Genomic DNA, 407,919 nt, shown 5'->3' with positions numbered 1-407,919 from the left:
GCACCCCTTCATCGTTCGACTTGCATGTGTTAAGCACGCCGCCAGCGTTCATCCTGAGCCAGGATCAAACTCTCCATCAGAAAATTCAAAACCCGGCAAACACCAACCACCACGGGGTGATGATCAGCATCCACCAAACAAAACATTTGGTATCAAAAAAACATGACACACTATTGAGTTCTCAAACAACAGACTGCTTTCGGAGCTCGGAACCGTTTCATCAGTTCGTCGCCGCCGAAGCAACTTTTCAAGCTTACCACCCCGAATTCTTCGGCGCAAATGCCCGAACTTCAATCAATTTCTTGGTGAAATTCTTGCTCTCTGCGGCGTGTCCGGTTGAATCATCTGGAGGTTTCCTCCCCGATCAACCGCTCCCTGCGGTGCGGGAATAAACTCTACCACCGTTCCGCCCAGGCGCCAACTCCGCATCGGCACGGTGCTTCCGGACATGCTGAAGGCCTGGGAACCCGCGGGTTCCCAGGCCTTCAGCGCACCTCCCGGAGAGCTCTGCCTCGGCAGGCTCAGGACAGGATGCTCAAGACAGCCGGGTGAAGTAGACGGCCCCGAGCGGAGGCAGAGTGACCCGTGCCGAAGCCGGCTGACCGTCCCAGGCGCCGTCGTCCGCCACCACCGTGCCACCGTTGGTGACCCCGGACCCGGCGAAGTCATGGGAGTCGGTATTGAGGACCTCCACCCACTCCCCCGCGGACGGGAAACCCAGCTGGTAGTCGTGGTGCGGCCCACCGGCGAAGTTCACCACACACACGAGCGGCTCGCCCTCCGCGCTCCACCGCACGAAGCTGAGGACGTTGTGGTCCGCGTCGCCGCCGTTGATCCACTGGTACCCGGAAGCGGTGTTGTCCTGCTCCCAGAGCGCCGGCGTCTCCCGGTAGATCGCGTTCAGCTGCTGAACGAGCAGCTGAACGCCGCGGTGATCCGGTCCTTCCGCGAGCCACCAGTCCAGGCCGTGCTGCTCGCTCCACTCGGCTTCCTGGCCGAACTCGGTGCCCATGAAGATCAGCTGCTTGCCCGGGTGGGCCCACTGGTACGCCAGGAAAGCCCGCAGGTTGGCCAGCTGCTGCCATCGGTCACCGGGCATCTTGCGCAGCATGGAGCCCTTGCCGTGCACCACCTCGTCATGGCTGATGGGCAGGAGGAAGTTCTCCGTGAAGGCGTAGACCAGGGAGAAGGTGATGGTGTTGTGGTGCCAGCGGCGGTTCACCGGATCCTCCGCCACATAGGCCAGCGAGTCGTGCATCCAGCCCATGTTCCACTTCAGCCCGAAGCCGAGGCCTCCCTCTGCCGTCGGGGCCGTCACTCCGGGGAACGCCGTGGACTCTTCGGCGATGGTTACAGCCCCAGGATTGCGCTTGTACACCGTCGCGTTGGTCTCCTGAAGGAACGCGATGGCGTCCAGGTTCTCGCGGCCGCCGTACTGGTTCGGAACCCACTGGCCCTCCTCACGCGAGTAGTCCAGGTACAGCATCGAGGCCACGGCATCCACACGCAGCGCGTCGATGTGGAACTCCTCCAGCCAGTACAGGGCGTTGGCCACCAGGAAGTTCCGGACCTCCTTGCGGCCGAAGTTGAAGATGTAGGTGCCCCAGTCAGGATGCTCACCGAGACGCGGGTCGGCGTGCTCGTACAGCGGTTCGCCGTCGAATCGGGCCAGTGCCCACTCGTCCTTGGGGAAATGCGCCGGGACCCAGTCCATGATCACGCCGATGCCGGCCTGGTGGAGGGCGTCCACCAGGAAGCGGAACTCGTCCGGGTGCCCGAACCGGGAGGTCGGTGCGTAGTAGGACGTGACCTGGTAGCCCCAGGACCCACCGAAGGGGTGCTCCGCGACCGGCATGAACTCCACATGCGTGAACCCGAGCCATTGGACGTACTCCACCAACTCGCGGGCCAGCTCCCGGTACCCGAGGCCCAGCCGCCAGGAGCCCAGGTGCACCTCATACACGCTCATGGGCGAATTGTGCGGATCGTGCGCGGCCCGCGCCTTCATCCACTCCCGGTCCTTGAACTCATACGCGCGCTCCACCACCACGGAGGCTGTCATCGGCGGGACCTCGGTGCCGAAGGCGAGCGGGTCTGCCTTCTCCACCCAGTGCCCGTGCCGGGTCCGCAGGGCGAACTTGTAGCGGGTGCCGGGGCCGATGCCGGGGATGAACAGTTCCCAGACGCCACTGGATCCCAGCGAGCGCATGGAGTGCTGGCGGCCGTCCCAGGAGTTGAAGTCGCCGATCACGCGGACCGCCTGGGCGTTGGGTGCCCACACCGAGAAGGAGACGCCCGTGATGTCACCCATGGAGGAGCTGTAGTGCTGTACGTGGGCGCCCAGCACCGTCCAGAGCGCCTCATGCCGGCCCTCCTGGATCAGGTGCAGATCCAGCTCACCCAGTGTGGGGAGGTAACGGTACGCCTCATCCACCACCACGGGCTCGGCGTCCTCGTACCGGACCTCCAGGCGGTAGTCGGGCACATGCTTCCCATCCGGGGACGCGTAGGTTCCCACCCACACACCGAAGTCCTCGTGCCGCAGGGGGATCCGCGCGTCGTCGGCGAGGACGACGGCGACCTCCTCCGCCAGGTGCTTGACCGTGCGGAAGGTGACCACCCCGTTCTCCCCCAGATGGGCGCCCAGCACCGAGTGCGGTGCATGGTGCTCACCATGCGCCACCTGGCCCAGGGTCGCCTGGTCGACGGACATGGGGGCCGGGGAGGCCGCCTCAGGGGTGGGGTTCATGGGTTCCCTTTCACTTCAGGGCCAGAGAGTTCCTCCAGCGCGGAACGCGCCGCGAGTGCCGGGATCTCCAGCCACTCGGGACGGTTGTTCTGCTCATACCGGACCTCGTACAGGGCCTTGTCCAGCCACAATGCCATGAAAAGGGGCGAACGCTGGTCGATCCTCCCCGGCACAACACTTGAATACCCCTCGAGGAAGGCCTCGGAGCAATCCGCCACCCACCCGCCGGGGACCACCGCATCAGGCGCTTGGCGATGCGCCGCGCCCGCCGCGTAGTCGAACGAGCGGAGCAGGCCCACCACGTCCCGCAACGGGAGGTCCGGGAGCGAACGCTCCACGGCCGGGCGCAGCGGTTCGCCTTCGAAGTCCAGGAAGATCCACCGGTCACCGGCGCCGGCCGGGGAGTCCACGGAGAGGATCTGGCCCAGGTGGAGGTCGCCATGGATGCGCTGCGGGTGCGTCGGGACGGTGGTGAGGGACGCCAGGAGGCGTTCGATCTGTACGTCGTAGGGTCCGACGACGGCGCGTGCCTGGGCCCAGCTCTCACGGATCCTCTCCGCAAGGCGGTCCAGGACGCCCTGGGCGTCCCCGGCACTCGCTGCGGGCAATCCCTCGGCCAGGCGCCGGTGGATCCGTGCGGTCCCCTGCCCGATGGCGTGGGCCTGCCGCGCGAAGGAGGAGCCCTCCGCGGCGGAGAGGACCGCCGCCGCCCAGGCGTCCCGGCCTCCCGGCAGGAACTCATGGGTGACGGCGAGGTCGGTGCGGACCGTCCCTCTGTCCTCCCCCCACTCCGCCTGGAGCCAGCCCACGGTCGACGGGACGTCCTGAGTGCCCAGGCGGGTCAGCGCCTCGCCGAGCTCCACCTCCGGATTGCGGCCCGGGAACAGGGTGCGGAAGAACTTGAGGATGGTTCCGCCGGGACCCGGGTTCGCGATCACCGATGAGTTCGACTGCTCCCCCCGGATGGACTCGAGGGACAGCGGCCTGGTCAGTGTCTCCAGGAACGTCCGCCCGCCGGCGGCCGTCCGCCCGACGACGCCGGATCCCCGCCCGGTCCTGAGGATCCCGTCGCCGGCCATGAGAGACAGCACGGCCTCCACGAACTCCCGCCGCTTGGGCCCGTCGAAGACGTCCCATTCCTCGCCGGCCATATCACCCGGGATGGTTCCGATGAACCCGGCATGGAGGGGACCCGCGGGATCGGTGCCCCCGGTATGCGGCGAGAACAGGAGCGGCACCTGGAGGACGACGGGCTCGACAGCGCCACCGGAGGCCAGGCGGAACAAGCGGAACTCGCCGTGGAGGCCCTGTCCGAGGTCGCACGGCGTGACGGACACCGGAACCAGGCGGGTGTCCCGTCCCTTGGCGGGGAACCAGCGCTGCTGTGGCAGCCACCCCTCCAGGAGTTCCGTGAGGGCTTCGGTGCGGGAGATCATCAGCCGTCCTTGGACACGATCGGCATGGCCGTGGTCTGGGTCCCCGGGGCCGCCGCCCGGAAGCGGAGCCAGAAGTACCCGTTGCCGCTGAGCGTCAGCGACAGCGACCCGTCGGGAGCGACGCTGGGGAAGGCCTGGCCCCCGAAGACGTCCCGGAGGCCGCGGCCGGCGAACTCGGGCAGGTCCAGCGTCACCGCCAGCGGGCTCTGCGACAGGTTGAAGACACACAGCAGTGTCTCCGGTTCAGCGCCCTCGGCGTTTCCCGGGGCGAGCTCTCGGCGGTACGCCAGGACCGATTCATGGCTTGCCGGCACATGCCGGAAGGAGCCCATCCCGAAGGCCGGATGCGATTTACGGACCGCCAGGATCTGCCGGGTCCACCGCAGGAGCGAACCGGAGTGGGCGGCCTCGGCCTCCACATTGGCCATGTTGTAGTGGTAGACGAGGGACTGGATCACCGGCAGGTACAGCTTGCCGGGGTCAGACGTGGAGAAGCCGGCGTTGCGGTCCGGGTTCCACTGCATGGGCGTGCGGACGGCGTCGCGGTCCTGGAGCCAGATGTTGTCACCCATGCCGATCTCATCGCCGTAGTAGAGGAACGGCGAGCCGGGCAGGCTGAGCAGCAGGGCGTTGATGAGCTCGATCTCGGCGCGGGAATTGTCCAGAAGAGGCGCCAGACGCCGGCGGATGCCCACATTGGCGCGCATCCGGGGGTCCGGGGCATACCAGCCGAGCATGGCGGCGCGCTCCTCCGAGGTGACCATCTCCAGCGTCAGCTCATCGTGGTTGCGGAGAAAGGTCCCCCACTGGGTCCCCTGCGGGATCTCCGGGGTGTCCTGCACCGACTCGATGATCGGGGCGGCCAGCTGGTCCCGGAGCGCGTAGTAGAGCTTCGGCATGATCGGGAAGTGGAAGCACATGTGACACTCCGGCGCTTCCTGGGTACCGAAGTACTCCACCACCTCGTGCGGCGGCTGGTTGGCCTCCGCGATGACGATCCGGCCTGGGTACTCCCGGTCGATCATGGCGCGCAGCCCCCGCAGGAATTCGTGAGTCCCGGGGAGATTCTCGCAGTCCGTGTCCTCTTCCTCGAAAAGGTACGGAATGGCGTCGGCACGGAATCCGTCCACGCCATGATCCAGCCAGAAACGCACCACGTCGAATATCGCATCCACCACGGCCGGATTTTCGAAATTCAAATCGGGCTGGTGGGAGAAGAAACGGTGCCAGAAGAATTGGCGGCGGATCGAATCGAACGTCCAGTTCGATTCCTCCGTGTCCACGAAGATAATGCGTGCGTCCTGGTATTTCTGGTCCGTATCACTCCAGACGTAGAAATCACCGTAGGGGCCGTCCGGATTCCGCCGGGACTCCTGGAACCAGTGGTGCTGATCCGAAGTGTGGTTCAGCGGCAGATCGATGATGACCCGCATGCCCCGCGCGTGCGCCTCCGCCACCAGCCGCTGGAAGTCGTTGATGGTGCCGTACTCGTCCAGCACGCTCTTGTAATCCGCGACGTCGTAACCGCCGTCGCGCAAGGGGGACTGGAAGAAGGGTGGCAGCCACAGGCAGTCGATGCCCAGCCACTGCAGGTAGTCCAGCCGGTCGATCAGTCCGTTGAGGTCCCCCGAGCCGTCCCCGTTCGAGTCAGAGAACGCCCGGACGAGAACCTCGTAGAACACAGCCTTGCGGAACCAGTTCGGGTCATGGGTGAGCCCCGGCGCGTTGAAGTCGAAACGGTCGCGGCCGGTGATCCCGGACTGAGCAGACGGAAGGCTGAAGGTCATCAGGCTCCTCGGCGGATATGAAGGACATGGGCCGGTTCAACGTGCGGATCCAGGCGTACGTAGTTGTGCTCACCCCACTCCCAGCTCTGCCCGCTGATGAGGTCATCCACACGGAATCCGTGGGATGCCGTCAAGTCTCGAGCATCCAACGCCAGCGCGCCCAGGTCAAGGGACACCGTGCACTCTCGTGTCCCATGGGGGTCCACGTTCACGATGACGATCAAGGTGTCCTTGGAGCCGTCCGGCAGCACCTTGTGCTTGGAGAAGACCACCGTGGAGTCGTCCGTGGAGTGGTGCACCGTCAGGTTCTGCAGGTCCCCCAGCGCCGGGTGGGCGCGGCGGATGTGGTTCAGCCGGGTCAGGTACGGCGCCAGGGTCCGGCCGGAGGCCTCGGCACCGGCCCAGTCGCGGTCCTTGTACTCGTACTTCTCGTTGTCGATGTACTCTTCGGCGCCCGGACGGGCCACGTGCTCGAACAGCTCGTAGCCGGCGTAGACCCCCCACAGCGGGCTGCCCATGGCGGCCAGGACCGCGCGGATCTTGAACGCCGCCGGGCCCCCGTACTGCAGGTACCGGGTGAGGATGTCCGGGGTGTTCACGAAGAAGTTGGGCCGGAAGAACGCCGCGGAATCGCGCGAGATCTCGGTGAAGTACTCCTCCACCTCCTGCTTGGTGTTGCGCCAGGTGAAGTAGCTGTAAGACTGCTGGAACCCGGCGCGGCCCAGGGCATGCATCATGGCGGGACGCGTGAACGCCTCGGCCAGGAACACCACATCCGGGTGCTTCTTGTTGACGCGGCCGATCAGCCACTCCCAGAACCAGACGGGCTTGGTGTGCGGGTTGTCCACCCGGAAGATCTTCACTCCGTGGTTGATCCACAGCTGTACGACGCGCAGGATCTCCTTGGACAGGCCCGCCGGATCGTTATCGAAGTTCAGGGGGTAGATGTCCTGGTACTTCTTGGGCGGGTTCTCCGCATAGGCGATGGAACCGTCCACCCGCTGGGTGAACCACTCCGGGTTGCTCTGCACCCAGGGGTGGTCGGGGCTGGCCTGGAGTGCCAGGTCCAGGGCCACCTCCAGGCCGAGCTCCTGAGCCCGGGCCACGAAGGCGTCGAAGTCTTCGAAAGTGCCCAGGTCCGGGTGGATGGCGTCGTGACCGCCCTCGGGTCCGCCGATGGCCCAGGGGGAACCGGGGTCACCCGGGCCCGCCACGAGCGTGTTGTTCGGGCCCTTGCGGTGGGCACGGCCGATCGGGTGGATGGGCGGCATGTACAGCACGTCGAAGCCCATCTCAGCCACGGCCTCGAGGCGCTCAGCGGCCGTGCGGAAGGTGCCGGAGGTCCAGACGCCCGTGGCCGGGTCGCACCGGGCACCCTCGGACCGGGGGAAGAACTCGTACCAGGCGCCCTGGCCGGCAGCACTGCGCTCCACCAGAATGGGGTGGTCCTCCGTCTCGGTGACCAGCTCGCGGATCGGCGCGCGTTCGACGGCGGCCCCGACCTCGGCGGAGAAGCCGGCGCCAAGGCGCTGCTCCACGCTCAGCCGCTGATCGGCGAGCGCCTCGGCGGCACGGCGGAACGTGCGACGGTCCGCGGCGGTGCGCTTGACGTCGTCGTCGGCGGCCTGAGCGAGCAGTGCGGCTCCCTCGGCGAGCATCAGCTCGACATCGATGCCCGCGCCGATCTTGATCTCGGCGTTGTGGTGCCAGGTGCCGTAGCGGTCATGCCAGGCCTGGACCGCGAAGCTCCACAGGCCCGTGGCGCTGGGGGTGAACACGCCTTCCCAGCGGTCGGTCCCCAGACCGCGTTCGCCCTCCGGCGGGGCGAGACGGACAGTCTGGACGATCTTGCCTTTGGGGTTCTTCAGCACGGCTGTCACCCCGAGCTGGTCGTGGCCCTCACGGAAGACGGTGGCTCCGACCACGATCCCCTGCCCGGGGACCGCTTTGGCGGGGAATCGTCCGCCTTCCACCGATGGCTGCACCTCGGTGATCGGAAAACGGCCGAAACGCAGGCCGCTCGGAATCCCATGGGGATCGGGAAGTACGGGGGTGGTCTTGGTCCGGCTGCTGCTTCGTTTCGTGCTGCTCACAGGCACGACGGTAACGTGAATGGCAGCCGATTGCTAAGACGCGCGTCAAAGAGACAAAGGCTTACGCGTCATTTACCAAAATGACACTTTGCTCTGTTCCGATGGATGCCCGACTCGGTTAGTGTGGCCCAGGTGAAGGCTATCCGCAGATTTACCGTCCGTACCGTCCTGCCCGAACCGATCGCGGCTTTGGCCCCTCTGGCCACCAATCTCCGCTGGTCCTGGCACCTGCCGACGAGGGAACTCTTCGCAAGTCTGAACCCCGAACTGTGGGACAGGAGCCGCCATGACCCGGTGGCACTGCTGGGTGCCATTTCGGCCGAGGAATTCGACGCACTGGCCAAGGACGAGGACGTGGTGGCACGGATCCAGTCCGCCGCCGATGATCTGGAGAGGTACCTCACCGAGCCGCGCTGGTACCAGACCCTCACACAGGGGGCGCCGGAACGCATCGCCTACTTCTCCCCCGAGTTCGGCATCACCGAGGTGCTCCCGCAGTATTCGGGCGGCCTGGGCATCCTGGCCGGCGATCACCTGAAGTCGGCCTCCGATCTGGGGGTCCCCCTCATCGGCGTCGGCCTGCTCTACCAGGCCGGTTACTTCAAGCAGTCTCTCTCCCGCGACGCGTGGCAGCAGGAGACCTACCCGGTGCTGGACCCGGACAATCTGCCCCTGACCCTCCTCCGCGAGGAGGACGGCACCGCCGTCAGCGTCCGGCTGCCCCTTCCGAACGGGCGCCAGCTGCTGGCGCAGGTGTGGCGTGCCGACGTCGGGCGCGTCCCATTGCTGCTGCTGGATTCCAACGTCCCCGGCAACGACGACGCCGCGCGCGGCATCACGGACCGGCTCTACGGCGGTGGCGGTGACCACCGCCTGCAGCAGGAGCTGCTGCTCGGCATGGGCGGTGTGAAGGCGCTGCGCAGCTACGCCCGGATCACCGGCACCTCCGCCCCCGAGGTGTTCCACACGAACGAAGGCCACGCGGGCTTCCTCGGCATCGAACGCATCCAGGAACTCATGGCCGGTAAGGGCCTGAGCTGGGACGAGGCACTGGCTGCGGGCCGCGCCTCCACCGTGTTCACCACGCACACCCCGGTGCCGGCCGGCATCGACCGCTTCGAGCTGACCCAGATCGAGCACTTCTTCCGGGCCGGGCTGGCCCCGGGCGTCCCGGTGGAGAACGTCCTGGACCTGGGCCGGGAGAGCTACGAGGGCGGCGACCCGGGCAAGTTCAACATGGCCGTCATGGGCCTGCGCCTGGCCCAGCGCGCCAACGGCGTGGCGAAGCTGCACGGCGTGGTGTCCCGCGAGATGTTCGCCGGGCTGTGGCCGGGCTTCGAGAAGTCCGAAGTGCCCATCGCCTCCGTCACCAACGGCGTGCACGTGCCCACCTGGGTGGACCCGAGCATCGGCACCCTGGCCCGGGACGCCTTCGGCCCGGAGGCCGAGTCCCTGGGCCGCTGGGACCTCGCCTACAACGTCCCGGATGAGACCATCTGGGGCCTGCGCCGGGAGCTGCGCGGCAAGCTGGTGGCCGATGTCCGCCGCCGTCTGCGCGCCTCCTGGAAGAAGCGCGGCGCCGCAGACGCCGAGCTCGGCTGGACCGACGGCGTGCTGGACCCCGATGTGCTGACGATCGGTTTCGCCCGGCGCGTCCCCACGTACAAGCGCCTGACGCTCATGCTGCGCGATCCCGCACGTTTGAAGAAGATCCTGCTGGACCCGAAGCACCCGGTGCAGCTGGTCATCGCCGGCAAGTCTCACCCCGCGGACGACGCGGGCAAGAAGATGATCCAGGACCTGGTCCACTTCACCGACGACCCCGAGGTGCGCCACCGGATCGTGTTCCTGCCGAACTACGACATCGCCATGGCCCGGACCCTGTTCCCCGGCTGCGACGTCTGGCTGAACAACCCACTGCGGCCCCTTGAGGCGTGCGGCACCTCCGGCATGAAGGCTGCGATCAACGGCTCGCTCAACCTGTCCGTCCTGGACGGCTGGTGGGATGAGATGTACGACGGCGAGAACGGCTGGGCGATCCCCACGGCGAACAACGGCGCCTCCTCCGAGGAGCGGGACGACATCGAGGCCGCGGCCCTGTACGAACTGATCGAGAACCGGGTGGCGCCACGCTTCTACGGTTCCGTCGTGTCCGAGGACGCCGGCGCCGCCGGCCCGTCCCAGGCCGGCGACGGCGAGCTCCCGACAGCGTGGATCTCCATGATCAAGCACACGCTGGCTCATCTGGGACCGGCCGTCTCCGCGGAGCGCATGGTCAAGGACTACGTCAACCAGCTCTACACCCCGGCCGCGGTGGCAGGGCGCACCGCCGTGGAGGACGGCTACGCCGTGGCGAAGGACCTGGCCGCCTACACGGCCCGCGTGCGCTCCGCCTGGTCCGCCGTCACGGTGGAGCACGTGGACAGCAGCGGAGTGAGCGAGTCTCCGCAGATCGGCGACACGCTTCACGTGAGCGCCTACCTGTCCCTGGGCGGCCTGGAGCCGGAGGAGGTCCAGGTGGCGGCCGCGTTCGGCAAGGCCGGCAATGACGACGACATTCAGAACCCCCGCAGTGTGGACCTGGCGCCCTCCGAGGACCTCGGCAACGGCCGCTGGCTCTTCCGCGGCCCGATCCCCGTGGACCGCTCCGGTGCCTTCGGGTACACCGTCCGGGTGTTCCCGAAGCACGAGGCCCTGGCGAACCAGGCCGAGCTCGGGCTGGTGGTCAACGCGTAAACCGACGACGCGCCGAAGGGCCTCTCCGATCGGAGGGGCCCTTTTCGCGTCATCGGTACAATTCCGTATGCGAATCGCGGCGATCTCCGATGTCCACGGCAACGTCTTCGCCCTGCGGGCGGTGCTCCAAGCGGTCTCCCGGGACCGTGCCGACCTGGTGGTGAACCTGGGCGATCACCTTTCCGGCGGTGTCGCCCCGGCCGCCACCGCCGATCTCCTGATGGCCACCCCCATGGTCTCCGTCCGGGGGAACCACGAACGCCAGGTTCTGGAGACCCCTCCCGCACTCATGAGCGCCTCCGACCGTCTGGCCCACGCCGAACTGACCGGACGGCACCGGGCCTGGCTGGCTGCGCTGCCCCTTACCGCCCGTCCTGTGGAGGGCGTGCTGGCATTCCACGGGACGCCGGAGGACGACCTGGAATACCTGCTGGAGACGGTGACTCCGGATGGTGTCCGGCCGGCCACCGAGGATGAGGTCACCTCACGCCTCTCCGGGCATCTGGATCACGCACTCCTGCTCTGCGGGCACACCCATCTTCAGCGCGCCGTCCGGCTGAGCGGCGGCGCGCTCGTGGTCAATCCGGGAAGCGTGGGATGGCCGGCCTATGACGACGACCGCCCCTATCCTCACCTCATCGAAGCCGGTACCCCGCACGCCCGGTACGCGGTGGCCGATGACGCGTCCGGTCGCTGGGAGGTGGAACTCCGGGCCGTCGGGTACCCCTGGGAGGAGGCGGCCGCCCTGGCACGCGCCAACGGCCGGCCCGATGTGGAGCACGCCCTGCTGACCGGGACGAACCTCAGCGCTCTCTGACCGGGGCGCCTGATTCACGGCAGGACGGCCTCACCGCAGGACGACGACGGCGAGGTGCGGCGAAGCCGCTTCGGTGTCCCTGAGGATGGTGGTCACCGCATCCGCGGTCGGCCCGTCCAGGGTTTCCGCCTGCACCCAGACGAGGGTGGTGGGCCCTGTCAGTCGCTCAGACCAGTCCCACAGACAGTCGTTGAGGGCATCCAGATTGCGGCCGAAATGCGCCGGGAAGGACAGCGCGGCCGCGAAGGCGCCCAGCACGCCCGCCCGGTCCGCGGCGGCCGGGACGACGGCGGGTTCCCGGCCCTGGGAGAGCACCGCATGCGCGAGTTCAGCACCCGGGTGAGTACCGCCGTCGTACGTCCTCACCGGCCCTCCAGGATGAAGCGGAAGGTGGCGTAGTGGTCCGCCGTGTAGTACTTCTCGTGGCCGGAGCCCACAATGATGCGCCGGGCGCCCCGGTCATTCGACCCGGGTGTCGGCACGGTGTACTCCTGGTAGTAGCCGCCGTTCTTCTTCGGCAGCGCCCCCTCGAAGTTGCCGAAGTTGATCCCGTCCCGGCTGTACGGGTAGGGCCCGCCCTTGGCGATCAGCGCCAGCGTAGTCTGTGCCTCCGCAGGCAGCGCGGACTCCTTGACCGTCGCCAGCGAACTCGGGTTGGAGGGCGCCTGCCCCGCCCGGCCGGTGGGCGAGGCGGCCGCCACCGGGGAACCGCCGCCGTGGGCTGCCGGCCGGGAGCCGTTCCCCAGCCACAGGAAGCCGGCAAGCAGGGCCACCCCGAGCAGGCCGGCAAGGGTCATCAGGGTCTTCCGGTTCATCGGTGTCCTCAGAGTCGGTAGATGTTCATGGAGAAGGCGTCCACCAGGTCCGTGGTCCCCTCGGCCAGGCGGGTTCCCCGGCGCTCGTCCTGGACCAGGGACGTCGAGTGCCGCAGCTCGAACTTGTGCACGTCCCCCGTGGTGACACCCAGCTCGGTCAGGCGCGGCATGACGATCTCCTGGTCGGAGCCGCCGCCATTGATGACCACCAGGCCGTCGATCTTGCCCTTCCGCGAGCCCAGGAGCAGTTGCACCAGGCGCTGTCCGGGGTTGTTCCAGTCCTCCGGGGACATGAACTCGCCGTCCTGATTGAACCAGTGCAGGTACGAGTGCTCATCGCGTTGCGGGTAGTCGTACGGCTGGGCGGCCATGAACTCGCGGCGGATCCGGATGGCCCGCTGAGTGGCCCGGAGCATCTGGCGGCTCTCCTGGGTGGACCTCCAGTCCACCCAGGTCAGAGAGTTGTCCTGGTTGTAGGCGTTGTTGTTGCCCTGCTGGGTGCGGCCGAGCTCGTCCCCGGCCACGATCATCGGCACGCCGAGGGAGACCATGAGCGTGGTCATGAGGTTCCGGCTGGTCAGTGCACGCGCCGCCACGAGGGACTCCACCTCGGTGCGGCCCTCGTAGCCGTGGTTGTAGCTGAGGTTGCTGTCATTGCCGTCGCGGTTGTTCTCGCCGTTGGCCTCGTTGTGCTTGCGGTCATAGGACACCAGGTCCCGCAGCGTGAAGCCGTCATGGGCCGTGACGAAGTTCAGCGAGGCCAGGCGGTTACGGCCGGACCCTGCGAAGAGCGAGGCGGAGCCGGAGACCACGTCCGCCAGCGCCGAGACGCTGCGGCCCTGCCGGCCCGCCTCGATCGCGGCGCGCTCGCTGAGCCAGAAGGAGCGAACGGTGTCCCGGAAACGGTCGTTCCAGTCGACCCAGCCGTACGGGAAGCGACCGGTCTGCCAGGAATCCCCCTGCCCCACGTCCCAGGGCTCGGAGATGAGTTTGACCTCGTGGAACACGGGATCCGCGGAGAGCGCCACCAGGAACGGGTGCTTGGGGTCGAAGGCGTTGTTCGCGTCCCGGCACAGCGTGGTGGCCAGGTCGAAGCGGAAGCCGTCCACGTGGTACTCCTGCACCCAGTGGCGCAGCGAGTCCAGGACCAGCTGGACCACCCGGGGCTCGCCGAAGTTCAGGGAGTTCCCGCAGCCGGTGGTGTCGTAGTAGTTCCCGTGGCCGTCGTGGCGGTAGTAGACGTCATCCCCCAGGCCGCGGAAGCTGAGGGCCGGCTGGTCCTGGCCGCCTTCGGCGGTGTGGTTGTAGACCACGTCGAGGATGACCTCCAGGCCCGCCTCATGGAGCAGCTTCACCATGCCCTTGAACTCGTCCTGAACGGCCCCGGGCCCGGCGGCCTGGGCCGCCTGCGTGGCATAGGACGGGTGCGGCGCGAAGAAGGCCGCCGTGTTGTAACCCCAGTAGTTGGGCAGGCCCAGATTCTCCAGGTGCGCCTCATCCAGATGGAAGTGCACCGGCAGCAGCTCCACGGCCGTGATCCCGAGCGTCTTCAGGTAATCGATCATCACCGGGTGCGCCAGACCCGCGTAGGTGCCCTGCAGATCCTCCGGGATGTCCGGGTGCAGCTTGGTCAGTCCCTTGACGTGGGCCTCGTACACCACCGTGTCCCGCCAGGGCGTGTTGGGCCGGCGGTCCGCACCCCAGTCGAAGTCCTGGTGCATCCGCATCGACACGAGCGATCCGTCCACCAGATCCACACCCCGCCCGTAGGGATCCAGCAGCAGGCCGGGAGGCGCGCTGCGGACGGGCGCCCCGTCGTCGTGCTTGCGGCGCATGAGCTGAGCGCTGATGAGCCGCCCGGCCGTCTCCGGCCCCGTGAACCCGTAGCGGGTGCCCAGGGGGAACCGCGGCACGAGGCCGTGATGGACCCCGCCGCTCACCTCGGTGAGCCGTGTGCGGTGCCAGTGCCCGTCCGCACCCAGATGGTGGACGTCCACGGCGGAAAGGCCTGGGGCGAACACGGCCACATTGACCGTGTCCGGGGCGTGGCGCTCGACGTGACGGGCGGGAGTGACGCCCAGTGGGAACGGCCGGGAGGCCGTCACCAGGAATTCCAGGGGCCGGGTGATCGGTTCGCTGGTCATGAGGTTCAGGTCTCGGAGCGGCGGCGGGACACTTCGTACAGGGAGATGGCCACGGCCATGCCCGCGTTGAGGGACTCCATGGCGGAGTCGATCGGAATGGAGACGATCTGGTCGCAGTGCTCGCGGACCAGACGGCTCAGGCCCTTGCCTTCGGAGCCCACCACCAGGCAGATCGGTTCGGTGGCCAGATCCAGGCCGGGCAGGGATACGTCCCCATCGCCGTCCAGGCCGAGCACGAAGATGCCCATCTCCTGGAACGCCTTCAGGGTGTTGTTCAGGTTCCCGGCACGGGCCACGGGCACGCGGGTGGCGGCACCAGCACTGGTCTTCCAGGCGGCGGCGGTCACACCGGCGGCGCGGCGCTCAGGCACGACGACGCCGTGACCGCTGAACGCGGACACCGAACGGATGATGGCGCCCAGGTTGCGCGGGTCGGTGATGCCGTCCAGCGCCACGAACAGGGGCGGGGCGGCGATATGGCCCTTCTTCCAGGCCTCGACGGTCTCCATGGCCAGGTCGATCGGGTCCGCGTAGTCGTACGGCGGGATCTGCAGCGCCAGGCCCTGGTGGACGGCATCCTCGGTGAGACGGTCCAGTTCGGGCTTGCTGGCCTCCAGGATCGGCACACCGCGCTCGGCGGCGAGCTTCAGGACCTCCTTGACACGGTCATCCACGTCGATTCGGATGGCCACGTACAGGGTCTTGGCCGGGATACCGGCGCGCAGCGCCTCCACCACGGAGTTGCGGCCCGTGACCAGCTCCTCCATGGCGCGGCCCTTGGGGCCGCTGCCGCGGCGGGCGTCGCGGCCCGCGGAGGTCTTCCGCTTGGCGGCGGAACGCTCGGCGAGGACCTTGTTCTTGTACGCCTTGTGGTACTCGCGGTCTTCCGCCTTGGGGGTGGGCCCCTTGCCCTCCAGCGCCTTACGGCCATGGCCACCAGTGCCTACGCTGGTGCCCTTCTTGTGCTTACGGACAGCTCCGGAACGGCCGATATTGGCCATGTTTCACCCCTGCGGTAGTTTGCGGACCACCACCATTTTACGGTCTGACGCGTGTCAGGCGTTCTTCAGGCTCCAGGTGGCCCCCTGAGGGCCGTCCTCGACCACGACTCCGGCCGCCGCGAGAGCGTCGCGGATGGCGTCCGAGGCGGCCCAGTTCTTCTCGGCGCGGGCTTGTGCGCGCGCCTCAAGCTGGCTCTGCACGAGGCTGTCCAGGGCCGCGGTGGACGGGCCGTCGACGGCGGCCGATGACGCCACGTCGTCGAGCCCCAGGACGCGGGTCATGGCCGTGACGGAGGCCAGTGCCCGGTGGGCGGTCTCCAGATCGCCGGCGGCGAGGGCCGCGTTTCCGCTGCGCACCGTCTCGTGCAGGACGGCGAGGGCGGCGGGCACGTTGAGGTCATCGTCCATGGCGGCGGCGAAGCCGTCCGGGACCCCACCGTAGTCGAACCAGCCGATGGCGCCGTTCTGCGGGGCGGCACCATTCAGCTCCGCCGTGGCCCGCAGGGCGCGGCCGATGAATCCGTCGATCCGTTCCACGGCCGAGGCGGCCTCGGAGAGGGAGCCGGGGTTGTAGTCCAGCACGGAGCGGTACTGTGCCTGTCCGAGGTAGTAGCGCACCACCCGCGGACTCGCCTGGGCGAGCATCTCCTCCGGGCTGACGGTGTTGCCCACGGACTTGGACATCTTCTCGCCTTGGTAGGTGACCATGCCGTTGTGCATCCAGAAGTTCGCGAAGCCGTCACCGGCCGCGGTGGACTGGGCCAGCTCGTTCTCGTGGTGCGGGAAGCGCAGGTCCAGGCCACCGCCGTGGATGTCGAAGCGCGGGCCCAGGTACTTGGTGACCATGGCGGAGCACTCCAGGTGCCAGCCCGGGCGGCCCCGGCCCCACGGGGAGTCCCAGGCGGCGGTCTCCGGGTCGCCGTCCTTGTGACCCTTCCAGAGGGCGAAGTCGCGAGGGTCCCGCTTGCCGCGCGGGTCGGCGTCCGCGGCGGCCTGCATGTCGTCGATGTTCTGACGGGTCAGCGCGCCGTACTGCGGCCAGGAGCGGACGTCGAAGTAGACGTCCCCGGAGCCGTCCGGCGCCGGGTAGGCGTGACCGCGGTCGATGAGCCGCTGGATCAGGGCGTGCATCTCCGGCACGTGGCCGGTGGCGCGGGGCTCATACGTGGGCGAAGAGACGCCCAGGGTCTCGTAGGCGCGGCGGAAGGCCTGCTCGTAGCGGTACGCCAGCGCCCACCACTGCTCCCGGGGGAAGCGGTCCCCGTCCGGGATGAAGCCCTCTTCGAAGGACTCGGCGGACTTGGCCAGGATCTTGTCGTCGATGTCAGTGACGTTGCGGACCACGGTCACGTCATAGCCGCGGTGGCGGAGCCAGCGGGTCAGCTGGTCGAAGGCGATGGCGGAACGCACATGTCCAACGTGGGGAAGCCCCTGGACGGTGGCCCCGCAGTAGTACACACTCGCCTTCCCTGCTTCGAGGGGCTGGAACTCGCGGACCTGGGCCGTGGCCGTGTCATAGAAGCGCAATGTCACGGGCCCAGCCTATGCCGTCGGCCGGGGTGGGGGCTATTTTCCCCCGAGCGGATACACGAGCGCGGTCGCGACGGCCGTCAGGCCCTCCCCGCGGCCCAGGAACCCCAGACCGTCCGTGGTGGTGGCGGAGACGCTCACAGGGGCACCGGCCGCATCGCTCAGCACCTTCTCCGCCTCCAGCCGGCGGGGCGAGAACTTGGGCCGGTTGCCCAGCAGCTGCACCGCCACGTTGCCGATGCCGAATCCGGCCTCCCGGACGATCCGCGCGGCCTCGGTCAGAAGCCGCAGCCCGGACGCTCCCGCGTATTCTGGGCGGTCCGTGCCGAAATGCGTGCCGAGGTCACCGAGCCCGGCGGCGGAAAAGAGGGCGTCCGCGGCGGCGTGCGCGACGACGTCGGCGTCGGAGTGCCCGGCCAACCCCCTCTCGCCCGGCCACAGGAGCCCGGCGAGCCACAGCGGCCGCAGCGCGTCCTCAGGGGCGTAGGCATGGGCGTCGACGCCGATGCCGGTGCGGGGGATGATCATGCCTCCCCCATCCAGCGGCCGGCCAGGGGGCCTTCCAGCAGGCCCTCGGCGAGGATCAGGTCCACGGGCGTGGTGATCTTCAGCGAGTACGTGGACCCGGCGACCACGTGCACCGGGACACCGCGGGATTCCAGCAGCATGGCGTCGTCCGTGATGGCCTCGGCCTGCTTGTCGTCCAGGTACTGGGCATCGTCGTGGGCGGCTTTCAGCGCCGCATAGCTGAAGCCCTGGGGCGTCTGGACCGCACGGAGTGACTCCCGGGCGATGTTGCCGGTGACCAGCTCCGGGGAGATGTCGGCGTCCGCGCCGTGGCTCGTGTGGACCTGCTTGATGGTGTCCACCACCGGGATCGCGGGGATGACGGCGCGCGCACCGGCGACCAGGGCGTCGGCGACCCGCTGGAAGACCTGGACGGGCACCAGGGGGCGGGCGGCGTCGTGCACCAGGACGCGCTCCACACCGTCCAGGGCGGACAGCGCCCGGGCGACCGAGTCGGCGCGCGTGGCACCGCCTTCGACCACGCTCAGCTCCCATTCGGCGTCCCGGTGCTCCGCGAGGAACACCTCCACCACCTCGTGCAGCGTTCCGGGCCCGGGCTTCTCACCGTGCGGCAGCGCCACCACGATGCGGTCCGCCACACTGGCCGCCACCACGCCGGCCAGGGCGTGCCGGAGGATGGGCTCCTCGCCGAGGAGAACCTGGGCCTTGGGGATGCCGAAGCCGAGACGCTGGCCGGAACCTGCGGCGAGGACCACGACGCCGGTGCGGGAGTCTGAAGTCATACACTCCACCCTAGTCCCCACTGCCTGCGCAGTAGTGCTCGCATTCCCCGCCCGGAGGCGGCATCCTCCGCTCAGGCAGCGGAGGAACGTGCCGGGCCCGGGAACGCGAAAGCCCGGACGGCATGCACCGTCCAGGCTTTCGTGAAACGTGACTCAGGAAGCGGTGACCTCGGAGCCGAGGACCTCGTCCAGGACGTTGGCCGCGTGCTCCTCATCCGTCTTCTCGGCAAGAGCGAGCTCGGAGATCAGGATCTGACGGGCCTTGGAGAGCATGCGCTTCTCACCTGCGGACAGGCCGCGGTCCTGGTCACGACGCCACAGATCGCGGACCACCTCGGCGACCTTGATGACATCGCCCGAGGCCAGCTTCTCCAGGTTCGCCTTGTAACGGCGCGACCAGTTGGTGGGCTCTTCCGTGAATTCGGCGCGCAGAACGTCGAAGACGTGCTCCAGGCCTTCCTTGCCCACGACGTCGCGAACGCCGACCAGGTCGACATTCTCGGCCGGGACCTCGATGGTGAGGTCGCCCTGCGCCACGCGGAGCTTCAGGTACATCTTCTCAACGCCCTTGATGGTGCGCATCTTGATCTCTTCGATCTTCGCAGCACCGTGGTGAGGGTAAACAACCGTCTCGCCGACTTCAAAAACCATGTGGATTATCCCCTTTCCCGACCTCCAGTTTATCACGGCGGAGGGGGCGGCCTTGCCGGAGCATGGGCCTGCATCCCTTGAAATATCAAGGATCCAGGCCCGCGCACCGGGCTGTCATGTGACTTGACGGACAGTCCGAAAGATGCATTGCAGACCGTCCGTGACGGTCGCCTCGGCCCCGGTGCCCGGGATGGCGTCTTTTATCGATAAACTGTCAGCAAAGAGCTCTCATTCTTCGTGCAAGGAGTTACGTAAAGTGCGTTCCACTGGCCTCAAGACCATCAAGCCCGGCAAGCGCGCGCTGGCCGCAGCCGCGATGGGCGTCGGACTCCTCGCCGCCACCACCGCCTGCTCCGCGACCTCCCCGCAGCAGACCACGCACCAGTACGCCGCCTCCGATGGTGTGAACGCGCAGTTCGCGGACCTCAAGATCCGCAACGCCATGGTGGTCAGCGATGGCGAGAAGAACCCGGGACGCCTGCTCGGCACCATCTTCAACGGCAGTGCCAGCGACGTCGTCGTCACGGTGAACGGCGCCGAGGGCTCCCAGACCCAGGTCCGCGTCAAGGCCAACAACGAGGTCTCCCTCGATGCCGGCGATCCCGCGGTCCTCAGCACCACGGGCGCCAAGCCCGGTGCCCTGGTGGACCTCAAGTTCAGCGGCGAAGGCCAGAACCTGACCGTCCAGGTCCCCGTGCTGGACGGCACCATCAAGGAGTACCGCCCGTTCCTGCCGACCCCGTCCCCGACGGCGACGCACGCCACGGCCACCCCGATGCCGACCGCCACCGAATCGGCCAAGTAGCACCAGGCTCACTGCGGCCGGCCGCGAGGCGGCCCACGACGACGGCGCGTGCCCCCGACGGAGGATGACCTCCCACCGGGGCGGGCGCCGTCGTCGTTTTAAGCATCACCCGCGATGTGAGCAAACACACAGCGCGGGAATGCTCCCGGACGGCATCCGGGATGCGGGAATGGGCAAGAATGGAGATGCGGCATCGCCGCGAATCCCACCCCCTTTCCCGAGGGACCCCCTTCCCTTTTTCAGAGTCTTCAGCAGAGGCGATCATGACGATCCTGAACTTTGTCCAGCCGCGCTCCGTGGTGCGTGCGCTGGACCGTCTGGACACCCCGGCCCGGTACTTCGGGGCCTACATCCTGGCGCTGGCCGCGCTGGCCGCGCTCATGACGGCCTTCGGCGCGCTCGGCGGCCTCGCCCTCAATCTCGGGGTCACGGCCGTCTTCCTGCTGCTGAGTGCCGAGCTGCTGCTGACTGTGGCCTTCCTGGCCATCGCCCTGGGCGGCCCGTTCTACTGGACCGTCCGGCACCGCGCCACGCGCCGCTGACAACTCCACGTTCCTGACAACGCGAGAGGCGGCCTCCCTGAGGGAGGCCGCCTCTCGCGTCATCCGTGCGGATCTGGTTGTCCGTGCGGATCAGGGCTCGAACTTGTAGCCCAGGCCGCGCACGGTCACCAGGTACCGTGGCGCGGACGGGTCCGGCTCGATCTTGCCGCGCAGGCGCTTGACGTGAACGTCAAGGGTCTTTGTGTCCCCCACGTAATCGGAGCCCCACACGCGGTCGATCAGCTGTCCGCGGGTCAGCACGCGGCCGGAGTTCCTCAGGAGCATCTCCAGCAGTTCGAACTCCTTCAGCGGCAGTGACACCTGCTCTCCGCCCACGCTGACCACATGCCGCTCGATGTCCATCCGCACCGGACCGGCCTGCACCGTGGTGGTGATGAGCTCCTCGGGCTCGCCCTGACGGCGCAGCACGGCCCGCACGCGGGCCACCAGCTCGCGGGAGGAGTACGGCTTGGTGACGTAATCGTCCGCGCCGAGCTCCAGGCCCACGACCTTGTCGATCTCGGAGTCCTTGGCCGTCAGCATGATGACGGGGACCGAGGAGCGCTGGCGGAGCTGCCGGCAGACCTCCGTGCCGGACTGCCCGGGCAACTGGAGGTCCAGCAGCACCAGATCGGCGCCGTTGCGGTCGAACTCGGTGATGGCGTCAAGGCCGTTGTCCACCACCTCCACCTCGAAGCCCTCCTTGCCGAGCAGATAGGACAGCGGGTCGCTGAAGGACTCTTCATCCTCCACGATCAGAATGCGGCTCACGCCTGAACTCCTTCTTCATGAACTTGGCCTGCGGCCAGACCGGAACGGGCATGCGCCGGCGCCGGCCCTTGCGGTTCCGTGGTGTCCACGGAATCCCGCCCTTCCAGCTCCGGCAGGCGCACGGTGAACGTGGACCCCTGTCCGGGCTGAGACCACACGGAGACTTCGCCTCCGTGATTGGTCACGACGTGTTTGACGATGCTGAGCCCCAGGCCGGTACCACCGGTGGCCCGGGAGCGGGCCGCATCGACCCGGTAGAAGCGCTCGAAGACCCGCTCCTGATCCTCCGGGGAGATCCCGTCGCCCTGATCCGTCACGGACACCGCGATGAGGCCCTCCCGGGAACGGATGCCGATGCCCACACGGGTGTTCTCCGGCGAGTACCGGACGGCGTTGTCAATGAGGTTGCGGAACGCCGTGGTCAGCAGATCCGGGTCGCCGTACACCTGGGCGTCCGTGCCGGCCCCGCCGACCACGATCTTGATGTTCTTGCTCTCCGCCGTCAGCTTGGACCGGTCCACGGCATCGGCGATCACGTGGCTCAGATCCACGGCCGTGCCCCGCTGGGCGATGTTGGCGCCCTGGAGACGGGAGAGTTCGATGATGTCCTGCACCAGGTCCGCCAGGCGGGAGGCCTCCTTGTGCATGCGCTGGGCGAAGCGGCGCACGGCCACTTCATCGTCGGAGGAGTCCTCCAGCGCCTCGGCCAGCAGGGAGATGGCCCCCACCGGGGTCTTCAGCTCGTGGGAGACGTTGGCGACGAAGTCGTTGCGGATCTCCTCGGTCCTGGTGATCTCCGTGCGATCGTCGGCCAGGAGCAGGACGTACTCATCCCCCAGCACCGCTGCCCGCACCTGCACCACGATGGAACCGGCGCCCAGCGGTCCGCGCGGGAGCTCGAACTCCTCTTCCAGCACGACGCCGTCGCGCCGCACCCGGGCGGTCATCCCCAGCAGCTGCTGGTGCACCACCGTGTGACCGCGCACCAGTCCGTAGGCATAGGCGGCAGGACTCGCCCGCACGACGCCGTCGATGTCGTCCACGATCACGAAGGCCCGGCCCAGCACGCTGAGCACCTCAGCCGCACCTTCGGGCAGCTGGGCCTCGTCGAGTTCGCCTTCCACCAGGGTCCGCTGCTGTTCACTCACCCGGAAGGCGAGCACGCCGAACACGCCCAGGCACAGGCCGATGAGCCCGGCGATGACGCCGACGAGCAGAGGATCCACCCACCCAGCTTACGGTCCAGAGCAAGGCTCTTTGCCCGGAATGATGGGCATGGACCACCGGTTCAACTAACGTTCACTTTCACGATGCAAAGTATTCATGGCCCACTGTCAGCGTAAGTAGCTGGACCGTCAGCGCGCCCGTCCACCCGTGACGGGCCGGACCGACCGGGCACGCAGCCCCAAGAAAGGACGCCACCGTGCGCAAGGTTTTCCAGGACGAGCTCGCCCAGGTCGGTGAGGAACTCGTCGAGATCTCGACGTTGGTGGCCACCGCCATCGAGAACGCCACCACCGCCTTCTTCACCGCAGACGTGGACCTGGCCCAGGATGTGATCGCCGCGGACGCCCGCATCGACTTCCTCCAGAACGCCCTCGACGAGCGCGCCATCGACATCCTGGCCCTGCAGGGCCCCGTCGCCACCGACCTCCGTATGATCGTCAGCTCCCTGCGTATGAGCGCCTCACTGGAGCGCATGGGTGACCTGGCACGGCACATCGCCCAGCTGGCCCGTCTCCGCTTCCCGGCCCAGGTCATCCCGGAGTCCCTGACCGAGACATTCGAGCGCTTCGCGGAACTGGACATCCAGATCGCCCGCAAGGTCGCCGAGCTTCTCGACACCCGCGACCTGAACCTGGCCCGCGACATCGTCAAGCTCAACCTGGAGGTCGACGAACTGCACGCCGGCGTGTTCAAGGCCGTAGCCGCGGCCGACTGGACCGAATCCGCCGCCACCTCCGTGGATGTGGCCCTGGCCAGCCGGTACTTCGAGCGCTTCGCCGACCACGGCGTCTCCGTGGCCCGTAAGGTCAGCTACCTGGTCAACGGCGAGTGGCAGCCGGAGGTCATCGGCGGCGCCTGAGATTCAGCCGACGACGGCGGTGACGCACCCCGGGTGGGTGGCGTCGCCGTCGTCGTTAAGCGCCGAGAGTACAGATGATGCCGCTTCCCGTGCTGGGAAGCGGCATCATCTGTACTCTCGCGTGGGGGGTGGGCTTTATTTCTTGCCCTGGTTGGCCACGGCCTTGATGGACTCTGCGGCGGCCTCGGGGTCGAGGTAACGGCCGCCCGGGTTCACGGGCTGGAAGTCCTCGTCCAGTTCGTAGACCAGCGGGATGCCGGTGGGGATGTTCAGGGCGGCGATGTCATCATCCGAAATGCCGTCCAGGTGCTTGACCAGGGCGCGCAGGGAGTTGCCGTGGGCGGTGACCAGCACGGTCTTGCCGGCCTTGAGGTCCTCCTTGATATCCGACTCCCAGTACGGCAGGAGGCGGACCAGGACATCCTTCAGGCACTCGGTGCGCGGGACCGCGTCGCCGAGGTCGGCATAACGCGGGTCACCCACCTGGGAGAACTCGGAATCGTCGGCGAGGGCGGGCGGCGGGGTGTCGTAGCTGCGGCGCCACTCCATGAACTGCTCCTCGCCGAACTCGGCGAGGGTCTGGGCCTTGTCCTTGCCCTGCAGTGCGCCGTAGTGGCGCTCGTTGAGGCGCCAATCGCGCTTGACGTCGATCCAGCCGCGGTCCGCCGTGGCCAGCGCCAGGTTGGCGGTGTTGATGGCCCGCTTCAAGCGGGAGGTGTAGAGGACATCCGGCAGGACGCCGTTCTCCACCAGCAACTCACCGCCGCGGGCGGCCTCGGCCCGGCCCTGATCGTTGAGGTCCACATCCACCCAGCCGGTGAAGAGGTTCTTGGCATTCCATTCGCTGTGGCCATGGCGCAGCAGGATCAAGGTGTACGTCATGGTGTGATTCTAGCGAGATCGTGGGACCGGCCGCCCAGTGAGTCTTAAACGTCACAGCCACCCTAAACTTGTCCGGTGGTTCAGAAATCCGAGCGCCTGCAGCTCCCCGGCCGTGGTTCAGGCCGGGCGGTCCGGCCGGTGGGCAATGTGACGCGCGGGACCACCAACCCCAATCGCATGCGCAGGGTGGACCGCTGGGTTACGGGGTCGCAGGCCTGGCGGTTCCGCCATCTGCCGGAGCCGCTGGCCGTGGACCTGGGGTACGGCGCCAGTCCCAGGACCGCCATCGAGCTGTTCGAACGCCTCCGCACGGTCAATCCGGGCTTCCGCCTGACCGGCTTGGAGATCGAGCCGGGAAGGGTGGCGCGGGCGCGTGAGGAGGCCCGGCCGGGCCTGGACTTCCGGCTGGGCGGCTTCGAGCTGCCGGTCTCCCACGCGCCGGTCCTGGTGCGTGCCTTCAATGTGCTCCGTCAGTACGACGAGGCGGACGTCCCGGGGATCTGGGCCACCCTGACGTCCCGGCTGGCCGCGGACGGCCTCCTGGTGGAAGGCACCTGCGATGAGCTCGGGCGGACCGCCGCCTGGGTGGCGCTCGACGGCGGCGGGCCGCTCAGTCTCCACCTCTCGGTGAACTTCGGGGCACTGGAGCAACCGTCACAGCTGGCGGAGCGGCTCCCCAAAGCGCTGATCCACCGCAATGTGCCCGGAGAGCGCATCCACGCGTTCCTGGCGGCCGCCGATCAGGCCTGGCTGGCGGCCGCGCCGCTGGCGAGCTTCGGCGTGCGGCAGCGGTGGATGGCCATGTGCCGGGCCCTGCGCTCCAGCGGCTGGCCTGTCCTCGACGGACCGCGGCGGTATCGGCTGGGCGAGCTGTCCGTGGCCTGGGACGCCGTGGCCCCGGACGGCGTGGCCCGCCGGGATCACCAGCTGTTGTAGCCGCCCCGGCGGAGTTCCCGGATGGCAGGGCGGACGTCCGCCAGGTACACGCAGGACGCGGTCACGGCCACGATGGCGAACAGTCCCATGGGGCTGACGCCACCGGCCAGCGACAGTACGCCCACAAGTGCGGCCCCGCCGGTGAGTGCCAGCCAGAAGCCCTTGCTGCGCTTCATGGTGGCCTCATAGTCGCCATGGTTGCGGCTCAGCGCATCGATGAAGGCCCAGGCCTCCAGGCCCAGGGCCACCACTCCCAGGACGAAATAGATGGCGGTGACGGCGTAATAGATGATCAGTTGTCCCACAGCACTCAGCCTAGTATCCGGGCGCTAGCCGCGTGGCAGCGCGTCCAGCGAGCGCTCAAGGTCGGCCCAGAGGTCCTCCGCATTCTCGATGCCGACACTCAGCCTCACCAGATTGTCCGGGACGCTGTGCGGCTCCGCGAGGTGGCGTCGTCGTCGTTCGATGAGGGACTCGACGCCGCCCAGCGAGGTGGCCGGCAGCCACAGCCCGAGCCCTGTGACCAGCGCGTCCGCGTTCTCCGCCCCGCTCCGCCCGCCGCCGGCGGCGACCTCGATGCAGAGAATGGAGCCGAAGCCCTTCAGCTGAGCTCGCGCGCGGTCGTGGCCGGGGTCCGAGGGCAGTCCGGGGAAGCGGACGCGCTCGACGGCGGGGTGCGCCTCCAGCCGTTCCGCCAGCAGCTGGGCGGTGACCTGGGACCGTTCAATCCGCACTGCGAGGGTCCGGATGCCGCGGAGCGCGAGCCAGGCCTCCCAGGGACCGGCGATGGATCCGTGGATGGTGCGGTGGTGCAGCAGCGTGGAGCGGAGCTCGGCAGTCCGTGGCACGAGAGCCCCCAGGACCACGTCCGAGTGGCCGGCCAGGTACTTCGTGACGGAATGGAGTACCAGATCCGCCCCGAGCGTCAGGGGCTGCTGCACCAAGGGGGTGCAGAAGGTGTTGTCCACCACCGTGAGGATCCCGGCCTCCCGGGCGGCCGCGAGCAGCACGGGCAGGTCCGCGACGCCGAGCATCGGGTTCGTGGGGCTCTCCAGCCAGAGGAGATCCGCGCTGACGCCTTCCCTCCGGAGCGCGGAGAGGACCTGCTCCGTGTCCGTGATGTCCACCAGACGCAGGCTGAGCAGGCCCTTCGCGGCAAGCTCGGCGGCTTGCTGGACGGTGCCGGCGTAGGAGTGCTCGGGCATGACCACGATGCCGCCGAGCGGCACCAGGGAGAGAGCGGCACTGACGGCGGCCAGACCGGAGGCGAAAAGCAGTGCGGGTTCGGTCCCGCCTTCGAGCTCGCCGAGCACTTCTTCGAAGGGCTCCCAGCTGGGGTTCGCGTACCGACCGTACCCCCGGTCCCCCGGGCCGAGCGGCCCGGTGCCAACGAAGGTGGAGGAGAGTACCACCGGCGGGTTCACGGCGCCGTCCCTCTCACGGGCGGGACGGCCGCCCGCCACGACGACGGAATCCGGGTTGAGGGGAAGGGAATGCTCCATGGCTTCACTTTAGGACTCGGCCGCCCCCGCCGGGCAACGGACAGCCGGCATGTGGGCCCAGCCGTCCACAAGGGTGTCGTCTCCCAGGCAAGGCCTAGCCTCTCCCGCTAGGCTTGGGTCCGTGACCAACAGCGCAGAAGGCCCCGGACTGTTCATCGCCTTCGAAGGCGGGGACGGCGCGGGGAAGTCCACGCAGAGCCGTCTGCTGGCTGAGGCCCTGCGGTCCCGCGGGATCACCGTGGTTCAGACGCGCGAGCCCGGAGGGACCGAGATCGGTGAGAAGCTGCGGTCCCTGGTCCTGGATCACGGGCAGGGCGAGATCGATGCCCGCACGGAAGCGCTCATGTACGCCGCCGCCCGTGCCGCCCACGTGGAGCAGCTCATCCGGCCGGCGCTGGCCCGCGGCGAGGCCGTCATCACGGACCGCTACATCGATTCCTCCATCGCCTACCAGGGCATCGGCCGCGGCCTCGGCATCGGGGAGATCCGGGACCTGAACGTCTGGGCGACGAACGCTCTGTGGCCGCACTTCACGGTCATCCTGGACGTGGATCCCGCCGCCGGCCGCGCACGCCGCGCCCCGGGTGGCGAAGACCGCCTGGAGTCCGAGCCCGATTCCTTCCACGCCCAGGTGCGTCAGGCGTTCCTGGACACGGCCGCCACCGCTCCGGAGCGCCACCTGGTGATCGATGGCCTGCAGGATGTGGACACGATCGCGGCACTCATCCTGGCCCGCGTGGACGAAGTCCTGTCCGAGCACGCCGGCAGCCCCTCGCCGGGGATGGACGCATGAGCGTCTTCGACGAACTCCGCGGGCAGGACGCCGTCGCGGCCCAGCTGCGGCGTGCCGCGGCCGGGGAGGGCATGACGCATGCCTGGCTGTTCACCGGCCCGCCCGGTTCCGGACGCTCCAACGCGGCCAAGGCCTTCGCCGCGGCCCTGAACTGCGAGCAGCCCGATCCGGCCCTGCGCGGCTGCGGCGAGTGCCACGCCTGCCGCACGATCGTGGGCGAGACCCATCCGGACGTGCAGCATGTCCGCACGGACAAGGTGACCATCGCCATCGACGAGGCCCGCGAGCTCGTGGCCACGGCCGGCAACCACCCGTCGTCGGGACGATGGCGGATCATCATCGTGGAGGACGCCGACCGCATGGCGGAGCGCACCACGAACGTCCTGCTGAAGGCCATCGAGGAACCCACGGCCCGGACCGTGTGGATGCTCTGCGCCCCCTCTCCGGCGGACGTCCTGGTGACCATCCGCTCCCGCTGCCGCAGCGTCGCGCTGCGACTGCCGTCCGCTGAGGACGTGGCCGAGCTGCTCGTGCGGCGCGACGGCGTCGAGCCCGCGCTCGCAGCGAGCGCGGCGAGGCTGGCGCAGAGCCATGTGGGGATCGCCCGTCGCCTGGCCCGGGACGCCGGTGCCCGGGAACGGCGTCTGGAGACCGTCCGCTTCCCCCTGGGACTGAAGGGGATCACCTCGGCCGTGCTCATGGCGGAACGGCTCATGAGCATCGCCGGGGATGAGGCGGACAGTTCCAACACGGAGCGCGACGCCGCCGAACGGCAGGCGCTCCTGAGCTCCCTGGGCCTGGAGGACGGCGCACCCATCCCCCCGGCCCTGCGTGGCCAGCTCAAACGCCTGGAGGAGGACCAGAAACGGCGTGCGAAGCGCTCCATCACGGACTCCCTGGACCGCACCCTGACGGATCTCATCTCGTTCTACCGGGACGTGCTCCTGCTGCAGGTGGGCACGGGCGAGTCCCTGGTGAATGAGGAGCTGCGGTCCGAGCTGGAGGGCTTCGCCGCGGCGGGGACCCCTGAGACGACGCTGGCCAGGATCGATGCGATCAATCTGACGCGGCGCCGGCTGGTGACCAGCAATGTGGCTCCGCTTCTGGCCCTCGAAGGCATGGCGGCAGGTCTGGTGTGATGAGCGGACGAGGAGGACTCAGACTCATGGGCATGGCCCGGAAGGCAGCACAGCGGATGACATGGACGGCGGACGGCACGACGGCGCCGGGAACGGCCGGGCGGCCCGGGAGCCGGCGGCCCGCCACCCGGGGGGGCCGGGCCGGGAAACTGGTCGCCGCCGTCGCGGCATCCGCGGCGCTCGCGCTGAGCCTCAGCGGTTGCGTCACCGTCACCCTCCCCGGCGGCAAACCCGCCGCGACATCCGGGAGCCAGGAGGGCCTGAGTACGGGCACACCCGAAGAGCTGAAGGACTACTACGGCCAGAAGGTCGCCTGGGCTTCCTGCGAACACGGCGCCGAATGCGCCTCCATCAAGGTTCCCGTGGACTACTCCAACCCTCAGGGTGGGAGCATCGAGATCGCGGTGATCAAGATCGCCGCCACCGGCAAGTCAGAGGGCTCACTCTTCATCAACCCGGGCGGCCCGGGCGGTTCCGGCTATGACTTCGTCAACGACTCCGCACAGTGGATCCTCAGCGACGAGCTGCGCAAGAACTACGACCTGGTCGGGTTCGATCCACGCGGCGTGAAGCGGTCAGCCCCCGTCACCTGCCTGACGGACCGCGAACGGGACGCTCAGCGGGCCGTGTACTACGACCCGTTCACGCCGGACGGCCTGGCGAAGTCCATCGACGAGCAGCGCCAGACCAACCAGGCGTGCGAGGCGAACACCGGACCGGTCCTGGCCCATGCGGACACCGAGAGCGCCGCCCGGGACATGGACATCCTGCGGGCCGCGCTGCGCAACGAGAAACTCGACTACCTGGGGTACTCCTACGGGACGTTCCTCGGATCCACCTACGCGACCCTCTTCCCGGACCGGGTGGGCCGCATGGTCTTGGACGGCGCCTTGGACTCGACCCTCACACAGTCCCAGCTCACGATCGGTCAGGCGAAGGCCTTCGAGCGCAGCCTGCACGTGTTCGTGGAGTGGTGCCAGCGCAATTCCGGGTGCCCCCTGAGCGGCAACGCGGACGAAGGGGTCCAGCGGATTCAGAAGCTCATGAACCAGTACGCCACGGACCCGCCCCAGGCCAATGACGGACGCGTGGTGACCGTGGCGAGCTTCGTGTCCGGGCTCATCGTCCCGCTCTACAGCACGGCGAGCTGGCCCAATCTCCGGCAGGCGCTGGCTGCGGCGCTGGTGGGCGACCCCTCCCCCATGATGCAGCTGGCCGACTTCGGGGCGGACCGGGACTCCTCCGGAAGCTACACCTCCAACAGCGCCTTCGCGTTCAACGCCATCAACTGCCTGGACTACTCCGTGGACTCCGCTCCGGAAGCCATGCGCAACGAAGCCGCCGAACTGGTCAGGGTGTCCCCCACCCTCGGCAAGTACATGGCCTACGGCGGGATCGCCTGCGACGGTCTGAAGACCACGGCCGTCCGCAAGGTGGCACCGGCGAACTACAGCGGCAAGGCGCCGGTGGTGGTCATCGGGACCACGGGAGACCCCGCCACGCCGTACGAGTGGGCCCAGAACCTGCGCAAGCAGCTCGGCAACGCGTCCCTCTTGACCTGGGAAGGCGAGGGCCACACGGCCTATGGCCGGGCGGGGAACTGCATCACCAACGCCGTCGACGACTACTTCGTGAAGGGCACGACGCCGGCCGACGGCCTGCGCTGCACGTAACGCCGTACGGTGCCGGGCACGGTCCGGACTGTCAGTTGAGCGCTGCGGGCGTCTGCACGCGTTCGCGCAGCAAGGTGGGGATGTCCCGGATGGACGGCACGACGGCGTCCGCCCCCGCCGCGCGGAGGGCGAACTCGGAGTGGGCGCCCGTCAGCACTCCGGCGACCAGCCCGGCGCCTGCACGAAGCCCGGACTGGATGTCCGCCGTCGTGTCCCCCACCACCAGGACTTCCCGCACGTCGCCCAGGTCCAGGGCGAGGACTGCCGTGAGGATCATGTCCGGCCAAGGCCGTCCGCGGCCCGCGTCTTCCGGGCAGAGGCTGAGGTCCGCCAGGCCCATCCAGCCGAGCGACTCCAGAATGGTGTTCTGCGTGTGGCGGCCGAATCCCGTGACCAGACAGAGTTTCAGGCCGGCGTCCCGGAGCCACTGCATGGCGGACTGCGCTCCCGGGATGGCCTGGACGCCGCCGCGGTCCACCAGTTCGTCATAGGCCTGCTCGAAGACGGCGTTCGCCTGCCGGGCCTGCCCGGGCCGGCCCTCGTACAGCTGCTGGAACACACTGAGTTTGGACAGTCCCATGGCATTGTGGGCGTAGTCCATCATCGAGGCGAGGCGGGCGCTGCCCGGCTCCTCCCCCGCGGCGCAGAAAGCGCGCCGGAGGGCCTCTTCGATCAGTCCCCCGTCGGTGACCGTGGTTCCGGACATGTCCACCACGGCCAGACGCAGCCGCGCCGGCCGTCCTGGGACCGGGAGGGTGTCCCGTCCGCCGCCCACCGGATTCACCGTCATGGTCCGTGCTCCTTGCTCGCGTGAGGGTGACGGCGCACCGTTGCGCCGCCGTCGTTCCCCTCAGCGTGACCGGTCCGGTCAACGGCCGGCTGAACCGTGCGGGACCGCAACATGAACAGGCGCAGGATGTTCCCCGGGACGCCGTTTTGACCCGCACCCCGGCGGCCTCTAGACTGTTCTTCTGTGCGGTCCGGCCAGCAGGCAGGGTTTCGCACGTGCTTCCTTAGCTCAGTCGGTAGAGCGTTTCACTCGTAATGAAAAGGTCATCAGTTCGATTCTGATAGGAAGCTCAGATGAAGAAGGCCCCCGGGAATCCCGGGGGCCTTCCGCGTCTCCGGTGTGGCTCAGGCGAAGTCGGAAACCGCGGGGTCCGGTCCGATGCGGCCCTCGGCGCCACGGTCGAGCCCGTTGAGCGCCACCACGTCGTTGTCATCCAGCGTGACGTTCAGCGCGGCGTAGTTCTCCGCGATGCGGCCGGGGGTGACGGACTTGGGGATCACGACGTTGCCGATGGCCAGATGCCAGGCGATCACCACCTGCGCGGGCGAGGCGCCGTGCTTCTCCGCGATGCGCAGCACCTCCGGGTCGCTCAGCAGCTCACCGCCCTGGCCGAGCGGGGACCAGGCCTGGGTGAGGATGCCGCGCTCCGCGTCGTAGCGGCGCAGCTCCGCCTGGTTGAAATACGGGTGCAGTTCGATCTGATGGATGGCCGGGGTGACGCCCGTGGCGGCGATCAGCTCGTCAATGGCCTCACCCGTGAAGTTGCAGACGCCGATGGACGTGACCCGGCCGCGCTTCTGGAGCTCCACGAGGGCCTTCCAGGTGTCCACGTAGGTGCCCTGCTTCGGCTGCAGCCAGTGGATGAGGTACAGGTCCAGCTTCTCCAGGCCGAGACGGTCCATGGATTCCTCGAAGGCGGCAAGGGTCTGCTCGTAGCCCTGGTCCGCGTTCCACACCTTGGTGGTGATGAACAGCTCTTCCGGGCCCAGTCCGGAGGCCTCGATGGCCCGGCCCACGCCAGACTCGTTGCCGTAGATCCTGGCGGTGTCGATGTGGCGGTAGCCGGCCTTGAACGCCTCGCCCACGGCGGCCTCGGCCGCGTCATCGGCCACCCGCCAGACACCGAAGCCGAGCTGAGGGATGGAATTGCCGTCGTTGAAAGACAAAAGGGGATTCACAGTCATGAAGCCATCCTTTCAAGCCCGGCCGCCTCCCACCAGGACCCGTCACACGGATTCACTGACGGCGAAGCCGGGAATAACCGTCAGCGCAGCTGCTCTTCGGCCTCCGCCACCAGAGAGACGACGACGGCGGCACGCCGGCGGACGCTGTCCACGTCAGTGCTGCCGAGCCGGGCCAGGGTGGCCGCCTGGGCGGCGGTCGCCAGGTCGTTGCCGGCACGCGACAGGATCCTGTGCAGGGGCGCCAGCTCTGGAGGGATGTCCAGCCCCTCGCTCGGGGCGATCCGTTGGGCGGTCACGCAGACGGCGCGGATCCGTGGCAGCAGGGCCGCGAGTTCGTCTGCCACCGGCACCAGCTGTCCATACAGCGCATCCCCGGAGACGCCTTCAAGCACTTGATGGAAGCGGTCCAGGCCACGACGGAAGCGGTCATGGGCTCGCCGCCAGAGCCCCTGGCCGAGTTCGGTGTCGTCCTTGCGTGCCTGGCGGAGATCGGAGAACAGACCCACGGTCAGAGGTACTGGCCCGGGCCGGAATCCGGTCCGTCATGCGCACCGGGCTGCTGCTCCTGCCGACGGAGGCCGGTCTGCGCCCGCTGCGGCTCACCGTTGGCACCGATGACCACCCCGGGGGCGATCATGGTACCGGGTGGAAGCTGATGGAACTGCGCCGCCATCTGTTCCCGGGCCGCCTGCTGCGCGGCGATCGCCGTCTGGATGCCGTGGAACAGTCCTTCGAGCCAGCCGACCAGCTGGGCCTGGGCGATGCGCAGTTCCGCGTCCGAGGGGGAGGAGTTCTCCGGGAAGGGCAGTGACAGCCGCTCAAGCTCCTCCACGAGCTCGGGGGCCAGGCCTTCCTCAAGTTCCTTGATGGAGCGATCATGGATCTCCGCCAGACGGCCGCGGGCCGCGTCGTCCAGCGGAGAGGCCTTCACCTCCTCCAGGAGCTGCCGGACCATGGTCCCGATCCGCATGACCTTAGCGGGCTCGTCGACGAGTTCCAGGAGACCGCGCGGCCGCGGCTCGGGACGAGTGTTCTCCCGGCGTTCGTCCTGGTCATCCACCGGAGTTCCTTCCACGGCGGGGCTGTGCTGGGGCTGCGGTTCCTCGGTCATGGCCCCATACTCTCACGCCTCAGCGGCATCGGCTCTGGGGATTTTTCTCCTGCCGGTCGGCACGGTCACGCCCCTGAGGAGGATCGTCGCCCGCGCCTCGCCCGGCCACCCGGCGGACGTCAGCTTCACATGGTCAACAGAATTTTTCCCACATGTTGACCGGTTTCGAAATAACGGTGCGCCTCGGCCACATCCTGGAGCGGGAAGCTGCGGGCGACCAACGGCCGGATGGAACCGTCCGTGATCAGCGGCCATACGACCTCGCGGACGGCGTCCATGATGGCGGTCTTCTCCTCGTCCGGGCGGGCGCGGAGGGTGGTTCCGATGACGGCGGCCCGCTTGGACAGCAGCTTCCCGAGATCCAGTTCCCCCCGGGCCCCGCCCTGGAGCCCGATGACCACCAGGCGGCCATGGGTGTTCAAGGCGTCGAGGTTCTTTCCCAGGTATTTCGCACCGACCACGTCCAGGATGACGTCGGCTCCGCGCCCGCCGGTGGCCTCGCGGAGCGCCTCCGGGAAGTCCTCGGCCTGGTAGTCGATGGCGATGTCCGCGCCGAGGAAACCGCGCGCGGTGGCGACCTTCTCCGGGCCTCCGGCCGTGGTGGCGACGGTGGAACCCAGGGCCTTGGCGAGCTGGATGGCGAAGGTGCCGATCCCTCCCGTGGCACCGTGCACCAAGAGGGTCTCCTCGCGCCGGAGACCGGCCGTCATGTAGAGGTTCGAGTAGATGGTGGCGGCCACCTCCGGCAGCCCGGCGGCCGTGACCAGGTCCACGCCGTCCGGCACCCGGAGGACGTGCCCGGCGGGAACCACCACCTTCTCGGCGTAGCCACCACCCGCCAGGAGGGCGACCACCTTGTCCCCCACGGAGAAGGGACGCGTCACGCCCGGGCCGAAGCCGGCGATGCGGCCGGACACCTCGAGCCCGGGGATCTCCGAGGCTCCCGCGGGCGGAGGGTAGTGGCCGCGGCGCTGCTGCACATCGGCGCGGTTGAGTCCTGCGGCGACGACGTCGATCAGCAGCTCACCGGGTCCCGGGACGGGGTCCGGCACCTGGCTCAGCTGCAGGACTTCCGGCTCTCCCGGCGCGGTGATCTGGACGGCTCGCATGGTCTCCCTTTCCTCAGGACTCTCACTTGGCCCCCGTCTATTGTGCACGGCGCGCGGGAAGGGCAGGTTTGGAGGCCGCCTCGGCGCTGTGAAACACTTTGACACAGGGAAGGTTGTCCGAGCGGCCGAAGGAGCTGGTCTTGAAAACCAGTAGGCGGTAACCCCGTCTCATGGGTTCAAATCCCATACCTTCCGCGTTACAAGGCCCCGGAGCCGATGCACATCGCCTCCGGGGCCTTCCCGTCTTCCGGGCCAGTTCACGCAATCCCCAGGCGGGGACCGTTGAATAATGTCAGACCCCCGGCATAGCGTCAGGAGTGTCAGCACCGGACCGCTCTCCCTACTCCTGCCGGTGCGGCCCGCCCTCATCCCGGGCGGAACCTTTTCTCAGAAAGAGAGAACACCATGCCCACCCCTAGCTTTGTCCCCGGCGACCCCTGCTGGGCTGATCTGATGACCGATGACGTCGAGGGTGCCAAGAAGTTCTACGGCGAACTCCTGGGCTGGACCTTCGAAGGCTCGGACGAGGAACTGTACGGCGGCTATGTGACCGCATCCAAGGACGGCAAGCAGGTGGCCGGCATCATGGCCAAGATGCCGGACCAAGCCGAGATGCCCAACACCTGGAGCATCTACCTGCGCAGCACCGACGCCGAGGCCACGGCTGCCGCCGTCGCTGACGCCGGCGGTCAGGTGTTCGTGCCCCCGATGACCGTCCCGGAGATGGGCGTCATGGCCATGGCTTCCGACCCCTCCGGCGCTGTGGTCGGAATCTGGGAGCCGCTGGGCCACGCCGGCTACCAGTTGGTCAATGAAACCGGCTCGGTCGGCTGGCACGAGCTCAACAGCCGCGGCTACGAGGCCGCGGTGGAGTTCTACCGGAAGGCCTTCGGCTGGGAGACCTCCACCATGGCGGACACCCCGGAGTTCCGGTACACCACTCTGGGCGAAGGCGAGGCCGCCCGTGCCGGGATCTTCGACGCGAACACCTTCCTGCCGGAGGGCGTCCCGTCCCACTGGCAGATCTTCCTGGTGGTGGACAACGCCGATGAGGCCGTGAAGAAGATCGCCGAACTGGGCGGTCAGGTCATCGCTGAGCCGTGGGACGACCCTCACGGACGCCATGCCCGCGTCACGGATGCCCAGGGCGCGCCGTTCATGCTGCACCAGTCTTTGCGCTGATCTCCGCGCGGACACCGCGTCCACACCGGCCGTGCCGCCGTCATCCACAAGGTGACGGCGGCACGGTCTTTTTCCGGCCGGATTTCTGAAAGAACAGTTTCTTTTCCCGTCAACCTCGAGTTAACTCTGTCTTGGTGGACTGGATCCTGAATCCTCGTGCGCCGCGGCCGGCCGGCCGTGGCGCACGAACTCTGCCCGGACGTCGCCTGCCAGTGGGGCTGGCTTGCGAGATCCCGAACCGGACTCCACACCAGAACAACTGAACAGAGACAACGACAGAAAGCACCCCCATGAATCACTCGCTTGCGAAAGCAACTTTGGGGAGTGCCCTGACAGCCGCCTTGTTGGCGGCACCCGTGGCGACCACGCCGGCCTTTGCGCTGGCCAGCACCGTCACCGCTCAGGGCACCTCCGCCGTCGTCATCGACGAGGCATACCTCAGTGGAGGCAGCGCCGGCGCCGCCTTCAAGAACAAGTTCGTGGAGCTCTACAACTCCTCGGACTCCGCAGTCTCCCTGGACGGCTGGTCCCTCCAGTACCGGCCGGCCACTGGAACCGGTGCGCCCGGCTCGGTGACCGCGTTGAAGGGCAGCATCCCTGCCAAGCGGACGTTCCTGGTCAAGGGCGGCACCAACAGTGCCGCCTCCACGGCACCGGAGCTTCCCACGCCGGACCTGGACGCCCCGGGCTTCAACCCGTCCGGGACCTCGGGAACCATCGTTCTGGCCAGGCAAGCCACCGCCGTGACGCTCGGGACCGACAGCCAGGTGGAGCCCGCCGGCGTGGCGGACCTGCTCGGCTACGGCACCAGCAACACCTACGAGACGAAAGCCGCCACCGCGCCGTCGTCGAACACCGACGTCAAGGCCCTCACGCGGAGCGGCCACGCGGACAGCAACGACAACTCCGCCGATTTCAGTCTCAGTGCTCAGATCACCCCGCAGCCGTCGGCCGGCTCCGGCACCCCGGACCCGGAGCCCACTCCCGATCCCACGCCGTCCCCCGGCAGCGGCGTGAGCATCGCCGACATCCAGGGCACCGGTGATGCCAGCCCCCTGGCCGGCCAGACCGTGACCACCAAGGGCAAAGTCACCGCCCGGTACGCCACCGGCGGACTCAACGGCTATTACATCCAGACCCCGGGCACCGGCGGAGACCTCACCGAGCAGAACCACAAGGCGTCCGACGCCGTATTCGTCTATTCGCCCGGCACCGTCGGCTCCGTGGCGATCGGTGACTACGTCCAGGTGACCGGCTCGGTCAGCGAGTACTTCGGCCAGACCCAGCTCAACGTGACGGCAGCGTCCGGGCTGACCAAGCTCGGCGAAGCCGCGCCCGAGGTGAAGCCCACCCATTTCGCCCTGCCGGCCTCGGAGGCTTTCCGTGAGTCCCTCGAAGGCATGCTCGTCGCGCCCGAGGGTGACTTCACGCTCTCCGACAACTTCTCCCTGAACCAGTACGGCGAGCTCAGCCTGTTCGCGGGGAAGACCGTTGCAGTGCAGCCGAACGCCGTCGCACCCTACGGCACCCCGGAGAACCAGGCCGTGGCTGCGGACAACGAGGCCCGCACCATCAAACTCGACGATGGCGCCACCACCAACTTCCTCTCCAACGCCACCACCAAAGCCCAGCCGCTGCCCTACCTCACCGCGCAGAACACGGTCCGGGTGGGCGCACCGGTGACCTTCAGGACCAACGTGATCCTCGGCTATGGCAACAGCTCCTGGCGTTTCGAGCCGCTCGAGCAGCTCACCCCGTCCAACGCGGACACCGTGGAGCCGGTCACCATCGGCAACACCCGTGCCGATGTGCCGAACGCCGTGGGCGGCGAGCTGAAGCTCGCCTCCTTCAACGTGCTGAACTTCTTCCCCACCACGGGTGACCAGCTCAGCGGCTGCACCTACTACACCGACCGCGCAGGCGCACCCGTCACCGTCAAGGGCGGCTGCGACGCCCGCGGTGCGGCGAACCAGGCCAACTACCAGCGCCAGCTCGCCAAGACCGTCGCCGCCATCAACGGATCCGGCGCCGACGTCGTGACGCTGATGGAGATGGAGAACTCCGCCAAGTTCGGCAAGAACCGGGATGACGCCCTCTCCAAGCTGGTGGACGCCCTGAACGCCGCGGCGCCAGGCGTCTGGGACTACGTCCGCAGCCCCTCCACCCTGCCGCCGCTGGCGGACGAGGATGTCATCCGCACCGCCTTCATCTACAAGAAGGCCGTCGCCGAGCCCGTGGGTGAATCCATCATCCACAACGACACCGTCGCCTTCGCAAGCGCCCGCAAGCCGCTGGCGCAGGTCTTCAAGCCGGTGGGCGGGACCTCCGCGCAGGAGTTCATCGCGATCGCCAACCACTTCAAGTCCAAGAGCTCCGCGGCCACCCCGGACGACACGGACAAGGGTCAGGGCGCCTCCAACCTCGCCCGCATCGCCGAGTCCAAGTCCCTCCTGGGCTTCGTGGACTCCCTGGAGAAGGCCAAGGGCACGGACAAGGTGTTCCTGATCGGTGACTTCAACGCCTACTCCAAGGAAGACCCGCTGAACATCCTCACCGACGCCGGCTTCGTCGACCAGGACGGCAAGGCCAAGAACGCCGACGGCAGCCAGAAGCACTCCTACCTGTTCAGCGGCCTGGCCGGTTCCCTGGACCACATCTTCGCGTCCCCCGCGGCCGAGACCATGGTCAATGGCGCGGACATCTGGAACATCAACTCCGTGGAGCCGATCTCCCGCGAATACAGCCGCTGGAACTACAACGTCACCGACTTCTACGAGGCGAACCAGTTCCGCAACAGTGACCACGACCCCGTGATCGTGGGCATCAACACCAAGCCTAAGGAGACGTCCACCACGCTGAACTTCCTGGGCGTGAACGACTTCCACGGCCGCATCGACTCCAACACGGTCAACGTCGCCGGAACACTGGAGAAGCTGCGTGCCGCGGCCGCTCCGGGCGCCACGGCGTTCGTCTCCGCCGGTGACAACATCGGGGCATCCCTCTTCGCCTCCTCCGTGGCGAAGGACCAGCCCACCATCGATGTGCTGAACGCACTCGGCCTGACCGCCTCCGCGGTGGGCAACCACGAGTTCGACGGCGGCTGGGCCGATCTGCGCGACCGCGTCGCCGCCGGCGGAGCCAACGCGAAGTTCCCGTACCTGGGTGCGAACGTCTACAAGAAGGGCACGCAGGAGCCGGTTCTTCCGGAGTACACGGTCCTGGACCTCAACGGTGTGAAGGTGGCCGTGATCGGCGCCGTCACGCAGGAGGTACCCACCCTGGTGACCCCGGCCGGCATCGCGGACCTGGACTTCGGTAATCCCGTGGACGCCGTCAACTGCGTGGCTGCGAAGATCAAGGCCGGCAAGCTGGCCGACGTGATCGTGGCCGAGTACCACGAGGGCGCCGGCGCGGGCACCCCGGACGGCGCCACCCTCCAGCAGGAGCTGGCCGCCGGCGGCGCGTTCGCCAAGATCGTCAATCAGACCAGCTCCGACGTCAACGCCATTTTCACCGGTCACACCCACAAGGAGTACGCCTGGGACGCCCCGGTGCCCGGTCAGGACGGCAAGACCCGCCCCGTGGTCCAGACCGGCAGCTACGGTGAGAACATCGGCCAGATCGAGCTGACCGTGGACCTGAACACTAAGCAGGTCTCCGCCTACTCGGCCCGCAACGTGGCCCGCACGAAGGACGCCGCGGCCGGTCTCATCGCCGCGTATCCGCGGGTCAAGGAGGTCGACGGGATCGTGAGGAAGGCACTCGCGGACGCCGCCGTCGTCGGCGGTCAGGCCATCGGCACGGTGACCCGTGACGTGACCACCGCCTTCACCAAGGATCCGGCCACCGGCAACCCGGTCCGCGATGACCGGGCCAGCGAATCCACGCTGGGCAACCTGGTGGCCGACTCCCTCGTGGCGTCGCTGAAGGATCCCACCCTGGGCGGTGCCGAGATCGGCGTGGTCAACCCCGGCGGGCTTCGCAATGAGCTGTACTACGGCACGGACGGCACCATCACCTATGCTCAGGCCAACGCGGTGCTGCCGTTCGTGAACAACCTGTGGACCACGTCCTTGACGGGCGCCCAGCTCAAGACGATGCTGGAGCAGCAGTGGCAGAGCAACGCGGACGGCACCATCCCCAGCCGCCCGTATCTGCAGCTCGGCCTGTCCAAGAACGTCAACTACACGTACGACGCCGCCCGGGCCGCCGGTGACCGCGTGACCTCCATCCTGGTCAACGGACAGCCGGTCGACCCCGCCAAGTCCTACCGGATCGGCACGTTCAGCTTCCTGGCCACCGGTGGTGACAACTTCCGGATCTTCAAGGACGGCACGAACACCCGCGACTCCGGCCTGGTGGACCGTGACGCCTGGATGGCCTACCTGAAGGGCAGCTCGCCGGTGTCCCCGGACTTCGCCCGCCGCAGCGTGGCCGTGAGCAGCTCCATCCCGGCGTCCGTGAAGCCCGGCGATGCGCTGAACGCCACCGTGTCCAAGCTGGACCTCACCTCTCTGGGAAGCCCGGTGAACACGTCTCTTACGGCGACCTTCACGGACGCCTCGGGCAAGGTCACCACGCTGGGCACGACGCCGGTCACCTCTGGCACGGCGAACGTGAGCCTCACGGTTCCGGCCGGGGCGGCCGCGGGTGCGGGCACGCTGGTGCTCAAGGCCACCGAGTCCGGCACCACCGTGACCCTGACGGTGATCGTGGAGAAGGTGGCGAACCCGAATTGCACGAAGCCGGAATACCCGAAGAACTTCTGGGCTCCGGGGCAGATGAAGAAGTACGAGCGGGCGCTCAAGGAATATGAGGCCTGCCTGAAGGGCTGATCACCGCGGTGTGACGCTCCGACCCACGCAAATGTTGGTGACCCACGGAAATTTCCGTGGGTCACCAACATTTAAGGGGGTGGAACGACGCCGGACTCCGGCGCACGGCGGGCCGGCGGCTCAGAGCGCGTCCAGGACCGCCCTGGCGATCTCATCGGCGTCGCGCAGGGTGCGCTGCCCGCTGCGGAACAGCTCCCGGCGTTCACCGCCCTCCTCGGTGAACGCCTCGGCCGCGATCGCCACGCCCCACTGCGTGGCGGAGAGCTGGAGGCTCAGGACGTGCAGGTCCTCCTGGACCACGCCATTGGCGGCCACGGCCCGGTACGGGTGCGGAGCCACGTCCAGGCCGGAGGTCTCCGTGGGACCGCCCTCGGGACGCATCATCAGCCGGGTCCGGACCAGGCCGTCCTCCAGAAGCTGGCGCAGCAAGGGGGACGCCGCCGCGGACACCCGGTTGGCGGGCGCCAGGGCCTCGATCATGGTCCGGGCCCGCACCTCTCCCCCGTCCACCCACGGCGACGCCGCGCGGAACAGTCCCTCGGCACGGTCCACCCCGAAGCGCGGCTCGGGCCCGAGGAAGCGCACCACGCCCGCCCGGGCCAGTGCCGCAAGCTGCTCGATCCTCAGTGCCGGCGGCCCGCTGGCCAGGCCTTCCACCAGGGATTCGAAGCGGCCCCGGAGCTCCGTGACCCACGATTCGTCGGTGATCCCACCATCGGCCACAGCGTCCTTGAGCAACGAACGCCCCGCATGCAGTGCCAGCACGGCGGCCTTCACCGGGTCAGACTCACCCGCCGAGGAGCGCCGGACGTCCGTGTCCAGCGTGGCCAGCACGGCGTCGTCGAGCTCCTGGGGCGAGCCGAAGCGCTGCCCGGAGAACGGCGCCGCGAGCGCACGGAGGTTCAGGCGCAGGGCCGCCGGGACCCTCTGCTCCAGCAGCGCGTTCACCGGTCCCAGCCAGTCTTCCGGCGCGTGGGCGTGCGGCCGCAGGAGTTCGGCCAAGGCGTCCAGGAACTCGGCGGCGTCCCGCACGGCATTGGGGTCCTGGAGCACCAGGGTCTCGTAGTAGGCCCAGAGGACGTCGCGCTGCAGCAGCGGCTGGAGGTCGTGGCCGAAACCGGGCTGCACGCCGTAGCGGCGGAAGCGGGCGACGGCCGTCTCGGTGAGGTACCGCAGCCTCCTGGTGCGGGCGTAGTAGCTGCCGATCCGCGCCTTGGCGTGGTACGGGCCGCCGCGGCGGCTGGCGGCGTGGATGACCGGCTCCCGGCCGCTGGGCACATAGCGCAGGCCGCCGCCGTCGTCCGTGTCGAAGCGGCCACCGCGGCCTTCCGTCAGCTGCCCCATGACATCGAAGAAGTTCAGGCCCATGCCGCGGATCAGCACCGGCTCGGCCTCCGGGACATGTGCCCAGTCCACATCGGCCGGGCAGGCGGGCGGGAAGTAGCTCAGGCCGAGTTCGCGGGCTGCCCCGTGCAGTTCACGCTGTTCCGGGTTCAGCAGGGCCGGGACGTGGCCGAGCGCCAGGACCACGCGGTCCGCCGGAAGCGTGCCGTCCCGCAGCTCCACTTCGAAGCCCGTGCCCTCGCGGCGGCGGACGGCGACCGCCTCCGTGCGGTGCAGGTGGACGGTGAGGCCTTCCAGCAGGGGGTCGGTCGCGATGCGGTGCACGACGGCGGCCACCGTGTCCTCGAGGTAGCGGCCGTAGATCGCGCGGCTGGGGAAGGCGTCCACGGCCAGAGCGGCCAGCTCGGCCCGCTCGCCGTCGCCGAGGTGGGACTGATCGCCGGCCACGGCGGCCTCACGCCACTGGTTGAAAGTGCCGCCCGCCACCGGCGGCGCCAGGTCCGGGTCTTCGGGGATCAGGGTGGGGAAGAAACTCTGCGTGTTCATGAGGAACAGCCGGGACTGGCCGGGCTGCCAGACGTGCCCCGAACCGGGTGGATACGGGTCCACCAGGTGCAGTTCCAGGCGGGCTCCGGAGAGCTCTCCGGCGTCGCGGCGGGCGCGCCAATTGGCCGCCAGACGCTCCAGGACACTGCTCCCGCGCGGTCCGGCCCCGATCACCGCCACACGCTGCGCCGCATCCCCTGCCATGGATCTAAGGGTAGTGGGTCGCACCGGCCCAGGGCGGTGGAGGGTTCCGTCCGGCCTGCCGCTTCCCTAGGATGGCCGGGACCATCCGGAACAGAAGGGCCCGCACCCACCATGAGCAGCAGCAACGCCGTGATCTCCGCTGGAACCACCTACTCATCCGATCCGGAGGACCTGCAGGCCGTGACGGATCTCCTCCACCGCTTCTTCTCCGCCTTCGTCTCCGGTCCGGGAGCGGTGACCGGCGGCGAGGTGCTCCGGGAGGTCTTGCTGCCCGGCGCGGTGATCGTGTCCACCTGCGGGGCCCCGGAGCCTCGGGTTCACAGCGTGGAAGAGTTCATCCGGCCGCGAGTGGAGCTGCTGAGCGGTGGGAGGCTCCAGGACTTCCGCGAATGGCCGACGGAGTGGCGGATCGAGCTGTTCGGCGATGTCGCCCAGATCTGGTGCGGGTACGCGAAGTCATGGTCCGAAGCCGGAGAACCCCACACCGGCCGCGGCATGAAGAGCTCGCAGCTGGTCCGCACGGCCGCCGGCTGGCGCTTCAGCGCGATCGCCTGGGACGACGAGCGTCCCGGCGTGCCGATGAGCTGAGCCCGGGGCTCTTCGCCCCAGCGTCTGTCGCCCTGACTAGGCTTAGCTCATGACGGCGCACAACACTGTGGACGAGAACATCTGGCTGGAGGACATTCACGGGGAGGAGCCGCTCGCCTGGGTGCGTGAGCAGAACGCCCGCACCGAGGACGTGCTGGACGACGACGAGTTCCAGGCCCTGCAGGGGCGCCTTCTGGAGGTCCTCGACTCCACGGACCGTATCCCCATGGTCGGCAAGCGAGGCACGTGGTACTACAACTTCTGGCGGGACTCGGCACACCCCAAAGGCCTGTGGCGCCGGACCTCCTGGGAGAGCTATCTGACGGCCGCGCCGGAGTGGGACGTGCTCCTGGACGTGGATGAGCTGGCGGCCGCCGAGGGCCGCGAGTGGGTGTGGCACGGCGCCACCTTCCTGCGCCCCGGGCCGGGCGGCGAGTGGCGGCACGCCATGATCGGCCTCTCCCCCGACGGCGGGGACGCGGCCTCCTACCGCGAGTTCGACCTCCAGACCCGCGAATTCGTCCCGGACGGTTTCGCCCTTCCCACGGCGAAGGGGCATGTGAGCTGGGAGGACGCGGACACGCTGCTGGTGAGCACGACGGCGGAGGGCCGGCCGGCCACGCAGTCCTCCTACCCGCGCACGGGCGTCCGCTGGCGGCGCGGAACGCCGTTGTCCGAGGCGGAGCAGCTGTTCGAGGTGCCGGAGGAGCACATGCTGGCCTCCGTGTCCTATGACCCCACGCCCGGTTTCGAACGCCTGGCGGCCGTGGACTACGTGGACTTCTTCAACGATGAGGTCTTCCTGTGGTGGAACGGTGCCTGGACGGCTCTCGAGAAGCCCGGAACCGTCAACGCCTCCTGGCACCATGAATGGCTGCTGTTCCGGCCGCGCGACCCGTGGACCGTGGAGGGTGTGGAGTACCCCGCCGGTTCACTGCTGACCGGCCGGCTGGACGACTGGCTGGGGGGTTCCCGCGACCTCACGGTCCTGTTCGCCCCGGACGCCCGGACGGCCCTTCAGTCCTACAGCTGGACCCGCAACCACCTGCTGCTGAACCTGCTGGTGGACGTGTCCTCGCAGATCCATGTGCTCACGCCGGGCGTCTCGGCGGACGGGTCCCCGGACTGGTCGTCCGAGGAGCTGGACGCCTGCCCGCCCCTGCACGACGTCAACGCCTACGCGGTGGACGACGAGGATGACGACGCCGCGGACGACTACTGGCTGGTGGCCACCGGCTTCCTCACGCCCACCACGGTCACGCGCGGCACCCTCGGCGGGGACCACACGGAGGTCAAGCGCGCGCCGTCGTTCTTCACCGAAGACGACTACCGCGTGGAGCAGCACTTTGCGACGTCGGCGGACGGCACCCGGGTGCCGTATTTCCAGGTCTCCCGCAGGGACCTTGTGCTGGACAGCGGGAATGTCACGCTCCTGAGCGGCTACGGCGGCTTCGAAGTGTCCCGGACCCCGGCGTACAGCGGGACCGTGGGCCGGGCCTGGCTGGAGCGCGGCGGCGTGTACGTGGTGGCGAACATCCGCGGCGGCGGCGAGTACGGCCCGTCCTGGCACACGGCCGCGCTGCAGGAGAAGCGGCACCGGGCGTACGAGGATTTCGCCGCCGTGGCCAAGGACCTCGTGGCGCGCGATGTGACCAGCCCGAAGCTGCTCGGCTGCGCGGGAGGCTCCAATGGCGGGCTCCTGGTGGGCAATATGCTCACTCAGTACCCGGAGCTGTTCGGCGCCGTGTCCTGCGGGGTGCCGTTGCTGGACATGCGCCGCTACACGCGGCTCTCGGCCGGTGCGTCCTGGATCGCGGAGTACGGCGACCCGGACGACCCGGAACAGTGGGAGTTCATCCGCACCTTCTCCCCGTACCACCTGCTCAAGGACGGGGTGGACTACCCGCACTCCTTCATCTGGTCCAGCACCTCGGACGACCGGGTGGGGCCGGTCCAGGCCCGCAAGATGGCGGCCCGCATGCAGGCGATGGGTGTGCCGAACGTCTGGTACCACGAGACGATCGAGGGCGGTCACGCGGGCGCCTCGGACAACCGTCAGGCGGCCGGGCTGCAGGCGCGGAACCACCATTTTCTGTGGAAGGCGCTGACGGGTCAGCTCCCGGGATGACGGAAGGCCCCGCCGTTTTGCGTTGCGGCGGGGCCTTCGGTACTCTTGCATGGCTAGCAAATAGCGAGGAGACGTGCCAGAGCGGCCGAATGGACTTCACTGCTAATGAAGGGTCGGGGTTAAACTCGACCGGGGGTTCAAATCCCCCCGTCTCCGCCAAACGAACCCCGGGTTTTCCCGGGGTTTTTGGTTTAACGACGGACACCCGTTTCTGGATCAGGAGGCGGGCGCCCGCAGTTCTCTCAGACGAAGCGCACGACGACGGCGCGCACCCCCAGCGCCGCCCCCTCGCCTTCGCCATCCGCCCCCTCAGCCGGCCGCAGCTCGGCGGCCAGGACACCGTCGTCGCCCTGCCGCCACCCGGCGAGCACAGCGTCCCCGAGCACCTCGACGGACGCGACCGTGCGGGACAGCGGGACACTGAGCCGCTCTGCGTCGCCGGACAGGTCCAGCAGGTTCAGGCGTCCGGGCTCCCCTTCGCGTGCGGGGGCCTCGGTCAGCCACCAGGTGGCGCCTGCGCCTTCCCGGGCGCCACCTTCCCACGTCTCGGCGAGGCCGTTGCCTGGCACCAGGCCTTCCGATACGGCTCGGGTGCCGTACAGAGCCTCCCCGAACACCCCGATCCAGGTGCCGATGGCCTCCAGGGCCGCGCGGATGGACGGCGGGACGGCTCCGGTGGGATCCGGACCGACGCCCAGGAGGAGGTTGCCTCCACGGGCCACGACCTTGACCAGCATCTCCACGACCTCGCGCGGATCCTTGGCCTGCTCGTCCGGGCTGAGGGAGGTCCAGTGCTCGGACAGGGTCACGCAGGATTCCCAGGGGTACTCGGGACGGTGGTCCGGGATCTGCTGCTCCGGGGTGCGGTAGTCCTCATTCGGGCCGTGGACCTCCCGGTCCACCACCAGGATGCCGGGCTGGAGTTCCCGGGCCCGGGCCGCCAGACGGTCGATGTCGATGGGCTCGAACGGCGCGAAGACCCAGCCGGCGTCGAGCCAGAGCACATTGAGTGGCCCGTAACCGCTGAGGAGTTCCTCGATCTGGGCGTGGGTGAAGTCCACGAAGGTCTGCCAGCGCTCCGGCTCGGCCGCGGCGTCGTAATTGTGGAAGCGGTCCACCGTGGTCCCGGCCGGGGACCAGTAGCCGGGGTGGTTCCAGTCGGCCTTGGAGAAGTAGACGCCGGTCTCCAGCCCCTCCGCCCGGAAGGAGTCGAAGGTCTCCTTGAGCACATCCCGGCCCAGGGGGACGTCCGGAGCGGTGACCTTGAAATCGGAGTGCTTCGTGTCAAAGAGGTTGAAGCCGTCGTGGTGCTTGGAGGTGAAGACGAGGTACCTCGCACCGGCCTTCCGGGACAGTTCCGCCCACTCCTCCGGGCGGTAGTCCTGCCCGGTGAACGACGTCCGGGCCGCCTTGTAATGGGCCTCCCAGGCATCGTCATCGCCGGAGAAATCCGCGGGCAGGAGCATCATCTCCTCATCGCGGGAGCGGCACAGGGTCCAGCTGTCGCCCAGCCCCTGGGCGGTGTAGATCCCCCAGTGCATGATGATGCCGAACTTGTGGTCCTGCCAGTCCTGAAGGCGGGCCCGGCTGAGCGGGTCGGAGGGCAGGCTGTAGCCGGGATCGTGGGCGTCCACGACGGCGCCGGCGGCCAGGCTCGGTTTGAAGGTCTGCGGGGCGGATTCATCCGGGAAGGACTCCGGGGAAACGTGCTCAGTCACGCTCATCATCCTTCACCCTCGCATCGGTTCCGTCACGGCCCTGGACCGGAATGAACGCGCCCGCACGCGGACTGGCCGTGGTCATCTGAATGCCCGCGGCAGATCGGTCACCCCGCCACGGCGAGCACGAACGGCAGGACCGCTCCCGCGCCGGCCTGGCGCAGCGCCCGGCCGGCCACCACCAGGGTCCACCTGGTGTCCACGGAGTCGTCCACCAGGAACAGGGATGCGCCCGGGTTCTGCTCCAGGAACTCCCGCACCGCGGCAGACGGGGCGAAGCGGTCCCAGACCTCAGCCAGCCGGTAGGCGCTGTTGCCGCGCCGGCCGGGCGCGTCGTGGAAGTGTGCCAGGTCCATGGAGCCCAGGTACGGCATGCGGCCGATCCCCGCCAGGCCCTGTGCCAGGGAATCCACCAGCTGCGGACGGCGGGCCGAGGGGATGGAGACCACGGCGGAGGGCCGGCTCTCCCCGTTCCACGGCTCCGCGCCGGGCACCGGTGGGCGTCCCCAGTCCTTCAGGACCGTCACGCAGGCCTGCAGCATGGCGTCCCGGACCGGCGCGTCGGGTGTGCCGTCCGCGAGCGCCTCCCGGAGCGGGCCGCCCCAGCCGAGATCGCTCAGCCGCGCCAGCGCACGGCCCTCCGCGACAGCCTCGTCCGCGGGGATCTTTCCCTTGACCGGAACACCCAGACGGTCCATGCCCGTGGGCCAGAGGGAACGGGTCTCCACGGACACGCCGGCCTTGTCAAGCTCGGCCGATGCTGCGTGCAGCGCCTCGGAGCTCACCCCGCTGGGATACCAGGACCCGGCGCAGTTGTCGCAGCGGCCGCAGGAATGGGCGTCCGGGTCATCCAGCACCGAGGTCACGAACTCCATGCGGCAGCCGGCCGTTTCCTGGTAGATGACCATGAGGTCCTGTTCCTGTACCCGCGCCTCCGCGATGCGCGCGTACCGCTCGGCGTCGTAGTCCCAGCCCTGCCCGGTGGCCCGCCAGCCTCCCTGGACGCGCTCCACGGCCCCGTCCACGGCCAGGACCTTGAGCAGCAGCTCCAGGCGGGAGCGCCCCAGGTCAACGCGGGGTTCCAGCGCCGGACTGGAAAGCGGCTTCGACGCGGTCTCCAGAGCGTCCAGGACGGCCATGGCCTTGTCTCTCTCAGGCATGGATGCCGTGGCGAAGTACTTCCAGATGTCGCGGTCCTCCGCGCCCGGGAGCAGCAGGACGTCCGCGTTCGCACCGCCACGGCCGGCACGGCCCACCTGCTGGTAGTACGCCACCGGTGAGCTCGGGGCGCCCAGGTGCACCACGAAGCCCAGGTCCGGCTTGTCGAATCCCATGCCGAGGGCCGAGGTGGCCACGAGCGCCTTGACCTGGTTGTCCTTCAGCCGCTGTTCCGCGAGCTCCCGCTCCGCGGTGTCCGTCTTGCCGCTGTAGGAGAGGACGTCATAGCCCCGCTCCGTCAGCATCCTGGCGGTCTCCTCCGCGGCGGACACGGTCAGTGTGTAGATGATGCCGCTGCCGGGCAGGTCTTTCAGATGCTCCGCCAGCCACGCCAGCCGGGTGGTGTTGTCCGGGAGCTTGAGAACGCCGAGGCGGAGGGAGTCCCGGCCCAGGGAGCCGCGGATGGTCAGCACGTCCGTGCCGAGCTGCTCCTCGATGTCGTGCACCACCCGGGAGTTGGCAGTCGCCGTGGTCGCGAGCACCGGAACGGTGTCCGGCAGCTGCCGGATGAGGTCCGCGATCCGGCGGTAGTCCGGCCGGAAGTCATGCCCCCAGTCGGAGATGCAGTGTGCCTCATCCACCACCAGCAGGCCGGTCCTGCGGATCAGCTCCGGCAGCTCCCGCTCCCGGAACACGGGGTTGACCAGCCGTTCCGGGGACACCAGAAGGACATCCACCTCATCGGCGGCCAGCTTGGCGGAGACGTCCTCCCAGTCGAGCTGGTTGGCGGAATTGATGGCCACCGCGCGCACCCCGGCACGGGCGGCTGCCTCCACCTGGTCCCGCATGAGGGCCAGGAGCGGCGAGACGATGAGCGTGGGACCCGCCCCACGGCGCCGCAAGAGCAGGGACGCCACGAAGTACACGGCGGACTTGCCCCAGCCGGTCCGCTGCACCACCAGGGCCCGGCGCCCGTGGTCCACGAGCGCCTCGATGGCCTCGAACTGCCCCTCGTGGAACTCCGCCTCCGGGCGGCCCACCAGTTCCCTGAGGACCTGTACGGCCTCCTGATGGCTCCGGGTCCTGGTCTCTGCGGGGTTGGTCTGCGTCATGACTCCAGTATTCCTCCCACCCCTGACACGATTACGCCCACGGCCTCGCATTGTGGACAAGCAGAGGGTCGCGTTGCCCACACCTTCCCCGCCCGCGACGGACAATCCGACGCCGACTCCGTAAACTGTCCAGGTGACTGAACAGCAGCAGACCGTCGACCTTTCCGCGTCCTTCAAGGCCTACGACGTCCGTGGCCTGGTGGGTGAGACCATCACGGCAGACATCGTGGAGGCCGTGGGCGCCGCCTTCGTCGACGTCCTGGGCCTGGCCGGCCAGACGATCCTGGTGGGCGGCGACATGCGCCCCTCCTCCCCCGAATTCGCCCAGCGCTTCGCCCAGGGTGCGGCCGCCCGCGGCGCCAGTGCCGAGCTGCTCGGCCTGATCTCCACCGATGAGCTCTACTTCGCTTGCGGCGCCCTGAACGCCGCCGGTGCCACCTTCACCGCCAGCCACAACCCCGCCCAGTACAACGGCATCAAGATGGCCAAGGCCGGCGCCGTGCCGATCTCCTCGGAGACCGGGCTGAAGGAGATCCAGCAGCGCGCCGAGCAGTACCTCGCCGCGGGCACCATCCCGTCCGTCGAGGCCACCGGCGCCATCTCCGAGCGCGACGTCCTCAAGGACTACTCGGAGTACCTCCGTAAGCTCGTGGACCTCTCCGGCATCCGCCCGCTGAAGGTCGTGGTGGACGCCGGCAACGGCATGGCCGGCCTGACCACCCCCGCGGTCCTCGGGTCCGAGCTCCTGACGGGCCTCCCGCTGGACATCACCCCGCTCTACTTCGAGTTGGACGGCACCTTCCCGAATCACCCGGCCAACCCGCTGGAGCCGGAGAACCTGCGCGACCTGCAGAAGGCCGTCGTCGAACACGGCGCGGACCTGGGCCTGGCGTTCGACGGCGACGCCGACCGCTGCTTCGTGGTGGACGAGAAGGGCGAGCCGGTCTCCCCGTCGGCCGTCACGGGCATGGTGGCCCGCCGCGAGATCGCCCGCGCCAAGGCGCTCGGCGAGGAGCAGCCGGTCATCATCCACAATCTGCTCACCTCCCACGCGGTGCCCGAACTGATCGCGCACGACGGCGGCCGCGCCGTCCGCACGCGCGTCGGCCACTCCTTCATCAAGGCCGTCATGGCCGAGGAGGGTGCCGTCTTCGGCGGCGAGCACTCCGCGCACTTCTACTTCCGCGACTTCTTCAACGCGGACACCGGCATGCTGGCCGCGATGCACGTGCTGGCCGCCCTGGGCGAGCAGGACGCACCGCTCTCCGAGCTGGCCGCAGAGTACGAGCCGTACGTGTCCTCGGGTGAGATCAACTCCGAGATCGAGGACAAGGCCGGCGCCGTGGCCCGGGTCCGCGAGGACTTCGCCGGCGAGGGCGTCACCGAGGACACGATGGACGGCAGCACCTTCAGCGCGGCCGACGGCTCCTGGTGGTTCAACCTCCGTCCGTCCAACACCGAGCCGTTCCTGCGCCTGAACGCCGAGGCGAAGGACCAGGCCACCATGGCCGCCGTCCGGGACCGCGTCCTGGCACTCGTCCGCCGGTAGCCTGTGCGGATCACGGCCTTCGCGGACGCGAGCCTGCGCGTCCTGATGCTCCTGAACGGGGTGGACAGTACGGGACCACTGTCCACCCGGAGCATCGCCGAAGGCATCGGCGTCCCGTTCAATCATGTGGGCAAGGTGGTCCAGCGGCTGCGTGAGATGGATCTTCTGGACGCCACCCGCGGCCGCGCAGGCGGCCTCGAGATCAGCCCCGCGGGCCGTGAAGCCACCGTGGGCCGCGTGCTCCGCGCCCTGGACCAGGACGAGGAGCCGGCGGCCTGCCACACGCCCAACGGGGACTGCCCCCTGGCCGGTGACTGCCGCCTGAGATCGGCTCTGTTCCGGGCCCGGGAGGCCTTCTACGCGGCCCTCGATGGGATCAGGATCGCGGATCTGCCGACCCCACGTCAGATGGGTCCGGTCCTGGTGCAGCTCGGCTTCGGCCCGCCCGCCACGGCCGGCAACTGACACCCGTCGGCCACCCCTGAAGCGGCGCCACAAGTGGCACGCCGTGCCACTATTTCCGGAGTACCGGACAGTGCCCGGTCACACACGAGCTCCCCCGCCCTGCCGGTGCGATTGGCTTATGCCAGGGATCACACCGCTTCACGCTCAAAGGAGAACGTGCCCATGACGGCATCCAACACCACACTCCGACGAGGCCTCTCGGCCCGCCACATCCGGTTCATCGCCCTCGGCTCAGCCATCGGCACGGGTCTGTTCTACGGCTCTTCAGACGCCATTCAGTCCGCCGGCCCGGCAGTCCTCCTCGCCTACGTGGCCGGCGGCGCCGTGGTCTTCATGGTCATGCGCGCCCTCGGTGAAATGGCCGTCCGCCACCCCGTGGCAGGTTCCTTCGGCCAGTACGCCTCCCGCTACCTGGGCCCCTTCTCCGGCTTCCTGACGGGCTGGACCTACGTCTTCGAGATGTTCGTCGTGGCTCTCGCCGACGTCACGGCTTTCGGCGTCTACATGGGCTTCTGGTTCCCGAATGTGGAGCGCTGGGTCTGGATCCTCGCCGCAGTGTTCATCATCGCGGGCGTCAACCTGGTGAGTGTGAAGGTCTTCGGAGAACTCGAATTCTGGTTCTCCATCATCAAGATCACGGCCATCATCGCCATGATCGTGGGCGGCATCGCCATCATCATGTTCGGCCTGAGCAACCAGACCCCCCACGCTGCGGGCCTGAGCAACCTGACCGACCACGGCGGCTTCGCCCCCAACGGGCTCTGGGGCCTGCTGACCTCCTTCACCGTGGTCATGTTCGCCTTCGGCGGCACCGAGGTCATCGGCATCACGGCCGGTGAAGCGCAGGATCCCAAGAAGGTCATCCCCAAGGCCATCAACTCGGTCCCGGTCCGGATCCTCTTCTTCTACATCCTGACGCTCGGCATCATCATGACGCTGCAGCCGTGGGACAAGATCAATGGCGAAGCGAGCCCGTTCGTCTCCATCTTCAGCTCGCTGGGCCTGACCGGCGCCGCCCACGTGCTGAACGCCGTCGTCATCACCTCCGCCCTGTCCGCGATCAACGCGGACATCTTCGGCGCCGGCCGCATGCTGCACGGCCTGGCCCAGCAGGGCCAGGCGCCCAAGGCCTTCATGAAGACGAGCAAGAGCGGCGTGCCGTTCATGACAGTCCTCACCATGGTGGCCTCCCTCCTGATGGGCGTGCTCCTGAACGTCTGGTTCCATGACCAGATCTTCTTCCTGATCGCCGCCTTGGCCACCTTCGCCACCGTGGTGGTCTGGCTGGTCATCCTGATCTCCCACGTCCGGATGAAGGCGGAGATCAAGCGGGACAATCTGCTCCCCTCGGAGTTCCCGGTGCCGCTGTGGCCGCTGGGCAGCTACATCGCCATCGCCTTCATCCTCTTCGTGATCGTCATGATCGGTGTCCTGCCGGATTCCCAGCCGGCCCTGGTGATCGGCGCGCTCTGGATCGTCATCCTGACCGCCGTGTACTTCCTCTTCGTCAAGGGCAAGGGCCGGACGCGGATCGAGCTGGTCGATGAGACCGGCGCCATCCCCGTGGTGAAGACCGGAGAACCCGCCGAGACCGCCACGGCGAGCATCACCGGCTGACACGGCCCGCGCCGTCGCGCCCCAGCCCTCCCGCCCCTTCGGAGCGGGAGGGCTTCCGCGTTCCCGGCCACACGTCGTCGGGCATCCTCCAAGTTGCCTTTTTCTACGAGTCGTAGAAAACTGGAATTAATCACGTATTTGGAATACATGATTAACCGTCAGTGAAGGAGAACCATGCTCTCAGCATCAGCCCGCCCGGTCATCGAAGCCACGCTCCCCCTGGTGGGCAGCCGGATCGGCAGCATCACCCCGCTGTTCTACAGCAAGCTCTTCGCGGCCCACCCGGAGCTGCTGAACGGCACCTTCAGCCGCGCCAATCAGCGCAACGGCGCACAGCAGCAGGCCCTGGCCGGCTCCATCGCCACCTTCGCGACCCATCTGGTGGAGCACCCGGACACCCTGCCGGAGACCATGCTGAGCCGCATCGCCCACAAGCACGCCTCCCTGGGCATCACGGAGGAGCAGTACCAGGTGGTGTACCAATTCCTCTTCGAAGCGATCGCGGAGGACCTGGCGGAGGTCATCACCCCGGAGATCGCCCAGGCGTGGACCGAGGTCTACTGGCTCATGGCCCATGCCCTCATCAAGCTGGAGAAGGGCCTCTATGAGCGCCGCCTCAATGACGTGATGTGGAGCCCGTGGACCCTGGCAGAGCGCACCCAGCTGGGCCCGGACACCGTCCGCCTCACTTTCACTCCCGCCGACGCCACGGCCGTGACACCCGGCGAGCCCGGCGGTTACCTGAGCGTGCGCACCGCCGTGGCGGACGGCCTGCTGCAGGCCCGTCAGTACACACTCTCCGGCGACGCCGCCTCCGTCACTCACCGCACCATCACGGTCAAGCGGGACGCGGACGGCGAGGTCTCCCCACAGCTCCACGACGCTCTCGCCGTCGGCGACACCGTGGAACTGTCCAACCCCTACGGCGACATCGTCCTCGAGGAGACGGACCGCCCTCTGGTCCTCGCCACGGCCGGCATCGGCTCCACCCCCAGCGCCTCCATCCTGCACGCACTGGCGGACTCCGGCTCGGAGCGCGAGGTCCTGGTCCTGCACGCGGACCAGTCCCCGGAATCCTGGTCCCTCCGCGAGCAGATGCTCGCCGATCTGGCCCGGCTGCCGAAAGCCAGCCTGCAGCTCTGGTACGAGAACCCCGGGGACGACGCCGCGGCTCTCCCAGGCTTCATGGACCTCTCCGCCGTGCGGATCCCCCAGGACGCCAGCGTCCTGCTCTGCGGCCCGACGCCGTTCATGAAGGCCGCCCGCTCCGCCGCGATCGAACAGGGCGTGTCCGCCGAACGCGTGCACTACGAGATCTTCGGCCCGGACGTCTGGCTCGCCTCCGCCTGACACTCGCCGAATGAGGACCTCCGCGGATGAGGGCGCGGGGTGATGAGCTCTTCACCCCGCGCCCCATCCGTGGTGCCATGGAGGCATGACGTTCACCACAGCACACATGTCCGTGTCCCTGGACGGCTTTGCCGCCGGTCCGGAGCAGAGCCTGCAGAATCCCATCGGCCGCGGCGGGATGCTCCTGCACCGGTGGCACATCGGGCCGGAGGCAGAGCGCCACGAGGTCGACGCCGACTGGACTGCCCGTCTGCTGCGCCCCCGCGGCGCCTATGTCATGGGCCGGAACATGTACGGCCCGGTCCGCGGTTCCTGGGACACCATGCCGGACTGGCGCGGCTGGTGGGGCGAGGAACCGCCGTACCACGCACCCGTCTTTGTACTGACACATCACGAGCACGAGCCGATCACCATGGAGGGCGGAACCATCTTCCACTTCGTGACGGAGGGATTCGCCAAGGCGCTCGAACTGGCACGCGAGGCCGGGGACGGGGACGTCGACATCGCCGGTGGCGCCTCGGCAGTGCGGCAGGCGCTGGAGGCGGGCGAGCTGGACGAGCTGACGCTGGACATCGCCCCAGTGGTCCTCGGCGGCGGAGAGTCGGTCTTCCCGGCCGACTCCTCCGGCTACCAGCTGGAGATCGTGGAGACCGCGGGCTCACCGCTGGCGACCCATGTGCGGTACCGCGTGGTGCGCTGACGCCCCCGGTGATGGACGACGACGGCGGGTGGCGCGCAGTCGTCGCCGCCCGCTCAAGCGGTGGGTTCAGGCCGTGGTGAGTTCCTCGGCGCGAAGCGACGACTCGTCGTAGGCGTCCCGGGCGGCGAGGATGCGCGCCGCGTGCGCCTCGGCCCAGATGCGGACGGCATCCAGGGGCTCCAGGAGGCTCTCGCCGAGGGCGGTGAGGGCGTACTCGACACGGACCGGCACCTCGGCGAAGACCTCACGAGTCACCAGGCCGTCGCGCTCCAGCGCACGGAGGGACTGTGTGAGGACCTTGGGGCTGACCCCGTCCACGGTCTGGCGGATCTCGCCGAAACGGCGCGCGCCGCCCTTAAGCGCCTGGAAGATGAGCGGGGTCCACTTGTCGCCGATCCTCTGCAGGACCACCCTGGATGGGCAGTTGTGGTCCATCACGTTGAAGGGCATGCTTTCCATCCGGTAACTATATGACGTTGAAGTACTTGCTTTCAAATAGATACTGTTGATTCATCAGGCACAACCCCGCAACTGATTCGAGGAATCCTATGAAGATCGCCGTCTACGGAGCCACCGGCATGGTCGGAAGCCGTCTCGTCGCCGAAGCACTGTCCCGCGGGCACCAGGTCACCGCCGTCTCCCGCAAGGGCACCGCGGTCGAAAGCACCACCGCCGTCGCCGCCGAACTGACGGACACCGCGACGTTCAGCCGCCTCGCCGGCGAGCACGACGCCGTCGTCATCTCCGTCCCGACTCCGCGCAACGGCGACTCGCACGAGCCGCTCCTGCAGGCACACCGCGACGTGATCGCGTCCCAGCCCCAGGCCCGCATCTTCGTGGTGGGCGGCGCCGGCTCGCTCGTGGCCGACCCGACCACCCTGCTCCTCGAAGCGCCGGGTTACCCTCAGGCCTATCTGGCAGAGGCACTGAGCTGCCTGGCCATCCTGGACCTCTACCGCGCGGCGCCCGAAGGCGTGGACTGGACCGTCCAGTCCCCCGCACCGGAGATCGCTCCCGGCGAGCGCACCGGGAAGTACACCGTGGAAGGCGACACCATCGCCGGCCCGTACATCTCCGCCGAGGACTTCGCCGTGGCAGCGCTGGACGAGCTGGAGACCCCGAAGTTCCGCCGGGCACGCTTCAACGCCGCCAACTGATCCGGATCCCTCCAGCCCTTCACGCTGAGCCCGCTGTGGAACGTCTGACCTCGCTACAGTCTGTAGCGAGGTCAGACCCTTTACAGCGAGCTCAGCGTGAGGAGTGGGCGTCGGTGAACCCGTTCAGGGAGTCCCCGGGGATGCCGTAGACGCGGTGACCGCGTCCCGGCGGGCAGAGCCCCCGGCGACCGACTCCTCGCTCACCTCCGGTTGTGGCCCGCGGGACAGCCCGGAGGCCGCCGTCGTGCCCGCCGTCCTGGACAGTGCGCCGCCCAGCTGCGTGACGGCCACCCCGCTGAGCAGCACCGCCCCGCCCGCCAGGTCCCAGACGCCGGGCACCTCGCCGAAGGCCAGCCAGCCCGCAGTCATCCCGACCACCGGGATCAGCAGCGCGAACGGCGTGACCCGCCAGGCCGGGTAGGCGTGCAGCAGGCCGTTCCACAGCGTGAAGGCCAGGAGAGTGGAGACGAGCACCGTGAAGAGCGTGCTGCCCCAGGCCAGCGGGGTCATGGCCGCCACGGCTCGGAACGGGTCTTCGGGGCCGTTCTGGACCATGTCCAGGATCAGCAGAGGCAGCGGAACCGTGGCGGCGGACCAGACCACCAGACCGAACGGGTTCACTCCCTTCGCGGCCCGGGACACCACATTGCCGATCCCCCAGCAGAGCCCACCGGCAAGGGTGAGCAGCACCGGCACGAACGCCGCGAAGGACGCACGGCTCAGCACCACCACCAGAAGGCCTGCGGCACCCACCAGAACCCCGGCCAGCTGGACCCTTCCCGGCCTCTCCCGCAGGAACACGGCAGCCAGCAGGATCGTGAACAGCACCTGGCTCTGCAGGATCAGCGGCGCCAGGCCGGTGGGGAGGCCCAGGGACATGGCGAGATAGCTGAAGCCGAGGTGGCCCGCGTTCATGAACAGCCCCACTCCCAGGAGCACGCGCCAGGAGACCGCCGGACGCGGGACGAAAAGCATGAGCGGGAAGGCCACCAGGGCGAAGCGCAGGGCCGTCAGGACCAGGGGCGGCACATCGTGGAGGCCGAGCCGGATGGCGACGAAATTGCTGCCCCAGATCACGGCGACAAGGACGGCGGCGAGGACATGACGGCTTTTCACCCTCTCAGCCTGCCCGGGAAAACCATGTAGCTCCAGCAATGATTCGTACCAGATATTCGGTAGCATCAGTTCATGATTGATCTGCAGGCCCTTCAGGCCCTCGTCGCGGTTCAGCGGACGGGAAGCGTGGCCGCCGCGGCCGCTGAGCTGGGGTTCACACCGTCCGCCGTCTCGCAGCAGATCAAGAAGCTGGAACGGCAGTCGCGGACCGCGCTGCTCGAACGGAACGGCCGCGGCGTCCTCGTGACCGAACGCGGCCGCGCCTTGGTGGAGCACGGCGGCCGGATCCTCTCCGAGCTCGAGGAGATGGAGTCGGTGCTCAGCGCCGGTGAAGAGCCGAATGGGACGTTCACGGTGGCGAGCTTCTCCACGGCCGCGCGCGGCCTGCTGGTCCACGTGGCCTGCCGGCTGGCCGAGGAGGCGCCGGACATGCGGCTGGAGGTGGTGGCAGTGGATCCGGCGGAGGCCGTGGGCAAGGTGGCCCACGGGGACGTGGACCTCGCCGTGATCCACGACTGGAACTCCGTGGCACTCGAAGTTCCGGGGAACGTCGCCCTGGAGCCGCTCTGCGAGGACATCGCGGACATCATCGTGCCCGCCACGCACCGGCTTGCCGGCCTCGACGCCATTCCCCGCGCGGAGCTTCTGCCCGAGACCTGGTGTTCTCAGCCTCGCGGCGCCATCTGCCACGAGGCACTGCTCCGGCTGCTCGCCGAGGAGGGGGCGACGCCGCGGATCGCGTTCATCGATCCCGACTTCGCCACGCACATAGAGTTCGTGGCCCAGGGACTGGCCCTTGCCTTCGTGCCGAGGCTGGGCAGGGGCCCCATCCCGGACGGCGTGGTGGCCCGGCCGCTGGCCGGCGGACAGGCGCATCGCTCCGTGTCCGCCGCGTACCGCCGCACCATGTCCGCGAGCCCCGGCGTGAAACTTCTGGTGCGGCTCCTCCAGGAGGCGGCGGAGGCCGCAGGGCGTTGAACACGACGGCTTGTGCACGACGGCGTGGCGCGGCACCCGCCGGGCTCATCAGCCGTTCTCAAGGCCAGGCCACTCCGGGCCGATGGACGGCATGAAATAGCCCTCCTCGGGCACCGGGTCACCCACCGGCCCGCCGCCGGCAGCCGGACCGCGTCCGCTCAGGACGGAGGAGGGCTCCGTGACGACGTCGAAGAGCCACGCGGCCGCCGGAGCCACACGCGGGCGGTCCCGGTCGACGGGCATGACGGGATCACGATCCGTCAGGCCTTCTTCACGCGCCACGTCAGCTCGCCTTCCGTCAGCTCATTCGCCCTACCGGGTTCCGGGTATCACTCTCCACGATAGGCGGCCTCGACACCGGCCGCCCGCGCAGAGCGCTCACTGTCCCCTTAAACGGCGCCGCGTGGCCGCCCCGCCGGTTTCCCGGAAGGCGACCACGCGTCGTCGTTCTGCTGCGCGGAAGAATGTGAAGGCCGCCGCGCAGAGGCTCTGAGATCAGGCCAGGCGGTCCTTCAGTCCGTCCAGCTCGGCACGGAGGCCGGCCGGCAGGGCCTCACCGAAGTTGGCGTACCACTCCTCGATGCTGACGGCCTCGGTCTGCCATTCCTCGGAGCGGAAGGCCAGGGCGGCGTCCAGTTCCTCGGCGCTGACGTCCAGGCCGTCGGTGTCCAGGGACTCCGCGGTGGGGACGAAGCCGATGGGGGTCTCCACGGCGTCCGCCTTGCCTTCGATGCGCTCGATGGCCCACTTCAGGACGCGGGAATTCTCACCGAAACCGGGCCAGGCGAAGCCACCCTCCGGAGTCCGGCGGAACCAGTTCACCAGGAAGATCTTGGGGAGCTTCTCCGGGTTGGCCTTGGCGGACAGCGAGATCCAGTGCTTGAGGTAGTCACCGGCGTTGTAGCCGATGAACGGCAGCATGGCCATGGGGTCGCGGCGCACCACGCCGACGGCGCCGGCCGCGGCGGCGGTGGTCTCCGAGGACAGGGTGGAGCCCATGAAGATGCCGTTGGTCCAGTCGCGGGCCTCGGTGACCAGCGGGATGGTGGTCTTGCGGCGGCCGCCGAACAGGATGGCGTCCACCTGGACGCCCTCCGGCGCGAAGTACTCCGGGGCCAGCATGTCGATCTGGTCGATCGGCGTGCAGAAGCGGGAGTTCGGGTGCGCGGCGGGACGGCCGGACTCGGGGGTCCACTCATTGCCCTGCCAGTCGGTCAGGTGCGCCGGAGTCTCCTCCGTCATGCCTTCCCACCAGACACCGCCATCGTCCGTCAGGGCGACGTTGGTGAAGATGCTGTTGCCCTTGGCAATGGCGCGCATGGCGTTCGGGTTGGTGCCCCAGCCGGTGCCGGGGGCCACGCCGAAGAGGCCGGCCTCCGGGTTCACGGCCCGGAGCTCGCCCTCCTTGCCGAAGCGCATCCAGTTGATGTCGTCGCCCAGCGTCTCGACCTTCCAGCCCTTGACCGTGGGATCCAGGAGGGCCAGGTTGGTCTTGCCACAGGCGGACGGGAAGGCCGCGGCCACGTGGTAGACCTTGGACTCGGGGCTGGTCAGCTTCAGGATGAGCATGTGCTCGGCGAGCCAGCCCTCGTCGCGCGCCATGACGGACGCGATGCGCAGGGAGAAGCACTTCTTGCCCAGGAGGGCGTTTCCGCCGTAGCCGGAGCCGTAGGAGACGATGGAGCGCTCCTCCGGGAAGTGGACGATCCACTTGTCCGGGTTGCACGGCCAGGCGACGTCCTGCTGACCGGGAGCCAGCGGGGCGCCCACGGAGTGCAGAGCCGGGACGAAGAAGGCGTTCGTGGCGGTGAGCTTGTCCAGCACCTCGGTGCCGATGCGGGCCATGATGCGCATAGAGGCCACCACGTAGGCGGAGTCGGTGATCTCGACGCCGAACTTGGGGTCCTCGGCGTCAAGGTGACCCATGACGAAGGGGATGACGTACATGGTGCGGCCACGCATGGAGCCGGCGAAGAGGGAGTTGAGCTTCCCCTTCATCTCGGCGGGGGCCATCCAGTTGTTGGTGAAGCCGGCATCGGCCTCCTTCTCAGAGCAGATGAAGGTCTGCTCCTCCACGCGGGCCACGTCGGCCGGGTCGGAGAAGGCGGCGAAGGAGTTCGGGAAGGTCTCCGGGTTGAGGCGGACCAGGGTGCCGGCCTCAACCAGTTCGGTGGTCAGGCGTGCGTACTCGTCAACGGATCCGTTCACCCAGTAGATGGAGTCCGGCTGGGTGAGCTCTGCCACTTCCTCAACCCAGGCCAGCAGCTTCTGGTGGGTGGTGGGGGCGTCGGCCGTCAGACGGGACGTCGTCAGATTTCCCATAGTGAGTCCTTTTCGATGGGGTTCCTGGGCGGGTCTCTCAATCGTAGGTACGGACCACTGCAAAGATTCCCAGCAATATTTGACTCCTTGACCGGTTTCCTGGTGTTTTTCCTGGCAGTACCGGCATTTCACCCTCGGTTTTGTGATTAAGGTCACGTAGACCGGTATAGGTGCCGGACGTCACCAACCGTCGATTTGGACGTCACTGGAAGTTCGCGTAAAGTTTATTGAGGTTCGAACGGGATCGACTCCCGGAAGATGCCAAGCGCCCATAGCTCAGCTGGATAGAGCGTCTGTCTACGGAACAGAAGGTCAGGGGTTCGAATCCCTTTGGGCGCACAGAGTTTCAGTTGAACAGCAAAGTGCCCCGGTCCACAGGACCGGGGCACTTTGCTGTCCTTCCCGGCATCGGGAAGGGCTTGGAACCGGCCAGGAACGCCATTGTGCATCCGGCGGACTTTTCGGGTAAGGTTTACCGAGGTTCGAACGGGATCGACTCCCGGAAGATGCCATGCGCCCATAGCTCAGCTGGATAGAGCGTCTGTCTACGGAACAGAAGGTCAGGGGTTCGAATCCCTTTGGGCGCACAGAGATTGAACGATACGGAAAAGGCCCGGTCCATTGGACCGGGCCTTTCAGTTTCCCCGGCGCGGGGCCGCCAGGCCACGCGTTCAGTCCTCCCGGAACGCCCTTGCCAAGGGCACGATCGCCAGCACCAGGACCAGCGGCAGCGCGAAGCCGTAGCGCAGCGAGTCCGCCCCCACCAGGCCTGTCAGCACCGAACCGAACAGCGCGCCCACGTAGTTGAACTGATTGAAGCGCGCGATCACCGAGTCCACCCGGGCCCGCCGCACGCCGTCGTCCGCCGCTCCCCCGGCTGCTGCCGCGATGGCGCCGGCCGCGGAGAAGGACAGCGGCGCGATGATCCCCGCCCCGAAGCCCAGCAGGGCGAAGCCGACGACGGCGAGCTCCGCCGTCGTCGCCAGGACCACCACCGCCAGGGCGGCAGCGGAGAGGACGGCCGCCGCTCGCAGCAGCGGCACCGCCCCGAAACGCGCGACGGCGCGGTCCCCGGCCAGGCGGGCGAGCAGGGACGCGACGAGGTACGGGAGCGTCGCCACCGCGACATTGCCGACTCCGGTCCCGAAGAGGGTGTGGAGGTAGGCCGGACCCCAGGTGGACGCCGCGGTGTCCACCATGTAGAAGAGCACCAGCACCAGGCCCACCAGAAGCAGCCGCTTCCAGGGGATGGACACGGCGTGCTCCCCGCCCTCCACGGCCTGGCCCCGGTCACGCCGGAGGAACGGCAGGGCCATGAGCAGCAGTGCCACCGCCCCGAACGGTGCCACGGAGGCCGCCATCGGCACGTCCCCGAACGCGAGCGCCGCGAGCGTGGCCGCGATGCCGCCGGCCGTCCACGCCGCATGGAAGCCGGGAAGCAACGTGCGCCCCAGGCGGTGCTCAAGCGCCACGCCCTGCATGTTCATGGCGGCGTCCACGGTCCCGAGTCCCACGCCGTACACGGCCAGCGCGGCGCAGAAGACGGCAAGGCCCGGTGCAAGCCCGGCACCCACCACGCCGAAGCCGATCAGGCCGAGTCCCAGGGCGAGCGCCCGGGCCGAATCCGCCCGCCGGGCCACGGCACCGGCCAGGAACGATCCGGCGCCGGCCAGGATCACCATGGCGAGCAGCAGGAGGGACAGCGTGGCCGGGTCCAGGCCGAATTGACCCTGGATCTGCGGCAGGTGGGTGGTCATGGTGATGAACAGAAAGCCCTGCAGGAAGAACGCCGCAGCGCTGGCCACCCGGTGCCGGGTCAGCCGGGGACCGGACACCGGGCCACGACCGGGAGGTGCCTGGAGCCGGGTCTGTGAGGTGTGGCGGCCTCCGGGGCCGGTCTGCTGCGTCATCGCTCGCTCCTGCCGTTGCACTGCCGGGTGTCAGGCGCCGAAGATGCGGCGCGTGTGGTCGTTGGAGAAAAGACCGTGGGGGTCCAGTCTCCGCCTGGCGTCCTGGAACTCCTCCCAACGGGGGTACAGGCCGGCCAACCGGTCCGCGGAGAGTGTGTGCCTCTTCCCCCAATGGGGCCGCCCTCCGTAGGCGAGAGCCACGTCCTGGACGGCGCCGAAGAACTCCTGCCAGGGCATCCCCCGGTACATGTGTGCCGCGATATAACAGCTGTCCCGCCCATAGGCCGGGCTGAGGAAGGACTGCTCATCCGCCGCGACGAAGCGGACTTCGAACGGGAAGTTCACGTCCAGGCCGCGGGCCGTGACCACGCGGCGCATCTCCTTGAGTGCCTCCGCGCCCGCTTCCCGGGGCAGGGCCCATTCCGTCTCCGTGAACCGCACGCTTCTGCGGGTCACGAGCACCTCATGGCTCCTGCCGGTCCGGACCGTGGGGCTCACCAGGTCCGTGGCCAGGCGGTTGAGACGCGGGATGAGGCTCCTGCGGGCGCGGCCCAGGCGGCAGACCAGGTCCAGTGCCGTGTTCTCCAGGAGTTCCTCTTCCAGGTAGGCCTTGACCTTGCCTGCGACGGCGGCGGGTCCGGTCACGGTGTCCTGCCCCGCCGCCCGGCCCACGGGGACGTTCTCCACCCTGTTGGTGCGCTTGGCGATCACGGTGTCACTGTGCGGGAAGGAGAAGAACTCGAAGTGCCGGTTCGCATCCACCTCGGAGTCCAGTCGTTCCAGGACGTCCGCCAGCGGTGCGGGCTCCTGTTCGCAGCGCAGGGTGTACGCGGGCAGGATCTTGAGCGTGTATGCGGTGACCACGCCCAGGGAACCCACAGCCAGGCGGGCCGCCTCCAGCACGCCGGCTCCCGCTTCGGACGCCTGGACCACGTCACCGTCCGCGGTGACCAGCTCCACGTCCTCCACGAAGGTCGCCAGATTCCCCAGGGTCCGCCCGGTCCCGTGGGTGCCCGTGGAGATGGCACCCGCCACGGACTGGCTGTCGATGTCCCCCAGGTTCGCCAGGGCCAGTCCGCGGGCATCCAGGAGCTGGTTGAGCTCGTGCAGCCGTGTCCCGGCCGCCACCCGGACCGTGCCGGCCGTGGCGTCCACGCCCAGAAGACCCGTCAGCGAGTCCAGGGACATCAGGGTTCCGGACGTCAGCACGTTGTCGCCGAAGGAGTGCCCGGCACCCACCACACGGATCCCGCTGCCTTGACCGGCGGCGTTCCGGACCGCCTCCTGAACCGCTTCCACGGCGGAGGGCCGGACGACAGCCGCCGGGGTGCAGGCCTGATCTCCGGCCCAGTTCTTCCACATGACCTCCATGCTCACGCCCCTGTGAGCCGCGGCACAAACAGCGGATCAGCCGGGATTCACAACCGCCGGGTGCTCAATAGCCCGGATGAGGTCCCGTTCGGCGTCCCGCACCTCCCGGGCGACCTCCACGAACAGGCCCACGGCCTCACTCGCGGCGTCCGCCCGCCAGGCCAGCGCCACCTCACTGCCGGGGTGCGGCTCCACCGGCACGTAGACCAGTCCCGGCCGGGACAGGTACCGGGCGGAGGCCGCCGCGGTGAGCGCCGTGGCCACGCCGCTGGCCACCAGCTCCGTCTCCTCGGTGGGTGACGAGGTCTCCACCGTGCGGGCGGGATGCTCCGGGGTACGGAAGGCGGAGAGGGTCCAGAAAGCCCGCCACGCGGCGTCGTGCCCTCCTCCCACCGTGAGCGGCTCGTCCAGCAGCTCCGCCGGCGAGATCATGCTGCGCCCCGCCAGAGGGTGAGCCGCGGACAGGCACGCCACCACGGGCTCCACGAAGAGCGGCAGGCGTTTCAGGCCGTCCAAGGACAGGGGCGGTCGGAGGATGGCCAGGTCGCTGCTGCCGTCCGCCAGGCCGCAGCTCGGGTCGCTCAGCGAGGCCTCTTGCAGGTGCAGTTCGATCTCGGGATGGCGGCGGGAGAACTCGGCCAGCAGCGGACGGGTCAGCTCCAGCGCGGCCCCCACCACGAAACCCAGGCGCAGGGTCCGCTGGGCGGCGCGGCTCGCCTGGCGGACCCGGCGCAGCCCGTCATCCCATTCGGCCAGCACGGCCCGGGCCACCGCAAGGAAGCGCTCGCCGTCCTCGGTGAGTTCCACCTTCCGGGTGGTGCGGTTCAGCAGGACCAGACCCAGCTCCGACTCCAGCTCCCGGATCTGCTTGGAAAGTGCCTGCTGGGCCACGAACAGGCGGGCCGCGGCGCGGCTGAAGTGCAGTTCCTCCGCCACGGCCACGAAATACCGGAGGCGGCGGGTGTTGACGTCCATCACCTGCCCATTCTGCGGGGCGGGCCCTCCATTGACAACGATTCGATGTCAGTGGCGTCCGCCCCGTTGTTTCCCCTGCTCCGGTGGCCCGTGTCACAGTCGCAGTATGCACGCCGGCACCGACACCGATTTCAGCCTGGCCCTCACCGGCCGCGACGGCTTCACCGCCACGGGAGGTTTCGGCGCCCTGGAGCGGGCCACGGCGCATCTCGACGCGCCGTTCGCCGTCTTGAGCCTGCCCGCGCTCCGGCACAACGCCGCGGATCTGCAGCGCCGGGCCGACGGCAAGCCCATCCGGGTGGCCAGCAAGTCCATCCGCTCACGGGGGATGCTCCGTGCGGTCCTGTCGTTGCCCGGCTTCCAGGGCATCCTGGCGTACGCCCTCCCGGAGGCCCTCTGGCTGTCCGAGGAGTTCGACGACGTGGTGGTCGCCTACCCGAGCATGGACCGGACGGCCCTCGCGCGGCTCGCCGCCGACGCTCGCGCCCGCGAGCGCGTCACCCTCATGGTCGACTCGGCCGATCACCTCGACCGCCTGGTTCCCTTCGCGTCCGCGACGGCGCCCCTGCGGGTCTGCGTCGACCTGGACGCCTCGCTCCGCCTGGGGCCCTCGGTCCACCTGGGCATGCGGCGCTCCCCCGTCCACTCACCCGAGGAGGCCGTGGCGCTGGCCCGGGACATCGTGCGCTGCCCAGGCCTGAGTCTCGTGGGGGTGATGTCCTACGAAGGGCAGATCGCGGGGCTCGGGGACGACGCCGGATCGTTCGCCCACCGCGCCCAGATCCGGGCCCTGCGAGCGCTGTCCGGCAAGGAACTGGCGGACCGGCGCGCCGACGCCGTCGCGGCCGTCCGCCGGGCCCTCGAGGAGGCCGGGGCGCCTGCCCTGGAATTCGTGAACGGCGGCGGCACCGGGAGCTTCGAAACCACCGCCCGCGAGGCCGCCGTCACGGAACTGGCCGCCGGCTCGGGGCTCTACGCCCCCACACTGTTCGACGGCTACCGCGCGTTCAAACCCCAGCCCGCAGCCGTCTTCGCCCTCCCCGTGGTGCGCCGCCCGGCCCCCGGCCTGGTGACGGTCCTGGGCGGCGGCTGGATAGCCTCCGGCCCAGCCGGACAGGACCGCGTTCCCGTACCGGTCTGGCCGACGGGCCTTCGGCTGCTGGGCACGGAGGGCGCGGGCGAAGTCCAGACGCCCCTGTCCGGCCCGGCGGCGGATACGCTCTCCCTGGGCGATCGCGTCTGGTTCCGGCACGCCAAGGCCGGCGAACTCTGTGAACATGTGAACACCCTGCACCTGGTGGACGGCGAGCGGCTCGTGGCGTCCATCCCCACGTACCGCGGCGACGGAAAGGCCTTCCTCGGATGAACACCTTCGACTCCCTCAACCCCGCCACCTCCGCCGTGGTGGGCACCTTTGAGACGAGCGACGACGCCGCGGTGGCGGCCGCCGTCGTCCGCGCCCGGGAGGCGGCCCTCTGGTGGGAAGGGCTCGGCTTCGAGGGCCGGCGCACCCGGCTGCTGGCGTTCAAGCACGGGATCGTGGCGGGCATGGACGAGCTGGCGCGGCTCATGCAGCGGGAGACGGGCAAGCCCGTGGACGACTCCCGGCTGGAAGTCATGGCCGCCGTGGAGCACGTGGACTGGGCCGCCAGGAACGCCCATGCCACGCTGCGCAAGCGGTCCGTGAAACCCGGCCTGCTGGGCGCCAACCTCGCCGCGAGTGTGGAGTACCGGCCGCTGGGCGTGGTGGGTGTGATCGGGCCCTGGAACTACCCCGTGTTCACCCCCATGGGGTCGATCGCCTACGCCCTGGCCGCGGGCAACGCCGTGGTCTTCAAACCGAGCGAGTACAGCACGGCCGTGGGTCTGTGGCTGGTGGACGCCTTCGCCCGTGCAGTTCCTGAGCTGCCGGTCCTGTAGGCCGTGACGGGTCTGGGTCCTACCGGCGCCGCGCTGTGCCGGTCGGGCGTGAACAAGCTGGCATTCACCGGCTCGACGGCCACCGGCAAGAGGGTCATGGCAGCCTGCGCCGAGACCCTCACCCCCGTGGTGATCGAGGCCGGCGGGAAGGATGCGGCGATCGTGGCCGCGGACGCGGATGTGCGGGCGGCGGCCCGGGATGTGGCCTTCGGGGCCTGGGGCAATGCGGGCCAGACGTGCATCGGCATGGAGCGCGCCTACGTGGAGGCGCCCGTCTTCGACAGCTTCGTGGAGGAATTGAGCCGGATCGCCGGCGCTGTGACGGTCGGCGGGGACGATTCCGACCGCATGGGGCCGCTGACCATGCCCAGTCAGCCGGACATCGTCCTGCGGCACATCCGCGCGGCGATCGCGGACGGCGGCAGCGCCGTCGTCGGCGGCGAAGAGTCCGTGGCTCCGCCTTTCGTCAAACCGGTCATCCTGCTGGACGTCCCGGAGGACAGCGCCGCGGTGCGGGAGGAGACGTTCGGGCCTACGCTGACCGTCACGCGGGTGCAGTCGCTGGACGAGGCCGTGGAGAAGACCAACGCGGGCATCTACGGCCTGGGCAGCGCCGTGTACAGCGGGAACCCGGCCACCGCGGAGTCCGTGGCCCGGCGTGTGCGGGCGGGGATGACGTCCATCAACAGCGTCATGTCCTTCGCACTGGTCCCCGCGCTGCCGTTCGGCGGGACGGGGGACTCCGGGTTCGGGCGCATCCACGGCTCGGACGGCCTGCGGGAGTTCGCCCGGCCGCACAGCATGGCCCGCCAGCGCTTCCCGCTGCCCGTGCCGCTCCTGTCCTTTCAGCGGAAGACGTGGCACGTGAACGTGCTCGCCAAGGCGGTGAAGCTGCTGCACGGGAAGAAGCGGTAGCCGGCCCGCGGCTCAGCCGCCGAAAGACTGCCGGCTCTACGAGCCGACCGGGAACGCCGACATCGCTGCGGCAACGGCGTCCTCTGGGCTCCGCCCCGCCTCCACCTCGCAGCAGATCATCGCCACCCTGCGGCCGATCAAGTCATCGGAGATGGCGTCGTGCGCGGCGGTTTCGTCCTCCCCGTACTCGAGCAGCGTGTTCTCCACGGGACTGAGGACCTGGCCGGGGCCGCCCGTCCTCACGAGGGCGATTGATGCGCGGCCCGGGATGGGGCAGAACCCCGGGCCACGCGGTCTGTGGGGTCGGCAGAGCCCTCCGGCGTCTTGGAGTCCTTGTCCTGTGCCTCCTGCGGGCCCGGTGCCGGCTCGGATGTCTGGTCGGCCGGATGGATGTCCGGCCAGGAGAGCTGCAGCATGTGTCTCCTTCCGGCGCGCAGGCGCGCCTTTCGCCCAGGGACGGTGGACCCGTCGCCTCCATGCCGAATGTAAGGCGTGGGAAGCGGGCCTGTCCTTCGCCGGCCCGCCTTGACCTGAACTGCGGCGGGCACTGAGCAGGAATGAGGCATCCGATGGCGTTCCGCGGCCCGGGCGGGAATCCTGGACGGATCAGCCGCGGCAGGGAAGACTATTTGAACTGACCGGTCAGTTCAGCTAATCTGAGAGCGAACTTCCACGAAAGGCCTCCCCCATGCTCGACGCCCGTGCGCTGCAGGTCAACGGCCGCAGGACCGACCTGCTGCCTCCCACCTCCTTGCGCGTCTCCCCCGGCGAACTCCTCCTGGTCCGCGGCGAGAACCAGGACGACCGCACCGCGCTGGCCCTGACCCTCAGCGGCCGCATGAAGCCGTCTTCCGGACAGCTGTCCTGGAACGGCAGCACCCGCCTGAAGGCGGTCCGCAAGGCTTCGGCGCTGGTGGACTCCCCCAGGATCAACGAGCCCGAACAGCACCTGTCCGTCACGGACCTGGTCACCGAGGACCTCGCCATGGTGCCCCGCCGCTACCGTGGCGCCCTGCTGGCACGCCCCTGGCTCAAGCTCAATGCCTTCGAGGACGTGGAGAAGCTCTGGGTGGACCAGCTCACGGCCGAACGCCGCGTGGAGCTCCTGACACAGCTGGCCCTCGCCGACCCGTCCGTGGACCTCCTGGTCCTGGATTCGCCCGACCGGCACAGCGCGGACCCGGCGGCCTGGCTGAGGCGCTGCGAAGAGCTGGCGTACGACGCCGGGCGGCCGCTCGCCGTCGTCGCGACCGTCGCGGCGCTGCCGGAAGGCTGGGAGGGGCCGTCCGCGGTGATCGGCAACAGTGCGCCGGTCGAGGAAGAGGCAGTTGACGACCAGGAGCCCGCGGCGGAGGATCCCGCCGCCGCTCTGGATACCGAGGCCCTGGATACCGAGGGCCTGGAAACCATGGAGGTGGAGAAGTGACCGTTCTGCGTCTGGCGCGTTCCGAACTCAAGCGCATGACCGGCGGGGTCCTGCCGAAGCTCACCATCGTGGCGCTCTCCCTGGTCCCCCTGCTGTACGGCGCCATCTACCTCTACGCCAACTGGGATCCGTACAACAACCTCAGCGGCATCAAGGCGGCCCTGGTGGTGGAGGACACCGGCGCCACGCCGAGCAAGCCGGACGGCAGCAAGGGCGAGGAACTGCAGGCGGGCACCAAGGTGGCCGACTCCCTGGTGGACGCCCACCTCTTCGACTGGCAGCGCGTGGCCACCTCTCAGGAGGCCGACGACGGCGTCCGCACCGGCAAGTACGCCTTCGCCCTGAAGATCCCGGCGGACTTCTCCAAGAACCTGGTCTCCCCCTCCACCTTCGACTCAGCCCACCAGGCCATGCTCAACGTCACCACCAATGACGCGAACAACTACCTGCTCAGCACCATCGTGGACAAGCTCACCACCGCGGTGCACTCGACCGTCGCCCAGGAGGTGGGCCAGCAGACGGCCGATCAGCTGCTCACCGGCTTCGGCGTGATCCATCAGAACATGGTCAAGGCGGCCGACGGCGCCAAGAACCTTGCCGACGGCCTGTCGCAGCTGCAGTCCGGCGCCACGGAGCTGCATCAGGGGACGGGGACGCTCGTCACCGGCGCCCAGCAGCTGGTGGATGGCCAGGGACGGCTGGTGGACGGGGCGAACCAGCTCTCCTCCGGCGCGTCCACCCTGTCCAGCGGGCTCTCCCAGCTGAACCAGGGCGCGGCTCAGCTGCCCTCGAGCACCAAGCAGCTCGCCGACGGCGCGGCCCAGGTGGCCGCCGGCAACGCGCAGCTCAACTCGAAGGTCCAGGGAGCCGTGCAGCAACTGCAGGGTGCGGAGACCAAGCTGGACGCGGACATCAAGAGCACCGTGAGCGATCTGGTGGCGAAGGGTGCCATCACCCAGGCCCAGGCGGACACCCTGCTGGCCGATCTGCAGAAGGTCCAGAGTTCCAATCCGGTCACGGACGCGAAGGCCAAGATCTCCGCGGCGGCCGCGGACGTGCAGAAGCTCTCCGACGGTTCGGCCGCCGTGGCGGCAGGCGCCCGGAAGCTCTCCGACGCGGCACCGGCGCTGGCCGGCGGCATCAGCCAGGCGAACGACGGCGCGGCGCAGCTCGCGCAGGGCGCGGGGACTCTCGCGGCCGGCGAGCAGAGCGCGTACGACGGCGCGGTGCAGCTCTCCGACGGCGCCTCCAAGCTCGACGCCGGCGCGGCGAAACTGCAGGACGGCACGGCCACCGCGGCGTCGGGCGCCAAAGAACTGGCCACCAAGCTGGCTGAGGGCTCCGGCCAGATCCCCAACCCGGACGCGACCCAGCGGGACAGCGTCTCCAAGGTCATGTCGGACCCGGTGGCCGTGGACAAGCTCGCCCAGACGAAGGCCACCACCTACGGCGCCGGCCTGGCCCCGTTCTTCCTGAGCCTCTCGCTCTGGATCGGCGCCTTCATGCTGGTGCAGGCGATGCGGCCCCTGACACAGCGAGCTCTGGCGTCCAATGCGCCATCGTGGAAGATCGGCATCGCCGGCTGGCTGCCGTTCTTCGTGGTGTCCGCCGTGCAGACCACCCTACTGTGGGCGGTGGTGACGCTGGGCCTGAAACTCGAATCGGCCAATCCGGCGTTGACGTTCGTGTTCCTGCTCTTCGCGGCCATGGCCTTCACGGCGCTCATCCAGGGCATCTGCGCCCTGCTGGGCACGCCGGGTAAGTTCGTGGTGCTGATCCTGCTGGTCCTGCAGCTGGTGTCCTCGGGCGGCACGTTCCCATGGCAGACCACGCCCCAGCCGTTCCACGTGGTGCATGACATCCTGCCGCTCGGCTACGTGGTCACGGGCATGCGTCACCTGATCTACGGCGGCGACCTGTCCATGGTGGCGCCCATCATGCTGGGCCTGGTGGGTTACGCGGTGCTCGGCATGGGCATGTCCACCCTGGCGGTGCACAAGCACAAGCTCTGGACGCTCAAGAGCTTCAAGCCGGAGATCTCGGTATGAGTGCCTCGGCGGACGGCGCCTCCCGGCGTCGTCCCCAGCGCACCGAAGCCTCACGCCAGAAGATCTTCGAGGCGTCCATGCTGCTGATCGGCGAGCGCGGGGCGTCCGAGGTGACGGTGGATGAGATCGCCGCGGAGGCGGGCGTTTCGAAAGGCACCGTGTACTACAACTTCGGCAGCAAGTCGGAGCTGATCGCCCAGCTGCTGCGCCACGGCGTGGACATCCTGCTGGCCCGGTTCGCGGCGCTCCCCGCCGAGGAGGACCCCGTCCGTGCGATGGAGGCCGTGGTGGCGGAGGCCATCGCGTTCCTGGACGAATACCCGTCCTTCGGCCGGCTCTGGATGAACGAGAACTGGAAGGCCGAGAACGAGTGGCAGGACCTCATGCGTGAGCTCCGGGCCGAGCTGCTGGACGTCATCGCCGCGGCGCTGGACCGGATCGCCCGCAAGCACGCCGTCAACCAGGAGGTCTCCCGCTCCGGGCTGGAAGCGGCGATCTTCGGGGCGTGCTTCATCGTGGGGCTGGACCGGAAGAACCTCCATCCCGAGCGGACCCAGGCCGCCAGTGTCGAGGCGATCATGACCTTCGTGAAGGGGTACCTGGCCCGGTGACGCCGCAGGCCACGGCCGGGTGAATCCCTGTCGGGGGCGCCTGGGAGAATGACACCATGAGGCTTCTCACCACCCGGATCATGCTCGGCGCCATCGTGGCGTGCGGGCTGCTGCTGGTCCAGGACGCACTGGCGATGGAGACGCTGGGGCTGGTGCTGCTGCTGTTCTCCGCGGCCGTGGCGGTGGTCTGTTCCGTGGCTTCGGTGGCCATTCTGCGGCGCAATAAGACGCTGCTCGCCGCGGGAATTCTGACCACCTTGGCGGTCATCTTCATCCTGGCGTTCATCCGCGTATGGGGGCTAGGGTCCGGTGAGGGGTACGACGTCGGGCACAGCCGTGGGCTCGGCGCCGGCAGCGATGTGTTCCTCTTCCTGGGTCTCGGCTTCGGCGGGCCAGCGGTTCTCACGCTGTTCCTGGGGAGCGTGTGGCCGGTGAAGGATGCGAATCCCCGGCGCGGAGCACGGGGAAAACACGGTACCCGGTCCACAGGATCAAGCGTCAGGCGCGGGGCACCTCGAAAGCCGTCAGCGTCGCGTCCTGCCCGTCCAGCTCGGCCCAGGGCTTCGCAGTCTTCAGTACGGTGATCCCGCTGGTCCGGTACCGTTCCGCCATATCCAGGTAGGCGGCCTGCTCCGAGTCGCGGTCCGCCAGGAGCAGCGCCAGATCCTGGGCCCCGGGCAGATGGCTGATGATCATCAGGCTGGTCACGGTCTCCGGCACGTGGTTGATCACAGTGAGCATCCGAGTGGCGGAAGCCGCGTAGAGCCCGGACTCCAGCTTGGGGGTGGGCGCCTTCTCCCCCAGTTCCTCGCACACCCAGGTGCAGGTCTGCCGGGTGCGGAGCGCCGTGGAACACAGGATGAAGTCCGGCACGTTCCCGGACTCCCGGAGCCAGGCGCCCGCCGCGGCGGCGTCCCGATGCCCGCGGGGCTCCAGAGGGCGGTCATGATCCGGCACCCCGAGAGGCCAATCGGACTTGGCGTGCCTCATGATGATCAGGCGCTTCATGTGGTGCTGGCTCATGGGACCACAGTAGCCGGGCTCATCGACGGAGCCACTCCTTCCGCAGGGGCACTTCCCCTCACCTAAGCCGGAGCACTCGGCCTGGCACCGGAAACAGCGAAAGGCGGGATTCCCCGATAGCGCCGTTGTTGCGTGCAGGCCCGCCGCCCAAAATCTTCCGTGAGGAAGAAGTCCAGGAGGCGGCGGGCCGGAGCGCAGGCGCCGAGGGGAATCCCGCCTTTCGCGAGATGAACGGACAACGTCAGATGGAGTACTCCGGCGCCGCCCAGACGATGACCTCGGGGTGCTCGTAGAAGCGGTACCCCTGGCCACGGACCGTGCGGACCGTGTTGGCCAGGCGGCCGAGCTTGGAGCGCAGGCGGCGGATGTGCACGTCGATGGTGCGCTCGTTGGGGACCTCTTCGGCGTTACGCCACAGGTTCTCCAGCAGCTCCTCACGGTCCACGGTCCGGGTGCCGTTCTCCACGAGGTAGTTCAGGAGCTCGAACTCCTTGAACGTGAGGTTCAGGGTCTCGCCGTCCAGGTGCACTTCGCGGCGGGCCAGGTCGATGAGGACACCGCTGGGGCGCTGCTCCGGCACGACGGCGGGGCGGGGCGCCTCCACACGCTGGCGGTTCGCCACGGTGGGATCACCGAAGGTGCTGCGGACCACGTCCAGGGCGCTGCCCGTGGCGTTGGCCGGGGCTACCGCGACGGCGGCGTAGCTCTCCGCACCCTGGACCAGAGACTGGGCGTAGGCACGGATCTCCTGGGCCAGCTTGGCGATGGACTGACCGGATGCCGCAGCGGTCTCCTCGTCGATGCCGACGTAGAGGACGAAGCCACGGGCCACGGTGGGGGCGCCGGCCGGACGGGCGGGCGCCCCGTTGGCGCCACGGGCCACGACAGGGGTGGGGGCGGTGGGAGGGTTGCTCTCCGACGGGATAGACGGCACCGCACGCAGCTGGCCATAGGGGCGCTGCTGGTATCCGGGGGCCTGGGGCTGTGCCGCGGCGTTGTACTGGCCGTTGTATCCGGCCGGGTACTGCTGGGGTGCGGCGGGGCGGTTGGCGAACTCGGGGCGCACGGCGGGAGCCTTGTTGGCGTTCCGCAGTGAGATGTGGACGTACCCGGATGCAACTGACATGTTGTTCAAACCTTTGAAAGTGAATTTGCCGTCATCGCGGCTCGAATGCTGAGTCCCTGCAATGAATTAACGAGTTGTGCCCGGAAGGGGCGGAAGGACGGTTGCCTGACGCTGAGGGTGTGAGGTTCAGGCGCACATTCGACAACAGCCGACCATCCGGCCAGCGGGTGCGCTGGGATGGGTCTCTGCGGCTGCAGGTGCTGTTGAGTTGGTATTCACGTATTCGAGTGTGCAACGTAACAAACCGAACTTGCAAGTAACAAAGCCCCCATGGGTCCACATAGTGAGACAAAACTGTCCATAGTGATGAACGTCACCATTCGGACTGCAGGCCTGGAATTGACGCTTCGGACCACCCGAGCCGGAACGCCCGGCGCATTTAGTGAACTTTTAGAGAATTCTGGTTGAGGACGTCGAATATTCTTCAGATGTGAAGTGGAACTCATGCAGATCCGCGTGACCGCATCCCGGACAAGTCAGGCGACCGGTTTTGAATCAGAAAAACAGTCGGACGTCCGACCCGTTATCTAAATGTGACATTGAGAGAGGGTGTCCGTAGACTGGTTGTGGGGTTGAGCATCAACCATTCCCGATTTCCAGTGCCACAAGCCTGGGGGCTCCCCCTTCCGGACCATGAAGGGGTTTGAGCATGACCGCGAATAGACTGCGGCCCGTCACTGACGTGCCGACGCGCCGTGAGCGCAAAGCCACCGACGCCGTTCCGTCGTCCGCAGGACGCTCCACTTCCCGTTCTCCCAAGGCCCGCAAGCGCGGTGGCCGCTCGATCCTCGGCCAGCTGCCCGGCATCCTCCCCCGCACCCGGGGCGCCCGCGCCGCCGTCGTCGCCTCCACCCTGACGGTCGCCCTGGCCGCCGGCCTCGCGGCGCAGTCCTCGCTGGCCGCACAGTCCTCGGCGCCTGAGGCGCTTCCCGCGCAACAGCAGGGCCCGCAGGTCTCCGTAGGCCAGACCGAGTTCCGCAAGACCGGCGTGGGACAGAAGTTCGACTTCTCCGCCCTGGCGTCGCTGTCCTCGCAGAGCGCCACCGCCGGCGCAGAAGCCAACGCCGCCGCTCACGAAGCGGCCGATGCGGCCACGGCCCTGAAGCAGACCGCCGACGAGATCAAGGCCGAAGCCGCGCCGCCCACCCAGGTGAACGATCCCGCCGGCGCCCAGGCATTCGCTGCCACCCAGCTGGGCAACTTCGGCTGGAGCGCCAGCGAGATGCCCTGCCTGGTGACTCTGTGGAACCGCGAGTCCGATTGGCAGACCACGGCCCAGAATTCCAGCTCCGGTGCCTACGGCATCGTCCAGGCCCTGCCGGGCACCAAGATGGCCAGCGTGGCGGCTGACTGGCAGACCAACTACAAGACCCAGATCAAGTGGGGCCTGCAGTACATCCAGCAGCGCTACGGCTCCCCCTGCGGCGCCCTCGGCTTCCACTACGCCAATAACTGGTACTGAGCCCAGTTTCTCCGCGGAATCACGCGGAGCGCCCGACGCTTTCCCTACGATCTCCCTACATCAGGCGGCGAGGACGTCCGCCAGGAGCCCTGCCGCAGCGGCCCTGGTCTTGTCCTCAGCCGACGGCCACAAGTGGCTGTAGACGTCCAAGGTGATCGACGGCGTCGCGTGCCCGAGGGCCCGCTGCACGGTCACTACGTCGCAGCCGGCGGCGATCGGCCCGGAGGCGTAGTAGTGGCGCAAATCGTGCAGCGTGAACTCCCCCAGGCCTGTCGCGTCCCGGATCTTCCGCCACTCCGCCCCTGCGCCGTGACGTGAGAGCACGTGGCCCCCGTAGCCGAAGAGCCACTTCTCATCGCCGAAGACCCCCACCTCCTCCACATGCTTGGCCAGGAGCTTCACCAGGCCCTTGGGGATGTAGATGACCCGCTCGGATCCATGCTTGGGCGGAACGTCCTTGAGCGTCTTGACGGTCTCGCCCTGAATCTGCCTCGCCACCGTGATAGTCCGGGCCTTGAAGTCGATGTCTGCAAGCTGCAGGCCGGCGGCCTCGCCGAGGCGTAGACCCGCGAAAGCGCACACGCTGACGAACCCCGCGAACCATGCCGGCGCAGCGTCAAGTGCGCCTTTCACCTGGGCCGGGCTCGGGATCGTCATCGCTGCGGCCTTCCGGCGCACCCGCGGGAGCTTCACCCCGTCGCACGGGTTGGCGTGGATGAGCCGGTCAGTCACTGCAGCTTTGAAGCAGGACTTGATCGTCCCGTGTCGGGTGGAGATCGTAGACGGTTCCAGCCGCTCCGTGAGCTCTTTCACCCACGCCTGGACATCGCTGGTGCGGATCTTGTTGACGGGGCGATCCTGGAACGGCACCGACGCGAGAGCCTGGTCGGCGTTCGTCCTGGTGTTATCCGCCCACACCTGCGAGCCCGTCCACCGCTCAAACCACGCCTTGAATGCCATGGAGCCGGCCGCATCATCGAGATAGTGGCCCGTGGTGACCTTCGCGGCTGTGAGCTCCCTCAGCGCCTTGTCGGCGTCCCGTTTCAGGGCGTGCGTGGACTCTCGCGACTTTCCGCCGTCGTCGCGCCACTGCAACCGCCAACGCCCCGACTTCTTGTGTACCTGGCAAGCTGTAGACCCGCCCGTCTCTGGGCACGGAGGAACCTGCCGAGGACACCGCCACGTAATCGACGCCACTACTCCCCCATCACCGGTAGGTCACGACTCCCTGGAAGACTCCGCAGCGGCTTTCCAGGCCCGACGTGCGTTTGCGTTCTTCACGATCTCGCCGTAGACCTGGCGCGCACTGACGTCGTCCTCGTCATCCAGGTCCATGGTCGCCTCGACGAGAGCGACGACACGCGCCTCACGCTCAGAGAGCAACTCCTCCGGAGCCTCAACGATGAGCGTCTCGACTCGCTCCATGGCGGAGTCGATCATGGCGCGAGCTGGCTTAAGTGCTGCGATCGCCGACTCAAGCTCGTCGAGCGCTAGGTCAAACGAGGTATCACTGCTGAGTAGGTCATCCAGAGTCTTGGAGAACAGGCCTGCGAGGGCAACTGCCTCAACCACCTTCAGGGGACGCTCACCCTTCTCCACGGCCCAGACGGTGGCTTGCGACCACTTGTAACCGAGCGCGCGCATCTGACTCGCGACGTCCTGCTGAGAACGCTCGCCCCTCAGGGTTGCCAGGTTCTTCCCGATCTGCTTATCGTCTGCGCCCATATCTCAAGACTACCCACCAAATACTAAAAATTGCAGTGGACCTTCACTAGCGGAGCGTGTACTCTCATAGCTAGTCGATGTTGACTAGAAACACTAGTACCGAAGGAGGTTCGGATGACTGCGACCCAGCCAGTGAAGCTGCTCACGATGGAGGAATGGTGTGCGCTTGCACGCATCCCGCTCAATACGGGCCGCTACTACCGGGCGATGGGAAAAGGCCCGCGCGGTGTCCGTTTCGGGCGCCGGGTCATGTTCCGGGAAGACGAATGCGTCGCGTGGATCAACGCCGCGTTCGAGGAGGCCGGCAATGGCTGATGAGTCGGGCCTGACGCTCAGGCCGTACCGCGTGGCGGAGTTCGCGAAGATCGCGGGGATGCCGGAAGCGCGGATCTACCTCGCCATCAAGGAAGGCCAGCTCAAGGCCCTGACCGTCGGCAGAAACCTGTACCTGCCTCGCGAGAAGTCGCTGCAGTGGCTTCGAGGCGAGGCATGAGCCCCAACGAAGTCCGGCCGTGCAGTTGCAGCTGCACGGCCGGAGAAGAAGCAAGTACCAACCAGCAAGGAAAGGCAATCGCTATGAACACCAAGGTAGCACCGACCGCAGACAAGGTTTCTCCTCTGACCCGTGAGGCGGTTCAGCACATGCAGAAGACGTTCAAGCCGAAGACGGACGCGGCGCTCAGGCAGTACCGGCACGCCGCGAACCTGTCGGTTAAACACGAATCCCTCTACACCGGGGCGCGGGTGGTCAACAAGAGGACGCTCGCCACTGGCACCGTCACCGGGCTCGATCCCGCCACCTGGACCGCGACGGTCGAATGGGACGAGCTCACCGTGTCCAACACCATCCCCATCGCTGAAATCATCCTTCTCCGCGTCTCCTTCAAGTGTGGCCAGGGCGTCACCCGGACCACCGACGGAAAGTCCGGCGTCGTCGTCGCCTGGACTGCGGACATGGTCCACTGTGCCGGCCTCGGCGAGGTCCTCGTCCTGTTCGACGGCGACAGCAGGCCCAGCGTCGTCGACACATCCCAGCTCGTCTGCGAGGAAGACACCATCGTGCCCGTCAACCTGTGGGCCGGGGTGACGGTGTACCACCAGGGCGATCTCCGGTACCAGCAGGAGACTGCCCAGGCAAAGGAGATCCGCAAGGCCCTCCGCCCCATGGGACTCCAGCTCCAGAAGAACTCGGGCAAGATGCCCTGGCACACCGGCTATGAGACGTACCGGATCGTGCACACCGCAACCGGGGAAGTCCTCCATCAGCAGGTGCACTTGGACGATGTCCTCGAGGTGATCTCGTGACCGCCACGGCGGTGGGGGCGCCTTTGGGTCCGCGGCGGCGCGGGCCGAAGCCCGGACCCACGCCCCGGTTCCAGCAGCGCCTCGAGGACCTTCAGGAACTCCTCGCCACGGGGGAATGGCCGCAGAGAGCCGCGATCCGCGCAGGCTGGCCGACCCCGTCAGCAGCGTTTCGGAATCTGGACCGAAACGGATACCACGCGGAGGCCCGCCTCGTCGAAGACCCGCGCTTCGAAGCCCATGGCAACCACGTCAGGGCCGGGACGCTGCACCTCGGAAGGAACACCCGCCGTGGAACGCCCTGAACCGGCCTGGATGGCGCGTTTCGAAGGGGTCCGGTACGTGCAGTTCGTCGGGATGTTCGGGAACGCTGATGAGCCTGTGGCCCGCGTCTACCGGGTCACCCGCAACGGGGTCTGGGTCACCCGCGCCGAGACGAAGCAGCGCGAACTCTGGCACCCCGACGACATCCAACCCCTCGACGGGAGAAACACTCCTTGACCTACCGACCAGACCCCGCGCCGCACGAGGTAGCGGGGTCAGTCATTCCCAGAACCGGAAGGAGGTAGGTGAGTGGGAGCTTCGAACGTGGCCCAGGTGTTCGTGTACTGGACCCACCTCGGCCACCGTGACGCCCGCGCCTTGGCGTTCATGGCAAACATGGCCCTCGACTCCGGGAACCCGCCTGTCTACTTCGGCGGCTGGGAAGGAATTGCACGGGCAATCGGGCTGCAGCCGGATCCTGGTGATCCAAATGAGAGTGCGCGAAAGCAGATCGTGAAGGCCCTCAAGGCTCTCACTGATGCCGGGGCTGTGGTGTCTACGGGAGCGGCACGCCGCGGGGTGCGAGCGGAGTATGCACTGGCTCTGGACCCGGCCGTCGGATGGGTTTGCACTGGCGTCCGCCGAGACCCTACCGACGGAGTCCTCAAGGGCATTTGGGAGCGCACTTCCAGGGACCTGCCTGCTGCATTGCGACACCATTCCGGTCCCGCTACCTGGCACCCTTCCGGTGTCGCAGCCAGACACCATTCCGGTCCCGAACCTGACACCAAAACGGTCCCGCCTAGGAGAACTCAGGAACCACATAAGGAATACGGGAGGAAAACATCACCTGAGGTGACTACCTCACGTGGGCCTGTGGATAACTCCGAAGACCAGATGACCGAATACGAGAACCGGAACCGGCAGATGCGGGCGCTCCGCGAGCAACACCCCGAAGCCTTCCCCGGAGAGGGGGTCGCATGACCGACAACCAAGACACCCCTCCACCCACCAAGGAACCGTTCAACCTCGACCGGGAACTCTGCCTCCTCGCCACGTACTACCGGAACCGCCGCGGCCACGCACCCACCTGGCTCACCGATCAAATCGCAGGCCACCCCGCACCACACGGCCTCTACTGCCGAATCTGCGAACCCACCCCACCACCACAACCCCGACGGAGGCGCCGATGAACCTCGAAGAACAAGAGCGCGAAGCCCGCCAACTCGCTGACGAGCTCACACCCCTCGAAATCGCACGCCACGCCATCCGCGAACGCCAACGCGCCGAGCAGCTCCGCGCCGAAAACCGAGCCCTCCGCGCCCACCTCCGATACCACGAATCACAAGCACGGCAACCCCAGCCAGACACCACCACCGACACCCCAGGATGCGAACGATGACCCCCAAACCCGAACCCATCACCGCCCGCCAATGCGAACGCCTCGCCAAATCCCTCGTCAAACGAGGACTCGCCAGCCCCGTAATCCTCACCCAACCCCTCCGAAACACGGGAGGGTCCAAGTGACCAGCGGAAGTGGGAACGGCAACGTTGCCTCTCGCGCGCACACACAATATGGGCCCACGCCTCAAGACCGGCCCGACACCGTGACCGTGACCGGTCATTCCTCCCGCGCGCGTGCGAACGATAGGCCCACGCCTGGCGGGGAGCCTGACCGGCCCGCGAACGCGCACGTTCGCGTCTCGCGCACGCGCGCACATGATGGGTCCGCGCCTCGTAGCGGTACCCCGACTGAGGATGAGCAGGCGGCCCTGGCTGCTGGTGTCGGTGCGCTGCTGGTCGAGTTGCGGCGGGAGGTGCGCCTGTCTCAGGAGGAGGCTGCGGCCCGGGCCGGGATGTCGGTGTCCTACCTGCGGCGTCTCGAGCACGGCCGGCGGCGCCCGTCCGGGGAGATGCTGGCTGTCTTGGCCGTGGTGTTCACCCGCCGACCCAGCGACCCTACACAGGCTCTGGTGAAGCTCTTGGGGGCCGCGGGGCCGTCCATCGGCAAGGGGAGCGTGAAGAGGCTGTCCCGGACCGCGCAGGCCCACCTGAGGGATCTGGTGGCCCGTGAGCGGCTCGTCCACGGGAAGAGAGCACGGGAACTGGGGAGACCGTCGCCGATTCCTGACGACGTGCGGGAACGCCTCTATCCGCAGCGGGCACCGATCGCGGATATGCGAGAGCTCACGGACCCGGCGCTCCGGGCGGCCACGGATCGGCAGATGTCGGACCTTCTGCAGCTCCACGCCGCACGTTACGAGGACCGGGAAAACCCCGATGGCGTCTGATCGGGTATTTCAGCCGCCACGCCCGTGACATGGGCGAACAACCACACGATGTGCGGTGTAAGCACCGCAGGAAGGACGACACATGGACATCACTGACAAGTCCACACCCTGGCGTGCGAACGTCATCGATCCTGAACTCCACAGCCTGCCGCCTGAGGCCGAAGGGCACGCTCTGATCATCGCCGTGTTCGAGGGCCAGCACGTGACGGTGGCCGTCGCCCCTGACGTCGCCCTCATGGCGCTTGAGGCAATCGAGGATGACCCCTCGGAGCCATTGAAGTTCGGTGCCGAACTCGCGGGCTGGGTGACGCTCGGCTGGCCGGAGGAGTGGGTCACCTGGCGCAGGCAGTGGGCGCCCGTCTACCCGACCGTGAAGGAGCACGGATGAGCTATGACCGCATCCCGGCCAGGATCCAGCTCCGCACAGCCGCAGAGGTCCGCGAAGAGCTGCAGCTGCCCGACGGGGTCCCCGTCCGCGGGCAGGGCCGTGCCTGGGTCATGGGCGCCGCGGAGTCTTGGGAAGTGTTCCTCGACCTCGACCGGGCCACAGCACTCGTGAACCACTACCGCCGCACAGGCCAGCCGGCGGAGTTCCGGCTCGCAGACGACGGCCGCAACGTCACGTACCGGGAGGTCACCGGCACACCGCCCGGGTGGAAGGACCAGGACGACGCCGAAGCTTGGCTGCTGCCGTGGGACGAAGAGGGGGCTGAATGATCCGTACCGACAGTCTGGGCCGCGTGTCCGGCGACCCACAGGATTGGTGGGCTATCACCGCACTCGTGCAGCGTGCGGTCAGGGAGCAAGCACGCCGGGACGGGGGCGGCTTCTCACGCGTCGCTCTCGACCTGCTGAACGCCGCAGGGGAAGCGGCCCGGGCACAGCAGGTTCCGTTCCCGGAACCACTGCCGGCACCTGAGCGCACCATGGGATTGACGGTCCAGGAAGCAGCCGCCAGGCGTGGCTGCTCCGAATCCATGATCCGTCGAATGGCCCGCAACGGCCAACTTCCAGCCATCAGGGCGGGCCACCAATGGATCATCCCCGAAGATGCGGTAGCACCGCCCCCAGAGCCCTGAGAAAGGGGCCACCATGAGCGACACCGTCTACTACAAGCACCCGGGCGGCACCGTCGGTTCCTGCACCCGTGACCACTGGAACGAGCGCCTCACCGAATGGGAGGACGGCACCCAGTACCCCAAGCACGGCTACGCCGAGATCACCGAGGACGAAGCCCGCGAACTCAACCCGCAACTCTTCGGTGCCCGCGACCCCGACGTTGACCGGCAGATGACCATCGAGGAGCAGACCCGGGCGCTCGATCGGGAACGCAACGAACAGCGCCTCCACGAGCTCAGTGCCCAGAACATGGCTGCACGGCAGGCGGGTAACTGATGGCCGGCCGGAAGCCCGTCCTGAGCCCTCCGGGGACGCCGCAGGAGATCCTGGCCGAGGCCCAGGCGACCGCGCACAGCACGGCCGCGTTCGCGAAGGACGTGGAACGTCGGATCCGCAACGCTGACGAGTCCGTGACCCAGGCTGATCTGGATGAGGCCCGGTCCCGTGCGGAATGGGCTGAGATCCAGCTCGACGCTGCCAAGGTTCGGGCTGAGCGGCTGCGGGTGGAGCTCGCGCACAAGGCCTACGAGGATCAGGTCGCGGCGTTCTACGGGACCGCGACGGGTGACGAATCGGCCCAGATCGAGGAACATCTCGCCACCGCCCGCACTGCCATCACGGACGCGCTGGCCCTCGTCGGTGACCGCAACGCCGCCGTGTACGCCCTGGCCCGGTACGTCAGCGAACACCTCGACGAACTGCCCAAGGGGCACGTCACCACGGCCCGCATCGACGGTGCGAACCATGCCCCCGCCCAGGCGTGGGTGGAGAGGGGCGACGGCAGCAAGTCCTGGTTCACCACGAGCGACCAGATCCTCGCTAAGCTCCTGCGGCCCCTGAAGGAGCAACTGCTCACCCACCGCGGCGGCCGGCACATCGACTGGTTGGAGGCTCTGTGAGTGACCAGACGTTCAGCCGGTCTCAGCTCCGAGACCCGGACTTCTACGCGGCGAATGCGCCGGCGATCCTCGACGCCGCCCGGGCCGGCCGAATCGTTGACGACATCCTCGCAGCGCAGGCCGAGGGCCGCATCGTCCCGGACCAGATGACCGTTACCGACGAGCTGCAGCCCACCCCGTCGCTGGATGACATGCTGGAGAACCTCAAGCAGCGGGATCGGCAGATGTACGAGCTGGTCAACTTCGTGCTCTACGCCAAGGGCCGTGGTTCCGGGACGGACGGACACGGATGAGCTTCGCACCCCTCGAGGACATCCTCGGCCCGATCGTCCTGACCATGCGCGGCCAGGAATTCACGCTCCCGACCATGACAGCCGAGGAATCCGCGGCGCTCCGGGAACGCATCGTCACAGGCATGACCGAGGCCGAACTTACTGCCGCGTTCCTGGGCGAGGTGGGGGAGGAGATGTTCCGCCACGGCATCTCCCTCGAGGCGATCACCAAGGTTGCGCTCGTCGCGTTCGTGGACTGGTTCTACGGTCGCGAGGCCTCCGAGAAGGCGTGGGCCGACCCAGAACTGTTCACAGCGGTCCTGGACAAGCACCTGAACCCCACACCGGCCGCGGCCGTGGAGGGCTCTGATGGGTGAGAACCTCTCAGGCCACCTGGACGACATCCTGAACCGGATCCGGGCGAAAGCTCCTGAGGCGTCGTTCAAGGCCATGGAGCATCTGCGGCAGGTCGCCGTGGACCGGACCCCGATCGAGACCGGCAACCTCCGCGACAGCGCCGAAACGATCCCCGCACCCATGGGTGCATCCGTCTACTTTCCAGGCCCCTACGCCCGATACCAGCACTATGAGCTGGACCTGAAGCATGAAGAGGGCGAAGCGCTCTACCTCCTGAACTCCGTGGTGTCCGAGTCGGACACCGTTGTCGGGATCCTGGCGCAGGAGCTGGGCGAGTGCTTCGACTAACCACTGTCAGGGCGTGCGCACATCGTGCGCACGCCGAGTGTTTCAGCAGGTCACAGGCCGGCCAGCTGATCCTTGATCCGCTCACAACCGGCGTCCGAGGAGGCCACCATGACCACTGAAGGCCCCACCACCGCGGGCAGCATCGACGCGCGCCTCAGCCTCGACATCGACGAGTACGAACGCAAGGCCAAAGAGGCGAAGGCAACCGCGAAGGAACTCGGCAAAGACATTCGGATCCGGGTGGATGCCGAGACAGGGAAGGCCGCTGCGGAGCTGTCCGCACTGGAAACGGCCGAGAAGCGTCTCGCCACGGCCCAGGAAGCCCGAAGCCTCGCGGAGCGTCGGCACACGCTGGTCGCGAATGATGCGGACGCCGTCCGGAAGAAGGCGTCAGCGACTGAAGCCCAGGTCGAGAAGGCCGTGTTGGCCGCTGACCGCGCCTATCAGCAGTACCTCAAGACGGAAGACCAGGTGACCGCGGCGGAGCAGAAGGTCGCCGCCGCGAAGGACGCCGTCCGCAAGGCGCAGGACGCCGAGTCTGAGAGCACTAAGAAGAGCACCGACCTGAAGAAGGCCCAGTATTCGGCGATTCAGGGCATCGTCGCCGCGTCGCCGGCCCTCGTCGGTGTCCTGGGCACGGCAGCGGCCGCGGCCGTCGGGTACACGGCAGCTCTCGGTGCGATGGGTGGTGCCGGGGTCCTGGCCGTGCTGGGTATCCGGAACGAGATGCAGGCCGGGACCGCTGTCGGTGCCCGCTACTCCGCCGGACTGGCGGTCATGAAGTCGGATCTCGACCAGCTGTCTCATACGGGCGCCGTGGAGATGCTGAAGTACTTCGACTCCAGCGTCTCGATCCTGAACGCCCACATGCCGTACCTGAACCGGCTCACCGGGGACATGTCGCATGAGCTTGGCCAGGCCGGGTCCATCACCCTCTCTGCGCTCCTCACTGGGCTGGAACGCCTCGACCCCCTCACCCGTGCCGGCGCGTACTCCATCAAGGACCTCGCCACCTGGCTCAACCACGTGTCCCGGAGCGAAGGTTTCCAGGAGTTCGTGACCTACGCCGTCACGAACCTGCCCCACGTGGCCCACGACTTCGGCGAGCTCGTCACCCTCGCCGGCCGGATCATCGCCGCCCTTTCCCCGATGGGTCCCGTCGTCCTGGACAGCATCGGCGCCCTGGCACACATCCTGAACGGCTTCCCCCTGCCGGTCCTCGCCGGGATCGTGGTCGCTTCGACCAGTCTCTCGACCGGGCTGACCCTGGCCCGGGCCGCCGTCGCGGCGTTCGGTGTCGCGTCTGGTATGGCCGCGAGCGAGGTGACGGTCCTGGGGATCTCCTCGAACCTCGCCGTCCCGATCATCGGTGCCCTGCTGGCCGCGGTCACAGCCCTCGCGGCAGGGATCGTCGTCGCATCCGCGAACACCAAGGACGCAACCCTGAACCAGGCGAACTACCGGGCCGAGCTCGAACGAACGAACGGTGCCGTGGACGAGGGCGTGCGGAAGAGCGTCGCCACAGCTGTCGCCCAGTCCGGGTTGAAGGACAAAGCCGCAGCCCTGGGCCTGACGTACCGGGACCTCACCGACTACGTCCTGAAAGTGCCCGGGGCCATAGACAAGGTCAACAAGGCCCTCGACGGATCCCTCGGCCCGATGCGTGGCACCACGACCGGGGCCGTCGGCTACCACCGGGCCCTGAACGACATCCAGAAGGGCGCCGTGGACGTTGGCCGGTGGGTGGACTCCAACACGAAGTCGTTCTCAGACCAGGTCCAGGCGATCAAGGACGGCAACGAGGCCGCAGAGCAAAGCTCCACGGCCTTGACCGGGCAGCAGATCAAGCAGCGTGACCTGGCAACGGCCCTGGGGACCACGACGACGGCCCTGGACGCAGCCCAGGAAGCCCAGGCGAAGACGAAGCAGCAGACCGACCTGGCGACCGCGGCGATGCAGTACCAGAACGACGCTGCCGGCCTGCTGAAACAGGCCCTCGACGCGCTGAACGGCGATGCACTGTCAGCCGCCCAGGCCCAGAACAGCCTGGATTCTCAGCTGACGAACATGGGCACTCACTACAACACGACCGGCAAGCACATCGTCTTCACCACCACCAGCATCCACGACATGTCCGCCGCGTCGGTGGCGCTGCGCGGGCAACTCAACGGGCAGGTCCAGGCCGCTGAGAACGTTATCGTCGCGAACGCGAAAATCTCCGGGACCACGGACAACATGGTCTCGGATTACCAGGAGCTGCGGAAGAAGATCCTCGACAATGCGGAGGCGCACGGGATCGACCGGAAGGCCGTCGAGTCCTACATCGACGAGATCTACAAGATCCCCAAGGACGTCCCGAAGACGAAACTCGCAGTGGATGCAGCCGAGGCCCTCGCGAACCTGGCCAGTTTCCAAGCTCACCTGGCCGCGATCCAGGACCGCGTCGTTCACATCTCCACCGTCACCGACGGCAACCCCGTCGGCACCGGATCATCGATCGGAGGACGGGCCAATGGGTCCCTGGCCGGGGGTGAGGCCACAGGCGGCCTGGTTCCCCAGCATTGGGCGACCGGCGGCACTGTCATGGCTCCGGAGTACCGTGCGACCGGTGGTGGATTCCCGGGCAGCCCGAGAGGGACGGACACGGTCCCGACGTGGCTGACGCCCAGCGAGTTCGTCGTCCGGCAACCGGCCGCATCGGCGATGCGGGGTCGGTTCCCGGGAGTGTTGGAGTACATCAATCAGCACGGCGCACTACCCCAGATGGGAGGTGGCGCGCCAGGTGTGGCGACGATCGATCCGAACAGCATCGCGCGGCTGGAAGCCGCGATCCGGGCAATCCAGGTAGCGATCAGCCTCGATGGCCGGGTCATTGCCCGGGCTGTGGACAGGGCGAACCGTGATGCCAGTGCTGGAGGTGCCGTGTGGCCGTGACTCGGTGCTGGCCCTGGACATCAGCGCAGTGCAGGAGCATTCTTATGCACTCAAGCGGCGTGGATTGGAAGGTGGCGGCATGGCGCAAAGGAAACCACTAGAACGTGACCTGTCCATCAAGGAAGTGGCGGAGATGACTGGCCAGTCTGCGGACACGATCGGTGACCTGGTCCGTATCGGAAGGTTCCCGAACGCATACAAGGCCGGCCGTGGATCCCGGAACTCCCCGATCAGGATCCCTGAGAAGGACGTCGACCGGTACCGGCAGACCCAACCCCGCGCCGCCGGCTAGGCGTCGGGGTTGTGTTCGCGGAGGCGGCGCAGAAGTTCCGCTTCTCGTGCCGCTGCTGCGGCCCTGTGGCGGGCTAATTCCGCCTCCAGGGCTGTCCGTGCGTCCGTGTCCCGGGCAGTGCCCACACGGGCGGCAGCGCGGCGTCTGGCGACACCGTCAAGCCCGCCGCGCTCCTTGAAGTTCCACCACCACACGATCACGGCAGTGTAGACCAGGAGCTCGAGGATCATCAGCGTCCACGCCAACCACGGTGCTGTCTCACCGAACACATTCCAAGGAAGAGCCAGCGGGAAGATGATCAGGGCGCCGAGGAATACCCGACCGATCAGGCCTTGCTTCTGCCGCGTCGTCAACAACCCCATCACAACCCCCTGAGACATCTCCTGCCACGGATCGTACGCCCAGGTGCAGACATCTGTGCCAGGCTCGAGTGCGTGGTTTCGGGGCGGTGGCTGGCGTACCTTTGGGCTATGGAAAACCTCTCAGCCGCGTGCAAGGCCTGCGGCAATGGCGACAACCTTCAAGTCGTTCCTCGCGAAGAGTGGCCTGACGACTCAGTTGCGACCGGTGCCGCGCTCGCCGTCCTCCGATGCTCTGTCCACGGGACCTGGGTGAGCGTCATTTCGGTCCCGTCCGACGCAGCCTAGGAACAACTGAGGCGCCCCACCCAAGGGTAGGGCGCCTCTTTCAGGTCTTGGGTATCTCGCCATCGAAGTGTTTGATGGCCTCCTCCATCGAATGATCATCCTTCGGGAACAGATAGTTCGCCATGACAAAGACGATGCCGATGATTTGAGCTACGACCGACGCGAACCAGCTGATCATGACGGCTCCGTCTGTCTTCCCCCAGTGGGAAATCATGTAGAGGAGCATGATGAGCGCAGACATTCCTACGGTGAACCCGCATAGCCGGACTGCCCATTTCATCATCTCGGATCGCTTTTTTGCTCGATCCTTGAGGTCTTTAATGTGCTGCCTGCGAAGCTTTCCTCGGTACGGGTCTTTCTCGAGGAACGCTCCGTTCTCCAGCTTTGAAGGTGTAGCTGGGGTGGGTGGCGTGCTGGACACCGTGGTGTCGCCCCGGGCATCCACCACGGTTGGCCCGGAATCTGCAACGCTTATCCCATCCGGCGAAGCACTTGGGCTGACGCGTGCATCAGCGTAAGGGTCGCTTAGGGGTTCCTCCGCGGCGGTTTCTGGGCTGCTCACAGGCCGAGCGTCTGCTTCCTGACTCGGACCGCCGGCGTGGACACCTGGAAGTGATCTGCGAGCTGGCTGTCCGACATGCCAAAGTCGATTGCTGCAGCAAAGGAGCTTTCGGGCATGAGCAACGAGCCAGCGAATTCGTTGGCGTAGAACTCGTTGACGTTTGACGTGCCGTCACGCCTGTCCACAAACTCAACCGCTCCGTCACCGTCTCGCCACATATGGTCGGCGTAGTGCCCAAGCTCGTGAGCGATGGTGAACCGGCTACGGCGAGGTCCGTCGTCGATATCCACGTAGATGCTGGCCTGTCCACTCGAATCCCGCTGGATCATCCCGGAGACGTTGCTGCCAAGCTGAGCGCTGTAGCACTGTATGCCCATGGCCCGGGCAATGGCGACTGGATCTACTGGTAGGCGGCGGTCGCCAAACTCTTCAAGGACTTCGGCGGCGTCGCGACGCGCCCTGGTGCGTGCTTCCGAGTACGTGTTCATTGCCCCCTCAATTCCTATCGAGTTTTCCACAGGCTGTGTATAATGCCCGTTGACAACCATGTTAGCGCATCGAGCGATGCACGAGCTCGGCCAGGCATCCACATGTGCATCACGTAGCAACAGGCCGTCGTGATTTGTTCCATGAAGGGTCTGGAACGGCCTCACGTTCCGCGCCTTCGATGGGCCTGCTGTGCGCACAGTGTGAGCACCAACCACACGAAACGTGCCGGAACAGGCCGGCCAGGGGCCCCGCTCTCCCTATATTTTCCCTACAGCAGGACCGCAAACCACCACTTTCAGCCGCCACTGATCAACGCTGAGAACCGCAGAATCTAGCGGTTTTCAGCACCAGTCAACACCCCTCAAAAATGCCGCTGCACTACGCCAATAACTGGTACTGAGCCGCACCGCCTCAGGCATGGCAAGGGCCCCGGACGGATCATCGTCCGGGGCCCTTCCCCCAATATTCGCTGGAGCGGTCAGTTACCGTTGCCGGAGGATCCGTTCGACGAGGACCCGCTCGACGCCCCTCCGCCGCCGGCCTGCAGGATCGTCTGCGCCACGAGCCCGTCCTTGGTGGCCGTGACCTGGACCGTCTGTCCGGTGGCCAGGCTGCTCTGGGAACGCGTGACAGTCTGCGAGTTGATCGTGTAGCTCTGCTCGAAACCGTCGCTGCTCTTCACCGTCACCCTGGTGCTGGAGACCGCCGTGATCTGGCCGCGCTGCTCCACCATGGTCACGTACGTGCCGTTCTGGGAGACCACGAACTCGCCGTGCAGTGCGGAGCCCAGGCCTCCAAGGCCGCCCGGTCCACGGGTCCCGCCCTGCTGGCCCGAGCCGCCGCCCGGCGTGCCCTGCCCCTGGCCGAAGCCGGGGTACTGACCGGTCCCGTTCCCTTGCCGGAGCTGCCGGCCCTGCGTCGTGTGGCCGGCCGTCGCATGGCCGATCGCGAAACCGCCACCGCCGCCCGCCAGCAGAAGCACCACCCCGGCGCCGGCCAGGATGGCGACCTTCCCTCCGGTCGGCATGCCGGCCCAGCCCTTGCCCTTGGGCGCGGCGGGACGCTGTGCCGGGCGCGGGACTCCGCCGGCCGGTGGCTGCTGCTGCGGGTAACCGCCCGGGGCACCCTGGCTCTGGTAAGAACCCTGGCCCGGGTAGGAGCCCTGCCCCTGGTAGGACGGGAGTGGCTGCGTCGCGGCCGGGGGAACGGGCGGCTGGGGCTGGGTACCCGGGGCGGGAGTCCCTTGGGCCGGAACGCCGGGGCCGGGAACGCCGGGGTTCTGCGGTCCAGGATTCTGTGCGCGGGGGTCTTCGGCGGGTTGCTGGTTGCTGTTCATGGTCTTTCCTTGGATGGCACGGATTGCTCTGCGACCACTGTCCGCCACCCGCCTATGCCGACGCTGTGCGCCCACCGTGAATCAGGCCGGGCCACGCGGCGGGAGACGACGACGGCGCGCGGCCGCCGCCGTCGTCGTACCCTCACAGCGCGCTCACAGCGAACGCCTAGTCAGAAACGAAGAGCAGGGTGGAGAGTGGAGATATGTCGCTCCCACCTTCACTCCAGTCCCTGCCCCGCCTGAGCCGCCCGGATGGCTCGCCCATCCGCGCCCTGGTGCTGGATGACGAACCCATGCTGCGCGAACTCGTCGCCATGGGCCTCAAGCTGAGCGGCTGGGAGGTGGAGTATGCCGAGGACGGCCCCTCCGCGGTGCGGGTCGCCCGCGAGTTCCAGCCGGACGTGCTGGTCCTGGACATCATGGTGCCCGTGTTCGACGGTGTGGAGGCCCTGCAGAAGATCCGCGCCTTCCTGCCCGGCGTGCCCGCGCTCTTCCTCACGGCCAAGGACAGCGTGGAGAACCGCATCGAGGGCCTGGCCTCCGGCGGCGACGACTACGTCACCAAACCCTTCAGCCTTGAGGAGCTGACACTCCGCCTGCACCGCCTGGTCCAGCGCTCCGGAGCCACCTCCAAGGCCGCCGCCGAGCTGGTGGTGGGCGACCTGGTGCTCAACGCCGAGTCCCGTGAGGTCCGGCGCGCCGGCGAGGACATCCAGCTCACCGCCACCCAGTTCGACCTCCTGCAGTACCTCATGGAGAACCCGCGGCGCGTGCTGAGCAAGAACCAGATCCTGGACAACGTGTGGCACTACGACTTCGGCGGTCAGGCCAACATCGTGGAGCTCTACATCTCCTACCTGCGCAAGAAGATCGACGCGGGCCGTTCGCCCATGATCCACACCGTCCGCGGGGTCGGCTACGTCATCCGACCAGGTGCGGAATGACCGCTCAGGCCCACACCGGCCGGCATTGGACCCACCTGAAATCCTGGCCGCTGCGCACCAAGCTGGTGCTGGTCACCATGGCCCTGCTCACCGTCATCGCGGCGGTGCTGGGCGGGGTGGTCTATGCCACCATGAACAGCGTCCTCACCAGAGACCTCGACGCACAGCTGCGGCAAGCGAACCACCGGGCCGCCGCCGCGCTGGGGAATCTCGGCGGGCCGGGCGGACCGGGCGGCCAGGGAACCAGCCCGGATTACCGGGGACAGTCGCTCGGCACGCTGACAGTGGTGGTGACCAACGGCGGGACGCTGACCCTGGCCGCAGTCCTCAACCAGGACGGCCAGTACTCCACGCTCCCCACGAGTGATCTGAGCAAGCTAGCCCTTCTCTCCACCACCCCGGACGCATACCGTCCCGGGGCCGTTCCGGTCACCCGGCAGCTGAGCGTGGGCGACTACCGCCTGCTGGCCTCCGCCACCCCCAACGGTGTGGTGGTCACCGGGCTGCCGTTGGCCGGCAACAACTCCGCCCTGGGCGCCCTGGTCCTCAGCACACTCCTGGTGGCCGGCAGCGCGCTGGTGATCTGCGCCGTCGTCGGCACCTGGCTGATCCGCCGCACTCTGCGCCCGCTGGCGCAGCTGAGCGCCGTGGCCGGGCACGTGGCGGACGCCAAGCTGGACGTCGGCGAGGTGGCGTTGACCGTGCGCGTGCCGTCCGAGGCCACGGACCCGGACACGGAGGTGGGCAGCGTGGGCCACGCGTTCAACCGCATGCTGGACAATGTGGGCGGCGCCCTGGCGGTGCGCCATGCCTCGGAGATGAAGGCCCGGCAGTTCGTCGCGGACGCCTCTCATGAACTGCGCACCCCGCTCACCGCCATCCAGGGCTACAGCGAGATGATCTCCCTGACCGAGGAGCTCAGCGAGCAGGGCAAGGAGTCCCTTTCCCGGGTCCGGAGTCAGGCCCAGCGCATGACCGGCCTGGTGGAGGACCTGCTGACGCTGGCCCGCATGGACGAATCACAGCAGGTTCAGGGCCGGTCCGTGGATCTGGTGCAGCTGGCCGTGGATGAGGTCATGGAGAAGCGCGCCCAGGACCAGGGCCACGACTGGCGCCTCTCCGTGCCGGCGGGAACCGTGGACGCCTGGGTCGATCCGGCCCGGCTGCGGCAGGTGCTGGTCAATCTGCTGACCAACGCGCAGAAGCACACCCCGGGGGGCACCAAGGTGGAGGTGGCCGTGGAGGTCACCGAGGACGGACGGCCGGTCCTCCGCGTGAGCGACGACGGCCCGGGCATCCCGGACGAGCTGCAGCCGGAGGTCTTCTCCCGGTTCACCCGTGCGGACAAGGCGCGCACGGGCGGGTCCACGGGACTGGGACTGTCGATCGTCCAGGCGATCGTGCAGGCGCACGGCGGCCAGGTGTCCCTGGACTCGAGGCCCGGGAAGACCGTGTTCTCGGTGGAGCTCCCGCCGGCCGGGTCCAGTGCCTAACGGATCTCCTGCGCCACGCCGTACAGTCGGTCGCCGGCGTCGCCCAGGCCGGGGACGATGTAGGCCTTCTCATTCAGGTGGTCGTCGATCGAGGCGAGCACCACGGTGACCTTCGCGTCGGCGAGTTCCTCCTCCAGCTTGGCCAGGCCCTCCGGGGCGGCCAGGAGGCAGATGCAGGTGACCTCATCCGCGCCGCGGCGGAACAGGAACTTGATGGCTTCACGCAGCGTGCCGCCGGTGGCGAGCATGGGGTCCAGGACGAACACCTGGCGGCCCGTGAGGTCCTCCGGGAGGCGCTCGGCGTAGGTGATGATGTCCAGCGTGTGCTCATCCCGGGCCATGCCCAGGAAGCCGACCTCCGCAGTGGGGACCAGCTTGGTCATGCCCTCCAGCATGCCGAGGCCGGCACGGAGGATCGGGACCACCAGGGGCGTCGGCTTGGTGAACGCGGTGCCGACGGTGGTGGCCACCGGGGTCTCGATGGTGACGGGCTGCGTGCGCACCTCGCGGGTGGCCTCGTAAGCCAACAGGGTCACGAGTTCCTCGGTGAGCTGGCGGAAGACGGGCGACGGCGTCGTCTTGTCCCGCAGCACGGTGAGCTTATGGGCGACGAGCGGGTGATCCACGACGATGGTGCGCATGCGCCCAAATTTATCAGCACGGATACGCTTGAACCCATGATTCCCCGCGACGCCGAGCACGAGCGCTGGATGGACCTGGCGCTCGATGAGGCGCGGGCCGCGCTGCTCACCCAGGACGTGCCCATTGGGGCCGTCCTCCTGGGGCCCGACGGCGCGGTGCTCGCCACCGGGCGCAATGAGCGGGAGGCGCTGGGAGACCCCACCGCTCACGCCGAGGTGGTGGCCATCCGCGCCGGCGCCTCCGCACTGCGCGAGCGGGCCGCCGCCGTCGGGCACTCCCCGGACGGCTGGCGCCTGGAGGACTGCACCCTGGTGGTGACCCTGGAACCGTGCGCCATGTGCGCGGGGGCGATCGTGCTCAGCCGGATCCCCCGCGTGGTGTTCGGCGCCTGGGACGAGAAGGCCGGCGCCGCGGGGTCCGTGTTCGACATCCTCCGCGAGCGCCGTCTCAATCACTGGGTGGAGGTGTACGCCGGCGTCCGCGAGGCGGAATGCGGCGGCCTGCTGAGAGACTTCTTCGCCGCGCATCGCGGCTGACACCACGGCGGACGACGAAGCGCCCGGCACTCCCTGGAGTCCGGGCGCTTCGTCGTCCCCGGCCGCCCTTCCACCTCGGGAATATTCGTTTGCCTAAGCAACTTATTAGGTATATAGTTTCCATAAGCAATCAAAAGGAGGATCGGATGGCCGTCGAACAGGACACCGCCAGGGACCTCATCCGCGGGATCGTGGACCTGCAGCGATCGCTGCGCTGCCTCTCCCATGACTCCACGGCTCCCGGTACCAGCGCCGCGCTGCTCGGGGTGCTCCACATGGTCACCGAACACGGTGGGCGTGCGGTGGACATCGCGCAGAAGCTGGGGATCAGCTCCCCCGTGCTGAGCCGGCACCTGGCCGAACTGGAGGAGCGTGGCTTCATCCGCCGTGACCGCGACCCGCAGGACCGCAGGGCCCAGCTTCTGGAGGTGACTCCCGCCGGGCAGGAACAGCTGGCCCACGCCGAGGAGCTCCGGGCGCAGACCCTGGTGAGTCTCCTGGGTGAGTGGAGCGAAGAGCAGGCCCAGGACTGCCGCTCCCACCTCGCCGGCCTCGCCTCCGCCCTGCGCACTCACAAGCGCGCGACCACTCAGCCCACCACCCTTGCAGGAGTCTGACCGCATGAATCCCCCCGCCGAGGCTCAGCCCATGAGCCACCGGCAGATCATGGAGGCCTTCACCGGCCTTCTGGCTGCCTTCTTCACGGCGATCGTGTCCAGCACGATCGTCTCGAACGCCCTCCCCACCATCATCTCGGACCTCAAGGGCACCCAGACGGACTTCGCCTGGGTGATCACGGCCTCCATGCTGGCCAGCGCCGTCACCACGCCCATCTGGGGCAAGCTCGCCGACCTCTTCGACAAGAAGCTCCTGGTCCAGCTGTCCATCGTGATTTTCGTGGCCGGTTCCGTGGTGGCCGGCCTCTCCCCGAACATCGGCATGCTGCTGACCGCCCGCGTCATCCAAGGCATCGGTATGGGCGGTCTGATCGCCCTGTCCCAGGCCATCATGGGCGTCATGATCGCCCCGCGTGAGCGCGGCAAGTACTCCGGCTACCTCGGCGCCGTGCTGGCTGTCGGCACCGCCGGCGGCCCGCTGCTCGGCGGCCTGATCGTGGACCACTGGGGCTGGCGCTGGACCTTCTACGTCTGTGTGCCGCTGGCCATCATCGCGCTCATCCTGCTGCAGATGACCCTGAAGCTCCCGCAGATCCGTCGCAAGGCCCGCATCGACTGGCTCGGCACCATCCTGCTCAGCGCCGCCGTCTCCACTCTCCTCATCTGGGTCTCCTTCGCCGGCAACCCGGACTACTACGACTGGTGGTCCTGGCAGACCGCCGCGATGGTGGGCGGCGCCGTGGTGGGCCTGATCCTCTTCATCGTGGTCGAGACCAAGGTGGCCGAGCCGATCATCCCGCTGAAGATCATCTCCAACCGCACCACCGCCCTGAGCATCATCGCCTCCGTGGCGATCGGTGTGGCCATGTACGGCTCTTCCTCCTTCCTGGGCCAGTACTTCCAGGTGGCCCGTGGCTCCACGCCCACCGAGGCCGGTCTGCTCACCCTGCCGATGATCTTCGCCAACCTGGTCGGTTCCACCGTGGCAGGCCAGCTCATCAGCCGCTTCGGCAAGTGGAAGGCCTACCTGGTGGCCGGCACCGTGTTCACCGCGGCCGGCATGCTCCTGCTCGGCACCATCGACCATCAGACGGATTTCGTCACCACCGCCATCTACATGGCCGTCCTGGGCCTGGGCCTCGGCATGACCATGCAGAACCTGGTCCTGGCGGTGCAGAACACCGTGGCTCCCCGGGACATCGGATCCGCGAGTGCCTCCGTGGCATTCTTCCGGACTGTGGGCGGTGCCATCGGCGTGTCCGTCCTGGGCGCCGTGCTGGGCAACCGTTCGGCCGATCTGATCAAGCAGGGCTTCATCGATCACCACATCCCGGTCCCGGAAGGCTCCGGCGCCTCCAGCACCAGCCTGGACATCAAGGACATGCCCGGCCCGATCGCGAACATCGTCAAGGCCGCCTTCGGTGACGCCTCGGCCCAGATCTTCTGGATCGCCGGCATCGTGGCCGTCGTCGCGGTCCTGGCCGTGCTCTTCATCAAGGAGGTGCCGCTGCGCAAGACAGTGGAGATGGTGGCTTCCAAGACCGCATCGGGCGCCGAGGGCGCTGCGGCCTCTCCGGAAGGCGCGACGGCGGCCCTCACCGACGGCGAGCCGCTCGCCGAGGCGACGCCGGCCGGCGTCGTGGACGGTTTCGATCCGGTGGCGCCGTCGATGGATCCGGTGGAGCTACGGGCACGGCGTGCCGCCGCGGCGGCACGGGCTGCCGGCGATCCGCTGCAGCGCGGCCTCGATTCCGAGCTCCGGCTCCTCCTGGCTGAGCGAGACGAGGAACCGAGCGAGGCGCTGGAATCCGGCCCGGACCTGGGGGAGACGCTGGCCGCGGTGCAGCAGACGCAACTGATCCTGGCCCGTCAGCAGGACCAGATCTCGCGCTTGGCGGAACGGGTCAATGCCCAGCTCCTGGCGCAGATCAAGGTGTCCGAGCAGCAGGCGGCGTCGGCCGCCGAGCTGACCCGGCTTCAGGCCGAGCTCGACGCCGAACGGCAGCTTCAGAAGGAGGCCGCGCTCTACCTGGCCACCCGCGGCCGGCACAGTGCGGGCTGATCAAGCCCTGTCACGGAAGGACCCCGGCACCTTGGTGCCGGGGTCCTTCCGTCTTCCACTACACCGCGCCGGTGGTGCCCAGCAGGGCACCGATGGCGAAGGTGGCGGCGAGCGCGATCGCCCCACCCAGGACGTTCCGCAGGGTGCCCCGCCGCTTGGAGCTGCCGCCGATCCGGGCGCTCTCGGTCCCAGTGAGGGCCAGGGCCGCGATCACGGCCAGGAACGTGGCCAGGATCTTCGTCTGCCCGGGCACCAGAAGGATGACCGCGAACGGCAGGATTCCACCACAGAGGAAGGCCACCGCGGAGGCGACGGCAGCATGCCAGGGGCTCACGACGTCGTCCGGGTCGATGCCGATCTCCGCCTCGAGGTGGGCGCGAAGAGCGTCGTGCGCGGTGAGTTCGACGGCCACCTGGCGGGCCGTGGCGGGCGAGATGCCGCGGGCCTCGTAGAGGGAGGTGAGCTCGTCGAGCTCCTCCTCTGGCATGGTGGCCAGTTCCTCGCGCTCCTTGGCGATCAGAGCGTGTTCACTGTCCCGCTGGCTGCTGACCGAGACGTACTCTCCGACGGCCATCGAGAAGGCGCCGCCCACCAGCGCGGCCGTGCCGGCGGCGAGGACGGGGGCCACGCCCGCGCCCGTGCCCGCGACGCCGACCACCACCGCGGCCACGGAGATGATGCCGTCATTCGCGCCGAGCACCCCGGCCCGGAGCCAGTTGAGCCGCTGCGAGAGGCCGAGTGCGTGGGGTTCGGTTCCGTCATGTGCGTTGGTGGAATCGCTCATGGGATCAGTGAAGCAGAGTTCCCGTCAGGCACCGAGACCCGCCAGCCCGTTCAGGTGATCGATCCGCTTGCGGCGGCCCTTGGGTGAGTCCAGGCTGTTGCTGCGGAAGTCACCGAGGTCCTGGGCGATCCACTCCCCTACGCGGACGATCTCCTCCCGGGCGGCCCGTTCCTGGGGTTCCTCCAGGTCCGGGAACAGCCAGGCGGCGATCTTCCCAGCGTCCGGGTCGTAGTGCCACAGCCCGATGATCTGGCCCCGGTCCACCACGATGTGATCCTCGAGGTCCGCGGAGAGGGCCGATCCACCGTTCAGCACGTCATCCGCGACCACCGGGTCCGCGATCAGTTCGGCGGCGTTCCGGCGGAGCAGCACGAGTGCGTCGCTGCTGGCCAGCAGCCTGAGTTGAGGCGTGCCGCCCGGGCGGAAAGAGCCCAGCCGCTCGACGTCGGACGGCAGCATCCAGCGCTGGGCGCCCTCCGCCGTCGTACATTCAACAGCGCCGACGGCGGCGATCGCCTTTTTGCTCTGGGCGACCGTAAAGCCGGTGAACCACTGGATCTCCTTGATGCCCGCGCCTCCCGTCCAGGACAGGTACAGCCGCAGGAGTTCGGCACGGGCCTGCTCATCGTCCAGTCCGCTGGGCGGCAGATCCCAGGTGGTGTAGCCGAAGCGCTGCTGATCCAGGCGGCCGCTCGGGGGCACACGGCGGATGCGGCCGTCGCGCTGCAGCAGTCCCAGGGCGGTGGGGAGGGTGGTGGAGACGCCCTTCTTCCGGCCCTCCTCCCCCATGCTGCGCACCTTGTCCCCCAGGACGTCGCGCAGACCGGCCGGGTCCAGGGGGCCGTCGCAGCCGTCCAGGACCGTCACGACGTCCTCGGCGAGGGCGTCCACCTCGGCCGGATCGACGCCGAGCTTCTCCAGGACGCGGACCTCGGCCTGGCCGCTCTCACGGCCTGCCTGAAGGACAAAAGCGAAGTGGTCGCGGCCCAGCACGTACGCGCACCCGCGGGCGGAGGGGAGTTCGTGGATGCGAAGTTCAGCCAGTGCCCGGTCTGCGGCTTCCCGGCCCAGACCGGCGCGGCTGAAGAGCGTGAGGTACGGATTCCCACCGCCGACCGACCGGGCCCAGCCGTACCGGGAGTAGACGTCCTCCGCGGCAAGCCCCTCTGCCGACCCGTCCAGCCCCTGACAATGCCAGGACCAGGCGGCCAGGAGCTCCGGAGTGAGATCGTCGGGCGAGGGAACGTCGCTGGTCATGCCTTCATTCTTCCGCTCCCGGCCCTGATGTCCAGGCCCGTCCGGCCACATGTGCACGACGGCGGAGGGCTGTGCGAGCGGGCGGCAGGCCTCGCGTTTGGGCGGGACTGTCCGGCTACGGTAAAGTGGTCAACCGTTGGTGACGTGTCCGAGCGGCCGAAGGTGCAACACTCGAAATGTTGTTTGGTGTAACAGCCAACGTGGGTTCAAATCCCACCGTCACCGCCAAGTGAAAGGGCCCCTGCTTCCGTGGAAGCAGGGGCCCTTTCGCATACTCACGCCCCATATCCCTGCGTCCGCAGGGCCGCGATCTTGGCCTGGGTCCATCGGACAGCCAGCCCAACCTTGGGGTGGTCCATTTCCTCGGCGGCCTCCCCGATCACCGCCTCGGCCGCGTCGAGGACCCGGTCCAGGGTGGCCGCCGCCGGCCGGGCGCGAATCCCCCAGGACTTGGCCTCGTCCAGGACATGGGCCCGTGTCACATCTTCGAGTTCCTCCTCACCGCCCACCCTCAGCGCCAGGCGAGTGTCGCCACCGGCCTGGACCGTCGGGACGATGTCATAGGCGGGCGAGAGCTTGATGCTGCCTCCTTCCAGCACCAGGGAGAGGTTTCTGGCATGCATATCGCCATCTCCGAGAATGACAGAGAATACGACGCGCTCAAGGAGAGCTTCGAGTTCCCTGCGGTCCGCTTTGCTCCTGAGCACCCGCGCGACGTCGGCCAGAAATGGGCCGTCATGCGCCGACTGCTGGTACTTCTCCCTGATGCGGAGCGCCTGACAGAAGTCCTCCTGGTGGATCCGGACCGCCCCACTGTCTGCGACTCGTCTGTCGAAACGTTCAACGACCAGTACGTCTCGCCGGCCTACGCTGATCACCTCGGTATTCGGAGCCGAGAGCACCAAGTCTCCCTTGACGCTCGCTCGCCGCACCACGGTCATGGCGAAGTGCTCCAGCCAGGAGATCCCCGGCCAGCGTTCCCCCCGGCCCGAGGGCAAGTACGGGGCCGGCTTCAGGATGTGCGTTGAAGGGGTCATCCCGATCGGCGTGCCGAATCCCTGACCGCCACGCACGGCGACCAGTTTGCCCTGGAGCCCACCAAGGCTGACCCGGACCCCCCTGTCCAGGTCGACCCCGAACGGCGCTACGGGGAGGCCATCGAGAGCGTCTTGAAGCTCCTCGTCGTTCAGCCAGCGGACGCCGCGCGCCCTTTCCTCGTCGACGCCTTCAGCGACGAAAGAAACCGCCCCCGCACAGTCAAGCCCGTAGACCGCCAGGAGGGCGAAGGTGTCATCCTCAGGAACACGCGCCAGGTCCGCGAGAGCTTTCCGGACTCCGTCCTCTGGGAGGCATCCCTCGAGAAAATAGCAGCATTCGAACCACGGGAAAGACTCCCGGCGAACGGGAAGGGCCGTGGACAACAGGCTTGCCCCCGGTCCGTATTTCTCGACGGCCGCAGACGTATACGTGAGACTGGCGCCCCACCCCGGACCCGCGCTGACCAGGTCGGCCACATGCTCACCATTGAGCAGAACCTTCAAGCGGTCGGTCATGCGTGCTCTTCTCCGGGCGACGGCATCAGGTCAGGAAACGCAGCACGCACGTCATTGGACGCTCGGGAACCTCGCGGCACCGCAATGATGTCCAGGCCGAGATCGAATGCCACGTCGAAGAGAGTGTGCAGCGTGACCGACCGCCCCGATTCCAACCGGCTGAGCTGAGAACGGGAGATCCCCAGGCGGTCAGCGACGTGAGTCTGAGTCAGCTCCAGTTCCTGGCGCCGGCTCCTGATCTGGGCTCCGAGGCGCTCGATTGCTTCCATGACACCTCCACGTGTATTGATTTCGATACCAGAGAAGCCATTTTAGCGCGCCGTATCGATTTTCATACAAGGTTGCACAAGGCGGCGTCATGACTCGATTTCAAGACAGGGCGCGCCACGGCCGTACATGAGACATTCGACAGCCGCCTCCCCACGATCGGCGAGCATTCCCGATCGGCCGGGCAAGCCCCCGCTTGCACGCCCGCGCTGGGCGGCGGCCTCCGTGGCGAAGCAGATCTCCGGCGTCGTGCGCGAGTAGTAGCGCTGGCCCGGCAGGTGGTAGATGCGGCTCGGGGCGTTCCCCTTGATGGACGCCCAGGACGGGCAGTTCCACGTGACGTCAGGGCGGCGCCGACGGCACGCCGCCATTTCATGAAACGCAGGATTTCCCCAAGTGATCTGGCCGGCGAACCGGCCTGTAAGTGATGCACCGGCATCATATCCTCCGAAGCGGACACCTCATCTTCACGGCGCACGGTGCCGACGACCATGAATTCAGAATGATTTCCCAAGACATATTGATCTCTCTCGGAGAATTCTGATACTCTCAATTCGTCCACCACACCAGCGGCATTCGACAGGAGGAAGCGCCGTGAACATCATGAACAGCGCCATCACCATCGAACTCGATGCCCTGCAGGGTGACTTCGAACAAGAGTCCCAGCGCGGTAAGCGCAGGCAACGCCGGAATCGACTGCGGTAGACAGAGTCTGCCCGCAAGCCGTTCCAGCGTGATCGCCGGGGCGGCTTTTTTCGTACCCGGACCGCCCGCCCAGGCGGACGAGAATCAAGTTCCACTCCGAGCCCTGATCACAAGATCAGCACCTGGAATTCATTTTGTTGATTCCGCACTCCCCCATGCCTTTTTCCGCACCCGATGCGGCCGATTTTTGATATCTTCATTTCCCATTCAATGATTCACCGGAATTCCGGCTGAATTGATTCACCCTGCCTGGAAACACCGTCCGGGCAGGCCTGGGAGACCACGTCAGCGGTGACGGGGCGTCACCGCCCCGGGGGTTCGATTCCCCCGGTCTCCACGGGCCGCAGGATGCGATCGGACTGGATACTTCTGGCAGGGAGGCGCGCGGGTTCGAGCCCCGCCCGGATCCTCACCGCCCCGCGGCGAGGCCCCGGAAACCTCACCAGTCCACTCTCCTTCTCCTCGCGGCCGCCCGGGGCCTCAAGGTCCCTTCGTTGAGATGCGAATGGTCCGGCTACTTCGGAACTGGCAGGCGGGTTCGACTCCCGCCCGCGCGCCCCGCGCCCGGAAGTTCACGGATGAACTCCAGTCATCGCCGGCTCTGGCCGGTTCTCTCAACCCGGGAAACGATGCCACCGGGGCATCCGTCCTCTCCGGACGGCAGGGTTCGACCCCCTGTTTCCCACGGGTCGCCGGGATGCGACAGGGCAGGCTACTCCACTCTCACTGGCGAGGTTGTGGGTTCGAGTCCCACCGGGCCACCGGCCCGTAGCTCAATCGGCAGAGCACGTTGTGCCTGACCGCTTCCCTTCTCCCGGCGGCCTTCCCTCCCCACAAAAGACACCCCGATCACCTCTGAAAGGAGGCCACTGATGGCACGTCACAACACCACTACGCTCCGCACCACGGGGCTCGGCCCGGTCACCTCCACTGGACTCTCCGGCGCCACCTACGAAGGCGCCCCCGGTTACGGACGCCACCCGAAGAGCGAACTCTTCCTGGCAGCGGTCTCCTCCCTCAACGAGGACACCTTCTACGAGTCGTCCACCGATCTCATGGCCCGCATCCGCCCCTTGATCGCCGCCGTGGCGGTCCAGGACGGTCCCTGGGTGCTGGGCTTCGTCGCCTGGCTGCGCGTCACGGCGAAGCTGCGCTCCATCCCCCTGGCCATCGCGGCCGAGGCCGTACACGCGCGGCTGGACGCCGGCGTCGTCGGGCTGAACCGCGCCCTTGTCTCCGCGGCGATTCTGCGCGCCGATGAGCCTGCCGAGTTCCTCGCCTACTGGCGCGGCACCTTCGGCCGGACCACCCCCGCTCCCGTCAAGCGAGGCCTTTCGGACGCCCTGGAGCGGACTCTCTCCGAGCGTTCCTGGCTGAAGTGGCGCGGCAAGGGCGAGCGCGGCGGGATGAGCCTGGCCGATGTGGTGAACATCGTCCATCCGCATCCGGCCGATGAGCACCGGGCCGCGCTCTTCGGCGCGATCCTGGCTCACTCCTATGGGCGTCCGGTCGAGTCCCTGGGCCTGCTGCCGGTCGTTGCGGCGCGGCAGGAGTTCCTCGGACTGGACGCCGGTGCTCAGCGGAGCTTCGCCCTGGGTCCGGATGCCCCGGTCCGTCTGGCCGCGGCCGGTCTGGGTCACGAGGCGCTGGCCGGTGCGCTCGGGCGTCTGGACTCCGCCGTCTGGGAGTCCCTGATCCCCGGCATGGGGTATCAGGCGCTTCTGATGAACCTGCGCCGTATCCACGAGGCGGGTGTCTCGCGGAAGACGGTGAAGGCCATCAAGAGCCGGCTCTCCGACCCGGCCGAGGTGGCACGCTCGCGGATGTACCCGATCCGTTTCCTTTCCGCGTTCCGCAACGCTCCCCTGGAGTACGCGGGCGCACTGGAGAACGCCGCGAACCTGACCCTGGGGAATATCCCGGAACTTCCGGGACGGACCCTGGTACTGGTGGACCGTTCGGGGTCGATGTGGTCGCGCCTGTCGGCGCGGGGCGAGCTGCTCCGCGTGGACGCCGCGAACATGTTCGGCGCCGCACTGGCACTGAAGGCCGAACGCGCCGACCTGGTGGCCTTCGGCACGGACTCGCGGAAGATCCCGTTCCGTCGCGGCACGTCACTGCTGCGCCTCGCCGACCAGAGCGAGTCCCTGGGCGGCACGGAGACGCGGAAGGCCGTGGAGCGGCACTATCGCGGGCACAACCGTGTCATCGTGATCACCGATGAGCAGGCCGGTTGGCAGGGCACGACGGACGTGTTCTCCGGGACCGTCCCGGAGAATGTGCCGGCCTTCACGTGGAACCTGGCGGGATACCGCCACGGCCACGCTCCGGAAGGGCCCAACCGGTACACCTTCGGCGGCCTCTCGGACGCCGGCTTCGATCTGATCCCGCTCCTGGAGCGGGGGCTGTCGGCCGGTTGGCCCTGGGACGCCTGAGCGTCTGAACCACGACGGCGGTGGGCCGGGAATCATTCCCGGCCCACCGCCGTCGTCGTCTCACCTGCTCAGTCGAAGCTGAGCTTGGGCGGCGCCTTGCGGAAGCCCTTGGTGCGCACGGCCAGGAAGATGACGCCCACGGCCATCCAGCAGATGCCCACCGTGAAGGAGGTGGCCGCCAGCGAGGTCCACAGCCAGATGGTCAGCCCGAAACCGACGAGCGGCAGCACCAGGTAGTTGAACCAGGCGCCCGCGCCACGCTTCTTCTGGTCCCAGATGAAGTGCTTCACCACGGACAGGTTGACCATGGAGAACGCGAAGAGGGCTCCGAAGCTGATCATGGTCGCGGCGATGTCCAGCGTCAGCACCAGGGCCAGCAGGGACACCACCGACACCGTCACGGCCGCGACGACGGGCGTGCCGAAGCGCGGGTGGAGCTTGCCGAACGGGCGGGGCAGCAGGCCGTCGCGGCCCATGGCGTAGATGATGCGGCTGACGCTGACCTGGCTGGTCATGGCCGAGCCGATGCAGCCGGCCACGAACACCGCGATGAAGATGGCGCTGAGCACGGGGCCGCCCACGCGTTCGATCAGCTCGATGCCGGAGGTGTCCAGCGACTGGAAGGCATGCCAGTCCGGGAACACCAGCCCGCCGGCCCAGGCCACGGCGATGAAGATGACGCCGCCCAGGATGGTGGTGATGACGATGGCGCGGGGGATGTTCCGCTGCGCGTCCCGGGCATCCTCGGAGAGCGTGGACACCGCATCGAAGCCCAGGAAGGACAAGGCCAGCACGGCCGCGCCGGCGAAGATGGGGCTCACGCCGCCGGAGCCGAACTCGAACGGCGCCATGACATTCGGTGCCGGATGGCCGGTGACGTAGTTGGCGGCCAGGGCGATGAACACCACGATGATCACCACGGCCATCGCCACGATCACGCCGCTGAACTTGCCCACGAACTTCACACCCATCGCGATGAACGCCAGCACCAGCACGATGCTGACCAGCGCGAAGACCCACGCCGGGATGGCAGGGAACGCGGAGTTCATGTAGAGGCCCACCAGCAGGAAGTTGATCATCGGCAGGAACAGGTAATCCAGCATGAGCGTCCAGCCGGTGACGAAGCCGAGGTGCCCGCCGAACGTCTGCGTGGTGTAGGAATACGCGCTGCCCGCGGCCGGGATGACGCCGGAGATGCGGGCATAGCTCAGGGCCGTGAAGAACATGGTGACCAGGGCCACCACATAGGCGGCGGCCAGGTGGCCGTCCGTGATCTGGGTGACCGTGCCGAAGGTGGTGAAGACGGTGACGGGGGCCATGTAGCTCAGGCCGAACATGACCAGGGCGGACAGGCCCAGGACACGGCGGAGTTGGCGGGGCCGGGTGTCGGCGCCGAGCGCCTGGGTTCCCGGTTCCGTGGGGGTGGGGGTCATGGGGAGGATCTTTCGTTCGGTGGCGCTCAGCGCGTGGTGGGGAGAAGGGCGGCATGGGTGCGCCGCCCGGCGAGCCAGGTGCCGAGCACCCGGAGGTCCTGCAGTTCCTGGGTGGGGACCGCGCGTGGGTCGTGGGAGAGCTGCACCAGATCTGCACTCATGCCGGGCCGCAGCGCGCCCCACTCACCCTCCGCGAACGCCTGATAGGCGACGCCGGCGGTGTAGGCGGTCAGGGCGGCGTCGACGTCGATGCGCTCGGCGGGCAGCCATCCGCCGGCGGGCAGGTGGTCGGGCGTCTGGCGGGTCACCGCCGTCGCGAGTCCGGGCACCGGTTCGTGGCACGTGACCGGCCAGTCGCTGCCGAAGGAGACGTGCACGCCCCGCTCGATGAGGCTTCCGATGGGGTACTGGAGTTCGGAGCGCGGGCCGCCCAGGCGCGGGACGGTCAGGAGGTTCATGACGTCGTCCTCACGGGCCCAGAGCGGCTCGAAGTTGGCCACCACGCCGAGCTCCGCGAAGCGCGGGACGTCCAGCGGGTCGATCACCTGCAGATGCGCCAGCACCGGGCGGCGGTCCCGGGGACCGTTGCGGCGGCCGGTCTCCTCGACACCGTCCAGTGCCATGCGGATGGCGCCGTCGCCGATCGCGTGGATATGGGCCTGGAAACCGAGGGCATCGACGGCGGCGAGCGCGTCGTTCAGTTCGTTCTGCTCCCAATTGGGCAGGCCCTTGTCCTCCGGGGCATCGGTGTAGGGGCTGAGCATGCATGCGGTGTGGCTTTCGATGATGCCGTCCGCGAAGAACTTGACGGTGTTGGCGGTGAGGAGGTCGCCGCCGAGCGCGTTCACCTGTTCCCGTACGGTGGTGAAGGTCGCCAGGCTGTCCTGCCAGCGGCCGGGCTCGGCCAGGAAGGCCAGGTTGAGACGGGTGTTCAGGCGTCCCTGACGGGCGGCCTCGAGGTACACGTCCACATGCTCCAGCATCACCCAGGCATCCTGCGCCCAGGTGAGGCCAGAGGCCGCCATCGTCCGGGTGGCGTCTTCCAGCGCGGAGATCCTCCGTTCAAGGGAGTATCCCGGTGCGGCGTTCTCCACCAGTTCCAGAGCGCCGTACTCCTGGAGGGTGCCCAGGGGCGTGCCGTCGGCCCGGCGGATGATCCGCCCACGGTCCGGGTCCGGCGTGTCCGCGTCGATCCCCGCGGCCCGCAGGGCGGCCGAGTTCACCCAGACCGTGTGATAGTCCCACGCCTTGAGCATCACGGGGCGGTCCGGCACCACGGCGTCCAGCCAGGCGGCGTCGAACAGGCCTCCCTCGGCGAGGGTGGCGTCATAGCTGGCGCCGACGATCCACTCCTGCTCCGGGTGGGCCGCCGCGTAACGGGCGACCTCCGCGACGATCTCCTCGACGGAGGCGCAACGGCGGATCTGCGGGCCGAGGCCTTCCATGCCGCCGAACAGCGGATGGGCATGGCCGTCCGCGAACGACGGGCCCAGGAAGGCGCCCTGCAGGTCCACCGCCTCCTCGGCGCGTTCCAGCAATGCCTCCGCGTCCTCGCCGATCGCAACGATACGGCCGTCCTGCACGGCGAGGGCAGCGGCCGGGGCGGTTCCCGGGACACCAGTGGAGATCGTGCCACCGTGGAAGACTGTCAGGACCATCTCAACTCCATATATTTAATGCCATTAAATAAATCTGGATCACAGTATCCTGTGACGTGCACAACACGCAAGAAGGGTCAGCCATGAATGCAGCCGTACCGCGCAAGGCCGGGCGGCCGACGAGGAGCGTCCTGGACCGCGGACTCATCATCCGAACGGCCTTCGACGTGCTCAAACGCACCGGGCCGGACGACTTCACCATGGCCGCCCTGGCGCAGGAACTGGGGGTGAAGACACCGGCGCTCTACCACCACGTGGGCAACAAGAACCAGGTCCTGAGCTCCATGCGCGAACTCATCACCGCCTCCGTGGACAGCTCCGGCTTCAGCCGCCTCTCCTGGCCGGACGCCACCCGCCTCTGGGCGCGCTCCTACCGCACGGCGTTCGCCGCACACCCGCACGTCATCGCCCTCTTCGCCACCACCCCGGTCACAGGCGCCAATCCGACGCTGACCATGTACGAGGCCGTCACCAGGGGCTTCCTGGCCGAGGGCTGGCCAGAAGAGCTGGCCGTGAGTGCCATCGTGTCCCTGGAGAACTTCATTCTGGGCTCCGCCCTGGACGCCGTGGCGCCCGCGGACATCTTCGACCCCGGCGATTTCACACCCGAAGTCCCGTCCTTCGCCCGCGCCCTCGATGCTCGCCGGGACTTCCTGGGCACCCCCGGTCCTTCGGCCTACGCCGGCACCGCGGCCGATCAGGCCTTCGAACTGGGCCTGGACGCACTGTTGCACGGGCTGCAGCACCGGCTGGCCCGGATCCTGGAGGACCGCAAGCGCCCGGCCACCCCGTAGACTGGGACGGTTGACGCGGCGCCCCGTGCCCGTCCACCCGTGTCCGCACTGCCAGGAGGGGATCGTGCTGCTTCAGCGCCCAGGCCTCTCCTCGGCATTCCGCCGGGCACCCTTCCATCCGCTTCGAGCAGTCCTCCTGGCCCTCGCCATGGTCGCCCTGGCGATCGGGGCCCACTCATTCGCCGGCGGCTCGCTGCCCGCACCACCGATCCTGGCGGCCCTTCTGGCACTGGTCCTCCTCGCCTCCGTCCTGGTCACCCGGTTCCGTCTCCGGCTCCCGGCGATGACGGCCGTCCTGGGCCTCGGGCAGCTCGGCCTGCACGAGGCGTTCGGCGCTCTCAGCGCCACACCGGTGGAGATCCCCGGCGCGGGCCTGCACCAGCACGACGGCGGCGCAGCCTTGGTGGGCACGCTTCAGCATCTTTCGAGCGGCATGGCCGCGCATGACGCAGCCGGGCACAGCGGCGCGATGCTCCTGGCACACGCCGTCGCCACCGCGCTGATGGCGCTCCTGCTGGCCCAGGGCGAGGCGGCCTTGTGGGCCCTCGCCGCCTGGCTTCGCCCCCTCTTCCGGATGCTCCTGGTCCTGGTCCCCGCCCACTTCCGGGCGCCCGAGGCTCCCCATCAGCTCCCGCTGCCACGGCTTCCGTGGCGCACCCTCCGCCGGGACAGGCTCCGTGGGCCGCCGTGCGCCGTCGTCGTTCCCTGACGACCGTACGCATTCCACTCCCGGCATATGCGCCGGACTTCATATACTTCCGCGCGCCCTGAGCGCGCTTTGAAAGGCCACCATGTCACGCATCCTCAAGTCCACCCTGTCCGTCGCCGGCGCTGGAGCGCTTCTCCTGGTGGGAGCCGCGGCCGCGAGCGCCCACGTCGAGGTCAGCCCCGACGTCACCTCGGCGAAGCAGTACGCCCTGCTCACCTTCAGCGTGCCGCACGGCTGCGCGGGACAGCCGACCACGAAGATGACCATCACCCTCCCCCAGGAACTGGACGACGCCACGCCGACCGTCAACCCGAACTGGACCATCTCCAAGGTCACGGAGAAGCTCCCGGCACCGAAGAAGCTGGAGACCGGCAACTCCATCACCGAGCGCACCAAGGCGATCGTGTACACGGCCAAGACGCCGCTGGACCCGCACCAGCGGGACACCATGGTCCTCTCCGTCCAGGTTCCGGACACGGCCGGCAAGACCCTGTACTTCCCCACGCTGCAGGAGTGCACCACGGGATCGACCAATTGGGACCAGATTCCGGCCCCCGGCGCGGACGAGGAGTCCGTCAAGAGCCCCGCCCCGTCCTTCACGGTCACCCAGGCCGTGGCCGCCTCTGAGCACGGCGCAGCCACTCCGGAAGCCGCCGCCCCGGCGTCATCCACCGCGGACAGCGGAGACGCGGCCCGCTCCTGGGTGGGCCTGGGAGCCGGTGTGGCCGGCCTGGTGCTGGGCGGCGTCGCGCTGATGCGGGTCCGCCGCTCCGCCGGCTGAGCTCGCTGCACACCGTCTGACCTCGCTGTCTCCGGCAGCGAGGTCAGACCCGCAGTAGCGAGCTCAGCCTATGGTCACGACTCGGACACCACTGGATCCAAGCGCTCTCCAGATGCCCGGCCCGGGCTTAGTCTTGGTGCCATGAGCACACGGAGGAAGTTCCTGACATCGCGAACCGTCCCTTTGGGCACCGCCGCCGCGGTGCTCCTGCTGGGTGTGGCCGCCTGCGGTTCACCCGCGCCGTCGGCCACCACCTCCCCCAGCCCGACGCCGAGCGAGTCCTCCGCGACGCCATCGGTCACCCCGAGCGCCTCGGAGACCATGTCCCCTCCGGCCACCACGGCCACCCCCGCTCCCCCGACGGCGTGCTCGACGGCGTCGCTGTCGGCCTCGCTGGACACCAGCGGCGGCGGTGCGGCCGGCAGTGTCTACGGCACGCTGCGCCTGAAGAACACCGGGGCGGCGGACTGTGTCCTCAACGGATTCGCCACGGTCGAGCTCGCCGCGACGGCGGGCGGTCCGGCGATCGGCGCGCAGTCCCAGACCCAGGGCGCCGCCGGACCCGCCATCACCCTGGCACCCGGCGCCTCCGCGGGGGCGATCCTGCGCTACAGCCAGGCCGGGCTCCACCCCGACTGCACGCCCGTCGCCGCGACCCTGTACCGCGTCTACGCGCCGGGGAACTCGAATGCGCTGACCATCCCGGTCAGCGAGGACGGCTGCTCGAATGCCGCCGTGAACCTCCTGACCATCCAGGCTTTCGTGGCCGGAGCCTGAGCGAAGTCTCCGCCGCGAATTCCTGTCAGGGCCGTGCGGCAAGATGGTCCCATGGTGAATGAACCGCTCACGGGCCAGGCCGACGTCCTGCAGCGCTTCGGCCGCGCCACCCGCCAGTGGTTCTCCGGCGCGTTCGCCGCGCCCACCCGGGTACAGGAGGAGGCCTGGCATGCCATCTCCCAGGGCAGCCATGCCCTGGTGGTCGCACCCACGGGCTCCGGCAAGACGCTGGCGGCCTTCCTCTGGGCCCTGGACAAGCTGACGCACCGGCCCGGCAGCGACGACGGGACTCTGGACATCCCGGAGCTGCCGGCACCCGCGTCCACAGCGAAGGACAGGCCGCGGACCCGGGTCCTCTACATCTCACCACTGAAGGCCCTGGGTGTGGACGTGGAACGCAACCTCCGCGCCCCGCTCATCGGCATCACGCAGACGGCCAAGGGGCTCGGCTTGCCGGCACCCACGGTGAGTGTGGGCGTCCGCTCGGGCGACACCCCGGCCAACGAGCGCCGAAGGCTCCTGACCCACCCGCCGGACATCCTCATCACCACGCCCGAATCGCTGTTCCTCATGCTCACCTCGAGCGCCCGGGACACCCTCAAGAGCATCGACACCGTGATCCTGGACGAAGTCCACGCCGTGGCCGGGACCAAGCGCGGCGCCCACCTGGCCGTCTCCCTGGAACGGCTGGACGCCCTGCTGGAGAAGCCGGCCCAGCGGATCGGGCTCTCCGCCACGGTGGAACCCCGCGAGCTCGTGGCGCAGTTCCTGGGCGGGGAATCCCCCGTCACCATCGTGGCCCCGCCCGCTTCCAAGACCTGGGAACTGACGGTGACGGTTCCAGTGGAGGACATGTCAGACCTCCCCGCGGCCGCCGCCGCCCACGATCTCGGCCCTGCCTCGGGCCTCCAGCCGCAGGCCTCCATCTGGCCGCATGTGGAGGAGAAGATCGTGGACCACGTCCTGGCCCGGCGCTCCACCATCGTCTTCGCGAACTCGCGGCGTCTGGCAGAGCGCCTCACGGCGCGGCTGAACGAGATCTACGCGGAGCGGCAGTTGGCGGACGTCTGGGCGGAAACGAACGACGACGACGTCCCGGACAGCGCGGACATGCACCTTCCGCGGCCTGCCGCCGAAGCCGTGGCGGGCGTCGTCGGGCGCTTGCAGGGCGGTGCCCCCGCCTCCACCGCGACGCCCGCTCACATGATGGCGCAGGCCGGTCAGAGCTCCGGCGCCGAGCCGGTCCTGGCCCGCGCCCACCACGGCTCCGTGTCCAAGGAGCAGCGGGCACAGATCGAGGACGACCTGAAGTCCGGCCGCCTGCGCTGCGTGGTGGCGACGTCCAGCCTGGAACTCGGCATCGACATGGGAGCCGTGGACCTGGTGATCCAGGTGGAATCCCCGCCGTCCGTGGCAAGCGCCCTGCAGCGCGTGGGGCGTGCCGGGCACCAGGTGGGCGAGGTCAGCCAGGGCGTGCTGTTCCCCAAGCACCGGGCGGACCTGGTCCACACGGCCGTCACGGTGGAGCGGATGACCGCGGGCCGGATCGAGAAGCTCAGCGTCCCGCAGAATCCCTTGGACATCCTGGCCCAGCAAACCGTGGCCGCGTCCGCACTGGGCCCGGTGGACGTGGAGGAGTGGTTCACTGTGGTGCGACGCTCCGCACCCTTCGCAAGCCTCCCCCGCTCAGCCTTCAACGCCACGCTGGACCTGCTGGCCGGCCGCTACCCGAGCGATGAGTTCTCCGAGCTGCGACCCCGGATCGTCTGGGACCGGAACGCCGGGACCTTCGAGGGCCGGCCCGGGGCACAACGCCTGGCTGTGGTCTCCGGCGGCACCATCCCGGACCGGGGCCTCTTCGGCGTCTACCTGGTGGGTGAGGAGGACTCCAAGTCCAGCAAACGCGTGGGCGAGCTGGATGAGGAGATGGTCTACGAATCCCGGGTGGGCGACGTGTTCGCGCTCGGCGCCACAAGCTGGCGGATCGAGGACATCACCTTCGACCGGGTCCTGGTCACCCCGGCCTTCGGGCAGCCGGGCAAGCTGCCGTTCTGGAAAGGCGACTCCCTGGGCCGGCCACTGGAGCTCGGCCAGGCGCTGGGCGAATTCGTCCGGGAGGTCTCCGGCGCGGACCAGGCCGCGGCCGTGGCACGCTGCGAAGGCATCGGCCTGGACCCCTTCGCCGCCGGGAATCTGGTGGCGTACCTGAAGGAGCAGCAGCAGTCCACCACGGTGGTCCCAAACGACAAAGCCCTGCTGGTGGAGCGCTTCCATGACGAGCTGGGTGACTGGCGCGTGGTCCTGCACAGCCCCTTCGGCATGCCCGTGCATTCGCCCTGGGCCCTGGCCGTGGGCCGCCGGCTCCAGGAGCGCTACGGCCTGGACGGTTCCGTCATGGCCGCAGACGACGGGATCGTGCTGCGCGTCCCCCTCATGGAGGACGAACCGCCAGGGGCCGAGCTGTTCCTCTTCGAACCGGATGAGCTGGAGCGGATCGTCACGGAGGAGGTGGGCGGCAGCGCCCTGTTCGCCTCCCGCTTCCGGGAGTGCGCCGCGCGCGCCCTGCTGCTCCCCCGGCAAACGCCCGGGAAGCGGCAGCCGCTCTGGCAGCAGCGGCAGCGGGCCGCTCAGCTGCTGGACGTGGCCAAGAAGTATCCACAGTTCCCCATTGTGCTGGAGACCGTGCGGGAGTGCCTGCAGGACGTCTACGATCTTCCGGCGCTCCAAGACGTGGCCGGGCGGATCCAGCGCCGCGAGATCCAGGTCTCCGAGACCACCACCAAGCAGCCGTCGCCGTTCGCCCGGAGCCTCCTGTTCGGCTATGCCGCACAGTTCCTCTACGAAGGCGACTCGCCCCTGGCCGAACGCCGCGCCGCCGCACTGTCTCTGGACGCCAGCCTGCTCAATGAGCTGCTGGGCCGGGTGGAACTGCGCGAACTCCTGGACCCGGAGGTCGTGGAGCAGACCGAGCTGGAGCTGCAACGCCTGGCCCCGGACCGGCGGCTCCGGGGCGTGGAAGGCGCCGCGGACCTGCTGCGCCTCCTGGGGCCGCTCACAGTGAAGGAGATCGCGGCACGACTGGAGGACCCGGACAACGCTCCGGCCCACGCCACGGAGCTGGTGGACGTGGGCAGGGCGCTTCGGCTGAATCTTCAGGGTACGGAGCGGTATGCCGCGGTGGAGGATGCCGCCCGTCTGCGGGACGGCCTGGGTGTGCCCCTGCCCATGGGCGTCCCGCTCGCCTTCCTGGAGCCCGTCGCCGATCCGCTCGGTGACCTGGTGGCACGCTACGCACGCACCCACGCCCCGTTCACGACGGCGGAGGTGTCGTCCCGCCTGGGGCTCGGCACCGCCGTCGTCCTCTCCGTCCTGAAACGGCGGGCCGCGGACGGCCGCGTGGTGGAGGGCGAGTTCCGGCCGCATCCGACCGAAGTCGCCTCCGCGGACACACCGGTCACCGGCCTGGTGAGCGGTCAGGAGTGGTGCGACGCCGAGGTGCTGCGCCGGCTGCGACGCCGCTCGCTCGCGGCACTCCGGGCCGAGGTCGAACCGGTGGACCCGTCCGCGTTCGGCCGTTTCCTGCCGGTGTGGCAGAACGTCGGCACGTCCCGCAGCCCGGCGCAGCTCAAGGGCCTGGACGGCGTGCTGACGGTGGTGGACCAGCTGGCCGGGGTTCCCGTGCCGGCCTCGGCCTGGGAGACGCTGGTGCTGCCGTCCCGGGTCGGCGACTACTCCCCCGCCCTGCTGGACGAACTCCTGTCCACGGGCGAAATGCTGTGGACGGGCACCGGCTCCCTGCCGGGCAACGACGGCTGGCTCAGCCTGCACCTGACCGAGTCCGCGGCGCTCACGGTCGCACCGCCGGAAGACTTCGCTCCGACTGCCGCCCAGGAACGCATCCTGGAACTGCTGGCGGCCGGGGGCGCGTACTTCTTCCGGCCGCTCAAGGAGAGCGCAGGGGGCATGGATTCCGTCCTCACGGACGATGAGATGGTGGCGGAACTGTGGGGCCTGGTCTGGGCGGGCCGGGTCACGGGAGACACCTTCGCACCCATCCGTTCGCTGCTGAGCGGCGGCGGGACGGCCCACAAGCAGGCGCCGCGCCCGTCGCGGGCGCGGTCGATGCGGCGGCCGAGGCTGGGTGGCTCCGGTTACGGCGGGTCCGGCTACGGCGGATTCCCTGGCGCGGGCCTCTCCGGCAGCACGGACCCCGCGTTCTCCGCCGTCCCACCCCTCGGCGCGGGCCGCTGGTCCGCCGTCATGACGCCTTCCCTGGACCCCACTGTCCGGGCCCACGCCCTGGCCGAGCTCCTTTTGGACCGTTACGGCGTCCTGACCCGCGGTTCCGTCATGGCGGAGCAGGTGCCGGGAGGCTTCGCCCTGCTGTACAAGGTCCTCAGCAAGCTGGAGGAGGGCGGGAAGACCCGGCGCGGCTACTTCATCGAGAAGCTCGGCGCCGCGCAGTTCTCCGTCCCGGCGACTGTGGACAGGCTGCGCTCCTTCGCGGAGGACGGTTCGATCCTGACGCCGGAGGAGCGGGTGCACAGCACGGTGACCCTCGCCGCGACGGATCCCGCCAACCCGTACGGCGCAGCTCTCGGGTGGCCTGCGCTGGACGGCGCGGCCGGCGGGCACCGGCCCGGCCGCAAGGCAGGGGCGTTGGTGGTCCTGGTGGACGGGCGCCTGGTCCTGTATGTGGAGCGGGGCGGCAAGACTCTGCTGGCCTTCACCGACGATCCGGCCCTCCTGGCTGAGGCCGCCGTGTCCCTGGTGACCACTGTCAGAAAGGGCGCCGTGGACCGGCTGGCCATGGAGAAGGTCAACGGTGGGGAACTCCTGAACACGCCGCTCGCTGCCGCCCTCCTGGACGCGGGGGCGTACTCGACACCGAGGGGGGTGCGCATCCGTGCCTGAAGGCGATTCCCTCTGGCAGCAGGCCTCCCTCCTGCACGGTTTCCTGGCGGGAAAGCCCCTGACCGGTTCCGACTTCCGGGTGCCCCGCTTCGCAACGTTGGACCTGCGCGGCTGGAGGACGCTGGAGGTCAGAGCCCGCGGCAAGCATCTGCTGCACCGGCTCGGGGCACCGGCAGGCACGGCCCGTGAAGGGCTCACCATCCATTCCCATCTGAAGATGGAAGGCCAGTGGCAGCTGTACCGCCCGGGTGAACGCTGGCATCGGCCCGGTCACACGGCACGCTGCGTGCTCACGGTGGCGGAAGGAAGTGCGGTCGGGTTCTCCCTCGGCGTCTTGGAGGTCGTCCGGACCCGGGAGGAGGACGCGGTGGTGGGTCACCTGGGGCCCGATCTGCTCGGCGAGGACTGGGACCCTGCGACGGCGGAGGCGAACCTCCGGTCCGATCCGGCCCGGCCACTCGGGCTGGCGTTGCTGGATCAGCGGATCATGGCGGGCGTGGGGAACATCTACCGCAACGAGCTGTGCTTCCTGGCCGGCCTGCACCCGGCGGCGCCCGTGGCCGCACCGGGTGCCCCGCCCGCCCGCCTGGACGCGGCCGGCGTCGTCCGCGAGGCGCACCGTCTCCTGGACCTGAATCGGGACAACCCCCGGCGGCAGACCACCCCACCCGCGCCGCCGGGCCGTCCGGCCGCGGGCGGGCGATGGCCGGAGTTCTTCGTCTACGGGCGGGCCCGCCAGCCCTGCCTGCGCTGCCGCACGCCCATCCGGCAGGAGTCCCTCGGCGAGGAGAACTCGGGGAAGGAGCGCGTGGTCTACTTCTGCACGCGCTGCCAGCCGATACCGTGACATGTGAGCAACCACAACACTGGAGGTACATCCATGGCCACTGCCGTCCACGAAGTCCAGGCCGTCGTCGTCAAGGCGAAGGGCGAGCCCGCAACCCTCGAGACCATCCTGGTTCCGGACCCCGGGCCCGGTGAGGCCCTGGTGGACGTCCTGAGCTGCGGCGTCTGCCACACGGACCTGCACTACAAGCTCGGCGGCATCGGCGACGACTACCCCTATCTCCTGGGTCACGAGTCCACGGCCGTGGTGTCCGCCGTCGGGCCGGACGTGACGGACCTCAAGGTCGGCGACCGCGTGATCCTCAACTGGCGTGCCGTGTGCGGCAACTGCCGGGCCTGTGCCAAGGGCCAGCCGCAATACTGCTTCGCCACGCACAACGCCACGCAGAAGATGACCCTGAAGGACGGTACCCCGCTGTCCCCGGCCCTCGGCATCGGTTCGTTCGCGGAGAAGACCCTGGTGGCCGCCGGACAGTGCACCGTGATCGACGACGACGTGGACCCCGCCGCCGTCGGTCTCCTCGGCTGCGGCATCATGGCGGGCATCGGCGCCGCCATGAACACCGGTGAGGTCAAGCGCGGCGAGTCCGTGGCCGTGATCGGCTGCGGCGGTGTGGGCAATGCCGCGATCGCCGGCGCGAAGCTCGCGGGCGCCACGACGATCATCGCCGTCGACCGGGATCCCGCCAAGGTGGAGCTCGCCAAGACGCTGGGCGCCACCCACGGCGTGGTGTCCGGTCCCGAAGACGTCGTGGAGGCCATCCGTGCCCTGACAGGAGGCTTCGGCGCCGACGTCGTGATCGACGCCGTGGGCCGCCCGGAGACCTACAAGCAGGCCTTCTACGCCCGTGACCTGGCCGGACGCGTGGTCCTGGTCGGTGTGCCCACGCCGGAGATGACCCTGGAGCTGCCGCTGCTGGACGTGTTCGGTCGTGGTGGTTCCCTGAAGTCCTCCTGGTACGGCGACTGCCTGCCGAGCCGCGACTTCCCCATGCTCGTGGACCAGTACCGCCTGGGCCGCTTGCCGCTGGACGCCTTCGTGACGGAGCGCATCGGCCTGGGCGACGTGGAGGCCGCATTCGAGAAGATGCACCGCGGCGAGGTCCTGCGTTCGGTGGTGGAGCTGTGACCGCCCGCATCGAACAGCTGGTCACCTCCGGCACCTTCTCGCTGGACGGCGGCACCTGGGACGTGGACAACAACGTCTGGATCGTGGGCGACGACGCCGAGGTGCTGATCATCGACCCGGCGCACGACGCCGCGCGGATCGCCGAGGCCGTGGGCGGCCGTGCGGTACGCGGCGTACTGCTCACCCACGGGCATGACGACCACATCCGTCACGCCCGCGAGTTCGCGTCCCTGGTGAACGCCCCGGTCCACCTGAACCCGGCGGACCAGATGCTCTGGGAGGCTGTCTACCCGGGAACCACGCCGGACGCGGAGATCACGGACGGGCAGGTCTTCGAGGTGGCGGGCACGGAGCTGGTGGCGCTGCACACCCCGGGCCACTCCCCCGGTTCAATCAGTTTCCACGCCGCGGAGCTGGGCACCGTGTTCACCGGGGACACGCTGTTCTCCGGCGGACCCGGCGCCACGGGCCGTTCCTACAGCGACTTCCCCACCATCATCGGCTCCATCCGGGAGCGTCTGCTGACCTTGCCGGCGGAGACCGTGGTCAACACCGGCCACGGCGATTCCACCACCGTGGGAGCCGAGGCGCCGCAGCTGCAGGACTGGATCAGCCGGGGCCACTGAGGCGCCGGGTCTGATGGGTGGCCGGCGGATTTCCGCAGGCCACCCATCATTGCGGGCGGAATTCTTCAAGACGGAACGCCGTGGACGCCCTGGAGACCGAGCCTTCCGGCAGTTCCATCAGATAGCATGCAAGGCGCCGGGTGTTCTCTGAGACCGGCACGCAATTTCCGCGGAACGAAAGAGCTCCCACGTGCTGCCCAGCTATCTCCCGTCCCCCACGATCAGCGCCTTCATGCTGGGTCCGCTGTCGATCCACTTCTATGCGCTGTGCATCCTCAGCGGCATCGTCCTGGCCGTCTGGCTGACCGACCGCCGCTGGGTCAAGCGCGGGGTGGAGAGCGGCAAGGTGCTGGATGTGGCGCTGTGGGCCGTGCCGTTCGGCATCGTGGGCGGGCGCATCTACCACGTCATCACGGACCCGGAGCTGTACTTCCTGCCCGGCAAGGACCCGTGGAAGGCCTTCGCCATCTGGGACGGCGGACTGGGTATCTGGGGCGCGGTGGCCCTCGGCGGCCTCGGTGCGTGGATCGGCTGCCGCCGCATCGGGGTGAGCCTGGGCTCGTTCGCGGACGCTGTGGCCCCCGGGCTGCTCTTCGCCCAGGCCATGGGCCGCGTGGGCAACTGGTTCAACAACGAGCTTTACGGCGACCCCACCACGCTCCCCTGGGGCCTGACCATCCACAACATGGACCCGGCCACCGGCCGCGCCGTCCTGGACGCGAACGGCCAGGCAGTCATCCTCGGCTACTTCCAGCCGACCTTCCTCTACGAGGCCCTCTGGTGCACCATCGGCGGCATCCTGATCCTGCTGCTGGGCCGCCGCTTCCGCCTGGCCCGCGGCGTGGAGTTCTCGCTCTACGTCATGATCTACACGGCCGGCCGCTTCGTCGTCGAGCTCATGCGCTCCGACTACGCCAACCTGATCCTGGGCCTGCGCGTGAACACCTGGGTGTCCATGCTCTGCTTCCTGGGCGGCCTGGCCGGCCTGATCATCTCGCTGAAGCGCAATAAGCACGAGCCGCTGCCCGCCGTCGTCGATGCGGAAGCGAAGGACGCGGACGACGACGGCGCGGCCGACGCTGAGACGGAACCTGCCGTCGAGACGGAGGATGCCGGCGACGCCAAGGAACCGGAATAGCCTCCACACCGACTGCTCCGTAGGTGTCGTTCTGAGCCCCCAGAACGACACCTACGGAGCAGTCGTTGGTTTAAGCGTCAGCCTTCGCCACCTCGTTCACGGGTGCATTCTTCAGTTTCGTGATCCCCTTGATCGCGAACAACGGCATGATCCACTGGACCAGCGGCCCGATGCACAGCGCGTACGCCACGGTGCCGACCCCGAGCACACCACCCAGGGCCCAGCCGATGGCGGCCACGGTCACCTCGATGAGCGTGCGGCACAGCCGCAGTGACCAGCCGGTGCGGCGGGACAGGCCCGTCATGAGACCGTCGCGGGCTCCCGGGCCGAAGTTCGGGCTGATGTAGCAGGCGGTGGCCGCGGCGTTCAGCACCAGTGCCGCCAGCAGGAACACGATCTGCCACACGAGTCCGTCGGCACGCGGGACCACCGGCAGGGACAGATCCACGAACAGACCCACCACGATCGCATTGGCGAGCGTCCCCCAGCCCGGCTTCTGCCGCAGCGGGATCCAGACCAGCAGCAGCAGGAAACTCAGCACGATGATCACCACGCCCGGGGTCACCCCCGTCAGCCGGGCCACTCCCTGATGCAGGATGTCCCACGGGGAGGTGCCCAGCCCGGCACGGATGAAGACGGCGATGGAGAAGCCGTACAGGGCCAGACCGACGGCGAGCTGAGTGATTCTGCGGAACATCATGGCTCCACCATCCCAGAAAAGTGGCTATGAAAAACATAGCCACTTTGAAATACTGGCATCATGACACAGGCCACGTCCGGCACCGCCTTCAGCCGCCTCCTCGGTCAGTGGCGCCTCGGCGCCGCCCCCGCCTACCGCGAGCTGGCCGACGTCGTCCGCCTGCTGATCCTGGACGGCCGCCTGCCACTGGACACCCCGCTGCCGAGCGAGCGCACGCTGGCGCTGACGCTAGGCGTCAGCCGAACCACCGTGACCGGCGCGTACAACGAACTCCGCCAGGACGGGTTCCTCTCCGCGGGCCAGGGCACCCGGGCGCGCAGCTGCATCCCCAGCCGCGCCGGCGTCCCGGACCCGCTGGCCCCACGTCAGGACTACGCCCCGGGGCTGCGCGTGCCGGAGGACGTGGTGGACTTCGCGTACGCGGCTTTGCCGGCAAATGGCGAAGCGGTGCACCGCGCCTACACCGCCGCCCTGAGCGAGCTGCCCGCACTCCTTCCCGGCTTCGGCTACGACTCCTACGGCCTGCCCGAGCTGCGAGAGGCCATCGCCGCTCGCTTCACCGCAGAGGGCCTGCCGACCACGATGGACCAGGTCATGGTGACGGCGGGCGCCCAGCAGGCGATGGTCCTGGCCCTGGCCACCTTCGCCCAGCCCGGACGGAAAGTGGTCCTGGAGCACCCCAGTTACCCGCACGCCTTCGACGCGGTCACGGCCCGCGGCTGCACGCCCGTCCCGCTAGCGTTCCCCCGGGCCGGAGGCTGGGATCCGGAGGCGTTCGAGGCGACGCTCGCGCGGCACCGTCCGGCCATGGCGTATCTGATTCCGGACTTCCAGAACCCCACCGGCCTGCTCATGCCGGAAGGCCAGCGACGCCGGATGGCCCGGGCGGCGGCAGCGGCCGGGACGGTGCTGATCGCCGATGAGACGCTCCGAGCCCTCGACTTCGACGCCGCGGCGCCGGCCCATCTGGGGTCGTTCTCGCCCAGTGTGATCACCATCGGCTCACTCAGCAAGACCCATTGGGGAGGGCTGCGGATCGGCTGGGCCCGGTCCTCCGCGGACAACATCCGGCGGATGACGCAAACTCGGACGTCCTTGGATCTGGGCGGGCCGGTGGCGGAACAGCTCGCGGGCCGGTACATCGTCCAGCACGATCTGGCTGGGCTTCCGGAGCGCCTGGTGGAGCTGAAGGAGCAGCGGGACGCACTGGCCTCGATGCTCCGGCAGCACCTGCCGGAATGGCACTTCCATACGCCGGGCGGCGGGCTGTCACTGTGGTGCACGCTGCCGCGGGGATCCGAAGGAACGAGCGCCCTCAGCAGCTCGGCCCTCACCATCCTGGCCGCCCAGCGCGGCGTGCGCGTGGCCGCCGGCCCACGCTTCGGCGTCGGCGGCGCGTTCGACGGCCACCTGCGCCTCCCCTTCACCCAGCCCGTGGACCGGCTGGAGCGCGGCATCCTGGCACTGAAGGACGCCCAGGCGCAACTGCTCGCCACGCCGGGCCTGCGCAGCCGGCTCCCGGCGCCGCCCGCCGTCGCGATCGCCTGAGTCGCATCGACTGCTGAGATATCGTCCGTTAGAGCGCTCTAACGGACGATATCTCAGCAACCGATGAGTGGTCGATGGATTTCAGGCGTACAGACCCTCGAAGTACGCGCTCCACGCCGCGGCGGTGGCGTCGGAGTCGCCGGAGCCGGAGAAGTCGTGCACCGTCAGGCCCACCACGGAGCCGAAGGCGTCGCGGCCGAAGAAACGATACATCGTGTCCGCGGTGCGGATGCCGAAGAACCACTGGTTGGAGAAGTCCAGCTCACCCTCCAGAACCCCCACCCCGGCGACGTCCACGGAGACCCGCTCCCCCGCCGTCGTGCTCTCGATCCCGAACGCCCGCTTGAGGGCGTCGAAGGAACCGGCCACACCGGAGGACTCCGGGCCCTGGACGTCGGTGAAGACCACGGGCTTGCCGTCGAAGTGGATGAGGTACTGGCCGAGATTGTGCTGGTAGAAGGCGGTGTGCTTGGAGGCGCCGTCGTACTGGCCCTCCCAGTCGTCCGTGAAGATGCCGCTGTGGACGTAGTGCAGGCGCGAACGGCCGCCCGGCAGCGCCTCGATGGTGTTCTCCAGCTGGTTGAACCAGCCGTCCGGGCCGTCCATCCGGGAGATCACGTGGGTGGGGTACTCCTTGACGGGGTACTCGGCGGGCCACTGATCCGTGGGGAACATCCACGCCTGCGTGGCGTTGTTGATGGCCTCCCAGACGCGCTCAGGCGTGGCTTCCAGCTCGCCGATGGATTCGATGCGGAATTCGCGGTTCTCACTCATGGTCCTGGTCCTTGTCTGCGGGTTCTGCGGTGTTTTTCAGTTCAGGGTGGAGCGCGACCACCAGGCGGTGGCGGCGCGCGCCCGGCGTGCCGGCGTCGTGATACTTCTCCACGAGAGAGTCGACGACGGCGGAGAGCTCTTGCGCGAACGCCGCACGGTCGCGGGCGCTGGCGAAGCTGAGTTCGGCGTCGATGGCGAAGGTCGCCAGGGGCTTGCGGGCGGCGACTGCCCCCACGATGAGCTTCCCGACCTCGGTGACGAGCCGCCCGGCGAGGGCGAGCAGCCAGAAGGCGGAGAAGCGGTCCGAGTACTTCTCGGGCTTGGGCGCCATGGACGCCAGCGCGAGGGGCGAGATGAGGTAGGAGGCGGCACTGGACTGCATGACCCGCTCGGTCATGTTCCCCTTGCGGCGCTCCTCCACCAGCTGCACCAGCCCGGCGGATTCCAGGGCCTTGAGGTGGTAGTTGATCTTCTGGCGCGGCGCCCCGATCCTGCCGGCCACCGTGGAGGCCGAGGCCGGCTCCACGAGGGATTCGAGGATCTGCGAGCGCATCGGGTCCAGCGAAACCTCGGCGATGCGAGGGTCTTCGATGACTTCGATGTCCTTCATGGCTCCATCGTGTCACCGACAATATTTATTGTCAAGGAAGTTTTTTCTTCCTTGCGCATCGATTGTCCCCACCGGCTCCCCCAGCTCGTTCCTCGCTCGGGGCCCCTCGCCGGCGTGGGCCCTCCATAGATGTCGTTTTGGGCGCTCAGAACGACATCTACGGAGCAGTCGATGAGGGGCCGGGTGGCTGCAGTGCCTCGGCGACCTCCACCAGGAGACCTTCCGGGCCCTTGATGTACGCCAGGAGGTAGACGTCCTGGTAGTTGACCAGTTCGCGGACCAGACCGTAGCCGGCCGCCTCGGCACGGGAGACGACGCTCCGCACGTCGTCGACCTGGAAACAGACGTGGCTGAAGCCGTACGCGTTGACGGGGAGGCCGGCCGGGTTTCCTTCCGCGGGCGGGGCGATGAACCTGGTGAGTTCGAGCTTCCCGGCACCGCCGCCGGGCGGCCGGACCATGGCCATCTCCACCTGGGTGCCGTCCAAGCCGTTGACACGGTCAGCCCACGGTCCGCCGACTTCGGCACGGCCCTCCACCTCGAAGCCGAGCGCCTCGAAGAAGGCGATCACCTGCTCCAGATCCTGCACGGTCACGCCGATGTGGTCGAGCTTGAAAGTGGTCATGCGGCCAGCTTACGCGCGGGTCAGCAGCGGAGGAACAGGTCAGATGCGCGCCGGATTTCATGCTCGAGCGGTGGGCGTGGTCTTCTGGACGGTGTCCCCAGACAGGAGAGCCATGCCCCTTCATCCAGTACCAGACGCCATGATCTTCGACTGTGACGGCGTGCTGGTCGACTCGGAGACCATCGTGAACACGGTGCTGCGCGATGAGGTCGAACGCCTCGGCTGGAGCATGTCGCTGGAGGAATGCATCGGGACGTTCATGGGCTCGTCCCTGGCCGGCGTTCTGGAGCTGGTGCACCGGCGTACCGGGACAGCCGTCAGCGGGGACTGGGTCCAGACCTTCACAGAGCGCAGGGACGCGGCGCTCGAGGAATCATTGGCGCCGATCCCCGGCGCGGCCCGGGTGGTCGAGTTCGCGCGCCATCACTTCGGCGGGCGCATCGCCTGTGCATCCAACTCGGATCCGGCGAAGATCAGGCTCCAGCTGAACAAGACCGGCCTCCTTGATCCTTTTGACGGCAAAATCTTCAGTGCCTTCAACGCCGGAGCGCCCAAACCGGATCCAGCGGTGTTTCTCGCTGCGGCTGCAGCAATGAATCCGCCAAGCACTGCGGCGTTGATCCTCGAGGACTCTCCGAGCGGCGTGCAGGCGGGCAAGGCCGCCGGAGCAACCGTGATCGGTCTCCTGACGTCCTCGGATGAGCCCGACCTGAAAGCGGCGGGCGCGGACCTGATCGCGGAATCGCTAGGCGACGTCCCGGAACTCATCCGTTCGCTGTCCGCGACCCGCTGACCCAGGCGTCAGGACGCCCGCACTGCGCAGCGCCCGGACCGCACCCGCCACGATCAGGCCCTGCCCCAGCGTGTACGTCACCATGACGGCAGGGCCGGTCCAGTCCGGCATCGCCTCGGCCAGGAACAGGCGGAACGCCAGGATCGAGTCACTGCAGAGGAAGAATGCGCCGCCCCAGGCGACGACGGCGCCGCAGCGCGCCGACGTGGCGGCCGTCCCTGCGAGCACCACGCCGTAAGCCCCGACGGCGGCGAGCAGTGAACCGGTGTGCGGCCCGAGAACCAGGATCATCGCCACCCACCAGGCGGCGTAGGCGACCGTCCAGAGCGGCAGCCGGCGTACTTTCAGGCGCAGCAAGAACAACGCGATGTACGCCAGGTGCGCGATGCCGAAGAAACCGAGCATGAGCGGAAGTTCCGGTGCGAACGGGAAGAACAGGCCCGCCTCATCCCCCAGCCAGGAGAAAGCCAGCGCAACGAGAAGCAGCGCGGGCAGCGGCGGCCGTGCGGCCGCCGTCGTCGTCGGCCCTGTCGGACGCTTGAGCGAAAGCAGCACCGGCAGCGCCAGCAGCGGCATGAGCAGCGCCTTGGTGGGCACCGCCCACGGGCTGTGCAGGGCGTTCGCGGCGACATGGATCACCGAAGCGAGGACGTAGGGGGCGAAGGACCACGCGATCCCGGGGCGGCGCTGCATCCCACTAAACTAACCCGGTGATGCAATCCCCCCTGCCCGTCCGCGACGGCGTCAACGCGACCCGCCTGCGCCTGCCACACGACGGGCCCTGGGAGACTGCGCTGGACTACATGCTGCACCGCTGGGGGCATGTGGATCCGCAGGGGATCCTGGACCGCTTCGACGCGGGCGAGATCGTGGGCGAGGGCGGGGCGCCGCTGACCCGTGCCACTCCCCTGAGCGAGCATGTGTTCATCTGGTACTACCGCACGCTTCCCGCGGAGGAGCGGCTGCCGGTGGAGCTGTCCATCCTGCACCAGGACGAGAATCTGCTGGTGGTGGACAAGCCGCATTTCCTGCCGACCACGCCGGGCGGGACCTACATCCAGGAGTCGGCGCTGGTCAGGCTGCGGAAGCTGCTGGACCTGCCGGACCTGATCCCGATGCACCGGCTGGACCGGATGACCGCAGGCGTCCTGTTGCTCTCCACCAATCCGGCGACGCGCGGCAAGTACCAGGTGCTGTTCGAGAAGCGGAAGGTGCAGAAGGAGTACGAATGCGTCGCGGCGGCCGTGCCCGCGCCCGGCTTCCCGCAGCCGGAGTTCCCGTCGCTGGTCCGCAATCGGATGACGAAGTCCCGTGACTACCTGCTGGCGCAGGTGGTGGACGGGGAGCCGAACACGGAGACGCGCATCGAGCGGCTGAAAACGTTCAACGACGACGGCCGGCGCGCGCTGTACCGCTTGGAGCCGCACACCGGGAAGACGCATCAGTTGCGCGTGCACATGGCGTCGCTGGGGCTCGGCATCCTGCACGATCCGTTCTACCCGGTCCTCCTGGACAAAGCTCCGGACGACTACACCAAGCCGCTTCAGCTGCTGGCCCGCGGCATCCGCTTCACAGACCCGCTCTCCGGCAAGCCCGTGGAATACCGGAGTGAGCTGACGCTGTCCGAGGCGCACTGAGGCGGGGACCGGGCCACTCCTCGCCAGTAAGCTGGGCGCCATGACCGGCCAACGTTTTGCGAAACCCTCGCGCCCGTCGCGTCCCAGTTCTCCAGACGGCAGCGTCTCGATCACCGTGCCAACCGCCGCCGTCGTGATCGTCGCACTGGCGATCGCCTGGTTGCTGTTGACCGTGCTCGATCTGCAGGAGAACGACGGGGCCGCACCCACCACCGCTCTCTTCGGGATCCCGGCGGCGGTTTCCGCCCTCGTGATCCAGTTCTACCTTGCGGCCGCCGCAGCGATCCGCCCGGAAAAGCCGATGCACTCTCTCGAGGCGATGCCAGGCGCGCAACGGGTCCGGCGTTCCTTCCTCTGGTGGGTTCTCGGAGTCCTGCCGGCCGGAATCCTGGCCGGGTTCGGGGTGGCGATGCTCCGCGAGCCGGACTACTTCTTCGGCGACGGACCGTGGATGCTGCTGTGGATTCCGGTATTCGTCGCACTGGCGATGCTCCTGGGTGCGGTGGTCTGGTTCTTCCTCGTCTTCCCACTTGCTCTTCTCGTGAAGGCCGTCGGGCTGACTTCTCGCGGCGAAGGTTCTCCGGACTTGTTCGTCTGGCCGATCGTGCTGCTCTTGCTCGGCGTCATCGCCGTGGTCGGTGGACTGTCCACCCAATTCGGCGGGGTCGGGCGGGCGGCCTACGGCCCGATCATTGCGGCGGTCCTCGGGGTCCCCGGGAACTACCGCGTGCTCTGGGAGCCCGGCCTGTGGATCGTCCGCGCGATCCTTGCAGTCATCCTTCTGTGGTTCGGGGGCAGGGCTCTGGCGAACCGCCGCCGGACTTCCACCCGCGGTTAAACCCCAAAGGCGCGGAAGGGTCACCCCTTCCGCGCCTTTGGATCAGTCAGCAACCGCTATGCGGACACAGCGCCCTTCGAGCGTCCGTCCAGGGCCAGGTAGGCCACCAGACCGACCACCAGACCCACCACGGCGTCCGAGAGGAACGGCGCGGCGAAGTGCACCACCAGGGCTGCGGCGGCACCGATGGCCCAGGCGATGAAGGCCACGCCCCGGAACGTCTGCTCCGGGCGGTTGGCGTTCTTCTTGGCCAGGATGATCTGGTCCGCGATGAGCACGGCGCCCAGCGGCGGAACCAGGACACCGAGGAAGGCCAGCCAGTTCACGAAGTAGTGCCAGGCACCGATCAGGGCCACGATCACGCCCACCACACCCAGGATCAGGGTGAGCTTGCGCATGGTGGACTTGGTCAGGTGGGACCAGCCGAGGGCACCGTTGTAGAGGCAGTGCGTGCAGACGGAGCCCAGGTTGATGACCACGAAGACCAGCACCAGGATCTGCAGGATCGGGTTGCCCGGCCCGGTGAGGATCGGGGTGAAGTCACCGCCGCTGGTGGTGGGGCTGGCGATCGCGCCGGCGGCCACCAGGAGGGCGCCGCTGAGCTGGGCCACCAGGGACGCGAACGGGAACGCGGTGGCCGTGGCGATCACGGCCTCCTTGCCGTTCTTGGACCAGCGGGTGAAGTCGGCCGTCATGGTGCCGGAGTCGGCGAAGGTCGCCATGATGGAGGTGACCGCCACGCCGAAGGTCATCCCACCGGCGCCCTGGAAGCTGGTCAGCTTACTGAAGTCGTGCTCCTGGGAGGCCAGGATCATGGCAGTGGCCGCGGCGATGATGAACAGCGGAGCTGCCACGGCGCCCAGCCAGGAGAGGGCCTTGATGCCCAGGTAGGTGATCCCGATGAACAGGACACCCGCGATCGCGGCGATCAGGGTCTCATTCCAGCCGAAGGCCGCGTTCAGGCTGGCGCCGGTGGCGCCGGTGTTGAACGCGAACCAACCGACCACCACGGTGGCCAGCAGACCGGAGGCGAAGGCATAGCCCTTGCTGCCGAAGGTCTCCGTGGCCTGCAGAGCGAAGCTCTTGCCCGTGCTGCCGGCCCGGTGGCTGAGCAGGCTGACGTACACGAACATGATGACGTTGGCCACCAGGATGGCGGCCACGCCCGGCCAGAAGCCGAGCATGGCGACCACCAGGCCGCCAGGCACCGCATTGGTCAGGATCATGGGGAATCCGAACCACACGGAGGAGACCGTGAACAGTGACTTCCGGTGGCTCTGAGGCACCGGGGAGTGCTCGAACTCGGACTCGAGTTCGGAGCTCGCGGTCTTTTCGGCCGCGTCGGGGGATGTGGTCATGAACTTTCCTGAAGGGAAGCCGTCAGCCGAAGCATTCGACGGGAGGGGGTGGGGGTGCCTGCGCCGCCCGTGCCGGTACCGGCATCCTGGTGCGCAACGGCGGTGGTGATGATCGGAACGATACCGCTCTCCAGGACCTCGTGGGCACCGATGCCCCAGGGATGCCTTGGAAGCGGCGGGGCTCCGTGATGGCGGAGCCCCCGGTGTCCGGACCGGAGTCAGCCGGCTTGTAGCCGGTGGACAGGGCGCCGACGGCCTTCTGGGCCGCGGTGGGGGCGATCGGGGAATCCTCGATTCCGTGCGCTGCATCCGGAACGGCCTTGTTCATCGCAGGGCTGGTCATCTCAGGGCTGGTCATCGCAGGGCCCATTCCGCGCGCAGTCCGGCCAGCAGACCGGACAGGATGTCCGTCCCCGACGTCCGGCCGATCCCCAGGACCTGGACGAGCAGAGGACGGAGGTGCTCAAGCGGGTCCACGTCACCGGGCACGACGGCGGTCAGCCCCGCCAGCAGGTCGAGCAGGCTCTGGCGCGCACGGCCCTCGGCCGCCTCACGCAGCGTGGCTTCGGACACGTCGGTGGTGCGCTCAGGGTACGCGTCAAGGACTGCGAGCAGACGGCCGCCGACGCCGGACAGCCGGCTGCCCGGCCGCGCCGCCACGAGGGCGACGCCGCACAAGTGGTCGTCACCGGACGGGGTCAGCCCCGCACCGAGACCGACCAGTCCCAGGATAGCCCGGTCGAGAAGTTCCGGATCTAAAAAATCCGCTCGACCGGTTTTGGAATACCAAATGAGCGCTTCAGACAGGGAGGCAGAGGCTTCGCCGAGCCTTGCCTGAACGGCGGCTTCAAACGAGTTCGCGCCCACCGCGGCGAGCATGCCTCCCGGCACTCCATGCCTGGCGATCCAGTCCTGGAGCGCCTCCAGCAGCTCCGGCGGCCCGGCGTCGTCGGCAGCGGGGAGCGGGGACGGCTCCCAGGGCTCCGCCCCCCTCCAGCCCTCCAGCAGGACAGCACCGTCCGCCAGCACCACGGATGACGGCGTCACGCGCACGCTCTCACCCGCGACGACGGGGAAGCCGGCCCAATCAGGAAGGTCCGCGCGAAGCGTCCACGGGGCATCGTCGAGCCCTCCGGACGCGAAGGTCACCAGGCGCCCGTCCGGCGTGAGGAAGTTGATCACATGGGTGAAGACCGAATGAACGCTCAGTCCGCCGGAACGGGCGGCGAGGGCCTGGAGGATGCGGCGCAGGCGAGTGTCCGAGCTCAGCGCCCGTGCGGCGCGCGTGGCAGTCCGGCTCGCCATCGAACCTCCTCGCCGATCGCTTGGTTGACTCAGCGAACCATTGTCGCATATCACAAAATGGTATACCTTTAGGTCCACAAGAACCATCCTTCCGAACAAAGGAATCTCCATGCGCGTAGTGGTGGCCCTGGGCGGCAACGCCCTGGCTCGTCGAGGCGAACCGATGACCGCGGACCGGCTCCGCGCCAACGTCCGCGGGGCCTGCCAGGCCCTCGCATCCCTGGCCCGTGAGCACGAACTGGTCATCACCCACGGCAACGGCCCGCAGGTGGGTCTCCTCGCCCTGCAGAACCTGGCCTACCAGGACGTGGCAGCCTACCCGCTGGACATCCTGGGCGCCGAGACCCAGGGCATGATCGGCTACGTCATCCAGCAGGAGCTCAGCAACGCCCTTGCCGGTGAGCGCGAGGTCGCCGCCATCGTCACCACCACCGTGGTCTCCGAAGACGATCCCGCCTTCCACTGGCCCACCAAGCCGATCGGGCCGCAGTACTCCGCCGCCGACGCCGCCGGTGCCGCCGCCGAATACCGCTGGACCATCGCCAAGGACGGCAACGCGTTCCGCCGCGTGGTCCCCTCCCCCGTCCCGGTCCACATTCAGCAGGCCCCGCTGGTCAAGCTGCTCCTGGAGAACGACCGCCTGGTGGTGTGCGTGGGCGGTGGCGGCGTGCCCGTCAAGGTCGACTCCAAGGGCCGTCAGACCGGCATGCAGGCCGTGGTGGACAAGGACCTGGCAAGCGCCGCCCTGGCCGCCGACCTGGAGGCCGACACCCTGCTCCTGCTCACCGACGGTGACTTCGTCAGCGAGAACTGGGGTACCCCGGAGCAGCGCGACATCCTCTCCGCCACGCCCGAGGCGATCGGCGAACTGGAGTTCGACGCCGGGTCCATGGGACCCAAGGTCGACGCCGCCATCCGCATCGCCAAGGCCGGCGGCCGCGCCCTGATCGGCCCGCTGGACCGCCTGGATGACCTGCTGGCCCGCAAGGTCGGCACCGAGATCCGCAACGACGTGCCCGGCGGCATCGTCTTCGTGGATCGGAGCAAGAAGGCCTGATCCTTCTTCCGTCAGCAGCAGGGCCCGGGGCTTCGTCCCGGGCCCTCTCGCTTTCCCACCCCGTGCCGTACCGTTTTCCCATGGACTTCGGCGATCTCACCACGTGGAGCACGGCGCTCTACTGGTGGATCGTGCCCCTGGTCATGGCGGACACCGTGTTCCCGCCCACGCCGTCCGAGATGCTGGTGGTGACCTCCGGCTCCCTGGCCGCGGAGGGGCACGCGTCCCTTCCGCTGGCACTCGGCCTGGCCGCCCTCGGCTCCTTCCTGGGCGACATGGCCGTCTTCCTGCTGTTCAAACGGCGTCTGGCGCACCTCATGGACCGCTGGCGCTTCACGGCCCGCCTCCACGCCGGGATCCACCGGGCCCTGGAACGGGCCGGCCGCACCCCCACGTACGGCGCCATCATCGGGCTGAGGTTCCTGCCGGGCGGCCGCCTGGCGCTGACCGCAGGCTCCGGCATCGCGGAGATCAGCACCCGCAGCTTCGCGGCCTGCTCCGCCGCGGGCAGCCTCCTCTGGGCGTCCTGGATGGTGGGCCTCGGCTACGTGACCGGTCAGACCACCCATCTGCCGTTCTGGGTCAGTTCCCTCCTGGGCCTGGCAGCCGGCCTGCTGGTGGGAACCGTCCTCGGCCTGATCGTGACGCGGCGCCGTCGCCGCTCCCCGTGAGCCCACTGGCCGGGCACGGCTCAGCCGGTGTTCCGCAGACCGGCGGCCACACCGTTGATGGTGATGAGCATGGCGCGCTGCAGGGTCTCCGCGATCTCGGATTCCCCGGCTCCGGCCTGCACCTTCGCCTCCTCACGGACACGGCGCAGCAGCTCCACCTGCAGATAGCTGATGGGGTCCAGGTACTGGTCCCTCACACGCAGTGAACGCTGCAAGGTGGGCTGGGCGTCCAGGAGCTCGCTCTCCCCCGTCAGCCGTTCCACCTCACGGACCGTGAGGGCGTGCTCCGCCCGGATTGCCTCGAAAAGGTGGTGGAGCTCCCGCGGCACCAAGGTGTTCACGTAGTGGCCTGCGATCTCCATATCCGTCTTGGCCAGGGTCATCTCCACATTGGACAGCACCGACTCGAAGAAGTTCCACTGCGAGGCCATCTCCTGCAGTTCGGCCGTCAGGCCTGCCTCCCGGGCGGCCTTCAGGCCGGAGCCCACGCCGAACCAGCCGGGCACGATCTGCCGGGACTGCGTCCAGCCGAACACCCACGGGATGGCGCGCAGGCCGCCCAGCCCGGCCCCGGAGTCCGGGCGCTTGGACGGACGGGAACCGATGTTCAGCTGGCCCAGCTGCTCCACCGGAGTGGACGCCAGGAAGTACGCGGGCAGGTCCGGGTCATCGATCAGCGAACGGTACCGGGCGAACGCGGCGTCGGAGATGACCTCCATGACCGTGCTGTAGCGGTCCCGTTCCTCCTGGGTGGTGCGCGGGGCACGGTGCAGGGCTGACCCCTGCATCACGGCGGCCAGGGAGAGCTCCAGGTTCTCGCGTGCCAGCTCCGGCAGCGAGTACTTGTCGCTGATCACCTCACCCTGCTCGGTGAACTTGATCTCGCCCTCCAGGACACCGTTGGGCTGGGCCAGGATGGCGTCGTAGGTAGGTCCGCCGCCGCGGCCCACGGAACCTCCTCGGCCGTGGAAGAGCCGCAGCCGGACGCCGTGCTTGAGCGCCACATCGCGCAGTTTGCGCTGGGTCTTGTGGATCTCCCACTGGCTGGTCATGACGCCGGATTCCTTGTTGGAGTCCGAGTAGCCCAGCATGATCTCCTGCACGTCCCCGCGCAGCCGGACCAGTTCCCGGTAGGACGGCTCGGACAGCAGCTGGTCCACGATCTCGGCGGAGGCGCGCAGTTCGTCCACGGTCTCCAGGAGCGGTGCGAAGCCGATCTTGGCGTAGCGGACGTCCCCGTGGAGCTTCACCAGCCCGGCCTCGCGGGCCAGCACGGCCGGGGCCAGGACGTCGTCCGCACCGCGGGTCATGGACACGATATAGGTCTCGATGACGTCCGGGCCGTAGCTCTTGAGCGCCTGACGGATCACCCGGAAGACGTTGTAGATGCTGTCGGAGAAGCCGTCCAGCACGATCGGGTGGCCCGAGAGCGGCCGCCGCGAAGCCAGCTCGGCCGACAGCAGCTCCCAGCGCTCGGCGCGGGACAGCTCCGCGTACGGGCGCCCCACCTCGCCGATGCGGTCGAACAGCTGCCCGACGGCGTCGTGGTGGTGATCCGCGTGCTCGCGGATGTCCAGCGTGGCCATCTGCAGCCCGATCGAGGCGACGGCGCGCTGCACGCGGGCCAGGGCGCCGTCGGCCGCCAACGACGCCGAGTGGGCGCGCAGGGAGTCCTCCACCAATCGCAGGTCGGCCAGGACGGCCTCGGTGCCGACGTAGTCGCGGCCGGGCTCGTGCGGGCTGCCCGCCGCGATGCGGCGGCCCGTGTTCAGCAGCCGGGCCTTGATGCAGGTCAGCTTCAGGCGGTAGGGCTCCTGGGCGTTCAGCTCCAGGACGCGCTTGTCCAGGCCCGGCAGGCGGCGGAGGTCCTCTTCCAGGGAGGCGCGCAGCTCCGGGCTGGCGCCGGCCAGGGCCGTGGAGTTGGACAGCACGGAGATCAGCTCATCCAGGAGGGAGATCACGATCCGGATGGCGTGCTGGTTCTGGATCTGCAGGATCTCCCGCGTGACATCCGCCGTGACGTTCGGGTTGCCGTCCCGGTCGCCGCCGATCCAGGAGCCGAAGCGGATGGGTGCCTTCTCCTGGGGCAGGGACACGCCGTGCTCGGCCAGCAGCTCACCGAGCTCGGACATGACCTCCGGCATGGCGCCGGTGAGGATGTCGCCCAGGTAGTAGATGGCGTTGCGGGCCTCATCGATGGGGGTCGGGCGGACCTGGCGGAGCTCGTCGGTCTGCCACATCTGGTCGATGATCTCGGCCAGGCGGCGGTCCTGACGGCTGCGCGCCGCCGTGCCGTCCTGCGTCGACTCGGCCAGGACGTCGGAGATGGCCCGCAGCTTGTCCAGCACGGAGCGGCGGCTCGCCTCCGTGGGGTGCGCGGTGAAGACGGGTCGGACGTCCAGCTCGTTCACCAGCCCCTGAAGGGCCTCGGTCCCGGCGTGCTCGGCGATCTCGGCGACGGCCTGCGCCAGCCAGCCGTCCTTCTCCGCCCGCGAGCGCAGCCCGCGCACGCGGTGCACCTGCTCCGCGGCGTTGACCAGGTGGAAGTAGAACGCGAAGGCGCGCACCAGGCGCGTGGCCTCCTCGAGCGGCAGGGAGGCGAGCAGCTCGCGGACCTGCTGCGCGACGTCGTGCGCGGCCCAGGGCCCGGTGGCCTCGCCGACGCCGCGGGCGGCCTCCTTGGACTCCTTGGTCAGCAGGCGCACCTGCTCCACGAGTTTGAGGAGGCCGGGACCGTGCTGGCGGACCAGGGACTGGCCCAGGAGGGTGGAGACGCGGCGGACATCGGCCCGCAGTTCCGGGGCGATGTCCTCGCCGGGATCGGTGTCGGGATGGTTCAACGGCATGGGGCGGTTCCTTCGGAAGGGAGGTGACGGCCAGTACACGTCGCTGGATACTGTGAGCCGGACGGAGCCGGCTGCTGTGCATGGGATCTTATCCGGAACCGGCAGGGCGAGGGAACAATGTTCCGCCAGGTGAATACCGTGAAGACATCCGCATTCAGCCCGCCCAGGCCTGCTGGAGCACGGCCCACCGGGCGTCCGTCATCATGCTCGCCGGGGTCACCGACACCGATTTCACGCCCAGCGCGTCCACCCGGCCCAGCTCGTGCCGGAACTCCTCCAGACCGATCCCCGGATGACCCGAGAACCACAGACCCAGCGACACCGAGACCCGGCCCGGGTACCGCTCCACGAAGTCCCGGTCCACCTGCTCGATGCCCGGCACACTGCCCGCCAGCATCCCCGGGTAGTACCAGAGGTTCAGCCCGTCGGTCACCCGCAACAGGGCCACCGCGTCCTGACCGGCATCGGGCCGGCCCGCCACCCCGGCCGTCAACGGATAGTTCACATCCATTGACGCCGGCACACCCGCCGCACGCGTCGCCGCAGACACCCTCGCCATCACCTGCTCCACCGCGGCGGAACGCCACGCACCGATCGACGGGTCATTCACATCGATCGTGCCGTCCGCCGTCCTCGGCCAGTCGCTCCGCCCGGTCACGGCCAGGTAGTCGGCCTTGTCGTCCGCGCCATACGTCTCCGTGAAGAACATCAGCTCCGTGATGTTCACAAAGTCGGGGTGAAAGCGGCGGGCCACCGCGCCGGCGAGGTCCACCAGTTCGTCGCCCAGCTCCCCATGGCTCCAAGCGGTCACGCTGCCGAACAGTGTGGAGGCTTTGCCGTCCACGTTCCGCCCGGCCAGCTGCGGGTTCTGCGTGAACAGCCGCCCGATGAGTGCGTCGATGCTCAGGGTGACCTGCCGGCGGTGGCCCTGAGCATCACAGGAGAGGGCGTCGAGCGCCTCCTGCACCAGGTCCCGTCCGTCCACGAACACCTGATCCACGGAGCGGTCCGGGTGGCCCGGCCAGCTGAACGCGAGCCAGTCGAGCCGTCCGATGGCGATCTGAACAGCGTTCGCATCCACGGCGTTCAGGTGCTGTTCGAGCGCCTGGAGGTGGCCCGGCTGGGTGCTGACCAGGTCCTCGAAGCCGATGTTCACGGCGCGGGTCGCCGGTCGCACGGCCGGGACCGCCGCCGGCGTCGCGGTCGCCTGCGACGGGACGCAAGCGACCGGCGTGTAGGCGGCGGAGGCCGCGGAGGACTTCGGAGTGGGCGGAGTGCTCGACGGCGCGCTGGGACCCAGGCCGTCGACGTCGCCGTTGCCGATCCCCCACACCATCGTCCCGCCGAGCAGCAGCGCCAGCACTCCCAGCGCGGCGAGCCCGGCCGGCCAGTGGCGGCGCGTCGCCCGGCGGCTCACGTCCCCGCCTCCCCCACCGAACGCACCCCGGTGCGCTGCAGCTTGTTCCAACGTGCCGGAGCTCCGGAGAGCTCCTTCACCACCGCGGTGACCATCACCAGCGCCATGAAGAGCGAATACAGGGGCCACAGGGGCGCCGTCCAGAGATGACGCAGATCCCGCCACGCCCTGTTCAGCCCGATCGAGTAGACGGTGACGGCCACGGAGAACAGCAGGCCCGCCCACCCCAGGAACCCCAGGATCCCGGTGGGCAGGAGCACGATCCCACCGGACGCCAGAAGCCCCAGCAGGATGATCACCGCCAATTGCAGCAGCGGCACCACCACCATGGCGAAGAGGTTGAAGAGCAGGAACACCCCGATGGGTCCGTACCGCAGGGAGCCGAGCATCCCCGGGTGGCGGCGCACCGTCTGCAGCAGCCCTCGCGACCAGCGGACCCGCTGCTTCCAGAGCCCGGCCAGGGTGGAGGGCGACTCCGCGTAGACCAGGGCCCTCGGCTGGAAACGCACACGGTACCCGGCCTCGTACACGCGCCAGGTCAGCTCCAGATCCTCCCCCACCGTGTCCTCGCGGAAACCACCGAGCCGCCGGACCAGGCCGGCCCGGTACGCGCCCACATTGCCGGAGACGATCGGCAGGCAGCGGACCAGCGAGAGCGCCCGGCGCACCATCCCGGTCCCGGTATGGCTGAGCACGGCGAGCATCCTGGTCTGGACCCGGTCCAGGTTCACGGGCCGGTCATCCCCGCAGACGGCCCCCACCTCCGGGGACCCGAAACCGGCCAGCATCCACGCGACCGTGTCCGGCGCGAACAGCCCGTCCGCGTCGACGAACAGGAAGAACTCCCCGTGCGCGGCCCGGATTCCCGCGTTCAGCGCGGCGCCCTTGCCGGCGTTGGCTTGGGTGAGGACGGTGATCCGCTCGTCACGGGCCGCGAGCGCCCCCATGAGCGCCAGAGTGCCGTCCGAGGAGCCGTCGTCCACCAGGATCACCTCCAGGCGGCGGTGGGTGCTGCGCAAAATGGAGAGCACGCAGGCCTCCAGAACCACCTCCTCGTTGTAGCCGGGCACGACGACGGACACCAGCGCGCCGTCGTACAGTCCGGCCTGGACGCGGCCGGAGGCCCGCCATTCGAAGGCGGCGGCCAGCGGCAGGTAGGCGAGCTTGACCGCGCCGGCGGCGAGGATCAGCAGTCCGCTCCACTGCACCATCAGCACCAGGGACACGTCCAGGCCTCGCATCATGCCGCCCTCGCGTGGCCGCTCTAGAGGTCCCCGAGCGTGGAAGTCAGGAGCCGGACGGCTTCGAAGCCTTCGGCGAATTCACGTTTGGCCTGGGAACCGCGGAAGCTCAGCTGTCCCCTCACCCGCTCGGCCGTCATGTACGCCTTGGCGCCCTGGTCCTTGTGGAGGGAGACGGCCTTGACCTTGACGTCCACGTAGCCGGCGACGTCGACGTACACGGTGGGGCAGAAACCCTGCGTGGCCGAGGGGCTCTCGAAGCACAGGATCGAGGAGTGCTGCCGGGCGGCCCGCATGGTGGCCAGGTGCACGGCCAGATGGTCCTGGTGGTAGTCGTGCTCGGAATGGGTCAGCACCAGGTCCGGCTGGAACTCGGCGATGTGCCGTTCGATCAGGGCCACCATCTCGCATTCGAAGCTGGAGAGCCGGGTGTCGGCGAAGTCCTGGACACACACCTCACGGCTGCCCAGGAACGCCGAGCCGAGCATCGCCTCGCCGGCCCGGAGGTCCGCGTGACCCCCTACGGCGCCCCTGCTCATGACGAGCGTCCGGACCTCGTGCCCTTCGTCGACGAGCTTGGCCAGGGTGGCCCCGCAGGCCAGTTCCAGGTCATCCGGATGAGCACCGATCGCCAGGATTCTGCGGGGTGCGGTCACGGTCCGGCGGGACCGCTGGAAGACCGGGGCCACCATGCTGAGACCCGCGATCCCGGCCCCGCTGAGAAGCACCCCGCCGTCCAGGGCCTCGGAGGGCGGCGGCATCACGAGCGCCGCGACGGAGAGGGTGATCAGGCACCCCGCACAAGCGATGAGCGCGAGCCGGAGCACGGCGGCGTGACGGTATTCCCGCACGATCCATCGCGCGCTCCGGGGAACCAGGGCGGCGGTCACCGCGATGGCCCCGAACATCAGCGCCGCAGTCAGGAGCACAACGGACATGCTCCGTCCCCCCTTTCGGACCAGGCGCCCTCGCACAAGGCGCCCGCATTCACGGTCCAGAGCCGTCTCCTTCGCAGGAGAACGGCGAGAGATCCGGTTTCCTAGGCCGGATGGTCGCGGCGCTCATGGCACCGCCACCGATTCATCCATGATTTGGAGGAATCGACATACAACTACTTCAATGATAGGCACCGATTCGACAAAAGGGACCTGCCCGGAGGGAATTTCCCTCCGGGCAGGTCCCCCGGGCATGAGGCCCCGCTAGCCGACCCAGGCGGTGCGGAGAGCCTTCCACTCGGCATCGGTCATCATGCTGGCCGGCGTCACCGACACCGACCCCTGGACCAGGCGGTCCACCCGGCCCAGCTCACTCACGAACTGCTCCTGGCTGATCCCCGGATGCCCCGAGAACCACAGGCCCAGCGACACTGAGACGCGTCCCGGGTACTGCTCCACCAAGTCCCGGTCCACCTGCTCGATGCTCGGCACACTGCCCGCCAGCATCCCCGGGTAGTACCAAAGGTTCAGCCCGTCCGTGACCTTGAGCAGCCCCACCGCGTCCTGGCCTGCATCGGGCCTGCCCGCCACCCCGGCCGTCAACGGATAGTTGATGTCCATCGTCGCCTGCACGCCCACCGGACGGGTGGCCACGGCCACCCGCGACATCACGTGCTCCACGGCGGCGGACCGCCACACACCGATGGACGGATCATTCACATCGATCGCGCCGTCCCCCGTCCGAGGCCAGTCCTTCCGTCCCGTCACGGCCAGGTAATCCGCCTTGTCATCGGCGCCGTAGCTCTCGGAAAAGAACATCAACTCCGTCACATTGACGGCGTCCGGGTGATACCGGCCGGCCAGGAAGCCTGACAACTGGGCCATCTCGGTGCCGAGCGGACCCTTGCTCCAGGCCGTGACGCTGCCGAACAGCGTGGACGGCTTGCCGTCCACACTCTGCCCGGCCAGCTGCGGATCCTGCGTGAAGCGGCGTCCCAGGAGGGCGTCGACGCTCAGGGTCACGTGGCGGCGCTGTCCATGGGCATCGCAGCCGAACGCGTCCAGCGCCTCCTGGACCAGGTCACGGCCATCCACCGCCACGGCGTCGATCGACGACAGTTCCTCATGTCCGGGCCAGATGAAGGAAAGCCAGTCCAGGCGCCCCACAGCGATCTGGACCGCGTTGGCGTCGACGTCGTCGAGGTGCTTCGCAAGGGCCTGGAGGTGGCCGGGCTGGGTGTTGGTGAGGTCCTCGAAGCCGATGTTGACGGACCGCAGCGCAGGACGCTGCGACACCGTCACGACGGGCGGCTTCCGGCCGCCCGCGTCACAGCTCTTCGGGACGTAGGGCTTGGCCTTGGGCGCAGGCTTGCTGGTGGCGGTCGCCACGGCCTCCGGGGTCGTGGCGCCGGTCCGGGGGGCCTGACCGTTGACGGCGCCGTTCGCCACGCCCCAGAGGAACGTGCCGCCGCCCAGGACCGCCAGCGCCAGGAGCGTGACGAGCCCCCGCAGCCAGCCCCGGCGGCCAGGTTCCGCCCTGGGACCCTTGTCCGACCTGCGGGCCTTCATGCGCCGCCTCCTGTTCCGAGATCGACAGAGACCACTCCGGTCCTCTGGAGTTTGTTCCAATTGGACGGCGCACGGACGGCTTCCTTGAACACGGCCGTCACCAGGACGGCGGCCATCATGACCGAATACAAGGGCCACAGGGGCACGGTCCACAGATGACGCAGGTCCCGCCAGGCACCGTTGAGCGCGATCGCGTAGACGGTCACCACGACCGCGAAGCCGAGGCCCACCCAGCCGATGACCCCCATGGCGTCAGCGGGCACCAGTGTGTAGCCACGCGCGGCCAGGTAGACCACCCCCAGCAGCACCACGAGCTGAAGGACCGGGACCACCACCATGGAGAAGAGATTGAAGATCAGGAACACGCCGAAGGGCCCGTGGGACAGCGAGCCGAACATGCCGGCGTGCATCCGGACGGTCTGCAGCAGACCGCGGGACCAGCGGACGCGCTGCTTCCACAGTCCGCGCAGCGTGGAAGGCGACTCGGCGTACACGAGCGCCTTCGGCTGGAACCGCACCTGATAGCCGGCGCGATGCACGCGCCAGGTGAGCTCGAGGTCCTCCCCGATGGTGTCCTCCCGGAAGCCACCGATACTCCGGACCACGTCCGAGCGGAAGGCTCCCGAGTTCCCGGACACGATCGGCAGGCACTGCACCAGGGACAGCGCGCGCCGCACCAGACCGGTTCCCGTGTGGCTGAGCACCGCGAGCATCCGGGTCTGGACGCGGTTGAGGTTGACCGGACGGTCATCGCCGCAGACGGCACCGACCTGTGGATCGTCGAAGGCATCCACCATCCAGGACACGGTGTCCGGCGCGAACAGCCCGTCGGCGTCGACGAACAGCATGATCTTGCCCTTGGCGGCCTTGATTCCGGCGTTGAGCGCAGAGCCCTTCCCGCCGTTCTCCTTCGAGATGAACGTGACCAGGCGGTTGTGCTCAGCCAGGGACGCCATCAACGCGGCGGTGTCATCGGTGGAGCCGTCATCCACCAGGATGATCTCCAGACGTGGGTAGTCACTGGCCAGGATGGAGCGCACACACGCTTCGATGACCACACCTTCGTTGTAGCCGGGCACCACGATCGAGACCAGGGGGCGCCCCGTGCCGGGCCGGTGACGGGGCCGCACGGTGCCGCCCGCATGGAAGTTCCGGCCCCCGTGGTTCCGGCGAGCGGCCCTGCGGTTGCGCCGCGCCACGCGCCAGGAACGGCCTTCGAAGATCAGGGCCAGCGGAATGTACAGGAACTTCACCGCGGCCGCCGCGATGACCAGCAGACCGGCGCCCTGGACCACCATGACGGCCAGGGCGTCGGGACTCATCGATCCGCTCCCGGTCCCGGCCGCCTCACAGAGCTCACAGGTCACCGACCGCGGAACCGAGAAGGCGGACCGCCTCGAATCCCTCGGCCGCGGGCTTCTTCACCTGGGCTCCACGGAACGCCATCTGCCCGCGGACCCGTTCGGAGGTCATGTACGGCTTGCCCGCCTGATCGCGGTGAAGCGCCACGGCCTCCACCTTGACGTCCACATAGCCGTCCACGTCGATGTAGAAGCTCGGGGTGAAGTCCTTGGTGACGGACGGGCTCTCGAAGCACAGGATGGCCGAGTGCTGACGTGCGGCCCGCATGGTGGCCAGGTGCACCGCCAGGTGGTCCTGGTGGTAGTCGTTGACGGAATGGGTCAGCACCACATCAGGCTTGAAGTCCCGGATCTCACGTTCGATCGCGTTGACCATGTCCTGGCTGGCGTCAGCCAGGCGCGTGTCCTCGAAGTCGAACACGGTGGTGTCACGGCTGCCGAGGAAGGACGAGCCGCGCTGCGCCTCGAGGATCCTGACCTGGTCGTCACCGCCCACCGTGCCCCGGCTCATCACCAGGGTCTTCACCTGGTGACCGCCGTCGGCCAGCTTCGCCAACGTGGCCCCGCAGGCCAGCTCCAGGTCATCCGGGTGCGCCCCGATCGCCAGGACCCGGCGCGGGGTGGCGAAGGGATGCTTGTTGCGCTGGAAGATCGATGCGGCCACGCCGAGGCCGCCGAGCAGCCCGCCGTCCATGACCACCAGATCGGACAGCACATGCGGATGCCCGGGCAGGATCAGCGCCGCGGCGGAGAGCGCTGCCATGGAGACCGCTCCCGCCAGAAGTACCGTCCTGAGCGTCAGGGCGTGACGGAACTGGCGGATGATCCACCGGGTTCCCTTTGGTGTGAGTGCCAAAACCGCCGCGACGATGCCGAAGACCAATGCTGCGGCCAGGAGCATAGTAGACATGCCCCATTACCCCCCTCCTGGACCAGCCCCGTCGCACACGGGGCTTCTGTTCAAGGTCCGATGATGCCGCTCCACTGGGACAGGAACGGCCGGTGAACCCGGTTTCCTAGGCCGGGCAGCCCTGAACCACTCAGCATCAGGACGATTAGTCCATCGATGTGAGAACAGTTTCAGGGTTACTTCCATGATAGATGATCAGACAACTACCGTTCGGTAATATTCCCTCGCCGGGTCCGGGGAACCGGACCCGGCTCAGACGAGCGGGCTGTCCACCGCAGGCCCGATGCTCGTCAGAACGGCTTCCAGGAGACCCGGGGCCGAGGCGCTGTTCGCCCCGAATCTCGCGTTGACCTCCAGGACCACCGGGGTCCCGTCCTCCAGGCGGCGCACGTCCATGTCCACCGGGCCGCTGAGCCCCAGGGCGGCGACCACCGCACCGGCAAGATCCGCCACGTCCGGGGCATCCACCGGCCTCACCGACACGGCATTGCCCACCCGGCCTTCCTTCAGTTCCGTCTTCTCCAGGACCGCGATGAAGGCGGGCTCACCGGGCTCCGCGGCGAAGACCACGGGAGCGTACTCCACGCCCGGCGCGAACGTCTGAAGGATCCAGGACTCGTCCAGGGAGTCCCAGAACGCCACGGCGTCCTCCTCGCCCGCACGGGCGGCCTCCAGGACATGAACCCCCCGGCCGCCGCGGGATACGCGGGGCTTGGCCACAAGCTCATGGCCCAGGCTCGCGTGGGCCTCCTGTGCCGAGGCGAACCCGTCCGGCAGCCCGTAGCCCGGGACGGGGACACCCGCCGCCGCGAGGGCCTGCATGGTCAGGTACTTGTCGTTCGCGGTGTGAACGGCGTCCGCCGGGCCCACCAGGACGGGAATCCCCAGGATGTCCGCGGAGGCCGCCACCGCCACGAGTTCGTCGCTCACCGTGGGGATCAGAAGCTCGCAGCCCCACTCGGCCGCCAGAGTCTTCAGGATCCCCAGGTAGCCGGGATCACCCGCCCCGGGAACCTGCGCGAAGTGATCGCCGAAAGCGGCCGCGGCGGGATCCATGTCCACGCCTCCCACCCAATGCCCTTGAGCCCTCAGCTGGCGGGCCAGCGACGATCCCGCCGGCCCTCCGATCCCGGTCACCAGTACCCGCACCACGTATGTCCTTCCTCATCAGAGGCGGGGAATCCGTCCCCGCCCCGCGTCTTCCCCCCCGGCCGTCATCGGCCGGAATCCTGCTCATCCCCTCCGAGCGAAGGTCCTGCCGAAGAGCCTCAGGGCGCTCGCCGGCGCGTTCGCCGGCGCCGTCGCGCTCGCCGTCGTCGCCGTCGTCGAGGCCCTCCCGGAGGGATGGCCCTCCTCAGTGCGGCTCCACGGATCAGGCGGGGCAAAGCCGGGGTCCTCGGGGAACGGCGTGCGCAGCCAGCCCGGGCTCCCGGCATCCCGCAGCTCTTCGACGCCCGGTGGCCGGGCGCCCTCCATCGCGGCCGGGAATCTCTCCGAGTCCACGCAGTGGAACCCGAGATGGGCGTGGACGTCCACCACCTCGGTGCCCCGGCCCGCGCCGGAGCTGAGAACCACCACCGCGGCCCCGGTCACACCGAGGGCGTCCACCACGGCCTCCACCAGGGACGCGACCTCCGGCGGGCACGGGCCCGGAATCCGGCGTGCGGCCGAACCATGGAGTCCGTCCTGCGGCACCCCGCCGTGGAACCGCAGGAGCCCACCGTCCACACCCGGCCCCCGCTGGACCACGGACTGCAGTCCCGCAGCGGGCCTGTCCGCCTGGAGCAGCCAGCGATGGTCCAGGCCCCGCCAACGGCTCGCGGCAAGCGCATCGTCGTCGTCGAAGTGCAGATCAGGCAATTCCTGAACGCGCCGTTCGGCGCGTGGGCGGGCCACGAAAGGCCCATCCAGCGCCTGTGCCGCTTCCCCGGGGGAGGCGAATTCCGTGGGGAGTGCGAACCCGGTGACCGGCAGCCCGTGTTCGTCCAGGGCGTTGAGCCTGAGGTACCGGTCCCGCAGCATGAGGGCGGTGCCCCGGCTGGGCCGCTGCGCGGACTTCCCGGGATGTGACGCCCAGTCCCACATGGCCAGATCCTGGCACGGGACCAGGCGCGTGAGAACGCACGGCGGATTGCAGTCCTGGCAGATGTTGTGTGCCATCGGCTCCCACGGGGACGTGCCGGACGGCCTCCGATCGCTGAAGTCCATGCCTCACCACGTTTCTCGCTCTGCGGGCGTCCCACCGTGGGCCGCCGCAAAGTCAGTGGCGGCCACACATCCATCCTGACGCGGTTTCCGGTGTGAAGCGTCTGACAGTTCCGTGGATCAGTTGACAGGGGAAGGTGAGCCCGTCGGCGTCGGACTCCCGGTCAGCCAGCACTCAGGGTGAGCCCACCACGGCTGGCACCATCCGGGCGGGGTGGTGCTCGGGGACGGGGTGAACGTCGGCGCCGGCGTCGTGGTGGCTGTCACCGTCGGGGTGGGTGTCCCGCTCGGGGTCTCCGTCGGCGTCCCGCCCGGGCCGGCCGTCACGGTGTGCCCCGGAGTGGCGGTGCCCGGCGACGACGGGGCGATGACGGGCGTCGCCGGGGCCGGAGGGCTGATCACACGATCCCACAGCGTCGGCAGGGCCGGCGCCAGCAGCGGAGGCTGCACCAGTACCACCGGAATGCCCGACGGCGAGGCGGACGGTGTGCTGGACGGCGCCGCGCCCGGGGTGGCCGACGCCGCGGTCACCCGCACGGTGGGCGTCTGCGCCACGGCCTGTTCTTCAGGTGCCGTGCTGGCGGGCGCCGCGGTGGGCGGCGTCTGCTGCTGCCAGCTTGCGGCGATGGCGGGCACGATCACCAGGCCGACGGCGACGACGGCGGCCGTCACCGCCGCCGCGATGCCCAGCGTGCTGGTCCCCGCCGTCGTGCCGGCAGCCGCCGCACTCGCACTCGCGCCTGCGCTTGCTCCTGCTCCCGCCCCACTCGCCGCACCGGCACCGGCAACACCAGCAGCACCCGCCACCAGGCCATGCACACCCGTGAGGGATGCCGCCACGGCGCCCTGACCGGCCGGGCTGAGCCACCAGGCGACCGGCCCCACCCCGATGATCAGCGGCAGCAGCGCCGCCTTCATGGTGGAGCCGATGTCGCCCAGCTCCACCAGGATGGCGGTACACTTCGGGCACTCGTCCAGGTGCACACGGACCTTCCGCTCCGCGCCGCGGGACAGGCTGTGCCGGGCATACGCCCCGAGCTTGTCGCGGTAGGGACGGCAGCGCTCCGGGACGTCGTCGGACACGTGCGCCTGCAGGTATTCCCGGCGCAGGGCGTCCCGTGCCCGGACCGCGAGCGCGGAGACGGCGTTCGCGGAGAGTCCCATGACCGGGGCGACGGCGGCGGGCTTCTGCCCCTCCACGTCCAGGTACCAGAGCACCTCCTGCCAGCGCTCCGGAAGGGAGCGGAAGGCCCGGGCGGCGGCCTGATTCTCGAACTCGTTCAGAGCGGGGTCTTCGAAGGCCTCCACCCCGTCCAGGATCCAGTCGTCGGACGTGGGCAAGGCACGCCCGGCACTCCTGTTGCGCGCGTAGGCGGTGCGGCGCACCACCTGGAGAAGGTAGGCGCGGAAGAAGGTGTCCGGACCGTCACCGGCCCGGAGTTTGTCCAGGACAGCGTGGAATGCGTCCGCCACCACGTCATCGGCGTCGTCGAAGCTGTCCACGCTCTGCCGCGCGATGGCGAACGCCAAAGGGGCATGGCGGGAGTAGAGGACGCCGAACGCGTCCTGATCGCCTTCACGGACGAGCCCGCACAGCTCGCCGTCGCTCATCAAAGTGTCGTCAGACACCCCTGTCCCCCTCAGGTCCGAATATCGTGCCGGGAAGCCTCCCATTCCCGGCCCGGTGACGTTTCTCACCTCTTTGAGGATCCCACGTCATGAAATGCCATGTCGGCACACTCAATTTTACGTGAAGGACGCTGCGAGGGAACCCGGGAGAGCCAAGGGCGCCGCCGTGCCCTGGGGCGGCCTGGCGGATTCCTGGCAGGCCGCCAGTCTCGCGGCCGGCTGGCGTCACCCGGCGGACTGGTGCCTTGCGCCCATCGAAGCTGCGGTGCGGGAGTTCAGCCACAACGGTTCCCTGTCCGCCGCCACAGCCGCCGAGCTGGGGCAGGCGAGGGCGGAGGCCGGCGTCGGCCTCCGGGAAGCCCTGGCGGACCTGGACGCCCTCTACGGAACGGCGTGCCGCAGGGCCGATCTGGACGCCGTCGCGGCACTCGCCGAGGCCTGGGCCATGGCCGGCCAGGAGCAGCCCGGCCTCGGATGCCTGGACACCGCCACCGGGCTTCACTCGATGACCCATTTCGAACACCGGCTCCGCGAGATCCTCGCCTCGCCCGAGCAGTGCGAGGCAGGCTTCCTGCAGGCCAGATTCAGCTATCGCGTGAGGAGTTCCGCCACGGAGGCGCGCTTGAGCTGGGCCCTCCTGGCCGATCTCGGAAGCTGCATCACGGCCACCCTGGGCGCGGACGTCTGCGCGGCGCACACCGGAGGCATGGTGGCGGCGCTGCTGCCGGACCTCCCGGGGTCGCGGCAGCGGCTGGAGGCGTGCCGTGATGCGCTGGAGTCCCTCCGCTCCGGGACCCTGAATCCGGTCCTTCTCACGGTTTCAGCCGTGGCCGCGGAAAAAAGCTGAAAAAGCCGCGTCACGATTCCGGAATGCGGACACCTATTCATCGGGAGTCTCCGGGGCACGCCCCCATCGCTCCGGAGCCGGCGCCGTGGCCTGCCACGGCGCCGCCCACTTTCGCGTCCGGGTCCACGCCGGGCGCGAACGCGTGCGGGAATGGCGACGCCGAGGCCATGGTTGGGGAACAGTGAGTTCTCGACCAATAGGAGGAGCCATGGTCTCTGCCCCCGTTCCCGCACGCGACCCCCAGCTGGCGCGCTGGCAGCGCTTCCGCAGCAATCGCGACGCCGCCTTGGCATCCCCGCACGGCTGGCTGACCCTGACTTCCCTGCAGTGGCTCCCGGACTCCCCGGCCGCCCTCGACGGCGTGCCGGGCCTGTGGTGGACGGACGGCGAGCGCGCCTTCGTCGAGGCGGCCGCGGAGGACGGTCTCAGCCTCGCGTCCGGCGACGGAGTGTCAGGTGACGGAGTGTCCGACGGCGGACGGCCGGCACCCGCCGTCGGCCGCCTGAACGCCCGGCTGGCCGATGAGGAGTCACTCATGTGGGTGCAGTACGGCGGGGAGGACGGCCGGCAGGTCCTGGTGGAGCTCGCCGTGCGCGGCGGGCGGTACGCCGTCCGCACCCGCGACGACGGCTCCCCCGTGTTCACCGGATTCTCCGGGGTGCCGGTGTTCGACTACCGGCCGGAACTGGTGGTGACTGCCCGGTATGAGCCCTTCGCCGAGCCGCGTCCCGTGCCCATCCGCACCGCGAACCCCCTGGTGGACGGCACACACGTCTCCAGCGGCGAGTTGGTGTTCACTCTGCCCGGCGCAGACACGGAGTACCGTCTGCAGGCCGAGGAGGAGAAGCTGGGCGCCCTGGTGATCACCTTCCATGACGCCAGCAACGGCGTGAGCACGGACGAGTGGCGGAAGCTGGAAACCGCCCGCCCACGCCCTGACGGTACCGTGATCCTGGACTTCAACCGCGCCATCAACTATCCGAGCGCCTTCACCGACTTCGGCACCTGCCCCGCACCGGTTCCGGGCAACGCCCTTCCGGTGGCGGTGGAGGCCGGGGAGCGGATCCCTCGCTGATCGTCCTACGGCTCAGGCTTCTTCGGGCCGCCCGCTCAATGGATGGCGGACACCCCGGTGACGCGGCGGCCCACGATGAGGGTGTTGACCTCGTAGCTGCCCTCATAGGTGTAGATGGCCTCCGCGTCGGCGAACACCTTGGCCGCCCCGTACCCGGTGACGATCCCGTTGCCGCCCAGCACGGCACGTGCGTGCCCCACCGATTCGCGCATGGCCGCGGAGATGTGCGCCTTCGCCAGCGCCACCTGCGCCATGTCCGCGGCGCCGGTCTCCTCCAGCTGTGCGATCCGGGTCATCATGGTGGCCCCGGAGACGGCATTGCCCAGGATCTTCACCAGCCGGTCCTGCACCAGCTGGAAGGACGCGATCGGCTTGCCGAACTGCTCGCGCTCCACGGCGTAGCCCCGGGCCACATCGAACGCCGCGAGCTGCTGCCCCACGGCCTGCCACGCCACCAGGGCGCGGGAGCCTCGCAGCAGCTCATTGGTGTCCGCGAAGCTGGAGATGCCGGCGAAGCGGTCCTCCTCGGCCACGCGGACGTCGATCAATTCGATATCCGCGTTCTGCACCGTGCGCAGGGCCGTCTTCCCCTCGATCCGAGTGCGTTTGAGGCCCGGCAGATGCCCGTCCACGATGAAACCGCGGACCGCACCCCGGGCACCGGGTGTCTCATCCCTGGCCCAGAGGAGCATGTGGTCGCAGAACGTCCCGTTGCCGATCCAGCGCTTGGAGCCGTTGAGGACCCATTCATCGCCATGGCGGACCGCCGTGGTCTCCAGGCCGCGCGCCACATCCGATCCGTGCTGCGGTTCGGTCAGCGCGAAGGCGCCCGTGGTGCGGAGGGAGGCCGCGTCGTCGAGCAGACGGGCGCGCTGCTCCGCAGAGCCGAAGCGGTGCAGCGACTCCACGAAGAGGTCGTGATGGACCATGAAGAAGGTGGCGATGGAGACGTCCGCCCGGCTCAGTTCGGCGATGAGCAGGCCCATGAACAGGTGGCTGTAGCCCCTCCGCGTAGGGGTACCGATCTCCAGCGCCGCGAGCTTCGGCAGCAGGTGGAACGGGAACTCCGCCCGGTCCCACCATTCGGCGGCGTACGGCCGGACCTCCGCCGCCAGGAAGTCGCGCACTTCGGCGAGCTTGGCACGTTCGCGGGCGCTGAGCAGGTCCTCGACGCCGTAGAAATCGGCGGAAGGCAGGTCTCGTTCCGTCATCGCGGGTCAGCCTTTCTGGCGTCGCGGGAGGGTCCCTCCGCGACCGCACGGTGATGTTCTGGGCCTGGCGCGTCCGGCCGGTGGGCCGGGCGACACATCAGGTGTTAACTACATCACATTCCGCGTGAGGCATGAAACGGGCCGGGCTCGGCCGGTGACGTAATCTATGAGCCAGCGGTGTCAGGAAAGGATGTCAGGAGCCGATGGGGGAAATCAGGGCCAGGCGGATCAGCCCTGCGTTTCGGCGTGCACTCCTTGACCCGGTCCTGAAGGACATGACCCCCCTCGCCGGCGCCGCCGGACGCGCCACGGGGTCGCTGGTCGAATCCGTCCGGCGCGCCGCTCTCACGGCGGCCGCGGGATGGCAGCTGGTCATGGCCCTCGCCACCTTCGCCTCCCTGGGCTTGGCGGGCTGGCCCCTCATGGCAGCCCAGCTGTGTCTCGGCGCGGCGTCGCTCCTGGCCGCATGGCGATCAGTCCCCGCCCCCGCCATTCCGATCGGCATGACCCTTGTTGCTCTCTGGGGATTCCTCGCCGGCGGTGACATCGATTCCACGGTGGTGTTCGCCTCCTGCTGGGAGATGAACTTCGCCGGCTGCGTCGCAGGGCTCCTGCTCCTGCGGCGGAGCACGGTCCCCCTGATCATCCTCATGGCGCTGGCCAGTTGCACCACGATGCTTCTCGCCCGCCCCGGCTGGGGCTTCCAGTTCCCCATCGCCGTGGTCGTCACCCAGACCTCCATCATCGTGGCGGTCCGGGTCGGCCTGGCATGGCTGCTCAGGCTTGCCAACGACGCCGACGCCGAGGCCGCCGTAGTCGAGGACGCCAAGAGGCGCACCGAGATCGCCCGGCGCAAAAGCGTCCAGCTGGCCGAGGAGACACGGGTCCTGCACGACACCGCGATCAACACCCTCGGCGCCATCGCCAACGGCGGCGCCGGCGTCGCGGACCAGCAACAGGTCCGCGATCAGTGTGCGCGTGACGTCCTTCTGTTGAGCGGCCTGCACGGCGAACGCCCCTTCGTGGAACACGCCGGACTCCGCGGGATGTTCGAACAGCAGCGGCTGCCGGTGGCCCGGACCGGGCTCGAGGATGAAGCACTCGAGCATCTGGAAAAGATGCTCACCGCCTCGGTGACCGGCGCCGTCGTCGGGTGCGTCCGCGAGGCCGTGACCAACGCGGCCAAGCACTCCGGCGCCGATCTGGTCCGGATCGACGCCACCGAGTCGGACGGCCGGCTGGTGATCACCGTGCAGGACTCCGGGAGCGGTTTCGCCGGGCCCGCACCGGGCGGCCGCGGCATCGAGTCCTCCATCGTCCGCAGGGCCGCCGACAACGGCTTCCAGGCAGGGGTGGCGAGCAGTCCCGGTGCCGGAACGACCGTCACGCTCACCGTCGCACTCCAGCCCGAAAGCGCCGAATGGTTCCGCCGTCCGGTCGGCTTCCTGCACCACAAGACCGGCGAGCTGTGGGGTCTCGGGGTCACGGCGGTGAGTGTGATCCTGACCCTGGGAGGCGGGACGGACCACTACCTGGCCCTGTACCCGATGATCGGCGTCATGGCGCTCGCCTGGTTCGCCTCACGATCCCCGCGGCTGCGCCGGACAGGCCTCCTGCTCCACGCTCTCCTGATCGCTGCCACGTGCGCGGTCTTCTTCCTCTCGGCCGCGGCGACCGCCTTCGGCCAGGACGGGGTGGTGCACTGGCAGGCTCTCGCACCCACCGGGCCCTTCATCCTTCTGCTGTCGCTGCGTACCGGACGGAACGGGCCGCTGTGGGGCGCCGTGGCCTGGGCCGTCCTGGTCACCGCCATGGCGGTGACCATCTACCCGTCGTCGGGGGCCGGCGGTCAGATCCTGATCATCGCCGCCTGCGTCGGCCTCGGCTTCTCCGCGGTGTGGGCGCGGTTCCAGCACTTGGTCGAGGAGCTGAGCGAGGAGGCCTCACGGTCTCAGCACCTGGCCTTCGTGGCGAACCTCCGGACGGAGCTCGCCACGGCCGCACGGCTCGGCTACCAGCGCTGGCTGGGCGCGGGGCTCGAGTCCGCTGTCCAGCTGCTGCAGGAGATCGCCGACGGCGGCCGGCCGGCGCACGAGCCCTCCACCCGGGAGCGCTGCGGCACGGAGGAGCTGTACCTGCGGCAGCTCGTCCAGATCAGCCCCGAGCTGGTGCATCTGAGCCGCGCGCTCATGCCCACCCTCAAGAACGCCAGGGACCACGGCGTCGAGCTGGCGCTCAGACTCGGCGGCACCGACGTCGCCGATGAGGAGGCGGCCGGCGCGGTGGCCCGTGAGGTGTACCGGGGAATCTCCGGGACCCCACCGGGAGGAGCCCTGACGGCGTCGCTCTTCCCCATGGGCGACTCGCTGCAGCTGACCCTGATCGGGCCGGGTGTGGCGCCTCCCGAGGATCCGGCCGGGCCGTCCCGCTACGAACAGCTGGGAGCCGTGAACCTTCTGGAGCTGAGGTATCCGCAGAGCCCGGTGATGGCAGGATGAACATGACGTGGATCAATGAGGAGGACGGCAGAGTGAACGGTGGGCTGAAGGCCCGGTGGCGGGTCGCCATCGTGGAGGATCACCTGCTCCAGCGCAACCGCACCGAAGAGCTCGTCACCCGCGGGGAGGACTTCGACATCGTCTTCAGCGGGTCCTCGGCACCGGAGTTCGTGACGTGGGTGCGCGCGGCACCGCCCGGGCAGTGGCCGCATCTGCTCCTGCTCGATCTGATGGTGGACCGGGCGCCCAGCGTGGACGTGGAGCTGGTCAAGGCGCTGCTGAAGACCGGTCTGCGGATCGTGGTCATCTCCGCGCTGGCGTCCCCTCCGCTCACCCGCAGCATCATCCGCGCGGGGGTGACCGGCGTCGTCGGCAAACGCGACTCGGAGGAGGATATCGTCAAGGCCATCCGCGCCGTGCTCCGCGGGGAGGACTGGATGACGTCCGAGGTGGCATCCCTGATCGCCGGAGACCCCGACCGACCGGCCCTCAGCATCCAGGAGGAGCGTGCCCTGGTCCTCTACGCATCCGGCCTGACCCTGGAACAGGTCGCCACCGCCATGAACGTGGGACGGGAGACCGCCAAGCAGTACCTGGACCGGGTCAAGAAGAAGTACGCGTCCGCGGGGTTCATGGTGCGTTCCAAGCTCGACTTCGGCCGCATCGCCTGGTCTGACGGGTATCTCGATGCGACTCCCCGCCGTGCTCCCTAGGAACGACGCCTAGGCGGCCCGGGCGCCACGCCTGACGTCATGGAAACTCACGCTGTGAAACTCGGACAGCGCACGGCTCAGGGAGGCCACCGAACCGAAGCCGCTCTCCTCCGCCAGCGTCCTCGCCGATGCCCCAGGGTCGGCCTGCAGCCGCTCCACCGCCTTGTCCGCCCTGACTTTCCTGACCTCTCCGGCGATCTTCAGGCCTTGAGCGGTGAAGGCGCGGCCGAGGGTGCTGCGTGAGACGCCCAGACGCAGCGCGATCCAGTCGGGCGTCAGCCGGGGGTTGGCGAACTCCCGTTCGATGATGTCCCGTGCCCGCTCCAGAACGCTGCCGCCCTGCGTGGACCGGCCGGCCGTGGCGACCATGGCGTGGGCCACCGCCCGCATCAGGGAGCGGATCACCTCGGTGTCCTCGTCCAGACCGGTGGCGTCGCCGTCGACGATGCCCCGCAGACAGGCGTAGCACGCGCGGAAGAGCGGCGACTGCGGCGACACCGGACGCATCGATTCGGCCCGCAAGGCCACGGGGAGCACCTCCGTGGCGTCGAAGGAGAACAGGACACCTTCGGCGGACTGTGGCGCTGCGAGTTCCACCGGCCCGCTGCCCGGCATGATCACGCTGATGCCGCCCTCGGGGGCCTCGTAGCGTTCGTTCTCACCGCTGAGCTCCACCCGGCCCCGGGACACGAACAGGAAGACGTAGCGGCGCCTGAGATCCTGATCTTCACGGATCCAGCGCAGGGACAGCGGACTGCTGACGAAGTGCGCCACCAGGAATTCGTCGAATCCCAGCGCGCTGACGCCCAGGCGGCGGCGGTCCCCGGAAGCCACCTGGACCCCGCCCTGGTGCAGGAATTCCGCCATCGCATCCGGCGGCGTCGGAGCACCCATATTGAGTCTGTACCTCTGGTGCCCGTTCGGAGCATGCCCGTTCAGTACACCCCGCGCTGCGATGGCCTCCTGCGCCTCCACCGAACCACTCCCCCCATGGAACTGTTTGAACGTCTGCGACCCCGGCCCGGATACCCCTCCTAATATGCAGATATCCGGGCCAAGGCACTGGAAATTTTTCCGTACTGAGGGCCCGCGATCAGAATTTCCGGAGCAATTGACCCCTGTTCGGGGGACCGCGACGGCGAGCGTCCGGAGACCCCCTACGCTGGGCTCATGGACTCCCGTTTCCGGGCCGCCCAGGCCGCGGCTTCCGTCATCGCCCGCCACGGCCGGCGACTGGCGGGCCTTCCCGGCACGCACCTGGGGCGGGTCGTGGCGCCCGGACGGGCGTTCAGCGAACTCGGCACCTGGCACTACTGGTGGCAGGCCCATTATGTTGACGCCCTGCTGGACGCCGCACGGCGAGAGCGAGCACCTCACGGCCCGCACGCCCGGCTGGCCCGGCGCGTGATCCGGACGATCCGGCTGCACAATGCCTTCCGATACGTGAACTCCTACACGGACGACATGGCCTGGCTGGGGCTGGCGGCACAGCGTCTCGAAGCCCTGGATCCGGGGGTCCGCCTGGGGCCCCTCCATCGCGTCATCGCACGGGAGCTGGAGGCCGCCAGCACACCGGAGCTCGGCGGCGGGAGTTGGTGGAGCCGGGACCGGGACTTCAAGAACACCCCAGCCACGGCGCCCGTCTCGCTCTACTTCGCACGCGCCGGCCGCACCGCCCGGGCCCGGGGCCTGGTGGACTGGCTTGTGGCTAACCTCCTGGACGCGGAATCCGGGCTGTTCCTGGACGGCATCCACCTGAACCGCGACGGCGGCACCACCGTGGCCCGGGAGATCTACAGCTACAACCAGGGGCCGGTGCTCGGCACCCTGCTGGCTCTCGGCACACGGGAGGATCTGGCCCGCGCCGAAGCGCTCGTCCATGCGGTCGCGGAGCACCTCACCCGTCCGGATGGCACCCTGATCACCCACGGCCCGGGCGACGGCGGCCTCTTCACCGGGATCCTGGCGCGCTACCTCGCGCTGGCCGCACTGGATGAGCGCTTGACGACGGCGGTGCGGGGCACCGCGCGCTCCCTGGTCACCGCGACGGCAGGCGCCTTCTGGGCGGGCCGCGAACGCGTGGCTGACGCTTGGGTCTTCCCCGGCGCGTCCGACGTCGAACTCTCCTCCCAGCTGCAGGCGTGGATGTCGCTCGAGGCGGCCGCACGGCTCAACGAAAGCAATTAGTTAACGCTTTCATGACGCATTTCATGTGATTTAGATCACACTTAAGGCGAAAACGCGCCGCGATAAGGGATGCCTAACCTACAGTCGATCCGTGACCTCCTCCCGGGAGGTGCTCCCAGCCACATTCATGAAGGACAACCCATGCTCAAGCGCAAGTCCACCCTGGCAGGCATCGCCCTGCTGGCCGGCGCCGCCCTCGGTCTGACCGCGTGCGGCGGATCCCCCTCCGCCTCGTCCTCCTCGGCCGGTGCCGGGGCCTCCGGAGACGGCATCACGGTGTACAACGCACAGCATGAAGCCCTGACCAAGTCGTGGGCCGACGAGTTCACCAAGGAGACCGGCATCAAGGTCACCCTCCGCAACGGCGAGGACCCCGAGCTGGCCAATCAGATCATCCAGGAAGGCGCCGCCTCCCCGGCGGACGTCTTCCTGACGGAGAACTCCCCGTCCATGACGCAGGTGGAGAACGCCGGCCTCTTCGCGGACATCGACAAGGACACCCAGGACCAGGTCCCGGCCGCCTACCGCCCCTCCACCAACAAGTGGACCGGCATCGCCGCCCGCTCCACCGTCCTGGTCTACAACAAGGACAAGGTCAAGGAGAGCGAGCTCCCCAAGTCCCTCATGGACCTCTCGCAGGACCAGTACAAGGGCAAGTGGGCCGCTTCCCCGTCGGGCGCCGACTTCCAGGCGATCGTCTCCGCCATGCTGGAGCTCAAGGGCGAGCAGGCCACGAGTGACTGGCTGAAGGCCATGAAGAACAACTCCAAGGCCTACAAGGGCAACAGCACCGCCATGAAGGCGGTCAACGCCGGCGAGGTCGACATGGCCGTGATCTACCACTACTACTACTTCGGCGACCAGGCCAAGACCGGTGAGAACTCCAAGAACATCGGCATGCACTACTTCAAGAACCAGGATCCGGGTGCGTTCGTCTCCGTCTCCGGCGGCGGCGTCCTGAAGTCCTCCAAGCACGCGGCCGAGGCCCAGCAGTTCCTGAAGTTCATCACGGGCAAGAAGGGCCAGGAGGTCCTGGAGAACGGCAGCTCCTACGAGTACCCGATCGCGTCCGAGGTCCCGGCGAACGCCAAGCTGACGCCGCTGAAGGATCTCCAGGCTCCCACCGTGGACGCCGCGAAGCTCAACTCGCCGAAGGTCATCGATCTGATGACCCAGGCAGGACTGCTCTAAGCACTTGTCCACCACACTGGATCGCGACGCCCAGCGCGTCCGGGCCGGCCGGGGTTCCCACCCCGGCCGGCCTTCCGGCGTTCCCGGATTGACCATCATCGCCACCCTGGTGGCCCTGATCTCCCTCATGCCCCTGGGGTATGTGGCGTACATGACCGTGGCCACCGGCTGGGACACGGCCGTGGCGCTGATCTTCCGCCCGCGCGTGATGGAGCTGCTCTCCAACACCTTCTGGCTGGTGGTCTGCACCGTCCCGGCCTGCCTCGTCCTGGGGGTCGCCGCCGCCTGGCTGGTGGAGCGCACCGGGCTGCGGGGCCGGCGGCTCTGGGGCGCCTTGCTGGCGGCGCCGCTCGCCGTCCCGGCCTTCGTCAACAGCTATGCCTGGGTCTCCGCCATCCCGTCGATGGCGGGCTTGAGCTCGGGTGTGCTGATCGCCACGCTGTCCTACTTCCCCCTGGTCTACATCCCTGCGGCGGCCACCCTGGCGCGCCTGGACCCGGCCATCGAGCAGTCCGCCGCATCCCTGGGCCTGGGCCCGTGGGCGGTGTTCTTCCGGGTGGTGCTGCCCCAGCTGCGCATCGCCCTGACGGGTGGCGGCCTGCTGGTGTCGCTGCACCTGCTGGCGGAGTACGGCGCCTTCGCCATGATCCGTTTCGACACCTTCACCACGGCGATCATGGAGCAGTTCCGGTCCACCTTCAACGGCCAGGCGGGCAATATGCTCGCCTCCGTCCTGGTCCTCGGCTGTCTCCTCCTGCTTCTGGCGGAGGTCCGCAGCCGCGGTAACGCCCGGTATGCCCGCATCGGCTCCGGAGTCCAGTCCTCGCCCTCGATCCTGCCGTTGCGCTGGTATCAGCTGCCCTCGCAGTTGTTCCTCCTGGCTCTGACGGCCCTGGCGCTCTTCTTCCCCCTGTGGTTCGTGATCCGATGGATGGTGGTGGGCGGACCCGCCATCTGGAACCTGTCGGAGTATCTCCCGGCTCTGACCCAGACCCTGGGCTACGGTCTGGCCGGGGCGGCGGTCACCACGGCGGCTGCCTTCCCGCTCGCCTTCCTGGCGGTCCGGAAGCCCAGCTGGTTCAGCAAGACCCTGGAACTGGCCAACTACGTCACCAGCTCCATGCCGGGAATCGTGGTGGGCCTGGCGTTCGTGACGGTCGCCATCCGGCTGACCCCTGCTCTGTACCAGACCAACACGGTCCTGGTCATCGCGTACGCCCTGCTGTTCATGCCCCGGGCCCTGGTGAACCTCCGGGCCGGCCTGGCACAGGCGCCGAAGCAACTGGATGAGGCCGCCCAGGCGCTGGGCGTCTCCCCGTTCCGGGCGTTCCTGCGGGTCACCCTGCCGCTCAGCGCCCCCGCGGTGGCCAGCGGCGCGGCCCTGGTGTTCCTGGCCATCACGAACGAGCTGACGGCCACGCTCCTGCTCTCCCCCAACGGAACCAACACCCTGGCCACGTATTTCTGGTCCTACAGCACGTCCATCGATTACGCCTCGGCAGCCCCCTACGCGTTCACGCTCATCCTGCTCTCGGCGCCCATGACCTACCTCCTCCTGCAGCAGTCCAAGAAAGCAGTCGGCCAGTGACCGGACCCTCCCCCTCCCGCCTCCCCGCCCCCGCGGTCTCGCCCGCCATCGACCCCTCCACGGACAGTCACCTGTTCCTGGAGGCGGTGACCAAGAACTTCGGTTCCCAGGCGGTGCTCAAGGGCATCGACCTGAGCGTGACACGCGGCGGCACCACCGCCATCGTCGGCCCGTCCGGGTCCGGCAAGACCACGCTTCTGCGCATCATCGCCGGCTTTGAGGCACCCACCACGGGCCGCGTCTCGCTCAGCGGCGAGGCCGTGGCGGGCCCGGACGGATGGGTCCCCGCGCACAAGAGGTCCATCGGCTACGTGGCGCAGGACGGCGCCCTGTTCCCGCATCTGACCGTGGGGCAGAACATCGCGTTCTCCCTGGGGCACATCCCCCGTGCCCGGCGCAAGGAGCGGGTGGCGGAACTCATGACCATGGTGCGGCTGGACCCGGACTACGCCAAACGCCGCCCTCACCAGCTCTCCGGCGGCCAGCAGCAGCGCGTGGCGCTGGCGCGGGCCCTGGCGCACGAGCCGCAGCTCATGCTGCTGGACGAACCGTTCTCCGCGCTCGACGCCGGCCTGCGCGTGGCCACGCGCCGCGCCATCGCGGAGGTGCTCAAGGAGGCGGGCGTCACCACCATCCTGGTCACCCACGATCAGGCGGAGGCGCTGTCCTTCGCGGATCAGGTGGCCATCATGCGGGACGGGAATCTGGCCCAGGTGGGCAACCCGTTCGTGGTCTACACACGCCCCGCGGACCGGGCCACCGCCGAGTTCCTGGGCGACGCGGTCATCCTGGACGCCTGGATGGAGGGCTCCCTGGCCACCTGTGCACTGGGGGCCATCCCGGTCCGGCGCCCCCCGGTCCAAGGCGAGGTGGTCATCATGCTGCGCCCGGAGCAGATCCGGATCGCGGAGGACGGACCCATCCGCGGAACCGTGCTGGACACCGTCTACTTCGGCCCGGAGACCACCGTGCGGCTGCTGCTGCCGGACGCCGGGGAGACCATCAGCGTCCGCCACTGGAACGCCGCGATCGCCCGTCCCGGCACCGAGCTCCGGCTCCGCGTGGTGGGCGAGGCGGTCGCGTTCCCCAAGGGCTAGCGCCGGGACAGCCACACATCCACCGCCATCACCCCGGCCAGGACCACCAGGGACAGGCCTGCGGAGGCCAGCACATCCGTGAGCCAGTGGTAGCCCAGGTAGATGCGGCTGTAGCCGACCACGGCGGCGAATAGCGCTGCGAGCCCGAAAGCGACGACGGCGGTGCGCGCCGGCGTCGTCGTCCTCCGCCGTGAGTGGGCCACCAGCAGCCACGCGAGGGTGAGCGCGAAGACGGCCGAGCCGAGCGTGTGCCCGGAGGGGAACGAGGGGCTCGGCTCCAGGCCGAGCACCATGAAGGCCGGGTCCGGGCGGGCGCGGCTCAGCTCGTGCTTGATCAGGCTGGAGGCCGTGACGGCCACGGCCATGGCGCCCATGAGCAGCAGGGGCCGGCGCCACTCGCGGCGCAGGAGGATCCAGCCGAAGCCCACCACGCCGGTGATCACGCTCATCCACGTCGGCCCGGTGAGGGTGGTGACCAGGGAGAGCACCGCCGTCGCCCAGGCGTGCGGATGGATACCGCCCAGTCATGCACGGGCTGATCGGCCGCGCCCGCACCCCAGTGGCCCAGGTAGCTGAACAGCATGAGCAGGAACCACGCCGCACCCAGGACCGCGAGCGCCGGCGCGAGCCACCGCACGGTCCGCGGGGATACAGCCAGGGGTGGGGTCATCGTCCCAGCGTAGTCACCTCAGTCGCGCGGTCATCTCAGTCTCGGAGGCGCCGAGCTGACCGCCCGGGCGGCGTTCCCGGCCTGCCGGGTCTGAGACGGGGTCTCCCCCACCACGCGGCGGTAGCTGCGGGCGAAGTGCGCCTGATCGGAGAATCCCAAGCGCAACGCGAGGTCCGCGAGCCGGACGTCCGGATCCGCGTACAGGATCGTGGCGGCCTCCTGCAGGCGGCGGCAGTCCAGCAGCCACTTGGGGCTCACGCCGACGTGGTCCCGCACCAGGCGGTCCAGGGTCCGCAGCGGCAGACCCGCGCGGTCCGCGAGCTCGTCCACGCGGGTGAGCGAGCCGTCGTCCTCGGCCAGGCGGCAGACATCATTGCAGAGCCGCATGCGGTCATCCATCCGCTCCGCCACAGGCGCCAGCCACACGCGGACGATGGCTGCCAGCGCGTCCTGCGCGCCGGCGTCGTGCACCAGCTCCGACACCTCGGAGACGGGCGCTTCCGGAAGCGGACGGCGCGCGCCGATCAGCGCCTTCGGCTCCTCGTCCGTGAACAGCCGGGTGGCGGCGGGGCGCAGGAGCGCGCCGAGCACCCAGGACTCCCCGCTCAGCTCCTGAACAGCGACGGCGGTGCCCAGTCCGGCGAGCAGGGCGCCCTGGGGCATGATCACCAGATTTGCCGCCGGATAGCTGAGCACGCGCTGCGGACGCACGACGCCGGGCGGCAGGCTCCAGCGCCCGAACCACAGGTGCCGGACCACTTCGGCGAGCGGTTCGCCGGGCCGCGCGAGCGCGAAGCGCTCCATCCGGACACCAGGCACTCCGGGGTTCAGATGCCCCTTGGAGACCACATCCGCCATGCCGCTCCTGGAAGTGTTAGTTGTCACAAGCAACTAGCTTGCCTTAATTGTTGCGGGGCCTGTAATCTTGCGGTGTCTGCAATCTTGCATTGATTGCAATTCTGCACAGTCTGCAAATATTCTGCACCGTCTGCAGATATCTCGCCTCTGTCCGCGGGCAGCCCCCCAAACCATCTTCCACGGAAAGACCTCCCATGAGCACCAGCACCACCAGCACGGCGACGGCCGGCGCCCGTAACCCGGGGTCCGGCAGTCCCGTCATGACGCACCGGCAGATCCTGCTGGTCATTTACGCCCTGATGGCCGGCATGTTCCTCTCCTCCCTGGACCAGACGATCGTCGGTACGGCCATCCGCACCATCGGCGACGATCTGCACGGCCTGGACCAGCAGGCGTGGGTCACCACGGCCTACCTGATCACGTCGACCATCGCGACGCCGATCTACGGCAAGCTCTCCGACATCTTCGGGCGCCGTCCGCTCTACCTCTTCGGTCTGGGCGTCTTCCTGGTCGGATCGCTGCTGTCCTCCTTCTCCACGTCGATGATCATGCTGGCCGCCTTCCGTGGTTTCCAGGGCATCGGCGCCGGCGCTCTGATGTCCATCCCGCTGGCCATCATGGGCGACATCCTGGCCCCGCGTGAACGCGCCAAGTACCAGGGCTACTTCCTGGCGGTCTTCGCCGTCTCCTCCGTGGTGGGCCCGCTGATCGGCGGCGTGTTCGCCGATGCGCACGAGATCCTCTGGGTCACCGGCTGGCGCTGGGTGTTCCTGATCAACGTGCCGATCGGCCTGGTGGCCCTGGCCATGGTGCTCTCCTTCCTGCACCTGCCCAAGTTCCACGACCATGGCAAGGTCCGCATCGACTGGTGGGGCGCCACGGCCGTGGTGGTCACGCTCGTCCCGCTGCTGCTGGTGGCCGAGCAGGGCCGCGAATGGGGCTGGGGCTCCTTCGGCTCCATCTCCTGCTTCGTGATCGGCGCCGTCGGCCTGGTGGCGTTCATCATCATCGAATCGATCATGGGCAAGGACGCGATCATCCCGCTGCGGCTGTTCAAGTCCGGCACCTTCTCCATGGCCACCATCCTGGGCTTCCTGGTGGGCTTCGCGATGTTCGGCGCCATGCTGACCCTGCCGCTGTACCTGCAGCTCGTCACCGGCCTGTCCCCCACCGAGTCCGGCTTCGCCACGCTGCCCATGGTGGCCGGCCTGATGACGGCGTCGATCGTCTCCGGCCAGCTGATCGCGAAGACCGGCAAGTACCGCATCTTCCCGATCACCGGCACCTTCTCCACCGCCTGCGGCTACGTGGTGCTGACCTTCATGACCATCGACAAGCCGCTCTGGTTCCTCATGATCGGCATGTTCCTGATCGGCCTCGGCCTCGGCCAGCTGATGCAGACGCTGACCCTGGCCTCGCAGAACTCCGTGGAACCCCGGGACATGGGTGTGGCCACCAGCTCCGCCACCTTCTTCCGCCAGATCGGCGGCACCATGGGCACGGCCGTCCTCCTCTCCGTCCTGTTCGCCGTGATGCCCACCAACATCACCACGGCCATGCAGAACCAGGGTGATCTGCACAGCTCCCTGGATGCGGCCCTGACGCCGTCGGTGGCGGACAACCCGTCCAATGCCGGTGTCATGAACCAGATCTGGAACCCGATCGTCAATCCCATCAAGGATGAGATCCAGAAGGGCCTGGACCAGGGCACCGCCGCCGCCAAGAAGGCCGCGGATGACGCCGTGACCCAGCAGGTCACCGCCGCCGTCCAGGCCAAGGTGACCGCCGGCCAGATCCCCGCGTCCATGGCGCAGGGCATCATCGACGAGCAGGTGGCGGCCGCAAAGCCCACCGCGGAGCAGAAGGCCCTGGAGATGGCCTCGCAGAAGGCCAACGCCTCCGTGGTGAACGGCAAGCTGGCCATCGACTACTCCAATGAGGCCCAGCGCACGGCCGTGGTGGACAAGCTCGTGCCCACCATGATCGAGAAGCTCAAGGAGCCGAAGGACCAGAGCTCCAGCCAGAGCAGCGCCTCGACGTCGGACACCGCCTACCTCAAGGGTGCCGACGCCCGCCTGACCCGCCAGTTCATGAACGGGTTCAACAACTCGGCCGTGAGCATCTACTGGGTGGGTCTCGGTGTGATCGTCCTGGCGTTCCTCCTCAGCTGGTTCTTCAAGGTGCCGCCGCTGCGTCAGCGCTCCGCACTGCAGGAGCAGGCCGACAAGAGCAACGCCGCGGCTGAGAGTGCCGAGCAGACGGAACAGGCCGAGCAGGCCTGAGCGCACAAGGACTGACCGCCGTCGGCTCCCGCAGAGATCCCACAGAGATCCCGCGGGAGCCGGCGGCGGCCGGTCCGGAGGAATCATCCATGAAGACAGACCCTGAAACGGCCCCCATCGCCTCCCTGCGGGAGCGCAAGAAGCAGCAGACCCGCGCGGCGATCCACAATGCCGCCCAGGACCTGGTCCTGGAGGAGGGCCTCGCCCAGGTGACCATCGCGGACATCTGCGCCCGCGCCGGAATCTCGGAACGCACGTTCTTCAACTACTTCCCGTCCAAGGCGGCCGCCTCCCTGGGTCTGCCGGACGATCCGCTGTCCGAGGCCCGGACCCGGGCGTTCCTGGAGAGCGACGGCGCCATCATCGACGACCTCTGCGTCCTGATCGGCAGCCTGTCCAGTGGCCCGGACAGTGTCCCCAAGCTCAAGCAGCTGGTGGTCAACGAGCCCGAGCTCATGGCCGCCGTGCACCACTGGACGTCCGGCTTGCGCGCGGAGATCGTCGGGCTGGCCGAGCAGAAGACGACGCCGTTACGGGCCCGGGCGGCCACCTCCCTGGTGTTCGCGGCCCTCTTCCTGCATTCGGACAGCAGCCACGCGGGCATCGAGGACCGGCCGTCCGCGGACGATCTGCGGGCCATGGTCAAGGTCCTTGCCGAGGTGGCACGGGGACGCTGAGCATCCCATCCACGGGCACTGGCCGATTTCTTCAAGACCGGCCCTGCCCCCTCGAAGCAGAGTGGTGCCATGAGTGAGAACACTGCACAGAGCCAGAACACAGCGCCGAGTGAGAACACCGCACCCCGTACCGCGGCCACCGGTCGGCACACCACGGACGGCATGCCGCACGGCCGCACGTCCATCACCCCGCACGTCGTGGTCTCCCCGGCCACCAAGGCACTGGAGTTCTACCGCGACGTGTTCGGCGCCGTCGTCGTCTCTGAGACGCGCATGGGTGAGCTGATCGGCGAGGCCGAGCTCCGCTTCACCTCCGGCGGCATCACCATCGGCGACCCCATGCCGGAGTTCGGGCTCGTGGCGCCGCAGGCGGGCGGCACCAGCATGTCCCTGGCCCTCTACGTGGCCGATGTGGACGCGGTGGTGGCCCTCGCGGAGGCCGCCGGGGCCACCATCCGGGAGGCGCCCGCCGACTTCGTCTCCGGTGACCGCTACGCGTCCATCCTGGATCCGTTCGGCGTCCGCTGGGCCGTGATGACGCGGGTGGAGGACCTGTCCACGGAGGAGAGCGCGCGCCGCGTGCACGAGTGGGCGGCGGGTTTCTCCGGCTGAGCCTCCCGGGCGCGGCCGCCGCGACGGTCATAATGGGTTCATGAGCGTGCGCACCCCGGACCCCTACCCCGGCTGGCTGAACGATGAGGACCTCTACGAGGCCCGGAACCGTCTCCCCATGGTCTATGTGGAGGCGGTTCCCGTGCGTCTGGACCCTCTCGGCCTGGTGATCGAGGTGGGGACGTTGCTGCAGGGCGACGCGGAGGGCAATATGGTGCGTTCCCTGGTCTCCGGCCGTGTGCTGTACCGGGAGACCATCCGCGCGGCACTGCTGCGCCACCTGGAGAAGGACCTGGGCAATTTCGCACTGCCGTTCCTGCCGCCCAGCCCGGTCCCGTTCACCGTGGCCGAATACTTCCCGTCACCGTCGCAGACCGGGTACACGGACGAGCGGCAGCATGCCGTCTCCCTGGTCTACCTGGTGCCGGTGACGGGCGAATGCAGCCCGCGCCAGGACGCGCTGGAGCTGACCTGGATGTCGCCGCGGGAGGTGCTCAGCGAGGCGGTGCAGCAGGAGTTCGACGGCGGCCGCGGGCAGCTGGTGCGCCAGGCGCTGGCGTTCGCCGGGGTGGCGTCCTTCTGAGAGCTGGGAGTTCACGGTCAGCTCTCCTTTGTAGACTGTGCTCCGAGCTGCACCCGACCCGGGAGGTAACCGGTCCATGGAACGAAGCGAAGAGCTGCAGGTGGAACTCGCCGCAGGCCTGATCACGAAGGGGGTCCGGCTGGTCCTGCCCGACGGCGGGCTGAGCCCTGTGGTGACCGCGGTGATCACCGAGGATGACGATCTGGGCAACCCGCTGCTGAACCGTCTTGAATTCGACGACGGCGGCCCCGGCCTCCGCGTGGCGCTCACGGCGACCGTGCGCGCGGTCGGCTCGGGGGTGGTCGGCTCGGGGTCGGTTCACCCGACAGAGCCGGACGGCGCACCTTCCGACCGCCCGGCCCTTGTGACCGGGGGGCTGCTGTCCCTGCCGTCGCCGGGTGCTGCGGCTATTCCCGCGCCAGAGACCCTCGCCGCAGACCCGGCCGGCGCAACGCCCTCCGACGCGACCCACACTCCAGCGCCGTCCACTCCCACGCCGCACACCGCCGCGGAATCCCCGTCGGAGGATCCCGCCGTCGCGGCCGCCCGCGAACTGATCCCGCCGCTGGAGGACACCCCGGAACAGCTCATCGAGGACATCTCGGTGCGGTACCCGGGACGCGGCGGGCTGCAGAACCTGGCGGACCGGCTGGTCAAGGGCATCAATGTGAAGTCGGGCAGCTGCCTGGCGGATCTGCGTGCGTTCGCGCAGGACCTCTTCCTGGAGTACCAGGACTCCGCGGCCAGCCTCAACGTGGCGGACCTGCTGAACGTTCTGCAGTTCGACGGCAACCCGGCCCGGTGGACCCACACGGAGGCCAGCCTGGCGCTGTCCAGCTTCGTGGCTGACGAACTCGGTGAGCATGAACGCGCCGAGGCGTACCGCCTGCTGCTCCGGGCACCGGAGGAACAGGAGCTGGACCCCTTCCGGTCCCGGCTGGAAGCCAAGATCCGGCAGCGGCGGCTCAACGAGCCCAATCTGTACGACAAAGAAGTCTTCCGTGCCATCGACAGCGGCAACCACGAGGCGGAGCGGGAGTGGCGTGTGCTCCGCCTCGAGTCGCTGCTGCATCTGAAGGCCCATGGCGGGTCCCAGACCCTGGCGCCAGAGGAAGTGGACCGGCGGATCAGGATGGAACTGGACCTGGTCCGGGGCTAGCTATCCTTCTGGCTGTCCCTCTGATCGGCGATGACGGATCCATCGGTCCTGGTGATGGGGGCCTTCTTGTTGTCAGGCGTGGTGAAGCCCTTGGTGGAGCAGTGGTACGGATCGGTCCGCTGAGGCTTCGGGTTGATGAACATCGGAGTGACGAGCCAGGTGCCGCCCTCGTTGTCCAGGGCCCGGCACATCAGCTCGGTGTTGTTCCGGTTGATGACCAGCCGGGCCGCGGTGGCGTCACCGACGAAGGTGACGTCCGTGCCGGAGTCGCCGGCGGCGAGGATCTGCCGCTTCTCCGCGGAGAGCTGCTCGAAGGCCGCCGCTCCCTGCACGCCGAAGATCTCCTGGTTGGCCCAGCAGCGCTTGCCGTCGATGTAGGTCATGACCGAGTCGTCGCCGTCGGCGACTCCGCCGCAGCCCTTGAGGTGAGTGGTCTGGAGGCCGTTCTCGTAGACGCTGCGGACACCCACCACGTGCCCGGTGTCGACGCCGGCCTCACCGGACCACGCCTTGACGATGGGCTCGGGGGAGGCTGACACCACCCAGGGGACCACGCCGTGGGCCTTGAGCGTGGCGATCAGGTCCTTGATCTGCGGGTAGACACGGATGTAGCCGTCCATGTCCTGCGATCCGACCTTCTGCTTGGCGCCCACAGGGGCGGACAGGTTCTCCTGCTTCATGGCGGTGGCGAAGGCACCGAGTTCCTCTTCGCTGTACCCCGCGGACAGTGCGGTCCCCCAGGCATAGGCTCCCGTGATGCGCCGGGCGTTGAAGCCCTGGAAGGCTTCGTCGCCGGCACGGGTCTTCTCATCCAGGATGGCCAGGATCTCATCCGCGCAGCCGGTGTTGTGGGCGGTGTCCAGCGGCTTCCCGGCCGGCGTCGAGGTGCCGCAGGCCTTGCTCAGCGCGCTCGCGGCCGCGTCCGTGAGGTAGCGGCTGGTGGTCTTCCAGTCCTTGTTCTCCGGCTGCAGGATCTTGTTGTTGCGGAGCATCCAGAAGTTGGTGCCGTAGCCGATGTCGTTCTTCACCACCGTGTTGTCCCAGTCGAAGATGGCGACAGGGGCGACGGTGCCCTTGAAGGTTCCGGTGCAGGTGCTGTGCGCGTCGATGGCGGTCTGAAGCTTCTCCCTCACGCCGGACGGCCAGGTGAGCGTCGAATCCAGCTGGCGGCACGACGTCGATGTCGAGCCGGCCTTGGGTGCCTGAGCCGGGTCAGACGCCCCGCAGGAAGTGATGGCGAGGAGTCCTGCCAGCGCCGCGGTTGCGGCGGTGAAACGGGCGGTGCGAGTCATACGAAAGTTCCCTTCTTTTCGATAGGAAGGGACCGTAGCAACGGCGCAGCGCTGTTGTATATAGTGCAACATGGCGCGCATTGTGCAATTCTCCGGGCCGTGGGCCGGCGCGGAACTTCATTGCCGCTCCCGGTTCACGTCATGATGGGAGGGATCATGAACAACATCGCTTCTCTCGCATCCGTCCCTGCGTCCGGCCTGGACTTCACCGCCATCGATTTTGAGACGGCCAACTCGGACCGAGGGTCCGTGTGCGCGGTCGGGCTGGCCAAGGTCATCGGCGGAGCGGTGGTGGACACGACGTCCTGGCTCATCGCCCCTCCGGAACCGGTGCGTTGGTTCGATTCGTTCAACACAGCGATCCATGGCATCCGGGCCGTCGACGTCGCCACGGCACCGGGGTGGGAAGAGTCGGCGGAGCAGATCGCCTCCTACGTCGGAGGCGATCATCTGGTGGCCCACAATGCGGCTTTCGACGCTTCAGTCATCCGGAAGGCGGGCGAACATACCGGTCATCCGTTCCCGGGACGGGAGGTGTACTGTTCCTTCCGGCTGGCACAGCGACTGCTGGACCTGCCGAAGTACAAGCTGCCGATCGTGGCCGCCGAACTGGGTGTCTCCGGTTTCCGGCACCACGATGCCGGGGACGACGCCCGGGTGTGCGCGGAGATCGTGATCGCGCTGGCGGGTCGCCATGGCGCCACCGCGGTCGAGGGCCTGTGGGAGCGCCCGACGTCGGCGGTGGGCGACATGTACCCGCTGCCGCGCAAGACACGGCAGCCTCGGGTGACCGGGGAAGCCTGAAAAGGCGAGCCCCGGGTCCGTGACGAAGAGCCCGGGACATCGGCGAATCTCAGAAGGGCGGCGGGTCGGAATCGCAGTCTGCGGATCCCGAGTGGCTGGGCGCAGGGGTGACTTCCACCCGAAACCGAGTGGTTGCCGGTATCGGTGGATGGTCGAGGTGTGTGCGGCCGGTTGGGCTGCTCCATTCGAGGACGCCGGTGGCAGCGCCGGTGCCGGTCCGGCTGGTCCTCATCCTGGCACCGGAGTTGGGTCCGGGTGGCGGTCCTGCTTGTTTCACGGTCCAGCGGGTGTGGTGTTTCAGGACGTGGTGGCGTCGGCAGAGTCCGGCGAGGTTGCTCAGGGTGGTGGGGCCGCCGTGGGCGGCGTCCCGGGTGTGGTCCAGGTCCAGTTCCGCGGCGGGGAGGTTGCAGCCGGGGAAACGGCAGCGGGAGTCCCGGGCGTGCAGGAGCCGTTTGAGGTCTTCACCGGGCCGGTACCGGTCCACGGCCAACACCACCCCCGTGATCGGGTCGGTCAGGACCCGGTTCCACGCCGACACACCACCGGCCAGGAGGCGTGCGGTGTGCGGGTCGATGGGGTGGCGGCCGTTCAGCTCCGCCGCGACCGGCTCATGAGTCTCGTCACCGATCAGGGTCAGCACCGGGACGGTGACCTCGACCCGGGCGCTGATCCCGGCCAGGAGCCCGTCCGAGGCGTCGTGACCGCTCGGGGCACCATGCAAGAGCAGGTCCGCGAGGAGGTCGGCACGGAGCTGATCCCGCGTCCGGGTTTCCTGGGGCCCGTCCCCTGAGGCGATCGAAGGCTCGCTCGCCCCCGTGGCACTGGCCGATCGGGTATCCGGGGACTGTTCACAACCCTTGGCCAGGCTGGTCAGCCGTCCGAACACCCCGTGGGCGAGGGTGGCGGGCAGCACGGCCCCGAGTTCGGCCATCCCGTCCGGGAGTGGGTTCAGCCAGACCCGCCGTTCCTGGCAGGCTCGGTCGTGGCGGACTGCCAGGGGTTCGGGTTCGGCTTTTTCGGCTTCCCGGGCCCGTGCCGTGGGGTTCTCGATCACGGTCCCGGCGTCCCGGATGACCCGCACATGCGCCGCACTGATCCGCCCCTCCGTGAAGGCCTGAAGGGTGGCCGGGAAGCGTTCCACGAGCTCCACGGCGGCACCCATCTGGTGCTGGATGGACCGGTCGCTGGTGCGGGTCGCGGTGGCGATCTCCGCCGCGACCGAACGCTCCGCCAACTCCACCGCCCGCGCCTCCCACAAGCCCTCATCAGCCGGCACACCCGGCCCAGCCGCGTCGTCGTCGATCAGTCCGTGGGAGAGTTCCACAGCCATGGCCAGCAGCAGCTCCCGGCCCGCCTGCAACTGCGCGATCCCCCGGTCCGCCGCCACGATCGCAGACGTCAGGGAGTCAAGCGCACCCAGAACCCCGGGCACCTGCCCGGCCCCCGGAACCCCTTCGGTGCTGCTCTCCGCCTCCATGACCCCACTCTTCCAGAGGGGTCCGACATTAATTCCTGCCCCGCACATTTGGCAGAATGACAGGGTGCCTTCCACAAGTGAAACCCTGACCGAGCCCGCCGCAACGCTGGGCGATCCCGCCCGCCAGGAGGAGTTCGGCTTCACGGTCGGCACCCGCCTCGAGGACACGGAACCCGGCAAGCACGGCCGCACCGGCGTCATCCGCACCCCGCACGGTGACATCCAGACGCCGGCGTTCATCGCCGTCGGGACCAAGGCAACCGTCAAGGCCGTGCTGCCCGAGTCCATGAAGGAGCTCGGCGCCCAGGCCTTGCTCTCCAACGCCTACCACCTCTACCTCCAGCCCGGCCCGGAGATCCTGGACGCCGCGGGCGGACTGGGCCGCTTCATGAACTGGCAGGGCCCCACCTTCACCGATTCCGGCGGATTCCAGGTCATGAGCCTGGGATCCGGCTTCAAGAAGGTCATCAACATGGACGTGGTGGACAACTCCGGCCCGGATGACGCCGTGGCACCCGGCAAGGAGCGCCTGGCCCATGTGGACGAGGACGGCGTGTGGTTCAAGAGCCACCTCAACGGGGACAAGCACCGCTTCACCCCGGAGATCTCCATGCAGGTGCAGCACCGGATCGGCGCGGACATCATGTTCGCCTTCGACGAGCTGACCACCCTGCAGAACTCCCGCGCCTATCAGGAGGAATCCCTGGAGCGCACCCGCCGATGGGCCGAGCGCTGCGTCACCGAGCACTTCCGGCTCACCGACGAGCGCGTCGGCAAGCCGTACCAGGCGCTGTTCGGCGTCATCCAGGGCGCTCACTACGAGGACCTCCGCCGCAAGGCGTGCCAGGACCTCGGCGCCATGAACTTCGACGGCTTCGGCCTGGGCGGCGCGCTGGAGAAGGAGAACCTGGGGACGATCATCGGCTGGTGCGCGGAGGAGCTTCCGGAGGACAAGCCGCGGCACCTGCTGGGCATCTCCGAGCCGGATGACATCTTCACGGCCATCGAGAACGGCGCGGACACCTTCGACTGCGTCTCCCCCACCCGCGTGGCCCGCAACTCCGCGTTCTACACGCCGGACGGCCGATTCAACCTCTCCGGCCGCAAGTACAAGACGGACTTCGGCCCGCTCTTCGACGGCTGTGACTGCTACGCCTGCGCCAACTACACGCGCGCGTACATCCACCACCTGTTCAAGGCCAAGGAGATGGTGGCCGCCACGCTGGTCTCCATCCACAACGAGCGCTTCATCGTCAAGCTCGTGGACGACGCCCGCCTGGCCATGGAGGCCGGCGACTTCGCGGCGTACAAGGAAGAGGCGCTGGGCCGCTACTACTCGGCCTGAACGCGCGGCGCCCTCCAACTGGTCGGGACCATCTGTCGTTCTAACGGCGCCAAAGCAACAGATACTCCCGACCAGTTGGGAGAGCACGGATACGACGACGGCGCGCGGCCACTCTGGTGCCGATAGACCGGGGGGAGGTCTGCGCACCTGAGCGCCACACGCCGTCGTCGTCTGAACGCCGTCTGGGGGGTGACTGCGTCAGTCGAGGTCTTCCGGCCGGTCCTTCGGCAGGAAGAAGATGTACACCACCAGGGACAGGGCGATGGTGATGGTCACGTAGGTGAAGAGCCATTCCTTGTGCCCGGCGGAGGAGAGCCACTCCCCGATCAGCGGGGTGGTGCCGCCGAACAGCGAGTTCGCCACCGCATACCCCAGCCCCACGCCGAGCGCACGGACCGAGGACGGGAACAGTTCGGCCTTCATGATCGCGTTGACCGAGGTGTAGTTCACCACGATCAGCAGCGCCGCCACCATGAGCAGGAAGGCCGGGAACGGGTCCCGCACGGTGGCCAGCGTGGACATGATGGGCCAGGTGAACACCGTGCCCAGGACGCCGAAGACGATCAGCAGGGTCCGGCGGCCGATCCGGTCGGACAGCAGCCCGAACAGCGGCTGGATCAGCATGAACAGCAGCAGCGCCCAGAAGTTGATCACGGAGGTCTGCGCCTTCGGGATGTGGGAGACGTTGTTCATGTAGCTGAGGATGTACGTCGTGTACAGGTAGAACGCACAGGTGCCGCCCATGGTGAAGAACACCACCACCAGGAACTGCTTCCAGTGCTTGGTGAACAGGAGCTTCAGGGTGCCGGGCTGGGCATCGCCGGGGGCCTGCGTGGCGGCGCGCTGTTCGCTGGTGATGGTCTCGTCCATGGTGCGCCGCAGCCAGAGCACCACTAGGGACGCCACGGCCCCGATCACGAATGGGATGCGCCAGCCCCAGGCCTTCAGCTCAGCCTCGCCCAGGGTCTGCTGCAGGATCACGAGGGTCAGCAGGGCCAGGACCTGCCCGCCCACCAAGGTCACGTACTGGAAGCTGGAGAAGAATCCGCGCTTGCCGCTGACCGCCGCCTCACTCATGTAGGTGGCGCTGGTACCGTACTCGCCGCCCACTGAGAAGCCCTGGAGGAGCCGCGAGGCGTACATCAGGACGGTGGCCCAGACGCCGATCTGCGCGGCGGTGGGCAGCGCAGCGACCATCAGGGACCCCAGGCCCATGAGGCTGACAGACAGAGTGAGCGCGGCGCGGCGGCCCTTCCGGTCTGCGTAGCGGCCGAAGAACCAGGAGCCCACCGGCCGCATGAGGAAGGTCAGGGCGAAGGTCAGGTAGGCGTCGATCTGCGCCTGGACGGGGTCCTTGCCGTTGAAGAACGAGCTCGCGAAGTAGGAGGAGAAGGCGGCGTAGACGTAGAGGTCGTACCACTCGATCAGGTTGCCCGCCGAGCCCTTCAGGATGTTCGCGACGGCGCGGCCCATGGTGGGCTGCTTCGCCGGGGCGGTGACGCGCGTTCCGGACATTCCTCCACCTCTTCCCCGCGGCGCACCGATGTGCCACAGCCGCGGGCCACGCTACCGGCGCACCTCCCGCGGCGGAGAGGTATTGGTCATATTGTTCACGCGGACGCTGACGGCGCGGACTGACGGAACGACGACGGCGGTGGGCCACCTGGGAAGGTGACCCACCGCCGTCGCGCGCTTGCTGAGCGGTCAGCCTGCGTTGACGTACAGCGTCAGTGCGTCCTTGGCGAAGCTGCTGTCCTTGACCGTGATCGCGGTCTTGCCCGGGGCGATGTCGAACACCACGTAGCCCTTGACCTCCTGGCCTTCCGGCACGGCGCCGTCCTTCAGGACCGAATCGTCGAGGTGCTGCGCGAACGTCGTGTGCCCGGCGCTGTCCTTGGCCTGGAAACCGAGGGTGGGCTGGGGATCGGTGGCGCCCGCGACGCTCTTCCAGGTCACGTCCATGATCAGGTAGCCGCCGTTGAACGCGTCCACGGAATCGATCGACTTCACGAACTTCATGCCATTGATGGTCAGCTCGGCCTTCTTGCCGTCGCCCATGTCCAGCGGGATCGGACTGCCCTGCTTCACCGTGGTGGAGGACCCACCGTCAGCCTGGCTGCCCGTGCCGGTGGAGGCGCCATCCGTGGCGCCGTCCGTGGAGGTGGTGTCGATGGGCTTCTGGATCCCGGCCGCCGTCTGGAGCGCGATCGACGAAGCCGTGGCACCGGCCACAATTCCGCCGACACCGCCGAGGATCACCCACACGATGGACACGATCAGCGCCACGGCCTTGTGCTGCTGGTAGCCGCGGAGCGCGAAGCCCTGCTTGTCACGCTGCTTGCCGAGAAGGACCAGAATCAGGTCGATCAGGGACCAGATGCCGAAGCCGCCGGCGGTCACCAGCTTGACGATGCCGGTCCCGATCTTGCCGAGGTAGAAGCGGTCGATGCCGAGGCTGCCGAGCAGGAGGGCGAGGATCCACGTGACCACGAACGACTTGGAGCCCTCGGCCTCAGGGGCCGACGGCGCGAACTGGGTGGGGGCTCCGTACTGGGTGGGGGCTCCGTACTGCGTCGGGGCTCCGTACGGCGGAGTCGCGGCCTGCGGTGCGCCGTACGGAGCAGGCGGGACAGGGGGAACCGGCGGGACCGAGGTGCTGCCGGGCTCGCCGGCGGGAGGATACGGGTTGCTCATGAGGGGCCTTTCGGGGAGCGGGCGATGCGGCGGGCCCGGATATGTGCCACGGGCTTACTTCCACCGAATGGATCATACCGGGCGGCCGGTATTCACAGCACCCGCTCCCCGGGGCTCAGGCGCCGTAGCTCGGTTCGCGACGCTTGATCGCGCGGATGACCAGGGCCGTGACCGGAATCAATGCGTACTCCACCAGGGTCTTGTAGAGGAAGCCCACCAGTACGTAGTTGATGAAGGTGGGTGCGTCCGTGATGCCGATGACCGGCGCGGCGATGGAGCAGAAGATGAGCGTGTCCACGAACTCGCCCACGCCGGAAGAGCCCATCAGGCGCGCCCACAGGGTCTTCTCCCCGGAGCGCGCCTTCATCCTCACCAGGATCCAGGAGTTGATGGTCTGGCCGGCCAGGAAGGCCACCAGGGAGGCCAGGACGATCTGCGGGACCGGGCCGAGCGCGCCTTCCAGTGCGGCCTGCTTGGCACGGCCGTAGTCGTCGTCGAAGCCCGGCAGAGCGATGATCACCCAGTAGCTCAGGGAGGCGAAGACCGAGATGACGAAGGTGGTGATGATGGCCTTGCGGGCCACCTTGAAGCCGTAGACCTCGGAGATCACATCGCCCAGGACGTAGGCGAGCGGGAAGAGGAAGAAGCCGCCATCGGTGACGATCGGGCCGAAGACCACGCCCTTGGACGCGCCGATATTGGACAGGATGACGATCACCGCCATGATCGCGAGCAGGATGCCGAAGAAGGGGCTGCCGATGGATGCGTACCGGGCCTTGCCCGTGGCCACAGTGGCCTGCGCGTTCGCGCTCATGGGGATCTCATTCCAATAGTGGTTCGCCAGGGCCGTGAAGCCCCGCTGTATTAGCACTAGCTCGGCGACCGTCTCGGTTTCGCCGCCCACCATTGTTTCACGGTCATCCCCATGGGCACCCCTGCCCATGGCGGCGGAGACGGCCCCGGGATACGGTGAGGCCAGCACTCACCACCACCTCGCACCCCTGACGGAGACACCATGGCCGCCCTGCAGCCTGAAATATCCATCGAAATGAACATCCTGAGCTGGGCCCTCGCCGTGTCGAAGGCCGGCGGGCCCTCGGAAGCCCCCGCCGGACTGCCCGCGGACTCCCTCCCAGCACTGGAGCAGGAGCTCCGCGCACTGGGCCTGACCGACGACGACGGCGCGCTCACCGAGGACTGGCGGGACACCATCCGCCGCGCCTCCGAAGCTCCGGTCACCGCGAGCGTCGTGACGCGCACGGGCGGCGTCTCCTCGCACTGCGACATCGGCTTGTTCGAGGGGCGCGGCCTGGCCCGCACCACCGCCCGGAGCGTCCATGCGGAAGCCGGCGGGGAGATCGCCGTGGACGGCATCGCCGAGCGGATGACCGTGGCCCTGTTCCCGCAGGACGCGCTGTGGGAGGTGGTGTCCCGCTCCATGCCGGAGCTGCCCGAGCTGACGTCCACCGCGATGCCGGCCCTCGGCACCGAGGAACGCATCGCGGTCTCTCCCGCGATGGCGGCGGAGCTGGATGCCACGGGCCGCGCCACGGTTCAGACCGCCGTCAGCACGGCAAGCTCGCAGAGTTCCCACCTCTGGATCCTCACCGACCGCCTGGCCGAGGTGAAGACGGTGCCCCACGCGGACGGCGTGACCAGCGCGGAAGGTGAGCCGGCCGGCGTCGTGCTCCTCCCCCGCGAGCCTGGCGCGATCGCCCGGGAGCTGGTATGGGATGTGCTGGGAGCGTGGGACTTCCTCCGCGGCGCCGCCACGGCGGGGGTGGGCGCATGAGCATCTATGGGATGGACGTCGAGCAGGGCAAGGCCCTGGGGAAGAAGCTGGACCAGGGTGCGGACACACTCATGCAGCTGAGCAAGGAACTCAGCTCGCTGCTGTCCTCGAGCCCGTGGGACGGCCCGGACGCGCAAGGATTCAAGCGGGACTGGAACGGTCACCGGCAGACCCTGCTTTCGGCGTCGAACGCCCTGCACCAGGCGTCGCGGACCATGAAAGAACAGGTCCGGCAACAGGAGCAAGCCAGCCAATCCGGCGGCGGGACTTCCGGCGGTTCCGGCGGTCATCACGGAGGCTTGCCCGGCTGGCTCACCGGCGCCGGTGGCTGGCTCCTGAACGACGAACGCTCTCCGCTGCACAACCTCCTGGGCGCCGGCCGGGAGGAGCTGGATGCGCTCGGGAACTTCGGGCGCATGGGCCTCGACGCGCTGATCCACGGTGAACCGCCCTCGATCACCCAGCTGGTGGCCGGTGGATTGAATCTGCTCGGATCGTCGATCAATCTGGGCGTCACCGGCCTGACGGACGGTCTGGTCAATCCGCACATCTTCGATGACGGGACACCGGCCGCCGGCGATCCGCATCACGTCGGTGTGGCCGGGATGCACAATTCGGTCAAGGGATACGACGACACCCCTGTGCCGAACAGCCTGTCGAACATCATGAGCGGGGTATCCGCCGCCTACCAGGACAGCGGGCGCCCAGGCACTCCGGACAACGCCGTCCGCATCACCGCCGTGGACAAGCATGACGGGAACGGGCCCGCCTACATCGTCAGCATTCCGGGCACACAGACGTGGAACCCGTTGAGCGGTTCCACCCCCATGGACCTCACGGGCAACCTGGTCACGGCGTCGGGTGGCATGTCCACCATGAGCCAGGCCGTCGAGCGGGCGATGGAGAAGGCCGGGATCCCCGCCGACGCACCGGTGATGCTCGTGGGCCATTCCCAGGGCGGCATGACGGCCGCTGCGCTGGCCTCGGATTCCGAATTCCGGGACCGCTTCAATGTCACCAACGTGATGACCTACGGATCGCCGGTGGATTCGACTCACATCCCGGACGGCATTCACACGCTGGAGATCCAGCATGCCACCGACGTCGTTCCGAGGCTGGACCTTGGCAACGCGAAGCCGGGACCTGGACCCTTCGGGATCATGCCGTGGGCACGGGACAATAATGGAACCGTGGTGACCCTGCCCGATCCCCCAGGAGTCGGGGCCCTGGACGCGGCGGGAAACCATGATTTCAACAACTACGCGCGATCGGTGGCGGATCACATGAACGTGGCGCCGCTCGCGAACTACCAGAATGACGCGTCCATGCAGCGGTTCATCACGAATGATCCGAATCAGGTGACGGCAACGACCTCCGACGTCGGACGAAAGATGTGAACTGCTCATGCGCACACTGAAAGTGGTCCTGCTGATGGGAATTCTCGCCGCCCTCCTGAGTGCCTGTACGGGAAACAGCAAGAACGACGACGCCTCCTACGCTGAGAAATACAAGGGCGCCGTCACGTCCATCACACATGTCCAAAGCGTCGACAGCAGCTACAAATCGAACGCCGGGATGGGACGCACCGGAGACGTGTTCATCACGGCGGACACCGATGACCGGACTGCAATGCTCGCGCTGCTCAAAAAGGCGTTCCCCGCGATCGTGAACGCCGCCGCGGGCGATCCGGAGGCCCGGCTTGAAATCAGGGTCACGTCCTCCACGGGCGATTACTCGGTATCCCCGCTCGACCTGGGGTACTCCTCCAGCCTGCAAACCCTCAGCAGCTACCGCGACTTCCTCACGGCGCACCCGGAGCTGAACAGCGCCGGGTGACCGGCCGGCGTCGAGCGGTGGCAGGATGGTGGCATGACCACCACCGTTTCCCCTGCCATCGCCCTGACCATCGCCGGCTCCGAAGCCACCGGCGGCGCGGGCGCACAGGCCGATCTGAAAACGTTCCAGGAGCTGGGCGTGTTCGGGATCGTGAACCTGACCTGCATCGTCTCCTTCGACCCGAAGAACAGCTGGAACCACCGCTTCGTGCCGGTGGACCAGCAGGTGATCGCGGATCAGCTGGAGGCGACGACGGCGGCGTACGGGCCGGCGTCGGGCGCTGACAGTGTGCTGGACACCGTGAAGATCGGCATGCTGGGCAGCCCGGCCACCATCTCCACCGTGGAGGGCGCGCTGAAGGACGGCGGATTCCGCAACATCGTGCTTGACCCCGTGCTGATCTGCAAGGGCCAGGAGCCGGGCCACGCCCTGGACACGGACCAGGCACTCAAGGCTCAGATTCTGCCGCTGGCGACGTTCGTGACGCCGAACCACTTCGAGTCCGAGTCGCTCTCCGGCATGAGCATCTCCACGGTCGAAGACCTGGTGGCCGCCGCGAAGAAGATTCACGAGCTCAGCGGAGCGGCCGTGCTGGCGAAGGGCGGCGTGCGCCTGGCCGGCGAGGACGCCGTGGACGTGTTCTACGACGGCGAGACGCTGGAGATTCTCTCCACCCCGAAGGTGGGCGAGGTGGCCGTCTCCGGCGCCGGCTGCTCACTCGCCGCCGCGGTGACCGCCGAACTGGCGAAGGGCGCCACGCCCTTGGAGGCGGCGCGTGCCGCGAAGGCGTTCGTGACCCGCGGGATCGAGAACCGCGTGGCGTCCGGCGCCCCGTTCACGGCGCTCTGGCAGGGTGGGGCTTCCTAAAACCCCTCGCGAGAGTGCAAAAGTTGCCGCTGACCGTGCTGGTCAGCGGCAACTTTTGTCTTCTCGCGGGGGCCTTCTGGGCTATCCGCGCGTGGCGACGTCCCGCAGTGCCGACAGGCCCGACTCGAAGTCCTTGCCCACCATCTTGTCCATGCTGAACAGCTTGGCGAATGCTTTTGAGAACAGGGTCTTGTTCTCGCCGCTCATGGTCCAGGTGACCTTAGTGCCGTCGCGTTCGGGGACGAAGGTGAAGAGGGTGTGGTTGTTGTTCTTGAAGGGCTTGAGGAAGTGCAGGTCGATGTCGATGGAGCCGGCACCGTCCTCGGAGCCTTCCGGCGCCGTGGCGGCCTCGATGGTCATGTGGCCGGTGCCGGCCTTCTTACCGGCCCATTCGTAGTGCGCTCCGGGGCCGGACTCCGGGCCGCTGTAGCTCTTGGACATGTCCGCGTCCAGCTTCTCCCACGGGGACCAGGCGGACCACTGGTGGAAGTCGTTGACGTGGGCGAACACGTCCTGAGGAGCTGCGGGGATGAAGGCGCTGCGGGTGACGGCGAAGGTGCTCATGCACCCAGCCTAGAGCCGCGCAGCGCCGCCGTCACCGCCGTCGTCGGACATTTCACGCGACCGGCTGCCGACCGGTGAAGGCGATCAGCCGCTCGAGGCTGCCCGCCGTCTCCGAGACGTTCAGTTCGCCGGCGAAGCTGCCGCCCTGGCGGACGCCGTCGGTAATGGTGCGGCGGGCCAGGGTCTCGACGTTGGCGCTCAGCTCCTCGGCGACCTGCAGCGGCAGGCCGCACGCCGTGGCGTAGTCCCAGGCGTGGACCAGGAACTCGATGTTGAGGATCTGCCCGGCGACGACGGCGGGGATGCCGCCTGCGATGTCCACGGTGCCGTCGGTGCCGCGGTGGGTGAAGGCTTCGACGGCGGTCTGGGACAGGCCGGCGATGCGGTCCTCGAGGCCGGCGTCCTTGCGGTCCACCGGTGTGCCGCCGACGGCCGTGCCGATGGAGATGAGCGAGCCGGCGAGGTGGTCGGTCAGCTGGGCGACGGTGTATTCGCTGCAGGGGGTGGGCTTGTCCAGGTCGTCCGGGGTGACGCGGCGCAGCACGTCGAGGAGGACGGCCAGGGAGGCCTCGGCGGAGTTGAGCAGGCTCATGTCCTGCGGGAAGGCGGACCAGGGGTCGGCGCCGGCGCCCAGCTCGCTGCCGGCTGCGGCCGCGAGGCGCTCCATGAAGTGGTCCCAGCCCTCGGTGTGGCCGGGGACCTGCTCCGGGGTGAGGCCGTCGTGCTCGAAGAGCACATCGGTGCCCTCGCCGGCCGGAGTGAACGTGACGGTGACGGTGGAGGAATCCGGGGCCAGGCCCATGGCGTCGCCCTCCCAGCCGAAGCCGAAGACGACGCGCTTGCCGGGCTCGATCTCGCGGAAGGTGCCGACGGCGTGGTGGCCGGGGGTGACGGTCCAGCGGTATTCGCCGCCGAGGCGGAGGTCCACGCGGGCCACCACGGTCTGCCAGCGGCGGAGCCGTTCCGGCTCGGTGACCAGGGCGAACGCCTCGTCCGGGGTGACGGGCAGGTGGAGGGACTTGGTGTAGTTCATGGCGTGTCCTTGGGTTGGGGGTCTTTGCTGTCGGCGAGGCGTTGAGCGTCCCGGGCCAGAAGGTCCAGTTCGTCGTTCCAGAACTGCCCCACGAGGGCGCGGAGCGTGGCCATTCCGGAGGGGTCCAGGCGGTAGTAGCGGCTCCTGCCGTCCTTGCGTGCGGCGACGAGGCGCACGCTTTCCAGGAGCAGCAGGTGCTGGGAGATGGCGGAGCGGGTGACGCTGAAGTGCTCCGTGAGTTCGGTGACGGTCTGCTCGCCGGCGACAAGGAGGTGCAGGAGCCTGCGACGTGTGGGCTCCGCTGCGACTTCCAGTGCATCCGGCATGGTTAATACGTTAGCGACGGCTAACGTGTTAAGTCAAGGGGTCCGGAAACCCCAGATTGTACGGGGGTACCATACAGTTATGGAATCCGTCGACTTCCTGTGGCTTGAACGGCAGGCCGTCCAGTTGGGCGAGACGAGCGAGCGACTCCGTCAGGCCCAGCTCCGGGCTGCCCGGATGCGCCAGGAAGCGATGTTCTCGCTGCATGTCCTGGGTCTGTCAGTCCGGGGCATCGCGGCAAGGCTGGGTGTCAGCGCAGCCGTTGTCCAGGCCTCCCTGAAAGCAGCCCGTGATCGGAGACCGCGGCTCCGGGACCGTCACGAGCGGGTCCCGTACGAGTTGCACATCGCACTTCTGCAGAAACTCGACCAGGACGAAGCCGCGGTCAGGGAAATCGGGCGGGGTGGGGTGGAGAACCTGCGGAGCAGGGTGCGGGGATCACTCGCCGAGGGCTGGGTGGACCAGTGGGTGGCGCTTCTCGATGGACCTCTGGCCGAGCTCGAAGAGGCCATGCTGGAGGACTCGGAAGTCGGCATGGAGCTCAGACAGCTGAGCCCTTTCGCCGGAGCATTGTCCGAGCAGGAGCGGATCATCGCCCTTAAGAAGGCCGCAGCCCTTGCGACGTGAGGACTTGGAGCACGCCATCCGGGCGGCCACTGAGATCATCCGCCAAGACCGTGTGATCGTGATCGGGAGCCAGGCGATCCTGGGTTCCTTTGATGAAAGCCAGTTGCCGGCGGAAGCCACCATGTCCAATGAGGTGGACATCGCCCCACTCGACGATGATGAAGCGGAGCGAGAACGTCCTCCCACCGCCCGTATGCAAAGGGTCGAGACAATCAACCGAAATTATCCATGCACACACCTCAAAACATTAATCTCTCGCATCTAAACGATCAGATTTCTCCTTGAGGTGATCAACCAGCGAAATAGAGTCCAGGTAAAGATAGAAAAGCCAAGTCCACCACGCCTCGTGATCATACTCGCGGCGCTCGCCAGGCTTATTGTGTCGGATCCAGAACTTGTTTGCAATTTCGAATAACGCTCGCTCGTCCTCACTAAACAGATACTCCTTGACGTCAGGGCGAATATTCTCGAGCACATCAGCTAGGTCCCGAACTGCATCTCGGCGCTGAGTCGAACTGGAGGCCCGAGAGCGAAACTTATGGATTGCGGAACGCACATGGTCTTGGTTCGACTCACCAAGGTTCCGTGCATCCTCCAGCAGCAAAGGCTCAAGACCTTCAGGAGCCAGGCGCATGATCTGGCCCCCCGCAGTCAATTCGAACCCATCCTCCACGCGAGACAGGATTTCATTGACACGCCCTCTGTATTCCGACCTGCCTTGCTCAGCGTCGAATTTGCGATAGTGCCATCCACAGTCATTGAAGGTATGCAAGTACCCGCCGATCCGGTCGCCCTTACTGACATGGTCGTAAAGAAACTCGATGACGTCGAATAACTGGTCGTCAGACCAACTAGCAATTCGACTCTCGTTAAACGGCCAGACATCGTCGTACCCCAAAACAATTGAAATCCGATCTGATGCTCTTGGACCGAGGGTTCCTTGGACGAATCCCTCGTCTACGCAATCGTAGCCGAATGCTTGTTGAAAGAGGTCCATAGCCTCTAGTTCACTCCACAATGAAGCGAACAGGCGGCGAGTCTGCTCGGCGTTCAGGACAGAATGTCTCGGACTCCGTCCCATGCGCTCCGACCAATACGGCCGTGGATTTGTCGCCATAGTGCTAATCCTCTTCCCTGATGTACGTCACCCCGAAGGCGCGCACCTGGCGGAACTCTTGCCGGCTGCTGCCGAAGTCAAGCCAGCCGCCGTCGGACTTCTGGAAGATGTCGAGGCCACGCCCGAGGTTGATGCGCCAGCCAGTGTCGGTTCGGATCCATCGGTCATGACCACCCGGGTCCTTGGCGACGTCAAGCTTGATGCCTTGCTGGACAGCTCCCTGGACGATCGCAGTCAACATCTGCAGTTGCTTCTTCTCGTGATCTGGGTCGTCATCCAGCACAGTGAACAGCTTGAACGTGATCTCCTCAGCCGGGTCCTTCATTGCCGCGATCAAGGCAAGCAACTCCACCAGGTTTCGGCCCTGGTGCGCCAAGCGGATGTACGGATCGTGCAGTTCAATCTCCGTTGCTCCCGCAAGGTAGGGCAACAGCAGCGTTTCAAAGGAGATCCCTCGCTGGTTCTCGACGAAGTCGCGGTGCCCCTGGAATAGTTCTGCGTGCCTCGCCCTTTCAGCGACCGCCGGTGTCGGAGAAGGCGACTCACCCACACCGTCGACGCCAGACTCGTCGCCGGAGCCCGGGACCGCGCTCCAGGCTCGCCGGTAGAGCTGCGGGTATTGCCTCTCTTCGAGAGTCGCGACTTCATGCCAAACGCCCGCCTTATCGGAGTACCGGAAGTACACGGCAGTGTCACGCATGGTGGCGTCGATCCGCAGGATCGAGTCCTTGACGCGCTTGCGCCCTTCGATGGCGAACTCCAGCAGCGCTCGGATCTCCCCTTCAGCCGCTTCACCTGTTGGGTGCACCAGCTTCATCAGTCCGGAGAAAGTCTTGCGAATGCCGTCCTGGTCGCGGGTTGAGATCGAGTTGTCCAGAGTGAAGTAGCCCTTGTACTTGTCCGAGAAGTCCTCGGTTCGCTTCGCGCGCAGGATCTCGGCGAGGTAGTCGACCACGAATCCGTAGCCGGAGGAGAACATCTCAGACCGGATCGGCGCCACCTCCCAGCCCGGAATGTAGTGGTGGATGCGGTCGAGCCAAGCCGGGTCGCGATATGCCTCCGGCAGCTCATCAAAAAGGTCAGAGTTCTTGAGCATGTACGGCACGGTATGTGTGGTGTTGCCGATGAAAGCCATCGAGGCCTCGGCTCCATAGATGCTCGTGCCACGCGAAAACGACTTGTTCGCCAGGTAGTTCTTCATCACGTTGACGAGGTTCTGATCAGCGCGCCGGTTAGCGGCGAACTCGTCGAACGCAACGCAATCCCAGTAGCCGACCAGGCCGATGCGGCCACTCGCGTTGTTGACGAACAGCTTCGCGACGGTCACCTCGCCGCCGGAGATCAGGATTCCATTCGGGGAGAACTCACTGAACGTATGCGACTTGCCGGTACCCTTCGGCCCCAGTTCGACGACGTTGAAGTTGCGCTCAACGAAGGGGATCAGACGGGTCAGAGCGATGAGCTTGCCACGGTCGTTGAACTGCTCCGGGTTGAGACCGATCGACTGCACGAGCAGGTCGATCCATTCCTCGGTGGTGAACGACTTGCGGGCTTCGTAAAAGTGCTCGATGTCGACGCCGGCTACCTGGATGGGCTTCAAACTGCCGAGAATCCACGGCACGGCGCGCGGGTCGTCAGTATGGAAGTACTCGATGTCACAGATGCACCAAACGCCGCCGACAAGAAGCTTAGGGTTCCGGTTGACCGTGGCATCGTCAATGACGACGCCTTTGATCTGGAGGTTCTCGAAGTCCGCCTCGTGAACGTCGTCCTTCTCATTGAGCGTCACCGTGACCTTGTCGATCACACGATGGCGTCCTTTACGGCGGATCTCCGATTTCACGAACTTGTGCTCGTTGCGGTTGACGTAGTGGGTCGCCAGGATCTTCCGCACACTGTCGATGCCGGCCTGGATCGTCGCCTCGTGGTCTGATGCGGCATATTGGCCCAGGAGATACTCCAGTACGTATGACGGCACCACTGCATTCCCGCGGACCGCTTTCACCAAGTCCTTGCGAACGACCGCGCCGGCGAAGTGCCCATGGATCTTCTCGTCCAGAACGGACTTCACCGGGACCGTGCCGGCCACCTCGTCACCGGCCAGGGCATCCATCATGCCGAGAGCGTCTTCGAGATTCGTCATGCCTCTCCTAGAAGTCGAAATCCGTCGTGAACGAGCGCTTGATGGTGTAGGTGCCCTTCGAGAACGACTTCCACTGTGTGGTGTTCGGGATGGGTTCTTCGAGCCTGAGTTCGACCGGACGATTGTTGAAGTCGTCGGCATCCTGCGAGAGATAGAGGGTCGCCGACTGGTAGCGCTGGCGCTGGTCCTCAGATGGGCTGTCGAAGGTGAGGATCGGCTGATCGGAGATCAGCGAGTCACCCACGTACAGGCCGAGGCGGACCCGGCGCGCTTGGATCTTGTCCGTTACCGCCTCGCGCTGGAGCAGCTTGACGGCGAGTTGGCCGGTGGTGATCTTGTCCGTCTCCGGCATCAGGTCGACATTGACCGGGCGAGTGTCGCTCTTGCGCTTCTTGTTGACCGTCACCACGGGGACCACGATCTCCTGGAGGGAAGCTCCGCCGTGGACGTAGCGTGTCCCGGCACCGGATTGCGGGATGCGATGGATCGACTTCGGGATCTGAATGTCGATGTCACCGATCAGACCCGCCTGAGCCGACGTGAAAGTCATGAACGACGGAGACAGCTTCAGCCCCCTGCCCAGCACGAAACGGCGGTTCGTCTTGGTAACGGCGTCGCCCTGCGGCGATTCCGAGACATAGTAGGACGTCTCCAGTGGAATGTCCTGATAGAGGAAGCCGTGATCGGCAGTGATCACGATGTTCGTCGCGTTGGCGTTCGTCCACTTCTTGACGAGCAGGAGCAACTCGCGGAGGGTCTCTTCTGCCGCCTCAAACACAGTTCGCTCCGTTGCTGCCTTGTCGCCGGCAGCGTCGATGCGGTCGTGGTAGACGTAGAAGATCTGGTGCTGCTTGTAGAGCCCTCGCAACTCGTCGCCCGGCATGGCCAGAACGTCGGCGGCGGCGATCGCGTGGCCGTTGACCGCCTGCAGGATCTTGTCCCGGTTCGCCGTGCCGTTCGTCGGCTTCCCATCGGCGAACACCGGCAGCGCGTCCGGATCGAGCTCCAAGGTCGCCTGCGGAAGCAGCGACGCCATCCCAAGCTGGGTATAACTCGGCAGAGACCCGAGAACCGCCGACAACGAAGCCTCGAAACGGTCCTCACTGCGGATCATCGACGCCAGTTCGTCAGCGACCTCGTAGCGCATGCCGTCAGAGATGATGACGACGACCTTGGTGCGTCCATCCTTGACCACGGGAGCGACGTGCCGGTCGAAGAACCTGGCCTGCGGTGCGAGAATTGCAGACTTCCACTCGCCCGTGGGCTCAAGCGCCTGCTGCCAGCGACCGCCGAAGTCGTAGAGATACTTGTTGGCGTACTGCTTGTCGACCTCGGCCTTGAGCGCTTCGAGGGGTTTCTGAAAGTCGGCGGTCTGGTAGGCGTAGGTGAACCAACGGTACTGCTGGTCGATGCGGAACCAGTCAGACTGGTACTTCTCAAGTGCAAGATCAGCCGAGGCGATCGCGTTCGGCAGCTCTGCAATGGAAGCCAGCAAGTCCGAGGCGCTCTGGATGGCTTCGTAGAGCTTGGCGTACTTCGCCTGCCACAGGCTCTCCTGTCGCTGGCGCACGACCTCGGCGACCTCGCGCGGCGTCACCGACTGCGAAGCGACGGCGGCAGCGAGGTCGACGATCACCTTGCGGTCGATCTCCTCGAAGATCGTGACCTTGGCGAGGTCGCGATAGTCGCGATGTTCGATCTTGGACTTGACGTCCAGTGCCTCGGCTGCGCGCGAGGCGAGCTTCGTCATCATGGCCTGGCTGCGGACGTCGTAGCGCAGGCTGTTGAAGTCACTGCGGATGTTGCGGAACTCGTCCGGGGTGGCGGAGACGAAGTCCTCGATCGCCCGGCTGAACATCCACAGGACGAAGTCGTCCATCGTCGGGGTCTTGCTCGGGTACCTGTAGATGCTCGCAAGCCCCTCCCAGAAGAACCCGTCGAGTCCGAACGCGGCCAGGTCGTCAAACTTGGCCGACTTGTCCGCAGCATTCTCGGCGAGCAGCTCCCGCGTGATGTCGGTCAGCTTGTTCCCGGAAGCCTTGACGAGGACCTGGCACATCTTGGCCCGGAGACGGATGGCGTCGTCGCCCTCGGTCAGGAGTTTTTCCAGCGCTTGCTTTCGGCTGTTCGCGGTGAAGAACTTCTGATGCTGCTCGATGACCGGCGCGAAGGCCGGGTCGTTAAGGCCGAGCTCCTGCTGGAGCATGGACGTCTTGTCCGCCGTGAAGACGCCATAGGCGAGTTCCAGGTCAAGCAGCCAGTTCCCGGTGCCGCGTGCGACTTCGCCCGAGCGGTAGACAAGGTGCTTGGTGACGTGGTCGGCGAGAAGGGTGCACTTCACGCCGAATTCGTTGTCCTGCACGCGGACGACAGTAACGCCGTCAAGATCGAGCGCGTCGAGCTCAGCGTCGTACTCGCCGGCGGTGTCATGCCAGAACACAACGCGCTTAGAAGCGAGCCGACTCAGTAGGGCGTCTCGGACGGAGTTCAGGTCAGTCACCGGAGGCCTCCAAGCCGGTGATCTTCTTCAGCGCCGTACTGAACTTCGGGTAATTCGCCTTGACCCCGTCGTCGAGGTCGATGACGACATTCTCAGACGCCTTCGGGTAGAGCGTGTCGTGCTCGTACTCGTTCAGCTCCACGAGGATTTTGCGGAAGCGATCAGCGTCCTTCGCGTTTCCAGCGCGCTCCGCCTGCTGGAGGGCCGCCTCCAGCTTGGTCACGTACTCCCGCAGATAAGTCAGGACCGTCGAGACGGTCGAGGGCGTGTAGCGGTGCATGTAGATCAGGGCATTGAACGATCCCTTGGGACTGGAGAAGAGCCAGTAGATAGGCCGCTTCTTGTACCGCTGGACGTGGTCTTCGTAGAACTTCGACCTCCCAGACCGGGTGATGAAGTAGTCCCGTAGGCTCTTCACGCCGAGCGATTCGGTGACGAACTTAAGGTTCTCCTCGAAGTGCTGATCGCCGAAGGCCGTCCGGAGGAACCGCCGGAAGAACCCCACAACGTCGTCCTCGAACCAGTCGCCGTCGACGATTGGGATGACGTTGTCCGAGTCCGGCGCGAACGTTGGGTTTGGCACCTTCGCGAGGTAGTCCTGCAACGTTGCACCCTGGTCCGCGAGAATTAGCCCGGGTTCATCGAGGCTGTAGCGACCGAACATGCAGCCGACCGCGTACGACGCGAGGTCACGACAAAGGTCACCGAACGCACTCGGCCAACCCTGCTGAACGAGGTCCGCTGCATAGAGCGTCACAGGCCGCTTGGTCGACGTGGCGATCACGCCACCTGCGAGGTCAGCGAAATATTGGTCGAGACCTTGCTCGAGTGCGGCCATGCGAGACGTCAGAGTTGCCTGTCTATGCATCACCTCATCGGCGAGCCCACTCAGCTGCGCCGTAGATGGTGAAGCACCGAGGCGGGGGGCGAAGTTAGGCACAATCTCGTCGGCTGACCAGTCTTCGCTCGAGATTGCGACACACTCGGCGATGTCCTCATCAACGTCGGGTCGATCGAGGAGACCTTCTGGCACAGGTATGCGTCCAACGGGACCCTGCGAGAAGTCCAGGGTCGGCGACAACGTGGCGATAATGTGATTCACCGGACTGGAGTTGAGATAGCCAAGCAATCGACGGCGGGCGTCGTCTCCGTCGACAAGCAGGAGAGAGCCCTTACTGTCGAAGATCGCCCCACCCGTTACCTCTCTCATTGCGAACTCGCCGGCAATAGTTGACCATGTCATGCCTGGACGGAAATAAGCCTCTGTGTTCCTCAATACCGATCGCTGGCGCCCATCAGCTGTGAAGAAGTTTCTGATGGCATAGCCATCGTTGGCCCAGAAGATGACGTGGAGGTCATTACCAGTCCACCGACGCGGTGGTCCTCCCTTCAGATAGGGCACCCAAGGCGACCCGACGGAAACGTCCGCACTGCTCGTGGCGGTTCGGGAGATGCGATTGTTCGAAACCTCCCACCAGAGCCGGAGAAAGCGATCGTTGTCACCTGTCGCCAGGCCCTGCCGTGGCAGTGCGTGTCGTGACAATGGGTCCGCCGAAGCAAGCAGATCGAGTACAGGTTGCCCCAGGCTGAAGGCAATCGGGGCGCCGCCAATCTGAAGGAAAGACTGCTGCCGAACGGTGAATGTCTGGTAGGTCGGATCGAGGAAGAGCTTCTCCAGGAGGTCGCGGGAGCGCACGTCCAGCGCCCTCTCGTAGAGCTTGCGGTAGACGGCCGTCTGCTCAGGATTCGGCGTCCCATGTATCGCGACGAATGCTGCTGACGCCCAGTCGGAACCGAACACGCCTCGCCCAAATTGCACCAGAGTGGCTGTGATGTTCTCTCGCAAGAACTCGTCACGCCAACCCGCGAATGATGACTGGAACATCCATCCGTGCGGTGAAATAATTCCCCAGGCCCCGCCCGGACGCACGAGCGATGAAGCGCGCTGCATAAACATTCCGTAGAAGTCAGCCTTGGTGCGCGGATACTTGGTCTCTGCGTACCGCGAAAGCAGACTCCCCATGTTGCTCTTGCCCATGTAAGGCGGGTTCGCTACGACCACCGCGTACCGCGGAGCAAGGAATGTAGCTTGTTCAATGGTTCGCTCTGCCCACTCGATCGCGTCGGCTCTGTAGACATCTCCCCCGTGGTCGATAGTCCCAAGGTGACGCGCAAGCCGGTCGATCAGATCCTTATCAGGTTGGATCAGCGAGCCTAACGTGTCCGCTTCGGTGAACTGGGTCCAGAACTCCTCTTCCGCGCAGCGGTCCCCACCCTTTGTCACGAGGTACTCAAGCTCCTCGGAGCTGAACGAGATCGGTTCGAGTACGCAGATGTTCGGCTCGACTGGATTTCTGAGGAAGAGCTTGCGCTTGGCGACTGCTTTCATCGTCAGGGCGAAGGCAGCGAGCGCACCGGCGCGCGGGTCGATCTCGGTGCCGTAGAGGTTGTGGGTGAGGATCAGGCCGGGGATCTCCGATGGCGCGTACCCCTCTTCTTCGTATATTGCGTAGAGGAGGTCGAAGGCGTACGTGAGCATGTGTCCCGAGCCACAGGCCGGGTCGATAACTGTGAGTTCCTCGGGCCCGCGGATCTTGAGGAAGTCGGTTTCTTCGTCCGCCGACGCGATGTAGTAATCCATCTGGCTCGCCAGGCTCGACGACGGACGGTTGAGCATCCAGAGTCGCCCGAGAGAGTTCTCCACGAGGTAGCGAACGATCCAGTGCGGGGTGAACAGCTGGGTAGCTGCGGGGATCTCGTCGGCACCGGCCTTCTTGTTCTTCTTGAACCCAGCGAAGACCTCGTTCTTCCGCTCCGAGATGTAGAACTGGTACAGCCAGCCGATGACTTCGACGTCCTGGCAGACGGCTTCGGTAAGCACCGCGACGGAGCGATTGAGCACAGAGTCGTCGGCCAGCAGATTGGCAGGGATGAGCAGCTCGGTGTAATCGCCCTCGCGCTCGAACATGAACGGCATGGCGGCATTCCAGAAACGGCAGTAGTCCGCCAGGAGCAACGCATACGCCTCGGCCTGGGCATCGACTCCGGGGCGCGGCTGACGGGTGCCGTTGAGCAACCCGATGATGGTCGCGGCGTCCTTCTCCTTGACCACCTGCTGATCGATCTGCCCACGCTTGGCGGCCGCAAGCACCTCAGGCTGGCCGACTTGATCGGCCGCCGGCGACACCACACTGATCCCGGTGTAGCTGTTGGCGTCCATGAACCGCAGCGCGATGATGCGGTTGAACCACGTGTAGGCGACCTTATCCGCGACGTGCGCCTTCCCCTTGTCACCACCACCGGCACCTGCGATGGCGCGCTCCAGCGCTGACACGGCATTGGGCTGCTCCACGCGCTCGGGAGAGCCTTGAGCGAGGACGGCGGTGATCCGTGCAGACACTTCACGGATCAATTCAGTACGCGCCGAAGTGGCAAACGACTTGAGCGGTGCGGTTTCCATCAGAGCGTGATTCGCTTTCCGTCGTTGAGGGTGCCGACGAGTGCGGCGCGCAGCGCGTCCAGATAGTGATTCATATCGGTCTCGTCTTCGATGAATGCGGGTCCGCCAGGAACATCAATGGTGCTGAGCGAGACGGAAGGCTTCACCGGTTCCGAGGGGTTGGCCGACTCTGCGAGCTCATCGACAAGCTCCGGATAGATCGTGGAGACAAAGTGGGCGCCGGTCTGATCGATCACCGCGATGAGCCGCTCACCGTCAAGGCTCGCGTACACCATGTCCACCCTGCCGGTCACCGACTTCTGTGCCTCTGCCGTTGCTTTGATATAGATCGAGTCCTTCAGAAGGCTCGCCAGCTTGTTCTCAATCCCGCTTCGCACCGCGGAGCGGCTCTCGCTGACCTTGCTCTCGATCAGGCCGCGGAGCGTGTCCACCGCCACCTTGAGCTGGTTCATCTTGTTGCCGCGGAACGCGTTCGGGTCCGCAAGGAGCGCCTCCACTGTGCCGGTGCTTCCGGCCGGGAGATAGCTGAGGTTTCCGCTGTTGGCCTTCAGGAGGGCATCCGCCTCATCGAAGATCTTGGCCTGCTGGCCGTTGAGGAAGGACTTGATCGGATCGATCAGCTCCTCCTTGGCCTCGATCAGTTCATCGGCCCCGTCGAAGTCGCTGAGGTACCAGTCGATAGGCTTGCCGACGAGTTGATCCAGCTGGGTGACGACGCCTGAGAGCTGGCCGACGAACGGATATCGGCTGCTGCTGACGAGCGCGTTGAGCTCATCGCGCTTGGCGGCGAGCTTCTCCTTGCCGAATTGGGCCAGCTCGGTTGAGTCGCTCGGTACGGCACCGTCGTCGAAGAAGTCCGTACAAAACTTCTTGAATGCTGCAACCTTCGTGGCGTCGTATGCCTTCTGCGGCGCGACGACGGTGTACTGGTGCTTAGCCGTGTTGCGGATGAGGGCGGCCGCTTCGGTGCGCGCCACCTGGTTGGAACCGACGGTGAGGGCGATCTTGCCGTTGCCGACCAGCCAGCCCAGCACAACCTCAATGGAGCCAAGGCCCCAGCCGTAGGGTTTGGACTCGAAGCGGTCGACGATCTTCTCGATCGTCACGTGCTCGCCGAGCCCCGTCTGAGTGAGGATCCAGGACTCCATCTCCTGGCCGGGCGAGCTGAGAGCGCTCAGTTCGCCCGCGTTGAACAGGCCCTGGTCGTTCTGGACCGCAGCAGCGACCTGCTGCTCTGCGTAGGCTTTCCCGTCCAGCAAGCTGAGGCTCGTGTAAGTCCGGTTGACGAGTTCTTGGAACCCTTCGGAGACCCGGGTTACCGCGTCCTGGGAGCTGGACGTGATCTCTGCAGCATTGATGATCATTTGCGCCTTGCCGACAGCTTGACGGAGGCGCTCGATGAGCTCCTTTTCGCGCTCGGTGTTGAGCATCTGCTTCGACTGCAGAATTGTCTGCATCGAGGGCGTAACACCCGAGTTAGTGTGCTGCTTGGTGTACTTCTCGGTCTTGAGAAGCAGCCGCAGGTCCGCCAGCAGCCGCTTGTCACGGCCGAGAAAGACGCGCAGTTCGTCCTTGCCCATGCTCTGAGCGGCGATCTCAGTGTCGGTGTAGTTCGTCTCTGGCGTGATGAAGTGAATGGTCAGCTCGCGCTGGTTGCCGTGGACGATGTCGTCGAGCTTGTAGCCGAAGTGGAAGTCCTGACCGTTCTTCGCGTACTTGAGCTTGTTCGTCTTGAGGATGTCGGATGAGAGGTATTTGAACAGCTTGCTGGAGACTTCGGAAGAGTCGACGTCGACTGACTTGATCTCCTTCTCAACTTCCTGCTCCTCGTTGGTGAGGTACTCATAGATGTTGCCGTTGCGCTGCACGTACGACTGCGTTTCCAGCAGGTTGAGCGCCTCCTGCACCTGCTTGCCCAGCGCGTTGAGGTCGAGACCGAAGCGGTCGTAAACGAGCACAGTGAGGTTACGGGGCGTGGCCTTGAAGGTGTCGACGTATTTGACCAGGAACAGGGCCTTCAGCAGGCGGTTGGCAAGGATCGTGATGTCCGATCCCGGGTCAGGAAGGTGCTTCTCAGCCTGAAGGATGGCACTCTGGGCCGCGGACTTCAGCGCCGCGCTGATCCCGGCGAACATCTGGTCGAAGGTGGCGAGATAACCGACCTGCTCAGCGCCGATGCGCTTGGCGACCTCCTGAACCACGCCGAGCATCGACCGTTCCCCGACGGAGCTGTTCTTGCCCTCAAACATGTTGTGGGCGGAGAGGCCCTCGATCGCGGCCTGGAACATCGGGATCTGGTACGTCACGAACGGATACGTGCTGATGAAGCGGCCGCCGTCGACGTAGTTGCGGTAGGTCTTGGCACCGTCCACGAAGTCGAAAATGGTCTTGAAGTTCGCACTCTCCTGGGCGTGGATCGCCATCAGCTCGGCAGCCCCTGCATCGTTCTTTTCCAGGAGGCGCTTGCTGATGACCTCCTCAACATCCTGGCTTGTGAGCTTTACCTTCGCGCTGAACCGGGCCTGGATCTTGGAGAAGTCATTGCCTTGCTGCTTGGTCTGGTCCCCGATGACCTTGTCCATATCCTCCTGTGAGGTGACGAAGACCCACGACCGGCCCTTGCACTTCGTGTTGAGGGACTCGGCGATCGTCTGAAGGTTGAGCATCAGCTTGACGTCGTCGGCGATGAACTGACCGACCTCGTCGACGAAGAAGTTGAGGCGGAACCCCGGCTCCTGCTTGTCGATCCACGCCTTCACGGAAGTGGCGAAGTCCTCGATCGAGACCGCGTACGACTTCTGGTACTGAGCGATGATCCCGGGGTTCGATTCGCCGTTGACGTCGGCGAACGCCTTGTCGATGTTGTGGCTTTCAAGCGCGGTCTGTTCGCGTCCCTGCGCCCAGTTGATGCCTGCATGCTTCTCGAAAGCGATCTTGAAGGCCTCATACTGGCCACGTTCGTCGAGATGTTCCTCGAAGCGCGCCACGGCTCCGTCGTTGCCGAAGTAGCCGCGGCTCTCATCGAAGACCTTCACGAAGACCTTGAGGAGTGCGTCCGTCTGGTCCTTTGAGATCAGGGTCGCTTTCTGATCGATGTTGAAGAGCAGGCTCTTCGCCGGGATGGCGGCGGCCTTCTTGAGCGATGCGATGAGCATGGCGTCGTCGGTCTTGGCCAGGAAGCTTTCGCTCACGTCCGAGCGCGGAAAGGCCTGTCCGTCGACGTCGCCCAGCAAGTGAGCGAGCATCTTGAGGAGGTGCGATTTACCGGAGCCGAAGAAGCCAGAGATCCAGACGCCGTTGGCGTTGGTGTAGTTGGTGTACTCCTCCAGCAGCGGGGCGACACCCTTGGCAGCGTCGTTCGTGAAGACATACTCCTCGACCTCGATGCCAAGGTGATCGACATCGTCGGCCTTGACGACGCCCTCGATCGATCGGGTGACGTCTTTGAGAAAGATCTCGCTGAGTTTCATCGGGTCATGCCTCCTGGTCGAGGATTCGCTTCGCGCGGTAGAAGGAGTCGTCCTTGAGCAGCCCGAACAGGACAAGGGCGGATCCCTGCGTCGCCGAGACTTCATAACGTCCCGGGAAGAACATCAGCATCGGCTTGTCGGAGACGACGGTCTGAAGGTTGTTGAGGACGGTGTGCGAACGTACGAACGGGAACACCTCGCCGATGCCGGTGAGGAACAGGATCTGGAACGACTCCGCCTCGATCCGCGCCTTGATGGCCGGCGCGAGATGCGTTTGGGGGTCCAGCATGTTCTGGAGCAACTTGAGAAAGTCTGGTTTGTCCATCGCCGGCTCGGCCGCCAGTACGCGGTCCCAGACGTTGCGTTGCTTGAGGAGGTCGACGCACAGCTCGTAGAGATTGATCTCGAAGACCTTGATGCCCAGCTCGGTGTCGAGCTTGGTCTTGATGCGCTTCTTCGCCTGAGCGACATCGAGCGCCCACGCCGGGTCGTAGTCGTAGATGAAGTGGGCGACCTCGTTGCCCAAGCCCTCCATCTTCAGAAAGCGCTCACTGCTGAGCACCCTGAACAGGTGCTCTTCCTGCTGAGTCAGCGTCGTCTTCGGCTGCACAGTTCTCACGCCACTCTCGTTGGGAAGAATCGGATGTCACTCGGCGTGCGCTGATCCAGGCATGCTGCGACGCGGGAAGAGAGAAGTGCAGACTCGATGTGGCCCTGCTTGGTCAGCAGACCCGCCTCGACCAGCATCTTGAAGAGCACCTGACGGAGCTTCTGATACGACGAGGCGGTGACGCCGTCCAGTTCGTCGTGCCACATGGCCTTGGCACGATAGAACGAGTCGTAATCCTCGTAAGAGACCGTCCCAGCGAGGGTGAGGAACCGCTCTCGGAGCACCTCCTCGGCGAACTCGCCGATGAAGGTGTACTTCCGGCAGGCGGCCGTCCACATCAGGTGACCACGTTCGGTCGACGTGCCGCCGGCGACGATCTCAAGCTCGTCATCGGACAACAGCTGCAGGCGCGGCACGAGCTCGCCGAGCGTTCGGGTGTTGGACCTGGCGACACGAGTGCCAAAGAGGTTCTCTGTCTGGGCGAGTGCGCGCGTGACCTTCCAGTCACGCTCGCGCAAGTAAACCGGTGCCAGGACGGCCGCCTCGTTGGCGAGCAAGGTGCCGCTGGTGAACGACAATGCATAACGCGACGGTGGCGAGCTGCTCACCATCCCCGACCCTCATCTACATGCAGCCCCGGCGCGGCCGCTGTCCTCATGGACGCGAGCGAACCGCCGTCGGACATGTCTGACTCCCCAAAGTGACACAAACAAGAAAAGGAGCCGGATCACAGCGTGACCAAGCTCGCAGACAATGACGTATATATACGTCATTGCTCACTCATCTTTCCACTCAGATGGGTAGGTGTCCAGCCACGCGAAGATCTCCCCGGAAGCCGCCAAGGCTCTCGGGCGACGCTTGCAGGCGCTGCGAGCGGATTTCGGGTGGACTCAGGCAGAGGTGGCCGACTTCGCGGGCATGTCCCGCCAGCAGTACAGGACGCTGGAACTCGGGTATCGGGATAACGACGCAGCCCGCATCACGCCCAACCCGACGGTCGCGAGCCTCCTGGCACTGGCACGGGTCTTCAAAGTGGACGCCAAGGACCTCATCAGCGTCATGCAGTCCGAAGACTCTTGAATCCCGCCCCATTCCCCGAGCCTAAAAGCGCCCGCCGACAGTAATTGCCGCGAGGACGGGGGCCATGGGGACCTCTCCCCACCGACATATCTCCACTCACTTGATAATCTTTCCCTCGGCGGCAGCCACCGCCAGTCACCGCCACATCACCCAGGGGGAACCATGTCATCTCGCACACTCATCACCCGCGCCCTCACCGGCGCCGCCGCCACCGCGCTCCTCGCCGGCGCCGCGATCGCCCCGGCCCAGGCCGCACCGGCCTCGCCCACCGCCGTCGAGCCCGCCGTTCCGGCCAACTGCTCCGTCGTCGCGCAGGGCTACACCGCCCAGGGCATCCCGACCACCTACATGTACTCCAACAACGCAGCCACCGCCGAGTCCATCAAGGGCCTCAAGCTCCCCAGCCAGCCGCAGGCCTCCGCCTACATCGGCGCCGCCGGCGACCCGGCCTTCTGGACCAACAGCTTCTACTCCGTGGCACCCGGCGGATCGCTCGGCCTGATCAAGAACACTGCGAACAAGGGTTCCAACGGCAAGTGGAGCTACGCCGTCACGTCCACCCCGCTCGCCACCGGTTGGGGTTCCGTGCGCGGCCTGGTCTTCGCGTACCCGAACCTCTACGCCCTGACCGCCGACGGCCTCACCCGCTACGACGCCCAGAACTACTCCGCCGCTCCGAAGAACCCCGTCGCCGTCGCCGCGAGCGGCTGGGCCGGCGTCCGCAACCTCAGCTACAGCCGCCAGACCGTCATCGGCCAGACCAGCACCGGTACGCCCCGCTACGCCGACGTCCTCATGGCCACCGACGCCGCCGGCGCCCTGCTCGAATTCACCATCCCGCAGGACACCCCCACGGCCTGGACCAAGAACGTCCTCAAGCCCTCCGGCTTCGCCAACGTCACCACCCTCAAGGCCGGCTACTGCGACACCACCGATCCGGCCCGCCCGGTGCCGGTCCTGGCGATCGACTCCTCCGGCAACGCCCGCGTCTACTATGACCGTAACTCCACCGACGGCTCGGCCGCCGACTGGACCGGCGGCACCGTCGTGGTCGCCAAGGGCTGGACCGCCCGCGCATTCAGCAACTGACGCCCGCGCACCGCGCCTGAACAACGCACAGAACGACGGCGGTCGGCGCCTTCCCCACGGAAGGCGCCGACCGTCGTCGTCGTACAGTCAGCCCTGCTCGGCTCAGAGCTGCCCAGCGCCCCCGCAGACCCTGCAACCAACGCGAAACAGTGGGTTTCCGCTGAAACAGTGGGTTTAAACCACTGTCTCAGCGGAAACCCACTGTTTCAGCGGAGGGGCCCGGATTCAACGCGGGAGCACGGAGGCCCTGATCAGCCCCGCACGCCGTCCACCAACTGCGGCACGCCCAGCGGGTTCTCATCACGCAGCGCCTCGGGCAGCAGGTGCTGCGGGAAGCCCTGGTACGCCACGGGCCGCAGGAACCTCTCGATCGCCGCGGTCCCCACCGACGTGGAGCCGGGGGATGTCGTGGCCGGGTACGGCCCGCCGTGCTGCTGCGCATAGGTCACCGACACGCCCGTGGACCAGCCGTTCCACAGCACCCGGCCCGCCTTGCGTGCCAGCACCTCCACCAGCTCCGCCACCTGGCACGACTCGGTGCCCTGGATGGTCGCGGTCAGCTGACCCTCAAAGCTCTCCGCGAGGGCCACCAGCTGTGCCTCGTCGGTGTATGTCACCACGACGGCGGTGGGCCCGAAGCACTCGGCCTGCAACGCGTGCGGATCAGCCAGCATGTCCTCCGCCGTGGTCAGCAGCAGCGTGGGCGACGGCGGGTCGGACAGCGGGTCCGGGCCCTGTGCCAGGACGCTCAGCTTCGGGTGCTGTTCCAGCTCCTGGAGCACCTCCGTGTACCCGGACTGGATCCGGCTGTTCAGCAGCGGCGCCGCACCCGGCAGAACGGCTGCGCGGAGCTGCTCCACCAGACCGGACGCCGCCGGGACGAACAGCGTCCCGGGTTTGGTGCAGAACTGGCCGCTGCCCATGGTGAAGGATCCGATGAAGCCCTCCACGATGCCGGCACCGCGCTCGGCGGCCGCCGCCTCGGTCACGAACACCGGGTTGTTGCTGCCCAGCTCGCCATAGAACGGAATGGGCGTGGGGCGGGAGGAGGCGATGTCGAACAGCGCGCGGCCGCCCGGGATGGAGCCCGTGAAGGCACCGGCTGCGATGCGCGGGTCGCGCAGGGCCGTGGCGCCGGCCGCCGTCCCGAACAGCAGCCCGAACACCCCCTCCGGAGCACCGGCCGCGGCCAGGGAGGAAGCCACCACATTGGCCGTCAGCCGGGACAGTTCCGGGTGCCCGGAGTGGGCCTTGACCAGCACCGGGCAGCCGGCCGCGAGCGCGGACGCGGTGTCGCCGCCGGCCACGGAGAACGCGAACGGGAAGTTGCTCGCGGAGAACACCAGCACGGGGCCCAGTGCGGTGCGCACCCGGCGCAGATCGGGACGGGGCGCGCCCATCGGCCACTCGGCGTCTGCGTGGTCGATCCGCGCGTCCAGGAAGCTCCCGTCCCGCAGCTCCTGCGCGAACAGCCGCAGCTGGAACGTGGTGCGCTTCAGCTCACCGGTGAGCCGGCCCTCGGCCAGCCGGGTCTCCGCCTGCGCCACGGGGATCAGCTCCCCAGCCGCGGCGTCGAGCCCGTCGGCCACGGCCTCCAGCAGGGCGGCACGCTCGGCGGGACGCAGGGCGGCCAGGGGCGCGGCCGCGGACTGGACACCGGCCAGCAGCTGCTCCAGCTCGGTCTCGGTGGTGGGCTCGGTGGTCAGGATCGAGACACTCATGGGTAGTCCTTTCGGGACGGGGGGAAGTCAGTCGTTAAGGGAGGCGAGTTCGGAGATCGGCACCGGCACCGCCAGGGGCCGCTTGGCGGCCGAGGCCAGGGATGCGGCCGCGGCGGGTTCGCCGGGCCCGGCGCCCAGGCAGGAGCCGGCGAAACCGCACACCCTCCCCTGGCACCAGCCCATGCCGACCCGGGTGAAGGACTTGAGGCTGCGGGAATCCTCGGCGCCGAGCGTGGACCGAGCCTGGGTCACTTCGGACACCGGCACCTCCTCGCAGCGGCACACCAGGGTCTCCGGCGTGAGCCACTCCTGCCACGCGTGCGGCACGGGGTGCGCCTGGTGCATCGCCTGTGCGAAACGGCGGTGCCGGTCACGGCGCGCCGCCTCCTTCGCAGGCAGGACATCGGCGGGAAGCACGACGGCGGACGCGTCGGCTGCCGCTGTCCCCGCGGCTTTTCCTTCCAGCACCGCGAGCACGGCACCGCCGACACCGGTCACCTCACCGGCCAGGAACAGGCCCGGCACGGAGGACTCCTGCCGTTCGTCCACCACGGCCACCAGGGAGCCGTCGGCGTCCAGGCGGGTCTGAACCCCGAACGACAGCGGAAGCTCCATCTGCGGCGTGAAGCCCCAGCCGAAGCCGATCACGTCCACGTCCTCATAGCGGCCGCCGGTCCCGGGGATGGCCCGGCCGTCGGCGTCGGCCTTCGCCCAGCTCACGGTCTGCACACGATCGGTCCCGCTCACCGCGGTCACGATGCTGCGGGTCTTGTACGGGATCCGGTGCCGGGCGAAAATGCCCGCATACTCGGCACCTTCCAGCGCCTTGCCCGGCACGGAGGCCGCGGCCTTCCAGTGCGGGAACCACTTGGACAGAGAGGACGACTCGAGCACGGCGAGCACCTCTCCCCCGGCCTCGGCGATGTTCGCGGCCACGGGCAGCAGGAACGGTCCCGTCCCCGCCACCACGAACCGCTTGCCGGGCAGCGCTCCGTTGGCCTTGATGAACGCCTGGATGCCGCCGGCCGCCATGACACCGGGCAGGTCCCAGCCGGGCACCGGCAGCTGGCGGTCGTAGCCGCCCGGGCACAGCACCAGCCGCGCGGCGTGCACGGTGGGCGTGACGCCCTCGCCGCCCACCACGGTGCGCGTGGTGCGCAGTGTGAATCCGTCGACGTCGTTCTTCGAAGCCATCCAGACCTGCAGGCCGGGCAGGTGGTGCACCCGGCCCGCGGCGATCCCGGCGCGGAAGCGGCGGCGCAGGTCCAGGAACGTGTTCCAGTCGTGGTGACCGTGCCCGTCCGGGTCCGCGTCGCCCGTCTCCGGGCGGTGGCGCCAGAACTGGCCGCCGGTCTGGGTCCCGGCGTCGACGACGGCGACCACGGCACCGGCCTCCGCTGCCGCGACGGCCGCGGCCAGGCCGGCCGGCCCTGCGCCGACGACGGCCACGTCCACAGTGAGGTCACTCATCGGGTCTCCTCCGTCTCGTCTCCTGCGAGAGTTCCGCGCACGTCCATGCCCTCGCAAAGCTCCACCAGGCAGGCCCGCTGATTGGCCACGCCGTCCACCGTCACGAGGCAGTCGAAGCAGACGCCGATCCCGCAGAACAGGCCGCGCGGTCGGCCTTCCTTGCGCGTGCCGCGCCAGGCCGTCACGCCGTTGGTGACCAGGGCTGCGCCCACGGTCTGGCCGGGCTCGGCGGCGAGTTCGCGCCCGTCGAAGGTGAAACGGACGTCGCGGTCCACCGAGCTCATCGGGAGGCCTCCATCGGGGTCGGGTCGAGGGCGCCGAACCGCGCCGGGGCGAAGGGGGTCAGATCCACATCGGTGGCCTGGCCGGTGAGGGCCTGGGACAGGAGCTTGCCGGTGCCGACGGACAGGCCGATCCCGGCACCCTCGTGCCCGGCGGCGTGCCAAAGACCCGGCGCGCGGTCGTCGTGGCCGATCACCGGGAGGTGGTCCGGGCAGTACGGCCGGAAGCCGTGATAGTGCCGGATGGCCCGCACGGAGGACAGGAAGGGGAACAGGCCGGTGGCGTTCTGGGCCAGGCGACGCAGGGCCTCGGTGCTGACGGTCCTGTCGAAGCCGACACGTTCACGCGTGGAGCCGATCAGAATGGTCCCGCCGGGCGTCCCCTCCACCACCGGGGAGGCCTGCAGGCCGGCGTCGGAGCTGCCCACATTGTCGATGTACTCGGCCGCGTAGACCTTGTGATGCACCATGGGCGGGAGAGGTTCGGTGACCATCACGAAGCCGCGGCGCGGCATGACGGGGACGTTGACGCCCGCGAGCGCCCCGATCTCCCCCGCCCAGGTGCCCGTGCAGTTGACCACGTTCCCGGCGGCGAAATCGCCCCGCGAGGTGCGCACCCCGGTGACCCGGTCGCCGTCGCGCATCATGCCGGTGACCGTGACGCCCGCGTGGAACACGGCACCTGCCTCCGTGGCGAGCCGCACCAGCTGCGCGGCCACCAGCATGGGCTGGACCTGCGAATCCTCCGGGTAGTAGGCGCCGCCCAGGGCGGCCGGGTTGATGTGCGGTTCGGCCTTGCGCAGGGCGGCCGGGTCCAGCTCCTCGACGGCGACGCCGAAGCCGCGCTGCACGCTCATCACGCGGTTCAGGGATTCGAGGCTGCTGGGCTGGGAGGCGACGATGATGCCGCCCTTCGCCTCGAACTCCCAGAGATGCCGGTGTTCGGCGAGTTCGCCCTTCCAGACGGAGAGGGAATAGCGGGTCAGCTCCAGTTCCGGGCCGAGCTCCTTGTCAGAGACCAGGATGTTGCCCTCACAGGCCGAGGACGTCCCGCTCGCGGGGAGACCCTGGTCCACGAGGGTCACCGACAGGCCGGCCCGGGCGGCGAAGTACGCCGTGGCGGCGCCGATGACGCCCGCACCGATCACCAGGACGTCGCTGGCCCTGCTCATGTGCTCTCCTAGGGGGTGGATTCCTGATCGCCGGTGGCCCAGAGGCCGCGGGCGTGGCCCAGGTGACGCCGCATGAGCGCTTCCGCGCCCGCCGCGTCCCCGGCCTGGATGAGGTCCAGGAGCTCGTCGTGCTCCTTCGCCGAATGGGACAGTTTGTGGTTGTCGCTGAGGGTCTTCAGGCCGTACATGCGGGTCCGCATGCGCAGCCGGGTGGCCAAGTCCACCAGCTGCCCGTTGCCGTAGAAGCTCAGCAGCTCGCTGTGGAAGGTGCGGTCATTGACCAGGTACGCGGTCAGATCGCCTTCCTCGGCGGCGCTGACGATGTCCGCGGCCAGCTTCCGCAGGCGCGGGAACGCGCTCTCCGGGACCCTGCCCGGGAGCTTCCCGACGGCGGGGGCCTCGATCATGAGACGGATCTCCGTGATCTCGTCCAGCTCCTCCTCGCTCACCCCGAGCACCCGGAAACCCTTGTTCTTCACGGTCTCCACCAGGCCCTCCCGGGCCAGGTCCATCATGGCCTCGCGGACCGGGGTGGCGGACACCCCGAACACGGCGCCCAGCGCCGGGGCCGAGTACAGCGTCCCTTCCTCCAGACTGCCGGCGATGATGGCAGCGCGGAGGGACTCCGTCACGGTTTCCCGGAGGCTCTGCTGCGGGGCGATCGGGGCGAGGGGAAGATCAGACACGGGGTTCACGGCTGTCACTCCTGTGAGGGTCATGGGATGGTTCCCCCTTCATACACCATCGCGGCGGTGACCAGGTCCTCCCAGGCCATGCCGACGCCCGCGTACAGACACGGCTTCCCGGGGGTCCGTTCGATCCCGTCCACCACCAGGTCCCGCAGATTGGCCGGCCGGATCTCCTGCCACTCCGCAGCGCTGCGCGCAGGGATCAGATCGCCGGCCTCACGGAGCGCCGAGGCGCGGCCTTCCACCACCACATCGCTGCGGTGGACCAGCGCCGCGTCCACCTCGCGGGCGTCCAGCCCGTGCTGGCCGATGGCCGCCACCACCGCGCCGGGTGCGACGACGGCGCCGTCGAACAGCGGCGTCGTCGAGGTCGTCGCACAGATGATCACCTCCGCCGTGGCGACGTCGTCGGCCGTGCGCGCCTCGGCCGCGATCCCCTCGGCGGCCAGCGTCTCCAGGAGAGCGCGGACGCGCTCCTGGCTCCGGCCCACCACGCCCAGCCGGGCGCCCGGGATCAGGGCGTCCGCCGCGCGCAGCACGTTGAGCGCCTGCACGCCCGCACCGAACACCAGGACCTCCGGGTTCTCCGGCGCGCCGCCCGGGGCGGCGGACAGGATCCGGGTGACGGCCAGCAGCGTGACCGCCGGGGTCCGGATCGCCGTGAGTTCCGTACCGTCCATGAGGGCGACGGGCGCCAGCGTGTCCGAGCTGTAGAGCACGTACACGCCCTGGATCTTCTCCAGACCGCGCGCAGGATTGTTCGGCGCCACGGTCAGGGCCTTGACGCCGCTGTACCGGGCACCGGAGGCCGGCATGAGCAAGAACTCCCCGTCCGGTGCGGGGCTGAAGACCCGCGGGCCGTCCAGCTCCGGGTCCACCTCGGTCCGCAAGGCGGCGGCGAGGGCGTCCACCGTGGTGCGCCAGGGCGCCCGGGCACGGACCTGGGCGGCGTCGAAGTACGGCAGGGTCACAGGAGGAACCCCTCCTGGAACGGATCGCTCGGATCCAGGAAGTACTGGGCCGTTCCGGTGATCCAGGCCCGTCCGGTCACCGTGGGGACCACCGCGGGACGGCCGGCCACCTCGGTCTCCTCCACCAGGCGGCCGATGAACTGGGAGCCGATGTAGGACTCGTTGACGAAGTCCGTGTTCAGCGCGAGTTCGCCGCGGGCGTGCAGCTGTGCCATCCGGGCGCTCGTGCCGGTGCCGCAGGGCGAGCGGTCGAACCAGCCGGGGTGGATGGCCATGGCGTGGCGGGAGTGTTCGGCCGTGGAACCGGGCGCCTGCAGGTAGACGTGGTGGCAGGCGCGGATGTCCGGGCGTTCCGGGTGGACCGGCTCGTCCGTGGTGTTGATCGCGTCCATGATCGCCAGGCCGGCCTTCAGCAGATCGTCCTTGCGCTCCCGCTCGAACGGCAGGCCCAGATCCTCCAGCTTCACCACCGCGTAGAAGTTCCCGCCGAACGCCAGGTCATAGGGGACCGTGCCATGGCCGGGCACCTCCACGGAGGCGTCCAGCCGGTCCACGAAAGACGGCACATTGCGGATGGTCACCGACTCGGCGTGGCCGTCCGTGACCGCCACCTCCGCGATCACCAGCCCGGCCGGGGTGTCCAGCCGCACCGTGGTCACGGGCTCCACCACCTCCACCATGCCCGTCTCCACCAGCACCGTGGCGACGCCGATGGTGCCGTGGCCGCACATCGGCAGCAGCCCGGAGACCTCGATGTACAGGACGCCGTAGTCCGCGTCCGGCCGGGTGGACGGCTGCAGGATCGCACCGCTCATCGAGGCGTGGCCGCGGGGTTCGTACATCAGGAGCGTGCGGATCCAGTCGCTGTTCTCCATGAACCAGAGGCGCTTCTCCGCCATGGTGGCGCCGGGGATCGTCCCCACACCGCCCGTGATCACCCGTGTGGGCATGCCCTCGGTGTGCGAGTCCACGGCGTGGAAGACGCGCTTGGTCCTCATCGTTGCTCCTTGGTTGTGGGTGGGTTTCGTTGAGCTTCGGGCTTCGGGGCCGCGGATTCCGGTCCTTCGACGTCGCTTAGACACGCCCTGCGATGATTCTCGGTCGTGGGACGACCTTCGAATCCTCTCCGGGCGCGATGCGCGACTTTCCGAAGGACCGGGATCCGCTCGGTCGGCTGCCGACGCTCGCTTGGGTGCCACACGCTGGGGCAGCGATGGCACCGGATCGCTCGGATTTATTTGTAACCCTTGGCCAGGACGGCTTCGGTGTCGCGGGTGATGGCGGCGACGATCTCAGGGGCGAGCGGGCCGCGCGGGGGGCGGCAGGTGCCGCCGCGACGGCCGGCGATGTCCTGGGAGAGCTTGATGGCCTGGACGAACTCGGTCTTGCTGTCCCAGCGCATCAGCGGGTGCAGCTCGCGGTAGAGGTCCCGGGCGCGGACCAGGTCCTCGGCGCTGTCGGAGATGGCCAGGCGGTAGAGCTCCATCGAGATCTCCGGGATGGCGTTCGGGTAGCCGGAGACCCAGCCGACGGCGCCGGCGATGCCGAGTTCCAGAACGGTGTCGTCGGCGCCCATGATGATGTCCAGCTCCGGGGCGAGCTCCGTGATCTCGTAGGGACGGCGGACGTCGCCGGTGAACTCCTTGACGCCCACGATCAGGCCTTCGCCGTGGAGGCGGGCCAGCAGGCGCGGGGTCAGGTCGACCTTGGTGTCGATCGGGTTGTTGTAGGCCACGATCGGCAGGCCCGCCTTCGCCACCAGGCGGTAGTGCTCCACCACCTCGTCCTCGTTGGCGCGGTAGGTGTTCGGCGGCAGCGCCAGAACGGACTGGGCGCCGGCCTGGGCAGCCTGTTCGGCCCAGCGCAGCGACTGCAGGCCGCCGTAGGCGCCGACGCCGGCCATCACGGTGAAGCCTTCGGGGGCGGCCTCGATCGCCGTGGTGATGACGCGGGCGCGTTCCTCATCGCTGAGGGTCTGGTACTCGCCCAGCGAGCCGTTGGGAGCCACGCCGTCGCAGCCGGCGGCGGCGAGGAAGGCGACGTGCTCGGCGTAGGAGTCGAAGTCCACGCTCAGGTCGTCGTTGAACGGGAGGGTGGTGGCCACGTGGACCCCGCGCCACGGCTTACGGGTTTCGGTCATTTCCGGTTCCTTTCAATGAGGCGGCTCTGCGCCGGACGGCGGCCGCGCTGTGAGTCACCTCACAGGTTTGATATTACCATGTGACATTGCACTATGCCACGATGAAGAGTGCCGGGGCAGAGCGCCCCGGCACTCGGGACGATCAGCTGGCGGGCACCACGTACTGGGTGTCGGCGACCTTGCCGAGACCGGCGGTGAGGCCGGCATCGGTGAGGAGCTTGGTGATGGTGCCGTCCTTGCGCTGCGATTCGATACCGTCACTGAGCGCCTTCTTCAGCCCGTCATTGCCCTTGGTGAGCGGGAATGCGGCCTCCGGCGAGTGGGTGATGGCGCCGACGCGCGGGTCCGGCTTGTCGTTCGCGAGGGAGACGGTGACGCCCTTGGCGTCCTTGAACTGCAGCACCTGCACGCCGTACGCGTCGACGTCGGCGTCCAGACGGCCGGCGTCGAAGTCCGCCTTGAGCTCCACGCTGGACGGGTAGGTGACCAGCTTGTCGCCCAGGATCTTCTTCAGATCCTCCACCCAGAGGTAGCCGTCGATCGTGCCGACCTTCTTCATGCCCTCCAGATCGGCGACCGTCTTGGCGCCGGTCTTGGAGGCGAGGCCCATGCCGTCCAGGTAGGTGGAGGCGGAGAAGTCCACGGCCTTCAGGCGCTTGGCCGTGGCGTCGATGGTGCCGACCGCCAGGTCGATGTTGCCGCCCGAGATGGACTGCACGGCGTCAGCATAGGTGGCCTGCTGGTACACCGGGGTCAGGCACTCGTCCTTGGCGATCTTGTTCACGATCGAGATGTCGATGCCGGTGGGCTTGCCGCTGTTGTAGCTGCTGAACGGCGGGATGTCGATGACGCCGACGGTCAGCTTGCCCTGGGCGACGGTGGTGACGCCCTGATGCTTGGGGGTGCAGTCGCCCGAGGCCGCGTTGGAGCTGGAGCTGCTGCACGCCGTGAGGCCGGCACCGGCCAGCAGGACGACGGCGGCCAGCACACCGGAGCGCTTGAGGGTCTGGATTTTCATGGGGGTCCTCTCGGAAGGGGTTGTGAGGAGGGGTTGTCAGGCGTGGCGCGACATGCGCTTTTCGAAGTAGACGGTGATCCACGTGGCCGGGATGGAGATCACGGCGTAACAGATCCCGGCCAGGGTGAAGATCTGGAGGTAGTTGAAGTCCTCACTGCCGATGTTGTAGGCGGACTTCATGAGTTCCGGGACGGCGATGGCGTAGGCCAGGGACGTGCCCTGGAACATCTGGATGGCCACGCCCATCAGGCCCGGGATGGCGGAGCGCATGCCCTGCGGCATGATGACCCGGAAGAAGGTGTCCCGGCCGGACAGGCCCAGCACGTACGCGGCCTCGGTCTGGCCGCGCGCCACCGACTGGAGCCCGGCGCGGATGATTTCGCTGGAGTACGCGGCGGCGTTCCACACCAGGGCGATGCACGCGGCCTGGATGCTCTCGAACGCGATGCCGAACTTCGGCAGGCCGTAGTAGACCAGGTAGAGGATCACCAGGGCGGGGGCGCCGCGGCCGATCTCCACGATGGCCAGGCCGAGCGTGCGGATCACCAGGTTCCGGTGCTGGACCATGACGCTCAGGAGCAGGCCCAGGGGGTAGCCGGCCACGATCGCCACGGCCGCGATGAAGAGGCTCACACCGAGCCCGGAGAGCATCTGGGGCAGGTAGCCCGCCCATTGCTGAAGCCAGTTCATGCGAAGATCGCCTTCCTCATCCGGGCGTCGAGACGGCGGGACAGGAACGCCACCGGCAGGCTCAGGACGATGTAGATGACACCCACGATCACGTAGGGCAGGATGCCCTCCACCGTGGGGTGCTGCCGGGCGAAGGACTGCGACTGGAACACCATCTCGGAGACGATGATGGTGGACGCGATGGAGGAGTCCTTCAGCAGGCCCACCAGGTAGGTGGCGATGGACGGGGACACGATCCGGAAGGCCTGCGGGATGACCACACCGAAGAAGGTGGTGCCGCCGCTCAGGCCGAGCGCTTTGGACGCCTCCAGCTGGCCGCGCGGCACGGCCTGGATGCCGCCGCGGTAGATCTCGGCGAGATAGGCTATGGACACCACGCCCAGGCCCACGATCGCGGCGTTGACCGGGGAGAACTTGAACGTCCCCACGTGGATGCCGAATTTCAGGAGGAACAGCCAGACGATGATCGGCACGCCTCGGATCAGGTCCACCACCAGGCGGGCCGCCCAGCGCAGGGGTGCGATCGGGGAGGTCAGGGCCAGGGAGAGCGGGACGGCACCCACGATGCCGATGGCGAACGCCGCGAGGGTCAGCCACAGCGTCATCGGCAGGCCCTGCACGACGGCGAGGAGCGCGTCCATCTCAGCGCTCCAGGACGGCGCGGAGGAAGCGCCGGGTGCGGGCCTCCTGCGGGTCACTCATGATGGCCCGCGGGTCGCCCTGCTCGATGATCTTGCAGTCGGCCATCACCACGAGGGTGTCGGAGACGTCGCGGGCGAACTGCATCTCATGCGTCACCACCACCATGGTCATGCCGTCCGCGGCGAGCTCGCGCATGACGGCCAGGACCTCCAGGCCCACCTCGGGGTCCAGGGCGGAGGTCGGCTCGTCGAAGAGCATGATGGACGGGTCCAGGGCCAGGGCCCGGGCGATCGCGATGCGCTGCTGCTGGCCACCGGAGCAGCGGCCGGGGTGCTGATGCGCCTTGTCCTTGAGGCCCACGCGCTCCAGGAGCTGCATGGCACGCTCATCGGCTTCGTCCTTGCTGCGTCCCAGGACGCGCTGCTGGGGGAAGCTGATGTTCTTCAGGGCGGTCATGTGCGGGAAGAGATTGAAGGACTGGAACACCATGCCGACGGCGCTGCGCAGGCGGGCCAGGTCCTTCGGGGCGATGTTCTTCCCGGGCTCGATGGTGTGGCCGGCCACGCGGATGGTGCCGCCGTCCGGCTGTTCCAGCAGATTGATGCACCGCAGAAAGGTGCTCTTGCCGGCGCCGGAAGGGCCGATCAGCGCGGTCACGGTGCCGGGTTCGACGTCCAGGGAGACATCGTCCAGCACCACGTGGTCTCCGTAGTGCTTCCTGATGTTCTCCAGCTGAATGCCGAGCCGGGGCACCCGGTGCGCTTCGGTGGGGGTTGATTTCGCCATGCCCGTCTTCCCTGTCATGGCCGGGGAACCGGCCTCTCAACAGTGTTGTGATGTGTATCACGTGCCATGTGCAATGTTACATAGCAATGAGGGGAGGTCAAGAGTTTCCGTGGGACGGCTTCGAGAAAGACGCCGGATGACGGGGCCGCGGTGGCAGGCACACCCATACCCGGAGACAGCGCGAGGCCGCTAGTTTCGGCCGAAAACGCTAGTTGAATAAGCGTTCTCGGCCGAAACTAGCGGCCTCGGCACCGGGAGAGGACCGTCAGTGCCCGGGGACCTCCGCGGGGATGCCGTGCTCCTCAACACCGGCGGCGCGGCGGGCCTTGAGCTTCCGGTGCACCAGCGGCCAGAAGACGGCCAGGACGGCCACGGAGACCAGGGACGTCCACACCTGGACCTGCATGTCCGGACCGGAGAGGAGCATGATCACCACGATGCCCAGCACGGCCGCGATCACCAGGATCCCGAGCCAGGGGTGCAGCCACATGCGCAGCTTGAGCGCCGCGGTCTCCTCCGGGGACATGCGGGCGCGGGTCCGCATCTGGGTCAGGGCGATGAACGCGTAGACGAACAGGGCCACCAGACCGGCGGAGTTCATGATGAAGTCGAAGATGCCGGAGTCCGGGGCGGCGAAGTTCACGAGCACAGCGGCGTATCCGCCCAGCGTGGAGGCGATGACGGCGGCCACCGGGATGCCGCTCGCGGACTTACTGGCGATGATCTTCGGGGCGTAGCCCTGCTCGGCGATCGAGGAGAACATGCGGGCCGCGGAGTACAGACCGGAGTTCAGCACCGAGCAGACCGCGGTGAGGATGACGGCGCTCATGACGATGTCGGCGCCGGGCAGGCCGTAGAGGCTGAACAGGTAGGCGAAGGGCGCCTTCTCCTTGGGGCTAGGCAGCTGATTCCACGGCACGATGGTCACGATAAGCAGCACGGCGCCCACGAAGAAGATCAGGATCCGCCAGATGACGGTGCTGGTGGCCTGACGGACGCCCTTGGCCGGATCCTCGGACTCAGAGGCGGCCATGACGGCGATCTCGGTGCCGAAGTAGGAGAAGATCACGATCGCGACCCCGCCGATCACGGCGCCGAAGCCCTGCGGCATGAAACCGCCGTGCTCCCAGAGGTTCGGGATGGCGAAGTGCGCGTCGGGCCACAGGCCGAAGGCGAAAAGCACGCCCACCACCAGGAACACCACGATGGCGGCCACCTTGACACTCGCCAGCCAGAACTCGGTCTCACCGAAGGAGCGCAGGGACACCAGATTGGAGCCGGTGAAGACGAGCAGCAGGAGCACGGAGAACACCCAGGCGGGCACGCCGTCCATCCAGCCGTGCAGGATGGAGCCGCCCACCACGGCCTCATAGGCGATCACGCCCACCCAGAAGTACCAGTAGAGCCAGCCGACGAAGTAGGCGGCCCAGTCCCCAAGGCCCACACGCGCATACTCCATGAAGGAGCCGACGGCGGGCCGCGCGGCAGCCATCTCGCCGAGCATTCGCATGGCCAGGAAGACCAGGAGCCCACCGATGAGATAAGAGATGACGGCGGCCGGCCCCACTGCGTGGATGACGTTGCCGGAGCCGACGAACAGGCTGGAGCCGATGATGCCGCCGAGCGTGATCATGGTGACGTGTCTGGAACGGAGTTTCTTCGCTCCTCCGTGCAGGCTGTCCTCGGACATGGTGAACCTCTCTCTTCCAGGATGCGGAACGCCCCCAGGGGCATGCGGCATCCTATGTCGAAGAGCTGTCACACGGCATTCCGAGAGCCGGCTCCCGGGTCCCGTCCGGCACTGCCCAGAGCGGCCGCCCGGCCGGTCCTCATCCGAGGGTCACCAGGGTGCGCGGCACGGACTCGACCAGCACGGACGCGCCGGCCGGCACTTCCAGCACCTCGCCGTCGATCTGCAACGGGATCGCGTGAGGGCTCGTGAAGCCGTACCGTGCCACGCTTGCCTCCGGCTCCAGCCCGATCGTCACCGCGCGGAGGGTCATGAGTCCGATCCGCCACTTCGCAGCATGCGGCAGGAGCAGCACCTCGAACAATCCGTCGTCCGGCGACGGGCCGGCGCTGATCCTCCCGTACTTGGCCACTCCCGTGACGTTCGCCAGGATCAGGCTGTCCAGGACGGCCGTGGCACCGTCCGTCCTGGTGATCTCGATGGGAGCGAGGCTCCGCAGGACCCGCGCCACGGAGACGAGCTCGCTGTAGCGGCCCTTGACCCCGCGTTCGATGCCGATCGCCATGCGAGGCGTCAGGCCGAAACCCACATAGGAGTGCGCCCAGCGCGACCAGCCGTCGCTCCCCTCGCCCACCTGGAGCCGCAGGAGGTCGATGTGCCGCAGGTGACCGCGCTCGATGGCACGCAGCAGCGGTTCGGTGCGGGTACTGCGCCGGTGGTCGTTCGCGTTGCCGGCGCCCAGCACGGCGCACACGGCGCGCCCGCCGCCCTCCATGGCGCCGTTGACCACGTCGTGGTAGCCGCCGTCGCCGCTCACGGAGATCAGGAGCGGGCGCCCGTCGCCCGGCAGCTCCGCTTCGCTCCGTGCCAGAACCCGGCCGTGACCTGGACCGGCGGTGGGCGCCAGGCGCACCGGGGTCCCGGGGAGACGCTCGCGCAGGACCGCATGAAGCCGTGCGGCGGCGGCTGCGGGCGTACCTCCCGGTGCGGGATTGAAGATCAGCACGATCCTGTCGAATGCACGCTCTGGCACGGGACCTCCCGGATCAGGCCGCAGGCGGAGCCTGGGAGGACCTGCGTGCCTTCCGGGCGCCGGCGCGCAGCTGCACGATCCGGGCCAGCCCGGCGGCCGCGACCAGGACGCCTCCTCCCACCGCCGCGACCAGCAGCGCCATGCCCAGGGGCACGGTGCCGTCCAGTCCCAGGAAGTACACGCGTGCCGGCTGCTGGTTCTGCAGGATGAAGATGATCAGCAGGATCAGGGCCAGCAGCCCGACGACGACGGCGGCCCACACCACGGCGACGCGCGTGGTCCGCGGTGTGCGGCTGCTTCGGGTCGCCGAGGTGCCGGGCGGAACCGTATTGGGCACGGCACCCCCTGGGGGGTCGGGCGCGGGAGTGGAGGCGGCCGGGTCGGCGCCCCGTGAGCCTGCGGTCGCGGAAATCCGCCCGTGCCGCCTGGGATGTACTGGTGTCGAGGCCATGGCGGGCCTCCCTTCTGACAAACCCGGTCCGGCACCGCGAAGCGGCGCCTGGGATCCGGTCCTGTCCTTTCAGGTTACGCCGCTCCGCGCCCGTCCGGCAGGGTGCACAGCGGCGGTGCAGCGCTGAGTCAGGCTCCCCCCCGGCTCGTGGCGAGCTCGCTGCGGACTCCGCTCGGTTCCGAGGTCTGCCGGTCGTTGAGGGCTCTCACCTCGCGATACTGCTGGGACTCCCGCGTGTCCCCCTGCAGCGCGGCACCGATGCCCGAAGCGCTGGGCCACGCGGGCACGGGCTCCAGCGGGACGGACGACGACGGCAGGGCCACCTGCCCGGGAGGCTGGCTGGAAGGCGGGGCGGAGGGCTGTTCGGCGCCTTCCCCGCGGACACCGAGTACTTCGGCTCTCCGGATCAGCAGAGCATGCTCAACTTCTGGGTCACGGACCCGGAAGGCCACCGCATCGAGCTGTGGCAGCCGGGGTAAGGCTCCCGCCGCCCAGCCGGAGTGGCTGCCGCCGCCCCTACTCGTGCTTCGCCAGGAAGCTGTACACCTCGGTCTCGTCTACGCCGGGGAACGCGCCCGGCGGCATGGCCGCCAGCAGGTGCGAGTGCGCCCGCGCGGAGGGCCAGGCGTTGCCGGACCAGGCCTGGGCCAGCGCCGCCGGCGGCTGCTTGCAGCAGGACGGATCCGGGCAGTTGGACACGGACCTCACCGTGGTCTCCCGCCCGCGGAACCACTTCACGTGCTGGTACGGCACCCCCACGGACAGCGAGAACTCTCCCCCGGCGGAGTGCTCGGTGCGGGCCGTGCACCAGAACGTCCCGGCCTTGGTGTCCGTGTACTGGCTGTACGGGCTGAACTTGTCCGGCACCGTGAACACCACCCGGCTGGTCCAGTTCTTGCAGCTCGGCTGGCCCTCGATGGATCCGGTGTGGTCCTTGGGGAAGATCACGCCGTCGTTCTCGTACGCCTTGTAGATGATGCCGCTCTGGTGCGTCTTCTGGAAGTGCGTGGTGATGCCCAGATGGTGCGTGGCCAGGTTCGTGAAGCGGTGCGCCGCCGTCTCGTAGGACACCGCGAAGTGATCCCGCACGTCCTCGATCGCGATCTCCTTGGCCGCCTTGGCATGCTGCAGGAATTCCACGGTGGCGTCCTCCGGGAGCATGAGGGACGCGGCGAAGTAATTGGTCGCCACCCGCTGCTGCAGGAATTCGCCGTAACTGCGCGGCGTCTCATGCCCCAGCACGTAATGCCCCAGCGCCTGCAGCAGGACGGACCGCGGATCGTGATCCCCGGAGGATCCCTGCGTCAGATAGATCCTCCGGTTCTTCAGATCGGTCACGCTGCGGGTGGAGTGCGGCAGGTCCCCCACGTGGTGCAGGGTGAAGCCCAGATGCGCGGCGATGTCGGAGATGACGTACTGGCTCAGCGGCCCGCCCGTGTACCCCACACCGGTCAGCACCTTCTTGGCCTCGGCCTCGTACTCCGGGAAGTAGTTGCCCTGCTCGCGCATCATGACGCGCAGCTCGGTGTTGGCACGGCGCGCCTCCTCCGGCGTCGCGAGCTGCTCATTGAGCCGGCGCTCGAGCTCCTTGAGCAGTCCCAGCTGCGCCTCCAGCACGTCATTGGGCAGCCGCGGCCCGATGCGGATGGCGGGCAGGTTCAGCGATTCGTACAACGCGCTGCGCTGATAGCGCTCCAGATCGATCTCCATCGCAGCACGCCGGCTGGGCGGTTCCGTCCCCAGCAGATCGTCCAGCCCGACGCCGAGCGCGGCGGCCAGCTGCTGCAGCGCGCCCAGGCGCGGCTCCCGTTTGCCGTTCTCCAGCAGGCTGAGCTGGCTCGGCGCCATGCCGACGACGGCGGAGAGCGCATCCAGTGTCAGGCCCGCCTTCTTGCGGAGATGGCGCACGCGGCGGCCGAGGGCGATGACGTCCACTCCCCCGCTCTCCGCGAGGGGTGCGGGGCGTTCACGGCCGGCGCTCCAGCCTCCACGGACGGTGTGCTGCTCCGAAGCTGTCATTTCTTGAGGATACGCAAAGAAGTGCATTTCTTTCCAGGGTTTTTCTCTAGAAGGGCCGTGGAAAGTGCGGAAATCTTGAAGCACAGGAAAGAACGGCTCGATGTGGAGCCCTACTTGAGGAGAATGACATGACCGCAGAATTCAGCGCAGCGCAGGGCACCAGCCCGGACGAGGCGGCCGCCGCCCTGCAGCTCGAATGGTCTGCCAACCCGCGGTGGGAGGGCATCCAGCGAGACTACACGGCCGCCGACGTCGTCCGCCTCCGCGGTCGTGTCAGCGAAGAGCACACGCTCGCCCGCCGTGGTGCGGAGAAGCTCTGGAGCCAGCTCACCGAGCAGAAGGCCCGCGGCGAGTACACCCACGCGCTCGGCGCCCTGACCGGCAACCAGGCCGTGCAGCAGGTCAAGGCCGGCCTGCAGGCCATTTACCTCTCCGGCTGGCAGGTGGCCGCCGACGCCAACAACGCGGCCCAGACCTACCCGGACCAGTCGCTCTACCCGGCCAACTCGGTGCCGCAGGTGGTGCGCCGCATCAACAACGCCCTGCTCCGTGCGGACCAGATCGAGTTCTCCGAAGGCAAGCAGAGCGTCCAGGACTGGCTGGTCCCGATCGTCGCCGACGCGGAGGCCGGCTTCGGCGGGCCGCTGAACGCCTACGAGCTCATGAAGTCCATGATCGCCTCCGGCGCCTCGGGTGTTCACTGGGAGGACCAGCTGGCCAGCGAGAAGAAGTGCGGCCACCTGGGCGGCAAGGTGCTCATCCCCACCCAGCAGCACATCCGCACTCTGAACGCCGCCCGCCTGGCCGCGGACGTCTCCGGTGTCCCGAGCGTCATCATCGCCCGCACCGACGCCGAGGCCGCCACCCTCATCACGAGCGATGTGGACGAGCGGGATCAGGAGTTCATCACCGGCGAGCGCACCGCGGAGGGCTTCTACAAGGTCCGCAACGGCGTGGAGCCCTGCATCGCCCGCGCCAAGGCCTACGCCCCCTACTCCGACCTCATCTGGATGGAGACCGGGACCCCGGACCTGGAGCTGGCCAGGAAGTTCGCCGAGGCCGTCAAGTCCGAGTTCCCGGACCAGATGCTCGCCTACAACTGCTCCCCGTCCTTCAACTGGAAGAAGCACCTGGACGACGCCACCATCGCCAAGTTCCAGCGCGAGCTGGGCGCCATGGGCTTCACCTTCCAGTTCATCACCCTGGCCGGCTTCCACGCCCTCAACTACTCCATGTTCGATCTGGCCCACGGCTACGCCCGTGAAGGCATGAGCGCCTACGTGGAGCTGCAGGAGCGCGAGTTCGCCGCCGAAGACCGCGGATACACCGCAACCAAGCACCAGCGCGAAGTGGGCACCGGCTACTTCGATCTGGTCTCCACTGCCCTGAACCCGAACGGCAGCACCCTGGCTCTGGTGGGATCCACCGAAGAGGGCCAGTTCCACTGAGGTTCCCACGACTTTCCAAAGGACAGTGACATGAACACCACCTTCGAGCTGACGGCTCAGCCGATCCGCCGCCAGGGCGAGATCCTGACCCCCGAGGCACTGCACTTCATCGCTCAGCTGCACCGCGCGCTCGGCGAGCGCCGCACCGAACTGCTGGACGCCCGGCACGGACGCCGTGCCCGGATCGCCCGTGGCGAGGACCCCCAGTTCCCGCACGGCACCGAACACATCCGTGAGGACCGCAGCTGGCGGGTCGCTCCCCCGGCCCCCGGCCTGAACGAACGGCGCGTCGAGCTGGCGGGCCCCACGGACCGCCGCACCACCATCAGCGCCCTGAACTCCGGCGCCTCCGTCTGGGTGGCGGACTTCGAGGACTCCCTCACGCCGAGCTGGCGCAACATCATCTCCGGGCAGCTGAACCTGGTGGACGCCCTGGAGCGGCGCATCGACTTCACCGCCCCGGACGGCACGGAGCTGCGTCTCACCGAGGGCACGCTGCCGACCATCGTGATGCGCCCCCGAGGCCTGCACCTCCCGGAGAAGCACCTGCTGGCCGGCGGCGAGCCGGTCTCCGGGTCCATCGTGGACTTCGGGCTGTATTTCTTCCACAACGCCCGGCGCCTGCTGGCTCAGGGCCGCGGCCCGTACTTCTACCTGCCGAAGGTGGAGACGTACCAGGAGGCCCGCTGGTGGAACGACCTGTTCATCCTGGCCCAGGATCTGCTGGGCCTGCCGCAGGGCACCATCCGCGCCACGGTCCTGATCGAGACCATCACGGCCGCCTTCGAAATGGAGGAGATCCTCTACGAACTGCGGGATCACGCCTCCGGGCTGGCCGCCGGGCACTGGGACTACATCTTCTCCCTGATCAAGACGTTCCGGACCCGCGGTCCGCGCTTCGTCCTCCCGGACCGCTCCCAGATCACCATGGAGCAGCCGTTCATCCGGGCCTACTCGGAACAGCTGGTGCACATCTGCCACAAGCGGGGCGCCATGGCGATCGGCGGCATGTCCGCTGAGGTCCCGAGCCGGCGCGACGCCGCCCAGAACGCCCGGGCGACGGCCGCGGTCCGCGCGGACACCACGCGCTTCGCCGTGGACGGCTTCGACGGCACCTGGGTGGCCCACCCGGACCTGGTGGCCTCGGCCCGTGAGGTGTTCGACGCCGCCCTGGGGCAGCGCCCGCACCAGATGGACCGCCAGCGTTTGGACGTGATCCCGGACGCCCGCGCCCTGATCGACCTGTCCCGGACCACCGGCACCATCACGGAGGCCGGGATCCGCTCCAATGTGGAGGTCGGCATCCGGTACATCGAGTCCTGGCTGCGGGGAAACGGCGCGGTGACCATCCGCCGGAACATGGAGGACGCCTCCACCGCGGAGATCTCCCGCTCCCAGCTCTGGCAGTGGATCCACAACCAGGCCATCACGGACCAGGGTGAGGTGATCACTCGCGAGTGGGTGACGGAGATCTTCGAGGAGGTCTACGCCGGCCTGGAACGCTTCGAGGGGGACCGTTTCCGTGACGCCCGCGAGCTCTTCGAAGAGGTGGCTCTGGCCTCCTTCTTCCCCACCTTCCTGACCATCCCGGCCTACGCCCGGTTCCTCTCGGCCTCCACCGAGGACGCCAGGGAACGCCAGCTGGTGGCCGCCTGAACCCCTCCCTTCCTGTACCGGCTGTGCACGGGATCGCAACACGTACCCCGACAGTCGGGGGCGGCCGGTGCGGAAGGGAAGAACACCTGCATACGACGACGGCGCGCGCTCACCACGGTGAGCGCGCGCCGTCGTCGTCCCTCACCATCGTTGAGTGCTCACTCGTGGCGACTTCTCGGCAGCGGAAGCCGCCACTAATGAGCACTCAGGGAGATCGTCAGGGCCGTTTCCGGGCCTCCGCCAGACGCCCGGACAGAGTGACACCCCAGGTGGTGCAGACCAGGAACGCGGCAGTGGTCATCAGCGGTACCAGGAGGGCGATCTGCCAGCTGGCCGCGGCCACATGGATGGAGCCGATGACGCTGGGCGCGATGCCGGCGAACACGTAGGCGATGCCCTGCACCAGGGCGGAGATCCGGGCCGTCTGGGCCTGGTTGGACCCGGCCTTGATGATGGCGGAGAGGATCACGGTGAAGCCGCCGCCCTGGGCGAAGCCGCCCGTGAAGGCCCAGAGCCACCACAGCTGCGGAAGCAGCAGCAGGCCCAGCGGGACGGTGACCCAGAGGACGCCCAGCACGAGCGTGGTGCGGGTGCCCCCGAGCCAGCGGACCAGCAGCGGTGTGCCGATGGCGCCCACCAGGCCCATGACCTGGAAAATCGACGAGCCGGCGCCGGCCTCCGTGGCGGCGAGGCCGATGGTGTCGTGCAGATAGCTGGGGAGCCAGGCGGTGATGCCGAAGTAACTGGAGGCCTGGCCGGCGAAGCCGATCACCAGAGCGATCGTGGCCGTGAGGGTGCCGCCCTTCAAGCGGGCGGATTCTTTCCGCGCGGCCTTGTCCTGGGCGGTGGCCGGACCGGAGCCGGACCGGGGCGAGCGGAGCGCCACGACGGGCTTCATGATCCACACCCAGAAGGCGAGGACCAGGACGGCCAGCAGCGTGGACAGGCCCAGGGCGAGCTGCCAGCCCAGCCACTGGGCCAGCGGCGCGGTGGCCACGGAGGCCAGGAACGCGCTGAAGTTCAGGGTCCCGGAGTAGACACCCATGGTCAGGCTCTGCCGTTCCACCGGGAAATCGCGGCGCACGATCAGCGGCATCACGATATTGCCGATGGTGATGGCGGCGCCGATGATCGCGGTCCCGGCGAACAGGGCCCACTCCGGGCCGATCGAGCGGATGACGGCGCCGACGGCGACCCCCGCCACCGTGCAGGTCACGGCCACCTCCGCTCCGACGCGCCGGGCCAGCCAGGACGCCGGCGGGGAGAAGGCCGCGAAGCAGAGCACCGGGATCCCGGTCAGGATGCCGAACTGGAGATCGCTCAGCCCCACCTCGCCGCGGAGCACCGGCGCCAGTGGAGCCACGCCGATGAACGGCCCGCGCATGGTCAGGCCGATGCCGATGATGGCCAGAAGCAGGAGCCAGGCGGGCTGGCCATGGGTGGTGGCGTGGGCGCTCCGGGCCGCCGCCGTGGTGGGGGTTTTCGTCATCATTCCGCGCTATCCGGGCGGCCTGACCGCCCTCTCGTCTGCATCCGTCATGGTATGCCATCCATGCCCCGGGCCCGTCCCGTCGGAATAATCGTCCACCCCCCGCGGTTGAAGCGTCACGTGAAGATTGAGATCTGGTCCGACGTCGCGTGTCCCTGGTGCTACATCGGCAAGCGCCGTTTTGAAAAAGCCCTGGAATCCTTCCCGCACAAGCACGCCGTGGAGGTCCAGTGGCGCAGCTACCAGCTGGATCCGTCCCTCCCGGAGCACTACGACGGCACCGAGCTGAGCTACCTCAGCCAGCGCAAGGGCATGGCCCCCGACCAGGTCAAGGGCATGTTCGCGCACGTCGCCGAGCAGGCCGCCGGCGAGGGCCTCGCCTATGATTTCGACACCGTGGTGGTGGCCAACAGCTTCACGGCGCACCGCCTCATCCACCTGGCCGCCGCGTCCGGCAAGGCCGACGCCGCCAAGGAGCGCCTGCTGAGCGACCACTTCGAGCACGGCAAAGACATCGGCAGCGCCGAGTACCTGCGCGCGCTGGGCCTGGAGCTCGGCCTGAACGCCGATGACGTGGAAGAGCTCTTCACCACGGACAAGTACACGGACGCCGTGCAGCATGACATCGCGGAGGCCCGCGCACTGGGCGTGAGCGGCGTGCCGTTCTTCGTCTTCGACCGCAAGTACGGCGTCTCCGGCGCACAGGCGAGCGAGACCTTCACCCAGGTCCTGAACGAGGTCTGGCAGGAGAGCCACCCCCTCCTGACACCGGTCGCCGTCGGCACCGGCGGAGCCGATGCGGGGCTGAACGGAGAGGCCTGCGGCCCGGACGGCTGCTGAGCACTCCCATTTGGTGACACTATCCGGTAAAGTGTCTCCATGCCCAAAATCTCCGCGGCCAGCAACGTGGCCCAGCGTGCCGAGACCCAGCGGAGGATCCTCACCGCGTTCGGCGAGCTCCTCTTCACCCAGGGGCTCCCCGGTCTGACCATGACGGACGTGGCCCGTCACGCGGGGATCGGCCGCACCGCCGTGTACAACTACTACGCGGACATGGAGGAGCTCCTGGTCTCCTACGCGCTGACGGAGACGGAGAAGTTCGTCGGTGAGCTGCGCGAGGGCCTGGGCGCCCTGGACAATCCAGTGGACCAGCTGTCCCTCTACATCCGGGCGCAGGTGGAGGACCTCACCCGCCGCCACCTGCCCCCGGGACCGGCCATGGCCGCCGTGCTCTCGGCGAAGTCCTTCGCACGGCTGGCGGACCACGTGGGCGAACTCAACAGCCTGCTGCAGCAGATCCTGAGGAACGGCATGGCACAGGGCTTCCTGCCCCGGGGCGACGTGGACGCCCTGGCCCGCCTGATCCTCGGCACCCTCTCCTCCACCGCGTCTCGCGTGAAGTCGCACGAGCCCGGCTCACCCGAGCTGGAGGCGCAGATCGCCGCGACGGTCCGCTTCATCGCCAGCGGCGCGGGCGCGGGATTCGACGACGCCGGCCGGCCGGTCGTCGTCGTACCCCCACAGGCGGACTGAGACTCAGCGGCCGCTCGCCGATGGCGACGCCGTGGCCGTCCCGCGGGGGCACAGCAACGCACCGGGAGCCTGGGACACCTTCCCTGCCTCGGCCATCTCCTTGTACCCCGGCAGGAGGATCACATCCACGCTCCCGTCCGTCCGGGTGTCCTGGTAGTAGTCCGCACCGGGGAACTGACGCTGGACGGCGAGCGCCGCGGCATGCCCGTCCGCACCGGAGATGACCGCCACCGGGCCCTTGAGGTTCATGGTGGTGTTGTCCACCGTGCCCACCACGAATTTGCGCGCCTTCAGCTCATCGGACACCCCGGCGGCCAGGCCCGCGGCGGTGGTGGCGTTGTAGACATTGACCTTCACGGAGGCCGGCGCCAGCGGGGTCAGGGGCTCGGCCGGACACAGTGAGGTGGGCGTCGGCGATGACGTCGCCTGTGGAAGGACCAGCAGGCCCATCTGGATCGAGAACACCGCGCCGATCCCGCCCACGATCAGGATCAGCAGGAGGACCAGGACCACGGCATGCCTCAGCCGCAGCCGGAAACGGCGGCCCTGGGCGGCGTCGTCGAGCTCGGGACTGAAGGTCTCCTCAAGCTCGCGGCCGGACACCACATGGCTGCCATGCAGCCACTCGGGGTCCCGGTCCTTCACGGATCAGTCCTCGATGACCAGGACGCGGGCGTGGATGGCCGTCCGCTGGTGCAGTGCCGTGCGGACGGCGCGGTGCAGCCCGTCCTCCAGGTATTTCACGCCCTTGTACTCCACCACGTGGGGGAAGAGATCGCCGAAGAACGTGGAATCCTCGGCCAGGAGGGCTTCCAGGTCCAGGGTCCGCTTGGTGGTGACCAGCTCGTCGAGACGGACGGGGCGTGGCGGCAGCGAGGCCCAGTCCCGGGGCGAGTTGTGCCCGTGCTCGGGGTACGGACGTCCTTCTCCGACAGCTTTGAAGATCACCAGGCAAGCGTAGGCGGCTTTCACATCGGGAGGAATCGGCTCGCCGCGGGCCAGGGCCTTCGTAGCGAAACAGTGATCATTTGGACGGTGTTCCGCGGCCCGGTGTTGAATGGATCCCATGAGCGAGAGCAGCGTCCCCACCACGCCCGCCAAGCGCCAGGCCACCGTGCCGGTGGAGCCCGGGGACGGCCCGCAGCCGCCCCTGGCGCTCCTGCTGGACGTGGACGGCCCTATCGCCAGCCCCGTCACCCGCTCCGTCCAGGACCAGGTCATCGCGGAGCTGCTCTGGCTGGCCTCCCGCGGGGTGCCGGTCATCTTCAACACCGGCCGTTCCGCGGAGTTCATGATCCGCCAGGTGGTGGAGCCCATGCTGGCAACGGGCATCGCCCCGGGCCTGGAGTTCCTGGCCATCTGCGAGAAGGGCGCCACGTGGTTCACCTTCGGCGCCGGCGGGTCCTCCGAGGTCCAGGTGGACCAGCGCTTCACCACGCCCCGCAGCTACGCCGCCGCGATCCGGGAGCTGGTGGCCCGCAAGTACTCGGAGTGGATGTTCTTCGACGAGACCAAGCTGGCCATGGTGTCCGTGGAACAGCACGTCGGCACGCTCAGTGCCGACTACCTGGCGCAGCAGCCCCTCTTCGACGCGGACGCTTTGTCCCTCATGCCGGCCCACGCCATGCGGGGCATCATCCGTTCCGATGCCCCCGAGCAGGCCAGCGGGATCAAGGACCCGGCCGCCGGCCACTTCCTGGTCGATCCCACGATCATCTCCACGGACATCGAACACGCCCGGCTGGGCAAGGACCTGGGCGCCTGGCGCGCATTGACGTGGCTGCAGGAGCGGGGTCTGGAGCCGGAGCAGTGGCGCACCGTGGGCGACTCCGGCACGGACTACGCCATGGCCGACTGGCTGGAGGCACAGGGGCATGCGGTGGCGCATGTGGATGTCCGCCCGGCCGACGAGTTGCCGGAGAAGCCGTACCACATCCTCACCTCGGTGCACGTGGGTCTTGGCAATGACGTGATCAACGACCAGGCCGGCCTGGCCTTCCTGCAGGCCTGGCACGAGCGCCTGGACGGCTGAACAGGCAGCGCGGCCGATCGGCCAGGCACCTGAGGCCGGCGGGCCCTACTCTCCCGGCGACGACGGCGGCGCGGCCTCCGCGAGCGCGGATTCGACGGCGGTGAGCAGCGCGGCGTCATCGGGCTCGGTCTTGGAGCCGAAGCGCTCCACGACCGTCCCGTCGCGGCCGACCAGGAACTTCTCGAAGTTCCACTTGACGATGCCGGGCAGGATCCCGTGCTTGAACTTCACCAGCTCGTGATAGAGCGGGTGCTGCTCCTTCCCGCGCACCTTGGACTTGGCGGTCAGGGGGAACGTGACGCCGTAGTTGAGCCGGCAGAACTCGGCGATCTCCGCGTCCTCCCCGGGCTCCTGCCCCGCGAACTGATTGCACGGCACGCCCAGGACCACCAGGCCGCTGTCCTTGTACTTCTCGTACAGCGCTTCGAGCCCGTCGTACTGCGGGGTGTAGCCGCATTTGGATGCCACATTGACCACCAGCACGGCCTGTCCCCGGAACCGCCCGAAGGTGGTTTCGGTGCCGTCGTTCATGGTCAGCGGGATCTCATGCAGGGAAGTCACCCATCAAGCGTAGTCCTCACCGGGCCCGCCGGCGGATGGACGGCCGCACGGGCTCAGTGCCGTCCGGTGATCCCGCCCACCAGGCCGCCGAGACCATTCAGGACGCCTCCGACGGTGCCGGTGACCACGCCGATGAGGCCGCCGCCGGAGGCCGGCTGCGAGCCTGTTCCGGCGTTCCCGGCGTCGGCCGGCGCGCCCGGGGCGGCAGTGGAGGCAGTGGAGGCATCCCCTCCGGAACCCGCGGGTGCCGTGGCGGTCCCCGGGGCCGGACCGCCCGGCGCCCCGGACGGTGCCGGGCTGGACAGCGTGGGATTGGACAGTGCGGGGCTGGTCAGCGCGGGAGCGGACGCGACGGCTCCAGGCTGCGGAGCCACGGAGCCGGACCCTTCCGGAGCAGCGGCGGGAAGCACAGCTGAACCGGAAGACTGCACGGCCACGGCGGCCGGGCCCGGGGCCGTCCGGGTGTCCCGTGCGGCAGGGGCCGGGTTTCCGCCTTCGGCAGCAGTGGCCGGGGTATGGCTCTCCTGCTGCGTGGCGGCGGGCGTGGTCCGCGATGTCCGTTCCCCCGGGCCGTTCAGCCCTTGCGACGGCGCCGACGCGGCGGGCCCTTCCGCGAAGGCCGGGACGGAATGGTCCCGGTCCGCGGTGACAGCGACGCTCGCGGTGGCTGCGAGAACGGTGGTGGCGAGAGCGACGGAGGCGACCCGCCGGCCGTCCGGGACGTGGATGCCGAGGGCTGCGGCCAGAGTGGTGTCCGCCCGGCGGCTCCCCTGACTCTTGCGGCGGCGCTTCCTGGGCGCGGACACCTGCGCAGCGCGGCGCCCGCTCATGCGGACCATTCCTGGCGGGAGCACCGGTTCGGGGCGCGGTGCATCGCGGTCCGTATGACGTGCTTCATCTCGTACGGTCCCCTCCGCCACGGTCGTCCGGCTGTGCGCCGCTCTCTCAGATTCAACACCAGTCCGGCGTTCCACACCAAGCCCGGGTGCGGGATGCGACGGGCGCCTATCGACTGGCCGTCATGGGGCCGGTGCGGTGGTGGTCGTGGACGTGGTGGTCCCGGTCGTCGCCGGTTCAGCAGGAGGCAGCGCGGCCGTGGCGGCCGTCGGGGCGGGTGCCGGGGCCTTGGTGGGCGCTGGGGCGGGGGCGGTGACCGTCGCGGTCGGAGCCGGAGCCACCGTCGGCTGGATCGTCGTCGGAGCCGGCGCCGGAGCAGTGGCAGGGGCAGGGGCACTCGTGATGGTCGCCGCTGGAGCCGGGGCACTCGTCGTGGTCGTCGACGACGTGGGCGTGGGTGCCGGCGCCACGGTCGGGGTGGGAGTCGGAGTGGGGGTGGGCGCCGGCGTCGTAGGCGCCGGAGCTGGGGTCGTGGGGGTGGGCGCCGGCGTCGTAGGCGCCGGAGCTGGGGTCGTGGGTGTGGGCGGCGGCGTCGTGGCTGTGGGCGTCGGGGTCGGAGTGGGAGTCGGTGTCACGCTGTGCGTCGGGGTGGGCGTCGGGCTCGGACTCGGCTTTGGAGCCGGTGCAGGCGACGACGCCGGGCTCGGCGCAGGTGTGGACGGCGTGGCCGGTGTTGAAGGCGGCACCACGCCGCCATCCTTCTCCGCCTCCGGGGTGATGTATCCGGGGACGCCTGTCACGGCGGCTCCGCCTCCGGACGGCAGTGTCCACAGGGAGGTCACCGTGGTTCCGGTGAAGTCCGTGAACACCAGGTCATCCAGTGGCGCCTGCTGGGAGATCGGATCCAGGATCCATTTCATCGGGTCGGTGAAGACGCCGTTCTTGATGGTCTCGAAATGCAGATGGCATCCGGTGGAGGCCCCGGTGGTCCCCACCTTGGCGATCACCTGTCCCACCTGTACCTTTTCGCCCGCGCTCACGGCGATCCCCTGCAGGTGGTTGTACGTGGTCACCAGGCCGTTGCCGTGATCGATCTCCACCCGGTTCCCGCCACCCCACGGGTGCCATCCGGCGGCGCGCACCACGCCCGCGTCCGCGGCGTAGACCAGGGTGCCGCAGGGGGCGGCGAAGTCCTGGCCCCAGTGGAACTCATCCGGCTTGCCGGTGATCGGGCTGATCCGGACGCCGAACGGCGAGGTGGGGACCAGGGTCACGAGCGGGGCGGAAAGATGCCCTGCTGCCGGGCGGGGACGTCCCGCGATCGCGACGTCGAGTCGCTGCCGGCCACCCTTCAATTGAGTGCTCAACGCGGTACGGGTGAAGTGGAGGGTGGTGGCGGAACTCGCCGTGATCCCGCCGTTCACGCCCTGATCCGGCACGGCCGTGCCGGCGGCGCCGTCCGCCGCTTGGGGAATGGGAGGGGGTGCGCTCGGGATCACCGGTGTCGAACCGATGCCGACGGCAGCCACCGCCACCGCGACGGTCACTCCGGCCTTCATCAGTCCTGAGAGCCACCCGCTTTTGCGATGGCGCGGTTCATGAAGGGCTTCTCCGGCCCTTCCCCCCAGTTTTTGCACGGTACTGACCATCCCCATCATCCGTTGCGCGGCACCCCTCCTGGCACCTTCTCCCAGTGTGCGCCCGCGTCCCGGAGGCGACAAGAGGATGGGCCGAATGAAGCTGAACCGCCTGTTTACCGATGGAGTCTACTGGCCCGGGGTGACATCCCTGTCCCCCTTCACAGGGAACACCCACGGGCTGGAGCCCGGGGACTGGAAGATGATCCAGGTGGCCACGGCCCGGGTGTCCCGCGAATGGTTCGAGATGAGGTGCGGGCGCATGCTGGGGAAGGCGATCGAGTCGCCCTCCCGCAGAATCACCGATTCACCGTCCACCTGCACGGTGAGCTCTCCCGAGGTGACGGTCCCCATCTCGAAGCCCTCGTGGTGCACCATGGCGCCGTCGTTCGAGGCGGACCCGGGAGGATAGATGGACTCGAAGAACTCGAGTTGTTCCACCGGCTTGGGCGAGAGCCGCCGCAGCGACACGCCCTTGCCGAAGGAGGTGGGCTGGATCTCGCCCGCCCGCGCCACCGCGACGTCGTCGTGCCCGGGCGTCGACGCGCCGCCGTCGCCCGTCGAAAAGGCCGACGACAGTGGCACTCCCAACGCCTCGGTCATCGCGATCACGCGACCCAGGGACGGCTGGAGTTTGCCCCGCTCGATCTGGGAGACGGCACTGGGACTCACGCCCAGCTCCTTGGCCAGATGGCGCAGGGAGATGCCTGCGGCCTGGCGCAGCACGCGCAGCCGTTCCCCGACGCCCGGTTCGACCTCGGAGCTCACGGCGTCCTGTGGATCACTCACGGTTCTGCCTCTGCTTTTCCGCACCACGGAAGTTTTCCGTTGGTTGAAATAATAATTACATACTCCGGAACTCTTGCGTGATCCGGCTCACAGTCTTTCAATGGTGTTAAGGATGCGCTTAACATCCTTTCCACTCCCGGAAGACGAGAACCATGTCCACTCCCCAGACCTCCACGGAAACCGAGCCGTTCCGTGACCCACGCCTTGCCAACGCAGATCTGATCCCCCTCAAGGAACAGAAATGGGGCTCCTACAACATCTTCGCGTTCTGGATGTCAGATGTGCACAGCGTGGGCGGCTACGTCACCGCGGGCAGCCTGTTCGCCCTGGGCCTGGCGTCGTGGCAAGTGCTCGTCGCTCTCATCGTCGGCATCGTGATCGTGCAGTTCTTCTGCAACCTCGTGGCTAAGCCCAGCCAGGTCACCGGCGTCCCATACCCGGTCATGAACCGTGCCATCTTCGGCGTCCGGGGAGCCAACATCCCGGCCATCATCCGTGGCGTCATCGCCATCGCCTGGTATGGCGTCCAGACCTACCTGGCCTCGCAGTCCCTGGTGATCGTCATGCTCAAGTTCTGGCCCGGACTGGCACCGCTGGCCGTGGACGCGAAGGGCTTCCTGGGGCTGTCCGCCCTCGGCTACATCGCCTACGCGATCCTCTGGGTGGCCCAGGGCTTCGTGTTCTGGCACGGCATGGAGGCCATCAAGCGCTTCGTGGACTGGGCCGGACCGGCCGTCTACGTGGTGATGGTGATGCTGGCCATCTACCTGATCAGCCAGGCCGGCTGGGACCACATCTCCCTGAACCTCTCCACCGGGCCGACCCTCGACTTCGGCGCCTCCATCCCGGTGATGCTCTCCGCGATCGCCCTGGTGGTCAGCTACTTCTCCGGCCCCATGCTGAACTTCGGTGACTTCTCCCGCTACGCCAAGTCCTTCAAGTCCATCAAGAAGGGCAACTTCCTGGGCCTGCCGATCAACTTCCTCTTCTTCTCCCTGCTGACCGTGCTCACCGCCTCCGCCACCGTCCCGGTGTTCGGCAAGCTGATCACGGACCCCATCGAGACCGTGAGCAAGATCGACGTCCCGTTCGCCACCATCCTCGGCGGCCTGACCTTCGTCACCGCCACCGTCGGCATCAACATCGTGGCCAACTTCATCTCCCCCGCCTTCGACTTCTCCCACGTCAACCCGCAGAAGATCTCGTGGCGCATGGGCGGCATGATCGCCGCCGTCGGGTCCGTGCTCCTCACCCCGTGGAACTGGTACTCCAACCCCACCGCGATCCAGTGGTCCCTCGGCATCCTGGGCGCCCTGATCGGCCCGCTCTTCGGCATCCTGATCGCCGGCTACTACGTGGTCAGCAAGCAGAAGGTCTGGGTGGATGAGATGTACACCATGAGCACCACCGGCCGGTACTGGTTCGTCAAGGGATTCAACCCCAACGCCGTCTGGGCCACCGTGATCGCCGGCGTCCCGTCCATCCTGTCCAGCATCGTCCCCACCCTCCTCGGGCAGGGCCAGTGGATCTCGGACTACTCCTGGTTCATCGGCTGCGGCCTCGGATTCGCGGCTTTCGCCCTCCTGGAGCGTGCACGGCCCCGGATCGACGTGACCGGCGTCGCGGACAGCGACGGCACCAAGCACTGACAGCGGCCCCGCGCCACTGAGAGCGACGACGACGGCGGCCCACCGCCGTCGTCGTCGCTTTCCCTGGGAATGACAAAAGAACCCCCGGCCGAAAGACCGGGGGTTCCGCTGGCGGAGAATGGGGGATTTGAACCCCCGAGGGCGTTAACCCAACACGCGTTCCAGGCGTGCGCCATAGGCCGCTAGGCGAATTCTCCATTGCTTCCGCAAGCGAAAGCAGACTCCACTGTACCCGAAATCCGCGGCGGATCCCAATCGGGCCGGGGGCGGGGTCCGAAAGGCCCGGGTTCGGATCATCCGGCGAAGTCGGGTAAACTTATTGGCGACCCCTCACGTGGCGTCATCCTGCTGAACTCCCCCAGGACCGGAAGGTAGCAAGGGTAAGTGGGCTCTGGCGGGTGCGTGAGGGGTCTTTTCATGTCCTCCCACCGGACCTCGCGCCTGTGGACGGAACCGGTGAGACTGTCAGGCGCGATTGATAGGGTTTTCCTGTGACCCAAGCCAGCGCCCTCTACCGCAGATACCGGCCCGACAACTTCGCGGACGTGATCGGCCAGGAGCACGTCACGGTCCCGCTCATGACCGCACTGAAGAAGAACCGCGTCAACCACGCCTATCTCTTCTCCGGCCCGCGCGGCTGCGGCAAGACCACCTCCGCCCGCATTCTGGCGCGCTGCCTCAATTGTGAGCAGGGACCCACCGACACTCCTTGCGGCGTCTGCCCCAGCTGTGTGGAGCTGGCCCGCGGCGGTGCGGGATCCCTGGACGTCATCGAGATCGACGCCGCCAGCCACGGCGGCGTCGACGACGCCCGCGACCTCCGTGAACGCGCCACCTTCGCCCCGGCGCGGGACCGCTACAAGATCTTCATCATCGATGAGGCCCACATGGTGACCTCGGCGGGCTTCAACGCCCTGCTGAAGATCGTGGAGGAGCCGCCGGAGCACATCAAGTTCATCTTCGCCACCACGGAGCCGGACAAGGTGATCGGCACCATCCGCTCCCGCACGCACCACTACCCGTTCCGTCTGGTGCCGCCGGAACCGCTCCTGGCGTACTTGGAGCAGCTCTGCGAGCAGGAGAACGTCCCGGTGGCCCCGGGCGTCCTCTCTCTGGTCATCCGCGCGGGCGGCGGCTCCGTCCGCGACTCCCTGTCCGTGCTGGACCAGCTGATGGCCGGCGCCGGCCCCCAGGGGCTGGACTACGAGCTGGCGGTGTCCCTGCTGGGCTACACCCACGCCTCCCTGCTGGATGACGTGGTGGACGCCGTGGCCGCGCAGGACTCCGCCACGGTGTTCCGCTCCGTGGACCGTGTCCTTCAGACCGGCCACGACCCGCGCCGTTTCGTGGAGGACCTCCTGGAACGGTTCCGGGACCTCATCATCGTCCAGGCCATGCCGGACAGTGCGGCGACCATCCTCCGTGGCATGCCGCAGGACCAGATCGCCCGGATGCGGCAGCAGGCACTGACCCTCGGCCCGTCTGAGCTGTCCCGCGCGGCGGACGTCACCAATGCGGCTCTGAGTGAGATGTCCGGCGCCACCTCGCCTCGCCTGCACCTGGAGCTCCTCTGCGCCCGGCTCATGCTCCCTGCGGCGGACTCCGGCGAACGCGGCGCCGCCGCCCGTCTGGACGCCCTGGAGCGGCGCCTCGCCCTGGGCGGCGTGCCACAGGCTTCGGCCCCCGCGGCCACGGCACCCGCCCCGCAGCAGGCACCTCCGCGGCAGGCTCCTGTGCAACAGGCATCTCCCCATCAGACTCCTCCGCAGCAGACCTACGCTCAGCAGGAGCGCATGCAGCAGGAGTCCGTGCAGCAGGAACGCGCGCAGCCTGAGCGTGCGCAGGAAGCCCCGGTACCCACACAGACGGTGCCCGCACAGACCGCGGCCACCGCTGCAGCGGCCGCCGCCCGGCCGGCACCGGAACCCGCACCCGCACGGGAGGCGGCTGCCCAGAGGACTCCCGTCCAGGAAACACCCGCCAGGGAGACCGAACGTCCGTCGGCACCTCAGCCGCAGGGCGGCGGGGACGTCGAGGCACTCCGCCGCGCCTGGCCCCAGGTCCTGGACCGACTGGCCAAGATCAAGCGCAGCAGCTGGGCCCTGGTGGCCCCCAACGCGACGGTCGCCCGCATCGAGGGCGATCTGGTGCTGCTTTCCTTCACCACCGCCGGCCTGGCGGGCGCTTTCGGCCGCGGAGACCACAAGGTCCACCTGCAGGCCGCCGTCAAGGATGTCCTGGGTATGGATTGCCGGGTGGATGCCGTGGCCGGAGACGCTGCCGCACCGCCGCCGACGTTCCAGCCTTCGGCGCCGCGTGCCGAGGATCCGGCACCGCGGCCTGCGGAACGCGCCCCTGCGGCGGAACCGGCGCCACCGGTCGAAGAGCCCCCGGGCTGGGGCGACTCCCCAAAAGCTGAGGCCGCCCGGGACACCACCCCTCCGGCAGGCGGCGCGCAGCGGCAGGACCAGGCTCCACGGGACCAGGCTTCACGGGATGAGGCCCGGCAGGCCTCCCGGGAGAACTTCCACCCGCTCGACGAACCGCGTGACGAGGATGCCCCGCCTCTCGAGGAGGAGCCTCCCTACGAGGACGGCCCCGCCGATTGGGGCAGCCCTGCCCCGGCTCCGGCCGCGCGGAACGCCACGGTCACACGGACCGCTGAAGCGGCGCCGTCCGGCCCGGCCTCTTCGGCACGGCCTTCTGCGGCACGGTCTTCTGCGGCACCGGCTCCTGCGCCCACCACGGACGACCCCTGGTCCCGTGCCCGGGAGCAGTCTCCGGGCCGCTGGACGGTCGGCACCGAAAGCAATGTGAGTGCGGGCTTCAGTGCCGGCGCGGGACAGTCCGTGTCCGAGCCGGAGGAACCCGAAGAGCAGTCCCCCGCGCGTCCCCCGGAGGAGCCAGCGGCAGCCGTGTCGACAGCACCGGAGGCCGCTCCCCCGGCGAGCGCACCGCCCGCGTCCGCCCCGCCGTCGTCGTCCCCTGAACCGGAACGCGCGCAGGGGCAGAGCATGTACCAGCGGCTGTCCAACAGTCCGCAGGCGCAGCGTGGCCGCGAGCAGGGCACACAGGCCGGGCCCCGGACCGGGGCTGCCGGCTATGACGAGATCAGCGCCGATGATGAGACCATCGAGGAGTCGACCACGTTCGGCCGCAAGGCCGTGGAACGGCTGCTGGGCGGGACCCTCATCGAGGAGACCACGCTGGACGGCCAGCCGATCATCCGCCGCTGAGCGGGATGAATGACGAGGCGGCACGAATGACATGAATGAAGAGAGGACGCCGTGTACGAGGGCGCAGTTCAGGAACTGATCGACGAGCTCGGCCGTCTGCCGGGCATCGGCCCCAAGTCGGCTCAGCGTCTGGCCTTCCACATCCTGGAAGCCGACGCCGGTGACATGCAGAAGCTCGCCGAGGCCATCACCGCGGTGAAGACGCGCGTGAAGTTCTGCAGCATCTGCGGGAACGTCTCCGAACAGGACACCTGCAGCATCTGCCGCGACCCGCGCCGGGACGCGAGTGTCATCTGCGTGGTGGAGGAGTCCAAGGACGTCATGGCCGTGGAACGCACCAGGAGCTTCCGTGGCCGCTACCACGTGCTGGGCGGCGCCATCAGTCCCATCGACGGGATCGGGCCGGAGAAGCTCCGCATCCGTGAGCTGCTGACCCGGCTCTCGGATGACACCGTGCAGGAGATCATCATCGCCACGGACCCCAATGTGGAGGGCGAGGCCACAGCCACGTACCTGATCCGCACCCTCAAGCCCATCGGCGTCAAGGTCACCCGCCTGGCCTCCGGGCTGCCCGTGGGCGGCGACCTCGAGTACGCGGACGAGGCCACCCTGGGCCGCGCCTTCGCCGGCCGCCTGGCGGTCTGAGCGCAGCCGACGACGGCGCGCGGCTCAGGCGATCCGGGTGCCGCGGGGCAGCCTGCGCGCCGGAGTCCGCAGCGAGCGCCATCCGAGCCACAGCAACAGCCCGGCCAGCACCGCCTGGATGCCCAGGCCCAGCGGCCATACGGGGGTGGTCTGCTTCAGGTACTCGTACTGCGGACCACTCTGCTGCGGCTGGTACACACCGTTGACACAGGGTGAGTAGGGCGCTTCGGGCCCCGCCATCGCATGCCTGGTCCCCTGGCTGATGGATTCAAGCGGGCCATTGACCACTATGTCCGAGCGACTACTCGGGACCTCGGAGTAGGGGATGGCGTCCGCCACCACGACGAACGGGTTCACCGCCAGGAACCACGCCACACGCTCCGTGTGGAACACGGGCTGCTGCGTCGGCACGCAGGAGATCTCCGGGACGTCCGACGGTGAGCCGTCGGACGTGGCAGGGGCACTGTACCCACTCGGTTCCATCGCGGTCGCCGTGTCCCGCGTCAGCTGCATGCCGAAGCCGAACGCGATCACGGACAGCACCGTCAGTCCGGCGACCGCCAGATACGTGACCACGATCGAGAAGAGCGGCCGGGCCGCCACCGCGGAAACTCCGGTTCCGATGGCGCAGACCACCGCGATCTCCAGCGCGAGCATGAGCAGGGAGACCACGATGTGGCCGGGCGACAGCCCGCCCGCCGCCACCCCGATGATCAGGAACGGGGCACTGGTCACCAGGAAGGCCAGCGCAGCCACCCAGGCGGCCAGGAACTTGCCCCACAGGATCTGTCCCGGCGTCAGAAGCGTGACCTGAAGGAGCGCCAGGGTGCCTGATGAGCGGTCTCCGTTGACACCGTTCGCAGACAGCGCCGGGGCCACCAGCAGGGCGAAGAGCAGCACGAACGCCAGGACCACCTCGAAGATGACCGAGCCCGGGCTGTGCTGCGCGGTGCTCCCGTAGGAGCCGGCCGGGACGGTGTTCATCGCCGCGTTCCAGGCGCCCCACGTCAGCCAGGTCACGCCTCCGATCACCACGAACCAGATGCCCAGCATGATGTACCAGCCCCGGGACCGCAGGCGCTGCTTCAGTTCCAGAACCACGACGTCCCGGATCCCGTCGAAATAGCCTCGGGCCGGGATCCGCACGGCCGACGGACCCTGAGGACCCTGGGACCCGGGATCGACTTCCATGATCTCCGTCATCGCCGCTCCGTTTCCATCGTCATGTACGCCTCTTCCAGTGCGCCCGCCGCAGGCGCGAAGGACACGACGCCCACCCCCGCCTGGACGAGCCCGGCCAGCAGGGCGGCCGCGGCGCCGTCGTCGGTCACGAACACACTGACGGTCTGCCGTGGCCCGGCCTCCGGACGGAACTCCACGCCGAATCCGGTGAGCGCCGCGACGAGGGCGGCATGGTCGAGCGCGCTGACCGAATACCGGCGGCCGTGCTGGACCGCCTCCAGGACGCTCTGCTGCTTCACCGTCCGTCCGGCACTGACGAAAGCCGCGCCGTCGGCGATCTCGTCCAGCTCGCTGAGGACGTGAGAGGAGACCACCACGGCCTTGCCGGCGCCCGCCAGGGAGCGCAGCAGATTCCGCAGGTCCACCCGGGACGCGGGGTCCAGGCCGGACGCCGGCTCGTCGAGGAGGAGGACGGACGGGTCGTGCACCAGCGCCCGCGCGAGCGAGAGCCGCTGCTGCTGGCCCCGGGAGAGGACCCGGGCCGGCTGATCCGCGAGCGCTTCGAGGTGCACCAGGTGCAGGAGCTCCTCGGCCCGCTCACGGATCCCCGCCTCTGGCATCCGGTAGAAGCGCGCGATCTGCACCAGGATCTCCCGGGCCGTCAGGGAACCCCACACGCCCAGCGAGTCGGGCATCCAGCCGATCCTCAGCCGCACGGCGGCGGGGTCCCGGGAAGGATCCCGACCGTCGATGAGGATGGTCCCGGCGTCGGGCCGCAGCAGGGAGGCCAGCATCAGCAGAAGGGTGGTCTTGCCCGCCCCATTCGGTCCGATCAGGGCCGTGACCTTGCCCGGCGGCGCATGGAAGTCGATGTGCTGGACGGCGTGGACCGCGCCGAAGCGGCGGGAGAGGCCTTGCGCGACGATCCCCAGCGGATCGTCGCCCGGAGCGGCCTGGCTGTACATCATGGACATGCTCGCATCACCTGTTTCTCGCAAAACAGCCCCAAAGTGTGGCACGTCCCGCGGATCCTCGGGCCCGCAGGTGGCGTATCCACGGATCATACGCCCGGCCGCATGGAGTGGCATCAGGCCACAGGATGAGGAGGACGCGCCCGTGGACATCCGTCCGATCCGTACCGAACGGGACGCCACGTGGCTTTCGTCCAATATGTGAGTCACATTTTCCGCTCTGCGAGACGACGGCGATAAAATGGCTGCAGACGGCCTGTGCCTTGCGCGGGCCGCACGTCACGGACACTCAAGGTCCGCCACCCCCAGAACCTGGCGCCGCCCGGTGCCCGACCAGTAAGGGTCCATGCATGAGTCTGCCCACCAGTGAGCTGTCCGCAGCGGAACTGACCACCGAGCCCGGGGCCGCCACGCCCGCCGCCGGCGCCACCAAGCAACTCATCGTGCAGAAATTCGGCGGCTCCTCCGTGGCCGACGCCGCGGGCATCAAGCGCGTGGCCGACCGGGTGGTCGCCGCACGTCAGGCCGGCAACGACGTCGTCGTGGTGGTCTCCGCCATGGGTGACACCACCGATGAGCTGCTGGACCTGGCCGGCCAGGTGACGGACGGCGCCCCGGCACGCGAGATGGACATGCTCCTCTCCGCCGGCGAGCGCATCTCCATGTCCCTGCTGTCCATGGCCATCAACAACAAGGGCGCCGTCGCGCAATCCTTCACGGGCTCCCAGGCCGGCATGTACACGGACGCCATCCACGGCAAGGCGCGCATCATCGACGTCGACCCCCACCGCGTCCGCACCGCCCTGGACAAGGGGCACATCGCCATCGTCGCCGGTTTCCAGGGCATGAGCCAGGACACCAACGACATCACCACCCTGGGCCGCGGCGGCTCCGACACCACGGCCGTGGCCCTGGCCGCAGCCCTCGAGGCGGACGTCTGCGAGATCTACACGGACGTGGACGGCGTCTTCACCGCCGACCCGCGCGTGGTCTCCTCCGCCCAGAAGATCGACAAGATCTCCAGCGAGGAGATGCTGGAGCTGGCCGCGTCCGGCGCCAAGATCCTGCACCTGCGCTGCGTGGAGTACGCCCGCCGTTTCGGCGTGCCGCTGCACGTGCGCTCGTCCTTCAGCCAGAACGAGGGCACTTGGGTCCTGCCCAGCCCCGATGACAAGATCACCATCAAAGAGGGAGTTGCCTTGGAGCAGCCAATCATCTCCGGCGTCGCGCATGACCGTTCCGAAGCCAAGGTCACCGTGGTGGGCGTTCCGGACACCCCCGGCAAGGCCGCCGCGATCTTCCAGGTGATCGCCAAGGCGCACTCGAACATCGACATGATCGTGCAGAACGTGTCCACCAAGGGCACGGCGCACACGGACATCTCCTTCACCCTGCCGATCGTGGAGGGCGCGGACGCACTGGCCGCACTGGAGGCCGCCCAGGCGGAGATCGGCTTCGAGAGCATCGACTACAACGCGGAGATCGGCAAGCTCTCCCTCATCGGCGCCGGCATGCGCTCCCACCCGGGCGTCTCCGCCACGTTCTTCAAGGCCCTCTCCGACGCCGGGATCAACATCGACATGATCTCCACCTCGGAGATCCGCATCTCCGTGGTGACCCGAGCGGACCTGCTGGATGACGCCGTGCGCGCCATCCACAAGGCTTTCGGGCTCGACGGCGAGTCCACGGCGACCGTCTACGGCGGCACCGGCCGCTGAGGCTCAGCGCAGGGAACGTAAGCGAACGACGGCGGGGGCGACCCCGCCGTCGTTCGTTCAAGTCCTGTCAGCTGTCCTCTTCGTGGTCCTTGCGGGTCGCGTAGTGGTGGCCTTGCGAGTCGGTCTCGATCTCAAAGGTCTGCAACTCGTCCTCCGAGGCCTTCTCGAAGTCATCATGCTTGTGGACCACGGGAGCCTCGGAGTCACCGTGGGACGCCGGCCCGAAGAGGTTGGTGGCCTTCTCCGTCAGGTGCATGAACTTCCTGGTCCGCTCCGTCACGGCAATCACCTCCATGCTCGCGCGACGGCGGGCTCTCCGCCCATGCGCTTAGAGGCATTTTAAGACTTCAGCACGGGAAAAGCACCGGAATCCTGGGGATTCACACTCAGCGCAAGGAGTGGTCGTCGGGGTTCCGGGACACCACGTAACTGCTTCCGTCCGGCCGCGTGACCGTCTCCCACTGGAGGGTCTCCGCCTGGCGCTGCACCAGGAGGGCCTTGTTCTCCTCCGTCATCTCGTGGTCCAGCGCGCTGCGGTTGGCCGGGCCGAACACCACCCGGAGCTTGCCCGTGGCCCGCATGAATCGCTGCGTGAAGTTCTCCTGCGCCATCACTTCTCCCCTGTCGACGGATTCCGTGTCCGCCTCAGCATAGCAATATAATTAGTGCACTAACTAATTCTCTTCGAGGGCCGGCGACCGGTCGATAGGATGGCGCGGTGGACATCAATTCAGACGAGGACCTGTCCCTGGAGAACCAGCTGTGCTTCGCGCTCACGGTGGCCTCCCGCACCGTGGTCCAGGCGTACCGGCCCGTCCTGGAGCCGATGGGCCTGACTCATCCCCAGTACCTGGTGATGCTGGCGCTCTGGGATCACAGCCCGCTGAGCGTGAAGGCCGTCAGCGCCCAGCTGCTGCACGAGCCCGCCACCATCTCGCCGCTCCTGAAGCGGCTGGAGGACATGGGCTACCTCAGACGGACGCCCAATGCCCAGGACGCCCGGGCCCTCGACGTCGAGCTCACCCCGGAAGGCGTGGCCCTCAAGGACCGGGCACGTGCCGTGCCTCCGGCCATGCTGGCGCGGCTCAAGCTCAGCCGGGAAGAGGTCCGGGTGCTCAACAAGGCCATGCACAACCTCATAGACGCCGCCACCGGGGACTGACCGCCTCCAGGCGACCGGCCTAAACTGACGGCATGGGCTGGAAAACCGTCCTGAGAATCGTGCTGCCAGGGTTCGTCGCCGCGCTGCTGTCGGGGTGCGGGACCGTACCGGGCGGTACGTGCGCCATGTCCTCCGACGGAAGCGGCACCCAGAGCTGCGGCCCCTGGTCGACCAGGCTGACCACCCCGCCGGTGATCAAGACCGTCTCCCCCACCGGCGCGCCGGGCCTCATCAGCCTGAAGATCCGGCGGGTGGATCAACCGGGGGCCCAGCCGGTGGACCTGTACCTGCAGTGCCACGACGGATCACCCGACCCTGCCTCGACCGTCCCCAACCCCGCGGCCGCCTGCACCCTGGTGAACACCAAACCCTCTCTCCTGGATCCGGTGCCCGCCAAGGGCGAAATGTGTTCCCAGCTGTACGGCGGACCAGAGACCGCCACCGTGACCGGCTCGGTGAACGGCAAGCCCGTGAGCCTGACTCTCTCCCGGACCGACGGCTGCAAGACGGCCCAGTGGAACGAACTGACGCCGCTCCTCGGAGGGACGGCCGCCGGAGCCTGAGCCCCCGTGCCCCCGCGCCCGTGTCCGCGCCCCTCCGGCCCCGCTGAAACAGTGGGTTTCCGCTGAAACAGTGGTTTAAACCCACTGTCTCAGCGGAAACCCACTGTTTCAGCGGAGGGTCCGGCGGAGGGACGGCCGCCGGGGCCTGAGCCCCCTCCGGGCCTCACGCGGGATAATGGACTCCATGTCCACCCCCGCTGTCGCCCGCCTGACCGTCCTGCCTCAGGACGAGTGGCTGCCGCGCGCCGAGTCCCATGCGGCCCGGGTGGACCACTACGCCGCACCGTTCCTGGAACGCCGCCACACCGGGCGGAAGCACCCGGTGGAGGACTTCCTCTTCACCTACTACACGCACAAGCCCGGCCAGCTGCGCCGCTGGCACCCCGGCGCGGGAACCGTCCTGGCCGGTCCCGCTGCCGAGGAACGCCGCGCCTGGAAGCACTACCGGGAGCTCACCGGAACCGAGCGGGAGGTCGCCGGCGTGCGGGACGGCGAGCCCGCCGTCGTCGTCGACACGGATGCCTTTCTGGCGGACCGCCGGGAGGCCGTGGACTTCGCCCGCATCATCCTGGGCGGCACGCTCGCGCGGCCCGGCCAGTTCGGCTGCTTCGGCCTGCACGAATGGGCCATGGTGTACCGGCAGGAGAAGTTCCAGCTCCGGCACGAGTACCTGAACCTCCGTCTGGGCGGCGACGCCACGGACCGGGTGGTGGAGGAGAGCCGCATCCGCTGCACCCACTTCGACGCCTTCCGCTTCTACACCCCGGATGCTGTGTCCCTGAACGAACTCCAGCCGACGCGCGCCACGCAGCGGGACCTTGAGCAGCCGGGCTGCCTGCACGCCAATATGGACGTCTACAAGTGGGCGTACAAGCTCGCTCCCCTGCTGCCGAGCGAATTCCTGATGGACTGCTTCGAGCTCTCCTACCGGATCCGCGCCATGGACATGCAGGCCTCCCCGTACGAACTCACGGAATGGGGCTACCCGGCCATCCCCATCGAGACGCCCGAGGGCAAGGCCGAGTACGTCGCCCATCAGCGCGGTTTCTCCGCCGAGGCCCAGACGCTCCGCGAGCGCTTCCTGGTGCTGCTGGACGCCGCTCTTCCCCCGGCGGAGAGGGGCGCCTGATGGAGATGGATCTGGCCGTCACGGTCACGGCGCACCCCGGGGCGCCCGAGGTGACGTATCGCCTCACCGTCGGCCCGGACGGCCCCAGCCCCGCGTCCACGGTGCCGGATCCCGCCGCCGCGTACCGCGCCGTCGTGCGTCACCGCGCACTGCTGCTTCCCACGCTGCCGCCCCAGGGCACGACGACGGCGGCGCGCCCGGTGTTCGGCGGCCTGCACCGCGCGCATGTGACGGGGACCCTGGACGGGCTTCCAGTGGACCGGGACTTCAGCCGCACCGATTCGCGCGAGACCGCGCGCTGGGACGCCCTGGCGCCGCTGCTCGGCGAGGCGGCCGAGGCCTGAGCGCCGCATCCTCCGGACGCACGGAAGGGCCGGTGGGAGCATTTCCCACCGGCCCTTCCGCCGTTTCAGAGGCTGAACGGCACTACTTCACCGCGCCTACTTCACCGGGCCTACTTCACCACGCCTACTTCACTGCGGAGGCGTCCCCCAGATCGGGGCGCTTCTGCAGTTCCTGCTCCGCCTTGGCGCGGGTCGCATCATCCGGGCTCTCCACGGCCGGGGCCACGGCGCCCGAGGGGCCGACCACGACGCTCACGAACGTCGGCGCGGAGGCTCCGTCGAAGCTGATCCGGCCGATGTAGGAACCCGGGGTCAGGCCGTTCCAGGCCAGCGTCAGGTTCCCGCTCTTGCCGTTCTTGAGCACCAGCGGGTTCGGGGCGATCGTCGCGTTGCCGACGTTCGCTCCCAGGATCGAGGCCTCCAGGCTCGCCTTGGTGGGCGCGTTGCCCGGGCTCGCGTAGAGATTGGCCAGGATCGTGTACGTGCCCGGCGCCGGGTTGTTCAGCGACAGGGCCTCGCTCGCGGAGGACGTGGCCACGGTGGTGGCCTTGCCCTTCGGATCGATGACGTACATGTCGAAGTCTGCCTTGTCATCCGAGGAGACGACGGCGAAACGGGCGAACGGGGTGCCGGCCGGGACCGTCACAGTCTTGACCGCATTGGAAGCGTTGTTGCTCAGATCCACGGCGCCGGGCACCAGCTGGATGGCCGTGGCGTCCGCCTTGGACAGACCGTCCAGGGTCAGCTTGGTGGGGCTGCCGCTGCCGGAGGTGACCGGGATGGACGCCTTGCCGGTGGCCTGGTCCGTGGTGAACGTCAGATTGCTGGCCGCGACCACCGACTGCGGGCGGACCGCGATCGGGGAGGTGACACTCTTGCCGTTGCCCTGCCAGCTCAGACGCCCCATGGCGAACTGGCCCAGCGCGGCTCCGGCGTTTTCGAACGTGACTTTGAAGGTGCGCTTCTGGCCCACGGCGTTGAAGTTGAGCACGGACGGGGTCACCTTGACGTTGACGCCGGGGACATCGGCGACCGCCCGGTACAGGCCCGGGGTGAGCGCGGTCAGGGTGCGGGTGACCTCGATCTTGCCGGTGAGGTTGCCCAGCGCGAAGGACGGCACGTTCACGTCACGGGTCATGGTGGAGCCCAGTCCGGGGATGCCCAGGTCGAAGCCGAGGCCCTGGATGTAGCGCAGGTAGTCGTCCTGGCCCTGGTCGTAGACCAGTCCGGGATCCAGGAATCCGCCCGGGTTGACCTGGCCGGCACCGGTGGCGAACACGTCGGTGTCCTTGCTGCCGTCGGCGTTCTTGAGATCTGTGGCGGAGGTCATCAGTGCCGACTTGATGGCGGCCGGGGACCAGTCGGGGTGCTTGGCCTTGGCCAGGGCACCGAAGCCGGCGATGTGCGGGCTGGCCATGGAGGTACCGGACATCATGCCGAACTGGGCGCCGTGCTCGGCGATCGGGGAGACACCGGCCAGAACGGCGACGCCGGGGGCGGCGACGTCCGGCTTGAGCAGATCGGAACCGGAGGCCAGGAGCGGGCCTCGGGAGGAGAACCCGGCCACCTGCGGCTGAGGGTCCTCCGGCAGGCCCGTGGTGTCATGGTTGACCAGACGGGCCTTGATGGCCGGGTTGGCTGCCACCTTGTCCTTGATGGCCTGCGACGCCGGCGGGTTGACGTGGACGGTGGGCACCGAGTGCTGGTCCACGTCCTCGCTGGACGGGGTCAGGTTGACCAGGACCATGCCGACGCCGCCGGCGCGCTGGACCTCGGCGCTCTTGTCCAGGCGGGCCACCACGCCGCGGTCGCAGACCACGATCTTGCCGCTCACCTTGGCCGGGTCGAGGCTGCCGGGGGCGCAGAGTGCGGCGTTGCCGGTGCCCGAGGCCGCGTTCGCGGACAGGACCAGATTCGTGTACGGGACCTCGTGTGCCATGAGGCTGGCGCCGCGGTACTTGCTGCCGTCCTCGAACTCCACGGTGCCCTGCAACTCGCTGCTGAAGGAGCTGGCGGCCACAGTGGTCAGCCACGGGGCGCCATGGTTGACGGTGCTCGCATCGGGGCCACTGTTGCCGGCCGAGGCGGAGACGAAGATGCCCGCGGAGACGGCGGACAGGAACGCCAGGGACACGGGGTCCGTGGTGCTCGTGGCGCTGCCGGAGATCGAGTAGTTCAGCACGTCCACGCCGTCCAGGACGGCCTGGTCGATCGCTGCGACCGAGGAGGAGGAGTAGCAGCCGCCGGTGTTCGGGTCGTCATCCTCCCAGCAGACCTTGTAGATGGAGAGCTTGGCGGCCGGGGCCACACCGCTGGTCACACCCATGTCGCGGTCACCGAGGTTGGCGCGGACGTCGGCGTTGCCGGCAGCGGTGCTGGCGGTGTGCGTGCCGTGGCTCGCGGTATCGACCGGAGAGATGAGCTCCGACGGTGCGCGGTGCTCCGGAGGAACGGTGCTGGTGAAGGCGTCGGCGAAGTAGTGCGCCGCCAGGACCTTGGAGTTGCATTCGGTCCCCGCGAAGCCCTGGCCGGCCTGGCAGTCACTCTTGAAGGTCTCGCCGTTCGCCTTCAGCATGGCGATCTTGCCGTCGTCGGTGCGGTACGGGACACCCACCTGCGGATCGCCCTGCAGCGGCTTGACCTCGTCCCCGGCGAAGAAGGGGCTGGACGGCGTGTAGCCGGTGTCGATGACACCCACCACCACGCCCTTGCCCGCGTTGGCCGCTCCGCCGAACTGCTTCTGCCACACGCCGGTGTTCCCAGGCAGGTTCAGGAAGTCCATGCTGGAGTAGTCCGGTGCGTTCTGAGTGTCCGGGGCCACCACCAGCACCTGCGGGTCCTTGGCCAGAGTGTTGGCCTGCTCGGCGCTCAGCTGGGCGGAGAAGGCGTTCAGCGCAGTGGAGAAACTCCGCTTGATGGTCACACCCTCCTGGCCCGCCACCTGCTTCTGCACCGACTCCAGGTGCTGCCGGTACCGCTTGACGTTCTGATTGTCGGCATCGAGCTTGCGGCCCGGCTCCGGCTTGGTCGCGGCCAGACCGGAGGTCCCGCCCTCATAGCTCGCCGCAGGCTTCTCGGCGAGCACCACGATGTACTTGCCGGCCTGGAGCTGCTGGCCTGCGGACTGGCCGGGTGCCATCGCCGGTGCCGCCTGGGCTGCCGGCAGCACTGCCCCTCCCAGCAGGACGGGCAGACTGACCCCGACCGCCAGCGCCTTCGTGACCCCCCGCGCGCGCAGGAAGCTCTTCCCTGTTCTTCTCATGGGTGCGTGTGAACCTTTCACGAGGAACCCCCGGTCCCGATGACCAGAGGTGACAACCCGGAGGCCCACGTTGTTACGCGCATCACACCCGGGTCGTGTCTCACCCTAACGGGTCGCTCCCGGTTATGACAGAGTCATTTCATAGTTGGTTATCAGTTGCGGCGGCTATCCTGCGCGATCACTCGACGACGTCGCCATCCACGTAGAACCAGCGTCCGTCCTGGCGCACGAAGCGGCCCAGCTCCTCCAGCACACCGCGGCGCGCGCCCACCCGGTAATGGGCACGGAAGGCGACCTGCCCCTCCGTGTCGAACGGGCCGCCGGCCTCGGCGGCCAGGATGTCCAGGCGCACCCAGCTCACACGCGCGTCGAGTTCCAACGACGACGGCCGCGTGCCGGGGTGCCAGGTGGCCAGGAGGTAGGCGGTGTCGCCCACCGCGAAAGCACTGTAGCGGGAGCGCATGAGCGCTTCGGCGGTGGGGGCCACGGCCTCCCCCTCGTGATAGCGGCCGCAGCAGGAGACATAGCGTTCGCCGCTGAGACACGGGCAGTTCTCCGGGGTGTCGGGAAGGCTCATGAGTCCCAGCGTAGGCGGGCCGGGGACGCTTGCCGCACCCGGTAGAATAAGAAGGCAAGCTCGCGGAGCGTCGCTGCCCCCGTTCATCCGCTGTGACGGCTACCCTTCGGTCCCGACGCGTGGAAGCGGAAAAGCGCGTGAGACGGCAACACTCCGTGACGGCACTGGCCTGGGGCGACACCCCGGCCCAGGTTCAACGCACGCACGCACACAGGAGTTGCCGGATGCCCCGGATCGTCGTCGACGTCATGCCCAAGCCCGAAATCCTTGACCCGCAGGGCAAGGCCATCGTGGGCGCACTGCCCCGCCTGGGCTTCACCGATTTCACCTCGGTCCGCCAGGGCAAGCGCTTTGAGCTCGAGGTCGAAGGCGAGGTGACCGAGGACGTGCTGGCCAAGGCGCGCGAGGCCGCCGAGACCCTGCTCTCCAACCCCGTCATCGAGGATGTCGTCAACGTCCAGGTCGTCGAGGCCTGACATGACGGAACTCCCCCTCATCGGCTCGGCCGCCGTGGCCGACGCCCCGCTCTCCGGCGCCCGCATCGGCGTCGTGACGTTCCCCGGAACGCTGGATGACCGCGACGCCGCCCGCGCCGTGCGTCTGGCCGGCGCCGAGGCCGTCTCTCTGTGGCACGCCGACACCGAGCTCGCCGACGTCGACGCCGTCGTCGTCCCCGGCGGTTTCTCCTACGGCGACTACCTGCGCGCCGGCGCCATCGCCCGCTTCGCCCCGCTCATGGGCAAGATCGTGGACGCCGCGAACTCGGACGCCAAGCTGCCCGTGCTGGGCATCTGTAACGGCTTCCAGATCCTCACCGAATCCCACCTGCTGCCGGGCTCCATGGTCAAGAACGACCACCTGAAGTTCATCTGCCGCAACCAGGTGCTGCGCGTGGAGAACTCGAACACGGCCTGGACCAGCGATTACACGCAGGGCCAGGAGATCACCGTCCCGCTGAAGAACCAGGACGGCCAGTACATCGCGGATGAGAAGACCCTCGACGAGCTGGAGGCCGAGGGCCGCGTGGTGTTCCGCTACGTGGGCTTCAACCCGAACGGTTCCCGCCGCGACATCGCCGGCATCAGCAACGCCGCCGGCAACGTGGTGGGCCTCATGCCGCACCCGGAGCACGCCGTGGAGGCCGGTTTCGGTCCGGAGACCGCCGGCGAGTTCTCGGTGGACGGCCTCGGCTTCTTCACCTCTGTCCTGAGCCAGATCGTGGGAGGAAAGTGATGACCCAGGAGACCACCGCCAAGTTCAACATCGACACCGTGGCCAACGCCGCGGTGACCCCCGAAGTGGAACTGCCGTGGGCCGAGCTCGGCCTGAAGCAGAACGAGTTCGAGGAGATCCTCAAGGTCCTGGGCCGCCGCCCCACCGGCGCCGAGCTGGCCATGTACTCGGTCATGTGGAGCGAGCACTGCTCCTACAAGTCCTCCAAGAACCACCTGCGCCAGTTCGGTGCGAAGGTGACCGAGGAGATGAAGAAGGACATGCTCGTGGGCATCGGCGAGAACGCCGGTGTGACCAACCTGGGCGACGGCTGGGCCGTGACCTTCAAGATCGAGTCCCACAACTCGCCGTCGTTCGTGGAGCCCTACCAGGGCGCCGCCACCGGCATCGGCGGCATCGTGCGTGACATCATCTCCATGGGCGCCCGCCCCGTGGCCGTCATGGACCCGCTGCGCTTCGGCGCCATCGACCACCCGGACACCGCCCGCGTCATGCACGGCGCGGTGGCCGGCATCGGCGGCTACGGCAACTCCCTGGGCCTGCCGAACATCGGCGGCGAGATGGTGTTCGACGCCGTCTACCAGGGCAACCCGCTGGTCAACGCCCTCGCCGTGGGCGTCATGCGCCACGAGGACATCCGCCTGGCCAACGCCTCCGGCAAGGGCAACAAGGTGGTCCTGTTCGGCGCCCGCACCGGTGGCGACGGCATCGGCGGCGCCTCCGTGCTGGCCTCCGAGTCCTTCGACGACACCAAGCCGTCCAAGCGCCCGGCCGTCCAGGTGGGCGACCCGTTCGCTGAGAAGGTCCTCATCGAGTGCTGCCTTGAGCTGTTCAAGCACTCGCTCGTGGAAGGCATCCAGGACCTGGGCGCCGCCGGCATCTCCTGCGCCACCTCGGAGCTCGCCTCCAACGGTGACGGCGGCATGCAGGTGGAGCTGACCAGCGTCCTGCTGCGTGACCACACCCTGACCCCGGGCGAGATCCTCATGTCCGAGTCCCAGGAGCGCATGATGGCCGTGGTGACGCCGGAGAACATCAAGGCGTTCGAAGCCGTCATGGAGAAGTGGAACGTCGAGTACTCCTGGCTGGGCGAGGTGACCGATACCGGCCGCCTCATCATCACCTGGGACGGCGAGGTCATCGTGGACGTGGATCCGCGCACCGTGGCCCATGACGGCCCGGTCTACGACCGCCCGTACGCCCGCCCGTCCTGGCAGGACGAGCTGCAGGCGAACCACTTCAACGGTTCCGCCGCCGACTCCGAGCGCCCCGCCACCTCCGGCGCCCTGGCCGCCGCTGTGACCGAGCTGGTCTCCAGCCCGAACATGTGCGACAAGTCCTGGATCACCAAGCAGTACGATCGCTACGTGGGCGGCAACACCGCCCTGGCGTTCCCGGACGACTCCGGCGTGATCCGCGTGGACGAGGAGACCGGGCTCGGTGTGGCCCTGTCCACCGACGCCAACGGCCGCTACACCTACCTGGACCCGTTCCAGGGCGCTCAGCTGGCACTGGCCGAGGCGTACCGCAACGTGGCGACCACCGGCGCCGTGCCCATGGCCGTGTCCGACTGCCTGAACTTCGGCTCCCCCGAGGACCCGGACGTCATGTGGCAGCTGGCCGAGGCCATCCGCGGCCTGTCCGACGCCTGCATGGAGCTCTCCGTGCCGGTGACCGGCGGCAACGTTTCCCTGTACAACCAGACCGGCACCACCGCCATCCACCCCTCCCCCGTGGTGGCGGTGCTGGGCAAGCTCGACGACGTCGCGCGCCGCACCCCGTCCGGCTGGCGCGAGGATGGCCAGGCCATCTACCTGCTGGGCACGACGGCGGACGAGCTGGACGGCTCGGAGTGGGCGAACCTGCGGGGTCACCTCGGCGGTGTGCCGCCGCGCGTCGACCTCAAGGCCGAGCACACTCTGGGTGAGATCCTGATCAACGCCTCCCGTGACGGCATGATCGACGCCGCCCACGACCTCTCCGAGGGTGGCCTCGCGGCCGCTCTGGCCGAGTCGGCCCTGCGCTACGGCGTGGGCGCCCGGGTTTCGCTGGGTGAAGTGGCCGAGCGCGACGGTGTGGACCTGTTCACGCTGCTGTTCTCCGAGTCCCAGGCCCGTGCCATCGTGTCCGTCCCGCGGAGCGAAGAGGTCCGCTTCAACGACATGTGCACCGCCCGCGGCTTCGCCCACGCCCGCATCGGCGTGGTGGACTCCGCCACCGAGGCACTGGAGATCACCGGCGTGGACTCCCTCCCGCTGGACGCCCTCCGCGAGGCCCACGAGGGCACCCTGCCGAAGTACTTCGGCTAGGAGCACCCCTCCCTCTCCTGCATCGACTGCTCCGTAGGTGTCGTTTTGAACCCTCAGAACGACACCTACGGAGCAGTCGTTTTTAAAGCCGGATCTGGACGCCAGCCGGCCTGAATCAAGGCGGTCCTCACTTTGGACACCGCGGCCTTTGCATCCCGGTACATGTGTCGCTTCGAAATCCGGACTTCCACCCAGCCGAGTTCTTTGTAGCGCTCCGAACGGGCGATGTCCCGGACGATCTGCGACTCTTCTCCATGCCCTTCGCCTTCGTACTCGATGGCGATGCGGTATTGACGGTACGAAAGATCAGGCTGCACTCGCCTACCGGGCGCTCCTTCCTCCACGGGAACATTGATCTCTGGTTCGGGAAGCCCGGCCCGGTTCATCGCAAGCCTGAGCAGTGTCTCCTGCGGAGAGTCCGCTCCGATTCGGATGAGCTGAAGGGCGGCCTTGGCCTTCCTCAGCCCGCGCTTTCCCTTATGCCTGTCGATCATCCGTTGAAGGTCGCTCAGAGCGCACAACGGCGTGTCCCTGTTCTCGAAATCCGGGTACGGAATCCGGACCAAATGGTCGCCTGCGACAACGAGTTCGTCCACAGTCAGAGTCTCGGCCAGATCCAGCCACGTCCGTTCCGGCGTCGTGATTCTGATGCCATCGAGGACGGCGATTTCGTCGGCAAAGAGTTTCGCCCTGTGCACAACCACGTGAGGCCTGTGGAGGTACGCCGCGCCCTCAGGCCGGATCACGTGAAAGGTCATGGTCTCCTCCTTCCTTGCTCGGCCAGGAAGACCACCGACTTCCGCAGCTGTGACGTGGGAGAGTGCGCATTCCCTGTTGATCTCGATGAAGGGTCGGACGCGGTCCCACAGTGGAGTTTCCTCCAAGGGGAGTTCCGATCGAATTCCGCGGCCAAGTTTCTCCAGAGACCCGTGCCGCAATCGTCTCCGGCTGACCCCTTGATCTCGGGCTTCCTTGAACGTGAAAGGCCGATCCGTGAGTTCCACGGGCAGGCGTCGAGAGGTCTTCATCCGCCCATCCCACCAGAGGAGCACGCCACTCCGCAGAAAGTATCCACAGGCACAATCGACTGCTCCGTAGGTGTCGTTCTGAGAGCTCAGAACGACACCTACGGAGCAGTCGATGAATGGGAAGAAGTGAGGCCCCTGCCGGCCAGTGTGGGCTGGCGGCAGGGGCCTCAATGGCCGGGCTGGACTATGGGGCTGGCCCACCCGGCCCAGGTGCGGGGCCGGGATCGGCTCTCCGCGGCTGAAGGGTCAGCGGGACGTGCCCTGGGACACGGATCCCTGCAGCTGACGCTGGAAGATGATGTAGACCACCAGGACCGGGAGCACCGTCACCGTCACGGCGGCGAACAGGGCGCCGAAGTCCACTGCGTAACCCATCTGCTGTGCGTAGGAGAACAGACCCTGGGAGAGCACCTTCGGGCCGGAGGCATTGATCGTCACCGGGATGAGGAACTGGTTCCACAGACCCAGGAAGTTGAAGATCGCCACGGACGCCAGTCCAGGCCTGGCCATCGGCAGCATGATCTGGAAGAACGTCCTCCACTCACCTGCGCCGTCGATCGCCGCAGCCTCCGCGATCTCGCCCGGCAGGTTCCTGAAGAAGCTGTGCAGGAAGAAGACGGTGAAGGCCAGAGCGAAGCTGGTGTAGGTGGCGATCATCGCCTGGTAGGTCCCGAGGATGCCGATGTTCTGGAGGATCTTGAACAGCGGCACCATGGCCAGGAAGATCGGGAAGGTGTTGCCGGCCAGCATCATGATGTACAGGAACCTGTTGCCCCAGAACTTGAAGCGTGCCAGGACATAGGCCGACATGGCGCCCAGGAGCATGACCAGCACCAGGGAGACGCCGACGACGAGGACGGAGTTCCCGAAGTACTCGCCGATGTGGGCGGTCTGCCACGCTCGGGAGTAGTTGTCGAAATGCCACACGGTCGGCAACCCGAAGGGGGATGCGAAGATGTCGGACGAGGACTTGAACGAGGACATGAAGGTCCACAGCAGCGGCAGCACCACGATGACCGACCACAGGATCAGCACCACGTGACTGACTCCGGCCACCGCCTTGTCACTCTTGGTGGCTTCCGCCTTGCGCTCCACGTGGCCTTCCGGCGCCGTGGTCTTGTTGAGTACGCTCATACGAGTTCCTGATCCTTACCACCGGTCAGCCGGTTCACCAGGAACACCAGCCCTGAGAAGCCGAGCGTCGCGACCGCCATGACCACGCCCATCGCCGTGGCCACCCCGAACTGTCCACGCTGGAAGGCCGTGAAGAACAGCTGCTGCGCCATGACCAGAGTGGAGTTCTCCGGGCCACCGGCGTTCGGGAACAGCGCAGCCATGTAGACGAACGCGTCGAGAGCGACGATGCCGAGATAGACGTAGGCCGTCTGGATGTTGTCCCGGATCATCGGGATCGTGATGTTCATCGCCGTGCGCAGACGGCCTGCGCCGTCAATGCGGGCGGCCTCGTACAGCTCGGCCGGGATGCCCTTGATGCCGGCGATGAAGAGGACCATGTAGAAGCCGACGAAACCCCAGATGATCACGAACATGGACGCCAGCATGGCGGTGCGGGAGTCGCCCAGCCACGGGTAGTCCTTGAAACCTGAAAGCCCCACTGCCCGGAGCAGGCCGTTCAGCAGGCCGTTGCTCGGGTCATAGATCTGTCCCCACATGATGCCGATGGCGATGGCGGGGATGGTGTACGGGAAGAAGGAGACCACCCGGTAGAAGCCGGACCCCTTCAGGCCCTTCACCTGCCCCTTGCTGCTGCCACCCACAGTCACGACAACAGCCAGAGCGAGCGAGAGGACGATGGTCACGAGCGGGACGACCACGAGCAGCAGGATGTTGTTGCCCAGTGCCTTCAGGAACAGGTTGTCCTGGAAGATCCGCACGTAGTTGCTCAAACCCACGAAGTCGTACTTCGGGCTGAAGCCCGACCAGTTGGTGAAGCTGTAGATGAACGCCTGGATGAACGGCGAGATCACGAAAATGATGTACAGAACGAACGGCACCCCGAGGAACACCAACATGAAGCTGACCTTGTCCCAGGTCAGCTTCTTGCGCCGCCGCGGGGCGGCGGCCGCCTGGCCGCCGCCCTTGGTGGTGCCCGAAACAGGCTGGGTCACTTGATGTCAACCTTCTTGATGGACGGGTCGTTCGCGACCTTGTCCGAGATCTGCTGCAGAGCGTCCGCGAGCTGCGCGGCCGAGCTCTTGCCGTCCAGGAAGGCGTTCCAGACGACGAGCTGGTCCTTGTTGGTGCCGTAGAGGTCGAAGACCTGCCAGTTGAAGACGTTCTTGCCGGCGCCGTCCAGCATCTTGATCTGGGACACGAGCGCCGTGGAGCCGAAGCCGTCGGCCGGGACGGTGCCCTTGACGATGGTCGGAGCGAGCTTGGTCTTGGCGAAGTTGGTGGCCGCTTCCTTGGACAGCATGGCGCGGAGAAGCTCCTTGCCGCCGGGGACGTTCTTGCCCTGAGACGGGACGATGAAGGGCTCGCCGGCACCGGAGTGCAAGGCCTCGTACGGCATCTTGGAGCCGGAGGTGACGGTCGGCACCGGAGCACCGGTCATCTGGAAGCCCGACTTCGTCTGGTCCTTCATCTCGTTCTCGATCCAGGAACCGGACGGGTACAGCAGGGCGTCCTGGTTGTTGGACCACTGGGCCTGAGCCGCCGTGAACTGGGTGCCCGATCCGCCCGGCTTGAAGTGGCCGGCCTTGATGTGCTTCTCCAGCGCCTCGAACACCTTGGTGATGGCGTCCTGCTTCCAGGCGTTCGGCTTGAGGTTCTCGATATTGAGGCGGACGTCCTGGCCGCCTTCCTTGATGGCGGAGGCGAAGGCCAGCTCCTGGTAGTAGGTGGCGGCTTCCTTGCCCCAGAGGAACAGGTACTTGCCCTGGGCCTTGGCCTTCTCACCGAGAGCGAATGCCTCGTCCCAGGTCTTCGGCGGGGTCCAGCCGTTGTCCTTGAAGAGGGAGGCGGAGTACCAGAAGCCGTAAATGGTCAGGGCGTAGTTGATGGCTGCGACCTTGCCACCGAAGGTACCGGGGGCCAGCACGCCTTCGTACAGGGTGTCCGAGATCTTGGTGCCCTCGTAGTTGTTGGCGTTCACCACGCCCTGGAGATCCTCCAGCTGGTCCAGGATGGTGGAGATGCCGATGGACTGAGCACCGGAGTTGTCCACGAGGTCCGGCGGGTTGCCACCGGCGAAGCGGGGCTGAAGCTCGGCGGAGATCGCCGTGGACGGGGTGACCTTGAAGGTGGAGCCCTGGAACTTCTTCTCCGCCACATTGGCCGCGAACTGGACGTAGTCCGTCTTGTAACCGCCGTCGAAGATCACCGCATCCACGGTGGAGCTGCCGGCCATGCCGAACGGGTTGTCCGCAGAGACCGTGCCGGTGGCGTTGGAACCGCCGCCACTGCCACCGCCGGCTGCACAGGAAGCCAATGCGCCGCCCATGGGGATGACCGCGGCCGTTGCGAGCGCCCCCCGGAGGAATCCACGCCGAGCGAACGGCTGGTTCTGCATTTTCATATCGTTACCTTCCGATGACTCAAAGGAGCTGGGCGCATCTTCAACAGCTTCGACCAGCGTGACCTGGGCCCATCGGGACCCCTGCCTGTGAGATATGCAACACCATCTCTGCGCGAAACGCAATAAATCCTGGGAGTTTTGATCAACTTCTTTCATTGCGGTTTCATAACTCACCGCAATTCCGCGGCGCTCGCCAGGCGGATCCGCGCGAGCGGGCTCTCATTTCGCCGGCGCCGCGCAGCTGTTCCTGGGGACAGGTTCCCACCGGCCCGGGTACCTGCGCCACCGCCCCGCCGGTGTCTGGAAAAAATAGAGTAGCGACTACTCAGGACAGGGCCACCTGTACGCGGATAGTGTGTTCTGCAGTACGTGGCACCCTGACCACCAGCTCTTCCGGGAGGAATGCCACGTACCGGTGCAGGAATCTGGGGGATTCTCACCGGTGCCGAGCGACCGTTTTAGGAGGCGGCCGCTCGGAATCCAGGATGTGCCAGGGTCACAGGACTGGGCGGGGCCGGGCTGTTCGGCGGAAGTCGGCGGTATCCGGCCCCTCCGCACGTCCGGGGCCGGATCAGCCCCGCTCCACCAAGCCCTTCCAGCCGAGCTGCTCCTGCTGCCGGCGGCTCAGCGTGGACACCACCAGGTCATACGAGTCCTCGATCATGTCGCGCAGCAGATCCTCGGGAAGCCCGTCCAGGAGCACCCCGTTCCAGTGCTTCTTGTTCATGTGCCACGCCCCCGTGATCTGCGGATGCGCCGCCCTCAGCTGCAGGGCCAGATCCGGTTCGCACTTCAGGCTGATCTGCAAGGGGACGTCCAGACGCGATGCGGCGAACATCTTGGCAGGGTGGCGCGCACCGTCCACGGCGGAGGCCACCTTGAAGACGGAGAGCTCGGGATCGAAGGGGAACTCCTCCACCGCTCCCGGGAAGGACAGGCAGAACTCCCGCAGGCTCGCAGCGTCCATTCAGTGCTCCTCCGCGGCCTCCGGGCCGCTGTATGAGATGAGTGCGCGACGGCGGCAACGCGCCGTCGTCGTCTTCGGTGGCCTAGGCGCGGGCCTGGTGATCGCTGCCGAGGCGGCGGCCCTCCAGCGCCCAGCGGTGGAGCACCCGGTCCGGGCACTCGTTGACCACGACGTCCAGGCCGGCGTCCAGCGCGCGCTGCGCCGCGGCGTCGTCGATCACGCCTAGCTGCGTCCAGACGGCCTTGGCACCCACCTCGATCGCCTGGTCGATCACGGCGCCGACGCGTTCGGAGTTCACGAAGCACTCCACCACGTCCACCCCGCCCGGCACCTCGGACAGCCGCGTGTAGCCCTTCTCCCCGTGCACATCCTCGCCCTTGGGGTTGATCGGAACGATCTCCATGCCCATCCGGTCGCGGACCGTCAGGGCGATGTCATAGGCCGCCCGCCACTGATTGGTGCTCAGCCCGACGACAGCCCAGCGGGCCTTCGTGGTCATGAGCTTCTCGACGACGGCAGGATCGTTGACGTATGCCATGCCCCAAGCCTATTCCTCTGCCCGGAGGATGCATTCCCACGCGGCTTAGACACACGCCTGCGCTCGTTCCTCGCTTCGGCGCGCGATGCGCCGCTTTCGGGAATACATCCTCCGGACCCCTGTACGCCAAGGGCCGGCAACGCCAACGCGCCACCGGCCCTCGAGAAAGGGGTAAGGGAATCAGCCCTCGATCAGGTCGTGCACGACGATGGTCTGCTCGCGGTCGGGGCCCACGCCGATGGCGGAGAAGCGGGTGCCGGAGAGGCGCTCCAGTGCCAGGACGTAGTTGCGGGCATTCTCCGGGAGCTCGTCCAGGGTCTTGGCGCTGCTGATGTTCTCGGTCCAGCCCGGGAAGTACTCGAAGATGGGCTTCGCGTGGTGGAAGCCGGTCTGGGTCATGGGCATCTCGTCATGGCGCACACCGTCCACGTCGTACGCCACGCAGACCGGGATCTGCTCGATGCCCGTGAGCACGTCCAGCTTGGTGAGGAAGTAGTCCGTGAAGCCGTTGACGCGGGAGGCGTGGCGGGCCAGGACGGCGTCGTACCAGCCACAGCGGCGCGGGCGGCCCGTGTTGACGCCGAACTCGCCGCCGGTCTTCTGAAGGTACAGGCCCATGTCGTCGAACAGTTCCGTGGGGAACGGGCCGGCGCCCACGCGGGTGGTGTAGGCCTTGATGATGCCGATGGAGCGGGAGATGCGGGTGGGACCGATGCCGGAGCCCACGGACGCGCCGCCGGCGGTGGGGTTGGAGGAGGTCACGAACGGGTAGGTGCCGTGGTCCACGTCCAGGAAGGTGGCCTGGCCGCCCTCCATGAGGACCACCTTGCCCTCGTCCAGGGCCTTGTTCAGCTCGTAGGTCGAGTCGATGACCAGCGGCCGCAGGCGTTCGGCGAAGGAGAGGAAGTACTGGACGATCTCCTCGACTTCGACGGCGCGGCGGTTGTAGACCTTCACCAGCAGCTGGTTCTTCTGGTGCAGGGAGCCCTCCACCTTCTGGCGCAGGATGGACTCGTCGAAGACGTCCTGGACGCGGAGACCCAGACGGGCCACCTTGTCCATGTAGGCCGGGCCGATGCCGCGGCCGGTGGTGCCGATGGCCCGCTTGCCCAGGAAGCGCTCCGTGACCTTGTCCAGGACCTGGTGGTACGGGGCCACCAGGTGGGCGTTGGCGGAGACGCGCAGGCGGGAGGTGTCCGCGCCGCGTGCTTCGAGCCCGTCGATCTCCTGGAAGAGGGCCTCGAGGTTGACCACGCAGCCGTTGCCGATGACCGGGATGGCGTTGGGGCTGAGGATGCCGGCGGGAAGGAGCTTGAGCTCATACTTCTCACCGTTCACGACGACGGTGTGCCCGGCGTTGTTGCCGCCGTTCGGCTTCACCACGTAATCCACGCGACCGCCCAGGAGGTCGGTGGCCTTTCCCTTGCCTTCATCGCCCCACTGGGCTCCGACGATCACGATTGCTGGCACAGGGGCCTCCCATGGGGCTCGGCAGGGCGTTGACCTACCCAGTTTAGTCGACTCGGGCGCGGAACCCGCATCGAGGTGATTCACCGGGTGCTATTGGATGGCACAGCTTCCCACCAGCCCGGCGAGCTGACGGACGCGGATCCTGGCCTCCGCGGACTGCCAGGTACCGGCCTGCAGGACGATCGCCGTATCCCGTGTGCCGATCAGTCCGCCTCCCAGCCCCAGCAGGCCGAGGGCGATGGTCGATTTGTACCCGGGGCCGGAGGGCACGGTCGTGGTGTTGTCAACGACCTTCCCGCTGTCACTCAGCGTGTTTCCGCCAGCCGGCGCCGTGTACAGCCGGGCGTTGTCGACGGTCCAAGCCCCGGCCGGAAGCGTCCAGTACACATCCACCGTCGCGGTCAGGCCACCGTTGAAGGTGCACTGTGTGATCGTGGCCGGGGAAACGGTGGCCAGGGTCCCCACGGCACCGGAGGCCCCCGCGTACCCGTGGGTCCATTCGGGGTCCGCCCAGGCCGCTTCGGTGGGCACCGCGCGCGGCAGCGGTGAGGCGACGAAGACCACGCACACCGCGAGCGCCGCGGCGGCCCGTCCGCGGATCCCGGTCATGTCCCACCACCTCGTCGATGCCCTTCGCCGTCCAGCCCGAGCGTGCGCCGGGGCCGGCGCCCCAAGGCGGCCCACAGCGCCGCCCCGCCGAGCAGCAGCGCGCCGCCCGCCAGAGCCCAGCGGGCGCCGTCGAACCCGGTCCGGCCCAGCTCGCTGCCCACCGCCGTTGCGCCGTCGTCCTCCGTGGAGTGAGCGGTGATCCCCAGCCCCAGCCGGAGGCTGTCACCGTCCGCCGGGTGAGTGCCCTGCGGCGCGGCGAGTGACACCGCCAGGTACGAGTACTTCCCGGCGGACAGCCCGGCCAGCGGGACTCTGGCATCCGGGTCCACGGAGTCCAGCGGGACCCGATTCATCCGCATCACGGGCACCGACGCGCAGCGCAGGGTCACGTCCACACCGCTGGCGCCGGTCCAGGGTTCCGGGCATTCGCGGACCGTGAGGAGGTATCCCCCGGGCCCGGAGAGCGCACCCGTCGCACTCAGCCGGAGCGTCGTGGATGCCGTAACCCGCTCGGCCACGTGCATCCTCAACTGCCAGGAGTATTCCTGGCCGGGCTTCAGCGACGGGAACACGAGCGGGTACGGAGCCGAGGCCAGCTGCAGACGGTCCGGCGCCCCCACCTCGGGCACCGGGACGAAGGGATCCGCCGCCGCGGCCGGGGTCACCGGCAGGCAGGCAGCCGCAAGGCAGACCACGACGACGGCGCGGCTCACCTTCCTCATCAAGCCTCCCTCCCCGCCGCATGCCGGGGCGTCCGGTGCGGCCAGAACGCCCACGTCACCACGGCGGCGATGACCAGGGTCGCCGCGCCGAGGAACCACGGCCCGCGCGAATTCATGACCCAGGTCCCGACGGCCGGAACGGTGAACACCACCCGCTGCACCGTGTCCACCTGGTATGGCAGCGGATCCTCCGTGGTGTTCGCGTCACCTTTCAGGATCAGAGCGGCGGCTCCCGCAGGCCCACCCGCCTCCGGGCGCACGGACACCGCGCGGTGGGTCACGAGCGTTCCAGAGCCGGGACGCTTCACCGACACCACATCGCCCGGCTTCACCTGGTCAGCGGGGACGCGGACGGTCACAGAGAGAGCCCCCACGGGGTACCCCGGCTCCATGGATCCAGTCCGGAACACCACGAAACCCACACCGAACAGGACGGACGCCACGACCCCCACCAGACACAGCAGGCCCAGGAGGGCCGCGAGGCTCAGAAGAGCCTCACGGACCAGCCTGGCACCACGTCTCACCACCGATCAGGAGCCGACGGTGCTGGTGAAGCGCCAGAGCGGGGTGGTCTCCTTGCCCTGCAGGGTCGTGTCCGTGGTGGACGGCAGGGAGAGCGCGAAGCAGATGTCGACGGGGGTGCCCGCCGCACCCGAAGCGCCGGCCGGCAGGGAGATCGGGGTGCTGGAAGTGGCCGTGAGCGGCTGCCCGGCGGCCACCAGCGTGGTCCCGGCCGCCGCGAATCCGGCCGCATTGCACTGTGCCTTGGTCACGCCGGACTTCACCGAGTACGTCAGAGCCGCGTACAGCGAGGGGCTGTTGGTGGGTTCCGCCGTGGGAATGGCCTGCACGCCTTCGGCGAGGAGGGCCGTGAGAGCCTGAGAACCCGCGGCGGCGCGGAGTTCCATGGGCGCGTAGACCACGGCGCCCGGAACCAGCTGATTGGCGTTGACCGTGAAGGTCAGGGCCCCGCCGTTCTTGGAGCCCTGCGAACTCCAGGCGGCGGCGCCGGAAGCGCCCGTCCAGGTGTTCTGCTCCATGTGGTAGACCTGTGTGCCAGGCCCGGCCGTGCCGTTGTCGTTCTGGCCGAAGACCCATTCGTTGTCGGTCCAGGCTGCGAGGGTGAAGACGGCCCCGACGCCCAGCACCAGGCCGCCGGCCAGGATGGCGCGGGCCTTGCGGGAACGGAAGGTGCGCGTGGAATTCTGATCCATGGTGTTGCCCTGTCATGTGAGTGAGTGATGCGGCGCCGGCTCCTCCCAGACCGACGCACGGGCAGCACACCCGGTCCCTCCCCGGCAGGACATGCTCGGTTAAGCATGACGACCGTATTGACCCCAGGTCAATCACGGGAGGGACACGATTCGCCCGGGTCCGCATCTTGTGCCGGACGGCACTTTGGCTGTTATCTGGATCACATACCAGCCGGTAACGTCGCGGTCCCCGTGCCGTCATTCCTTCCGGCCGCGGCACGCAGGAGGCACCGTGTTCAGCAGTCCGTACCCCGACGTCGACATTCCGGATCTGAGCGTCCACGACCATCTCTTCGGAGGCCTGAGCGAAGCGGACCTGGATCGCGTGGCCCTCGTGGACGGCACCACGGGCGCCTCGGGGACCTATCGCACCCTGGTGACCAACATCGGACTCGTGGCCGGCTATCTGGCCGCGCATGGCGTGAAGCCCGGCGACGTCGTCGGGCTCCTCTCCCCCAACATCCCGGCGTTCGCGCCGGTGTTCCACGGCATCCTGCGCGCGGGCGCGGCAGCCACCACCATCAACGCCCTGTACACGGCGGAGGAGGTGGCCCACCAGCTCCAGGACGCGGGCGCCACCTGGCTGTTCACGATCGCGCCCTTCCTTGAGCGGGCCGAAGAGGCGGCCCGGACGGCCGGGATCCCGGCGGAGCAACTGGTGGTGATCGGCGGCGACGGCGAGGCTCACCCCGCCTATCCCGGCATCCTGGAGGAAGGGCACCTGGCCCCCGACGTCACGATCGACCCGGCGACCCACATCGCCGTGCTGCCGTTCTCCTCCGGCACCACGAGCGCCCCCAAGGGCGTGATGCTCACGCACCGCAACCTCGTGGCGAATGTCCAGCAGGCCCGGGCCCTGCTCGAGGTGGTCCCGGAGGACCGGCTGCTGGCCCTGCTGCCCTTCTTCCACATTTACGGCATGACGGTGCTGCTGAACCTGGCCCTGGCGGAACGGGCCAGCCTGGTCACCATGCCGAAATTCGACCTCACGGAGTTCCTGCGGATCATCCAGGAGCACCGGATCAGCTATCTGTTCATCGCACCGCCCGTGGCCGTCGCCCTGGCGAAGCACCCGCTGGTGGCCGAGTACGACCTCTCCAGCGTCCACACCGCCTTGTCCGGGGCGGCGCCGCTGGACGAGGAACTGGGGCATGCGGTGGCGGAACGGATCGGCTGCCGGATGCTCCAGGGTTACGGCATGAGCGAGATGAGCCCGGTCTCTCATCTCATCCCCCGTTCGGCGGAGGGAGTGCCCCTGGGCAGCTGCGGCTACACCGTGCCGAACATGGACATGAGGATCGTGGACCTGGCCACCGGAGAGGACATCGACCCGCCGGCGGAGGGAGTCAGCGAGCCCGGGCACCTGCTGTGCCGGGGCCCCAACGTGATGCTCGGCTACCTCAACCTGCCGGAAGCGACCGCGGAGGCGCTGGATACGGACGGCTTCCTGCACACGGGTGACATCGCCACGGTGTCCTCCACGGGTGTGGTGACGATCGTGGACCGGCTCAAGGAACTCATCAAGTACAAGGGCTACCAGATCCCCCCGGCGGAGCTGGAGGCCGTGCTGCTCACTCACCCGGAGATCGCCGACGCCGCCGTGGTGGGCGCGTACGACGAGGACCATCAGGAGGTGCCCAAGGCGTTCGTGGTGCGGCAGGCGGGGTCGGCCCTGGACGCCGAGGGGGTCATGTCCTTCGTGGCGAAGCACGTGGCGCCGCACAAGAAAGTCCGGCAGGTCGAGTTCCTGGACGCGATCCCCAAATCCGCGTCCGGCAAGATCCTGCGCCGGGAGCTGCGGAAGGGCTGAGCCGGGAACAGCGGCGGGTGGCCACCTTTCCAGGTGACCACCCGCCGCCGTCGTCGTTCATTCAGCCGTGGCTCAGAGGGCCTCGATGGCCGCCTTCGCCGTGGGGTCCGAGTCGTTCAGGAACGTCGAGATGCGTTCCGGCTCCTCGGCTTCGCCGATGGCCGCCGAGGCGCGACCCAGGGCGTGGAGCGCACGCAGGAAGCCCTGATTGGGCTCGTGCTCCCACGGGATGGGGCCGGCGCCGCGCCAGCCGTTGCGGCGCAGGGCGTCCAGGCCGCGGTGGTAGCCGACCCGGGCGAAGGCGTAGGACTCGATCGTCTTGCCTTCGGCCCACGCCTGCTCGGCCGCAAGCGCCCACAGCAGGGAGGAGGCGGGGTACTTCGCCAGCAGTTCGTGGACGTGCACACCCACGGCCAGGTGCTGGTAGACCTCCGTCTCGGCGGGGAGCTTCGTGGGCTCCGGGCCGAGCAGATTGGCGCGGAACTCGTCCGACATGCCTACTTGCCGCTCTTGCCGGCGGAGCCGAGCTGCTGGGCGGCCTCGACGATGCGGGCGGCCATGCCGGCCTCGGCGGAGGCGCCCCAGACGCGGGGGTCGTAGGTCTTCTTGTTGCCGATCTCTCCGTCGACCTTCAGCACGCCGTCGTAGTTGCTCATCATGTGGCCGGCCACCGGGCGGGTGAACGCGTACTGGGTGTCCGTGTCCACGTTCATCTTGATGACACCGAAGGAGACGGCGTCCGCGATCTCCTGCTCGGAGGAACCGGAGCCGCCGTGGAAGACCAGGTCGAACGGGTTGGCCTTGCCGATCTTGGCGCCGACCTCCTCCTGGATCTTCTTCAGCAGCTCGGGACGCAGCTTCACACCGCCCGGCTTGTACACACCGTGCACATTGCCGAAGGTCAGCGCCGTGATGTAGCGGCCGTTCTCGCCGGAGCCCAGGGCCTCGATGGTCGCCAGGGCGTCCTCGGTGGTGGTGTAGAGCTTCTCGTTGATCTCGTTCTCCACACCGTCCTCCTCGCCGCCGACGGTGCCGATCTCAACCTCGAGGATCATCTTGGCGGCCGCGGTGCGGTCCAGCAGCTCACGGGCGATGCGGAGGTTCTCGCCGAGCTCCTCGTGCGAGCCGTCCCACATGTGGGAGTTGAAGAGCGGGTTGCGGCCGGCCTTGACCTCGGCCTCGGACGCGGCCAGCAGCGGCAGGACGAAGCCCTCCAGCTTGTCCTTGGGGCAGTGGTCCGTGTGCAGGGCGATGTTCACGTCGTAGTTCTTGGCGACCTCGCGGGCGAAGGCGGCGAAGCCGAGGGAACCGGCCACCATGTCCTTCACGGAGGCACCGGACCAGTAGGCCGCACCACCGGTGGAGACCTGGATGATGCCGTCGGAACCGGCCTCGGCGAAACCACGGATCGCGGCATTGAGGGTCTGCGAAGAGGTGACGTTCACGGCCGGGTAGGCGAAACCACCCGCCTTCGCACGGTCGATCATGTCGGCGTAGATTTCCGGGGTTGCGATAGGCATGCTGACTCCATCAGTGGCAACGGGGATGGCCGGCAGCGGGTGACGCCGGCCGTTTCGCGCTATTTCCGCGTGACGGATCCCATCCTAGCCAGCGAGCACGCCACCACGGAATGTGTGGCGTGGATCATGACGCGGCACGGCCTGCCACGAGTCAGGTCACCCGCTGACCGAACACGTGACGCCGGATCCAGGCGTGCATGGCGATGGCCGCGGCCGAGGCCGCGTTGATGGAGCGGGTGGAGCCGAACTGCTCAATGGAGAGGGTGGCCTCCGCGGCACGGTGGACCTCGTCCGACAGGCCCGGCCCCTCCTGGCCGAACACCAGGACACAGTCCTTGGGCAGCTCATAGGTCTCCAGGGGCACCGAGTCCGGGAAGATGTCCACACCCAGGATGGTCAGCCCCTCCCCGTGGGCCCATGTCACGAAGTCCTCCACCGTGGGGTGATGACGGACGTGCTGGTACTTGTCCGTCACCATGGCCCCGCGGCGGTTCCAGCGGCGGCGCCCGATGATGTGGACCTCCTTGGCCAGGAACGCATTGGCGGTGCGCACCACGGTGCCGATGTTCAGATCGTGCTGCCAGTTCTCGATCGCCACATGGAAGCTGTGCCGGCGGGTGTCCAGCTCCGCCACGATCGCGTCGTGCTTCCAGTAGCGGTACTGGTCCAGGACGTTGCGGCGGTCACCGTGTTCCAGGAGCTCCGGGTCCCAGTGGCCGCCCTCCGGCCAGGCCCCCTCCCAGGGGCCCACGCCCACCTCGGGCACCGCGGCGGTCTCCCCTGGCGCGTCAGTGGAGCCGACGACGGCGGCCGACCGGGCGGCGTCGTTCTCCTCCTCTGCGGCGGGGCCGGGGACGGAGGGGCTGGAGGGAGGCTGTTCAGTCACCTTCCCACTGTAGTTGGGACGCCCCGGAGGGACTCCCGGCCGCCGGATTCCGGGCCGCTCAGCCGCCGGGGAGGACCCACTTGTTGATGCGGTAGGAATTGGCCAGTTTCGCCATGAGGCCCGGGTGCTGATCCCAGTAGCTCTGATGCCCGCTCACGCCCAGGATCTGGGGAGTTCCCCACGGGGTGACGGTGAACAGATTCACCCCCTGGATCGCCTCCCCACGCGAGGTCTGGCACTGAAAACCGACCACCACGGCAAGTCCTCGCAGGAACTCCCGGGTGTCCGGCTTGGTGGTGGTCAGACCGGAGGCGCACTTGTGCCCCACCAGGGTCCGGCCCATCTCCTCGGGGCCCATGGCGGTCAGCTTCGCCTGCAGGGTGGCGATCAGGCCCTTGATGCGCTCCGGGTCGGAGCCGTATTTATGCCCCTCGGACTCGGCGAAGAAGGAGAACGCCATCGAAAGACCGTCACCATCCAACTCGTCGGTGCCGGCTGCGGCCTTCTGCATCTCATCGCCGGTCTCCGGATCCGTGGTGATGCCGAGCTTCGGGTCCTTCGACCACGCCGAGAGGCGCGCGAAGCTTGATTCGCCCGTGACGAAGCGACTGAAGGTCTTGTCCCCGCTCTGCGGGGCATCGTCCGGACCGGTCAGCGTCCGCCAGTATTCCGGAAGCGGGGTCGCCCCGGCCGGCATGTCCGCATAACCGGAGCCACTCGGGGCCGCGGACGACGTCGGCCGGCTCTCGCCGGCCGAATCCTGCGCCGGAGACGGGGCGCTGCTCGCGGCGGGGACGGCCGTGGGGCCGCCACTGAATGCGGGGATGATCCATACGAAAACCGCCACCAGCGCGAGGGCGACGACGGCGGCGACGCTGCCGAGGACGATCGCGAGCGTCTTACGGTCACCTCCACCGGCCGGCGTCGCGGGCTGAGGCGGGAGCCCGCTGCGCAGCACCGTGTTGGCGTCCTCCTCCGGCACGGCGAAGGCGTGCGGCGGTTGAGCGGGCCGCTGGGGAGGCACAGGCGGCTGAGGCTGAGAATTGGGGTTCATGGTCTTTCCCGGTCTGAGAAGCGCGACCGGCCCAGGGCGGGCCGGGGTAAAGCAAATCATTTGCCTTTCATGGTGACTATAAACCCTGCCGCGACTTCCAGGGGCTCCCCATGGCCCCGGCTCGGCGGCACCTTAAGCTGGTGAGAGCATCCCGGCATTCAGGAGGACCCATGAGCACTGCCGAACAACACCCCTTGCGCAACCATCGCAGCGGGCAGGAGATCGAATGCTGGCTGACCGACATGGACGGCGTACTGGTCCATGAGAATCACGCGATCCCCGGCGCCGCTGAGCTGATCCAGCGCTGGGTGGACACCTCGCGGCGTTTCCTGGTCCTGACCAACAACTCGATCTTCACCCCGCGCGATCTGGCCGCACGCCTGAAATCCTCCGGTCTGGAGGTGCCGGAGGAGAACATCTGGACCTCCGCCCTGGCCACGGCGCAGTTCCTGAAGGAACAGGTCAGGAGCTCGGACAGCGGCAACCGCGCTTATACGATCGGCGAAGCCGGGCTGACGACGGCGCTGCATGAGGCGGGCTTCATCCTCACCGATCAGGACCCGGACTTCGTGGTGCTCGGCGAGACGCGCACCTACTCCTTCGAGGCGATCACCACCGCCATTCGCCTCATCCTGGCCGGCGCCCGGTTCATCGCCACGAACCCGGACGCCACCGGGCCGTCCAAGGAAGGTCCCATGCCGGCCACGGGCGCCATCGCGGCGCTCATCACCAAGGCCACCGGCCGGGAACCGTACATCGTGGGCAAGCCGAACCCCATGATGTTCCGCTCCGCCATGAACCGGATCGACGCCCATTCGGAGACCACCGCCATGATCGGCGACCGCATGGACACGGACATCGTGGCGGGTATGGAGGCCGGCCTGCACACGGTGCTGGTGCTCTCCGGGATCACGCAGCACGACGAGATCGCGGCCTACCCGTTCCGGCCGAACCAGGTCCTGCCGAGCGTGGCCACGCTGGTGGACCTCATCTGAGAGTCCTTAAAACCCAACTGGTCCGGTCCAACTGTCGCTTTGAGTACGTCATTGCGACAGTTGGACCGGACCAGTTGGTGTGGGTGAGGCGGCGTCAGGCCTGCGCCTCGACCGGGGGCAGCGCGGACCACGGGAAGGTGATCCACTTGTCCGTGCGACGCCACTCGTAGTCCGGCACCAGGATGGTGCGGGGCTTGGTGTAGAGGCAGACGGTCTTGACCTCGGCGCCCCAGTCGGCGATGAGTTCCACGACCTTGGCCAGGGTGCGGCCCGAGTCGGAGACGTCGTCCACCAGGAGGACCTTCTTGCCGTGCAGGGCTCCTTCGTCCAGCATCGGCGGCAGGACCACAGGCTCGGGCAAGACGGTGCCGATGCCGGTGTAGAACTCCACGTTCAGGGCGCCGCAGGCCTTGGCCCCGAGGGCGTAGGCGATGGAACCCGCCAGCAGCAGCCCGCCACGGGCGATCGCGACCACGACCTCCGGCTCGAAGCCACTGTCCACCACGGTCTGGGCGAGCTCGCGGGACGCTTCCCCGAACGTGTCCCAGGTGAGGACTTCGCGCTCGGGCTCGGGGAGGACGTCCACCCCGGAATCATCAAGGTTACTTGTCATGCATCAAAGTTACCGGCGCCCGATGGGATCCCGGAAGTCCAGCGACGAGGTGCGCATCACAACAGACGCCCGACGACGGCGGGCCGGCACCCGCCGTCGTCGTCCGGTCTTCTAGTCCAGGCCGAGCTCGTCCTTGGAGAAGGCGAAGAGGTACGGCACGCCGGTCTCGGCCTCGATCTTCTCCTTGGCACCGGTGTTGCGGTCCACGATCACGGCCACGGCCTTGACGTTGCCGCCCGCGTGTCGGACGCCCTCGATGGCGGTCAGCGCGCTGCCACCGGTGGTGGAGGTGTCCTCCAGCACGACGACGTCGCGGCCGTCCACGCCGGGGCCCTCCACCTGGCGGCCCATGCCGTAGGACTTCTGAGCCTTGCGCACGACGAAGGCGTCGATGGTGCGGCCGGCGTCGCCCGCCGCGTGCATCAGGGCGGTGCCCACGGGGTCGGCGCCCATGGTCAGACCGCCGGCCGTCTCAAACTCGATGCCGGCGTCGTCGAGCAGCTGCAGCATGACCTGACCCACCAGGCGGGAGGCCTCGTGGTGCAGGGTGATGCGGCGCAGGTCGACGTAGTAGTCGGCCTCCTTGCCGCTGGAGAGGATGACCTTGCCGCGGACCACGGCGAGTTCCTTGATGAGTTCGAGCAGGCGGGCGCGCGCGGAGGCGGCGTCGAGGGAAGTCATGGAAGAAGTTTATCGAGTGGAGGGCGCTGCGGGCTTCCCGGGGTTCTGGATGCCGATGCCGGAGACCACGCCTCCCACCGCGAGCAGCACCGCCGTGGCGATGAGCGCCTGGTGGAATCCCTGCAGATCGAACACCGGACCGGTGACGAGCCCGAGCACCGCGATACCCACCAGACCGGCGACCCGGGCCACGGCGTTGTTCACGGCGGAGCCGATGCCGGACTGCTCCTCGGAGACGGACCCCAGGATGGCCGCGGTCAGCGGGGCGACCGTCACCGAGAGCCCGAGGCCGAACAGGAGAATGCCGGGCAGCAGCTGAGTCCAGTAGTCGACCGGCAGCCGGGACGTGACCATGAGAAGGTATCCGGCCGCCCCCATCAGGGGGCCCAGCGCCATGAACCAGCGTGGGCCGAAGCGCCCGGACAGGGCACCGAACCAGCTCGAGAGGGTGATGTTCAGGATACTGATGGGGAGCGTCGCCAGAGCGGCCGCCGTTGCGGGGAAGCCGGCCACCTGCTGGAGGAACAGCACCACGATGAGCCCGCCGATCGACAGGCCCGCATAGATGAACGTGGTGGCGATATTGCCGACGCCGAAGTTGCGCACGGCGAAGAGGCTCAGCGGCATGAGCGGCTGCCGCGCCGTCGCCTGGCGCCACAGGAAGCCGGCCAGGCAGAGCAGCCCGAGGCCGAAGGGTGCCCAGATCGAAGGACTCCCCCAGCCCTGGTTCCCCTGCTCGATCAGGGCGTACACCGGTCCGCCGAGCCCGAGCACGCAGAGCACGGCCCCGGCGTAGTCGATCCGGATCCCGTGCGCCCTGACATCCTTCATCCCGAGCACGGCCAGGAGGTACAGCGTGACGGCGATGGGGACCACGTTGATCCAGAAGACCGCGCGCCACCCCACGGTGTCCACCAGGAGGCCGCCCAGGACAGGCCCGGCGATGAACGCGACCGTGGTTCCCGCGGTCCATTGCCCGATCGCCTTGGCCCGCTCCGGACCGCTGAAGTTCGCCGTGATCAGGGCTAGCGAACTCGGCACCAGCAGGGCCGCCGCCGCGCCCTGGAATCCCCGGCCCAGGATCAGCACCTCCGCCGTGGGTGCGAAGGCGCAGACCAGGGACGTCACGCCGAATCCGATCAGACCGATGCGCAGGATGAGGATCCTGCCGAGGACGTCCGACAAGGACCCTGCCAGCAGGATCAGGGCGCCGAGGGTGATGAGATAGGCGTCCACCACCCATTGCTGGGTGGCGAGCCCACCGCCCAGCTCACGGTCCATGGCGGGCAGCGCCACGTTGATCACGCTGCTGTCCAGGAAGGAGACGAAGGAGGCCAGGATTGCGATCCAGAGGATCAGCCGCTGCGCGGCCGGGCCGGTCTTCATGCCGGGGTTCTCCATCAGATTCCTTCCAACCGTGAGGAAAGGCGCGGACAGCACCATTCTGCCTCCAGGCGGTCCCGCCGTCAGGCCCATCAGACCCGGGTGTTACCCGCAGGAAACGTGGGGCCGGTAGCCTGGGCCTATGCGAGCACTCCAGGCCCAGATCATTCAGGAGATGGGCGTCAAGCCCGTCATCGATCCCGCGGCCGAGGTGGACGCGCGCGTGAGCTTCCTGGCCGCTTACCTCAGGGCGACGCGCACCAACGGATTCGTCCTGGGGATCTCCGGAGGCATCGACTCGTCCCTGGCCGGGAAGCTGTGCCAGCTCGCGGTGGAGAAGCTGTCCTTCGAGGGCGTGGACGCGGACTTCGTGGCCGTGCGCCTGCCGTACCGCGTACAGCACGACGAGGACGACGCCCAGGCGGCCATGGACTTCATCAAGGCCAAGACCGAGTGGACGTTCAATGTGGGCGAGTCCGTGGACGGCTTCGAAGACGAGTTCAAGGCCACCACGGGCGCGGAGATCTCCGACTTCAACAAGGGCAATGTGAAGGCCCGCGCCCGCATGATCGCGCAGTACGCCCTGGCCGGGGAACGCAACCTCCTGGTGGTGGGCACGGACCACGGCGCCGAATCGGTGACCGGTTTCTTCACCAAGTTCGGGGACGGCGGCGCGGATGTCCTGCCGCTGTACGGCCTGAACAAGCGCCAGAACCGGCAGCTCCTGGAGTTCCTCGACGCCCCGCGCCAGGTCTGGGAGAAGGTGCCGACGGCGGACCTCCTGGACGGAAAGCCGGGCCGTACCGACGAGGACGAGCTGGGTATCTCCTACGAGCAGATCGACGACTACCTGGAAGGCCGCCAGGTGCCCGACGGTGTGGCTGCGACCATCGAGGAGAAGTTCCTGCGCACCCGCCACAAGCGGCACCTGCCTGTCACGGTCTTCGACGAGTGGTGGAAGCAGGGCTGACCGCTCCCCACCCTCCCCCGCGAGAGTGCAGATGATGCCGCTTCCGGTGCTCGGAAGCGGCATCATCCGTACTCTCGCGGGTCCGAGAAGTTCGCAAAGGAATTCGCTTGATTTTTTAGTGGCAGTTTCTGCCATTAAGTCGTACAGTGGAGAACGTGGCACGGCGACCTCTGGGTCAGGACGAGCTCCTGAAAATCTCCGAACACTGCGCAGGCAAGTTCCTTCGCAGCGGAGAGACCGCACCCACCGTCGCCGAACTGGCCGAGGACTCGGGGCTGTCTGAGCGGAGTTTCTACCGCTACTTCCCCACCAAGGAGGACAGCCTCCGCCCCCTCTTCGACCATGGGAACCGGTTCTACGCCCAGGCCATCGACGAACAGCCCGCAGGAACGGACTTCCTCTCCGCCCTCGAGGCCGCCTTCATCGTCACCCTGGAACGGGGCAGGGACCGTGTGTCTGTGCAGATCATGGACGTCGTCCTGAAAAGCCCGGCCCTCCGCCAGATCTGGCTGGAGGCCAGCTACCAGGCCTTCGACCTCCTGCGTGCGCCTCTGGCCCGCCTGCTCGGCTCCACTCCCGGATCGCTCGAAACCACGGTGGCCTGCGGTCAGGCCGTGGTCTTCATGCTCTCCGGGCTGGAACGGATGACGATCCACGGGCTCGACGCCGGGGAGGCGGCCAGGGCGGTCGCCCACGCCACAGCCAACCTCACAGAACACCATGCTCGACGGCGCCCTGCCGGCACCGCCGGAAAGGAACCACGACCATGAACCTCAACGGCAAAGTCATCCTCATCACCGGTGCGGCCCGCGGCCTCGGCGAAGCGTTCGCACGCGACGTCGTCGCCAATGGCGGCAAGGTGGTCATCAGCGACATCCTGGACGAGCCGGGCACCGCTCTGGCCGCCGAGCTCGGCGCCGCGAACGCCCTCTACGTGCACCTGGACGTCACCGACCCCGCCTCCTGGCAGCAGGCCGTCGCCACCGCGGAGGCCACCTTCGGCAGCCTGACCGGCCTGGTCAACAACGCCGGCATCTCCGCCTCCGGCACCCCGGTGGCGGATGAGAGCCACGAGACGTTCCAGAAGATCATCAACATCAACCTGGTGGCCGTGCACACCGGCATCATCTCCGTGGTCCCCGCCCTGCGTCGTGCCGGTGGTGGGTCGATCGTGAACATCTCCTCCGCCGCCGGCCTCATCGGCATGGCCCTGACCAGCGCCTACGGTGCCGCCAAGTGGGGCGTGCGCGGCCTGACCAAGGTGGCCGCCGTCGAGCTCGGCCGCGAGAAGATCCGCGTCAACTCCGTGCACCCCGGCATGGTGCTGACCCCCATGACGGCGCCCACCGGCATCGTGGCCGCCGAAGGCGGCTTCCCGAACAACCCGTTCCAGCGCGTCGGCCGACCGGATGAGCTGGCAGGTGCCGTGAGCTACCTGCTCAGCGACGCGGCGTCGTACACCACCGGCGCCGAGATCGCCGTGGACGGCGGCTGGACCGCCGGCCCTTCCACCGAATACATCATGGGTCAGTAAGTACAGAAGGAATCACCGTATGCAGAAGGCCATCACGTACAGCAGCTTCGGCGACAGTTCCGTCCTGACGCTCAGCGAGATCCCCGTCGCGGAGCCCGGTCCCGGTCAGGTCCGCGTCCAGGTGCACTACTCGGGGGTGAACCCCGTGGACTGGAAGATGCGCCAGGGGTACCTGAGCGGCGGACAGCCCCTCGCGGCACCGCAGATCACCGGCATGGACATGGCGGGAATCGTCGACGCCGTCGGCCCCGGGGTCGCCGGGTTCGCTCCGGGCGACCGCGTGGCCGGCTTGGTGGCGGAAGGCACCGCGGCCGAGTACGTCGTGGCCTATGCGGCGGCGCTGGCACCGCTCCCGGACTCGGTCACCCTCGCGTCCGGGGCGTCGGTGGGCGTCACCGGCACGACGGCGGTCCGGGCCCTCGGCCAGGCAGGTGTCGCGGCCGGGGAGTCGATCCTGGTGGACGGCGGCGCCGGCGGCGTCGGCATCGTGCTGACCCAGCTGGCTCTGGCCCGCGGGATCCGCGTGGTGGCCACGGCCTCCGAACGCAATCACGACCATCTCCGGGCCCTCGGCGTGACCCCCGTGGCCCACGGGGACGGCTGGGAGGAGCGGGCGCTGCAGGCCAACGGCGGCTCCTTCAACGCGGCGTTCGACCTGGTCACGGGCGGAAAGCTGGATTCGATGACCGCCCTGACGGGGTCTGCCGCGAAGGTGGTCACCCTGGTGGATCCTGCCGTGGCGGAGGCCGGTGGAGTGCTGGTCACCGGGCTGGAACCCGGGTTCGACGGTGCACTCCGTGAGGTGGTCGCGGCCCTGGCCGAGGGCGGTCTCAGCGTCCCGGTCCAGCAGATCTTCCCGCTCGCCGAGGCCGACGCCGCGCAGGACCTCTCCGCCGAGGGTCACGTGCGCGGCAAGCTGCTGCTCGCCGTCGCCGCGTAGAGGTCCCTTCCCTCCCCGCCCTCCCCGCGAGAAGGCACTTGATCGCAGTCGTATTCGACACCATTGCGATCAAGTGCCTTTTCGCGTGCGAGACCAGCCTGGCCGGACCGAGGGAACTGTTAGGCTCCCAGCTGACCATCCAGGAGGGAACACCATGGGCTTTGCCGAAGAACTGAGAAGCAGCTGCGCCGCGGACTGGGACGCCGCCGTCGGACATGAGTTCGTCGATGGGCTGCTGGACGGCAGCCTCCCGGATCCCGTTCTGCGGCACTACTTGGTTCAGGACTACCAGTTCTGTGACGCCTTCGTCGCCCTCCTGGGGCAAGCGGTGGCCTCGGCGCCGTCGCTGGCGTCCCGGCTGGTGTTCTCCAAGGTGCTGGGCGCTTTCGCCGCGGACGAGAACAGCTACTTCCAGGATTGCTTTGAGGAACTGGCCGTTGCCGAAGCGGAGTGGAACAGCCCGGAGCTCACGGCGGCCACGCGGGACTTCGACGCCCTGATGCGCCGTGCGCTGGACACCCGTTCCTACCCGGACGTTCTCGCCGTGCTCCTCGTGGCCGAGTGGCTGTACGGCGACTGGGCTGCGCGTGCCGGTGAGCCCGGTTCCTGGCCGGCCGCGCCCAAGCACGCCGAGTGGATCCGGCTGCACAACAACCCCGAGTACAACGGCTGGGTGACGTGGCTGCGGGAGGAGTTCGACGCCGTCGAGCCCGCTGACCCGGCAGTCCGCGCACGCGTCGCGGCCACCTTCACGGAAGCCGTCCGCCTGGAGCGGGCATTCTTCGACTCGGCCGTGGCCGCGCACTGAGCCGCCCGCGAGAGTACAGATGATGCCGCTTCCCGTCACGGGAAGCGGCATCATCTGTACTCTCGCGTGCGGGTGGGGGCGGGAGCGCTCAGCCCTGGTTGAACTCCGCCGGGCGCTTTTCCTGGAACGCCGCCATGCCCTCCATCTGGTCCGGGGTGCCGAAGAGGGAATGGAACAGCCTCCGCTCGAACACCACGCCCTGGGCAAGGCCTGTCTCGAACGCCGTGTTGACGGCCTCCTTGGCCATCATGGCCACCGGCTTGGACTTGGACGCGATGGTCTCGGCCACCGCGAGCGCCTCTTCCAGAAGGGACTCGGTGGGCACCACGCGGGACACGAGGCCGGAGCGCTCCGCTTCCGCGGCGTCGATCATCCGGCCCGTGAGCACCAGGTCCATGGCCTTGGCCTTGCCCACGGCGCGGGTGAGCCGCTGGGACCCGCCCATGCCGGGGATGACGCCCAGGTTGATCTCCGGCTGACCGAATTTCGCGTTCTCCGCCGCGATGATCAGATCGCACATCATGGCCAGCTCGCAGCCGCCACCCAGCGCGTAGCCGGACACGGCCGCGATGACGGGGATCCGGACCCGGGTCAGGTCCTCCCAGCCGCGGAACCAGTCCGCCCGGTACATCTGCAGATGGTCCTGCGAGGCCATCTCCTTGATGTCCGCGCCGGCGGCGAACGCCTTGGCTGAGCCGGTGAGCACGACGGCGCCCACGCCGGGATCCGCATCCGCCGCGCGAACGGCGGCCACCACCTCCGTCATGGTGGCCAGGTTCAGGGCGTTCAGCGCCTCCGGCCGGTTGAGCGTCACGAGCGTGACGCGCCCGCGCCGCTCCACCAGGACGTTCTCCACGAGATCAGAGCTCAAGGTCCCCGCCGTCCGTCTCGCCCGGCTGGAACGGCTCGAAGTAGCCCAGCACCAGTTCCTGGCTGACATCGCTCAGGGACGCGTGTTCCCACCGCGGGTTCCGGTCCTTGTCGATGACCTGGGCGCGGATGCCCTCCCGCATGTCATGCGAGGCCAGGCAGCGGACGGCCACGCGGAATTCGTCCCGGAGCGCCTCGTCGAGGGAGCTCTGGGCGTGGCGCCGCACGGCCTCCAGACCGACGGCCACGGACCGCGGGCACTTGCCGAGGATGGTGTCCGCGGCGGCGCGCGCCTCCTCGTGGGGGTGGGTCTCGAGCCGGCTGAGAATCACCGCGGCGGAGGCGTCGCCGCTCAGGGCGCCCGCATAGCACTCCTCCACCCAGGCGGCTGCACCGTCGCTGCCGTCGGCTGCCGCGAGCAGCGCCGCGGGCGCCTGGACTGCGAAGCGCGCGACGGCGTCGTCGGCGGTCTCCGTCTCCAGGAACCTCAGGAACTCGGGCAGCTGCGCGGCCGGCACGAAGGCGTCGGAGAGGCCGAGGTGGATCGCGTCGCCGGGGCCGACGTGGTCGCCGGTCATGACGGCGTGCACGCCCGCGGCGCCCGCGTGGCCCAGCAGCCAGGTGCCGCCGACGTCGGGCACGTAGCCGATGGTGACCTCCGGCATGCCCATGCGGGTGGTCTCCGTGACCACACGGTGGGAGGCGTGCGCGGAGATCCCGACGCCGCCACCCAGCACCAGGCCGTCCTGGACCGCGACGATGGGCTTGGGGTAGCCGAAGATGAGGGAGTTCATGCGGAATTCGGCGCGGAAGAAGTCGTGGGAGGCGCGCTCACCGGCCACCATGTCCCGGTACATCGCCACGACGTCGCCGCCGGAGCACAGGCCCCGCTCCCCCGCACCCGTGATCACCACGTGCTCCACGTCCGGGTCCTCCGCCCAGAGCCGCAGCTGGGTGTCCACCGCGGCCACCATGGCGTGGTTCAGCGCGTTCACCGCGCGGGGCCGGTTCAGGATCACGACGCCGGAGTGTCCCCGGCGTTCGAAGGCCACCTCGGCGGGCGGCAGGACAGGGTCGAGAGTGGGCGATGCGCTGGTACTGGAAGGCTCCATGGCACCAGCATGCCCGAAAGGGGCCGCAGTTTCATCTGCGGCCCCTTCCGGGCAGGAGTGCGCTCTCAGTTGGCGGCCCGTGTCAGTCGGCTGCCGGCAGCTTCTCTCCGAGCTGGGCCGTGGGCACCTTGTAGGTCTCCCGAAGGCCCAGGACGCACAGGGCCAGGATGAGGCAGGCGGCACTGGAGTACAGGGCCACGCCCAGGGAGCCGTGGTTGAAGGCGATGAACAGGGCCGTGGCGATGCTCGCCGCCGTGCCTCCGCCCAGGGCCGCACCTGTCTGGTAGGTCGCGGAGAGGGAGGAGTAGCGGCTCTCCTTGGAGAACTGCTCACCCAGGAACGCCGGGATGCAGCCCTGAGGCATGGCCATGAAGACGTTCACCAGGACGAAGCCCAGGGTCGCCACCCACACCACGTGTCCGTCCACCAGCGGGAAGAAGAGGATGAAGAACAGGGCGTAGACCACGGCACCGCCGGCGATGACCTTCTTGCGGCCGAAGCGGTCCGAGAGCAGGCCCATGAACGGGGCCGCGATCATGAACGCCGTGGAGCCGAGCACCTGGAACAGCAGGGATTCGGTATCCGTGTAGCCGCGCTGCTCGGTGTAGGTCACGGTGAAGATGGAGCCGATGTAGGCGATGGTGTTGTAGCCGAAGGACACGCCGATGGCCAGGAGCATCTGCTTGGGGTGGCGCTTGATGGCGGCCACGATCGGTACGCGCGGGGCGTGTTCCTTGTCCACGGATTCGTGCGGCATCCGGGTGCGGGCCACCAGGCCGATGAGGACCAGCAGGCCGCCCAGCCAGAACGGGACGCGCCAGGCCCAGGCCTGCACGGTGGATTCGGGCAGCAGGGTCAACAGGGTGAAGACGGCGGTTCCGAAGAGGCTGCCGATTCCGATGCCGGTGCTGGTGAAGCTGCCCCAGAGGCCTCGGCGGTTCTCCGGGGAGTTCTCGATGCCGAACAGGGACGATCCGCCCCATTCGCCGCCGGCGGCGAAACCCTGGACCAGGCGCAGGATGACCAGCAGGACCGGGGCGAGGACGCCGACGGCCGGGTAGGTGGGCAGGCAACCGATCAGGAAGGTGCTCCCGCCCATGAGCAGCAGGGTCATGATGAGCATGGACTTGCGGCCGATGCGGTCGCCGAAGTGGCCCACCACGATGCCGCCGAGCGGGCGGACGATGAACCCGGCGCCGAAGGCCGCGAATGCCACCAGGGTTCCGGTGAGGCGGTCCGCCGAGGGGAAGAAGAGCTCCGGGAAGACCAGGGCGGCGGCGAGCCCGTAGACGATGAAGTCGTAGAACTCCAGGGCCGTTCCGCAACCGGAGATGAAGAAGGTGCGGACCGCGGTGGTCGCCTGGGTGCCAAGTTGCAGGGTGCCGAGCTGCGTGGCGGCGGGGCCGGAAGCCTCGGGAGTGTGCGCGTCCTGGGGCGTCATCGTCGACGCCGGCGTGGACTGGGGCTGGGACATGGGGTGTTCCTTGGGGAGGTGGTGGGTCAGAAGCGGGCCAGGCCGTGTTCGGCGGCCTGGTCGGGGCGGCCGGCGAAGTAGTCCAGGCCGAAGCCGGCGACGTCGACGCCGATGGTGAGCAGGGTGCCCCACTGGTCGATGCGGGGCTTGGTGCTGTCAGGGACCATGCAGATGGCGGCGCCGGAGCCGTCCGTGCCGCAGGCGGCGCGGGCACGGTCCACGGGGGCCAGACCGGCGAGGGTCTCACGGACGGCGTTCAGGTGCTGGAAACGTTCGACCGTGGTTGACTCAGCACGTGCGGCGTCTCCCACCGAGAGCTCCGGGTCGAGGAAGTGGTTGGTGTGGAAGAGCCAGCCGTCTTCGTCCGGCCGGACGGCGGCGAGGCCCGCGGGCGAGAGCTCGAGGCTGGCGGCGCGGGAGCCGCCGTCGTGCGTCTGCGCGAAGACCGTGAAGACGGTGGAGGCGCTGACCGTGGCGCTGCCGGCGATCGCGGTGGCTTCTTCCACCGTGGACGCCTCCTCGAGGATGCGGCGGGCGATCGCGTGGACGGGGACGCCGCCGGCGTCCGAGTCGCTGCTGTGGGAGAGGATGTTGAAGTGGAGGCCCAGGCCGGAGTCGTTCACGCCGATCTTGGCGGCGGTGCCGAACTCGGTGAACATCTTCACACGGCGGCCAGTCTCCGTGGCGAAGTCGAGCAGGAGGCCGTCCGGGACCAGGAAATCGTGCCAGTCCCAAGTCTGCAGGGTCTCCGGCGCCCGGTCCTCACGAGTGAGCACTGCGGTGGAGCACTCCCCCTCCAAGCGCGGCGGGGCGGCGGCGAGGATCTCGGTGCGGGCGCCGACGGCGGCCAGAGTCCAGAGCTCGAGGCCGGCGGAATCGGCGATGGCCTCCGTCTCGGCAGCCAGGCCGGGGGCCCAGTCGGCGAGCGCTCGGTGGCTGGTCTCGGCGATGCGGCGCACGGTCTCCGCGGGGATGTCCAGGTCCTCGAAGTGCTGGAGGTACAGCCCTGCGATCCGGCTGAACCGGTCACCGAACTCCAGCCCGAGTTCGCGGCCGCGTTCGGCCGGATCCTGGGTGGTGGACGCTGCGGTGAAGAGTTCCATGAGTGCTTCCTTCGAGGAGTGTTTCGTTGAGATGCAGATCACGTTAGAGTCGTAAAACGTTTTATGCAATCATGGATTCCACCGGTTCTCGTTCCGGCGCCCATCAATGGGGCATCGTGGCCGATGAGAACGGGATACTCAGTGTGGAAGGAGGAGCCGTGGCACGTGGCCAGGGAGTGACCATCCGCGATGTCGCACGCCGCGCGGGGGTGTCCATCACGGCCGTCTCCCATGCCCTCAACGGCAAGGGGACGCTCAGCGAGGAGACGCGGGCCCGGGTCAAGGCCGTGGCCGACGAACTCGGCTACCAGGCGGACGCCTTCGCCCGCGGCATGCGCCAGGGCAGCATCGGGGCGATCGGGCTGGTCCTGCGATCCCTGGACGCGCTGGGCGACTACACACCCGTGGGTGTGGACGTGTTCGAACGCTTCGCGGGCATCGTCTCCGCCCGCGCCCTCGCCAAGGGCTTGAGCATCACGCTGGTCCCGGACCTCACCCGCAGCCCCGTCCCGCCACTGGCGTTCTCGATGGACGGGTACATCATCATGAGCCCCCACGAGGAGGACCCGGTGGCGGCCCTCCTGGAGCGCCGGGGCATCCCCTATGTGGCCTACGGGAATATCCCCGGCCGTCCGGACTTCATCCACTGGGCCTCAGAGGACGACCCTTACGCGGCGCACCAGCTCCTGACGCACTTCCAGATGGCCGGTGCCCGGGAGGTGGTGCTGGTCTCCGGCACGGACACCAACGCGTGGAACAAGGACTTCCAGGCCGAGTACCGCCGATGGTGCTCGGAGCAGGGCACCACGCCTCGCATCTACGAGCAGTCCGAACGCTCCGGCGTGGACGGCGGGCGGGAGGCCGGGGAGCGCATCCTGGCCGACGGCGTCCCGGAGGCGGTGCTGTGCATGACAGGACGCCACGCCGCGGGTGTCCAGCAGGCCCTCCAGGCGGCGGGCGTCTCGGTGCCAGGGCAGACCCTGATCGCGGCGGCCTCCGACTCGGAGCACGCCCGCTCCAGCCGCCCGGCCATCACGGCGTTCGAACTGAACCCGGCCGGCTGCGCGGACCAGCTGCTGGAGATGCTCCAGGACCTCCTGGCCACGGGAAACGCTCAAGGCCCCCGCCTGACGAAAGCCAGACTGAGGCCCCGGGCGTCGACGCGGCGGGACTGAGCGCCGCGCGTATCAGTTCCGCTCCGCCGCGGATCAGCGGTGGTTCTGGATGATGTCCACGATCTGGGCGAAGCCCATGCGGCGGGCGTTCTCCAAGGCGGTGCGGCCCTGGGGGTCGCGGATGCCCTGGTCGGCGCCGGCGGCGAGCAGCAGGCGCACGGCCTCCTGCTGATCCGGGCCGCCATGGTTCAGCAGGATGGCCTCCTGTATGCCGGTCCAGCCGAGGTTGTTCACGTGGTTCACGTCCACGCCGGCGGCGATGAGGATCTTGATGGTCTCCACGTGGCCGTGCTCGCACGCTGGGATCAGGGCCGTGCCGCCGTACCGGTTGGTGCTCTTGACGTCGGCGCCGGCCGCGATGGTGAGCTTGAGGACCTCGTTGAAGCCCTCCGCCCCGGCGTAGAGGAACGCGGAATCCTGGATGGAGTCCTTCGCGTTGACGTCGCCGCCCTGGGCGATGAGAACCTTGACCTTCGCCGGGTCGTTGGCCTTGGCGGCGCGGATGAGGTCCTGGTCCAGCCGGGCCTGCTCGCCCGCGATGAGCTTGGCACGCGCGGCGGCGCGCGCGTCAGCCTCGGACGGGGTAGGGGTGTTGCTCACGGTGGGTGCTCCTTCTGTGGTCGGCGACGACGAGCCGCCCGACGGCGTGGTGCTCACCTGCGACGGGGAGCCGCCGGCGGTGGGGGCCGCGTCGTCGTGCTTCTGAAGTGGCGCACATGCGGCGAGGAGCCCGGCGGTAAACGCCGCCAGGCTCCCCTTCAGCACAGCGCCACGCGTAGGCATGGCTACCATGGTGCTCCTTACTTGGCCAGGATGGCCTGGGCACCGGCCGTGGCGCACGCCTCGTCCAGCATGCCGTCCGGGGCGCCGCCGACGCCGATGCCGGCCACGGACACGCCGTTGACCTTCAGCGGGACGCCGCCGGCCAGGAAGAGGGTGCCGGGCAGGTCGGCGATGGAGGGCTTGCCGTTGCCGTTGATGCGGCCGGCCAGCTCGCTGGTGTTGGCGCCGAAGGCGGCGGCGGTGTACGCCTTCTGCTTGGAAGCCTCGATGGTGTGCTCGGCGGCGTTGTCGCCACGCAGCATGGCCTGGACGGTACCGAAGCGGTCCACGACGGAGACGGTCACGAACGGCAGCTTGTCGCCGACACACTTGGCCAGAGCGGCCTGGACGGCCTTGGCGGACGCGGTGGCGGAGATGCGGTTCTGGGCGACGGTGGTGCCGTCGCCGGCGGGGACGTCGATGGCCGGCACGGCGGCGGTCTGAGCGGCCGGGGCGGCCTGCGGCGCAGCCTGGGGAGCCACGGCGTTCGCGGCGGCGGTGATGCCACCGGTGAGGACGAGGGCCGCAGCGGCAGCGCTGAAGATCTTGACGTTGGTCTTGGAGATGGCCATGATGACGCCTTCCGTTCGTTGTTGGTCTTGCCGGGTGATGAGTTCACGGGTCCGGCGCGCCGTCCCCCGAAAGCCTTCCGGCGGCCCGCGAACTCTTGATATCAATCCTCCCGGGAGCGCCTCCGGGGCACATCGGCTGTTCCGGCAGGGGTGGCTCATGCCTTCGGCTGGCCGTATCAGCCAAAAGGATGAGACGGGAGCCGGTCACCGTCGTCGGGCACCTCGTAGAGTGGCCCCATGATCCCTGCACCGGCCCTCGCGCCCCAGCCGACGGCGAGTGGCCGCGAACGATATCTGGGCCTGGCCGTGCACAGCGGATTCGCCGTGCTCATGACGGCCTCCCTCATCCGGTACGTCCTGCGGCACGGGCCGGGCGAGAACACCCTGGTGCTGCTTCTGGCCGCATTCCTCTGCTTCCTCTACGTGGGGGCGGTGAAGGCGCCCGAGGCGATCCGGCCGCTGTCCACCTGGGTTCTCGTGGCCGCGTGGGCCGTGCTGGTGATCATGGCACCGAGCTTCGCATGGGGTGCGTTCGCGGTGTTCTTCGTGTGCCGGGACGGGGTGACCGGGCCGCAGGCCGCCTTGGCGACGGTGTTCACTGCGGGCAGCACCGCGGTGGGCCTGTTCAAGCTCAGCGGCTTCACGGACATCGCGGCGCTGCTGGGTCCGCTGGCCGCGGCCCTGATGCTCACGCTCGTGTACGAACGGCTGGAACAGGCCCTCTCCCGGCAGGCGCTGCTCAATGCGGAGCTGCGGGCGGCGCAGGAGCAGACGGCCGCGGCGGAGCGGGCCGCGGGGACCATGGCGGAACGGGAGCGAGTGGCCCGCGAGATCCACGACACCGTGACGCAGGGGCTCGCGAGCACCGTACTGCTGCTGGAGGCCGCGGACCGGAAGGAGGGGCTCAGCCCCGAGGTGCGGCAGGCCACCGAACAGCTGCGCGTGAACCTGGCCGAGACACGCGGACTGGTGCACAATCTGGCGAGTGCCCCGGAAGCGGAGCTGCCGCTCGAGGAGGCGCTGGCCGCCGTCGTGCACCGGCACATGCCGGGGATGCTGGTGAACGTCACCGGCACGCCGCGCGCCCTGGCGCCGGAGGTGCGGCACGCGCTGGTGCGGATCGCGCAGAGCGCGGCCGCGAACGTGCAGCGGCACGCGCGCGCCACGGCGTCGAGCGTGACGCTCGGCTTCCTGCCGGATTCGGTGACGCTGGACGTGTACGACGACGGCGTGGGCTTCCAGCCTCTCTCCACTGCGGCGCCGGGGCCGGGCGGCGGGTACGGGCTGCGGGCGATGCGGCAGCGGGTGGAGCAGCTGGGCGGGACGGTGGCCGTGGAGTCGGCGCCGGGTGACGGGACGGTGATCGGGGTGCAGATCCCCACCGCGGAATCTCTGGAGGGTGACGAATGATCTCAGTGGTGCTGGTGGACGACCATCTGGTGGTGCGGAGCGGGCTGCGGGCGCTGCTGAGCACGCAGCCGGACATCGAGGTGGTGGCGGAGGCCTCCTCCGGGGAGAACGGCGTGGCCACGGTGCTGGAGCACGGGCCGGACGTGGTGCTGATGGACCTGGCGATGGGGGCCGGGATCGACGGGATCGAGGCGATCCGGCAGCTGCGGACCCGGCGTCCGAAGCAGGCGGTCCTGGTGTTCACCACGTACGACTCGGACGCGGACATCGTGCGGGCCGTGGACGCGGGGGCGATGGGGTACCTGCTGAAGGACGCCGCGCCGGACGAGATCTTCGCGGCGGTGCGCGGGGCGGCCAAGGGGCAGAGCCACATGAGCGCGCCGGTGGCGAGCCGGCTGTTCCAGGCCATGCGGAACCCGGACGAGGCCCTCACACCGCGGGAGGCGGAGCTGCTGACGCTCCTGACGCAGGGGCTGTCCAACAAGGAGCTGGGGAAGAAGCTGTTCATCTCCGAGGCGACCGTGAAGACGCACCTGGCGCACATCTACGCCAAGCTGGGCGTCGATTCGCGGGCGTCCGCGATCGCGAAGGCGCTGCGACGCGAGGGGATGCGGTGAGTCTTTCCGGGGACGTGGCACGGCTCGTTGCCCGACTCGTGTCCCTGCGCAAGGGGGCCGTGCGGCACCTGCTGTTCTGCCCTGACCTGGCGTGGCACCCGCTGGAGGATCACGCGGAGGTGTTCTCTCTGGCGTGCGCTGACCTGGGTGAGGACGCCGTGCTGCTGGACGAGACTCCGCTGCTGTTCGCCGGGCTGCAGGCGAAGAACCTGTTCGCGCGGCGGGTGGAGAGCGTGGGGTTCCTGGTGACGGACCAGGGCCTGTATGTGCGGGATGCGCCGTCGACGCCCGTGGAGCCGGCGGAGGTGAGGTCCGTGGAGTTCGACTGGTCCGCGGACCCGGCCACGGAAGCCCAGCGTGTTGCGCGGCTGGCAGGCGCCACCTTCGACCGCCGCTGGGCGGAGACGCTGACTTCGCGGGAGGCATTGCAGGGGGCCGTGGAGGTGGTCCGCGAGGTGGTGGAGCTGGTCCTGGCGGAGGCGTAAGCGCCAGCACTCCGGGCCCGTCGGAGGACCACACAAAGTGGTCCAGCAGGCTTCGTCGCCAGCGCTCCCTGACTGACCCGCGCCATCTCAAACGTCTTGAGCCGGTCCACCAGGCGGTCCGTGGTCAGCTCCCCGGAAGATCATCAGGTCCGCTCGCGCCGCGTCGGTGAATGGCGGGCGTGCAAGGCCTTGACCGGCACCGATAATCATGAGGACTGATTTGTCCGGCCACTCGTCGCGGATAGCCCGGGCTTCCTCAGGACCGCATCATGGAGTTCTCCCCCGCGGTTCTCCGGCCATTCCCGCAATGCAGGCTCAATGGTCGCCTCGTCTGGCCTGATCCTCGGCGCGGGCTCGGAATCCAGAACCAGCTCATACGGCGGGTCCCGGCGTTTCCACTCCTCAAAGGACTCCGGGTAGTCCGCCGGAACAGGCCGAAGGTGCCCCGGCAAAGGAATCTCAGCTGGCGCCGGGGGCTGTGCCAGCGCTCGCCTCAGAGTCTCGACTCGCTCCTGAGAGCTCAGCTCGCCGCGCGCACTGGCAGCGTTCACTCCCGCCACCAGCTCCGGCGTACCAGGCATCCGCGAAAGCTGCTCGACCGCGGCCACACGGTTCTCGGTTGACAGGCGGTGGATGGCGCCCGGGACGCCGCCGGCGAGGTCGTGAGTCACCAGTCCAAGCCAGGCTTCAGTGCTCAGGATCCCCTGCGAGATCTCCACGTGCCGCTGAATCATCAGGCGACGCGGCCACGGACCGCCTTCATAGCTCATACACGCTGCATCGATGATGTGTTTCCGGCTGCCGGTATCGACCCGGCCCAGGAGGTCGGCACACCAGACCTTAAGGTACTCGGTGAGCGATTCCGGCAGTCCGTCAGATGTCACCATGGTTCAGCTCCTCCTCAGCGTGCTCAGGGGCATCCGACGGACACCCTTTTTCTCGTCCCTGTGAGTACTCTGCACGAGGGGTCTGACAGAGATTACGACGACGCCGGCGAACCGGCCGCTTGCCGTCAGGCTGAGCGCTGAAATCGAGGGCGCGGCTCTAGAGTGGCCGACTCTGGCTTCGCACCGATCGTGTTGCGGCCTGGGCGATCGATTGGCCGCGGTCAAGGTCGACCTCATGCGACACGAGAGCACCGACGGCATTCGCATAGCGCCGAATGGTGGAAAGCTTGGGGTCCGCATCGTACTTTTCAAACTTGGCAACGGCCTGCTGACTCACCCCCATGCGTTCCGCCAGCTGAGCCTGGGAAAGACCGGCCGAGCGACGAAGTCGGATGAGTTCAGACCGCATCGAGCGGTCTTCCCGGGCGAGAACTTTGGCCCGGGCCTTGACCGTTTCCGGGGTCACCAAAGGAGCATCGTTGTCATCGGGAAGCATGCCTCCACCTTAGGCCACAACCTAAAGGTTGTACAGTGGGGGCGCTACGACCTGTTCCACCGGGACGACTCGCCGGTCCGATACCGGTCAACGGCCAGGTCGATCTGAGTTTGCTGATCTTTGCCGCTCGACTTGATGTGCCGATGCAACTTGAGCAACCCGTCAGGGAGAATTTCTGGCTCAGCGTGGTAGAAGCGCAGTGGCTTACTCAAGGCTTTGCGACGGAGTTCGTAGACGTCCGGGTCGGTCCTGATCGGTTTGATCGGGCTGGTCTCATCACCAGAGTCTTCGAGTTCCCCATGAGCAGCAGCCTCAAACAGCTCTTCGATCTCGCCTTCCTCGTGGGACCGGGCAAATTCCGGAAGGGAGGCCAGCCAATCATCAAGGGCGATCACCGACGGATGTTCATTGTCAACGTAGTCATGCCACGTCCATGGGTCCACCCGCGGCGTGCAGCACCGGGAATCGCGGCCCATCCTTCGATCATCCCCAAATCCAGCCATGAAAGGATGCTAGCCGAGCAGGCAGACAGATATTGCGACGCAGCTGCCGCACTACACCATGCAAATGGACTTGATAGTGGCGTAAGAGGATTGCCGAGGCTCCACCGCTGTCTCCGACATCACTTCCGCGCCCGGCCGGCGGACTTGTTCCGTCGGCGGAACAGCCAGATGAGCCCGGCTGCTCCACCGAGACCGATGACCGTCAAGACGGAACCGAAGACAGTGCCTCGGTTTGAGAACCCCTCGTGAGCGTCACTCGGGTTGGACGGCGGATACCGCAGCTCTGCTGTGGACCCAATCTCGCTGGCACATTGGCCATCGAAATCCGCCCGACTGAAATTTGTGTCGATGGTGATTTTGTACTTCGTGCCATCCACGGTGTAGCCGATCACCTGCTCACATTTCTTGTCACCTATCAGAAAGGACTGCTCGACCTGCCCCATGGTGGACCCCGTCCTGGCGAACAGAGAATCGGACAGAAACCACAGACCCACCATCATGATGGCCAGCGGCCAGATCATCCACAGCCACTTGCTCACGCCCACTCCAATCCCAGAACAGATGCGGTGTTCAGCGGAGTCCGTCTGACGGACTGCTGGGTTCGAGGGTTTCGTGATTACCCAGGGATTGCAGCCCTCGCACAACCACGAAACCCTCGAACTCAGCGAATGACCCGTCAATACTTCACCAGTGCGCGCGCCAGTACTGCTGCGCGAACGGGGAATCCTCAACGGAACCGCCCAGGGACCGCTCCGCGAGCGCCGGCCAGTTCGGCTCCTTCAGCGCCGCGCGGGCGACCGAGACGCCGTCGGCCTGCCCATTCACCAGCACCTGCTCGGCCTGCTGCGCCGTCGTGATCATACCGACCGTGGTGACGAAGGAGTCGTACGCCGCGCCACGCTCCGCGGCATCGGCCACCAGCGCACGCTTCACGTGGTCCGCGAGCGCGATCTGATAGCCCGGACCCGTCGGACCGTGATACGCACCGATCCCCGCGCTCGACACGTCGAACACGCTCACTCCGGCGGCCCGCAGCTCCACGGCCAGCCGCGCGGTCTCCTCGACGGTCCAGCCGCCCTCCACCCAGTCAGACCCGGAGAAGCGGATGCCCAGCGGCTTCTCCGCCGGCCACGCGGCGCGCACCGCCTCCGCAACCTCCCGCACGTACCGCGTGCGCCCCTCGTACGACCCGCCATACTCGTCCGTCCGCGTGTTCGTCAGCGGGGACAGGAACTGGTGGATCAGGTACCCGTGGGCGGCGTGCAGCTGGATGAAGTCGAACCCGGCCTCATCGGCACGCCGGGCCGCCGCGGCCCACGCCTGCACCGACTCCCTGATCTCCTCCACGGTCAGCTCATGCGACTCCGCCAGCCCGTGCACCGTGGTGACGGACGGCGCCACGGTGACCCAACCGCCGTCGTCGACCGGGACTGAACCGCTCAGCCCCTGCGAATGCCAGCGCGGGATCCAGCCGTAGGTGGAGGCCTTGCCGCCGGCGTGCGCCAGCTGGACACCGGCTGCGGCGCCCTGGCTCTTGATGAACGCCGTGATCGGCTTGAAGGCCTCCACTTGCTCGTCATTCCAGAGGCCCAGGTCCTCGGGCGAGATGCGTCCCTCCGGCACCACGGCGGTCGCCTCGGCGATCACCATGCCGAATCCGCCGGCCGCCCGTGCCCCGAGATGGACCAGATGCCAAGGGGTCGGGACGCCGTCGCGGGCGTCGACCGAATACATGCACATGGGGGCGAGGAAGGTCCGGTTGCGCAGAGTGAGGCGGCCGGAGGGGGCGGACAGGGAGGCTTCGGTGAAAAGTGTGCTCACGTGGTTCGGCAACCGGGGCGGGCAGCCGGGTATTCCGCGGACGACGTCGGCGCGCGGCGACTTCTGCGTCACGTCACCGACCGGGTCATAAGTTATCCACAGATCAGGTTTTGGGGCTACTGCGGCAATGTGTCCCGAAAATAGCGTGGAGGGCATGATCACTCGTCGTACACGCTTGGGAAAACTGTGCCTGGCCGGAACAGCGGTTCTGGCGTCAATCGTCCTGTCCGCCTGCGGCTCTTTTGCCATGGGACCGGACTCGAACGGTCAACATGCCGCGGAGACGCAACCACTTCGGGCCCTGTGGTCGAAGGACACCAGCCTTCTCGCGGGACCGCGCGTCGTCGGCGACACCGTCCTCGCCATCGCGGCCACCACTGCCGGCACCGCCGAGATCTTCGCCTGGGACGCGGAATCCGGCAAGGAGCTGTGGAAGTCAGAAACCGTGGCGGGACGCGAGCCGATCAACCACACCTTCGAGATCGCCTCGGTTCAGCATGACGGCAAGAACTACGTGGGGTTCCTGGGTGCCGACGGCGGCGATGTCCGTACGGCCAAGGTGGTAATCGCAGACGTCAAGACCGGCACTTCGGTGGTTCCTCAAGCGGCCAACCCCTCGTTCTGGCTGTCGACGTTTCCCAGCGAATGCGACGGTTCGTTCTGCATCTCCGGCGGGCTGCGCGATGCCAAGGGGTACGTCGCCATCGACACGCAAGGCTTTCGCTTCGACTTCGCCACCAAGAAGTTCCGGACCGGCTCCGAAGATCCCAAGGCGCCGCAAGTGGGTGACGGCGGGCTCGAGGTCGGAAACGAATTGTCCATCGTCACTGAAGGCTCCCGGAACGGCAGCGACTGGCGGGAGTCAGTGCAGTATCAGCGGGCGGGGAAGGCCCTGTGGAAGCGGCCCTATCAGGATGTGTTCGGAACCGGTGCAGAGACCAATGGCGGCTGGGGCTGGTTCAACGAGAACACCGAACTGCCGGTGCTGGCGTATGGCGGTATTGCAGACAAGAAGCTTGATCCTGGCCAGGACTACGGCCTGGATCTGACCACACTGAGGGTGGTGGCGCTGGACCGGGAATCCGGAAAAACCCGCTGGCAGCTTCAAGGATTCCGCCCATGCTTTGCCGGCAGTGGCCTCACCCCGCAGGACGGAATGCTCGTTCTGTGCCATTACCTGAGCGGCCACTACACCAGCCGCGTCGAGTCCGATGATCCCGGCCGGGCAGACAACGTCAAAGCAGAAGTCTCCGGAGTCGACGCCAAGACTGGAAAAATCAGCTGGACCTACAAACTCGGCAATCCTCTCCCCGCGATGGGTGTGGCCACACTGAACAATCCGTCACTGAAGGGGTACTGGATCGATGTGGCCGCCGGAAAAGCCACCCGCCTGGATCTCACAACGGGAAAGACAGAGGAAGTGGACGGTTCCGCCCACTTCCTCTGCTGGGACGCTGCTTTCCGGACCTGGTCCATGCGAACCCCCTACGCCGACGGCGGCAGGCGAGACTTCGACCTCGTGCGGCCGAAGCGAGTGTGCACCGCGGACGGCAAGCGCCTGGACGAGAAAGGGTTCACAGAGAAGGTCTTCCGTGACGCCGGCTACGAGGACAAGAAATACCTTGCGGTTCTCACGGATTCCGGGATCACCACGTTCAAGGCACCGTGACCCTCAGCCCCTCTTCCGCACCGCCGCGGCCAGCGGCTTGGAACCGCTCTGCGCGGCGGCCACGTGCTCCGGGATGTTGGTCGCCGTGGTGATCTGCCAGGTCTTGCCGTTCTGAACGGCCATGGTCATGGAGCTGCCGCTGTAGCCCTGCCCCTTCGTGGAGATGCAGGTGAACTGCTCCCTCGCGGCATCGTCCCAGGCACACGCCATCATGCCGGTCTTCCCCATCGCATCGAACGCGGCGTTCAGGCCGTCCTTGCCGGAGGCAGGAGGGCTCACCTCCTGCACGGTGGAGGTCCTGCCGCCCGCGTCCGGAGTGCTCACGAAGCTGCATCCATACGGGGTCTTCGTGGCGGTCACTACCGGCAGACCCGTCAGCGCGGCGACCTCGGGCAACCGGACCGGCACGGTGCCGCAATCCAGCGCGGCAGCGATCCCGACGCTCACCGACGCAGTGGGCGTCGGGTCCGCACCCATGGCATGGAAACTGCTCGTGGAAGACGACGACGGCGCGGGGCCGGCCTGCGCGGGCATCCCGCCTCCCGGCGCGGAGCAGGCGGTCAGCAGCATTGTCACGGGAACGCCGACGGCCAGGGCGACGCGGCGCACGGTGGACCGGCGATGAGTTGCAAGGATCGTCACAGGCCCAAGGTTACAAGCGGCGGCCCGGCTCAACGTCAGTCCCGCTTGATAAGTTGGTTCAGTGAAGATCGCCACCTGGAACGTCAACTCCCTCCGCGCCCGCGCCGACCGCGTCGAAGCCTGGCTGGAACGCAGCGACTGCGATGTCCTGGCCATCCAGGAGACCAAGTGCAAGGACGAGAACTTCCCCTGGGAGCTCTTCGAACGCATGGACTACGAGGTGGCACACTTCGGCTTCAGCCAGTGGAACGGCGTGGCCATCGCCTCCCGCGTCGGCCTGGAGAACGTGGAGCGCACCTTCCCCGGCCAGCCGGAGTTCGGCAAGGGCGGCGTGAACCCGGAGCAGGAGGCCCGTGCCATCGCCGCCACCTGCAACGGCGTGCGCGTCTGGAGCCTCTACGTCCCCAACGGCCGTGCCCTGGACGATGAGCACATGCCGTACAAGCTTGAGTGGCTGGACACTCTGAAGAACGGCGCCGAGGGCTGGCTCGCCGCCGACCCCGAGGCCCAGATCGCGCTCATGGGCGACTGGAACATCGCGCCCCAGGACGACGACGTCTGGGACATCGACCTCTTCGTCCAGGAACGCCTGACCCACGTCTCCGCCCCGGAACGCGCCGCCTTCCATGCCTTCGAGGAGGCCACCTTCAAGGAGGTGGTCCGCCCCTTCAACCCGGGCCCCGGCGTCTACACCTACTGGGACTACAAGCAGCTGCGCTTCCCCAAGAAGGAGGGTATGCGCATCGACTTCGTCATGGCCTCCCCGGCGCTCGCATCCCGCGTGACCGGTGCCGTCATCGACCGCGAAGAACGCAAGGGCAAGGGCGCCAGCGACCACGCCCCCGTCATCGTCGAGCTCACGGACTGACCATGGCCTTCACGGATCCCGGGACACCATGAGCCTCTACGACTCCCCCATGGGATTCCCCTACGTCTCCAGCCTCAGGGTCTACCAGCCCCTCGAGGCCTTCGGCCCTGCCCAGCGCCGCGCCATCCTCGCCCAGTACGGCGGTGCCCTGGCCCCGGAGCACACGATCGGCTGGCACCAGGTGCGCGACGACGTCGAGCGCCGGGAGATGCGCAACTCCCTGCACCGCATCTTCCGCCGCCCGAACGACCCGTATCCCGGAAGCCGCGCGGAACTCACCCGCGCCATTCCGGACCCCGGCGAACAGGGCTCGCTCCTGTACTGCCCCAACCAGGCCGTCCTGCGTGCAGCGCTCGCCGCGGAGGAACTCACCGACGGCTCCAGCGCCGAGAGCCTGCACCGCATCGTCCCCACCGACGCCACGGAGCGGCATCAGGAACGCCTGAAGACCCTGGTCAGCTCCGGTCTCATCGACTCGGACCTGCTCTTCACCCGCACCGCCACCTGGGGCGTCCCCTTCGCCTGGTTCATCTTCTTCCACGACACGGACCGTCAGGAGATGCTCAACCACAAGGACGGCAGCATCGCCACCCTCCGGCTCTACGTCTCCGTGATGGACGCCATCACCCGGGCCCGCGGCATGGTCGCATCCCTCTCCCTGAGCGCGCCCGAGCTGGACTTCCTCGAGGAGATGGCCCGGGTGCTGTCCTGGCTGGAGCGCTTCAACCCGCGCAGCGTCATGGAACTCGACTACGGCTCCGTGGCGGACAAGGTCTACCCGGACGAATCCCCCAACGACGTCCGTCTGGGCATCGAATGCCTCGCCGAAGGCGATATGACGGGCGCCGCGGCCGCCTACCAGCGCCTCGTCACCCGCTGGGTGCCGCTGCGGCACCTCGGCCGCGCGAGCTGAACAGAGCCCGCGCGAGCTGAACTCGCTCAGTTCGCGACGGCGGCCTGTGCCTTCCCGGTGGCCCGCATCCACTCGCTCATCCACGGCGCCCGCACGCTGGACGTGATCCGGCAATCGGCCACGAACGTGCCCTTCGCGCCGGCGGCGATCCAGTCTCGCAGGGCGGACAGGTCGTCCAGGGTACGGACCACGGCCGACTCGGCCCCCAGCGCCCGTGCGATCCCGCTGAAGTCCACTTCGGGAATGAGCATCGGCTTGTCCGTCAGCCCTTGTGAGGCGTACTGGTGGATCTCGGCCCCGTACGCGGCGTCGTTATAGATCACCACGATCGCGCTCGTGGCGGCCCCCACCAGCGATTCCAGATCGGACAGGCCCATCAGGAACCCGCCATCGCCGGAGGCCAGCACCAGCGTGGCGCCCTCGTCCACCGCACGCGCCGCCCCGACGGCGCTCGCCAGGCCGAGCCCGATCGCCTGATAGGCGGTCCCCACCATGACCAGGTCCTGCGGCCGCGGAATCCGCCAGTACATGGGCGCCCATCCCACGAAGTGCCCGCCGTCCTGCACCACGGTCCGCCGCTGGGGCAGGATCGAATCCAGCGCGGACGCGAGGAGCCGGGGGTCCAGTCGGCCGTCCGCGGTCTCGGCGGAACCCTCGTGGTGGGCCGCGGCGACGGACAGCACGGGTCCGGCTTCAGCACGCCAGGACGCGGGCGCAGACGCGGAACCCAGGAGCCGCATCAGACTCTGGACCGCCGCCTTCGCATCGGCCTGGACGAAAAGGTCCACGCGCGGGTTGGTGGGCTCCTTGGCGGAGTCGATCTGGATGACGGTGGCGCCCGGGCCGAAGAGGTGCCCGAACCGGAGTGTGAACGGGCTCAGGCTCGCGCCCACCACCAGGACCACGTCCGCGTCATGCATGAGCGCGGCCTTGTCCTCCGTGCCGAATCCGCCGGCCACGCCGAGGTGTCCCTCACCCTGCAGCAGATTGAACGCCAGCGCGGTCCCCGCCGTGAGCGCGCCCAGCCGGTCCGCCAGCGACTGCAGGGCCTCTCCCGCTCCGGCGAGGTGCGCACCCCGGCCGGCCAGGATCAGCGGCCGCCGCGCCGCCGCGAGCAGATCCGCGACGCGGGCCAGCGCGGCGTCGTCGTCGATTCCCGCGGCCGCGGCGGCGCGCGGCGTGAGCTGCTCCTCCGCCGCTTCCAGCGCGGCGAGGTCATAGGGAATCGCGAGCACGACGGCGGTGCGGTGCGTCAGCGCGTAGTCCACGGCCGCCTGGGTGATGGAGCCCGCGGCCTGCCGCGTGACGGTGAAGGTGACGGCGCCGAGGCCGGTCGCGATGGCCGTCTGGTCCACGTCCCACGGGCGCGCGCCGTCGCTCGGGGCGTCGCCGGTCACCAGGACCACGGGAATCTGCGCCTGCACCGCCTCGGCCAGGGCCGTCAGCGCGTTGGTGTAGCCGGGGCCGTAGGTGGTGGTCCCGGCGGCGAGGCGGCCGGAGGCACGGTAGTAGGCGTCCGCCGCGGCGATCGCGGCGCCTTCGTGACGCACCGGGGTGAAGCGGAGGCCGGCCTTCTCCGCGGCGTCCAGGAAGTGCACATTGCCGTTGCCCATGACGCCGAAGACGTCGGTGACGTGCTCGCCGAGCACCTCGGCGACGCGGCCGGACACGGTCAGGGTGGTGTCTGCTGCCTGCGGGGTCACGGGCACTCCTTCACTGCATGGACTCTTGCAGCGATCATGGGAGCTGCGCCTCCTCAGAGACAAGACACCGCGTTTGGGCTGGTCTGATTGGCAGCCTGTGGAGATCAGACTGCCAATATGCCAACCGTGGCCCGCGTCACACGCCCGTGCGGCCGGCGGGCTGCTCCTGGTCCTTCAGCCGGTTCAGCAATCCGTCGAAGCGCGCCGGGATGATCTCCAGCACGGAGATGGCGGTGCTGGTCCGGACGATCCCGTCGATCTCCAGGAGCTGGTTCGTCACGCGGTACAGGTCCGCGGTGTCCCGGGCCACCACCCGGGCCATGAGGTCGTGGTCGCCCGTGGTCGCGTGGACCTCGATGACCTCCGGGATCGCCGCCAGGCCGCCCTCCACGGACCCCGCCCGGGTCTGGCTGATGGCCAGGGACACGAACGCCATGAGCCCGAACCCGAGTGCCGCCGGGTCCAGCCTCCGGCTGAACGACTTCAGGGCGCCGCCCTCCTCCAGCCGCCGCAGGCGGGCGTGCACGGTGTTGCGCGCGACGCCGAGCGTCCGGGACAGTGCCAGCGCACTGGCCTCCGGGTCCTTGTCCAAGGCGAGGATGATCCTCGCGTCCAGCGCATCCAGGCTGCGGGCGGTCCCATTGGTCATATTGTCAGCACTTCCAAATCCATAGAGGCAAAAAGTCCAGTCGATTCAGCGTATCTTGCACGCCACCAGGCGTCACTCAGAAAATCGACTCCATGAACGCCTCCCAGACCTCCATGCTCGGTGAGACCGTGCGCCCCAGCCTCCGCTCCGCCGTCGTCGGCCTGCCCGGATACGTCCCCGGCCGCCGCGCCCAGGGCGCCGACGTCGCAGCCCTGGCCAGCAACGAGAACCACCACGAGCCCCTGCCGTCCGTGGCGGCAGCCGTGGCCGAGGCCGCCGGCCGGATGAACCGCTACCCGGACATGGGCGCCGTCGAACTCCGCGAGAGGATCGCCGCCCAGCTGTCCGTGACGGCGGAGGAGGTGGCCGTAGGACCCGGCAGCGTCGGCGTACTGCAGCAGATCATCACCGGCCTGTGCGACGCCGGGGACGAGGTGGTCTTCGCGTGGCGGTCCTTCGAGGCGTACCCGATCCTGGTGGAGCTGGCCGGCGCCGTGCCCGTCCGCGTCCCGCTGGACGCCGAGGAGGGGCACGACCTGGACTCCATGGCCGCCGCCGTGACCGAGCGGACCCGGGTGGTCCTGCTGTGCACGCCCAACAACCCCACCGGCGTCCCGATCGCCCACGAGCGCATCGAGGCTTTCCTCCGCGGGCTGCGGCGGGACGTGCTGGTGGTCATCGACGAGGCCTACGTGGAGTACGCCGAGGACGGCAGCGGGCCGGACTCCCTGGCGCTGTACCGCGAGTTCCCCAACGTCTGTGTCCTGCGCACCTTCTCCAAGGCGTACGGCCTGGCCGGCCTGCGCGTCGGCTACGCCGTGGCGTCCCCGGACATCGCCGAAGGCCTGCGCCGCACCGCCATTCCCTTCGGCGTGACCGCCCTGGCTCAGCAGGCGGCGATCGCCTCGCTCGACGCGGAAGCCGGGATGCGGGAGCGGAGCGCCGGCGTGAAGCGCGAGCGGGGCCGGCTCCAGGAGGCGCTGCGAGCGCTGGGCTGGACCGTGCCGGAAAGCCAGGGCAACTTCGTGTGGCTGCGCACAGGCGATGAGCTGCGGACCAGCCTTCTGGAGGCCTTCGAGGCCGCCGGTGTCATGGTCCGCGGTTACGCCGGCGACGGGGTGCGCATCACAGTGGCGGACTCCGCCTCCACCGACCGCGTGATCCGCGTCCTGAACGGGATCACCCCTCCGCGCCACTGAGCCCGGCGATGATCTCGGCCGCCGGACCGCTGCGCGCCCTGCGGTATCCGGTGCCCGCCCAGAGGTGCAGCTGCTCCGCGTCGCCTGCCGCGCCCGCGGCCTGGCGGAGCGGCCGGGTCAGGTGGTGGACGGCCGGGTAACCGAGCGGCGCGGAGGCCTCGTGGCGGCGGATGAAGCCGTTCTCCAGGCCCCGCGCCGGGCGCCCGGTGAAGGCACGGGTGATGACCGTCCGTTCGAAGGCCGGGTCCGCCAAGGCGGCGCGGTGGGTCGCCGAGGTGCCGGCCTCATCGGCCAGCAGCAGGAGGGTCCCGACGGCGACGGCCTCGGCTCCCGCACGCAGGAGACCCGCCACGGCGGCAGGACCGTCGACGCCCCCAGCGGCCACGAGCGGAAGACCGACGACAGCGCGGACGCGCCGCAGCAGGTCCTCGGTGCTCCCCGAACCGATCGCCCGGGCCGGGTCGAAGGTGGCGCTGTGCCCACCGGCGCCCGGCCCTTGGACGATGAGCCCGTCCACGCCTGCGTCACGGGCCGCGACGGCCTCCTCCGCGGTGGTGACGGTGCCGAGCACCACCGTGCCCGCCCGCCGCAGCGCGACGATGCGGTCCGCAGCCGGCAGCCCGAAGGTGAAGGAGACCGCGGGCACCGGGTGGCTGAGCAACAGCTCGAGCTTGGCCTCCCAGCCGTCGTCGTCCGCACGGGGTTCCGGGTCCAGGGTCAGCCCGTACGGCCCCGCCTCGGACCGCAGCTCCTCGGCATAACGGCGGAATGCGGCCGGGTCCGGGGACTCCTCCGAGGGCACGAACACATTCACGCCGAAGGTCCCGGTGGATGCCTCCAGGTCCCGGATCTCCGCGGCCACGGCTTCCACGCTCTTGTACCCCGCGGCGAGGAACGGGAATCCTCCAGCCTCCGCGACGGCGGCGGACAGCTCCACCGTGGTGGGCCCTCCGGCCATGGGCGCGGCGACGATCGGCAGGGGTGAATTCAGCAGACGGTCCATGGATCCATCCTGCCCCTTGACCAACGATGTGACCCGTGCCATAGTCGATCGTATACGATCTTCGTATACGATCCGGCGGCGTCCAGGGGACGGCACCGGCGACTCACGGAAGAGGAAACGGAAGAGGAAGCTGTGGCATTTCACCCGGAACCGCTCGGCCAGGCCGCCATCGACGGCGCGCGCAAGGTCATCGCCGTCCACCTGAACTACCCCAGCCGGGCCGCCCAGCGCGGCCGCACGCCCGCGGTCCCGTCCTACTTCCTCAAGCCCGGCACCTCGCTGGCCCTGCACGGCGCGCCTCTCAGCCGGCCTCGCGGCGTCGAGCTGCTGACCGTGGAGGGCGAGGTCGCTCTGGTGATCGGCAGCCCGGCCCACCGGGTCTCCCCGGAGGACGCCTGGGGTCACGTCGCCTGGGTGACCGCCGCCAACGACGCCGGCCTGGCGGACCTGCGCTGGCCGGACAAGGGCTCCAACCTCCGTTCGAAGGGCGTGGACGGTATCACGCCCATCGGCCCGGCTCTGCTGCCTGCCCAGGAACTCGACCCGGCCGCGCTCCGCGTCCGAATGTGGATCAACGGCGAACTGGTCCAGGAGGACTCCACGGCCACCTTGCTCTTCCCGTTCTCCCAGCTCATCGCGGACCTCTCCCGTCTCATGACCCTGGAGCCCGGCGATGTGATCCTCACCGGAACCCCGGCCGGCGCCACCGTGGCGGGCCTGGGCGACCTCGTGGAGATCGAGGTGGACGGCGCTGCGGTGGACGGCACTGCGATCGACGGCACCACGGTGGACGGCCTGATCCTCACCACCGGCCGGCTCGGCAACACGGTCACCGAGTCCGCCGAAGGCTTGGAACCGTTCGGGGCCCTCCCCAGGCTGAGCGACGCGGACCGCATCGACGCCTGGGGCTCCCCTGAGGCCGCCGGGATCGCCCCGGGGCCGCCCGCCGACACCCGTCCCACCAGCATCCTGACCCCGGAACTCGAAGCGAAGCTCTACGCGGTCGGCACCGCCACCCTGAGCGTCCAGTTGCGCAAGCGCGGGATGCAAAACTGCCACATCGAGGGTCTCTCCCCCACCAAACCCGGCGTCAAAGCCGTGGGCAGCGCCCGCACCCTGCGCTTCATCCCCGCCCGCGAAGACCTCTTCGCCACGCACGGCGGCGGCTTCAACGCCCAGAAACGCGCCATCGACTCTCTCCGGCCCGGCGACATCCTGATCATGGACGCCCGCGGCGAGAAGGGGTCAGGCACTCTGGGCGATGTCCTGGCCCTGCGCGCGCAGGTACTCGGCGCCGCGGCCGTCATCACGGACGGCGGCATCCGCGACTTCGGCCCGGTCTCCGGTATGGACATCCCCGCCTGGGGCGCCAACCCGCACCCGGCTGTCCTCGGCCGGCGGCACGTTCCGTGGGCCGTCGACGAGACGGTCGCGTGCGGCGGCGCCGCCGTACAGCCCGGCGACGTCATCGTGGCCGACGACGACGGCATCGTGGTCATCCCGGCGCACCTGGCCGATGAGGTGGCCGAGGCCGCCGTCGCCCAGGAGCGCGAGGAGGCGTGGGTCGCCGACCGGGTCGCCGAAGGCCACCCCGTGGACGGGCTCTTCCCCATGAACTCCGCGTGGCGCGAGCGCTACGCGGCGGACACCGCAATCGGCGAGGCAAAGCCATGATCACCGGCCCGGTCGACATCCACTGGGCTCCCGGCGTCGTCGTCAGCAAGTCCCAGTTCGCCTACGAGCAGCTGCACGGGCGGATCGTGAGCGGCGCACTTGCCCCGGGCGCGCGCCTGGTTCTGGCCCAGGTGGCCACGGAGCTCGGCGTGTCCGTGGTGCCGGTGCGGGAGGCCGTCCGCCGCCTCGAGGCCGAGGGCCTGGTGACGTTCGAGAAGAACGTCGGCGCCACGGTGTCCGGGATCGATCCCGTCGAGTACCTCTACACGATGCAGACACTCAGCCTCGTGGAGGGGGCGGCCACCGCGCTGTCCGCCAGGTCCGTGACCGCGCAGGAACTCGCAGCCGCCCGAGAGATCAACGGCCGCATGCGCGCCATGCTGGAGGAGTTCCCCCAGCACTTCGACCCGGTGGAGTTCACCCGCCTGAACCACGACTTCCACAGCGTCCTGTTCGAGCACTGCCCCAATCCGCACATCCTGGACCTGGTGCACCGCGGCTGGAACCGCCTCACCGCCCTCCGCGGCTCCACCTTCAGCTTCGTCCCCGAACGGGCGGGTGAATCGGTGGCCGAGCACGAGCGCCTCCTGGATCTCATCGAGCACGGTGCCCCCGTGGCGGATATCGAGCTCGCGGCCCGGCGGCACCGCTCGGCCACCCTGGACGCCTACCTGGCCCGCACCGCAGCCCACCCCGACTTCCCCACCTTGTAAAAACCCTCCGAAACTTTAAGGACGTGAAACATGAGCGAGCGTTTCGTTCCTGAGAACCTCCCCACCTCGATCCAGCACTACATCGACGGCGAGTTCGTCGACTCGCTCGACGGAGACACCTTCGACGTCCTCGAGCCCGTCTCCAACGAGGTGTACGTCAAGGCCGCCGCCGGCAAGAAGGCGGACGTCGAGCGCGCCGTCGTAGCCGCCAAGAAGGCGTTCGAGGAGGGCCCGTGGCCGCGAATGCTCCCCCGCGAGCGTTCCCGCGTGCTGCACCGGATCGCCGACATCGTGGAGTCCCGGGACGCCCGTCTGGCCGAGCTCGAGTCCTTCGACTCCGGCCTTCCCATCACCCAGGCGCTGGGCCAGGCCCGGCGCGCTGCGGAGAACTTCCGCTTCTTCGCGGACCTGATCGTGGCTCAGGCGGATGACACTTTCAAGGTTCCCGGCCGCCAGGTCAACTACGTCAACCGCAAACCGATCGGCGTCGCGGGCCTCATCACCCCCTGGAACACCCCCTTCATGCTGGAGTCCTGGAAGCTCGGCCCAGCCCTGGCCACCGGCAACACCGTGGTGCTCAAGCCCGCCGAGTTCACTCCTCTCTCCGCCTCCCTCTGGGCCGGGATCTTCGAAGAGGCCGGCCTCCCGAAGGGCGTGTTCAACCTGGTCAACGGCCTCGGCGAGGACGCCGGAGACGCTCTGGTGAAGCACCCCGATGTCCCGCTCATCTCCTTCACCGGGGAGAGCCGCACCGGCCAGATCATCTTCGGCAACGCGGCCCCGTACCTGAAGGGTCTCTCCATGGAGCTCGGCGGCAAGAGCCCGGCGATCGTCTTCGCGGATGCCGACCTGGACGCTGCCGTGGACGCCACGATCTTCGGCGTCTTCTCCCTCAACGGCGAGCGCTGCACCGCCGGCTCCCGCATCCTGGTCCAGCAGGACATCTACGACGAGTTCGTGGAGCGCTACGCCGCGCAGGCGAAGCGGGTCAAGGTCGGCTACCCGCACGATCCGTCCACCGAGGTCGGCGCCCTGGTCCACCCGGAGCACTTCCAGAAGGTCATGAGCTACGTGTCGATCGGCAAGGAGGAGGGCCGTCTGGTGGCCGGTGGCGGGCAGCCCGAAGGCTTCGAGTTCGGCAACTTCGTGGCCCCCACCGTCTTCGCCGACGTCGCGCCGGACGCCCGGATCTTCCAGGAGGAGATCTTCGGCCCGGTCGTGGCGATCACCCCCTTCAAGGACGACGCCGAGGCGCTGGCGCTGGCGAACAACACCGCGTACGGTCTGGCCGCCTACGTCTGGACCAACGATCTGAAGCGCGCTCACAACTTCGCGCAGGACGTGCAGGCCGGCATGGTCTGGCTGAACTCCAACAACGTGCGCGATCTGCGCACCCCCTTCGGCGGCGTCAAGGCCTCCGGCCTGGGCCACGAAGGCGGCTACCGCTCCATCGACTTCTACACCGACCAGCAGGCCGTGCACATCACCCTCGGGAAGGTCCACAACCCGACGTTCGGCAAGCAGTCCTGACGACTCTCGACGAGGAGAATCCCATGAGCACCATTATCCCCAAGCCCTCCGTCCCGGCCCCGGACATCCTGCGCTGCGCCTACATGGAGATCGTGGTCACGGACCTGGCTGCTTCCCGCGCGTTCTACGTGGACCTGCTCGGCCTGCACGTCAGCTACGAGGACGACCAGCAGATCTACCTGCGCTCCTTCGAGGAGTTCATCCACCACAACCTGGTGCTCACGCTCGGCCCGATCGCGGCGGTGAAGGCCTTCTCCTACCGGGTCCGGCACCCGGAGGACGTGGACCTGGCAGAGGCGTACTACAAGGAACTGGGCTGCCGCACCGAGCGCCGCAAGGACGGCTTCGTCCGCGGTATCGGCGACTCCCTGCGCGTGGAGGACCCGCTCGGCTTCCCGTACGAGTTCTTCCACGAGGTGCAGCACGTGGAGCGCCTCCATATGCGCTACGACCTCTACTCCGCCGGTGAGCTGGTCCGCCTGGACCACTTCAACCAGGTCACCCCGGACGTGCCCCGCGGCCGGAAGTACCTGGAGGACCTGGGCTTCCGGGTCACCGAGGACATCAAGGACGAGGAGGGCACCACTTACGCCGCCTGGATGCACCGCAAGGGCACCGTGCACGACACCGCCCTGACCGGTGGCAACGGCCCCCGCATGCACCACGTGGCCTTCTCCACGCACGAGAAGCACAACATCATCCAGATCTGCGACAAGATGGGCGCCCTGCGCATGTCCGACCGGATCGAGCGCGGGCCCGGCCGCCACGGCGTCTCCAACGCCTTCTACCTCTACATTCTGGACCCGGACGGCCACCGCGTGGAGATCTACACCCAGGACTACTACACGGGCGACCCGGACAACCCCGTCATCACCTGGGACGTGCACGACAACCAGCGCCGCGACTGGTGGGGCAATCCCGTGGTCCCGTCCTGGTACACCGAGGCCTCCCTGGTCCTTGACCTGGACGGCAACCCGCAGCCCGTCATCGAGCGCACCGATTCCTCCGAGATGGCCGTGACCATCGGCGCTGACGGCTTCTCCTTCACCCGTGAGGGCGACGAGGACGGCTCGTACCACGGTCAGGCCGCCAAGGGCTTCAAGCTCGGGAACCAGGTCTGAGATGCTCGACGCGAAGACCATCGAGTCCATCGCGGACGAACTCGTGGAGGCGGGCCGGAGCCGCACCCCGGTGCCGCTCCTGCACAGCCGCTACGAGGGCATGGACGTGGAGGACTCCTACGCGGTCCAGAAGCTCTGGGCCTCCCGGCTTCAGGCCCAGGGCCGCCGCGTGGCGGGCCGCAAGATCGGCCTGACCTCCAAGGCCATGCAGGCGGCCACGGGCATCACGGAGCCGGACTACGGCGTGATCTTCGACGACATGGTCCTGGGCAACGGCTCCGTTCTCGAGTGGAAGCGGTACACCCACCCGCGCGTCGAGGTGGAGCTGGCGTTCCGCCTCGGCAAGGACCTTCAGGGCCGGGCCCTGAGCGGCCGGGACACCTCGGTGTTCGACGTCCTGGACGCCACGGACTACGTGGTCCCGGCACTGGAGATCCTGGACTCGCGGATCGAAATGCAAGGCCGGACCATCGTGGACACCATCGCGGACAACGCCGCCATGGGCGCCATGGTGGTGGGCGGCCGCCCGGTGCGTCCGCATGACGTGGACCTCCGCTGGGTCTCCGCGCTGCTGTACCGCAATCAGGAGATCGAGGAGACCGGCGTCGCAGCCGGTGTGCTCAACCACCCGGCCACAGGCGTGGCCTGGCTGGCGGACAAGCTGGCCCAGCACGGCCAGTCGCTCACCGCCGGGGACCTGGTCCTGGCCGGCTCGTTCACCAGGCCCGCCTGGGTCTATGAGGGCGACACCGTGTACGCCGACTACGGACCGATGGGAACCGTGACATGCCGTTTCGTCTAGACCCCGAGCCCACCTTCCGGCACGTCCTGGCGCAGGCCGGCGCGGCGGCCGGGGACGGTCCCGTGCCGCCGAAGGCCGGGCTGTGGGTCTGCTCCGGCAGCGCCCTGGTGGCAGAGATCATGGCGGGCTCCGGCACGGACTGGCTGCTGATCGACGTGGAACACAGCCCGAACTCCCTGGAGTCGGTGCTCGCCCAGCTCCAGGCCGTGCATGGATACCCTGTCACGCCCATGGTGCGGCTGCCCTGGAACGACACGGTGCTCATCAAGCAGTACCTGGACCTGGGCGCGCAGAACCTGCTGATCCCCATGGTGAACGACGCCGATCAGGCGCGCGCCGCCGTCGCGGCGGTCCGTTACCCCCCGCACGGGGTGCGCGGCGTGGGCGCGGCACTTGCCCGGGGCGCCCGGTGGAACCGGATTCCGGACTATCTCGCCCGGGCGGACGAAACCGTGTCCCTGACCGTCCAGATCGAGACCGCCGACGCCGTCGCGAACGTCGGGGAGATCCTCGCCGTGGACGGGGTGGACGCGATCTTCATCGGGCCATCCGATCTCGCCGCGTCTCTGGGGCACCTGGGCGAGCAGGACCACCCCGAGGTGGTCGCGGCCGTCGAGCACTGCCTCGAAGCCGCCCGGGACGCCGGGAAGCCCGCCGGCGTCAACGCCTTCGCCGAGGCGATGGCCCGGCGGTACATCGCAGCCGGAGCCCGTTTCCTGCTGGTGGGCGCCGACGTCGCGCTCCTGGCCCGTTCCAGCGAGGAACTCGCCGCCTGCTTCGCCCCGCCGTCGTCCGCCGATGACGGCGCATCCCCCGCAAGCTACTGACCACCGCCGGTCCAGCCGGCACCACGAAGAAGTGAGGAATGACCGTGCAGTTCCACCACCACGGCTATGTGTCCGGGGATCCGCGCGTCCAGCCGGCCGCCGGGGTCGGCATCGACCGCCCGGAAGAGCTTCCGGAGCACGTCGACGTCCTGATCGTCGGCACCGGGCCCGCCGGGATGATCACCGCGGCCCAGCTTTCGCAGTTCCCGGACGTGAGAACCCGGATCGTCGAGCGCCGTCCCGGTCGCCTGGAGATCGGCCAGGCGGACGGCATCCAGGCCCGAAGCGTGGAGACCTTCCAGGCCTTCGGCTTCGCCGGCCGCATCACCGATGAGGCCTACCGGATCACCGAGATGGCCTTCTGGAAGCCGGACCCTGCGGACGTGTCCCGGATCCACCGCGCCGCACGCGCCGTGGACGACGAACTCGGCGTCAGCGAGTTCCCGCACCTGATCGTCAACCAGGCCCGCGTGCTGGACTACTTCGCCGAATACATGGCGAACTCCCCGGCCCGCCTGAAGCCGGACTACGGCTACGAGTTCAGCGGCCTCACGGTGCATCAGGGCGAGGAGTACCCGGTCGAGGTGACCCTGCTCCACACCAGCGGAGAGCTCGAGGGCCGCGAGCGCACGGTCCGCGCCAAGTACGTCCTCGGAGCGGATGGGGCCCGGAGCCGGGTCCGCCAGTCGATCGGCTGCACCATGGCCGGGGACCAGGCGAATCACGCCTGGGGCGTCATGGACGTCGTGGCCGTCACCGACTTCCCGGACATCCGCGAGAAGTGCGCCATCCAGGCCGAGAGCGGCAGCATCCTGCTGATCCCCCGCGAGGGCGGCCACCTGTTCCGCATGTACGTGGACCTGGGCGAGGCCGGTGAGGACCACGCGGTCCGGGCCACCACCATTGAGCAGATCATCGAGAAGGCCAATGAGATCCTCCACCCGTACACGCTGGACGTCCGCAACGTCGCCTGGCACAGCGTCTATGAGGTGGGCCACCGCCTGACGGACCGCTTCGACGACGTCATCCTGGAGGACGCGGGCTCCCGCACCCCGCGCGTGTTCATCGCCGGGGACGCCTGCCACACGCACAGCGCCAAGGCGGGCCAGGGCATGAACGTCTCCATGCAGGACGGTTTCAACCTCGGCTGGAAGCTCGGGCACGTGCTGGAGGGCCGCAGCCCGGAGAGCCTCCTGGCCACCTACTCGGCGGAACGCCAGGTCATCGCGAAGAACCTCATCGACTTCGACAAGGAATGGTCGTCCATGATGGCCAAGAAGCCGGAGGAGTTCGACGATCCGTCCGAACTGGAGGAGTTCTACGTCCGCACAGCCGAGTTCCCGGCCGGCTTCATGACCCAGTACACGCCGTCCCTCATCACGTCCGGGGCCACGCATCAGGACCTCGCCACAGGCTTCCCCATTGGCAAGCGCTTCCGCTCCGCGCACGTGGTCCGCGTCTGCGACACCAATCCGCTGCAGCTGGGCCACCAGGCCACGGCAGACGGGCGCTGGCGGATCTACGTCTTCGCCGATGCTCCGCGCGCGGGAGAGCAGTCCGGCGTCGCGCGGCTGGCGGACTGGCTGACGACGGCGGCCGGCTCACCCCTCGCCGCCCAACCGGCGGGCGATCAGGACGTGTGGTTCGACGTCAAGGTGGTCTACCAGCAGCCGCACACGGAGGTGGACCTCATGGCGGCTCCCGCCGTCTTCCGCCCCGAGGTGGGCCCGTTCGGCCTCCACGACCTCAACAAGGTCTATGCCTCCGCGCCCGGTGCGGACATCTTCGAGGAGCGCGGTGTGAGCCGTGACGGCGCCGTGGTGGTGGTCCGCCCGGACCAGTATGTCTCCGCGGTGCTCCCGCTGGACGCCACGGAGGAACTGGAGGCGTTCTTCGCACCCATCCTGGCGGCGGGCTGAGGTCCCCTGGCACGACCGCGGCGCTCAGCGGGCGGCGGGCGCCGCCGTCGTGCTCCGCAGGATCAACTCGAAGCCGGCCCCGACGTCCCGCACGGCACCGGTCTTTCCAGTGAGTTCGTCCAGGAGCATCCGGGTTCCGGAACGCGCCTGGTCCACCGGATCCTGGCCCACCGTGGTCAGACCCATGACGGAGGAGAATTCGTGGTCGTCGATGCCGATCACGGAGAGATCCTCCGGCACCCGCACCCCGTGCCGCCGGGCCTGGAGCACCACGCCCATGGCCATCTCGTCCGACGCGCACATCAGGGCGCTCGGCTTGGGGCCCGGGCGGGCCCAGAGTTCGTCGAAGGCTTCGGCTCCGCTGGCCAGGGTGAAGTTGCCGTTGACCTCCCACTCAGGACGGAACGGCACCCCGTGGCGCTCGAGCTCGGCCCGGAAGCCGTCCACCCGGAGTGCCGGGACCTTGAAGTTGAGGTCGTCGTCATCGTCCTGGCCGTGCAGGATGCCGATGTCCCGGTGCCCCAGTTCCAGGAGGTGACGGGTGGCCAAGGCGGCCGCCTTGACGTCGTCGATCCCCACGCTCGGGCAGCCCTCCACAGGCCCGCCGACGGCTACGAGCGGGATGTCCAAGCGGCGCAGTTCGTCGATCTCCTCCATGGAAAGCGCCATGCAGAGCACCAGGAGGGCGTCGATGTGCTTGGCCACCATGGTCTTAGTGAAGGTCCGCTGGCGTTCGCGGGTGCGGCTGTCCAGGCTGAAGAGGGAAAGGTTGTAGCCCTCCTGGTGGAGCTCACGCTCCACGCCCTCCAGGGCCTTGTAGAAGAACCAGCGGTCCACGTACGGCGCCAGGACGCCGATGGTCCGGGTTCGCCCGGTCGCCAGCCCGGAGGCCGCCGACGACGCAACGTACCCGAGCTCGGCAGCCACCTGGAGGATGCGTTGCCGGGTGGTCTCGGAGACGCGGGGCAGTCCTCGGACCGCCCGGGATACCGTTGCGGTGGACACTCCGGCGGCCTCGGCCACATCCTCGATACTCACCCCGTGGTGCCCGCCACGGGCGGCGCGAGCTGCCATGCCTGTCACACTCCTTCAGGTATACCAGACATCGAATTGAACCACGGACACCGCTCTACGGCACAGTTGGTGACGCGCCTCTCACCTCCCGTTGCGATGGCCGATGGTCCGGGACGGCAGACGCCGGCGAAGGCGGAAGAGCCCCCACATGCCGGCGACGGCGGCCAGGAGTCCCAGCGCCCAGCCCAGGGCGGCTCCGCCGCTGAGCTCGGTCCAGACGGTGGCGATGAACAGCACCAGCGTCCAGAAGCCGAGCATGCCGATCAGGACGTCGAGGTCCTGGGCGCTGCGCATCAGGCGGGGGCCGGGCAGCGGCTCCTGCATCCCCTCCTCGGCGCCGCGGGGCCGGGTCATTTCACCGCACCCGCCGTCAGACCGGCCACGATCTTCTTCTGGAAGATGAGGACCAGGATGACCAGGGGGATGGTGACCACGGTGCCAGCCGCCATGACGGCGGTGTACGGCTCCTGGTGCGGCTGGGCTCCGGCGAAGGAGGCGATCGCCACCGTGACGGTCTTGGTGGCGTCACTGGAGAGCTGGTTGGCGATCAGGAACTCATTCCACGCCCCGATGAACGTCAGGATGGCGGTGGTGAAGGTGGCCGGGGCGGCCAGCGGAAGGATGATCTTCCGGAACGCCTGGCCCTGGGTGCAGCCGTCGATGCGGGCCGCCTCCTCCAGCTCCCACGGCATCTCACGGAAGAACGAGGTCAGCGTGTAGACAGCCAGCGGCAGGGAGAAGGAGATGCTCGGGATGATCAGGGCCTGGTAGCTGCCCATCCAGCCCAGGTTGGTGAAGAGCTGGAACAGCGGAGTGATGAGGGCGACGCCCGGGAACATCGAGGCGCCCAGGACGAACCCGAGGACCATCTCCTTGAAACGGAACTTCAGGCGGGCCAGGGCGTAGGCCGCGAAGACACCCACCAGCAGTGAGATCACGGTGGTGAGGCCCGCCACGATGAGGCTGTTGAGCAGGTTGCGGGCGAAGTGGTTGCCCAGGGACTCATCGAACACGGTCGCGAAGTTGTCGAAGGTGACGTGCGTGAAGAACGGGGTGGGATCGAAGGTGTAACCGACGTCGCGGAAGGCGGTGACGATCATCCAGTAGAACGGCAGCAGACACCAGATCAGGATGACCGCTGCCTGCACATAGGTGCGAGTGGGTGCCCAGGTGAAGGCGCGACGGCGCGTGGCGGTGGGGGTGCTCATGTCACTTCTTCCTCGGGTTGGCGGACTCCACGGCATTGGCGCCGAGGAAGCGGACGAAGATGAAGGCGACCAGGAAGATCGTCACGAAGGTGATGGTGGACAAGGCGGAGGCGACGTTGAAGCCCTGCCGGATCTGCTGGACCACCAGAATGGAGAGGGTGGTGGTGTTGTTGGCGCCGCCGGTCAGGATCGCGGGCAGGTCGTACATGCGCAGGGCGTCGAGCGTACGGAACAGGATCGCGACCATCAGGGCCGGCTTCACCAGGGGAAGCGTGATCTGGGTGAACCGCTGCCACGTACCGGCACCGTCCACCTTGGCGGCCTCGTAGACCTCGTCGGGGATCAGCTGCAGACCGGCCAGGATCAGCAACGCCATGAACGGGGTGGTCTTCCAGACGTCGGAGATGATGATGGCCCAGCGTGCCGGCCATTCCGATCCGGTCCACAGGATCGAACTGTGGAACACCGTGTTGATGATCCCGTCGAAGGCAAACATGAAGAAGAAGAGCTTGGCGGTCACGGCCGTGGGGATGGCCCACGGCACCAGGACGGAGGCACGCAGAAGGCTGCGGCCCTTGAACGCCCGGGCCATGACGATGGCCATCCAGAAGCCCAGCACGGTCTCCAGGATCACCGTGATCGCCGCGAACAGGAACGTGGTGCCCATGGCACCCCAGAACTGCGCGCCCAGGGTGCCGGGCGGGCACTTCTCGGAGCCGCACTGCTGGAGGATCCAGTGGGTGTAGTTGTCGACGCCGGCGAAGCCGCCTTGCACGAAGAATCCGGTGGCCTTGTCCAGGCCGGCGTCCTTCTGGAAGGACAGGATGATGGCGTTGATGACCGGATAGATGATCACCACGGCCAGCAGGATCAGGGTCGGGGCGAGCAGCGTGTAGGCCCAGCGGCCTTGAGTGGTCTGCCGGCGGTCGGCGCTCTCCGCACCGGCCATCCCCGGCCCGCGCCCCCGCCTCCCGGTATCGGTTTCCCCCGTCTTCGACGGGACCTCTGTGGACATGGTGACTCCTCCAAATGTTCTTGCCCAGCTCGTGATTCCCGCGGTGTCCCGCGGAGGGAGGTGGCGGGACCCGCCCTCGCGGGCCCCGCCACCTCAGGCGTCAGGCGCTAGTGGCCGGCCGCATCGATCGCGGCCTGCATGTCGCTGACGGCCTGATCGACGGACTTGTCACCCTGGAGAGCGGCGTAGGCGTTGTCCTGAACGGCCTTGGTGACGGCCGGGTAGTACGGGGTCACCGGGCGCGGCACGGCGTTCTGGATCGAGGTCAGAAGCGTCGGCATGTACGGCAGCTTGCTGACGATGTCCGAGTCCGTGTACAGGGCCGAAGCCACCGGGGCCAGGGAGCCCTTGAGCGCGAAGAACTTCTGCTGCTCGTCCTGGATGAGCCACTGTGCGAAATCGTGCGCGGTGGCCTTGTTCTTGGAGTACACACTGACCGCTGCGCTGTGGCCGCCCAGCGAGGAGGCGCCGGGACCGCTCATGCCGGGCAGCGGTGCCACACCGAAGGTGTCCTTGACCGTGGATGCGCCATCGGTCTTGGCCAGGTTGTAGACGTACGGCCAGTTGCGCAGGAACAGCAGCTTGCCGTCCTCGAAGGCCTTGCGGCCCTGCTCCTCCTGGTAGGTGAGGGCCTGTTTGGCGATGTTGCCGCTCTTGAAAGCGTCCACCAGCTTGCCCAGACCCGTCTTGGCCTCGGCCGAGTTGACGACCGCCTTGCCCTGGTCATCGACGATCTTGCCGCCGAAGGTGTTGATGGCCTCCGCCGCGTTGACCGTCAGGCCCTCGTACTTCGAGTACTGGCCGGCGTAGCAGCCCATGTCATGCGCCTTGGCGATGGAGCACATGCCCATCATCTCGTCCCAGGTCTTGGGCGGGTTCGGCACCAGATCCTTGCGGTAGTAGAGCAGACCGCCGTCGGAGGAGATCGGCACGGCGTAGGCGGTGCCGTTGTAGGTGGCCGCCTTGACGGTGGCGGGCAGAAGCTTGGCCGTGTCCACCGCCATCTTGTCCTTGAGCGGCTGGAGCCAGCCCTTGGCGGCGAACTCGGCGGACCAGACGACGTCCACGGTCACCACGTCGTAGTCGGACTGCTGAGCCTGGAAGTGCTGCACCAGGTCGTCGTGCTGCTGATCTGCCTGATCAGTCTGTTCCTTGAGCGTGACCTTTTCGTTAGGGTGCGCGGCGTTCCAGCGATCGATGGTGGGCTGCCAGACTCCGGAGTTGTCCTTGCCGCTGACGAAGGTGATGGGGCCGCGGCCGTCCATGTTCTGCGAGGCTGCGTCGCCCCCGCCGGATCCGCCGGAACTGCTGCCGCCACCACAGGCGGTCAGAGCCAGGGCCAGCACGGCAGCGGCGGCGGCCGGCGCGAGGAATTTACGTGGTTTCATTGCAGGTGACTCCTCAAAGTGAGCGAAGCACTGTCATCCCGTGCGGGTTGATGTTGCGTAGATCACATTAGTAAGCTGGCACGACTTGATGCAAGCGTTTACGCACAATCGTTAGAAAGGACCTCCCGTGCCCCAGACCGCACCCGAGCCCGTCTCCCCGCGCCCCGGCACCTGGTGGGCGGACGCCGTCGTCTACCAGGTCTACCCGCGCTCGTTCGCCGACGGGAACGGGGACGGCATGGGTGACATGCACGGCATCACCCAGCAGCTCCCCTACCTCAAGCAGCTGGGGGTCGACGCCGTCTGGCTGAGCCCGTTCTACAAGTCGCCGCAGGCGGACGCCGGCTATGACGTGGCCGACTACCGCGTGGTCGACCCGCTCTTCGGGAACAACGAGGACTTCGACCGCATGCTGGCCACCGCCCACGGGCTGGGCCTGAAGGTCATCGTGGACCTGGTCCCCAACCACACCTCGGACGAGCACGTGTGGTTCCAGGACGCTCTCGCGGCAGGCCCAGGCTCTCCGGAGCGCGCCCGGTACATGTTCCGCGAGGGCAAGGGGAAGGACGGGGACCAGGCCCCCAACAACTGGAACTCCGTGTTCGGCGGCCCGGCCTGGACCCGCGTCACGGAGGCGGACGGCACACCGGGTGAGTGGTACCTGCACCTCTTCGACACCAAGCAGCCGGACCTGAACTGGGAGAACGAGGAGGTCCGGGACGAGATGCGCTCGGTGCTCCGCTTCTGGCTGGACAAGGGCGTGGACGGTTTCCGTGTGGACGTCGCCCACGGGCTCATCAAGGCGGACGGCCTGCCGGACTGGGACGGGGCCGCCGCCATGGTGGAGGGGTCCACCGCGAAGGAGACCCCCGCGGACGGCGACGACGACGGCGGTGATGCGGAACCAGCCACGGAACCCACCCGGGCCGAAGGCCAGGACCTGTCCCAGGCGCCCTTCTTCGACCAGGACGGCGTCCACGAAATCTACCGCGACTGGCACAAGGTCCTGGAGAGCTACGAGGGAGACCGCATGCTCGTGGCGGAGGCCTGGGTGGAGCCGGCCGAACGACTTGCCCGCTACGTCCGCCCCGATGAGATGCAGCAGGCCTTCAACTTCGACTTCCTCCTGGCCGGCTGGGATGCCGAGCGCCTGGCCCACTCGATCGACGCGTCCATCGAGGCCGTGGCCGCCGTCGGCGCCCCGGTCACCTGGGTGCTGAGCAACCACGACACCGTCCGGCACCCCAGCCGGTTCGGCCTGAAGGACCCCGCCACCTTCCCCAAGGGGATCGCCTCGGAGGACGAGCAGCCGGACGCCGCCCTGGGCCTGTCCCGTGCCCGCGCCGCCACCCTGGTGGAGCTGGCGCTGCCCGGCTCGGCCTATCTGTACCAGGGCGAGGAACTCGGCCTCCCCGAGCACACCACCTTGCCCGCCTCAGCTCGTCAGGATCCGTCCTTCTTCCGCACCCACGGCGCGGAGCGCGGCCGTGACGGCTGCCGCGTGCCGCTGCCGTGGACGGCGGACGCACCGGGCTACGGCTTCAGCCTGAACGGTCCCGACGGCGACGCGCAGCCATGGCTGCCCCAGCCGGAGTCCTTCCGCGACCATGCGGCGGACGTTCAGGACGGCGTCGAGGGCTCCACGCTGGAGCTGTACCGCGCCGCGCTGGCCCTCCGGCGGAAGCACAGGCTCGGCCGGGGCGCGCACGTGTGGTCCGCCCAGCACCGGCCCGAACAGGGCCTGGTGGCGTTCCTGAACGGAGGCGTCCTGGTTCTGGCCAATATGGGCGAAGAACCGGTGGACCTCCCCGTGGGGTTCACCCCCGTACTGTCCAGCGGACCACTGACCGGCGGCATGCTGCCGGTGAACACCTCCGCCTATCTGCTGCCGCAGGCCTGACATCCAACTGGTCGGGTCCATCTGTCGTCTTGAACCGCGGAAAGCGACAGATGGACCCGACCAGTTGGACTCAGCGGACCCGTTCCTCCCGGGTGAACATCGCGCGCGTCCCGGCGCCCAGGTGGACCAGGACCGGCGTGTGGTGCCCCACCATGAGATCCAGGCCTTCCAGCAGGGATTCCACGTCCTGCACGAGCTTCTGCGGCGAAGCTCCCTTCCGCGGGAAGAGCCGCACCCGCAGGGCCGTGATGCCCCGGTACTGGTAGGTGACCACGTGCAGTCCGAGCAGATCGCCGCGGCCGGAGAGCGCCGCACGCAGCAGCTGCTCAGCGACATTGCCGCTGATGGTCACCTCGCCGTCCGTGGCGGAGTGGTCCGGCCGTTCCACCAGGAGGCTGGCCCGCCCCTGCCCTTGCCCGGCGATCCACCGGATCGTCAGCAGGATTACCGACAGGAGCACCACGGCCACCACCACGTACAGCCAGCTGCTCCCCGCGGGAAGCGGCGTGGCCTCGTATGCTCCGTGAAGCCCTCGCACCAGCGGCGCGGCGAAGTCCCGCCAGGCCTGCGCCACGGGCGGGACCAGAGACACCAGAAGGATCCCGAGTCCCAGCAGCAGGAGCAGCAAGCCCAGCAGACCGGTGATGAAGCGGTTGAGCCCGCGTGGGGTGCCGTTCATGCGCCCACCACCCCGGTGGAGGCGAGGTGCACCGTGACTGAGGGGCGCGGGGACAGGCCCATCGCGTCGAGCTCCTCGGTCACCGCACGCTCGACGGCGTCGTCGGTGACCCTGAGGCCCGACGTCGGGCGGACGTTGACCAGCACCTGCGCGCGGGCCACGGTGACCATCACCTGAGCCGGGGAGACGTTGGCGGCCAGGCGGGCGCGGCGGGCCAGCGCGGAGGCGACCACCTCGTCGTCGACCACCACGGCCAGGACCGGATGCGGAAGCGAATGCCGCGCGCGGCGGCCGGGCATCAGGGCGCTCACCAGGAAGAAGAAGCCCACCATGGCCAGAACGGCCCCGCCGAGCGCCAGCACCGGGCCGGGACCGGTCCCCGGCAGGCCGGCCACCCAGTTGAGCGCTTCGTCCGGGTCGATCAGCCAGCCGGGCAGCCGGAACAGCGCCAGGATGGTCTCCAGCAGGAAGTACACACAGAGCAGCACCACCAGAACGCCGGCCAGCAGCGCGGCGATGGAGCGCGACGGCGTGAGCTCACGGCGGAGGATCTCGTCCAGGAAGCGCCGCTCATCCTCCGGCGTCAGGGTTTCCGTGGTCATGGGGTCACCTCACCCTCGCGGCGGTGCGCTGAAGGACACCGGAGATGCGGATGTCCACACGGCTCAGCTCGGAGCCGCTCAACTGCATGACGCGGGCCCGGATGTCCGCCTTCGCGTCGACGGCACGGTCCCAGATGCTCCCGCCGGCCGCCGCCAGAACTTCCGGATCGCGCACCACCTCGGACAGCCCGGGCAGTCCGAGGGGGGTCACCAGGCTGAGAGCCAGCAGGCCGTCGTCGTCCCTCCACTCGACCCGCACCTCCTGCGCCGGAACCTCCAGGACCTCCGCGCAGGCCGCCTTGGCCAGGCTGGTCAGGGCCTGGTTGCTGAACCTGTTGTGCCCGGCCAGGACCCGCGGGGCCTCGGCCGGCATGGCGGCGCCGGTCATGAGGAGGAACGCCGTCCCGTCAGGGCGTCGAGGACCCGTCGCAGGTCGATCCGGCCCTCGACGGCGCGGCCCAGGACGGCACCCACCGCCATGAAGACGGCGGAGACCACGAATCCCCACCAGCCGAACTGGAATGACATGAAGGCCAGGAAGGCGCCGATCGCGATCCCGCTGAGCGTGTGGTTCATGGAGTTCACTTTCCTTCCGCGGCGGCGCCGCTCTGGCCCGGCTGGGACGCCGACGACGCACTGCCGCCGGTGCGGGCGGGGCGGGAGTCCTGCTTGCCGCCGGGAAGCTGCACGTCGTTGATCTCGATGTTCACCTCGATGACGGCCATGCCCACCAGGTCCTCCACGGCCTGGTACACGGCGGCACGGACGGCGTTGGCGATGTCCTGGAAGCGGTAGCCGAACTCGGCCACGAGCGTGAGGTCCACGGCCACCTGGGTCTCCCCCACCTCGGCGCGGACGCCGGCCACGTGGTCGGGGCTGCCCACCGCTTCACGGATGGCGCCCAGGGCGCGGGGGGTGCCGGAGCCCAGGGAGTGGACCCCGGGGACCGCGCGGGCGGCGATCGCCGCGACCTTGGCCACCGCGGAGTCGGAGATCACGGTCCGTCCACCGCCCGGCTGCTGCTCGAATTCAGTGTCCACTGCGCTCCCTTTCGCTTACTGCCCAGCCTAGTCCGAGCGGCTGAGCTATCGCGAGGAAACCCCGCGTCGTCCCTCGTCAGAAACGGAAATCCCCCGGGTTGCGGACGATCCCCGCAGCTGGAGCGGTGGGGAATGTCCGAAACCCGGGGGAAATCGTGGAGGTGGGGTCCCGTGCTAGTGGTCCTCCCCTGAGTGCCCGGCGTGCGAGTGACCGGCGTGCTGGGTTTCCGCCGTGCCACTGTGTTCCTGGTCCGTGCCCTGGTTCTGGTCCGTGCCCTGTTCCTGGTCCTCGCCCTGCACGTCCGCGTCGTCGTCCGTGTGCTCGCCGGACGTCTCCTGGGCGTGCTCTGCAGCCTCCTTCTGTGCTTCAGCGGCCTTCTCCGCCGCTTCGCGGGCCTGTTCTGCGGCCTTGTCCGCCGCCTCCTGGGCGTGCTCTGCAGCCTCCTTCTGCGCCTCGGCCTGCTGCTCGGCGGCCTCCTTCGCCTGCTCGGCAGCCTGCTCCGCGGCCTTCCCCTCGGCGTCCTGCGTTTCCGGCGCCTTCTGTTCAGGCGCCTTCTTCACGGCCGCCTTCTTCACCACCGCCACCGCCGCAACATCCTTCGCCGTACGGACGGCCGTGACCTTCTCCACTTCGGGAGACTGATCCCTCGCCGGGGCCGAGACGGACCCCCGGTCGGCGTTCAGCACGGGCACCGCCTGCGCGGCTCCCACCATCAGCAGCCCCATCACTGCCGTGAGTCCGATTCCGGTCGCCACTGAGGCCTTCTTGATCGGTGCCATGAATCCACTGCCTTTCGTCTGAGGCCGGGGCCCGATGAGCCCTCGACGCCCTCGCTGATCCCCTTGTTGAGTGTGACAGATCACCACAGTTCTGCGACAGAGTTGACAAGAAAAATGACGGAAAGCTCGGCCAGAAGGAGTCAGGCACCGAGAACCCCGGAATGACGCGGAACTTCAGGGTTCTTCAGGCGCCGGAGTGGGTCATTTCCCGCGTTCCCGGCCACTGAAAAAGGGTCTCCACCACCGTCGCAGAACCCTTCAGAACCCCCTGAAACAGGCCCTGAAAGGCGGTCCGGATTCCCCGCCGACGGGTCCGGTGGAGTAAAGTTGATGGTCGTCGCGGGCCGAGGACCCGCAGAAAAGTGCAAGTCGCAAGCAAATGACCTCCCGCAAGGAGAAGCCCAAATGCCCATAGACCCAGACTCGAATGCCCCTGTGATGGCCCCGCCGGGCCGTCCGGAACCGGTCCGCAAACCGGTGCGTACGTTCCGCCTGCCCAGCCACCGGCTCAAGGTCTCGGACGTGAACGTCGTCGACAAACCCATGCTCAAGAAGGCCATCGGCGGCACCATCGTCGGTAACACCATGGAGTGGTACGACGTCGGCGTGTTCGGCTACCTGGTGACCACCATGGGCCCAGCGTTCCTTCCGGAGGCGGACAAGTCCGTCCAGACCCTCTTCCTGCTCGGCACCTTCGCCGCCACCTTCATCGCCCGCCCGCTGGGCGGCGTCGTGTTCGGCTGGCTGGGTGACAAAGTGGGGCGACAGCGTGTGCTGGCGGCGACCCTGCTGCTCATGGCGGCCTCGACGTTCGCCGTCGGCCTGCTGCCCGGCTACGCGCAGATCGGCGTCTGGGCCGCGGTGCTCCTGGTGGTGCTGAAGCTCGTCCAGGGCTTCTCCACCGGCGGCGAGTACGCCGGCGCCACCACCTTCGTCTCCGAATACGCCCCGGACAAGAAGCGCGGCTTCTTCGCCAGCTTCCTGGACATGGGCTCATACCTGGGCTTCGCCGTCGGCGCCGCCCTGGTCTCCGCCCTGCAACTGACACTCGGCCAGGCGGCCATGGAGGAGTGGGGCTGGCGCATCCCGTTCCTGCTTGCCGGTCCGCTCGGCGCCATCGCCGTCTACTTCCGGAGCAAGATCGAGGAGTCCCCGCAGTTCCAGGCCACCCTGGACGCGCAGGAGGCCAAGGTCAGCAGCGCCACGGAGAAGGACCCCTCCACCAACACAGGCCCCATCATGCTGGTGAAGACGTACTGGCGCCAGATCATCCTGGCCATGATCCTGGCCGCCGCCGCGAACACGGTGGGCTACGCCCTGACCTCCTACATGCCGACGTACCTGACGGAATCCAAGGGCTATGACCCCATCCACGGCACCCTGCTGACCATCCCGGTCCTGGTGATCATGGCCGCGTGCATCCCGCTGACCGGCCGGCTCTCCGACCGCATCGGCCGCCGTCCCGTCCTCTGGGTGGGCGCGGGCAGCACCGTCGTTCTCTCGATCCCGGCGTTCCTGCTGATCGGCATCGGCGAGGTCTGGTCCACCCTGGCCGGCCTGGCGCTGGTCGCCTTCCCGGTGACCTTCTACGTGGCGAACCTGGCATCGGCGCTCCCGGCCCTGTTCCCGACGTCGAGCCGTTACGGCGGCATGGGCATCGCCTACAACTTCTCCATGGCGATCTTCGGCGGCACCACGCCGTTCATCGTGGCCTCACTGATTCAGGCCACCGGCAACGACATGATGCCGGCGTACTACCTGATGGCCACCTCCGTGATCGGCGGCATCGCCATCTACTTCCTGCCCGAATCGGCCCGCCGCCCGCTCCCCGGGTCCATGCCGAGCGTGGCCAGCGAGGCAGAGGCCCGCGAGCTCGTGGCCACGCAGGAGGAGAACCCGCTCCTGGATCTGGACGCCATGCCCTTCGAGGGGCGTCCGCTCGCCGGAGCCGCGCACTGACACACCACTGATACACGACGACGGCGGCGCTGCTGGCACTCAATCGCCAGGCGCCGCCTTTGTCGTGTCCGCGGTCAGTCGGTCCGCTCCAGCGGCCTCCGCTCCGGCCCGCGCGTGAAGCGTGCCGGCAGGAAACGCGTGGCGGCGACCACCACTTTGTAGCGCAGACTCGGGATGGACACCGCCTTGCCGCGCAGATTGTCGGCCAGGCCTTCCCGGACCACGTTCCGGGCATCGAGCCACATCCAGCGCGGCATGGCGGCCTTGTCGATGCCCATGCGCTGGTGGAACTCCGTGTGCACGAAGCCAGGGCAGACCGCCGTCACCTGCACCCCGGACGGCCCGTAGTTCACATTCGCCCAGCGGCTGAAGCTCAGTTCCCACGCCTTGGCCGCCCCGTACGTGCCGCGGGTGGCGAACGCCGCCACGCTGGCCACGTTCACGAGCCGGCCCGAGCCCCGCGCCAGCATCCCCTGCAGCGCGGCATGGCTCAGTTCCAGGGTGGTCTGCACGTGCAGCCGCAGATGGCGCTTCTCCACCTCGATCGGATTCTTCTCGAAGGAGTGCGCCAGGCCGATGCCCGCATTGTTGACCAGCACCTCCACCGGCCGCGACGCATCGGTCAGACGCGCGACGACGGCCGCCACGCCGTCGTCGTCCGTCAAGTCTGCGGGGAGCACCTCCGCCGTGATGCCGTAGTCGCGCTCCAGCGGCGCGGCGACGGCACCGAGCCGCTCGGCGTCGCGCGCCACGAGGATGAGGTGGTACCCCTCCTCGGCGAGCTGCCGCGCGAACTCGGCGCCCAGCCCGGAGGAGGCACCGGTGACCAGCGCCGTGAAGGCGTCCGCTCGTGCCGTCATGCCTCCAGGGTAGCGCCGACCATCCCGTGCGTCTCCGGCTCGGCGTCCATGGCCACGGCCTGCCGGACCTTGCGGCCGCAGAGGTACCCGATCACGCCGAGTGCCAGGATGCAGCCGAGGGTGCCGAGCGCGAACGCTTCGAAGGTGCCCTGGGAGACGCCCCAGGTCTTCTGGAAGTCGTAGTCGATCCCGAACACGCCTTCCAGCACGCCGGGGAAGACCGCCACCCAGGAGCCGATGAGGATCCACGCCGTGCAGAGCAGGCCCAGGAGACGGAACACCGTGTCCGAGACCGGCACCTTGAAGGGGCGCGGGGCGTCCGGGTACTTGCGGCGCAGGCGCACCGCCGCCGGGATCACCACCAGGTAGCTGAGCAGGTAGGTGGAGATCGCCACGGTCAGGACGACGCCGAACATGGCACCGTTGTCTCCGCTGAGCTGCATGGCGGCGAGCATGAAGAGCGTGGCCACCACGCCGGAGAGCGTGTTCACGCGGATCGGAGTGCCCAGGCGGGCGTTGAAGCGGCCGAAGAAGCCGCCGAAGAAGGAGCCGTCCGCGGCGGCCATGGCCTGCATGCGGTCACTGATGATCATCCACGCCGCACCCTGGGAGACCAGGATGAAGCAGAAGACGACGGCGGAGACCGACAGCATGGCCGGCGCGGCCGGGCCGAACACGGTGTAGACGGTGGAGACGGCGCCGAACAGACCGTCGATGCCGTTGATCTGGTCCAGCGGCACCACGAGCAGGATGGCCAGGATCGGCAGCAGGTAGCTGGCGGCGGCGATCATGGAGGAGCGGGCCACGGAGACCGGCACGTCCTTGGCCGGGTTCTTCATCTCACCCGCGGCGCTGTTCCCGGACTCGAAACCGAGGAAGGAGAACAGCAGCAGCGGCGTCACACCGAGAAAGCCGGCGAGGGTGGGGGTGAAGAAGCCCAGGCTCAGGCCGTTGAAACCGTGCTGGACGCCGTAGACGATGGTGACCGCCAGGAAGAAGGTCAGGAAGACCACCTTGAGGATGGCTCCCAGGGACGGCAGCCACTTGCCGTGCTTGAGGCTGATCACGGCGGAGGTGACGGTGATCCAGATGAACACGGTCTTGAACGCGTAGTCCACGGGGCTGCCGGCCTCCACCGGGGTGACGTACTTGTTCCACGTCTCCACGGCCACGAAGGACATGGCGCCGCCCACCCACACCGGCTGGGTGACCCAGGTGAAGAGGGAGGCGACCGCCGCCACGGCCCGGCCGTACGCCATCTTGGTCCAGACGTACACGCCGCCTTCCTCGGTGAACGTCCCGCCGGTCTCCGCGAAGATCAGGCCGTACGGCACCAGGAAGGTGACAGCCAGGATGAGGGTCCAGGTGAAGGTCTCACCGCCGAACCCGGACACCTGGCCGAGCACCTCCACGGAGATGACGGCGGCCACCACCAGCAGGAGGATGTCGAACCGTCCCAGGGATTTCTGCAGGTGTTTGCTCTGCTCTTCGGCAAGGCGGGTTGAGGCTGTTGGCTGATCCATGATCGGTCCTTTGCTGCTGCTGGGGTTGTCCACTGCTCATGCCAGGTGGAAGAGGGTGCACTGTCGATGCACCGGCGCGGAGGGCCCGTTCCCCTGGGCTTCCCTGGGCCCCGCGGGCCCGGTCTGCGCTGCTGTTCCCCCAGCGTAGATTTGTGGCCTGCATCACGTAAACCACTGAATATCGATGGACATCAGCGGTTGAACAGATGCACTCAGCCGAACTGGATCCAGGTGGTCTTGGGAGCCGTGTAGTTGTCGAAGGCGTGCAGCGAGAGGTCCCTGCCGAAGCCGGACTGCTTGAAGCCGCCGAACGGCGTGGTGTTGCCGAGCGCATCCACGGTGTTCACGGACACGGTGCCGGCCAGGAGATCCCCCGCCACACGGTGCGCCCGCGAGAGGTCCGAGGTCCACACGGACGCCGCCAGGCCGTACTCCGTGGCGTTGGCGAGCGCCACGGCCTCCTCCTCCGTGTCGAAGGCGTGCAGCACGGCCACGGGCCCGAAGATCTCCTCCCGGTGAACGTCATGGTTCCCCGGCAGGCCGCCCAGCACGGTCGGCTCCAGATACGCATCGGAGCCGCGGATGCACCGGCGTTCGCCGCCGAACAGCACCTCTCCTTCCGCACGGCCACGCGTGATCCACTGCTCGACGGCGTCCGCGTGGGCCGCGCTGATCAGGGCGCCGTTGCCGTCCAGACCGGCCAGCGGATCGGCCGGGGCGTAGGCGGCCGCGGCCCTCGCCAGGAGTCCGGCGAACTCGTCGTGGACGGAGCGCTGCACCAGGATCCTGGAATTGGCGGAGCAGACCTGACCCTGGTTGTAGAACGCGCCGAACGCCGCCTTCTCCGCGGCCAGCCGGAGGTCCGCGGTGTCCGCGAAGACCAGATTGGAGCTCTTGCCTCCGGCTTCCAGACTCAGTCGCTTCAGGTTGCTGCGCCCGGACGCCTCCATGAGAGTGCGGGAGACCGCCGTGGAACCCGTGAATGCCAGGGCGTCCACGTCCATGTGGTGCGCCAGGGCCGCACCGACCTCACGCCCGGACCCGGTGACGATGTTCAGGACACCGTCCGGGATCCCGGCCTCGGCGGCGAGTTCGGCGACGCGCAGCACACTCAGGGACGTCTGCTCGGCCGGCTTGAGCACCAGCGTGTTGCCGGATGCGAGCGCGGGGGCGAGCTTCCACACCGCGATCTCCAGCGGGAAGTTCCACGGCACGATCGCCGCGACCACGCCCAGCGGTTCCCGCGTGACGAGCGCCGTGGCGCCGTGGGGCACGGCCGGCAGCTCGCCGCTCTGCTTGTCCGCGGCCTCGGCATACCAGCGGAGAGTGGAGATGGCGCCGGGCACGTCCACGGTGGTGGTCTGCAGGATCGGCTTGCCGCTGTCCAGGGTCTCCAGCAGGGCCAGCTCCTCGGCGTGGGCCTCCATCAGATCGGCCAGAGCCAGAAGGGCGGCTTTCCGCCCTTCGGCTCCCTTCCGGAGCCAGGCGGGGAAGGCACGACGCGCGGCCGCGACGGCGCGGTCCACCTCCTCACTGCCGCAGGACGTCAGCTCTGCGAGGATCCGCCCGTCGATCGGACTGACGGTGGGGCGGCGGTCGCCACCCGCGTCCGTGCGGCGGCCGTCGATGAAGGCGCGGCCGTCCAGAGACAGGGCGTCGGCCCGGCCGTGCCAGTCGATGGGAAGCGCGGTGGCGGTGGGGTTCATGGGTACTCCTGACGAGGGGTGTTCGGGACGGGGCGGTTCAGGCGGAGGGCCGCGGAGGCGCTCATCATGCAGAGGAGCTCCACGGCGATGAGGAGGAGCATCGGAGCCACATGCGCGGCGTGCGGAGGGCCGGAGGACCCGGCATGGTGCATGCCGGCTCCGGGCAGGAGCACCACGGCCGCGTGGACCAGGACCATCACGGCGCTCATGGCCATGACATGCCCGGCCGCCCGGCCGGCGCAGCGGCGTTTCCCGGCCACCGGGAGGGCCATCGGGAGAGCGCAGGCGAGGCAGAGCACCGCCATGGCGCCCATCCACCAGGCCATCCAGCCGGCGGGCTCACTGAAGGCGGCGACGGCGTGCGCCACGACGCCGGTCGTCACGGCCGAACCGACCAGGACGACGGCGGCGCGGGCACGCACGGGACTTGCGCTGATGACCTGCTCCACGGTCCTCCCGTCCCGTCCGGCGCGATGAATGCGGGGACTTTACTCTGGGGCTGTGATGTGGATAACATCACAGCGTTGGTTGAACAGTTGTATCATCAAAAACGAACTTCAGGAAGTGCCATGACTCTTCAGACGATCCCCTCGGCCACCGTGGCCCAGCACCCGCTGGAGCAGCTCTCGGCCCCGGAAATCCAGCAGGCCCGGCAGATCCTGGCCGACGCCGGGCTCGTGGCGGACACCACCCGCTTCGCCTACCTCGGGCTCATCGAGCCGCCCAAACAGGCCCTCTACGGCGAGGACGCCGTGAACGATGGGGAGGACGCAGCCCCGGACCGCGTCATCCGCGCCATGCTCTGGGACGCCACCCTGTCCCGCTCCCTCGACGTCCGCGCCTCCCTGAGCACCGGCGAGGTGCTGGAGCAGCGCGAGCTGAACCCCGCCGTCGACGGCCAGCTGCCGGTGCTGCTCGAGGAGTTCGAACTCATCGAGGAGATCCTGGCTGTGGATCCGCAGTGGATCGCCGCGCTGGAATCCCGCGGCCTCACCCCGGCCCAGGTCCGCGTGGCCCCGCTCTCCGCCGGCGTCTTCGAATACCCGGGAGAGGAGGGCAAGCGCCTGCTCCGCGGGCTCGGCTTCCGTCAGGACCACCCCGGCGATCACGCCTGGGCCCACCCGCTGGACGGCCTGGTGGCCTTCGTGGACGTGGAGAAGCGCCGCGTGGACCACCTGATCGACGACGGCCCCGTCCCGGTCCCGGAGATCAATGGCAACTACACCGAACCGGAGATCCACGGCGAACTGCGCACGGACCTGAAGCCCATCGAGATCACGCAGCCGGACGGCCCCAGCTTCTCCCTCGACGGCAACCACCTGAGCTGGGCGGGCTGGGACCTGCGCGTCGGCTTCGACGCCCGCGAGGGGCTGGTGCTGCACCAGATCCACCACACCCGGCGCGGCCGCCGTCGTCCGCTCATCCACCGCGCCGCGATCTCCGAGATGGTGGTCCCCTACGGCGACCCGGCGCCTTACCGCAGCTGGCAGAACTACTTCGACTCCGGCGAGTACCTGGTGGGCCGGGACGCCAACTCCCTCAAGCTCGGCTGCGACTGCCTGGGCGAGATCACCTACCTTTCCCCCGTCGTCGCGGACGACTTCGGCAACCCGCGCACCATCGAGAACGGCATCTGCGTCCATGAGGAGGACGCCGGCATCCTCTGGAAGCACACGGACGAGTGGGCCGGCTCCAACGAGGTCCGCCGCAACCGCCGCCTGGTGGTCTCCTTCTTCACCACGGTGGGCAACTACGACTATGGCTTCTACTGGTACCTCTACCTGGACGGCACCATCGAATTCGAGGCCAAGGCCACCGGCATCGTCTTCACCGCGGCCCTTCCGGAGAAGGGCTACGCCTACGCCTCGGAGATCGCCCCGGGCCTGGGCGCCCCGTACCACCAGCACCTCTTCAACGCCCGCCTGGACATGATGATCGACGGCGAAACGAACCGCGTGGAGGAGCTGGACCTGGTCCGTCTGCCGAAGGGTCCGGGCAATCCTCACGGCAACGCCTTCTCCCAGAAGCGCACCCTGCTGGGCCGCGAGTCCGACGCCGTCCGCGACGCAGACGGCTCCAAGGGCCGCGTGTGGCACATCAGCAACCCGGAGTCCCTCAACCACCTCGGCCACCCGGTCGGTTACACCCTCTTCCCGGAGGGCCAGCCCACCCTGGCCATGGCGGATGACTCCTCCATCGCCTCCCGTGCCGCCTTCGCCCGCCACCACCTCTGGGTCACGCGGCATGCCGAGGACGAGCTCTACGCCGCCGGCGACTTCGTCAACCAGCACCCGGGCGGCGCCGGACTTCCGTCCTACGTGGCCCAGGACCGGGACCTGGACGGCCAAGATTTGGTGGTGTGGCACTCCTTCGGCCTGACCCACTACCCGCGCCCGGAGGACTGGCCGGTCATGCCCGTGGACACCACCGGCTTCACCCTGAAGCCGCACGGCTTCTTCGACGAGAACCCCACCCTGGACGTGCCGTCCTCGGCGGCGGGACACTGCGCTTCCGCCCCAGCCGAACCGCACGCATCCTGCCACTGATAAGGTGACGACGGCCGGGGCCAAGGCTCCGGCCGTCGTCGTTTTCCCTGCTTTCAAAGAATCTTGGGAGGAAGAGCATGCCCCGTTTGGTGGACCACGGCGAACGGCGCCGCGCGATCATCGAGACCACCTGGCGGCTGATCGCCCAGGAGGGCATCGAGAACGCCAGCATGCGGGACATCGCCCGGGAGTGCGGCTACGCGGCGCCCGGCGTCCTGGCGCACTACTTCCCCAACAAGGACGCGCTGCTCCTGGCCTCCTACGAGCTCATCTGCGAGCGCACCAATGAGCGCATCGACTCCCACACCGCCGGGCGGCGCGGGCTCGCCGCCCTGCGCGGACTGTGCCTGGAGATCATCCCGGCGGACCCGCTGACCGTGGTGGAGGCCCGGGTGGCGGTGTCCTTCTGGCAGCGGGCCCAGACCGAAGAAGCGCTGCGCGCCGTCGGCCGCGAGGCCCTGTTGCACTGGCGTGGGCTCATGCTGGGCTTCCTGGCGCAGGCCGAGGACGACGCCGAGTGCGCACCTCTCGCGGACCCGGACGCCGTGGCGGATGAGCTGCTGAACGTCATGATGGGCCTGCACGTGACCTCCATGCTGGACCCGGACGCCGTCACCGGCTCCCGCCAGCGGCACCTGGTGGAGCGGGCGATCACACGGCTGGCAGCGCCCAGGCCTCAGCCTTCCCGCTGAGCCTGCTGCTGCCGGGCCCGCGCCGTCTTCGCGGCGTCGATCTGCTTCCGGACGGCCTGGGCCACCGCGCGGACCCGCGCCGTGGGACGCTGCGTGCGCAGATGCGCCAGCACGGTCTTCAGTTCCGGCACCTGGTCCTCGATCTCCACCATGGCCAGCCGGCCGCCGTCGTAGGTCATGCCATGCTGTGGGCGCTGGTGAAGGATCGAGTACCCCAGCCCGCGGGACACCAGGGTGCGCACGGTCTCGAAGCTGCCGGAGCGGAACGCCACCTCCGGCTCCCGGCCGCTCCGCCGCGCAATGGAGAGCATCAGGTCACGGCTGTGCGGCAGATCCAGGAGCACGAACGGCTCCTCCTTCACCGCGGACAGCTTCACACTGCCCGCCTCGGCCAGCGCGTGCTCCGGCGGGATCGCCAGGTACGGCCGGGCGGTATCCAGCACCGTGGTGGCGAGGGACTCCGGCAGGTCCAGGTCGTAGCAGAGGGCCAGATCGGCCTGGCCGCTGAGCAGCGCCGAGATGCATCCTGCAGTGTCGGCTTCCAGGACGTCCACCTCCAGCGCCGGGTGCTCCGTCTTGAGCCGGGTCAGCACGCCCGGCAGCAGGAACGGCGTGACCGTGTTGAAACAGGCCAGGCGGATGCGCCCGGACAGGCTCTGGGTCTCCCCGCGCGCGTGGTCCAGGCTCTCCTCGACGTGCGCCAGGATGGCCTGGGCGTCGCGGAGGAACATCTCGCCGGCCGGCGTCAGCAGCAGTCCCTTGGACCGCTGCCGGATGAAGAACTGCGTGCCCACGTGGCGCTCCAGCTGGGCGATGGCCGCGGAGACCGCTGACTGGGCCACGTTCAGCCGCACGGAGGCGCCGGTCATGGAGAGCTGTGCTGCGGCCTCGACGAAGTAGCGGAGCTGGGTGAGCGTGACGTCCATGCGGCCAGGATACCGATTCATCGATTTTTTCGATACAGCCATTCGAAAACCACTGTTAGACAGATGTTTCCGTGGACGGGAAGCTGAAGCTGTACCCCCGATCACCCCGGCGAAAAGGCACCCGACCGTGAAACACCAGCGCATCCGCACCTTCAACACGAAGGTCACCTACCCGGAGCAGAACCTCGACAACGATCTCTGCCAGGCCGTGGTGGCCAACGGCGTCGTGTACCTGCGCGGCCAGATCGGGCAAGACCTGGAAACCCGCGAATCCGTGGGCATCGGCGATGTGGAGGCGCAGGCGGAGAAGGCCATGGCCAATATCGACATGCTGCTCCGCGAAGCCGGCAGCAGCCTCGAGGACATCGTGAAGGTGACCGTCTACATCATCGATCCCCGCTACCGCGAGCCCGTCTACCGGACCATGGGCCGCTGGCTCAAGGGCGTCTTCCCGGTCTCCACCGGCATCGTGGTCTCCGCGCTCGCCCGGCCCGAGTGGCTCGTGGAGATCGACGCCACCGCCGTCATCTCGCAGGAGGTTTCCGCATGACCTTCAGCATCGCCGCCACCGACGGCGCGGGCCGCTTCGGCCTGGCCGTGACCTCCTCCTCCCCCGCGGTCGCCGCCCGCTGCGCCCATCTGCGCGACGGCGTCGGCGCCGTGAGCTCGCAGAACATCACCGACCCGCGCCTGGGCACCCTCCTCCTGGATGAGCTGGAAGCCGGGGCCTCCGCGCAGGAGGCGCTCGACGCCGTCGTGCGCCGAACGCCGTCGGCCGCCTTCCGGCAGCTGGTGGTCCTGGACGCCCGAGGCGGCTCCGCCGTGTTCAGCGGTGAGCATGCGCTCGGCGTGATCGGCACGGGGCAGGGCGCCGGCTGCGTCTCCGCGGGCAACATGCTGGCGGATCCCGGAGTGCCGCAGGCGATCTGCGCCGCCTTCGAGGCGTCCACCGGTGAGCTTGAGGAGCGCCTGCTCGCCGCGCTGCTCGCCGGTGAGGCCGCCGGCGGCGAGGCCGGACCGGTCCGCTCGGCCGGGCTGTCCGTGGTCTCCGGCCACGGCTGGCGGGACACCGATCTGCGCGTCGACTGGCACGAGGAGCCGCTCGAGGAGCTCGCCCGCCTGCTCGAGGTATGGCTGCCGCAGCGCCACGACTATGTGGTGCGCGGGCTCGATCCGGCCGCCTCCGTGGGCTACGGGGTACCCGGCGATGACCGCTGACGTGGCCCTGGGCACGTCCCGGGTCCGGGTGCTGAATGCCGTCGCGGCGCAGCACCCGGATCTCGTCCGGCTCTCCGAGACGCTCCACGCCCACCCGGAGCTCGGCTGGCAGGAGCACCGCGCGGCCGCCTGGACCGCCGAGTATCTGGAGGCGCACGGTTTCTCCGTGGAACGGGCGTACCTGGGATTCCCCACCGCGATCCGCGCCGTTCTCGGCACCGGTTCCCGCCGCGTGGGCCTGATGGCCGAGTACGACGCGCTGCCCGGGCTGGGACACGCGTGCGGCCACAACATCATCACCGCCATCTCCTGTGGGGCGGCCGTGACGCTGGCAGGCTTCGCCGCGGAGCACGACCTCACCGTGGAGGTCTACGGAACCCCCGCGGAGGAAGGCGGCGGCGGCAAGATCGAGTTGCTGAAGAAGGGCGCCTTCCAGGGCCTGGATCTGGCGATGATGGCTCACCCGAGTCCCGTGGACTCCGCGGAGGCCCGCCCCTACGCCGTGGCGCACAGCCATGTCGAGTACCGCGGGAAGGCCGCGCATGCGGCCGCGTACCCGGAGCAGGGCGTCAACGCGAATGACGCGTTCATCGTGGCCCAGGTGGCCCTCGGCCTCCTGCGCCAGCAGCTCCCGCGGGAGACCCGGGTGCACGGGATCCAGACACGCGGCGGCGAGGCCCCCAACGCCATCCCGGAGAAGACGGAGGGCCGCTGGTACGTCCGGGCGGAGACCCTGGCGGAGCTCTCCGTGCTGGAGGAGCGCGTGGAGCGCTGTTTCGAGGCCGGCGCCCTGGCGTCCGGTTGCGAGCTGACCGTGACGCCGGAGTCGGAACCGTATTCGGAGTTCCGCACGGAACAGCGGGCGCTGGAGCTGTACATCCGCCACGCGGAATCGCTGGGCCGCAGCTTCGACGCCCCGCCCGAGCAGGCCACCATGAACCGGGCCTCCACCGACATGGGCAATGTGTCTCAGGTGGTCCCGGCCATCCACCCGTACATCGGCCTGGGCTGCTTCCCGGCGGCCAACCACCAGCTGGAATTCGCCGCCCACTGTGTGGGTGCGGCGGCCGATCAGGCCATTCACGACGGCGCCGCGGCACTCGCGCTGACGGCGCTCGACTTCCTGGCGCTCTAGTCTCCTGAAGGACAGGACCATGACTCACCCCTCTTCACCGTCCGCCGCACCGTCCCCGGACGCCGCACCGCGGCCTGACGGGGCACCGCGTGCCGTGCGCCGCGAGCACGACAGTCTGGGCGACCGCGACGTCCCCGCGGAGGCCTATTGGGGCATCAGCACGCTGCGCGCCGTGGAGAACTTCCCGGTCAGCGGCCGGACCATCGGCTCGCTCCGCTCCCTCGTGTGGGGCCTCGGTGCCGTGAAGTACGCGGCTGCACGGGCCAATGAGGGCCTGAGGCTGCTGGATGAGGAGAAGTCCGCGGCCATCCAGTGGGCCGCCCGGGACGTCATGGAAGGCCTTCTGGACGACGAGTTCGTGGTGGACGCCATCCAGGGCGGCGCCGGGACCAGCACCAATATGAACGCCAATGAGGTCGTGGCCAACCGGGCGCTGGAAGTCCTGGGCCGCCGTCGTGGTGACTACGCCGCCGTCCACCCCATCGACGACGTCAATCGCAGCCAGTCCACCAACGACGTCTACCCGACGGCCGTGAAGCTCGCCCTGCACCGGGAACTGACCGTGCTGTGCGCCGAGCACGCGCGGCTCATCGCCTCCTTCTCGGCGAAGGCCGAGGCTTTCTCCGACGTCCTGAAAGTGGGGCGGACGCAGTTGCAGGACGCGGTGCCCATGTCCCTGGGGCAGGAGTTCGGGGCGTTCGCGGAGACGCTGCGGGAGGACGGGAATCGGCTGACGGAGCTGCTGCCGCACCTGCTGGAGTCGAACCTGGGCGCGACGGCGATCGGCACGGGGATCACCGCGCCGGCCGGGTACCGCGAGGCGGCGATCCGGGAGCTGGGTGCGGTGACCGGGCTGCCGCTGGTGTCCTCGGCGGATCTGGTGGAGGCGACCAGCGACACGGGCGTGTTCCTGCTGGTGTCCGGCGTCCTGAAGCGGGCCGCCGTGAAGCTCTCCAAGATTTGTAACGACCTGCGGCTGCTGTCCTCCGGGCCGCAGGCAGGGTTCGGGGAGATCCTGCTGCCGGCGGTGCAGGCCGGGTCCTCGATCATGCCGGGGAAGGTCAACCCGGTGATCCCGGAGATGGTGAACCAGGTGGCGTTCCGCGTGGTGGGGGCCGATGCCACGGTGACGATGGCCGTGGAGGCCGGGCAGCTGCAGCTCAATGCGTTCGAGCCGGTCATGGCGGATTCGCTGCTGGAGTCCCTGTCCTGGCTCACGGTGGCGTGCCGGCAGCTGCGGACGCACTGCGTGGACGGCATCCAGGCGAACACGGTACTGCTGGAGCAACGGATGCTGAACTCTGTGAGCGTGGTGACCGGACTGGCGCCGTTGCTGGGCTACGGCCCGGCGGCGGAGCTGGCGAAGGAGGCGCTGGCGAGCAATCGGGGCGTGGCGGAACTGGTGGTGGAGCGGGGTCTGCTGAGTGTCACCGAGGCCGCCGGGGCGCTGTCCGCGAGGTCGCTGGCCGGGCTGGGGTGAGACTCGCGCTCCGTTGCCGATGATGCTGGTGTGGCGGGTGTAAACAATGTCAGTGCCTCCTGGAAGAGTGGGGTCATGGAGGCGGGGAGCAGCACGAGCGGGGTTCCGGGGGCCGGGCAGGTGCCCGGGGTTCTGGGTGCGCTTGACTCCTTGACGTCGGCGATCGTGGCGGCGGACCGGGGGATCGCGCAGTTGCAGGCGGGCCGGGAGCTGCTGCTGGCCATGGCGGTGGAACTCTCCCATGGGCTGATTGACGACGACGGCGCTGGGCTGGGCGTGCCGGCTGATGAGGGCTTGTGGGAGGCGCGGGCGGTGGAGTTGGCGGAGCGTTCGGTCGCGGCGGAGATCGCCACCGCGACCCGGGCCAGTGACCGGTCCGTCCAGCACCAGATGGGTGCCGCCGTGGAGCTCGTGGAGCGGTTCCCCGCGACCCTTCAGGCGTTCACGGAGGGGCGGATCAGTGCCGGGCATGTGCGGGTGATCCGGGACGCCGGGACCGTGATCGAGGACCCGGCGGCACGGGCCCGGTACGAGCACGCCGTCCTGGCGGTGGCCGAAACGCAGGCACCCGGGCGGGTGCGCAGGATCGCGGTCCGGGAAGCCGAGAAAGCCCAGCCCGAACCCCTGGCAGTCCGCCACGACCGCGCCTGCGAACAGCGCCGGGTCTGGCTGAATCCGTTGCCGGATGGGATGGCCGAGCTCGGGGCCGTGCTGCCCGCGACGCTCGCCCACGGGGTCTTCGGACGGTTGACCAGCCTGGCCAAGGTGCGTGAAGAAACCGGCTCTGGGGCAGACACCGCAGAGTCCCGGACCCGGGATCAGCTCCGGGCCGACCTGCTCGCGGATCTGCTCCTGCACGGCGCCCCGAGCGGTCACGACACCCCGGACGGGCTCCTGGCCGGGATCACCGCCCGGGTCGAGGTCACTGTCCCGGTGCTGACTCTGATTGGTGACGAGACTCATGAGCCGGTCGCGGCGGAGCTGAACGGCCGGCACCCCATCGACCCGGACACCGTACGTCTCCTGGCCGGTGGTGTGTCCGCGTGGGACCGGGTCCTGACCGACCCGATCAGCGGGGCGGTGTTGGCCGTGGACCGGTACCGTCCCAGTGAAGACCTCAAACGGCTCCTGCACGCCCGGGACTCCCGCTGCCGCTTCCCCGGCTGCAACCTCCCCGCCAACGAGCTGGACCTGGACCACACCCAGGACGCCGCCCACGGCGGCCCCACCACCCTGGGCAACCTCGCCGGACTCTGCCGACGCCACCACGTCCTGAAACACCAGAGCCGGTGGACCGTGACACAAGCAGGACCAGCAGGCAGTCACGTGCCAGGCCCGCAAAGTCGTACCGGACCAGGAAGCAGTTCCGGCGCCGGCAAGGGCGTCCTGGAGTGGACCAGCCCCGCCGGCCGCACACACCACGACCACCCACCCACACCAGCCACGACCGTGGCGGCACGTTCACCGAACTCAGGCTCAGATCCGCCGCCGTTCTGACGCGCTGAACCAATGCCGGCCGCCCCACACGCCAGAGGGGCCGCACCATCCGGTGCAGCCCCTCTGCGTCAGCGGTCCTGCCAGTCCGGCGCCGCCGTCACCGGTCCTCAGTCGTACCGGTCCTCGATCGTCCGCGTCCTCAGTGGCGTCTCAGACCCCGCTGCCCACCAGCGCCCCGGACTCATGGTGCTCCAGGTAGCTCTGCTGGATCCCGATCTGGTCGGCGATGTACTTCGCGTCGTGCCAGACGCCCCAGATGAAACTGGATCCCCGTCGTGACTGCCACGGCAGGCCCAGGAAGTAGACGCCTTGCTCCGCGGACACGCCCCGCTGCTGACGCGGCGCACCCTTCTCGTCGAACGCATCCACCTGCAGCCACCCGTAATCGCGGGCGAAGCCGGTGGCCCAGATGATCGTCGTGATCCCTTCCGCGGCCAGGTCCAGCTCCTTCACCGGGTTCGTCAGGCACTCCGGGTCCGGCCGCAGCACGCGGGCCCCCGGTTCCTCGGGAAGGTCCAGGCCATTGCGTTCGATGTACGCATCCGCGGCGTCGAGCACCCCCAGGTAATTCGCGTCCCCCCGGTCCACGTCTTCCTTCAGCCCGGGTGCGAACGTCATGATCCCGTTCTGGTACCCGCTCGCCCGGCCGGTCAGCACCACGCCCTCCGCGGCAAGCTCACGGAAGTCCACCGTGTGGCCCCCATCCGCTCCGCTGACGGCGATCGTCACGTGCTCCGCACCGGCTGCCGGCGTCGCCGCATCCCACAGGCCGAGCACCCCCAGCCACCAGCAGAAATCCCGGCCGCGGTAGCTCCGCGGCGGACGATCGTGTGCCCCCACCGCAAGGTGCACCTGGCGTCCGGAGCGCTGGATCTCCGCGGCGATCTGCACCCCGGAGGATCCCGCCCCGATCACCAGAACGCCACCGGCCGGCAGTTGCCCGGGGTTACGGTACGAACTCGAGTGGATCTGCGTCACCGGGGCGGATTCAGGCACGACGGCGGGGATCACCGGCTTCTGGAACGCGCCGGTCGCCGCCACGATGTAGCGCGCTTCGAACGGCCCCTCCGTGGTGCTCACGTGGAAGCCGGCGGTCCCGAGCTTCCTCCGGACCGATGTCACCTCCACGCCGCAGCGGACGGGCGCGGCGAACTTCTCCGCATAGGCCTCGAAGTACTCCGCCACCCGGTCTTTCTGAGGGAACGCCCCGGGATCCATGTCGTCGAACTCCAGCCCGGGGAACCGGTCGTGCCATGCCGGACCGTTCGCCACGAGGGAGTCCCAACGCATGGTCCGCCAGCTTTCAGCGATGCGGCTTCGTTCCAGGACCAGGTGCGAGATGCCCCGGGCGGTCAGGTGCTCGCTCATCGCGATTCCGGCCTGGCCTGCCCCGACCACCAGCACGTCCACCTCTTCGCCTGCCATGTGATTCTCCTTCTGCGGATGATGCTCGCGGCGCCTTCGTCAGAGCGCCGGACGGATGCTTTTCTCCATCTTGACGCTCCGGACTTCATCTGCATAGCGAATAAAACCGGGCAAGCACATCGTCAGAATCGATCAATGCTCCGCGGCGGCCGCGGCACCCAGCAGCGCACCGCGTCACGGTATCCACGGAACTCATCCCCAAAGCGGGCCTCCAGATCGCGCTCCTCGAGCGGCCGGATCGCCAGGTTCCACAGCACAGAACCGCCAACCGCGTAGACCACCACCAGCCAGGAACCCAGCATGAGACCCACGGCGCCGGCCTGCATGACCCCGGACAGGGCCATGGGATTGCGCACCCAGCGGTACGGCCCCGCGATGACCAGATGATTCGGCATGACGGACGGCAGCGGAGTCCCCCGCCCCAGGCTGGCCATCACGGCAGCGGACCACAGGCCGAGCACACTGGCCGCAAAGAAGAGGACCGCACCCGCCACAGGCACTCCGGGCGGGACCGGCACCGCCACGCCCCACCGTTGTTCGAGCACCGAGATCCCCCAGGGCAGGACGCCGAGGAACAATCCCCAGAACAGCGCGATCTGCCCCGCCGTCACCGCGAGATGGACCGCGGTTTCCCGGGATTCGTCGGCCGGGCGGAACGCCAGCGGTCCCCACGCGATCCACTCCGTCGGGATGCGGCCCAGGAGCAGCAGACTGAGTGCCAGAAGGGACCCGATCGTGGCGGCGCCCATGAGGATCACGCCCCAGCCGGCCTCACCGCCGACGGTGGCATACACGGCAAGCGCGATGGCGACGACGACGGTCCACAAGGCGTTCACGACGGCGGCGGACCGGACGCCGCAGGCGGCCACGGCTGCGGCGCCCACGAAGAGCGGAAGATCGGCGGCTGCGACGGCACCGGCGTCGAGCGTTCCCAGCGTGGCCTCACGCACGGACGGCACGGCGAAAACGAGAATCCACCAGAGGAGGCCGGTCAGCGATTGGAGCGCGAAGTAAACCCGGCTGAGTGTTTGAGACAGCGAACGGCTCATCGGCAGTCCCCCTGGCTGCTCGGAAACGGATAGGACGATCGTCGTTTCGAGAATATCCGCACGGAGCATCGTCGAGGCGCGGCGCATTGTTGAAGCACAGGGGCATTGTTAAATGAAAAAACCCTCGCGATGTAGAAGCTACGCGAGGGTTTTAGTGGCTCCGACCGGCGTCGATCCGGTGACCTTTCGATTTTCAGTCGAACGCTCTACCAACTGAGCTACAGAGCCTTGGTGACGTGTCACCATGACCGCCGGAATATCCGATCAATCAGAGCGACCCTGACGGGACTTGAACCCGCGACCTCCGCCGTGACAGGGCGGCGCGCTAACCAACTGCGCTACAGGGCCTCGATGGTATTACTACCGAGTTTGAGTATTTCTACTCGTTTTTTGCGGCAATCTCTCGCCGCTCACAAGATTCAATCTTAGCAGATCTTCCGTTCCGCTTTCAAATCGCTTCTCGTGCGTACCCCCAACGGGATTCGAACCCGTGCCGCCGCCGTGAAAGGGCGGTGTCCTAGGCCGCTAGACGATGGGGGCCTAGACTCACTCGCCCAGTTCCCGATGGCGCTCTGACAAGCTCCGTCGCGATCCGTGCGAAGTGGACCTGTAAAACTTTAGGGCATGACCAGTGAAAATCCAAAATCCAGCCTGCCGATCAGGATCTGGCCGCCCGGTCCGCGCTGCACGCTCCGCGGCGAACCCGGTTTCGAACACCTGGAGCACGCCGAGACCACCCGCCTGAGCCTGGACGACTTCCAGGCCATCGCCCTGCGCGCCCTGAAGGACCTTCCGGAGGAGATCTCCTCCCACATGGACAACGTGATGCTGTTCATCGAGGAGGATGGCACGGACCCGGAGACCGGCCAGCCGTTCCTGGGCCTCTATGAAGGCACCCCACTGACCGAGCGCGGTGAATTCTGGGCCGCGGGATCCCTCCCGGACCGAATCACCCTGTACCGCCGGCCCATCCTGGACATCTGCGCCAGCCGCTCCGAGGTCCTCTACGAGATCCAGGTGACCGTCATCCACGAGGTGGCCCACCACTTCGGCGTGGACGACGCCCGTCTCCACGAACTCGGCTGCGGCTGAGGCGGGCGGCTGAGGAAGGCGGCCGAGCCGACCACCCGGCGAGGCTCCGAAATCCGCGCCAGCACTGCGAATGAGTCGCATTCCGGACATGCATCCCCGGGCCCGCGAAGCTAGCCTGAAGGCATGGGCCACAACCACGATCACAGCCACGGAATGACCGGAACGGGCAAGCACCGCAAACGCCTGGTGACGGTCCTGTGCATCACCCTGGGCGTCGTCGTCATCCAGGTGGCGGGCGCAGCCCTGTCCGGCTCGCTCGCCCTGCTGGCCGACGCCGGCCACATGCTCTCCGACGCCGCCGGCGTGTTCATCGCCCTCCTGGCCTCCTGGATCGCCACGAGGCCGGCCACGGACCAGCGCACCTACGGCTACCAGCGCGCCGAGATCCTGGCCGCCCTGGCCAACGCCCTCATCCTGATCGTGATCGCCGTCGTCATCGCCATCGAGGCCGTCCAGCGCTTCGGGCAGAATCCTGAGATCCAGACCGGGACCATGCTCTTCGCCGCCATCATCGGCGCCGTGGCCAACGCGGCTTCCCTGTTCATCCTGCAGGGCGGGCGGGACGAGAGCCTGAATCTGCGCGGCGCCTATCTGGAGGTCCTGGGCGACCTGCTGGGCTCCCTGGCCGTCATCGCCGCGGCCCTGATCATCATGTTCACCGGCTTCACGGCCGCGGACCCCATCGCCTCCCTGCTCATCGCGGCCATGATCCTCCCCCGCGCCTGGAGCCTGCTCAAGGACGTGGTGGACGTCCTCCTGGAGGCCACCCCCAAGGGCGTGGACGTCGGCATGATCCGCGAACACATCCTGGGCGTGGACGGTGTGGAGTCCGTGCATGACATCCACATCTGGACCATCACCTCCGGAGTGCCCGTCTTCTCCGCCCACGTGGTGGTGCAGGACGAGCACCTGAGCCCGGAATCCGCGGACCGGATCCTGGACCGCATGCAGCGCTGCCTGGGCTCGCACTTCGACACCGAGCACTGCACCTTCCAGCTGGAGCCGGCCTCTCATCAGGAGCACGAGGCGCATCAGCACGCCTGAGGAGAGCCTCCTCCGCAGTCTCGCGACACGCCGTTTCACCAGCCGCAGAATGACACCCCTGTTGTTTATGTTGATCATGGGGCCTTTGTTGCCAATGTTACGAATGGGGCCTTAGTCTCGGTAAAGCCGGGTCACCACCCGGCCGGACGAGGCAGGTGTGCATGACAAGGGCCAACGGCAGAAAATACGCGGCGATCCTCTATTCGTCCGCGCTCAGCGCGAGCGTCCTGCTCGGCAGCGGCCTCCCCGGGGCCTTCGCGGCACCCGTCCCGCAGGCTCCCATCACGGTTCCCCTCGCCCTCCCGGCGGACCAGGGCGACGGCATCCCGAGCGAAGCCGACATCGCCGCTGCGAAGAAGAACGAATCCGACGCCAAGGCCGCCCAGAGCCGCCTCGAAGGCCTGATCGGCACCCTGGCGGACAAGCAGTCCCAGGCGGTCGCCAACGGCATGCGGGCCAACGACGCCTACACCAACGCCCTCCTCACCCTGCAGGCCAAGCAGTCCGCCGCCCAGGTGGCGAAGACGAAGGCCGCGGACGCCAAGCGCCAGGCGGACGCCAGCCGCAAGGACGTGGGCGCCCTCGCCAGCTCGATCTACCAGACCGGCGGTGTGAACCCCGTCGTCGAGAGCGTGCTGAACGGCAGCGACGGCGACCTCCTCGCCAAGGCCACCACGCTGGACGCCCTGACGCGGAAGCAGAGCGAAGCCTTCGACCGCGCCGTGGCCTCGGATCACGCGTCCGCCTCACTCGCCGCGGATGCGGCTGCCGCTCAGAAGGCCGCCGACGACGCCGCGCGCGACGCCGATCAGGCACGGGCCGCCGCCGAGGCGGCTCAGAACGCCGCCACCCAGGCTCTCGCCACGGCGTCGCAGGACCGCACCAAGGTCATCGACCGGCTCGCCGAGCTGCGGAACACCACCGTGAGCCTCGAGACCCAGCGGGTGCAAGGGCTGGAGCAGCAGCGCGCCGCGGCCGCCCTGGCGGCCCTCCAGCAGCAAGCCGCGCAGCAGGCGGCCGCAGCTCAGCAGCAACGCGAACAGGCTGCCGCGCAGGCCCAGCAGCAACAACAGCAGGCCCAGCAGCAACAACAGGCTCAGAACCCTGCACAGCCGGCACCGCAACAGCCCGCACCCCAGCCTCCTGCCCCGCAGCAGCCGGCACCGCAACAGCCCGCGCCCCAGCCTCCCGCGCCTCAACCGCCCGTTCCCCAGCAACCGGCACCGCAGCCTCCCGCACCCCAGCCGCCGGTCACCCCGCCTGCCTCGAACAGCGGCACGGCGCAGACCGCCATCGGCTTCGCGATGTCCAAGCTCGGCTCGCCATATGTCTGGGGCGGCACCGGGCCGGGCTACGACTGCTCGGGCCTGACCTCGCAGGCGTTCGCCTCGGCGGGTGTCTACCTGCCGCGCACGGCCACGCCGCAGTACTTCGCGGCGCCGCAGTACATCCCCATGGGCCGGTGGCAGCCGGGCGACCTCATCTTCTGGGGCGACGGCGGCTACTTCTACCATGTGGCCATCTACATCGGCGGCAACCAGGTGGTCCAGGCGCTCAACCCCAGCACGGGCGTGACCGTCACCAATATCGCGGACATGAGCGCGGCCGGCATGCAGCTCTGGCCCACCGCGGCCCGCTACTGGTAGATCAACTCGCCTGCTGGCTCAACTCCCTGTCAGATCAACTCGCCTGCTGGCTCAACTCCCCAGCATCGGCCCGAAGCTGGGCCGGTCCTCCAGACGCGGATCCTCGCGGTCCGGCACCACCATGACCGGGCCGCGGGCGTGATGCAGGACGCCGTCCGAGGTGGAGCCGAGCATCATGCCTGCGAAACCGCCGCGGCCGCGCGTGCCCACCACCACGAGCTCGGAATCCCGGCTGGACTCCACCAGGACCTCCACCGGGGATCCGTCCACCAGGCGGGTGTGAATCTCGAGCTCCGGGAAGTGGCTCTTGAGCCAGAGCACGCCGGCGTCCAGCTGGGTCTGGATGTCAGCGAAGATCGCCTCCCGGTCGATGGCCGCCGGGACCCAGGCGAGGCTTCCGCTGTACTGCGGTACGGAGCAGAGCACCTGCAGCTCCACGCCCATGCGCTGGGCCTGTTCGGCGGCCTCGAGCACGGCCACGCGGGCCTGATCGGAACCGTCCACGCCCACCACGACCCGGGGCTTGACCTCGGCCAGGGGATGCTTGGCCAGTTCAGCCTTGGCGTGTTTGTCCTCAACCTCCTGACCGAAGCGGCCGGCGCAGATGGTGGGGACCACCACGGTGGGGCAGCTGGCGTGGGCGGGTAGGGCCGAGCTCACCGAGCCCAGCAGCCGGCCGACGAAGCCTCCCCTCCCTCGCGTGCCGACCACCAGAAGGTCGGCATCCTTGCCGAGCTCCAGGAGGACACCGGAGGCGTCACCGTTCTCCACGGAGGCGTCCACGTCGATGTCGAAGTCCTTGATGCGCTCCATGGCCTCGCGGAGGACGCCTTCCGCGCCCTGGCGGATCACGGAGTCGTCCACGGCCGCATAGCCACCGTCCAGGCCGGAGGCCGCGTAAATGGGCACCGAGTACGCAGTGATGAGGTGCAGGGCGGTCTGCCGGCGCTGGGCTTCACGTGCGGCCCAGAGGAGAGCGCAGCCCCCGTGTTCGGAGCCGTCAACTCCCACGATGACCCCACCCTGGAATCCGTGCGTTTCCGCTCCCGGCATTTCCGTGCTCACGTCAGTTCGCCTCCTCGTGCCCCAGGCTCTTGGGGTCGCTGCCCTGGCGGGCTCCCTAGCCCGCCGCCGTTAAGTCCACTATTGCCGGTTGAGCTGGGCAATTCAAGAATCGCCGACGACGCCGACGCGCCCCGCAAGGCGTCGGCGGAGCCTTGCGGAAGGCCTTCCGGGAGGCCCCGGGAAAAGGCCGGAGAGTACGTTTCTGAAACCCTGTTCAGGGTGCCCGAAACCGGGTACTCTCGAACCCAGAGTGGGAGGGGACTCACGGATGAATCCACCGGGATTCCGTGGGTCCTTTCGTCGTGTTGCCCGCCAGAATTGCCCTGCCTGTTTTGCCCAGCACCGGGTGCGTCCGCGCGCCCAGGTGAACCCGAGTCGATGGAGGACGGTATGCCACGCAGCACCCGGAGAGTGCCTTTCGCCCCCGGCGAGGACGGCACCACGGTCACCGACGTCGTCGTGATCGGTTCCGGGATGGGCGGGCTGGCCGTCGCCACGCATCTGCACCGCAAGGGTGTGGCCGTGGTGGTGCTCGACGGGCTCGCCGAAGGCGATGCGCAGCTGCGGGCCACGCTCCGGCATGCCACCACCGAGCAACTGGAACGCGTCGCGGCCTGCGATCCCGTCAGTCACGACGAGCGGCGCGAGATCCTCCGCCAGCTCCACGGCTACACCAAGAGTCACGCGGTGGACATCCGGCGCGGCGTCGTCGCGGACGCTCTGGACACCGCCGGCGCCCACGGTGCGGACGCACCGCTGCGCCGCTGGGTGCTGCACACCCCCACCGGGGTCATTCTGTGCGATTCACTGGTCATCACAGGCGCCAACGCCCATCACCCCGTGCGGCGTTTCCTGCACGGCCTCGGCCAGGAGACCGGCGAAAGCCTCTCGACGGCCCTCCGCCGCCTGGGCATCTATCTGGTGGGCGTCGGGCAGCAGGTGTCCGCGGGCCACCGCGAAGTGCTCCAGCAGGCCCGGCTGGTGGGCAACACCATCGCGGGGAACGGTCTGCGTCTGCCGGCCTGAACGCCGGACCGTTTTTGGAGACACACCTTACGTACGGCAAACGTCTTTAGATAAACTGGTCACCACCAGCCAAGGAGACGTCGATGACCCACCCACCCACTCCCCCTGCCCGGCGATCTCGTGTCGCGACCGTGGCGCTGTGGCTTGCCGTCAGCATGCTGATCGTGGCCGCATTGCTCGGAGGGATGTTCATCATCATCGGAGACCAGGCCAATGTGGCCGGGCGCGCGTGGCTCACCCTCCTGCTCGTCGGGCTCTTCGCCGGAGCGGTCCTGCTCGATGCGAACGCGCCGGAGGGCCCGAACCGCTGGTACCTCGCGGCGTCGACGATTCTCAATGTCTTACTGCTCGCCACCGGGCTGCTCAAGATCTGGAACGGCTGGCTGCAGCCCGGCAACACCGCGGACGCCTTCGTCTGGATCGGGCAGCTCTGGCGCTTCGTCGCCGTTCTGGTGCTCATCCGGGTGGCGCTGCTGCTCACGCAGCTCTACGTGCCGCGCTTCATCACCCGCACGACGCTCAAAGGCATCAGGATCTCGGCCGCCGTCACCCTGGGGTTCGCCTGGCTGACCGTCTTGGAGCTGGCGCTTCCGGCGGCGTTCCCCGCGCCGCACTGGCCGGATTGGTGGTGGCGCACGGCCGGGGCGACGTCGCTGATCGCCGTGGTGGGCCTGGTGATCCCACTCGTGATCCAGGCCTTCGCTCCGAAAGCCCCGAAGCCGGCACCCTATGACGCCCCGCCGGGGTACTACGCCCAGCAGGGGTACTACTCCCAGCCCGGCCCGATGCCGCAACAGGGGTATCCGCAACAGGGCTACGTTCAGCAGGGCCAGGCACCCCAGGGGTACGGCCAGCAGGGCTATGCGCCGCAGGATTACTACGCCCAGCAGGGCTATCAGCAGCAGCAGCAGCAGCCGCAGCCGGGTTACTTCTATCCGCCTCAGCCGGATCAGATGCAGCAGCAGGGCTACGGTCAGCCTCAGTCATGGCCCGGCGCCCCGCAGGAGCAGTACCCTCCGCAGCAGCCGCCGGCCGCACCTCAGCAACCCCCGGCCACCCCACAGAAGCAGCCGGAGACAGACCGGCCGAACGGCACCTAGGCCGCCGGAATCAGTCCTCCGAGGAGCCGCCCAGCTTGCGGCGGGCCAGGACGCCCACGATCACCAGCAGGATCACGGCGAGCACCGCGAACACCACGATCATGACCGGGAACGGCTCGCCCGGCGCGGCAGCCTGGGCCGGCTCCGCCGAGGGGCTGCTCAGCGGTGCGGCCGATGCCACGCCCGGCACCTGCGCGCCGGACGTCACCGTGTAGGAGAAGGTCCCCTCGATGGGGTGGGAGTCGGAGGACACCACACGCCACTGAACCGTGTATTTGCCGGCCGGGGCGCCGTCCTTGAGCTTCTGGGTGACCACATTGTCCACGATGTCCACCGGGCCGTTGGACCAGTTTGTCCCGGACGGGTCCTTGACCAGGACCTCCGAGCCGATGCCGATCGGATTGTTGGAGAACGTCAGCGTCACCTTGTCCGGTGCGGCCGCCGCCGTCGCGCCGTCCTTGGGCGTGGTGCCTTCCAGGACGTCGTGGGCGGAAGCAGGGGCGGCGAGGCCCAGCACCAGCAGCGCGGCGGAAAAGACGGCGACGACGGCGGCGAGGACCGTGGCGCGGGGGTTCCTGCGCGGGCGGCGGCCCGCCGTCGTCGTCGGCTGCGTGATGTACGGCAAGAGGTGCCTCCCTGGGGTCCGTGCGCGCGGCCATCAGGGCCGCCGATTCCTACACCACCCTATGCGGCTTTTCAAGACTTCACCGGCAGAGAATATGATTTGGAGTGAAATCCCCAGCAAATTCCCCGGAAGGCTCCCATGTCCCGCACCGGAACAGCCCTGGACCGCTACTTCAAGATCTCCGAACGTGGTTCCACCTACTCCCGTGAGATCCGCGGCGGCTTCGCCACCTTCTTCGCCATGAGTTACATCGTGGTGCTCAACCCGCTCATCCTGTCCGGCAAGGACGTCCACGGCGACGTCCTCGGCTTCACCAATGTGGCCGCCGTGACGGCGTTCGTGGCGGGCATCCTGACCATCCTGATGGGCGCCTGGGCCAAGCACCCCTTCGCCCTGGCCACGGGCCTGGGCGTGAACGCCTTCGTGTCCGTCACCATCGCCACCAACCCGGACCTCAGCTGGCCGGACGTCATGGGCCTGGTCCTGCTCTCCGGTGTGACCATGATGATCCTGGTCCTCACCGGTTTCCGGACGGCCGTCTTCCGGGCCGTCCCGGAGGGACTCAAAACCGCCATCGTGGTGGGCATCGGCCTCTTCATCTCCCTGATCGGCCTGGTCAACGCGGGCTTCGTGCGCCGCATCCCGGACGTGGCCGGTACCACCGTTCCCGTGGGCCTCGGCGTGGACGGCAAGCTCCTGGGCTGGCCCACCGTGGTGTTCCTCTTCGGCCTGATCCTGACAGTGGTGCTGCTTGTCCGCAAGGTCAAGGGCGCCATCCTGATCGGCATCATCGCCTCCACGGTGCTGTCCGTCGTCCTCGAGTACACGCTGCACATCGGCCCGAGCTTCGACGGCAAGAACCACAACCCGGCCGGCTGGTCCCTGGTGGCGCCGCACTTCACCGACTGGTCCCTGCCGGACCTCTCCCTGATCGGCAAGGCGAACCCGGTGGGCGCCTTCCAGCACATGGGCGTCATCGCCGCCCTGCTCATGACCTTCGTGATCCTGCTGTCCATCTTCTTCGACGCCATGGGAACCATGGTGGGCCTGGCCAATGAGGCTGGCACCGTCGACAAGGACGGCAACATCCCGAACGTGGACCGTGTGCTGATCGTGGACGCCTTCGGCGCGATCGCCGGTGGCGGCTCCTCCGTCTCCTCCAACCAGATCTTCGTGGAGTCCGGTGCCGGCATCGCCGAGGGCGCCCGGACCGGTTTCGCGTCCATCGTGACGGGCCTGCTCCTGCTGGCCTCCATGTTCCTGACCCCGCTCATCAACCTGGTGCCGTTCGAGGCCGTGGCTCCGGCCCTGGTGGTGGTCGGTTTCATGATGGTCACCCAGATCACGCGGATCGACTGGAGCGACTGGGGCGTGGCCATCCCGGCCTTCCTCACCATGGTCCTCATGCCGTTCACCTACTCGATCGCCAACGGTCTGGGCGCCGGTTTCATCGCCTACGCGATCCTCCGCACCGCCCAGGGCCGCGCCAAGGAGGTCCACCCGCTCCTCTGGGTGGTGGCCGCGGCGTTCGTGGCGTTCTTCGGCATCGGCGTGATCGAGCAGGCGCTCGGGGTGAAGTAGGTCCCAGCCCTCGCGAGGTGACAGCTGAGGCCCTTAAGACGCGATCTTAGGGGCCTCAACTGTTCCCTCGCGAGGGCAATTCCCGGCCCGGGTTCCGGGCGGGCGTAGGGTGAGAGGGCCATGACAGCAGCCGAACCACCCTTCAGATTCCGTTCCGTCGCCCTGGCCGTCTACCTGCCCACCATCCTCTTCTCCACGGGTGAGGGTGCCGTCCTGCCGATGATCCCGGTGATGGCGCACACCCTGGGGGCGTCGCTGTCGCTGGCGGCGGCGATCGCCGCCATGGTGGTGGTCGGCGAGCTCGTGGGAGACATCCCCGCCGGCTGGTTCGTGGCCCGCTTCGGCGAGCGCAACTCCATGATCGGCGCCACGGGACTTGCCCTGGCCGGCATCGGCCTCAGCCTGACCGCCACAGCTCCGTGGCCACTCATGGTGGGCGTCCTGCTGATCGGCCTGGCCACGTCGGTATTCGCACTGGCCCGGCACGCCTTCATGACCACCCGGGTCCCGCTGCGGTACCGGGCCCGGGCACTGTCCGCCTTGGGCGGCGTCTTCCGCGCGGGCTGGTTCATCGGCCCGCTCATCGCGGCCGCCGTCATCGCCCGCACGGGGACGCCGCAGGCCGCCTTCTGGATCTTCGCGACCGGCTGTGCGGCCGCCGTCGTCGCTCTTCTGGTGCTGCCGGACCCCGAGGCGCGCGGCGATGCACGGCCGGCTGCCGCCGGCCACGGGCCGGGACTGTTCCGCACCATCCACACTCACCGCGCCACGCTGCTCCGTATGGGGTCCGGGGTGGCCCTGGTGGGTGCGACGCGCGCCGCCCGGATCACGCTGCTGCCGCTCTGGGCCCTGAGCATCGGCCTGAGCGAGGCGCACACCGCGCTGGTGATCGGCCTGGCGGGCGGGCTCGAGTTCGCCCTCTTCTACACGAGCGGGCAGCTCATGGACCGGCGCGGACGACTGTGGAGCGTGCTGCCGTGCATGCTGGGGCTGGGCGTCGGGTTCCTGGCCCTGGCGTTCCTGCACGACGTCCCGGGCCGCGATCTCTGGTTCACCGGAGTGGCGTTCCTGCTGGGCGTGGCCAACGGCATGGGCAGTGGCATCGTCATGACGCTCGGCGCGGACTTGGCGCCGCGGGACAACCCGGCCGCCTTCCTGGGCGCCTGGCGCTTCTCCAGCGATGCCGGCCAGGCGGCGTCGCCGTTGCTCATCGCCGCGCTGGCGTCCCTCTCCCTCCCACTGGCCAGCGGCGTCATCGGCGCCCTGGCGTTCCTCGGGGCGGGCCTGCTGGCGCGCTTCATCCCGCGGTACATCCCGCACCGGCCCCGGCGCTGATCTCCGCGCGCGAGAGTGCAAAAGTTGCCGCTTCGCCACGCTTAATACGGCAACTTTTGTCCTCTCGCGGAGCGCCTCAGAACGCCAGCAGCACCTTGGAGGAGACGGACGCGTCCGCGGCGGTCGCGAAGCCGTCCAGAGCATCGGCCACGGGCACCACGTGAGTCACGATCCCGTCCGTCTTCAGACTCCCGTCGCCCAGGGCGGCGAGAACCTCCCCGAACTCCTCTGCGAAACGGAACGATCCGGTCAGGGTCAGCTCGCGCGTGATCGCCGTGGCCATCGGCACTGCGATGTCCCCGGCCCGCTGCAGGCCCAGCATCACGACGGTTCCCCCGCGGACGGCCGCGGAGATCGCCGCCGTGAGCCCGGGCACCGTGCCGCTGGATTCGACGACGACGTCGGCGTGCAGCGCGGCGATCGCGTCGCCGTCGCGGGCGTCCAGAACCCTCGCACCCTGCTTCTGAGCGATGGCGCGCGGGACGTCGAAGAGATCCGTCGCGATGACCTCGGCCGCGCCGTGGTGAAGGGCCGCGGCGATGACGAGCTGACCGATGGGGCCCGCGCCGATCACGGCGACGCGCTTGCCACGCACGTCCCCGGCCCGCTCCAGGCCGTGCCACGCGACGGCGGCCGGTTCTGCGAGCGCGGCCGCCTCCAGTGAGAGGCCGTCCGGGACCGTGTGGAGCATGCGGGCGGGCAGGGCCACCCGGCGGGCGAAGGCCCCCTGCGTGTGCGGCAGGTGCATGGCCGAGCCCAAGTAGGTGGAGGCCGGGGCGAGGTTGGGGCGGTCCTGCGGGTACGGGGTCACGCCGTCCCCGTGCGCCGTGAGCGGATGCGCCGCCACGCGGGTCCCGGCGGCCGGACCGGTCCCGTCCGCGGCGGCCTGCACGACGGTTCCGGACACCTCGTGCCCCAGGATCATGGGCTCCCGCAGGATGGACGCCCCGGCCGCACCGTGCTTCCAGTAGTGCAGGTCCGAGCCGCACACGCCGCCGAAGGCGATCTCCACCACGGCCTCATCGGCCGCGGGCACCGGCTCCGGCAGGGCCTCGATCCGCAGATCCTCGGCCGCATGGGCCACCACGCCCAGGTTCTCAGTCATCGTCTCTCCTGTTCAGACTGTCTGCGTGGTCAGGACCATGCCCGCCACCTCGATCTCCACGAGCGCGCCCGGCTCCACACTGAAGTTGGAGCGGGGTGCACCCGTCATCACCACGTCCCCCGGGCCCAGGCGGAGCCAGTGGGACACGTACTCCAGGCACGTCCGGATGTCCGAGGGCAGGTCCCAGGTTCCGGTGGACACCTGTTCCACGCCGTCGATCCTCACGGTCATGGGCACCTCATCGATGCCGGCCTCTGTGTCGATCCACGGCCCCAGCGGGGTGTACCCCTCGCCGCCCTTGCCTTCGAAGTTCCGCGGGTCCAGGACGGCGCGGTCCGGGCTGGAGACGTCGTTGACCGCCGTCACTCCGAGGACGTACTCGTGGGCGTTCGCAGCCGTCAGACCACGAGTGTCCTTGCCGATCACCACGGCGATCTCACCCTCGATGGCCGGAACCCCGGCATCGCGGCGCAGCGTCACGGAGACCCCGGAGGCCACCACGGTGCGCGGGCTCTTGAGCCAGGCCTGCACGGGGCTGTGGTGCTCCGGCCCGTTCTGGGCGATGCCCACCACCAGCAACGGTTCGCACGGCGGCAGGAAGTCCCCGGCCAGGCCGTCCCCGAACACCAGGCCTCCTGGAACGTCTGCGGGCTCAGCGCCCCGCGCGAAGGCCGCGTAGGGGTCCTCCACCGGCACCCACGTGGAGCCTTCCGCGCGGACCCAGCGGGCGCCGGCGCGAAGCGACGATTCGCCGGTCATGAGGCGGGCGAGCCGCATCAGACCACCGCCGTCATGCCGCCGTCCACGAACAGGGTCTGCCCGTTGACGAAGTCGCTCGCGGCGCTGGCCAGGAACACGAGCGCCCCCACCAGATCCTGGGTGTCGCCCCAGCGGCCCGCCGGCGTACGGCCGCGGACCCAGGAGGAGAACTGCTCGTCCCTCACGAGGGCCTGCGTGAGTTCCGTGGCGAAGTACCCGGGTGCGATCGCGTTGGCCTGGATGCCGTGCGGCGCCAGGTCCGCGCAGAGGCCCTTGGTCAGCATGACGATGGCGCCCTTGGTGGCCGAGTAGGGCGCGATGCCCGGGCGCGCCAGCTGACTCTGCACACTGCCGATCTGGATGATCTTGCCGCTCCCCCGCTCCACCATGCCGCGGCTGACGCGCCGCGCCAGGTAGAAGGCGCTGGAGAGGTTGGTGGCCAGCAGATCGTCCCAGTCTGCGTCGCTGAACTCACCGATCGGCGCGCGGCGCTGGATGCCGGCGTTGTTGACCAGCACGTCCAGGGGGCCGGACTCGGCCTCCAAGGCCGCGATGCCGGCGTCGACGGCGGCCGGATCGGTGACGTCGAACGTCACGCTCCGCGTCTGCACACCCGTGGCTTCCGCGACCTCAGCGGCCGCGCGGGCGGCCTTGGCGGCGTCGCGCCCATGGACGACGACGGACGCGCCCGCCGCGGCCAGCCCCTCCACCAGCGTGCGGCCGATGCCCTGGCTGGAGCCGGTGACGAGGGCGGTCTTCCCTTCGAGGCTGAAGGCGCCCAGGCCGGGGATCATGCGTCCACCTTGGTGATCGTCTGAGTGGTGGCCTCCACGCCGTCGCCGGTCTCGCTGCGGGAGACCTTCACCGCGTCGTCCGTGCGGAGCAGATCGCGGCGCAGAGTCTCCGGGACCAGGAAGGTGGAGCAGGTGGTGATGAGCGCCAGCGTGGCCATGTAGATGGCCAGAAGCAGCCAGTCGCCCTTGCTGACGGCCACGATGTAGGAGCCGAGCACACCGGCCAGGCCGCCGGCCAGCACCGCGGAGATCTCACGGGCCATGGCCACGCCCAGGTAGCGGTGCCGGTTGCCGAACATCTCCGGCATCATGGCGCACTGCGGGCCGAGCATGGTGTTCACGGCGATGCCGATGCCCACCGCGATCACGATCACCGCGAGCCAGGTGTTGCCCAGGGAGAGCATCCACCAGGCGGGGAAGGAGTAGAGGAGCATGAAGACGGCACCGACGCGGTAGACGGTGCGGCGGCCCACACGGTCCGAGATGGCGCCCGCGAGCGGGACGGAGAAGATGCCGATGAGGGAGCCGAGGGAGACGCCCCAGGCCAGGAGGCCCTTGTCCGCGTTCTTGCCCACCACGGAGACGAAGAACGCCAGGGAGAGGGTCTGGAACATGTAGGAGCCGCCGTTCTCCGCCATGCGCAGGCCGATCCCCACGATCACGCCGGGCAGGCCCTTGGTGAAGATCTCCTTGACGGGCTTGTCCTGGACCTGGTCGTGCTTCTCCAGTTCCACGAAGGTGGGGGTCTCCCGGAGCTTGGCCCGGATGAACAGGGCGATCAGGATCAGGACGAAGGAGAGCAGGAACGGCACGCGCCAGCCCCAGCTCATGAGCTGGTCCTTCGGCAGGAGGGAGATGAGGCTGAAGACCACACCGGCCAGCAGGGTTCCGGCCTGGATGCCGATGAACGGCAGGGCTGCGAAGAAGCCGCGGCGCTTGACCGGGGCGTACTCGGCCATGAGGACGGTGGAGCCGGCCTGCTCGGCGCCGGCGCCGAAGCCCTGCAGCAGTCTCAGGATGACCAGGAGCACCGGGGCCCAGAGGCCGATCTGGCTGTAGGTCGGCAGGACGCCGATCAGGGTGGAGGCACCGCCCATCAGCAGGATGGTGATGACCAGGACCCACTTGCGGCCGAGCTTGTCACCCAGGCGCCCGAAGACCAGGCCGCCGAAGGGGCGGGCCACGAAACCGACGCCGAAGGTGGCGAAGGCCGCGACCGTGGCCATGGCCGGGTCTCCCTGCGGGAAGAACAGCAGGTTGAAGATGAGGGCCGTCGACAGCCCGTAGAGGGCGAAGTCGAAGTATTCGAGGGCGCTGCCGACGCTGGAGGCCAGGGTGGCGCGCTGGAGGTTCTTGGCATAGTCCGGGTCGGAGGCGCCCGGGTGCTCGACGGTGTCCACAGAGGTCACTGCCATCTCCTTTGATTGGCTGAAACGAAAGTGCTCCGGCGCTGCGGCGCGCCTCGGCTCTGTGATCGAGATTACCAACCCTTTGAACTCTGTTCAATACTTTGAACAGAGATTCTGTGGCGGATGACACAGAACACGCGAGAAGCCACGTGTGCACAGTGCTGGCGCGCAGGACTGTGCAGACGTGGCTTCTCGCGGAACAGGAAGGGGTGGTGGCTACTTCCGCGCGGACGCTCCCAGGGGGTTGGTGAGCTGCCGGGCGGCTTCCTTCAGGGCGGTGGCGACGCGCTCGATGTGCTCGCGGCTGGCCCGGGCCTCCTGAATGGCGACGCCGAGGGCCAATTGCGGATCGCCCGGCGCCCAGCCTTCCAAGGGCACGGCGACGCCCACCAGACCCTGCATGCCTTCCCCGGGATCCAGCGAATATCCCCGGGCGCGCGCGGCGGCGAGCTTCTCCAGCAGCTCCGGCATCTCCCGGACACTCGTCGCGGAGGCGCGCGGGAACGGTACCTGGTCGGCCATGATCTCCTCCACGCGGAAGTCGTCCAGGACCATCAGCAGGGCGTTACCCGTGGCACTGAAGGCGGCGTGGATGCGGGATCCGAGTGGCGTGCCGAACCGCACGGTCCGGGACCCCTCGTGACGGGCCAGGTAGAGGGCGTCGTGGTCGTCCAGCATGGCCACCTGGACCACTTCGTGACGAAGCACCGGGGACGCCTCGCACACGGCGTAGAACTCACGGATCTGGTTGAACTGCGCGGCGAACGCCCCGCCCAGCTCGGCATTGCGGCGGCCCAGCTGGTAGCCCAGGGGCACGCGCTGGATCATGCCACCCTCCTCCAGCGCCAGACAGAGGTTCATGGTGGAGGACTTGGCCAGGCCCAGGACGTTGGCGATCTCCGTCAGTGTGAGCGGCCCATCGGATTCGGCCAGGACGCCCAGGATCTTCAGGCTGCGGCTGACCGCCGGGGCAGGGTCCCGCGTGATGCGGTCCGGGGTGTCGGCGGCGGGCTCGGCCATGGATTCTCCTGTGAACTCTGAGTTCTTCTGCGAACTCGGGCGGGCGCCGCGGGGGCTCAGTAGAACTCCACGGTGTTGACCACATTACGCATTTCCAGCCCGTCCAGCAGGCGCGTGGCGTTCTGCGCGAAGAGGCGCGCGATCCGCTCCTCCTCCTTGGAGTTCAGGGCTGCGGTGTGAGGGCTGACCAGAACATCCTCACGCTCCCACAACGGCGACTCCGCGGGCAGGGGCTCCACCTCGAAGACGTCCAGCGCGGCGAAGGACACCCGGCCACTGTCCAGGGCGGCCAGCAGAGCCTTCTCATCCACCACCGTGCCGCGGCCGACGTTGGCGACGATCGCACCGGGCTTGATGGCCCCGAGGACCTCCTCGCCCACCAGGTGATGAGTCTGCTCCGTGCCGGGCAGGGTGGTCACCAGGGCGTCCACCTCGCCGGCCACGGAGGTCAGCTCCTCCACCGGGATCAAACGGTCCACGCCGTCCACGGGCGCGCCGCTGCGAGTGGTCCCCCAGACCGTGGCGCCCATGGCCTTGAAGCGGCGGGCGCATTCGGCGCCGATGCCGCCCAGGCCCACCACCAGGACCGTCATCTCGTCCAGCTGCTTCATCTCCCAGCGGCCACTCCACTCCTTGGCGCGCTGCTGCGCCTGGAGCCGGGGCAGTGACTTGGCACCGGCCAGCACGCCGAACACCGCGAATTCGGCGAGCGGGCCACCATGGACGCCGGCCGCCGTCGTGAAGGCGATCCGTTCGAGCGCCTCGGCCGGAAGGTCCGCGGCCTTGACCTGGCTGCCGCCCCCGGCGGCGGTGGTGTGCACCCAGCGCAGGCGGGGGTTGGCGGCAACCGTGCGCGCCAGGGCGGCGGAGTCGACGTCGGGGATGCCAAAGAGGAAGTCCGCGGAGTCCACCAGGGCGTCGAAGGCGGCCTGCTCCTCCGGGGTGCGGACGTGCGCGGGGTCGCCGGACCAGTCGGCCGGGCCGCGCATGGGGCGGTACAGGGAGTGGTCCCGGATCAGCTCGAGGCGCGGCTCCAGCGACTCGATGAGACGGCTGTGCTCCTCGGAGAGCGGGACGGCGACGACGGCGCGTGCGTTCTCAGACATGGTTTCCCCTTCAGCGCGGCAGGCTTGGCGCCACCTCCTCTGTGAGGGGGCGCACCTTTCCTCCAGGGTAGCGTGAATTCAACCAGTTGAACACTGTTCCAAATGTTGAATTTGTCTTAAAGTGGGGACATGACTTCCCTCGGCATCATCGGCCTCGGCGCCATGGGCGCCCCCATGGCCCGTCACCTGCTGGCCCACCATGGATCCCTGAGCATCACGGCCCGGCGCCCCCAGCCGGACCTCGTCACGGCTGGCGCCAGCTGGGCGGACAGCCCGCGCGAACTCGCCGCGTCCGTGGACGCCCTCCTCCTCATGCTCCCAGACCTCCCCCAGCTGGAGGAACTGCTGAGCGGGGATGACGGCATCCTGGCAGGCGTCCGCGACTCGGGGCTCCTCCTCATGATCGGCTCCACGAGCTCCGCCACCGGCGTCCGCGCCCTGGCCGGCCGACTGGCCGCGGAGACCGACGGCCGCGTCCGCGTGGTGGACTGCCCGGTGTCCGGTGGCGAGGACGGCGCCGCGGCTGGGACCTTGTCCATCATGCTCGGCGGAGCGAACGACGACGCCGCGCTGGCCCAGTCGCTGCTGGCACCGTGCGGCACGCCCGTGCACCTGGGGCCACTCGGGGCGGGGCAGGTGGCGAAGGCGTGCAATCAGATGGTGGTTTCGGCGACCATCCTGGCACTTGGTGAGGCGACCGTACTGGCGGACCGTTCCGGGATCGACCTGGAGAAGATGTGGGGCCTGCTCTCCGGCGGCTACGCGGGGTCCCGGCTCCTGGATTCCCGGCGCGAGAAGCTCGTCACCGGGGACGACTCCCCCTCCGGCGTGGCGAAGTACATGGTGAAGGACCTGGCGTCCGCCGCGGAGATCGCCGAGGCCACCAGGACCAACCCGGCCCTGTTGCCCACACTGCGCGCGGCTTTCGACGAGATCGTCAGCTCCGGCCTGGGCGATCAGGACATCGCCGTGACGCGAAGATTCGTCGCGGAGCGATAGGCGGCACTTCACGCACGTTGAGTGCTCAGTTGTGGCGGGTTCCGGGGCCCACAACCCGCCACAACTGAGCACCCAACGGATGCCTCGGCACCACGTCCGGCACCCCGGACAGGCCCCGTTCTCACCCCCTCGGCATCCGGACCGGAACCAGGTGAAATGGAAGCATGACCCTGCGCGCACCCTCCGTTGACGTTTCCCCCCAGCCCTGGACCGGCCGCTACGACGGCGACGGCCCGGCGCACGCCCGCCACTGGCAGCGTGTGCAGGCACTGACCGGCGCCGTGGAGACGGACGGCCGCGCCGCCGTCGTCGTCGGATTCGCCAGCGACGCCGGGGTGGCCCGCAACAAGGGCCGCGTGGGCGCCGCCGCGGGTCCCGCCGCCATCCGCGCCGCGCTCGGCCCCCTCGCCGTGCATGACGGCCGCGTGCTCGCCGACGCCGGCGACGTGCGGGTGGAGGACGACGCCCTGGAGGCCGGGCAGGCACGCTTCGGCGCCGCCGTCGCCTCCCTGATCGACGACGGCGCCCTCACCCTGGGCCTCGGCGGTGGCCACGAGATCGCGTTCGCCAGCTACCTCGGGGTCGCCGGCAGTGCCCGCGTCGCCACCGAGGGCGCCCGCTGGGGCGTGCTCAACCTGGACGCGCACTTCGACCTCCGCGACGAGGAAAACCCCAGCTCCGGCACCCCGTTCCTGCAGATGGCGCGCGAAGAGAAGGCCAAGGGCCGCGAACTGAACTACGCCGTGCTCGGTATCAGCCGCCCCAACAACACTCCCGTCCTCTTCGAAGAGGCGGACAGCCTGGGCGTGAAGTACCTCCTGGATGAGGACTGCACGCGTGAGGCCGCGGAGAAGTTCGTCGCGGAGTTCCTGGACGGCCTGGATGCCCTCTACCTGACCATCGACTTGGACGTCATGCCGGCCGCCGTCGCGCCCGGTGTCAGTGCACCCGCCGCCTACGGCGTGCCGCTGGAACTCATCAACGCCGTGTGCCGTCAGGTGGCCGCGAGCGGCAAGCTCCTGCACGTGGACGTCGCCGAGCTGAACCCGTCCTTCGACATCGACGGCCGCACCGCCAAGGTGGCCGCCCGCCTGCTGGACACGATCGTGGGGGCCGCGCTCACGGTGTGACCTCGCCCCTGGAGGACTGAGGCGAGGTCGGCGACGTGGTCCCCTGCGGCTCCCCGGCCTCGCTTCGTCATCCGAGGCCACCGTGAAGTTCCTCGCGGCGAACGCGCCGGAGACGGTGGTGGCGGCGATGGTGACCAGGGCCCCCAGGATCAGGGCACTCGCCTCGCCGGGCGCCAGCAGGTGGTTCTGGGTGCCGATGGTCGCGGCGGCCACCGGCACGCCCAGCTGCGCGGAGGCCATCACGGCCAGGGGCAACGGCGCCCGGAGCAGCCTACCCACCGCGTGGCTGAGCACGGCGCCCACACCGAGCACCAGGCCAAGGCCGATCATCGCCGGGTTCACGGCCAGCTCCCGCATGTTCAGGGACGCGCCCAGCCAGACGAAGAACAGCGGTCCCAGGAAGCCCTCCGTGATCGCGAAGAGCTGCCGGGCCAGACGCCTCGGCTCCCCCACCGCGGCCACGGCCAGGCCGAAGCTGAACCCGGCCAGCATGATGGACACGTGCATCAGCGTGGCCAACGCCGCCAGCGCGAACAGGATCACCAGCTGCACACGCAATTCCACGGCGAAGAGCCTGTCCTCGGAGACATCATGGACCTTGTGGCGGGCGCCGCTCTTCTCGGCCCAGCGCAACAGGAAGAAGAGCACGACGGCGCACGCAGCCACCGCCAGGGCGCCCAGCGCCGCACGGGGTGCGTGAGCCGGGTCGATGGCGAGCGGGAGCGCCACGATCGCAGCGGTGTCCGCGATGGCGACTGCCGCGATGGTCTGCAGCACCTGCGGCCCGCCCAGGCTCAGCCCGTCCACGATCGGCAGCACCAGCGCCGCGGAGCTCGAAGCCATGAGCACGGCGTACAGCGGCGCATGGTTCAGCCCGAACAGGGCCGCCACCCCCACGCCGAGGGCGGCGGAGACCACCACCGTGAGCAGCATTCGCAGCACGCCCTTGCCGAGAGCACCGCGGATGCGGCTGTCCCGCACCGGCACGTGCGTCCCGGCCACGAACATGATGAGCGCGAAACCCATGTCCCCCAGGAACGTGAAGGTCTCATTCGAGGCGTCCACCAGGCCGAAGCCGGTCCGCCCGATCACCAGACCGGCCACCAGCTCTCCGAGCACCAACGGAATGTGCCACTTCTTGGGCAGCGCGAGCAACGGGCCCAGGAGAGCCACGAGCACCACCAGCGACAATGCGGGAAATCCCATGGGCTAACTGTAGGCCCGGGCACCGACGGAAATGAGGCTTAAACACCGAAACAGCGGGTTCCCGGTGAAAACGGCTGTTGCGATACCGTTTCATCGGAAACCCACTGTCTCAGCGGGTCATGCGGTCCTGAGCCAGCTCAGGATCAGGCCAGGCTCAGGCCAGGGTGCCCACGGCCTGCTCGGCGGCCTTGCGGATGGCACCGGCGCCCACCAGGACGTCAGCGGCCTCCAGCTCCGGGGAGAGGAAGCGGTCGGTGCCCGGGCCCTCGACGACGGCGCGCAGCACCTCGAGCACGGCGGCACCGGCGGGGCCGGGGGTCAGCTCGCCGTCGGACAGCTGGGTGCGGATGTCCAGGGCGCGGCAGCTGGTGACCAGCTCGATGGCCAGGACGCGGCGGAGGTTCTCCACGGCCTTGCGCAGCTTGCGGGCGGCGTGCCAGCCCATGGAGACGTGGTCCTCCTGCATGGCGGAGCTCGGGATGGAGTCCACGGACGCCGGGACGGCCAGGCGCTTGTTGTCGGAGACCAGGCCGGCCTGGGTGTACTGGGCGATCATGAGACCGGAGTCAACACCCGGGTCGCTCGCCAGGAAGGCGGGCAGGCCGTGGGAGCGGGCCGGGTCCAGCATGCGGTCGGTGCGGCGCTCGGCGATGGAGGACAGGTCCGCCACGGCGATGGACAGGAAGTCCAGCACGTAGGCCACGGGGGCGCCGTGGAAGTTGCCGTTGGAGGACACGCGGCCGTCGGGCAGGACCACCGGGTTGTCGATGGCGGCGGCCAGCTCGCGGGTGGCGACCAGCTCGGCGTGGGTCACGGTGTCGCGGACGGCACCGGCGACCTGCGGGGCGCAGCGCAGCGAGTAGGCGTCCTGGACGCGGGTGTCACCCACGCGGTGGGAAGCGACGATCGCGGAGTTGGAGAGCACCTTGAGCATGTTGTCGGCGCTGGCGGCCTGGCCCGGGTGGGGACGCAGTGCGGCGTGCAGCTCCGGCAGGAACACCTGGTCGGTACCGAGCAGGGCCTCGACGCTCAGTGCGGCGGTGATGTCCGCCGTCGTCATGAGGTTGCGCAGATCGGCGATGGCCATGAGCAGCATGCCGAGCATGCCCTCGGTGCCGTTGACGAGGGCCAGGCCCTCCTTCTCGGCCAGGGTCACCGGCTCGATGCCGTGCGCGGCGAGCAGCTCGGCGACGGCGGGACGACCGGCGACGCCGTAGAGCTCGCCGTCGGGGCCGGCGGCTTCGCCTTCACCCATGACCACGAGGGCGCAGTGGGACAGCGGGGCGAGGTCACCGGAGCAGCCCAGGGAGCCGAACTCGCGGACCAGCGGGGTGATGCCGGCGTTGAGGACCTTCACGAAGGTCTCCAGGACCTCGGCGCGGACGCCGGTGCGGCCGGAAGCCATGGTCTTGGCGCGCAGGAACATGATGGCGCGGACGACTTCGCGCTCCACGGCCGGGCCCATGCCGGCGGAGTGGCTGCGGATCAGCGACTTCTGCAGCTGGGTGCGCAGCTCGTTGGGGATGTGGCGGTTGGCCAGGGCGCCGAAGCCGGTGGAGATGCCGTAGGCGGGGGTGTCGCTGACGGCCAGCTCATCGATGTGGGCGCGGACCTTGGACACGTTGTCCAGGGCTTCCTGGGAGATGGTGATCTGGGCGCCGTGGCGCGCGACGGCGAGCACGTCCTCGGCGGTGACGCCGGCGGAGTTGAGGACGACCGTGGTCTCAGAGGTGGTGGTGGTCATGAGAGTCTCTTCGCTTTCGTAAAGCTGTGGTGTGGAACGTCGACTGCTCCGTAGGTGTCGTTTTGAGGGTTCAGAACGACACCTACGGAGCAACGGATGGGGTGTTAGCCCTGCATCGGGATGCGGACGCCACGCTCGGCGGCGACCTCGATGGCGCGCTCGTAGCCGGCGTCGACGTGGCGGATGACGCCCATGCCCGGATCGTTGGTGAGGAGGGCGGTCAGCTTGGCGGCGGCCAGCTCGGTGCCGTCGGCCACGGAGACCTGGCCCGTGTGGATGGAACGGCCGATGCCCACGCCACCACCGTGGTGGATGGAGACCCAGGTGGCGCCGGAGGAGGCGGCCGTCAGGGCGTTCAGCAGCGGCCAGTCGGCGATGGCGTCGGAGCCGTCCTTCATGGCTTCGGTCTCGCGGTACGGGGAGGCCACGGAGCCGGAGTCGAGGTGGTCACGGCCGATGACGATCGGGGCCTTGACCTTGCCCTCGGCGACCAGCTTGTTGAAGAGCAGGCCGGCCTGGTGGCGCTCGCCGTAGCCGAGCCAGCAGATGCGGGCCGGGAGGCCTTCGAACTCCACGCGCTCCTGAGCGGCGTCGATCCACTTGTGGAGGTGCTTGTTCTCCGGGAAGAGCTCCTTGATGGCCTCGTCGGTGACGCGGATGTCCTCGGGATCACCGGAGAGGGCCACCCAGCGGAACGGGCCGAGGCCCTCGCAGAAGAGCGGGCGGATGTAGGCCGGGACGAAGCCGGGGAAGGAGAAGGCGCGCTCGTAGCCACCCTTGCGGGCCTCGTCGCGGATGGAGTTGCCGTAGTCGAAGACCTCGGCGCCGGCATCCTGGAACTCGACCATCGCCTGGACGTGGCGGGCCATGGAGACCTGGGCCTTCTTGGTGAAGCCCTCGGGATCGCCCTCAGCCTCGCGCTTCCACTCGTCCATGGAGATGCCCTCGGGCAGGTAGGACAGCGGGTCATGAGCGGAGGTCTGGTCGGTGACGACGTCGATGGTCAGCTCGCCGGCCTTGTGGCGGCGGAGCAGTTCCGGGAAGACCTCGGCGGCGTTGCCGACGTAACCCACGGACCAGCCGCGGCGCTCTTCCTTGGCCTTGTTCACCTTGGCGATCGCGGCGTCCAGATCGGTCTCCACCTCGTCGAGGTAGCGCTTGCCGACGCGGCGGCGCAGACGGGTCTCGTCGACGTCGACGATCAGGCAGGCACCGTCGTTCAGGGTCACGGCGAGCGGCTGAGCGCCGCCCATGCCGCCGCAGCCACCGGTGAGGGTCAGGGTGCCGGCCAGCGGGCCCTCTTCACCGGTGCTGGGAGCCATGCGGCCTTCAGCCTGGAGCTTGTTGCCGACGGCGGCGAAGGTCTCGTAGGTGCCCTGGAGGATGCCCTGGGTACCGATGTAGATCCAGGAACCGGCGGTCATCTGGCCGTACATCATGAGGCCCTCGGCCTCGAGGCGGCGGAACTCGGGCCAGGTGGCCCAGTCGCCCACCAGGTTGGAGTTGGCGATGAGCACGCGCGGGGCCCACTTGTTGGTGCGGAACACGCCCACCGGCTTGCCGGACTGAACCAGGAGGGTCTCGTCCTCCTCCATGTCCTTCAGGGTGTCGGAGATGGCGTCGAACGCCTTCCAGGAACGGGCGGCGCGGCCGGTGCCGCCGTAGACGACCAGGTCCTCGGGGTGCTCGGCGACCTCGGGGTCCAGGTTGTTCATGAGCATGCGCAGGGGCGCCTCGGTCTGCCAGCTCTTGGCGGACAGTTCGGTACCGCGGGGTGCCTTGACCGGGCGGGTTCCGGTGATGAAATCGGCGGGTGCCATGGTGACTCCTCGTGAGCGTGGGGATTTCGGTGCGCATTCCCTTCGGCGGCGTCCTTGCCCTCCGAGTCCTGCGCTGTGCTTCCCTACAACTACACCGCACTTTCAGGCTTGTCACGAGAGGCTTTCACGGTGTCTTGTCCGGGATTCCAGACAAGCACGTCCGGGATACCGGACATGACCCGCAAAAGGTCATTGTGAGCCATGTCACGGCAGTCCGCGGGCCTCAGAACGCCCGGAGCAGACCGTCCACCAGGAAGTCCGGGAACCCCGGCTCTGCTTCCAGGACCACGCGGCAATGAGCCCCATCCTGGTCGCCGGAACCGCGGTAGATCCCCCGCAGATCGCACACCGTGGCACCGCGTGCGGGGCCGTGCCCGGTCTCGACGGCGGCGCGCACCACCGGGGCCCGGGTCACCGTCACCTCACCCAGGGCGATGGCGGCGGCGAGCGGGTCATGCATGGCGGAGCACGGCCGGCCGAAGATGCCCCGGTAGAACTCGAAGTAGTACTCCAGCATCCGCCCGAGAGCCTCCGGAAGAGGCTTCCCGGAGTTCAGCAGGCGCAGCCGGTGCTCCTCCTCCATGACCTCCGTCATGGTCACATCCAGCGGCACCAGGGTCAGCTCCCACGGCGCGGCGAGGACATCCGCGGCGGCCTCGGGATCGTGGAAGATGTTGGCCTCCGCGGCCGGGGTGAGGTTGCCGGGCGCCAGCGCGGCGCCGCCCATGATGGTCACGTGGGCCACCAGCTCCGGCAGCCGCGGCTCCAGCCGGAGCGCCTCGGCCAGATTGGTCAGGGGTGCCACGGCGATCACGTGCAGCCGGCCCCGGTGCTCGCGGGCCAGCCGCACCAGCATCTGGGCGGCGCTCTCCGTCTCCGGTTCACGCGGAGCCCGGGGCAGCTCAAGCCCACCCATGCCGTTGTCGCCGTGCACATGCGGGGATCCTCCGCCGTAGGGCGCGGCCTGGAAGTCGTGGTTCCCCACCGCCACGGGGATGTCCGGCCGCCCGGCCAGCGCCAGAAGGTCCAGCGTGTTGCGGGCGCACTGCGCGGCGTCGCTGTTCCCGCTGACCGTGCCCACTCCGAGCAGCTCCGCACGGGGCGAGGCGAGCAGGTGGGCGATCGCCAGCGCGTCGTCGATCCCGGTGTCGCAGTCGAGGTAGACGGGGATGGTGTCCATGCGGGGCCTTTCGGGTGGGGTGCGGTCAGCGGGTCCGGCTTGACTGGGCCCGGAGCGCGACGACGTCGGCGTCAGTCCCGTAGGACGCCTGCGCGCCGCGGCCGGTGGCTGCGTATGCTGCGGCCACCGAGGCGTAGCGCGCGGCGTCGGAGAGGCTGTCGCCTGCGGCGAGGCGCGTGGCGAGGGCTCCCGTGAAGGCGTCGCCGGAGCCTGTGGTGTCCACGGGTTCGATCCGGGTGGCCGGGATGCGTTCGATCGCCACGGCGCCCGAGTCCGCGCCGTCGAGCACCGCCACACCCTGGGCGCCGAGCGTGACCAGGACCCGGGCGAAGCCTGCCTGAGCGAACGCCGCGGAGACGGCGTCCCAGTCCTCTCCGTCGGCGGCGGGCGCCCTGCGGCCGAGCAACTGCCCGGCCTCGTGGGCGTTGACCAGGAGGATGTCGGTGACCTCAGCCAGGTCCGCGGGAATGGGCGCGAACGGGGACAGGTTCAGGATGACGGTGGCCCCGGCGGCGCGGCCCGCGCGGGCGGCCGCGAGGACGGTCTCCTGGGAGACCTCCAGGCAGAGGCACACCGCTGCGGCGCCGTCGAACAGCGAGGAGGAGGCCTCCACGTCCCGCGGCGACAGCTCGCCGTTGGCGCCCGCCACGATCACGATGCTGTTCTCGCCGTGGGCGTCCACGGTGATGCCCGCGACGCCAGTGGGCACGCCGTCGATGCGGCGCACCGCGGCGGCGTCCACCCCGGCGTCGGCGGCCGAGGCGAGCAGCATGGCACCGTTCGCGTCGTCGCCCACAGCACCGATGAGACGGACGTCGGCGCCGAGGCGGGCGGCGGCCACCGCCTGGTTGGCGCTCTTCCCGCCCGGCTGGATCACGAAATCGGTGCCCAGCACGGTCTCGCCGGGGAGCGGCATGCGCTCGGCGTAGAGGGTCAGGTCCGCGTTGAGGGAACCGACGACGACGACATGGTTCATTGCATTCACCCCTTGGCGCGGCCGTAGAGCCGCGTGGTCAGTTCGTCCGCGACCTTCTGGATGCGGGCCGCGAGGGCCGGCCATTCCTCGCGCGGGATGCGGTCTTCGATGAACGTCACCGCGATGGCCGCGGTGGGCCAGCCGAGGTGGTCCTTCACGGCGGCGGCCACCGAGCCGAATCCCGGCGTGATCTCCCCGTTCTCCATGGCGAAACCTCGGCTGCGGACGTCGTCCAGGTGGCGGGAGAGCGCCGCGTAGCCGGTGATCCCGCCGGTGGATTCGGTACGGGTGACGAAGGCCGCGGAGTTCGGGTACAGGGCTCTGACCTGAGCTTTCGGCAGCGCGGCGAGGATGGCGCGGCCGCTGGCGGTCAGGTGCGAGGGCAGGCGGACGCCGACGTCGGTCACGAGCGACGGACGGCCCTTGGCCCGCTCCTCCACGATGTAGAGGACGTCGCGTCCGTGGAGGACGGCGAGGTGGGCGCTCTCCCCCAGGACGTCGACCAGGGCCGCGAGCAGGGGGCGGCCCAGGCGGGAGATGGGTTCCTGGCGGCTGTACGCGCTGCTGAGCTCGAAGGCGCCCAGGCCGAGGCCGTAGCGCTTCTCCTCCTTCAGGTGCATGACCAGGCCGTGATCCTCCAGCACCACCAGCAGCTGGTACACGGTGGAGCGCGGGAGGTCCAGGGCGGTGGCGATGGCGCTGGCCGGCTGCGGGCCACGCCGCGAGCTGAGCAGCTTGAGGATCCGCAGGGTGTTGTCCGCCGCGGGGACCTTGGACTTGGGGCCCGGGATGCTCATGACGCCGTCACCGCACTTCCTGGCACGGGTGCCGGGTCATGGCGAGGCTGCGCGCCGCGGATGAACTCGCGGACCTCGTCGTCGTTCAGATAGCGGGCGGGGACCGCCCCGCCCAGGAGGGTCCGCACCATGGCGGCCGAGCCCTCGAAGGGACGGTGGCTGCCGGCGATGATGACATTGCCGTAGCGGCGGCCCTTGAGCATGGGGGCGTCGGCCACGATAGCCACGTGCGGGAAGATGGAGGCGATGCCGGCGGCGTCCTCCCTGGCCTCTCTGAGATCCGGGGCGGAGCCGCAGTTGACCATGTAGATGCCATCCGGCCCCAGGACCCGGGCCGCATGCGCGGCGAACTCCTGCGTGGTCAGGGGCGCCGGGGTGCCGCCCTGGGTGAAGACGTCCCGGATGATGACGTCGCGGCTGGCGGGGCTGAGACTCTCGGTGACCTCGCGGGCCTCCCCCACCCTCAGGCGGAGGAAGGGGGCGCGCGGCAGACCGAACCATTCACGCACGACGGCGGCCAGCGCGGCGTCGAGCTCCACCACCACTTGGCGGGACTCCGGGTGGGTGTGGTGGAAGTAGCGGGCCAGCGAGCAGGCGGCGCCGCCGAGGTGCAGAAGCCGGACCCGCTCGGTGGTGCCGGCCGGCCAGCGGTCCTCCACGAGGGCCGCGATCCAGCGCATGTACTCGAAGCTCAGGTGGCCCGGGTCGTCCAGGTCGATATGTGAGCTCTGCACCCCGTTCAGCCGCAGAAGCCAGCCGTTGGCCAGATCCGGATCCCGCTCCAGCACCGCGGTGCCCTGGTCCACCTGGTAGACGCCTTCCACCGGCTGTGCGGACTGTATGCTGCGACCCTGCTTCATAGGGACAAGGGTAGCTTTCAGAACGTGCCGCTGCCGTGGATCAGCGACGTGCACGGGCCGACGATGACGATCCAGCAGATGCACACCATGATCAGGATCCCGGCGCCGAACCGTCTCCAGCGCGGAGTCAGCATGAGCGCCCCTCCGATCAGAAACGCCACGATCGACGGCAGATTGGTCACCAGAAGGCTGTGACTCACGCCGTTCAGATAGAGCGCGGCGAGGAACGCCAGGAAGATCAGGCCACAACCGACGCCCAAGCCGCCCGGGATGCCGCCGCCCATCGGCTTGGGTCCTGGCTGCGGGTACAGGGGGGTGGGCGGGTGCATGGGCGGGCCCTGCTTATACGGGCCGGGCGGGTAATTCTGGGACGGGCCCGGATACTGCGGAGGGTACTGCGCTGGAGGGTACTGCGGCGGCGTGTACTGCGGCGGCGCGTACTGGGGCGGATACTGCGGCGGCGGTGGAACCTGAGGCTGCTGCGGCACCCCTGGCTGTTCCGGCCGCTCGCCCTGCTCTTCGGGCTGCTCCGGGTACTGACTCATGCGTTCTCCTTCACCAGGTGCGGTTCATGTCGCGCGGAATACCGTCCACGCCGCGCCTCCCAGGCGATCCGTGCGAACAGCAGCGGGATACTGACGGCCAGGAACAGCTGCGGCCGGCTCATGCCCAGCCACGCGACGTCGTTGGCCCTGACGAACTCCACCAGGAAGCGGAAGACGGCGTACGCGCCGAGGTACAGCGTGAACGTGGCGCCCGGCGCCATGGCCCGGTGCCGCAGCCACGTCCACAGGACCACGAACGCCACGGCGTGGAAGACGATCTCGTACACGAAGCTCGGATGCAGCGGCACGCCCGCCGGGGCGTGAAGGCGGGCCGCGGCGGCGGGGCTGAGGACGATCCCCCAGCCCGTCCCGGTGGGGCTGCCGGGGTTCTCGGTGAAGAGACAGCCGAAACGTCCGATCGCCATGCCGAGGGCCAGCGCCGGGGCGAACAGGTCCCCCGTCCGGACCTTGTACCGCATGACCTTCTTTGCCACATGGGCGCCCAGCCAGGCGCCCACCAGACCGCTCAGGATGGAGGCGTTACCGTGGGCCAGCTGCTCCACCAGGCTCAGGTTCCGGCTCGGGTCCAGGTGCTGCGCCCAGGTGCCCAGGCGCATGAACACGGCGCCGCCGGCCAGGGCTCCGAGCACCACGTAGATGATCCTGTCCTCGTCGAAGCCGCGGCGTTTCGCCTCGGAGAAGAACACCGCGAGCGCCGCGAATACGCCCAGGGCCACGAACACCGAATGGGTGTCCAGCGCCGGCCCGAAGCCCAGGAGGTCCTGCAGTGTGGGGAACACGGTTCAGCCCCCGGACCCGGGCAACAGGCGGAGCACCCAGAACACCAGAGCCGCTGCGGCGGCGAGGGCCACCAGGGACAGATAGGCGATGACCAGCCGGGTGTCGCCCAGCTTGCATTTGGAACGCAGCAGACCGCCCCGGCGCGCCCTGGCATAGCCGAGGATGCCGATCACAGCGAAGGCCAGCACCGCCACCGGGCCGAACACCCAGGCGAGCAGCGCCACGGTGGTGAAGACGCAGAGCCGCAGCGGATCGAACGGGGGCGCAGGGTCGCCGACGCTCTGGTCGTACTGGTTGAGCGGCAAACCCTCCCCCTCCCCCGGCGTCATGTCCCTCAGCCCTTCACCGTCAGCGGCAGTTCGCGGCGGCCGGCCTCGCGGCCCGCATCCCGGGTGCCCGTTTTCCGGGTGCCGGTTTCCCGGGCGCCCGTGGCCGTGGAGATCCGTGACTTCGCCAGCGGCGCCCAGGCCTGGACGGCGCAGAACGGGGCGCACTGGTGCCCGCCGCTCTCCTGGTTCACGGTGGCCACGTGGACGCAGCACTGGGTGAGGCGCTCCTCGATCATGGTGTTGATGTCCATGAACGGCTTGATAGTCACGCGCAGGACGCGATCGGCGAGCATGGACCGCATCCGCTGGTGCTGCCCCGGCAGGCGCGAGGCGGCGAGGGTGGCCAGGGTGCCGACGCCCAGATCGCAGTTGACGCAGATGTCCCGCCAGATGTCCGTCATGGAGGGGTGGGACAGGGAGGACTGCTCGCTCAGCAGGTCCAGGAGGGAGTTCTTGACCACGTCCCGGATGGCCTTGTTGAGGTTCGAATCGGCGATGCGGTTGGCCAGCAGATCCGGGTTCAGGTCCAGGAACTCCTTGAGCCGCTCGTGGCCGATGAGCCCCACGAGCGACTTCCAGTCCCCGGTGTCGTCCTTGAGGAAATACCCCACGGAGCAGCAGTGCGGGTGGCTGCACGGCAGAGCGGTGAGGTCCTTCCAGGAGATCTTGCCGCCGGTCTGACCCTCCAGCCGGGACAGGACGCCCGTATGGGTGAGGCGCCGTTCCGGGTCGATCCCTGCGGAGCGCCCGGAGCCGAACACGGGCTGGATGGTGACCCCGCCGATGTACGGCGTGGCCATGGCGCGTTCGATCACCGCGCCGATCTCGCCGTCGTTCACGCCCAGGGCCGCCGTCATGGTGAGGGTGGTGAAGACACCCGCTGCGGAGAGGCGTTCTACGGCGCGCTGCTTGAAGCGCCGGATGTCCGCGCCCCGGTGGAAGGCGGACGCTTCGGCCGACTCGCCGTCGTACTGCAGGTAGACCTCCACCCGCTGGCGGTGCTTGCGCAGGACCTCCACGAACGCGTCGTCCTGGGCGATGCGCAGGCCGTTGGAGTTGATGAGGATGCGGACGATGGGGCGGGCGACGAGGTGCTCCAGGAGCTGCTCCAGCCACGGGTAGAGCGTCGGTTCGCCGCCGCTGAGCATGAGAACGTCGATGCGGCCGTTCTCCCGCGCCAGCCGGGCGTCCACGGAGGCGAGCACCTCGGACAGGGGCGCGACGGCGGATGCCGCCGGCCCGGACTCGGCGAAGCAGGTGGGGCAGCGGAGATTGCAGTGGTCCGTGATGTCCTCCAGCAGGATGCAGGTGTGCTGGGTCTGCATCTCCGGGAGGCCGTCCTCATAGGCGGACGGGACGGGTTTGAAGTTGCCGCGCACATCCGGGGTGTGGACCTTGGTGGGAGCCGTCCACTGCTCCAGGTAGCTCAGGAGTTCGGCGGATTCGTCATAGAGGGTGCTGACCAGGCCGTGGTCCGGACAGCCGCGTTCCAGCCACACCTCGCCGTCCTTGACCGCGAGCCAGCCGGAGAGCCTGTGCACCTCGGAGAGCGGCTGGTCCGGTTTCTCCTCGTGGCACCGCGGGCAGAAGGCGTTGACATAACGATGAATACGGTAATCCCTGAGCGGCATCCCCTGGCCGGCCTTCTGAGTCATGCGGCAAGCCTACGGCCCGGCTCCGACACTGATCAATTAGTCCAGCGTGTGGCTTTAACGCGTCCGCGTCATCCGCAGGGCTCTCATCGGCACCCACTCCCCGCCCAGGTCCTTGGTGGCTCCGGTCTCCACGAAGCCGTGCTTGCGATAGAAGGCCAGCGCTCGTTCATTGCCGATGGCCGCCCAGAGGTCCACCACAGGTTCGTCACGGACAGCGAGACTCAGGAGCCGGGCCCCGAGGCCGGTTCCGTAGGCGCGTGCGAGCACGTACAGGCCGTAGAGCTCGTAAACACCGGGCCTGTCGTCATCCCGGCTGGGCCCGGCGTCGGCGAAACCCACCAGCGCTCCGGCTTCATCGAAAGCCAGCAGCCGCGGGTCCGTCGAGTCCAGGTGGGGCCGCCGCCCCTCGATGCGCTCCGGCAGGCTCGCCCTGCGCCCGGCAAAGAACTCCGGCGGCAGAAGATGCGCGTAACACTCCTCGTGGGCAGCCGTGTGCATCCGGACCAGGACGTCGGCGTCGTCAGGGGTTGCCTGCCGGATCAGGTACTGAAGCGTCACCGGATGACGGCCAGCGCGAAACCGTCCCAGCCTTTGGAACCGACGGTCTGGATCACGGTGGCGTCGAAGCGCGGGTCCGCGCCCAAGAGCTCGAGCGAGTCGCGGATGCCCGGGGCGTTCACCGGGTCCTGCTCCGGGTTCATGGGGGCGCCCTCCCAGACGGTGTTGTCCAGGACCACGACAGTGCCGGGCCGGCCCAGGCGCACGGCCCATTCGAGGTAGTTCGAGTTGTTCTGCTTGTCCGCGTCGATGAACACCAGATCGAAAGGCTCCTCGCCCTCCAGGGTGGGCAGGACGTCCAGCGCGGCACCCTGCCGGATGTCCACGCGGGAGCCGACGCCGGCGTCGTCGAGGTTCTTACGCGCGACGGCGGCGTGCTCGGCCTTGTATTCGATGGTCACCAGACGGCCGTCCTCCGGGAGGGCGCGGGCCATCCAGAGGGCACTGAAGCCGGCGAGGGTGCCGATCTCCAGCACGCGGCGCGCGCCGCCGATCCCCACCAGGAGCTGGAGGAGCTTGCCGGAGTTCGGGGCCACCTCGATGGGCGGCATCCCGGCGTCCTTGGCCGTGGTGATGGCCTGCTCGAGGGCCGGATCGGGGTGGACCACGGTGGAGGAGATCCAGTCCTCCATGGCCGCCCATCCGGGCTGGGAACGGTGCTGGAAAGGGGTGCTGTCCGATGCCATACGGCCAGTCTGGCATCCGCCGGATCGCTTGGACAGGGTCGGTGAGAGGCGACGTTGATATCGGAGTCAACGAGGTGCGAGATGAGCTACACGGGACGAGTGACCAGCCCCGCATCACTGGGGCGGATCATGCAGCAGGCGCGCCTGTTGTCCGGGCTGAGCCAGCGCGAGCTCGCTCAACGGCTCGGAACCACCCAGAAGTACATCTGGGAACTCGAATCGGGCAAGCCGTCCATCATGATGGACAGACTCTTCGCCTTCATGCGGGAGACCGACATGGAACTCACGGCGACGATCTCCACCGAGGCGGACCATGGGTGATCTGACGGTGGAGCTCTACGGCACGCGGATCGCACGGCTCACGGTGAACCTGCTCGCGGGCAGGGCGATCGGGGACTGACCGCGCCGCCGCTCGCGAGTCAGCCCAGCTCCCCCAGCGCCTTCTCCAGGCGCTCGATCTTGCCGTCGATCTCGCCTTCGTGCCCCGGGCGGATGTCGGCCTTCAGGACCAGGGCGACGCGGGAGCCGAACTCGGCGACGGCGAAGGTCGCGCGCTTGACCACGTCCATGACCTCGTCCCACTCCCCCTCGATCTCCGTGAACATGGAGCTGGTGCGGTTGGGCAGGCCGGAATCGCGGACGATCTTGACGGCGGCGGCCACAGCGTCATGCACGGAGGCGTCGTCGGCGGGGGCGGAACCACCCACAGGAGTTCCGGAGGGGGCCACGGAGAAGGCGACGATCATGGCGGGGTCCTTTCAAGAAGTTGCATGACGGTATACCGACATACAGTGAGACGTGCGTCACGAAACCGGCACTTTCATGTACCGATACCTTCAGTTTCGCATGGCTCGATATGCTGGACAGATGGAATACCGTCAGGGTTCACGACCCCTGCGCGCCGACGCGGCCAGGAATGTGGAAAAGATCATCACGGCTGCGCGCGAGTGCTTCCATGAAAAGGGACCGAACGTGCCCCTGCAGCTCATCGCGGAGACCGCCCAGGTTGGCCCTGCCACGCTCTTCCGCAACTTCGCGGACAAGGAGGCGCTGGTCCTGGCGGTCATCTCGCGGCAGCTGCGCCTTCACGTGGACCCCGCGGTGTCGCGGGCTCTTTCGGAGGCCGACGCCGGCGCCGCGCTCATGCACGTGATCGAGTCGATCGTCCAGGTCGCGGCGGAGGAATCCGCCCTGCTGGACGCTCTGGTGGGCCGCCGCGGAGTCCTGACCACCATCAGCGGGAACATCATCGAGGCGCTCGGCGTGCTGCTGGGCCGGGCCCAGCACCAGGGGACGGTGCGCACGGACGTCTCCGAGGAGGATGTCATCCGCATCATCGCCATGCTGATCGGCTCCGTGGACACCATCGAGCACGGCACCAACGCCTGGAAGAGGCCCGTTGCGCTCATGGAGGACGCCCTGCGCCCCGTCGCCGCGGTCCGTCCACTGCCTGCGCAGACGGCCGTTCCCGGCGTCGAGCTCCCCGTCGGCTGACCCTCTGCGCGAGGCCTCCTTGGCGGGATCCCGGCGGTGCCGGCCGCTGGTTGGCAGGCCGCTCCTGGACGGCGGAATCGGGGCCTGATCACGGGGTTCACAGGGGCTTGAGCGGTCTCATTTTTGGTATTCCAAACGTCTCGATCGACTCGATCCAATGCGATGAAGGCGATGCAGGGCCCCAGGCGTTCCAGAGGGATCTGAGAGCCGGCATCGCAGGGAGTGAATCGCCGGAAGTTGCTCGTGGACGACGCTCCACGGCCGGCCTGACGCAGAGGGCCCGGGAACCGACGGTTCCCGGGCCCTCAGCCATCATTGTTTGAGCAAGCCCACAATGAACGTGAAGAGCACTTATGGCTTGAGATCAATACCTGCGGTCGAAGCCCCTGCAACGACCTTCACTTTCGTCGCTGAAGAGAGCGAAGTTCCCCCGTACCACTTGGTTCCGTCCATCTCAGGACCGGGGCCGAAGCGCACCTTGTAGTTGCCCTGCGGCAGCGCGGGAACCCGATAGGTGCCGTCCGGAGCGGTGATGCTCTCCTTGACCAGAGTCCCGTCCAGCGAATAGACGGCCACGCGGATGAAATAGTTGCCGAAGGACGGGTCGGCCTTGCCGGTGATCTGCCCTCCTGCCTGGCTCCTGATGTTCACCGCGGAGGTGGTCTGTCCAAGCTGGACCGCGATCGTCGTCGCACTGGTCACCGAGCGGTCTCCGAAGCAGCTGTCGAGACCGCCGCTGAACGCCGCCAAGAAGCACACCTTGTAGTTTCCGGCGGGGAGCCCCGCCACGGAGTACGTCCCGTCGGGCGCCGGTTCGGCCGAGCCGATCGGCGGACCCGTGAACAGGTTCGTTGCCGATGCCGGAAAGATCTGCACCCGGCCATGAGTGACGTCCACTCCAGCACCGACGGATACTCGGCCCGTAACAACACCTCCTATATGGAAGGCCCCATCGACTCCCGTGAGCTGCTGCTCCAAAGCTAGCGAAATGATCTGCGCATCCTGTTCGCTCTGCGCGCCCGAGTACCACTCACCTACGAAAGGGCCACCCCAGGAGACGAAATGAACTTTGTAGTCGCCGGGCTGCAGACCGCTTACCGTGTACGTTCCGTCGGCCGCAATGGCACCAGCTCCCGCCATGAAGCCGGTGTGAGCGTCGACGACATCCACCTCACGGCTGGTGACACTCTGACCGGCAGGGAAGGAAACGGTCCCGGAGATGCTCGAAGGAAGATAAAACGCTGCATCGATGCCCGTCACGCCTCCGCCGCCAGGCAAGGTCACGACCGTCGCATCGTCGGGGCTAGAGGCGTTTTTGTACCAGATGGTCGATAGCCCGGAACCCCACGGGGCCTGGAACTGCACCTTGTAGTCCCCTGCGGGCAGGCCGGTGATTACGTAGGTGCCGTCGGAACTCGCGACCGCGAATCCCGATCGGCCATCCGAGGACGTGCCATATGGATCATCGGCGGGCTCAGCGAAGATGCTGAACTGCGTGGGATCGAATCCATTCGGAACGCGGATCGCGCCGGAAATGGTCCCGGCTGCTTCAAGCGCGACGTCGATCCCCGTCACAGCCTGTCCATCGGCGAGAACGATCCACGGCGCTGCCGCCTCAGTGAGTGCACCACCGTTCCACATGGTCACTGTTCCCGTGTTGGTGAACATCACCTTGTACTGCCCCGGCCACTTCCCTGAGAAGGTGAAGGAACCGCTGGAGTCGGGCGATGTCTCGGAATCGAGCATGGTGTAGCCCTCGGGCATCTCCATCTCCAGTGACACCTTGGTCTGCGTGACGTCGACACCCTCTGGAACGGTGACATGCCCAGAGATGCTGCCGCCGCCATCGGCATGTGCAGGCACCAGTCCGGCGAAAAGAAGACTGGACAGGAGCACCGCAAAAAGCGCGATCCGCGCGCGGGCTCTGGAAATGGCAGGAGCCATGGTTCCCCCAAAAAATTCAGGAATGTGCGAATGATGAGAGCACTTTACGGCGCGCTCAAATCACCGCTCAAGACGGGCCGGAAACAATCCCGTGGCATGTTTTTAGTGCCCATCGCGGTCCTGCCCGGCACGCGGCCGCTCTCCCGCTTTCAGTGGGAGAAGTTCTCCGAGATCTCGGCGAGGGTGCGGCCCTTCGTCTCCGGCGCGAGCCACTGCGAGAGTATTGCTCCCAGAAGTGCGACGACGGCGGCCACGACCATGCTCGGGCCCATACCGAAGTTGCTGATCGCCCACGGCAGGGCGAAGGTGCCGAGTGCGGCGCCGATGCGGCTGAACGCCGCGGAGAATCCCATGCCGATGCCGCGCAGCTCGCCGGGGAACACCTCGGCGGGATAGACCTGGGTCATGGTGGTGTACCCGGCATTGAAGAAGGAGAAGGCGAGAAACAGGACGAGCACCAGAATTGACGGCGCGTTCGCCCAGACGCCGATGACCAGCAGGATGCCTGCGCAGAGCCACTGCCCGGGCACGGTGAGGATCCGGCGGCCGAGCTTGTCGATCAGCAGCACCGTGGTGGTGACGCCCGCGGCCGCCAACGCGGACAGACCGACGCCACCGGCCCAGCCGCCGCCGAAGCCGAACTGGTTGAGCACGTCGTCGGCGAACGTCGCGATGGCAAAGTACGGCGTGACCGCACAGAACCAGAAGCCCGAGGTGAAGAGGGTGGTGCGCCAGTACTGCCGGGAGAACAGCATTCCGATGGAGGCGCCCTTGATCTTGGTCTTGTTCTTCGCAGCCTCGGCTTCCTGAAGCATCCTCAGATCGATCTCTTCGGTGATGCTGTCCCGCATCTCCGGCGATGCGATGTACCTCCGTGTGATCGCAAGCGCCTCCTCGCGCCGCCCCTTCGTGATGAGCCAGCTCGGCGACTCGGGCAGGCCGAAACGCGCGACGAACAGGACAAGCGCCAGGACCGTGCTGGTGCCGATGACCACGCGCCACGGGGTGCCGGCGTCGTGCATGAGCGTACCGACGATGAACGCCACCATGAAGCCGATATACCAGGCGATGAGGGTCAGCCCGAGCAGCCGCCCGCGCAGCTTCGGCGGGGAGAACTCTGACAGCAACGGCCCGCCGATCGAGTATTCGCCACCGATCGCGACGCCCATGAAGAAGCGGATGACCGCCAGCTGGATCACGGCCCCGTCCCCGGAGGTCACGAAGAACTGAGCCGCGGAGGCGAGCAGGAACAGACCCATGTCCACCAGGAACATCGGTTTGCGGCCAAACTTGTCAGTCGCCCACCCGGCCAGCGGGGAGCCGACGAAGATGCCGAGCAGCGGACCGGCTGCGATCATCCCCAGGGACAGCTCGTCGAGCTTGAGGTCGGACCGCATCAGGCCCGTGACCGGGCCGATGATTCCGAGGATGTACCCGTCAAGGAACATGCCTCCGATGAAGACGGCGACGAGCCGCACCATGAAGCGGCGCTTGAATCTGGCGGTGGTCTCTTGCGATACGGACGTGTCGGAAGGCGTCGGCGCCCCGGTGATCTGGCTCATCAAGCAGTGTTCCCTTCTGGCTTCAGCGCACATCGCTGACGGTGCCAGAGCCGGCCTCAGCCGAACTGTGACATATAACTCATATATCAGCACTCTAAGGGTGAGGCCTGGGCCGATCAAGGGTGTGACATGTCAGTCGCCGGTTTCCGGTGTTCGCACCGGGCCTGAGCAGCCCGGCACGGGACCGCCCGGGAGCTCAGACCCTCGAAGCCAGCCTCGCCAGCACCTCGGCCGGCCGGTTCGTGGTGATCTCCTGCACGCCGAACGCCACGCAGAAGTCCACATCGGCGTCGTCGTCCACCGTCCAGACGCGGAAGCGGCGGCCGTCCGCCAGCCACCGCGCGGCCCGCTCCTCATGGTCCCGCAGATACGCGACGCCCGGGCCGGCGATGCCCGCCACGCCGTCGTCGAGGTATCCCTCCGCCTTCCGCAGCCCGGCGCGCAGGAACGCGGCGATGGCCGGCGCCGCGAGCTCCCCGAAGAACATGTCCGGAGCCACGGCGTCCTCATCCACATCGGCCACGAGCTGGCAGACCGCCTCCGCCAGCACCGTGCGCAGCAGTTCCTCCACGGCGGCCGGGTCGAAGCTCATGAAGGACACGCGAACCCTTCCCAGCAGCCCCGTTGTCGCGTCCCAGCCGCGCCGCTCCAGCAGCTCCAGCGTCTTCTCCTCCAGCCGGAAACCGAACGGCGACGGGTGCTTGAACTCGATCGCCAGACCCATTTCCCGCCCCGCGCCACCCAGGATGTCCAGCAGCTCGTCCAGCGTCAGGAACTGCTCGCTCGCGGCACCGAACTCCGGAGGCACCGTTGCCCCCTTCCACGAGTGGAAGTCCAGTTCCCGCAGCTCCGCCAGGGTCTTCTCCGCCACCGGGCCGGTCCCCGTGGACGTGCGGTCCAGGTCCGTGTCATGCAGCAGCACGACGTGGCCGTCCTGGGTCAGGTGAACATCGCACTCCACGCCGTCCGCGCCGTCGCCCAGCGCCTGCAGGTAGGCGGCCCGCGTGTGCTCGGCGAATCGCGCGCTGGCTCCACGGTGGGCGTAGACGAGGGGACGGCTGGTGCTCAAGCTCATGGCACCCACGCTATCCAGTCTCTGTCAGTCTCAGCGCATAGTGTGGGGGAATGGACGTGAACACTGCGCCAACTCCCGACGTCGCGACCCCCGGCGACGCCCTCAAAGCAGCAGCGCTGGCCCGGATGAAGGGCATCGCCCTGGGCTTGCTGATCCTCCTGGCCGTGGTGTTCGGCGTCTCCTTCGCACTCCAGCACCAGTACCCCTGGCTCGGCTACGTCCGTGCCGCCGCGGAAGGCGGCATGGTGGGCGCCCTGGCCGACTGGTTCGCCGTCACCGCCCTCTTCCGCCACCCCATGGGGCTGAAGATCCCGCACACCGCCATCATCCCGCGGAAGAAGGACCAGATCGGCGCCTCCCTGGGTGACTTCGTGGGCACCAACTTCCTCTCCGAGGACGTCATCCGCGCCAAGCTCGCCGCGACGGATCCAGGCCGGGTGATCGGCCACTGGCTCTCCGGAACCGACGACGCCGGAGCACGCCTCCCAGCGCCCAGCGGCGCCGAGCGCGTGGCCAGGGAAGGCTCGGCCGCCATCCGCGGCCTCTTCACCGTGCTGCGGGACGAGGACGTCCAGGCCGTGGTGGAGTCCCTGGTCCGCAAGCACGTGGTGGACCCGCCGTGGGGCCCGCCCCTGGGCCGGGTCGCGGAACGGGTGTTCGACGAGGGCCATCACCGGCACCTGGTGGACCTGCTGGTGGACCGCGCCGCGGACTGGGTGGGCCGCAATCACGCCACCGTGAACCGGATGGTGAGTGACCGCTCCCCGCTCTGGGTCCCTGGATTCGTGGACTCGCTGGTGGGAGACAAGGTCTACATCGAGCTGGCCAAATTCGTGAAGGGCGTGCAGCAGGATCCGGACCACCAGGTGCGCCAGGCGATCGACACGTATCTGAAGGAGCTGGCCCGGGATCTCCAGTACGACCCCGCCATGATCCAGCGTGCCGAGGGCATCAAGGCGCAGATCCTGGGCGACCCCCAGGTCCGGGACATCGCCTCCCGCACCTGGGAGACGCTCAAGAAGGCCCTGCTGGAGGCGGTGGAGGATCCGCAGAGCGAGCTGTACCGGCGATTCGTGGGCGCCCTCGAAGACCTGGGGCGCCGCCTGGTGGACGATCCCGAGCTGGGCGTCAAGGTCAATACGTGGGTGGCCGACGTGGCTGCCTATGTGGTGAGCAACTACCGCGACCAGATCACCGGCCTCATCACGGACACCGTGGCCCGTTGGGACGCCGAGGAGACCAGCCGGAAAATCGAGCTCCAGGTGGGACGCGATCTGCAGTTCATCCGGATCAACGGCACCGTGGTGGGCTCCCTGGCCGGCCTGCTGCTCTTCACCGTGGCGACGCTGTTCTTCGGCTGAGCCCGGACACCCCGGCGAGTCGCTGCGACCGATAACTCTCCGCACATGTTAAGCGAGCAATCGTTGCCCAGGATCCTCCCAGTGTTCTAGACTGGGCGTAACTTGCGGCGGCTATCGGAGTGTAGACGCTCATCAGGGGGGTTGCACCGGTGTCCTTAGGAAAGACGCCAGTGCACTGATGTGGAGCAACACATCGGCCTTCTGACGGGCTGAAACGTTCCTGATCTCTCGATCAAGTCGCCTTCAAATACGTGCGATTTTCGAGGGGACCCCAGATGAGTTCAGAACTCAGCAATCAGAATGCGTCACGGCGCGCGCTCTTGCGCACCGCGGCATGGACCGTGCCTGCCGTGGCAGTCGTCGCAGGCGCCCCGTTCGCCAGCGCTTCCGTCATCATTCCGCCGCCGCCGGTGATCGACTTCGGCATGGCCTGTGGAAATACGGGCGCCACCGCCAAGGGGTGCAGCAACGGCAAGTCGCTGCAGGTGCCGCTCACCCTGACGAACAACACTGGCACCGACGTGGTCTTCCAGATCACGGCCATGTTTGTCTGCCAGAACAGCTGCCCGTCTGCTCCAACCAGCTCGGGACCTGGCGTAGTCTCCGGCATCACACAGATCTGGAGCACGCCGACCTTCGCGGCACCGCACAACCAGTGCTCGAATCCCACGTTCTCCGCATGCGCCGGTGGCCTGACCAACGGCAGCATCGTGGTCCCGAACGGCACCACCAATAAGGACTTCTGGATCGAGTCGGCACCGAACGGCGCTTCGAGCAACTTCCAGGCAACCATCATGTGGCGCATGCTCGACGCCACCACGTGCGCCGTCCTGAGTTCCGGTGCCGCGCAGACGGCGAGCGCCATCTCCCCGGCCAACTGCTGACAGGCACTCCACGCAGGCCGTAATACGGCCTTCACACCCTTCACGCACCGGCTTTCTGGACCGGCCTCATCGAGGCCGGTCCAGAAGTCGTTGTGCAGGGCCACCACAGGGCGCACCACGGGAGTACGGTGGAGCGATCCGAAGCTTCGACTGAAAAGAGATGATCGTGTTGCTGTCGCTGCCCTTCATCCTGGCCGCGGTGCTCGTGGTCAGCGGCATCGCCAAGCTCCGTCAGCCCGATGACCTCGAAGGGTGGGCCGAACTCGGCGTCCCGGTGGCACTGAGGCGAAGCTGGCTCCTCCGCCTGCACCCCTGGGCCGAGCTGGCACTCACCGCCGGCCTGCTCCTGCTGGGTGGCGCGCTCGGTGCGGTGGTGGCACTCGCCGTCGTGCTTCTCATGGCCGCCTACCTCTGGCTGGTGGTCCGCGCCCTGCACTCCCACGCGGACACCTCCTGCGCCTGCTTCGGCGAGCGGACACCGGTGACCCGTATGACGGTCCTGCGCAACGCCTGGCTCCTGGCAGTCTCCCTCGCGACCCTGGGGAGCATCTGGGCGGTTCCGGCCCTCGGAGGCACGGCACGCGCAGTCCTCGGCGGTGCCCCCGTGTCGCCGCTGGAGGCGGTTCTCAGCGCCGCCGTCGCGGCCGTCACCACCTACCTGGTCGTGCGGCAAGAGCCCCGAACCGCGCCACTCCCCACTGCGGCCCCGCACGCCGGGGACATTGAGCTGAAGTACATCCGCCCGCGCGTGCCGTCCATTTCGATGCAGCTCGGCGACGGCAGCACGGCGAACATCCGCGATCTGGTCCAGTTCTCCCCCATCCTGCTGCTGTCCGTGAACGAGGGCTGCCGGCCCTGCGTACAGACCATCGGACGGGTCCCCGCCTGGCGCGCGCTGCTGCCCGGCGTGGAAGTCCGTTTGCTGACCGCCCTGACCCCGGAGCAGAGCTCCGTCACGGAACGCACCGCACCGCAGTCCCTGCACGATCCCGGACAGCATCTGCGGCGGTCGATCGCGGAGTGGGCCATGCCGACGGCTCTGCTCCTCGGCGCCGACGGGTACATCGTGGGCGAGCCGGTGACCGGCTATGACGAGATCGCCGAGTTCGTGGTGGACATCGCCGAATCACTCACCGGCGAGCGGCCCGGCGATACGCAGGTGCATGGCGTGGTCGAGCCCGCCTAGCCGGACGGGTTGCGGCGGGCGGGTTCAGGGAGCGGGGCTCAGCTGAACGGAGCGACGAGCGGCAGCGCGCTGAACGCTTCCCGCGTGTTGGCGATGACGGCGCGGCCCATCAGCAGATTGCCGCCGCCGCCCATGACCGCGCCGACGCCGAACGGCAGGAGCCGGCTCACGAACGCCCCGCCCTGCTTCTTCAGCAGCGAGCGGAGGAATGCCTTCTGAATCGCTCCCTGCAGGGGCTCGAACCCGGACAGTGCGGTCTTGCGTCGCAGCACGGTCCCCCACACCTGCGCGGCCCCGCGCCCCTTCCCGAACGTCTGCCCGGTGAAGGCGCTCAGCAGCGCAGTGCCCTCCTCCCCCAGCATGATCGCCATGACCATGGTGCGGGCCTTCTCCGGATCCGTGACCCGGATGCCGTGCAGCTCAGCCACACTGGAGGCGAACAGCGCGGTCGCCTCCAGGAACGCCGCCGTCGCAACGCCGGACACTGCCAGTGCGGTCCCCGTGCCGACGCCCGGGATCACCGCTGTGACGCCCGCGCCCGCCCCGGTCGCCGTGACCGTCGCGAGATACTGCCGCTCCAGGCGCACCACCAGCTCTGCCAGGTTCGCGTTCGGATGCTTGCGGCGCAGCCTGCTCAGATGCCCGACGACGAGCGGCCGCTGCACGTCCACGGCCTTCAGCAGGACGCTGTGCACGCCACTGCGGGGCTTGCCGGCGTCGTCGAACATCGCGTTCTGCGCGGCGTCCTGGGCGATCCCCAGCGCCGGATTCTTCCGCTTGGCCATGGGTTCAGCGTACTGAAGGAGTGCCCAGCACGTAGTACCGGAGGAACGCACTGACGTCCACCATCTCCTGCACCGCCATCCAGTGCCCCAGGCCCGGATAGCTGCGCGCCGTCAGGGCGGTGTTCTCCTCCAGCCACTCGGCCGTGAAGCCGGTGGCGTCCTCATTGATCACCAGGTCCCCCTTGTCCCGGCCCCAGAAGAAGGGCGGACGCTCCGTGAAGGACTCCGTGAGGGCCAGGAGATCGTTGTCCAGGACGAAGCCGGACAGCCCCACCGTGGCCCGGAACTGCTCCGGTCTCAGGCGCAGGAGGCTGCTGGCCATGGCCATGCCCTGGGAGAACCCGAGCAAGGAGACGCTGCTGTGCTGCGCCTTGATCCCGTCCAGCCACGCGAGCAGCCGGGTGCAGGACTCCATGACCTCGGCGAGGTCGTTGCTGAGGAAGTAGTCCAGGAGGAACCAGCCGCGGTCACCGCCGATGTCCTTGAAGCCCTGCGGCGCGGCGCAGGTGAACTCCTGCGGCAGGTGCGGGAACAGCTTCTCCATCCGCTCCGGCGTGGACCCGTAGCCGTGGAACAGCAGCAGCAGGGGCGTACCCGCGCGCTCATGCTCGGGCTTGGACCAGAGGACCTTCTCCATGGCATGAGCATAGATCTCCGCCGGGTTCCGAACGCCCACACGCCCGCTTTCGTGGGAACATGCCCGCTTTTCTGCCTTCATCCCTTGACGACCACAGAAAAACAAAGATAAAGTCAAGCAATCAAACATTCGCGTGACGGTGGTCACAGGAACCGGAAGAAGGCCTGACATGTTCGCTGAGGAACGGCACGGCGCGATCGCCGAGCTCCTCACCGCTCAAGGGCGGGTGAGCGTCACCGATCTGGCACAGCGCTTCGCCATCACCCCGGAGACCGTCCGCCGGGACCTGGCCCTCCTGGAGGAGCTCGGCGAGCTCCGCCGCGTCCACGGCGGCGCCGTCTCCGCCGATCGCGGCAGCACCGCGGAGACCAGCGTCCCGGAACGCCTGGCCACCCACTCCGGGGAGAAACACCGCATCGCCACCGCCGCCCTGGCGCTCCTGCCTCGGCGTGAGGCCAGCATCATCCTGGACGCCGGCACCACCACGGAGGTCCTGGCCGGCCTGATCGCCCACCGCGGCGCGGACGCCCCGGAACTCCTGGTCCTCACCAACTCCATCCCCATCGCCACCGCCCTCTCCTCCGCCCCGCGCGTGACCCTGCACTTCCTGGGCGGCCGCGTCCGCGGCGTCACCCAGGCGGCCGTGGGCGCAGGCACCGTCGCCGCCCTGCGGAGCTTCCGCCCGGACATCGCCTTCCTGGGCACCAACGGCATCCACGAAGACTTCGGTTTGAGCACCCCGGACCCGGAGGAGGCCGCCGTCAAGGAGGCCTTCGTCCAAAGCGCACGCCGCACGGTGGTCCTGGCCGACGCCAGCAAGCTCGGCGCGGAGACCCTGGTCCGCTTCGCCGGGCTGGAAGAGGTGGACACCCTGGTCACCGACGGGGAACCCTCCCCGGCGCTGGCCGAGGCTCTGACCGCCGCCGAGGCCGAGGTGGTGCGGGCATGATCGTCACCCTGACCGCCAACCCCAGCCTGGACCGCACCGTGGAACTGCCCGGGGCACTGGCCCGCGGCGAGGTCCAACGCGCCGTCGCGGTCCGCGGCGAAGCAGGCGGCAAGGGGGTCAACGTCTCCCGGGCACTGACCGCCTCCGGGCTGAGCACCGTCGCCGTCCTTCCGGGCGACCCCACGGATCCCGTCATCGTGGCCCTCGCCGCCACCGGCATCCCCCACCGGGCCCTGCCGATCGGCGCCCCGCTGCGCAGCAACATCACCCTCACCGAACCGGACGGGACCACTACCAAGGTCAACGAACCCGGCCCGGAACTGAGCCAGGACCAGGAGGACGCCCTCACCGCCCTCCTCCTGGAAGAGGCCCGCGCGGCCTCCTGGGTGGTGCTGGCCGGCTCCCTGCCCCCGGGCATCCCCGCCGACTACTACGCCCGCCTGACCCGGCGGCTCCGCACCGGACTCGGCGCGGACGCCCCCCTGGTGGCCGTGGACTCCTCCGGGACGCCCCTCCTGGAGGCCATCGACGCCGGGGCGGACGCCGCCCCGGACCTCCTGAAACCCAACGGCGAGGAACTCGCCGAGCTCGCCGCCCTGGCCGGATTCCCGGAGCAGCACAGCGGCGAGGAGCTCGAAGCCGATCCCCTGCTCGCGGCACGGGCCGCGGACGCCGTCGTCAAGCGCGGCGTGGGCGCCGTCCTGGCGACGCTCGGCTCCAACGGTGCGGTGCTGGTCACCGCCGACGGCGCCTGGCACGCCCGCCACGCGCCCATCCAGGCGGTCAGCACGGTCGGCGCGGGAGACTCCTCCCTGGCCGGTTACCTGCTCGTGGCACAGAACGGCGGCACCGCCGTCGAACGCCTCACCCAGGCTGTGGCCCATGGCGCCGCCGCCGCCTCCCTCCCCGGGTCCACCGTCCCCGGGCTCCACCAGACCACCCCCTCCGCCGTGACCGTCACGGCCCTAGCGAAGGACTCATTGTGAGCCAGCTGATCACCCCGGACCTCGTGGTCCTCGACGCGGACCTGGGATCCACCCCGGCCGAGGTCATCCGCGCCCTCTCGGAGAAGGTCGCCGCCGTGGGCCGCGCCGAGACGGAAGGCCTCTTCGCCTCCGCTCTGGCCCGCGAGGAGAAGACCCCCACCGGCATCCCCGGCGGCATCGCCATCCCGCACGCCAAGACCGACGCCGTCACCGAACCGGCCCTGGCCGTCGCCCGCCTGGGCAACCCGGTGGGCTTCGGGGCCAAGGACGGCCCCGCGGACCTCGTGTTCCTCATCGCCGCCCCCGCCGGCGCGGACCAGGAACACCTGAAGCTGCTCTCCAAGCTGGCCCGCTCCCTGATCAAAAAGGACTTCACCGCGGCGCTGCGTTCCGCGGCCACTCCGGAGGAGCTCGTGGCGCTCATCGGCGAGGCCCTCGGCGACGCGCCTGCCGCGAGCACGACGACGGCGACCGACGCGCCGTCGTCATCCGCGCCCTCCGCTGAGGCATCCCGGCGCATCGTGGCCGTCACCGCCTGCCCCACCGGGATCGCGCACACCTACATGTCCGCCGACTCCCTCGTGGCGGCCGGCAAGGAAATGGACGTGGACGTGCAGGTGGAGACGCAGGGCTCCGCAGGCGCCACCCCGCTGCCGGCCGCGACCATCGCCGCAGCGGACGCCGTCATCTTCGCCGTGGACGTGGACGTCCGGGACAAGGACCGCTTCGCCGGGCTCCCCTACATCCAGTCGCCCGTCAAGCGCGGCATCGACGAGCCGAAGGAGATGATCCAGGAGGCCCTGGCGGCCGCCAAGGATCCGAACGCCCGCCGCGTGAAGGCCACCGGCTCCGCCGGCGCGTCCGAGGACACCGCGAGCGAATCGCTCGGCGGCAAGCTCAAGCGAGCCCTTCTGACCGGCGTCTCCTACATGATCCCGTTCGTAGCCGGTGGCGGTCTGCTGATCGCGCTGGGCTTCCTGCTCGGTGGCTTCGACATCACCAAGTACGCGGACACCATCGTGGTGAAGAACAACCTGTTCAGCCTGCCGACCGAATTCGGCGCGCAGGCCTGGGGCCCGCTCGGCGCCTACCTGGGTGCGGTCCTGTTCAAGATCGGCGCCCTGTCCATGGGCTTCCTGGTCCCCGCGCTGGCCGGCTACATCTCCTACGCGCTGGCCGACCGGCCGGGCATCGCCCCCGGCTTCGTAGCCGGTGCCGTGGCGGGCTTCATGGGTGCCGGCTTCCTCGGCGGCATCGTGGGCGGTCTGCTGGCCGGCGTCGTCGCCTCCTGGCTCTCCGGCCTGGCCGCTCCACGCTGGCTCCGTGGCCTCATGCCGGTGGCCATCATCCCGCTGGTCGCCTCGATCGTGGCCTCCGGCCTCATGTTCTTGGTCCTCGGCGGCCCGATCCGCGCCATCACGGAAGGCCTGAACGGCTGGCTGTCCGGCATGACCGGCACCGCAGCGATCGTCCTGGGCATCGTCCTCGGCCTCATGATGTGCTTCGACCTGGGCGGCCCGGTCAACAAGGTGGCCTACTCCTTCGCCGTCGCCGGCCTGAGTGCCGCCTCCGCGGACAACCACGCACCGTACCTGATCATGGCCGCCGTCATGGGCGCCGGCATGGTCCCGCCGCTGGCGATGGCCCTGGCCACCGTGCTCCGTCCGAAGCTGTTCAACGCCACCGAGCATGAGAACGGCAAGGCCGCCTGGCTGCTGGGCGCCTCCTTCATCTCCGAGGGCGCCATCCCGTTCGCCGCGGCCGACCCGCTGCGTGTCATCCCCGCCTCCATGCTGGGCGGCGCCGTGACCGGTGCCCTGTCCATGGCCTTCGCGGCCGGTTCCAAGGCCCCGCACGGCGGCGTGTTCGTCTTCTTCGCCTTCGACAACTTCCTGCTCTGGCTCCTGGCGATCGCGGTGGGCACCGCCATCACCGCCTTCACCGTGGTGGGCCTGAAGGGCGCCGCGGCACGCAAGGCCGCCACCAAGGAGAAGGAACTGCAGCCGGAGACCGCCGCGGCCTGAGGCGCGGACCCTGCTTCACGAAAAATCCCCGGCCTTCCGGACAAAACCTGCCGCTTCAGCGGCGGGGAAAGTCCAGAGGGCCGGGGATTTTCGCGTTCAGGCGTCCCAGAGCAAGCGCCGATCAGTGCGAGTGCGGCATCTGCGGGCGACTGGTCCTGTGAACGGCGTTCACCGCGGCGGCCTGCGCCGAACGGCCCGGATTGTCCGCGTGCTCCCGGGGGTGTTTGTGCTTGCCGTTCCCGTCCGGCCACGGACCCTGCCCACTGGATCCGTTCGTGGGCGTCCCCGCGTCCGCGGCCGGAGCGGCGGAGTTCCCGTTCATCGAGGCCGCCAGCCGGGCCGCGGTATCCGCGTCCAGCGCCGCGGGGGTGGATTCGTGTTCTGCCATGGTCACGCCTCCTGAGAGTTCAGTGCGGTGAGTTCGGTCCAGTGAGGTCCGCGCAGTGAGTTCCGCGCAGGAACAGGCCGCGGGGGCCGTTTCAGCAGTGTCCGCCCGGGAGCGGAGGAAATCAAGAGGCCCGCGCGGGGAAGCTCAGGAACACGCGCGATCAGGGCCAGTCGATGAACTGGTCGTTCGCGTGGTGCTTGGTCAGGTAGGCGGACATGAACTCGCAGTTGGGGATGACCCGCAGGCCGGCCGCCACCACGTCGTCGATGGCGAAGTGTGCCAGCACTCCGGCCAGCCCCTGCCCTTCGAACTCGCGGCCCACCTCCACGTGGTGGAAATCGACCTGCCCCGGCAACGGATGGTACTGGGCGAACCCTGCCAGCCGCCCGTCCACCAGGACCTCGTACTGATGCAGTTCGGAGTTGTTCCGGGTGGTCACTTCGGCGTGAAAGCTGTCGTCCTGGCTCATGCTTCCAGCGTCCCACCGGACGACGACGGCGGCAATCCCCGGGCCGTGCGTTCCTCACCTCACCGCGGGGCCGTAGGCTGGAGGGACACGAGCGGGGGGACAGTATGAAGATCTCATGGACGGGAACCGTCCTGCCCGCCTCCGTGGCCGCAGTGCTGCTGATCCTGCTGGTGGGCCTCTTCCTCCTCCTCGGAATTCCCGCCGACCGGCCGGCGCATGAAGCCGGCCCCTGCCCCTGGATGGACACGTCAAGAACCCCTGATGAACGGGCCGGGCTGCTGGTGTCCGCCATGAGCCTGGAGGAGAAGCTCGGCGAGCTGTACGGCCGCGGCATGGGACCCGATGCACACGACGCCGCGAACGCCATCCCGGGTATCCCCGGCCTGTGCCTGCCTGAACTCGTCCTCGCGGACGCCGGGGCCGGCGTCGGTGACGGCATCCAGGGAGCCACGGCCTTCCCCGTCGGCATCGCACAAGCGGCCACCTGGGACCCGGAGCTCCAGCAGCGCGTCGGGGCGGCGATCGGCACGGAAGCCTGGCTCAGAGGCATCAACATCCAGCTGGCCCCGGCGGTCAACATCGTCCGGAACCCCCTCGAAGGGCGCGGCTTCGAATACCCCGGCGAAGATCCGTACCTGGCCGGTCAGACAGCCGCCGCGATCGTCCGGGGCATCCAGAGCCGGCACGTGGTGGCCACCGTCAAGCATCTCGCGGTCAACGACCAGGAGACGGACCGGATGACGAACTCCTCCGACGTGGACGAGCGGACGCTCCAGGAGATCCACCTTCCGGCATTCGAAGCCGCGGTGAAGGCCGGGGCGGGGGCGGTCATGTGCGGATACAACAGGGTCAACGGCGTGTTCGCGTGCCAGAACAAGGACCTCATCACCGGCTACCTGAAAGACCGGCTCGGATTCACCGGATGGGCCATGTCCGACTGGGATTCCACCTTCTCCACCGTGACGGCCGCGGACGCCGGACTGGACCAGGAGATGGCCCTGAAAACCGGACAGCGGTTCGGAGCGGAGCTCAAGGCGGCGGTCCTCAGCGGGCAGGTGCCTGAGAGCCGGGTGAACGACATGGTGAACCGGCTGATGAGGTCCCTCTTCAGCGTCGGCGCCTTCGACCACCCTGCGGCGGAGCCCGCACCCCTGACCCCGCCCGCCACCCCTCCGGAGCACCGTGCCTTGGCCGCGCAGGCCGCGGCGGCCGGAACGGTCCTCCTGAAGAACACGGACGGGGTTCTGCCCCTGAGCCCGAAGATCAGGAGCATCGCGGTCATCGGGCAGCCCGCGGGCGAGGCCGGCGCTCAGCACGCTTATCACGGCGGAGGCAGCAGCAGGGTTCCGATGCGGGGCGACAACCCCCTGGTGATCTCCCCGTTCCAGGGCCTCAAGGAGCGCGCCGCCCGGGACGGCATCACCGTCACGTACACCGACGGTGCCGAGCTCCCGCAGGCCGCAGCCGCCGCGCGAGCCGCCGACATCGCCGTCGTCGTCGCGGCAGGCTCCTCGAACGAGGGCGTGGACCGCCCCAGCCTCGCCCTGGACAACGCCTCCTGCGCCCTCTTCGGCCCGTGCAGCCCCGCCCGCACCAGCCCGGACCGCGTGATCGCGGCCGCCGCCGCGGCCAATCCCCACACCGTGGTGGTGCTGCAGAGCGGAGGGCCGGTCAGCATGCCCTGGCTCGACGACGTCCAGGGTGTCCTGGAGAACTGGTTCCCCGGGCAGGAGGACGGCAACGCCCTGGCCGCGGTCCTGTTCGGGGACGTGGACCCCGGCGGCAGACTCCCCGTGACGTTCCCCCGTTCCCTCGCCGAGTCCCCGATCACGTCAGAAGCCCAATGGCCGGGCGTCCAGGTCCCCGGCGATCCGGTGGGGACCCACTCCGAGTACACGGAAGGCCTGCTGGTGGGCTACCGCTGGTACGACGCGAAAGGGGTCAAGCCCCTGTTCCCCTTCGGATTCGGGCTCTCCTACACCCGTTTCGCCTACTCCGGCCTGACGGTCGAGGCCACGCCGGACGGGGCGCGCGTCGGCATGACCGTGAGCAACGTCGGATCGCGCAAAGGCACCGAGGTGGCGCAGCTCTACGTGGGCGCCCCCGCCGAGACGGCCGAACCTCCCCGGCAGCTCAAGGGATTCAGGAAGGTGGAGCTGGAGCCCGGCGCCTCCACTCATCTGGTGATCGATCTGGAGGCGCGCGCCTTCCAGCAATGGAGCGAGCTGCAGCACCACTGGGTCACCGGGTCCGGAACGTACACGATCCAGGCCGGCGGCTCCAGCACCTCTCTCCCCCTCTCCGCCACACTCCGCAAATGACGACGGCGGGGCCTCCCAGCGCGAGCGAAGCGAAGCGCCGGGAGCCGCCGGGGACTACTTGGTGACCGGGTTCAGCTCCGAGGCGGGCAGCGCGCCGTCGCCGACGCCCCAGGAATCCAGGACCTTCTTGTAGCTGCCGTCCTTCATGAGGGCGGTGACGGTCTTCTGCACCAGGCTCGCCAGCGCGGTGTCCTGCTTGGCCACGGTGATGCCCTGCGGGGCCGAATCGAACACGAGGCCGACCTTCTCCAGCTGGCCCTGGGTCTGCTGGAGGGCGTAGCCGATCACCGGCGAATCGGCGGCCATGGCGTCGATGGAGCCGTTGGCCAGGCGGGTGGTGACGTCCGTCTGCGCTTTGAGGGAGACGATGTCGATGGGCTTCTTGCCGGCCGCGACGCACTTGTCATTGCGGGCCTTGAGGTCGTCCGTCTCCTGGACGGTGCCGGTCTGCACGCCCACGGACTTGCCGCAGACGTCGTCCACGCTGAAGCCGGTGGGGTTGCCCTTCTTCACGGCCCAGGAGGTGCCGGCGGTGAAGTAGCTGACCATGTTCACCGCGTCCAGGCGCTTGGCGTTGATGGTGAAGGAGGAGACGCCCAGATCGTACTTGGGGCCGAGCGCCGGGATGATCGACGGGAAATCCGCCGTGGCGATCTCCACCTTGAGGCCCAGCTTGGCGCCGATGGCGCGGGCCAGGTCCGTGTCGTAGCCGATCTGCGTCTGCCCGTCCTCGGCCAGGAACTCGCCCGGCGCGTACTGCGGGTTGGTGCCGATCACCAGCTTGCCCTTGGCCTTGAGGGCGTCCGGGACCTGGGCGGCCAGGGCATCGTCCTTGGTCACCGTGGTGGGATCGAACGACGGCGCGGCGCTGCCTCCCGCGGACGGCTTGGGCGCGGTGCCGGTCTCCGAGGCGTTGGTGCAGGCGGTCAGGGTCAGGGCGGCGGCGAGCAGCACGGTGCTCGCCAGGGAAGTCTTGGTCAGGGCGGTCTTCTTCAGTGCAGGATTCTTCAGTGCGGGATTCTTCATGGGGTCCTCATCGAAAGGGTGCGGGTGATGTCGTCCCACACTCACCCGGCGGAGCACCCGGCTGCAAAATATGACGCTCCGCTCCCCCGCGAGCAGGGGAGGGCTGCGCTCAGATCGCCTTGCCGGGGTTGAAGACACCCTGTGGGTCGAAGACCTCCTTGATGCCCCGGGCCAGCTCGCGGACCCGCTCCTGCTGTTCCCAGCCGAGCCAACGGAGCTTGAACGTCCCCACGCCGTGCTCGCCCGTGATGGTGCCGCCCATCGCGAGGGCCACCCGCACCGACTCGTCCAGGGCCTTCTCCAGCTCCTCCATCGCCTCCGCCTCCCGGCCCGGCTCCGGCTCGGCCCAGAACGTCGGATGCAGATTCCCGTCCCCGGCGTGCGCCACGAGCTTCATGCCAACGCGGTACTCGCGGGCGATCCGCCCCAGTTCCGCCGCGTAGTCCACCAGCAGCGACCGCGGCACCGCCACGTCCTCCCCCACGCGCAGCCGGTCCTCCCGGCCCGAACCGCGGTTGTTGCGGCGGATCCGCACGAAGCGCTCCGCGTCCTGATCGCCGTCGTCGGCCAGCTCACCGCCCGCGGCGGCCAGGACGGAACGCACGACGGCGGCTTCCGCCTCCGCGCCGAAACCGTCCGTCTGGATCAGCAGCAGGGCGCCGCCGCGGCCGGCGAAGTCGGTGCCGTTCAGGCGGTCGGCATCCTGGATGGAGGCACGATCCATGAGTTCCATGATGGCCGGCTGCACGCGGGCGCGGCCCACGGCCAGCACGGCGGCCGCCGCCGACGGCAGGTCCGGGAAGAACGCGGCGACGGTACGGATCGCGACGGGCAGGTGCCGCAGGCGGAGCGTGGCACCCACCACGATGCCGAGGGTCCCTTCGGAGCCGACCAGGAGTGCCACGAGGTCGTACCCGGCCACGCCCTTGAAGGTGGCATGGCCCAGGCGGACCAGCTCGCCGTCGGCCAGAACCACGTCCAGCGCCAGGACGGAATCCCTGGTCACACCGTATTTGGCGCAGCGCAGGCCGCCCGCGTTCGTCCCGATGTTCCCGCCGAGGGTGGCGATGGTGAAGCTCGCCGGGTCCGGCGCGTACATGAGGCCGTGCGGCGCGGCGGCCGCGTTCAGGTCCGCGTTGACCACGCCCGGCTCGACGACGGCCACCTCGTCGTCCACGCGCACGTCCAGGATGCGGTTCATGCGTTCCAGGCTGAGGACAACGCCGTTCGCCACCGCGTGCGCTCCGCCGGAGAGCCCCGATCCGGCGCCCCGGGGGACGATGCGGACACCGGCCGCCGAGCACTCCCGGACCGTCGTCTGGACGTCCTGGACGGATTCGGCGAAGACCACGGCGAGCGCCGGGGCCTCCGGCCGGTCCGGGGCGCGGTCCCGGCTGTACTCATGGATCAGGGACGGTTCCGTGGAGACCTTGCCGGGCCCGAGCTCGGCGTGGAGCGTGGCGACGATGGGGTGCATGACGCCAGCTTAAGACTCCCTGCCGTCGGACGCTCCTGCCGGCGCTCAGCTCACGTCGAGGACGATCGCCAGGGTGCCGCCGCCGGGAGGGCCCTGCTGGAACCCGCCGGCGGAGATCCAGATCATGTTGTCCTGCAGCATCGCGGAGAAGGCGCTGGCCGCCACCGTCTTGAGGTTCTTGATGTAGGCGGGGTCCTCGGTGACGAGCTTTCGGCCACGGAGGATACCGCCCGCGGGTTCCTGGTACTTCAGGAAGGTCGCGACGATGCGCGAAGAGACGTGCGGCGGCAGCGGACCGTCCCCCACCTCGATCCCGGCGTCGCGGACGGCGCGGGTGACGGCGCCGATGTCCAGGAGGTCCTCCACCACCGCGCGCCCGATGCGGAGGCGCCCGCCCGCACCCCGGGTGTTCCCGAAGGCCAGCAGATGAGTCTGCGGGCCTTCGCCGCCGACGCCCTCCCAGGCGTTGGAGGACACGGCCACCCGTCCGCTCCACTGGTCCCGGTCCGTGCCGATCGCGCTCACCTCCGGCAGGGGTGTGCCTTCGACGGTCGCCTTGACCGCATGGGCGATGCTGCCGCTGGAGAAGCGGAAGATCTCCTGGTAGCTCAGCTCCGGAAGGCCCCGGGCGGCACGGCTGGACGCGATGTCCGCCAGGGGCGGGTAGTAGGACTTGCCGATCACGAACTCGACGTCCGCGGGACTCATCCCGCCGTCCTTGGCGGCAGCCTCCACGGCGCCCGCATTGGCCTCCACGTGCCGCGGGGTGAGCATCCATTCGGGAAGGATCTCCTCCGAGGCGGAGCTCCCGAGCGCCAGGCGCGGCAGGCCGTCCGCGGCGGGCTCGGACGGGGTCCGGGTGAAGACGACGGCGTGGGGCGTCATGATGGTCCCGACGCCGGCGCTGAACGCCATGGGGATGGCCTCCACCTCTGCGTCGGGCCGGGTGCCGTTCTCCCGCAGGAAGTCGCGGATCGCCTGGTCGGCGTCCACGCGGCTGGCGTCGTAGTTGTCCCCCCAGCCGCCGGTCTTCCCGGCGACGGCGACGATGTCATCCGGGTTCAGCCGCCCCTCCCACACCAGCGCGTCGAGTCCTGAGACGTCGCGCGTGTGGTCCATCGGAACGCGAAACGCGTCAATGGCCAGAGGGGTTCCATCGTCGGGCATGGGGGGCACCTTTCCTCTGCAGGCCCGCGTCGTCCGGGCATGAATTCATCGGGTGATCAAAAGATACTCCAATTTCACAAGTCTTGGTATACCAAGAAAGTAATTCCAGACATGAGACTCCGCGGCGCTCAGGTGGCGGTGTGCACCTCCGCGGCCGCCCAGCTGGCCAGCAGCCGCAGCTTGTCCTCGGACTCACTGCCCGGGCGGGCGCTGTAAGCGGTCAGGACCCATCCCGGACGCTCCGGGAGATTGAGCGCGTCGAAGTCGATCTCCAGCTCACCGACCACGGGATGGTGCAGGCTCTTGAACCCCGCATGGTGATGCCGCACGTCCCGCCGGGCCCACAGGGTGCGGAACTCCTGCGAGCGCGTGGACAGCTCCCCCACCAGGGCCATCAGCACGGCATCGTCGGGGGCGCGGCCGGCCTCGATGTGCAGGATCGCCACATTGGTCCGGGCGGAGGCCTCCCAGTGCGGGAACGACTCCCGGGCCCGCGGGTCCAGGAAGCAGAAGCGGGCCAAGTTCGGCTGGGCCTCCCCCGCGTCGAAGAGCTGCGAGTACAGGGCTCGGCCCAGCGCGTTGACGGCCAGGATGTCCAGCCGCCCGTTCCTCACGAACGCCGGGACGCCAACCATCGAGTCCAGCAGGCGCTGGATGCTCGGGCTGACCGAGGAGACCGCCGGCGGCTTCCGCGCCGCCCGGCCCGCCGTCGTCGTCGTCCGTCCTGCCGTGGACCGCGAACTGGCGGCCCGTGCGAGGTTGAGCAGGTGTTCCTGTTCCGCGGCGTCCAGCCGCAGGGCCCCGGCGAGCGCGTCCAGGACCTGCTCCGAAACGCCGGCAAGGTTCCCGCGTTCCAGACGCGTGTAGTACTCCACGCTGACGCCGGCCAGCATCGCGACCTCCTGGCGGCGGAGGCCGGGCACCCGGCGGACGCCGCCGTAGTCGGGCAGGCCGCTGTCCTCGAGGCTGAGCCGGGCACGGCGGGTGGTGAGGAATTCACGCACCTCTTCACGGAGATCCATTCCGTCCACGCTACGCCGGTGCGCCGCGGGGAGGGAGGTTCCGGCAGTACCCGTCAGGGCCGCAAGAGTTTGAACGCGTGGGTCCACCTGCCGTCACGCAGGCCCGGAATGCACCAGAGCACGCACAGTGGCTCGATCGCACGGGCCGCTGCTGCCGCACCCATGTCTTCGACGTCCCAGCCGAGTGCGGCGACCATCTCCGCGACCGTCCGGCGAGCAGCCTGATCGTCACCGCAGATGAACATGGTGGGCGTTCCGCCGGGGAACGAGGGATTGACCATGAGTCCGGCGCCCACGCTGTTGAACGCCTTGACGAACCTGGCCTCCGGCGCGGCGTGCTGCAGACGCTCCATCATGGATTCGTTGGGGCCGGTGAAGTACGCGAGCACGCCCTCCGTCGGAGCGGCCTCGGCGATGGGGTTGGTGGTGTCCAGCACGGTGACGCCCGCCAGCCGGGGGGCGAGAGTGGTGACCAGTTCTTCGGCCGCCGTCCCTTTCACGCACAGGACGGCGAATTCGGCGCCGTCCAGCGCCTCGGCGAAGGTGGCCGCCTCACCGTCCCATCCCTCGACGGCCTTCCCTGAGCGGCTGCCGAGGCAGACCGAATGCCCCAGACCTCGTAGCCCCCGTGCGAGCGTCCGCCCCACTTCTCCCGTTCCGAGCACTGCAATCCTGCTCATCTTCGACTCCTCAGCAGATCCATGAACCTCGTCCGGTGCGGCCCCTGAAGACCACCCACCCTCACCGCACCGTGCGGTGCCGCTTCCTACCATGGTTCTCGCTGCCAGTTGCTGAGTCCAGGGGCGGAATCGCCGCCCGGTTCCGCCCGTAAGGAATCCGCCGCATCAGGCGTGCTGGTCACTTGCCGCCGTAGACGGGGAAGACGCTCGAATCGCCGTAATCCTGCGCCCGTATGTGCTCGGGGTTGGCGGTCTTCAGGATCTCACCGTGAGCGATCGGCGAGTACGCCTCCACGAGGATGCCCCGGGATGCGCAGTAAGCCAGCAGATCAGACGGTGTGTTCCCAGCCTGGTACGCCTCCTCCAGGGCGCGCCACGCGCTCGTTCCCGTAGGCCTGGGCCGTGTCGATGTTCCGGTAGCCCAGCGCCACCGCCGCGCGGACGGCGTCGGCGGCCTTGTCATCGTCGATGAACCAGGTGCCGAGGCCCGGCTTGGGGATTTCGACGCCGTTGGACAGGGTACGGGTCTCGTTCAGGATTCTCATGCGTTTTCCCCGGTCCCCGGCAGCGCCCCGTACACCTCATCGGAGACGGGCTCCAGCCATTCGTTGCCGACGCCCTCGCCGGGCGTGATGAAGGCGAGGTGGGAGAACCACGCATCGGCCTTCGCACCGTGCCAGTGCTTGGTCCCGGCCGGAACGCGGATCACGGTGCCCGGTTCCATGCTGACCGGCTCGGAGCCTTCGGCCTGGAACCAGCCGGAACCGGCCGTGCACATCAGGATCTGATCGCCTCCGCCACCGGTGCCGTGGTGGATGTGCCAGTTGTTCCGGCAGCCCGGCTCGAAGGAGACGTTGCTGACCGGCACGGCGCCACCGACCAGCGGCGCGAGGTGGCTCCGACCGGTGAAGTACTGCGCGTAGGCGTCGTTCGGCTCGCCGAGCGGGAAGATCTGCGGGAATTCATCGTTGCTCATGCCCACCACGCTAGAACCCTCGATCAGACCCAGGGAGGCCCCACTGGTACACCTTCCAGCGGGGACTCCCTGCCGGGCCCGCGGGGCGGTGGACCGGAGACGTCATGGACCGGACACCGAGGAGGGAGTCCTCCGTTCAGGCAGCGCGGAGTTCGGCGCGCAGCGGCCAGTTCTGCCCGTCGAGGATCGCCTGGACGCTCTGCCCCGTCGCCTCGTTGACTAGCACGGGTGCCATGAGGTTGACGGTGGTCCCTCCTCTGGCGGGGGTGGCGACGACGAGCACCCGTGCCCCCTCGGGGGAACCGAGGCCGATTGCGCGGCAGGGACCCTCGATCTGGGGCGCGTAGTCCGGGACGTAGAGGGCGGCATCCACCAGGAACAGGCGGACGCCCGGCTCGGCTGCGGGCCGGAGACTTTAGAGGCCCGGGGCGCCCTCGACCGCCTCGAGCGTGAAGTCCTTGTGCGGGGAGAGGCCGGGCATGGGCACGGCGAAGGTCAGCGCGCTCACCGGAGGAAGTCCGTCAGGCTCGGCTGGAGCACCTTGGCCGTGATGGCCAGGGCTGCCTGGTAATTGGTCTGCTGGACCTGCAGGTCCAGGACCGCCTTGCCGAGGTCGAGGTCCTCGATCCCGGAGCGCCGCTGCTCCAGCGCGTTCCGCTCTGTCATGTTCTCCGTTCCTGCCCGTTGAAGCCCGGAAAGCCTGGCCCCGGCGTCGACCCGTCCGGCGACCACCCTGTTCATCGCCGCATCGAGCGCCTGCAGCCTGCCCGTCGGGTCGACACCGTTGCGCAAGTCCGCGGAGATCGCGTCCAGGATGCCGAAGACCGAGTCCGCTCCCGTGCCGAAGACCGCGGCGCCGTCGCCGTCCACCCGTACGGTCTGCTCCGGGCTGATCCGCCGCTGGACCGTGTCCCCCGGGGTTCCGCTGTAGGTGGGCGGCGCGCCATCGGTGAACGCGGCGGGCGCGTCGGAGCTGCCGGCGAAGATGTTGCGTCCGAGGTAGCGGGTGTTGGCCGCGCCCAGGAGGTCCTTGCGGAGGGAGTCGATCTGGGTCGCGAGGGCGTCGCGGCCGTTCTGGTTCAGGGAGCCGTTGCCGCCCTGGACGGCGAGGTCGCGCACTTGGCGGAGGAAGCCGGTCGCGCTGCCGAGGGCCGAATCGAGCGTGGTCAGCCAGGCGGTGCCGTCGTCGATGTTGCGCTGGTGCTGGGAGGCCGCCGCGATCTGTGCCCGCACCCGCAAGGACTCGCCCGCGCCGACGGGGTCGTCGGAGGGCCGGCCGATGCGCTGGCCTGAGCTCGCGGCCGCCTGGGCGGCGGCAAGCCGTGCCTGGCTCGCCGCGAGGCTGCGCTGCGCGGACATCGTCATGGTCTGGTCGGTGACGCGGAGCATCATCAGAGTCCTGCCGTTCCGGTGTGGTTGATGAGGGTGTCCAGGGCCTGGTCGATCGCGGTCAGGACCCTGGCCGCCGCCTGGTAGGCGTGCTGTGCCGCCAGAAGGTTCGTGTTCTCCTCGTCGAGGCTCACGGACGCGCCGGAGGCCTGGGCGCTCTTGGCGTTCGACGCCGCGGTGTCGGTGAGGTTCGCCTGCTGCAGTGCGGACTTCGCGGCGCCTCCGGTCGCGGCCACGAACGCCGACCACTTGCTGTCCGGAGAGCCGGGCCGGGCGCCGAGCTGGGAGATCGCGTCCGCCGTCGAACCGTCAAGCGCACCCGCGCCTGCGGCGCCCGAGGCGATCCCGCTCGCGCCCGTCGGCACGACCGAGAGGCCCTGTGCGGCGGGCACCGCCGGATCGAGCGCGAAGAACGGCAGGCCCGTCGTTCCTGCCGTGGTCTGGCCTTTGCCGTGGACGGTGTTGACCGCGTTCGCGATCGAGGTGGCCAGTGCGTTGTACTGGGCCGCGGCCTCCGCGATCGCCCCGCCCGTGCCGCTGCCGTCTGTGGGCGCCAGGACCGAAAGCGCCCCGGCGATCGTGCCCCCGTCGAGGCCCACCGCGACGGCCGGCCTGTCGGCCCAGACGAGTGCCGGGGCGCCCGAGGCGGTGTCCGTCATCGACACGGCCCCGGCGAGCTGCACGGCCCGCGCGGTGTCACCGCTGACGAGCGCGCTGCCGCCGAGGTACACGGTCGTCGTCCCGTCGGCCTCCTCACGCACGGTGCCGCCGGCGAGAGAGGCGATGGTCTCCGTGAGCCTGTTGCGGGCGTCGATGAGTTCATTGGCCGGGCTTCCCGCGGCGAGAGAGGACCGGATCCCCTTGTTCAATGCGGCCACCTGGCGGGCTGCATCGTTGAGGGACCTCACCATGCCCTCCGCGTCGGACCGCGTGGCCGACCACTGGCCGCTGAGCGCCGTGAAGCCGCCCGAGAGCTTTGCCGCGAACTGCTTGGCGTTCTGGATGAGCACCGTGGCGGGAGCCGGTTCGCCGGGCTGGTTCGCCACATCCTGCCACGCCGCCCAGAAGGACTGGAGCTGGGCGGAGATGCCGTCGCCGCCGGGCTCCTGAAGCGTGTCCTCGATGCCCTGATACGCCGTGGACCGCTGGGAGGTGTAGCCAACGGCCGCCGCCGTGGTTCGCACCGAAGCGTCAAGCAGGGCGTTCCCCAGCCGCTCGATGCGCGCCACCGAGACGCCTTGGCCCACCTGCGGCCCTGTGGCCGAGAGGCCCGCGGGCGCGGCGGGGCCGAGGGCGGACTGGTCGATGCGCTGGCGCGTGTAGCCGTCGGTACCGACGTTGTCGATGTTCTGCCCGGCCAGGTCCATCGCCTGTCGGGCTGCCACGAGCCCGCGGTAGCTCGCGTTGAGGGCGCCGAAGGTGCTCATGCGCGCTCCCTCAGAAGTCCCTGACGAACATACGGGCCTCGCCGTCACTGGCAGCACGGCCCTTGGCGTCGTAGGTGGTGCCGGCAGCGGCGGCGTCTGCGAGGGTCTCCTGGGTCGAGCGGGCCGCGGCACGCAGGAACTGGGCGTTCGCATCCCGCAGCTGGCGGATCAGGGCGGTCTGGTCGGTCATCGCCGCCAGGTGCGCGCTGAGGATCTCCCCCCACGGACCCTCGGGTGCCCCTCCGGCGAGCTCACGCAGTGTCGACTCCTCCGGCAGGCCCCATTCGAGGGCGACGCCCGAGGCGGCCACAGCACGGGCGAGGCCTGACGCCGCCAGACGCTCGAGGACCTGCTCCACCTCGCGGGTGGCGTGGGGCAGCCAGCGGGTCTTGCCCGCTGTCAGGAGCAGCTGCTCCTCCTCCAGCTTGAAGGTCAGCAGGTCCAGCAGCTCCCGCTCTTCCCACAGGCGCGCCGACAGGTCGTGGATCGCCATTGCCCGGACACCTCCTTGTCCTTCCGCGCAGGCCAGGACAGCCCGCCGCTCCCCCTCATACTATCGGCGGGGCCACTGCCGCGGTTAGGATCACGCTCCACCGGAGGGCCCGGGAGGGATTCCCTGGATCCTCACTAACGGAGCTGCCCGCCCTGCCGATAGTGGGCTTCGAGGGCCCACGGACGGGCCCGGAGCAGTACCCGGAACAACTCACGGAGGAACCGTCATCATGGCACTGACCGTCAACACCAACCTCTCGGCCCAGCAGGCCTACCTGAACCTGAACAAGACCACGGCCGAGCAGGCCAACTCGATGGCCAAGCTCTCGAGCGGCCTGCGCATCAACTCCGCGGCGGACGACGCGGCCGGCCTGTCGATCTCCGAGGGCCTGTCCTCGCAGGTTTCCGGCAGCCAGATCGCCTCCCGCAACGCCCAGGACGGCATCAACGTCATCCAGACGGCCGACGGGGCACTCGGGGAGGTCCACTCGATCCTGCAGCGCATGCGCGACCTCGCCGTCCAGGCCGGCAACGACTCGAACAACACCGCGGCCCGCACGGCGATCAAGACCGAGGGAGACTCCCTCGGCCAGGAGCTGGACCGGATCACGAAGTCCACGAACTTCAACGGCATCAACCTGCTCGACGGCACCGCCGGGACCGGAGCCAACGGCACGCTCAGCTTCCAGGTCGGCGCGGACGGCTCGGCCAACAGCCAGATCGCGGTGGCCTTCGGCAACCTGACCACGTCGCTGACCACGGCAGGCGGTGCGTTCTCCGGCGCGGCCGGTGCGGCGGCGTTCCTGGTGGACACCGCGGCCAACGCGGCCACCACGGTCACCAACCTCGACACGGCGATCGGGGCCATCTCGGCGCAGCGTTCGGGCCTGGGCGCCTCGCAGAACCGGCTCACCCACGCTGTCAACGTGCTCAACACGTCCGCGCAGAACCTCTCCGCGGCGAAGTCGCACATCACCGACACGGACATGGCCCAGGAGATGGTGAACTACACCAAGGACAGCATCCTCTCCCAGGCCGGCACGGCGATGCTCGCCCAGGCCAACCAGTCCGGCCAGGGCATCCTCAAGCTCCTCGGCTAAACCGGCGAGGCTCCCGCGACGGAGCCGACCCAGCGCTGACGGTGGCCGGGCGGGCCCTGCGCCCTGCCCGGCCACAGTCAGTGCGCGGAGCGTGAACAGGAGAAGGAGCGGAAGTGTCGACACTGTCGATGAACGGCCTCGGCAGCGGCCTGGACATCACGTCCATGGTCAACGCCCTCGTCCAGGTCGAGGGTCTGCCTCAGCAGCAGCTGCAGCAGACCAGGAGGACCGACCAGAGCCTGATCACCAACCTGCAGGTCTTGAACAGCAAGGCCTCCGCCCTGGCCACGCTCGGGCAGAACATGTCCATGCCCAGCGCCCTGAACCTGTTCACGGCCACGACGGACAGCAGCGCGGCCACAGCCTCCGCGGGAACCGGGGCCGCCCCGGGGACCTTCAGCGTCCGGTTCGACCAGGCCGCGCAGAACCAGGTGGACGTGAGCGCCGCGATGTCCACCTGGCCGGCCGACCCGTCCGGCGCCCCGGCAGCGCTGACACTCGTGGACTCCACCGGGAAGCAGACCCAACTGACCCCCGCCTCGACGTCGCTCGATGACGTGGTCACCGCCATCAACGCCGCCGGCGGACCCGCGACGGCGATGAAGGTCGCCGCGGGCAAGGACGCCTCAGGCAACCCGCTCTACCGGCTCCAGCTGACCGCCACCGGCTCCGGGGCGGCCGGGGCCTTCCAGGCCCACCAGGGGACGCCGGCACAGCTCAGCGCCGGGACGGCGACCGACTTGATGGCCCAGCCGGGGGCGGCAATGGTGACCGCGGCGCAGGACGCCAAGGCCACCCTGTACGCAGGCACGGCCGCCCAGCAGACCATCGCCTCCTCCACGAACACGTTCACGGACATCGTCCCCGGGGTGAACGTCACCGCCACGGCCGCCGCCGTGGGCACCAGCGTGAGCGTGACGGTGGCCGGTGACAACGCCGGGATCGAGAAACAGGCCGGCAGCTTCATCTCCTCCGTGAACGACCTCCTGGCCTACATCTCCCAGAACACCGCGGTGACAACCACGATCAACGCCGGCGGCGGATCCTCGGCCTCCGGCGGCATGTTCACCGGCGACTCGACCATCCGCTCGGTCCAGAGCGCGATCACGGACGCCGTCTACATGCCCACGTCCAACGGCAAGTCCCCCTCCGAGCTGGGCATCGGCATCCTGCAGGACGGGTCGTTCCAGTTCGACCAGAGCAGACTGGATTCGGCCATGGCCGCCGACCCGAAGGGCACGATCGCGTCCCTGCAGGAGATCTCCGCCCGCGTCGCCGCGGCCGCGAAGAACGCCTCCGCCCCCGTCACCGGCTCCATCAGCTCCCTGATCTCCGGCCGCCAGGCCGACGCCGCCGACCTCACCGCCCGGATCAGCGACTGGGACACCCGCCTCGCCGACCGCAAGGCCGCACTCACGGCGCTGTTCAATGCGATGGACACCTCGCTGGGCACCCTCAAGGCCCAGCAGTCCTGGCTCACCAGCCAGATCGCCGGCCTTCCTGCCTATTCGTCCAGCTCGAGCTCGAAGTAAAGGATCACCCGTGACCCTCCACGCCGCGCGCGCCCGGCAGCAGTACAGCCGCGACGCGATCCTCTCGGCCAGCCCGGCCCGGCTGCTGACCATGCTCTACGACCGCCTCCTGCTGGACCTGCGCCGGGCCGAAGCCGCGCAGCAGTCACACGACTGGCAGGCTGCGAGCCACAACCTGCTCCACGCCCAGGACATCATCGCCGAGCTCACCACGACCCTCAAGCCCGGCTCCTGGGACGGTGCGGACGGGCTGCGCAGCATCTATGAGTACGTCCGCACGGCCCTCGTCGGGGCCAACATCCACCGTGACTCCGCCCGGACCCGCGAGGCGATCATGCTCCTGGAACCCCTCCAACAGTCCTGGCACACGGCCGCCGCGTCCCTGCCCGGAGAGCAGACCGGCGAGGACACCCGGGCGGGAGGCTACGCGCTTGGCTGAGCGCTGGGACAACGTCCTGGACCGCCTCGAGGCAGACCTCGACGCCGCCGAGGACTGCCTCTCGCACCAGAGCCCGCCCGCGCTGGGACCCTGGACGCCCGGGGACGGCCTCGGGCCCCTCCCCGGCCGCCTGGCCGAACGGGCCCGCTCCCTGGCCGAGCGCCAGGAGCACCTTCGCCGCCTCCTCGAGGAGGCCAAGGCCGCCACCGGACGGCACCTCGCCGCAGTGCGCTCGGTCCCCAGCGAACACCGGCAGGACACCGCCCTCTACCTCGACCGGCGCGCCTAGCCTGCCACCGGCCGGCAACGGCCGGCGACGCCCCGGGGACCCTGCGGCAAAAAAGGACAACCTCGGCTCCGAATCGCCTTACGCGATCGGCTCATCTGCCGATAGTCGATGTCGAGCAACGGACTGCTCGACCTCCCGGCCACGGACCCGGCCTCCCTTCCGACCCAGGCAGGACAGTGTGCTCGACTGCGTCACCACGGCCGCGCTGACCAGCGCCCTTGACGGCCTCTCTCAGCGCCAGCAGGCCATCGCGGACAACATCGCCAACGTCAACACCCCCGGCTACCACGCCAAACGGGTGCAGTTCGAGAACGCCCTCGCCGCGTCCGTGCAGGCGGGCGACGGTCACGCCGCCGCGACCACCGCGACGTCGCTGGAGCCGACCCGGCTCGACGGCAACAACGTGAACCTCGACACGGAGACGCTGTCCAACGTCGACACCGTGCTTCGGTACCAGTTCGCCTCCCAGGCACTCAGCACCGAGTTCACGGGCCTGCGGACGGCGATGAGGACCGCCTGACATGACCTTCGACGCGATCGGCATCGCCGGCACGGCCCTGACCGTGCACCGCAAATGGCTCGACGCCATCTCCGACAACCTCGCGAACATCAACACCGCCGCCCCGACCAGCGGCCCGGCCTTCCAGGCGAGATACGTCGAGGCCCAGGCCGGGCCCGGCGACACCGGCGTGTACGTCACGGGGACCCCACAGGGTGACGCCACGGGCCGTCTCGTGTACCAGCCGGACAGCCCCCTGGCCGACAAGGACGGGTACGTGCGTTACCCGGACATCGACCTCAGCGAGCAGATGGGTTCGCTCATCATGGCCCAGCGCGGCTACCAGGCCAACGCCCAGGTGGTGGACCGGGCCCGGACCATCTACGAGGCGGCCCTGCAGATCGGCAAGTCTTCATGAGCCTGCCCCCCATCGCCGCCGTACAGGGCGTGACCGGGACCGCCTACGCTGCCACCCCCACGACGCCGTCCTCGGACGGCTCCGCCTTCTCGGCGAGCCTCGCCGGCGCCGTGGACAACCTCCAGCAGCTCCAGTCGACGTCGAACCAGCTCGCAGTGCAGGCCGTCACCGGCAACCTCGATGACATCCACAGCGCGACCATCGCCGCCACCCGCGCCCAGGTCACGCTTGAGCTCGTCGCGACGGTGCGCAACAAGGGCGTCGACGCGTTCAACGAGATCATGAGGATGCAGGGCTGATGCCGCCGTTCATCGCCGCCTTCGCCCGGCGGCTCGCCGCGGCCGTCCGGGGCTTCACGGTCGGCCAGCGCACGGTGGCCATCATCGGCCTGGCCGTGCTCGCCCTCGGAGGCTTCGCCCTCACGTCCTGGCTCTCCAAGCCCAGCTACGCCCCGCTCTTCACAGGGCTGCAGGGCGCGGACGCGAGCGCCGTCGTCGCCCAGCTCGGCAAGGACAACGTCCCCTACCAGCTCGCCGACGGCGGCGCCACGGTGCTCGTGCCGCAGGAGAAGGTCTACGACGAGCGGCTCAAGGCCGCTTCCGCCGGGCTGCCCTCGGCCCCGTCGACCGGCTATTCGTTGCTGGACAAGATGGGTGTCACCTCGTCGCAGTTCCAGCAGGACACCACGTACAAGCGCGCGATCGAGGGCGAGCTCGCCGCCACGATCGAGCACCTGGACGGGGTCAAGTCCGCCTCCGTGCAGCTGGCCATCCCACAGAAGACCGTCTTCACCTCGCAGCAGACCGACCCGACCGCCTCGGTGTTCATCGCCGCCCAGCCCGGGACCACCCTCTCGAGCGACAAGGTGGACGCGATCGTGCACCTGACCTCCGCGTCGATGCCGGGCATGAAGGCCACCGACGTCTCCGTCGTGGACTCCCAGGGCAATGTGCTCTCCGCCGTCGGAACCGGCAACACCGCCAAGACCGCCTCCGACTACCAGGCCCGCACCCAGTCGGCCGTGCAGGCGGTCCTGGACCGGATCCTCGGCCCCGGCAACGCCACCGTCGCGGTCATCCCGGACGTGGACCAGCAGTCCGCGCAGCAGAAGTCCGAGACGTTCACGACCAACAAGGACACGGCACCGCTGAGCCAATCCACGAAGACCGAGAAGTACACCGGAACCGGCGGAGCCGGCGCCTCCGGGGTCCTCGGCCCGGACAACATCGCCGTCCCCTCAGGGGCCGGCACCGCGGCCGCGAACGGGGGCAACGGCAGCTACGACTCGACCACCGACACGAAGGACAACGCGGTCGACAAGGTCACCGAGGACCGCACGATCCCCTCTGGCGCGCTCAAGCGCCAGTCGGTCTCGGTCGCGATCAACCAGTCCGTCGCGGGCAGCCTCAACCTCCGGAACCTCGACTCGCTCCTCTCCGCCGCCGCCGGCATCGACGCCAAGCGAGGCGACGTCCTCTCGGTGCAGGTCGTGCCGTTCAGCACGGCCGCCGCCGACCAGGCCAAGGCCGCCCTCGACCAGGCGCAGGCCGACGAAGCGGCGAAGGCACAGGCCGCGATGTGGCAGAACATCACCTGGGCCGGCATCGCGTTGCTGGGGCTCCTGCTCATCGGGGTCCTGCTGTGGCTGCGCCCCCGCCGTGCGGCGGTGCGCGAGCCGATCGGCCTCGGCGGGGACATCCTCTTCGACGAGCTCCCCGAGCCTGCCGCGATCGAGGAGCCGGCAACCGTGGCCCTGCCGGTCGCCCCGCCCGTCCCGGCCCTGCCCGATCCGGGAGCCGAGGCCCTGGACGCCGAGCGGCGCCGCGCCCAGGTCGACCGGCTCGGGGCGACCGAGCCGAAGAAGACCGCCGAAATCCTCCGCGGCCTCATGGACCAGGAGGAGCCGGTATGAGCCTCGGCACCGACAGGCCCCTGACCGGGACCCAGAAGGTCGCGATCGTGCTCATGCAGATGAGCAACGAGAACGCTGCGAAGGTCATGGCCCATTTCAGCGACTCCGAGGCGGAAGACGTCGCCGCGGAGATCGTCCGGCTCAGCCGGGTCGACGCCACCCTGTCCGAGCAGGTCATCGCGGAGTTCCACGAGATCGCCGTCGCCGGTCGGCGGACCACGCGCGGCGGCCGTGAGCTGGCCGCCGGCCTCCTCGAATCCTCATTCGGCGCCGAGCGGGCCGCCGGGGTCTTGGACCGCCTGACCTCGACGATGGCCGGGAAGTCCTTCGAGTTCCTCGAGTCCGTGGACCCCTCGCAGCTCCTGACACTCCTGGACGGCGAGCTCCCGGAGACGGTCGCCCTGGTGCTCGCCCACCTCCGCCCGGACAAGGCCTCGGCGGTCATGGCCGGGCTCGGGGAGGCCCAGGCTACCGACGTGGCCCACGCCCTGGCGACCATGGGGGCGACGACGCCTGAGGCCGTGAGCATCGTCGCCGAGAGCCTCAGGGCCCGCACGGGCACGACCGCGGCCGTCGGACTGAAGCAGATCGAGGTGATCGGCGGCGTCCAGCCGCTCGTGGACATCATCAATCGCTCCGACATCGCCGTCGAGAAGACCGTCCTGGACGGGCTCGACGAGAAGGACCCCGCACTCGCCGAGGAGGTCCGCTCCCGGATGCTCACCTTCGCGGACATCGTCAAGCTCGAGCGCCGCGACGTCCAGCAGGTCCTGCGCGGCATCGACGCGGGCATCCTCGCACGTGCCATGAAGGGGGCCGCCCAGCCCGTGCTGGACGCCATCGATGGCAACGTCTCCGACCGCAACCGTGAGATCCTCCACTCCGAGATCGCCGCCGTGGGCCCGGTGCGGGCCTCGGAGGTCCAGGAGGCCCGGGCGGCGATCGTCCGGTCGATCCGCGAGCTCGAGGCCTCCGGGGCGATCACGGTCCGGCGGACCGAGGAGGACGACCTTGTCTACTGAGGCCGCGGCCCGGGGCGGCGAGGCAGCCCGTCCGCTCCTCTACCCCGCCCTGCACGCGGCGGGAGAGGCGGAAGGCTTCACCCGCGGCCATGCGGCCGGCTACGCGGCGGGCCTGCGGAAGGCCGAGGCCCAAGCCCGGATCCTGCGCGCAGAGCTCGACGCGCGGCACCATGCCGCCGTCGAGGAGGGCCGGGAGAGGCTGGCGCAGTCCCTCGCCCTGCTCGAGACTGCTGCCCGGGCCCTGCACGCCCGCACCGCGCCGGTGCTCGCCGAGGCCGACGCCGGGCTCGCGGCCGCTGCTCTCGCCCTCGCCGGGGCCGTGATCGGGCGTGAGCTCTCCGACGCCCAAGCGGGCGCGAAGGCCGCGCTCGGCCGCGCGCTCTCCGCCCCGGCCGCGGGCACAGCCATCGCCATCCGCCTCCACCCCGAGGACCTCGCGCTGCTGGAGGCCGAGGGCGCCACGACGGAGGGCACCGCCCTCGTGCCCGACCCCACGCTGGGACGGGGCGACGCCGTCGTCGACTACCCGGACGGCGAGCTCGACGCCCGCATCGGCTCCGCCCTCGCCCGCGCCGCCGCGGCGCTCTCCGGGGAGGACGCGTGAGGGGCCTCGCCGCCGCCCTCGCCGCCGCCGCACCCGAGCGCACCGGCGTCGTCAGCTCCGTCCTGGGCCTCGGGCTCGAGGTGGCCGGGCTCGGCAGCGCGGTCGGGGAGATCGTCGCCGTGACCACCTCCGACGGCGCCGTCTGCGAGGCGGAGGTGGTCGCCGCCGGGCGGGGGACCGTGCGCTGCATGCCGCTCGGGCGGCTCGCCGGCGTCCGCACCGGAGACACCGTCCGGGCCTTGCGCCGTGGCGTGCTCGTCCCCACCGGGCCCGCGCTGTTCGGGAGGGTGCTCGACGGCCTCGGCCGCCCCATCGACGGCCGCGGGCCGATCACCGGCGCGGTGCGCGTGCCTCTCGAGAACGAGCCGCCCCCGGCCATGCACCGCGCCCGCATCGACACGCCTCTGCAGACCGGGGTCCGGGTCCTTGACACCCTCGCCACGGTGGGCCGCGGCCAGCGCCTGGGCCTCTTCGCCGGCTCCGGCGTGGGGAAGTCGTCCCTGCTGTCGATGATCGCCCGGGGAACCGAGGCCGAGGTCTCGGTCATCGCGCTCGTGGGCGAGCGCGGCCGCGAAGTCCGCGAGTTCCTCGACGACGACCTGGGGCCCGAAGGCCTCGCGCGCTCGGTCGTGGTGGTCGCCACCTCGGACGAGCCCGCCCTCATGCGCCTGCGCGCAGCGTTCACCGCGACCCGCATCGCCGAGTCGTTCCGTGAGAGCGGCGCCCACACGATGCTCATGATGGATTCCCTCACCCGCGTGGCCATGGCCCAGCGCGAGGTCGGACTCTCCGCCGGCGAGCCCCCGGCCACCCGCGGGTACCCGCCCTCGGCCTTCGCGCTCCTCGCCCGGCTCCTCGAGCGCGCCGGCACCGGGGCCACGGGCTCTGTCACGGGCGTCTACACGGTGCTCGTGGACGGCGACGACCACAACGAACCCGTCGCCGATGCCGCCCGCTCGATCCTCGACGGCCACATCGTGCTCGACCGCCGCCTCGCCGTCGCCGGACACTACCCGCCGATCGACGTGCTCGGCTCCGTCTCCCGCGTCGCCTCCAAGGTCAACGCACCCGAGCGCACCGCGGACGCCGCCGCGCTGCGGAGGGTCCTCGCAGCCCTGAAGGCCGCCCAGGACCTCATCGACGTCGGCGCCTACCACCCCGGCAGCAACCCCCTCGTCGACGCGGCCCTGGCCCACGAGACGGCGATCAACACGTTCTGCCGCCAGCGCCTCGACGACCAGACCCCCAGCGAGAAGGCCTGGGCCCAGCTCGCCCACCTCGCAACGACCCTTGGAGACACGCGATGAACCGCCGGTTCCCCCTCGCCGGGCTGCTCCGGCTCCGCCGCCTCGAGCAGGATCAGGCCGCTGCCCACCTCGGTTCCGTCAACGCCCAGCTCCGCGCCCTCGACTCGCGCCAGGACGCGGCCCGGGACCAGGCCGGGCAGATCCCCTCCGACGTCGACAGTTCCTCCGCTCTCCTCGCCGTCGCCGCTGCCCGTGCCTCCTCCGCGAGCCTGCTCGCCGACTTCGAGGCCCTTGCCGCGGCCACCAGGGCCCAGGCACAGCAGGCGCAGCAGGAGCTCGGTGCCGCCAGGGCCCGCACGATGGGACTCGAGAAGCTCGAAGCCCGCCACACCATGGACGCCGACGCCGCCGAGCTGGCCGCCGAACAGCGGGTCCTGGACGACCTCTTTTCCAGCGCACCCCGATTCTCCAGCGCGCCCCGGGCCGGGGCTCCCGAGGCGGTCTCGCCATGAGCATGTTCGACGCCGTCGGCCGCGTCCAGGCGATCCGGTCCACCCTCACTCAGCTCACCGACCCCGGCTCACCGGTGCCCGGCGGGCCGGGTCCGAGCTCGTTCAACCGGACCCTCTCCGAGGCGATCCAGGGATCCCTCGCGTCCTCACCCGCCGCCCAGGCGTCAGGCACGGCCGCAGCGGGGGCCGTGACCGGAGAGAAGGTCGCCGCCGACGCCCGGAAGTACGTCGGCGTGCCGTACGTGTGGGGCGGCACCGACCCCGCGACGGGCCTCGACTGCTCCGGGTTCGTCCAGCGCGTGTACCAGGACCTCGGCATCCAGCTGCCGCGGGTGGTGCACGACCAGATGACCCAAGGCACCCCGGTCGCCTCACTCGCCGACGCCCAGCCCGGCGACCTGCTGGTGTCCTTCGGCGGCGAGCACGTGGCCATCTACCTCGGCGACGGCAAAGCCATCGACGCCCCGGAGCCGGGCAGGACAGTCCAGGTCCGCGACGCCTGGGAGAAGTACTCCAACCTCACCGCGATCCGCCGCATCGTCCCCGACGCCGGCCCGGGACCCGCCGTCGCCGGCCTGGATGCGGCACAGGCCCGGTACGCGCAGGTGATCGTCGACCGGGTCCGTGACCGCGGCCTGCCCGCGCAAGCCGCCGTCGACGCGATCTCCACCGCCCTGCAGGAGTCCTCACTGCGCATGTACTGGAACCCCCAGGTCGCCGGATCCCAGGCGCTCGCCCCGGACCGCTCGGCCATCGGCACCGACGGCTATTCCGTGGGCCTTTTCCAGCAGCAGGTCAACGGGAGCCGGTTCTCGTGGGGCACCGTGGCGGATGCGATGGACCCGGTGAAATCCACCGACATGTTCCTCAACCGGCTCACCGCCATCCCCGGCTGGGCGAGCCTGCCCACCACCGCCGCCGACCAGGCGGTGCAAGGCTCCGCCTACCCCGACGCCTACGCGAAATGGGAGGGGCAAGCCAGCCAGATCGTCGCAGCCCTTTCCCGGACAGGAGCCTGATGCCCAGCCTCGCGACGCTCATCCCGGCGCCCACCGGCAAGGGGACCCTGCCGGCACCCGGTACGGCCGGCCGGCCCACGGCCGGTGCCCCGGGACTGTTCGCCGCTGCCCTCGCGGCACTCGCCACGGACACGCCCGAACAGCCTGCCTTCACATCCGCAGGGCCCCCCGAGCTACCGCCCGCACTCCCGCCCCAGGCCCCGGCGCATCCCTCGAAGACCCAGCCGGAGGACGCCCCGCAGGCCGGCGGCGCCGCGCTGCCCGCCCTCCTCGTCATCCCCGCGATGCCGCTGCCGCAGCCGGGGCAGCCCCCCGAGGCGCCCCGCGACGCGGACCCGGCCACCGGAGGCGGTCCGATCGCACCAACGACGGCGGCCCTCGCAGCGACCGGGATCCCAGCCGCGGCACCCAGCCCATCGGAGCGCAGCGCATCGGCACCCAGCGCATCGACACCCCAGGCGGTGACCGCAGCGGCCCGGTTCACGCCGTCGCTGGCCGCCCCCGCTTCCCCAGCAGCTGAGCCGCCCGCGCCGTCGGCTGTCCGTCCTGGGCAGCCCGCGCAGACTGCCTCGGCGGCCGCCTCGCCGTCGCCGGCTGTCGCGGCCACCGCCGCAGCACCGGCCGGCTCGAAGGGCCAGCCCACAGCCCAGCCCGACGCCGCGGTGGCCGACGTCGCAGTGGCAGCCTCGGCCCCGCCCGCCGCACCTCAGACGAGCGCACCGGCCGCGGGACCGCAGCAGCCCGCCGCGGCGCCGTTCACCGCCCAGCTCGCCAAGCCGGTCATCACCCTCGCCGACGCAGGACACGGCCGGCACCTCATGACCGTAAGAGTCACCCCGGAGGACCTCGGCCCCGTCACCGTCCAGGCCCACATCAGCGCCGACGGCGTGACGGTCGAACTCTTCGCGCCCACCGACGCCGGACGCGCCGCCGTCCAGGCCGCCCTGCCCGAGCTGCGCCAGAACCTGGCCGACGCCGGGCTCGCCGCCAGCCTGAGCCTCTCGGACCGCAACGCCCCACAAGGCGGCGCAGGCGGCGACAGCCATTCCCCACACGGCCACAACGGCGGCGGGGACCGGAGTGAGCGCGCAGTGCGCCCCGCCGCAGCCCTGGCGGCCCGCCCGACGCCGCTCCTGCCCTCTGGCAACGACACGACCCTCGACATCCTCGCCTGAGCAGAAAGCGCACCGATGACCATCAGCCCCGTCAGCACCGCCCTCGGCGGCACCTCAGCCGGCACCGCCGTCGGCTTCACCAGCCTGAGTTCGGCGGCCCCGACCCGTGCCCCCAAGCAGGCCATGGATTCAACCGTGTTCATGGACCTGCTGGTCACGCAGCTGAAGAACCAGGACCCGAGTTCGCCCATGGACACGAACGCCATGATCGGCCAGACCACGCAGCTGGCCATGATGGAGAAGCTCACCCAGCTTGCATCCGACAGCGCCACCGGCCTGAGCGTCCAGCAGCGTGCCGCCGCGGCCGCCCTGATCGGAAAGGCCGTCACGTACCTCGCCGCCGACGGGACCTCCGGCGGCGGCACCGTGAGTTCGGTCTCCTACAGCGGGTCGACGCCGACAGTCACCGTCGGCGGCGCATCCATCCTCCTCGGCTCGATCACCGGCGTCACCGGCGCCTGACACCTCGCACCATCCTCTTTCGAAAGGCACCCACCATGCTCCGCTCGCTCTACTCCGGCATCTCGGGCCTTCGTGCCCACCAGACCATGCTCGACGTGACCGGCAACAACATCGCCAACGTCAACACCGCGGGCTTCAAGGGCTCCTCGACCCAGTTCGAGGACACCCTCTCCCAGCTCACCCAGGGCGCCTCCGGCCCGCAGTCCGCGACGGGCGGCACGAACCCGGCCCAGATCGGCCTCGGGGTGAAGGTCGCGGCCGTGACCACGAACTTCACCCAGGGCTCGGCGCAGTCCACCGGCAAGGCCACGGACATGATGATCTCCGGGGACGGCTTCTTCATCACCAGCCGCGGCGGGCAGCAGCTCTACACGCGCGCGGGGTCCTTCGGCTTCGACGCGGCAGGCCAGCTCGTGGGGCCCGACGGCGGCCTCCTCCAGGGATGGATGGCGAACGCGGCAGGCGTCGTGAACACGGGCTCGCCCATCGGGAACGTCGTACTCTCACCGACGGCCGCGAGCGCGGCCGTGGCCACCACCCAGGCCACCGTCGACGGGAACCTGCCCTCCGACGCCGCCAGTGGAACAACCCTCGAGCGCGACATCCGGGTGTTCGACGCCACCGGCGCCCCGCGCACCCTGGCGCTCACGTTCACACGGACCGCCTCCGGCTGGGACGTGGCGGGTGCGGACGCCAATGGCAGCACGGGCGCGGGCTCGCTGACGTTCACGGGCGGCAAGCCCACCGCCGGCGGCAGCATGGGGGTCGGCGGGATCACGGTGAACCTCGGCGCCGTCACGGGCTATGCGGGAATGACGACGGTCGCCGCCACCGGCCAGAACGGCTCCGCCGCGGGCACGCTCGAATCCTTCACGCTCGCCGGCGACGGCTCACTCATCGGCGCGTTCAGCAACGGGCTCAAGCAGACGGTGGGCCGGATCGCGCTGGCGAAGTTCACGAACCCGGGCGGTCTCGAAAAGACCGGCGACTCCGCCTACACGAGCACTGCGAACTCGGGCACCGCGCAGATCGGCCAGGCCGGAGACCCCGGCTTCGGCACGCTCGCCGGTGGGGAACTGGAGATGTCCAACGTGGATCTCTCACAGGAGTTCACGAACCTCATCGTCGCCCAGCGCGGCTTCCAGGCGAACGCCCGCATCATCACCACCTCGGACCAGGTGCTCCAGGAGCTCGTGGACCTGAAGCACTAGTCCCGCGGGGGCCATGCACGGAGGCTTACCGCAAGTGGGAAGCTGCCGATAGTGCAGAGGGAAAGCAACACCCGCGCCCTCGACCCAGAAACGGACCCATGATCGTCCTCACCCGCCTCAACGGGTCTCGCTTCGCGGTCAACCCCGACCTCGTCGAACGGATCCAGGAGAACCCGGACACCACCCTCGTGATGGTCGGGGGAACCACCTATGTGGTGCGGGAGAGCCTGAGCGAGGTCATCGGCCTGATCGCCCGGTACCGGGCGCTCGTCGTCGCGACGGCCCACGGGCTGCCGACGGCCGAGGGCCAGCACCTCACCCTCGTGCCGAGCCCCGACGAGGACGTGCCGGGGCCCAACGCCGCCTCCCCGCGGCCCGGACAGCGCTAGGAGAAGGCCCATGGACCCCTCGCTCATCATCGGCCTGCTGCTGGCCTTCGGCTCCGTCGTGGCGATCGTGTCCCTGGAGGGCGCGAACGTCACCTCCCTGCTTCTGCCCCCGCCCATGATCCTCGTCTTCGGCGCGACGCTCGCCGTCGGCCTGGCCGGCAACACCATCAAGGACTCGATCCAGGCGTTCAAAGCGATGCCCAAGGCCCTGCTCGGCAGGCCGCCGAAGCCCCAGGAGAGCATCGAGCGGATCATCTCGATCGCGGAGAAGGCCCGGGCCGAGGGTTTGCTGGCCCTTGAATCCGAGGCAGCAGTGGCGCAGGACCCCTTCCTCGCCCGGGCGCTGCAGAACGTCGCCGACGGCACCGACGCTGAAGAACTCCGGGCCATTCTGGAGGACGAGATCGGAACCCGCTCCCGCGCGGACCACGCCAACGCCAAGTTCTTCGCGGCGCTGGGCGGCTACGCCCCCACGATCGGCATCATCGGCACCGTCGTCTCCCTCACCCATGTGCTCGAGAACCTCTCCGACCCCACGAGCCTGGGCCCCATGATCGCCAGCGCCTTCGTCGCCACCCTGTGGGGCCTGCTCTCGGCCAACTTCATCTGGCTCCCGTTCTCCTCCCGCATCACCCGGCTCTCGGAGCTCGAGGTCGAGCGCATGACGCTGGTCATGGAGGGCATCCTCGCCGTGCAAGAGGGGGCTCAGCCGATGCTCCTCGCCGACCGGCTGCGGGCGATGGTCCCGGACCACCAGCTCAAGGGCAAGCCGAAGGCGGATGCGAAGGAGACCGCGAGGGCCGCCGCATGAGCCCGCGCCGCCGTCGTCGTCCGCCCCGCAGGCCGGCCGAGTTCCACGTCGACGAACGCTGGGCCGTGTCCTACATGGACATGATCACGGTCCTGTTCTGCCTCTTCGTGGTCCTGTTCGCGATGTCCACGGTGGACCAGAACAAGTTCGAGAAGCTCCGCAACTCGCTCGCCACGGGATTCGGCACCACGGTGACGCAGAAGATCGACACAGCGATGGGCACGGTCGTCCCCCCTGCCCAGGCGAACAAGGAAGCCCAGGGCTTCGCGAACCTGGACCTCGCGCTCAAGGAGGCCGCCCGGCTCACCGCGCTCGAGAAGCAGATGAACCAGAAGCTCACAGCGCTGGGGATCGCCCCGGACGTCCAGTTCCAGATCGACCAGCGCGGCCTCACCGTCAAGCTGGTCGGCTCCCAGACCTTCTTCCAGCCCGACAGCCCGGACCTCACCCCGCGCGCGGACAAGGTGCTCGACGCCGTCACCCCCGCCATCGTCCCGACCACCCTGGAGGTCTCGGTCGAGGGCCACACCGCGAACATCCCCACGGCGTACCCGACCGGGTGGGAGCTCTCGTCCAGCCGCGCCACGAACGTGCTGCGCCACATGGTCGAGAACGACGCCCTGCCTCCGCACCGCATCGGCGCCACCGGATACGGCTCCGCCCGGCCCGTCAACGCCGACCATACCGAGGCCGAGCACGAGCAGAACCGGCGCGTGGACATCGTCGTCCTCTCCGACCAGCCCGAGGCAGTCCGGGCCCTCATCCCCGAGGCCCTCAAGGCCCTGGTGGGGCAGAAGTAGGATCCGCCCGGACAAGAACCGGACAAGCCCCGAGGATTTCGCCCCAGTCCGCTTACGCGGGACGCCGATCCGCCGATAGTGGAAACCGTGACCGTGCAGGACCACCCCCCGCCCGCCCCGATGATCGTCGAGGCCTACGACTTCCGTCGGCCCACCACGCTGGCCCGGGAGCACAGCCGCGTCCTCGAGGCCGGCTTCGAGAGCTTCTCCCGGCAGTGGGGCACCCAGCTCACCGCGAAGGTGCGGGCCAAGTCCACGGTGACCCCGGAATCGGTGGTCATGCAGAGCTACGACGAGTACGTCTCGACGCTGCCCGCCACCACCTCCATGGTCCTCTGCGCCCTCGACGGGATGGGCGCCAAGATGGTCCTCCAGTTCCCCACGCCGTCCGCTCTCGGCTGGGTCGCACGCATGCTCGGCGGCCACAGCGACAAGGCCGGCCTCGAGCGCAAGTTCACCCCGCTCGAATACGCGCTCGTCAAGAGCCTGGTGGGGGACGGCCTCGAGGTCCTCTCCTACTCCCTCGGCGGACTCCTGCCCGGCACGGCCCGCGTCGAGGCGATCCAGTACAACTCCCAGTTCGCCCAGGCCGCCGCCACCACCGACCTCATGGTCGTCGTCGCGTTCACCGTCCGCGTGGGTGAGAGCGCCAGCGCCGCGACCCTCGCCATCCCCGCCGACGCCCTGCTTCCGCAGCTCGGCGCCGTCAACCCGATGGCCAGCAGTGCGAACGCCGCCGAGCTCGTGCGCGCGCAGCTCGCACGGGTGCCACTCGACGTGGCCGTCCGCCTCGAGCCCGCGGCGGTCACCCCGGCCCAGGTCCTCAACCTCAAGGTCGGGGACACCATCGCCCTCCCGCACCCGGAGCATCACCCGTTCCACGTCGCCGTCGGCGGCAAGAACCTCGCCCAGGCGATGGTCGTCCGCAAGGGCTCCCGCGTCGCCGCCCGCATCGTCATCACCGAGGAGAACCACCCGTGAGCAACCTGGCCCTCCACGCCGCCGCCGCCGACCGCCTCGTCGCGTCCCTCCCGGTTCCCGGGCTCGCCGTGACGGGACGCGTTGAACCGGGCGCGGCCGCGGCCCACGCGGCGGTGTCCGTGTCCGCGACGTTCGTCGGCGCGTTCACCGCGGACTTCGCGCTCGCGCTGGCCGACGCCGGCTTCGTCGCCGAAGCGGGTGGGGGCCCGGAGGCCAGGACGACGGCGGTGCTGCGGCCGTCGTTCGAGCGCGCCGCGGAGGCGCTCCAGGGAGGCGTCCTCTCAGAACTGGCCGAGGGCGACGCGTGGGAGCTCTTCTCCGATCCGGACACGGCCGTCTTCGAGATCTCCGACGGCGGCGCGCCGTTCGGCTGGTTCGCGGTGCGGATCCAGGACCAGGGGATGCGGGCCGGAACGGCTCCTGCCGACGAGGCTTCGATCGCGGGGCGGCTCGGGCGGATCCACGACGTCGAGATGGCGCTGACGGTGGAGATCGGCCGGACCAGGATGAGCGTCCGCGAAGCCCTGTCGATGGAGCCGGGCAAGGTCATCGAGCTCGACCGCTCGACCGGCGCGCCCGTGGACGTCCTGCTCAACGGGCGCAAGATCGCCCTCGGCGAGGTCGTGGTGGTGGACCAGGACTACGGGGTGCGGATCACGCGGATCCTCGACGTGGCCGAGGCGCCGCGCTGAATGGACTCGCTCATCCTGGGGCTGAGGGTCCTCGTCTCGCTCGGGGCCGTGCTGGGCCTCATGTGGTTCCTGCACCGGCGCCTGCGGCGCGGCACCGGTGCGCCCAAGGCCAAGGCGCTGGCCGTCGTCGCCCGCCAGGCCGTGGGGCCGAAAGCGTCGGTGGTCCTGGTGGACACCGACGGCAAGCGTTTCCTCCTCGGCGTGACCGAGCACGGGATCGGCGTCCTGCACACCTCCGAGGCGCCCCTGCCCGAAACTTCCGCCCAGCCCGAACCCTCCGCCCTGCCCAAGCCGGCCACGCCCGCGCCCACCCGGGCCCGCCGGCGGGCCTCCGGCGCCGCCGCGTTCGACGCCTCGCTTCAGAAGCAGCTGGACGCGGCCGCCCTGCCCGGGCAGGCGCAGGCCGGGCAGGCGCTGGCCGGGTCCATCCTCGATCCCGGTGTCTGGAAGCTCGCCCTCGGCGCCCACCGGGCCGGCCACCGGCCGTGACACCCCGCGGCCTCGCACTCAGGGCCGGCCGGATCGCCGCCGTCGTCCTCCTCATCGCAGTGACGGCCTACGCCCTGCTGCTCCTGACCTCGGTGGCCGGGCACGCCGCGCCCGCCGGCCCGGACGGTCCCTCCGCCCCCGCCACGCCCGCACCGTCGGGCGGGCCGATCAGCGTCCAGATCAACGCGCCGGACAACGGGCCCTCGGCCGCAGTGGTGACGCTGATCGGGATCACGCTGCTCTCGGTGGCCCCGGCGCTGCTGCTCATGATGACCTCGTTCACGAAGATCTTCGTGGTGCTCGCGATGACGCGGAACGCGCTCTCACTCCAGTCCGTCCCGCCGAACCAGGTCCTCGCGGGGCTCTCGCTGTTCCTGTCGCTGTTCATCATGTGGCCCGTGGTGAGCGACATCAACACCCACGCCTTCCAGCCCTACCTCAACGGGCACCTCGACTTCGGCGGGGCGTTCAACGCCGCCAGCGGCCCGCTCTCGGCCTTCATGCTCGCGCACACGCGGCAGGAGGACATCGCCCTCATGACCCGAGCCGCGGGCCTGGCGAACCCCGCGAACCCCGCGCAGACGCCGCTCCAGACCCTCATCCCGGCGTTCATGATCAGCGAGCTGCGCGCGGCGTTCATCATCGGCTTCGTCATCTTCATCCCGTTCCTCATCATCGACCTGGTGGTCTCCGCCGCGCTCATGTCGATGGGCATGATGATGCTCCCGCCGGTGATGATCTCCCTGCCGTTCAAGATCCTCCTGTTCGTCCTGGTGGACGGCTGGGACCTCATCATCACCGCCCTCATCCAGAGCTACCGGGGAGGCTGAGAAGTGAACACCTCCGCCGTCCTGGACCTCTGCCTCCAGGCCCTCCTCGCCGCCGCGAAGCTCTCCGCGCCCGTCCTCGTCACCTCCCTCGTCGTCGGGCTCGCCATCTCGCTCTTCCAGTCCATGACCCAGCTCCAGGAAGCCACCCTCTCGTTCGTCCCCAAGGCCGTCGCCGTCGCCATCGCGCTCGTGGTCTGCGGGCACTGGATGATCTCCGAGATGGTCAGTTTCACCAACGACCTCTTCGCCCGCATCCCCTCGCTGATCAACTCGAAGTGAGGCGCGGATGAACATCCCCATCGACCAGGCCTGGATCGAGGCCGTCATGCTCGCCGCCGTGCGCATGACCGCGTTCCTCTTCATCGCCCCGCCGTTCTCCCACAACGCGTTCCCCGCGCGCATCAAGGCGATGCTCGGCATCGGCCTCGGGCTCGCCGTCGCCGCCCGCGCCCAGCACGGCTACACCGCGAGGGACACCGCCGGGTTCCTCACCGGCCTCGTGCTCGAGCTCGTCACCGGACTCGCGCTCGGCTTCCTCGTCTACCTCGTGTTCGCCGCGATCCAGTCCGCCGGCTCGCTCATCGACCTGGGCGCCGGCTTCCAGATGGCGCAGGCTTACGACCCCCAGAGTCTCGTCAACGGCGCCCAGTTCACCCGCCTGCTCCAGATGGCGGCCCTCGCCCTTCTGTTCTCCTCCGACGGCTACCAGCTCGTCATCGGCGGGCTCACCGGCACCTTCACCGCTCTGCCGCTCGCCGGCGGCCTCGATCTCGCGCGCCCCGTCGAGGCGATGACGACGGCGGTCACCGGGCTCTTCGTCGCGGCCGTCCAGATCGCCGGACCCCTCATGGTCGTCCTGTTCCTCGCCGACCTCGGCCTCGGGCTCCTCACACGTGTGGCCCCCGCGCTCAACGCGTTCCAGATGAGCTTCCCGCTCAAAGTGCTCATCACCCTCAGCCTCGCGGGCGTCCTGTTCCTCGCCCTGCCGCGCATCGTCTCGGCACTGGCCGAGCAGGCCGCCAACACGCTCCTGGGGGTGGGGTGAATGGCCGACGGGCAGGAACGCACCGAACAGGCCACCGACAAGCGGCTCCGCGAGGTCCGGTCGAAGGGCCAGCTCTCCAGGTCGCAGGACCTCACGGCTTGGCTCGCCGTCGGCGCCGGCGCCGTCATGCTGCCCTCCACGATCGACGCCGCCGCCAAGGCCGGACGCGCCCAGCTCTCCACCGTCACCTCGGTCATCTCCGACCCCGACCCGGCCAAGGCCCTCATCGCCCTCTCCGAAGGGCTCGGCTCGCTCGACGGCACCCTCGGGCCCCTCGCCGCCGTCGTCTTCCTCACGGTGCTCGCTGGCTCGGCTGCCCAAGGCGGCGTGCACTTCAAACGGCTCACGGCCTCCTTCGAGCACTTCAACCTCCTCTCGGGACTCAAACGCATCTTCGGCTCTCAGGCCCTCTGGGGCGGGGTCAAGGCGCTGGCGAAGACCGCCGTCGTCGGCCTCGTGCTCTGGACGGTGGTGCAGCAGCTGATCCCGGTGACCTTGTCCGCTGGCGGTCTGCCGATCTCCGCCGTGCTCGCCGCCGCCGGCGACAGCGCCGCCGCGCTCATCCGCTTCGCCGTCGCCGCGGGCCTCGCGCTCGCCGCGGCGGACCTCTTGGTGGTGGTGCGCCGGAACCGCACGAAGACCCGCATGACCAAGCGTGAGGTCAAGGACGAGACCAAGAACAGCGAAGGCGATCCGCTCATCCGGTCCCAGCGCCGCTCCCGCCGGCTCGCGATGTCCCGGAACCGCATGATCGCCGCAATCCCGGGAGCCGACGTCGTGCTCGTCAACCCGACCCACGTCGCCGTCGCCCTCAGCTACGAGCCGGGGAAGTCCGCACCCCGGATCGTCGCGAAAGGCGCCGGGGCCATCGCCGCCCGCATCCGCGAGGAGGCCGAGAAGGAGCGCGTGCCGATGGTGCACGACGTCCCGCTCACCCGGGCCCTGCACGCGGCCTGCGAGCTCGGCCAGGAGATCCCCGTCGAGTTCTACGCCGCGGTCGCCGGGGTGCTCGCCTTCGTCATGGCGCTCAAGGCCCGCGGTGCGGCGGCAGGTGTGCACACCGTGCCCCACAGATTCAATCCCGCCCGTTCGCAGACACCTGAAGGAACCACCACGTGAACCGCAACCTCGCCCGGCTCGCCGTCCCGGTCGGCGTCGTCGGCATCGTCCTGCTGCTCGTCGTGCCGGTCCCGGCGCCGTTCCTCGACGTGCTCATCGTGTGCAACATCCTGCTCGCGCTCGTGATCCTCCTGACGAGCATGTTCGTGAAGAAGCCGCTCGACTTCTCCGTCTTCCCCTCGCTCCTCCTGGTCGCAACCCTGTTCCGGCTTGGGCTCAACGTCGCCTCGACCCGGCTGGTGCTCGGCCAGGGCTACGCGGGACAGGTCATCGAGGCGTTCGGGAAGGTCACCGTGGGCGGGTCGATGATCATCGGCGCGGTCGTGTTCCTGATCCTCGTGGTCATCCAGTTCATCGTCGTCACCAAGGGCGCCGAGCGCGTGGCCGAGGTCGGCGCACGCTTCACGCTCGACGCGATGCCGGGCAAGCAGATGGCGATCGACGCCGACCTCAACGCCGGGCTCATCACCGACGTGGTCGCGCGGCAGCGCCGGGCCGAGGTCTCAGCCGAGGCCGACTTCTACGGGGCGATGGACGGCGCGTCGAAGTTCGTCAAGGGCGACGCGATCGCCGGGATCATCATCATCGTGGTGAACATCGTCGGCGGCCTCGGCGTGGGGATGGCGCAGCGCGGGCTCTCGATCGGGGACGCCCTGAACACGTACAGCCTGCTCACGATGGGCGACGGCCTCGTCTCCCAGATCCCCGCCCTGCTCATGGCCGTCTCCACCGGCATGATCGTCACCCGCTCCAACGCCGAGGCGGACCTGGGGCAGGCCGCCTCCTCCCAGCTCTCCCAGTCCCGGACCGCCCTGCTCATCACCGGGATCACCGCCGTCGTCATGGCGCTCGTCCCCGGAATGCCGCCACTGCCGTTCATCGGCGTCGGCGCCGCCCTCATCATCACCTCGCGCAGGATCAAGGGCCCCGAGCGTGCACCGGACGCCGCCGAGGAGGGGGCGGCCGAGCCGGACCCCAACCAGCGCCTCATGGAGGAGATGCGCGTCCACCCGCTCGAGATCCTGCTCGCCCCGGACCTCGTGGACCTCGTGGGCGGATCCGCCGACGACCTTCTGGCCCGCGTGAAGTCACTGCGCCACAAGATCGCGATGGACCTCGGCGTCGTCATCCCGCCCGTGCGCACGCGCGATTCCGTGGAGCTTCCACCGTCCAGCTACGCGATCCGCATCGCCGGCGTCGAGGCCGGCCGCGGCACCGCGCCGTCGGGCAAGCTCCTCGCCCTCGGCGACTTCCTCGACGCCCTGCCGGGCACCGCCGTCGTCGAACCCGTCTTCGGGCTCGCCGGCAAGTGGATCCCCGCCGAGATACGGCACACCGCCGAGATGACCGGCGCAACCGTGATCGACCGCGTGAGCGTGCTGATCACGCACCTGTCCTCGATCGTGACGGCCGGCGCGGCGCGACTGCTCTCCCGCGAGGACGTGCGCGTGCTCACCGAGGGCGTCAGGGCCGCCAGCCCCGCGGCCGTCGAGGAGCTCACGCCCGCCCTGCTCACCCTCGCCGAGATCCACCGTGTGCTCCAGGGCCTCCTCGCCGAACAGGTGCCCATCAACGACCTCACCCGCATCTACGAGACCCTGAGCCTGCGGGCCAAGGCCTCCACCGACGCCGAAGGGCTCATCGAGGCAGCGCGGCTCGCCCTTGGGCCCGCCCTGGTGGGCCGCCTCATGGACGGCGACCGGCTCACCGTCATCACCATCGAACCACGCCTCGAGCAGACCCTCGTCCAAGACCTCCGCCCCGCGGACGCCGGCACCCAGCTCGTCATGGACCAGACCAAACTCGACGCCTTCCTCACCTCCCTCAGCTCCGCCGTCGCCGCCGCCGAATCGGCCGGGAAAAGCCCGGTTCTGGTGTGCGCGCCCATCCTGCGGCCCGCGGTCCGGAAGCTCATCCCCCTCCCGCCCTCCGGCGTCCCCGTGCTCTCCTATGCCGAAGTCACCTCCACGGAGGTCGGCATCGATACGATCGGAGTCGTGAGCCTTGGCGCCGCAATACCTGCTTGAGGGCAGGAGCCTCGACGCACTGACACGGAAGGCCCTGGAGCTCTACGGGCCGACGGCGCGGATCGTCCACGCCGAGCGCGTCCTCGACGGCGGGCTCGCGGGTCTGATGGGACGGCGGCACATCGAGGCCACCGTGCACGTCCCCGGGACGGCGAAGCCGGCTCCGCCGTCGGCCGCCGTCCCCCACCTCCTCGACGGGCGCGCCGGAATCGCCGCCCTGCTCGAGGACGCTGACCGCGCCGAGACCGCCCTCCATCCCACTTCCCCGGCCGTGTCCACCCAGGCACCGGTGTTCGACGATCTCCTGCGGCGCCTGCGCGCGGACACCGGCGAGCCGCGCGTCCCCGCGCTGCCGGGAACTGCAGGCGAGCTCGTCCTCGTCGTCGGCCGAGGTGGCACGGCGCTCGATGTCGTACGGTCCATCGCCGCTCGAGAGCCGCAGCAGTGGGCTCTCGCGACGGCCGGCGACCTCGTCGCGGACTGGCCCCATCTCGAAATCACACGCGACGCGATCGCGGCCCGCGCCGACGCCGTTGAACGCTCACGCGCCGTCCTCACCGCGTTCAGTCTCGGTCCCCTCGACGCACTGGCCCACTCGCTCGGGATCGCTGCGACGCTCACGCCGGATCGGGTCTGGCTCGCCGTCGACGCCCGCCACAAGCCCGACGAGACCGCCGAATGGGTCCAGGCCGCCTCGTCGCTCCTGGCTGTCGACGCACTCGCCGTGGTTGGCGCGGGCGAAACCCGCACCCCGCACACCGTCAACGGCCTCGGCATCCCCGTAGGCTGGGTGGACGGGTCCCCCGCACCACGGACGGTGCTCTGACTGCGCTCCACGGAAGGAAAGCCATGCTCGTACTCACCCGCAAGCCCGGCGAGAAGATCATGATCGGCGACGAGATCGTCATCACGTTCCTCGAGAACAACGGCAGCGAGGGCATCCGCATCGGCATCGATGCACCCCGCCACCTGGCCATCAAACGCGAGGAGATTTTCAAGGCCGTCGCGGACGCCAACCTCGCCGCCGCGCAAGCGCCGTCGGGCGCCGAGGAGATCCTCCAAGGGCTGCCGGGCCTGCCTGGCTGAGGCGCCGTCTGAAGCGCCTGCCCCCCTGCCGGATGGACGGTTCCGCCCCGGCGGATCTGTCCGGGTCGCCCTGACGAGCAGAAAGATATGTGACACGGGCTGTCACGCGCCCGACACGCCGCGGATTTGACATGCACAACCCCGTTGGACACGCACAATTGTCATGTCCAATGGGGTCCTGGCGCGCGGGGAGAGGTGCGGTCTCTCCCGTGGGCTCAGTGGAAGGCATTGGCTGGCAGAGGTGCATGTGAATATTGAAGAACGCAACCGTCTTGTTGTGGAGAATCTCCCCCTGGTCGGCTACCTGGTCTCAGACCTGTGCGCACGTGCCGCGCACCTCTCCCGCGAGGACTTGGCGTCGGCCGGCTCGCTCGGGCTCGTCCTCGCGGCGGATGCCTACGATCCGACGATCGGCGTTCCCTTCGGCGCCTTCGCCCGGCGCCGGATCACGGGGGCGCTCACGGACGAGCTTCGCTCGCTTGACTGGGCGGGCCGTGGGACGCGTAAGCGCATCAAGGCGGTTCAGGCCGTCAACGAGACCCTCACCAACGCCCTCGGGCGCAAGCCGAGCACC

At 68.6% G+C, this 407,919-nt stretch carries 382 protein-coding genes, 10 tRNA genes, 1 rRNA gene, 1 other RNA gene and 4 pseudogenes (1 of these 398 cut by a window edge); 186 read left to right on the top strand and 212 right to left on the bottom strand.

The window, feature by feature from the left end:
* The 4 genes and pseudogenes from Q9R02_RS06015 to Q9R02_RS05995 form a co-directional block, all read right to left on the bottom strand.
* Window positions 1–80: ribosomal RNA gene (locus Q9R02_RS06015) — 16S ribosomal RNA — on the bottom strand; the annotation flags it as partial.
* Window positions 81–535: 455 nt separating this feature from the next.
* Window positions 536–4,185 (bottom strand): annotated as a pseudogene (gene glgB / locus Q9R02_RS16545) (1,4-alpha-glucan branching protein GlgB).
* Window positions 4,185–5,972, bottom strand: coding sequence for a maltose alpha-D-glucosyltransferase (treS, locus tag Q9R02_RS06000; RefSeq protein ID WP_305995743.1), 1,788 nt, complete (start codon window positions 5,970–5,972; stop codon window positions 4,185–4,187). Before treS ends, glgB begins: the two are co-directional and overlap by 1 nt.
* Window positions 5,972–7,999 (bottom strand): alpha-1,4-glucan--maltose-1-phosphate maltosyltransferase, encoded by a 2,028-nt coding sequence (locus Q9R02_RS05995; protein ID WP_305995761.1) that lies wholly within the window; start codon window positions 7,997–7,999, stop codon window positions 5,972–5,974. The genes treS and Q9R02_RS05995 overlap by 1 nt, the downstream gene beginning before the upstream one ends.
* 198 nt (window positions 8,000–8,197) lie before the next feature.
* Here Q9R02_RS05995 and glgP point away from each other — a divergent pair, with 198 nt between their 5' ends.
* Together glgP and Q9R02_RS05985 are read left to right on the top strand one after the other, a co-directional pair.
* Window positions 8,198–10,801 (top strand): alpha-glucan family phosphorylase, encoded by a 2,604-nt coding sequence (glgP, locus tag Q9R02_RS05990; protein WP_305995742.1) that lies wholly within the window; start codon window positions 8,198–8,200, stop codon window positions 10,799–10,801.
* A gap of 67 nt (window positions 10,802–10,868) precedes the next feature.
* Window positions 10,869–11,618, top strand: coding sequence for a metallophosphoesterase family protein (locus Q9R02_RS05985; protein ID WP_305995741.1), 750 nt, complete (start codon window positions 10,869–10,871; stop codon window positions 11,616–11,618).
* Window positions 11,619–11,648: 30 nt separating this feature from the next.
* Here the strand turns inward: Q9R02_RS05985 and Q9R02_RS05980 are convergent, their stop codons facing one another.
* From Q9R02_RS05980 to Q9R02_RS05945, 8 genes are all read right to left on the bottom strand, one after another.
* Window positions 11,649–11,984, bottom strand: a complete 336-nt coding sequence (locus Q9R02_RS05980; RefSeq protein ID WP_305995740.1) for a barstar family protein — start codon at window positions 11,982–11,984, stop codon at window positions 11,649–11,651.
* The gene (locus Q9R02_RS05975) at window positions 11,981–12,433 is read right to left on the bottom strand and encodes a guanyl-specific ribonuclease (protein ID WP_305995739.1); all 453 of its coding nucleotides are present in this window, start codon (window positions 12,431–12,433) and stop codon (window positions 11,981–11,983) included. Before Q9R02_RS05975 ends, Q9R02_RS05980 begins: the two co-directional genes overlap by 4 nt.
* An 8-nt stretch (window positions 12,434–12,441) precedes the next feature.
* Window positions 12,442–14,577, bottom strand: a complete 2,136-nt coding sequence (gene glgX / locus Q9R02_RS05970) for a glycogen debranching protein GlgX (protein ID WP_305995738.1) — start codon at window positions 14,575–14,577, stop codon at window positions 12,442–12,444.
* 5 nt (window positions 14,578–14,582) lie between these two features.
* Window positions 14,583–15,578, bottom strand: coding sequence for a 23S rRNA (guanosine(2251)-2'-O)-methyltransferase RlmB (gene rlmB / locus Q9R02_RS05965; RefSeq protein WP_305995737.1), 996 nt, complete (start codon window positions 15,576–15,578; stop codon window positions 14,583–14,585).
* A 54-nt stretch (window positions 15,579–15,632) separates the two neighbouring features.
* Window positions 15,633–17,111 carry a cysteine--tRNA ligase gene (cysS, locus tag Q9R02_RS05960; protein ID WP_305995736.1) on the bottom strand — a complete coding sequence of 493 codons (1,479 nt, stop codon included), beginning with the start codon at window positions 17,109–17,111 and terminating at the stop codon, window positions 15,633–15,635.
* Window positions 17,112–17,144: 33 nt separating this feature from the next.
* A complete protein-coding gene (ispF, locus tag Q9R02_RS05955) occupies window positions 17,145–17,636 on the bottom strand; it encodes a 2-C-methyl-D-erythritol 2,4-cyclodiphosphate synthase (protein ID WP_305995735.1) in 492 nt (163 codons plus the stop codon).
* A complete protein-coding gene (gene ispD, locus Q9R02_RS05950; protein WP_305995734.1) occupies window positions 17,633–18,418 on the bottom strand; it encodes a 2-C-methyl-D-erythritol 4-phosphate cytidylyltransferase in 786 nt (261 codons plus the stop codon). The genes ispF and ispD overlap by 4 nt, the downstream gene beginning before the upstream one ends.
* A 153-nt stretch (window positions 18,419–18,571) precedes the next feature.
* Entirely contained in the window at window positions 18,572–19,069 is a 498-nt protein-coding gene (locus tag Q9R02_RS05945) for a CarD family transcriptional regulator (protein WP_305995733.1), read from the bottom strand.
* 256 nt (window positions 19,070–19,325) lie between these two features.
* On the opposite strand from Q9R02_RS05945, the gene Q9R02_RS05940 reads away from it, so the two are divergent.
* Together Q9R02_RS05940 and Q9R02_RS05935 are read left to right on the top strand one after the other, a co-directional pair.
* Window positions 19,326–19,874 carry a hypothetical protein gene (locus Q9R02_RS05940; protein ID WP_305995732.1) on the top strand — a complete coding sequence of 183 codons (549 nt, stop codon included), beginning with the start codon at window positions 19,326–19,328 and terminating at the stop codon, window positions 19,872–19,874.
* 263 nt (window positions 19,875–20,137) lie between these two features.
* Window positions 20,138–20,416: a hypothetical protein gene (locus tag Q9R02_RS05935; protein WP_305995731.1), complete on the top strand. Its 279-nt coding sequence runs from the start codon at window positions 20,138–20,140 to the stop codon at window positions 20,414–20,416.
* Between the two features lie 90 nt (window positions 20,417–20,506).
* On the opposite strand, the gene Q9R02_RS05930 is transcribed toward Q9R02_RS05935, so the two are convergent.
* Window positions 20,507–21,187, bottom strand: coding sequence for a winged helix-turn-helix domain-containing protein (locus tag Q9R02_RS05930; protein ID WP_305995730.1), 681 nt, complete (start codon window positions 21,185–21,187; stop codon window positions 20,507–20,509).
* Window positions 21,184–22,404, bottom strand: coding sequence for a sensor histidine kinase (locus Q9R02_RS05925; protein ID WP_305995760.1), 1,221 nt, complete (start codon window positions 22,402–22,404; stop codon window positions 21,184–21,186). The genes Q9R02_RS05930 and Q9R02_RS05925 overlap by 4 nt, the downstream gene beginning before the upstream one ends.
* Window positions 22,405–22,610: 206 nt before the next feature.
* Between Q9R02_RS05925 and phoU the strand changes: the two genes are divergently transcribed.
* Window positions 22,611–23,273 (top strand): phosphate signaling complex protein PhoU, encoded by a 663-nt coding sequence (gene phoU, locus Q9R02_RS05920; RefSeq protein WP_305995729.1) that lies wholly within the window; start codon window positions 22,611–22,613, stop codon window positions 23,271–23,273.
* Window positions 23,274–23,408: 135 nt separating this feature from the next.
* Here the strand turns inward: phoU and Q9R02_RS05915 are convergent, their stop codons facing one another.
* Window positions 23,409–24,155, bottom strand: a complete 747-nt coding sequence (locus Q9R02_RS05915) for a phosphoglyceromutase (RefSeq protein WP_305995728.1) — start codon at window positions 24,153–24,155, stop codon at window positions 23,409–23,411.
* A 75-nt stretch (window positions 24,156–24,230) separates the two neighbouring features.
* On the opposite strand from Q9R02_RS05915, the gene Q9R02_RS05910 reads away from it, so the two are divergent.
* Window positions 24,231–25,091 (top strand): class I SAM-dependent methyltransferase, encoded by an 861-nt coding sequence (locus tag Q9R02_RS05910; protein WP_305995727.1) that lies wholly within the window; start codon window positions 24,231–24,233, stop codon window positions 25,089–25,091.
* On the opposite strand, the gene Q9R02_RS05905 is transcribed toward Q9R02_RS05910, so the two are convergent.
* Both Q9R02_RS05905 and Q9R02_RS05900 read right to left on the bottom strand, forming a co-directional pair.
* Window positions 25,076–25,396: a DUF2516 family protein gene (locus Q9R02_RS05905; RefSeq protein ID WP_305995726.1), complete on the bottom strand. Its 321-nt coding sequence runs from the start codon at window positions 25,394–25,396 to the stop codon at window positions 25,076–25,078. The genes Q9R02_RS05910 and Q9R02_RS05905 overlap by 16 nt on opposite strands.
* Window positions 25,397–25,420: 24 nt before the next feature.
* Window positions 25,421–26,593 carry a trans-sulfuration enzyme family protein gene (locus Q9R02_RS05900; RefSeq protein ID WP_305995725.1) on the bottom strand — a complete coding sequence of 391 codons (1,173 nt, stop codon included), beginning with the start codon at window positions 26,591–26,593 and terminating at the stop codon, window positions 25,421–25,423.
* A 121-nt stretch (window positions 26,594–26,714) separates the two neighbouring features.
* Here Q9R02_RS05900 and tmk point away from each other — a divergent pair, with 121 nt between their 5' ends.
* Genes tmk through Q9R02_RS05885 form a run of 3 tightly spaced genes read left to right on the top strand, consistent with a single transcriptional unit; the run spans window position 26,715 to window position 30,198 of the window.
* On the top strand, window positions 26,715–27,386 hold the full coding sequence (gene tmk, locus Q9R02_RS05895; RefSeq protein ID WP_305995724.1) for a dTMP kinase: 672 nt from the start codon (window positions 26,715–26,717) through the stop codon (window positions 27,384–27,386).
* Window positions 27,383–28,525 carry a DNA polymerase III subunit delta' gene (locus Q9R02_RS05890; protein ID WP_305995723.1) on the top strand — a complete coding sequence of 381 codons (1,143 nt, stop codon included), beginning with the start codon at window positions 27,383–27,385 and terminating at the stop codon, window positions 28,523–28,525. Before tmk ends, Q9R02_RS05890 begins: the two co-directional genes overlap by 4 nt.
* A gap of 32 nt (window positions 28,526–28,557) precedes the next feature.
* Window positions 28,558–30,198 (top strand): alpha/beta hydrolase, encoded by a 1,641-nt coding sequence (locus Q9R02_RS05885; protein WP_305995722.1) that lies wholly within the window; start codon window positions 28,558–28,560, stop codon window positions 30,196–30,198.
* A gap of 31 nt (window positions 30,199–30,229) precedes the next feature.
* On the opposite strand, the gene Q9R02_RS05880 is transcribed toward Q9R02_RS05885, so the two are convergent.
* Entirely contained in the window at window positions 30,230–30,988 is a 759-nt protein-coding gene (locus Q9R02_RS05880; protein WP_305995721.1) for an HAD-IA family hydrolase, read from the bottom strand.
* Window positions 30,989–31,205: 217 nt separating this feature from the next.
* Here Q9R02_RS05880 and Q9R02_RS05875 point away from each other — a divergent pair.
* A tRNA-Thr gene (locus Q9R02_RS05875) sits at window positions 31,206–31,278 on the top strand.
* Window positions 31,279–31,332: 54 nt separating this feature from the next.
* On the opposite strand, the gene Q9R02_RS05870 is transcribed toward Q9R02_RS05875, so the two are convergent.
* The 4 genes from Q9R02_RS05870 to Q9R02_RS05855 form a co-directional block, all read right to left on the bottom strand.
* Window positions 31,333–32,172, bottom strand: coding sequence for an aldo/keto reductase (locus Q9R02_RS05870; protein WP_305995720.1), 840 nt, complete (start codon window positions 32,170–32,172; stop codon window positions 31,333–31,335).
* 80 nt (window positions 32,173–32,252) lie between these two features.
* The gene (locus Q9R02_RS05865; RefSeq protein WP_305995719.1) at window positions 32,253–32,678 is read right to left on the bottom strand and encodes a hypothetical protein; all 426 of its coding nucleotides are present in this window, start codon (window positions 32,676–32,678) and stop codon (window positions 32,253–32,255) included.
* A 2-nt stretch (window positions 32,679–32,680) separates the two neighbouring features.
* On the bottom strand, window positions 32,681–33,283 hold the full coding sequence (locus Q9R02_RS05860) for a bacterial proteasome activator family protein (RefSeq protein WP_305995718.1): 603 nt from the start codon (window positions 33,281–33,283) through the stop codon (window positions 32,681–32,683).
* Between the two features lie 125 nt (window positions 33,284–33,408).
* Complete coding sequence (locus tag Q9R02_RS05855) at window positions 33,409–34,392, bottom strand: NAD(P)H-quinone oxidoreductase (protein WP_305995717.1); 984 nt, start codon at window positions 34,390–34,392, stop codon at window positions 33,409–33,411.
* Between the two features lie 107 nt (window positions 34,393–34,499).
* Here Q9R02_RS05855 and Q9R02_RS05850 point away from each other — a divergent pair.
* From Q9R02_RS05850 to Q9R02_RS05840, 3 genes are all read left to right on the top strand, one after another.
* Window positions 34,500–34,587: transfer RNA gene (locus Q9R02_RS05850), tRNA-Ser, on the top strand.
* Window positions 34,588–34,797: 210 nt separating this feature from the next.
* Window positions 34,798–35,574, top strand: coding sequence for a VOC family protein (locus Q9R02_RS05845; protein ID WP_305995716.1), 777 nt, complete (start codon window positions 34,798–34,800; stop codon window positions 35,572–35,574).
* A 290-nt stretch (window positions 35,575–35,864) separates the two neighbouring features.
* A complete protein-coding gene (locus Q9R02_RS05840) occupies window positions 35,865–40,409 on the top strand; it encodes an ExeM/NucH family extracellular endonuclease (RefSeq protein ID WP_305995715.1) in 4,545 nt (1,514 codons plus the stop codon).
* A gap of 120 nt (window positions 40,410–40,529) precedes the next feature.
* On the opposite strand, the gene Q9R02_RS05835 is transcribed toward Q9R02_RS05840, so the two are convergent.
* Window positions 40,530–42,503: an FAD/NAD(P)-binding protein gene (locus Q9R02_RS05835; RefSeq protein ID WP_305995714.1), complete on the bottom strand. Its 1,974-nt coding sequence runs from the start codon at window positions 42,501–42,503 to the stop codon at window positions 40,530–40,532.
* Window positions 42,504–42,614: 111 nt separating this feature from the next.
* Between Q9R02_RS05835 and Q9R02_RS05830 the strand changes: the two genes are divergently transcribed.
* The 3 genes from Q9R02_RS05830 (at window position 42,615) to Q9R02_RS05820 (ending at window position 45,378) form a co-directional block, all read left to right on the top strand.
* The gene (locus Q9R02_RS05830) at window positions 42,615–43,091 is read left to right on the top strand and encodes a DUF4440 domain-containing protein (RefSeq protein WP_305995713.1); all 477 of its coding nucleotides are present in this window, start codon (window positions 42,615–42,617) and stop codon (window positions 43,089–43,091) included.
* Between the two features lie 49 nt (window positions 43,092–43,140).
* Complete coding sequence (locus Q9R02_RS05825; protein ID WP_305995712.1) at window positions 43,141–45,219, top strand: prolyl oligopeptidase family serine peptidase; 2,079 nt, start codon at window positions 43,141–43,143, stop codon at window positions 45,217–45,219.
* A 67-nt stretch (window positions 45,220–45,286) separates the two neighbouring features.
* Window positions 45,287–45,378: transfer RNA gene (locus tag Q9R02_RS05820), tRNA-Ser, on the top strand.
* An 83-nt stretch (window positions 45,379–45,461) separates the two neighbouring features.
* On the opposite strand, the gene Q9R02_RS05815 is transcribed toward Q9R02_RS05820, so the two are convergent.
* Window positions 45,462–46,937, bottom strand: coding sequence for an alpha-L-fucosidase (locus tag Q9R02_RS05815; protein WP_305995710.1), 1,476 nt, complete (start codon window positions 46,935–46,937; stop codon window positions 45,462–45,464).
* Window positions 46,938–47,044: 107 nt separating this feature from the next.
* Window positions 47,045–49,207, bottom strand: a complete 2,163-nt coding sequence (locus tag Q9R02_RS05810) for a RecQ family ATP-dependent DNA helicase (RefSeq protein WP_305995709.1) — start codon at window positions 49,205–49,207, stop codon at window positions 47,045–47,047.
* A gap of 133 nt (window positions 49,208–49,340) precedes the next feature.
* Between Q9R02_RS05810 and Q9R02_RS05805 the strand changes: the two genes are divergently transcribed.
* The 5 genes from Q9R02_RS05805 (at window position 49,341) to Q9R02_RS05785 (ending at window position 54,888) form a co-directional block, all read left to right on the top strand.
* A complete protein-coding gene (locus Q9R02_RS05805) occupies window positions 49,341–50,756 on the top strand; it encodes a phosphomannomutase/phosphoglucomutase (protein ID WP_305995708.1) in 1,416 nt (471 codons plus the stop codon).
* A gap of 3 nt (window positions 50,757–50,759) precedes the next feature.
* The gene (locus Q9R02_RS05800) at window positions 50,760–51,221 is read left to right on the top strand and encodes an RrF2 family transcriptional regulator (RefSeq protein WP_305995707.1); all 462 of its coding nucleotides are present in this window, start codon (window positions 50,760–50,762) and stop codon (window positions 51,219–51,221) included.
* 162 nt (window positions 51,222–51,383) lie between these two features.
* Window positions 51,384–52,838, top strand: a complete 1,455-nt coding sequence (locus Q9R02_RS05795; RefSeq protein WP_305995706.1) for an amino acid permease — start codon at window positions 51,384–51,386, stop codon at window positions 52,836–52,838.
* 174 nt (window positions 52,839–53,012) lie between these two features.
* Window positions 53,013–54,188: a globin domain-containing protein gene (locus Q9R02_RS05790; protein WP_305995705.1), complete on the top strand. Its 1,176-nt coding sequence runs from the start codon at window positions 53,013–53,015 to the stop codon at window positions 54,186–54,188.
* Window positions 54,189–54,273: 85 nt separating this feature from the next.
* Complete coding sequence (locus tag Q9R02_RS05785) at window positions 54,274–54,888, top strand: dihydrofolate reductase family protein (RefSeq protein WP_305995704.1); 615 nt, start codon at window positions 54,274–54,276, stop codon at window positions 54,886–54,888.
* 66 nt (window positions 54,889–54,954) lie between these two features.
* Here Q9R02_RS05785 and Q9R02_RS05780 read toward each other — a convergent pair whose 3' ends face one another.
* Window positions 54,955–55,347 carry a winged helix-turn-helix transcriptional regulator gene (locus Q9R02_RS05780; protein WP_305995703.1) on the bottom strand — a complete coding sequence of 131 codons (393 nt, stop codon included), beginning with the start codon at window positions 55,345–55,347 and terminating at the stop codon, window positions 54,955–54,957.
* Window positions 55,348–55,436: 89 nt separating this feature from the next.
* Between Q9R02_RS05780 and Q9R02_RS05775 the strand changes: the two genes are divergently transcribed.
* Window positions 55,437–56,045: an NAD(P)-dependent oxidoreductase gene (locus Q9R02_RS05775; protein WP_305995702.1), complete on the top strand. Its 609-nt coding sequence runs from the start codon at window positions 55,437–55,439 to the stop codon at window positions 56,043–56,045.
* A gap of 123 nt (window positions 56,046–56,168) precedes the next feature.
* Here the strand turns inward: Q9R02_RS05775 and Q9R02_RS05770 are convergent, their stop codons facing one another.
* Complete coding sequence (locus tag Q9R02_RS05770) at window positions 56,169–57,161, bottom strand: EamA family transporter (protein ID WP_305995701.1); 993 nt, start codon at window positions 57,159–57,161, stop codon at window positions 56,169–56,171.
* Between the two features lie 72 nt (window positions 57,162–57,233).
* On the opposite strand from Q9R02_RS05770, the gene Q9R02_RS05765 reads away from it, so the two are divergent.
* Window positions 57,234–58,139 (top strand): LysR family transcriptional regulator, encoded by a 906-nt coding sequence (locus tag Q9R02_RS05765; RefSeq protein ID WP_305995700.1) that lies wholly within the window; start codon window positions 57,234–57,236, stop codon window positions 58,137–58,139.
* A gap of 48 nt (window positions 58,140–58,187) precedes the next feature.
* On the opposite strand, the gene Q9R02_RS05760 is transcribed toward Q9R02_RS05765, so the two are convergent.
* Together Q9R02_RS05760 and Q9R02_RS05755 are read right to left on the bottom strand one after the other, a co-directional pair.
* Window positions 58,188–58,421: a hypothetical protein gene (locus Q9R02_RS05760; RefSeq protein WP_305995699.1), complete on the bottom strand. Its 234-nt coding sequence runs from the start codon at window positions 58,419–58,421 to the stop codon at window positions 58,188–58,190.
* A 213-nt stretch (window positions 58,422–58,634) separates the two neighbouring features.
* Window positions 58,635–60,461 (bottom strand): phosphoenolpyruvate carboxykinase (GTP), encoded by a 1,827-nt coding sequence (locus Q9R02_RS05755; protein ID WP_305995698.1) that lies wholly within the window; start codon window positions 60,459–60,461, stop codon window positions 58,635–58,637.
* 265 nt (window positions 60,462–60,726) lie between these two features.
* On the opposite strand from Q9R02_RS05755, the gene Q9R02_RS05750 reads away from it, so the two are divergent.
* A tRNA-Arg gene (locus Q9R02_RS05750) sits at window positions 60,727–60,800 on the top strand.
* A gap of 174 nt (window positions 60,801–60,974) precedes the next feature.
* Window positions 60,975–61,048 (top strand) — tRNA-Arg (locus Q9R02_RS05745).
* An 84-nt stretch (window positions 61,049–61,132) separates the two neighbouring features.
* Here the strand turns inward: Q9R02_RS05745 and Q9R02_RS05740 are convergent.
* From Q9R02_RS05740 to Q9R02_RS05730, 3 genes are read right to left on the bottom strand one after another with little or no spacing between them, the layout of a single operon-like run.
* The gene (locus Q9R02_RS05740) at window positions 61,133–62,371 is read right to left on the bottom strand and encodes an MFS transporter (protein ID WP_305995697.1); all 1,239 of its coding nucleotides are present in this window, start codon (window positions 62,369–62,371) and stop codon (window positions 61,133–61,135) included.
* 30 nt (window positions 62,372–62,401) lie between these two features.
* Window positions 62,402–63,733, bottom strand: a complete 1,332-nt coding sequence (locus Q9R02_RS05735; protein ID WP_305995696.1) for a D-arabinono-1,4-lactone oxidase — start codon at window positions 63,731–63,733, stop codon at window positions 62,402–62,404.
* Window positions 63,734–63,778: 45 nt separating this feature from the next.
* Window positions 63,779–64,717, bottom strand: a complete 939-nt coding sequence (locus tag Q9R02_RS05730; protein ID WP_305995695.1) for a LysR family transcriptional regulator — start codon at window positions 64,715–64,717, stop codon at window positions 63,779–63,781.
* A gap of 106 nt (window positions 64,718–64,823) precedes the next feature.
* Between Q9R02_RS05730 and Q9R02_RS05725 the strand changes: the two genes are divergently transcribed.
* Both Q9R02_RS05725 and Q9R02_RS05720 read left to right on the top strand, forming a co-directional pair.
* Window positions 64,824–66,083 (top strand): amino acid deaminase/aldolase, encoded by a 1,260-nt coding sequence (locus Q9R02_RS05725; protein WP_305995694.1) that lies wholly within the window; start codon window positions 64,824–64,826, stop codon window positions 66,081–66,083.
* Window positions 66,080–67,552: pseudogene (locus tag Q9R02_RS05720) on the top strand (aldehyde dehydrogenase family protein). The gene Q9R02_RS05725 and the pseudogene Q9R02_RS05720 overlap by 4 nt, the downstream one beginning before the upstream one ends.
* Before the next feature lie 36 nt (window positions 67,553–67,588).
* Here the strand turns inward: Q9R02_RS05720 and Q9R02_RS05715 are convergent.
* Both Q9R02_RS05715 and Q9R02_RS05710 read right to left on the bottom strand, forming a co-directional pair.
* Window positions 67,589–67,795, bottom strand: a complete 207-nt coding sequence (locus Q9R02_RS05715) for a hypothetical protein (protein WP_305995693.1) — start codon at window positions 67,793–67,795, stop codon at window positions 67,589–67,591.
* Window positions 67,792–67,968, bottom strand: a complete 177-nt coding sequence (locus tag Q9R02_RS05710) for a hypothetical protein (RefSeq protein WP_305995692.1) — start codon at window positions 67,966–67,968, stop codon at window positions 67,792–67,794. Before Q9R02_RS05710 ends, Q9R02_RS05715 begins: the two co-directional genes overlap by 4 nt.
* Before the next feature lie 272 nt (window positions 67,969–68,240).
* Between Q9R02_RS05710 and Q9R02_RS05705 the strand changes: the two genes are divergently transcribed.
* Genes Q9R02_RS05705 through Q9R02_RS05690 form a run of 4 tightly spaced genes read left to right on the top strand, consistent with a single transcriptional unit; the run spans window position 68,241 to window position 72,221 of the window.
* Window positions 68,241–68,978 (top strand): heme ABC exporter ATP-binding protein CcmA, encoded by a 738-nt coding sequence (locus Q9R02_RS05705; RefSeq protein WP_305995691.1) that lies wholly within the window; start codon window positions 68,241–68,243, stop codon window positions 68,976–68,978.
* Window positions 68,975–71,026: a YhgE/Pip domain-containing protein gene (locus Q9R02_RS05700; RefSeq protein WP_305995690.1), complete on the top strand. Its 2,052-nt coding sequence runs from the start codon at window positions 68,975–68,977 to the stop codon at window positions 71,024–71,026. Before Q9R02_RS05705 ends, Q9R02_RS05700 begins: the two co-directional genes overlap by 4 nt.
* On the top strand, window positions 71,023–71,637 hold the full coding sequence (locus tag Q9R02_RS05695; protein WP_305995689.1) for a TetR/AcrR family transcriptional regulator: 615 nt from the start codon (window positions 71,023–71,025) through the stop codon (window positions 71,635–71,637). Before Q9R02_RS05700 ends, Q9R02_RS05695 begins: the two co-directional genes overlap by 4 nt.
* A 56-nt stretch (window positions 71,638–71,693) precedes the next feature.
* Window positions 71,694–72,221 (top strand): hypothetical protein, encoded by a 528-nt coding sequence (locus tag Q9R02_RS05690; protein ID WP_305995688.1) that lies wholly within the window; start codon window positions 71,694–71,696, stop codon window positions 72,219–72,221.
* Here Q9R02_RS05690 and Q9R02_RS05685 read toward each other — a convergent pair.
* Both Q9R02_RS05685 and Q9R02_RS05680 read right to left on the bottom strand, forming a co-directional pair.
* A complete protein-coding gene (locus Q9R02_RS05685; protein ID WP_305995687.1) occupies window positions 72,136–72,660 on the bottom strand; it encodes a SixA phosphatase family protein in 525 nt (174 codons plus the stop codon). The two genes, Q9R02_RS05690 and Q9R02_RS05685, sit on opposite strands and share 86 nt — an antisense overlap.
* Before the next feature lie 241 nt (window positions 72,661–72,901).
* Window positions 72,902–73,786: a winged helix-turn-helix domain-containing protein gene (locus Q9R02_RS05680; protein ID WP_305995686.1), complete on the bottom strand. Its 885-nt coding sequence runs from the start codon at window positions 73,784–73,786 to the stop codon at window positions 72,902–72,904.
* Window positions 73,787–74,435: 649 nt separating this feature from the next.
* On the opposite strand from Q9R02_RS05680, the gene Q9R02_RS05675 reads away from it, so the two are divergent.
* Entirely contained in the window at window positions 74,436–75,248 is an 813-nt protein-coding gene (locus Q9R02_RS05675) for an aggregation-promoting factor C-terminal-like domain-containing protein (RefSeq protein WP_305995685.1), read from the top strand.
* Between the two features lie 60 nt (window positions 75,249–75,308).
* Here the strand turns inward: Q9R02_RS05675 and Q9R02_RS05670 are convergent, their stop codons facing one another.
* Both Q9R02_RS05670 and Q9R02_RS05665 read right to left on the bottom strand, forming a co-directional pair.
* Window positions 75,309–76,343: a tyrosine-type recombinase/integrase gene (locus tag Q9R02_RS05670; protein WP_305995684.1), complete on the bottom strand. Its 1,035-nt coding sequence runs from the start codon at window positions 76,341–76,343 to the stop codon at window positions 75,309–75,311.
* A gap of 123 nt (window positions 76,344–76,466) precedes the next feature.
* Window positions 76,467–76,973: a helix-turn-helix domain-containing protein gene (locus tag Q9R02_RS05665; protein WP_305995683.1), complete on the bottom strand. Its 507-nt coding sequence runs from the start codon at window positions 76,971–76,973 to the stop codon at window positions 76,467–76,469.
* A gap of 114 nt (window positions 76,974–77,087) precedes the next feature.
* Here Q9R02_RS05665 and Q9R02_RS05660 point away from each other — a divergent pair, with 114 nt between their 5' ends.
* The 15 genes from Q9R02_RS05660 to Q9R02_RS16475 all read left to right on the top strand — a co-directional run bounded on the left by Q9R02_RS05660 (window position 77,088) and on the right by Q9R02_RS16475 (window position 87,051).
* A complete protein-coding gene (locus Q9R02_RS05660) occupies window positions 77,088–77,288 on the top strand; it encodes a helix-turn-helix transcriptional regulator (protein ID WP_305995682.1) in 201 nt (66 codons plus the stop codon).
* The gene (locus Q9R02_RS05655; RefSeq protein WP_305995681.1) at window positions 77,281–77,466 is read left to right on the top strand and encodes a helix-turn-helix domain-containing protein; all 186 of its coding nucleotides are present in this window, start codon (window positions 77,281–77,283) and stop codon (window positions 77,464–77,466) included. Before Q9R02_RS05660 ends, Q9R02_RS05655 begins: the two co-directional genes overlap by 8 nt.
* Window positions 77,467–77,549: 83 nt before the next feature.
* The gene (locus Q9R02_RS05650; protein WP_305995680.1) at window positions 77,550–78,278 is read left to right on the top strand and encodes a hypothetical protein; all 729 of its coding nucleotides are present in this window, start codon (window positions 77,550–77,552) and stop codon (window positions 78,276–78,278) included.
* Window positions 78,279–78,566: 288 nt separating this feature from the next.
* Window positions 78,567–78,776 carry a hypothetical protein gene (locus Q9R02_RS05645; protein ID WP_305995679.1) on the top strand — a complete coding sequence of 70 codons (210 nt, stop codon included), beginning with the start codon at window positions 78,567–78,569 and terminating at the stop codon, window positions 78,774–78,776.
* Between the two features lie 1,196 nt (window positions 78,777–79,972).
* Complete coding sequence (locus Q9R02_RS05640) at window positions 79,973–80,830, top strand: helix-turn-helix domain-containing protein (protein ID WP_305995678.1); 858 nt, start codon at window positions 79,973–79,975, stop codon at window positions 80,828–80,830.
* A gap of 82 nt (window positions 80,831–80,912) precedes the next feature.
* Complete coding sequence (locus Q9R02_RS05635; protein ID WP_305995677.1) at window positions 80,913–81,218, top strand: hypothetical protein; 306 nt, start codon at window positions 80,913–80,915, stop codon at window positions 81,216–81,218.
* Window positions 81,215–81,547, top strand: a complete 333-nt coding sequence (locus Q9R02_RS05630; RefSeq protein WP_305995676.1) for a hypothetical protein — start codon at window positions 81,215–81,217, stop codon at window positions 81,545–81,547. Before Q9R02_RS05635 ends, Q9R02_RS05630 begins: the two co-directional genes overlap by 4 nt.
* On the top strand, window positions 81,544–81,909 hold the full coding sequence (locus Q9R02_RS16480; protein ID WP_367575464.1) for a helix-turn-helix domain-containing protein: 366 nt from the start codon (window positions 81,544–81,546) through the stop codon (window positions 81,907–81,909). The genes Q9R02_RS05630 and Q9R02_RS16480 overlap by 4 nt, the downstream gene beginning before the upstream one ends.
* 13 nt (window positions 81,910–81,922) lie before the next feature.
* Window positions 81,923–82,225 carry a hypothetical protein gene (locus Q9R02_RS05625; RefSeq protein ID WP_305995675.1) on the top strand — a complete coding sequence of 101 codons (303 nt, stop codon included), beginning with the start codon at window positions 81,923–81,925 and terminating at the stop codon, window positions 82,223–82,225.
* Complete coding sequence (locus Q9R02_RS05620; RefSeq protein WP_305995673.1) at window positions 82,225–82,848, top strand: hypothetical protein; 624 nt, start codon at window positions 82,225–82,227, stop codon at window positions 82,846–82,848. Before Q9R02_RS05625 ends, Q9R02_RS05620 begins: the two co-directional genes overlap by 1 nt.
* Window positions 82,845–83,141, top strand: a complete 297-nt coding sequence (locus tag Q9R02_RS05615) for a hypothetical protein (RefSeq protein WP_305995672.1) — start codon at window positions 82,845–82,847, stop codon at window positions 83,139–83,141. The genes Q9R02_RS05620 and Q9R02_RS05615 overlap by 4 nt, the downstream gene beginning before the upstream one ends.
* The gene (locus tag Q9R02_RS05610) at window positions 83,138–83,497 is read left to right on the top strand and encodes a DUF7426 family protein (RefSeq protein ID WP_305995671.1); all 360 of its coding nucleotides are present in this window, start codon (window positions 83,138–83,140) and stop codon (window positions 83,495–83,497) included. Before Q9R02_RS05615 ends, Q9R02_RS05610 begins: the two co-directional genes overlap by 4 nt.
* Window positions 83,490–83,825: a hypothetical protein gene (locus Q9R02_RS05605; RefSeq protein ID WP_305995670.1), complete on the top strand. Its 336-nt coding sequence runs from the start codon at window positions 83,490–83,492 to the stop codon at window positions 83,823–83,825. The genes Q9R02_RS05610 and Q9R02_RS05605 overlap by 8 nt, the downstream gene beginning before the upstream one ends.
* Before the next feature lie 108 nt (window positions 83,826–83,933).
* A complete protein-coding gene (locus Q9R02_RS05600) occupies window positions 83,934–86,759 on the top strand; it encodes a hypothetical protein (RefSeq protein ID WP_305995669.1) in 2,826 nt (941 codons plus the stop codon).
* Entirely contained in the window at window positions 86,686–87,051 is a 366-nt protein-coding gene (locus Q9R02_RS16475; RefSeq protein ID WP_367575463.1) for a helix-turn-helix domain-containing protein, read from the top strand. The genes Q9R02_RS05600 and Q9R02_RS16475 overlap by 74 nt, the downstream gene beginning before the upstream one ends.
* On the opposite strand, the gene Q9R02_RS05590 is transcribed toward Q9R02_RS16475, so the two are convergent.
* From Q9R02_RS05590 to Q9R02_RS05575, 4 genes are all read right to left on the bottom strand, one after another.
* Window positions 87,048–87,431 carry a hypothetical protein gene (locus Q9R02_RS05590; RefSeq protein WP_305995667.1) on the bottom strand — a complete coding sequence of 128 codons (384 nt, stop codon included), beginning with the start codon at window positions 87,429–87,431 and terminating at the stop codon, window positions 87,048–87,050. The two genes, Q9R02_RS16475 and Q9R02_RS05590, sit on opposite strands and share 4 nt — an antisense overlap.
* Before the next feature lie 307 nt (window positions 87,432–87,738).
* Entirely contained in the window at window positions 87,739–88,260 is a 522-nt protein-coding gene (locus Q9R02_RS05585; RefSeq protein ID WP_305995666.1) for a hypothetical protein, read from the bottom strand.
* The gene (locus Q9R02_RS05580) at window positions 88,257–88,748 is read right to left on the bottom strand and encodes an ImmA/IrrE family metallo-endopeptidase (protein ID WP_305995665.1); all 492 of its coding nucleotides are present in this window, start codon (window positions 88,746–88,748) and stop codon (window positions 88,257–88,259) included. The genes Q9R02_RS05585 and Q9R02_RS05580 overlap by 4 nt, the downstream gene beginning before the upstream one ends.
* Window positions 88,749–89,227: 479 nt before the next feature.
* A complete protein-coding gene (locus Q9R02_RS05575) occupies window positions 89,228–90,085 on the bottom strand; it encodes a hypothetical protein (RefSeq protein WP_305995664.1) in 858 nt (285 codons plus the stop codon).
* Window positions 90,086–90,288: 203 nt separating this feature from the next.
* Here Q9R02_RS05575 and Q9R02_RS05570 point away from each other — a divergent pair, with 203 nt between their 5' ends.
* A complete protein-coding gene (locus Q9R02_RS05570) occupies window positions 90,289–91,029 on the top strand; it encodes a response regulator transcription factor (protein ID WP_305995663.1) in 741 nt (246 codons plus the stop codon).
* Complete coding sequence (locus Q9R02_RS05565; protein ID WP_305995662.1) at window positions 91,026–92,522, top strand: sensor histidine kinase; 1,497 nt, start codon at window positions 91,026–91,028, stop codon at window positions 92,520–92,522. Before Q9R02_RS05570 ends, Q9R02_RS05565 begins: the two co-directional genes overlap by 4 nt.
* Here the strand turns inward: Q9R02_RS05565 and upp are convergent.
* Window positions 92,519–93,163 (bottom strand): uracil phosphoribosyltransferase, encoded by a 645-nt coding sequence (gene upp, locus Q9R02_RS05560; RefSeq protein WP_305995661.1) that lies wholly within the window; start codon window positions 93,161–93,163, stop codon window positions 92,519–92,521. The two genes, Q9R02_RS05565 and upp, sit on opposite strands and share 4 nt — an antisense overlap.
* A gap of 36 nt (window positions 93,164–93,199) precedes the next feature.
* On the opposite strand from upp, the gene Q9R02_RS05555 reads away from it, so the two are divergent.
* The 3 genes from Q9R02_RS05555 (at window position 93,200) to Q9R02_RS05545 (ending at window position 96,379) form a co-directional block, all read left to right on the top strand.
* Window positions 93,200–93,700, top strand: a complete 501-nt coding sequence (locus Q9R02_RS05555) for a nucleoside deaminase (protein ID WP_305995660.1) — start codon at window positions 93,200–93,202, stop codon at window positions 93,698–93,700.
* A gap of 146 nt (window positions 93,701–93,846) precedes the next feature.
* Window positions 93,847–94,317: a MarR family winged helix-turn-helix transcriptional regulator gene (locus Q9R02_RS05550; RefSeq protein ID WP_305995659.1), complete on the top strand. Its 471-nt coding sequence runs from the start codon at window positions 93,847–93,849 to the stop codon at window positions 94,315–94,317.
* A 4-nt stretch (window positions 94,318–94,321) separates the two neighbouring features.
* Complete coding sequence (locus Q9R02_RS05545) at window positions 94,322–96,379, top strand: MDR family MFS transporter (RefSeq protein ID WP_305995658.1); 2,058 nt, start codon at window positions 94,322–94,324, stop codon at window positions 96,377–96,379.
* 58 nt (window positions 96,380–96,437) lie between these two features.
* On the opposite strand, the gene Q9R02_RS05540 is transcribed toward Q9R02_RS05545, so the two are convergent.
* Both Q9R02_RS05540 and Q9R02_RS05535 read right to left on the bottom strand, forming a co-directional pair.
* The gene (locus tag Q9R02_RS05540) at window positions 96,438–97,163 is read right to left on the bottom strand and encodes a VIT1/CCC1 transporter family protein (protein WP_305995657.1); all 726 of its coding nucleotides are present in this window, start codon (window positions 97,161–97,163) and stop codon (window positions 96,438–96,440) included.
* Window positions 97,164–97,187: 24 nt separating this feature from the next.
* The gene (locus Q9R02_RS05535; RefSeq protein WP_305995656.1) at window positions 97,188–98,420 is read right to left on the bottom strand and encodes a DNA glycosylase AlkZ-like family protein; all 1,233 of its coding nucleotides are present in this window, start codon (window positions 98,418–98,420) and stop codon (window positions 97,188–97,190) included.
* Between the two features lie 138 nt (window positions 98,421–98,558).
* Here Q9R02_RS05535 and Q9R02_RS05530 point away from each other — a divergent pair.
* A tRNA-Ser gene (locus tag Q9R02_RS05530) sits at window positions 98,559–98,648 on the top strand.
* A gap of 47 nt (window positions 98,649–98,695) precedes the next feature.
* Here the strand turns inward: Q9R02_RS05530 and Q9R02_RS05525 are convergent.
* The 3 genes from Q9R02_RS05525 to Q9R02_RS16540 form a co-directional block, all read right to left on the bottom strand.
* Entirely contained in the window at window positions 98,696–99,973 is a 1,278-nt protein-coding gene (locus Q9R02_RS05525) for a type II toxin-antitoxin system HipA family toxin (protein ID WP_305995655.1), read from the bottom strand.
* A complete protein-coding gene (locus Q9R02_RS05520; protein WP_305995654.1) occupies window positions 99,970–100,242 on the bottom strand; it encodes a helix-turn-helix domain-containing protein in 273 nt (90 codons plus the stop codon). The genes Q9R02_RS05525 and Q9R02_RS05520 overlap by 4 nt, the downstream gene beginning before the upstream one ends.
* A gap of 87 nt (window positions 100,243–100,329) precedes the next feature.
* Window positions 100,330–100,611 (bottom strand): sunset domain-containing protein, encoded by a 282-nt coding sequence (locus tag Q9R02_RS16540; RefSeq protein WP_437124365.1) that lies wholly within the window; start codon window positions 100,609–100,611, stop codon window positions 100,330–100,332.
* 1,206 nt (window positions 100,612–101,817) lie between these two features.
* On the opposite strand from Q9R02_RS16540, the gene Q9R02_RS05515 reads away from it, so the two are divergent.
* Window positions 101,818–103,380, top strand: coding sequence for a TROVE domain-containing protein (locus Q9R02_RS05515; RefSeq protein WP_305995653.1), 1,563 nt, complete (start codon window positions 101,818–101,820; stop codon window positions 103,378–103,380).
* Between the two features lie 68 nt (window positions 103,381–103,448).
* Here Q9R02_RS05515 and Q9R02_RS05510 read toward each other — a convergent pair whose 3' ends face one another.
* Window positions 103,449–104,813: an APC family permease gene (locus tag Q9R02_RS05510; RefSeq protein WP_305995652.1), complete on the bottom strand. Its 1,365-nt coding sequence runs from the start codon at window positions 104,811–104,813 to the stop codon at window positions 103,449–103,451.
* A 26-nt stretch (window positions 104,814–104,839) separates the two neighbouring features.
* Window positions 104,840–106,471, bottom strand: a complete 1,632-nt coding sequence (locus Q9R02_RS05505; protein WP_305995651.1) for an amidohydrolase — start codon at window positions 106,469–106,471, stop codon at window positions 104,840–104,842.
* An 83-nt stretch (window positions 106,472–106,554) separates the two neighbouring features.
* On the opposite strand from Q9R02_RS05505, the gene Q9R02_RS05500 reads away from it, so the two are divergent.
* The 9 genes from Q9R02_RS05500 (at window position 106,555) to lgt (ending at window position 118,185) form a co-directional block, all read left to right on the top strand.
* A complete protein-coding gene (locus Q9R02_RS05500) occupies window positions 106,555–107,265 on the top strand; it encodes a TetR/AcrR family transcriptional regulator C-terminal domain-containing protein (protein WP_305995650.1) in 711 nt (236 codons plus the stop codon).
* Window positions 107,266–107,329: 64 nt separating this feature from the next.
* On the top strand, window positions 107,330–107,974 hold the full coding sequence (locus Q9R02_RS05495; protein ID WP_305995649.1) for a hypothetical protein: 645 nt from the start codon (window positions 107,330–107,332) through the stop codon (window positions 107,972–107,974).
* Window positions 107,975–108,056: 82 nt separating this feature from the next.
* Entirely contained in the window at window positions 108,057–108,755 is a 699-nt protein-coding gene (locus Q9R02_RS05490; RefSeq protein WP_305995648.1) for a YcnI family copper-binding membrane protein, read from the top strand.
* Window positions 108,756–108,896: 141 nt separating this feature from the next.
* Window positions 108,897–109,532, top strand: coding sequence for a DUF4232 domain-containing protein (locus Q9R02_RS05485; RefSeq protein ID WP_305995647.1), 636 nt, complete (start codon window positions 108,897–108,899; stop codon window positions 109,530–109,532).
* Window positions 109,533–109,583: 51 nt separating this feature from the next.
* Window positions 109,584–114,446, top strand: coding sequence for an ATP-dependent helicase (locus Q9R02_RS05480; protein WP_305995646.1), 4,863 nt, complete (start codon window positions 109,584–109,586; stop codon window positions 114,444–114,446).
* Window positions 114,439–115,293 carry a DNA-formamidopyrimidine glycosylase family protein gene (locus Q9R02_RS05475; protein ID WP_305995645.1) on the top strand — a complete coding sequence of 285 codons (855 nt, stop codon included), beginning with the start codon at window positions 114,439–114,441 and terminating at the stop codon, window positions 115,291–115,293. The genes Q9R02_RS05480 and Q9R02_RS05475 overlap by 8 nt, the downstream gene beginning before the upstream one ends.
* Window positions 115,294–115,326: 33 nt before the next feature.
* Entirely contained in the window at window positions 115,327–116,421 is a 1,095-nt protein-coding gene (locus tag Q9R02_RS05470; protein WP_305995644.1) for an S-(hydroxymethyl)mycothiol dehydrogenase, read from the top strand.
* The gene (locus Q9R02_RS05465; RefSeq protein ID WP_305995643.1) at window positions 116,418–117,047 is read left to right on the top strand and encodes an MBL fold metallo-hydrolase; all 630 of its coding nucleotides are present in this window, start codon (window positions 116,418–116,420) and stop codon (window positions 117,045–117,047) included. The genes Q9R02_RS05470 and Q9R02_RS05465 overlap by 4 nt, the downstream gene beginning before the upstream one ends.
* Window positions 117,048–117,237: 190 nt before the next feature.
* The gene (gene lgt, locus Q9R02_RS05460) at window positions 117,238–118,185 is read left to right on the top strand and encodes a prolipoprotein diacylglyceryl transferase (protein WP_305995642.1); all 948 of its coding nucleotides are present in this window, start codon (window positions 117,238–117,240) and stop codon (window positions 118,183–118,185) included.
* A gap of 70 nt (window positions 118,186–118,255) precedes the next feature.
* On the opposite strand, the gene yczE is transcribed toward lgt, so the two are convergent.
* Window positions 118,256–118,885 carry a membrane protein YczE gene (gene yczE / locus Q9R02_RS05455; RefSeq protein WP_305995641.1) on the bottom strand — a complete coding sequence of 210 codons (630 nt, stop codon included), beginning with the start codon at window positions 118,883–118,885 and terminating at the stop codon, window positions 118,256–118,258.
* A gap of 60 nt (window positions 118,886–118,945) precedes the next feature.
* Between yczE and yczR the strand changes: the two genes are divergently transcribed.
* Entirely contained in the window at window positions 118,946–120,433 is a 1,488-nt protein-coding gene (gene yczR, locus Q9R02_RS05450; protein ID WP_305995640.1) for a MocR-like transcription factor YczR, read from the top strand.
* An 81-nt stretch (window positions 120,434–120,514) separates the two neighbouring features.
* On the opposite strand, the gene Q9R02_RS05445 is transcribed toward yczR, so the two are convergent.
* The 3 genes from Q9R02_RS05445 to Q9R02_RS05435 all read right to left on the bottom strand — a co-directional run bounded on the left by Q9R02_RS05445 (window position 120,515) and on the right by Q9R02_RS05435 (window position 122,442).
* Window positions 120,515–121,207: an SRPBCC domain-containing protein gene (locus Q9R02_RS05445; protein WP_305995639.1), complete on the bottom strand. Its 693-nt coding sequence runs from the start codon at window positions 121,205–121,207 to the stop codon at window positions 120,515–120,517.
* On the bottom strand, window positions 121,200–121,817 hold the full coding sequence (locus Q9R02_RS05440; protein ID WP_305995638.1) for an ArsR/SmtB family transcription factor: 618 nt from the start codon (window positions 121,815–121,817) through the stop codon (window positions 121,200–121,202). The genes Q9R02_RS05445 and Q9R02_RS05440 overlap by 8 nt, the downstream gene beginning before the upstream one ends.
* Window positions 121,818–121,974: 157 nt before the next feature.
* Complete coding sequence (locus tag Q9R02_RS05435) at window positions 121,975–122,442, bottom strand: VOC family protein (RefSeq protein WP_305995637.1); 468 nt, start codon at window positions 122,440–122,442, stop codon at window positions 121,975–121,977.
* Window positions 122,443–122,512: 70 nt separating this feature from the next.
* Between Q9R02_RS05435 and Q9R02_RS05430 the strand changes: the two genes are divergently transcribed.
* Complete coding sequence (locus Q9R02_RS05430; protein ID WP_305995636.1) at window positions 122,513–123,235, top strand: HAD family hydrolase; 723 nt, start codon at window positions 122,513–122,515, stop codon at window positions 123,233–123,235.
* Here the strand turns inward: Q9R02_RS05430 and Q9R02_RS05425 are convergent.
* Window positions 123,188–123,928 carry a lysoplasmalogenase family protein gene (locus Q9R02_RS05425; RefSeq protein ID WP_305995635.1) on the bottom strand — a complete coding sequence of 247 codons (741 nt, stop codon included), beginning with the start codon at window positions 123,926–123,928 and terminating at the stop codon, window positions 123,188–123,190. The genes Q9R02_RS05430 and Q9R02_RS05425 overlap by 48 nt on opposite strands.
* A gap of 20 nt (window positions 123,929–123,948) precedes the next feature.
* Between Q9R02_RS05425 and Q9R02_RS05420 the strand changes: the two genes are divergently transcribed.
* Both Q9R02_RS05420 and Q9R02_RS05415 read left to right on the top strand, forming a co-directional pair.
* Window positions 123,949–124,872, top strand: coding sequence for an RluA family pseudouridine synthase (locus tag Q9R02_RS05420; RefSeq protein WP_305995759.1), 924 nt, complete (start codon window positions 123,949–123,951; stop codon window positions 124,870–124,872).
* A 40-nt stretch (window positions 124,873–124,912) separates the two neighbouring features.
* Window positions 124,913–125,710 carry a hypothetical protein gene (locus Q9R02_RS05415; RefSeq protein WP_305995634.1) on the top strand — a complete coding sequence of 266 codons (798 nt, stop codon included), beginning with the start codon at window positions 124,913–124,915 and terminating at the stop codon, window positions 125,708–125,710.
* A gap of 56 nt (window positions 125,711–125,766) precedes the next feature.
* Here Q9R02_RS05415 and Q9R02_RS05410 read toward each other — a convergent pair whose 3' ends face one another.
* Together Q9R02_RS05410 and Q9R02_RS05405 are read right to left on the bottom strand one after the other, a co-directional pair.
* A complete protein-coding gene (locus Q9R02_RS05410) occupies window positions 125,767–127,068 on the bottom strand; it encodes a cytosine permease (protein WP_305995633.1) in 1,302 nt (433 codons plus the stop codon).
* Between the two features lie 354 nt (window positions 127,069–127,422).
* Complete coding sequence (locus Q9R02_RS05405; protein WP_305995632.1) at window positions 127,423–128,373, bottom strand: oxamate carbamoyltransferase subunit AllH family protein; 951 nt, start codon at window positions 128,371–128,373, stop codon at window positions 127,423–127,425.
* Window positions 128,374–128,482: 109 nt separating this feature from the next.
* Between Q9R02_RS05405 and Q9R02_RS05400 the strand changes: the two genes are divergently transcribed.
* Window positions 128,483–129,430, top strand: coding sequence for a carbamate kinase (locus tag Q9R02_RS05400; protein WP_305995631.1), 948 nt, complete (start codon window positions 128,483–128,485; stop codon window positions 129,428–129,430).
* 80 nt (window positions 129,431–129,510) lie between these two features.
* Window positions 129,511–130,101: a DedA family protein gene (locus Q9R02_RS05395; RefSeq protein WP_305995630.1), complete on the top strand. Its 591-nt coding sequence runs from the start codon at window positions 129,511–129,513 to the stop codon at window positions 130,099–130,101.
* 20 nt (window positions 130,102–130,121) lie between these two features.
* On the opposite strand, the gene ppc is transcribed toward Q9R02_RS05395, so the two are convergent.
* The 10 genes from ppc to Q9R02_RS05345 all read right to left on the bottom strand — a co-directional run bounded on the left by ppc (window position 130,122) and on the right by Q9R02_RS05345 (window position 144,214).
* Complete coding sequence (gene ppc / locus Q9R02_RS05390) at window positions 130,122–132,947, bottom strand: phosphoenolpyruvate carboxylase (RefSeq protein WP_305995629.1); 2,826 nt, start codon at window positions 132,945–132,947, stop codon at window positions 130,122–130,124.
* Between the two features lie 154 nt (window positions 132,948–133,101).
* Window positions 133,102–134,364, bottom strand: a complete 1,263-nt coding sequence (locus Q9R02_RS05385) for a hypothetical protein (RefSeq protein WP_305995628.1) — start codon at window positions 134,362–134,364, stop codon at window positions 133,102–133,104.
* Complete coding sequence (locus tag Q9R02_RS05380; protein ID WP_305995627.1) at window positions 134,361–135,608, bottom strand: glycosyltransferase family 2 protein; 1,248 nt, start codon at window positions 135,606–135,608, stop codon at window positions 134,361–134,363. The genes Q9R02_RS05385 and Q9R02_RS05380 overlap by 4 nt, the downstream gene beginning before the upstream one ends.
* 20 nt (window positions 135,609–135,628) lie before the next feature.
* Window positions 135,629–136,543, bottom strand: a complete 915-nt coding sequence (locus Q9R02_RS05375; protein WP_305995626.1) for a PIG-L deacetylase family protein — start codon at window positions 136,541–136,543, stop codon at window positions 135,629–135,631.
* Between the two features lie 261 nt (window positions 136,544–136,804).
* Window positions 136,805–138,109: a hypothetical protein gene (locus Q9R02_RS05370; protein ID WP_305995625.1), complete on the bottom strand. Its 1,305-nt coding sequence runs from the start codon at window positions 138,107–138,109 to the stop codon at window positions 136,805–136,807.
* Window positions 138,106–139,431 carry a glycosyltransferase family 2 protein gene (locus Q9R02_RS05365; protein ID WP_305995624.1) on the bottom strand — a complete coding sequence of 442 codons (1,326 nt, stop codon included), beginning with the start codon at window positions 139,429–139,431 and terminating at the stop codon, window positions 138,106–138,108. Before Q9R02_RS05365 ends, Q9R02_RS05370 begins: the two co-directional genes overlap by 4 nt.
* A 34-nt stretch (window positions 139,432–139,465) precedes the next feature.
* The gene (locus Q9R02_RS05360; protein WP_305995623.1) at window positions 139,466–140,380 is read right to left on the bottom strand and encodes a PIG-L deacetylase family protein; all 915 of its coding nucleotides are present in this window, start codon (window positions 140,378–140,380) and stop codon (window positions 139,466–139,468) included.
* Window positions 140,381–140,632: 252 nt separating this feature from the next.
* Complete coding sequence (locus Q9R02_RS05355; protein ID WP_305995622.1) at window positions 140,633–141,532, bottom strand: ATP-grasp domain-containing protein; 900 nt, start codon at window positions 141,530–141,532, stop codon at window positions 140,633–140,635.
* A gap of 81 nt (window positions 141,533–141,613) precedes the next feature.
* Complete coding sequence (locus tag Q9R02_RS05350) at window positions 141,614–142,540, bottom strand: hypothetical protein (protein WP_305995621.1); 927 nt, start codon at window positions 142,538–142,540, stop codon at window positions 141,614–141,616.
* 165 nt (window positions 142,541–142,705) lie between these two features.
* Window positions 142,706–144,214, bottom strand: coding sequence for a sigma-70 family RNA polymerase sigma factor (locus Q9R02_RS05345; protein ID WP_305995620.1), 1,509 nt, complete (start codon window positions 144,212–144,214; stop codon window positions 142,706–142,708).
* Window positions 144,215–144,335: 121 nt separating this feature from the next.
* On the opposite strand from Q9R02_RS05345, the gene Q9R02_RS05340 reads away from it, so the two are divergent.
* Window positions 144,336–145,061 carry a hypothetical protein gene (locus tag Q9R02_RS05340; RefSeq protein ID WP_305995619.1) on the top strand — a complete coding sequence of 242 codons (726 nt, stop codon included), beginning with the start codon at window positions 144,336–144,338 and terminating at the stop codon, window positions 145,059–145,061.
* 208 nt (window positions 145,062–145,269) lie between these two features.
* Complete coding sequence (locus Q9R02_RS05335) at window positions 145,270–146,136, top strand: DUF1684 domain-containing protein (protein WP_305995618.1); 867 nt, start codon at window positions 145,270–145,272, stop codon at window positions 146,134–146,136.
* Between the two features lie 35 nt (window positions 146,137–146,171).
* On the opposite strand, the gene Q9R02_RS05330 is transcribed toward Q9R02_RS05335, so the two are convergent.
* On the bottom strand, window positions 146,172–147,347 hold the full coding sequence (locus Q9R02_RS05330) for an acyl-CoA dehydrogenase family protein (RefSeq protein ID WP_305995617.1): 1,176 nt from the start codon (window positions 147,345–147,347) through the stop codon (window positions 146,172–146,174).
* Between the two features lie 275 nt (window positions 147,348–147,622).
* Here Q9R02_RS05330 and Q9R02_RS05325 point away from each other — a divergent pair, with 275 nt between their 5' ends.
* Both Q9R02_RS05325 and Q9R02_RS05320 read left to right on the top strand, forming a co-directional pair.
* Window positions 147,623–149,845 (top strand): sensor histidine kinase, encoded by a 2,223-nt coding sequence (locus tag Q9R02_RS05325; RefSeq protein ID WP_305995616.1) that lies wholly within the window; start codon window positions 147,623–147,625, stop codon window positions 149,843–149,845.
* A gap of 2 nt (window positions 149,846–149,847) precedes the next feature.
* Complete coding sequence (locus Q9R02_RS05320; protein WP_305995615.1) at window positions 149,848–150,558, top strand: response regulator transcription factor; 711 nt, start codon at window positions 149,848–149,850, stop codon at window positions 150,556–150,558.
* A 9-nt stretch (window positions 150,559–150,567) separates the two neighbouring features.
* Here the strand turns inward: Q9R02_RS05320 and Q9R02_RS05315 are convergent, their stop codons facing one another.
* On the bottom strand, window positions 150,568–151,452 hold the full coding sequence (locus tag Q9R02_RS05315; RefSeq protein ID WP_305995614.1) for a helix-turn-helix domain-containing protein: 885 nt from the start codon (window positions 151,450–151,452) through the stop codon (window positions 150,568–150,570).
* Window positions 151,453–151,728: 276 nt separating this feature from the next.
* On the opposite strand from Q9R02_RS05315, the gene Q9R02_RS05310 reads away from it, so the two are divergent.
* The 4 genes from Q9R02_RS05310 (at window position 151,729) to Q9R02_RS05295 (ending at window position 156,621) form a co-directional block, all read left to right on the top strand.
* Window positions 151,729–152,745, top strand: coding sequence for a glycoside hydrolase family 76 protein (locus tag Q9R02_RS05310; protein ID WP_305995613.1), 1,017 nt, complete (start codon window positions 151,729–151,731; stop codon window positions 152,743–152,745).
* Between the two features lie 141 nt (window positions 152,746–152,886).
* Window positions 152,887–153,936, top strand: a complete 1,050-nt coding sequence (locus Q9R02_RS05305; RefSeq protein ID WP_305995612.1) for an iron ABC transporter substrate-binding protein — start codon at window positions 152,887–152,889, stop codon at window positions 153,934–153,936.
* A gap of 127 nt (window positions 153,937–154,063) precedes the next feature.
* Entirely contained in the window at window positions 154,064–155,524 is a 1,461-nt protein-coding gene (locus tag Q9R02_RS05300) for an ABC transporter permease (protein WP_425279219.1), read from the top strand.
* Window positions 155,521–156,621 carry an ABC transporter ATP-binding protein gene (locus Q9R02_RS05295; protein ID WP_305995610.1) on the top strand — a complete coding sequence of 367 codons (1,101 nt, stop codon included), beginning with the start codon at window positions 155,521–155,523 and terminating at the stop codon, window positions 156,619–156,621. The genes Q9R02_RS05300 and Q9R02_RS05295 overlap by 4 nt, the downstream gene beginning before the upstream one ends.
* On the opposite strand, the gene Q9R02_RS05290 is transcribed toward Q9R02_RS05295, so the two are convergent.
* Together Q9R02_RS05290 and Q9R02_RS05285 are read right to left on the bottom strand one after the other, a co-directional pair.
* Entirely contained in the window at window positions 156,618–157,109 is a 492-nt protein-coding gene (locus tag Q9R02_RS05290; RefSeq protein WP_305995609.1) for a phosphatase PAP2 family protein, read from the bottom strand. The two genes, Q9R02_RS05295 and Q9R02_RS05290, sit on opposite strands and share 4 nt — an antisense overlap.
* A 212-nt stretch (window positions 157,110–157,321) precedes the next feature.
* Entirely contained in the window at window positions 157,322–158,149 is an 828-nt protein-coding gene (locus tag Q9R02_RS05285; RefSeq protein ID WP_305995608.1) for an AraC family transcriptional regulator, read from the bottom strand.
* A 194-nt stretch (window positions 158,150–158,343) separates the two neighbouring features.
* Between Q9R02_RS05285 and Q9R02_RS05280 the strand changes: the two genes are divergently transcribed.
* From Q9R02_RS05280 to Q9R02_RS05260, 5 genes are all read left to right on the top strand, one after another.
* On the top strand, window positions 158,344–160,431 hold the full coding sequence (locus tag Q9R02_RS05280; protein ID WP_425279213.1) for an MDR family MFS transporter: 2,088 nt from the start codon (window positions 158,344–158,346) through the stop codon (window positions 160,429–160,431).
* Window positions 160,432–160,520: 89 nt separating this feature from the next.
* Window positions 160,521–161,108 carry a TetR/AcrR family transcriptional regulator gene (locus tag Q9R02_RS05275; protein ID WP_305995607.1) on the top strand — a complete coding sequence of 196 codons (588 nt, stop codon included), beginning with the start codon at window positions 160,521–160,523 and terminating at the stop codon, window positions 161,106–161,108.
* A 69-nt stretch (window positions 161,109–161,177) separates the two neighbouring features.
* Window positions 161,178–161,720, top strand: a complete 543-nt coding sequence (locus Q9R02_RS05270; RefSeq protein ID WP_305995606.1) for a VOC family protein — start codon at window positions 161,178–161,180, stop codon at window positions 161,718–161,720.
* Window positions 161,721–161,760: 40 nt separating this feature from the next.
* Window positions 161,761–162,303, top strand: coding sequence for an NUDIX hydrolase family protein (locus Q9R02_RS05265; protein ID WP_305995605.1), 543 nt, complete (start codon window positions 161,761–161,763; stop codon window positions 162,301–162,303).
* Window positions 162,304–162,379: 76 nt separating this feature from the next.
* On the top strand, window positions 162,380–163,462 hold the full coding sequence (locus Q9R02_RS05260) for a DUF6707 family protein (RefSeq protein WP_305995604.1): 1,083 nt from the start codon (window positions 162,380–162,382) through the stop codon (window positions 163,460–163,462).
* Here Q9R02_RS05260 and Q9R02_RS05255 read toward each other — a convergent pair.
* Window positions 163,459–164,754, bottom strand: coding sequence for an HAD family hydrolase (locus tag Q9R02_RS05255; protein ID WP_305995603.1), 1,296 nt, complete (start codon window positions 164,752–164,754; stop codon window positions 163,459–163,461). The two genes, Q9R02_RS05260 and Q9R02_RS05255, sit on opposite strands and share 4 nt — an antisense overlap.
* 156 nt (window positions 164,755–164,910) lie before the next feature.
* Here Q9R02_RS05255 and Q9R02_RS05250 point away from each other — a divergent pair, with 156 nt between their 5' ends.
* The gene (locus Q9R02_RS05250) at window positions 164,911–165,558 is read left to right on the top strand and encodes a 3'-5' exonuclease (RefSeq protein ID WP_305995602.1); all 648 of its coding nucleotides are present in this window, start codon (window positions 164,911–164,913) and stop codon (window positions 165,556–165,558) included.
* 49 nt (window positions 165,559–165,607) lie between these two features.
* On the opposite strand, the gene Q9R02_RS05245 is transcribed toward Q9R02_RS05250, so the two are convergent.
* The gene (locus tag Q9R02_RS05245) at window positions 165,608–167,035 is read right to left on the bottom strand and encodes an HNH endonuclease signature motif containing protein (RefSeq protein ID WP_305995601.1); all 1,428 of its coding nucleotides are present in this window, start codon (window positions 167,033–167,035) and stop codon (window positions 165,608–165,610) included.
* A 64-nt stretch (window positions 167,036–167,099) separates the two neighbouring features.
* On the opposite strand from Q9R02_RS05245, the gene tgt reads away from it, so the two are divergent.
* On the top strand, window positions 167,100–168,380 hold the full coding sequence (gene tgt, locus Q9R02_RS05240) for a tRNA guanosine(34) transglycosylase Tgt (RefSeq protein ID WP_305995600.1): 1,281 nt from the start codon (window positions 167,100–167,102) through the stop codon (window positions 168,378–168,380).
* Between the two features lie 198 nt (window positions 168,381–168,578).
* Here the strand turns inward: tgt and Q9R02_RS05235 are convergent, their stop codons facing one another.
* The 3 genes from Q9R02_RS05235 to Q9R02_RS05225 all read right to left on the bottom strand — a co-directional run bounded on the left by Q9R02_RS05235 (window position 168,579) and on the right by Q9R02_RS05225 (window position 171,888).
* Window positions 168,579–169,895 carry an MFS transporter gene (locus tag Q9R02_RS05235; protein ID WP_305995599.1) on the bottom strand — a complete coding sequence of 439 codons (1,317 nt, stop codon included), beginning with the start codon at window positions 169,893–169,895 and terminating at the stop codon, window positions 168,579–168,581.
* A 189-nt stretch (window positions 169,896–170,084) separates the two neighbouring features.
* Window positions 170,085–171,074 (bottom strand): NINE protein, encoded by a 990-nt coding sequence (locus tag Q9R02_RS05230; RefSeq protein WP_305995598.1) that lies wholly within the window; start codon window positions 171,072–171,074, stop codon window positions 170,085–170,087.
* A gap of 115 nt (window positions 171,075–171,189) precedes the next feature.
* The gene (locus Q9R02_RS05225) at window positions 171,190–171,888 is read right to left on the bottom strand and encodes a queuosine precursor transporter (RefSeq protein WP_305995597.1); all 699 of its coding nucleotides are present in this window, start codon (window positions 171,886–171,888) and stop codon (window positions 171,190–171,192) included.
* A gap of 201 nt (window positions 171,889–172,089) precedes the next feature.
* Between Q9R02_RS05225 and Q9R02_RS05220 the strand changes: the two genes are divergently transcribed.
* From Q9R02_RS05220 to Q9R02_RS05205, 4 genes are read left to right on the top strand one after another with little or no spacing between them, the layout of a single operon-like run.
* Window positions 172,090–172,866 carry a hypothetical protein gene (locus tag Q9R02_RS05220; protein WP_305995596.1) on the top strand — a complete coding sequence of 259 codons (777 nt, stop codon included), beginning with the start codon at window positions 172,090–172,092 and terminating at the stop codon, window positions 172,864–172,866.
* The gene (locus tag Q9R02_RS05215) at window positions 172,863–174,263 is read left to right on the top strand and encodes a PGAP1-like alpha/beta domain-containing protein (protein WP_305995595.1); all 1,401 of its coding nucleotides are present in this window, start codon (window positions 172,863–172,865) and stop codon (window positions 174,261–174,263) included. The genes Q9R02_RS05220 and Q9R02_RS05215 overlap by 4 nt, the downstream gene beginning before the upstream one ends.
* Before the next feature lie 7 nt (window positions 174,264–174,270).
* Complete coding sequence (locus Q9R02_RS05210) at window positions 174,271–174,702, top strand: hypothetical protein (RefSeq protein ID WP_305995594.1); 432 nt, start codon at window positions 174,271–174,273, stop codon at window positions 174,700–174,702.
* A 33-nt stretch (window positions 174,703–174,735) separates the two neighbouring features.
* The gene (locus Q9R02_RS05205; protein WP_305995593.1) at window positions 174,736–175,569 is read left to right on the top strand and encodes a hydroxymethylpyrimidine/phosphomethylpyrimidine kinase; all 834 of its coding nucleotides are present in this window, start codon (window positions 174,736–174,738) and stop codon (window positions 175,567–175,569) included.
* A gap of 81 nt (window positions 175,570–175,650) precedes the next feature.
* On the opposite strand, the gene Q9R02_RS05200 is transcribed toward Q9R02_RS05205, so the two are convergent.
* Genes Q9R02_RS05200 through Q9R02_RS05190 form a run of 3 tightly spaced genes read right to left on the bottom strand, consistent with a single transcriptional unit; the run spans window position 175,651 to window position 177,492 of the window.
* Window positions 175,651–176,133: an SRPBCC family protein gene (locus Q9R02_RS05200; protein WP_305995592.1), complete on the bottom strand. Its 483-nt coding sequence runs from the start codon at window positions 176,131–176,133 to the stop codon at window positions 175,651–175,653.
* A gap of 52 nt (window positions 176,134–176,185) precedes the next feature.
* Entirely contained in the window at window positions 176,186–177,166 is a 981-nt protein-coding gene (locus tag Q9R02_RS05195) for a TIGR03086 family metal-binding protein (RefSeq protein WP_305995591.1), read from the bottom strand.
* Window positions 177,163–177,492 (bottom strand): ArsR/SmtB family transcription factor, encoded by a 330-nt coding sequence (locus Q9R02_RS05190; RefSeq protein WP_305995590.1) that lies wholly within the window; start codon window positions 177,490–177,492, stop codon window positions 177,163–177,165. Before Q9R02_RS05190 ends, Q9R02_RS05195 begins: the two co-directional genes overlap by 4 nt.
* Window positions 177,493–177,571: 79 nt before the next feature.
* On the opposite strand from Q9R02_RS05190, the gene Q9R02_RS05185 reads away from it, so the two are divergent.
* Entirely contained in the window at window positions 177,572–178,117 is a 546-nt protein-coding gene (locus Q9R02_RS05185; RefSeq protein WP_305995589.1) for a hypothetical protein, read from the top strand.
* A gap of 247 nt (window positions 178,118–178,364) precedes the next feature.
* Here the strand turns inward: Q9R02_RS05185 and Q9R02_RS05180 are convergent, their stop codons facing one another.
* Genes Q9R02_RS05180 through Q9R02_RS05150 form a run of 7 tightly spaced genes read right to left on the bottom strand, consistent with a single transcriptional unit; the run spans window position 178,365 to window position 192,028 of the window.
* Window positions 178,365–179,234: a hypothetical protein gene (locus Q9R02_RS05180; RefSeq protein WP_305995588.1), complete on the bottom strand. Its 870-nt coding sequence runs from the start codon at window positions 179,232–179,234 to the stop codon at window positions 178,365–178,367.
* 4 nt (window positions 179,235–179,238) lie between these two features.
* Window positions 179,239–181,377: a BREX system Lon protease-like protein BrxL gene (gene brxL, locus Q9R02_RS05175; protein ID WP_305995587.1), complete on the bottom strand. Its 2,139-nt coding sequence runs from the start codon at window positions 181,375–181,377 to the stop codon at window positions 179,239–179,241.
* Window positions 181,378–181,384: 7 nt separating this feature from the next.
* Complete coding sequence (gene pglZ, locus Q9R02_RS05170) at window positions 181,385–183,877, bottom strand: BREX-1 system phosphatase PglZ type A (RefSeq protein ID WP_305995586.1); 2,493 nt, start codon at window positions 183,875–183,877, stop codon at window positions 181,385–181,387.
* Complete coding sequence (gene pglX, locus Q9R02_RS05165; protein ID WP_305995585.1) at window positions 183,870–187,337, bottom strand: BREX-1 system adenine-specific DNA-methyltransferase PglX; 3,468 nt, start codon at window positions 187,335–187,337, stop codon at window positions 183,870–183,872. The genes pglZ and pglX overlap by 8 nt, the downstream gene beginning before the upstream one ends.
* Window positions 187,337–190,807 (bottom strand): BREX system P-loop protein BrxC, encoded by a 3,471-nt coding sequence (gene brxC / locus Q9R02_RS05160; protein WP_305995584.1) that lies wholly within the window; start codon window positions 190,805–190,807, stop codon window positions 187,337–187,339. The genes pglX and brxC overlap by 1 nt, the downstream gene beginning before the upstream one ends.
* A 4-nt stretch (window positions 190,808–190,811) precedes the next feature.
* Window positions 190,812–191,417 carry a DUF1788 domain-containing protein gene (locus Q9R02_RS05155; protein ID WP_342006879.1) on the bottom strand — a complete coding sequence of 202 codons (606 nt, stop codon included), beginning with the start codon at window positions 191,415–191,417 and terminating at the stop codon, window positions 190,812–190,814.
* Window positions 191,418–191,422: 5 nt separating this feature from the next.
* Window positions 191,423–192,028: a DUF1819 family protein gene (locus tag Q9R02_RS05150; protein ID WP_305995583.1), complete on the bottom strand. Its 606-nt coding sequence runs from the start codon at window positions 192,026–192,028 to the stop codon at window positions 191,423–191,425.
* Between the two features lie 193 nt (window positions 192,029–192,221).
* On the opposite strand from Q9R02_RS05150, the gene Q9R02_RS05145 reads away from it, so the two are divergent.
* A complete protein-coding gene (locus Q9R02_RS05145; protein WP_305995582.1) occupies window positions 192,222–192,497 on the top strand; it encodes a helix-turn-helix transcriptional regulator in 276 nt (91 codons plus the stop codon).
* A 162-nt stretch (window positions 192,498–192,659) separates the two neighbouring features.
* Entirely contained in the window at window positions 192,660–193,586 is a 927-nt protein-coding gene (locus Q9R02_RS05140; protein ID WP_305995581.1) for a hypothetical protein, read from the top strand.
* A 251-nt stretch (window positions 193,587–193,837) separates the two neighbouring features.
* On the opposite strand, the gene Q9R02_RS05135 is transcribed toward Q9R02_RS05140, so the two are convergent.
* The 17 genes from Q9R02_RS05135 to Q9R02_RS05055 all read right to left on the bottom strand — a co-directional run bounded on the left by Q9R02_RS05135 (window position 193,838) and on the right by Q9R02_RS05055 (window position 210,359).
* Window positions 193,838–195,307, bottom strand: coding sequence for an aldehyde dehydrogenase (NADP(+)) (locus Q9R02_RS05135; RefSeq protein WP_305995580.1), 1,470 nt, complete (start codon window positions 195,305–195,307; stop codon window positions 193,838–193,840).
* A gap of 27 nt (window positions 195,308–195,334) precedes the next feature.
* Window positions 195,335–196,777 (bottom strand): FAD/NAD(P)-dependent oxidoreductase, encoded by a 1,443-nt coding sequence (locus tag Q9R02_RS05130; RefSeq protein WP_305995579.1) that lies wholly within the window; start codon window positions 196,775–196,777, stop codon window positions 195,335–195,337.
* The gene (locus Q9R02_RS05125; protein ID WP_305995578.1) at window positions 196,774–197,061 is read right to left on the bottom strand and encodes a (2Fe-2S)-binding protein; all 288 of its coding nucleotides are present in this window, start codon (window positions 197,059–197,061) and stop codon (window positions 196,774–196,776) included. The genes Q9R02_RS05130 and Q9R02_RS05125 overlap by 4 nt, the downstream gene beginning before the upstream one ends.
* Window positions 197,058–198,230, bottom strand: a complete 1,173-nt coding sequence (locus Q9R02_RS05120) for an NAD(P)/FAD-dependent oxidoreductase (RefSeq protein WP_305995577.1) — start codon at window positions 198,228–198,230, stop codon at window positions 197,058–197,060. The genes Q9R02_RS05125 and Q9R02_RS05120 overlap by 4 nt, the downstream gene beginning before the upstream one ends.
* A gap of 8 nt (window positions 198,231–198,238) precedes the next feature.
* A complete protein-coding gene (locus Q9R02_RS05115; RefSeq protein ID WP_305995576.1) occupies window positions 198,239–198,925 on the bottom strand; it encodes a GntR family transcriptional regulator in 687 nt (228 codons plus the stop codon).
* Between the two features lie 20 nt (window positions 198,926–198,945).
* On the bottom strand, window positions 198,946–199,890 hold the full coding sequence (locus Q9R02_RS05110; RefSeq protein ID WP_305995575.1) for an ornithine cyclodeaminase family protein: 945 nt from the start codon (window positions 199,888–199,890) through the stop codon (window positions 198,946–198,948).
* On the bottom strand, window positions 199,887–200,888 hold the full coding sequence (locus tag Q9R02_RS05105; RefSeq protein ID WP_305995574.1) for a proline racemase family protein: 1,002 nt from the start codon (window positions 200,886–200,888) through the stop codon (window positions 199,887–199,889). The genes Q9R02_RS05110 and Q9R02_RS05105 overlap by 4 nt, the downstream gene beginning before the upstream one ends.
* A gap of 236 nt (window positions 200,889–201,124) precedes the next feature.
* Complete coding sequence (locus Q9R02_RS05100; RefSeq protein ID WP_305995573.1) at window positions 201,125–202,030, bottom strand: dihydrodipicolinate synthase family protein; 906 nt, start codon at window positions 202,028–202,030, stop codon at window positions 201,125–201,127.
* Between the two features lie 142 nt (window positions 202,031–202,172).
* Complete coding sequence (locus tag Q9R02_RS05095) at window positions 202,173–203,048, bottom strand: substrate-binding periplasmic protein (RefSeq protein WP_305995572.1); 876 nt, start codon at window positions 203,046–203,048, stop codon at window positions 202,173–202,175.
* A 36-nt stretch (window positions 203,049–203,084) separates the two neighbouring features.
* Window positions 203,085–203,738, bottom strand: a complete 654-nt coding sequence (locus Q9R02_RS05090; RefSeq protein ID WP_305995571.1) for an amino acid ABC transporter permease — start codon at window positions 203,736–203,738, stop codon at window positions 203,085–203,087.
* Window positions 203,735–204,379 (bottom strand): amino acid ABC transporter permease, encoded by a 645-nt coding sequence (locus Q9R02_RS05085; RefSeq protein WP_305995570.1) that lies wholly within the window; start codon window positions 204,377–204,379, stop codon window positions 203,735–203,737. The genes Q9R02_RS05090 and Q9R02_RS05085 overlap by 4 nt, the downstream gene beginning before the upstream one ends.
* Before the next feature lies 1 nt (window position 204,380).
* A complete protein-coding gene (locus Q9R02_RS05080) occupies window positions 204,381–205,166 on the bottom strand; it encodes an amino acid ABC transporter ATP-binding protein (protein WP_305995569.1) in 786 nt (261 codons plus the stop codon).
* A gap of 265 nt (window positions 205,167–205,431) precedes the next feature.
* Window positions 205,432–206,856 (bottom strand): amino acid permease, encoded by a 1,425-nt coding sequence (locus Q9R02_RS05075; protein WP_305995568.1) that lies wholly within the window; start codon window positions 206,854–206,856, stop codon window positions 205,432–205,434.
* 139 nt (window positions 206,857–206,995) lie between these two features.
* Complete coding sequence (locus Q9R02_RS05070) at window positions 206,996–207,889, bottom strand: diacylglycerol/lipid kinase family protein (RefSeq protein ID WP_305995567.1); 894 nt, start codon at window positions 207,887–207,889, stop codon at window positions 206,996–206,998.
* Window positions 207,890–207,902: 13 nt separating this feature from the next.
* Window positions 207,903–208,226, bottom strand: a complete 324-nt coding sequence (locus Q9R02_RS05065) for a LapA family protein (RefSeq protein WP_305995566.1) — start codon at window positions 208,224–208,226, stop codon at window positions 207,903–207,905.
* 242 nt (window positions 208,227–208,468) lie between these two features.
* Window positions 208,469–208,627 (bottom strand): hypothetical protein, encoded by a 159-nt coding sequence (locus Q9R02_RS05060; RefSeq protein ID WP_305995565.1) that lies wholly within the window; start codon window positions 208,625–208,627, stop codon window positions 208,469–208,471.
* Window positions 208,628–208,856: 229 nt separating this feature from the next.
* A complete protein-coding gene (locus Q9R02_RS05055; RefSeq protein ID WP_425279214.1) occupies window positions 208,857–210,359 on the bottom strand; it encodes a helix-turn-helix domain-containing protein in 1,503 nt (500 codons plus the stop codon).
* A gap of 128 nt (window positions 210,360–210,487) precedes the next feature.
* Between Q9R02_RS05055 and aceA the strand changes: the two genes are divergently transcribed.
* Together aceA and aceB are read left to right on the top strand one after the other, a co-directional pair.
* The gene (gene aceA, locus Q9R02_RS05050; RefSeq protein WP_305995563.1) at window positions 210,488–211,807 is read left to right on the top strand and encodes an isocitrate lyase; all 1,320 of its coding nucleotides are present in this window, start codon (window positions 210,488–210,490) and stop codon (window positions 211,805–211,807) included.
* Window positions 211,808–211,837: 30 nt separating this feature from the next.
* On the top strand, window positions 211,838–213,463 hold the full coding sequence (gene aceB / locus Q9R02_RS05045; RefSeq protein ID WP_305995562.1) for a malate synthase A: 1,626 nt from the start codon (window positions 211,838–211,840) through the stop codon (window positions 213,461–213,463).
* A 217-nt stretch (window positions 213,464–213,680) separates the two neighbouring features.
* Here aceB and Q9R02_RS05040 read toward each other — a convergent pair whose 3' ends face one another.
* A complete protein-coding gene (locus tag Q9R02_RS05040; RefSeq protein ID WP_305995561.1) occupies window positions 213,681–214,952 on the bottom strand; it encodes an MFS transporter in 1,272 nt (423 codons plus the stop codon).
* A gap of 120 nt (window positions 214,953–215,072) precedes the next feature.
* On the opposite strand from Q9R02_RS05040, the gene Q9R02_RS05035 reads away from it, so the two are divergent.
* Both Q9R02_RS05035 and Q9R02_RS05030 read left to right on the top strand, forming a co-directional pair.
* Window positions 215,073–215,792, top strand: coding sequence for a DsbA family oxidoreductase (locus tag Q9R02_RS05035; RefSeq protein ID WP_305995560.1), 720 nt, complete (start codon window positions 215,073–215,075; stop codon window positions 215,790–215,792).
* A gap of 39 nt (window positions 215,793–215,831) precedes the next feature.
* The gene (locus Q9R02_RS05030; RefSeq protein ID WP_305995559.1) at window positions 215,832–216,485 is read left to right on the top strand and encodes a TetR/AcrR family transcriptional regulator; all 654 of its coding nucleotides are present in this window, start codon (window positions 215,832–215,834) and stop codon (window positions 216,483–216,485) included.
* A 3-nt stretch (window positions 216,486–216,488) separates the two neighbouring features.
* Here the strand turns inward: Q9R02_RS05030 and Q9R02_RS05025 are convergent, their stop codons facing one another.
* Together Q9R02_RS05025 and Q9R02_RS05020 are read right to left on the bottom strand one after the other, a co-directional pair.
* Window positions 216,489–217,130, bottom strand: coding sequence for a LytR C-terminal domain-containing protein (locus Q9R02_RS05025; RefSeq protein ID WP_305995558.1), 642 nt, complete (start codon window positions 217,128–217,130; stop codon window positions 216,489–216,491).
* A gap of 3 nt (window positions 217,131–217,133) precedes the next feature.
* Entirely contained in the window at window positions 217,134–217,433 is a 300-nt protein-coding gene (locus tag Q9R02_RS05020) for a type II toxin-antitoxin system VapB family antitoxin (RefSeq protein ID WP_305995557.1), read from the bottom strand.
* A gap of 118 nt (window positions 217,434–217,551) precedes the next feature.
* Here Q9R02_RS05020 and Q9R02_RS05015 point away from each other — a divergent pair, with 118 nt between their 5' ends.
* Entirely contained in the window at window positions 217,552–218,517 is a 966-nt protein-coding gene (locus tag Q9R02_RS05015) for a Cof-type HAD-IIB family hydrolase (protein WP_305995556.1), read from the top strand.
* A 45-nt stretch (window positions 218,518–218,562) separates the two neighbouring features.
* On the opposite strand, the gene Q9R02_RS05010 is transcribed toward Q9R02_RS05015, so the two are convergent.
* The 4 genes from Q9R02_RS05010 to Q9R02_RS04995 form a co-directional block, all read right to left on the bottom strand.
* The gene (locus tag Q9R02_RS05010; protein WP_305995555.1) at window positions 218,563–219,078 is read right to left on the bottom strand and encodes a glutathione peroxidase; all 516 of its coding nucleotides are present in this window, start codon (window positions 219,076–219,078) and stop codon (window positions 218,563–218,565) included.
* A 53-nt stretch (window positions 219,079–219,131) separates the two neighbouring features.
* The gene (locus tag Q9R02_RS05005; protein WP_305995554.1) at window positions 219,132–219,908 is read right to left on the bottom strand and encodes a hypothetical protein; all 777 of its coding nucleotides are present in this window, start codon (window positions 219,906–219,908) and stop codon (window positions 219,132–219,134) included.
* Between the two features lie 189 nt (window positions 219,909–220,097).
* Complete coding sequence (locus Q9R02_RS05000) at window positions 220,098–221,474, bottom strand: M23 family metallopeptidase (RefSeq protein WP_305995553.1); 1,377 nt, start codon at window positions 221,472–221,474, stop codon at window positions 220,098–220,100.
* 207 nt (window positions 221,475–221,681) lie between these two features.
* Entirely contained in the window at window positions 221,682–222,341 is a 660-nt protein-coding gene (locus Q9R02_RS04995) for a helix-turn-helix domain-containing protein (RefSeq protein WP_305995552.1), read from the bottom strand.
* A gap of 152 nt (window positions 222,342–222,493) precedes the next feature.
* On the opposite strand from Q9R02_RS04995, the gene Q9R02_RS04990 reads away from it, so the two are divergent.
* Window positions 222,494–223,990 carry an NCS1 family nucleobase:cation symporter-1 gene (locus Q9R02_RS04990; protein ID WP_305995551.1) on the top strand — a complete coding sequence of 499 codons (1,497 nt, stop codon included), beginning with the start codon at window positions 222,494–222,496 and terminating at the stop codon, window positions 223,988–223,990.
* 109 nt (window positions 223,991–224,099) lie between these two features.
* On the opposite strand, the gene Q9R02_RS04985 is transcribed toward Q9R02_RS04990, so the two are convergent.
* A tRNA-Ser gene (locus tag Q9R02_RS04985) sits at window positions 224,100–224,187 on the bottom strand.
* Between the two features lie 124 nt (window positions 224,188–224,311).
* Here Q9R02_RS04985 and ffs point away from each other — a divergent pair.
* The 3 genes from ffs (at window position 224,312) to recR (ending at window position 227,871) form a co-directional block, all read left to right on the top strand.
* Window positions 224,312–224,408, top strand: an RNA gene (gene ffs / locus Q9R02_RS04980) — signal recognition particle sRNA small type.
* A gap of 73 nt (window positions 224,409–224,481) precedes the next feature.
* The gene (locus tag Q9R02_RS04975) at window positions 224,482–227,226 is read left to right on the top strand and encodes a DNA polymerase III subunit gamma and tau (RefSeq protein ID WP_305995550.1); all 2,745 of its coding nucleotides are present in this window, start codon (window positions 224,482–224,484) and stop codon (window positions 227,224–227,226) included.
* A 51-nt stretch (window positions 227,227–227,277) separates the two neighbouring features.
* Window positions 227,278–227,871 carry a recombination mediator RecR gene (recR, locus tag Q9R02_RS04970; RefSeq protein WP_305995549.1) on the top strand — a complete coding sequence of 198 codons (594 nt, stop codon included), beginning with the start codon at window positions 227,278–227,280 and terminating at the stop codon, window positions 227,869–227,871.
* Window positions 227,872–227,895: 24 nt separating this feature from the next.
* Here the strand turns inward: recR and Q9R02_RS04965 are convergent, their stop codons facing one another.
* Together Q9R02_RS04965 and Q9R02_RS04960 are read right to left on the bottom strand one after the other, a co-directional pair.
* Entirely contained in the window at window positions 227,896–229,074 is a 1,179-nt protein-coding gene (locus tag Q9R02_RS04965) for an ABC transporter permease (protein WP_305995548.1), read from the bottom strand.
* A complete protein-coding gene (locus Q9R02_RS04960; RefSeq protein WP_342006880.1) occupies window positions 229,071–230,027 on the bottom strand; it encodes an ABC transporter ATP-binding protein in 957 nt (318 codons plus the stop codon). The genes Q9R02_RS04965 and Q9R02_RS04960 overlap by 4 nt, the downstream gene beginning before the upstream one ends.
* 347 nt (window positions 230,028–230,374) lie before the next feature.
* On the opposite strand from Q9R02_RS04960, the gene Q9R02_RS04955 reads away from it, so the two are divergent.
* Window positions 230,375–231,742: an aspartate kinase gene (locus Q9R02_RS04955; protein ID WP_305995547.1), complete on the top strand. Its 1,368-nt coding sequence runs from the start codon at window positions 230,375–230,377 to the stop codon at window positions 231,740–231,742.
* A 67-nt stretch (window positions 231,743–231,809) separates the two neighbouring features.
* Here Q9R02_RS04955 and Q9R02_RS04950 read toward each other — a convergent pair whose 3' ends face one another.
* Window positions 231,810–231,998: a hypothetical protein gene (locus tag Q9R02_RS04950; RefSeq protein WP_425279220.1), complete on the bottom strand. Its 189-nt coding sequence runs from the start codon at window positions 231,996–231,998 to the stop codon at window positions 231,810–231,812.
* A gap of 130 nt (window positions 231,999–232,128) precedes the next feature.
* Window positions 232,129–232,353, bottom strand: a complete 225-nt coding sequence (locus Q9R02_RS04945; protein WP_305995545.1) for a hypothetical protein — start codon at window positions 232,351–232,353, stop codon at window positions 232,129–232,131.
* Between the two features lie 107 nt (window positions 232,354–232,460).
* On the opposite strand from Q9R02_RS04945, the gene Q9R02_RS04940 reads away from it, so the two are divergent.
* The 4 genes from Q9R02_RS04940 (at window position 232,461) to Q9R02_RS04925 (ending at window position 234,940) form a co-directional block, all read left to right on the top strand.
* Window positions 232,461–232,904 carry a MarR family winged helix-turn-helix transcriptional regulator gene (locus Q9R02_RS04940; protein ID WP_305995544.1) on the top strand — a complete coding sequence of 148 codons (444 nt, stop codon included), beginning with the start codon at window positions 232,461–232,463 and terminating at the stop codon, window positions 232,902–232,904.
* A gap of 32 nt (window positions 232,905–232,936) precedes the next feature.
* Entirely contained in the window at window positions 232,937–233,467 is a 531-nt protein-coding gene (locus tag Q9R02_RS04935; RefSeq protein ID WP_305995543.1) for a hypothetical protein, read from the top strand.
* Between the two features lie 184 nt (window positions 233,468–233,651).
* Window positions 233,652–234,596 (top strand): 3-methyladenine DNA glycosylase, encoded by a 945-nt coding sequence (locus Q9R02_RS04930; protein ID WP_305995542.1) that lies wholly within the window; start codon window positions 233,652–233,654, stop codon window positions 234,594–234,596.
* Window positions 234,596–234,940, top strand: coding sequence for a serine protease inhibitor (locus tag Q9R02_RS04925; protein WP_305995541.1), 345 nt, complete (start codon window positions 234,596–234,598; stop codon window positions 234,938–234,940). Before Q9R02_RS04930 ends, Q9R02_RS04925 begins: the two co-directional genes overlap by 1 nt.
* 124 nt (window positions 234,941–235,064) lie before the next feature.
* Here the strand turns inward: Q9R02_RS04925 and Q9R02_RS04920 are convergent, their stop codons facing one another.
* Window positions 235,065–238,202: a S8 family serine peptidase gene (locus tag Q9R02_RS04920; protein WP_305995540.1), complete on the bottom strand. Its 3,138-nt coding sequence runs from the start codon at window positions 238,200–238,202 to the stop codon at window positions 235,065–235,067.
* A 178-nt stretch (window positions 238,203–238,380) separates the two neighbouring features.
* Window positions 238,381–238,779, bottom strand: coding sequence for a YchJ family protein (locus Q9R02_RS04915; RefSeq protein ID WP_305995539.1), 399 nt, complete (start codon window positions 238,777–238,779; stop codon window positions 238,381–238,383).
* A 224-nt stretch (window positions 238,780–239,003) separates the two neighbouring features.
* On the opposite strand from Q9R02_RS04915, the gene purS reads away from it, so the two are divergent.
* The 3 genes from purS to purL are packed head-to-tail and all read left to right on the top strand — an operon-like array spanning window position 239,004 to window position 242,321.
* Window positions 239,004–239,255 (top strand): phosphoribosylformylglycinamidine synthase subunit PurS, encoded by a 252-nt coding sequence (gene purS, locus Q9R02_RS04910; protein ID WP_305995538.1) that lies wholly within the window; start codon window positions 239,004–239,006, stop codon window positions 239,253–239,255.
* Between the two features lies 1 nt (window position 239,256).
* Window positions 239,257–240,012, top strand: a complete 756-nt coding sequence (purQ, locus tag Q9R02_RS04905; protein WP_305995537.1) for a phosphoribosylformylglycinamidine synthase subunit PurQ — start codon at window positions 239,257–239,259, stop codon at window positions 240,010–240,012.
* Complete coding sequence (purL, locus tag Q9R02_RS04900; protein ID WP_305995536.1) at window positions 240,012–242,321, top strand: phosphoribosylformylglycinamidine synthase subunit PurL; 2,310 nt, start codon at window positions 240,012–240,014, stop codon at window positions 242,319–242,321. The genes purQ and purL overlap by 1 nt, the downstream gene beginning before the upstream one ends.
* A gap of 65 nt (window positions 242,322–242,386) precedes the next feature.
* Here the strand turns inward: purL and Q9R02_RS04895 are convergent, their stop codons facing one another.
* From Q9R02_RS04895 to Q9R02_RS04845, 11 genes are all read right to left on the bottom strand, one after another.
* Window positions 242,387–243,205 (bottom strand): type IV toxin-antitoxin system AbiEi family antitoxin, encoded by an 819-nt coding sequence (locus Q9R02_RS04895; RefSeq protein WP_496196390.1) that lies wholly within the window; start codon window positions 243,203–243,205, stop codon window positions 242,387–242,389.
* Between the two features lie 390 nt (window positions 243,206–243,595).
* The gene (locus tag Q9R02_RS04890; protein WP_305995534.1) at window positions 243,596–244,483 is read right to left on the bottom strand and encodes a carbohydrate ABC transporter permease; all 888 of its coding nucleotides are present in this window, start codon (window positions 244,481–244,483) and stop codon (window positions 243,596–243,598) included.
* A complete protein-coding gene (locus tag Q9R02_RS04885) occupies window positions 244,480–245,382 on the bottom strand; it encodes a carbohydrate ABC transporter permease (protein WP_425279221.1) in 903 nt (300 codons plus the stop codon). The genes Q9R02_RS04890 and Q9R02_RS04885 overlap by 4 nt, the downstream gene beginning before the upstream one ends.
* Window positions 245,383–245,474: 92 nt before the next feature.
* Complete coding sequence (ngcE, locus tag Q9R02_RS04880) at window positions 245,475–246,887, bottom strand: N-acetylglucosamine/diacetylchitobiose ABC transporter substrate-binding protein (protein ID WP_305995532.1); 1,413 nt, start codon at window positions 246,885–246,887, stop codon at window positions 245,475–245,477.
* 571 nt (window positions 246,888–247,458) lie between these two features.
* Window positions 247,459–247,854 carry an MmcQ/YjbR family DNA-binding protein gene (locus Q9R02_RS04875; protein ID WP_305995531.1) on the bottom strand — a complete coding sequence of 132 codons (396 nt, stop codon included), beginning with the start codon at window positions 247,852–247,854 and terminating at the stop codon, window positions 247,459–247,461.
* 82 nt (window positions 247,855–247,936) lie between these two features.
* Window positions 247,937–248,392, bottom strand: a complete 456-nt coding sequence (locus tag Q9R02_RS04870) for a CoA-binding protein (RefSeq protein ID WP_305995530.1) — start codon at window positions 248,390–248,392, stop codon at window positions 247,937–247,939.
* 180 nt (window positions 248,393–248,572) lie between these two features.
* A complete protein-coding gene (locus Q9R02_RS04865) occupies window positions 248,573–249,862 on the bottom strand; it encodes an adenylosuccinate synthase (RefSeq protein WP_305995529.1) in 1,290 nt (429 codons plus the stop codon).
* Between the two features lie 90 nt (window positions 249,863–249,952).
* Entirely contained in the window at window positions 249,953–250,471 is a 519-nt protein-coding gene (locus Q9R02_RS04860) for a hypothetical protein (protein WP_305995528.1), read from the bottom strand.
* Window positions 250,468–251,193 carry a hypothetical protein gene (locus Q9R02_RS04855; RefSeq protein WP_305995527.1) on the bottom strand — a complete coding sequence of 242 codons (726 nt, stop codon included), beginning with the start codon at window positions 251,191–251,193 and terminating at the stop codon, window positions 250,468–250,470. Before Q9R02_RS04855 ends, Q9R02_RS04860 begins: the two co-directional genes overlap by 4 nt.
* On the bottom strand, window positions 251,193–251,717 hold the full coding sequence (locus tag Q9R02_RS04850; protein ID WP_305995526.1) for a signal peptidase I: 525 nt from the start codon (window positions 251,715–251,717) through the stop codon (window positions 251,193–251,195). Before Q9R02_RS04850 ends, Q9R02_RS04855 begins: the two co-directional genes overlap by 1 nt.
* 6 nt (window positions 251,718–251,723) lie before the next feature.
* Window positions 251,724–252,407, bottom strand: coding sequence for a SipW-dependent-type signal peptide-containing protein (locus Q9R02_RS04845; RefSeq protein ID WP_305995525.1), 684 nt, complete (start codon window positions 252,405–252,407; stop codon window positions 251,724–251,726).
* A 271-nt stretch (window positions 252,408–252,678) separates the two neighbouring features.
* Between Q9R02_RS04845 and Q9R02_RS04840 the strand changes: the two genes are divergently transcribed.
* Window positions 252,679–254,256 (top strand): AMP-binding protein, encoded by a 1,578-nt coding sequence (locus Q9R02_RS04840; RefSeq protein ID WP_305995524.1) that lies wholly within the window; start codon window positions 252,679–252,681, stop codon window positions 254,254–254,256.
* A 72-nt stretch (window positions 254,257–254,328) separates the two neighbouring features.
* Here the strand turns inward: Q9R02_RS04840 and Q9R02_RS04835 are convergent, their stop codons facing one another.
* The 4 genes from Q9R02_RS04835 to Q9R02_RS04820 all read right to left on the bottom strand — a co-directional run bounded on the left by Q9R02_RS04835 (window position 254,329) and on the right by Q9R02_RS04820 (window position 257,716).
* Window positions 254,329–254,751: a DUF3151 domain-containing protein gene (locus Q9R02_RS04835; protein WP_305995523.1), complete on the bottom strand. Its 423-nt coding sequence runs from the start codon at window positions 254,749–254,751 to the stop codon at window positions 254,329–254,331.
* Between the two features lie 2 nt (window positions 254,752–254,753).
* Window positions 254,754–255,803, bottom strand: coding sequence for a class II fructose-bisphosphate aldolase (gene fbaA / locus Q9R02_RS04830; protein ID WP_305995755.1), 1,050 nt, complete (start codon window positions 255,801–255,803; stop codon window positions 254,754–254,756).
* 124 nt (window positions 255,804–255,927) lie between these two features.
* Entirely contained in the window at window positions 255,928–256,662 is a 735-nt protein-coding gene (locus Q9R02_RS04825) for a TrmH family RNA methyltransferase (protein ID WP_425279215.1), read from the bottom strand.
* Between the two features lie 58 nt (window positions 256,663–256,720).
* The gene (locus tag Q9R02_RS04820; RefSeq protein ID WP_305995522.1) at window positions 256,721–257,716 is read right to left on the bottom strand and encodes a hypothetical protein; all 996 of its coding nucleotides are present in this window, start codon (window positions 257,714–257,716) and stop codon (window positions 256,721–256,723) included.
* A 170-nt stretch (window positions 257,717–257,886) separates the two neighbouring features.
* Between Q9R02_RS04820 and Q9R02_RS04815 the strand changes: the two genes are divergently transcribed.
* Window positions 257,887–258,711 carry an HAD-IIA family hydrolase gene (locus tag Q9R02_RS04815; RefSeq protein WP_305995521.1) on the top strand — a complete coding sequence of 275 codons (825 nt, stop codon included), beginning with the start codon at window positions 257,887–257,889 and terminating at the stop codon, window positions 258,709–258,711.
* Between the two features lie 94 nt (window positions 258,712–258,805).
* On the opposite strand, the gene Q9R02_RS04810 is transcribed toward Q9R02_RS04815, so the two are convergent.
* The 3 genes from Q9R02_RS04810 to Q9R02_RS04800 form a co-directional block, all read right to left on the bottom strand.
* Entirely contained in the window at window positions 258,806–259,324 is a 519-nt protein-coding gene (locus tag Q9R02_RS04810) for a phosphoribosyltransferase (protein ID WP_305995520.1), read from the bottom strand.
* Window positions 259,325–259,435: 111 nt separating this feature from the next.
* Window positions 259,436–260,005 (bottom strand): orotate phosphoribosyltransferase, encoded by a 570-nt coding sequence (gene pyrE, locus Q9R02_RS04805; RefSeq protein WP_305995519.1) that lies wholly within the window; start codon window positions 260,003–260,005, stop codon window positions 259,436–259,438.
* A gap of 9 nt (window positions 260,006–260,014) precedes the next feature.
* Entirely contained in the window at window positions 260,015–261,406 is a 1,392-nt protein-coding gene (locus Q9R02_RS04800; protein WP_305995518.1) for an MFS transporter, read from the bottom strand.
* Window positions 261,407–261,530: 124 nt separating this feature from the next.
* Between Q9R02_RS04800 and nadE the strand changes: the two genes are divergently transcribed.
* The 5 genes from nadE (at window position 261,531) to Q9R02_RS04775 (ending at window position 265,640) form a co-directional block, all read left to right on the top strand.
* Complete coding sequence (gene nadE, locus Q9R02_RS04795; RefSeq protein ID WP_305995517.1) at window positions 261,531–262,358, top strand: NAD(+) synthase; 828 nt, start codon at window positions 261,531–261,533, stop codon at window positions 262,356–262,358.
* 155 nt (window positions 262,359–262,513) lie between these two features.
* Window positions 262,514–263,128: a TetR/AcrR family transcriptional regulator gene (locus Q9R02_RS04790; protein ID WP_305995516.1), complete on the top strand. Its 615-nt coding sequence runs from the start codon at window positions 262,514–262,516 to the stop codon at window positions 263,126–263,128.
* Entirely contained in the window at window positions 263,125–263,892 is a 768-nt protein-coding gene (locus Q9R02_RS04785; protein ID WP_305995515.1) for a glucose 1-dehydrogenase, read from the top strand. Before Q9R02_RS04790 ends, Q9R02_RS04785 begins: the two co-directional genes overlap by 4 nt.
* 19 nt (window positions 263,893–263,911) lie before the next feature.
* The gene (locus tag Q9R02_RS04780; RefSeq protein WP_305995514.1) at window positions 263,912–264,832 is read left to right on the top strand and encodes an NADP-dependent oxidoreductase; all 921 of its coding nucleotides are present in this window, start codon (window positions 263,912–263,914) and stop codon (window positions 264,830–264,832) included.
* A gap of 154 nt (window positions 264,833–264,986) precedes the next feature.
* Window positions 264,987–265,640 (top strand): TenA family protein, encoded by a 654-nt coding sequence (locus tag Q9R02_RS04775; protein WP_305995513.1) that lies wholly within the window; start codon window positions 264,987–264,989, stop codon window positions 265,638–265,640.
* Window positions 265,641–265,728: 88 nt separating this feature from the next.
* Here Q9R02_RS04775 and Q9R02_RS04770 read toward each other — a convergent pair whose 3' ends face one another.
* The 4 genes from Q9R02_RS04770 to Q9R02_RS04755 all read right to left on the bottom strand — a co-directional run bounded on the left by Q9R02_RS04770 (window position 265,729) and on the right by Q9R02_RS04755 (window position 270,199).
* Window positions 265,729–266,511, bottom strand: a complete 783-nt coding sequence (locus tag Q9R02_RS04770; RefSeq protein ID WP_305995512.1) for an enoyl-CoA hydratase — start codon at window positions 266,509–266,511, stop codon at window positions 265,729–265,731.
* A complete protein-coding gene (locus Q9R02_RS04765; protein WP_305995511.1) occupies window positions 266,501–267,622 on the bottom strand; it encodes a 3-hydroxyisobutyryl-CoA hydrolase in 1,122 nt (373 codons plus the stop codon). Before Q9R02_RS04765 ends, Q9R02_RS04770 begins: the two co-directional genes overlap by 11 nt.
* An 82-nt stretch (window positions 267,623–267,704) precedes the next feature.
* Entirely contained in the window at window positions 267,705–269,096 is a 1,392-nt protein-coding gene (locus tag Q9R02_RS04760) for an MFS transporter (protein WP_305995510.1), read from the bottom strand.
* 26 nt (window positions 269,097–269,122) lie between these two features.
* Window positions 269,123–270,199 carry a C45 family autoproteolytic acyltransferase/hydrolase gene (locus tag Q9R02_RS04755; RefSeq protein WP_305995509.1) on the bottom strand — a complete coding sequence of 359 codons (1,077 nt, stop codon included), beginning with the start codon at window positions 270,197–270,199 and terminating at the stop codon, window positions 269,123–269,125.
* A gap of 158 nt (window positions 270,200–270,357) precedes the next feature.
* Between Q9R02_RS04755 and Q9R02_RS04750 the strand changes: the two genes are divergently transcribed.
* Window positions 270,358–271,374, top strand: a complete 1,017-nt coding sequence (locus tag Q9R02_RS04750; protein ID WP_305995508.1) for a LacI family DNA-binding transcriptional regulator — start codon at window positions 270,358–270,360, stop codon at window positions 271,372–271,374.
* 33 nt (window positions 271,375–271,407) lie between these two features.
* Here the strand turns inward: Q9R02_RS04750 and Q9R02_RS04745 are convergent, their stop codons facing one another.
* Together Q9R02_RS04745 and Q9R02_RS04740 are read right to left on the bottom strand one after the other, a co-directional pair.
* Complete coding sequence (locus Q9R02_RS04745) at window positions 271,408–272,157, bottom strand: ankyrin repeat domain-containing protein (protein WP_342006882.1); 750 nt, start codon at window positions 272,155–272,157, stop codon at window positions 271,408–271,410.
* Window positions 272,158–272,174: 17 nt separating this feature from the next.
* Entirely contained in the window at window positions 272,175–272,768 is a 594-nt protein-coding gene (locus Q9R02_RS04740; protein ID WP_305995506.1) for a GlcG/HbpS family heme-binding protein, read from the bottom strand.
* Window positions 272,769–273,005: 237 nt separating this feature from the next.
* On the opposite strand from Q9R02_RS04740, the gene Q9R02_RS04735 reads away from it, so the two are divergent.
* Genes Q9R02_RS04735 through Q9R02_RS04725 form a run of 3 tightly spaced genes read left to right on the top strand, consistent with a single transcriptional unit; the run spans window position 273,006 to window position 275,280 of the window.
* A complete protein-coding gene (locus Q9R02_RS04735; protein ID WP_305995505.1) occupies window positions 273,006–274,178 on the top strand; it encodes a sensor histidine kinase in 1,173 nt (390 codons plus the stop codon).
* Complete coding sequence (locus tag Q9R02_RS04730; protein WP_305995504.1) at window positions 274,175–274,795, top strand: response regulator; 621 nt, start codon at window positions 274,175–274,177, stop codon at window positions 274,793–274,795. Before Q9R02_RS04735 ends, Q9R02_RS04730 begins: the two co-directional genes overlap by 4 nt.
* A gap of 14 nt (window positions 274,796–274,809) precedes the next feature.
* Complete coding sequence (locus Q9R02_RS04725; RefSeq protein WP_305995503.1) at window positions 274,810–275,280, top strand: hypothetical protein; 471 nt, start codon at window positions 274,810–274,812, stop codon at window positions 275,278–275,280.
* 206 nt (window positions 275,281–275,486) lie between these two features.
* On the opposite strand, the gene Q9R02_RS04720 is transcribed toward Q9R02_RS04725, so the two are convergent.
* The 5 genes from Q9R02_RS04720 to Q9R02_RS04700 form a co-directional block, all read right to left on the bottom strand.
* The gene (locus tag Q9R02_RS04720) at window positions 275,487–276,167 is read right to left on the bottom strand and encodes a hypothetical protein (protein ID WP_305995502.1); all 681 of its coding nucleotides are present in this window, start codon (window positions 276,165–276,167) and stop codon (window positions 275,487–275,489) included.
* A gap of 157 nt (window positions 276,168–276,324) precedes the next feature.
* Entirely contained in the window at window positions 276,325–276,663 is a 339-nt protein-coding gene (locus Q9R02_RS04715) for a helix-turn-helix transcriptional regulator (RefSeq protein ID WP_305995501.1), read from the bottom strand.
* Window positions 276,664–276,707: 44 nt separating this feature from the next.
* Window positions 276,708–277,058, bottom strand: coding sequence for a hypothetical protein (locus Q9R02_RS04710; protein ID WP_305995500.1), 351 nt, complete (start codon window positions 277,056–277,058; stop codon window positions 276,708–276,710).
* 227 nt (window positions 277,059–277,285) lie between these two features.
* Window positions 277,286–277,705, bottom strand: a complete 420-nt coding sequence (locus Q9R02_RS04705) for a DUF3592 domain-containing protein (RefSeq protein ID WP_305995499.1) — start codon at window positions 277,703–277,705, stop codon at window positions 277,286–277,288.
* A 145-nt stretch (window positions 277,706–277,850) separates the two neighbouring features.
* Window positions 277,851–278,987, bottom strand: a complete 1,137-nt coding sequence (locus Q9R02_RS04700) for an NADH:flavin oxidoreductase/NADH oxidase (RefSeq protein WP_305995498.1) — start codon at window positions 278,985–278,987, stop codon at window positions 277,851–277,853.
* Window positions 278,988–279,141: 154 nt separating this feature from the next.
* Between Q9R02_RS04700 and Q9R02_RS04695 the strand changes: the two genes are divergently transcribed.
* Window positions 279,142–280,656: an outer membrane protein assembly factor BamB family protein gene (locus Q9R02_RS04695; RefSeq protein WP_305995497.1), complete on the top strand. Its 1,515-nt coding sequence runs from the start codon at window positions 279,142–279,144 to the stop codon at window positions 280,654–280,656.
* Between the two features lie 3 nt (window positions 280,657–280,659).
* Here the strand turns inward: Q9R02_RS04695 and Q9R02_RS04690 are convergent, their stop codons facing one another.
* The gene (locus tag Q9R02_RS04690; protein WP_305995496.1) at window positions 280,660–281,298 is read right to left on the bottom strand and encodes a hypothetical protein; all 639 of its coding nucleotides are present in this window, start codon (window positions 281,296–281,298) and stop codon (window positions 280,660–280,662) included.
* 61 nt (window positions 281,299–281,359) lie between these two features.
* Here Q9R02_RS04690 and Q9R02_RS04685 point away from each other — a divergent pair, with 61 nt between their 5' ends.
* Both Q9R02_RS04685 and Q9R02_RS04680 read left to right on the top strand, forming a co-directional pair.
* Window positions 281,360–282,166 carry an exodeoxyribonuclease III gene (locus tag Q9R02_RS04685; RefSeq protein WP_305995495.1) on the top strand — a complete coding sequence of 269 codons (807 nt, stop codon included), beginning with the start codon at window positions 281,360–281,362 and terminating at the stop codon, window positions 282,164–282,166.
* 28 nt (window positions 282,167–282,194) lie between these two features.
* The gene (locus Q9R02_RS04680) at window positions 282,195–283,079 is read left to right on the top strand and encodes a DUF8083 family protein (RefSeq protein WP_305995494.1); all 885 of its coding nucleotides are present in this window, start codon (window positions 282,195–282,197) and stop codon (window positions 283,077–283,079) included.
* 26 nt (window positions 283,080–283,105) lie between these two features.
* Here the strand turns inward: Q9R02_RS04680 and Q9R02_RS04675 are convergent, their stop codons facing one another.
* Both Q9R02_RS04675 and Q9R02_RS04670 read right to left on the bottom strand, forming a co-directional pair.
* A complete protein-coding gene (locus Q9R02_RS04675) occupies window positions 283,106–284,782 on the bottom strand; it encodes a thiamine pyrophosphate-binding protein (RefSeq protein WP_305995493.1) in 1,677 nt (558 codons plus the stop codon).
* Between the two features lie 136 nt (window positions 284,783–284,918).
* Window positions 284,919–285,431, bottom strand: coding sequence for an Lrp/AsnC family transcriptional regulator (locus Q9R02_RS04670; RefSeq protein ID WP_305995492.1), 513 nt, complete (start codon window positions 285,429–285,431; stop codon window positions 284,919–284,921).
* A 92-nt stretch (window positions 285,432–285,523) separates the two neighbouring features.
* Here Q9R02_RS04670 and hisC point away from each other — a divergent pair, with 92 nt between their 5' ends.
* Window positions 285,524–286,630, top strand: a complete 1,107-nt coding sequence (gene hisC, locus Q9R02_RS04665) for a histidinol-phosphate transaminase (protein ID WP_305995491.1) — start codon at window positions 285,524–285,526, stop codon at window positions 286,628–286,630.
* Here hisC and Q9R02_RS04660 read toward each other — a convergent pair.
* Complete coding sequence (locus Q9R02_RS04660; RefSeq protein ID WP_305995490.1) at window positions 286,611–287,633, bottom strand: nitronate monooxygenase; 1,023 nt, start codon at window positions 287,631–287,633, stop codon at window positions 286,611–286,613. The two genes, hisC and Q9R02_RS04660, sit on opposite strands and share 20 nt — an antisense overlap.
* A gap of 132 nt (window positions 287,634–287,765) precedes the next feature.
* Here Q9R02_RS04660 and Q9R02_RS04655 point away from each other — a divergent pair, with 132 nt between their 5' ends.
* The 7 genes from Q9R02_RS04655 to Q9R02_RS04625 are packed head-to-tail and all read left to right on the top strand — an operon-like array spanning window position 287,766 to window position 296,219.
* A complete protein-coding gene (locus tag Q9R02_RS04655; protein WP_305995489.1) occupies window positions 287,766–289,307 on the top strand; it encodes a fumarylacetoacetate hydrolase family protein in 1,542 nt (513 codons plus the stop codon).
* Window positions 289,304–290,020 (top strand): GntR family transcriptional regulator, encoded by a 717-nt coding sequence (locus tag Q9R02_RS04650; protein ID WP_305995488.1) that lies wholly within the window; start codon window positions 289,304–289,306, stop codon window positions 290,018–290,020. Before Q9R02_RS04655 ends, Q9R02_RS04650 begins: the two co-directional genes overlap by 4 nt.
* A 30-nt stretch (window positions 290,021–290,050) precedes the next feature.
* Complete coding sequence (hpaE, locus tag Q9R02_RS04645) at window positions 290,051–291,550, top strand: 5-carboxymethyl-2-hydroxymuconate semialdehyde dehydrogenase (RefSeq protein WP_305995487.1); 1,500 nt, start codon at window positions 290,051–290,053, stop codon at window positions 291,548–291,550.
* Between the two features lie 23 nt (window positions 291,551–291,573).
* Complete coding sequence (gene hpaD, locus Q9R02_RS04640) at window positions 291,574–292,671, top strand: 3,4-dihydroxyphenylacetate 2,3-dioxygenase (RefSeq protein ID WP_305995486.1); 1,098 nt, start codon at window positions 291,574–291,576, stop codon at window positions 292,669–292,671.
* Window position 292,672: 1 nt separating this feature from the next.
* Window positions 292,673–293,473 (top strand): 2-oxo-hept-4-ene-1,7-dioate hydratase, encoded by an 801-nt coding sequence (hpaH, locus tag Q9R02_RS04635; RefSeq protein ID WP_305995485.1) that lies wholly within the window; start codon window positions 292,673–292,675, stop codon window positions 293,471–293,473.
* Window positions 293,458–294,300 carry an HpcH/HpaI aldolase family protein gene (locus Q9R02_RS04630; protein ID WP_305995484.1) on the top strand — a complete coding sequence of 281 codons (843 nt, stop codon included), beginning with the start codon at window positions 293,458–293,460 and terminating at the stop codon, window positions 294,298–294,300. The genes hpaH and Q9R02_RS04630 overlap by 16 nt, the downstream gene beginning before the upstream one ends.
* A 44-nt stretch (window positions 294,301–294,344) precedes the next feature.
* Window positions 294,345–296,219 (top strand): FAD-binding monooxygenase, encoded by a 1,875-nt coding sequence (locus tag Q9R02_RS04625; RefSeq protein ID WP_305995753.1) that lies wholly within the window; start codon window positions 294,345–294,347, stop codon window positions 296,217–296,219.
* Window positions 296,220–296,243: 24 nt separating this feature from the next.
* On the opposite strand, the gene Q9R02_RS04620 is transcribed toward Q9R02_RS04625, so the two are convergent.
* The 5 genes from Q9R02_RS04620 to Q9R02_RS04600 form a co-directional block, all read right to left on the bottom strand.
* On the bottom strand, window positions 296,244–297,293 hold the full coding sequence (locus Q9R02_RS04620; RefSeq protein WP_305995483.1) for a LacI family DNA-binding transcriptional regulator: 1,050 nt from the start codon (window positions 297,291–297,293) through the stop codon (window positions 296,244–296,246).
* A gap of 81 nt (window positions 297,294–297,374) precedes the next feature.
* Window positions 297,375–297,647 carry a hypothetical protein gene (locus Q9R02_RS04615; RefSeq protein WP_305995482.1) on the bottom strand — a complete coding sequence of 91 codons (273 nt, stop codon included), beginning with the start codon at window positions 297,645–297,647 and terminating at the stop codon, window positions 297,375–297,377.
* Window positions 297,644–298,501, bottom strand: coding sequence for a carbohydrate ABC transporter permease (locus Q9R02_RS04610; protein ID WP_305995481.1), 858 nt, complete (start codon window positions 298,499–298,501; stop codon window positions 297,644–297,646). Before Q9R02_RS04610 ends, Q9R02_RS04615 begins: the two co-directional genes overlap by 4 nt.
* 1 nt (window position 298,502) lies before the next feature.
* Entirely contained in the window at window positions 298,503–299,516 is a 1,014-nt protein-coding gene (locus tag Q9R02_RS04605) for a carbohydrate ABC transporter permease (RefSeq protein ID WP_425279216.1), read from the bottom strand.
* Between the two features lie 107 nt (window positions 299,517–299,623).
* Window positions 299,624–300,904, bottom strand: coding sequence for an ABC transporter substrate-binding protein (locus Q9R02_RS04600; protein WP_305995480.1), 1,281 nt, complete (start codon window positions 300,902–300,904; stop codon window positions 299,624–299,626).
* Between the two features lie 127 nt (window positions 300,905–301,031).
* Here Q9R02_RS04600 and Q9R02_RS04595 point away from each other — a divergent pair, with 127 nt between their 5' ends.
* On the top strand, window positions 301,032–302,804 hold the full coding sequence (locus tag Q9R02_RS04595; RefSeq protein ID WP_437124364.1) for a glycoside hydrolase family 13 protein: 1,773 nt from the start codon (window positions 301,032–301,034) through the stop codon (window positions 302,802–302,804).
* 70 nt (window positions 302,805–302,874) lie between these two features.
* Here Q9R02_RS04595 and Q9R02_RS04590 read toward each other — a convergent pair whose 3' ends face one another.
* From Q9R02_RS04590 to Q9R02_RS04565, 6 genes are all read right to left on the bottom strand, one after another.
* Window positions 302,875–303,483: a hypothetical protein gene (locus Q9R02_RS04590; protein ID WP_305995479.1), complete on the bottom strand. Its 609-nt coding sequence runs from the start codon at window positions 303,481–303,483 to the stop codon at window positions 302,875–302,877.
* Window positions 303,480–304,085 (bottom strand): DUF6286 domain-containing protein, encoded by a 606-nt coding sequence (locus Q9R02_RS04585; protein WP_305995478.1) that lies wholly within the window; start codon window positions 304,083–304,085, stop codon window positions 303,480–303,482. Before Q9R02_RS04585 ends, Q9R02_RS04590 begins: the two co-directional genes overlap by 4 nt.
* A 4-nt stretch (window positions 304,086–304,089) precedes the next feature.
* Window positions 304,090–304,473: a hypothetical protein gene (locus Q9R02_RS04580; protein WP_305995477.1), complete on the bottom strand. Its 384-nt coding sequence runs from the start codon at window positions 304,471–304,473 to the stop codon at window positions 304,090–304,092.
* Window positions 304,470–304,661, bottom strand: a complete 192-nt coding sequence (locus tag Q9R02_RS04575; RefSeq protein WP_305995476.1) for a DUF2273 domain-containing protein — start codon at window positions 304,659–304,661, stop codon at window positions 304,470–304,472. Before Q9R02_RS04575 ends, Q9R02_RS04580 begins: the two co-directional genes overlap by 4 nt.
* A gap of 5 nt (window positions 304,662–304,666) precedes the next feature.
* Window positions 304,667–305,125 carry an Asp23/Gls24 family envelope stress response protein gene (locus Q9R02_RS04570; protein ID WP_305995475.1) on the bottom strand — a complete coding sequence of 153 codons (459 nt, stop codon included), beginning with the start codon at window positions 305,123–305,125 and terminating at the stop codon, window positions 304,667–304,669.
* Between the two features lie 174 nt (window positions 305,126–305,299).
* Complete coding sequence (locus Q9R02_RS04565) at window positions 305,300–305,905, bottom strand: hypothetical protein (RefSeq protein WP_305995474.1); 606 nt, start codon at window positions 305,903–305,905, stop codon at window positions 305,300–305,302.
* 438 nt (window positions 305,906–306,343) lie between these two features.
* Between Q9R02_RS04565 and Q9R02_RS04560 the strand changes: the two genes are divergently transcribed.
* Window positions 306,344–307,864 (top strand): MFS transporter, encoded by a 1,521-nt coding sequence (locus Q9R02_RS04560; protein WP_425279222.1) that lies wholly within the window; start codon window positions 306,344–306,346, stop codon window positions 307,862–307,864.
* A 74-nt stretch (window positions 307,865–307,938) separates the two neighbouring features.
* Here the strand turns inward: Q9R02_RS04560 and Q9R02_RS04555 are convergent, their stop codons facing one another.
* The 4 genes from Q9R02_RS04555 to Q9R02_RS04540 all read right to left on the bottom strand — a co-directional run bounded on the left by Q9R02_RS04555 (window position 307,939) and on the right by Q9R02_RS04540 (window position 312,402).
* Complete coding sequence (locus Q9R02_RS04555) at window positions 307,939–308,724, bottom strand: SDR family NAD(P)-dependent oxidoreductase (RefSeq protein ID WP_305995472.1); 786 nt, start codon at window positions 308,722–308,724, stop codon at window positions 307,939–307,941.
* The gene (locus Q9R02_RS04550; RefSeq protein WP_305995471.1) at window positions 308,721–310,247 is read right to left on the bottom strand and encodes an APC family permease; all 1,527 of its coding nucleotides are present in this window, start codon (window positions 310,245–310,247) and stop codon (window positions 308,721–308,723) included. Before Q9R02_RS04550 ends, Q9R02_RS04555 begins: the two co-directional genes overlap by 4 nt.
* A 212-nt stretch (window positions 310,248–310,459) precedes the next feature.
* Window positions 310,460–311,953 (bottom strand): aldehyde dehydrogenase family protein, encoded by a 1,494-nt coding sequence (locus tag Q9R02_RS04545; protein WP_305995470.1) that lies wholly within the window; start codon window positions 311,951–311,953, stop codon window positions 310,460–310,462.
* Window positions 311,950–312,402 carry a hypothetical protein gene (locus Q9R02_RS04540; protein WP_305995469.1) on the bottom strand — a complete coding sequence of 151 codons (453 nt, stop codon included), beginning with the start codon at window positions 312,400–312,402 and terminating at the stop codon, window positions 311,950–311,952. The genes Q9R02_RS04545 and Q9R02_RS04540 overlap by 4 nt, the downstream gene beginning before the upstream one ends.
* 120 nt (window positions 312,403–312,522) lie before the next feature.
* Between Q9R02_RS04540 and Q9R02_RS04535 the strand changes: the two genes are divergently transcribed.
* Together Q9R02_RS04535 and Q9R02_RS04530 are read left to right on the top strand one after the other, a co-directional pair.
* The gene (locus Q9R02_RS04535) at window positions 312,523–314,499 is read left to right on the top strand and encodes a primary-amine oxidase (protein WP_305995468.1); all 1,977 of its coding nucleotides are present in this window, start codon (window positions 312,523–312,525) and stop codon (window positions 314,497–314,499) included.
* 77 nt (window positions 314,500–314,576) lie between these two features.
* The gene (locus Q9R02_RS04530; RefSeq protein WP_305995467.1) at window positions 314,577–315,191 is read left to right on the top strand and encodes a TetR/AcrR family transcriptional regulator; all 615 of its coding nucleotides are present in this window, start codon (window positions 314,577–314,579) and stop codon (window positions 315,189–315,191) included.
* Here Q9R02_RS04530 and Q9R02_RS04525 read toward each other — a convergent pair.
* Window positions 315,176–316,117 carry a LysR substrate-binding domain-containing protein gene (locus tag Q9R02_RS04525; protein ID WP_305995466.1) on the bottom strand — a complete coding sequence of 314 codons (942 nt, stop codon included), beginning with the start codon at window positions 316,115–316,117 and terminating at the stop codon, window positions 315,176–315,178. The two genes, Q9R02_RS04530 and Q9R02_RS04525, sit on opposite strands and share 16 nt — an antisense overlap.
* Before the next feature lie 127 nt (window positions 316,118–316,244).
* On the opposite strand from Q9R02_RS04525, the gene Q9R02_RS04520 reads away from it, so the two are divergent.
* From Q9R02_RS04520 to Q9R02_RS04500, 5 genes are all read left to right on the top strand, one after another.
* Complete coding sequence (locus Q9R02_RS04520; protein ID WP_305995465.1) at window positions 316,245–316,667, top strand: RidA family protein; 423 nt, start codon at window positions 316,245–316,247, stop codon at window positions 316,665–316,667.
* Window positions 316,664–317,335, top strand: coding sequence for a DUF1028 domain-containing protein (locus Q9R02_RS04515; protein ID WP_305995464.1), 672 nt, complete (start codon window positions 316,664–316,666; stop codon window positions 317,333–317,335). The genes Q9R02_RS04520 and Q9R02_RS04515 overlap by 4 nt, the downstream gene beginning before the upstream one ends.
* Window positions 317,325–318,470, top strand: coding sequence for a M20 family metallopeptidase (locus Q9R02_RS04510; RefSeq protein ID WP_305995463.1), 1,146 nt, complete (start codon window positions 317,325–317,327; stop codon window positions 318,468–318,470). Before Q9R02_RS04515 ends, Q9R02_RS04510 begins: the two co-directional genes overlap by 11 nt.
* 19 nt (window positions 318,471–318,489) lie before the next feature.
* On the top strand, window positions 318,490–319,950 hold the full coding sequence (locus Q9R02_RS04505; RefSeq protein ID WP_305995462.1) for an aspartate ammonia-lyase: 1,461 nt from the start codon (window positions 318,490–318,492) through the stop codon (window positions 319,948–319,950).
* Between the two features lie 75 nt (window positions 319,951–320,025).
* Window positions 320,026–321,447, top strand: coding sequence for an HNH endonuclease signature motif containing protein (locus tag Q9R02_RS04500; protein WP_305995461.1), 1,422 nt, complete (start codon window positions 320,026–320,028; stop codon window positions 321,445–321,447).
* A gap of 150 nt (window positions 321,448–321,597) precedes the next feature.
* Here the strand turns inward: Q9R02_RS04500 and Q9R02_RS04495 are convergent, their stop codons facing one another.
* The 5 genes from Q9R02_RS04495 to Q9R02_RS04475 all read right to left on the bottom strand — a co-directional run bounded on the left by Q9R02_RS04495 (window position 321,598) and on the right by Q9R02_RS04475 (window position 324,461).
* Window positions 321,598–322,872, bottom strand: coding sequence for a flavin-containing monooxygenase (locus tag Q9R02_RS04495; RefSeq protein ID WP_305995460.1), 1,275 nt, complete (start codon window positions 322,870–322,872; stop codon window positions 321,598–321,600).
* Window positions 322,873–322,994: 122 nt separating this feature from the next.
* Complete coding sequence (locus Q9R02_RS04490) at window positions 322,995–323,921, bottom strand: methyltransferase family protein (protein ID WP_305995459.1); 927 nt, start codon at window positions 323,919–323,921, stop codon at window positions 322,995–322,997.
* Window positions 323,922–324,076: 155 nt separating this feature from the next.
* Window positions 324,077–324,149 (bottom strand) — tRNA-Phe (locus Q9R02_RS04485).
* Between the two features lie 46 nt (window positions 324,150–324,195).
* Window positions 324,196–324,269: transfer RNA gene (locus tag Q9R02_RS04480), tRNA-Asp, on the bottom strand.
* 119 nt (window positions 324,270–324,388) lie between these two features.
* Window positions 324,389–324,461, bottom strand: a tRNA-Glu gene (locus Q9R02_RS04475).
* A gap of 84 nt (window positions 324,462–324,545) precedes the next feature.
* On the opposite strand from Q9R02_RS04475, the gene Q9R02_RS16470 reads away from it, so the two are divergent.
* From Q9R02_RS16470 to Q9R02_RS04460, 3 genes are all read left to right on the top strand, one after another.
* The gene (locus Q9R02_RS16470) at window positions 324,546–325,013 is read left to right on the top strand and encodes a metallopeptidase family protein (protein WP_342006883.1); all 468 of its coding nucleotides are present in this window, start codon (window positions 324,546–324,548) and stop codon (window positions 325,011–325,013) included.
* 123 nt (window positions 325,014–325,136) lie between these two features.
* Window positions 325,137–326,057 carry a cation diffusion facilitator family transporter gene (locus Q9R02_RS04465; RefSeq protein WP_305995458.1) on the top strand — a complete coding sequence of 307 codons (921 nt, stop codon included), beginning with the start codon at window positions 325,137–325,139 and terminating at the stop codon, window positions 326,055–326,057.
* Between the two features lie 161 nt (window positions 326,058–326,218).
* On the top strand, window positions 326,219–327,703 hold the full coding sequence (locus tag Q9R02_RS04460; RefSeq protein WP_305995457.1) for a C40 family peptidase: 1,485 nt from the start codon (window positions 326,219–326,221) through the stop codon (window positions 327,701–327,703).
* A gap of 51 nt (window positions 327,704–327,754) precedes the next feature.
* On the opposite strand, the gene Q9R02_RS04455 is transcribed toward Q9R02_RS04460, so the two are convergent.
* The gene (locus Q9R02_RS04455) at window positions 327,755–328,756 is read right to left on the bottom strand and encodes a universal stress protein (protein WP_305995749.1); all 1,002 of its coding nucleotides are present in this window, start codon (window positions 328,754–328,756) and stop codon (window positions 327,755–327,757) included.
* Between the two features lie 402 nt (window positions 328,757–329,158).
* Between Q9R02_RS04455 and Q9R02_RS04450 the strand changes: the two genes are divergently transcribed.
* Together Q9R02_RS04450 and Q9R02_RS04445 are read left to right on the top strand one after the other, a co-directional pair.
* Window positions 329,159–329,794, top strand: a complete 636-nt coding sequence (locus tag Q9R02_RS04450) for an FAD-dependent oxidoreductase (RefSeq protein WP_305995456.1) — start codon at window positions 329,159–329,161, stop codon at window positions 329,792–329,794.
* Window positions 329,795–329,877: 83 nt separating this feature from the next.
* Window positions 329,878–330,894, top strand: a complete 1,017-nt coding sequence (locus tag Q9R02_RS04445) for a hypothetical protein (RefSeq protein ID WP_305995455.1) — start codon at window positions 329,878–329,880, stop codon at window positions 330,892–330,894.
* Window positions 330,895–330,904: 10 nt separating this feature from the next.
* Here the strand turns inward: Q9R02_RS04445 and Q9R02_RS04440 are convergent, their stop codons facing one another.
* The gene (locus Q9R02_RS04440) at window positions 330,905–331,519 is read right to left on the bottom strand and encodes a copper resistance CopC family protein (protein ID WP_342006884.1); all 615 of its coding nucleotides are present in this window, start codon (window positions 331,517–331,519) and stop codon (window positions 330,905–330,907) included.
* A 138-nt stretch (window positions 331,520–331,657) separates the two neighbouring features.
* On the opposite strand from Q9R02_RS04440, the gene Q9R02_RS04435 reads away from it, so the two are divergent.
* Together Q9R02_RS04435 and Q9R02_RS04430 are read left to right on the top strand one after the other, a co-directional pair.
* Window positions 331,658–333,100, top strand: coding sequence for an NCS2 family permease (locus tag Q9R02_RS04435; protein WP_305995454.1), 1,443 nt, complete (start codon window positions 331,658–331,660; stop codon window positions 333,098–333,100).
* A 120-nt stretch (window positions 333,101–333,220) separates the two neighbouring features.
* Window positions 333,221–334,435 carry an MFS transporter gene (locus Q9R02_RS04430; RefSeq protein ID WP_305995453.1) on the top strand — a complete coding sequence of 405 codons (1,215 nt, stop codon included), beginning with the start codon at window positions 333,221–333,223 and terminating at the stop codon, window positions 334,433–334,435.
* Between the two features lie 76 nt (window positions 334,436–334,511).
* On the opposite strand, the gene Q9R02_RS04425 is transcribed toward Q9R02_RS04430, so the two are convergent.
* From Q9R02_RS04425 to Q9R02_RS04400, 6 genes are all read right to left on the bottom strand, one after another.
* Window positions 334,512–335,540, bottom strand: a complete 1,029-nt coding sequence (locus tag Q9R02_RS04425) for an alcohol dehydrogenase catalytic domain-containing protein (RefSeq protein ID WP_305995452.1) — start codon at window positions 335,538–335,540, stop codon at window positions 334,512–334,514.
* 12 nt (window positions 335,541–335,552) lie between these two features.
* Window positions 335,553–336,317, bottom strand: a complete 765-nt coding sequence (locus tag Q9R02_RS04420; RefSeq protein WP_305995451.1) for a fumarylacetoacetate hydrolase family protein — start codon at window positions 336,315–336,317, stop codon at window positions 335,553–335,555.
* Window positions 336,317–337,093, bottom strand: coding sequence for an SDR family oxidoreductase (locus tag Q9R02_RS04415; RefSeq protein WP_305995450.1), 777 nt, complete (start codon window positions 337,091–337,093; stop codon window positions 336,317–336,319). The genes Q9R02_RS04420 and Q9R02_RS04415 overlap by 1 nt, the downstream gene beginning before the upstream one ends.
* Window positions 337,090–338,508, bottom strand: a complete 1,419-nt coding sequence (locus Q9R02_RS04410; RefSeq protein WP_425279217.1) for an MFS transporter — start codon at window positions 338,506–338,508, stop codon at window positions 337,090–337,092. Before Q9R02_RS04410 ends, Q9R02_RS04415 begins: the two co-directional genes overlap by 4 nt.
* A 210-nt stretch (window positions 338,509–338,718) precedes the next feature.
* A complete protein-coding gene (locus Q9R02_RS04405; protein WP_305995448.1) occupies window positions 338,719–339,522 on the bottom strand; it encodes an IclR family transcriptional regulator in 804 nt (267 codons plus the stop codon).
* Window positions 339,523–339,578: 56 nt separating this feature from the next.
* Entirely contained in the window at window positions 339,579–340,628 is a 1,050-nt protein-coding gene (locus Q9R02_RS04400) for a D-2-hydroxyacid dehydrogenase (RefSeq protein WP_305995447.1), read from the bottom strand.
* A 129-nt stretch (window positions 340,629–340,757) separates the two neighbouring features.
* Between Q9R02_RS04400 and Q9R02_RS04395 the strand changes: the two genes are divergently transcribed.
* Together Q9R02_RS04395 and hutG are read left to right on the top strand one after the other, a co-directional pair.
* Window positions 340,758–341,627 carry an NAD(P)-dependent oxidoreductase gene (locus Q9R02_RS04395; RefSeq protein ID WP_305995446.1) on the top strand — a complete coding sequence of 290 codons (870 nt, stop codon included), beginning with the start codon at window positions 340,758–340,760 and terminating at the stop codon, window positions 341,625–341,627.
* Between the two features lie 164 nt (window positions 341,628–341,791).
* On the top strand, window positions 341,792–342,757 hold the full coding sequence (gene hutG / locus Q9R02_RS04390; protein ID WP_305995445.1) for a formimidoylglutamase: 966 nt from the start codon (window positions 341,792–341,794) through the stop codon (window positions 342,755–342,757).
* A gap of 183 nt (window positions 342,758–342,940) precedes the next feature.
* On the opposite strand, the pseudogene Q9R02_RS04385 reads toward hutG, so the two are convergent.
* The 13 genes and pseudogenes from Q9R02_RS04385 to Q9R02_RS04325 form a co-directional block, all read right to left on the bottom strand.
* Window positions 342,941–343,963 (bottom strand): annotated as a pseudogene (locus Q9R02_RS04385) (cation:proton antiporter); the annotation flags it as partial.
* Between the two features lie 154 nt (window positions 343,964–344,117).
* Window positions 344,118–345,707, bottom strand: a complete 1,590-nt coding sequence (gene hutH / locus Q9R02_RS04380) for a histidine ammonia-lyase (RefSeq protein WP_305995444.1) — start codon at window positions 345,705–345,707, stop codon at window positions 344,118–344,120.
* Between the two features lie 104 nt (window positions 345,708–345,811).
* On the bottom strand, window positions 345,812–347,527 hold the full coding sequence (hutU, locus tag Q9R02_RS04375) for a urocanate hydratase (RefSeq protein WP_305995443.1): 1,716 nt from the start codon (window positions 347,525–347,527) through the stop codon (window positions 345,812–345,814).
* 223 nt (window positions 347,528–347,750) lie between these two features.
* Window positions 347,751–348,707, bottom strand: coding sequence for a nucleoside hydrolase (locus tag Q9R02_RS04370; protein ID WP_305995442.1), 957 nt, complete (start codon window positions 348,705–348,707; stop codon window positions 347,751–347,753).
* A 25-nt stretch (window positions 348,708–348,732) separates the two neighbouring features.
* Window positions 348,733–349,683: a ribokinase gene (locus tag Q9R02_RS04365; RefSeq protein ID WP_305995441.1), complete on the bottom strand. Its 951-nt coding sequence runs from the start codon at window positions 349,681–349,683 to the stop codon at window positions 348,733–348,735.
* Window positions 349,684–349,688: 5 nt separating this feature from the next.
* Complete coding sequence (locus Q9R02_RS04360) at window positions 349,689–350,480, bottom strand: IclR family transcriptional regulator (RefSeq protein ID WP_305995440.1); 792 nt, start codon at window positions 350,478–350,480, stop codon at window positions 349,689–349,691.
* Window positions 350,477–351,340: a spermidine synthase gene (locus Q9R02_RS04355; protein ID WP_305995439.1), complete on the bottom strand. Its 864-nt coding sequence runs from the start codon at window positions 351,338–351,340 to the stop codon at window positions 350,477–350,479. Before Q9R02_RS04355 ends, Q9R02_RS04360 begins: the two co-directional genes overlap by 4 nt.
* Before the next feature lie 17 nt (window positions 351,341–351,357).
* Window positions 351,358–351,885, bottom strand: coding sequence for a hypothetical protein (locus tag Q9R02_RS04350; protein ID WP_305995438.1), 528 nt, complete (start codon window positions 351,883–351,885; stop codon window positions 351,358–351,360).
* Complete coding sequence (locus Q9R02_RS04345; protein ID WP_305995437.1) at window positions 351,882–352,685, bottom strand: prolipoprotein diacylglyceryl transferase; 804 nt, start codon at window positions 352,683–352,685, stop codon at window positions 351,882–351,884. The genes Q9R02_RS04350 and Q9R02_RS04345 overlap by 4 nt, the downstream gene beginning before the upstream one ends.
* A 3-nt stretch (window positions 352,686–352,688) precedes the next feature.
* Window positions 352,689–353,015: a hypothetical protein gene (locus tag Q9R02_RS04340; RefSeq protein ID WP_305995436.1), complete on the bottom strand. Its 327-nt coding sequence runs from the start codon at window positions 353,013–353,015 to the stop codon at window positions 352,689–352,691.
* A 5-nt stretch (window positions 353,016–353,020) separates the two neighbouring features.
* Window positions 353,021–354,670: a radical SAM protein gene (locus Q9R02_RS04335; RefSeq protein WP_305995435.1), complete on the bottom strand. Its 1,650-nt coding sequence runs from the start codon at window positions 354,668–354,670 to the stop codon at window positions 353,021–353,023.
* 54 nt (window positions 354,671–354,724) lie between these two features.
* A complete protein-coding gene (locus Q9R02_RS04330; protein WP_305995434.1) occupies window positions 354,725–355,228 on the bottom strand; it encodes a GNAT family N-acetyltransferase in 504 nt (167 codons plus the stop codon).
* Window positions 355,225–355,914, bottom strand: a complete 690-nt coding sequence (locus Q9R02_RS04325; protein WP_305995433.1) for an O-methyltransferase — start codon at window positions 355,912–355,914, stop codon at window positions 355,225–355,227. Before Q9R02_RS04325 ends, Q9R02_RS04330 begins: the two co-directional genes overlap by 4 nt.
* A gap of 81 nt (window positions 355,915–355,995) precedes the next feature.
* On the opposite strand from Q9R02_RS04325, the gene Q9R02_RS04320 reads away from it, so the two are divergent.
* Window positions 355,996–356,235, top strand: a complete 240-nt coding sequence (locus Q9R02_RS04320) for a helix-turn-helix domain-containing protein (RefSeq protein ID WP_305995432.1) — start codon at window positions 355,996–355,998, stop codon at window positions 356,233–356,235.
* 98 nt (window positions 356,236–356,333) lie between these two features.
* Here the strand turns inward: Q9R02_RS04320 and Q9R02_RS04315 are convergent, their stop codons facing one another.
* Window positions 356,334–356,660, bottom strand: coding sequence for a thiamine-binding protein (locus tag Q9R02_RS04315; RefSeq protein ID WP_305995431.1), 327 nt, complete (start codon window positions 356,658–356,660; stop codon window positions 356,334–356,336).
* Between the two features lie 76 nt (window positions 356,661–356,736).
* Here Q9R02_RS04315 and Q9R02_RS04310 point away from each other — a divergent pair, with 76 nt between their 5' ends.
* Window positions 356,737–357,408: a TetR/AcrR family transcriptional regulator gene (locus Q9R02_RS04310; RefSeq protein ID WP_437124366.1), complete on the top strand. Its 672-nt coding sequence runs from the start codon at window positions 356,737–356,739 to the stop codon at window positions 357,406–357,408.
* A 351-nt stretch (window positions 357,409–357,759) separates the two neighbouring features.
* Here Q9R02_RS04310 and Q9R02_RS04305 read toward each other — a convergent pair whose 3' ends face one another.
* The 3 genes from Q9R02_RS04305 to Q9R02_RS04295 all read right to left on the bottom strand — a co-directional run bounded on the left by Q9R02_RS04305 (window position 357,760) and on the right by Q9R02_RS04295 (window position 361,989).
* On the bottom strand, window positions 357,760–359,352 hold the full coding sequence (locus Q9R02_RS04305; RefSeq protein WP_305995429.1) for an MSCRAMM family protein: 1,593 nt from the start codon (window positions 359,350–359,352) through the stop codon (window positions 357,760–357,762).
* Window positions 359,353–359,501: 149 nt separating this feature from the next.
* Window positions 359,502–360,914 carry an MFS transporter gene (locus tag Q9R02_RS04300; protein ID WP_305995428.1) on the bottom strand — a complete coding sequence of 471 codons (1,413 nt, stop codon included), beginning with the start codon at window positions 360,912–360,914 and terminating at the stop codon, window positions 359,502–359,504.
* 196 nt (window positions 360,915–361,110) lie between these two features.
* The gene (locus Q9R02_RS04295) at window positions 361,111–361,989 is read right to left on the bottom strand and encodes a glycerophosphodiester phosphodiesterase (protein WP_305995427.1); all 879 of its coding nucleotides are present in this window, start codon (window positions 361,987–361,989) and stop codon (window positions 361,111–361,113) included.
* Between the two features lie 50 nt (window positions 361,990–362,039).
* Here Q9R02_RS04295 and Q9R02_RS04290 point away from each other — a divergent pair, with 50 nt between their 5' ends.
* The gene (locus Q9R02_RS04290) at window positions 362,040–363,350 is read left to right on the top strand and encodes a DUF445 domain-containing protein (RefSeq protein WP_305995426.1); all 1,311 of its coding nucleotides are present in this window, start codon (window positions 362,040–362,042) and stop codon (window positions 363,348–363,350) included.
* A gap of 295 nt (window positions 363,351–363,645) precedes the next feature.
* On the opposite strand, the gene Q9R02_RS04285 is transcribed toward Q9R02_RS04290, so the two are convergent.
* Window positions 363,646–364,353, bottom strand: coding sequence for a hypothetical protein (locus Q9R02_RS04285; protein ID WP_305995425.1), 708 nt, complete (start codon window positions 364,351–364,353; stop codon window positions 363,646–363,648).
* 47 nt (window positions 364,354–364,400) lie between these two features.
* On the opposite strand from Q9R02_RS04285, the gene Q9R02_RS04280 reads away from it, so the two are divergent.
* Window positions 364,401–365,420 carry a MauE/DoxX family redox-associated membrane protein gene (locus Q9R02_RS04280; protein ID WP_305995424.1) on the top strand — a complete coding sequence of 340 codons (1,020 nt, stop codon included), beginning with the start codon at window positions 364,401–364,403 and terminating at the stop codon, window positions 365,418–365,420.
* A 38-nt stretch (window positions 365,421–365,458) separates the two neighbouring features.
* Here the strand turns inward: Q9R02_RS04280 and Q9R02_RS04275 are convergent, their stop codons facing one another.
* Window positions 365,459–366,205, bottom strand: coding sequence for a hypothetical protein (locus tag Q9R02_RS04275; protein WP_305995423.1), 747 nt, complete (start codon window positions 366,203–366,205; stop codon window positions 365,459–365,461).
* 4 nt (window positions 366,206–366,209) lie between these two features.
* Complete coding sequence (locus Q9R02_RS04270) at window positions 366,210–366,842, bottom strand: alpha/beta hydrolase (RefSeq protein WP_305995422.1); 633 nt, start codon at window positions 366,840–366,842, stop codon at window positions 366,210–366,212.
* Between the two features lie 169 nt (window positions 366,843–367,011).
* On the opposite strand from Q9R02_RS04270, the gene Q9R02_RS04265 reads away from it, so the two are divergent.
* From Q9R02_RS04265 to Q9R02_RS04255, 3 genes are read left to right on the top strand one after another with little or no spacing between them, the layout of a single operon-like run.
* Window positions 367,012–367,791, top strand: a complete 780-nt coding sequence (locus Q9R02_RS04265; protein WP_305995421.1) for a DeoR/GlpR family DNA-binding transcription regulator — start codon at window positions 367,012–367,014, stop codon at window positions 367,789–367,791.
* Window positions 367,788–368,777, top strand: coding sequence for a 1-phosphofructokinase family hexose kinase (locus Q9R02_RS04260; protein WP_305995420.1), 990 nt, complete (start codon window positions 367,788–367,790; stop codon window positions 368,775–368,777). The genes Q9R02_RS04265 and Q9R02_RS04260 overlap by 4 nt, the downstream gene beginning before the upstream one ends.
* Window positions 368,774–370,801, top strand: coding sequence for a PTS fructose transporter subunit IIABC (locus tag Q9R02_RS04255; RefSeq protein WP_305995419.1), 2,028 nt, complete (start codon window positions 368,774–368,776; stop codon window positions 370,799–370,801). Before Q9R02_RS04260 ends, Q9R02_RS04255 begins: the two co-directional genes overlap by 4 nt.
* Before the next feature lie 121 nt (window positions 370,802–370,922).
* Here the strand turns inward: Q9R02_RS04255 and Q9R02_RS04250 are convergent, their stop codons facing one another.
* Both Q9R02_RS04250 and Q9R02_RS04245 read right to left on the bottom strand, forming a co-directional pair.
* Window positions 370,923–371,189, bottom strand: a complete 267-nt coding sequence (locus Q9R02_RS04250) for a hypothetical protein (RefSeq protein WP_305995418.1) — start codon at window positions 371,187–371,189, stop codon at window positions 370,923–370,925.
* 160 nt (window positions 371,190–371,349) lie between these two features.
* Window positions 371,350–371,658, bottom strand: coding sequence for a GNAT family N-acetyltransferase (locus Q9R02_RS04245; protein ID WP_305995417.1), 309 nt, complete (start codon window positions 371,656–371,658; stop codon window positions 371,350–371,352).
* Window positions 371,659–371,762: 104 nt separating this feature from the next.
* Here Q9R02_RS04245 and Q9R02_RS04240 point away from each other — a divergent pair, with 104 nt between their 5' ends.
* Window positions 371,763–373,979 (top strand): beta-glucosidase, encoded by a 2,217-nt coding sequence (locus Q9R02_RS04240; RefSeq protein WP_305995416.1) that lies wholly within the window; start codon window positions 371,763–371,765, stop codon window positions 373,977–373,979.
* Window positions 373,980–374,033: 54 nt separating this feature from the next.
* Here the strand turns inward: Q9R02_RS04240 and Q9R02_RS04235 are convergent, their stop codons facing one another.
* From Q9R02_RS04235 to Q9R02_RS04185, 11 genes and pseudogenes are all read right to left on the bottom strand, one after another.
* The gene (locus tag Q9R02_RS04235; protein WP_305995415.1) at window positions 374,034–375,005 is read right to left on the bottom strand and encodes an ABC transporter substrate-binding protein; all 972 of its coding nucleotides are present in this window, start codon (window positions 375,003–375,005) and stop codon (window positions 374,034–374,036) included.
* Between the two features lie 109 nt (window positions 375,006–375,114).
* Window positions 375,115–376,482 (bottom strand): FAD-binding oxidoreductase, encoded by a 1,368-nt coding sequence (locus Q9R02_RS04230; protein WP_305995414.1) that lies wholly within the window; start codon window positions 376,480–376,482, stop codon window positions 375,115–375,117.
* A 45-nt stretch (window positions 376,483–376,527) separates the two neighbouring features.
* Window positions 376,528–377,649 (bottom strand): ring-opening amidohydrolase, encoded by a 1,122-nt coding sequence (locus tag Q9R02_RS04225; protein WP_305995413.1) that lies wholly within the window; start codon window positions 377,647–377,649, stop codon window positions 376,528–376,530.
* A 128-nt stretch (window positions 377,650–377,777) separates the two neighbouring features.
* Window positions 377,778–378,671, bottom strand: a complete 894-nt coding sequence (locus Q9R02_RS04220) for a helix-turn-helix domain-containing protein (protein WP_305995412.1) — start codon at window positions 378,669–378,671, stop codon at window positions 377,778–377,780.
* A gap of 53 nt (window positions 378,672–378,724) precedes the next feature.
* Window positions 378,725–379,351 carry an NADPH-dependent F420 reductase gene (locus tag Q9R02_RS04215; RefSeq protein ID WP_342006887.1) on the bottom strand — a complete coding sequence of 209 codons (627 nt, stop codon included), beginning with the start codon at window positions 379,349–379,351 and terminating at the stop codon, window positions 378,725–378,727.
* 329 nt (window positions 379,352–379,680) lie between these two features.
* Window positions 379,681–379,896 carry an aldo/keto reductase gene (locus Q9R02_RS04210; protein ID WP_305995410.1) on the bottom strand — a complete coding sequence of 72 codons (216 nt, stop codon included), beginning with the start codon at window positions 379,894–379,896 and terminating at the stop codon, window positions 379,681–379,683.
* Window positions 379,893–380,327, bottom strand: coding sequence for a cupin domain-containing protein (locus tag Q9R02_RS04205; protein ID WP_305995409.1), 435 nt, complete (start codon window positions 380,325–380,327; stop codon window positions 379,893–379,895). Before Q9R02_RS04205 ends, Q9R02_RS04210 begins: the two co-directional genes overlap by 4 nt.
* A gap of 136 nt (window positions 380,328–380,463) precedes the next feature.
* Window positions 380,464–380,718, bottom strand: a pseudogene (locus tag Q9R02_RS04200) (flagellar assembly protein FliW); the annotation flags it as partial.
* A gap of 113 nt (window positions 380,719–380,831) precedes the next feature.
* A complete protein-coding gene (gene flgL, locus Q9R02_RS04195; RefSeq protein WP_305995408.1) occupies window positions 380,832–381,719 on the bottom strand; it encodes a flagellar hook-associated protein FlgL in 888 nt (295 codons plus the stop codon).
* On the bottom strand, window positions 381,719–383,143 hold the full coding sequence (gene flgK, locus Q9R02_RS04190) for a flagellar hook-associated protein FlgK (RefSeq protein ID WP_305995407.1): 1,425 nt from the start codon (window positions 383,141–383,143) through the stop codon (window positions 381,719–381,721). The genes flgL and flgK overlap by 1 nt, the downstream gene beginning before the upstream one ends.
* Before the next feature lie 10 nt (window positions 383,144–383,153).
* Window positions 383,154–383,636, bottom strand: a complete 483-nt coding sequence (locus Q9R02_RS04185) for a flagellar protein FlgN (protein WP_305995406.1) — start codon at window positions 383,634–383,636, stop codon at window positions 383,154–383,156.
* 229 nt (window positions 383,637–383,865) lie between these two features.
* Between Q9R02_RS04185 and Q9R02_RS04180 the strand changes: the two genes are divergently transcribed.
* The 30 genes from Q9R02_RS04180 to Q9R02_RS04035 form a co-directional block, all read left to right on the top strand.
* On the top strand, window positions 383,866–384,735 hold the full coding sequence (locus Q9R02_RS04180) for a flagellin N-terminal helical domain-containing protein (RefSeq protein ID WP_305995405.1): 870 nt from the start codon (window positions 383,866–383,868) through the stop codon (window positions 384,733–384,735).
* A 113-nt stretch (window positions 384,736–384,848) separates the two neighbouring features.
* The gene (fliD, locus tag Q9R02_RS04175; protein ID WP_305995404.1) at window positions 384,849–386,267 is read left to right on the top strand and encodes a flagellar filament capping protein FliD; all 1,419 of its coding nucleotides are present in this window, start codon (window positions 384,849–384,851) and stop codon (window positions 386,265–386,267) included.
* A gap of 10 nt (window positions 386,268–386,277) precedes the next feature.
* Complete coding sequence (fliS, locus tag Q9R02_RS04170; protein WP_305995403.1) at window positions 386,278–386,706, top strand: flagellar export chaperone FliS; 429 nt, start codon at window positions 386,278–386,280, stop codon at window positions 386,704–386,706.
* Window positions 386,699–386,995 (top strand): hypothetical protein, encoded by a 297-nt coding sequence (locus Q9R02_RS04165; protein WP_305995402.1) that lies wholly within the window; start codon window positions 386,699–386,701, stop codon window positions 386,993–386,995. Before fliS ends, Q9R02_RS04165 begins: the two co-directional genes overlap by 8 nt.
* A gap of 178 nt (window positions 386,996–387,173) precedes the next feature.
* Window positions 387,174–387,515 (top strand): flagellar basal body rod protein FlgB, encoded by a 342-nt coding sequence (locus Q9R02_RS04160; RefSeq protein ID WP_305995401.1) that lies wholly within the window; start codon window positions 387,174–387,176, stop codon window positions 387,513–387,515.
* A gap of 1 nt (window position 387,516) precedes the next feature.
* A complete protein-coding gene (locus tag Q9R02_RS04155; RefSeq protein WP_305995400.1) occupies window positions 387,517–387,912 on the top strand; it encodes a flagellar basal body rod protein FlgC in 396 nt (131 codons plus the stop codon).
* Window positions 387,909–388,211 (top strand): flagellar hook-basal body complex protein FliE, encoded by a 303-nt coding sequence (gene fliE / locus Q9R02_RS04150; RefSeq protein WP_305995399.1) that lies wholly within the window; start codon window positions 387,909–387,911, stop codon window positions 388,209–388,211. The genes Q9R02_RS04155 and fliE overlap by 4 nt, the downstream gene beginning before the upstream one ends.
* A complete protein-coding gene (gene fliF, locus Q9R02_RS04145; RefSeq protein ID WP_305995398.1) occupies window positions 388,211–389,824 on the top strand; it encodes a flagellar basal-body MS-ring/collar protein FliF in 1,614 nt (537 codons plus the stop codon). Before fliE ends, fliF begins: the two co-directional genes overlap by 1 nt.
* Complete coding sequence (gene fliG / locus Q9R02_RS04140) at window positions 389,821–390,846, top strand: flagellar motor switch protein FliG (protein ID WP_305995397.1); 1,026 nt, start codon at window positions 389,821–389,823, stop codon at window positions 390,844–390,846. The genes fliF and fliG overlap by 4 nt, the downstream gene beginning before the upstream one ends.
* Complete coding sequence (locus Q9R02_RS04135; protein ID WP_305995396.1) at window positions 390,836–391,450, top strand: FliH/SctL family protein; 615 nt, start codon at window positions 390,836–390,838, stop codon at window positions 391,448–391,450. Before fliG ends, Q9R02_RS04135 begins: the two co-directional genes overlap by 11 nt.
* Entirely contained in the window at window positions 391,447–392,757 is a 1,311-nt protein-coding gene (locus Q9R02_RS04130; protein ID WP_305995395.1) for a FliI/YscN family ATPase, read from the top strand. Before Q9R02_RS04135 ends, Q9R02_RS04130 begins: the two co-directional genes overlap by 4 nt.
* Window positions 392,754–393,209, top strand: a complete 456-nt coding sequence (locus tag Q9R02_RS04125; RefSeq protein WP_305995394.1) for a flagellar FliJ family protein — start codon at window positions 392,754–392,756, stop codon at window positions 393,207–393,209. Before Q9R02_RS04130 ends, Q9R02_RS04125 begins: the two co-directional genes overlap by 4 nt.
* Entirely contained in the window at window positions 393,206–394,228 is a 1,023-nt protein-coding gene (locus Q9R02_RS04120; protein ID WP_305995393.1) for a C40 family peptidase, read from the top strand. The genes Q9R02_RS04125 and Q9R02_RS04120 overlap by 4 nt, the downstream gene beginning before the upstream one ends.
* Window positions 394,228–395,403 carry a flagellar hook-length control protein FliK gene (locus Q9R02_RS04115; RefSeq protein WP_305995392.1) on the top strand — a complete coding sequence of 392 codons (1,176 nt, stop codon included), beginning with the start codon at window positions 394,228–394,230 and terminating at the stop codon, window positions 395,401–395,403. The genes Q9R02_RS04120 and Q9R02_RS04115 overlap by 1 nt, the downstream gene beginning before the upstream one ends.
* 15 nt (window positions 395,404–395,418) lie before the next feature.
* Window positions 395,419–395,865 carry a flagellar hook assembly protein FlgD gene (locus tag Q9R02_RS04110; protein ID WP_305995391.1) on the top strand — a complete coding sequence of 149 codons (447 nt, stop codon included), beginning with the start codon at window positions 395,419–395,421 and terminating at the stop codon, window positions 395,863–395,865.
* 35 nt (window positions 395,866–395,900) lie between these two features.
* Entirely contained in the window at window positions 395,901–397,076 is a 1,176-nt protein-coding gene (locus Q9R02_RS04105) for a flagellar hook protein FlgE (protein ID WP_305995390.1), read from the top strand.
* 98 nt (window positions 397,077–397,174) lie between these two features.
* The gene (locus Q9R02_RS04100; RefSeq protein WP_305995389.1) at window positions 397,175–397,465 is read left to right on the top strand and encodes a flagellar FlbD family protein; all 291 of its coding nucleotides are present in this window, start codon (window positions 397,175–397,177) and stop codon (window positions 397,463–397,465) included.
* 10 nt (window positions 397,466–397,475) lie between these two features.
* Window positions 397,476–398,276, top strand: coding sequence for a motility protein A (locus tag Q9R02_RS04095; RefSeq protein ID WP_305995388.1), 801 nt, complete (start codon window positions 397,476–397,478; stop codon window positions 398,274–398,276).
* Complete coding sequence (locus Q9R02_RS04090; protein WP_305995387.1) at window positions 398,273–399,076, top strand: OmpA/MotB family protein; 804 nt, start codon at window positions 398,273–398,275, stop codon at window positions 399,074–399,076. Before Q9R02_RS04095 ends, Q9R02_RS04090 begins: the two co-directional genes overlap by 4 nt.
* An 87-nt stretch (window positions 399,077–399,163) precedes the next feature.
* Window positions 399,164–400,057 carry a flagellar motor switch protein FliM gene (locus tag Q9R02_RS04085; RefSeq protein WP_342006888.1) on the top strand — a complete coding sequence of 298 codons (894 nt, stop codon included), beginning with the start codon at window positions 399,164–399,166 and terminating at the stop codon, window positions 400,055–400,057.
* A complete protein-coding gene (gene fliN, locus Q9R02_RS04080; protein ID WP_305995386.1) occupies window positions 400,054–400,749 on the top strand; it encodes a flagellar motor switch protein FliN in 696 nt (231 codons plus the stop codon). Before Q9R02_RS04085 ends, fliN begins: the two co-directional genes overlap by 4 nt.
* Window positions 400,750–401,238, top strand: coding sequence for a flagellar biosynthetic protein FliO (fliO, locus tag Q9R02_RS04075; protein ID WP_305995385.1), 489 nt, complete (start codon window positions 400,750–400,752; stop codon window positions 401,236–401,238).
* Complete coding sequence (fliP, locus tag Q9R02_RS04070; protein ID WP_305995384.1) at window positions 401,235–402,068, top strand: flagellar type III secretion system pore protein FliP; 834 nt, start codon at window positions 401,235–401,237, stop codon at window positions 402,066–402,068. Before fliO ends, fliP begins: the two co-directional genes overlap by 4 nt.
* A 3-nt stretch (window positions 402,069–402,071) precedes the next feature.
* Window positions 402,072–402,347 (top strand): flagellar biosynthesis protein FliQ, encoded by a 276-nt coding sequence (fliQ, locus tag Q9R02_RS04065; protein WP_305995383.1) that lies wholly within the window; start codon window positions 402,072–402,074, stop codon window positions 402,345–402,347.
* Window positions 402,348–402,354: 7 nt separating this feature from the next.
* On the top strand, window positions 402,355–403,113 hold the full coding sequence (locus tag Q9R02_RS04060) for a flagellar biosynthetic protein FliR (RefSeq protein ID WP_305995382.1): 759 nt from the start codon (window positions 402,355–402,357) through the stop codon (window positions 403,111–403,113).
* Window positions 403,114–404,232 (top strand): EscU/YscU/HrcU family type III secretion system export apparatus switch protein, encoded by a 1,119-nt coding sequence (locus Q9R02_RS04055; RefSeq protein WP_305995381.1) that lies wholly within the window; start codon window positions 403,114–403,116, stop codon window positions 404,230–404,232.
* Window positions 404,229–406,259, top strand: coding sequence for a flagellar biosynthesis protein FlhA (locus Q9R02_RS04050; RefSeq protein WP_305995380.1), 2,031 nt, complete (start codon window positions 404,229–404,231; stop codon window positions 406,257–406,259). Before Q9R02_RS04055 ends, Q9R02_RS04050 begins: the two co-directional genes overlap by 4 nt.
* Window positions 406,237–407,085, top strand: a complete 849-nt coding sequence (locus Q9R02_RS04045) for a hypothetical protein (RefSeq protein ID WP_305995379.1) — start codon at window positions 406,237–406,239, stop codon at window positions 407,083–407,085. Before Q9R02_RS04050 ends, Q9R02_RS04045 begins: the two co-directional genes overlap by 23 nt.
* Window positions 407,086–407,108: 23 nt before the next feature.
* A complete protein-coding gene (locus tag Q9R02_RS04040; protein ID WP_305995378.1) occupies window positions 407,109–407,345 on the top strand; it encodes a carbon storage regulator in 237 nt (78 codons plus the stop codon).
* Between the two features lie 241 nt (window positions 407,346–407,586).
* A protein-coding gene (locus Q9R02_RS04035) for a sigma-70 family RNA polymerase sigma factor (RefSeq protein ID WP_367575461.1) crosses the window boundary here: on the top strand, window positions 407,587–407,919 show its beginning. It continues 522 nt past the right edge of the window; the window shows 333 of its 855 coding nt (coding positions 1–333); its start codon is at window positions 407,587–407,589; its stop codon lies off the right edge, out of view.

The organism is Arthrobacter horti, from assembly GCF_030731045.1.
GTDB lineage: Bacteria > Actinomycetota > Actinomycetes > Actinomycetales > Micrococcaceae > Arthrobacter_E > Arthrobacter_E nanjingensis.
The sequence above is the reverse complement of the archived record's forward strand: the minus strand, read 5'-3'. Positions and strand labels throughout refer to the sequence as shown.

Coding starts and splice junctions, on each gene's coding strand:
- treS (WP_305995743.1), bottom strand. CDS start 5,972: ATGACCTTCAGCCTTCCGTCTGCTCAGTCCGGGATCACCGGCCGCGAC.
- Q9R02_RS05985 (WP_305995741.1), top strand. CDS start 10,869: ATGCGAATCGCGGCGATCTCCGATGTCCACGGCAACGTCTTCGCCCTG.
- Q9R02_RS05975 (WP_305995739.1), bottom strand. CDS start 12,433: ATGAACCGGAAGACCCTGATGACCCTTGCCGGCCTGCTCGGGGTGGCC.
- glgX (WP_305995738.1), bottom strand. CDS start 14,577: ATGACCAGCGAACCGATCACCCGGCCCCTGGAATTCCTGGTGACGGCC.
- rlmB (WP_305995737.1), bottom strand. CDS start 15,578: ATGGCCAATATCGGCCGTTCCGGAGCTGTCCGTAAGCACAAGAAGGGC.
- ispF (WP_305995735.1), bottom strand. CDS start 17,636: ATGATCATCCCCCGCACCGGCATCGGCGTCGACGCCCATGCCTACGCC.
- ispD (WP_305995734.1), bottom strand. CDS start 18,418: ATGACTTCAGACTCCCGCACCGGCGTCGTGGTCCTCGCCGCAGGTTCC.
- Q9R02_RS05945 (WP_305995733.1), bottom strand. CDS start 19,069: ATGGTTTTTGAAGTCGGCGAGACGGTTGTTTACCCTCACCACGGTGCT.
- Q9R02_RS05935 (WP_305995731.1), top strand. CDS start 20,138: ATGACGATCCTGAACTTTGTCCAGCCGCGCTCCGTGGTGCGTGCGCTG.
- Q9R02_RS05915 (WP_305995728.1), bottom strand. CDS start 24,155: ATGACGTACACCTTGATCCTGCTGCGCCATGGCCACAGCGAATGGAAT.
- Q9R02_RS05900 (WP_305995725.1), bottom strand. CDS start 26,593: ATGGAGCATTCCCTTCCCCTCAACCCGGATTCCGTCGTCGTGGCGGGC.
- Q9R02_RS05890 (WP_305995723.1), top strand. CDS start 27,383: ATGAGCGTCTTCGACGAACTCCGCGGGCAGGACGCCGTCGCGGCCCAG.
- Q9R02_RS05885 (WP_305995722.1), top strand. CDS start 28,558: ATGGCCCGGAAGGCAGCACAGCGGATGACATGGACGGCGGACGGCACG.
- Q9R02_RS05880 (WP_305995721.1), bottom strand. CDS start 30,988: ATGACGGTGAATCCGGTGGGCGGCGGACGGGACACCCTCCCGGTCCCA.
- Q9R02_RS05870 (WP_305995720.1), bottom strand. CDS start 32,172: ATGACTGTGAATCCCCTTTTGTCTTTCAACGACGGCAATTCCATCCCT.
- Q9R02_RS05860 (WP_305995718.1), bottom strand. CDS start 33,283: ATGACCGAGGAACCGCAGCCCCAGCACAGCCCCGCCGTGGAAGGAACT.
- Q9R02_RS05855 (WP_305995717.1), bottom strand. CDS start 34,392: ATGCGAGCCGTCCAGATCACCGCGCCGGGAGAGCCGGAAGTCCTGCAG.
- Q9R02_RS05845 (WP_305995716.1), top strand. CDS start 34,798: ATGCCCACCCCTAGCTTTGTCCCCGGCGACCCCTGCTGGGCTGATCTG.
- Q9R02_RS05840 (WP_305995715.1), top strand. CDS start 35,865: ATGAATCACTCGCTTGCGAAAGCAACTTTGGGGAGTGCCCTGACAGCC.
- Q9R02_RS05835 (WP_305995714.1), bottom strand. CDS start 42,503: ATGGCAGGGGATGCGGCGCAGCGTGTGGCGGTGATCGGGGCCGGACCG.
- Q9R02_RS05830 (WP_305995713.1), top strand. CDS start 42,615: ATGAGCAGCAGCAACGCCGTGATCTCCGCTGGAACCACCTACTCATCC.
- Q9R02_RS05825 (WP_305995712.1), top strand. CDS start 43,141: ATGACGGCGCACAACACTGTGGACGAGAACATCTGGCTGGAGGACATT.
- Q9R02_RS05810 (WP_305995709.1), bottom strand. CDS start 49,207: ATGACGCAGACCAACCCCGCAGAGACCAGGACCCGGAGCCATCAGGAG.
- Q9R02_RS05795 (WP_305995706.1), top strand. CDS start 51,384: ATGACGGCATCCAACACCACACTCCGACGAGGCCTCTCGGCCCGCCAC.
- Q9R02_RS05790 (WP_305995705.1), top strand. CDS start 53,013: ATGCTCTCAGCATCAGCCCGCCCGGTCATCGAAGCCACGCTCCCCCTG.
- Q9R02_RS05785 (WP_305995704.1), top strand. CDS start 54,274: ATGACGTTCACCACAGCACACATGTCCGTGTCCCTGGACGGCTTTGCC.
- Q9R02_RS05780 (WP_305995703.1), bottom strand. CDS start 55,347: ATGGAAAGCATGCCCTTCAACGTGATGGACCACAACTGCCCATCCAGG.
- Q9R02_RS05775 (WP_305995702.1), top strand. CDS start 55,437: ATGAAGATCGCCGTCTACGGAGCCACCGGCATGGTCGGAAGCCGTCTC.
- Q9R02_RS05765 (WP_305995700.1), top strand. CDS start 57,234: ATGATTGATCTGCAGGCCCTTCAGGCCCTCGTCGCGGTTCAGCGGACG.
- Q9R02_RS05755 (WP_305995698.1), bottom strand. CDS start 60,461: ATGGGAAATCTGACGACGTCCCGTCTGACGGCCGACGCCCCCACCACC.
- Q9R02_RS05740 (WP_305995697.1), bottom strand. CDS start 62,371: ATGACGCAGCAGACCGGCCCCGGAGGCCGCCACACCTCACAGACCCGG.
- Q9R02_RS05735 (WP_305995696.1), bottom strand. CDS start 63,733: ATGTGGAAGAACTGGGCCGGAGATCAGGCCTGCACCCCGGCGGCTGTC.
- Q9R02_RS05730 (WP_305995695.1), bottom strand. CDS start 64,717: ATGGACGTCAACACCCGCCGCCTCCGGTATTTCGTGGCCGTGGCGGAG.
- Q9R02_RS05725 (WP_305995694.1), top strand. CDS start 64,824: ATGCACGCCGGCACCGACACCGATTTCAGCCTGGCCCTCACCGGCCGC.
- Q9R02_RS05710 (WP_305995692.1), bottom strand. CDS start 67,968: ATGCTGCAGCTCTCCTGGCCGGACATCCATCCGGCCGACCAGACATCC.
- Q9R02_RS05705 (WP_305995691.1), top strand. CDS start 68,241: ATGCTCGACGCCCGTGCGCTGCAGGTCAACGGCCGCAGGACCGACCTG.
- Q9R02_RS05695 (WP_305995689.1), top strand. CDS start 71,023: ATGAGTGCCTCGGCGGACGGCGCCTCCCGGCGTCGTCCCCAGCGCACC.
- Q9R02_RS05690 (WP_305995688.1), top strand. CDS start 71,694: ATGAGGCTTCTCACCACCCGGATCATGCTCGGCGCCATCGTGGCGTGC.
- Q9R02_RS05685 (WP_305995687.1), bottom strand. CDS start 72,660: ATGAGCCAGCACCACATGAAGCGCCTGATCATCATGAGGCACGCCAAG.
- Q9R02_RS05680 (WP_305995686.1), bottom strand. CDS start 73,786: ATGTCAGTTGCATCCGGGTACGTCCACATCTCACTGCGGAACGCCAAC.
- Q9R02_RS05675 (WP_305995685.1), top strand. CDS start 74,436: ATGACCGCGAATAGACTGCGGCCCGTCACTGACGTGCCGACGCGCCGT.
- Q9R02_RS05665 (WP_305995683.1), bottom strand. CDS start 76,973: ATGGGCGCAGACGATAAGCAGATCGGGAAGAACCTGGCAACCCTGAGG.
- Q9R02_RS05660 (WP_305995682.1), top strand. CDS start 77,088: ATGACTGCGACCCAGCCAGTGAAGCTGCTCACGATGGAGGAATGGTGT.
- Q9R02_RS05655 (WP_305995681.1), top strand. CDS start 77,281: ATGGCTGATGAGTCGGGCCTGACGCTCAGGCCGTACCGCGTGGCGGAG.
- Q9R02_RS05650 (WP_305995680.1), top strand. CDS start 77,550: ATGAACACCAAGGTAGCACCGACCGCAGACAAGGTTTCTCCTCTGACC.
- Q9R02_RS05640 (WP_305995678.1), top strand. CDS start 79,973: ATGCGAACGCCTCGCCAAATCCCTCGTCAAACGAGGACTCGCCAGCCC.
- Q9R02_RS05635 (WP_305995677.1), top strand. CDS start 80,913: ATGGACATCACTGACAAGTCCACACCCTGGCGTGCGAACGTCATCGAT.
- Q9R02_RS05630 (WP_305995676.1), top strand. CDS start 81,215: ATGAGCTATGACCGCATCCCGGCCAGGATCCAGCTCCGCACAGCCGCA.
- Q9R02_RS16480 (WP_367575464.1), top strand. CDS start 81,544: ATGATCCGTACCGACAGTCTGGGCCGCGTGTCCGGCGACCCACAGGAT.
- Q9R02_RS05625 (WP_305995675.1), top strand. CDS start 81,923: ATGAGCGACACCGTCTACTACAAGCACCCGGGCGGCACCGTCGGTTCC.
- Q9R02_RS05620 (WP_305995673.1), top strand. CDS start 82,225: ATGGCCGGCCGGAAGCCCGTCCTGAGCCCTCCGGGGACGCCGCAGGAG.
- Q9R02_RS05610 (WP_305995671.1), top strand. CDS start 83,138: ATGAGCTTCGCACCCCTCGAGGACATCCTCGGCCCGATCGTCCTGACC.
- Q9R02_RS05605 (WP_305995670.1), top strand. CDS start 83,490: ATGGGTGAGAACCTCTCAGGCCACCTGGACGACATCCTGAACCGGATC.
- Q9R02_RS05600 (WP_305995669.1), top strand. CDS start 83,934: ATGACCACTGAAGGCCCCACCACCGCGGGCAGCATCGACGCGCGCCTC.
- Q9R02_RS16475 (WP_367575463.1), top strand. CDS start 86,686: ATGGCCGGGTCATTGCCCGGGCTGTGGACAGGGCGAACCGTGATGCCA.
- Q9R02_RS05590 (WP_305995667.1), bottom strand. CDS start 87,431: ATGTCTCAGGGGGTTGTGATGGGGTTGTTGACGACGCGGCAGAAGCAA.
- Q9R02_RS05580 (WP_305995665.1), bottom strand. CDS start 88,748: ATGAACACGTACTCGGAAGCACGCACCAGGGCGCGTCGCGACGCCGCC.
- Q9R02_RS05575 (WP_305995664.1), bottom strand. CDS start 90,085: ATGAACAGCAACCAGCAACCCGCCGAAGACCCCCGCGCACAGAATCCT.
- Q9R02_RS05570 (WP_305995663.1), top strand. CDS start 90,289: ATGTCGCTCCCACCTTCACTCCAGTCCCTGCCCCGCCTGAGCCGCCCG.
- Q9R02_RS05565 (WP_305995662.1), top strand. CDS start 91,026: ATGACCGCTCAGGCCCACACCGGCCGGCATTGGACCCACCTGAAATCC.
- upp (WP_305995661.1), bottom strand. CDS start 93,163: ATGCGCACCATCGTCGTGGATCACCCGCTCGTCGCCCATAAGCTCACC.
- Q9R02_RS05555 (WP_305995660.1), top strand. CDS start 93,200: ATGATTCCCCGCGACGCCGAGCACGAGCGCTGGATGGACCTGGCGCTC.
- Q9R02_RS05550 (WP_305995659.1), top strand. CDS start 93,847: ATGGCCGTCGAACAGGACACCGCCAGGGACCTCATCCGCGGGATCGTG.
- Q9R02_RS05545 (WP_305995658.1), top strand. CDS start 94,322: ATGAATCCCCCCGCCGAGGCTCAGCCCATGAGCCACCGGCAGATCATG.
- Q9R02_RS05540 (WP_305995657.1), bottom strand. CDS start 97,163: ATGAGCGATTCCACCAACGCACATGACGGAACCGAACCCCACGCACTC.
- Q9R02_RS05535 (WP_305995656.1), bottom strand. CDS start 98,420: ATGACCAGCGACGTTCCCTCGCCCGACGATCTCACTCCGGAGCTCCTG.
- Q9R02_RS05525 (WP_305995655.1), bottom strand. CDS start 99,973: ATGACCGACCGCTTGAAGGTTCTGCTCAATGGTGAGCATGTGGCCGAC.
- Q9R02_RS05520 (WP_305995654.1), bottom strand. CDS start 100,242: ATGGAAGCAATCGAGCGCCTCGGAGCCCAGATCAGGAGCCGGCGCCAG.
- Q9R02_RS16540 (WP_437124365.1), bottom strand. CDS start 100,611: ATGGCGGCGTGCCGTCGGCGCCGCCCTGACGTCACGTGGAACTGCCCG.
- Q9R02_RS05515 (WP_305995653.1), top strand. CDS start 101,818: ATGGCACGTCACAACACCACTACGCTCCGCACCACGGGGCTCGGCCCG.
- Q9R02_RS05510 (WP_305995652.1), bottom strand. CDS start 104,813: ATGACCCCCACCCCCACGGAACCGGGAACCCAGGCGCTCGGCGCCGAC.
- Q9R02_RS05505 (WP_305995651.1), bottom strand. CDS start 106,471: ATGGTCCTGACAGTCTTCCACGGTGGCACGATCTCCACTGGTGTCCCG.
- Q9R02_RS05500 (WP_305995650.1), top strand. CDS start 106,555: ATGAATGCAGCCGTACCGCGCAAGGCCGGGCGGCCGACGAGGAGCGTC.
- Q9R02_RS05490 (WP_305995648.1), top strand. CDS start 108,057: ATGTCACGCATCCTCAAGTCCACCCTGTCCGTCGCCGGCGCTGGAGCG.
- Q9R02_RS05485 (WP_305995647.1), top strand. CDS start 108,897: ATGAGCACACGGAGGAAGTTCCTGACATCGCGAACCGTCCCTTTGGGC.
- Q9R02_RS05480 (WP_305995646.1), top strand. CDS start 109,584: ATGGTGAATGAACCGCTCACGGGCCAGGCCGACGTCCTGCAGCGCTTC.
- Q9R02_RS05470 (WP_305995644.1), top strand. CDS start 115,327: ATGGCCACTGCCGTCCACGAAGTCCAGGCCGTCGTCGTCAAGGCGAAG.
- yczE (WP_305995641.1), bottom strand. CDS start 118,885: ATGATGTTCCGCAGAATCACTCAGCTCGCCGTCGGTCTGGCCCTGTAC.
- yczR (WP_305995640.1), top strand. CDS start 118,946: ATGACACAGGCCACGTCCGGCACCGCCTTCAGCCGCCTCCTCGGTCAG.
- Q9R02_RS05445 (WP_305995639.1), bottom strand. CDS start 121,207: ATGAGTGAGAACCGCGAATTCCGCATCGAATCCATCGGCGAGCTGGAA.
- Q9R02_RS05440 (WP_305995638.1), bottom strand. CDS start 121,817: ATGAAGGACATCGAAGTCATCGAAGACCCTCGCATCGCCGAGGTTTCG.
- Q9R02_RS05435 (WP_305995637.1), bottom strand. CDS start 122,442: ATGACCACTTTCAAGCTCGACCACATCGGCGTGACCGTGCAGGATCTG.
- Q9R02_RS05425 (WP_305995635.1), bottom strand. CDS start 123,928: ATGCAGCGCCGCCCCGGGATCGCGTGGTCCTTCGCCCCCTACGTCCTC.
- Q9R02_RS05420 (WP_305995759.1), top strand. CDS start 123,949: ATGCAATCCCCCCTGCCCGTCCGCGACGGCGTCAACGCGACCCGCCTG.
- Q9R02_RS05415 (WP_305995634.1), top strand. CDS start 124,913: ATGACCGGCCAACGTTTTGCGAAACCCTCGCGCCCGTCGCGTCCCAGT.
- Q9R02_RS05410 (WP_305995633.1), bottom strand. CDS start 127,068: ATGACCACATCCCCCGACGCGGCCGAAAAGACCGCGAGCTCCGAACTC.
- Q9R02_RS05405 (WP_305995632.1), bottom strand. CDS start 128,373: ATGGCGAGCCGGACTGCCACGCGCGCCGCACGGGCGCTGAGCTCGGAC.
- Q9R02_RS05400 (WP_305995631.1), top strand. CDS start 128,483: ATGCGCGTAGTGGTGGCCCTGGGCGGCAACGCCCTGGCTCGTCGAGGC.
- Q9R02_RS05395 (WP_305995630.1), top strand. CDS start 129,511: ATGGACTTCGGCGATCTCACCACGTGGAGCACGGCGCTCTACTGGTGG.
- ppc (WP_305995629.1), bottom strand. CDS start 132,947: ATGCCGTTGAACCATCCCGACACCGATCCCGGCGAGGACATCGCCCCG.
- Q9R02_RS05380 (WP_305995627.1), bottom strand. CDS start 135,608: ATGATGCGAGGCCTGGACGTGTCCCTGGTGCTGATGGTGCAGTGGAGC.
- Q9R02_RS05375 (WP_305995626.1), bottom strand. CDS start 136,543: ATGTCCGTTGTGCTCCTGACTGCGGCGCTGATGTTCGGGGCCATCGCG.
- Q9R02_RS05370 (WP_305995625.1), bottom strand. CDS start 138,109: ATGAAGGCCCGCAGGTCGGACAAGGGTCCCAGGGCGGAACCTGGCCGC.
- Q9R02_RS05365 (WP_305995624.1), bottom strand. CDS start 139,431: ATGAGTCCCGACGCCCTGGCCGTCATGGTGGTCCAGGGCGCCGGTCTG.
- Q9R02_RS05360 (WP_305995623.1), bottom strand. CDS start 140,380: ATGTCTACTATGCTCCTGGCCGCAGCATTGGTCTTCGGCATCGTCGCG.
- Q9R02_RS05350 (WP_305995621.1), bottom strand. CDS start 142,540: ATGGCACACAACATCTGCCAGGACTGCAATCCGCCGTGCGTTCTCACG.
- Q9R02_RS05335 (WP_305995618.1), top strand. CDS start 145,270: ATGGTCTCTGCCCCCGTTCCCGCACGCGACCCCCAGCTGGCGCGCTGG.
- Q9R02_RS05330 (WP_305995617.1), bottom strand. CDS start 147,347: ATGACGGAACGAGACCTGCCTTCCGCCGATTTCTACGGCGTCGAGGAC.
- Q9R02_RS05325 (WP_305995616.1), top strand. CDS start 147,623: ATGACCCCCCTCGCCGGCGCCGCCGGACGCGCCACGGGGTCGCTGGTC.
- Q9R02_RS05320 (WP_305995615.1), top strand. CDS start 149,848: ATGACGTGGATCAATGAGGAGGACGGCAGAGTGAACGGTGGGCTGAAG.
- Q9R02_RS05315 (WP_305995614.1), bottom strand. CDS start 151,452: ATGGGTGCTCCGACGCCGCCGGATGCGATGGCGGAATTCCTGCACCAG.
- Q9R02_RS05310 (WP_305995613.1), top strand. CDS start 151,729: ATGGACTCCCGTTTCCGGGCCGCCCAGGCCGCGGCTTCCGTCATCGCC.
- Q9R02_RS05305 (WP_305995612.1), top strand. CDS start 152,887: ATGCTCAAGCGCAAGTCCACCCTGGCAGGCATCGCCCTGCTGGCCGGC.
- Q9R02_RS05300 (WP_425279219.1), top strand. CDS start 154,064: ATGCCCCTGGGGTATGTGGCGTACATGACCGTGGCCACCGGCTGGGAC.
- Q9R02_RS05285 (WP_305995608.1), bottom strand. CDS start 158,149: ATGGCGGATGTGGTCTCCAAGGGGCATCTGAACCCCGGAGTGCCTGGT.
- Q9R02_RS05280 (WP_425279213.1), top strand. CDS start 158,344: ATGAGCACCAGCACCACCAGCACGGCGACGGCCGGCGCCCGTAACCCG.
- Q9R02_RS05275 (WP_305995607.1), top strand. CDS start 160,521: ATGAAGACAGACCCTGAAACGGCCCCCATCGCCTCCCTGCGGGAGCGC.
- Q9R02_RS05270 (WP_305995606.1), top strand. CDS start 161,178: ATGAGTGAGAACACTGCACAGAGCCAGAACACAGCGCCGAGTGAGAAC.
- Q9R02_RS05265 (WP_305995605.1), top strand. CDS start 161,761: ATGAGCGTGCGCACCCCGGACCCCTACCCCGGCTGGCTGAACGATGAG.
- Q9R02_RS05260 (WP_305995604.1), top strand. CDS start 162,380: ATGGAACGAAGCGAAGAGCTGCAGGTGGAACTCGCCGCAGGCCTGATC.
- Q9R02_RS05255 (WP_305995603.1), bottom strand. CDS start 164,754: ATGACTCGCACCGCCCGTTTCACCGCCGCAACCGCGGCGCTGGCAGGA.
- Q9R02_RS05250 (WP_305995602.1), top strand. CDS start 164,911: ATGAACAACATCGCTTCTCTCGCATCCGTCCCTGCGTCCGGCCTGGAC.
- Q9R02_RS05245 (WP_305995601.1), bottom strand. CDS start 167,035: ATGGAGGCGGAGAGCAGCACCGAAGGGGTTCCGGGGGCCGGGCAGGTG.
- Q9R02_RS05235 (WP_305995599.1), bottom strand. CDS start 169,895: ATGTCCGGAACGCGCGTCACCGCCCCGGCGAAGCAGCCCACCATGGGC.
- Q9R02_RS05230 (WP_305995598.1), bottom strand. CDS start 171,074: ATGAGCAACCCGTATCCTCCCGCCGGCGAGCCCGGCAGCACCTCGGTC.
- Q9R02_RS05225 (WP_305995597.1), bottom strand. CDS start 171,888: ATGAGCGCGAACGCGCAGGCCACTGTGGCCACGGGCAAGGCCCGGTAC.
- Q9R02_RS05220 (WP_305995596.1), top strand. CDS start 172,090: ATGGCCGCCCTGCAGCCTGAAATATCCATCGAAATGAACATCCTGAGC.
- Q9R02_RS05215 (WP_305995595.1), top strand. CDS start 172,863: ATGAGCATCTATGGGATGGACGTCGAGCAGGGCAAGGCCCTGGGGAAG.
- Q9R02_RS05210 (WP_305995594.1), top strand. CDS start 174,271: ATGCGCACACTGAAAGTGGTCCTGCTGATGGGAATTCTCGCCGCCCTC.
- Q9R02_RS05205 (WP_305995593.1), top strand. CDS start 174,736: ATGACCACCACCGTTTCCCCTGCCATCGCCCTGACCATCGCCGGCTCC.
- Q9R02_RS05200 (WP_305995592.1), bottom strand. CDS start 176,133: ATGAGCACCTTCGCCGTCACCCGCAGCGCCTTCATCCCCGCAGCTCCT.
- Q9R02_RS05195 (WP_305995591.1), bottom strand. CDS start 177,166: ATGAACTACACCAAGTCCCTCCACCTGCCCGTCACCCCGGACGAGGCG.
- Q9R02_RS05190 (WP_305995590.1), bottom strand. CDS start 177,492: ATGCCGGATGCACTGGAAGTCGCAGCGGAGCCCACACGTCGCAGGCTC.
- Q9R02_RS05185 (WP_305995589.1), top strand. CDS start 177,572: ATGGAATCCGTCGACTTCCTGTGGCTTGAACGGCAGGCCGTCCAGTTG.
- Q9R02_RS05180 (WP_305995588.1), bottom strand. CDS start 179,234: ATGGCGACAAATCCACGGCCGTATTGGTCGGAGCGCATGGGACGGAGT.
- brxL (WP_305995587.1), bottom strand. CDS start 181,377: ATGACGAATCTCGAAGACGCTCTCGGCATGATGGATGCCCTGGCCGGT.
- pglX (WP_305995585.1), bottom strand. CDS start 187,337: ATGGAAACCGCACCGCTCAAGTCGTTTGCCACTTCGGCGCGTACTGAA.
- brxC (WP_305995584.1), bottom strand. CDS start 190,807: ATGAAACTCAGCGAGATCTTTCTCAAAGACGTCACCCGATCGATCGAG.
- Q9R02_RS05150 (WP_305995583.1), bottom strand. CDS start 192,028: ATGGTGAGCAGCTCGCCACCGTCGCGTTATGCATTGTCGTTCACCAGC.
- Q9R02_RS05140 (WP_305995581.1), top strand. CDS start 192,660: ATGTCATCTCGCACACTCATCACCCGCGCCCTCACCGGCGCCGCCGCC.
- Q9R02_RS05135 (WP_305995580.1), bottom strand. CDS start 195,307: ATGAGTGTCTCGATCCTGACCACCGAGCCCACCACCGAGACCGAGCTG.
- Q9R02_RS05130 (WP_305995579.1), bottom strand. CDS start 196,777: ATGAGTGACCTCACTGTGGACGTGGCCGTCGTCGGCGCAGGGCCGGCC.
- Q9R02_RS05125 (WP_305995578.1), bottom strand. CDS start 197,061: ATGAGCTCGGTGGACCGCGACGTCCGTTTCACCTTCGACGGGCGCGAA.
- Q9R02_RS05120 (WP_305995577.1), bottom strand. CDS start 198,230: ATGAGCAGGGCCAGCGACGTCCTGGTGATCGGTGCGGGCGTCATCGGC.
- Q9R02_RS05105 (WP_305995574.1), bottom strand. CDS start 200,888: ATGAGGACCAAGCGCGTCTTCCACGCCGTGGACTCGCACACCGAGGGC.
- Q9R02_RS05100 (WP_305995573.1), bottom strand. CDS start 202,030: ATGACCGAAACCCGTAAGCCGTGGCGCGGGGTCCACGTGGCCACCACC.
- Q9R02_RS05095 (WP_305995572.1), bottom strand. CDS start 203,048: ATGAAAATCCAGACCCTCAAGCGCTCCGGTGTGCTGGCCGCCGTCGTC.
- Q9R02_RS05090 (WP_305995571.1), bottom strand. CDS start 203,738: ATGAACTGGCTTCAGCAATGGGCGGGCTACCTGCCCCAGATGCTCTCC.
- Q9R02_RS05085 (WP_305995570.1), bottom strand. CDS start 204,379: ATGGACGCGCTCCTCGCCGTCGTGCAGGGCCTGCCGATGACGCTGTGG.
- Q9R02_RS05080 (WP_305995569.1), bottom strand. CDS start 205,166: ATGGCGAAATCAACCCCCACCGAAGCGCACCGGGTGCCCCGGCTCGGC.
- Q9R02_RS05075 (WP_305995568.1), bottom strand. CDS start 206,856: ATGTCCGAGGACAGCCTGCACGGAGGAGCGAAGAAACTCCGTTCCAGA.
- Q9R02_RS05055 (WP_425279214.1), bottom strand. CDS start 210,359: ATGACAGCTTCGGAGCAGCACACCGTCCGTGGAGGCTGGAGCGCCGGC.
- aceA (WP_305995563.1), top strand. CDS start 210,488: ATGACCGCAGAATTCAGCGCAGCGCAGGGCACCAGCCCGGACGAGGCG.
- aceB (WP_305995562.1), top strand. CDS start 211,838: ATGAACACCACCTTCGAGCTGACGGCTCAGCCGATCCGCCGCCAGGGC.
- Q9R02_RS05040 (WP_305995561.1), bottom strand. CDS start 214,952: ATGACGAAAACCCCCACCACGGCGGCGGCCCGGAGCGCCCACGCCACC.
- Q9R02_RS05030 (WP_305995559.1), top strand. CDS start 215,832: ATGCCCAAAATCTCCGCGGCCAGCAACGTGGCCCAGCGTGCCGAGACC.
- Q9R02_RS05015 (WP_305995556.1), top strand. CDS start 217,552: ATGAGCGAGAGCAGCGTCCCCACCACGCCCGCCAAGCGCCAGGCCACC.
- Q9R02_RS05005 (WP_305995554.1), bottom strand. CDS start 219,908: ATGAGCGGGCGCCGCGCTGCGCAGGTGTCCGCGCCCAGGAAGCGCCGC.
- Q9R02_RS05000 (WP_305995553.1), bottom strand. CDS start 221,474: ATGAAGGCCGGAGTGACCGTCGCGGTGGCGGTGGCTGCCGTCGGCATC.
- Q9R02_RS04990 (WP_305995551.1), top strand. CDS start 222,494: ATGTCCACTCCCCAGACCTCCACGGAAACCGAGCCGTTCCGTGACCCA.
- Q9R02_RS04965 (WP_305995548.1), bottom strand. CDS start 229,074: ATGACGGAGATCATGGAAGTCGATCCCGGGTCCCAGGGTCCTCAGGGT.
- Q9R02_RS04960 (WP_342006880.1), bottom strand. CDS start 230,027: ATGTCCATGATGTACAGCCAGGCCGCTCCGGGCGACGATCCGCTGGGG.
- Q9R02_RS04955 (WP_305995547.1), top strand. CDS start 230,375: ATGAGTCTGCCCACCAGTGAGCTGTCCGCAGCGGAACTGACCACCGAG.
- Q9R02_RS04950 (WP_425279220.1), bottom strand. CDS start 231,998: ATGCACCTGACGGAGAAGGCCACCAACCTCTTCGGGCCGGCGTCCCAC.
- Q9R02_RS04945 (WP_305995545.1), bottom strand. CDS start 232,353: ATGGCGCAGGAGAACTTCACGCAGCGATTCATGCGGGCCACGGGCAAG.
- Q9R02_RS04935 (WP_305995543.1), top strand. CDS start 232,937: ATGGGCTGGAAAACCGTCCTGAGAATCGTGCTGCCAGGGTTCGTCGCC.
- Q9R02_RS04930 (WP_305995542.1), top strand. CDS start 233,652: ATGTCCACCCCCGCTGTCGCCCGCCTGACCGTCCTGCCTCAGGACGAG.
- Q9R02_RS04925 (WP_305995541.1), top strand. CDS start 234,596: ATGGAGATGGATCTGGCCGTCACGGTCACGGCGCACCCCGGGGCGCCC.
- Q9R02_RS04920 (WP_305995540.1), bottom strand. CDS start 238,202: ATGAGAAGAACAGGGAAGAGCTTCCTGCGCGCGCGGGGGGTCACGAAG.
- Q9R02_RS04915 (WP_305995539.1), bottom strand. CDS start 238,779: ATGAGCCTTCCCGACACCCCGGAGAACTGCCCGTGTCTCAGCGGCGAA.
- purS (WP_305995538.1), top strand. CDS start 239,004: ATGCCCCGGATCGTCGTCGACGTCATGCCCAAGCCCGAAATCCTTGAC.
- purQ (WP_305995537.1), top strand. CDS start 239,257: ATGACGGAACTCCCCCTCATCGGCTCGGCCGCCGTGGCCGACGCCCCG.
- purL (WP_305995536.1), top strand. CDS start 240,012: ATGACCCAGGAGACCACCGCCAAGTTCAACATCGACACCGTGGCCAAC.
- Q9R02_RS04890 (WP_305995534.1), bottom strand. CDS start 244,483: ATGAGCGTACTCAACAAGACCACGGCGCCGGAAGGCCACGTGGAGCGC.
- Q9R02_RS04885 (WP_425279221.1), bottom strand. CDS start 245,382: ATGTTGGTGTTCCTCGGGGTGCCGTTCGTTCTGTACATCATTTTCGTG.
- ngcE (WP_305995532.1), bottom strand. CDS start 246,887: ATGAAAATGCAGAACCAGCCGTTCGCTCGGCGTGGATTCCTCCGGGGG.
- Q9R02_RS04875 (WP_305995531.1), bottom strand. CDS start 247,854: ATGGACGCTGCGAGCCTGCGGGAGTTCTGCCTGTCCTTCCCGGGAGCG.
- Q9R02_RS04870 (WP_305995530.1), bottom strand. CDS start 248,392: ATGGCATACGTCAACGATCCTGCCGTCGTCGAGAAGCTCATGACCACG.
- Q9R02_RS04860 (WP_305995528.1), bottom strand. CDS start 250,471: ATGACCGGGATCCGCGGACGGGCCGCCGCGGCGCTCGCGGTGTGCGTG.
- Q9R02_RS04855 (WP_305995527.1), bottom strand. CDS start 251,193: ATGAGGAAGGTGAGCCGCGCCGTCGTCGTGGTCTGCCTTGCGGCTGCC.
- Q9R02_RS04845 (WP_305995525.1), bottom strand. CDS start 252,407: ATGGATCAGAATTCCACGCGCACCTTCCGTTCCCGCAAGGCCCGCGCC.
- Q9R02_RS04835 (WP_305995523.1), bottom strand. CDS start 254,751: ATGTCGGACGAGTTCCGCGCCAATCTGCTCGGCCCGGAGCCCACGAAG.
- Q9R02_RS04820 (WP_305995522.1), bottom strand. CDS start 257,716: ATGAACCCCAATTCTCAGCCTCAGCCGCCTGTGCCTCCCCAGCGGCCC.
- Q9R02_RS04815 (WP_305995521.1), top strand. CDS start 257,887: ATGAGCACTGCCGAACAACACCCCTTGCGCAACCATCGCAGCGGGCAG.
- Q9R02_RS04810 (WP_305995520.1), bottom strand. CDS start 259,324: ATGACAAGTAACCTTGATGATTCCGGGGTGGACGTCCTCCCCGAGCCC.
- pyrE (WP_305995519.1), bottom strand. CDS start 260,005: ATGACTTCCCTCGACGCCGCCTCCGCGCGCGCCCGCCTGCTCGAACTC.
- Q9R02_RS04800 (WP_305995518.1), bottom strand. CDS start 261,406: ATGGAGAACCCCGGCATGAAGACCGGCCCGGCCGCGCAGCGGCTGATC.
- nadE (WP_305995517.1), top strand. CDS start 261,531: ATGCGAGCACTCCAGGCCCAGATCATTCAGGAGATGGGCGTCAAGCCC.
- Q9R02_RS04785 (WP_305995515.1), top strand. CDS start 263,125: ATGAACCTCAACGGCAAAGTCATCCTCATCACCGGTGCGGCCCGCGGC.
- Q9R02_RS04780 (WP_305995514.1), top strand. CDS start 263,912: ATGCAGAAGGCCATCACGTACAGCAGCTTCGGCGACAGTTCCGTCCTG.
- Q9R02_RS04775 (WP_305995513.1), top strand. CDS start 264,987: ATGGGCTTTGCCGAAGAACTGAGAAGCAGCTGCGCCGCGGACTGGGAC.
- Q9R02_RS04765 (WP_305995511.1), bottom strand. CDS start 267,622: ATGGAGCCTTCCAGTACCAGCGCATCGCCCACTCTCGACCCTGTCCTG.
- Q9R02_RS04760 (WP_305995510.1), bottom strand. CDS start 269,096: ATGTCCCAGCCCCAGTCCACGCCGGCGTCGACGATGACGCCCCAGGAC.
- Q9R02_RS04755 (WP_305995509.1), bottom strand. CDS start 270,199: ATGGAACTCTTCACCGCAGCGTCCACCACCCAGGATCCGGCCGAACGC.
- Q9R02_RS04745 (WP_342006882.1), bottom strand. CDS start 272,157: ATGCCTACGCGTGGCGCTGTGCTGAAGGGGAGCCTGGCGGCGTTTACC.
- Q9R02_RS04740 (WP_305995506.1), bottom strand. CDS start 272,768: ATGGCCATCTCCAAGACCAACGTCAAGATCTTCAGCGCTGCCGCTGCG.
- Q9R02_RS04735 (WP_305995505.1), top strand. CDS start 273,006: ATGATCCCTGCACCGGCCCTCGCGCCCCAGCCGACGGCGAGTGGCCGC.
- Q9R02_RS04730 (WP_305995504.1), top strand. CDS start 274,175: ATGATCTCAGTGGTGCTGGTGGACGACCATCTGGTGGTGCGGAGCGGG.
- Q9R02_RS04720 (WP_305995502.1), bottom strand. CDS start 276,167: ATGGTGACATCTGACGGACTGCCGGAATCGCTCACCGAGTACCTTAAG.
- Q9R02_RS04715 (WP_305995501.1), bottom strand. CDS start 276,663: ATGCTTCCCGATGACAACGATGCTCCTTTGGTGACCCCGGAAACGGTC.
- Q9R02_RS04695 (WP_305995497.1), top strand. CDS start 279,142: ATGATCACTCGTCGTACACGCTTGGGAAAACTGTGCCTGGCCGGAACA.
- Q9R02_RS04680 (WP_305995494.1), top strand. CDS start 282,195: ATGAGCCTCTACGACTCCCCCATGGGATTCCCCTACGTCTCCAGCCTC.
- Q9R02_RS04670 (WP_305995492.1), bottom strand. CDS start 285,431: ATGACCAATGGGACCGCCCGCAGCCTGGATGCGCTGGACGCGAGGATC.
- hisC (WP_305995491.1), top strand. CDS start 285,524: ATGAACGCCTCCCAGACCTCCATGCTCGGTGAGACCGTGCGCCCCAGC.
- Q9R02_RS04660 (WP_305995490.1), bottom strand. CDS start 287,633: ATGGACCGTCTGCTGAATTCACCCCTGCCGATCGTCGCCGCGCCCATG.
- Q9R02_RS04650 (WP_305995488.1), top strand. CDS start 289,304: ATGATCACCGGCCCGGTCGACATCCACTGGGCTCCCGGCGTCGTCGTC.
- hpaE (WP_305995487.1), top strand. CDS start 290,051: ATGAGCGAGCGTTTCGTTCCTGAGAACCTCCCCACCTCGATCCAGCAC.
- hpaD (WP_305995486.1), top strand. CDS start 291,574: ATGAGCACCATTATCCCCAAGCCCTCCGTCCCGGCCCCGGACATCCTG.
- hpaH (WP_305995485.1), top strand. CDS start 292,673: ATGCTCGACGCGAAGACCATCGAGTCCATCGCGGACGAACTCGTGGAG.
- Q9R02_RS04630 (WP_305995484.1), top strand. CDS start 293,458: ATGCCGTTTCGTCTAGACCCCGAGCCCACCTTCCGGCACGTCCTGGCG.
- Q9R02_RS04620 (WP_305995483.1), bottom strand. CDS start 297,293: ATGGCAGCTCGCGCCGCCCGTGGCGGGCACCACGGGGTGAGTATCGAG.
- Q9R02_RS04615 (WP_305995482.1), bottom strand. CDS start 297,647: ATGACCCGGCCCCGCGGCGCCGAGGAGGGGATGCAGGAGCCGCTGCCC.
- Q9R02_RS04610 (WP_305995481.1), bottom strand. CDS start 298,501: ATGAGCACCCCCACCGCCACGCGCCGTCGCGCCTTCACCTGGGCACCC.
- Q9R02_RS04605 (WP_425279216.1), bottom strand. CDS start 299,516: ATGTCCACAGAGGTCCCGTCGAAGACGGGGGAAACCGATACCGGGAGG.
- Q9R02_RS04600 (WP_305995480.1), bottom strand. CDS start 300,904: ATGAAACCACGTAAATTCCTCGCGCCGGCCGCCGCCGCTGCCGTGCTG.
- Q9R02_RS04590 (WP_305995479.1), bottom strand. CDS start 303,483: ATGAACGGCACCCCACGCGGGCTCAACCGCTTCATCACCGGTCTGCTG.
- Q9R02_RS04585 (WP_305995478.1), bottom strand. CDS start 304,085: ATGACCACGGAAACCCTGACGCCGGAGGATGAGCGGCGCTTCCTGGAC.
- Q9R02_RS04580 (WP_305995477.1), bottom strand. CDS start 304,473: ATGACCGGCGCCGCCATGCCGGCCGAGGCCCCGCGGGTCCTGGCCGGG.
- Q9R02_RS04575 (WP_305995476.1), bottom strand. CDS start 304,661: ATGAACCACACGCTCAGCGGGATCGCGATCGGCGCCTTCCTGGCCTTC.
- Q9R02_RS04565 (WP_305995474.1), bottom strand. CDS start 305,905: ATGGCACCGATCAAGAAGGCCTCAGTGGCGACCGGAATCGGACTCACG.
- Q9R02_RS04560 (WP_425279222.1), top strand. CDS start 306,344: ATGGCCCCGCCGGGCCGTCCGGAACCGGTCCGCAAACCGGTGCGTACG.
- Q9R02_RS04555 (WP_305995472.1), bottom strand. CDS start 308,724: ATGACGGCACGAGCGGACGCCTTCACGGCGCTGGTCACCGGTGCCTCC.
- Q9R02_RS04550 (WP_305995471.1), bottom strand. CDS start 310,247: ATGGATCAGCCAACAGCCTCAACCCGCCTTGCCGAAGAGCAGAGCAAA.
- Q9R02_RS04545 (WP_305995470.1), bottom strand. CDS start 311,953: ATGAACCCCACCGCCACCGCGCTTCCCATCGACTGGCACGGCCGGGCC.
- Q9R02_RS04535 (WP_305995468.1), top strand. CDS start 312,523: ATGACTCTTCAGACGATCCCCTCGGCCACCGTGGCCCAGCACCCGCTG.
- Q9R02_RS04530 (WP_305995467.1), top strand. CDS start 314,577: ATGCCCCGTTTGGTGGACCACGGCGAACGGCGCCGCGCGATCATCGAG.
- Q9R02_RS04525 (WP_305995466.1), bottom strand. CDS start 316,117: ATGGACGTCACGCTCACCCAGCTCCGCTACTTCGTCGAGGCCGCAGCA.
- Q9R02_RS04515 (WP_305995464.1), top strand. CDS start 316,664: ATGACCTTCAGCATCGCCGCCACCGACGGCGCGGGCCGCTTCGGCCTG.
- Q9R02_RS04510 (WP_305995463.1), top strand. CDS start 317,325: ATGACCGCTGACGTGGCCCTGGGCACGTCCCGGGTCCGGGTGCTGAAT.
- Q9R02_RS04505 (WP_305995462.1), top strand. CDS start 318,490: ATGACTCACCCCTCTTCACCGTCCGCCGCACCGTCCCCGGACGCCGCA.
- Q9R02_RS04500 (WP_305995461.1), top strand. CDS start 320,026: ATGGAGGCGGGGAGCAGCACGAGCGGGGTTCCGGGGGCCGGGCAGGTG.
- Q9R02_RS04495 (WP_305995460.1), bottom strand. CDS start 322,872: ATGGCAGGCGAAGAGGTGGACGTGCTGGTGGTCGGGGCAGGCCAGGCC.
- Q9R02_RS04490 (WP_305995459.1), bottom strand. CDS start 323,921: ATGAGCCGTTCGCTGTCTCAAACACTCAGCCGGGTTTACTTCGCGCTC.
- Q9R02_RS16470 (WP_342006883.1), top strand. CDS start 324,546: ATGACCAGTGAAAATCCAAAATCCAGCCTGCCGATCAGGATCTGGCCG.
- Q9R02_RS04465 (WP_305995458.1), top strand. CDS start 325,137: ATGGGCCACAACCACGATCACAGCCACGGAATGACCGGAACGGGCAAG.
- Q9R02_RS04460 (WP_305995457.1), top strand. CDS start 326,219: ATGACAAGGGCCAACGGCAGAAAATACGCGGCGATCCTCTATTCGTCC.
- Q9R02_RS04455 (WP_305995749.1), bottom strand. CDS start 328,756: ATGCCGGGAGCGGAAACGCACGGATTCCAGGGTGGGGTCATCGTGGGA.
- Q9R02_RS04450 (WP_305995456.1), top strand. CDS start 329,159: ATGCCACGCAGCACCCGGAGAGTGCCTTTCGCCCCCGGCGAGGACGGC.
- Q9R02_RS04445 (WP_305995455.1), top strand. CDS start 329,878: ATGACCCACCCACCCACTCCCCCTGCCCGGCGATCTCGTGTCGCGACC.
- Q9R02_RS04435 (WP_305995454.1), top strand. CDS start 331,658: ATGTCCCGCACCGGAACAGCCCTGGACCGCTACTTCAAGATCTCCGAA.
- Q9R02_RS04430 (WP_305995453.1), top strand. CDS start 333,221: ATGACAGCAGCCGAACCACCCTTCAGATTCCGTTCCGTCGCCCTGGCC.
- Q9R02_RS04425 (WP_305995452.1), bottom strand. CDS start 335,540: ATGACTGAGAACCTGGGCGTGGTGGCCCATGCGGCCGAGGATCTGCGG.
- Q9R02_RS04420 (WP_305995451.1), bottom strand. CDS start 336,317: ATGCGGCTCGCCCGCCTCATGACCGGCGAATCGTCGCTTCGCGCCGGC.
- Q9R02_RS04415 (WP_305995450.1), bottom strand. CDS start 337,093: ATGATCCCCGGCCTGGGCGCCTTCAGCCTCGAAGGGAAGACCGCCCTC.
- Q9R02_RS04410 (WP_425279217.1), bottom strand. CDS start 338,508: ATGGCAGTGACCTCTGTGGACACCGTCGAGCACCCGGGCGCCTCCGAC.
- Q9R02_RS04405 (WP_305995448.1), bottom strand. CDS start 339,522: ATGGCCGAGCCCGCCGCCGACACCCCGGACCGCATCACGCGGGACCCT.
- Q9R02_RS04400 (WP_305995447.1), bottom strand. CDS start 340,628: ATGTCTGAGAACGCACGCGCCGTCGTCGCCGTCCCGCTCTCCGAGGAG.
- Q9R02_RS04395 (WP_305995446.1), top strand. CDS start 340,758: ATGACTTCCCTCGGCATCATCGGCCTCGGCGCCATGGGCGCCCCCATG.
- hutG (WP_305995445.1), top strand. CDS start 341,792: ATGACCCTGCGCGCACCCTCCGTTGACGTTTCCCCCCAGCCCTGGACC.
- hutH (WP_305995444.1), bottom strand. CDS start 345,707: ATGACCACCACCACCTCTGAGACCACGGTCGTCCTCAACTCCGCCGGC.
- hutU (WP_305995443.1), bottom strand. CDS start 347,527: ATGGCACCCGCCGATTTCATCACCGGAACCCGCCCGGTCAAGGCACCC.
- Q9R02_RS04370 (WP_305995442.1), bottom strand. CDS start 348,707: ATGGACACCATCCCCGTCTACCTCGACTGCGACACCGGGATCGACGAC.
- Q9R02_RS04365 (WP_305995441.1), bottom strand. CDS start 349,683: ATGAACCATGTCGTCGTCGTCGGTTCCCTCAACGCGGACCTGACCCTC.
- Q9R02_RS04360 (WP_305995440.1), bottom strand. CDS start 350,480: ATGAGCATCCCGGGCCCCAAGTCCAAGGTCCCCGCGGCGGACAACACC.
- Q9R02_RS04355 (WP_305995439.1), bottom strand. CDS start 351,340: ATGAAGCAGGGTCGCAGCATACAGTCCGCACAGCCGGTGGAAGGCGTC.
- Q9R02_RS04350 (WP_305995438.1), bottom strand. CDS start 351,885: ATGAGTCAGTACCCGGAGCAGCCCGAAGAGCAGGGCGAGCGGCCGGAA.
- Q9R02_RS04340 (WP_305995436.1), bottom strand. CDS start 353,015: ATGACGCCGGGGGAGGGGGAGGGTTTGCCGCTCAACCAGTACGACCAG.
- Q9R02_RS04335 (WP_305995435.1), bottom strand. CDS start 354,670: ATGACTCAGAAGGCCGGCCAGGGGATGCCGCTCAGGGATTACCGTATT.
- Q9R02_RS04325 (WP_305995433.1), bottom strand. CDS start 355,914: ATGGCATCGGACAGCACCCCTTTCCAGCACCGTTCCCAGCCCGGATGG.
- Q9R02_RS04320 (WP_305995432.1), top strand. CDS start 355,996: ATGAGCTACACGGGACGAGTGACCAGCCCCGCATCACTGGGGCGGATC.
- Q9R02_RS04315 (WP_305995431.1), bottom strand. CDS start 356,660: ATGATCGTCGCCTTCTCCGTGGCCCCCTCCGGAACTCCTGTGGGTGGT.
- Q9R02_RS04310 (WP_437124366.1), top strand. CDS start 356,737: ATGTACCGATACCTTCAGTTTCGCATGGCTCGATATGCTGGACAGATG.
- Q9R02_RS04305 (WP_305995429.1), bottom strand. CDS start 359,352: ATGGCTCCTGCCATTTCCAGAGCCCGCGCGCGGATCGCGCTTTTTGCG.
- Q9R02_RS04300 (WP_305995428.1), bottom strand. CDS start 360,914: ATGAGCCAGATCACCGGGGCGCCGACGCCTTCCGACACGTCCGTATCG.
- Q9R02_RS04295 (WP_305995427.1), bottom strand. CDS start 361,989: ATGAGCTTGAGCACCAGCCGTCCCCTCGTCTACGCCCACCGTGGAGCC.
- Q9R02_RS04290 (WP_305995426.1), top strand. CDS start 362,040: ATGGACGTGAACACTGCGCCAACTCCCGACGTCGCGACCCCCGGCGAC.
- Q9R02_RS04275 (WP_305995423.1), bottom strand. CDS start 366,205: ATGGCCAAGCGGAAGAATCCGGCGCTGGGGATCGCCCAGGACGCCGCG.
- Q9R02_RS04270 (WP_305995422.1), bottom strand. CDS start 366,842: ATGGAGAAGGTCCTCTGGTCCAAGCCCGAGCATGAGCGCGCGGGTACG.
- Q9R02_RS04265 (WP_305995421.1), top strand. CDS start 367,012: ATGTTCGCTGAGGAACGGCACGGCGCGATCGCCGAGCTCCTCACCGCT.
- Q9R02_RS04260 (WP_305995420.1), top strand. CDS start 367,788: ATGATCGTCACCCTGACCGCCAACCCCAGCCTGGACCGCACCGTGGAA.
- Q9R02_RS04250 (WP_305995418.1), bottom strand. CDS start 371,189: ATGGCAGAACACGAATCCACCCCCGCGGCGCTGGACGCGGATACCGCG.
- Q9R02_RS04245 (WP_305995417.1), bottom strand. CDS start 371,658: ATGAGCCAGGACGACAGCTTTCACGCCGAAGTGACCACCCGGAACAAC.
- Q9R02_RS04240 (WP_305995416.1), top strand. CDS start 371,763: ATGAAGATCTCATGGACGGGAACCGTCCTGCCCGCCTCCGTGGCCGCA.
- Q9R02_RS04235 (WP_305995415.1), bottom strand. CDS start 375,005: ATGAAGAATCCCGCACTGAAGAATCCTGCACTGAAGAAGACCGCCCTG.
- Q9R02_RS04230 (WP_305995414.1), bottom strand. CDS start 376,482: ATGCACCCCATCGTCGCCACGCTCCACGCCGAGCTCGGGCCCGGCAAG.
- Q9R02_RS04225 (WP_305995413.1), bottom strand. CDS start 377,649: ATGCCCGACGATGGAACCCCTCTGGCCATTGACGCGTTTCGCGTTCCG.
- Q9R02_RS04220 (WP_305995412.1), bottom strand. CDS start 378,671: ATGGATCTCCGTGAAGAGGTGCGTGAATTCCTCACCACCCGCCGTGCC.
- Q9R02_RS04215 (WP_342006887.1), bottom strand. CDS start 379,351: ATGAGCAGGATTGCAGTGCTCGGAACGGGAGAAGTGGGGCGGACGCTC.
- Q9R02_RS04210 (WP_305995410.1), bottom strand. CDS start 379,896: ATGAGAATCCTGAACGAGACCCGTACCCTGTCCAACGGCGTCGAAATC.
- Q9R02_RS04205 (WP_305995409.1), bottom strand. CDS start 380,327: ATGAGCAACGATGAATTCCCGCAGATCTTCCCGCTCGGCGAGCCGAAC.
- flgL (WP_305995408.1), bottom strand. CDS start 381,719: ATGATGCTCCGCGTCACCGACCAGACCATGACGATGTCCGCGCAGCGC.
- flgK (WP_305995407.1), bottom strand. CDS start 383,143: ATGAGCACCTTCGGCGCCCTCAACGCGAGCTACCGCGGGCTCGTGGCA.
- Q9R02_RS04185 (WP_305995406.1), bottom strand. CDS start 383,636: ATGGCGATCCACGACCTGTCGGCGCGCCTGTGGGAAGAGCGGGAGCTG.
- Q9R02_RS04180 (WP_305995405.1), top strand. CDS start 383,866: ATGGCACTGACCGTCAACACCAACCTCTCGGCCCAGCAGGCCTACCTG.
- Q9R02_RS04155 (WP_305995400.1), top strand. CDS start 387,517: ATGACCTTCGACGCGATCGGCATCGCCGGCACGGCCCTGACCGTGCAC.
- fliE (WP_305995399.1), top strand. CDS start 387,909: ATGAGCCTGCCCCCCATCGCCGCCGTACAGGGCGTGACCGGGACCGCC.
- fliF (WP_305995398.1), top strand. CDS start 388,211: ATGCCGCCGTTCATCGCCGCCTTCGCCCGGCGGCTCGCCGCGGCCGTC.
- fliG (WP_305995397.1), top strand. CDS start 389,821: ATGAGCCTCGGCACCGACAGGCCCCTGACCGGGACCCAGAAGGTCGCG.
- Q9R02_RS04125 (WP_305995394.1), top strand. CDS start 392,754: ATGAACCGCCGGTTCCCCCTCGCCGGGCTGCTCCGGCTCCGCCGCCTC.
- Q9R02_RS04120 (WP_305995393.1), top strand. CDS start 393,206: ATGAGCATGTTCGACGCCGTCGGCCGCGTCCAGGCGATCCGGTCCACC.
- Q9R02_RS04115 (WP_305995392.1), top strand. CDS start 394,228: ATGCCCAGCCTCGCGACGCTCATCCCGGCGCCCACCGGCAAGGGGACC.
- Q9R02_RS04110 (WP_305995391.1), top strand. CDS start 395,419: ATGACCATCAGCCCCGTCAGCACCGCCCTCGGCGGCACCTCAGCCGGC.
- Q9R02_RS04105 (WP_305995390.1), top strand. CDS start 395,901: ATGCTCCGCTCGCTCTACTCCGGCATCTCGGGCCTTCGTGCCCACCAG.
- Q9R02_RS04100 (WP_305995389.1), top strand. CDS start 397,175: ATGATCGTCCTCACCCGCCTCAACGGGTCTCGCTTCGCGGTCAACCCC.
- Q9R02_RS04095 (WP_305995388.1), top strand. CDS start 397,476: ATGGACCCCTCGCTCATCATCGGCCTGCTGCTGGCCTTCGGCTCCGTC.
- Q9R02_RS04090 (WP_305995387.1), top strand. CDS start 398,273: ATGAGCCCGCGCCGCCGTCGTCGTCCGCCCCGCAGGCCGGCCGAGTTC.
- fliO (WP_305995385.1), top strand. CDS start 400,750: ATGGACTCGCTCATCCTGGGGCTGAGGGTCCTCGTCTCGCTCGGGGCC.
- Q9R02_RS04060 (WP_305995382.1), top strand. CDS start 402,355: ATGAACATCCCCATCGACCAGGCCTGGATCGAGGCCGTCATGCTCGCC.
- Q9R02_RS04055 (WP_305995381.1), top strand. CDS start 403,114: ATGGCCGACGGGCAGGAACGCACCGAACAGGCCACCGACAAGCGGCTC.
- Q9R02_RS04040 (WP_305995378.1), top strand. CDS start 407,109: ATGCTCGTACTCACCCGCAAGCCCGGCGAGAAGATCATGATCGGCGAC.